Origin of the sequence: Pseudomonas sp. LTR0 (assembly GCF_036630035.1) — a bacterium.
GTDB classification, from domain to species: domain Bacteria; phylum Pseudomonadota; class Gammaproteobacteria; order Pseudomonadales; family Pseudomonadaceae; genus Aquipseudomonas; species Aquipseudomonas putida_Y.
This window is the reverse complement of the sequence record NZ_CP123734.1, coordinates 1,541,111-2,002,483: the sequence shown is the minus strand read 5'-3', so window position 1 is coordinate 2,002,483 and position 461,373 is coordinate 1,541,111. Positions and strand designations below refer to the sequence as shown.

Genomic DNA, 461,373 nt, shown 5'->3' with positions numbered 1-461,373 from the left:
AGCCGGTGACATCTTCCGCATGTGCCAGACCAAGGACGCACCGATCCAGGACTGGGTCAAGCTGGCCGTCAACCGTGCCCGCCTGAGCAACACCCCGGCGGTGTTCTGGCTGGACCCGGCCCGCGCCCACGACGGCGTCATGATCGAGAAGGTGCAGAAGTACCTGAAAGATCACGACACCACCGGCCTGGACATCCGCATCCTGGCACCGGTCGATGCCATCAAGTTCTCCCTGGCCCGCATCCGCGAAGGCAAGGACACCATCTCGGTGACCGGCAACGTGCTGCGCGACTACCTGACCGACCTGTTCCCGATCATGGAACTGGGCACCAGCGCCAAGATGCTGTCGATCGTGCCGCTGATGAGCGGCGGCGGCCTGTTCGAAACCGGCGCCGGCGGTTCGGCTCCGAAGCACGTACAGCAGCTGGTTGAAGAAAACTTCCTGCGTTGGGACTCGCTGGGTGAATTCCTGGCCCTGGCCGCTTCCCTGGAGCACCTGGGCAACACCTACGACAACCCGCGCGCCAAGGTTCTGGCCAACACCCTGGACCAGGCTACCGGCAAGTTCCTCGACACCAACAAGTCGCCGTCGCGCAAAGTCGGTGGCATCGACAACCGCGGCAGCCACTTCTACCTGACCCTGTACTGGGCCGAGGCCTTGGCTGCTCAGTCGGACGACGCTGCCCTGCAGGCACGCTTCGCACCGCTGGCCAAAACCCTGGCAGAGAACGAAGCGACCATCGTCGCCGAGCTCAACGCCGTTCAGGGCAAGCCAGCCGACATCGGCGGCTACTACGCCCCGGATGCCGAGCTGACCGCCAAGGTGATGCGCCCAAGCCAGACCCTGAACAGCGCAATTGCTGCCCTGTAAGGTTCGCTTGAAGTAACAGCACAAACCCCGGCCACGCACCGGGGTTTGTGCTTTCTGGATCGGGGCCGCTGCGCAGCCCTTCGCGGGGTTGCCCGCCCCACAGGAAGGTGCTGCCAGCAAGACCTGCACTGCACCTGTGGGAGCGGGCGAGCCCGCGAAGGACCGCAAGGCGGTCCCGGCAATCTGAAAGGACATGGCAAATGACCTGGCAACCCCACATCACCGTCGCCACCATCGTCGAGCACGAAGGCAAGTTCCTCTTCGTCGAGGAATTCAAAGCCAACCAGCACGTCTTCAACCAGCCTGCCGGCCACCTCGAACCCAACGAGACCCTGCCCCAGGCCGCCCTGCGCGAAACCCTGGAAGAAACCGCCTGGGAAGTCGAGCTGACCGGTGTGGTCGGCATCTACCTGTACACCGCCCCCAGCAACGGCGTGACCTACCAGCGCGTCTGCTTCGCCGCGCGCCCCGTGCGCCATCATGCCGACCTGGCACTGGACAGCGACATCGTCCGCGCCGTGTGGCTGACCCACGACGAACTGCTGGCCGACCCAACCCGCTGGCGCAGCGAGCTGGTGCCACGCTGCCTGGATGACTATCTCAACGGCCCGCTGCACAGCCTCGACCTGCTACGCGACTGACGCGGCGCCACGGGTTTGATAGAATCGGCGTTTTTCCCCCTTGATACACACCGGTACCCATGACCAGCCCAGCACTTAAAGACCCCGCCAAGACCCGCGTCATCGTCGGCATGTCCGGCGGCGTGGACTCTTCCGTCTCAGCCCTTCTGCTCATCGAGCAGGGCTACCAGGTGGAAGGGCTGTTCATGAAGAACTGGGAAGAGGACGACGGCACCGAATACTGCACCGCCCGTGAAGACCTGGCCGACGCCCAGGCCGTGTGCGACCGTATCGGCATCAAGCTGCACACCGCCAACTTTGCTGCCGAATACTGGGACAACGTGTTCGAGCACTTCCTTGAGGAATACAAGGCTGGCCGCACCCCCAACCCCGACATCCTCTGCAACCGCGAAATCAAGTTCAAGGCGTTCCTCGACTACGCCCTGTCGCTGGGTGCCGACCTGATCGCCACCGGCCACTACGTGCGCCGCCGCGATACTGGCGCACTCACCGAACTGCTCAAGGGGCTGGACCCGAACAAGGACCAGAGCTACTTCCTGCACGCCGTCGGCGGCCAGGAAATTGCCCGCACCCTGTTCCCGGTCGGCGAACTGGAAAAGCCCGAAGTGCGTGCCATTGCCGAAAAACACGGCCTGGCCACGGCCAAGAAGAAAGATTCCACCGGCATCTGCTTCATTGGCGAGCGCCGCTTCAGCGACTTCCTCAAGCAGTACCTGCCGGCCCAGCCGGGCGATATTGAAACCACCGAAGGTGAAGTGATCGGCCGCCACCATGGCCTCATGTACCACACCATCGGCCAGCGTCAGGGCCTGGGCATTGGCGGCCTGAAGGATGCCAGTGACGAACCGTGGTACGTGCTGCACAAGGACCTGGCTCGCAACGTGCTGGTGGTCGGCCAGGGCAACGAGCACCCATGGCTGTTCTCCCGTGCCCTGCTGGCCTCGGAGATTTTCTGGGTCAACCCGGTCGACCTCGGCAACCCACGTCAGCTGACTGCCAAGGTGCGCTACCGCCAGAGCGACCAGCGATGCACCCTGGAGCGCACCGCCAGCGGCTACCGCGCCGTGTTCGACGAGCCTCAGCGCGCCGTTACCCCTGGCCAGTCCGTGGTGTTTTACGATGGTGAAGTGTGCCTGGGCGGCGGCGTGATCGAGGCTGCCGAGCCGTGGAGCCCGCGCGCATGAGCAACCTGCAGGAACAGCTGATTGCGTTGGGTGGTGTGTTCCAGGCCGCCGTGCTGGTCGACCGCATCGCCCGCACCGGCCAGGCCAGTGAAGCCAATATCGGCTGCATGCTGGGCAGCCTGCTGGTGCGCGACCCCAAGGACACCCTGGAGGTGTTCGGCGGTGACGACCTGAACCTGCGCGACGGCTACCGAGCGCTGATCGGCGCCCTTGAGCGCGACCCCAACAGCCTGCAACGTGAGCCGCTGCGCTACGCCCTGTCGATGCTGGGCCTGGAGCGCCAGCTGAACAAGCGTGGCGACCTGCTGGACACCATCGGCAACCGCCTGCCGCAAATCCAGTCGCAGGCCGAGCATTTCGGCCTGGTTCACGAAAACGTCATCGCTTCCAGTGGAGCTTTGTACCAGGACACCCTGAGCACCTTGCGCCAGCGCATCCAGGTGCACGGCGACATGCGCTTCCTGCAGCAGCCCAACAACGCCTCGAAGATCCGCGCCCTGCTCCTGGCCGGCATCCGCGCCGCGCGACTGTGGCGGCAGCTGGGCGGGCACCGCTGGCAGCTGGTGTTCAGCCGGCGCAAGTTGCTGAACGAACTGTACGACATGATGCGCAGCCCCAGCTGACGGGCTGCACTGCCCTTTGTGGGAGCGGGCTTGCCCGCGAAGCAGGCGACGCGGTGTATGGCACCGGCTACGCCGGTGTTCGCGGGCATGTCCGCTCCCACAGGGTCTGCCACCCGATCCAAATTTGGGCCGACCTTTGGTCAGCCACCCGACCTGGGCGCATTTTTCATGTATGATATGCGCCCTTCCAAAAGCCTGACTGTCCGAGAACACCCCATGCAGCTTTCTTCGCTCACTGCGGTTTCCCCTGTAGACGGCCGTTATGCCGGCAAAACCCAGGCCTTGCGCCCCATTTTCAGCGAATTCGGCCTGATCCGTTTCCGCGCCCTGGTCGAAGTGCGCTGGCTGCAGCGCCTGGCCGCCCACCCGCAAATCGGCGAAGTGCCGGCGTTCTCCGCCGAAGCCAACGCCCTGCTGGACAGCCTGGCCACCGATTTCAAGCTGGAGCACGCCGAGCGCGTCAAGGAAATCGAGCGCACCACCAACCACGACGTCAAGGCCATTGAATACCTCCTCAAGGAGCAGGCCGCCAAGCTGCCTGAGCTGGCCAAGGTCAGCGAGTTCATCCACTTCGCCTGCACCAGCGAGGACATCAACAACCTGTCCCACGCCCTGATGCTGCGCGCCGGCCGCGACGAAGTGCTGCTGCCGCTGATGCGCCAGGTCGCCGACGCCATCCGCGCCCTGGCCCACGCCCACGCCGAAGTGCCAATGCTGTCGCGCACCCACGGCCAGCCAGCTTCGCCGACCACCCTGGGTAAAGAACTGGCCAACGTCGTGTATCGCCTGGAGCGCCAGATCGCCCAGGTTGCCGCCGTACCGCTGCTGGGCAAGATCAACGGCGCCGTGGGCAACTACAACGCCCACCTGTCGGCCTACTCGCAGATCGACTGGGAAGAAAACGCCCGCGCCTTCATCGAAGACGAACTGGGCCTGCAGTTCAACCCGTACACCACCCAGATCGAGCCGCACGACTACATCGCCGAGCTGTTCGACGCCATCGCCCGCTTCAACACCATCCTGATCGACTTCGACCGTGATGTGTGGGGCTACATTTCGCTGGGTTACTTCAAGCAGAAGACCGTCGCCGGCGAAATCGGCTCGTCGACCATGCCGCACAAGGTCAACCCGATCGACTTCGAAAACTCCGAAGGCAACCTGGGTATCGCCAACGCGCTGTTCCAGCACCTGGCCAGCAAGCTGCCGATCTCGCGCTGGCAGCGTGACCTGACCGACTCCACCGTGCTGCGCAACCTGGGCGTGGGCTTTGCCCACAGCGTGATCGCCTTCGAGGCCAGCCTGAAAGGCATCGGCAAGCTGGAAGTCAACGAAGCTCGCATCGCCGCCGACCTGGACGCCTGCTGGGAAGTGCTGGCCGAGCCGATCCAGACCGTGATGCGCCGCTTCAACATCGAAAACCCCTACGAGAAGCTCAAAGAGCTGACCCGTGGCAAGGGCATTACCCCAGAAGCGCTGCTGACCTTCATCGACGGCCTGGACATGCCAGCCGAAGCCAAGGCCGAGCTCAAGCAGCTGACCCCCGCTACCTACATCGGTAACGCGGCAGCCCAGGCCAAACGCATCTAAGCTGAGCGTCGCGTACAACGCCCGGCCTGGCCGGGCGTTTTTATTCCCGTACGAAAATTACGTTTTTTCAATAGGTTGAACATGAATCCTGATACTCCACTGCAGCTGCTCGGCGGCATCTCGGCCCGCGAATTCATGCGCGACTACTGGCAGAAGAAGCCGCTGCTGGTGCGCCAGGCCTTCCCGGACTTCATCAGCCCGATCGACCCCGATGAACTCGCCGGCCTGGCCCTGGAAGACGAAGTCGAGTCACGTATCGTGCTGGAACACGGCGCGCACCCGTGGGAGCTGCGCCGCGGCCCGTTCAGCGAAGACACCTTCGCCGAACTGCCGGAAAAAGACTGGACACTGCTGGTACAGGCCGTTGACCAGTTCGTTCCGGAAGTGGCCGAACTGCTGGAAAACTTCCGCTTCCTGCCCAGCTGGCGTATCGATGACGTGATGATCAGCTTCGCCACCCCGGGTGGCAGCGTCGGCCCGCACTTCGACAACTACGATGTGTTCCTGCTGCAAGGCCACGGCCAGCGCAACTGGAAGATCGGCCAGATGTGCAGCAGTGACAGCCCGCTGCTGGAGCACGCCGACCTGCGTATCCTGGCCGAGTTCGAGCAGAGTGAAGAGTGGACCCTGGAGCCCGGCGACATGCTCTACCTGCCACCGCGCCTGGCCCACTACGGCGTAGCCGTGGATGACTGCCTGACCTACTCGGTCGGCTTCCGCGCACCGAGCGCTGCCGAAGTGCTGACCCACTTCACCGACTTCCTCGGCCAGTTCCTGCCCGACGAAGAGCGCTACAGCGACGCCGACGCCCAGCCGGTCAGCGACCCGCACCAGATCCAGCACGATGCCCTCGACCGCCTCAAGGCGCTGCTCGACAAGCACATGGGCGACAAGGACCTGCTGCTGACCTGGTTCGGCCAGTTCATGACCGAGCCGCGCTACCCCGAGCAGATCGTTGGCGAAGAGCTGAGCGAGGAAGAACTGATCGACGCTCTTGAGCAGGGCGCCATCCTGATTCGCAACCCCAGCGCACGCCTGGCCTGGTCCGAATTCGAAAATGACCTGCTGCTGTTCGCCAGCGGCCGTAGTTGCCCACTGCCCGGCAAACTGCGAGAGCTGCTGAAACTGGTATGCGCGGCCGACGCCTTGCACATCGACAACCTGGCCGAGTGGCTGCAGGACGAAGATGGCCTTATGCTGGTACAGCAGCTGGTCAAACAAGGGAGCTTGGGATTCGCCAATGAATAAGATCAGCGTTCGCCTCGCCGATTGGCACAAAGACAACGCCGACATCCGCCGTATCCGTGAAGCCGTGTTCGTCGCCGAGCAGCACATTCCGCCAGAGCTGGAGTTCGATTCGGAAGATCAGGACGCCCTGCACTTCCTGGCCCTGGAAGGCGACTATCCAATCGGTACTGCGCGCCTGCTGGCCGACGGTACCATCGGGCGCATCTCGGTGCTCAAGGACTGGCGTGGCCTGAAGGTTGGCGATGCGTTGGTCAATGCGGTCATCGTCGAAGCGCAGAACCGCGACCTGAAACAACAGATGCTCAGCGCCCAGGTACACGCCACGCCGTTCTATGAGCGGCTGGGCTTTCGCGTAGTCAGCGAGGAATTCCTCGAAGCTGGCATCCCGCATGTGGACATGGTGCGCGACTCACGCGCCTGATCCGTAACCTGCACTGGCCGCTTCGCGGACAAGCCCGCTCCTGCATGGGAATACGATTCATGTGGGAGCGGGCTTGCCCGCGAAGAGGCCGGCACAGGTAAAGACACTTCTCCTGACAAAAACCTGTACATCCATCCAGATAAAACTTGCCTCCGCGCCCCCGCTTGCGCATCCTATGGCCCACCACCCCGATAAAGCGTCCCGGCCATGCGCCTGTTCCTCTGTGAAAAACCCTCCCAGGCAAAAGACATCGCCAAAGTGCTCGGCGCCAACCGCAAAGGCGACGGCTGCTGGCAAGGCACCGATATCTGCGTCACCTGGTGCATTGGCCACCTGCTGGAAACCGCCCCGCCCGACAGCTACGACGAACGTTACAAGCGCTGGAACCTGGCTGACCTGCCGATCATTCCAGACAAATGGAAGATGCTGGTAAAGCCCAAGACCGCCAGCCAGTTCAAGGCGGTCAAGCGCCTGCTCGGTGAAGCGCGGGAGCTGGTGATTGCCACCGACGCCGACCGCGAAGGCGAAATGATTGCCCGCGAGCTGGTCGAGCATTGCCGCTACCGAGGTCCGGTGCAGCGCCTGTGGCTGTCGGCGCTGGACGACGCCTCCATCCGCAAAGCCCTGGCACGCCTGCTGCCAGGCCACGAGACGTTCAACCTGTACCACTCGGCGCTGGGCCGCTCCCGCGCCGACTGGCTGATCGGCATGAACATGAGCCGGCTGTTCACCCTGCTGGGCCGCCAATCCGGCTACCAGGGTGTGCTGCCGGTAGGCCGCGTGCAAACGCCCACCTTGCGCCTGGTGGTCGACCGCGACCGCAGCATCGCCGACTTCGTGCCGGTGCCGTTCTGGGCCATCGATGTACAACTGGAACACGCCGGCCAACGCTTCAATGCCCAATGGCGCGCCCCCGAAGACGCCTGCGATGACCAAGGCCGCTGCCTGAAGCAAGGCCTGGCACAGCAGGCCGCCACCGATATAAGCCATGCCGGCACTGCCCGAGCGGTAAAGGTAGCGACCGAGCGTGTGCGCGAAGTTGCACCACTGCCCTTCGACCTTGGCACCCTGCAGGAGCTGTGCTCGAAAAAGTTCGGCCTCGGCGCCCAGGAAACCCTCGACATTGCCCAGGCACTGTACGAAACCCACAAGCTGATCACCTACCCGCGCAGCGATTGCGGCTATTTGCCACAAAGCCAGCACGCCGAGGCACCTGCCATCCTCGCTGCCCTGCAACGGGCCGATGCCAGCCTGGCGCCGCTGCAGCCCTACCTGGAGCCGCAACGCCGCTCGCGGGCGTGGAACGACGCCAAAGTCAGCGCTCACCATGGCATCATCCCCACCGCCGCCGCCAGCGACCCTTCGCGCCTGCCGGCCAAGCACAAGGCCGTGTATACCCTGATCCGCGCCCGCTATCTGGCGCAGTTCCTGCCCAACCATGAGTACGACCGCACCCAGGCCGACTTCGACTGCGCCGGTCATGCGCTGCGTGCTGTGGGCAAACAGATTGTCGAGCCGGGCTGGCGCCGCGCCTTGCCCGAGGCGCTGACCCCGGCCAAAGGCCGCGAGGCACCACCGGCCCAGGTGCTGCCAGCGCTGCGCGAAGGCCAGGACTGCAGCGTACACGGCCTGCAACTGAAAGACCTGTGGACCCAGCCGCCCAAGCCGTTTACCGAGGGCGACCTGATCAAAGCGATGAAAAACGTGGCCAAGCTGGTGGATGACCCTCGGCTGAAGCAGAAGCTCAAGGAAACCACCGGCATCGGCACCGAAGCCACCCGCGCCAGCATTATCCAGGGTCTGCTCGACCGCGGTTACCTGGTAAAGAACGGCAAGGCGCTGTCGGCCACACCTGCGGCCTTCAGCCTGATCGACGCCGTTCCCCGGGCCATTGCCGACCCCGGCACCACGGCAATCTGGGAGCAGGCGCTGGACATGGTGCAAAGCGGCGAGATGCCCCTGGAAGAGTTCGTTGCCCGGCAGTCGGCGTGGATGGGCAAGCTGGTCGAGCGTTGCAGCGGCATGCGCATGACCATCAGCGGGCCAGCGGCCGGGGCGGCCCCGCCCTGGAAAAAGAAACGTCGCGGTGGCGGGAAGAGCAAAGCGACTGGAAGCAAGGCGACCCCAAGCAAGCCACGCCAGGCGCGAAAAAAGCGAGCCCCCCTGTAGGAGCGGGTTCACCCGCGAAGAGGCCAGCCCAGGCAACACATTAACAACAGGCAAACCACAAAACCCGACCAACACATTGGCAGCGTGAAATTTAACTGCTAACTTTTCATGAAAATAAACACAATAATTTTCACGGAAACCCGGCATGTTCAAACAATCCGCCCAGCACGTCGCCAGTTACTACGCCCAGACCTACCCCGCCAACATCCCATTACGCCCTACCCTGCAAGGCCCCCAGGACACCGACGTGCTGATCATCGGCGCCGGTTTCAGCGGCCTGCACACTGCCCTGCGCCTGACCCTGGCCGGCAAACGCGTAACGCTGCTGGAAGCCAGCCGGGTTGCCTGGGCGGCCTCCGGTCGCAACGGTGGCCAGGCGCTGTTGGGCTGGTCGTGCGACATGCCGCCGCTGGAGCAGGCCCTTGGCCTCGAACGTACCCAACGGCTATGGGCCAGCATGTGCTGGGCCGCCGACGAGATGCGCGAACTGCCCCAACGCCACGGCTTCGACATCGACTACCGGCAGGGCAGCCTGTGGACTGCGGTATTGCCGCGCCGGGTGAAAATGCTCGAAGAGGCCCTGCATGATGCCGAGCATAAATGGGGTTACGACGCCCTGCGCCTGATCGGCCGTGACGAGTTGCCGCAATGGATCGACAGCCCGCGCTACCAGGCCGCGCTGTACGACGCCAAAGGTGCCCACCTCAACCCGCTGAAACTGGCGCAGGGCCTGGCCAGTACCATCGAGGCTGCTGGCGGGCGAATCTACGAACAGAGCCAGGTGCTCAGCTACCAGCAGGCTCGCGACGGCTATGTCGCCCGCACCGACCGTGGCGAAGTTCGCTGCCAGGTGTTGGTGCTGGCCTGCAACGCCTACATCGACCGCCTTGACCGGGGCCTGTCGCGCCGCCTGTTGCCCGTCGGTTCCTACCAGGTAGCCACTGCGCCTCTGGATGCCGACTTTGCCCATTCGCTATTACCTCGCAACAGTTGCGTGATCGACAACCAGTTCGTACCCGACTACTTCCGCCTCACTCCGGACCACCGCCTGCTGTTCGGCGGTGGCTGCACCTACCTGGGCGGCATTCCCAAGGACGTCGCCAGTGCCACCCGCCCGTACCTGGAGCGGGTGTTCCCGCAACTGGCCGGGGTGGCAATCGACTATGCCTGGGGCGGCCACATCGATTGCAGCATCAAGCGCACCCCGGACGTCGGTCGCGAGGGCCAGCGCTACTGGCTGCAGGGCTTCTCCGGTCATGGCGTACTGCCGACCCTGGCGGCGGCGCGTGCGGTCAGCGATGCCATTCTCGGCGATGAAGACCTGTTGGCGCTGTACCAAGGCATCGACAACGGCCGCTTCCCCGGCGGCGACCTGCTGGCTGCGCCTTTGGAAGCTGCGGCAAAAGCCTGGTACCGCATGCGCGACCGTGTCTGAAGGGCATCAGGATTGCCTGTGCGGGCCTCTTCGCGGGTGAAAGGGACCTCACAGTGTAGGAGCGGGTTCACCCGCGAAGAGGCCCGCACAGGCAATACAACTTCCTGATACCTGCCAAAATTCCTCCTATTCTCAATAGCTCCCTTCGCTTCCTGCACCCAGGAGACACGACCATGAGCTATGTAACCACGAAGGACGGTGTACAGATCTTCTACAAGGACTGGGGCCCGCGCGATGCGCCGGTGATCCACTTCCACCACGGCTGGCCGCTCAGTGCCGATGACTGGGACGCGCAGATGCTGTTCTTCCTCGCCCAGGGTTACCGCGTGGTCGCCCACGACCGGCGGGGCCATGGCCGCTCCAGCCAGGTATGGGACGGCCACGACATGGACCACTATGCCGACGACGTAGCCGCAGTGGTTGCCCACCTGGGCACCCAGGGCGCCGTGCATGTCGGCCACTCGACCGGCGGCGGCGAAGTGGTGCGCTACATGGCTCGGCACCCTGAAGACAAGGTGGCCAAGGCCGTGCTGATCGCGGCCGTACCCCCTTTGATGGTGCAAACCCCCGGCAACCCCGGTGGCCTGCCCAAGTCGGTATTCGACGGTTTCCAGGCCCAGGTTGCCAGCAACCGGGCGCAATTCTACCGGGACGTGCCAGCAGGGCCGTTCTACGGCTACAACCGCCCTGGGGCCGAAGCCAGCGAAGGCATCATTGGCAACTGGTGGCGCCAAGGCATGATCGGCAGTGCAAAGGCCCATTACGATGGCATCGTGGCGTTTTCCCAGACCGATTTCACCGAGGACCTCAAGGGCATCAAGCAGCCCGTGCTGGTGATGCACGGCGACGACGACCAGATCGTGCCGTATGAGAATTCCGGGGTGCTGTCGGCCAAGCTGCTGCCCAATGGCACGCTGAAAACCTACAAAGGCTACCCGCATGGCATGCCGACCACCCATGCCGATGTGATCAATGCGGATTTGCTGGCGTTTATTCGTAATTGATGTTTTCGCCAGTACCAGCCCTTTCGCGGGTGAACCTGCTCCTACGGGATTATGCGGGTTTACCCGCGAAAGGGCCGGTACTGGCAACACACCTTCCCCAGGATTACCATGCTTCCCTTCTAGTGCGGCACTTTGCCGCCTCCTTGCCTCCCTGCCTGCCAAAACTCCATGCCCTTCGAACTTACCGTAGAACCCCTCACCCTGCTGATCCTGGCCCTGGTCGCCTTCGTCGCCGGTTTCATCGATGCCATCGCCGGTGGCGGCGGTTTGCTCACCACCCCGGCCCTGCTCACTGCCGGCATGCCGCCGCACCTGGTGCTGGGCACCAACAAGCTCAGTTCCACCTTCGGCTCGGCCACCGCAAGTTTCACTTACTACAAACGCAAACTGTTCCATCCGGCGCAGTGGCGCCCGGCATTGTTCGCCACCCTGACCGGGGCGTTGCTCGGCGCCGTCATCGCCCACTACATGCCAGCCGAATGGCTGAACAAGATGCTGCCGGTGATCGTCTTCGCCTGTGGCATCTACCTGTTGTTCGGCGGCACGCCCAAGGCACCGCTGGATGCCGATGCACCGATCAGGAAAAAGTGGCAAGTGCCGCAAGGCTTCACCCTGGGCTTCTACGACGGCGTGGCCGGACCGGGTACCGGGGCGTTCTGGACCGTCAGTACCCTGCTGCTGTACCCCATCGACCTGGTACGCGCCAGCGGCGTGGCGCGCAGCATGAACTTCGTCAGCAACATCGCGGCGCTGACGGTATTCATCATTTCCGGGCAGGTGGACTACATCGTTGGCCTGTGCATGGGCCTGTCGGTGATGGTCGGCGCCTTTTTCGGCGCACGCACGGCAATCAGCGGTGGCAGCAAGTTCATCCGCCCGGTGTTCATCACCGTGGTGCTGGCGTTGACCGTGCGCTTAGCGTGGCAACACTGGTTCGGGCAGGCCTGAGCGGCTTTGGCAATGGAATGACCATTGCCTGCGCCCGGCGCCTAGTCGGAGCACATTGTTCACTGCAGCTAGGACGGGAAAGCAGGGATATCACAGCCCAGCCGCCGCGCAACATACAGATCGATCAAGTACCGGGCAATGGACCGCCCCGCCGGCAGCGGCGGCAGGTCGTGAACGCTGAACCACTTGGCGTCCTCGATCTCGTCCGGCTGCATCACAATCTCGCCACCGGCGTACTCGGCATGGAAACCGAGCATCATCGAATGCGGGAACGGCCAGCACTGGCTGCCGATGTACTGGATGTTCTGCACCTCCACCGCCACTTCTTCACGCACTTCGCGCACCAGACAGTCTTCGGCCGACTCACCCGGCTCGGCAAAACCTGCCAAGGTGCTGTACACCCCGGTGACGAAGCGTGGCGAACGCGCCAGCAGGATTTCATCGCCGCGGGTCACCAGCACGATCATGCTGGGTGAAATACGCGGATAGCTGCGCAGGTCGCAGGGCTGGCAGTACATCGCCCGCTCCCAGCGAATTTGCGTCATCGCCTGGCCGCAACTGCCGCAGAAGCGGTGCTCGCGGGCCCAGGTGCCGATTTGTGCGGCATAGCCCAGCACCTTGTAGGTGTCGGAGTCGCCTTCGAGCATGAACGCACGCAGGCCGCGCCAGCTGTAGCCGGGCACATCGGTGGCGCTGCGCAGTTCCAGCAAAAATACCGGCTGGCCGTCAAAGTGGCCGATGCCGTGTTCGCACAGCACGTCGAGGTCCTGGCGCTTGAGCCAGTCGCGGGGGAACAGCGCGCCGTTGGCGTCCACCAGAAACCCTTCAGGGCTGCGGGCCACGGCCAGCCCCCCGGTCATCTGTGGGTCGAGTACTGCGGTAGTCCAGCGTGCTGACATGTCGGGGGTTCCTTTACTGCGCGTCCCCCGGCCCGATCAGTCGGCGAACGTCGGTTTCTGTTTGCTCATGTGCGCCGCCACAGCCACGCGCAGGTCTTCGGACTGCAGCATTGCGGCGTTCCAGGTGGCAATGTAGTCCAGGCCATCGTCGATGCGATGGTCACGCATGTAGCTGAGCATTTCCTTGGTGCCGGCCACAGCGATCGGCGATTTTGCGGCAATCTCGCGGGCGATGGCAAAGACGCCGTCCATCAGAGCGGCCTGATCATCATAGACTCGGTTGACCAGGCCGATACGCAACGCCTCGTCAGCCTCGACATTGCGCCCGGTAAACGCCAGCTCACGCATGATGCCGTCGCCGATGATGCGTGGCAAACGTTGCAATGTGCCAACATCGGCAGCCATGCCCATGTCGATTTCCTTGATCGAGAATTGCGCATCAACACTGCAGTAGCGCATGTCGCAGGCGGCGATCAGGTCAATGGCCCCGCCAATGCAATAGCCCTGAACCGCCGCCAGCACCGGCTTGCGGCACGTGTCCACGGCGGTGAACGAGGCCTGCAGCCGCTGGATGGTCTTGCGCAGGAAGCGTGCATTGCGGCCCACGTCCTTGCCCATCTGCCCGGCCAGCGAAGCCAGCATCATCAGGTCGATACCGGCGGAGAAATGCTTGCCGGCACCGCTGATCACCACAGCACGCACGGCATCGGTGTCATCGATCCACTGGAAGATGTCGAGGATCTCTTCCCAGAAAGCCGCGTTCATCGCGTTGACCTTCTCCGGGCGGTTGATTTGAACGTGGGCGATGCTATCGGTCAGTTCGACCTTGAATGCACTGTACTCGGTCACGGGCGGCACTCCTGTGGGTAAAAGGTTCATGCCACCGATGGTAACCCAGCCCAATGGCCGTACTTGTGCCAAAAACGGGACTGCACACCTTGCCTAAGACGCGCAGATCCGGCACCGTGCGCCATCGCTGAATTATAAGGATACATATTTATGTCACGCCCCCTGACCGGCGCTCTCGCCCACGGTTTCCTGGGCAAGTCGCCGTTTTGGTACAAGGTGGTCATCTGCCTGTTTCTGGTGCTCAACCCGCTGTTGTTGGTAACCATTGGCCCGGTTGCGACCGGCTGGGCACTGGTGCTTGAGTTCATCTTCACCTTGGCCATGGCCCTGAAATGCTACCCGTTGATGCCCGGTGGCTTGTTGCTGATCGAAGCCATGCTGCTGCAAATGACCACGCCGCAGGCGCTGTACGAGGAACTGCAGCACAACTTCCCGGTACTCCTGCTGCTGATGTTCATGGTCGCCGGCATCCACTTCATGAAAGAACTGCTGCTGTTCCTGTTCTCACGCATTTTGCTTGGGGTGCGCTCAAAGGCCATTCTGTCATTGCTGTTTTGCGTGCTGTCGGCGTTTCTTTCCGCGTTTCTTGATGCGCTGACAGTCACTGCGGTGATCATCAGCGCCGCAGTCGGCTTCTACGCGGTGTACCACCGCGTCGCGTCCGGGGCCAACCCGCGCGAGGAGAGCGCACTGGACAGCGACCACCACGTTGCGCAACTGCACCGTGAAGACCTCGACCAGTTCCGCGCCTTCCTGCGCAGCCTGCTGATGCATGGCGCTGTGGGTACCGCCCTGGGCGGCGTCTGCACGTTGGTGGGCGAGCCGCAGAACCTGCTGATCGGCCACGAGATGAGTTGGCACTTCGTCGACTTCTTCTTCAAGGTGGCGCCCGTATCGCTACCAGTGCTGGGTGCAGGTCTGGTGACTTGCGTGCTGCTGGAAAAAGTGCGCCTGTTCGGCTACGGCACGCTGATGCCCGAACCGGTGCGCCAGGTGCTGACCGCCTATGCGGCCGAAGACGATGCCGCGCGTACCCAGGCCCAGCGCATCGCGCTGTGGGTACAAGGGCTCGCCGCGCTGGTCCTGATCATCTGCCTGGGCCTGCATGTGGCCGAGGTCGGCCTGATCGGCCTGATGGTGATCGTGCTGATCACGGCCTTCACCGGCATCACCGACGAGCACCGCCTGGGCCGTGCCTTCCAGGACGCCATGCCGTTCACGTCGCTGTTGGTGGTGTTCTTCGCCGTGGTCGCGGTGATTCATCAGCAGCAGCTGTTCAGCCCATTGATCAGCTGGGTACTGACGCTGCCGACCGAACAGCAACCGGGCATGCTGTATCTGGCCAACGGCTTGCTGTCGGCGATCAGCGACAATGTGTTCGTTGCCACCATCTACATCACCGAAGTGAAGCAGGCATTTCTCGATGGCAGCATGAGCCGCGAGCATTTCGAAACACTGGCAGTGGCGATCAACACCGGCACCAACCTGCCAAGCGTGGCGACGCCGAACGGCCAGGCGGCGTTCCTGTTCCTGCTGACCTCGGCCATTGCGCCGCTGATTCGGCTGTCGTACGGGCGGATGGTGTGGATGGCGCTGCCCTATACCGTGGTGATGGGCGGGTTGGGGTGGTGGGCGGTGACGTACTGGCTGTGAGGTGCTCTGTTTGGCGCGAGGTGCATCAGTTTGGAGGTGCATGCCTTTAGGAGGATGTTGTTTGGGAGATCGAGCGCCGCCCGCGCGGCGCATCGCGAGCTGCGCTCGCTCCTACGTTTGTTTCGGGCCAGTATTGCCTGCACCAGCGCGCGCGACCGCCTTGTTTGTTCCACACAATATCGAGGCGGGCGCGCGCCTCTGCCCCAGGAATAATTGGCCCGAAACGAACGTAGGAGCGAGCGCAGCTCGCGATGCGCCGCGCGGGCGGCGCTCGATCTCACGGTCGAAATGACTCTTGAGACATGCCCCCGCAGCCACAATGCAATTTAATGACATGCCCCACTCCCACACAACTTTTGCCCCGCGAACGCATCAAACCCCAAGTAAGCCCCATCCACTCCAAGGAGGTCACCCATGGCGCTGCGCACGACACTGCTGCTTTCCTGCATGACCCTGGCCCTGCTCGGCTGCGCCGGCAACGATCACCCGGCACCGCCGCGCACCCAGCAGGTGGACCTGCAGCGCTATCAGGGTACCTGGTACGAACTGGCGCGGCTGCCGATGTTCTTCCAACGCAACTGCGTGAAGTCCGAGGCGCGCTACGGCTTGCGCGAGGACGGCCGTATCGACGTCACCAACCGCTGCCAGGAAAAGGACGGCCAGTGGAATGAAGCCAAGGGTATTGCCGAGCTCCAGCAGCCAGGCAGCACCGACAAGCTGTGGGTGCGCTTCGACAACTGGTTCAGCCGCCTGGCACCGGGCCTGACCAAGGGCGAGTACTGGGTGCTGTACCACGACAAGGACTACCGCGTGGCACTGGTCGGCCACCCCAACCGCGAGTACCTGTGGCTGCTTTCGCGCACGCCAGCAGTCACCGACCAGCAGCGCGAGCAACTGCTGACAATCGCCCGGGAGCAAGGTTATGACACCAGCAAGCTCATCTGGCGACAGGCCAACTAGCAGACCGTCGACGGCGGGCGGCAATCCGGCTAAGGTGTGCGCCCCGTATCACCTTGGCCACTTCTGGCCTGAAACAGGACCCTGAGCATGGACCTGCTGTTCCTCGGCACCTCCGCCGGGGTGCCCACCAAGGCACGCAATGTCAGCGCCACAGCCGTGATCGAAGCCAGTGGCAGCCACTGGTATCTGGTCGATTGTGGCGAAGGCACCCAGCACCGGCTGCTACACACCCCGCTTTCGGTCCGTGACCTGCGCGCGATCTTCATCACCCACGTGCATGGTGACCATTGCTTCGGCCTGCCCGGCCTGTTGGCCAGCGCGGGCATGAGCGGGCGCACCCAGCCGCTGGAAGTGATCCTGCCCGCCGCACTGCACGACTGGGTACGCCAGGGCCTGCTTGCCAGCGACACCTTCCTGCCGTTCGAGCTGCGCCTGTTGCCCGTGGAAACGTTGAGCGCATGGCGCAGCGAGACCCTGCAGGTGACCACCGTGCAACTGTCGCACCGGGTGCCCAGCGTGGGTTTCGTATTCACCGAAACCAACCCGGAGCCCCGCCTGGACATCCAGCGCCTGGAAGCCGAGGGCATACCGCGTGGTCCGCTGTGGGGTGAGCTGGCCAAGGGGTTGACCGTGACGTGCAACGGGCAGCTGCTGAACGGCAATGACTACCTGCGGCCTTCGCGCCCGCCACGGCGGGTGATCGTGTGCGGGGACAACGACAAACCAGAACTGCTGGCAGCCGTTGCCAAGGGTGCGGATGTACTGGTGCACGAAGCCACCTTCACCCAGGCGGTAGCCGAACGCACCGGGGGCACGTTCGGCCACAGCACCGCCGCGGAGGTGGCACGCCTTGCCGAGGCCGCTGGCGTGCGCAACCTGGTACTGACGCATTTCAGCGCCCGCTACCAGAACGATCCACGGCGCAGCCCGCACATCGACAACGTGCGCGACGAGGCCCTCGCCCATTACAGCGGGCAGTTGACCCTGGCGCAGGACCTGCAGCGCTATTACCTTGGCCGTAACGGCTGTCTTGAGGCCAGTGGTTAGGCCGCCAGCCGCCCGCTGGCAATTGCCTCCGACGCCGCCAGCATCGCCCGTAACAGCACCGCACAGCCTGCCGCCAGGTCATCAGGCGTGGCGTTCTCGATTTCGTTATGGCTGATGCCGTTTTCGCACGGCACGAAAATCATCCCCGCCGGCCCCAGCTCGGCCAGGAAGATGGCGTCATGCCCCGCTCCACTGACGATGTCCATGTGCGGCAGGCCCAACGCCTTGGCCGATTCGCGCACGGCGTCGACACAGCCTTTGTCGAAGTAAAGCGCCGGGAAGTCGGCCGTGGGCACCAGCTCATGGCTCAGGCCATGCTTGGTACAGGTCGCCTCGATCACCTCGCGCACATCGGCAATCATCGCATTCAACTGCTCGCCCTCGAGGTGGCGGAAGTCCAGGGTCATGCGCACTTCGCCCGGGATCACGTTACGCGAGCCCGGGTACGCCTGAAGGCAACCCACCGTGCCGCAGGCGTGGGGCTGGTGGGCAAGCGCCGTGCGGTTGACCGCCTCCACCACAGCGGCTGCGCCCACCAGGGCGTCCTTGCGCAGGTGCATGGGCGTAGGGCCGGCATGGGCTTCAACACCGCGCAGGGTCAGGTCGAACCACTTCTGGCCCAGGGCGCCGAGGACCACGCCGATGGTCTTGGCCTGGTCCTCAAGGATAGGCCCCTGCTCGATATGCGCTTCGAAATACGCCCCCACCGGGTGCCCCGACACCGCACGCGAACCGGCGTAGCCAATGGTGTTCAACGCTTCGCCAACGCTGACTCCCTGGGCATCGCGCTTGGCCAGGGTTTCTTCCAGAGTGAACTTGCCGGCGAACACCCCTGAACCCATCATGCACGGCGCAAAACGCGAACCTTCTTCGTTGGTCCACACCACCACTTCGAGCGGCGCTTCGGTTTCCACGCCCAGGTCGTTGAGGGTGCGGATCACCTCCAACCCGGCCATCACCCCGAAGCAGCCATCAAACTTGCCGCCGGTGGGCTGGGTGTCGATATGGCTACCGGTCATCACCGGCGGCAGCTTGGGGTTACGGCCCGGGCGGCGGGCGAATATGTTGCCGACGGCGTCGATGCTGACCGAGCAACCGGCCGCCTCGCACCACTGCACGAACAGATCGCGGGCCTGGCGGTCGAGGTCGGTCAAGGCCAGGCGGCAGACACCGCCCTTGGCGGTGGCGCCGAGCCGGGCCAGGTCCATCAGCGATTGCCACAGGCGGGTACTGTCGACGTGATGGGCGTTGGTCTTCAGGATCTCTTTGACGGGGGTCACGGGTTTCTCCTTCAGGCTTTTTTTGTTGTCTGTTCAGGGCGCTTGGCGGGCACGCCCGCTACCACAGGACTGCGTACCGCCATACCGCCAAGCACGTAGTACAGTGCACCGCCCAGCAACGAGCCGGTGAACCAGCCGTAGTCGTAGAACCAGCTGAAACTGCTGTTGCCAATCGCCATTACCGTCAGCCCTACTGGCAAGGCGAAGGCGGCAAAACCGGCCCAGTTCCACGCGGGATACACGTCGTCGCGGTATAGCCCGGCCAGGTCCAGCTTCTGCCGGCGGATCAGGAAGTAGTCCACCGCCATGATCCCGGCAATGGGCCCCAACAAGCTGGAATAGCCCAGCAGCCAGTTGGAGTACACGCTCTCCAGGCTAAGGTCGGAGACAATCAGGCCTAGCTTCTTCAGCAGCTCATGCCCCATCAGCGCCAGGCCGATAAAGCCGGTCAGCCATATCGCGCGGCTTCGCCCGATCAGGCGTGGGGCAATGTTCTGGAAGTCATTGGTCGGCGACACGATGTTCGCCGCAGTGTTGGTCGACAGCGTGGCGATCACGATCAGCGCCATGGCCAGGGCCACCCAGAAGGGGCTTTGAATCTTGCCGATCAAGCTGACCGGGTCGGACACCGTCTCACCCACCAGTGATGCCGACGCGGCGGTCAGTACCACACCCAGCGCAGCGAACAGGAACATGGTCAGCGGCAGGCCGAAGATCTGCCCGAGAATCTGGTCCTTCTGGCTGCGGGCGTAGCGGCTGAAGTCGGGAATGTTCAGTGACAATGTGGCCCAGAAGCCGACCATGGCCGTGAGCCCTGCGCAGAAGTAACTGACCATGCTCGCCCCTTCCGGGCGCTTGGGCGGCTGGGCCAGCAGTTCGGTCATCGACATGTGTGGCAAGGCCCAGAACAGCAGACCGATGCCCACCGCCACCAGCAGCGGTGCCGACAGCGTTTCCAGCCACTTGATCGACTCGGCGCCGCGCAGTACCACCCACAGGTTCAGGCACCAGAAGATCATGAAGCCAATCACCTCGCCCGTCCCGCCCAGCGCCTTCCAGCCGTCGAACACCGAACCCAGGAACAGGTGAATGGCCAGCCCGCCGAACATGGTCTGAATACCGAACCAACCACAGGCCACCACCGCGCGGATCAGGCACGGTACGTTGGAGCCGAGAATGCCGAACGACGAACGCAGCAGCACCGGAAACGGGATGCCGTACTTGGTACCGGGAAAGGCATTGAGGGTAAGCGGTATCAGCACGATAACGTTGGCCAGCAGAATCGCCAGCAGCGCTTCGCCAACGCTGAGGCCGAAGTAGGCGGTGAGCACGCCGCCGAGGGTGTAGGTGGGTACGCAGATGGACATGCCCACCCACAGGGCGGTGATGTGCCATTTGTTCCAAGTGCGCTGGTGCACCTTGGTCGGTGCTATGTCGGGGTTGTAGCGCGGGCTGTCGAGGACATCGCTGCCCTCGGACAGCTCGAACAGGCCATCTTGCTCGACCACTTCCGATCTGCTCTGTTGCATAGGCCCTTCTCCAGTTTTTTCTTCTATTTTTCGCTCATCAGGCTGATTCGATGACCGGAGTTCGCACGCGGAATGTGCATAGAAATCTCGACCAGATTTTCATCTTGTCAAGCCAGTCAATTACCCTTAAAGCCCCTGCCTCCGCATGCACACTTAATTAATCCCTTTAATATCAATTAGTTAAAAACCACAAAATTAATGGGAAAATTTTCTTGCTGAATCCAGAATCAGCATCTAGCCTCGAATCTTGTCAGGACTGACAGGATTGACCGCCCTGCCCTCCCTGGCATCCATGACAATGCAAAGAACCGGCCAAAACCGGTCAGCCTGCGAGGAAAACGGCATGTCCCTGTTGATCCGTGGCGCCACCGTGGTTACCCACGAAGAGAGTTACCCCGCCGATGTCCTGTGTGCCGATGGCCTGATCCGTGCCATCGGGCAAAACCTCGAACCACCCACCGACTGTGAGATCCTCGACGGCAGCGGCCAGTACCTGATGCCCGGCGGCATCGACCCGCACACCCACATGCAGTTGCCGTTCATGGGCACTGTAGCCAGCGAGGACTTCTTCAGCGGCACCGCTGCGGGCCTGGCAGGCGGCACCACTTCGATCATCGACTTCGTCATACCCAACCCGCAGCAGTCGTTGCTGGAGGCCTTCCACACCTGGCGTGGCTGGGCGCAGAAAAGCGCCAGCGACTATGGCTTCCACGTCGCCATCACCTGGTGGAGCGAGCAGGTGGCCGAAGAGATGGGCGAGCTGGTGGCCAAGCACGGGGTGAACAGCTTCAAGCATTTCATGGCCTACAAGAATGCGATCATGGCCGCCGACGATACCTTGGTGGCCAGCTTCGAGCGTTGCCTGCAACTGGGCGCGGTGCCCACCGTGCATGCCGAGAACGGCGAGCTGGTGTACCACCTGCAGAAAAAACTGCTCGCCCAGGGCATAACCGGGCCGGAAGCCCACCCGCTGTCACGCCCCTCGCAGGTTGAAGGCGAAGCAGCCAGCCGCGCCATCCGCATTGCCGAAACCCTCGGCACGCCGTTGTACCTGGTGCACATTTCCAGCCGCGAGGCACTGGATGAAATCGCTTATGCCCGAGGCAAGGGCCAGCCGGTGTATGGCGAGGTGCTGCCCGGCCACCTGCTGCTGGATGACAGCGTCTACCGTGACCCGGACTGGGCCACCGCAGCCGGTTATGTAATGAGCCCGCCGTTCCGCCCACGCGAGCACCAGGAAGCGCTGTGGCGCGGCTTGCAGTCGGGCAACCTGCACACCACCGCCACCGACCACTGCTGCTTCTGCGCCGAGCAGAAAGCCATGGGCCGCGACGACTTCAGCCGCATCCCCAACGGCACCGCCGGCATCGAAGACCGCATGGCGGTACTGTGGGATGCCGGGGTCAACAGCGGGCGCCTGTCGATGCACGAATTCGTCGCGCTGACCTCTACCAATACGGCGAAAATCTTCAACCTGTTCCCGCGCAAGGGCGCTATCCGCGTGGGTGCCGATGCCGACCTGGTGCTGTGGGACCCGCAGGGCACCCGCACCATCTCCGCCCAAACCCACCACCAGCAGGTGGACTTCAACATTTTCGAAGGCCGCACCGTGCGCGGCATCCCAAGCCACACCATCAGCCAGGGCAAGGTGCTCTGGGCCGATGGCGACTTGCGTGCCGAACCGGGCGCGGGGCGCTATGTGGAACGGCCGGCGTACCCGTCAGTGTATGAGGTGCTGGGGCGCCGGGCCGAGCATCAGCGGCCGATGCCAGTTCAGCGCTGAAGCCATTGGGGCTGCTGTGCAGTCCATCGCGACACAAGGCCGCTCCCACAAGGACCGCGATCGCCTGTGAGAGCGGCCTCGCGTCGAGATGGGCCGCGCAGCGCCCCCAGAATCCACCGCAATACCTGTCGCCTGCACCATAAAAATAGAGAGGCTACAACCGTGATCGACGCCCTGAACCATTTGCCGCGCCCCCGGGCCGGCGCCGACCAGTTGGCCGAGCGCTTCAGCGACCTGGCCCCACCCCTCACCGCGCGTCAGGCCGCCCTGGAAAGTGCACGCTGCCTGTACTGCTACGACGCCCCCTGCGTCAACGCTTGCCCCAGCGAAATTGACATCCCCTCGTTCATACACCGCATCAGTGACGAAAACCTGCAAGGCGCCGCCGAGCGCATTCTTTCGGCCAACATTCTGGGCGGTAGTTGCGCCCGCGTGTGCCCCACCGAAATCCTCTGCCAGCAAGCCTGCGTGCGCAACAACGCCCAGGAATGCGCGCCGGTGCTGATCGGCCAGCTGCAGCGTTACGCCCTGGACAACGCCCAGTTCAGCGCACACCCGTTCAAGCGCTCGGCAGCCACCGGCAAGCGAATCGCCGTGGTGGGCGCCGGCCCGGCAGGGCTGTCCTGCGCCCACCGCCTGGCCATGCACGGGCATGACGTGGTGGTGTTCGAGGCCTGCGACAAAGCCGGCGGCCTCAACGAGTACGGCATCGCCCGCTACAAGCTGGTAGACGACTATGCCCAGCGTGAAGTGGATTTCTTGTTGGGCATTGGCGGTATCGAAGTCCGCCATGGCCAGCGCCTGGGTGGCAACCTCAGCCTGGGCGAACTGCGCGATCAGTACGACGCGGTGTTCCTGGGCCTCGGCCTGAATGCCGTGCGCCAGCTAGGGCTGCCCGACGAGGAAGCCCCCGGTGTGGTCGCCGCCACCGAATACATCCGCGAGCTACGCCAGGCCGATGACCTGAGCCAGCTACCGTTGGCCGACCGCTGCCTGGTGATCGGTGCTGGCAACACGGCCATCGACATGGCCGTGCAGATGAGCCGTCTGGGTGCCCGCGACGTCAACCTGGTTTACCGCCGTGGCCACGACGACATGGGCGCTACCGGCCACGAGCAGGACATTGCCAAAGCCAACCAGGTGCGCCTGCACACTTGGGCCCGCCCTGATGCCGTGCTGCTGGATGACGCCGGTAAGGTCCGCGGCATGCGTTTTGCCCGCACCGAACTGGCGGAAGGCCGCCTGCGCGATACCGGCGAAACCTTTGAGCTGGCTGCGGACGCGATCTTCAAGGCCATTGGCCAGCGCTTCGACGACGCCAGCCTCCATGACCCGGTGGCTGCGCAACTGGCCCGCGAGGGTGAGCGCATCCGCGTTGACGAAAACCTGCAGACCAGCCTGCCGGGCGTGTACGCAGGCGGCGACTGCACCGCGCTGGGCCAGGACCTTACCGTGCAGGCCGTACAACACGGCAAGCTGGCCGCCGAAGCCATCCATGCCCAACTCATGCTCAACGTGGAGGCAGCGTAAATGGCCGACTTGTCTATCGTATTTGCCGGCATCAAGGCACCCAACCCCTTCTGGCTGGCCTCCGCACCGCCAACCGACAAGGCCTACAACGTGGTCCGCGCCTTCGAGGCCGGCTGGGGCGGCGTGGTCTGGAAGACCCTGGGCGAAGACCCTGCAGCGGTCAACGTGTCGTCGCGCTACTCGGCGCACTATGGCCCCAACCGTCAGGTACAGGGGATCAACAATATCGAGTTGATCACCGACCGCTCACTGGACATCAACCTGCGTGAAATCACCCAGGTGAAGAAGGACTGGCCCGACCGCGCATTGATCGTGTCGCTGATGGTGCCGTGCATAGAGGAATCGTGGAAGTTCATCCTGCCGCTGGTGGAAGCCACCGGGGCCGATGGCATCGAGCTGAACTTCGGTTGCCCGCACGGTATGCCGGAACGCGGCATGGGGGCGGCCGTCGGCCAGGTGCCGGAATATGTGGAAATGGTCACCCGCTGGTGCAAGACGTACTGCGCGCTGCCGGTGATCGTGAAGCTTACGCCGAACATCACCGATATCCGCCAGTCGGCCCGCGCCGCGCACCGGGGCGGGGCCGATGCCGTGTCGTTGATCAACACCATCAACTCGATCACCAGCGTCGACCTGGACCGCATGGTGGCCCACCCGATTGTCGGAGACCAGAGCACCCATGGCGGTTACTGCGGTTCGGCAGTGAAGCCGATTGCCTTGAACATGGTGGCGGAAATCGCCCGCGACCCGGAAACGCGTGGCTTGCCGATTTGTGGCATTGGCGGCATCGGCAACTGGCGTGACGCAGCCGAGTTCATGGCCCTGGGCAGTGGTGCCGTGCAGGTGTGCACGGCGGCGATGCTGCATGGCTTCCGTATCGTCGAGGACATGCAGGACGGCCTGGCGCGCTGGATGGATCAGCATGGGCACCGCAACATCGAGGCGTTCCGCGGGCAGGCGGTGGGGCATACCACCGACTGGAAATACCTGGACATCAACTACAAGTCGGTGGCGCACATTGACCAGGAGGCGTGCATCGGCTGCGGGCGCTGCCACATTGCGTGTGAGGACACCTCGCACCAGGCGATTGCCAGCACGCTGAAGGCTGACGGCACGCATGCCTACAGTGTGATCGAGGAGGAATGCGTAGGCTGCAACCTGTGCCAGATCACCTGCCCGGTGGAAGACTGCATCGAAATGGAGGCACAGGATACCGGCAAGCCGTACCTGAACTGGACGCAGGATCCGCGTAACCCCTACCGTGAGGCCAGTTGAAGCAATAGGGGCTGCCATGCAGCCCTTCGCGGGCTTGCCCGCTCCCACAGGACTGCGCCGTTTCTGAGGACAGCGCAGAACCTGTGGGAGCGGGCAAGCCCTTGAAGGCCGCGCAGCGGCCTCCATCGCCGGTTCACGGCTCCAGCCCGATCCCCCGCAAGATCACGCTGGTCACCGTTTGCACGGCACTCTCGAACGCCATGTCCGACAGCATCTCGCCGCCGTTCAGCAACTGCACCTGGTAACCGAAGTCGGCGTAATGCTGGGTCGAGGCCCAGATCATGTACAGCAGCGCCGACGGCTCCACCGGCAAGATGCGCCCCTCTTCCACCCAGCAGCGGATCTTGGCTTCTTTCATCTTCGCCCAGGGCACCAAGCTTTCGTCGAGGTTAACCCCCAGCACCGGCGCCCCATGCAGCATCTCTTCGGCCCAGATTTTCGAGCCCAGCGGCCGCGAGCGCGAATGGCCCATCTTCGCCCGGATGTAGCTGGTCAGCACCACACGCGGGTCGTCGAAGTTCTCGAAGCACAGGGCGTCCTGCTTCCACACATCCAGCAGGTCCTGCAGCACTGCGCGGAACAGCTCATCCTTGGTGCTGAAGTAATAATGCAGGTTGGAGCGTGGCAGCTCAGCCTGCTCGGCGATATCCCCCATGGAGGTGGCGCCATAGCCCTTTTCAGCAAACACCTTCTCCGCCGCTTGCAGGATTTTTTCGATATTGCGTCGGCGGATTTCGATCTTGTGATTGGCCATCAGGCTTGGGCCGTCCACACCGCCAGCTCATAACCGTCCGGGTCAATGAAATGAAAGCGCCGCCCGCCGGGAAAGGCAAAGGTCGCCCGGCTGATTTTCGCCCCGGCGGCTTCGATCCGCTGCTGCGTGGCCGCCAGGTCGTCGGTGTACAAGATAACCAGGGGCCCACCCGGACGCACCGGCTCACCCGTGGTGAAGCCACCCGTCAACCGGCCATCACTGAACTCGGTATAGGTAGGCCCGTAGTCGGTGAACGCCCAACCAAACACGCTGCCATAGAAGGCCTTGCTCCGTGAAATGTCGCTGACATTGAACTCGATGTTGTCGATCTGCCGGTCAGTACCGCGAATGCCCATGTGTGCTCCGTGCCGAAGGGTGTTTGGCCTAGTCTACTCCGGTCAAGGCAGTCGCCCCACTCATTCGCTACCCACAACGCGCCCGGTCGCGCGCCGGGCACTGTGCGCGGTGCAGATTGAGCGCGGTGTTGATGATGCCTATGTGGCTGAAGGCCTGGGGGAAGTTGCCGAGCATGCGGCGGCCGGCCGGGTCGTACTGTTCGGCCAGCAGGCCGAGGTCGTTGCACAGGCTGGTCAGGTGTTGGTACAGCGCTTCGGCTTTGGCCTGGCGCCCCAGCAATACATAAACGTCAGCCAGCCAGAACGAACACACCAGGAAAGTGCCCTCCCCCGGCGTCAAGCCGTCGCTGCAACTGTCACTGTCATAGCGCAGCAACAGGCCGTTCTTCATCAGGCGCTGTTCGATCTGCTCCAGAGTACGCATGAAGCGTGGGTCATCTGCCGGCAGGAAGCCGGTCAGAGCGATCTGCAACAGGCTGGCGTCCATTTCGGTCGAACCATAGGCCTGGACAAAGAACCGGCCGCTGGCGTCCAGGCCGTGCTCGCACACGTCGCGGTGAATCTCGTCAGCCACCTGGCGATAATGCTGCCCGCGCTCGCGGCCTTCTTCCGTGGTGTCGGCCAGCCCTGCGGCGCGGTCGAAGGCGACCCAGGCCATCACCTTGGAGTGCACGAACTGCTGCCGGCCGCCACGCACTTCCCAGATGCCTTCGTCCGGCTCGCGCCAGATACCCTCGACATAAGGCAAGATCAAGCGCGAAATGGCGGCGCTGCGCGGGTGGCGGGGCAACCCGCCCTTGATCGCCTGGGTCATCGCATCGGCCAGTTCGCCATAGATGTCCAGCTGTGTCTGCGCAGAGGCCGCGTTGCCCACCCGCACCGGCTGTGAATGCTCATAACCGGCCAGCCACGGCAAGGTGAACTCCTGCAGGTCCCGCTCGCCAGCCAGGCCATACATGATCTGCATCTGCTCGGGGTTGCCGGCCACCGAGCGCAGCAGCCACTCGCGCCAGGCCTGGGCCTCGTCGAAGTAGCCAAGGTTCATGAAGGCCAGCAGGGTCATGGTCGCGTCGCGCAACCAACAGAAGCGGTAGTCCCAGTTGCGCTCGCCACCCACACGCTCGGGCAGCGAAGTGGTGACGGCAGCGACCATACCGCCGGTGGGGGCGTAGGTCATGGCCTTGAGGGTGAGAAGCGAGCGGCGCACCAGGGCGGAATATGGCCCGACCTGCGGGCAGCGGTCGGCGAAGGCCTGCCATTGCTCGCGGGTGTTGGCCAGGGCTTCGTCGATTTCACAGTCGGGCTGCATCGGCAAGTGCGAGGGCTGGTGACGCAGGCTGAAGACCTGGCGCTGGCCCGTGCTGACGCGAAAGCGGCAGCCGGTATGGTGGTCGCGGGCTTGCGGAGGCACGGTGCTGCACAGGATCAGCCGATCAGGGCCGGCGACGGCGCTGAGGGTCAGTGGGTCGAGTCGTTCCACCCAGGGCACGCTGCGGCCGTAGTCGAAGCGCATGACCAGGTCCATTTCGAAATGGGTTTCGCCAGACAAGCCTTCGACAATGCGCACCACCGAGTTGACCTCGCCCAAGGGCATGAAGTCGAGCACCCGGGCACGACCGCTTGCGGTCACCCAGGTGGTTTCCAAAACCAGGGTGTCGCCCAGGTATTGGCGGCTGCTGTGCACTACCGGGTCGCAAGGGGCCAGGCGCCAGCGGCCGTTTTCTTCGTTGCCCAGCAGGGCCGCGAACACGGCGGGGGCGTCGAAGCGTGGCAGGCACAGCCAGTCCAGCGAGCCATCGCGGCTGACCAGCGCCGCACTGCGGCAGTTGCCCAGCAGGGCATAGTCTTCGATGTGGGCAGGCATTGGGTCTCCTTTGTGTGGTTGCCTGTGCTGGCCCGCGACAGGGCCGGCACAGGCTTGCAAACCTCTCACCCCAAACGGTGCCACTCCCGCTTGTCGCGGGACAGCAATTCATTGCCGGCCTCAGGTCCGTCCTCGCCAGCCGAATACTCATGCACCTCGCCGCCCTGGGCCCAGGCATCGAGAAACGGCTGCACCGCCCGCCAGCCGTTCTCGATGTTGTCTGCCCGCTGGAACAGGGTCTGGTCACCGGTCAGGCAGTCATAGATCAGCGTCTCGTAGCCAGTGGCCGGGGTCATCTTGAAGAAGTCCTTGTAGGCAAAGCCCAACTCGACATTCTCCATCACCAGTTCCGGCCCGGGCCGTTTGGCTTGCAGGTCGAACCACATGCCTTCATTGGGCTGGATCTGGATTTTCAGGTAGTTGGGTTTGGGCCGTTCCAGCTCCGACTCGCGAAACTGCGCATACGGTGCGGGCTTGAAGCAGATGGCAATCTCGGTATCACGCACGCTCATGCGCTTGCCGGTGCGCAGGTAGAACGGCACGCCGGCCCAGCGCCAGTTATCAATCATCACCTTCAGCGCCACGTAAGTCTCGGTCTGGCTGTCCGGCGCGACGTTGGGCTCCTGGCGGTAGCCTGGCAACGACTTGCGCCCCTGCTTGCCGGCGCTGTACTGGCCTCGCACGGAGTTTTTCAGGGCCATTTTTGCCGACCATGGGCGGATAGCGCCGACCACCTTGGCCTTTTCACCGCGCACCGCATCGGCGCCGAACGCGGCCGGCGGCTCCATGGCCACCATCGCCAGCAACTGGAACAGGTGGTTGGGCACCATGTCGCGCAGAGCGCCGGTGCTGTCATAGAACGCACCCCGAGTCTCGACACCGACAGTTTCCGCTGCGGTGATCTGCACGTGATCGATGTAGTGATTGTTCCAGAACGATTCGAACAGGCCGTTGGAAAAGCGGCTGACCAGAATGTTCTGCACCGTTTCCTTGCCCAGGTAATGGTCGATGCGATAGATCTGCCGCTCGCCCATCACCTTCAGCAGGCAGGCGTTGAGTGCCTCGGCGCTAGCCAGGTCGGTGCCGAACGGTTTTTCAACCACCACCCGACGAAAGCCGCCGGCCGACTCGTCCAACAGGCCTGCCTGCCCCAGGCGCTGCGCCACCTCGGGGAAAAAGCGCGGCGACGTGGCCAGGTAGAAAATAGCATTGCCGTGACTGGTCTTGTCGATGCGCCTGGCCAGGGCCTGGTAGGTGGCCGGATCGAGAAAGTCTCCCGTCTGGTAATCCAGGCGCTTGGCCAGACGGGCCCATAGCTTCTCGTCCAGGCACTTGGCGCTGCCCTCGCCGCCTTTGTCACGCTCGACCATGAACGCGTGCAGGCGCGCGGCGAACGTTTCGGCGCTGGCCGGGTTATGGTCGACGCCGACGATGCGCAGGTTACGGTCCAGTAAACCGTCGCGGCTGAGGTTGTACAGCGCTGGCATCAGCAGGCGCTTGACCAGGTCGCCATTGGCGCCGAACAGGAACAGGGTACAAGGGGGGGCGGCCGCAATGGTCTGTTTAGTCATTCGCCTTTCTTCTCGATGTGGCCACCGAAGCCCAGGCGCATGGCCGAGAGGATCTTGTCACCATAGGTGCCCTGTTGCTGGCGCGAACGGAAGCGCGCGAACAGGGCGCTGGACAACACTGGCACCGGCACCGCCTGCTCGACGGCGGCGTCGATGGTCCAACGGCCTTCGCCACTGTCGGACACCGAGCCACTGAATTGCGACAGCTGCGGGTCAGCCACCAGCGCATCGGCGGTGAGGTCGAGCAGCCACGAGGTCACCACGCTGCCGCGTCGCCACACTTCGGCAATTTCGGCCACGTTCAGGTCGAAGCGCTGGTCTTCCGGCAGCTCGTTGCCGCCTTTGCTGCGCAGCAGGTCGAAGCCTTCGGCATAGGCCTGCATCAGGCCGTACTCGATGCCGTTATGCACCATTTTCACGTAGTGCCCGGCGCCGGGTGGGCCGGCGTGGATGTAGCCGTGCTCGGCACGCTGGTGCTCGCCGTTGCGGCCATGGGTACGCGGGATGTCGCCCACGCCCGGCGCCAGCGCCTTGAACAGCGGTTCCAGGCGCTCGAAAACGTCCTTTTCGCCACCGATCATCATGCAGTAGCCGCGGTCAAGGCCCCACACGCCGCCGGAAGTCCCAACGTCCAGATAATGCAGGCCGCGCTTGGCCAGCTCTGCAGCGCGGCGCATGTCGTCCTTGTAGAAGGTGTTGCCGCCGTCGATGATCGCATCGCCCGGCTCCAGCAATTCGGCCAGCTGGGCGATGGTCTGCTCGGTGGGGTCGCCAGCCGGCAGCATCACCCATACCGCGCGCGGCGCTTTCAGCTTTTGCACCAGTGCACCGAGGTCGTGCGCGCCCTGGGCGCCTTCGCCCTCCAGGCCGGTGATGGCTTCACGGTTGCGGTCGTGCACTACGGTGCGGTGGCCGGCGCGCATCAGGCGCCTTGCGATATTGCCGCCCATACGGCCCAGCCCGATGATTCCCAGTTGCATGAGCCAATGCTCCCTTTCGAAATGGATGACGACACGGTCCAGCTTTTCAGATTAGTCCAGCATGCCGCCCGAGGGTTCAGCGACGAACGGCAAGACCACGATAAACAAAAAAGTTCCCAAGCCCGGTGAAAGAATTCAGAATGCGCCCCGCGTGAAGCGTCTACGCTTTGACTTGTCACCAGCCAAAACCGCGAGGTGTGCTCATGGGTACATTGATGCCAGCAACCCCACCCCAGACCCTCTATGTCTCCGTGCGCCGTGATGAGCTGCGTAAACTGAAGGACGAACGTGACCAGCTGCGTCAGCAGGTTGCCCAACTGAACCTGCTGTTGGCGCAACAGCGCACTGACGATAAAGCTGTCAGCCTCTGATCGATTCCCATGCCGCCTGTGGGAGCTGCATAGCTCCCACCCGATCCTGAAGCCAGTCACCGTCTTTGAACCCTATCGGGCAACCGAAGCGGCCTTGTGCCCAAAAAGGGCCAGCACTGAAAGCAGAATCCTCCGCCCATACCCACCTCTTCGCAACCTAAAGCCACGCTTACGCCTGCGCACCCAAAAGGTGCATTGCGCGTAACGAGCCACAATTTGGCGCAGCTCGAAATCCCTCTGCCCCACACTCGCCCACCCCTTTTCGCAACCCGTCACAAACGCCAACGTTTGCGTCTATTGCGCACATAACAATAGTGACCAGTGGGTCACCTTTTTAGCACTTTCTCTCCTACACTCAGTTTTCGGCCCGCCATTTGCTCAATGGAAGAGTGACCCCAAAAAAGTCGAACTTTCAGGAAACCCGGCAGGTCATCAACATAAGTAGGCCAGACGCATCGGGCTATTCCCGATCCTCGGCCCACACACCCCAACCAGTCCAAGCGCCTTCGGCCGGAATGCTGATCGCGTAGTGCCTGCGCGCACGACCCTGGGGCATGGAACGCACTAAGCAGATTCAAACTAGAGAGAACCAGCACGAAACATCGCCATGGGTGCCAGCACCCGACCAAGCATAGGGACGGAGAGAAGTATGATCAGTGCCGCTGTCGAGCCTCACGTAGACGCTTTCAAACCGGATAACCGCGAGCCGCTCACCCCGGACTTCGCAACGACAGGCAAGGCACCCGGCGCCCAGCGCCAGTACAACCCGAACATGCGCAAGATTCTGTTCGTGACTTCGGAAATCGCCGACCTGGTGAAAACCGGCGGCCTGGGTGACGTGTCCGCTGCCCTGCCCCGTGCCCTGGCGCACCTGCACGATGTGCGGGTACTTATCCCCGGCTACCGCCAGGTAATGGAAAGCGACAACCCGATACATATCGTGGGTGAGCTGGGCGGCCATGCGGCCCTGCCGCCATGCAAGATCGGGCGCATGGACATGGCCGACGGCCTGGTCATCTATGTATTGATCTGCCCCGAACTGTACCAGCGCGACGGAACACCCTATGGTGCCAACAATGGCCGCGACTGGCCCGACAACCACATCCGCTTTGCCCGCCTGGGCCTGGCTGCTGCCGAAATCGCTGCTGGCGAAGGCAAGATCCACTGGACGCCGGAAGTGGTGCACGCGCATGACTGGCCCGCCGGCCTGGCCCCGGCCTACATGCACTGGCGCGGCCTGAATACGCCCACGTTGTTCACCATCCACAACCTGGCGTACCAAGGTGTGTACAGCCGCGGCTGCAGCCCGGAGCTGGCGATACCCGAACATGCCATGCAGCAGGAAGGCATGGAGTTCTACGGCAAGCTGTCGTACCTCAAGGCCGGGCTGGCCTACTCCAGCCACATCACCACAGTCAGCGCCACCTATGCCCGGGAAATCACCACCCCGGAATTCGGTTGCGGCCTGGACGGCTTCCTCGCCAGCAAGGCCCAGCAAGGCCTGCTCGGTGGCATCCCCAACGGCATCGACGAAAGCTGGGACTCAGCCACCGACAAGCACCTGCAGCACAACTTCAGCATCAACGACTGGGAGGGCAAAGCGCGTAACACCCAGGAGGTACGTGAGCTGTTCGGCCTGGAAGATTCCGAAGGCCCGTTATTCGCCGTGGTGTCGCGGCTGGTCTATCAAAAGGGCCTGGACCTGACCCTGGGCGTGGCCGACTACATCGTCGAGCAGGGCGGGCAGATTGCGATCATCGGCCGCGGCGAACCGGAAGAGGAACAGGCCATGCGCGAGCTGGCGCTGCGTCACCCGGGCCGCATCGGTGTGCGTATCGGCTTCAATGAAACCGACGCCCGGCGCATGTTCGCCGGCAGCGATTTCCTGCTGATGCCGTCGCGCTACGAGCCGTGCGGCCTCAGCCAGATGTACGCGCAACGCTTCGGCTCGCTGCCGGTGGCACGCAATACCGGCGGCCTGGCCGACACCATCGAGTGCGGCGTGACAGGCTTCCTGTTCAACGAGTCTACCGTTGAGAGCTATCGCCAGGCACTCAGCCGCGCCTTTTATGTATATGGTAAGAAGGACCTGCTGAACGCCATGCGCTGCCTGTCGATGACCCAGCCGTTCAACTGGTGCCAGGCGGTTGAACCCTACGCCCGCCTGTACGAGGACCTGGTCAAGCAGGCACAGCTGAGCCACTACTGAGCGGGGGTCAGAAGATGCACAGACATGGCGCACACTTGCTGGACGCCACGTCGGCGCGCTTCGCCCTCTGGGCGCCGGATGCGCGCAGCGTGAGCGTGGAACTGGAGCGGCAGCCGGCCATCGAACTGCTGCCGGATGATGAGGGCTGGTACAGCGGCGTGGCGCCATGCCAGGCCGGTGACCGTTACCACTACCGTATCGACGGTGAGCTGCAGGTGGCCGACCCGGCCTCGCGCTACCAACCCGACGGCGTACACGGGCCGAGCCAGGTCGTGGATGTGGCCGGTTACGCCTGGCAACACCCGTGGCAAGGCCGACCTTGGCATGAGGCCGTGATCCAGGAGGTGCATGTTGGCCTGCTCGGGGGTTACGCCGGGGTTGCCCGGCAATTGCCGCGCCTGACCGAACTGGGCATCAGCGCGATCGAATTGATGCCGCTGGGGCAGTTCCCTGGCGAACGCAACTGGGGTTACGACGGCGTACTGCCATACGCCCCACAGAACACCTACGGCAGCCCCGAGCAACTGTGCGCACTGGTCGACCAGGCCCACGGCCACGGGCTGATGGTGCTGGTCGATGTGGTGTACAACCACTTCGGGCCCGACGGCAATTACCTGCACCAGTACGCCAGCCCGTTCTTCCGTGAAGACCGGCAGACCCCCTGGGGCGCGGCCATCGACTTTCGCCGCCCGCAGGTGCGCGAGTACTTTATCCAGAATGCCCTGATGTGGCTGTGCGACTACCGCTGCGACGGCCTGCGCCTGGATGCCGTGCATGCCATCGACCAGCCCGATTTTTTGATCGAGCTGGCCCAACGGGTGCGCGCCGCCATAGAACCAGGCCGGCACGTGTGGCTGGTGCTGGAGAACGAGCACAACCAGGCGGGCCTGCTGGAACAGGGTTACGACGCCCAGTGGAACGACGACGGCCACAATGCCCTGCACGTGCTGCTGACCGGTGAAACCGAAGGTTACTATGCCGACTACCAGCATCGCCCCATCGACCAGCTGGCACGGTGCCTTGGCGAAGGTTTCGTGTTCCAGGGCCAGGCCAACCGGCATGGCAAACCACGCGGCGAACCCAGCGGGCATTTGCCGCCCAGCGCCTTCGTGTTGTTCCTGCAGAACCACGACCAGATCGGCAACCGCGCCCTGGGTGAGCGCCTGACCCGCCTGTGCCCCGCGCCAGCCTTGCGGGCAGCCACCGGCCTGTTGCTGCTGGCACCCATGATCCCGCTGCTGTTCATGGGCGACGAAGCCGGCAGTTGCCAGCCGTTCCTGTTTTTTACCGACTTCCATGACGCGCTGGCCGACGCGGTACGCGAAGGCCGTCGTGGCGAATTCGCCCACTTCACCGCGTTCGCCGACCCCAAGCAGCGTGAGCACATTCCCGACCCCAACGCCGAACAGACGTTCGCCTCTTCACGTCCGCAGAACAAGACGGTGATCGCCGGCTGGCATGGCCTTTACCAGCAACTGCTCGACCTGCGCCGCCGCCATGTCATCCCGCACTTGCCCGGCAGCCGTGCCCTCGGCGCCGAGGTGCACGCTGACAAAGCGCTGACCGCGCGCTGGCGGCTGGGCAATGGCAACACGCTGCGCATCGACCTGAACCTGGCCGACACCCCGCAGGCCATCGAACTGCCCGCGCCATCCACACGGCTGTTCGACAGCAGCGACACCCGCCACCCGGATACCCACCTGGCTGCGTACAGCTGCGTGGTCAGCCTGCTTCCCCCTGCCCAGGAGCGCCCATGAGCGAAACCGCCCTGCACCGTCTGGCAACCAGCGTCGGGCTGAGCCGCGACTGGATTGACGCCAATGCCAGGCCCCAGCGTGTCAGCGACGAAGTGCTGCGCAACATCCTCGAAGGCCTTGGCCACCCGGCCGGCGACGACGCGGCCGTTGCCGACAGCCTGCGTGCGGTGGAAACCGCCGAAGACAGCGAACACCTGCCGCCCTTGCTGACCGCCGACCTAGGCCAGCCGCTAGCGCTGTCGCGCTACTTCAGTGCCGCCAGCGTGGCCCACTGCACCCTGGAAGATCACACCTCGGTCACCCTCAGCCTCGATGACCAGGCGCGCCTGCCCGGCGAGCTGCCCATCGGCTATCACCAGGTGGAAATCGACAGCCGCCGCTTCACCGTAGCGGTGGCGCCAACACGCTGCCACAGCCTGGAAGACAAGGTGCAACAGCCGCCACCACGCTGCTGGGGCCTGGCAGTGCAGCTGTACAGCCTGCGCCGCCCCGGCGACGGTGGCTTCGGCGACTGCCTGGCGCTGGAGCAGTTAGCCCGTTCGGCCGCCGAGCGCGGCGCCGATGCCTTGGCTATCAGCCCGATTCACGCCCTGTCGGCCATCGACCAGGAACACTACAGCCCCTACTCACCTTCCAGTCGCCTGCTGCTCAACACCCTGTACACCAGCCCTGCGGCCCTGCTGGGTGAACGGGAGGTGCGCATGGCCATCGAAGCGTGCGGGCTGGAGCAACAACTCGAAGAGCTGGAGCAACGCCCTCTGGTCGACTGGCCACGCGCCGCCAGCGCCAGGCTGCGTTTGCTTGAAGCGCTTTACCAAGGTTTCAGCCAAGGCGACCACCCGCTACGCCCGGATTTTGACAGCTTCCGCGAAGCCGGCGGCCAGACGCTGGAGCACCACTGCCGCTTCGAGGTGCTGCAGGCCCAGGCGGTGGAGCACGGCCTCGGTGCCGACTGGCGCAAGTGGCCCAAAGCCTGGCACGACCCCTACCACCCGGAAGTGGAGGCTTTGGCCAACGCCTACCCGGCCAAGGTCGAGTTCCACGCCTTCTGCCAGTGGCTGACCGAGCGTGGCCTGCAACGTGCCCAGGAAGCGGCCCGCAGCAATGGCATGGCCGTAGGCCTGATCGCCGACCTGGCGGTGGGCGCTGACGGTGCCGGCAGCCAGGCCTGGAGCCGCCAGGACGAACTGCTGGCCGGCCTGAGCGTGGGTGCGCCGCCCGACATCCTCAACCACATCGGCCAGGATTGGGGCATTTGCGCCTTCTCGCCCGAGGGCCTCAAGCGAAATGGCTATCGCGCCTTCATCGAAATGCTGCGGGCCAACCTCGCCCACGCTGGCGGCCTGCGCATCGACCATGTGATGGGCCTGCGCCGGCTATGGCTGATCCCGCAAGGGGCCAAACCCAGCGAAGGCGCCTACCTCGACTACCCGCTAGACGACCTGCTGCGCCTGCTGGCGCTGGAGTCGGTGCGTCACCAGGCGATCATCCTTGGCGAAGACCTGGGCACCGTGCCCGACAGCCTGCGCGAAAAGCTGGCCGAAAAGGCCGTGCTGGGCATGCGCGTGCTGCCGTTCGAGCAAACCCAGCCGGGCCAGTTCAAGCCGATTCTCGACTGGCCGGACAATGCCCTGGCCACAACCGGCACCCACGATCTGGCGCCACTGGCCGGCTGGCTGGCAAACCGCGACATCGACTGGAGACACCGCTTGCAACTGATCGACGCCGCTACCGAGTTGCACTGGCGACACGAGCGTCAGAAAGAACGCGACGGCCTGCGCCGCATCCTGGAAGCCAACTACGGCGAACTGAAGGACAATGACGCGCTGATCGATGCGGCCATCCGCTTCGTTGGCCATACCCGTGCGCCGCTGGTGCTGGTGCCGTTGGAAGACCTGCTGGGCTGCGACGAGCAACCCAATTTGCCGGGCACCACCAACGGCCATCCCAACTGGCGGCGGCGGTTTGCCCGTCCGGTTCGCGAACTGCTCGACGACGAGGACGCCGCACGGCGCCTGGAGCTGCTGGCCCAGGCCCGCGAACAGGCGTGGGAGCGTGACCGATGAAGCCACTGACCGCGACCCTGCGCCTGCAATTTCACAGCGACTTCACCCTCGATCACGCCGTGCCGCTGGTGCCGTATTTCGCCCAATTGGGCATCAGCCACCTGTATGCCTCGCCCATACTCAAGGCCCGCGCAGGCTCGCGCCATGGCTACGACGTGGTCGATCCTACCTGCGTCAACCCGGAACTGGGTGGCGAGGCCGCGCTGGAGCGCCTGGTCGCCGCCCTGCGCCAGCATGGCATGGGGCTGATCCTCGACACGGTGTCCAACCACATGGCCGTGGGCGGTGCCGACAACCCGTGGTGGCAAAGCCTGCTGGCCTGGGGGCGGCGCAGCCCGTATGCAGAGTTCTTCGACATTCAGTGGCACTCCAGCGACCCACTGCTGGCCGGGCAACTGCTGTTGCCGTTCCTCGGCAGCGACTACGGCGTGGCGCTCAAAAATGGCGAGATACCGCTGCAGTTCGACAAACAGCAGGGACTGCTGCAAGTGGCCCATTACGCGCATCGTTTCCCGATCTGCCCGGTCGATTACGGTTGGATTCTCGCGCTCAGCCCGGAGCCTGTGCTGAAGGTTCTGGCCGAACGCTTCACGGCATTGGGCGACTCGGCCACCCCGCTGGCCGATAGCCTGCCGCTACAAGCCGAACTGGCACGTCTGGTGCGCGATGGCGCCGACCTCGAATCGGCCCTTGTGGCCTTCGACAGCCGCAGCGAGGCCGGCTTCAAGCGCCTGCACCTGTTGCTGGAGCGCCAGACCTACCGCCTGGCCAGCTGGCGCACCGCCGCCGACGACATCAACTGGCGGCGCTTCTTCGACATCAACGAGCTGGGCGGCCTGCGGGTGGAGCGCGCCGTGGTGTTCGAAGCCACCCATGCCAAGCTGTTCGAGCTCATCGAACGCGGCCTGGTGGACGGCCTGCGCATCGACCATATCGACGGCCTTGCCGACCCGCGTGGCTACTGCCGCAAACTGCGCCGGCGGGTTGATAGCCTGCTGGCGCGGCGGCCGCTGAATGCAGGGCTGGAGCACTTCCCCCTGTACGTGGAAAAGATCCTGGGTGCCGACGAGCACCTGCACCGCGACTGGCTTACCGACGGCACCACCGGCTACGAGTTCATGAACCAGGTGTCGCTGCTGCAGCATGATCCGGCCGGCGAAGCGCCGCTGAGCGAACTGTGGAGCAACGTCAGCGAGCGCCCGGCGTTCACCGAAGAAGTGCGCCAGGCCCGTCACCTGGTGCTCAACGCCAGCCTGGCCGGTGACTGCGAATCGGTGGCCCAGGCACTGTTGCAGGTGGCGCGCAACGACCTGATGACCCGTGACCTGACCCTGGGCGCGATTCGTCGGGCCTTGCAGGCATTGGTGGCGCATTACCCGGTTTACCGCACCTACTTCAATGCCTGCGGGCGCCCGGCGCAGGACGAAACATTCTTCCAGCAGGCCCTGACCAACGCCCGGCAAGACCTTGCCGAAGCTGACTGGCCGCTACTGGACCAACTTGAACGGTGGCTGGGTGGGCAAGCCTGGCGGCATCTGCCACCGGGGCGCGCCCGCAAGCAACTGCGCCACGCCTGCGTGCGCTTCCAGCAACTGACTGCGCCCAGCGCCGCCAAAGCCGTGGAAGACACCGCCTTCTACCGCAGCGCCCGGCTGCTGTCGCGTAACGACGTGGGTTTCGAGGCCGAGCGCTTCAGCGCACCCCCCATGCATTTCCACAACGAGGCCCAGCGGCGCCTGCGCGATTTCCCCGACAACCTGCTGACCACCGCCACCCACGACCACAAGCGCGGCGAAGACACGCGTGCACGCCTGGCCGTACTCAGCGAGCGCGGCACGTGGCTGGCCAGCCGGGTGGAGCACTGGCGTGAGCTGGCCGCCCCCCTGCGCGCGCAGCTGGACGACGGGCTGGCACCCAGCCCCGGCGACGAGTTGATGCTGCTACAAACCCTGCTCGGCAGTTGGCCCTTGGACCTCGACTTGAACGACGACAATGCCCTGCGTCAATACGCCGAGCGTGTTCGCCAGTGGCAGCAGAAGGCCCTGCGCGAGGCCAAGCTACGCAGTAGCTGGAGCGCGCCGAACGAGGCCTACGAAGGCGCCTGCGCTCATTACCTCGACGGCCTGCTGCTGGACAGCGAGAACCAGCAACTGCGCAAGTCGCTGGCCGACGCGGCGCAGCTGCTGGCCTGCCCCGGCGCTCTCAATGGCTTGGTCCAGGCCCTGTTGCGCATGACCACACCCGGTGTGCCCGACCTGTACCAGGGTAACGAATACTGGGACTTCAGCCTGGTCGACCCGGACAACCGCCGCGCCGTGGACTACGCTTCGAGGCGTCGCACGCTGGACGACGCCACGCCGGTCGCCGAGCTGTTGGCCCACTGGCGCGACGGCCGCGTCAAACAGGCCTTGATCGCGCGGGTGCTGGACTGCCGCCAGGCCCACGCCGAGCTGTTCCGCCGTGGTGCCTACCTGCCACTGACCGTACAGGGCCGGCACGCTGACAGGGTCATAGCCTTTGCTCGCCTGGGGGAAGGCGAGCACGCCATCGTCGTCGCTCCGCGCCTGGCCAGCAGCCTGCTCGGAGGTGCCACTACACCGTTGATCCCGGCAAAGAACTGGGACGACACCCGGCTGGTACTGCCGTTTGCCTTGTCACCTGCCAACTCGACGGGACTTTTCTCCTGTGCGGCGGTCAGCTCTTCAAAGGAGTTGCTGTTGAGCGCCGTGCTGGCGGAGTTTCCGGTCAACGTGTTGATACAACAATCTTGAGCATCAGGAGCGTCATGATGAGTGTCGATGAAAAGCGTATTCGCGAATTTGCCTACCAGATCTGGGAATCCGAAGGTAAGCCTGTAGGAGAGGAAGAACGCCACTGGGAAATGGCCCGCAAGCTGGCCGAGGCCGAAGCGCTGGCGCCCAAGGCAGCCCCGCGCAAGAAAGCAGCGGCCAAGCCGAAGGCGCCTGCAGAACCCAAGGCGGCGGCCCTGCCGGGGCTCAAACCTGCTGCGGCGAAAAAGCCCCGGGCGGCGAAAAAGCCTACTGCCGGTTGAGCCTGTCCCGGCCTCTTTGCGGGCAAGCCCGCTCCTACAGGTTCATCACAGGCGCATGTAGGAGCGGGTTTACCCGCGAAGAGGCCAATGCAGGACAGCACAACTTCCCTTCCGTCACGGCCACTTGAGGATCGTCATGAGCCCCCGCACCCCGAAGAAAACCCGCTCGGTCGCACCATCACGCATCCGCGAAGGCCTACCCTTCCCCCTCGGCGCCACCTGGGATGGCCTAGGGGTCAACTTCGCCCTGTTCTCGGCCAACGCCACCAAGGTCGAGCTGTGCCTGTTCGACTCCACTGGCGAGCAGGAAATCGAGCGCATAGAGCTGCCCGAATACACCGATGAGATCTACCACGGCTACCTCCCCGACGCTCACCCCGGCCTGGTCTATGGCTACCGGGTGTACGGCCCCTACGAGCCGGAAAACGGCCACCGCTTCAACCCCAACAAACTGCTGATCGACCCGTATGCCAAGCAACTGGTCGGCAGCCTGAAATGGTCCGAGGCCCTGTTCGGCTACACCATCGGCCATCCCGACGGTGACCTGTCATTCGACGAGCGCGACAGCGCGCCTTTCGTACCCAAATGCAAGGTCATCGACCCTGCGTTCACCTGGGGCCGCGACCAGCGTGTGCAGATCCCGTGGGAGCGCACGATCATCTATGAAGCGCATGCCCGCGGCATCAGCATGCGCCACCCGGGTGTGCCTGAAGAACTGCGTGGCACCTTCGCCGGCCTGGCCAACGACGAGCTGCTCAAGCACATCAAGGACCTTGGCGTGTCGAGCATCGAGCTGCTGCCGATCCACGCCTTTGTCAACGACCAGCACCTGCTGGACAAGGGCCTGAACAACTACTGGGGCTACAACAGCATCGCCTTTTTCGCCCCGCACCCGCGCTACCTCGCCAGCGGCAAGATCGCCGAGTTCAAGGAGATGGTCGCGCACCTGCACGACGCCGGGCTGGAGGTGATCCTGGACGTGGTCTACAACCACACCGCAGAAGGCAACGAGCGCGGCCCGACCCTGTCGATGCGCGGTATCGACAATGCCTCGTACTACCGCCTGATGCCGGACGACAAGCGCTACTACATCAACGACTCGGGCACCGGCAACACCCTGGACCTGAGCCACCCCTGCGTGCTGCAGTTGGTCACCGATTCGCTTCGCTACTGGGCCGGCGAAATGCACGTGGATGGTTTTCGCTTCGACCTGGCGACCATCCTTGGCCGTTACCACGATGGCTACAGCGAGCGTCATGGCTTCCTCGTCGCCTGCCGTCAGGACCCGATGCTGAGCCAGGTCAAGCTGATTGCCGAACCGTGGGACTGCGGCCCCGGCGGCTACCAGGTGGGCAACTTCGCCCCGGGCTGGGCGGAATGGAACGACCGCTTCCGCGATACCGCACGCGCCTTCTGGAAAGGCGACGAAGGCCAGTTGGCCGATTTCGCCGCGCGCTTGACCGCCTCGGGCGACATGTTCAACAACCGCGGGCGCCGGCCCTATTCCTCGGTCAACTTCATCACCGCCCACGATGGTTTCACCCTGCGCGACCTGGTGTCCTACAACCACAAGCACAACGAAGACAACGACGAAAACAACCAGGACGGCACCGACAACAACCTGTCGTGGAACTGCGGCGTCGAAGGGCCGACCGACGACCCGGCGATCAATGCCCTGCGCATGCGCCAGATGCGCAACTACTTCGCCACCCTGCTGCTGGCCCAGGGCACGCCAATGATCGTTGCCGGCGACGAGTTCAGCCGCACCCAGCACGGCAACAACAACGCCTACTGCCAGGACAGCGAGATCGGTTGGGTGAACTGGGACCTGGACCAGGAAGGCGAAGAGCTGCTGGCCTTCGTCAAGCGTCTGACGCGTCTGCGCCTGGCCTACCCGGTGCTGCGCCGCTCACGCTTTCTGGTGGGGGACTACAATGAGGCAATTGGGGTCAAGGACGTGACCTGGCTGGCACCCGATGGCAGCGAGATGAGCGTTGAACAATGGGAAAACCCGCACGGGCGCTGCCTGGGCATGCTGATAGATGGCCGAGCGCAGGTCAGTGGTATCGCCCGGCCAGGTGCCGAGGCCACCGTGCTGCTGATCGTCAATGCCCACCATGACATCGTGCCATTCAAGCTGCCGGCCGTGCCTGAAGGCGATTACTGGAGCTGCCTGATCGATACCGACCGGCCGGAGTTGCGCAAGGGGCAGCATTTGCAGTTTGACAGTACATTCGAGGTCAAGGGGCGGTCGATGCTACTAATGGTATTGCAGTACGACGAGGAGTGAACAGTGACAGGCAACGCAGGTCATACGTTGTAATTGCCACGGCATACCTGTGGGAGCGTGCATGCCCGCTCCCACAGGTTTTAGCGGCGGCAATGAGGCAGGGTTAACTTCAGGAGGAATTGTGAGCCTCGAAGCCGGCAGTAATGGTTTCGCCAGTGTCAGCCAGGCCCCAGCCGTGAAACGCCTGCGGGTACTGACGGTGAACACCCACAAGGGCTTCACCGCCTTCAACCGGCGCTTTATCTTGCCAGAGCTGCGCGAGGCTGTGCGCAGCACACAGGCCGACATTGTCTTCCTTCAGGAAGTGCTGGGTAGCCACGACCGCCACGCTGCGCGCTACCCCGGCTGGCCACAGACCTCGCAGTACGAATTCCTCGCCGACAGCATGTGGAGCGACTTCGCCTATGGCCGCAACGCGGTCTATCCCGACGGCCACCACGGCAATGCGCTGCTGTCCAAGTACCCGATCATCGAGCACCGCAACCTGGACGTGTCGATCACCGGCCCCGAACGCCGCGGCCTGTTGCACTGTGTGCTGGAGGTGCCTGGGCAAGGCCAGGTGCATGCGGTCTGCGTGCACCTGTCGCTGCTGGAAAACCACCGGCAAAAGCAGCTGCAGTTGCTGCGTAAGTTGCTGGACTCTCTGCCGGCCAACGCGCCGGTGATCATCGCCGGCGACTTCAACGACTGGAAAAGTCACGGCAACCGCACCCTTGGCCTGCAACGCGACTTGCACGAAGCCTTCGAGCGCCACCACGGCCATCTCGCCCGCACCTACCCTGCCCGCCTGCCACTGTTGCGCCTGGACCGCATCTACCTGCGTAACGCCGAAAGCCATGGGCCGAGGATTCTGGGGCACAAACCTTGGTCGCACTTGTCAGACCACCTGCCACTGGCCGTTGAAGTGCGGCTTTAGCAATCATTCTTCATAGCCACGGCACGGCAAATAGCGAACCCCGCTATACCCTGCATCTTAGTTCGAAAAAACAATGAGTTAATCGTTAAGACGCGCCTTGAACACTTCGTTCACGTTTTCTTGACGCAAGCGGTGACCTCTCCTTAGCTGAACAATACCAAGCTGTAAAAATCTTGCGCCGGGCCTCTAGCTCGCGCCTTCGTGCGCGTTTGCGATAACTGGCGCGCTGGTTTGGGTCGCCCACTGTTTTTGCCGTACAGCTCGTGACAACAGGCCAGGTTCTCGGGCTGCACCACAAAAACAAAGGAGATCCGCCATGAAAAGCACCTCGAACCCCTTGCGCTTCGACAGCATTTTCTACGCGGTTTCCACGTCGCTGCTTCTGGCAACCCCGGTGGAAACGATCGCGTACGAACTGCAGGGTGACCCCATCTCCCCCGGCTTTCTGCAGCAACCCGTAACGACGCCACTGTCGCTCGACCCGGTCAGTGCCAATGGGTTGAGCCTCGGCACCCTCAATACGTTTTCGCAGCAGATGAGCGAACGGCACCGGCAGGCGGCACCCGACCTGATTGCCAGTCAGTGGGCGCAATTCTTCCCCACCAGTGCGCGCAGCCGAGCGCTGCCCCCAGCACAGCTGGAGGCGCCCAGCCAGCAACTGATGATCGGCCCGGACCTGTTCGTGCGTGAAACGGCGGCGGGCAATGTGCACCGCGCGGGGATATTCGTGGGGCACAACAACCTGCAAAGCAGCTTCAAGGGCACGCGCTCACTGCTGGGCGACAAGCAGCGCAAAGCGGTGAACTTGAGCGGGGAAAGCCTGGGGGTGTACTGGAGCATGACCCATGAACAGGGCTGGCACCTGAATGCCGTGGCCATGGGTTCGCGGATCGACGTAATGGGCCGTGGCGAAAACGGCCAGCGCCTGGACGACAGTGGCCACGCAATGACCTTCTCGGTAGAGGGCGGGTACCCGATCCGCCTGAGTGGCAACTGGGTGATCGAGCCCCAGGCACAGTTGATCAACCAGCAATTCTTCCCTGGCAACCAGGTACAGGAGGAGACCTTGCGGGCCTTCGACAGCCAGCCGAGCTGGAGCGGCCGGGTTGGCGCCAAGCTGTCCGGACGCTACGAGGTGCGCGGCATGCCGATCGAGCCCTATGTGCGGACCAACGTGTGGTATGACTTCAGCAATGCCGATGAGGTGAAGCTGGACCAGGTCGACAAGATTTCCAGCTCGCGCTACTCGACCACGGTGGAGTTGGGGTTGGGCCTGGTGGCGCGGGTGACACCTTCGGTGGCCATGTTCGTCAGCGCCGATTACAGCAGTGATGTGGATGAGAATGACCTGAACGGGTTGATTGGCAGCCTTGGGGTACGGATGCGGTGGTAGGCAGGGCCGGCCTCTTCGCGGGTAAACCCGCGCCTACACACTGATCGGGGCCACACGCATCGGTGGCTCGGCACAGGCCGTTGTAGGAGCGGGTTCACCCGCGAAAGGGCCGGGCCTGCCGGCCAATTTCCAAAGGCCATTCACGGTTGCCGCCGCTACCGGATTCGCGGGTAAACCCGCTCCTACAGGCGAAAAGGCCAGTGCGGTCAACCGATCAGGCGGGCTTCATGATCAACACCCCCAGCGGCGGCAGGTTCAGGGCCAGCGATAATGGCTGCCCGTGGCTGGCCACTGCTTCACTGGCCACCGCCCCCAGATTACCCACGTTCGACCCGGCATACAGCTCGGCATCACTGTTCAGCAGCTCCTGCCAACGCTCGCCGAACGGCACGCCAATGCGATAGCCCTCACGGGGTACCGGGGTGAAGTTGGCCACCACCAGCACCGGCTCGCCGCTGCTGCTCCAGCGCAGCCAGGCGTACACGCTGTTCTGCGCGTCGTCACCGATCAGCCACTGGAAGCCCTGCGGCTGGCAATCCTGCTCGTGCAACGCCGCCTCTTCGCGGTACAGGCGGTTGAGGTCGCCCACCAACCGCTGCACACCCTGGTGCTCGGGGTACTGCAGCAGGTACCAGTCCAGTTCGCTGTCGTGGTTCCACTCACGCCACTGGCCGAACTCGCAGCCCATGAACAGCAGCTTCTTGCCCGGGTGTGCCCACATGAAGGTGAGGTAGGCGCGCAGGTTGGCGAATTTCTGCCAGCGGTCGCCGGGCATCTTGTCGATCAGCGAATGCTTGCCGTGCACCACCTCATCATGGGAAATGGGCAGGATGAAGTGCTCGGAATAGGCATAGATCAGCCCGAAACTCATCTCGTTGTGGTGGTAGGTGCGGTGCACCGGGTCGTTCTGGATGTAGTGCAGGGTGTCGTGCATCCAGCCCATGTTCCACTTGTAGGCAAAACCCAGGCCGCCCTGTTGGGTAGGCTGGCTGACCCCAGGCCAGGCGGTGGACTCTTCGGCGATGATCAGCGCACCCGGGGCCTCGTGGGCAGCGACGCCGTTAAGGTGGCGGATGAAGTCGATGGCTTCCAGGTTCTCGCGCCCGCCGTGACGGTTGGGTACCCATTCGCCAGCCTTGCGCGAGTAGTCGCGGTACAGCATCGAGGCCACCGCATCGACGCGCAGGCCGTCGATGTGGAAATGCTTCAACCAGTGAAGCGCCGAAGCCATCATGAAGCCGCGCACTTCATTGCGCCCGAGGTTGTAGATCAGCGTGTTCCAGTCCTGGTGGTAGCCCTCCAGGGGGTTGTCGTATTCGTAAAGGGCAGTGCCGTCAAAGCGAGCCAGACCGTGTTCATCGGTGGGGAAATGCGCCGGCACCCAGTCCAGCAGCACACCAATGCCTCCCTGGTGGCAGGCGTCGATGAACGCGGCGAAATCCTCAGCACTGCCGTAGCGCGAGGTGGGCGCGAACATCGACAGTGGTTGATAGCCCCAGGAGCCGCCGAACGGGTGTTCCATGATCGGCAGCAGCTCGATGTGGGTAAAGCCCAGTTCCTGCACATAGGGCACCAGCCGCTCGGCCAGTTCGCGCCAATTGAAGAAACGCCCGATTTCCCCCGCTTCGTCCAGCTCGCAGCGCCATGACCCGGGGTGCAGTTCGTAGATCGACAATGGCGCGTTGTAGGCGTGGCGCTGGGCGCGTTGCGCCATCCAGTCATGGTCCTGCCAGGCGTGGCTGAGTTCACCGGCTACCTTGGACGCCGTGCTCGGCGGCAGCTCGGTGGCACGGGCCAGCGGGTCGGCCTTCAGCGGCAGTATGCCGTCCTTGCCGAGCACTTCGAACTTGTAGGTTTCGCCCACGCCCAGACGCGGAATGAACAGCTCCCATACCCCGGCACTGTGGCGCAGGCGCATGGGGTGGCGGCGGCCATCCCAGTTGTTGAAATCACCCACCACCGACACCCGTCGGGCATTCGGCGCCCAGACCGAGAAACACACGCCGTCGATGCCATCGACCTGAGTCGGCTGGGCACCGAAGCGCCCGGACAAATCGCGGTGATTGCCTTCAGCGAACAGGTGAAGGTCCATGTCACCCAGTTGCGGGCCGAAGCTGTAGGGGTCTTCGGTAACCTGTTCGCCACCGGCCCAGACGATATGAAGCTGGTAGGGCTGTGCCTCATTGAGGTGCGCGCTGAACAACCCGGGCAGGCTGCCCTGCTCCATTTCGGCAAGTACCCGCCCGTCATCCCGGGCCTGGACGCGCACTTTCAGGGCATTGGGCAGAAAGGCGCGGACCACCTGCCCGCCCGCGCCGTCGCCGTGGGGGCCGAGTACCGCAAAAGGATCGGCGTGTTCGGCGCGGGCCAGGGCGTCGAGGTCCCGTTGCCGAAGGCCACCGTTTTCACGCGTTGTAACGTTCATTCTGACTCTCCCCAGGTACTGATCAGTCCATGCAGACCATGCAAAGGCACGGCCAGCCAGCTCGGACGGTTTTCGGCTTCGTATGTAATCTCGTAGGCGGCTTTTTCCAGGCAGAACAGCTCCAGTGCCGCGCGCTCGCCCTCGGCGTGCTGCCAGGCGTGGGGCATGGCGGCGGTGGCCAGGCCATAGGCTTCGACAAAGGCATGCCGGGACTGGTGCAGGTACTGCCGGGCAACCCGCTGCCGGGCTTGCCGCGCCGGCTCGGAAAGGTCCACCGCAGACGCGCTGCGCAAGATCATCGCAGCAGCATAGTCGAAGGATCGCAGCACGCCGCTGACATCCTTGTAGGGGCTGTGTTTTGCCCGGCGCTCTTCAAGTGGCCGGGCAGGCTCGCCTTCAAAATCGATGAGGTAGGCATCACCCTGCACCACCAGCACCTGGCCCAGGTGCAGGTCGCCGTGCACACGCATCAGCAGGCCACCCTGGGCCTGCGCGGTCAGCTTGTCGATATGCTGGGCCAGGCCCTCGCGCTGTTGCTGCAGGTCGTCGACCAAGGCCTGGCTGTCGCTGTCCAGCGTGTCACGGTGCTGGGCCAGCAGGTCGAGGGCGTGGATCAGTTCGGTACTGATCTGTGCACGCCAGCGCTCGCTGTCCCGGGCATCGCTGGGGCGCGGCTGGAAGGCCGGGTCTTCGGTGGGTGAGGCCAGCAGCAGGTGCATCTCGCCCAGGCGCTGGCCAAGCAAGGCCGCAAAGCCGCTGAGTTCGGCCAATGCGTCAGTGTGCGCTTCGCCGTCGTTGCGGGTGGGCTCCATCTGGTCGCGGATGGCCCGTTCAAGGGTGTTCTGGGTCCAGCCCCAGGCATCGCCCTGGTTACTCAGGTAACCCTGGGCAATCATCAGCAGGTGCGGCGCGTGTTGCTCGTCCACCCGGCTGACCCAGGCCAGCAGCGGCGAGATATTGGCAAAGCCGGCGGCGGTCAGGTAGGCGCTCATTTCCAGCTCTGGATGGATACCCGGGTTGACCCGGCGGATCAGTTTGAGCACCACGCGATCGCCGATGACCACCGAACTGTTGGACTGCTCGGCGCTGAGGTAGCGCACTTCGCTCTCCTCGTCGAGCGCCAGGCCGGCCAGCTGCTCTGTGCATTCGAAGCGCAATTCACCCTCAGCGTCGCCACACGGCAAGCGCAGCCCATCCTGGCAGGCTTGCATCACGGCGTGAATGAACGGCTCCAGGACGAAGGCGTCGGTGATCAAGCCAACCTGGTGGGTACGGCGGACCCGCGACAACGCCAGCTGCTGCGGCAGCGCGGTATGGATCTGTTCCTCACCCAGCAGGCCGAACGGTAGCTGGTAGCGGGTGGCCGTGCCGTCGCTGAGTACTTCGATTTCGCTGAGCAGCACCGGCGTGGTGGCGGTGCCGAAACGCACGCCGTAACACAGGCGCACGGCGTCGATCGGCCCTTCCTTGCCGGCGAACCAGCGGCGTTTGGGCAGGTACTGCGGCAGGATGGTGCTTTGCAGTGTATCGCTTGCGGGGGCTTGCAGCAGTTCTTCCATGCGCTTGCGCAGTACCAATGTGGTCAATTCGGGTAACCCCTCGGTGGCCTGAATGTGCCAGCTGGGCATGCGATCGCGGCTGGCCAGCAGGAACCAGTAGAAGGCATAAGGTGGCAATGTCAGCAGAAACGGCAGTTGGCCGATTGGCGGGAACGCGCTGCCGCCAAGCATCTCCACCGGTACTTTGTCGGCGTATTGTGACAATTCGAGTTCGGCAGCCTGGGCGGCACGGGACACGTTGGCCACGCAGAGGATGACCTCGGTATTGCCGTCGGCATCGGTGTACTCGCGGATATAGGCAAGGATGCGCCGGTTGCTGGGCGTGAGGGTGCGCAGGCTGCCGCGGCCAAAGGCCTTCTGCTGCTTGCGTACCGCCAGCATGCGCCGGGTCCAGTTCAGCAGCGAATGCGGGTCGTGGCTTTGCGCCTCCACGTTGACCGTCTGGTAACCGTAGAGCGGGTCCATGATCGGCGGCAGCACCAGGCGCTGGGGGTCGGCGCGGGAAAAACCGCCGTTGCGGTCTGGCGACCACTGCATGGGAGTGCGAACGCCATCGCGGTCACCCAGATAGATATTGTCGCCCATGCCCAGTTCGTCGCCGTAATACAGGGTTGGCGTGCCGGGCATCGACAATAGCAGGCTGGTCAGCAGCTCTATGCGCCGCCGGTCACGCTGCAGCAGGGGCGCCAGGCGCCGGCGAATGCCCAGGTTGATGCGCGCGCGGCGGTCTTCGGCATAGTAGTTCCACAGGTAGTCGCGCTCGCGGTCGGTGACCATTTCCAGCGTCAGTTCATCATGGTTGCGCAAAAAGATCGCCCACTGGCAGTTGGCCGGAATTTCCGGGGTCTGGCGCAGGATGTCGGTGATCGGGAAGCGGTCTTCCATGGCCAGGGCCATGTACATGCGCGGCATCAACGGAAAGTGGAAAGCCATATGGCATTCGTCGCCATCGCCTTCGCCGAAGTACGGGCGCGTGTCTTCCGGCCACTGGTTGGCTTCGGCCAGCAGCATGCGATCGGGGTAGTTGGCGTCGATCTCGGCGCGGATCGCCTTGAGCACCTCGTGGGTTTCGGCGAGGTTCTCGTTGTTGGTGCCGTCGCGCTCGATCAGGTAAGGGATCGCGTCCAGGCGCAGGCCATCTACACCCAGGTCGAGCCAGAAGCGCATGACGCCGATCACCGCCTTGAGTACCTGCGGGTTATCGAAGTTGAGGTCCGGCTGGTGCGAGTAGAACCGGTGCCAGAAGTACTGGCCGGCGACCGGGTCCCAGGTCCAGTTGGACTTTTCGGTATCGAGGAAGATGATGCGCGTACCGTCGTACTTCTGGTCGTCGTCCGACCACACGTAGAACTCGCGCGCCTTGCTGCCGCGCTTGGCGTGGCGGGCACGCTGGAACCACGGGTGCTGGTCGCTGGTGTGGTTGATGACCAGCTCGGTGATCACCCGCAAGCCGCGCTTGTGGGCCTCGGCGATGAAACGGCGGGCGTCGGCCATGCTGCCGTAATCCGGGTGCACGGCCTTGTATTCGGCGATGTCGTAGCCGTCGTCACGGCGTGGCGATGGGTAGAACGGCAGCAGCCACAGGGTGTTGACGCCCAGCTCGGCAATGTAGTCGAGCTTGCTGATCAGGCCGGCGAAGTCGCCGATGCCGTCGTTGTTCGAGTCGAAGAACGACTTGATGTGCAGCTGGTAGATGACGGCGTCCTTGTACCACAGCGGGTCGTCGATGAAGGCTGCCGGGCGGGAACGCTTGGCCATGTGCGACTCCTTTCAATTGCATGTTTGCCCCTTCTTGCACCATCGCTGTGGGAGCGGGCGTGCCCGCGAATCAGCCACCGCGGTGCTTGGCACCGGCTCTGCCGGTGTTCGCGGGCATGCCCGCTCCCACAGGGGGGGAAAAGGCTGCAGGCCGGTTTTACCCGGCTTTCTCGATGCGCCAGATGCCGAACGGCAGGTGCCAGGGCTCTATGCGCATCCATTGGGTCTTGCCGTACCACGACCAGCGGTGGCCGTTCATCAGGTCTTCACCTTGGGTTTCGGCGTTGTCGTCCAGCCCCAGCTCCCACAGTGGCAACTCGAAATGCGCCTCCTGGGCGTTGTGCGGGTCGAGGCTGATGGCCACCAGGATGTAGTTGTCACGCTCAGGCGTACGCTTGGCGAAGTACAGGATGTTGTCGTTCCAGCAATTGAAGAAGGCCACACCTAGGTGGGTTTGCAAGGCACGGTTCTGCCGGCGGATGCGGTTGAGCTGGGCGATCTCGGCAATGATGTTGCCGGGCTGGGTGAAATCACGTGGGCGGATTTCGTACTTCTCCGAATCCAGGTATTCCTCCTTGCCCGGCAACGGCGTGCCCTCGCACAGCTCGAAGCCCGAATACATGCCCCACAAGCCTGAGCCCATGGTCGCCAGCGCCGCACGGATAAGAAACCCTGCGCGGCCTGAGGTGTGCAGGAAAAATGGGTTGATGTCCGGTGTATTGACGAAGAAGTTGGGCCGGTAGCACTGGCTCCACGGCGGCTGGTTGAGCTGCTCGAAATATTCGCGCAGCTCCTGCTTGTGGTTGCGCCAGGTGAAATAGGTATAGCTCTGTGCGTAGCCGACCTTGCCCAGGCGCGCCATCATCGCCGGCTTGGTAAAGGCTTCGGCGAGGAAGATGACGTCGGGGTGCTGGCTGCGCACATTGCCGATCAGCCATTGCCAGAACGGCAACGGCTTGGTGTGCGGGTTGTCGACGCGGAAGGTCTTCACGCCCTCCTCGACCCAGCCGACCACCACATCGCGCAGGGCGAGCCACAGCGAAGGCACGGCCTCTGGCGCATAGAAATCGACGTTGACGATGTCCTGGTACTTTTTCGGCGGGTTTTCGGCGTAGCGGATGGTGCCGTCCGGGCGCCAGCTGAACCAGCCCGGGTGCTCCTTGAGCCAAGGGTGGTCCTGGGAGCACTGGATGGCGAAATCGAGGGCGATTTCCAGGCCGTGTTCCGCCGCTGCGGCCACCAGACGGCGAAAGTCATCGCGGCTGCCCAGTTGCGGGTGAATCGCCTCGTGGCCGCCCTCCGGGCTGCCGATGGCATAAGGGCTGCCCGGGTCGCCCGGCTCGGCCTTGAGGGCGTTGTTGCGGCCCTTGCGATGCTGCATGCCGATGGGGTGGATGGGCGGGAAGTACAGTACGTCGAAGCCCATGTCGCGGATCATCGGCAGCCGTTCGTGCACGTCGTTGAAGGTGCCGTGGCGCTGCGGGTCGTCGGTAATGGAGCGCGGGAACAGCTCGTACCAGCTGGCGAACAGTGCGGCCGGGCGGTCGACATCAAGGGGGAAATCAGGGCTGCGGGTCAGGTAGCTGCGGTGTTCGGCTTCGCCCATCAGGCGGGCGGTGGTCGGGTCGAGAAACAAAGCCACCTGGTCATCGATACTGAGCGTGGGCAGGCGCTGCTGCAAGGCCTCTAGCGCCTCGCGCAGGGCGCCGCTGCACAGTTCGATGCCTGTGCCGAGCATCAAACGGCCTTCTTCCAATTCCAGTTTTACCTCGACGCCGGCGTGGTACTTCTTCTCCAGATCGTGGCAATAGGTGGCAAACGGGTCGATCCAGGCCTCGATACTGAACCGGTGCGGACCCAGTTCGGTGGGGGTGAACTCGGCCTGCCACAGGTCGTTGCCCGCCGACTGCATCGGCACGCAATGCCAGCGCCGGCTGTGCGCCTGGCGCCAGTTGAGCATCACCGCCAGGCGGTCGTGGCCGTCGCTGTAGGCCTTGGTGCTGACTGCCACTGGCTGGCCACTGACGGCCTTGGCGGCGAAGCTGCCGGCGTCGAGCACAGGTTGGGTGTCTTCGATCACGATACGCGGCGCCAGCAGCGCCTGGGACAGGCTGATGGCCTGGTCCGGGTGATCGTTCGCCATGGGCACGCTTTCAAAGGGCTCGTTTCGTGACATCGACCTTGCTCCCTCAGGCTGGTGGCGGTAAGGGTTCAGAGCCGGGCACAGGCGGGGGGTTCAAAATAATTGAGCGAACGGCAGCTGCCAGCGGTCAGAGCCTACAGCACCTCTTCACCCACCCACGCGAGGTCAGGCCATGAACATTCCCATTCCACCGGAGACACCCGATCCCAACATCGACGACCCGAGCTTGCCGCCACCCGTACCGGAAGAAGAGCCGGACGAGCTGCCGATCAAGCCGACCGTGCCGCCGACAGTGGGCGACCCGCCGAGCCAGGAGCCACCGGTGAAGGCTTAAGGGTAGACCACGGCACCGGGTAATTCTGCCAGTAACGTGTTTGGTCGCAGGTTATGGTTGAGGATGATCAAACGCTTGGCAAGGCGAAGGTCTTGCCTTGAACGGACCGGCCTCTTCGCGGGTAAACCCGCTCCTGCAGCGACCGTGCCGGCCTTGAATGCGGCGCTGTCCCTGTAGGAGCGGGTTTACCCGCGAAGAGGCCGGCCGCACTCGCACATCAACCCGCAGATGCAGCCGCAATCTCCGCCACACTGATCTCGCGCATGCGGAACTTCTGCACCTTGCCGGTCACGGTCATCGGGTACTCGTCGACAAAGCGGATATATCGCGGCACCTTGAAGTGGGCGATGCGCGTCTTGCACCAGCCCTGCAGTTCCTCGACCGTGGCGCTGTGCCCAGGGTGCAGCTTGATCCAGGCGACGATCTCTTCGCCATAGCGGCTGCACGGAATGCCGATCACCTGCGCATCGGCCACCGCCGGGTGGGTGTAGAAAAACTCTTCCAGCTCACGCGGATAAATGTTCTCGCCGCCGCGAATGATCATGTCCTTGTTGCGCCCGACGATGCGCACATAGCCCTGCTCGTCCATCACCGCCAGGTCACCCGAATGCATCCAGCCGGCCGGGTCGATGGCATCCGCCGTGGCCTGGGGGTTGTCCCAGTAGCCAAGCATCACGCTGTAGCCGCGGGTGCACAGTTCGCCAATCTCGCCGCGCGCGACGATGCAGCCATCGGCGTCCACCAGTTTGTTTTCCAGCTGCGGCTGGGTGCGGCCGACGGTGGTCACGCGCAGCTCCAGATCATCGTCCGGGCCGGTCTGCAGTGACACCGGGCTGGTTTCGGTCATGCCGTAGGCGATCTGCACTTCTGCCATGTGCATCTGGTCGATGACCCGGCGCATCACCTCGATCGGGCAGGTGGCACCGGCCATGATGCCGCTGCGCAGGGTCGACAGGTCCATGTGGGCGCGCGATGGGTGATCGAGCATGGCGATGAACATGGTCGGCACGCCATAGAGGATGCTGGCGCGCTCTTCGGCCACGGCGCGCAAGGTAAGTTCGGCGTCGAAAGCATCGTTAGGGTAGATCATGGTGCTGCCGTGGGTGATGCAGCCGAGGTTGGCCATGACCATGCCGAAGCAATGGTACAGCGGCACCGGAATCACCATACGGTCGCGGGCTGTCAGGCCAAGGCTTTCACCCACCATGAAACCGTTGTTGAGGATGTTGTAGTGACTGAGCGTGGCACCTTTGGGTGCACCGGTGGTGCCGGAGGTGTACTGGATGTTTACCGGCTGGTCGAATTGCAGGCTTTGCTGACGGGCAGTGCAAGCCTCGACAGACGTCTGCCCTGCCCACTCGGCCAAGGCGTGCCAGGGCAGGAAGCCGGCAGGCGGGTTGGCGGCCAGGCTGATGACACCACGCAACTCGGGCAGGCATTCACTGGCCAGCTCACCAGGCCGGGCGCTGGCCAGTTCAGGCACCAGCTCCTGCAGCATGGCGTGGTAATCAGACGTCTTGAAGGCTTCAGCGCAGACCAGCCAGCGGCAGCCAGACTGGCGCAACACGTACTCCAGCTCACCCACACGGTAGGCCGGGTTGATGTTGACCAGGATGGCGCCGACCTTGGCACTGGCCAGCTGCAAGATGCACCACTGGGCGCAGTTGGGCGACCAGATGCCAACACGGTCGCCGGTGTTCACGCCCAGTGCGATCAGCGCGCGGGCGTGTATTTCGACCTGTTCGGCCAGCTGCCGCCAGCTGTAACGCAGGCCCTGGTGGCGGGACACCAGGGCCTCGCTGTCGGAACAGCGGGCCACGGTGGCATCGAAGGCCTGGCCGATGGTCTGGGTCAGCAAGGGTCGGTCCTGGCGACCGCGGGTATAGCTCGGTTGACTCATGGGTGTCCCTTCTTGTGGTTGTTTTGGGCACGGCTGAAGCAAGCGGGAATACTCTGGCGCAGATTTACGTTTACGTAAAGGTGACGAGCGGATTGACAGTGACCTTACGCAGGTTTACGTTAACGTAAAGGTGATGAACGATACCGGGATCTCCGGCATGACGCAGACCCTTGTAGGAGCGGGCTTACCCGCGAATGCGATCACCCAGGCAATGACGGTGGTCCTGCTGACGCATTCGCGGGCAAGCCCGCTCCTACAGGGGTCAGCGGTTAGGCTTTGAGCTACGGTGTTACCCAATTTCCAAGAACAAGAAGGTGCCCCAGCATGCATTACCCCTCCCTGAACTTCGCCCTGGGCGAAACCATCGACATGCTCCGCGACCAGGTGCGCACCTTCGTCGCCGCCGAACTGGCCCCGCGCGCCGCGCAGATCGACCACGACAACCTGTTTCCCGCCGACATGTGGCGCAAGTTCGGTGACATGGGCCTGCTGGGCATCACCGTACCGGAAGAGTACGGCGGCGCTGGCCTGGGCTACCTGGCCCATGTGGTGTCGATGGAAGAAATCAGCCGTGGCTCCGCCTCGGTGGCGCTGTCCTACGGCGCCCATTCCAACCTGTGCGTCAACCAGATCAACCGCAACGGCACCCACGAGCAGAAGCTCAAGTACCTGCCCAAGCTGATCAGCGGCGAGCACATCGGCGCCTTGGCCATGAGCGAGCCCAATGCCGGCTCCGACGTGGTATCGATGAAGCTGCGTGCAGAAAAACGCGGCGATCACTACGTGCTCAACGGCAGCAAGACCTGGATCACCAACGGTCCCGACGCCAACACCTACGTGATTTACGCCAAGACCGACCTGGACAAGGGTGCGCACGGCATCACCGCGTTCATCGTCGAGCGTGACTGGAAGGGCTTCAGCCGCAGCAACAAGTTCGACAAGCTGGGCATGCGCGGGTCCAACACCTGCGAGCTGTTCTTCGACGGCGTGGAAGTGCCGGCAGAGAACATTCTGGGCCAGCTCAACGGCGGCGTGCGCGTCCTGATGAGCGGCCTGGACTACGAACGGGTGGTGCTGTCCGGCGGCCCGACCGGCATCATGCAAAGCTGCATGGACCTGGTGGTGCCGTATATCCATGACCGCAAGCAATTCGGCCAGAGCATCGGCGAGTTCCAGCTGATCCAGGGCAAGATTGCCGACATGTACACCCAGCTGAACGCCAGCCGCGCCTACCTGTATGCCGTGGCCCAGGCCTGCGACCGTGGCGAGACCACCCGCAAGGACGCTGCCGGCGTGATCCTGTACACCGCCGAGCGTGCCACGCAAATGGCCCTGGAGGCGATCCAGATTCTTGGCGGCAACGGCTATATCAACGAATTCCCGGCTGGCCGCCTGTTGCGCGACGCCAAGCTGTACGAAATCGGTGCCGGCACCAGCGAAATCCGCCGGATGCTGATTGGCCGCGAACTGTTCAACGAAACCCGCTGAACATAAGGGACGGGCGCACATGGCTACCTTGCACACCCAGATCAACCCGCGTTCGGCAGAATTCGCCATCAACAGCGCGGCCATGCTCGAGCAGGTCCAGGCCCTGCGCGGCCTGCTCGCCCAGGTTGCCCAGGGCGGCGGGCCCAAGGCTCAGGAACGTCATACCTCACGTGGCAAGCTGCTGCCGCGCGAGCGTATCGACCGCCTGCTGGACCCGGGCTCGCCGTTCCTCGAGATCGGCCAGTTGGCCGCCCATGAGGTATACGGCGAGGACGTGCCGGCTGCGGGCGTGATTGCCGGCATCGGCCGTATCGAGGGCGTCGAATGCATGATCGTGGCCAACGACGCCACGGTAAAAGGCGGCTCGTACTACCCGCTGACCGTAAAGAAACACCTGCGTGCACAAACCATCGCCCTGCAGAACCGTCTGCCATGCATCTACCTGGTGGACTCCGGCGGCGCCAACCTGCCACGCCAGGACGAAGTGTTCCCCGACCGTGAGCACTTCGGGCGCATCTTCTTCAACCAGGCCAACATGAGCGCACAAGGCATCCCGCAGATCGCCGTGGTGATGGGCTCGTGCACCGCTGGCGGCGCTTACGTGCCGGCCATGGCCGACGAAGCGATCATGGTGCGGCAGCAGGCGACCATCTTCCTCGCGGGACCGCCGCTGGTAAAAGCCGCCACCGGTGAAGTGGTCAGTGCCGAAGACTTGGGGGGCGCCGATGTGCACTGCCGCACCAGTGGCGTCGCCGACCATTATGCCGACAACGACGAACACGCCCTGGCCATCGCGCGACGCAGCGTGGCCAACCTCAACTGGCACAAGCTGGGCAAGCTACAACGCCTGGCACCGGTGGCACCGCTGTATGCGGCCGATGAGCTGTACGGCGTGGTGCCGGCCGATGCCAAACAACCGTTCGACGTGCGCGAGGTGATCGCCCGCCTGGTCGATGGCTCGGTGTTCGATGAATTCAAGGCGCTGTTCGGCACCACCCTGGTGTGCGGCTTCGCCCATCTGCACGGCTACCCGGTGGCCATCCTGGCCAACAACGGCATCCTCTTTGCCGAAGCCGCGCAAAAAGGTGCGCACTTCATCGAACTGGCCTGCCAGCGCGGCATCCCGCTGCTGTTCCTGCAGAACATCACCGGGTTCATGGTGGGCAAGAAGTACGAAGAAGGCGGCATCGCCAAGCACGGCGCCAAGCTGGTCACCGCTGTGGCCTGCGCCCAGGTGCCGAAGTTCACGGTGATCATCGGCGGCAGCTTTGGTGCCGGCAACTACGGCATGTGCGGCCGCGCCTACGACCCGCGCTTCCTGTGGATGTGGCCTAACGCGCGGATTGGCGTAATGGGCGCCGAACAGGCCGCCGGCGTGCTGGCCCAGGTCAAGCGTGAGCAAAGCGAACGCAGCGGCCAGCCATTCAGTGCCGAAGACGAAGCCAGGCTCAAGCAGCCGATCCTCGACCAGTACGAGCGTCAGGGCCACCCCTATTATTCCAGCGCCCGCCTGTGGGACGACGGCGTCATCGACCCGGCACAGACCCGCGACGTCCTCGGCCTGGCGTTGTCTGCCGCGCTGAACGCGCCGATCGAACAGAGCCGCTTCGGCATTTTCCGGATGTGACCCATGAGCGATTTCAGCACCCTTGAAGTGATCCGCGACCCGCGCGGCTTTGCCACCCTGTGGCTAAGCCGCGAGGACAAGAACAACGCCTTCAACGCGCAGATGATCCGCGAGCTGATCGTGGCCATCGACCAGTTGGCCGAAGACACCAGCCTGCGCTTTGTGCTGCTGCGCGGCCGTGGCCGGCACTTCAGCGCCGGTGCCGACCTGGCCTGGATGCAGCAGTCGGCACAACTGGACTTCAACACCAACCTGGATGATGCCCACGAGCTGGGCGAGCTGATGTACGCCCTGCACCGCCTCAAGGCCCCGACCCTGGCCGTGGTGCAAGGCGCCGCCTTCGGTGGCGCGCTGGGCCTGATCAGCTGCTGCGACATGGCTATCGGCGCCGAAGACGCCCAGCTGTGCCTGTCGGAAGTACGCATCGGTCTGGCCCCGGCGGTCATCAGCCCGTTCGTGGTCAAGGCCATTGGCGAACGCGCCGCGCGCCGCTACGCCCTCACCGCCGAGCGCTTCAGCGGCGTACGGGCCCGCGAACTGGGCCTGCTGGCCGAGGTATACCCGGCCAGCGAACTGGACGACCACGTCGAAGCCTGGGTAGGCAACCTGCTGCAGAACAGCCCACAAGCATTGCGCGCCACCAAGGACTTGCTGCGCGAAGTGGACGACGGCGAACTCAGCCCGGCCCTGCGCCGTTACTGCGAAAACACCATCGCCCGCATCCGCGTCAGCGCCGAAGGCCAGGAGGGCCTGCGCGCTTTCCTGGAAAAACGCCGCCCTGCCTGGCAAACCGTTGACAAGAAGGAGCCGCGCCCATGAGCCGCCCCGCTTTGACCACCCTGCTGGTCGCCAACCGCGGCGAAATCGCTTGCCGGGTGATGCGCACCGCCAAGGCCATGGGCCTGACCACTGTCGCCGTGCACAGCGCCACCGACCGTGACGCCCGTCACAGCCGCGAAGCCGACATCCGCGTCGACCTGGGCGGCACCAAGGCTGCCGAAAGCTACCTGCTGGTCGACAAGCTGCTGGCCGCAGCCAAGGCCAGCGGCGCCCAGGCTATCCACCCCGGCTATGGCTTTCTGTCCGAGAACGCAGGTTTCGCCCGCGCCATCGAGCAGGCCGGGCTGATATTCCTCGGCCCACCGGCCAGCGCCATCGACGCCATGGGCAGCAAATCGGCAGCCAAGGCGCTGATGGAGGCCGCCGGCGTGCCGTTGGTACCGGGCTACCATGGCGAGGCCCAAGACCTGGACACCTTCCGCGCCGCGGCCGAACGCATCGGCTACCCGGTGCTGCTCAAGGCCAGCGCTGGCGGCGGTGGCAAGGGCATGAAAGTGGTCGAGGAAGAAAGCCAACTGGCCGACGCCCTGGCGTCGGCCCAGCGTGAGGCACAGTCGTCGTTCGGCGATGCGCGCATGCTGGTGGAAAAGTACGTGCTCAAGCCACGTCATGTCGAAATCCAGGTGTTTGCCGACCAGCACGGCAACTGCCTGTACCTTAACGAACGCGACTGTTCCATTCAGCGCCGCCATCAGAAGGTGGTGGAAGAGGCCCCTGCGCCCGGCCTGTCGCCCGAACTGCGCCAGGCCATGGGCGAAGCGGCGGTGCGTGCCGCCCAGGCTATCGGTTACGTGGGTGCTGGCACCGTGGAGTTTCTGCTTGATGCACGTGGCGAGTTCTTCTTCATGGAGATGAACACCCGCCTGCAGGTGGAACACCCGGTCACCGAGGCCATCACCGGCCTGGACCTTGTTGCCTGGCAAATTCGCGTGGCCTGCGGCGAAGCCCTGCCGATCACACAGGAACAGGTGCCGCTGATCGGCCATGCCATCGAAGTGCGCCTGTATGCCGAAGACCCGGCCAACGATTTTTTACCCGCGACCGGTAAATTGGCGCTGTACCGTGAATCGGCGCCTGGCGAAGGCCGCCGGGTGGACAGCGGGGTCAGCGAAGGCGATGTGGTGTCGCCGTTCTACGACCCGATGCTGGGCAAGCTGATTGCCTGGGGTGAAAACCGCGAACAGGCACGCCTGCGCTTGCTGGCCATGCTCGACGAGTTTGCCATTGGCGGGCTGAAGACCAACATCGCCTTCCTGCGCCGCATTCTCGCGCACCCTGCGTTCGCGGCGGCAGAGCTGGACACCGGCTTCATTCCCCGCCACCAGGATGTGCTGCTACCGGCGCCACGTGCGCTGCCTGCTGGCTTTTGGGAGGCGGCAGCCGAAGCCTGGCTGCAGGGCCAGGCGGGGCATCAGCGCGATGACGATTGCCATTCGCCTTGGAGCGGGCGTAACGGCCTGCGCTTGGGCCTGCCGGCACGCAGTAGCTTGCATCTGGTAAGCGCCGGACAAGATCAGGCAGTGGCCTTGGAACGTAGCGCTGCTTCTACCTGGCAGCTGCAAGGTGAGCAGTTGGTGCATGACCAGAACGGCGTGCGTCGCCAGCATCTGGCAACCCGTCGGGGTGGCACGCTGTACCTGCACTGGGATGGCGAAATGCATGCCATCGAAGCCTTCGACCCGATTGCCGAGGCCGAAGCCAGCCACAGCCATCAGGGTGGGCTGGGTGCGCCCATGAACGGCAGTATCGTGCGGGTGCTGGTCGAACCTGGGCAGGTGGTGGAAGCCGGTACTGCGCTGGTGGTACTGGAGGCCATGAAGATGGAGCACAGCATTCGTGCGCCGCATGCCGGCACGGTGAAGGCGCTGTTCTGCCTGGAGGGGGACATGGTCAGCGAAGGGACTGTGCTGGTCGAGCTGGGTGAGTGAGGCGGGGGCGCTTGGCTTGAGTTCTGGGGTGCCTTCGAGATCGAGCGCCGCCCGCGCGGCGCATCGCGAGCTGCGCTCGCTCCTACGTTTGTTTCGGGCCAGTCATTCCTGTGGGATTTGCGCGCGTACGCCTTGGCGCATGGCTTGATATCGCGTCGTACAAACAAAACGGTCGCGCGCGTCTGCCACAGGCGTTACTGGCCCGAAACAAACGTAGGAGCGAGCGCAGCTCGCGATGCGCCGCGCGGGCGGCGCTCGATTTCTGCCACCCCCTAAAACCCACGGCAAACACACCCGGCCATTGCGCAACGTCATGCCAGGCGGTGTGGCCTTGAGGGTATGGCGGTAGAGGTGCGTCGCCTGGGAGACCGAGCGCCGCCCGCGCGGCGCATCGCGAGCTGCGCTCGCTCCTACGTTTGTTTTGGGCCAGTCATTCCTGTGGGATCTGCGCGCGTACGCCTTGGCGCATGGCTCGATATCGCGTCGTACAAACAAAGCGGTCGCGCGCGCCTGCAACAGGCGTTACTGGCCAAAAACAAACGGAGCGAGCACAGCTCGCGATGCGCCGCGCGGGCGGCGCTCGATCGCGCGGGTGCCCTAAAAACCAAGACTTGCCCCCACCAGCCCCACCAACAACTCAACCCCTTTCAAAAGGCCCCATGTACCCGCACCACCACTCCCAGAAACGCGCAGCCTTCTTCACACAAAACCGTCGGATAGCGCGTATTCAGTGGCCTGAGCATCTTGTCTCCACCCTCTTCGACCAACTGCCGCAATACCGCCGGGCGCCCCGGCTGCCGTGCAATGACCAACCTGCCGGGCTGTGCCTCCAGCCCGGTATCCACCAGCACGCGCATGCCCTCGGGCACGCTCTTACCACTGGCCGCATTCATCGAGTCGTTTTCAACCACCAGCCAGAACGCATTGCCAGCGGGCATATAGTCCGTCTGCTCATGGGACGTGCTCGTTTCAGGCAATGGCCCCTGCAGGTCAGCCCAACTCAGCACCGGGAAGCGGAAGCTGGCATAGAGCAGCGCCTCGGCTGAAACCGGCTGCTCGGCCGTATAGAGCCCTTGCGCCTCACGCACGATGTCGCGCTCGACCACCATGACCTGGGCTTCCAGAAACACCAGCCCAAGCTTCTCCAGCTTTTCATTGATGGTTTCCAGCGTCGGCCGACGCGTGCCACGCAGCCAATGCCCCACGCCCCCCTGCGTCATGCCCAGGCGCTCGGCCAGTTGGAGCTGACTGAGGTTATGTTCGCGCTTGTAGCGCTTGAGAAATGCGTTCCAGTTTTCCATGAGCGGCAACAATACGGACTGTATTAACCGCTGCAATACACAATCTGAATTATTTATTTGGCACTACATAGTACAGCTTGACCTATTCTGTGATTCCAGTGTGCTTGAAGGGAAATCAGCAGGTATTGCCATGAAACCATCGAAAAACGACGAAACAGATCTCGACAGCGAAGCCGCACGCCGCGCGCTCGACTACTACCTCAACCCCAACCCGCCGCGGCCTACCCTGGACAACAGGATCTGGACCCTGCACGAGGGCGTAACCGGCGACCAGGCCCAGGAACACGCCATCGCCCTGCTGCGCTGCGCTGCGGCCACCGCCCAGGAAACCGCTACACACCAGCACGGCAGCCAGCGCGAACTGACCTTCGCGTTGATGCACATGATGGACATGGCTCGCGCACTGCTGGAGCACAAACGCACCGAGTGACCGGGTTTACAGACAAGAGAGAAGGGAGAAAACGTGATAGCCAGGTAACGGCAAAGGCCCCGATTGCCGGGACAAGGAAGCGCGCCGGTAAAACTTTTTTACCGGATTAGCGAAAATTCATTTGACTGGCAAATGATAACGATTATTATTGCACTCAGCTGATCGCGAGATCCGCTGGATAACCTGAAAGCTTAGGTCGCTCTCAGATTATCTCCTCATCAGGCTAATCACGGTTTTTGACCCGGCTTTTTGCCGGGTCTTTTTTTTGGCTCTTCAGGCTAATGAAGATCATGATGGCGCGCATGATAACAAAGGTGTTTCAGGGCGTGAACGCTCGTTACAAAACTTTGCGGAATCAGCACTTGAGAATCAATCTCGTTTAATCTACGCTGATCACGCATCACGGAAGATGCCCCCTCCTCCCCTTTATAGAGCAAGGAGCTGTCCATGACCCGTCTGCTGCTGCCCCTTGAACACCCCACTCCTGCTGCCGAGCATGATGCCGACGACGCCCTGCTGCATGCACTGAAGCGGCTACCACGGCGCGTACAGCAAGTATTCCTGCTCAACCGCCTCGATCAGCTGGACTTCGCCAGCATCGCTGTGCGCCTTGACCTGCCACTGGCGAGTATCGAGCGCAACATGGGCCAGGCGCTGCAGGCTGGCCGCTCGCGCCGGGATGTGCTGACGAGCGTGGCCGGGCAATGGTATGTGCGCTTGCAGAGTCCGCAAGTGACGGCGTGCGAGCGTATCGACTTCCGCCGCTGGCTGGATGCCGATACGGCGAACTTGCAGGCGTTTCACGATACGGAACTGCGGTGGCGCAGCCTGCTGGCGCCGGCACGCCAATTGGGCCATGACGGCTGGTATCGGCAAGGCCGGGCGGCGCTGTCGCTGGGCGGCTGCTCGGTTGCGGTCGGGCTGGGTGTGGCGGCCTTGGTACTGGTTGGGTTCTGGGCTTGATCACCGCTTCAGCATCCCTGTACGTCCCTGCCCCTGAGCATGCACCGTGCGCATGCCCGACTTCAGTTGCTCGATAGCCTGGGTACAGACATGTCGTGCCTGGGCTCGCTCTTCGTTTTGCACCGCCTCCTGCCTACATGACAGGCACATCCGCCTGTTCGGCCAACGCCACCCTGACTGGCTGTTGCAACAACCCTCGGGGCAACCGAAAACCTTTGAACGGTTGTTGAGTAATTGGGTTGAAGGCCTTTTCCGCGTTCAGCCTGTAGCGCATCACACCATCACCTGTTTTGAAGCTCAGGTCCACGCTGGTTGCCGTACGCCCATTGAGCGCACCGCGGCTCAGCAGGCGAAACATCGACCAAGGCCCTCGATACTCCAGGCTGCTGCTATTGCCGTTCTGCCTGAGCAGGGTCAGGTTGCTGCGCACGTGTTGCCCCAAGGTATTGGGCCAGACAATACCGGTGATCTGGCTTGGGCCGTGGGTGTAGGAAATCAGCTGGCCATCCAGATCCAACAGGCTGGTGCGTTGATTTGCACTAAGCCCCAACGGCTCGATACTGAACTGCACGCTGAGGTTACCGCGCTGATCAAAGAACGTTTCGCGGATGCGATCGGCCCGTTCCAGCTGCTCGATCACATCGGTACGGATCAGGGAGCGCCCCTGCAAACCATCCTGCAAGGCTTCCAGATTGTCCTTGAGGAAAAGCTTCAGGTATTGATCCTGGAACTGCTGCAGTCGCCCCTTCGGCCCGAAGAACGCCTCAAAGTCTTCCAGCGAAGCGTCGGGTGCCCTGACTACGAAAGGGTAGCGCTCTGCCAGGCGCTGCTGGAAGAAGCTGTAGACTTCAGCATCCCATCGCCGCTCCAACTCGCGCAACGCTTCAACGTTCAGCACCTGCGCCGTTTGATCTGCCACCTTTCTAACGTGATGATTGATTGGCTCCGGCAAGCCAGTGGCAACGCGTTGCAAGGTGCCGATGGGGTCGTGCCCGGTCATTGAAAAGCGTTGATGCACTGCGTGCAGCGCAGCCTTGCCTCGGTCTGGGCTACCCTGTACCGCCTTGGCATAGTCGTGGACGGCGACTATGGCTGCGTGGGTTTCATCGTAGTAGCTCGGTTTTTCGCCTGCAGCGTGCAACATGGCGCTCAAGCCTGCAAACGCCCGCTGGATGACCAGCGCCTGTTGTTGCTCAGGCTTGCTGTTGACCGAAACTGGCGAAGGGGCCTCATCCGCCACGCCAACATTAACCGGTGATAACAGCGAACTGTTGTCGCGAACCGTCTCCAGCAATCGGTGCAACGGCGCCGCTGGCCCAGCCAACTGTTCAAGGATCGTGACGCCATGATCCAGGTCTCGAAAATCCGCCACGGAGAATGCGTTCAAGGCGCGGCGCCAGCTGTCGATGTAGTCGGCGCTGTACAGGTTGCGCAGGCGCTCGTTCAGCGCAGCCTGGTCGGCATCGGAGTAATCCAGTTGAGCACGTTCCCCCAGTACCCACTGGTCGATCATGGCCATTTCCGTAAAGCGCTGACTACGCGGTTCAAAGTACTCCTTGAAGCCTTTGGCGGTGAGCATTGGCGCCAGCAAAACACCATTGTCGCCCTGGCTCGAGCCGGAAGACAGCTGGTAAACGACATCGAACGCAGGCCCCACCTGATGACGCAGGTCCAGACCGGTATGCAACTGTTCCTGGGCCTGCTGCTTCAGGCCCGCATACACGCGTTGTGGCAACGGCACCTTACGCAATGTCTGCTGCACGTGGCTGACACGCTGGCGATACTGCGGCAGGTCGGTATCCGCGTAGGCCAGCGCATACTTCAGGTGCCGCATGAGGTCTCGTTGCAGCTGCCCCTGGCCGGGGAAGGCCTGTTGCCATTGTTGCGCCATCCAGTCCTCGACCCATTCCGCTCGACGGTTCCGGCGATCCTCAAGCATCCGGTAAACCCGGAGCGCGGTCATTTGCTGCTCGCTGCCGGGGGGCGCCGCATCCATGGCCTCGATCACGCCGCTGGCCAACGCAGGCAAGAAGCGCCTGGACAACAAGCTGAGGTACGCCTCATCCACGGTCGGCCCGATGGTACGGCCCTGGTACAGCCCCAGATCAGCAACACCCGGCCACGCAGCGCGGTAGTCGCCAAACACTGCTACCGCATCGCGGATCTGGTCCAGCGGCTCCAGCAAGTTGCGCCCGGTCGGGTCCAGACGCTGATCCACTTCGTGATGGCTGTACTCCCGGCTCTTGGCCAGCACGCTGGCGGCCTTGACGCCATTGATGTCGAAGTAACGATGCCAGCTGGCGATGGCGACGCAGAAGGCCAGAACGCCTACAGAAGAACCCACCCACAGCAGTTGGCGCTTGCGCCGAGCCACCCTGACGTTATCGCCGGCAAGGCCGGCCTCTTTGTAGATGACCCGTCCAAAGGCCTTTTGAATGAAGTAGGCCAACGCCTTGCCCTGCGTCTTGCCCTCAACCAAGGGGAGGCTGGTCTTGTAAGGCTGCGCCGCCTCACGGACAAAGGCGTTGCGCACGTCACCGTGCTGGACGACTGACGACCAATACACACCGCGCACCAGCGCCGGGGTGGTGAAACGGTCACTTGCCAAGGTCTCGCGCAGAAAGCCCAACAGTACTGGGCGCAACCCGAGCAACTGCCTATGCAGTGAGTAGAGACGTGAACGCAACGCAGGGCTACCCGGCACGTCCAGCTGATCGATCACCTGCTCGAACAGCTGCTCCAGCAACCGATCGTAATGTTCGCCATACTCGCCTAGCCAAGCGTCGAAGGTATCGACCGCATCCAGCTTGAACGTGAATCCAAACAGGCTGTTGCGCTTGGCGGCCGAAAGCTTGCTGTAGAATTGGTCGAAGCCGTCCAGCAGATCGAATTTGCTCAACACGACATAAAGCGGCAAGCGCGAGCCCAACTGGCTGCTCACCTCGTAAAGACGTGTGCGCAGCAGGTGGGCAAGGGCCGTGCGTTGCTCGACGGTACCGTGCAGTAGCGCAGGCAGGTCGACAACCAGCACCAGGCCGTTGAGGGCTCTCTGGCTTCGATTGCGCTGCAGCCAATCCAGCAGATGCTGCCACAAGTTGGCTTGGGTTCCAGGCGGTACCGAGGACTCAGCGTCACTGGAGCCACTGCTCAGCGAATCTACGGGACCGTTCTGGCTGATAAAGGCACCGGGCGGGTCGATGATCACCGCATCATTGCTGATCCACCATCCCACGGGGTAGGCGAGCGCCTGCGCAGGCCGGCCTCGTGCCTGGGCCTTGTCGATGCGGGTCAACGAGAAACTTTGATCGGTGCAGTCAATAAAGCTGCTCTTGCCGGCCTGCCTGGCGCCCAGCACGAGGTACCACGGCAATCGGTACAGCGCGCGACGCCCACCGGCATTGTCCAGATAGCGTGCGAGCGCTTGGCTCAACCCCTTCTCTTGTGCGTGAACGAACGGTAGCGCCGGGTCCGCCTCGGCGTCCATTGCCTGCTGACGCTCTGCTTGCAAGCGGCGAAAGCGCGTTCTCAACACGACCAACCAGCACAACAGCACCATCAACAAGAGCACCAGGCTGGCCACACTACGATGCACCACACTGGCCAACGGCTGCTGATCGCGCCACGTCCATTGCGGGCCGAGCCACCAGATGGCAACCAGCATCAGCACAGCACCAAGCCCAAGTAGCAGCGGCATTGCCAGACCGATACGGGTCATGAGCGGCCAGCCCCAACGTTTGAGGTACTTCCAGAGTTGATTCATCGAGGCTCCTGCTCCTTGTTCCGATCGGCCAGCACGTGGGAGGACGCGTATTGTTGAAGCCGCTGGAATACCTCGGGCTCCCAGTCGCTGGCGGTGGTTTGCTGCATCGTTCGCGCGACCCCGGCGCACAGGTCCTGGGCTAACCAGGACACGCCTCGTGCGGCCAACAGATCAGCTGCGATGACGGTGGTATGACAGCGCTCGCGAGGGGCTCGAAAATCTGCCTGCATCCCCTGCAGCCTTAGCAACACCGGTTCTACGCCGCCGCTTTCCAGCTGGCTGACCAGTTCTTCGCGAAGGCTGGCGAACTCTTGGGAGGCTGCCGCTTGCTCGGACTGCCCGTCTGCCCTTTTGAGCCAGGCCAGGCATTGGTCGTCGACAAACACCTGACCGTCGCTGAAGCACAGCTGCTGCAGCGCTGGCATGCGCAGCACGAAACGAGCGGTCGCCGCACGGATGGCCTCAGCCACTTCGCCCATCGCCAGCCGCGACGCGGCGGTCGCGGCAAGAAAGCTGCCGCGAATCCAGAAGGGAGAAGCCGTCACACTTTTTTCAACTCGCTGGAGCAACGCCGCGTCGATTACGGTGCCGGCGATGGCATCCTCGTAGTCACTGGCAATATCCCGTGGTACTGCCATCAACTCTGTACGGCTGCCCTGCCGGGTTTGCGGTGCGGCCTGAATGTGGGCCCACAGGCCGAAGCGGCGCAGTTGATAGCCGGTAGGGTCGTACGGGTCCTGCTGGTTGATCAGCTCGGCCATGCTCAACATGGCTCGGCGCGTCTCGCGCTCGTTACCGATCGACATGCGGGGTTTTGGCGTGGCGATGACATCAGCCTGCGGCGCAGGTTGCGGGCTCTCCACCGGCGCCTTGGGCGCATCGCGCTCGCCAATACCATTGGCAAGCGCCGTGTGTTTGTGCAACAGGCGCTCCAGCTCACCCAGAACAGCCGGGTCAAGCTGGGCAGCTTGCTGCTGACACATCAAACGGGCCAATGCACGCTTCGCCGCTGCGGCGTGAGTCGCGGTGTACGTGAAACGATCAAGGCGCGGCAGCGCATCGATCAAGCGATTGAACAACAGGCCAACGATCTTGCGCTTGGTCAGGAAGCCTTTCGGGCCAGGCGTTGGATGAGCGGTTTCCCAATAGTTGTCGATCATTCCGCCCAGCAACGCCAAGGTGAACCCCCAGCGCTCCCAACAGCCACTGCGCAGCCACGCAACGCTCAAGTGCGCGACGATCCGCAGATGCTTGCACTGTCGCTCCAGGTACTGAGCAGAGGCCTCCTCGATGTAGTTCCAGTCGATAGACGCTTCCTGCAGCCCACCCAGCTTGACCATCTCCTGGTCAATGGCCTGGTAGGTTTCGTCTTCCACATCGAACAGTCCCGCCGGCACCTGGGTATCGATGGGTGCGAGCAACCGTGTGACTTCTTGCGCCTCGACCTCAGCTACCAGCGACATGTCTTGCGAGCCTCGTCGATAAGCGGGTCCAACCCCTGAGCGTCAAAAACGAGTCCATCAACGGCAGGGTTGTCGCTCTCTACGTGAATGCGATGGGCCCCGATCAATTGCCTGATCTGCTCGATACCCGGCAAGCCTCTGCCGGCGTCGAGCACTTGGCCGTTTTCCATCACTTGCCACGGTGTGGGTACAGTAGCGCCCCGCTCCCCTAGCAACCGTACCTGCACTCGGCTGGCATCGACGGGTTGGGCGGTGACCAGTTGCAACCTCGAGATGTTCTGCACGCAGCTGATGATCAGGTAGGGGTGCGGTGCAACTGAAGCAATCGCAGGGGCAGAGATCATGAGCCCGCCTTCTTCAGAGCGGAGGCGAAACCTCAAGTCCTCGGGCGCCCGCCCCGTCTCATGGATCAATACGCGACGCACCGTGGGTGCCTCCAGCTCCTGCGCTGACCACTGTCGGTGCGGCGTGAATCCCGGCGTACCCGCCGCCTGATCGAAACACGCCAGGCGCTCGATATTGGACACGATCCGTGAGCAGTCCTGCGATGCGCGGGTTAAGGCAGGCATTAACAAAAACAGTAATGAAAGTCCGACGCCACCTGCATAACGAATAATCATCTCACCTTAACTCTCCCGCTCAATAGCACACATACACGAGCATTAACCCGGCCACCCCAACAACAAAAAAAAGGCTAGTACACAAACTCACCATTATTCAACAAATTATTTTGTTACATATTAGAACTCGACGCTCGGCGATTATCAAGCGCATGGTTTTTAAGCAACTCACAACTCAAACTCCAGGCATCATGTTTACCCCATGTTTAACACACAAGCCTTACTTGTAGGAAACGTCCTACATATAAAACCCACACTGGGAAATACATATAACCATGACTAAATCCTCAGGCTCCGTTGCACCCAAAGAACGCATCAACATCAAATATGTGCCCGCCACCGGTGACGAGCAGGCCGAGGTAGAGCTGCCGCACAAGATGATGGTGCTGGGCGACTTCGGCCTCGATGACAGCCGCTCCCTCGAAGACCGTCAGGTCATGCGCATCGATAAACACACCTTCAACAACGTGTTGAATGACGCCGATGTGAGCCTGGCCATGTCGGTGCCCTCCGCGCTTGACGCTACTCCGGATGCAGAGCTGGCAGTCAAACTGCAATTCAAGTCCATCCAGGACTTCGGCCCAGATCGCATCGCACGCCAGGTGCCCGAGCTGAACAAGCTGCTGCAGTTGCGTGAAGCGCTGGTTGCCCTGAAAGGCCCGCTGGGCAACGTGCCCACCTTCCGCAAACAGCTGCAGCAGCTTCTGAACGACGCGCATGCCCGCAAGCAACTCGCGCAAGAACTCGACCTGGTGCTTGAAGCGCCAAAAGCAGACTGAGACAACGGAGCGTCCCCATGCCAAAGCCAAGCACAACTGTCACTGTTGAAACACAGGCCGAAACACTGAGCAATGCCACCTTGCTCGACCAGATCATGGCAGAGACCAAGTTGGTTCCCACACAAGAGGGTTACCAAGTGGCCAGGCAGGGTGTATCCGCCTTCATTGCCGAAATTCTAAAAAACAATGACCCAGATCAATTGATCAACAAACACCGCGTCGACCAGATGATTGCCGAGCTGGATCGGGTCCTCAGCAAGCAGATGGATGCCATTCTGCATGAACCCGCGTTCCAGCAACTTGAATCCTCGTGGCGCAGCCTCAAACTTCTGGTCGACCGCACGGACTTTCGCGAGAATATCAAGCTCGAAGTCTTGCACGTCAGCAAGGAAGACTTGCTCGATGACTTCGAGAACGCCGCCGACATTACCTGCAGTGGTATTTACAAACACGTCTATACCGCCGGTTACGGCCAGTTCGGTGGCGAGCCGGTCGCGGCAATGGTTGGCAACTACAACTTCGGCCCCTCTTCGCCTGATATCAAACTGTTGAGCTACATGGCGTCAGTCGGTGCCATGTCGCATGCGCCCTTCATTGCGGCACCCTCCCCAGAGTTTTTCAACCTGAGCAGCTTCGAAGCGCTACCCAATCTGAAGGAAATCAAAGACATCTTCGCCGGCCCAAGGCATGCCAAGTGGCGCGCGTTCCGCGAGAGCGAAGATGCCCGCCACATCGCGCTGACCGGGCCGCGCTTCATGCTGCGCTCCGCCTACCATCACCAGGACCAGCCGATCAGCAGCTTCAATTACGATGAGAACATCAACGGCCGGCACGACAATTACCTGTGGGGCAGCTCAGCCTTCCTGTTGGCCAGCTGCATCAACGACAGCTTTGCCCGCTACCGCTGGTGTCCCAACATCATCGGCCCACAATCGGGTGGTGCCGTCGAAGACCTGCCGGTGCATCTGTACGAATCGCTGGGGCAGCTGCAGGCCAAGATCCCTACCGAGGTACTGATTTCCGACCGCAAGGAATTCGAGCTGGCCGAAGAGGGCTTTATCGCCCTGACCATGCGCAAGGACAGCGACAACGCCGCGTTCTTCTCAGCCAACTCGGTGCAGAAGCCGAAAAACTTCCCCAAGACACCCGAAGGCCTGCAGGCACAGACCAACTACAAGCTCGGCACCCAACTGCCGTACCTGTTCATCGTCAATCGCCTGGCTCACTACATCAAGGTGTTGCAGCGCGAGCAGATCGGCAGCTGGAAGGAGCGACGCGACCTTGAGTCCGAACTCAACAAATGGATCAAGCAATACGTCGCCGACCAGGAAAACCCTTCGGCCGATGTGCGCAGCCGTCGGCCGCTGCGTGCTGCCAGGGTCGAGGTCTCGGACGTGGCGGGTGATCCGGGCTGGTACCAGGTCTCGCTCGCCGTGCGCCCGCACTTCAAGTACATGGGCGCGAACTTCGAAATTTCCCTGGTAGGCCGGCTCGACACGCAATGAGTGGTTTCTTCGATCGCTTGATGGCGGACCCGTCCGCCATCCGGGAGCCGTCTCGCCAGGAAAACGCTTCGCACAAGTTCGCGGCCATCAAGCGTCACCTCGAAACGTTGCTGAACGCTCGCCAGGGTTGCTCCCAAAGCAGCCCCGACCTGGGCCTGCGCGACTTCAACGGGCATGACGTCAGCAGCGGCGACCTGCTGCAGCAAGTGAGCGCCGATATCCGCCGTACCCTCCAGCGCTTTGAACCGCGCATCCACGTGCGCGCGCTCAAAGCGGTACCGGATTGTCACGCCCCGTTGGAACTGCATTTCAGGCTCGACTGCCAGGTGCAGGTCAACAACCAGGCAGAGCAGTTGCAGCTGGAGCTGCTGGTAAACGGACACAACCGCTACACCCGAGTGAGGTGACCCATGTCACTGAAGGACAGATTCAGCGAAGAACTGCGTTACCTGCACGAGTTGGGAAACGACTTCGCCAAGGACAACCCTCAGCTTGCCCGGCTGCTAGGCAAGGCGGGCAGCGACCCTGATGTCGAGCGGTTGATGGAAGCCTTTGCGTTTCTAACGGCCAAACTTCGGCTGAAGCTGGAAGATGACCTGCCAGAACTCACCCACCCCATGCTGCAGATACTGTGGCCCAACTACCTGCGCCCGTTGCCCAGCGCCACGATTATCCGATTCTCGCCACGCAAACAATCGCTCAGCCAGTCACAGCACATTCCCAAAGGTGCAAGGTTGTTCTCGAAACCCGTCGACGCCGTGCCCTGCGAGTTTCGTACCTGCACGGGAGTGAGCCTTCATCCATTTGAAATCAGCGCCGTCAGCGCAACCCAGACACTCGACAGTTCTGTGGTTCGCATCGGCCTGCAAACCTTGGTCGAACGGCCACTGAATACGTTGGGCTGCACGCGTCTGGACTTCCACCTGAGCGGCGACAACCGCACCGCTCTGACGCTTTATCTATGGATCTCTCAATACCTCAAACACGTCAGCGTGATCATGAACGGCGAGGTGCGCCGGCTACCGGCCAACAGCATCGGGTTCCCAGGTTTCAGCCCTGAGGAGGCCTTGCTGCCCTACCCGCAAAACGTGTTCGATGGCTACCGGATTCTGCAGGAATACTTCGTGTTCCCGAAGCGCTTCCACTTCTTCAGCATTACCGGCCTGGAAAAGCTGTGGCCGGCACAAGCCTGCCAGCAGGTGGGCATCGAGTTGCATTTCACGCGTCAACTGCCAGACCCCCTGCGCGTTGGCTCAGAAGATTTCAGCCTGTTCTGCACCCCGGCGGTCAACCTGTTCAAGCACAGTGCCGAGCCCATCGACCTGGCCAGCGAGGCTGCCCAGGTAGAGCTGAAGCCCAGAAGCGAGGCGCAGTCCGCTTACGAAATCTTCAGTGTCGACAAAGTCATCAGCACCCGAACGACCACTGACGGAAGTACCGGGGAGCACCTGCGGACTTTTCGCCCTTTCGAATCGTTCGCCCACGAAATCGAGCATGCCCAAGGCCGCACGGCGCTCTACTACCGCTACCAACTCGAAGAGTCCCTGCGCGGCGATGGCGTGACCCACCGCATCGCCTTCGTGCGCGCCGATGCCAACAACTATATAGGTGAGCTTGAAACTGCATCCATCGACCTGACCTGCACCAACAGGGACTTGCCGCTGGCGCTGGGCGTGGATGACATCAACGTCCTCACCGAAGTCACGCCGCCCCTGGCGACCTATACCAACATCTGCGCCCCCACCCGCCCCTACCGGCCCGTGCTGGATGGCCAGTTGCAGTGGGCGTTGATCTCCAACATGTCGCTCAACTACCTGTCGCTGCTGTCGGTCGAGCCGCTCAAGGCGGTTATTCGCACCTACGACTTCGCGGCGTTGCACGACATCCAGCAAGCGCGCACTACCCACAAACGCCTCGACGGTATTCGCGAAATCCACACACAGCCCATGGACTGGCTGATCAAGGGGCAACCCATTCGCGGCCTGCACACCCGGCTGAAACTGGACCAGACCGCCTTCCTCTGCGAAGGCGACCTCTACCTGTTCGGCTGCGTGCTCGCGCACTTCTTCGCCCTGTACGCCAGCATCAATTCCTTCCATCAACTGGAAGTGATCAACACCACCAACAACGAGCACTACACATGGCCCATCCAGACCGGCAAGCAACCGCTGATCTAGCCGACAAGCTGCTCGCCAACGCGCACCAGTACAACTTCTTCCAGTTGCTGGAGCGGTTGCATGGCCTGCACGGCGACGACCTGGAACCGCGTTGGGCGGATGAGGCCACCCGGCTGCGCGTACGGCTGGCCTGCGACCCGCGCCTGACCTTTCCCGTCGCTGATGTGTACAAGGCCGAGCGTATGCCCGGGGAGGATGAGCGCTATCGCGTGTGCACCACGTTCATGGGGCTGCACGGTACCGACTCGCCCTTGCCCACCTATTACCTGGAGCAAGTGGCTTATGAACATGCCCAGGGTGTAGGCGTGCGGCCGGCCTTCTTCGACTTCTTCAACCACTACCTGCTCAGCCTGCTGTACCGAATCTGGCGCAAGTACCGCTATTACATCCGTTTTCAACCCGGTGCGCGCGACGGGTTCTCCCAGTACATGTTTGCCCTGCTCGGGCTGAACGACAAACAGCTGCGCGGCGACACGACACTGCCCTGGAGCCGCCTGCTCAGCTTTGCCGGGGTTATCGCCAGCCGCAGCCGCGCACCGGGTACCGTCGCCGGCATCATCGCCCACTGCTTCGATCTGACGCACGTGCAGATCCGCGAATTCGAGACGCGCTCGGTCACCACCAACAGCAAACAGCTTGTAAGCCTCGGGCACAGCAACGGCGAGCTTGGCAGCACGTTCATGGTCGGCACCCGCACCCGCACCCGCAGCAGCAAGTTCACCATCGTCATCAGCGAACTCGACCAGGCGCAGCTGCATGACTTGCTGCCCAGCGGCATCAACTTCGGTCGCTTGCGCGCCTTGATTGATTTTCTGCTGCGCGATGGCCTGGCGTATGACCTGGAGCTGCGCCTGAAACAAAACGCACTGTCGCCGTTCTGCCTGCACCGCAGTCAAGGCGCCTACCTGGGCTGGACCAGCTTTGTCGATGACCGCGATGGCCAGATCAGTCCCGTTGTCCGCTTCCGGGGGCGCTCATGAGCACATTGACCTTGTGCATCATCAATCTCGACCAGGTGCAGCACACCGTCACCCTGCGTCACCGGTTCGATCGCACGGGCGGCACCATCGGCAGCGACGGGGCCGATTGGGTGATCAAAGACCCCATGGCGGCGTTCGAGGCGCTGGCTGATGCGGCGCCATCAACCGCGAACCCGCTGCAACATCTGACGGCGGGAGAGCGCACATGAGCCGCCTGGCCTTCTTGATGGCGCCTTTGCTGATCGTGCTGGTCGGGCTGCCTGGTTGCAAGTCCTTGAGCAGAGCCACCAAGGTGGTGCTGGACCACTCGTTACCGATCGGGCCGCCCAAGGACGCCCCAACCCAAGTCGCGTTCAGCATCAACGTCAGCCCAACGCTCAACGGCAACCCGAACAGTACCGACGTGGCGGCCATCCCCGAGAGCATCCTGGAACCCAGCCCCTACGCAGTCACCTTGAGCGCCGGCGATCCGCACGCACTGACCGACAAAGTCGGGACTCTGTTCGAATACCTGCAAGTGCAATTCCCCGCCATGTCCCCCGTGGAAACCGGCGAAGAGGACCTGAGCGAATGGGCTCGCTCCCCGATGGAAGAAAGCTCGCCCGGCAGCTATGACGACCCCACGGTGGTGCTCACACTGCCGGGCAGCAAGGCCGAAGCCAGCGTGCCTGTCGCCACACCGATTGCCATCAAGATCCTGCAACTGCGCGATGACTCGCTGCTGCGCAACAGCGTGTACCAACTGCTGGACGATGACCCCGCCAAGGCACTGCGCAGTACCTACATCCGCGATGACGATTACCTGCTGAACCCAGGCCAGTTCAAGTTCATACCGTTTGAGCCCATCGAGCCCGAGACCCGCTTCGTCGCGGTGATCGGCGACTACAGAAACCAGGAGAACGCGACCTGGCAGCAAGTGTTGCGGATTCCGCCACGCGGCCACCAGATCATTCTCTCAGTGCTGGTCAATGACGCGCAGATTCTGCTCAAGGAGGAGGAATGACAGCGCCTCTGCACCCTATCCCCCTTACTCACGCTGACACGGAGCGCTCATGAGTTCACGTAACCCCGTTCTGTGGCCCGAAGGCCTGTTCGTCAAACCACAACATTTCCAACAAGCTGCGCGGGCCAGTGAAGCGGCCTTGCATCAGCGCCTTGGCAGCCTCAACGCGGCCTTCTACGGCTTCAGCGAACTGCAGTTGAGCAACGAATACCTGAGCCTGGGCAAGGTCGCCATCACCAAGGCGCGGGGCATCATGCCCGATGGCACAGTGTTCGATATTCCTGCCGATCTGCCGCCGCCTCCACCCCTGGAAATCGAGGACGACGGTTCGAAAGACAGCGAGATATTCCTGTGCTTGCCGCTGCGTACCGAGGGGGGCCGTGAAGTCAGCTGGCCCGACAATGCCGCCAACTTCCGCTACAACGCTCAGGCAGAGGAGATCAAGGATACCCACAGCGCCGACGGTGACCTGGTGCAGGTCGACCTGGCCGTGCCCAACCTGCAGCTCAAGCGTAAAGCCGATGACAGCAGTGCCTACACCCGCCTGGCCCTGGCACGTATTCTGGAACGGCGCCCCGACGGTAGCCTGCAATTGGATGAAGCGTTCTACCCCACCAGCGTTTCGGTGCGGGCAGTGCCGGCCCTTCAGCGTTTCCTTGAAGAAATCACCAACACCCTGCGCGAGCGTGCGCGCAATCTCGCCGCCCGCATTGGCGCTTCGGGCCAGTCGGGTATCGCCGACATTCGCGACTTCAACCTGCTGCAGGCCATGAACCGCTGGTGGCCATGCTTCAACCACCTGGCCAGGCAAGGACAAACACACCCCGAGCAGTTGTACCTGTCCATGAGCCAGGCCTGTGGCGAATTCGTCACCTTCACCGACGAGAACCGGCTGCCGCAGGAATACCCGGCCTACCACCACACCGCACTGCGTACCTCGTTCAAGCCCCTGGAGGACACGCTCCGTCGAGCCCTGAGCACGGTCCTGCAACCCCGCGCCGTGTCACTGCCGCTGGAGACCCTGGACTTTGGTGTGATGACGACCACGCTGGAAGACCGGCGCCTGATAGACGAAGCCGATTTCATCATCGCCGTGCGCGCCAACCTGCCGCCGCAGACGTTGCGCCAGATGTTCATACAGAAAGCCAAGGTCACCTCACTCGAGTCCTTGAATGACCTGGTGCCTTTGCAACTGCCGGGCATCCCGCTGCTGCCCTTGCCTGTCGCACCACGCGACCTGCCCTTCCATGCGGGCTTCAGCTACTTCGAACTGGACCGCCGTGCCCCCGCCTGGGCCTGCATGAAGATGGCCAACGGCTTCGGCTTCCACGTTGCAGGTGAGTTCCCAGGGCTTGAACTGCAGTTCTGGGCGATCAGGGGTGAATGATATGGAAAACAGTAACCCTACCCTCAACGACGCGAAGCACGTTGCGGATACGGATTTGCACTCGATGCTTGAGAAGTCGCTGCCCAACGACGCACCCGCACCTGCAGCTTCCACTGCATCTGCACAGGAGCAGAAGCCGGAACCTGCATATCAGGGCTACCCCGCGGATCCGGAGTTTCAGCTCAGGGGTGGCTGCGCCAATCTCATGCTGGATGCCGCGGCGCCCTTGTTCGGGCTGGTCATGCGCCTGCGCACGCTCGATGAACTGCCCAACATCAAAGATGTGCATCAGCAAGTACGTATTCAGATCGACAGCATCCGGGAAGAAATACGCCAGCACGGCTATGAGCCCGCCCAGCTGTTGGCGTACTCCTACGGCCTGTGCCTGTACATCGATGAAGCGGTGATGGATCGGCCCTGGGGCAAAAGCAGTTGCTGGAGCCACGAGCCGCTGCTCAGCATCTTTCACGACGAGACCTGGGGTGGGGAAAAAATCTTCACCGTGATTACCCGCCTGATGCAGGAGCCCAAGCGTTATCAGGACGTACTGGAGTTCATGTACTTCGCCCTGTGCCTTGGGCTGAAGGGCAAGTATGCGCTCGCGCCGAAAGGCGAAGAAACACTCAACGCACTGATTCACCAACTGCACGGGATCATCCGCGAACTGCGCGGCCCCACCCCCGAAGAAGTCTGCGACCCCTACACCAACGTCGCCCCAAAAAACTTCCGCATGAGCCGGATATGGCCGTGGTGGAGCCCGTTGGTCATCTCCGCCATCGCCATGGCCGTGGCCTACGGGATCTACAGCTATCGCCTGCACCTGATCACAACCGAGGTGCTGGAGTCGCTGAACGGCATTTTGCAGCAATAGCCAACCGTGACACAGCACCACTGAGTTCAACGAATTCGCGAGGTTTTTGCCTCGCTGACAAGCCCATCGTTTCCGATGGCCACGCCACCTGTGGTGCGCGTGCTTTACCCACATGGACGCAGGAGTAACTGCCATGCCAACACCCGCTTACATCAAGATCGTAGGCCAGACCCAAGGCAACATCACCGCTGGCGCCTTCACCGCTGACTCCGTCGGCAACGTGTTCCAACAAGGCCATGAAGATCAGATTCTGGTTCAGGAAATCAAGCATGAGGTGACTACGCCCACTGCCCCCCAGAGCGGTCAACCGAGTGGCCAGCGCGTGCATAAGCCTTTCATATTCACCAGTTCACTGAACAAAGCTACCCCCCTGATGTATCAGGCACTTGCCACCGGCGAAATGCTGCCAACGGTCGAGGTCAGCTGGTATCGCACCTCCTCGGAAGGCAAACAAGAGCATTTTTTCACCACCACGCTCGAAGACGCCACCATCGTCAGCATCAATACCGTGCTTCCCCACGCACTCGACAAAGACAATGAAAACTACACCCAACTGGTTGAAGTATCGCTGGCGTATCGAAAGATCACGTGGGCTCACGATGTAGCCAACACCGAAGGCTCTGACGACTGGCGCGCACCCGCCGCCTGACCTGTGCAAATGCCCCGGGCAGGCGGCCATGCCCGCCCGGGCTTTGTGTTGATTCAGACGGCGGACAAGGATCTTTTATGCCTAGCCAATCTGATTTGCGCTACAGCTTTGAGGCTCTCGTTGGCAAAGCTGAATTCGAAGTGGTGTCGTTCGAACTCCGAGAGGGCATCAGCGCACCCTTTGAACTGGAGCTGAAACTGATCAGCTTCGAAAACGATATCGACTTCGGCCATTTGCTCGACAAACCCGTGCTCTTCACCATCTTGGACGGAGAACGCCCGGTACGGTACGTGCACGGCCTTGTCAGCAGCTTCAGCCAGGGCGAGAGCGGCTTCTACCGCACTTACTATCACGCCTTGGTCGAACCGCAACTGGCCCGCGCAAGGCTGCGCTCGAACTGGCGCATCTTCCAGCACAAGACCGTTCCGCAAATTCTCGAGCTGATGCTCAAGCGCCAGGGCATCGACCAGTACGAACTACGCGCCAGCATGGACCATCAGGTGCGCGAATTCTGCGTTCAGGCCGGTGAGACGGACTTGGCGTTCATCGCCCGCCTTGCCGCTGAAGAAGGCTTCGTCTACCGCTTTGCGCACAGTGAAAAGCTGCACAAGCTGATCATCACCGATCGGCTGCAATCACTCGGGCTGATCAGCCATGGCGCCGTCAAGGCCGACCATGACGACGAGGATTTCGGCGATGACGACGAGCCTGTAGGCCCTGACAGCGTGCTGTACCAAGCCAACAGCGGTGGCGATCAAGCCATACCCTGCCTTCACCGCTTGCGCTACAGCGAGCAGGTGCGCACCGCTCGCCAGGTGCAGCGCGACCACACCTTCACCCACCCGGCCTACCGCCAGGAGCACAGAGCCGCCGGGCCCTTCCTGGAGCATCAGAGCAAAGATTACGAATACTTCGATTACCCAGGCCGCTACAAACGCGATGCCGTGGGCAAGCCGTTCACCGAAAACCGCATCACAGCGCTGCGCCATGATGTGCGTATCGCCGAGGTCCAGGGCGATGACGTGCGCCTGCAACCGGGGCTTAGTTTCACCCTGACCGGTCACCCACGTGACGACCTCAATGCGCATTGGCGGGTGAACACGGTTACCCATAAAGGCCACCAGTTCACCAGCCTGCAGGAAGAAGCCGCCGGCGCCGATGTAAGCACGCGCTACGAGCAGACCGCAGTGCTGGTTCCCGGTCGGACCGAATGGCGCCCCGCGCCATTGAAAAAACCGCGAATCGACGGGCCGCACATGGCCACCGTCGTCGGCCCGCCAGGCGAGGAAATCTACTGCGATGAATGGGGCCGGGTAAAAGTCAGTTTCCCCTGGGACCGCGAAAGCCAGAACAACGAGTTCAGTTCGTGCTGGCTGCGGGTGTCTCAAGGCTGGGCGGGGGGCAGCTGGGGCTCGATGGCCATCCCCCGGATCGGCCAGGACGTGATCATCCATTACGTCAACGGCGACCCCGACCAGCCGATGATCACCGGGCGCACTTACTGCGGTGACCAACTGCCGCCTTACGACCTGCCCGATCACAAGACCCGCATGACCATCAAGAGCCAGACCCACAAGGGGGAAGGTTTCAACGAGCTGCGTTTCGAGGATGAGCTGGGCAAGGAGGAAGTGTTCATCCATGCCCAGAGAGATCAGAACACTTTGGTTAATCACAACCAGTCCCTCTCTGTGGGCGTCGATCGCACCCAACAGGTTGGCCAGGACGAATCGGTCGCCATTGGCCGCAATCGTCTGCGCGTCGTCAAGGCCAACGACACCGTGAAAGTGGGGGGTGGCAAAAACGACCTCATCGCAGGCGACTACGAAGTCGAAGCGGGCAACACGCTACGCCTCAAATGCGGCAAGACCCTTATCGAAATGCACGCCAACGGCACGCTGAACATCACCTGCGAGACCTTCAACTTCACCGCACAGCAGACCGGGCAGATCAACACCCTGGCGGCAAAGCTCGACCTCAACCCAACGGGTGGTTCGTCGGGCGCGGGCGCGAACGGGCGCGACAGCGACTCACTCAAGGCTGACGTGGATGGGCATTTCGACTAGCGCTCGCACAGCCACCCTGCACTGAACTCGAAAAGGACTACCCGAGATGACCCAATACCTGACGCACGATGTAATTCTCGATCTGGGTGATGAAGCCCCCGAGGACTTGACGCTGAACATGCTGCGCTTCCCCAACAGACAAACCACGTTGGTGATCGCTCGCAGCCCTGTTGCAACCACCAAGACCCTGGATGAGGCCTTGGAGGAGCAACTGAACGTATTACGGAAGAAGTCAAAGGCGCTGACCATTACGCCCGCGAAAGTGACCCGCCTTGGAAGCAATGAGCATCCCATCGACAGTCGGGAAATGGCCATCCAGTTCATGGTCGGCGACAAGCCCCACTACCAGCTTCAGGCGGCCTGCCTGATACCGGGGCAGCAACGGATGCTGGTGCTCAACTACAGCAAGCCTGGGCCCTTGAGTGACGACGATATCAGCCACTGGCGTGCGCTTAAAGACGAGCTCCGATTTGCCTGAGCCTCTCCACGCACCAGGACAAGGACTTTCGGATTGCTAGGAGCTTACCGCCAATGGCGCAGATCGTTCATGCCGCCCGAATGGGCGACGCAATTCTTCATCCATCGCTTGCCGCTGAAATGATCAGCGCAGTTGCCGAGGCCGTTATCTATGCAGCGGCCACCGCGGCCGTCGCCGCAGCCATCAGCTTGGCCGTGGTTGGCACCGTAGCCACTGGCGGTGCGGCTGGCGTCGCCATCGCCGCCGTCGCGGGTGTGGCAGTCGGCGCAATGAGCACCCTTTCCGTCGGCGAAGACCAGACTGTCGGCGACGCCATCTCCAGCTTTTGCGACAGCCTTGGCAACAGCGTGGACTCGCCCGATCCCTACGGAAAAATCGAGAGCGGGTCAACCAATGTGCTCATTAACAGTGAGCCCGCTGCGCGCGCGGCCGGCACCACGGGCCCACCTGGAGGCGGCGCAGCCGATACTGAACAAGAGGAACCGTCCATCCTGGAGAACGTTGGTTCCATGGCCATGGCTGCGGTGCCTTATCTCGTCCCGTTCGTGGGGCTGGGGATGGCCATACGTGACATCTTCAACCCGCCCGTCACCACAGCGGCCGACCCAGGCTCGGAACCTGCGAAAGGAGACAAGATCAGCTGTTCGCGCCACCCGCCCCTGCCCGACACCTTCATTGCGCAAGGCTCGGACAAGGTATTCATCAATGGCCAACCCGCAGCGCGTTCAGGTGACAAGACCACCTGCGATGCCACGATTGATGTGAATGAAAACGTATCGCCCAATGTGCGCATTGGTGGCGGTACGGCGACGGTCCGGGACATTCGCAACGGCAAGAGCAAGATTGCGATGTTTACCGGGATTATTGCGGGGATGCTTGTTTCACGGAGAATCAGGCTGCCCCGTAGACGCCCCACAACCGCACCGGTACCAAGACCCAAATCCAAAGGTTGCCCATATAAGGGTAACCCCGTGCTCGTTTCCGCAGGTAGCAAGGTCCTTGTAGGCTCCGAGGAAGTTGACTTCAGTCTTCCCGGCTTGGTGGGTATTGAATGGGCACGAAGCTACGACAGCAATGATAGACGTCCCGACGGCCTATTAGGCATGGGATGGTGCGTACCGTATGAGGTTGAGCTCATGCGTGTGCCACACCCCCATGGGGGAGAACTGTGGATTTACATTGACGAGGAAGGTAACCGACTGGAACTGGGACGCCTCAGTGCCGGTGATGCCTTCGTCAGTGCCGTGGACGGCTTGGCCTTCTTCCAGCTGGAGGACGGCCAGACCGTTGTCGAAGATATCCATGACGGGCTCTATCAGGTCTTCGATACAGATCCACTGAATCCCAAACGCTCACGCCTGATCAGGCTCGGCGACCGCAATCTCAATTGCCTCGACCTGCTGTACGACGAACAAGGGCGCCTGAAAGCCCTCTATGACAAGTACGGCCAAACGGTCGTGCAGCTTCACTATGCCGCCAGGCATCCCCAGCGTGTCAGTGAATTATCACGGGTGTTCCTGAAAAACGGTGGAACACCGACGGTAGAACACAGCGAACTGCTGGTCAGCTATCGCTACACCGACAGCGGGCTACTGCATGAGGTACTGGATGCAACGGGACAACGGGTCCGCCGCTTCACTTATACCCCCGAGGGCTACCTCAACAGTCATCAGCGGGCTAGCGGTGCTGTCCGCGAATACGAATGGGCCCGCTTCGACAGTCCCGTAAAGCGCCCTACTCCCAAGCGCCTGGACGGCACGCCCTACCGCTTGCCTCCACTGTTGGAGCCCCAACCGGATCACGAGTGGCGGGTGATTCGTCACTGGGGCAGCGATGGTGAGGAGTACCGGTTCGAGTACAACCTGGAAGCCGGTGAAACCCTCGTCACGGACAACCTCGGCCGCCGTGATCACTACTACTGGGGGCCATTTTACGAGGTCTATAAACACATCGATCCGCTCGGCAATTGCTGGCAAGAGGAGACCATCGCCGGCCAACTGCTGAAAAGCATCGACCCACAAGGAGGCGAATGGCGCTACAGCTACGACGATATCGGCCGCCTGATCGAAACCCGCGACCCCCTCGGCCGCAGCGAACACATCAAATACCTGCGACATTGGGCACTGCCCGTCCAGGTCACCGATACAGCCGGGCGAACTCGGCAATACGGCTACGACAGCCACGGCAATCTGCTCTGGCAGCAGGACCCGCTGGGGCGCGAGTCACAGTACCAATACGACCCGGAAGGCCGTGTCACCCAGGTCACCGATGCCCTCGAAAAGAGCAAATACCTGAGCTGGAACACGTGCGGTCAGTTGCTCAGCTACCGCGACTGCAGCAATGCCCAGACGCTGTATCACTACGACGCCCATGGCCGCTTGCGCGAAAGCATCAATGCCCGGGGTGAACACACCCACTTCCGCTACGACGCACGAGGTTATCTGGTCGAAAGCGAACGCCCGGACGGCCGCATTGACCGCTATGAGGTCGATGTTGCCGGTCAGCTGACGCGCTATATCGACCCTGCACAGAAAACCCTGCAATTTCGCTACGACCCCAGCGGCCGTTTGGTCGAACGCACGGACGCCATGGGCTACAGCGTGAAGTTCCGCTACGACGCCTATGGTCGGCTACTGCAACTCACCAACGAGAATGACGAGTCATACCGCTTCGGCTGGGACGAACTGGACCGGCTGGTGGCACAAAAAGACCTGGATGGCAGTGGCCGCCTCTATGCCTACAACGTGCTGGATGAGGTCGTTCGTCTTACTCATGTGCCCTCGCCTGACGAGCAGCCGCCCCTGTCCGACAACGCCCCGCCGACACGGACGACTGCCATCCGCCACGACTTCGAGCGTGACGCCATCGGCCGGCTTGTCAGCAAGCGCACTGAAGATGGCACTACCGACTACTGCTACGACGCGGCCGACAATCTGCTGTCCATCACCTTCACAGACAACAAAGGAGAAAAACAGCAACTCGACTACACCTACGACGCCAACGGGCAACTGCTCAGCGAAACCAACAGCGCTGGCTTGCTGCAGTACCGCTACGACGAACTGGGCAACCTGCAGACGCTAGTCCTGCCCGACCAGCGCGAACTCAACCACCTGTACTACGGCAGCGGACACCTGCACCAGATCAACCTGAATGGCCGGGTGATCAGCGATTTCGAGCGTGATGCGGTGCACGACGAGGTCCTGCGCACCCAAGGCAAACTGGTCACCCGCACGCGCTACGACACCAGCGGTCGCCTGGCCGGCAAGGCTATTCACTACCGCGATGCCCCTGCTGAAGTGCTGCCACTGCTGGACAAGGCCTATCGCTACGATGCCAGCGACAACCTGGTTGCCGAGGTACTGACCCAAACCCAGCGCCGCGGGATGACCAACGCGGCCAATGACGAAAACGCGCATCTCGAACAGATCATCGGCCGCTTTCATGACCTACCCCACACGGGCAAGACTTATTCGGGACACAACCGTTACGGCTACGACCTCAACGAGCAACTGCAAACCGTCCAGCAGTCACGCCCCAACTGGCAGGCCACGCAGGTCGAGGATTTCAAGTACGACAAAGCCGGCAATCTGTTCGACGGCCCCAAGCTCAATGGCCTGATCAAGCACAACCGGGTGTTGGTGTATCAGGACAAGCGCTACCGCTACGACCGCTTTGGGCGGCTGTGCGAGAAGCGGATCGGCAGCAATTGGGTGCAGTATTTCGAGTATGACGCCGAACAGCGGCTGGTTTGCGTGGAGCAGTACCGCAGTGGCGTGCGTGAGCGGGTGGTGTTTGCCTATGACCCTTTGGGGAGGCGGATCAGCAAGGAGGTTTATCAGAAGGACTATCCAGAGCCGCGTCGGCGGGTGCTGTTTCACTGGCAAGGGTTGCGCTTGCTTCAAGAAGTGCAGAGTGGGTTGGCTAGCTTGTATGTGTATGCCACTGTGGAGAGCTATGACCCGTTGGCGCGGGTTGACGGTAAACCTGGCAGCGAAGCAATTCACTATTTTCACACTAACTTGGCAGGCCTACCAGAGCAGTTGACTGACTCTGATGGCAATGCAATCTGGCGCAGCGACTACCATGGATGGGGCAAAACCCGCAACGAGTGGCACGGCAGTCGGCAACCTCGAGAGCAAAACTTACGATATCAAGGGCAATACTATGACCGCGAAGTTGAAGCACACTACAATACAACAAGATTCTTTGACTTTGATATCGGACATTTTAATCAGCCAGACCCAATCGGACTGAATGGGGGGCTAAATTTATATAACTTCGCCCCAAATTCAAACACTTGGATTGACCCGCTAGGGTTGACACCTGTTACATTTACAGACAGCAGGGGACTGAGCTTTGAGGTACATGGCTATAACAGCCTTAGTCACTTAAGTGACTCCCAATTAAAGAAAATATTATTCCACAACGGCCCCAGCTCTAAATTTTATGGATTAAGCCCGAAGGACAAGCATGGAAATGTGATAGATTTACATCACTACAAACAACGCACAGAAGGCCCTATTATTGCGATGCCCCAAAAACACCACATCAAAAAATCTAAAGAGCTACACCCACACGGCAATAAAAAAGGGCACGGAATCAGTAATCGAGCAGAATTTAATTTTTGGAAAAGAGAGTTCTGGGCAAATCAAGCCTCTAACGAGTTGCAAAAAAGAATCGATGCGAAATCATCCTCGCCAACCAGGTGCCCATAATGAACAAAAGCCTTCAGAAAAGAATTGAAAAAATAGTGGAGAACGATAATGATCTACGCGGACGACCTGCGACCGACAAAGAAATAAAAGACGCAGAAATAAACTTAAATGTCACATTTGACACCCAGTACATTGATTTTATAAAAATTTTCGGTGGAGCATTTTGCGGCATTGCAATTCATGCCTTCGATAACGGTGACATGATAGGTGACGAAACAGTAACAGAGTTAACTCAGCGCTTTCGCAAATACACCCCCAACCTTTCTAATGAGCTCATGAACTCATATGTAATATCGGACGACGGCGCAGGCAACCCAATATTGATCAGCCGAACCGGCCATATATTGATCTATTTTCACGACAGTGGAGAAGCGGAAGTTCTGCACAACACATTCAACGACTTGTTAAACCAAGCATTATCATAGAAATAACGTTACAAGCATGCGGGTTACCGTATTAGCTCTACCTGAAGGTGAGGATCGACTGCAACGAGTGGGGACGTGTCAAAACTGTTCAGCAGTCACGTCCCAACTGGCAGGCCACGCAAGTCGAGGATTTCAAGTACGACAAGGCCGGCAATCTGTTCGACGGCCCCAAGCTCAATGGCCTGATCAAGCACAACCGGGTGTTGGTGTATCAGGACAAGCGCTACCGCTATGACCGCTTTGGGCGGCTGTGCGAGAAGCGGATCGGCAGCAATTGGGTGCAGTATTTCGAGTATGACGCCGAGCAGCGGCTGGTTTGCGTGGAGCAGTACCGCAGTGGCGAGCGTGAGCGGGTGGTGTTTGCCTATGACCCTTTGGGGAGGCGGATCAGCAAGGAGGTTTACCAGAGGGACTATCCAGAGCCGCGTCGGCGGGTGCTGTTCCATTGGCAAGGACTGCGCTTGTTGCAAGAGGTACAGAGCGGATACTCCAGCTTGTATGTGTATGCAAGCATGGATAGCTACGATCCTCTAGCACGCATCGACGGAAAGTCAGAGAGTGATGAAATTCACTATTTTCATACCACCTTGGTTGGGCAACCGGAGCAGCTGACTGATTCTGATGGCAACACGATCTGGCGTAGTGACCATCACGGTTGGGGAAAGATAATTAATGAGTGGCACAGCCAACAAAATGGACGTGAACAAAACCTGCGAAATCAAGGCCAATACATTGATCGCGAGACTAGACTACACTTCAATATATTCCGATTTTACGACCCCGATATAGGCCGCTTCACAACAACAGACCCTCTCGGGATCGAAGGAGGAGTCAATCTCTACAGCTACGCCCCAAATATAGTAAACTACTCAGATCCGCTTGGGCTCTGCCCCGAAAATGTCAAAGAATATGATATCACCCCATACAGGCCTAGCAATAGCCCCCTCGAAAACCATCATGGCATCCTAGATATCTGGGCGGCACAAAACGTGCCCTCATATGGAGGAAAATATCCCAAAGGGTCTCCTACGATCGTATTGTCTAGTAAAAATCATGCAGCCACCAAGGCGGTGTATCGTGAGTGGCTAAGAGAAAAAACTGGAAAACCTGTGGGAGGCAAAGTAGATTGGTCGCAAATCAGCAATCGAGAGGTCATGCAACTTTCGGAGCGAATGTTTGACGTTGCAGGAGTTCCAGCCACCAGCCGAACCTCCTACTACAGGGCATTGAATAGATATTTACACACAGGCACTTTCTGATCCTAATTTGAGGCAAGCTAAACATGCACACCATAAAACACATACTTGAGAAATTCAGCAATGATCCGAGAATTGAAGTTTTCCCTCCAGACTCACCACTACCCACACTACCCAACTTCCTTAGCTATCCTCCAGACCTCGCTGAATTCTATAAACTTTGCGGCGGCGCCCAGTTGTTTTCCCCAAAAAACGATAGCATCTCTTTCACCATACTACCGCCGCAACAGATCAAGCAATCCAACACAGAAATAGTTGGCACCCCATGCGATGATGATATCTCCTCATCATGGTACCTAATTTGCAAAACCGACAACAACGACTACATCTCCATTGACCTATCAATAGAGCGCTCTGGCCGCTGCTATGACAGCAATTTTGAAATTCATGGCGTCGCTGGAAGTTGTCCCATTATCGCACTGAGCTTCAAAGAGCTATTAGTGAGCATTTACACGTCTGATGGCGATGATATTTTTTGGAGAAACAGAAATTATGGAGATGCTTACGACTAAGAGCAAACATTACAAAGCAAACCAACCACCCCTACATCATGAGCAAAATAAACATTTAAGCCTCGAAGACAGGTCAAAAAATGGCCAGTCATCTGTAGCTTTTCGTGAGTTCACCACAACCAGAAAAACTCGCGAACAAGCCTTTTTAATGAAACAGCAATCAAAGCTTTGAGGGCATTTAAAACACCCTACCATTTTCCACCCACAATCTTTTTAGTGCTTGTCAAATTTTACATACTTCGAGAGTGACGACGATATCAACCACTGACGCGCTATCAAAAGCCAGCTCCGATTTGCCTGAAATTCTCTACTGCCTAGGACAAGGATTTTCGGATTGCCAGGAGCTTATAGCCAATGGCATAGACCTTTCACGCCGCCCGAATGGGCAACCCAATATAGCAATCTGGCCGGGCTACAGGAATAGCCAAGGATTTTAAATGACACTTTCCGAACTCATACAATCAGATACCTACATAAACCTCCTTGACAACCTAGACAAATACATTCCCGAAAAAGTAGATAGACAATCAAAAATTCACGAAACTATTATCACACTCATGGAGAAATGGATTCAATATTCTTCGCTTTCTTGCGACGACTTGCATCACGCCATATTAAATCACCAACAACATTTACTTTTTTATATCATAAAAAAACAAGCAGCCTATACAGAGCCCAACGGCGGCAGGGACAACATAATAAATCTAGCGCCAAAGGTGAACTTTCCTATCAGCCACATTATTGAGTACTGCATATTATCAAGTGAAAAAAGTGAATTATTAGAGTATATAAAAAAATTCGAATACCAGCTCCCCAACAATACACGAGAGAAATTGAAAAAATATTCTCTGAAACCAAGCCCTCGTGAGAAAAATGGTCATTCGGCGATGGAGGAAACGCTGTACGAGGCCACGCGGATCCACGCGCCGAGTTCGACCGAGAACCAAGACAGCAAGCGCGCCACATAAATGCACCAAGCTAAGAAAGGCAATCGGTGGTACTTCGGTATGAAGGCTCACATTGGTGTGGATGCGGAGTCGGTCTTGGTGCACTGCGTGGTAGGCACGGCGGCCAACGTGGCGGATTTCACGCAGGTCGATAATTTGCTCCACGACGACGATGACGTCGCCGCACCGATGCGGATTATAGCGGTGTCGAAAAACGCCCCGAGCAGCTTCCTGAGGAATTGACTTCCGTTTTCCCGGCTTGGTGTACCGGAAATAATCAAGGACAATGGTTAAACAATAAACAGACGCTTTTTAGATTTCCACACTCAAATCCAAGGCAGTCGAAGAAATTAGCAGATATGCCGCGAGTTAGTCTTCCACCCAGGTCACCGATCCCCTCGAAAAGAGCAAGTACCTGAGCTGGAACACGTGCGGTCAGTTGCTCAGCTACCGCGACTGCAGCAATGCCCAGACGTTGTATCACTACGACGCCCATGGCCGCTTGCGCGAAAGCATCAATGCCCGGGGTGAACACACCCACTTCCGCTACGACGCACGTGGTTATCTGGTCGAAAGCGAACGCCCGGACGGTCGCATTGATCGTTATGAAATTGATGTCGCTGGTCAACTGACGCGCTATATCGACCCTGCCCAGAAAACCCTGCAATTTCGCTACGACCCCAGCGGCCGGTTGGTCGAGCGTACGGACGCCATGGGCTACAGCGTGAAATTCCGCTACGACGCCTATGGTCGGCTACTGCAACTTACCAACGAGAATGACGAGTCATACCGCTTCGGCTGGGACGAACTGGACCGGCTGGTGGCACAAAAAGACCTGGATGGCAGTGGCCGCCTCTATGCCTACAACGTGCTGGATGAGGTCGTTCGTCTTACTCATGTGCCCTCGCCTGACGAGCAGCCACCCCTGTCCGACAACGCCCCACCGACACGGACGATTGCCATCCGCCATGACTTCGAGCGGGACGCAATCGGCCGGCTTGTCAGCAAGCGCACCGAAGATGGCACCACCGACTACCGCTACGACGCCGCCGACAATCTGCTGTCCATCACCTTCACTGACAACAAAGGAGAAAAACAGCAACTCGACTACACCTACGACGCCAACGGGCAACTGCTCAGCGAAACCAACAGCGCTGGCTTGCTGCAGTACCGCTACGACGAACTGGGCAACCTGCAGACGCTAGTCCTGCCCGACCAGCGCGAACTCAACCACCTGTACTACGGCAGCGGGCACCTCCATCAGATCAACCTGAACGGCCGGGTCATCAGCGATTTCGAGCGTGATGCGGTGCACGATGAGGTCCTGCGCACCCAAGGCAAACTGGTCACCCGCACACGCTACGACACCAGCGGTCGCCTGGCCGGCAAGGCTATTCACTACCGCGATGCCCCTGCTGAAGTGCTGCCGCTGCTGGACAAGGCCTATCGCTACGATGCCAGCGACAACCTGATTGCCGAGGTACTGACCCAGATCCAGCGCCGCGGGATGACCAACGCTGCCAATGACGAAAACGCGCATCTTGAACAGATCATCGGCCGCTTTCATGACCTACCTCACACGGGCAAGACTTATTCGGGACACAACCGTTACGGCTACGACCTCAAAAGCATCAATGCCCGGGGTAAACACACCCACTTCCGCTACGACGCACGTGGTTATCTGGTCGAAAGCGAACGTCCAGGCGGTCGCATTGACCGCTATGAAATTGATGTCGCTGGTCAACTGACGCGCTACGTCGACCCTGCCCAGAAAACCCTGCAATTTCGCTACGCCCCCAGCGACCGTTTGGTCGAAACCGGGGCAATAGCCGAGATATAAAATTCAGGCATAAAAAAAGAGGCCTTAAAGGCCTCTTCTTTTTGATCCCAGCGACGCACTGAGGATCGAATTTGGAGCGGGAAACGAGACTCGAACTCGCGACCCCGACCTTGGCAAGGTCGTGCTCTACCAACTGAGCTATTCCCGCGTCGTGATGGGTGCCATTCTAGCGATTTCTAAAACAGCGTCAACCCCTTGATTCAAAAAACTTTTATTTTTTTTCCGAACCTTCGCGCAGGTGCGGCCAGGCGGCCAACAGGTAGTGCACCATCGACCACAGCGTCAGCCCCGCTGCCACCAGCAGCAGCCCGTAGCCCAGGATCACCCAGAACGTTACCGCTGGCGGGTTGCCCAGCAGGATCACCAGCGCCAGCATCTGCGCCGCAGTCTTCCACTTACCGAGGTTGGACACCGCCACATGTGCTCGCGCCCCTAGCTCAGCCATCCACTCGCGCAGCGCAGACACCACGATCTCGCGACCGATGATGACCGCCGCCGGCAGGGTCAGCCAGAAGTTGGCGTGGGTCTGCACCAGCAGCACCAGAGCCACTGCCACCATCAGCTTGTCAGCCACCGGGTCGAGGAAGGCGCCGAACGGCGTGCTCTGCTGCAGTCGACGCGCCAGGTAGCCGTCCAGCCAATCGGTGGCGGCGGCAACCGCGAATACGCTGCTGGCAGCCATGTAGCTCCACTCATAGGGCATATAGAAGAGCAGAATGAAGCACGGAATGAGCAGGACGCGTAGAACGGTGAGCAGGTTTGGAATATTCATCGGTACGACTGGCCGCAAGTTGAGCCCGGCATTCTACTCGCTATGCAGGCTGGCATAAATTGATTCGGCAAGCTTTTTACTGATGCCGGGGGCTTTGGCGATTTCATCGATACTGGCGCGGTTGAGCTCCTGCAAGCCGCCGAAATGTTTCAGCAGATCGCGGCGGCGCTTGGGCCCTACCCCAGCCACATCTTCAAGGCTGGAGACTCGACGGGCCTTGCCACGGCGGGCACGGTGGCCGGTGATAGCGAAGCGGTGGGCTTCGTCGCGGATCTGCTGGATCAGGTGCAAGGCCGATGAATCGCCCTTGAGGGTGAATTCGTGATGCACATCGTTCAGGTACAGGGTTTCGAAACCCGCCTTGCGTGTGACGCCCTTGGCCACACCGAGCAGGGTCAGGTCGGTGAAGCCCAGCTCCTGCATCACATCGCGGGCCATGTTCAGCTGACCCTTGCCACCGTCCACCAGCAGCACGTCGGGCAACTTGCCCTCACCGTCCTTGATGCGCCCATAGCGACGGGTCAGGGCCTGATGCATGGCCGCGTAATCGTCACCTGCGGTGACGCCTTCGATGTTGAAGCGGCGGTAGTCGGACTTGATCGGCCCTTCAGGGCCGAACACCACGCAACTGGCCACGGTAGCTTCACCACTGGAGTGGCTGATGTCGTAGCATTCCAGGCGTTGCGGCACTTCATCCAGGCCCAGCACTTCGGCCAGGGCCTCGAAGCGCGCAGCCATGTGCTGGCGGTTGGCCAGGCGGGCATTCAGCGCCTGCTCGGCATTGGTCACTGCCAGTTGTTGCCAGCGGGCGCGGGTACCACGCACCCGGTGGCTGATGGTCAGTTCGCGGCCACGCAGCGTGTGCAGTGCTTCGGTGATGGCATTGAAATCTTCGTGCACAACATTGACGATCAACTCGCCGGGCAGCTCGCGCTCTGCGTTGCCCAAGTAGTACTGGGAAAGGAATGCGGCCATGACCTCGGCCACCTCCTCCTCGATGCCCACCTGCGGGAAGAAGTTCTTGCTGCCCAGTACTCGCCCGCCGCGCACGCTGATCAGGTGCACACAGGCGCCACCCGGGTTGACGAAGGCGGCGATGACGTCGACATCACCGCTGCCGCCCTCGATGTACTGCTGGTCCTGCACGCGGCGCAACAGGGCGATCTGGTCGCGCAGCTCGGCAGCTTTTTCGAAATCGAGGGCCATGGCGGCCTTCTCCATCTCGGCGTTCAACTCATTGCCCAGTTGCTGGCTACGCCCTTCCAGAAACATCACCGAATGGCGCACGTCCTCTGCGTATTCCTCGGCAGTCACCAGGTCGGTGCAGGGCCCTTTGCAACGTTTTATCTGGTATTGCAGGCAGGGTCGGGTGCGGTTGGCGTAGTAGCTATCTTCGCACTGACGCACTGAAAAAGCCTTTTGCAGCAGGCTGAGGCTTTCGCGAATGGCCCCGGCGCTGGGGTACGGGCCAAAATAACGGCCCTTGGCCTTCTTTGCCCCTCGGTGAATGCCCAGGCGCGGAAACTCGCCATCGGACAGAAACACGTAGGGGTAGGACTTATCGTCGCGCAGCAGGATGTTGTACGGCGGCCGCCATTCCTTGATCAGGTTCTGCTCCAGCAGCAACGCCTCGGTTTCGTTGGCGGTGATGGTGGTTTCAACCTGGGCGATGCGCGCAACCAGCGCGGCGGTCTTGGGCGCAAGGCCAGTCTTGCGGAAATAGCTGGCCAGGCGCTTCTTCAGGTTCTTGGCCTTGCCCACGTAAAGCAGCCGGGCTTCGCCGTCGAACATCCGGTAAACGCCCGGGCGACCGCTGCAGGTCGCCAGGAATGCGCTGGCATCAAAGACTTGGGACATGAGGTTTTACAGGCTTGCGTCAACCATACCGTGGCGAACGGCCAGCAAGGTCAATTCGACGTCGCTGGTGACCGAGAGTTTTTCAAAGATCCGATAACGGTAAGTATTGACGGTCTTGGGCGAGAGGCACAACTTGTCGGAGATGATCTGCACCTTCTGGCAGCCGACGATCATCAGGGCAATCTGGATTTCCCGTTCGGACAACGCGTCGAACGGAGAGCCCTGCGGCTGGAACGGTTTCAGCGCCAGCTGCTGGGCGATCTGCGGGCTGATATAGCGCTGGCCGGCAAAGGCCAGACGAATGGCTTGGACCATTTCGTCAAGGCCCGCACCCTTGGTCAGGTAACCGGCAGCGCCGGCCTGCAACAAGCGTGTGGGGAACGGGTCTTCCTCGCACACAGTCACCGCCACTACCTTGATGTCAGGGTGGCTGCGCAGCAGTTTTCGGGTGGCCTCCAAGCCGCCGATGCCGGGCATTTTTACATCCATCAGCACAACGTCCGGCTTCAGCTCCCGGGCCAGTTTCAGTGCCGACTCGCCCGAGTCTCCCTCACCCACCACCTGCAGGCCGTCGATGTCGGCCAACATCCGTGTAATACCGGTTCGTACCAGATCGTGATCATCGACCACTAAGACCCTAATCAAGCACACACCTCGTCAGCAGGGCGATTGGATCCCGCCACCTTAACAAAATTTTTCACGGTGGGCCTAACGCATTGCATCCTTCAGAAACAACTGACGTTCGACGGTGAGAGGCCTCACGATTTGCCGGGGCTTGGCGTCGTTGGCCAACCGCCCCAAAAGGTGCAAGAGCGCCGCCTGATCGTCCAACGGTAATTCCCGAAAAGCCCCCAGCAAACCGGACTCATCCGCGCTCAAACCTTCGAGCGCTGTCGGGGTGCGCAGGCCGCTGAGTACGTACTGCGCATCCACCCCCCTGGCCGCCAATGCCGCCAGGTAATCGACCCGCGGTGTGCGTTCACCGCTTTCGTACTTGCCCTGAGCGTTGGGCTCGACCCCACCGATATCGCCAAATACACGCTGGGTCATACCTAGCCGCTCACGCTCTTCCCGCAGCCGCGGACCGATTCCGTTCATAGAGGCTTCTCCTTTTCCCTAATATCCTCAACACGGTCTACCCGCCTGCAGGCAGCCGTAAACGTTTGGATCCACTATGCCCATGCGCTGCGGTCGCGACAAGCCATCATTTAGCTACTACGTTGATATCCCGCTGCATCCGCACAAAGCAATCGTCTTCACCCATCTCGACGAAGCCGTGACGCTGGTACAGCAGGCGGGCCGGGTTGCTGCGGAACACCATCAGCCGCAACAAGGGAAGGCGCCGCTGACTGGCCCATAGCGCCAGTTCTTCCAGCACCCAGCTACCGACGCCCCGCCCACGGTGTTCAGGCAACAGGTGCAACTCGCGGATGAACAGTGCCTGGCGGTCCTGGCTGAGGCTGCAAAAACCCAACAGGGTGTCGTCTTCGATCACCAGCCACTGCTCGCGCCAGCCCCAGGCTGCGTCGAAGGCTTCTTCGATCCACAGCAGGTCGTATTCGCGGTAGTAGGGCAACATGGCGCGGCGCGTGAGGTCGCGGGCGAAGGTGCAGTGGATGTCTTTGGCGGGAATCAACTGTAAGGGCATCGCATCGCACTCATTGGGCATAACACACCGGCGAACTGCCAGGGCCACACCTGTCCAGTTCGGTTTCCAACCAATCGGCCAGCACCCGGGCATTGTTGTGCTCGCTGTCCTTGCCGGCATAAAGCAACGTCAGCGTGCCCTTCCTGGCCATGTCCAGCAGCGGATACCAGTGCTCGGGGTGGGCTGCCAGCGCTTGCTGGTACCGCTGGGTAAAACCGGCGAAATCCACTTCACCCTGGTGGAACGCCTTACGCAATTCATTCGAAGGTGCCACTTCGCGCAACCACTGCCCATGGAGGTCTTCCTTGCGTTTGTTGCGCGGCCACAGGCGGTCGACCAGTACACGCTGGCCATCTTCATCCTCAACCGCATCATAGACACGCTTGCAGCGAATCATGGGCGTCTCCTGCCATTACCGTCCGTCTTGAGCCTAGATAATTCATTGATCGAGGTCACGGCCGGGTTACGAATTGTTTCTATGCTCAAGGCCTTCGGCACTTTCGCCCAACGCCAACCGGAGCCCCCATGGCAACCCCGTCAGTGGCCAGCAGCCCACTACTGGCCCAACACGACGCCCGCCCGCAGCTCTCCCACAAGCCTGGGCGTGCCACCTTAACGTTGTTCTTCAGCCTGCTGCTGGCTGGTATCGCCTACACCGCCTGGAGCCTCAAGCAGGATGTGACCGCAAGCGGTACGGTCATTACCACGGCCACACCGTTCCTTCTGCTGGGCCTGGCGCTGCTGATTGCCCTGGGCTTCGAGTTCGTCAACGGCTTCCACGACACCGCCAACGCGGTAGCCACAGTGATATACACCCATTCGTTGCCGGCCCCGGTCGCGGTGGTGTGGTCTGGGCTGTGCAACTTCCTGGGCGTGCTTTTCTCCAGTGGCGCGGTGGCGTTCGGCATCATCGCCCTGCTACCGGTAGAGCTGATTCTGCAGGTCGGCTCTTCGGCCGGCTTTGCCATGGTTTTCGCCCTGCTGCTGGCGGCGATCATCTGGAACCTTGGCACCTGGTGGCTGGGCCTGCCGGCATCGTCCTCGCACACCCTGATTGGCTCGATCATCGGCGTGGGCGTAGCCAATGCGCTGATGCATGGGCGTGACGGCACCAGCGGCGTGGATTGGGCCCAAGCCAGCAAGGTGGGTTATGCCCTGCTGTTCTCACCGCTGATCGGTTTTGCTTGCGCAGCCCTGTTGCTGCTGGCCCTGCGCGCGCTGGTCAAACGCAAGGCCCTGTACCAGGCACCGGAAGGCCAGACACCGCCACCGTGGTGGATCCGCAGCCTACTGATTCTGACCTGCACCGGGGTATCGTTTGCCCACGGCTCCAACGACGGCCAGAAAGGCATGGGGCTGATCATGCTGATTCTGGTCGGCACCCTGCCAATGGCTTACGCGCTGAACAAGACCATGCCCAACGAGCAGGCTCTGCAGTTTTCCGCTGTCGCTGAGGTAACCCGCCAGGCACTGGTACGCAGCGCCCCGCAAGCGGCCCCGGCTGACCCGCGCCAGGTACTGACCCTGTTCATTGCCGAACCCAAGGCCAGCCCGCACCTGGTACCAGCGCTGGCGGCGCTGACCGGTATGATCGGCGAAGAAGTCAAAGGCTATGGCTCGCTCAAGCGCATACCGGCTGAAGCCATGGCCAACGTGCGTAACGACATGTACCTGACCAGTGAAGCCATCCGCCTCATGGAGAAAAACCACCTGGTGACTTTCGATGCCGACACCCACAGCCATGTGCAACGCTTCAAGACCCAGTTGGACGACGCCACCCGCTATATTCCGCTATGGGTGAAGGTAGCTGTAGCCATTGCGCTGGGGCTGGGGACCATGGTTGGCTGGCGACGTATTGTGGTCACCGTTGGCGAGAAGATCGGCAAGACCCACCTCAGCTATGCCCAAGGCGCATCGGCCGAAGTGGTGGCGATGTGCACCATTGGCGCAGCAGATATGTTCGGGCTGCCGGTGTCGACCACGCATGTGCTGAGTTCGGGGGTGGCCGGGGCCATGGTGGCCAATGGGTCGGGGATTCAGAAGCGCACGTTGTTCAATCTGCTGATGGCCTGGGTGCTGACCTTGCCAGCGGCAATGCTGTTGGCTGGCAGCCTGTACTGGCTGCTGAACCACATCTTCTGAACCCGTACGCCGTCGGGTGTAGGAGCGGGTTTACCCGCGAATACGGTAGCGGCGGCAACCGTGAACGGCGGGTGGATATTGGCCTGCAGGCCCGGCCCTTTTGCGGGTAAACCCGCTCCTACGGGCGACCGGCAGGCGTTTCGAAGTTTGCGCGAGGCTGTACCTGCACAGGTTGATCAGCCCGGGATTTTCAGGCCACGCTGCACGGCTGGCCGTTCCAGGAAATTCGCCAGCACGCGCTGCACTTCCTTGAATTGGTCGAAGCCCACCAGGTCACGGGCGTTGTAGCGCTCCACCAGGTTACGCACCCAAGGGAAGATGGCGATGTCGGCGATGCTGTATTCCTCAGCCATCCACTGCCGACCTTTCAAATGCCGATCCAGCACGCCCAGCAGCCGCTTGGACTCGTTGACATAGCGGTCGCGCGGGCGCTTGTCTTCATATTCCTTGCCAGCAAAGAAATGGAAGAACCCGACCTGGCCGAACATCGGCCCGATGCCGCCCATCTGGAACATCAGCCACTGCAGGGTCTGGTAGCGGTGAGCGGGGTCCTGGCTGAGCAGCTGGCCGCTCTTCTCCGCCAGATACTGCAAGATCGCCCCCGATTCAAACAGCGCCAGCGGCTGACCGCCCGGCCCGTTCGGGTCGAGGATGGCGGGGATCTTGTTGTTCGCGCTGAGCGAGATGAATTCGGGGCTCAATTGGTCGTCATTGTCGAAGCTAACCTTGTGCGCCTCGTAAGCCAAGCCAATCTCTTCGAGCATGATCGACACCTTCACCCCGTTGGGCGTCGGCAACGAGTACAACTGCAGGCGTTCGGGGTGTTTGGCGGGCCATTTGCGGGTAATGGGGAAAGCACTGAGTTCGGTCATGATCAACCTTGCCAAGGGAATGAACCTGTCACTCTAGAGACATCCCCAGCCGCTGACCATCACCGACCACTCATCAGCATTGGCAGCTCAGGCCTGGCCGTGGGCCTTGAGCTTGAGCTTTTCGGTATCGACGCGGACAAACACGGAGTCGGCGGTCACCGTCAGTACATCCTCTGCCCAGACTTCGCAGATTACCCGGCTCTTGCGCCCCACTTCGCCTTCGACACGCGCCTTGAGCAACAGCTCGACGCCCATCGGCGTAGGTTTCAGGTAGGTCAGGTTGAGCGTGCCGGTAACGCAGTCGATACGCGGCAGGCTGCCCGGTTCTCGGCCTTCGTTACGGTAGTGGTAGGCCATCGCCGTCCAGTTGGAGTGGCAGTCGACCAGCATCGCCAGCAGGCCACCGTAAACCAAGCCAGGCCAGCCAATGAAGGTGCTGTCGGGCGAGTGACGGCACACCAGGTGAACACCGTCGGCGTCCCAGTGGCTTTGCAGGTGCAGGCCGCTGGGGTGGGAACAGCCGCAGCCGTAGCAGGTACCCTCAGGGGCCGCGAGGGCTTGAAGGGAAAGTGTGTGATCAGTCATACGCTTCCTGTGCTTGTTGGAATGGGGGCGCGCAACGCCCCCATTAAAGCAGAAACATCAGGCCGTCTGGGCAACCATCCTGGCACGCCGCTGGGTCAGCGAAACCAGCAGGATGAACGCGGTCACACCTGCGGTCATCAGCGTTTCGTAGCGGTAGGCATCGCTGAACAGCATGTAGCCCAGCACCATGACGATGGTGCCGATCACCAGCCAGGTCAGCCATGGGAACAGCCACATCTTCAGCTCCAGCGGGCGCCCTTCACGCTCGGCACGGGCACGCATGCGCAGCTGCGACACGGCAATGACCAGGTACACCAGCAAGGCGATGGCGCCGGTGGTCGACAGCAGGAAGCCAAACACCTTGCCCGGGAACACGTAGTTGACGAAGCAGCCTGCAAAACCTGCCAGGGTGGAGAGGATCACCGCCACGGTCGGCACGCCGGAACCGGAAATGCGCTTGGTCACGCTAAGCGCCTGCCCACGCGCGCCAAGCGAATAGAGCATGCGCGACGCGGTGTAGAGCCCCGAGTTCATGCAGCTTGTCACCGCCACCAGCACCACCAGGTCAACCAGCAGCTTGGCGCCCGGCACGTTCAGCACTTCCAGTACACGCTGGAACGACCCTACTGCTTTCAGCCCGGGGTCGTTCCAGGCCACCAGCGACACCACCAGGAAGATCGACGCCAGGTAGAAGATGGCGATGCGGTACACCACCAGGTTGGTGGCGCGGCGAATCTTGTCTTTCGGGTTGGCGGTTTCGTCAGCCGCGATGGTGACGATTTCGGCACCGAAGAACGAGAAGATGGTGATCAGCACGCCCCCAAGTACCGTCCCGAAGCCATTGGGCATGAAACCACCGCTGTCCCACAGCCGGCTGACCCCGGACACCTCCGCCAGCGGCCAGAAGCCGAACACCGCCAAGGTGCACACCACGATGAAGCCAATGATCGCGACCACTTTGACCAGCGCGAACCAGTACTCGAAGGCACCGAAGTTCTTCACGCTGACCAGGTTGGTGCAGGACAGCACCAGCATGATCAGGAAAGCGAACAGCCAGGAAGGCACGCCAGGGAAGTAGGCATGCAGGATGTCAGCACCGGCAATGGCTTCCACCGGAATGATCAACACCCAGAACCACCAGTACAACCAGCCGATGGTAAAGCCCGCCCAAGGGCCAATGGCTTCCGAGGCGTAGGTGGAAAATGAGCCGCTGTTGGGGTTTGCGATGGCCATTTCACCCAGCATGCGCATCACCAGCAAGACCAGCAGGCCAGTCATGGCGTAGGAGATGAGGATGGCCGGGCCGGCGGTGGCAATGGCGTTGGAGGACCCGATGAACAACCCGGCGCCGATGATGCCGGCAATGGAGATCATGGAAACCTGACGGGAAGTCAGGCCGTGCTGCAGTGAGCGCTGTTTCTTGTTGTCTTGCGAAGTCATGAAGAACCCTCGAATGGGTCGGCCGCAGCAAAGCGGCTGAAGGTCTGAGCAGAATTCTTATAAATTTCTGATGTGTGTTGTTGTTGTTTTGCAGATGACGGAAGCGGGTATTGACCTCCTCTTCGCATGACCGGTTGTAATCGTTGATCCAGGTCAGTATTAATCTATAGGCCGGGGTCAACAAACGACCTTTTCGAACCACATAATTCCTTTATGGAATGAACTCCTTCCTTTTTTGCTCGGTATTCGCCCGTCATGTCCAAACGCCTGATGCCTTCGACCACCGCCCTTCAGTGCTTCGAAGCGGCCGCCCGCCACCTCAGCTTCACCCGCGCGGCCCAGGAACTGCACCTGACCCAGAGCGCCGTCAGCAAGCAGGTCGCGCAGCTTGAGGACATGCTCTCGCACTCGCTGTTCCAGCGCATTCGCCGGCGCCTGCACCTGACCCCGGCCGGCGCGCTGTACCTCACCGAAGTGAACAAGATCCTCACCCAGATCGACATATCCAGCCGCTACATCCTCAGCTACGGCGACGAAACCGAAGTGCTGCGCATCGCCACCCAGCCGACCTTCGGCGCCCGCTGGCTGGTGCCCAGGCTCAAGGGTTTTGGTGACCGCTACCCACGCATTCACCTGGATGTGCGCAACGAGCTGGAGCCATTCGACCTGGTTCAGGCCAAGGCTGACGTCGCCTTTTTCTTCGGCCAGGGCACCTGGCCCGGGGCAACCTGCATCGAGTTGTTCAGCGAAGAAGTGGTGCCCGTGTGCAGCCCGCAGCTGCTGGCCAGCCACCGTTTCGACAGCGCCCAGGCGCTGACTGAGCACCGGCTGTTGCAATGCGTTTCGCGGCCGGAGGCCTGGCATGAGTGGTTCCTGGGGCTTGGGCTGCATAGCCAGAACAGCTACCACGGGCCGCGCTTCGACACGTTCTACCTGTGCATCCGCGCTGCCATCTCCGGCTGCGGCATAGCCCTGATTCCCCGCTATCTGGTGGCCGAAGAGCTGAGCGAAGGCAAGCTGGTGGTGGCCTGGGACCACCCTGTGGCAAGCAACGGTAGGCACTTCATTGCGCATGCCGAGCATGCGGCCGAAGTGCCCAAGATCAGGGCCTTTGTGCAGTGGATCCGGGAGCGGGTGGCAGAGGGGGATTGATTTGACCTGCCCCGGCCTCTGGTAGAAGCGGGCTTGCCCGCGAAGAGGCCGGCACAGCCAACCAGAAAACCAGCCAGATCACGAATCCATGGAATGACCGCAATCGAATAATTCGTTTGCGGAATAACCTGCCGACACGCTTGGATAATAAGAAACTCGAACAAGGTCCGCGTGCCCCATGAACCAGGAAAGTATCAGCCAATCCATTGCCATCGTTCACCCGATCACACTTTCCCATGGCCGTAATGCCGAAGTCTGGGACACTGACGGCAAACGTTACATCGACTTTGTCGGCGGTATCGGCGTGCTCAACCTGGGCCACTGCAACCCCGCTGTAGTCGAGGCCATCCAGGCTCAGGCCACCCGCCTGACCCACTACGCCTTCAACGCGGCCCCTCACGGCCCGTATCTGACACTGATGGAGCAACTGAGCCAGTTCGTCCCGGTCAACTACCCACTGGCCGGCATGCTCACCAACAGCGGCGCGGAAGCGGCGGAAAACGCCCTGAAAGTGGCCCGTGGCGCCACCGGCAAACGCGCCATCATCGCATTCGACGGCGGCTTCCATGGCCGCACCCTGGCCACCCTGAACCTCAATGGCAAGGTCGCCCCCTACAAGCAGCGGGTCGGTGAACTGCCCGGGCCGGTGTACCACCTGCCCTACCCCAGCGCGGATACCGGGGTTACCTGCGAGCAGGCGCTCAAGGCCATGGACCGCCTGTTCAGCGTCGAGCTGGCGGTGGAGGACGTCGCGGCGTTCATCTTCGAACCAGTACAGGGCGAAGGCGGCTTCCTTGCCCTGGACCCGGCCTTCGCCCAAGCCCTGCGCCGCTTCTGCGACGAGCGCGGCATCCTGATCATCATCGACGAGATCCAGTCGGGCTTCGGCCGTACCGGCCAGCGCTTCGCGTTCTCGCGCCTGGGCATCGAACCCGACCTGCTGTTGCTGGCCAAGAGCATTGCTGGCGGTATGCCGCTGGGTGCAGTGGTCGGGCGCAAGGAATTGATGGCGGCGCTGCCCAAGGGCGGCCTGGGTGGCACCTATTCAGGCAACCCGATTGCCTGCGCGGCGGCCTTGGCCAGCCTGGCGCAGATGACCGACGAAAACGTTGCAACCTGGGGTGAACGGCAGGAGCAGGCCATCGTCAGCCGTCATGAGCGCTGGAAGGCCTCGGGCCTGAGCCCATACATCGGCCGCCTGACCGGCGTGGGCGCCATGCGAGGGATCGAGTTCGTCAATGCCGATGGCAGCCCGGCACCGGTACAACTGGCCCAGGTGATGGAAGCGGCCCGAGCCAAGGGCCTGCTGCTGATGCCCAGCGGCAAGGCGCGGCACATCATTCGCCTGCTGGCACCGCTGACCATCGAGGCCGAGGTGCTCGAGGAAGGGCTGGATATCCTCGAGCAGTGCCTGGCAGAACTGAGCTGAGGCTTACAGGCCCAGCTCTTGCGGGGTGAGCATGTCGGACTCGAAGGCGATCCAGCCGCCTTCCAGTTCGGCATGGCCGTTGACGATCGGGCCGTAATAGGTCAGGCCATTCTCCAGGGTCACGCAAATATGCGTGGCCGGTTTCTCAGGGGCCGCGAGCGTACCGACGAAATGCACCTTCTTCAGGGTTTCGGTCACCGCTTCCAGACCCACGCGCATGCTGGGGTTTTCCGAAGCCTCGGTATCTCCGCCACGGTCTTCAGCGCTGATGGTCACGGTGGCGATGTACGGGTACTTGGTGCTCAAACGGGGTTACCTCGGTGGGTGTATAGGCGTAGGGGCGCGTAGAGTACGGCAGGCAGTCTCTGTTGTCTCTACTGGCCTCTTCGCGGGCACGCCCCGCTCCCACAGGGATCGCATATTGCTTGGGGTATGCGGGGCACCTGCAACAGGTGATCTGAATGCCCCGATCTGTTAGGGTGCCCGCCGATGCACGCCACACCACACGAGGATCCCGAGTGAGCGCCGAAGAACCCCTGATCGCCGACCTGTTCGAAGTCGACAAACGCCTGTCCCTCAAGCCCGTCGTGGACTTCAACAGCTACCTGCGCAACGCCTTCGGCGAGGGCCCATGCCACTGCCACCGCTGTGTAGAAGGCGCCGACCAAAGCACCTACAGCCACGCGCACAACTTCACCTTCGAAGGCCGCCAGTGGCACCGCCGGTTCGCCAGCACCGCCGGCAGCGACGTCGCCCAGGTGTTGAAAAAAGCCTGGCTGTCGTACACCAAGGCTGATCTCAACCTGGTCGGTGCGCTGGACCTGACCACCCTCAAGACCTTTACCGAGGCCGCCCTGCACGCGCGTCTGCTGGCCTTGCTGCCGGCCAGCGGCCTGGCCCGCGAAGTGGATGGCCAGTGGATGCTGCAAGCCCAGACCGACTGACAGCCCGGCGGCAGGGCAGGATTCCACCGGTCTGCTAACTTGGTGGAATCCGCCCACCCACAGGTAGTCCGCCATGGCCCGCACAACGCCCATCGAGCTGTACCGCAATATCGGCATCGTCGCCCACGTGGATGCCGGCAAGACCACGACCACCGAGCGAATCCTGTTCTACACCGGGGTCAACCACAAGATGGGCGAAGTGCACGATGGCGCGGCGACCATGGACTGGATGGCCCAGGAGCAGGAACGCGGCATCACCATCACCTCGGCGGCGACCACGGCGTTCTGGCAAGGCTCGACCAAGCAGTTCGCCCACAAGTACCGTTTCAACATCATCGACACCCCAGGCCACGTCGATTTCACCATCGAGGTGGAGCGCTCATTGCGCGTGCTCGATGGCGCGGTCGTGGTATTCAGCGGCGCGGACGGCGTCGAGCCGCAGTCCGAGACCGTTTGGCGCCAGGCCAACAAGTATCACGTGCCGCGCCTGGCCTACATCAACAAGATGGACCGCCAGGGGGCCGACTTCCTGCGCGTGGTCAAGCAGATCGATCAGCGCCTGGGGCACCACCCGGTCCCCATCCAGCTGGCCATCGGCAGCGAAGAGAACTTCATTGGCCAGATCGACCTGGTGAAGATGAAGGCCATCTACTGGAACGATGCCGACCAGGGCACCAGTTACCGCGAAGAAGATATTCCAGCCGATCTGCAGGAGCTTGCCGACGAATGGCGCGCGCACATGATCGAAGCTGCGGCCGAAGCCAATGACGAGCTGACCATGAAGTTTCTCGATGGCGAGGAGCTGAGCATCGAAGAGATCAAGGCCGGGTTGCGCCAGCGCACCATTGCCAACGAAATCGTGCCCACCATCCTCGGCTCATCGTTCAAGAACAAGGGCGTGCCGCTGATGCTCGACGCGGTGATCGACTACCTGCCCGCCCCGTCGGAAATTCCGGCAATCAAGGGCACCGACCCCGACGACAAAGAAAAGCACCTGGAACGCCACGCCGACGACAATGAACCGTTCTCGGCACTGGCCTTCAAGATCGCCACCGACCCGTTCGTCGGCACCCTCACCTTCGCCCGGGTGTATTCCGGTGTGCTCAGCTCCGGCAACGCGGTGCTCAACTCCGTCAAGGGCAAAAAAGAGCGCATTGGCCGCATGGTGCAAATGCACGCCAACCAACGCGCTGAAATCAAGGACGTGTGCGCCGGCGATATCGCCGCACTGATCGGCATGAAGGACGTGACCACCGGCGATACCCTGTGCGACATGGACAAGCCGATCATTCTCGAACGCATGGACTTCCCCGACCCGGTGATTTCCGTAGCAGTAGAGCCGAAAACCAAGGCCGACCAGGAAAAAATGGGGATCGCGCTGGGCAAGCTGGCCCAGGAAGACCCCTCATTCCGCGTGCGTACCGATGAAGAGACCGGCCAGACCATCATCTCGGGCATGGGCGAGCTGCACCTGGACATCATCGTCGACCGCATGCGCCGCGAGTTCAACGTCGAGGCCAACATCGGCAAGCCACAGGTGGCCTACCGCGAGAAGATCCGCAACACCTGCGAGATCGAGGGCCGCTTCGTTCGCCAATCCGGCGGCCGCGGCCAGTACGGCCATTGCTGGATCCGTTTTGCTCCCGGCGATGAAGGCAAAGAAGGCCTGGAGTTCATCAACGAGATTGTCGGCGGCGTAGTACCGCGCGAGTACATCCCGGCCATCCAGAAGGGTATCGAGGAGCAAATGAAGAACGGCGTGCTTGCCGGCTACCCACTGATCAACCTCAAGGCCGCCGTGTTCGACGGCTCGTACCACGATGTCGACTCCAACGAGATGGCCTACAAGATCGCCGCATCAATGGCCACCAAGCAGTTGTCGCAGAAAGGTGGCGCAGTGTTGCTGGAGCCGGTGATGAAGGTTGAGGTGGTGACGCCGGAGGAGTATCAGGGCGACATCCTCGGCGACTTGAGCCGACGTCGCGGCATGATCCAGGACGGTGATGAAACGCCGGCTGGCAAGGTGATCCGTGCCGAAGTTCCGCTGGGCGAAATGTTCGGCTACGCCACCTCGATGCGCTCGATGACCCAGGGCCGGGCAAGCTTCTCGATGGAGTTCACCCGCTATGCCGAGGCCCCGGCGAGCATTGCCGACGGCATCGTCAAGAAGAGCCGCGGAGAGTAAGCGGTTCTCCGGTACCGGCCTCTTCGCGGGCACGCCCGCTCCCACCGGGGGCGCACAATGTTTGGGCCTGCGGCCTTTCTGTGGGAGCGGGCGTGCCCGCGAAGAGGCCGGTACAGGCCACAATCAAGCTCAGTGCTGCTCGCCAGCCCGCTTCAACAGCTTCTTGCACCGATCCGACAAATGCACCACGCGCAAATGCTTGCCCGCCTTGGCATAGCGCTCACGCAGGGTTTTCAGCGCCGCAACCGCCGAATAATCGACAAAGCTCAAATGCTGGCAATCCAGCGTGACCTGGGCCGGGTCCCCGGCCGTGTCGAACTGGTTGAGGAACGAGGTGGTCGAGGCGAAGAACAGCGTGCCATGTAACTGATAACGCTTGCCGCCCCCCGCGTCCTCATGGGTGTCGGCATACAGCTCGCGTGCATGCTGCCAGGCAAAGTTGAGCGCCGCGATGATGATACCGAACAGCACCGCCATGGCCAGGTCAGTGAACACCGTGACCACGGTCACCGCAATGATCGCCAGCACATCATTCACCGGCACCTTGTGCAACACCCGCAACGACGCCCAGGCAAAGGTCTGCTGGGCCACCACGAACATCACACCAACCAGCGCCGCCAGTGGAATACGCTCGATCAGCGGCGACAGGAACAGCACGAACAGCAGAATCATCACGCCGGCTACTACACCCGACAACCGGCCCCGGCCATTGGAACTGAGGTTGATCACCGTCTGCCCGATCATCGCGCAGCCGCCCATGCCGCCGCACAGGCCCGACACCATGTTCGCAGCGCCCAGTGCCACACACTCGCGATCCGGGAAGCCACGGCTCTCGGTGATTTCATCGGTCAGGTTGAGGGTGAGCAGGGTTTCCAGCAGGCCGACCATGGCCATCAGCACCGCATAAGGGGCGATGATCTTCAGGGTTTCCAGATTCCAGGGCACATCCGGCAGGGCCAGCCCAGGCAGGCCACCAGCGATGTGCGCCATGTCACCCAGGGTGCGGGTCGGCAGCCCGAGCAAGTACACCAACAGGCCGACACCGAGGATCGCCACCAGAGCCGGCGGCACCGCGCGGGTCAGTTTCGGCAGCACATAAACCACCGCCATGGTCAGCGCCACCAGGCCGACCATCAGGTACAGCGGCGTGCCGGTGAGCCAGTGTTCGCCGTCCTTGAAATGCTCCAGCTGGGCCATGGCGATGACGATGGCCAGGCCGTTTACGAAGCCGAGCATAACCGGGTATGGCACCAGGCGCACCAGCTTGCCCAAGCGCAGCACGCCAAACAGGATCATTACCACGCCACCCAGCAGCACCGTGGCCAGCAGGTACTGCGCACCGTGCTGCACCACCAGCGCGACGATCACCACCGCCATCGAGCCAGCAGCGCCGGAGATCATCCCCGGCCGCCCGCCGAACAGCGCCGTCAGGGTACAAATGATGAACGCGCCATACAGGCCCATCAGCGGGTTGAGGTGGGCCACCAGGGCAAAGGCGATGCACTCGGGGACCAAGGCGAACGAGGTGGTGAGGCCGGCGAGCAGGTCGGCGCGTAGTCGGGCGGGCTTCATGGGCTTCCTGTGGTTCAGTCCGGAGGACGATTTAAAAACGAGGGGCGGGATGTTACGGAAATTGTCGGACAGCGGCCACCGCTCAACGCACACGTTCCAGGCTCTGCACGGCCAGGTCCAGCGCACGCTGCATGTCCAGGCGCGCCGAACGGCCAAGATCCGGGTCGTTCAGGCGGCCACCACGCTCTGAGGGCAGGATCGGCGCCGTCAGGTCTTCGGCATCCATCGCTTCGAAATCCTGTTCGACGCCCAGGGTCAAGGCACTGCGCCGCAACAGCATGCGCACCTGTTCCGGGGTAAGTGCCGGGTTGATCGACAGCATCGTCGCCACAGTGGCAGTCACCAAAGGTGTTGCGTACGACGTGCCGCAATGCGCAGCCTCGGCCGACACTGGGCGTATGCAGGCAGCAGCACTGACGTCCACACGCATGTCGATATTGGAGCTGTGACGCTTGCGCACATGATCGTGGGCTTCAACTGCCGTAGCCTTGTCACTGCGCTGATGCCCGCCCACCACCAGCAGTTGTTCGGTGATGAACGACGAAGGCAGGCGATATTCATCGGTCCCCGACCAGGACGCACCATTGCCCGCCGAATTCACCACCACCACGTCAGGGTGCTCCTTGCGCAGCCAGAGGAAGAACTCCTCAAGTAACTCCTCGTAGCCGCTCATCGCCAGCCCGGAGCGCACCAGCGAATCGACCTCATCACCCTTCACATTGCGTGCCCCGACCCGGTGAATGCCCCAGCTCCAGTTCAACACCCGCACGCCATCTTCGACCAGGTTCACCGATGCAGCGATGTTGGCGGTGATACCGGCATCCGAGTTGCGCTCTACCACCACCTCGAAGCCAGGGCTGTGCTTACCCAGCCCCGGCAAAAAGCCCTCACCCTGCGCAGCGAGAATGCCTGCAACATGGCTGCCGTGGCTTGCCGGGCGATCACCGTCGCGAGCGTATAGGCATGTCTGGCCTTTTTCGCAGCCCCCCTGATAATGGCTGAACCCTGGGGCGTCGAAGTCCACTTCGCGCTCGATTACCCCGACCCGCACGGGCTTCACCGGCAAGCCAGATGCGGCAATCCGGCGCCGGTAGAAATACAGCGCGTCCATGAAGCGGTTGGCGGCCCATTCATCCGCCTGGTCGATGGCCCGGTTGCCGCGCCCATTGCCCTCCTCCCCGCGCTCAGGGCCGGACTCTTCGACAATCACGGCATCCACGCTGACTTCACTGCCCATGCGCAGGACCATCGCATCGCGCTGCACCAGATCATCTACCGGCAAGCGCAGCTGGTAGACATTCAGCGGCGGTATGGCACCGACAACCAGGGCGCCGTATTTACCGGCGATGCGCCGGGCCTCGCCGAGGCCGTCGTGTTTTTCTTCGATCAACAGGCTGACCAGGTCGACGTAGGTGGTCAGGCCGTCCATGTTCTTCGCCACTTCATCGGGCCCTGCGGCGATCACATGACTGCGTTGGCGGGTCAGCCATACCGGGTTGCTCGTGCGGCCGCCATCGACCAGCCAGAGCGGGGCGCTGCGCTGGGCTGGCCTCGCCAGCTTCAGCGTTAGCCGGTCACCTTGTCGCTCGATATCGGCTTCTGACAGCCGCGTGCCGCCCAGCCATACCGTTGGCAGATTTGCCCGGAGCCCTTCGGCACGCAGACACCATTTTTGCCGGCTATCGCTGAACAAGTCACCGCAACGCTGCAGCTGCTTGATGCGCAGCGTGTCTGCTGCAGCCTGTGCACCAAGACTGCAAAGCCATAACAGCAAGATCAGGACACCCTTCATGCAATCACCCCACGCGCTCCCTGTGAGTGCGACTTACGGGGCACCTCAAAGGTTCACCTGTGGCTGGCAACTGCCTGGTCGCGGGCGAGCCATTCGGCCATGGAAGTATCCTCCAACGCGTACTCGCCACGATTGGCCTTCCATACCAGCTCCTTGTCGCGCAGGGCATCAAGGGCCTTCTGTACGTTTGCCGTGTTGACGTTGGCTACCGCCTGGGCCTGCTCCAGCTTGCGGCTGACCTCAACCAGGGTTTGCTCGGTAAACGGGGAAAACGGCTGCCGGCCGAGCGTGCGCTCGGCCATGACCTCCAGCACTGCCTGCTGCAACGGCGTAAGTTCGTTCCAAGCGCTTTCGTAGTCACTCCACACCCCGGCTTGATGATTCAGCGCCCCATTGCGCAGCAGTTCACCCAGGTTGCCCGCCTCACCCAGGCCGACGCTAACTTCGGCCAACAGTTTGTTGAGCATTTCCGGGCGCCGGCCGACCAATTCGAACGCGTATGCCAGGTCCTCTACCTTGAACTGGTTACTGTCGGCCAGGCGACGGTTCCACAAGGCGGTGATGAATTCGACATATTCACGCCCCAGCAACGGAAAGGGCGTGATGCTGGCACCAAAGAATGGCTGCTTGCTCTTGAGTACCAGGTTGGCCAGCTTGTCGCGACTAGAGCCCGTGAACACCAGCCGCAAGCCGTCCGGACGGTCGCCACGATTAAGGTGGTCACGCGCGGCTTTCAGCGCGAACATTGCATTGAGGCCATCTTCGCTGTTAAGGGCGTGCTGAGCCTCGTCGATGATAAGCACTACCAGTTGCCCTGACACTTGGTGCAACACGGCAAGCGCCTGGGCCAGGGTAGTACCCGCAGGCAGTTGCGGGCGGGTGAAATCCCAGCTCAGGGTGCGCAGCAGGTTGATCTTGTCGATACCGGCCTTTTTCGCAGTCCTGGCCAGCGCACCTTCGAATCTGGCCAGTGCTGTACCGATGGCGCCACTGATGAGCTGCGCAGGGGCGGCGTCGCGATCCGACCACAGGTCGACGTAAACCGGTAGCCAGCCGCGCTGTATGCATTCTGGTATGAAGTCGTTGTTGAGGAAGGTGCTCTTGCCCGTACGCCGCGGCGCGGCCAAGAACATGCCCGAGCTGTAATCGACCAAAGACTCGCCGGCCAAGTCTTGGGCCAGTGCGTTGGCCAACTGATTACGGCGCAGGAGCGGACGGACGGGAGACATGCAATTAACCTCAATTATCTTGCCTACTATAATTTATAGCCTACAAGATAAATCAGGATAAAACGACCCTCTGCAACAGTGCCGGCGTGATCCAGATCCGGCAAAAAGTCAGCAAGTTTGCCATCATGTTGGTTTCACCTGCGGAGATCATGGACATGCCGCTACGCCCCCTTTTCGCCTCCCTGTTGCTGGCCGCCAGCCTCAGTGCCCATGCTGCCACCGAGGTGGTGCCACTTCAGCATCGTAGCAGCGCCGAATTGCTGCCCGCCCTGCAGGCATTCATCGGCAAGGACGGCACGGTCAGCGCCTTCGAGAACAAACTGATCGTCAACGCCAGCCCCGAGCGCATCGACGACCTGCGCGCCCTGCTGCAACAGCTGGATACCGCGCCCAAACGCCTGCTGATCAGCGTCGACAACAATGACAGCAACTTCCAGGACAACCGCGGCAACGCTCGCGTCATTCACTACGGCACCAGCAACCGCGACGGCGGCATGCAGCAGGTACAAGCCAGCGAAGGGCAACCGGCACTGATCCAGGTGGGCCAGAGCATCCCCATTACCAGCACCAGCACAGACGGCTATGGGCGCATTCAAAGCAACACCGAATATCGCAACGTGACCCAAGGCTTCTACGTGACCCCCAGCCTGAGCGGCGAAACGGTTCGTCTGCAAATAAGCAGCAATAATGACCGCATCAGCCAGGAACGTGCAGATGTAGTGAAAGTACAAAGTACCGACACGACAGTCACTGGCAAGCTCGGCGAGTGGATCACCCTGGCGGGGTTCAATCAGCAGAGCCAAGCCGACCGCAGCGCGTCAAGCCATACGTACAGCACCCAACGGGGTGAAAACATGACATTGCGTGTCAAAGTCGACCTTGTTGACTGATCTCAGGCAATTCAAGGCTTCGACCAAAGGCCTTCAAACTGACTGCCAAGTCGCATTAGACCAAAGATGTAGTAACCACAAAAAAGCACTACAAAACATTTGACAGGGTCTTTTTCCCAAGGGCATGATGGCCTCGCTCCCGCTAATCAGGGGCCCTGGCAAGGGCCTTCGGGGCGCGCTCCTTCCACCCTTGGAGGCGCCTCGTGTCTATACGGCCCACAAGGCGGTTCGACGGGATTGCGACTGCAACGAAGAAGTTGTCCCGAGGGACGGAAGCGCATCACCGCAGTACTGGCAATCGCGTAGCACCGCAGCAAGGCAACCACGAGCCGACCTGCCCGGAGCACACCTTCGCCTGGCCTGCCCAACCTTCCCCTTCGAGCCTTCGCGTTCGCCGCCGCAACCTGCGAACAGGACAGCCGCCAGGCACCTGATCTGCCCAGAGCATCAGCACAATTAACCCAAGATCGATGCGACGAGGTTTATTTCCATGGCACTGACACGCGAACAGCAAATTGCAGCCCTCGAGAAAGACTGGGCCGAGAACCCGCGCTGGAAAGGCGTGACCCGTACCTACACCGCCGCTGATGTCGTTCGCCTGCGTGGCTCCGTGCAACCTGAGCACACCTTTGCCCGTCAGGGTGCAGAAAAACTGTGGAAGCTGGTTACCGAAGGTGCTCACCCGTCCTTCCGCCCCGACAAAGATTTCGTCAACTGCATGGGCGCCCTGACTGGCGGCCAGGCTGTACAACAGGTCAAGGCCGGCATCCAGGCCATCTACCTGTCCGGCTGGCAGGTTGCCGCCGACAACAACTCGGCCGAATCGATGTACCCTGACCAGTCGCTGTACCCGGTCGACTCGGTACCGACCGTGGTCAAGCGCATCAACAACGCGTTCCGCCGCGCTGACCAGATCCAGTGGAAAGCCGGCAAGAACCCGGGCGACGAAGGCTACATCGACTACTTCGCGCCAATCGTGGCTGACGCCGAAGCCGGTTTCGGTGGCGTGCTGAACGCCTACGAGCTGATGAAGAACATGATCGAAGCAGGCGCCGCCGGCGTGCACTTCGAAGACCAGCTGGCCTCGGTAAAAAAATGCGGCCACATGGGTGGCAAGGTACTGGTACCCACCCAGGAAGCCGTACAGAAGCTGGTGGCTGCTCGCCTGGCCGCTGACGTGTCGGGCGTACCGACCATCATCCTGGCCCGTACCGATGCCAACGCCGCCGACCTGCTGACCAGCGACTGCGACCCGTACGACCAGCCGTTCGTGGTTGGCGAGCGCACCCGTGAAGGCTTCTACAAGGTCCGCGCCGGCCTCGATCAGGCCATTGCCCGCGGCCTGGCCTACGCCCCGTACGCCGACCTGATCTGGTGTGAAACCGCCAAGCCGGACCTGGACGAAGCCCGCCGCTTTGCCGAGGCGATCAAGAAGGAGTACCCGGACCAGATCCTGTCCTACAACTGCTCGCCTTCCTTCAACTGGAAGAAAAACCTGGACGACGCCACCATCGCCAAGTTCCAGCGCGAACTGTCGGCCATGGGCTACAAGCATCAGTTCATCACCCTGGCCGGCATCCACAACATGTGGCACGGCATGTTCAACCTGGCGCACGACTACGCCCGCAACGACATGACCGCCTACGTGAAGCTGCAGGAGCAGGAATTCGCTGACGCCAGCAAGGGCTACACCTTCGTGGCGCACCAGCAGGAAGTGGGCACCGGCTACTTTGACGACATGACCACCGTGATCCAGGGTGGCGCTTCGTCGGTGACTGCACTGACCGGTTCGACCGAGGAAGAGCAGTTCCACTGATAGTGGCTTGCGGTTGAACAAAGGCCCGGGGCTGTGAAGCCCTGGGCCTTTGTTTTCGTCTGCACCGGCCCGACCGAAAATGCACAGAACCTGTAGGAGCAACTGCCTTGCACAGGTTTTGAATAGCTTGCGCAGTCGCTTGTAGGAGCGGGTTTACCCGCGAAGAGGCCCACCCAGGCGATGCATCGCTCAAGCCTTGGTGCAAAGGCCGAGGTTCAGCGAGTATCCGCACCGGAATCAATGCCGAATCAAGCCATGTCCGTAGCGCCTCCGGCTCATGCATCGAGGCAAGACAGGTGATTTAAGCGCGATTACGTCAGGGCAGCGCAATGATCGGTTTGAATTTTGGGGTGATGCGCAGATCGAGCGCCGCCCGCGCGGCGCATCGCGAGCTGCGCTCGCTCCTACGTTTGTTTCGGGCCAATTATTCCTGTGCCATTTGCGCGCGAACGCCTTGGCGCATGGCGCATTATCACGTCGTACAAACAAGGCGGTCGCGCGCGCCTGCAACAGGCGTGACTGGCCCGAAACAAACGTAGGAGCGAGCGCAGCTCGCGATGCGCCGCGCGGGCGGCGCTCGATCTCACAGCCTCTGCATTCCTTTCGCCAAGCCCACGGCAGCCCTAACACAACCCAAGGCATCACCGGCAAAACCCCAGATCAGGTCTATGCTTGGGGCAGCCCAGCAGCAAGGACCGCCCATGCCTCGTCCAAGCCACCTGATGATTTTCGCCCTGGCCGCCGCTACCCTCTATATATATGCACTGGCCAGCGACAACACCCTGCTCGCCCTCATGGCCAAACCCATCCCGGTGCTGGCCTTGATTGCCTGGCTGCACAACACCCCGGTCTCGCCTTATCGCAAGTGGATCTCGATCGGCCTGGGCTTCTCGGTACTCGGCGACATCCTGCTGGCCATCCCTGCGGACCTGTTCGTGTTTGGCCTGGTCGCCTTCCTCTGCGCCCACCTGGCCTACCTGCGCGCCTATTGCGGCATTACCCTGCGCCCTGCCTTGCCTGCGCTGGCATTCAGCGCCATCGCTGGCATCACACTGCTAGGCGTGCTGACCAGCCATGGCCTCGGCCCGCTGCTGATCCCGGTCACGCTGTACATCTTGGCCATCAGTGCGATGCTCTGGCGCGCCCTGGCCTGCAGCGGCCCGGCCGCGCTGGGTGCCGGCCTGTTCGTATTCTCCGACAGCCTGATCGGTATCGACCGCTTCGTCAGCCCGTTCGCCGCCGCACCGTACCTGATCATCCTCGCCTACTGGCTCGGCCAATGGGCCATCGCTTCATCAGTCGGTCATCGCTCAACCGATAAAGTATTGACCCAGAGCGGTGCGCGCAGTAGCGAAAGCTGCTAGAACAAGGGTTTTTTGCAATTGCAAGTAGGGGGAATCGCCAGATGAACTTTACAAGGCGCAGAACAGCCAAATTCGAAGGCAGCAGCTCAAATGATATTAATTATCATTACTGGCCGTGCAATTCGTTACCCGCCGCAAGAAACATAATTAACAAAACCGCACGTAATGCCCGAATCTCAAGGCTCTCAGCCAGTTACGAACGGTTTTTGTACTTAATCCTACGAATAAATTTGCGACAGAAATTTTACTTGCACCAGGTTTACCCATAAAATCAGCGCGATTGATTCGGCTGCGACATTTGGTCACTGCATGTGCGACGCCAAGTCGCCGCTCTACACTTATTTCAGACTGCAGAGCTGGGTCTCTGTATAAGGATCTCTAGCATGTCCGATTCGACAGGACTCATCGCCCACAACTGGGGCTTTGCCATCTTCCTCCTGGGTGTCGTCGGCCTGTGCGCCTTCATGCTCGGCCTGTCCAGCCTGCTCGGTAGCAAGGCCTGGGGCCGCGCCAAGAACGAACCCTTCGAATCCGGCATGCTGCCCGTCGGCAGCGCCCGCCTGCGCCTGTCCGCCAAATTCTATCTGGTCGCGATGCTGTTCGTGATCTTCGATATCGAAGCCCTCTTTCTCTTTGCATGGTCTGTGTCCGTCCGCGAAAGCGGCTGGACCGGATTCGTCGAAGCACTCGTTTTCATAGCAATTCTGTTGGCAGGTCTTGTCTACCTATGGCGCGTCGGGGCACTTGATTGGGCTCCCGAAGGTCGCCGCAAGCGGCAAGCGAAGCTGAAACAATGAGGCTTTGGCATGCAATACAATCTCACCAGAATCGATCCGGATGCGCCCAACGAGCAGTACCCGGTCGGTGAACGGGAAACCGTCACCGATCAACTGCTAGAAGACCAGGTCCACAAGAACATCTTCATGGGTAAACTTGAAGATGTGCTGCGTGGTGCGGTCAATTGGGGTCGCAAAAACTCCCTCTGGCCGTACAACTTCGGCCTGTCCTGCTGCTACGTGGAAATGACCACGGCCTTCACGGCACCCCACGACATCGCCCGCTTCGGCGCCGAAGTCATCCGGGCCTCGCCGCGGCAGGCCGACTTCATGGTCATTGCCGGTACCTGCTTCGTGAAGATGGCGCCGATCATCCAGCGCCTGTACGAGCAGATGCTCGAGCCGAAGTGGGTCATTTCCATGGGTTCGTGCGCCAACTCCGGTGGTATGTACGACATCTACTCGGTCGTTCAGGGGGTCGACAAGTTCCTCCCCGTGGACGTCTATGTGCCTGGCTGCCCGCCACGCCCTGAGGCTTTCCTGCAAGGCTTGATGCTGCTGCAGGAGTCGATCGGCCAAGAACGACGCCCGCTTTCCTGGGTTGTTGGTGATCAAGGTATTTACCGTGCCGAGATGCCAGCCCAGAAAGACCTGCGTCGTGAGCAGCGCATTGCAGTAACCAACCTGCGCAGCCCCGACGAAGTCTGATCCAGCGACCTGCCGCCCGCTCCCGAAGGAGCCGGCGGCCTGGCTTCATTCTTAACGTTGACCCAAAGCGACCGAGACCATGACAGCGGACAACGCTATTTTTATTCCGCCCTACAAGGCTGACGACCAGGATGTGGTCGTCGAACTGAACAACCGTTTTGGCGCCGAAGCATTCGTCGCCCAGGAGACCCGCACCGGCATGCCCGTGCTGTGGGTAAAACGCGCCCAGCTCAAAGAGGTGCTCAGTTTCCTGCGCGGCGTCGCCAAGCCTTACAGCATGCTGTACGACCTGCATGGCGTCGACGAGCGCCTGCGCACCCAGCGCCGTGGCCTGCCAGCCGCCGATTTCAGCGTGTTCTACCACCTGTTGTCGATCGAGCGTAACAGCGATGTGATGATCAAGGTGTCGCTCAGCGAAGGCGACCTGAACCTGCCGACCGTGACGGGCATCTGGCCAAACGCCAACTGGTACGAGCGCGAAGTCTGGGACATGTTCGGCATCGACTTTGCCGGCCACCCGCACCTCAGCCGCATCATGATGCCGCCGACCTGGGAAGGTCACCCGCTGCGCAAGGACTACCCTGCCCGTGCGACCGAGTTCGACCCCTACAGCCTGACCCTGGCCAAGCAGCAGCTTGAAGAGGAATCGGCACGTTTCAACCCGGAAGCCTGGGGCATGAAGCGTCAGGGCGCCAACGAGGACTACATGTTCCTCAACCTCGGCCCCAACCACCCTTCGGCGCACGGTGCGTTCCGTATCGTCCTGCAGCTGGACGGTGAAGAGATCGTCGACTGCGTACCGGACATCGGCTACCACCACCGTGGCGCCGAGAAAATGGCCGAGCGCCAGTCCTGGCACAGCTTCATCCCCTATACCGACCGTATCGATTACCTCGGCGGGGTGATGAACAACCTGCCGTACGTGCTTGCGGTCGAGAAGCTGGCCGGCATCCAGGTGCCGCAGAAGGTCGACGTGATTCGCATCATGCTGGCCGAGTTCTTCCGCATCACCAGCCACCTGCTGTTCCTGGGCACCTACATCCAGGACGTCGGCGCCATGACTCCGGTGTTCTTCACCTTCACCGACCGCCAGCGCGCCTACACCGTGATCGAAGCGATCACCGGTTTCCGCCTGCACCCGGCCTGGTACCGCATCGGTGGCGTCGCCCACGACCTGCCACGTGGCTGGGACAAGCTGGTCAAGGACTTTGTCGAGTGGCTGCCCAAGCGCCTCGACGAATACACCAAGGCCGCCCTGCAAAACAGCATCCTCAAGGGCCGTACCATCGGCGTTGCCGCGTACAACACCAAGGAAGCGCTGGAATGGGGCACCACCGGTGCCGGCCTGCGCGCCACCGGTTGCAACTTCGACCTGCGTAAAGCCCGCCCTTACTCCGGCTACGAAAACTTCGAATTCGAAGTACCGCTGGCCCACAACGGCGATGCCTATGATCGCTGCATGGTCCGTGTCGAGGAGATGCGTCAGAGTATCCGCATCATCGATCAGTGCCTGCGCAACATGCCGGAAGGCCCGTACAAGGCGGATCACCCGCTGACCACGCCGCCTCCGAAAGAGCGCACCCTGCAGCATATCGAAACCCTGATCACGCACTTCCTGCAAGTCTCGTGGGGCCCGGTCATGCCGGCCAACGAGTCGTTCCAGATGATCGAGGCGACCAAGGGCATCAACAGTTACTACCTGACGAGCGATGGCGGCACCATGAGCTACCGCACCCGGATCCGTACCCCGAGCTACCCGCACCTGCAGCAGATCCCATCGGTGATCAAAGGCAGCATGGTCGCCGACCTCATTGCGTACCTGGGCAGTATCGACTTCGTTATGGCTGACGTGGACCGCTAAGCATGAACAGCACGCTTATCCAGACAGACCGTTTCGCCCTGAGCGAAACCGAGCGCTCGGCCATCGAGCACGAAATGCATCACTACGAGGACCCGCGCGCGGCGTCCATCGAAGCCCTGAAGATCGTCCAGAAGGAGCGTGGCTGGGTGCCGGACGGCGCCATCCACGCCATCGGCGAAGTGCTGGGCATTCCGGCCAGCGACGTCGAGGGTGTCGCCACCTTCTACAGCCAGATTTTCCGCCAGCCGGTCGGCCGCCACATCATCCGCGTGTGCGACAGCATGGTCTGCTACATCGGCGGCCATGAGTCGGTGGTCAGCCAGATCCAGAGCGAGCTGGGCATCGGCCTCGGCCAGACCACCGCCGACGGTCGCTTCACCCTGCTGCCCGTGTGCTGCCTGGGCAACTGCGACAAGGCACCGGCCCTGATGATCGACGATGACACCTTTGGCGATGTGCAGCCGGCTGGCGTTTCCAAACTGCTGGAGGGTTACGTATGACCATTACTTCCTTCGGCCCGGCCAACCGCATCGCGCGCTCGGCCGAAACCCACCCGCTGACCTGGCGCCTGCGTGACGACGGCGAGCCGGTCTGGCTGGCCGAGTACGAATCGAAGAACGGCTACGCTGCAGCCCGCAAGGCGCTGGCGCAGATGTCCGCCGACGATATCGTGCAAAGCGTCAAGGACTCCGGCCTCAAGGGCCGTGGCGGTGCAGGCTTCCCCACTGGTGTGAAGTGGGGCCTGATGCCCAAAGACGAATCCATGAACATCCGCTACCTGCTGTGCAACGCGGACGAAATGGAGCCGAACACCTGGAAGGACCGCATGCTGATGGAGCAACAGCCCCATCTGCTGGTCGAGGGCATGCTGATCAGCGCCCGCGCACTGAAGGCCTATCGTGGCTACATCTTCCTGCGTGGCGAATACACCACCGCAGCGAAAAACCTAAACCGCGCCATCGATGAAGCCAAGGCCGCCGGCCTGCTGGGCAAGAACATCCTGGGCAGCGGTTTCGATTTCGAGCTGTTCGTGCACACCGGTGCCGGCCGCTACATCTGCGGTGAAGAAACCGCGCTGATCAACTCGCTGGAAGGCCGCCGCGCCAACCCGCGCTCCAAGCCGCCCTTCCCTGCCGCCGTTGGCGTGTGGGGCAAGCCGACCTGCGTGAACAACGTCGAAACCCTGTGCAACGTCCCGGCCATCGTCGCCAACGGCAACGACTGGTACAAGTCGCTGGCCCGCGAAGGCAGCGAAGACCATGGCACCAAGCTGATGGGCTTCTCCGGCAAGGTGAAGAACCCAGGCCTGTGGGAGCTGCCATTCGGCGTTACCGCGCGCGAACTGTTCGAAGACTACGCCGGTGGAATGCGCGATGGCTTCAAGCTCAAGTGCTGGCAGCCAGGCGGCGCCGGTACCGGCTTCCTGCTGCCCGAGCACCTCGACGCGCAAATGTACGCCGGTGGCATCGCCAAGGTCGGCACCCGTATGGGTACTGGCCTGGCCATGGCGGTCGACGACAGCATCAACATGGTGTCGCTGCTGCGCAACATGGAAGAGTTCTTCGCCCGCGAATCGTGCGGCTGGTGTACCCCATGCCGTGACGGCCTGCCGTGGAGCGTGAAGATGCTGCGCGCACTGGAAAAAGGCCAGGGCCGCGCCGAAGACATCGAGACGCTGCTGGGGCTGGTCAACTTCCTCGGCCCAGGCCGTACCTTCTGTGCTCACGCACCGGGTGCCGTCGAGCCGCTGGGCAGTGCCATCAAATACTTCCGCTCGGAGTTCGAGGCCGGTGTGGCGCCAGAAAGCGCTGCAACCCTGCGCCCGGACCTGGCGAAGCCGATCGTGGTCGGCGCATAACAAGATGATTAGGCGGGTGGTCCGTGCCACTCGCCAGCTTACCGGCAGGCCCGAGCAATCGAGGCGTGTCGCAAGCTCACCGATTTCCATTAGCCACGCCCGCTCACGCGGGCCAACGAAGAACTTTGAACAATGGCCACTATCCACGTAGACGGCAAAGCGCTCGAAGTCAACGGTGCAGACAACCTGTTACAGGCATGTCTGTCGCTCGGCCTCGACATCCCTTATTTCTGCTGGCACCCGGCGCTTGGTAGCGTTGGTGCCTGCCGGCAGTGCGCAGTCAAGCAGTACACCGACGAGAACGACACCCGTGGTCGTATCGTCATGTCCTGCATGACCCCTGCTTCCGACGGCACCTGGATCTCCATCGACGATGAAGAGTCGAAGGCGTTCCGCGCCAGCGTCGTCGAATGGCTGATGACCAACCACCCGCACGACTGCCCGGTGTGCGAGGAAGGCGGTCACTGCCACCTGCAGGACATGACGGTAATGACCGGCCACAACGAGCGCCGCTACCGCTTCACCAAGCGTACCCACCAGAACCAGGACCTCGGCCCGTTCATCGCCCATGAGATGAACCGCTGCATCGCCTGCTACCGCTGCGTGCGCTACTACAAGGACTACGCCGGTGGTACCGACCTGGGCGTCTACGGCGCCCACGACAACGTGTACTTCGGCCGCGTCGAAGACGGCGTGCTGGAAAGCGAGTTCTCCGGCAACCTGACCGAGGTCTGCCCGACCGGCGTATTCACCGACAAGACCCACTCCGAGCGCTACAACCGCAAGTGGGACATGCAGTTCGCCCCAAGCATCTGCCATGGCTGCTCCAGTGGCTGCAACATCAGCCCGGGTGAGCGCTACGGCGAACTGCGCCGTATCGAAAACCGCTTCAACGGTTCGGTCAACCAGTACTTCCTGTGCGACCGCGGCCGCTTCGGCTACGGCTACGTCAACCGCAAGGACCGCCCGCGCCAGCCACAACTGGCCGACGGCACCAAGCTGGGCCTGGACGCCGCCCTGGACAAGGCCGCCGACCTGCTGCGCGGCCGTACCATCGTCGGTATCGGCTCGCCACGCGCCAGCCTCGAAAGCAACTACGGCCTGCGTGAGCTGGTCGGCGCCGAGTACTTCTACTCGGGCATGGAAGCTGGCGAACTGGCCCGCGTACGCCTGGCACTGAACGTGCTGAACAACAGTCCGCTGCCAGTACCGACCCTGCGCGACATCGAAGACCACGACGCCGTGTTCGTGCTCGGTGAAGACCTGACCCAGACCGCTGCCCGCGTTGCCCTGGCCGTACGCCAGGCCACCAAAGGCAAGGCCGAGGCCATGGCCGAAGCGATGAAAGTGCAGCCTTGGCTCGACGCTGCTGTGAAGAACATTGGCCAGCACGCGCTGTACCCACTGTTCATCGCGTCCCTGGCTGAAACCAAGCTGGACGACGTCGCCGAAGAATGCGTACACGCTGCGCCGGCCGACCTGGCCCGCATCGGTTTCGCCGTGGCCCACGCCATCGACCCGAGCGCCCCTGCCGTCGCCGGCCTGGACGACGAAGCCAAGGCCCTGGCCCAGCGCATCGCCGACGCCCTGGTCGCCGCCAAGCGCCCACTGGTCGTTGCCGGTACGTCGCTGGCCGACCCAGCTCTGATCGAAGCCGCCGCTAACATCGCCAAGGCCCTGAAGCTGCGCGAGAAAAACGGCTCGCTGAGCCTGGTGGTACCTGAGGCCAACAGCCTTGGCCTGGCCATGCTCGGTGGCGAGTCGGTCGATGCCGCGCTGGACGCGGTCATCAGCGGCAAGGCCGATGCCATCGTGGTGCTGGAAAACGACCTGTACACCCGCGTACCGGCCGCCAAGGTCGATGCAGCCCTGGCTGCGGCCAAGGTGGTGATCGTTGCCGACCACTCCAAAACTGCCACCGTCGACCGCGCCCACCTGGTGCTGCCGGCCGCCTCGTTCGCCGAGGGTGACGGTACCCTGGTCAGCCAGGAAGGCCGTGCCCAGCGCTTCTTCCAGGTGTTCGACCCGCAGTACCTGGACAGCAGCATCCAGATCCACGAAGGCTGGCGCTGGATGCACGCCCTGCGTGCCACCCTGCTGAACAAGCCGGTCGACTGGACCCAGCTGGACCACGTCACCAGCGCCTGCGCCGAAGCCGCTCCGCAACTGGCCGGCATCGTCAACGCCGCGCCAAGCGCTGCGTTCCGCATCAAGGGCATGAAGCTGGCCCGTGAGCCGCTGCGCTACTCCGGCCGCACTGCGATGCGCGCCAACATCAGCGTGCACGAGCCACGCACCCCGCAAGACAAGGACACCGCGTTCGCCTTCTCCATGGAAGGCTACTCGGGTTCGGCCGAACCGCGCCAGCAGGTGCCGTTCGCCTGGTCGCCGGGCTGGAACTCGCCGCAAGCCTGGAACAAGTTCCAGGACGAGGTCGGTGGCCACCTGCGTGCCGGTGACCCGGGCGTGCGCCTGATCGAATCGCAAGGCGACCGCCTGAACTGGTTCAACGCTATTCCGGGTGCCTTCAACCCGGCCCGTGGCACCTGGACTGCCGTGCCGTTCTTCCACCTGTTCGGCAGCGAAGAAAGCTCCTCGCGCGCCGCTCCGGTTCAAGAACGCATCCCGGCTGCCTACGTGGCCCTGGCCAAGTCCGAAGCCGACCGCCTGGGCGTCAACGAGGGTGCCCTGCTGAGCCTGAACGTCGCCGGTGTGGCCCTGCGCCTGCCGCTGCGTATCAATGAAGAGCTGGGCGCAGGCCTGGTCGCGTTGCCGAAAGGCCTGGCTGGCATTCCGCCTGCCATCTTCGGTGCATCCGTCGAAGGTCTGCAGGAGGCAGCACAATGAGCTGGTTCACCCCCGAAGTGATCGATGTGATCCTCACCGTGCTGCGGGCCATCGTGGTCCTGCTGGCGGTGGTGGTCTGCGGCGCGCTGCTCAGCTTCGTCGAGCGGCGCCTGCTGGGCTGGTGGCAGGACCGTTACGGTCCGAACCGCGTTGGCCCGTTCGGCATGTTCCAGATCGCTGCCGACATGCTGAAGATGTTCTTCAAGGAAGACTGGAACCCGCCCTTCGTCGACCGCGTGATCTTCACCCTGGCACCGGTAGTGGCCATGAGCGCCCTGCTGATCGCCTTCGTGGTCATCCCGATCACCCCGACCTGGGGCGTTGCCGACCTGAACATCGGCCTGCTGTTCTTCTTCGCCATGGCCGGCCTGTCGGTCTACGCGGTGCTGTTCGCCGGCTGGTCGTCGAACAACAAGTACGCCTTGCTGGGCAGCTTGCGTGCTTCGGCACAGACCGTGTCGTACGAAGTGTTCCTGGGCCTGGCGCTGATGGGCGTGGTGGTGCAGGTGGGCTCGTTCAACATGCGCGACATCGTTGAGTACCAGGCGCAGAACCTGTGGTTCATCATTCCGCAGTTCTTCGGCTTCTGCACCTTCTTCATCGCTGGCGTCGCCGTGACTCACCGTCACCCGTTCGACCAGCCGGAAGCAGAACAGGAACTGGCCGACGGCTACCACATCGAGTATGCCGGCATGAAGTGGGGCATGTTCTTCGTCGGTGAGTACATCGGCATCATCCTCATCTCGGCGCTGCTGGTAACCCTGTTCTTCGGTGGCTGGCACGGCCCGTTCGGCATCCTGCCGCAACTGTCGTTCCTGTGGTTCGCCCTGAAGACCGCGTTCTTCATCATGCTGTTCATCCTGCTGCGCGCCTCGATCCCGCGCCCACGCTATGACCAGGTGATGGACTTCAGCTGGAAGTTCTGCCTGCCGCTGACCCTGATCAATTTGCTGGTGACCGCTGCGATCGTGCTCTACAACACGCCAGCCGTCGCGGCCCAGTGAGGATTTGACCCATGTTCAAGTATATCGGCGACATCGTTAAGGGCACCGGCACCCAGCTGCGCAGCCTGGCAATGGTGTTCTCCCACGGGTTTCGTAAGCGCGACACCCTGCAGTACCCCGAAGAACCCGTGTACCTGCCGCCGCGTTACCGCGGCCGCATCGTCCTCACCCGCGACCCCGATGGCGAGGAGCGCTGCGTAGCGTGCAACCTCTGCGCGGTGGCCTGCCCGGTCGGCTGCATTTCGCTGCAGAAGGCCGAGACAGAGGACGGCCGCTGGTACCCGGAGTTCTTCCGCATCAACTTCTCGCGTTGCATTTTCTGCGGCCTGTGTGAAGAAGCGTGCCCGACCACCGCGATCCAGCTGACTCCGGATTTCGAAATGGCCGAGTTCAAGCGTCAGGACCTGGTGTACGAGAAAGAAGATCTGCTGATCTCCGGCCCCGGCAAGAACCCTGACTACAACTTCTACCGTGTTGCGGGTATGGCAATCGCTGGCAAGCCGAAGGGCTCTGCACAGAACGAAGCCGAGCCGATCAACGTGAAGAGCTTGCTCCCATAAGGACAGAAAGATGGAATTCGCTTTCTACTTCGCATCCGGGATCGCCGTGGTCTCCACCCTTCGGGTGGTAACTGGCACCAACCCCGTGCACGCCTTGCTTTACCTGATCATTTCGCTGATTTCCGTGGCCATGATCTTCTTCGCCCTGGGTGCGCCGTTTGCCGGCGCCCTGGAAGTGATCGCATACGCCGGCGCCATCATGGTGCTGTTCGTGTTCGTGGTGATGATGCTCAACCTCGGGCCGGCTTCGGTCGCCCAGGAACGGGGCTGGCTCAAGCCCGGTATCTGGGCCGGGCCGGTAATCCTCGGCACCCTGCTGCTGGCGGAGCTGCTGTACGTGCTGTTCGTCACCCCGAGTGGCGCCGGCATCAGCGGTACCACCGTGGGCCCGAAAGCCGTGGGCATCAGCCTGTTCGGCCCTTACCTGCTGGTGGTCGAACTGGCGTCGATGCTGCTGCTGGCTGCAGCCGTCACCGCCTTCCACCTGGGCCGCAACGAGGCGAAGGAGTAAATCATGGGTGCTATCCCTCTCGAGCATGGTCTGGCGGTCGCCGGCATCCTGTTCTGCTTAGGTCTGGTTGGCCTGATGGTCCGCCGCAACATCCTCTTCGTGCTCATGAGCCTGGAAGTCATGATGAACGCCTCTGCCCTGGCGTTCGTCGTCGCCGGTGCCCGTTGGGTCCAGCCCGACGGCCAGGTGATGTTCATTCTGGTGATCAGCCTGGCAGCCGCCGAGGCCAGCATTGGCCTGGCCATCCTGCTGCAGCTGTATCGCCGCTTCCACACTCTCGACATCGATGCTGCCAGTGAGATGCGCGGATGAACCTTCTCTTCCTGACTTTCGTCTTTCCCCTCATCGGCTTCCTGCTGCTGTCGTTCTCGCGCGGACGGTTCTCGGAGAACCTGTCCGCCCTGATCGGCGTCGGCTCGGTAGGCCTGTCGGCCGCCACGGCCGCTTACGTCATCTGGCAGTTCAACGTCGCCCCGCCTGAGGGCGGCGCGTACAGCCAGCTGCTGTGGCAGTGGATGTCGGTGGATGGCTTCGCGCCGAACTTCACCCTGTACCTGGACGGCCTGTCGGTCACCATGCTCGGCGTAGTGACCGGTGTCGGTTTCCTGATCCACCTGTTCGCGTCCTGGTACATGCGTGGCGAAGCCGGCTACTCGCGCTTCTTCTCGTACACCAACCTGTTCATCGCCAGCATGCTGTTCCTGATCCTCGGCGATAACCTGCTGTTCATCTACTTCGGCTGGGAAGGCGTGGGCCTGTGCTCGTACCTGTTGATCGGTTTCTACTACAGCAACCGCAACAACGGTAACGCGGCACTCAAGGCATTCATCGTCACCCGTATCGGCGACGTGTTCATGGCCATCGGCCTGTTCATCCTGTTCGCCCAGCTGGGCACCCTGAACGTGCAGGAACTGCTGGTGCTGGCACCGCAGAAGTTCCAGGCTGGCGACACCTGGATGGTCCTGGCAACACTGATGCTGCTGGGTGGCGCGGTGGGTAAATCGGCCCAGCTGCCACTGCAGACCTGGCTGGCCGACGCGATGGCGGGCCCAACCCCGGTTTCGGCACTGATCCACGCCGCTACCATGGTAACCGCGGGCGTGTACCTGATCGCCCGTACCAACGGCCTGTTCCTGCTGGCGCCAGACATCCTGCACCTGGTAGGTGTGGTCGGTGGCGTGACCCTGGTACTGGCCGGCTTCGCCGCGCTGGTACAGACCGACATCAAGCGTATCCTCGCCTACTCGACCATGAGCCAGATCGGCTACATGTTCCTGGCCCTGGGCGTGGGTGCCTGGGACGCGGCAATCTTCCACCTGATGACCCACGCCTTCTTCAAGGCCCTGCTGTTCCTTGCCTCCGGTGCGGTGATCGTTGCCTGCCACCACGAGCAGAACATCTTCAAGATGGGCGGCCTGTGGAAGAAACTGCCGCTGGCCTACGCCAGCTTCGTGGTCGGTGGCGCGGCACTGGCGGCCCTGCCGATCGTGACCGTGGGCTTCTACTCCAAGGACGAGATCCTCTGGGAAGCCTTCGCCAGCGGCAACACCGGCCTGCTGTATGCCGGCCTGGTTGGCGCGTTCATGACCTCGCTGTACACCTTCCGCCTGATCTTCATCGCCTTCCACGGCGAAGCCAAGACCGAAGCCCACGCGGGCCACGGCATCAGCCACTGGCTGCCGCTGGGCGTGCTGATCGTGCTGTCGACCTTCGTTGGCGCCTGGATCACCCCACCGCTGGCGGGTGTGCTGCCGGAAAGCGCCGGCCATGCCGGTGGCGAAGCCAAGCACGCGCTGGAGATCACCTCGGGTGCCATCGCCATCGCCGGTATCCTGCTGGCCGCCCTGCTGTTCCTGGGCAAGCGCCACTTCGTCAGCGCCGTAGCCAACAGTGGCATCGGTCGCGTCCTGTCGGCCTGGTGGTTCGCTGCCTGGGGCTTCGACTGGATCTACGACAAGCTTTTCGTCAAACCGTACCTGCTGATCAGCCACATCCTGCGCAAGGACCCGGTTGACCGCACCATCGGCCTGATTCCTCGGATGGCGCGTGGCGGCCACGTTGCCATGAGCAAGACCGAGACCGGCCAACTGCGCTGGTACACCGCCTCTATCGCCGTGGGTGCCGTGCTGGTGCTCGGTGCTGTGGTAGTGGCTGCGGTATGACTATGAATCTTGCGACTTTGCCAAAGGAAACCAACCCGTCATGATTTTGCCTTGGCTGATCCTGATCCCCTTCATCGGCGGCTTCCTGTGCTGGCTGGGTGAGCGCTTCGGCGCCACCCTGCCGCGCTGGATCGCGCTGCTGACCATGTCCCTGCTGCTTGGCATCGGCCTGTGGCTGTGGGGTACCGGCGACTACACCCTTGCGCCCGCCCCGGGCGCCGAACCGGCCTGGGCCCTGGAATACAAAGTCCAGTGGATCCAGCGCTTCGGCATCAGCATCCACCTGGCCCTTGACGGCCTGTCGCTGCTGATGATCCTGCTCACCGGCCTGCTCGGTGTGCTGTCGGTACTGTGTTCCTGGAAAGAGATCCAGCGCCACGTCGGCTTCTTCCACCTCAACCTGATGTGGATCCTCGGCGGCGTGGTCGGTGTGTTCCTGGCCCTGGACCTGTTCCTGTTCTTCTTCTTCTGGGAAATGATGCTGGTGCCGATGTACTTCCTCATCGCGCTCTGGGGTCACAGCTCGGCAGACGGCAAGAAGACCCGGATCTACGCGGCTACCAAGTTCTTCATCTTCACCCAGGCCAGCGGCCTGATCATGCTGGTAGCGATCCTGGGCCTGGTGCTGGTCAACTACAACACCACTGGCGTGCTCACCTTCAACTACAGCGACCTGCTCAAGGCCGAGCTGCCACCCGGTATCGAGTACCTGCTGATGCTGGGCTTCTTCATCGCCTTCGCGGTGAAGCTGCCGGTGGTGCCGTTCCACTCCTGGCTGCCTGACGCTCACGCCCAGGCACCGACCGCAGGTTCGGTGGACCTGGCGGGTATCTTGCTGAAGACTGCAGCCTACGGCCTGCTGCGCTTCGCCCTGCCGCTGTTCCCGAACGCCTCGGCCGAGTTCGCGCCGATCGCCATGACCCTGGGCCTGATCGGTATCTTCTACGGTGCCTTCCTGGCCTTCGCACAAACCGACATCAAGCGCCTGATCGCCTTCTCCAGCGTCTCGCACATGGGCTTCGTGCTGATCGGTATCTACTCCGGCAGCCAGCAGGCCCTGCAAGGTGCAGTGATCCAGATGCTGGCCCACGGCCTGTCGGCTGCGGCGCTGTTCATCCTGTCCGGTCAGCTGTACGAGCGCCTGCACACCCGTGACATGCGTCAGATGGGTGGCCTGTGGCACCGCATCGCTTACCTGCCGGCCATCAGCCTGTTCTTCGCAGCGGCATCGCTGGGCCTGCCAGGCACCGGCAACTTCGTCGGCGAGTTCCTGATCCTGATCGGCAGCTTCGTGCACGTACCATGGATCACCGTGATTGCCACCACCGGCCTGGTGTTCGGTTCGGTGTACTCGCTGATCATGATCCACCGCGCCTACTTTGGCCCGGCCAAGGCCGACACCGTGCTGGCCGGCATGGACGGTCGCGAACTGATCATGGTTCTGGGTCTGGCGGTATTGCTGATCCTGCTGGGCGTGTATCCGCAGCCGTTCCTCGACACCTCTGCCGCCACCATGAGTGGTGTGCAGCAGTGGCTCGGATCCGCTTTCACTCAACTCGCTTCGGCCCGGTAAGAGCGCTATGGAATTCACCACTCAACACTTCATCGCATTGGCGCCGATGCTGATCACCACCATCACCACGGTGGTGGTGATGCTGGCGATCGCCTGGAAGCGCAACCACTCGCAGACCTTCCTGCTGTCCACCGTGGGGCTGAACCTGGCCCTGCTGTCGATCTTGCCGGCGCTGAAGGTCGCGCCGCTGGCGGTCACCTCGCTGATCACCATCGACAAGTTCGCCTGCCTGTACATGGCGATCATCCTCATAGCGACACTGGCCTGCGTCACCCTCGCCCACGCCTACCTCGGCGAAGGCTCCAAGGGTTTCCCGGGCAACCGTGAAGAACTGTACCTGTTGCTGCTGATGTCGGCCCTCGGTGGCCTGGTGCTGGTCAGCGCCAACCACCTGGCGGGCCTGTTCATCGGCCTGGAGCTGCTGTCGGTACCGGTTTACGGCTTGGTGGCGTATGCCTTCTTCAACAAGCGATCGCTGGAAGCCGGTATCAAGTACATGGTGCTGTCGGCCGCAGGCTCGGCTTTCCTGCTGTTCGGCATGGCCCTGCTGTACGCCGACGCCGGCAGCCTGAGCTTCGACCAGATCGGCATGGCCCTGGCTACCACCAGCATGCCAAGCCTGGTGGCCCAGCTGGGCCTGGGCATGATGCTGGTCGGCCTGGCCTTCAAGCTGTCGCTGGTACCGTTCCATCTGTGGACCCCGGACGTGTACGAAGGCGCTCCGGCGCCGGTCGCCGCGTTCCTGGCAACCGCCAGCAAGGTCGCAGTATTCGCCGTTGTCGTACGCCTGTTCATGCTCTCCCCTGCTGCCAGCAGCGGCGTGCTCAGCACTGTACTGGCGGTGATTGCCGTAGCCTCGATCCTGATTGGTAACCTGCTGGCGCTGACCCAGAGCAACCTCAAGCGTCTGCTGGGTTACTCGTCCATCGCCCACTTCGGTTATCTGGTCATCGCGTTGGTCGCCAGCAAGGGCCTGGCCCTGGAAGCCATGGGCGTGTACCTGGTCACCTACGTGATCACCAGCCTGGGCGCCTTCGGCGTCATCACCCTGATGTCCTCGCCATACGGCGGCCGCGACGCCGATGCACTGTACGAGTACCGTGGCCTGTTCTGGCGCCGCCCGTACCTGACCGCGGTACTGACCGTGATGATGCTGTCGCTGGCGGGTATCCCGCTGACCGCCGGCTTCATCGGCAAGTTCTACATCATCGCTACCGGCGTCGAATCGCACCTGTGGTGGTTGGTCGGTGCGCTGGTGATCGGTAGCGCCATCGGCGTGTACTACTACCTGCGCGTCATGGTTACCCTGTACCTGGTCGAGCCGAACCTGCGCCGTCACGACGCCCCGCTGAAGTGGGAACAACGCACCGGCGGCGTCATGCTGCTGGCTATCGCCATTCTCGCTTTCGTACTTGGCGTGTACCCGCAACCCCTGCTGGACCTGGTTCAGCAAGCGGGCCTGCAACTGATCGGTTGATCACCCCGGCAGCCCCAATAACAGAAAACACCCCGCCTAGGCGGGGTGTTTTTTTATCTGCACCTTTTGTTACCTGTTCCCAATGGTGCCTCACTCACTCGGGCTGCCTTGGCCTGCACCCGGCAAAGCGGCCTTGCGCAAATCACCATTGGCCGAAGGCAGGTACACTTCCGGGTTGGGCATGCCGCTGGGAGAAAGTTCATGGGTCATTTCGAATTCAGCGCGTACTGACCATCCACACGCCTCGGTGGTGCATTGCAAATAAGCGATTCGCAGGAAAATATGGCGCCCTTCGCTAGTACGTATACGCATCCGGCTGTGGCAATGCGGGCAAACCAGCTTGTAAGTACTCACGGCAAGTACCTGCTAGCATTGCTCAGGCTAGCCTGTGTGTCAGTATTGGCTGCAACTGTGGGTGTATTCTTCAATTTGGTGGTTCTCACTGCAGAAGTGCTCCTTAAAACGCAGGGCTGTATTCATAACGAGTAGTTTAAGCCCATGGAATATCATTAAACCAGTCATGGATATTTGTTATGAGTACTCACGGACTTGCTGCGGTGCTCACGCGCCTTAAGCTTCTCACTGATGCACAAACTGATGCCGAGTTGTCACGTGCACTGTCGGTCAGCCCGCAAACGCTGAGCAGCTGGAAGGTTCGCGAAAGCATTCCTTACTCACTTTGCATAGACATTGCCAAAAAGTATGCATGCTCACTGGACTGGCTATTGCTGGGCCAAGCCGAGCACAACGCCGCCGCCCCAAGTGATGCGGGCTGGGAGTGCGATATGCTCGAACGGCTACGCACGCTCTCGCCCTGCGATCGTCAGGCCATCCTGCTGCTCATCAAGGACAAGCAGCGCATCCAGCAGTTGGAACAGCAACTGAGTGAGCTCGGCGGCGCAGCCAGTGGCTAACCTCGACGGCGCCAGCGCTGGATAAGTTCGCGTGGGTCGAGTGTATCCAGCCAGACCATGACCTTGAGGCTGATGGGGATCACCACCACAGCGGCCACGAATGCCGCCATGCCCCGGCTCAGCAAAGGCACCAATGACGAAACCAGTGGCTCGAACAAATGGCCCACGCCCACGGTCACGAATAGCAGCAGCAGTTTCTTGGCCAGTGTCAGGCGCCTGGCCTCACTCGTGATCAATCGATCGCGTGCCGCGCTCACCAACAATGCTCCCAGTAGCGCGGCGAACAGCACATCGCCATCCACACCCAGGAACGCCACCAATGCTGGGGCCAGGCTGTCGAAAACAGATACCTCAGGCATGGGCCTGCCCTCCGCGCGGAACAGGCAGGCAGGTGGTTGAACCCAGGCTATACATGACCGCCGCTTCGACAAAACGGATGTAGCACACCCGCAAGGCACGCCCATGATCATGCCCGGCTACATCATCGAGGCGCTTGTAACCCCGCTCTCGCAGTACTGACCGCCAGCGGGCGAATTCGCGTGCTGCCTCGATAGCAGCGCAGCGCGCGGCCACTTCCAAAGCAGCTTCACTGACAGACCGCGGCAGTTGCAGGTGCTCCCGCAACCTGCACAAATCCACCCGCGGCCAGAACGGGTCATGGCAATCGGCAAAGCGCGGTAGCCGAGGATCGTTGCTCATGCGCTACCCCCTTACTGCTCGGCCAGCATGCCGTAGCGAATGGCCTTGATCACAGCGGCCACCCGGGTAGGCACTTCAAATTTGCGCAGGATGTTGGACACGTGAAAATTCACCGTCGACTCCTTGCATTCAAGGATCTGGCCGATCTCCCAAGAGCTCTTGCCATAAGCACACCACAACAGCACTTGCTGTTCACGTGGCGTTAGACGAACCGGGGCGTCCGCCAAGGGTTGCTGCAAGTGTCGAGCGTTGTCAGTCATGTTTGAACTCCACGGGTGATTGAGCGGGGCATCACTGCCTACCTGCAGTCACCTTACGAAGCGCAGGCCACCCGCCTCCACCGCCGGGGTTTGTAAAGAACTTTCATACAAGACCGCGTGACGAAGGATGCGCACGATTTGCCGACTTTCTGCGTGCTCCAAGCCGCATTTCGCTCGTCTCAACGCCGTTGTCCATTCGCCTTTCGCCTGGAGTCGTACAATGCGTTCCGATTTACCCCTCTCATCCCGCCTCGCTCTGCTGGCGGCCCTGACTGCCACCCAGCCCGCGCTGGGGGCATCCGCGGTCGAATTGGGCCGGGTGCTGATCACCGATGAGGAGCAGAACGAGCTGACGGCTGCCGGCGAGCGCCTGCGTGAAGTACCGGGAGCCAGCAACCTGGTAGACATGCAGCGCGTGGGGCAAGGTCGCGTGGCCAGCAACCAGGACGTGCTGGCCTACCAACCTGGGGTGTTCGCCCAATCGGCAGGCAACGATGGCATCAAGTTGTCGATACGCGGCTCGGGCATCAACCGTGCACCGGGGGCGCACGGTTCTGGCGTATACACGATGTTCGACGGCCTGCCGCTGACCGGCCCGGGCGGCACGCCTTACGAGTTGTTCGAACCGCTGTGGCTGAGCCGTGCCGAAGTGCTGCGTGGCGCCAATGGCTTTGACCAAGGCTCCCTGGCCTTGGGCGGTGCCATCAACTACGTCACCCACACCGGCTACAACGCGCCTGCACTGCAAGTACGCTACGAGGTCGGTAGCCGCGGCTACCAGCATCGGCACATCAGTTCGGGCCAGGTGCTGGGCGATCTCGACTATTACGTGGCCCTGACCGATTCGGAATACGACGGCTACCAGGCGCACAGCAGTGGCAGCGCCAAGGGCATTGCCGCCAATGTCGGTTACCGCTTCAACCCCAACCTGGAAACCCGCTTCTACCTGCGCTACCGGGAAACTGAAAACGAACTGCCCGGGCGCCTCACCAAAGACCAGATCAAGCACCACCCGCGCGCGGCCAACCCCTCTTATCTGGCCCGCGACGACAGCCGCCCGCAGCCAGGCAGCACCTGGGTGGGCAACAAGACCACCTTCTACCTCGACGACGAGGCGCGCCTGGAAGCCGGCCTGGTCTATCACGACTACCCGATGGACCTGCGCGAAGGCCCCATGCGCCTGAAGGTCGCCTATACCGATGTCAGCGGTACGCTGAACTATTTCCGCCGCGACACACTGTTCGGGCGCGAGAGCAAGACCACCGTCGGTTGGCGTACCACCAAGCACCTGCCCAACAGCGGCGCTTCGCAATTTACTCGCAATGGCGATGTGTTCGGCGAGCGCACCCGCGACTTCACCTACCAGGGCTCGGACACCGTGCTGCATGTTGGCAACGATCTGGAACTGGTCCCCAACCTGTGGCTGAGCACCGGCCTGGCCATGATCTACACACGCCGCGAAAGTGACGTGACCTACCCCGCTGAAGGCGGCAAGGTGAGCATGCATGACTGGGACTATGCACCCCGCCTGGGGCTGCGCTACGACATCCGCCCGGACTTGCAGGTGTACGGCAACCTGAGCCGCTCGGTAGAGCCGCCCCATCCCTGGGCCCTGATCTGGAGTGCGCCCACAGCGAACCAACCGATCGAAATGCAAAACCAGACCGCCACCACACTGGAATTGGGCACACGCGGCGAATCGGCATTGGGGCATTGGGACCTAGCGTGGTACTACTCGCAGGTTCGCCATGAATTGCTGGCGGTGGAAATCGTGCAAGGCGCCCCGGCCAAGGAATTCAACGCCAGCGCTACCGTGCACCAAGGCGTGGAAGCCGGCCTCGACAGCACCCTGTGGGAGCGCGCGGGCACTGGCAAGCTGAGCGTGCGCCAGGCCTACACCTTCAGCGACTTCCACTACCGTGATGACGACAGGTTTGGCGACAACCGTCTGCCCGGTATCCCCATGCACTACTACCAGGCCGAGCTGCGCTATGACTGGCCGAGCGGCTTCTATGCCGGGGTCAACACGCAAATGGCCTCGAAGGTGCAAGTGGACTACGCCAACAGCTACCACGCGGATGAATATGCCTTGCTCGGCGCGCGCGTTGGCTGGGACTCACCGAAACAGGACTGGCAGACCTGGCTGGATCTGCGCAACCTGACCAACCAGCGCTATGCAGCGACCGTGACGCCGGCCTACAACGACGCAGGCAAGGACAATGCCCGTTCGACACCGGGCGAAGGGTTTGGCGTATACGCCGGGGTTGCCTACAGCTTCCGCTGACGGGTAGGAGCGGGTTTACCCGCGAATGCGTCGGCAAATTCAATGACGCATTCGCGGGTAAAACCGCTCCTACGGGGGGGGCGCTGCACAGCATGATTCGGGGTTCAGACCGCCCTGTTCAACTTCACCCATGAAGCAAACTTGTCGACAAACGCCTGCAAGAACGGTCGCGTCTTGTCGTTGAGCTTGCCCGAATCCTCGAACAGGCTCGCCGCGCCGCCAATGTAAGCCTCGGGCATCTGCATGCAGGGCATGTCGAGAAACACCAGCGACTGGCGCACCGCATGGTTGGCGCCAAAGCCCCCAATAGCCCCCGGCGACACACTCACCACCGCCGTCGGCTTGCCGCTCCAGGCACTTTGCCCGTAAGGACGCGAGCCCACATCGATGGCATTTTTCAGGCAGCCCGGCACCGAGCGGTTGTATTCCGGGGTGACGAACAGCACCGCATCACTGCGGCGGATCTCATCGCGAAAACGCTTCCAGGTCTGCGGTGGCGCCTCGGCTTCGATATCTTCGTTGTACAGCGGCAAGTCGCCAATCTCGACAATTCTCAGGGCAAGGCTGGACGGCGCCAGCTCCGAAAGTGCGCGGGCGACCTTGCGGTTGTAGGACTCCTTGCGCAAGCTACCGACGACAACTGCTACCGAATACACCTGGCTCATGGCAATTCCAACCTTTGCGGGGTAAAGAGACGTTGTAGTTATAGATGACCGTTCTCCGGCGCCTAAGTTTTTTTCCGCAGGGCGAAAACTTCCGAGGCTGTTTCACGGTCTATGCCTTCATACATTTCCTACGTAATTCAGAGGTTTCCACCCAAATGGCAGCAGTAATGGTCGGCCAATTCCACGCCCGTGACGCCGAAGGCCGCATCTACCCCGTGCACGAGTTTCAGGAGTCCACCCTGCAACTCGACGGCAGCACGCTGGGCGCCCCCATCACCACCTATCGCCTGGCCATCGGCGACAAGGTCAACCACCTGGGTGATAACCGTTTCGAACTGGCACGCTCCGGCGTCGAGATCACGCGCATTCCGTGATGCAATCCACGGTGTAGCGGCCCCCTTCGTGCTGCAGGCCGTGCACATCGGCGACAAACCCGGGAAAGCCTTGGTTGAATGCTCGGGCGAATGCCAGGTAGTCAAGGATCGAGCGGGTCGCCTCGGTGAACCGCTCACCCGGCATGATCAGCGGGATGCCAGGCGGGTACGGCACCAGCATTACCGCTGCCACACGCCCCAGCAGTGCCTCGATCGGCACCGCCTCTACCTCCCCACGCACCATTTTGTCATAGGCCTGGGCCGGGCTTACCGCCACTTCCGGCAAATGGGTGAACAGCCGCTTCAGCTGTTTGGCCGTGGCATTGGCGCGATAGCAGTCATGTAACTGGTCGCACAGGTCGCGCAGGCCCATGCCCTGGTAGCGTAAGGCGTCGGCAGCCCCCACGCTCGGCAGGCAACTGCTGAGCGGGGTGTTGCCGTCATAGTGGCGCTTGAACTCCAGCAGCTCGGTGAGCAGGGTGCTCCACTTGCCCTTGGTGATGCCCATGGAAAACAGTACCAGGAAACTGTACAGGCCCGTTTTTTCCACCACCAGCCCGCGTTCCCAGAGAAACTTGCTGACTACCGCCGCCGGGATGCCGCGCGCGCCCAGCACACCGTCTGCGCTCAGCCCCGGCATTACCAAGGTCACTTTCAACGGGTCGAGCAGCACATAATCGGCCGCCACTTCAGCAAACCCATGCCATTGCGCGCCCGGCTGCAGCAACCAGTCCTGCGCAGCCAGACGGGGGATGCCCTCGGCGCTAGGCGGCTGCCAGATGCTGAACCACCAGTCCTCTGCGGCAATGTGCTCACGCAGGTTGGCCAGGGCACGACGAAAACTCAACGCTTCGTCGAACATCTCCTGCAGCAGCGAGCGTCCGGCCGGCCCTTCCATCATGGTCGAAGCCACATCCAGCGAGGCGAGAATGCTGTATTGCGGCGAGGTAGAGATGTGCATCATGAACGCTTCGTTGAAACGGTCCCGGTCCAGCTGCCGCCTGGCGCCGTCCTGCACATGAATCATTGAGGCCTGGCTGAACGCCGCCAGCAGCTTGTGGGTGGAATGGGTGCTGAACACCAGCGGGCTGTCTGCCGCGCACGCGGTGCCCATGGCGTAGCGCCCGGTGAAGAAGTCGTGGAATGCGGCATAGGCAAACCAGGCCTCGTCGAAGTGCAGCACCTCGACACTGGTACCCAGGGCCTGCTTGATCAGCCCGGCGTGGTAACACAGCCCGTCGTAGGTGGAGTTGGTCACGACCGCCAGCTTGATGCGCTGCCCACGATCACGGGCAAGGGGGTTGGCCTGGATCTTCGCAGCGATCGCCTCGGGGCTGAACTCGCTGAGCGGGATCGGCCCGATGATGCCCAGTTCGTTGCGCTCCGGGCACAGGTACAGCGGGATGGCCCCCGTCATGATGATCGCGTGCACTACCGACTTGTGACAATTGCGATCCACCAGTACCAGGTCGTCACGGCCGACCATGGCGTGCCAGACAATCTTGTTGGCCGTGGAGGTGCCATTGATGACGAAGAAGGTATGGTCGGCACCGAAGTTGCGCGCCGCCCTGGCCTCGGCTTCGGCCAGTGGGCCTGTGTGGTCGAGCAGCGAACCCAGCTCCGGTACGGAAACGGACAGGTCCGAGCGCAGGGTGTTTTCCCCGAAGAACTGGTGAAAGGCTTGGCCTACCGGGCTTTTATGATAGGCCACACCGCCACCATGGCCCGGGGTGTGCCAGGAATAGTTGGACTGCGCGGTGTGCTGCACCAGTGCCTTGAAGAACGGCGGTAGCAGGCCATCGAGGTAGGTGTGTGCAGCACGCGCCACCTGGCGGGCGAGAAACGGCACGGTGTCTTCGAACAGGTAAAGGATGCCACGCAACTGGTTGAGTTCGCTCATGGCTTCGGCGGGGGCATTTTCCAAGGTCACCTGCTCGCCCAGGGCAAAGATCGGCAGGTTGGGGGCGCGCAGACGGGCCAGGCGGATCAGCTCGGCCATGTTCTGCAACAAATGGGTGTTCTCGCCAACGCCCTCGGCAGCAATCAGCATGCAGGCCAGGCCGTGGTGGGTGGCGGCGACCAGGCGTGCTTCGGCGTGGTCAGCTGCGGCGAGAATGGCAAAGCCATCCTGGCGCAGTTCCTCGGCGATGCCCCGCACGCGCTCGCCGGCAACATTGTCGGCCTTGATGGCGCGGTGGACGATGAGGATCGGGAACTTGAGGTCCTTGTACATCAGGCGGCTACCTCCGAAGGACATGGCGTCCATTTCAGGGTAGTTGACGTGCCTGCCTTGAGTGTTGGGTGTTGCTGAGATCGAGCGCCGCCCGCGCGGCGCATCGCGAGCTGCGCTCGCTCCTACGTTTGTTTCGGGCCAATTATTCCTGGGGGATTTGCGCGCGAACGCCCTGGTGCATGGCTCGATATCGCGTCGTACGAGCAAGGCGGTCGCGCGCGCCTGTCACAGGCGTTACTGGCCAATTATTCCTGTGGGATATTCGCGCGAACGCCCTGGTGCATGGCTCGATATCGCGTCGTACGAGCAAGGCGGTCGCGCGCGCCTGCACAGGCGTTACTGGCCAATTATTCCTATGGGATATTCGCGCGAACGCCCTGGTGCATGGCTCGATATCGCGTCGTACGAGCAAGGCGGTCGCGCGCGCCTGTCACAGGCATTACTGGCCAATTATTCCTATGGGATATTCGCGCGAACGCCCTGGTGCATGGCTCGATATCGCGTCGTACGAGCAAGGCGGTCGCGCGCGCCTGTCACAGGCGTTACTGGCCCGAAACAAACGTAGGAGCGAGCGCAGCTCGCGATGCGCCGCGCGGGCGGCGCTCGATCTCAGCAACACCCCACAACCCACGGCAAGCCCAGCGCCTCAACCCGCAGGTATCTCGGTCAGGGCCTGCCACAGCGAAGGCCCACCTGCCGATTTGGCAACCGCTGCCAGACGCTCGGCATGCGCCTCCAGCTCCTCGGCGCTGGCCATGATCACCCGCCCCGGGGTACGCCCGACAATCCGGCGAATCTCGCTGCCGCCAACCCCCTGCCCGTCATCATCTGCATCTGCACCATGGCCAGCCAGCGACAAACTGGTCTGGCCACCGGTCATGGCCAGGTAAACGTCTGCCAGCAGTTCCGAGTCGAGCAGTGCGCCGTGCAGCTCACGGCCCGAGTTATCGATGTCGTAGCGTTTGCACAGCGCATCCAGGCTGTTGCGCTGCCCTGGGTGGCGCGAACGTGCCAGCAGCAGGGTATCCAGAATAGTGCAGTGCTGCGAAATGTCAGCGCGGTCCTGCTGGCCCAGCAAGGCGAATTCGTTGTTGATGAAGCCAACGTCGAACGCCGCGTTGTGGATGACCAGCGTGGCACCCTGGATGAAGTCGAAGAACTCTTCGGCAACATCGCCAAAGCGTGGCTTGCCAACCAGGAAGGCATCCGTGATGCCGTGAACGTTGATCGCGCCCTCGTCACTCTCGCGGTCGGGCTGCAGGTAGACGTGGAAGTGCCGCCCGGTCAGGCGCCGGCCGATGACCTCGACACAGCCGATCTCGATGATCCGGTGGCCTTCGCCAACCGGCATACCCGTGGTTTCGGTATCGAGAATGACGAACCGTTTATCTTGCTGCTGCTCCACGCGGGCGCTCCAACTTGCATCCGTTACAAAGGCCGCGATTGTACCCCAGCTCAACGCTGGGCGCGCACCTCATCGACCCCACGGTTGGCCAGCTGGTCGGCGCGTTCGTTGCCGGGGTGGCCGATATGGCCGCGCACCCACTTCCAGGTCACCTTGTGGCGGTTGACCTGCTCATCGAGCTGCTGCCACAGGTCGGCATTCTTCACCGGCTCTTTGGCCGCCGTCTTCCAGCCGCGCTTCTTCCAGTTGACCATCCACTCGTTGATGCCCTTCATCACGTACTGCGAGTCGGTGGTCAGTACCACCTCGCATTCACGCTTGAGCGACATCAGGCCCTGGATCGCGGCCATCAGCTCCATGCGGTTGTTGGTGGTCTCACGCTCGCCGCCCCATAGTTCCTTCTCGACGCCCTTGTAGATCATCAGCACGCCCCAGCCACCCGGGCCAGGGTTGCCCTTGCAGGCACCATCAGTAAACATCTCGACGCTATCGCTCATGTACCACTCTTGAATTCAGTGCTTGTCAGTTTCGGGGTTGGCTGCGGTGCGGTTGACTTTCGCCAGTGGCAGCGGCAGCAGCTTGCCCATTGGCTCGCGGCGTTCCGGCCGCAATGGCCGCAGGCCCACCACCATCTTGCGCGCCACCAGCAGGTACACCCCGCCACCGAAGCCCTGCCAGCCGCCGGCCAGTCGTTCCCAGCCTTCAAGGCGTTGCTGCCAGGCCGGTGAGGCAAGCGGCGGACGATAGCACCCGAAGCGGCGTTTCTCCAGCGCGAAGCCCAGCAGGTTGAGCCAGTCGCCCACCCGTGACGGCGAGATGCAGCGCGCCTTGCGCAGAGCATCGTGACTGAAGAAATGGCGCATGCCCCAGCTGCTCCACGGGTTGATCCCCACGATCAGCAGGTGCCCGCCCGGGCGCACGGCACTGGCGGCCTCGCGCAGCAGGCCATGGGGCGACAGACAGAAGTCCAGCCCATGCTGCAGCACCACCACATCGGCAGCGTGCTCGCTCAACGGCCAGGCCTGCTCTTCGCAGACAATCTCCACCCCCGGCAACGGCGCACCAAGGCGCACGTTACGCTGCACCTGGGGGGCTCTGGGCGGTGGCTCGGCGCAAGGCCCGTAATGTACGAGATAACCGCCAAAGAAGCGCCCGAGCTCTTCTTCCAGCAGTTTGTCCTCCTCCATGAGCATCAGTTGGCCGAGTGGGCCATTGAACCACTCACGGGCCAGGCTGATCAGCTCGACCCAGTCCGGGTCGGCCTGAGCAAAGGCTTGGTCGGTCATTGCGCTCTCCCTCGAAGGTTCTCCCACCGCGCCATCGCGGCTAAGATGCCCTCATGTGCCACGCTAGGCGAATCGGATCCGCACCATGATACAGATCGATGCTCTCCCCGCTTTCTCCGACAACTACATCTGGTTGTTACAGGATACTGCCAAACGCCGTTGTGCGGTGGTCGACCCGGGCGATGCCGGCCCGGTGGAACGCTGGCTGGCTGCCAACCCCGAGTGGGTGCTGAGCGACATCCTCGTCACCCACCACCACAATGACCACGTCGGCGGGGTGGAACGGCTCAGGCAATTGACCGGTGCACGGGTCTGTGGCCCGGCCAACGAGCGCATTCCCGGCCGCGACCTGGCACTGGACGAAGGCGACAGGGTCGACGTGCTGGGTGTGACATTCCAGGTACTGGCAGTACCCGGCCACACCCTGGGGCATATCGCCTTCTTCAGCGACCAGCCAGCAACGCCCGTCCTGTTCAGTGGCGACACCCTGTTCGCCGCCGGTTGCGGACGCATGTTCGAGGGTACACCCGAACAGATGCAGCCCGCCCTCGCCCGCCTGGCGGCCCTGCCAGCGCAGACAGAAGTGTACTGCGCCCACGAATACACCCTCAGCAACCTGCGCTTCGCCAAAGCTGTAGAGCCGAGCAATCCGCACGTTCAGCAACGGTTTGAGGACGTTACCCGTTTACGCGCCGAAAATCGCATCAGCCTGCCCTCAACGATTGGCCTGGAGCGCCTGACCAACCCCTTTCTGCGCACCTCTGAAACATTAGTTAAACAAAAAGCAGACGAATGGAAGGGACATTCAAACACCTCGCATGTCGCTGTTTTTGCTGCCTTGAGGTCTTGGAAGGACAGCTTCTGATAACCGCAAGATATATCGCAAGTGAGGGTCAAAGGTTGACCGGGGCCGGAGCGGTTTCTAGAATCGCCGAAATTTTTCGCCCGGATACCTGTGTCAGCCGATGTCTTCCCGTAGCCGCAGAACCTCTCATTCCGTCGCCCTGACGCGCCTGGCCCAAATCAGTGCGCTGGCCTTGGCAGCCACGCTGGTGGGCTGCCAGAGCACCCGTCAGCTCGACGAATCCGATAGCGTTCGCGCGCACAACTACCAGGCGCGGATCAAGCACAAACCTTCCCCGCTGCTGGTCAAGCCGGCCGAGCAGGCACCGCAGGATGTCTGGGAGCGCATGCGCCAGGGCTTCGCCCTGCAGGACAGCATCGATGTCAACCCGCGCATCGAGCAGCAGCGTTTGTGGTTCGCCAGCAACCCGTCCTTCATAGAGAGCGCCGGGGAACGTGGCAGCCTCTACCTGCACTACATCGTCGAACGCCTTGAAGAACGCGACATGCCGCTGGAGCTGGCCCTGCTGCCCGCCATCGAAAGCGCCTACAACCCCATGGCCTACTCACGCGCCAGCGCTGCCGGCATGTGGCAGTTCATGCCGGCTACCGGTCGTCACTTCAACCTGCGCCAGACCAATTTCTATGACGGCCGCCGCGATGTCACCGCGTCGACCAACGCCGCGCTGGATTACCTGACCCGCCTGCACGACATGTTCAACGGCGACTGGCTGTTGGCCCTGGCGGCCTACAATGCCGGCGAAGGCACCGTCAGCCGAGCCATCGAGCGCAACGAAAAGCTCGGCCTGCCGACCGACTACTGGAACCTGCCGCTGCCACAGGAAACCCGCGACTACGTGCCCAAGTTGCTGGCGCTGTCGCAGGTGGTGTCCACGCCAGAAGCCTATGGCATCAATCTCACCCCGATCGCCAACGAACCGTACTTCGAAGCGGTGGCGATCAAAGATCGCCTGGACCTTACCCGGGTCGCGGCCTTCGCCAACATCGACGAGGACGAGCTGATCCAGCTCAACCCGGCATTCAAGAAGCGCATGACTGTCGATGGCCCGAAACAGCTGCTGGTGCCCACCGCCAAGGCGCAGTTGCTCAGTGCCAGCCTGTCCAACCTCAACCCCGAGCAGCTGGTCAGCCTGCAACCACCGAAAGCAGCGTTTGCCAGGGCTGTGGCTGAAGCCAAGGCACCGGTGGCGGCACGCAGCTACCGGGTCAAGCGTGGCGATAACCTGAGCGTCATCGCCAGGGCCAACCGCGTATCGGTCAAGGACATCAAGCGCTGGAACCGCTTGTCCGGCAACAGTCTGCGCGCTGGCCAGGTTCTGGCCCTGCGTGGTGGCAGTGCTCCGAGCGCCGCCGGCAACCGGGTCGCAGCATCCGGAAAGCGCTCCACCAAATACAAGGTGCGCAAGGGCGACTCCCTGTACCTGGTGGCCAAGCGCTTCAATGTGGAAATGAAGCACCTCAAGCGCTGGAACCCACGCAGCGGCCACGCCCTCAAGCCAGGCCAGACACTGACCGTCTACGTCGGGCATTGAGTCGTTACAGGGGCTGCTTTGCAGCCATTCGCGGGCACGCCCGCTCCCACAGGTTTTTCACAGCCCTGAAAGCCAGTGCCGTACCTGTGGGAGCGGGCGTGCCCGCGAATGGGCCTGAAAACCCAGCCACTGGAAAACCCCAGCCCCTCTCTTTTTCCAATCCCACCAAGCTGTTACTGTACTCGATCAAAGCCCAACGCCTCTGGATCGGATGCCGACTTGATACGTCCCCTCCTGCTGTCACTCAGCCTGGCCTTGAGCTTTCCCGCAGCCGCGATGGTGAGCGAAAGCCACGGATACGCGCAGTTCGGCACGCTCAAGTACCCAGCCACCTTCACCCACTTCGACTGGGTCAACCCGCAAGCGCCCAAGGGCGGCACATTGCGGGCCATGGCTTTTGGCACCTTCGACACACTCAACCCCTACACCTTCAAGGGGTCGAGCCCGATTACCACGCCCAACTTCCAGCAGTACGGCATCAGCGAGCTGAACGAGCCACTGATGGTAGGCACCGGCCAATACGACCCGTCTGGTGACGAGCCGACCTCCAGCTACGGCCTGATCGCCCGCTCGGTGGAATACAGTGAGGACCGCAGCTGGGTGGTGTTCAACCTGCGCCCGGAGGCCCGCTGGCATGACGGCCAGCCGATCACCTCGGCTGACGTGGCCTTCTCCTACCGCACGCTGCTCAAGGATGGCCACCCGATCTACCGCACCAACCTGCAGGAAGTGCAGCGGGTAGATATCCTCGGCCCGCTACGCATCCGCTTCGTGTTCAAACGCGCCGGCAACCCGCTGCTGATTCTGCGTCTGGGCGAAATGCCTGTGCTGCCTAAACACTACTGGCAGAAGCGCGACTTCAAGGCCACCACCTTCGAGCCCCCGTTGGGCAGCGGCCCCTACCGCATCACCCAGGTACAACCCGGGCGACGCCTGGTGTTCGAACGGGTGAAGAACTACTGGGGCAAAGACCTGGCGGTCAACCGTGGCAAGTACAATTTCAATCGGGTGGAATACGAGTTCTATCGCGACGCCACGGTGGCCTTCGAAGCATTCAAGGCCGGCGAGTTCGACATCTATATCGAGCACCAGGCAAAAAACTGGGCCAACGGTTACAACTTCCCTGCCGTGCGCCGGGGTGAAGTGATCAAGGCACAAATCCCGCACAGTATCCCCACGCAAACACAGGGCCTGTTCATGAACAGCCGCAGGGCCGCGTTCAGCGACCCGCGGGTACGCCAGGCACTGGGGCTGATGCTGGACTTCGAGTGGACCAACCGCGCGCTGTTCAGCAGCGCCTACCGCCGCTCGACCAGCTACTACCCCAACAGCGAGTTCGCCGCCAGCGGCCTGCCCACCGGCAAGGAGTGGCTGCTGCTGGCGCCGTTCCGTGACCAGTTGCCCGCCAAGCTGTTCAGCGAACCCTACAAGGTCAGCCACACCGATGGCCGGGGTATCAGCCGCCAGACCCTGCGCCAGGCCCTGGGCCTGCTCGCCGAGGCCGGCTGGAAACTGCACGGCCAGCGCCTGGTCAACAGCAAGGGCCAGCAATTACGCATGGAACTGCTGCTGGTAAACCCCAACCTTGAACGCATCCTGCAACCTTATGTCGAAAACCTGTCCAGCATCGGCATCGATGCGCGCTTGCGTACCGTGGACCGCGCCCAGTACAAACAACGCCTGGACCAGTTCGATTTCGACATGATTCTGATGACACTGAACCAGACCCTGAGCCCCGGCCTCGAACAGTGGCTGTACTTCCATTCCAGCCAAGCCACGACAAAGGGCAGCAAGAACTATGCTGGGGTCAAGGACCCGGTAGTCGACCACCTGCTCGACACCCTGCTCGCCGCCCGTACCCGCGATGACCAGGTCGCCGCTGCCCGCGCCCTGGACCGCGTGCTTTCATGGCACTACTACATGATCCCCAACTGGTACCTCGACAACCATCGCCTGGCCTACCGCAACCGGTTCGCCTTCGTCACCACGCCGCCCTACACCCTTGGGCTGAACAGCTGGTGGATCAAGACTTCGGAGAAAGCCCAATGACGCCAACGCACCGTCTGCGCCGGCTGGCAGGCAGCCTGTTGCTCGCCTGCCTGAGCCTTCCCGCGCTGGCCGCACCGCAGCACGCGCTCACCCTTTACGATGAGCCACCCAAGTACCCCGCCGACTTCAAGCACTTCGACTACGTCAACCCGGATGCGCCCAAGGGGGGCACCTTCCGCCAGTCCAGCTTCGGCGGCTTCGACAGCCTCAACCCGTTCATCAACAAAGGCGTGGCGGCCGAGAACATCGGCATTATCTACGACACCCTGATGCGCCAGAGCCAGGATGAACCGTTCACCGAATACGGCTTGGTTGCCGGTAAGATCGAAAAGGCTCCGGACAACAGCTGGGTGCGCTTCTATCTGCGCCCCGAAGCGCGCTTCCATGACGGCCATCCGATGCGCGCCGACGACGTGGTGTTCACGTTCAACGCCCTGATCAAGGACGGCGCCCCGCTGTACCGCCAGTACTACGCCGACGTTGCCGAAGTGGTCGCCGAAGACCCGCTGAAGGTGCTGTTCAAGTTCAAGCACACCAACAACCGCGAACTGCCGCTGATTCTCGGCCAGTTGCCGGTATTGCCCAAGCACTGGTACGAAAACCGCGAATTCAACCGCGGCAACCTGGAGATCCCGCTGGGCAGCGGCCCGTACAAGGTCGCCAAGGTCAAGGCCGGGCGCTCGGTGCGCTACGAGCGGGTCAAGGACTACTGGGCCAAGGACCTGCCGATCAACCGGGGCTTCTACAACTTCGATGTCATGACCTTCGACTCCTACCGCGACACCACCGTCGCCCTTCAAGCACTCAAGGCCGGGGCGTTCGACTATGCCCTGGAAGTCAGCGCAAAGAACTGGGCCACCGCCTACGACGTGCCTGCCGTGCGCGAGGGTCGCCTGATCAAGGAGGAGCTGCCCAACGGCAACCCCACCGGCATGCAGGGTTTCATCTTCAACATCCGCCGCCCAGTGTTCCAGGATGTTCGCGTGCGCCAGGCACTAAGCCTGCTGCTGGACTACGAGTGGACCAACAAACAGCTGTTCAACGGCGCCTATACCCGCACCAGCAGCTACTTCGACAACTCGGAAATGGCCGCCCATGGACTGCCCAGCCCCAACGAGCTCAAAATCCTCGAACCACTGCGCGGCAAAGTGCCCGAGCAAGTGTTTACCGAGGTCTTCCACAACCCGGTCAGTGACGGCAGCGGCATGATCCGCGAGCAACAGCGCCAGGCCTACAAGTTGTTGCAGGACGCGGGCTGGAAAATCGTCGACGACAAGATGGTCGACGCCCAAGGCAAGCCGGTAAGCATCGAATTCCTGCTGGCGCAGACCGAGTTCGAGCGCATCCTGCTGCCCTTCAAACGCAACCTTGCCGACCTCGGTATCGAGCTGAACATCCGCCGGGTCGACGTTTCGCAATACATCACCCGCCTGCGTTCTCGGGACTACGACATGATCGTCGGCGGTTATCCGCAGTCCAATTCGCCGGGCAACGAACAGCGCGAGTTCTGGTCCAGTGCCGCCGCCGACAACCCCGGCAGCCGCAACTTCATCGGCCTGCGCGACCCGGCCATTGACCAGTTGGTGGAACAGTTGATCAACGCCGACTCGCGCCAGAGCCTGATCGACCACTGCCGCGCCCTCGACCGCGTGTTGCTGTGGGGCTACTACGTGATCCCCAACTGGCACATCAAGACCTGGCGTGTGGCCTACTGGAACCACATCGGCCACCCGAACGTGTCGCCCAAGTACGACATCGGCATCGACACCTGGTGGATCAAGCCCGAGGTAACTCCGGCGGTCAGCGAAGACCCTGTGGACGAGGCCAACTGAGATGCTGGCCTACATCCTGCGCCGCCTGCTGCTGATCATTCCGACCCTGTTCGGCATCCTCATCATCAACTTCATCATCGTCCAGGCCGCCCCCGGTGGCCCGGTCGAGCAGATGATCGCCAAGCTCGAAGGCTTCGAAGGCGCCACCAGCCGCATTGCAGGTGGCGGCGCCGAGGTTTCCGTGGCCGGCTCCAACTACCGCGGCGCCCAGGGCCTGGACCCGGCGCTGATCGCTGAAATCGAGCGCATGTACGGCTTCGACAAGTCGCCACCCGAACGCTTGTGGATCATGATCAAGAACTACGCCCGGCTGGACTTCGGCGACAGTTTCTTCCGCGATGCCAAGGTGATCGACCTGATCGCCGAGAAGATGCCGGTTTCGATCTCGCTGGGGCTGTGGAGCACGCTGATCATGTACCTGGTGTCGATCCCGCTGGGGATCGCCAAGGCCGTGCGCCACGGCAGCCACTTCGACGTGTGGACCAGCTCAGCGATCATCGTCGGCTACGCCATCCCGGCGTTCCTGTTCGCCATCCTGCTGATCGTGCTGTTCGCCGGTGGCAGCTACTTCGACTGGTTCCCGCTGCGTGGCCTCACCTCCAACAACTTCGACGAACTGAGCACCACCGGCAAGGTGCTGGACTACTTCTGGCACCTGGTACTGCCGATCACCGCACTGGTCATCGGTAACTTCGCCACCATGACCCTGCTGACCAAGAACAGCTTCCTCGACGAGATCAACAAACAGTACGTGGTCACCGCCAAGGCCAAGGGCCTGAGCCGATCACGGGTGCTGTACGGCCACGTGTTCCGCAACGCCATGCTGCTGGTGATCGCCGGCTTCCCTTCGGCGTTCATCGGCATCTTCTTCACCGGCTCCTTGCTGATCGAGGTGATCTTCAGCCTCGACGGCCTGGGCCTGATGAGTTTTGAAGCGGCCATCAACCGCGACTACCCGGTGGTCTTCGGTACCCTGTTCATCTTCACCCTGTTAGGGCTGGTGGTGAAACTGATCGGCGACCTGACCTACACCCTGGTCGATCCACGCATCGACTTTGCCAGCCGGGAGCACTGACATGGCCTTGTCCCCCCTCAACCGCCGGCGCTTCGAGCGTTTCAAGGCCAACCGCCGTGGCTGGTGGTCACTGTGGCTGTTCCTGATTCTGTTCGGGCTGAGCCTGGGCGCCGAGCTGATCGCCAACGACAAACCGATCGCCGTCCGTTACGACGGCGAATGGTACTTCCCGGCGTTCAAGCGCTACCCGGAAACCACCTTCGGCGGCGAATTCCCGCTGGAAGCCAACTACAAGAGCCCCTACATCCGCGAACTGCTGGCGAAGAAAGACAGCTTCGTGCTGTGGGCGCCCATCCCGTTCAGCTACCAGAGCATCAACTATGACCTGCGTGTCCCCGCCCCTGCCCCACCTTCGGCGGACAACTGGCTGGGCACCGACGACCAGGGCCGCGACGTGCTGGCACGGGTGATCTACGGCTTCCGCATTTCGGTTCTGTTTGCTCTCACCTTGACCGTGGCCAGCTCCATTATCGGCGTCATCGCCGGCGCCTTGCAGGGGTTCTACGGTGGCTGGGTCGACCTGACCGGGCAACGCTTTCTGGAAATCTGGTCCGGCCTGCCTGTGCTGTACCTGCTGATCATCCTGGCCAGCTTCGTGCAGCCCAACTTCTGGTGGCTGCTGGGCATCATGTTGCTGTTCTCGTGGATGAGCCTGGTGGACGTGGTACGCGCCGAGTTCCTGCGCGGACGCAATCTGGAATACGTGCGCGCCGCCCGCGCGCTGGGCATGCGCAACGGGGCGATCATGTACCGGCACATCCTGCCTAATGCCATGATCTCGACCATGACCTTCATGCCGTTCATTCTCACCGGCGCCATCGGCACCCTCACAGCCCTGGACTTCCTCGGCTTCGGCCTGCCTGCCGGTTCGCCTTCCTTGGGCGAGCTGGTGGCGCAGGGCAAGTCCAACCTGCAGGCCCCGTGGCTGGGTATCAGCGCCTTTGCCGTGCTGGCGCTGATGCTGAGCCTGCTGGTGTTCATCGGCGAATCCGCCCGCGATGCCTTCGACCCGAGGAAGTGACATGAGTGAACAGAACCTGATCGAAGTGCGGAACCTGGCCGTGGAATTCGTGACCGGGGACCAGGTCAACCGGGTGGTGGGCGGCGTCAGCTTCGATATCCGCAAAGGCGAGACACTGGCTCTGGTGGGCGAAAGTGGCTCGGGTAAATCGGTCACCGCACACTCGATTTTGCGCCTGCTGCCCTACCCCCTGGCCCGCCACCCCAGCGGCAGCATCCACTACGAAGGCAAGGACTTGCTGCAGCAGAACGAGAAGACCCTGCAACGCATTCGCGGTAACCGCATTGCGATGATCTTCCAGGAGCCGATGACCTCGCTCAACCCGCTGCATTGCATCGAGAAGCAGATCAACGAAATCCTCCTGCTGCACAAGGGCCTGACCGGCAAGGAAGCGACTGCGCGCACGCTGGAGCTGCTGGATATGGTCGGCATTCCCGAGCCGCACAAGCGCCTCAAGGCCCTGCCCCACGAGTTGTCGGGCGGACAGCGCCAGCGGGTAATGATCGCCATGGCGCTGGCCAACGAGCCCGAGCTGCTGATTGCCGACGAGCCGACCACGGCGCTGGATGTGACCGTGCAGTTGAAGATCCTCGAACTGCTCAAGGAACTGCAGGCGCGGCTGGGCATGGCCCTGTTGCTGATCAGCCATGACCTGAACCTGGTGCGACGCATCGCCCATCGTGTGTGTGTGATGCAGCACGGGCAGATCGTGGAGCAGGCCGAATGCGCCACGCTGTTCAGCGCCCCGCAGCACCACTACACGCAGATGCTCATCAATGCCGAGCCCAGCGGGCTGCCGGCGCACAACCCGGTGGGCGCGCCGTTGCTGGAGGTGGATGAGCTCAAGGTCTGGTTCCCGATCAAGAAGGGCTTTCTGCAGCGCACGGTCGATCATGTGAAGGCGGTGGACGGGGTCAACTTCAGCTTGCCCCAGGGCCAGACGCTGGGCATTGTTGGCGAATCCGGGTCGGGCAAGTCCACATTGGGCCTGGCCATCTTGCGGCTGATCTCCAGCCAAGGCGGCATTCGCTTTCATGGGCAGAACCTCGAAGGGCTTAACCAGAAAGCGGTGCGCCCCCTGCGGCGCGAGATGCAGGTAGTGTTCCAGGATCCGTTTGGCAGCCTGAGCCCGCGCATGTGCGTGGCGGACATTGTGGGTGAAGGGTTGCGCATTCACGGCATTGGCACCGCGCAGGAACAGGAAGCGGCGATTATCGCGGCCCTGGAGGAAGTAGGCCTGGACCCACGCACGCGGCATCGCTACCCCCATGAGTTCTCTGGTGGGCAGCGCCAGCGCATTGCCATTGCCCGAGCGCTGGTGTTGAAGCCAGCGCTGATTCTGCTGGATGAACCCACGTCGGCACTTGACCGCACCGTGCAGCGGCAGGTAGTGGAATTGCTGCGTAACCTGCAGCAAAAGTACAACCTGACGTACCTGTTCATCAGCCATGACCTGGCGGTGGTCAAGGCGCTGAGCCACCAGTTGATGGTGATCAAGCATGGGCAGGTGGTGGAGCAAGGGGATGCGCAGGCGATCTTCCATGCGCCGCAGCATCCGTATACCCGGCAGTTGCTGGAGGCGGCGTTTTTGGAGGTTGAGGGTTCGTAGGGAATGGGTGGGTGTTCGCCTTGGTTCTTGCGGTGTTGCGGAGATCGAGCGCCGCCCGCGCGGCGCATCGCGAGCAAGCTCGCTCCTACATTTGTTTCGGGCCAGTATCGCCTGTGCCTGCGCGCGCGACCGCCTTGTTTGTTCCCCACGATGTCGAGTTGAGCGCCAAGGGGACGCGCGCGTCTGCCCCAGGAATAATTGGCCCGAAACAAATGTAGGAGCGAGCTTGCTCGCGATGCGCCGCGCGGGCGGCGCTCGATCTACGCAACACCACAAAAACCAAGGCAGGCGCCTTGCCGCCCTGACGCAATGCAGCAGTGATCAATTTTTCTGACAATAATCGTCTTCCATCATCAGCCGGATCGGGCATAAATTCTCCACCGTCACCTCCCAGTACCCACGGTAGAGCCCATGTCCAGCCCCCAACCCCAGCCCGCTTCCCCCGCCCTGGCCACCCTGATCCAGCGCTCCGGCCTGCCCAGCCCAACGCTGAGCGAAGCCCAGGCACACGCTGTGCTGCAGGCCCACTACGGCCTTGCCGGCAACCTGTCGCTACTGGGCAGCCAGCAAGACCTGAACTTTCGCGTGGTCACGCCGCAAGGTGGCTATGTGCTGAAGGCCTGCCACGGCAGCTATGCCCAGCTGGAGCTTGAAGCCCAGCACGCCGCCCTGGCCTTCCTGCGCGATCAAGGCTTGCCGGTACCCGCCGTGCGCTCAGCCCACAACGGCATGGGGCTGCTGGAACTGGACATCGACGCGCAACCACTGCGCCTGCGCCTGCTCGATTACATCGAAGGCCAACCGCTGACCCGCCTCAAGCACATGGAGCCACGCCTGATGGCCGAGCTGGGCGGGCTCTGTGCAAAGCTGGACAAGGCGCTTGCCCATTTCGACCACCCAGGCCTTGCGCGCACCTTGCAATGGGACCCGCAGCATGCCGGGGCACTGATCGATCACCTGCTGCCGGTGCTGCAGGACAGCGGGCTACGCGCCCGCATCGAACACGCCACGCGACAGGCCAACGAGCGCTTGATGCCGCTGGTCGATCAACTGCCCAGTCAGGCCGTGCACCTGGACATCACCGACGACAACACCGTGTGGGCCCGTGATGCCCAGCGTCAGTGGCAACTGCAAGGCGTGATCGATTTTGGCGACCTGCTGCGCACCTGGCGTATCGCCGACCTGTCGGTGACCTGCGCTGCGCTGTTGCACCACGCCGAGGGCGACCCGCTGCGCATCCTGCCAGCCGTGCAGGCCTACCAGGCGCTCAACCCGCTGACCGAGGCCGAACTGCGCGCCCTGTGGCCGCTGGTACTGAACCGCGCTGCCGTACTGGTGCTGAGCAGCGAACAACAGCTAGCCGTCGACCCGGGCAACCAGTACACCCGCGACAACATTGCCCACGAATGGGAAATTTTCGACACGGCCACCGCCGTGCCTTTCGCCCTGATGGAGGCGGCCATTCTGCAGGCTGCGGGCCTGCAGCCCGCGGCGCCGCACTTGAACGGCTGCGCCCCCCTGCTCCCCGAGCTGGCCGGGCAGGCTGTCACACGGGTGGACCTGGGGGTACTCAGCGAACACTTCGAGGCCGGTAACTGGGAACAACCCGGTTACGATCAGCAACTGCTGACCTCGCAGGCCGCACCGGCCTGCAGCCTGCACGGGCAATATCGCCTGTCGCAAACCCATATCGACCGCCCCGAAGAGCCAGCCACCTGCGCCCTTGGCGTCGAGCTGCATGCGCCCAACGGCAGCCCTGTGCAAGCGCCAGCAGCCGGCACCTGGCAGCGTCATGGCGACGGCCGTGGCTGTCTGCGCACCGTGCACTGGGCTTTGTGGCTGCAAGGCCTGGAAGACGCACCGGCAGACGGCCAGGCCGTGGAAAAAGGCCAGCCGCTGGGCAGCAGCGGCAGTATCCTCAGCGTACAACTGTGCCTGGATAACAGCATCCAGCCCCCCTTCTTCGCCACGCCGTCACAGGCTGCTGCGTGGCTGGCCCTGTGCCCGTCGCCAGCCACATTATTGGGTTTCGATTGCGATGCCGAGCCACTACCCGATCCGCAAGCGCTGCTGGCCCGCCGCGATGCCAGCTTCGCCCGCTCGCAGAAGCACTACTACGCGCAACCGCCGCACATTGAGCGCGGCTGGCGCAACTACCTGATCGACATGCAGGGCCGTTCCTATCTGGACATGCTCAACAACGTCGCGGTGCTGGGCCATGGCCACCCACGCATGGTTGCCGAGTCGGCGCGGCAGTGGTCACTGCTGAACACCAATTCGCGCTTCCATTACGCGGCGATCACCGAGTTCTCCGAACGCCTGCTGGACCTGGCCCCCGAAGGTTTCGACCGGGTGTTCATGGTCAACAGCGGCACCGAGGCCAACGACCTGGCGATTCGCCTGGCCTGGGCCTACAGCGGCGGGCGCGACCTGCTCAGCGTGCTGGAGGCCTACCACGGCTGGTCAGTGGCTACCGATGCCATCTCCACGTCGATCGCCGACAACCCGCAAGCCCTGGAAACCCGCCCGGACTGGGTACACCCGGTCGAAGCACCGAACACCTTCCGCGGTCGTTTCCGCGGGGCCGACAGCGCCGCCGACTACCTGCAAGACGTCGACGCCAAGCTGGCCGACCTCGACGCCCGTGGCCGTCAGCTGGCGGGCATCATCTGCGAACCGGTGTACGGCAATGCCGGCGGTATCTCGCTGCCCGCAGGCTACCTGCGCGCAGCCTATGCCAAGGTCCGCGCCCGCGGCGGGGTGTGCATCGCCGACGAAGTGCAGGTGGGTTATGGCCGCCTGGGCGAGTACTTCTGGGGCTTCGAGGAACAGGGCGTGGTGCCGGATATCATTACCATGGCCAAAGGCATGGGTAACGGCCAGCCACTGGGCGTGGTCATCACCCGTCGCGAAATCGCCGAGGCGCTGGAGGCCGAGGGCTACTTCTTTTCCTCGGCCGGAGGCAGCCCGGTCAGCTGCCGCATCGGCATGGCGGTGCTGGATGTCATGCAGGAAGAAGGCCTGTGGGACAACGCCCGCGACACCGGGCGCTACTTCAAGGCACGCTTGCAGGCGCTGGTCGACAAGCATCCGCTGGCCGGTGCGGCGCATGGTTCGGGCTTCTATCTGGGGCTGGAGCTGGTGCGCGACCGCGACACCCTGGAGCCGGCCACCGAAGAGACCATGCTGCTGTGCGACCGGTTGCGGGATCTGGGTATCTTCATGCAGCCAACTGGCGACTACCTGAACATCCTCAAGATCAAACCGCCGATGTGTACCAGCCGGGCCAGCGTGGATTACTTTGTTGATTGTATTGACCGGGTGCTGGGTGAAGGGCTGTAGGGTTTTGGGTTGGGGTGTTGGGCTTTAGAGGTTCAGCGCCTGTTAGATCGAGCGCCGCCCGCGCGGCGCATCGCGAGCTGCGCTCGCTCCTACGTTTGTTTCGGGCCAATCATTCCTGTGGGATTTGTGCGCGAACGCCTTGGCGCATGGCTCGATATCGCGTCGTACAAACAAGGCGGTCGCGCGCGCCTGCCACAGGCGTTACTGGCCAGAAACAAACGTAGGAGCGAGCGCAGCTCGCGATGCGCCGCGCGGGCGGCGCTCGATCTAACAGGCGCTGAACCTCTACCGCCATACAGGCGGCGCTCGATCTCCCAGGCGACGCACCTCTACCGCCATACAGGCGGCGCTCGATCTCCCAGGCGACGCACCTCTCCCACCATACCCTCAAGGCCACACCGCCCGGCATGACGCTGCGTAATGGCCGGGTGTGTTTGCCGTGGGTTTTAGGGGGTGGCAGAAATCGAGCGCCGCCCGCGCGGCGCATCGCGAGCTGCGCTCGCTCCTACGTTTGTTTCTGGCCAGTAACGCCTGTGGCAGGCGCGCGCGACCGTTTTGTTTGTACGACGCGATAGCAAGCCACGCCCCAAGGCGTTCGCGCGCAGATTCCCCAGGAATGATTGGCCCGAAACAAACGTAGGAGCGAGCGCAGCTCGCGATGCGCCGCGCGGGCGGCGCTCGATCTCCCAGGCGACGCACCTCTACCGCCATACAGGCGGCGCTCGATCTCACAAACACCGAATACTTCAAACCCTACCCTTCGCAATCCCATCCATTACTATTCGCTCACAACGCCCCAACATCAGGTTCACCGAACATGGCCTTCTCCAGCGACTCCCTGGCAATTTTCCTCGCAGTGCTGGACGCCGGCTCGTTCTCCGCCGCCGCCCGCAAGCTGGGCCGCGTACCTTCAGCCGTGAGCATGGCGATCGCCCAGCTTGAGGCCGAGCTGGACCTGCCGCTGTTCGACCGGGCCACGCGCAAGGCCCTGCCCACCAGCGCGGCCCTGGCCCTTGAACCCCAGGCCAGGCAGGTGATCTGCCAGCTCAACCTGCTCGACGCCCAGGCCCTGCAACTGCACCAAGGCCTGGAAAAACGCCTGACCATCGCCATGGCGCCCGAGTTGCAGACCGGCCCCTGGAACCAACCGCTGGAAATCCTCGCCCAGGCATTTCCCAGCCTGGAAGTCGAGGTACGTTCGGCCACCCAGACCGAGGCCATTCGCCTGCTGCATGACGGCAGTGTGCAATTGGCCCTGGTGTTCGAACGGCCCGGCATCGACGAGCGCGAGTCATTCCTCGAAGCCGGCAGCCAACTGCTGGTGGCCGTAGCGTCACCGCGCCATCCGGCCGGGCAGAACAGCGGTACGCCACTGCCGGAGGAGGCCTTTGCCGAACAACGGCAGATCATCGTGGCCTCGGGCAAGGCCACCGGATCGGACCCGCGCATGGTCCTGTCCCGGCGCATCTGGCTGACCGACAGCTACCTGGCCACGCTGGACCTGGTGCAGTCCGGGCTGGGCTGGGCCTACCTGCCGCAGCCATTGGTTGAACCGCTGATTGCCTCGGGCGCACTCGCCGAGGTGCGCTTCGACAATATGGCCAGCCGACTGCGCTTGTGGGTAGACATTATCTGGATCAAGTCGCGCCCGTTGGGCCTGGGCGCGCGGCGCTACCTGGAAGTCATGCGCCAGCTGTTCGAGAAGGAACCCCCCAGGGCCTGATATCCCTTGTGCGAGACCCTGCCCAGCAGGCGCCCGACGAACCCTTTGGGCTGTGGGAGCGGATTATGCTGTCGGCGCTACCAACCTGTACCCAACCCCCGCCTCGGTAATGATGAACCGCGGCGCCGTGGGGTCATCGCCCAGTTTCTGTCGCAGATGCCCGACCACGATCCGCAGGTAGTGGGTATCCTCCGCATGGGTAGGCCCCCAGATATCCTTGAGCAGTTGCTGCTGGGTAATCACCCGCCCGGGGTGCCCGGCCAACAGCGCCAGCAACGCATACTCCTTGCGTGTCAATGCCACCTCCACACCATCGAGCGTCACCCGCCGGAAGGCAAAATCCACAGTCAGCGGCCCAAAGCAGGCCGCCACTTCCGAGCCGCCAGCTTGTGGCACCTGGCGCAGCAAAGCCCGCACGCGCGCGAGAAACTCCTGGATACCGAACGGCTTGGTCACATAGTCATTGGCGCCACCATCCAGCGCATCGACCTTCTGCACTTCACTGGCACGCACCGACAACACCATCACCGGCACTGCACTCCATTCACGCAATTCACGCAGTACCTGCTGGCCGTCCATGTCCGGCAGCCCCAGGTCGAGCACCACCAGATCCGGCTTGCCCAGTGCCGCCTGGGCCAACCCTTCGGCACCGGTGGCTGCCTCCAGCACCTTGTAGCCTTGCGAGGCCAGGCTGATACGCAGGAACTTGCGGATCTGCGGTTCATCGTCGATGACCAACAGGGTAGCGGACTGGCTCATGGGGTTTCGCTATCGGCTTCAGGTTGAGGAGGCAGCGGCAAGCATAAAGTGATGCTGGTGCCTTGGCCATCAATGCCTTCGCCCACCAGAATCTGCCCGCCATGGGCACCGATCATGCCCTGGCAGATAGCCAGGCCCAGCCCGGTACCCTGCCCACCGCGGTCACCACGGGCGGCGGTATAGAACATGTCGAAGATCTTCTCGCGGTCGGCCACGGGAATGCCGGGGCCCTGGTCGCTGACGGTCAGGCGCAACTGGTCGTCATGCACGGCCACCTGCAGCTCAAGCCGACCATTGGCCGGCGAAAAGCGTGCGGCGTTTTCCAGCACGTTGACCAGCGCCTGCTCGATCAACGCCGCATGCACGAACAGCAATGGCAGCTCGGCCGGTACGTCCGTGTGCACACGCAGCGGCGCCAGCACCACCCGCAAGCGGTTGAGCGCACTGCCGACGATGTCCGCCGGGGCCACCCAGTCGCGGGCCAGCTTGAGGCCGCCATGGCCCAGGCGGGTCATGTCCAGCAGGTTCTGGATGTAGCGATCAAGACGCTCGGCCTCGTTGCGGGTGCCTTCCAGCAACTCGCGGCGGTCTTCAGCCGGAATCGCGTCGCCCAACGCCAGCAGGCTGTCGATGCTGCCACGCATGGCGGTCAACGGCGTGCGCAAGTCATGGGATACGGAGGCCAGCAGGGCACTGCGCAGTTGCTCGGTTTCGCCGTGCAGGCGTGCGGCTTCCAACTGTTCAGCCAAGCGTGCGCGGGCCAGGGCCTGGGCCAAGGGCTGGCCAAGAGCAGTGAGCAGGCGCCTGCGAGGGTCGCTGAGCGGCCGCCCGGTGCGCGGGCGCACGCCCAGCAACGCCAGAGGCTGCTCGTCCACCGCCAACGGCCACCACCACCAGCGGCCTTCGGGCAGGGTATCGCTGCCGTGGCCAGCGGCCTGCACGTGCTGCCAGGCCCAATCGGCAGCAGCCCGTTCGGTGTCGCTGAAAGTGTGGGCTTCCCCACTGGCCACTTGCAACTGGCCTTCGGCGTTGCGCTCCAGCAAGCACACCTGGGTGTCCTGCCAGCCGCCCAGGTGCTGGCCGGCAGCCTTGAATATGGCTTGGCGATCGGTGGCTACCGTCAACCGGCGAGACAGGTCGAGCAACTGGCTGGTCTGCGCCTGGGTCTCGCGCAGCGCCTGCAACTGCCGACGCTGACGCGCGGCCAGGTTGCCGGTGAGCGCAGCCATCAACAGAAAGAACACCAGCGTCAGCACATCTTCTTCGCGCTGAATGCTGAACGAGAAGTTGGGCGGTATGAACAGGAAGTCATAGACCAGGAACGACAGCGCAGCGCAGGCCAGCGCAGGTCCCAGGCTACTGCGCACCGCCACCAGCAGCACCGCCGCCAGGAACACCAGCGAGATATTGGGCAATGCGAGCACACTGGACACCGCCCAGGCCAGGCCCGCAGCCATCACGGTGGCCAGCAGCGCCAGCAGGTAATGACGCCACACCCACACCCGCCGCACCGCCGAACGCGGCGCTGGCGGCTGCACATCACGGTCCAGCACGTTGATTTCCAGGCCATGACTCTCGCGCAGCAGCCGCGCCGCCACACCGGTGCCGAACAAACGCCTGCGCAGACGGTCACGGGACTGCCCGACCAGCACCAGGCTGGCCCGCCGCTCGGCAGCATGCTGAATCAGCGTGCGGGCCACTTCACCAGCACGCAGCAGCACCACTTCCCCGCCCAGTCGCTCGGCCAGTTGCTGAGCGGCCTGCAAACGATGCCGTGCGGTTTCGTCACGTAGCCGGCCGTTGTCCACATGCACCAGGCTCCAGGGCAGGTGGCGACGCTGGGCCACGCGGCTGGCATGGCGCACCAGGCGTTCGGCCTGGTCGTCACCGTCTATGCCCACCAGCAACCGGCCGCGCAAGGCCGGCGCTTCCTGGCCGCGCTGACGATAGCCGTGGGCCAGGTCGGCATCGACCTGAGCAGCGGCGGTCTGCATGGCCAGCTCGCGCAGGGCGGTGAGGTTGGTTTGCGAAAAGAACGCATCAATGGCCGCCCGAGCCTGCTCGGGCACGTACACCTTGCCTTCACGCAGGCGTTCGAGCAGCTCTCGCGGTGGCAGGTCGATCAGCACCAGCTCGAAGGCTTCCTGCAGCACCCAGTCCGGCAGGGTCTCGCGCACCTGCACGCCGGTAATGTCGCGGACCTTGTCGTTGAGGCTTTCCAGGTGCTGGACGTTGACCGTCGTGAATACATCAATGCCAGCGGCCAACAGTTCCTGTACGTCCTGCCAACGCTTGGCGTGGCGGCTGCCGGGGGCGTTCGTGTGGGCCAGTTCGTCCACCAGGGCCAAGGCCGGCGCGGCCCGCAGCAGGCCGTCGAGGTCCATCTCCTCGAGGGTGACACCGCGATACTGGCTGCGCAGTAGAGGTTGCTGTTGAAGGCCCGCGAGCAGCACCTCGGTTTCAGCGCGGCCGTGGGTTTCGACAACGCCGGCCAGCACCTTCACGCCCTGGCGTTGCTGGGCGTGGGCGGCCTGAAGCATGGCGAAGGTCTTGCCGACGCCAGGGGCGGCGCCGAGGAACACCTTTAGCCGGCCCCGGCCATTTCGCGGGAGGTTGGCCAACAGCGCATCGGCGCGGGTGGAGTCACTCATGTTTCATCCTTCAGAAGGGACGGCGGTCGACTGATGGCCAGCTTTCCAGGCCTTCGCGGGCAAGCCCGCTCCCGCAGGAAATCGCCCACTTCGAAAGGAGCGCTGTTCCTGTGGGAGCGGGCTTGCCCGCGAAGGGCCGCAAAGCGGTCCCAGTATCAGTGGCTCAGTTGCTCAAGCGCCTGGTTCAACGCCAGCACATTGACCACCGGCGGGCCGATCAATGGGTGGAGGGTGGCCTGTTCCAGCAAGGCTTGCAAGCGCTCGACCGGCAACTGCCGTGCCGCCGCCACCCGCGGGATCTGATAGGCCAATGCCTCCGGTGGCAAGTGCGGGTCCAGGCCGCTGCCCGAGGTAGTCAGCAGCGCCTGCGGCACTGGCCCTTGCTGTGCCTGATACAACGCGGCCGCATCGCTCCTTACCCGCTCAGCCAGCGCCGGGTTGCTCGGCGACAGGTTGCTGGCGCCGCTGGCCACGGTCGCGTAGGCACCTGCCGAGGGCCGCGAGTGGAACCAGCCATCGCCCTGGAAGTCCTGGGCGATCAATGCCGAACCCCGCACCTGCCCTTGCGCATCGCGCACCAGGCTACCGTTGGCCTGGTTCGGGAAAGCGACCTGAGCAATACCGGTCACCGCCAGCGGATACAGGGCGCCAGTCACCAGGGTCATCAACAAAGCCAGGCTCAATGCCGGGCGTAGATAAGCAGTCATGGTGGCCTCCTCAGACCAGGTTCAGGGCATTGAGCAGCAGGTCGATCAGCTTGATCCCGGCAAACGGCACCACAATGCCACCCAACCCGTAGATCAACAGATTGCGCCGCAACAGGTGCGCCGCACTCACCGCCTGCACGCGCACGCCACGTAGCGCCAGCGGGATCAGCACGATGATGATCAGCGCGTTGAACACAATGGCCGACAGGATCGCGCTCTGCGGGCTGGCCAGTTGCATCAGGTTGAGTACGCCCAGTTGCGGGTAGATGGCAGCGAACAGCGCCGGCAGGATGGCGAAGTATTTGGCCACATCGTTGGCAATGGAGAATGTGGTCAGCGCACCACGGGTGACCAGCAGCTCCTTGCCGACCTGTACTACGTCCAGCAGCTTGGTAGGGTCGCTGTCCAGGTCGACCATGTTGGCGGCCTCCCGCGCAGCCTGAGTGCCATCGTTCATGGCCATGCCTACGTCAGCCTGGGCCAGCGCCGGGGCGTCGTTGGCACCGTCGCCACACATGGCAACCAGGCGGCCGTCATTCTGCTCCTGGCGAATACGCGCCAGCTTCTTCTCGGGCGTGGCTTCGGCCAGCACGTCATCTACCCCCGCTTCGGCGGCGATGGCAGCTGCAGTCAGCGGGTTGTCGCCGGTCACCATCACCGTGCGGATGCCCAGCTTGCGCAGCTCGGCGAAGCGCTCGCGGATGCCAGGCTTGACCACATCCTTGAGGTGAATCACGCCCAGCAAGCGCTTGTCGACGCACACCAGCAACGGTGTGCCGCCACTCTGCGCAATGCGTTCGACTTCGCGGGCCAGCGCCGCCGGCATTTCCAGGCGTTGCATACCGACGAATGCCAGCACCGCATCGACGGCGCCCTTGCGGTAGCGGTGCTGCTGGAAGTCGATGCCCGACAGGCGTGTCTCGGCACTGAAGGCCACCGCTTCGAACTGCCCGGCAGGCGGCTCGACAAAGTCGTGCAACTGGCGCAGGTACTCGACAATCGACTTGCCTTCGGCGGTGTCGTCGGCCAGCGAGGCCAGCAAGGCGCCCTCCCCCAGTTCCTTGGCGGTAATGCCCGGTGCCGCATGCAGTGCGCTGCAGCGGCGGTTGCCGAAGGTGATGGTGCCGGTCTTGTCGAGCATCAGTGTATGCACGTCCCCGGCCGCCTCGACGGCGCGGCCCGAGCGGGCAATGACATTCAGCCGTACCAGCCTGTCCATGCCGGCGATACCGATAGCCGACAGCAGCCCGCCGATGGTGGTGGGGATAAGCGTCACCAGCAGCGCGGCCAGGAAGATCAGCGGCAGGCTGCCACCCACGAAGTGGGCGAACGGCTGCAAGGTCACCACCACGATCAAGAAAATCAGGGTCAGGCCGATCAGCAGGATGTCGAGGGCTATTTCGTTCGGGGTCTTTTGCCGCTTGGCGCCTTCGACCAGGGCGATCATGCGGTCCAGGGTCGACTCGCCCGGGTTGCTGGTGATGCGGATAAGCAGCCAGTCGGAGACCAGCCGCGTGTTGCCGGTCACCGCCGAGCGGTCGCCACCTGATTCGCGTATTACCGGCGCGGACTCACCGGTAATGGCGGCCTCGTTGACGGCCGCAATGCCTTCAAGTACCTCGCCGTCGCCGGGGATCATTTCGCCGGCGACCACGCGTACCACATCATCCTTGCGCAATGCGCTGGCAGCCACCGTCTCGTAGCTGCCATCACGCTGGCGACGCTGAGCGGTCAGGCCCTGGCTGCCGGCCTTGAGGCTGTCGGCGCGGGCCTTGCCCCGGCCCTCGGCCAACGCCTCGGCGAAGTTGGCAAACAACACGGTGAACCACAGCCATAGGGCGATCTGCACCGCAACGCCGGTGCTCACACCGCCGCCGGGCGCAAAGCACAGCACGGTGGTCAGTACTGCGGTCAGGGCCACCACCAGCATTACCGGTGAGCGCTTGAGCTGACGCGGGTCGAGCTTGACGAACGCCTGCACCAGCGCCGGGCGCCACAGCGCGGCGAAGCGGGTCTGGTCCTTGGCGCTGTGCCGGCTATTCACTTCAGGAATGGGCATGTTCATGATCGGTCCTCAAAAACCCAGGCTAAGGTGTTCGGCGATTGGCCCAAGGGCCAGGGACGGCAGGAAGGTCAGGCCACCGACCAGCAGGATGGTCACCAGCAGCAAGCCGGTGAACAGCGGGCCGTGGGTGGGGAAGCTGTTCTGCCCCAGCGGCGCGCTTTTTTTCGCCGCCAGGCTGCCGGCCAACGCCAGTATCGGCAGGATGTAGCCGAAGCGGCCGATGAGCATGGCCAGGCCGATCATCAGGTTGTGATACACGGTGTTGGCACCAAAGCCGGCAAAGGCCGAGCCGTTGTTGGCCGAGCCCGAGGTGTAGGCGTACAGCAACTGGCTGAAACCATGCGCCCCCGGGTTGGTGACCGCCCCGGCCGGGCCGGGCAAGCTGGCGGCGATGGCGCCAAGTACCAGCACACCGACCGGCATCACCAGCAGCGTTGCCACCAGCAGTTGCACCTCACGGGCCTGCAGTTTCTTGCCCAGGTATTCCGGCGTGCGACCAATCATCAGCCCGGCCAGGAACACCGCGATCAGCACGAACAGCAACATGCCGTACAGCCCGGCGCCAACGCCGCCGAAGATCACCTCGCCGACCATCATGTTGACCATCGCCACCATGCCGGTCAGCGGGTTGAGGCTGTCGTGCATGGCGTTGACCGAACCGTTGGAGGCAGCGGTGGTGGTGACCGCCCACAGCACCGAACCAGTGGTGCCGAAGCGGCTTTCCTTGCCCTCCAGGGGGGCGGTCTGCTGCACCTGGGCGCTTTCCAGCGCTGGGTTCGGCTGGTGCTCGGACCACAATGCCGTGCTGCCTCCGATCAGGAACAGGGCAAGCATGCAGGCGAGGATGGCGCGGCTCTGGCGCAGGTCCTTCACGTAGTGACCGAAGGTGAACACCAAAGCCACCGGAATGAGGATGATCGACGCCACCTCGAACAGGTTGCTCCAGGCCGTAGGGTTTTCGAACGGGTGCGACGAGTTGACGCCGAAGAAGCCGCCGCCATTGGTACCCAGCTGCTTGATGGCGATCTGGCTGGCGGCCGGCCCTAACGGAATGGTCTGATCGCCACCTTGCAAGGTCAGCGCGTGGGCGTAGTCGGCAAAGGTCTGCGGTACGCCCTGCCAGACCAGCAGCAGCGCCAGCAGCACGCACAGCGGCAACAGGCCATAGAGGGTGGCACGAGTCATGTCGACCCAGAAGTTGCCCAGCGTCGTCGCACTGCGCCGGGCGATACCGCGGCACAGGGCAACCAGCACGGCCAGGCCGGTGGCAGGGCTGACAAAGTTCTGCACGGTCAGGCCAAGCATCTGGCTCAGGTAGCTGACCGACGCCTCACCGCTATAGGCCTGCCAGTTGGTATTGGTAACGAAACTGACGGCGGTGTTGAACGCCAGTGACCATTCCTGGCCAGGCAGGTGCTGTGGGTTGAGTGGCAGGTAGCCCTGCAACAGCAGCACGCTGAACAGCAGCAGGAAGCCGACCAGGTTGAACGCCAGCAGGGCCAGAGCGTATTGCCGCCAGTCCTGCTCCTGGTTGGCGTTCACACCTGCCAGCCGGTAACAGCCCTGCTCGACCGGGCCCAGCACAGGCGTCAGCCAGGTACGCTGGCCCTCCATGACCTTGAAGAAGAACCGCCCAAGCCAGGGTGCCGGTAGCAGCACAATGGCGAAGAATGCCAGGAGCAAGGCGAAATCGTAACTGTGCATGGCCGCTCCCTAGCTGCGATCGGCGCGCAGCAGCGCCACCAGCAGATAAAACGCCAATGCCACTGCCAGCAGCAGTGACAGCCCGTCGAGCATGTTCATATGTGGTTCTCCCCGTGTTACGGCTTGGGCCGCTTTAGGGAAATTGTCCGAGGGAGGGGCGTAAAGGGGCGAGAGCGGGGTGTGGGGGTGGGTATAAAGAATGCGTAAAATCAGCGTTGTGGTCTGCCTGTAACGGCCTCTTCGCGGGCACGCCCGCTCTCCCACAGGCACTGCACAGCCTTCAAGGCCTGTGTGGTACCTGTGGGAGCGGGCAAGCCCGCGAAAGGGCCGTTACAGGCTTATTGTTGTGGCGGCTGCTGAGCCGCGTTACGGCTCCAGTCCAGCAACAGGCTGTAGCCGACCGCCAGCAAGGTCGGCCCGATGAACAGGCCAATGAAGCCAAAGGCAAGCAAGCCACCGAACACGCCCAGCAGCACGATCACCAGCGGCAGGTTGCCGCCACGGCTGATCAGGTAAGGCTTGAGCACGTTGTCCACGCCACTGATTACGAAGGTGCCCCAGACGCCCAGGAACACTGCCATGCCGTATTCGCCCTTCCACACCAGCCAAGCGGTGGCCGGGATCCAGGCCAGCGGCGGCCCCATGGGGATGAGGCTGAGCATGAAGGTCACCAACCCCAGCACGATCGCCCCGGGCACCCCCGCGATCAGGAAGCCGATCAGCGCCAGGATGGCCTGCGCGGCCGCCGTGCCGATCACCCCGTTGACCACCCGCTGCACGGTAGCGGCTACCAGCTCGAGGTAATACTCGGCGCGCTCGCCCATCAGCCGGTGCAGCAAGCGCAGCACGAATGCCGCCAAGCGTGGCCCGTCGCGGTAGAAGAAGAACACGAACACCAGGCTCAGGGTCAGTTCCAGCACGCCGCTGCCAATCTGTGCGCTGCGAGCCAGCAACCAGTTACCCACCTGCCCAAAGTAAGGCTTGATCGAGGCAAGCAAGGCTGCACCTTGCTGGTCAAGCGATTGCCAACCGTTGACCAGGCGCTCGCCAACGAAGGGTATGCCGCCCAGCCAGGCCGGCGCATCGGGCAGGCCGTCGACCTGCACATCACGCACAAACGCCGTAGCATCGCGAATGTGATCGGCCAGGTTGAACCCCAGCCACACCAGCGGCAGTGCCACAATCAGGATCCAGGCCGTGGTCAGCAGGCCCGCTGCCAGCGTCTCACGCCCCCCCAACAGGCGCGTGAGGAAGCGCATCAACGGCCAGCTGGCAAAGGCCAGGATGGCCCCCCACAGCAATGCCGATATGAACGGTGCCATCACCCACAGGCCAGCACCGAGCAACGCCACCAGCAGAATCTGGACCAGCAGGCGATCATTGTTAATCATGATGGTGCTCGTTCAACGGATCAGTTCAAGGTGCAGGCCGTCTGCAGGCGCACTGCCGACTTCAAGGCGGCGGCTACGCACCCCGGCCTTGACCAGCGCCTCGCGCCAGGCCTCAGCCTGGGCGCCACTGAGGCTGACGCGCAAGCTGCTGTCGAGGTTCAGGCTGCGGGCCAGCAGGTTTACCCAGGTGTCTTGCGGCGCGGCAAGGTCAGGGTAGTCAAGCTTGCCGGTGTCGAGCATTTCGCGCAGCACCGTGGCAGCGGTTGGCAGCAGCTCGCCCAGCGGGCTGTCTGCGATAAACTCTTCCACATGCAGGTAGGCACGGCGGTTGCCACGGGTAACGCTGTACAGCGCGACCAGGGTGTCGGCCTCTTCTGCCGAGCGGCGTAGCAGAATGAACGCCTGCTGCTCATCGCCACCGTTGAGGCGGGCATTGGCGAATACATCATTGGCCCACAGGCTGGCCTCACCGCAATCACGCCCCTGGCACCAGAACAACGGGTAGCCACCGTCGCGTACAAGTGCTTCGCGGGCACTGGTAAAGGCCTCACGGGCAGTACGCTCGACGGGCAATTCGTAGGTCACCGAGCTGACCTGACCGCGGCTCTCGACCTTGTCATCGACCCGCAGGCGGCCACTGATCTTGCGCAACGGGCCCATCGGGTAGACCCGCTCCTGCTCGACGGCCGGGCGTTGATCGACCACCTTGGCGTCCTGCGGTACCGGCAGGCTACCGGCCCAAAGCACGGGGCTGGCGAGCACCAGGCAGGCTGCCAGGGCAGTGCGAATGGAAACAGGCGCGCTCATTGGCGAACCAGGCGGCGTTCAGCGCCGAATTGAAGCTCCAGGATGTCTGGCAGTTGCATGGTTGTCTCCCTGTTCAACCCGCCAAGCCTCGACACTTGTCCGGTGCAAGTCAAGCAAAGCCAAAGAAGCGATTGATACAGTCTGCGACAAGGACTGCGCCCTGCGCATCGTTCAGGTGCAGGTGATGGCCGCCGGGCAGCGTCACCTGTTCAAAGGGTAGCTGCTCCAGCAACCCCGTGTGGCGTGCCAGCATGCCGTCGGCAGCCACCACCAACAGCGCCGGGCAACTCACCCGCCGCACATAGGCCATGGCCTGGGCCTCGCTCAGGCGCACCGGCGAGGGCAGGGTCAAGCGGCTGTCGCTGCGCCAGCTGTAGCCACCGGGCACCGGCATCAGGCCACGCTGGGCCAGCAGCTCGGCCGCCTCACGGCTGACCGCGACCATGCCTTTCATCCGGGCTTGCACACCGGCTTCCAATGTCGCGTACACCGACTTGCGTTTGCCATCCAGCCGCAACTGGGCTTGCAGTGCCATCCCTAAGCGCTCGCCGGCGTCCTGCTCGGCGCCGGTCGGCGGGATGACACCGTCGATCAACGCCAGGTGACTGACCCGATCGGGCAATGCCCCGGCCAGTTGCACCGAAATGATCGCGCCCAACGAATGCCCCAGCAGGGCGAAACGCTGCCAGCCCAGTTGCTCGGCCACTCGCAGCACGTCATGGGCATAGTCGGCCAGGGCATAACTGGCGCCGAGCGGGCGGTGCTCCGAATAGCCATGGCCGGCCAGGTCCAGGGCGACGATGCGCAGCCCTTTCAGTTGCGGAGCCAGGCGGGCAAAGCTGTTGGCGTTGTCCAGCCAGCCATGCAGGGCAATCACCGGCAGCCCGTCTTCGGGGCCGAACAGGTGTGCAGCCAGTTCGATATGGCCCAGGCTCAGGCGAATCTCCTCAACGTGCGCGCTCATGCCTGGCTCCAGCGGTCGAACAGGCCCTTGATCAGGCTGGCAGTGTCGGTCGGGCGCTCCAGCGGGAACATGTGCCCACCCGGTACACTGTGGTATTCACCTTTAGGCATGCCACGCACAGCCAAAGTGTGGTGGCGACGGATGACGTTGCTACGGTTGCCGCGCACCATGGCCAGCGGCACCTGCAACTGGCGCGCGGGGGCGGGGCTGGTATGCGGGATGCTGCGGTAGATGCTGATTTCGGTAGCAGGATCGAAGCGCAACTGTAGCCCCTGCTCCACCGCCTGCAGGCCATGTTCCAAATAAGCGTCGAGGCAATCGGGATCGAAATGGCGGAACAGTGATTTGCCCGCGAAATAATCCCGGGCGCTGTCGCGGTCGTTGAAGGTTTCGCGACGCCCCAGGGTGCGCCCGGCCGGTGTGATGCGGTCGATGAAACCAAAGCGCTTGGCTGTGCGCAGCAGCCACTGATCCGCGCGGGTGAGCACTGGAGAGTCGAGCATTACCAGCCCCCGGTAGTACTCGGGGCAGCGTAATGCCGCATGCAGGTGCAACACCCCACCCAGCGAATGGCCAACGCCCCAGACTGGCTGGTCCTGCTGCGCCAGGTGATGCAACAGTTCATCGACCAGGCTTTGCCAGTTTTCGTCCACGGGAAAGCGCGGGTCATGCCCATGCTGGGCCAGGTGCTGCACCTGATAGTCCGGCGCCAGCGCTGCAAACAGCTTGCCGTAGGTGGCCGATGGAAAACCGTTGGCATGGGCGAAGAAGATCTGCTGCGACATGGCGCCTGGTCCAGAGCGGAGTGATGGCCCATTGTCGGCATCAGCGGGCGGTTCGGCAATGTCCATAAAGGTCATCGGCGAGGGGGATCAGGTCATGCCGAGCGGTCGAAACTGCTCAGCGACCGCCGCAGGCAAGCCTGCATGTAGGCCACTTGGCTCTCCAGCGCCTCGCGGGCCAGGCGCTGGCCCTGGTAGTCCAGTTGCAGGCGGCGCAAGGCCAGACAACTGGTTTGCAGCAGGTGCGAGACCCGCAGGCAGGCGTCCTGCAGTGTACGCAGGTCCTGTTCGCATTGTTGCCTCGCCGTGGGCTCCAGCCTGGGGTTGTCGCTCACCTTGCGCATCAGGTGGTAAAACCTGGCATCGGCCGATTCGCGCAGCAGGCTGTATTGGGCGAAATCCAGCGAAGTACCTTGGTCAACCTGTTCCAGGGTGGGTTGCAGGTCCAGACAGCGCAACAGTTCCAGCATTTCACCCCTCATTTGCCATTCCCTGATATTTGCCGTGAGGCAACGCTAGCAAGCGGTGGTGAAACACGACAACTGACAAAAATGCCAGTTGCCTTATCGATCATTACCCACGCCAGCATTTAGACCCGGGCGAGACAGCGGCCTGCACAAGCCATCGCAAGTTCAAGCGGGTGAGTGGATGGCCCGAAGCGTCATCAGCCCGGCCAGCGGCCAGTCACCTTCCAGCTCCGCCAGGCTGGCAGTGCTCATGGCCGCCGGCTGTTGCTTGTGACCGTGCTCCAGCGCACCTACCAGGGTACCCACCAGCGGCTGATGGCTGACCAGTAGTACATGCTCAAGCCCCAGGCGTTCGATTTCACCGATGACCTGCTGCACATCACCCTCTGGCGTCAGCCAGGGCACGGTGCGCACCGGTTCGACGAAGCCCAGGGTGTCATGTACCAGCGTGGCTGTCTGCTGGGCGCGTACGTAAGGGCTGGCGAAAATCGCCTGCAATGGCTGCCCGATCAGGCGAGCAGCACTGTGCAGCACCTGCTCGCGACCATGGGCCGTCAGCCGGCGCTCGGCGTCTGTATTGGCTCGCGGCTCAGCTTCACCGTGGCGCAGTACCCACAGCTTCACAGCTTGGGTTCCTCGTCACGCACCGGGTGGGGTGCCGGCGCCACGGCGTGCGCGGCTTCGCCTTCCGGCGCACGCGGGGCAGGCCAGTCAGCGAACGGCCATGGCTTCTGGTCGCTGTGGAAACTGCCGAAGCGGCCGATCTGTGCCAGGTACTGGCTCAGGCTGTCGCCGAAGTTCATGAGACTGGCGTTGGGCGCCCCATACACCAGTCGGTAGATCAGCTGTACCAGCACCAGACCACCCAGCAGCACCTCGGCCAGTTGCCATACCACCAGGAACACCAGCATCCACAGCACCCGCAGGATGATCGACTCGCGCTGGGCGCGTTCGGGCGTATCGTTCATGTGTTGCTCCTTGCTCGTGTCAGAGCCGCAAGGGCTCAGTTGAAACCGCTGATGGAAATGAAATCGACATCGGTCTTGGGCTCAGCGCGCATCAGGTGCTCGATCACCTGGTTCAACGTGCGGCCTTCGAACAGGATGGCATGCAGGCCAGCGACCAGCGGCATGTACACCTGCACTTGCTGGGCTTTGGTCTTGAGCACCTTGAGCGTGTTGACACCCTCGGCCACTTCGCCCAGGCGGTTGACCGCCTCTTCCAGGCTTTGGCCCTGACCCAGTGCGTAGCCAACCTGATAGTTGCGGCTCTTGGGCGAGGAGCAGGTGACGATCAGGTCACCGACACCGGCCAGGCCGAGGAAGGTCATGGGGTTGGCGCCCTGGCTGACGGCGAAGCGGGTCATCTCGGCCAAGGCCCGGGTAATCAACATGCTCTTGGTGTTCTCGCCCATCCCCAAGGCCACCGCCATGCCGGCGATGATCGCGTAGACGTTCTTCAGTGCCCCGCCCAGTTCGACGCCGAAACGGTCGGCACTGGCGTAGACGCGGAAGGTGCGCCCATGCAGCACGGCCTGTACCTGCTGGCACAGTTTTTCGTGCTCACTGGCCACCACTGTGGCAGTCAGTGCATGTTCGGCGATTTCGCGCGCCAGGTTAGGCCCCGACAAAACGCCTATGCGCGCCTCGGGGGCGATTTCTTCGAGGATCTGGCTCATCAGCTTGAAGCTTTGCGCTTCGATGCCCTTGGTCAGGCTGACCAGGCCTTTGCCGCGCAGCAGTTCAGCATGGGGTGCCAATACGCTGCGCAAGGCACTCGATGGCAGGGCAACAAAGATCAGCTCACTGGCCTGCAGGGTGGCCAGCAGGTCGTTGACCGGCTCAACCCCATCGTGCAAGCGGATGCCCTTGAGGTAGCGCGGATTCTCGCGATTCACACGCATGGCCTCGGCCTGCGCCGGATCGCGCATCCATTGGCGCACCGGCACACCGTTTTCCGCCAGCAGGTTCGCCACGGCGGTGCCGAAGCTGCCGCCGCCCAGAACCGCAACAGGTTGCTGTTCAGTCATATCCAATCCATTAAAGCCAAAAGTTAGTGGCGACCCCGCCATTATACGGCTCGCCTGCCATGCGCCAAGGCTAGCAACGCAGATGACACTGTCATGGCCACATTGCAACAAATGCAGAAGCGAGCTTGCTCGCGATGCGCCGCGCGGGGCGGCGTTCGATTTCCGCCCCCGTGAAAGCGTCAAGACAGGCACGCTGCAAAACCGCTGCAGATCACTGGAAAATACGCCAAGGTCAGTTACCATGCCTGTTTCAATCCTGAAGCAAAGGCAGCCCCGTGTTCCCTGGCACGCCCCCTTACCCGCGCCTGCTGTTATTGACCGCCCTGCTCGGCGGTCAGGCCATGGCCGACGACCTGTTCATCGACAATACCGATCTGCCACAGGTTCTGACCGCCACACGCCTGAAACAATCCCCCGCCGCTGTACCGGGCAGCATGACCGTACTCGACAGCGAACTGATTCGCGCCAGCGGTGCCCGTGACATCCCCGAACTGCTGCGCCTGGTACCGGGCATGATGATCGGCTACGGTGCCGGTAATCAACCCACGGTCAACTACCACGGCAGCAACGTCAACGACGCACGGCGCATGCAGGTACTGATCGATGGCCGCTCGGTGTATCGCGCAGGCCTGGCCACGGTGGACTGGAGCGACATCCCTTTGGCCATGGAGGATATCGAGCGCATCGAGGTATTCCGCGGGCCGAACACAGTCAGCTATGGCGCCAACGCATTGATGGCGGTGGTCAACATCCTCACCCGCCGCCCCGCTGACAGCCATGGTACGCGGCTGAAAGTGACGCGCGGCCAGGACGGCATCAACGACTTCTATGCCAGCCACGGCTTCGGCTGGGACGGCGGCGACATGCGCCTGTCGCTGTCAGGCCAACAGGACGACGGCTTCGATGAGAACCAGTTCGGCCAGGACTACCGCGACAGCCGCCGCCTTACCCGCCTCAACCTCAGCGCCAACCACAACCTGGCAGTCGACCAGACCCTGGAGTGGCAACTGGCGGCCAAGGAAGGCAGCAATCAGCGGCCCTACACCTACCAGCCAGTGTTCCAGAAGTACGAGTCCGGGAACAATGCCGACGTCAACGCCAAGGACTATGCGGGCTCGTTGCGCTGGACCAAAGACTTCAGCGCCGAACACAGCCTTTATATCCAGGGCTCAGCCCAGCATTTCGATCGCCAGCAAGTGTGGCGCGCCTGTGATGCCTTGCAGTCGTTCAGCCCCGAACTGACCCAGCTGTGGCAGTTGAACCCCGACTTTGCCGAAAAAGTGGCGCGCGGGGTTGCCTTGGGCAACCTGCCCACGACCAGCGACCCGGTGCTGAGTGCGCTCTCCGACAAAGTGCAGGCGCAATGGAAGGCCGGTGGCAGCCAGCCGGTCTGCGGCGATGTGGACCAGAGCACCCGTGAAACCCGCTATGACCTGGAAATCCAGGACACCCTGAGCCTGACCGACAGCCTGCGTCTGCTCAGTGGCATGAACTACCGCTATGACCGCGCCGACTCGCAGACCTACTTCAACGGCAGCATCGACGACCAGACCTGGCGTCTGTTCGGCCAGCTGGAATGGCGGGCTGACGAGCACTGGATACTGCAAGGTGGGGCCATGTTCGAAGACTCGCGCCTGTCTGGCAGTTCGCTGACCCCGCGCGTCGCGGTCAACTACCTGATCACCCCGCGCCACGGCCTGCGTGCGGTGTACTCCGAAGCGGTGCGCTCGCCCGACATGTTCGAGAACAACGTCAACTGGAGTTACACGGTCAAGAACCTGACCCCTAATGCATTCGGGCTGCAAAACGGTGAGTACTTCGTCAAGACCCGTGGCCCTGGCGACCTTGAACAGGAGCGCATGCGCTCGCGCGAGCTAGGCTACAACGGCTACTTCAGCGACATCGACCTGAGCCTGGATGTGAAGCTGTTCTACGACGAGATCACCGGCATGATCAGCGAGCCTCTGAGGAACAACCAGTACATCGCCAGCAACGCCAACAAGGCCCGTTTCAGCGGCAGCGAGGCGCAGATGGACTGGCGTCCCACCCTGCGCGACCGCCTGCGCCTGACCTATGCCTACGTCGATGCCTGGGCCAGCAACCCCGACGACCGCCGCCTCAGCGCCCGCAACAGCGGCTCGGCCGGGTGGATGCGCGAATGGGGTGCCGGTTGGTCGAGCGCGCTGTTCTACTACGGCGACGATGCCCTTAACCAGTACCGCTACGAGCGTCTGGACCTGCGCCTGGCAAAACGCTTTCGGGTGTATGGCAGTAACCTGGAACTGGCGGCGCTGTGGCAGCAGCGCCTGGACGATGAACCGACCACTGCCGTGCAGAACCGCTACGACAGCCGTCACCGCCTGAGCGTGAGCGCGGAGCTGGAGTTCTGATGGCCCTGCTGCTGCGCTTGTTGCTGCTGTGCCTGTGGCCGTTGGGGCCTTTGTCCGCCAGCGAAATCCTGCTGGTGGGGGCTGAGGACCAGCCCGGTATCCGCAGCTTCATCGCCGCACTGGAAAGCCGCCGACCGCAAGATCACGTGCAGTTTCAGATCACCGCCAACCTGCCACGCCCAGGCAAGCTCAAAGCCGACCAACGCCTGATCCTGCTCGACAGCGCAGCACTGGAATGGCGCCTGGGGGAAACCGCCGGCCCGCCGGCACTGGTCATGCGGGTCAGCCGGGTACAGGCTGAACAGCGCCTGGGAAAGTCGCGCCCCGCGTTCCTCACACTTTTGTGGAGCGACGCACCGTTGGGACGGCAACTGCGCCTGATACGCTACTTGTTGCCGCAGGCCAGGCGCATTGGCGTGCTGTACGGCGAGCACAGCAGTTTCCTGCTGGACGAACTGCGCCATGCTGCACGGCCGCTAGGCCTGGAGATCGTTGCCCAGGACTGGTCCGATCCGCGTGATAACCGCCCCCTGCAGCATCTGCTGGGCAACAGCGATGTCCTACTGGGCCTGGACGACCCTGACTTGTACAACTCCAAGACTGCAAAGAATCTGCTGTTGAGCAGTTATGGCCGGCAGATGGCGCTGATCGGCCCGAACGCCAGCTTCGTTCGCGCCGGCGCCCTGGCCAGTACCTACAGCGACCAGGACGACTGGTTGTGGGTGCTTGACCAGTTGCTCGATCAGCCGCCGACGCGCTGGCCGCGCAGCCTGTACCCCATGCGCTACGGCGTCAGTGGCAACCAGCAGGTGGCCCGTGCCCTGGGTCTGGAACCGATCGATCAGAACGCCGCCGCCAAGGCCCTGGCCGAGGGAGAACCTACCCCATGAGCAAACGCTTGAGCTGGGACATTCATACCCGCACGCAGATCATCAGCCTCGGCCCCGCCCTGTTACTGACCTTGCTCTTGATCAGCTTCTTTACCTTCGTACGCATCCAGGACCTGCGCCAGGAACTCAACCACACCGGGCAACTGATCGCCAACCAGTTGGCACCGGCGTCGGAGTACGGGGTGATTTCGGGCAACAACGAAGTGCTTGAAGGGCTGATGCGCGCCACCCTCAGCATCCCGCACGTGCGCTTTCTGGAAGTGCAGGACAGCCGCAACCACATCCTGGTGTACGTCGAGCAGTCCGACGAAAGCGCCAACCGCGCGCAACAGGTCGAGGTGTTCCAGGCGCCCATTCGCCTGCAACAAATCCGCCTGGACAACGACTTCCTGCAACAGGGCAAAACCACCCTCCCGGCCATCGGTGACGACTACCTGGGCCGGGTGATTGTCGGCATGTCCGATGACGCCTTCAGTCAGCGCCAGCAGGAAATCGTGATCAAGGCCGGGATCCTGGCGCTGTTCGCCCTGCTGTTCACCTTTTTGCTGGCACGCCGCCTGGCCCTGAGCCTGGCCAAGCCGATCAGCGACATGGGCCACGCGGTCAAGGCTATTCAGCAAGGCGAGTACAACACCCCCCTGCCGGTAGTCGACGACAGCGAGTTGGGCCACTTGGCCCGCCACATCAACAACCTGGCCAGCGCCCTGGAGCAGGCCAGTGATGAACAGAAGCAGGCCATTGCCGAACTGATCCAGGCGCGCGAGGAGGCCGAACAAGCCAACCGCGCCAAATCAGATTTCCTGGCGATGATGAGCCATGAGTTGCGCACGCCGATGAATGGCGTGCTGGGCATGCTGCAACTGCTGGAAACTACACCGCTGAGCAGTGAACAGGCCGATTACACGGCAGTGGCCAGTGAGTCCACCGGGCATTTGCTTAAGGTGATCAACGACATCCTCGATTTTTCGCGCATCGAACGCGCCGCATTGCAACTGGAACACATCGACTTCAACCTCGGCGAGCTGATCACCAGCAGTGTCCAGTCGTTCCAGCACAGCGCCCAGCAACGCGGCCTGGGCCTGCACCTACAACTGCCGGCCGGTATCGAGCAGTTGCAGGTGAACGGCGACCCCACGCGCATCCGCCAGATCCTGCTTAACCTGGTGGGCAACGCCCTGAAGTTCACCGAACGTGGCCAAGTGCAAGTCGAGGCACGCTGGCAGGTGCTCGACCGGCAGCTGATCTGGCTGACCTGCAGCGTGCGCGACACCGGCATCGGCATCGACAGCGATCGCCTGGAAATGATGTTCGTCGCCTTCCAGCAGGCCGACAGCTCGATTTCCCGTCGTTACGGCGGCACCGGGCTGGGGTTGTCGATCGCTCGTACCTTGGCCGAGCGCATGGGCGGCAAGCTACGCGGTGAAAGCCGTGAGGGCCTGGGTTCGACCTTCACCCTGGAGATGCCGCTGGCCCTCGCCATCCCTGCCCCCATTCCGCGGACGCCGCCAACAACTGCACAAACGACGGTACCGGACAATGATAAGGTACTGCTGGTGGAGGACAATCCGGTCAACCGGAGTGTCGTAGAAGCCATGCTGCGCAGTCTGGGGGTGCCAGTGTGCACGGCCGAGGATGGCCTCGAAGCCGTCGAACTGGTCGGCCGCCAGCGCTTTGCTGCCGTACTGATGGATTGCCGCCTGCCGCACCTGGACGGCTATGAAGCCACCCGACGCATCCGCCAGTTGCCCAACGGCAAGGGGCTACCGATCATCGCCCTGACCGCCAACGCCCTGCAGGGCGACCGTGAACGTTGCATGGCCGCCGGTATGGACGATTATCTCAGCAAACCCTTGCGCCGCACCGAATTGCAGCGGGTGCTGCAGCACTGGTTACCCGGTCAGACAACCGCGACTGGCGATAAATGCTAAATTGCGGCAGTCTTAAACACTGGACAGGACCTTCATCGGACCTGAAAATAGACGTTTCAGTGCACACCTGTACTTCTTTCACCAGGTGCGCTGTGACTTTCACCACAACGCAATAGTCTACCTGTAGGCTGCCGCCTCGAAGCGCTTGGTTTTCGAGCCGGCCGGGAAGATTCATCCCCTGCCGCAGGGGGTTATTGAGGAGCTCGCATGACCAAACAACACGCCTTTACTCGGGAAGACCTGCTGCGCTGCAGTCGCGGTGAGCTGTTCGGCCCAGGTAATGCGCAACTGCCCGCGCCGAACATGCTGATGGTCGATCGCATCACCCATATCAGCGAAGAAGGCGGCAAGTACGGCAAAGGTGAGTTGGTCGCCGAGCTGGATATCAACCCGGACCTGTGGTTCTTCGCCTGCCATTTCGAAGGCGATCCGGTAATGCCGGGCTGCCTGGGCCTCGACGCCATGTGGCAGCTGGTTGGCTTCTTCCTCGGCTGGCAGGGCCTGCCGGGCCGTGGCCGCGCCCTGGGTTCGGGCGAGGTGAAATTCTTTGGCCAGGTACTGCCTGAAGCCAAGAAAGTCACGTACAACATTCACATCAAGCGCGTCCTGAAAGGCAAGCTGAACATGGCCATCGCCGATGGCTCGGTCAGCGTCGACGGCCGCGAGATCTACACTGCCGAAGGCCTGCGGGTCGGCGTGTTCACCTCCACTGACAATTTCTAAGGGTTATTCGCATGCGCCGCGTCGTTATCACTGGTCTGGGCATCGTATCGTGCCTGGGCAATGACAAAGCTACCGTCACCGAAAACCTGCGCAACAGCCGTCCGGGTATCCGTTTCAACCCGGAATACAAGGAAATGGGGCTGCGTAGCCAGGTTTCCGGGTCCATCGACCTCAACCTCGAAGAACTGATCGACCGCAAGGTTTACCGCTTCGTCGGCCACGCGGCTGCCTACGCCTACCTGGCCATGCAGGACGCGATCAAGGACTCCGGCCTGACCGAAGAGCAGGTTTCCAACCCGCGTACCGGCCTGGTGGCCGGCTCCGGCGGCGCCTCGACCCTGAACCAGATGGAAGCGCTGGACACCCTGCGTGAGAAGGGCGTCAAGCGCGTCGGCCCATACCGGGTAACCCGTACCATGGGCAGCACCGTGTCGGCATGCCTGGCCACCCCGTTCAAGATCAAGGGCATCAACTACTCGATCTCGTCGGCCTGCGCCACCTCGGCTCACTGCATCGGTACCGCACTGGAGCAGATCCAGTGGGGCAAGCAGGACATCGTCTTCGCCGGCGGTGGTGAAGAAGAGCACTGGAGCCAGTCGTTCCTGTTCGATGCCATGGGCGCCCTGTCGACCAAGCGCAACGAAACCCCGGAACTGGCCTCGCGCGCCTACGACGCTGACCGCGATGGCTTCGTCATCGCTGGCGGTGGCGGCATGGTCGTGGTCGAGGAACTGGAACACGCCCTGGCCCGCGGCGCCAAGATCTACGCCGAAATCGTTGGCTACGGTGCAACTTCCGACGGCTATGACATGGTTGCTCCTAGCGGCGAAGGCGCCATCCGCTGCATGCAGCAGGCGCTGTCCACCGTCGACACCCCGATCGACTACCTGAACACCCACGGTACCTCGACCCCGGTCGGTGACGTGGCCGAGATCAAGGGCGTGCGTGCCGTGTTCGGCGACAAGGCTCCGAAGATCAGCTCTACCAAGAGCCTGTCGGGTCACTCGCTGGGCGCTGCCGGCGTGCACGAGGCGATCTACTGCCTGCTGATGATGGAAAACAACTTCATCGCCGGCTCTGCCAACATCGACGAGCTGGATCCGGAAGTCGCCGACTTGCCAATCCTGCGTAAAACCGAAGAAAACGCCAAGATCGACACGGTCATGAGCAACAGCTTCGGCTTTGGCGGCACCAACGCCACCCTGGTGCTCAAGCGCTGGGAAGGCAAGTAAGACGCTGCTGCTGTAAATGAAAACGCCCCGACTGGTTCGGGGCGTTTTTGTTTGTGTTGCCCGCGAAGAGGCCGTCACAGGCTAATGGCGCGCCTTGGGCAGCACCGCCAGAAAGTTCTCACGGGCCACCTTGTGCGCTACCGCCTCCGGCAAGGCATCCAGAAACGGTTTGAACCCGTGCATCTGCTGCCCCAGGCTGCCAAACCGCCCTACCACATCCGAACCCAGCATGAACCGCTCCGGGAAGCGCTCGACCAATGCCAGCCATTCCTCGCGCGGCTTGCCCTTCTCGTTCAGCAGATAAGGCTGCAGCACACTCCACGACAAATCGACATACAGGTTCGGATAGTCCTCCAGCAATCGCGTCAGCACTGGCAGCAGAAAGTCCATCTGCGTCTGGTGGCGGTGTATCTCCATGCTGCTGCCCGCGTGCGCCCAGATGAATCGTGTATGCGGGTGATTGCGCAGCGGCTCTTCGATCTCCGCCAGGTACAGCGGGTTGCGCTCGCGCTTGGAAGTAAGGTTGGAATGCAGGAGCACGGGCAGGTCGCGCTCGGCCGCCAGGTGGTAGATACGCGTCATGGCTTCATTGTTGGCACGTGGCGTGTCGCCACTGGTCAGCGCTGTCAGGTCATCATGGCGGGTGAACACCTCGCCGATGCCCTGCCACAGCCCTGGGTACATATCGAGCATGCGCTCGATATGACTGACAGCGTTCTTGTCCACCGGGTTGAAACCGCTCAAAAACGGGTGAAAACGTTTGCGCTGCTCGATCGGCAGCTGCTGCAGAGCCGCAGCCACGTAGGTGTCGGTGGCGCTGTACCAGTAGGCATCAGCGTCATCACCGGCGTAGTAGCGCGGGCGTTTGGGTTCGTCTTCGTGCCATTTCTTGGCCACTGGTATTCCGGAAATCATCGACTGCTCGATACCCGCAGCATCCATGGCCTCAAGCAGGGCCGGCATGCCTTCGCTTTCCTGGAAAAAGTCCACGTAATGCAAATGGGCATCGCTGTAGCGGTAGTCGCGTGCCTGGGCCGCCTGGCTTAGACAGGCAGACAACATTACGCAGGCCAGCGCTCTGGCAATCATGGGCAGGTTCCTTCTCCGAGTATGAAAACAATAGACCGGCCGGCCAACGCGACGGTTCAGCCACGGCAGGCAAACCGTTATGCTTGAAGCACTGTCACCTCGCCTGGAGCCGTCCCATGAGCAGCCCCCTGGTCATTCACCCCCGTGCCGAATCGGTCGAGGGCCAACCGATCCTGCGCCCGCTGCCATCGGCCCAGTGCCGCAGCGTTGGCCCGTTCGTGTTTTTCGACCACATGCTCGAAACCGACTACGCCCCGGGGCATGGCATGGACATCCGCCAGCACCCGCATATCGGCCTGTCCACCCTGACCTACCTGTTCGAAGGGGCAATCCAGCACAAGGACAGCCTGGGTTCGGACCAACACGTGCTGCCCGGCGATGTCAGCTGGATGACGGCTGGCAGCGGCGTGGCCCACGTCGAGCGCACGCCAGCGGACGCCCTGGCCCATGGCTCACGTCTGCACGGCCTGCAGGTATGGCTGGCGTCGCCGCGTGAGCATGAACAAGGGCCGGCGAGCTACAGCCATCACCCTGCGGCGAGCCTGCCGGTCAGCGACAGCCTGGGGGTGCGTATCTGCATGATTGCCGGCAGCGGGTTTTGCCTGACGTCCCCGGTACCGGTGCTGTCCCCCACCCTGTATGCCCATGTCCGGATGCAGCCGGCGACTACCCTGCTGGTGCCAGAAGAGCCTGCGCAGCGTGCGCTGTACCTGCTCGACGGTGAGCTGATGATGAATGACGAGGACGTGGCGCCGTGCAGCCTGGTGGTGCTTGCGGAGGGCGAAGCGGTGACGTTGTATGCTGAAGGTGAGTGTCAGCTGGTGCTGATAGGTGGCGCACCGCTGGATGGGCCGCGGCGGATGAACTGGAATTTCGTGGCCAGCGACCCGGAACTGATCGAGCAGGCAAGGGCCAGGTGGGCTGCCGGGGATTGGCCTGCGGTGCCAGGGGAAACTTCGAGGATCGAGTTGCCTCGGTGATTGGGGCCGCTTTGCGGCCCCGTGCACTGTCAGCGCTGGAACACTTCAGTCAGCAGGTTATGCATTGAGCGGAACGCCCGCTCCGAGGTCCGCCGGTCATACTGCATCTTGCCCGGTACATTGGCACTCGGGTCGGTGAACGAGTGCACCGCGCCGCCGTAACTGAGCAACTGCCAGTCCACCTTGGCTGCGTTCATCTCGTCTTCGAATGCGGGCAGTTGCTCTTTAGGCACCAATGGGTCGGAGGCACCGTGCAACACCAGCACCGAGCCCTTGATGTGCTTGGCATCTTCAGGGTTCGGCGTGTCCAAGGTCCCGTGGAACGACACTGCCGCGCGCAGATCGACGCCGCTACGGGCCAGTTCCAGGGCGCAGCAGCCACCGAAGCAGAAGCCGAAGGTGGCCACCTTGCCAGGCTCCAGCAGCGCCTTCGACTGCCCCAGCAATTGCGCCAAGGCTTCCTGCATGCGCTTGCGCAGTTCGCCACGGTCATTCTTCAGCGGCATCATCGCCACGCCTGCCTCATCGGCATTGGACGGGCGCACCGATTGCCCGTAGAGGTCGGCAATCAGCACCACGTAGCCCTTCTCGGCCACTTCCTTGGCGATCCGCTCGGCACCTTCGCCAATGCCCATCCAGTTCGGCGCCATCACCAGGCCCGGACGGCCCAGCACCCCTGGCTCATAGACCAAACGGCTTTCGTAGGCCTTGCCAGACAGGTGATAAACCAGCGATTCGACGATAACTTTGCTCATCTAGCACTCCTTTGGCACTTCTCACAAAAAGGCTGCCATGAAAAAAGCCCGCCGAAGCGGGCTTTCCTATGCATCAACTCAAGCAGACAGCTCGACCAGTAGCTTGTTCAGGCGACGAACGTACGCCGCCGGGTCCTTCAGGCTGTCACCGGCCGCCAGTGCCGCCTGATCGAACAGGATGTGCGAAAGCTCGGCGAAACGGTCTTCGCTCTGCTCGTGGTCCAGCTTCTCGATCAGCGGGTGAGTCGGGTTGAACTCGAAGATCGGCTTGGACTCCGGCACTTTCTGCCCGCTGGCTTCCAGAATCTGGCGCATCTGCAGACCCAGGTCCTGCTCACCGATGGCCAGAATTGCCGGCGAGTCGGTCAGGCGGTGCGATACGCGCACTTCGGCCACGCTGTCACCCAGCGCTCCTTTCAGTCGCTCGACCAAACCTTCCTTGTCCTTGGCGACTTCTTCCTGGGCTTTCTTGTCTTCTTCCGAGTCCAGCTTGCCCAGGTCCAGGTCGCCACGGGCGATATCGACAAAGGCTTTGCCGTCGAACTCATTGAGGTAGCTCATCAGCCACTCGTCAATGCGGTCAGTCAGCAGCAGCACTTCGATGCCTTTCTTGCGGAAGACTTCCAGGTGCGGGCTGTTCTTGACCTGCGCGTACGACTCGCCGGTGAGGTAATAGATCTTGTCCTGACCTTCCTTGGCGCGGGCCAGGTAGTCGGCCAGGGCGACGCTCTGCTCGCCGCTGTCGTCCTGGGTGGACGCAAAGCGCAGCAGGCCGGCGATTTTCTCCTTGTTGGCGAAGTCTTCGGCCGGGCCCTCTTTCAGCACCTGACCGAAGTTTTTCCAGAAGCCCTTGTACTGCTCGGGTTCGTTCTTCGCCAGCTTCTCCAGCATGTCCAGCACGCGCTTGGTCAGCGCGGTCTTCATCGAATCGATGATCGGGTCTTTCTGCAGGATTTCACGCGACACGTTCAGCGACAGGTCGTTGGAATCGACCACACCCTTGATGAAGCGCAGGTACAACGGCAGGAACGACTCGGCCTGGTCCATGATGAACACACGCTGCACGTACAGCTTCAGGCCGCGCGGTGCTTCGCGCTGGTACAGGTCGAACGGCGCACGGGCCGGCACGTACAGCAGCGAGTTGTATTCGAGCTTGCCTTCGACCTTGTTGTGGCTCCAGGCCAGCGGGTTTTCGAAGTCATGGCCAATGTGCTTGTAGAACTCCTGGTACTCCTCGTCCTTCACCTCGGTGCGCGAACGGGTCCACAGGGCGCTGGCGCGGTTGACGGTTTCCCACTCTTCGGCCGGCTGTTCTTCACCTTCGGCGGCGGCGGCCTGCTCTTTCGGCAGTTGAATCGGCAGGGCGATGTGGTCGGAGTACTTCTTGACCACGTTGCGCAGGCGCCAGCCATCGGCGAACTCCTGCTCGTCCTTCTTCAGGTGCAGGACGATACGGGTACCGCGCTGTGGTTTGTCGATGGTGGCGACTTCGAATTCGCCCTCGCCTTTCGACGACCAGTGCACACCTTCGGCCGCTGGCTGACCAGCACGGCGGCTGTACACGTCAACCTTGTCGGCAACGATGAACGCAGAGTAGAAGCCCACGCCGAACTGACCGATCAGGTGCGAGTCTTTCTTCTGGTCACCGGTGAGGTTCTTCATGAAGTCGGCAGTGCCGGACTTGGCGATGGTGCCCAGGTGGGCAATGACGTCTTCGCGGCTCATGCCGATGCCGTTGTCCTCGAGGGTCACGGTGCCGGCGTCCTTGTCGAAGCTCAGGCGAATCTTCAGGTCAGTATCGCCCTCGAACAGCTCTGGCTTGGCCAGGGCTTCGAAACGCAGCTTGTCGGCGGCGTCGGAAGCGTTGGAAATCAGCTCCCGCAGGAAGATTTCCTTGTTCGAGTACAGCGAGTGAATCATGAGGTGCAGCAGTTGCTTCACCTCGGTCTGGAAGCCCAACGTTTCCTTTTGTGTTTCCACAGTCATGGTCTTCGAAACTCCGATCTGATGGCGGTGGCGCCTGGCGGCCGGTTCGGCCAGCGTTAACGGCGGATGTCATGCAGATGGGGGCTGCCCGGATGATTTCAAGGGCTTTTCCGGTTCGATCTTGAAATGCGCACGGGCCGTGGCAATCGGCGACTGTCTGTCGCCCTGCCAGGCGGTGATGGCCACGTTGGTCACCCGCCGGCCCTGGCGCCACAACTGGCACTGGGCGTAGGTATCGCGAAAATGCCCGGCGCGCAGGTAGTCGATGGAAAAGTCGATGATCTTCGGAATGCTTGCGCTCTCGCTGTAGATCAGCAGGTACAACGCTGCCGACAGTTCCATGAAGCCGGCGATCACGCCGCCATGGATGGCCGGTAGCAGCGGGTTGCCGATATTGTCCGGGCTGGCCGGCAAGCGGAACAACACGTCATCGCCCTGACGCTCGCATTCGATGCCGATCAGCCCGGCATAGGGAATCAGCGCCAGCAATGGTCGATAGTCGCCTACCGCATGGGCGGCGTTGAGCTGCTGACGCACCGCGTGCGGAATCATGCGTCGCCCTCCTTCAGGCTGTCGCCGAAACGGATGCCGCCCTTGATGTCCTGGCCCAGGCGCATGAACGTGCCGACCACTTGGCAAATGGGCTGGTCGGGGTCGTCCTGGTAGGCGGTGCCACGGGTGAAGATCACGTCGCGGGTTACACGGTAGCACTGGGCGTGGCCGTAAATGTCCTTGCCGGCCTCAGCCGGGTGCATGTAGTCGATGCGCAGGTCCAACGTCGGGCACACTTCGAAGCGCGACAGCACACACAACGTGGCCATCCCACAGGTGGTGTCCATCAGCGTGGTCAGTGCACCGCCGTGCACGGCACCGGTTTGCGGGTTGCCGACAATGGCCGGCGACCATGGCAGGACCAGGGTCATGCCGTCGCCATCGGCCTGCGCCACGCGCATCTGCAACAACTGACAATGTTTTAACGCCGAGAGAAAGCGCTCGGCCATTGCCATCAAGGTTGAATCGCTCATTGGCTGTTTCCACCGGCCGCAGGGCAGCGGCATGAATTCGTTTAAAAGTCTATATAGAACCGGACGTTATATATCTGTATTCTTTGTTGAACTTATTCCGCGTAGTGGCACTCGAAGGAACAAGTCACTTATTCCACCAAGGAGAAACATCCCCATGCGTAAACCTTTTGCTTTTGCTCTGATGCTGGCCGCTGCCATGGGCCTGGCTGCTTGCGATAAAGCGAGCGAAGACAAAGCCCAAGACGCACAGCAACACGCCGAGCAAGCCCAGGAAAAAATGGGTGAAGCTCAGGATAAGATGAACGAAGCAGCCAAGGAAAACGCTGAAGCTGCCAAAGATCAGGCCGAAGCCGAGCAAAAGGCTGCCGAAGAAGCCGCTCCGGCTACTCCGGCACCAGAAGCAGCTCCGACTACTCCGGCGCCAGATGCTGCTCCAGCTACTCCGGCAGAACCTGCCAAGCAGTAACTCGAGCGAACAGAAAAACCCGACAACTGTCGGGTTTTTTTGTGTTCGCAAGTTGCAGCTTAACCGTTTAAGCCGATAGTTCACTCGCCTTCGGCAACTATCACCCCCCGTCCCGTGCCGCGCAGTAAATTTTGCGGGCTGCTTCTCGTTCAAAGTACAACCCCGCGAAGTGTCTCGGAGGAATTTACTTTGGCCGGAACCCTGCATGAAACGTCCCCTCTTGGCCCGTCGGGCCGTGATCACCTTATTTGGTCTGGCAACACTGCTGGCCGTGAGTGCCTGGCAGATCATGCCGCCCAGCCACAACGGCCTGAATACCGTCACTGTCAGCCGGGGTGATATCGAGAGCAGCGTTACCGCCATCGGCACCTTGCAGCCACGCCGCTATGTAGACGTCGGCGCCCAGGCATCCGGGCAAATCCGTGCCATCAAGGTCGAGGTCGGCGACACGGTGCAAGAAGGCCAGTTGCTGGTCGAGATCGACCCGTCCACGCAACAGGCCAAGCTGGACGCGGGGCGCTACTCGATCGAGAACCTGCAGGCACAGCTGCAAGAGCAACGTGCCCAGCATGAGCTGGCCCGGCAGAAGGCCCGGCGCCAGCAGAGCCTGGCGGCGGGCGGTGCCACGCGCGAAGAGGATGTGCAAACGGCGCGCGCCGAACTCAAGGCCACCAAGGCGCGCATCGACATGATCCAGGCGCAGATTCGCCAGGCCCAGGCCAGCCTGCGCAGCGACCAGGCCGAACTGGGTTACACACGCATCTATGCCCCCATGAGTGGCACCGTGGTCGCACTGGATGCCCGCGAGGGGCAGACGCTAAACGCCCAGCAGCAGACCCCGCTGATCCTGCGCATCGCCAAATTGTCACCGATGACGGTCTGGGCTGAAGTGTCGGAAGCGGACATTGGTCATGTCAAACCCGGCATGCACGCCTATTTCACCACGCTCAGCGGTGGCACCCGGCGCTGGAACAGCACTGTACGGCAGATCCTGCCGGTGCCGCCCAAGCCGCTGGAGCACGCCAACCAGGGCAGCGGCAGCCCGGCCAGCAAAAGCAATGGCCGCGTGGTGTTGTATACGGTCTTGCTGGACGTCGATAACGCCGACGGCGCCCTGATGGCGGAAATGACCACCCAGGTATTCTTCGTCGCTGACCGTGCGCACAATGTGCTGACCGCCCCGATTTCTGCGCTGAACCCAGGCAAGCAACCCGATCGCAGGCTGGCACAGGTACTGACGAAACACGGCGCCATCGAGAATCGCGAAGTACGCACCGGCATCAGTGACCGGCTGCGCGTGCAGATTCTCGAAGGGCTGGAAGAAGGAGACCACCTGCTGATCAGCCCCTTGCTCAGTGCGGGAGGGTAAATGCCAGTCCCACTGATCGAGCTGCGCGATATCCGCAAATGCTATGGCGGCGTCGATACACCGCGAATCGAGGTGTTGCGCGGCATCAACCTGAGCATTCACGCCGGTGAATTCGTCGCCATTGTCGGTACCTCTGGCTCAGGCAAGTCTACGCTGATGAACATCCTCGGCTGCCTGGACCGCCCCTCCAGTGGCGACTACCTGTTCGCGGGTGAACAGGTGGCCAGCCTGGACAGTGACGCACTCGCCTGGCTGCGGCGTGAAGCCTTCGGTTTCGTGTTCCAGGGCTATCACCTGATTGCCTCCGGCACCGCCCAGGAGAATGTCGAAATGCCGGCAATCTATGCCGGTATGCCCGCCGCCGAGCGCCACGCGCGCGCCCATGCCCTGCTCACCCGCCTGGGCCTGGCCGAACGCACCAGTAATCGCCCGCACCAGTTGTCCGGCGGCCAGCAGCAACGCGTATCTATAGCCCGCGCGCTGATGAACGGTGGCCACATCATTCTGGCAGACGAACCCACTGGCGCCCTCGACAGCCGCAGCGGTACCGAAGTCATGGCCCTGCTCGACGAACTGGCCAGCCAGGGCCATGTGGTGATCCTCATCACCCACGACCGGGAAGTCGCCGCACGAGCCAAGCGCATCATCGAAATCCGCGATGGCCAGATCATCAGCGACCAGGCCCAGCCTGAGCCACTGCCCGCTTCGCCGCCCAAGAGCGAGGTGCTGCAGGCCGTCGACCTGCGCCAGCGCCTGAACGACGGCAGCGAGCACAACGGCGCCTGGAAAGGTGAACTGCTGGACGCCGTCAAGGCGGCATGGAGGGTGATGTGGATCAACCGCTTCCGCACCGCACTGACGTTGCTGGGCATCATCATCGGCGTGGCGTCGGTGGTGGTCATGCTGGCCGTGGGTGAAGGCAGCAAGCGCCAGGTCATGGCGCAGATGGGCGCTTTCGGCTCCAACATCATCTACCTCAATGGCAAGCCACCCGCCCCCAGGGCGCCGGAAGGCATCATCACCCTGGACGACACCCGCGCCATCGCCACCCTGCCCCAGGTGCGCATGATCATGCCCGTCAATGGCGGCAAAGCCGGTGTGCGCTATGGCAACCAGGACCTGAAGCTCTATGTCGGAGGCTCCAACACCTACTTCCCGCAGATATTCAACTGGCCAGTGGCCCAGGGCAGTTTCTTCACCGAGGCCGACGAAGCCGCCGGCGCGGCAGTGGCGGTGATTGGCGAAAAGACCCGGGAAAAACTGTTTGCCGACCGCAACCCGGTGGGCCAGTACATACTCATCGAGAACGCACCGTTCCAGGTCATCGGGGTACTGGCCGGCAAGGGCGCCAGTTCTGGCGACCAGGATGCCGACGCCCGAGTGATGGTGCCCTACACCACGGCCAGCGTGCGCCTGTTCGGCAACCAGGCCCCGGAATACGTGGTGATCGCCGCTGCAGATGCGCGCCAGGTGAAGCAGACCGAGCAGGTCATCGACCAGTTGCTGCTGAAACTGCACAACGGCGTACCCGACTTCGAACTGACCAACAATGCGGCCATGATCCAGGCCGAAGCCAGGACGCAGAACGCGCTGTCGCTGATGCTGGGCGCCATTGCCGCCATTTCGCTGCTGGTGGGCGGCATCGGGGTGATGAACATCATGCTGATGACCGTACGCGAGCGCACTCGGGAAATTGGTATCCGCATGGCCACCGGCGCGCGCCAGCGCGACATCTTGCGTCAGTTCCTCACCGAAGCCGTGATGCTGACCATGGTCGGCGGCGTCAGCGGCATCGCCCTGGCATTGCTGATCGGCGGCGCCCTGAGCCTGGCCCAGGTCGCCGTCGCCTTCTCGCTGCCCGCCGCCATCGGTGCCTTCGCCTGCGCCGTGGTCACCGGTATCGCATTCGGCTTCATGCCCGCCCGCAAGGCCGCCCGGCTCGATCCGGTGGCCGCCCTCACCAGCGTATGAGTACCCCAACGTTGATCAAACCCTTGCCCCTGCTCGGCGCCTGCCTGTTGCTGAGCGCCTGCGCCACCCCGGCAACGCCGCCACAACACGGCGTGCATGCCCCGGCCCGCTGGCAGGCGGCCACGCCCGAGGCCCCACCACCCCACTTGACCGGCTGGTGGCAGTCGTTCGGCAGCCCTGCACTGAACCAACTGGTGGAGCAAGCCCGCACCGACAGTTTTGAAGTCGGCGCGGCCATGGCCCGGGTTCGCCAGGCACAGGCCGATGCGGTCATTGCCGGCGCCCCCTTGCTGCCCGAGGTCACCGGGGCCGCCAATGCCAACCGCGAGCGCCTGCAGCACGGCAACGGCTACAGCCAACTGAATTCCAGCCCGACCCAGCGCACCACTCATTACCTGGATGTGGCCCTGAAGGCCAGCTATGAGGTGGACTTCTGGGGCGGCAACGCGGCAGCGCGCGAGAGCGCCCTGCACGGCCTGCAAGCCAGTGAGTTCGAGCGCGCGACTGTTGAACTGACCTTGCTCGGCAAGGTTGCCGACAGTTACATGCAGGCGCTGGCCTTCCAGCAACAAGGACATATCGCTGACCTCAACCTGATCAACGCGGAGCATGTCCTGCAACTGGTACAAACCCGCTTCGATGCAGGCTCGGCGACGGCACTGGAACTGGCCCAGCAACAAAGCCTGGTCGCCACCCAGCAGCGGCAACGTCCTCTCTACCAGCAACAAGCCCGGGAGGCCCTGATTACCCTGGCGACCCTGGTCGGGCAGCCGGTGCAGAACCTGCAACTGGGCAACACGCGCTTTGAACAGCTCAAGTGGCCCTCGATCAATGCGGGCCTGCCCAGCGAACTGATCAGCCGACGGCCGGACATCGCCAATGCCGAGGCCAAGCTGGCGGCGGCTCAGGCCAATGTGCGCGTTGCCCGTGCGGCGATGCTGCCCAAACTCAACCTGACGCTGATCGTCGGCAGCGGCGCCGATCACTTCCCGGACGTCTTGCGCAACCCCTTCACCAGCCTCGCCGCAGGCCTGATCACGCCGGTGTTCGACAACGGCCGCCTGCGCGCTGAGCGCGACAAGGCGGTGGCAACCCAGGACGAACTGCTGCAGAACTACCGCGGCGCCATCCTGGCTGGTTTCAGCGATGTGGAAAAGGCCCTCAATACCCTGGACGGTATCGACCGGCAACTGCATTGGCAGGCCATCGAACTGCAACAGGCGCGCAAAGCCTTCAACATCGCCGAAAGCCGCTACCAGGCAGGTGCCGAGGACCTGCTGACCGTCCTGCAAACACAACGCACCCTGTACCAGGCTCAGGACGAGGATGTGCAACTGCGCCTCAAACGGGTCATGGGCAGCATCGCCCTGTACAAGGCCCTTGGCGGCGGCTGGCAGGTCGATGGCGCTGAAGCAGGTGCCGCACCCGACGCTTAAACATCGGCGGGTGCAGTTCGTCTTTATCCATGGACAGCACCCGACAAGTCGCACTCGCCCCCTCACAGGAAGCCCTATGAACGCACCCTCTTTCAGCCTGATCCTGGCCGATGGCCGCAAAGCCAGTGCCCAGGATGAAACGCCAGAGAGCGGCAGCCTGCGCCTCGACAGCAGCGCCGCCATCCCCTACCGGGAGGTCGACAACCGCATCGTCTTCGAGCAACTTCCGCCAGCATTTCCGGCCAGCGCGATGCTGGCGGTACTGGCGACCCGTTTCTGCCACCGCAAACAATGCGACGAGGTGCATGTGCAGGTCCCTGGCGACCGGGAATTTGCCGTGCGTGCCGTACGTGAAGGCATTTTCGATCATTGGCAGGTCGACGACCAAGGCAGGCTTGCCCTGCGCTGCACCCGCCAGACCTTCTGGCAGCAACCCCTGCCATGGCTGCGTGAGCCGGCCAGCGTGCACACTGCCCCGCGTTATTGCTTCAGCGGCGAGAAACGCCACCCACAACGCCCGCCCAAACCGGCGGGCGAAGTCTATCGACGCCATCTGCCGAAGCTGAACGCCACCTTTTCACTGCGCACCATCGACCCGGTGAAGGACCTTGCAGCCTTCAACCGCTGGATGAACCTGGAGCAAGTCGCGTTCTTCTGGGAGCAGACCGGCACTCCGGAAGAACATGCGCAATACATTCGCGAAATGCTCGACGACCCGCGCGTACACCCGCTGATCGGCTGCTTCGATGACGAACCCTTCGCCTACTTCGAGGTGTACTGGTGCAAGGAAGACCGCATCGCCCCCTACTACGACGTCGCCGATTACGACCGTGGCTGGCATGTGGTGATCGGCGAGCCCAAGCACCAGGGCATCGGCAAACTGCGCGGCTGGTTCCGCTCGCTGATGCATTACATGTTCCTCGATGACCCACGCACCCAGCGGATTCTCGGCGAGCCGCGCATCGACCATACGCGCCAGATCGACTTCCTCAAGTCCCAGGGGTTCGGCCACCTGAAGGACATTCAACTGGCCCACAAGAAAGCCGCTCTGCTGCGTCTGGAGCGTGAAGCCTTCTTTGATGACCACGTCCTTTGATCCGCCTGGAGAAGACTTCCCCATGATTCGCAAACCGCTCAGCGCGCCCCGCGAGCTTGCCCAATTGCTCAAGCCGTTCTGGCCCATCGTGCTGGTGTCCATACTGTTGGGCATCCTCGGCGGCTTCAGCGTCACCACGCTGCTGGCCACCATCAACCGCGCCCTCAACAGCGAAGCAGGGCTGACCCATGCCGTGCTGTGGTTGTTTGCCGGCCTCTGCGTGCTGACCTTGCTCAGCAGCATCTTCTCCGACATGGGCACCAATTTCGTTGGCCAGAAGATCATCGCCAAACTGCGCAAGGAGTTGGGCGAAAAAGTGCTTTCGGCGCCCATCGAGCAGATCGAGCGCTATCGCAGCCACCGCCTGATCCCGGTGCTGACCCACGATATCGATACCATCAGCGATTTCTCGTTCGCCTTCGCCCCCCTGACCATTTCGCTGACGGTGACGCTGGGCTGCATGGGCTACCTGGCAACGTTGTCCGGCCCGCTGTTCCTGCTGATGCTGCTGGCATTGGGCGCCGGCATTACCGCCCAGGTCATCGCCCGCACGCGCGGCATCAAGGGGTTCAACACCGCCCGCGAGGCCGAGGACGATCTGCAGAAGCATTACAACGCAATTGCCCAGGGCGCCAAGGAGCTGCGCATACACCGGCCGCGCCGGTATCGCATGTTCACCCGACACATTCAGGGGATCAGCGAGCGGATCAGCGCCATCCAGATCAAGGCAGTCAACACCTACATCCTGGCCAAGACGTTCGGCTCGACGCTGTTCTTCATCGTCATCGGCCTGGCACTGGCCTTGCAGAGCACCTGGACAAGCGTCGATCAGGCGGCAATGACCGGCTTCGTGCTGGTGCTGCTGTACATGAAAGGCCCACTGGACCATCTGGTCAGCGTACTGCCGCTGGTCAGCAAGGCACAGGTGGCATTCCAGCGCATTGCCGAGCTGTCAGAGCAGTTTTCCTCGCCCGAACCTGACCTGCTGCTCGACGGCAAAGGCGCTCCCCGCCAGGCCATCGACAGCCTGGAGCTGCGCAATGTGCAGTACGCATTTCCGGCAGTCGAGGGCAGCACGCCGTTTCGCCTGGGCCCGGTGAACCTCACGATCAACCAGGGCGACATCGTGTTCATCGTCGGCGAGAACGGTTGTGGCAAGACCACGCTGATCAAGCTGCTGCTTGGCCTGTATGCGCCGCACAGTGGTGACATCCTGCTGGATGGTCAGCCGGTCTCGGTGCTTGACCGGGATGACTACCGACAACTGTTCACCACCATTTTCGCCGACTACTACCTGTTCGACGACGTGGTCCAGGGCGACCAGCAGATTCCCGACGATGCTACCCAATACCTGCAACGCCTGGAGATCGCGCACAAGGTCAGCGTACGCGACGGCGCCTTCACCACCACCGACCTGTCCACCGGGCAACGCAAGCGCCTGGCACTGATCAGCGCCTGGCTGGAGCAGCGCCCGGTGCTGGTGTTCGACGAGTGGGCAGCCGATCAGGACCCAACCTTCCGCCGCATCTTCTACACAGAGCTGCTGCCGGACCTCAAGCGCCTGGGCAAGACCATCATTGTCATCTCCCACGATGACCGCTACTTCGATATTGCCGACCAGCTGGTACACATGGACAGCGGCAAGGTCCGCACCGCAGCCCAGCCGGCCTGACCGGCTGCATCCCTCGCCCCAGCCAGGCCGTCGGCCGCCCTGGCCGGGGCCTGCCCACCCGCCCCGCCCCTGCGCCTGCCGGTAAATTTGCCGTGCGGCGGCTCGTTTACTGGCCATACACCTCTCCAGAGGACAGCGGCCATTCCCCGGCGAGGCCGGCCCCCATGCTGCTGTCCTTCGACTCGACTGCCACAGGGACCGCCATGCACGAATCACTGGATGCCGACTCGCTCGCTGAAGACTTGCTGGACGACGCCTTGCTCGCCCTCCTCCAGGATGAGCCGTCCGAACCCGACCGGATAGCACCACGCGAGCGCGCCGGGCCAGCCCCCCTCTCATTCGCCCAGCAGCGCCTGTGGTACCTGCAGCAGTTCAACCCGCAGAGCGCGGCGTACAACCTGCCACGGGCCCTGTCGCTGAAGGGTGAACTGCATGGCCAGCACTTGGCCATGGCCTTGCAGGCGGTGGTCGACCGCCATGACATCCTGCGCAGCAGGTTCGCCGAGGTCGAGGGCATACCGCAGCAGTTCGTCGAAGCCGACGCACGCCTCGAAATGCCCTGCGACGACCTGACCGCCATGCCCGCCACGCAACGCCCTCATGCATTGCAGCGGCTCATCGAAGCGGATGCGCTGGCACCGTTCGACCTCGGCAAGGCGCCCCTGATCCGGGCCCGACTGGTGAAAGTACAAGGTGACGAGCATGTGTTGCTGCTGAACATGCACCACATCGTTTCAGACGCCTGGTCCAATCCAATCCTGCTGCAGGACCTGCTGGGCGCCTATTCGCAGGCAGCCGCCCAGGGAGCCTGCAAGCTGCAACGGCCCGCCATCCAGTATGCCGATTACGCCATCTGGCAACGCCAGGCTTACCTGCAAAGTGATGCGTGCCAAGCGTCTGCCCGCTACTGGCATACCCGGCTGGGTGACGAACTGCAGCCGTTGATGTTGCCGGGTGACCTCGACCCGCGCTGCGCTGGCGTGCCGCCTGAGGGCACCAGTGCCCGCTACCATGGCCTGCAACTGGACGCCGAGGTGTTCCAGGCCCTGCTGCAGCTCAGCCGGCAGCAGGGCGTGCAACCCTTCGTCATCGCCCTGGCCGCCTGGCAGGTGCTGCTGGGCCGCTACAGCGGCCAGCGGCAATTCACCCTCGGCGTGCCCAGCGCCGGGCGCAACCGCAGCGAAACCCAGCAGCTGGTAGGTTTTTTCGTCAGCACCCAGATCTACCGCGCCGAACTCGACCCGCAGCAATCCGTGCAGACCCTGTTGCAAAACCTGCGCGAGCAGTCTATTGCGGCCCTGAGCCACAGCGACTACCCGATGGAGCTGTACCTGGAGACGCTGCAGCACAACGGGCAGGTGCTACCCACCCAGTTGTTCCAGGCCCTGTTCAACTGGCGCGTGGCCGGGACTGCCAGCGGCCCGATGGCCCTGGGCCCACTGCAGCTGGACTTCCTCGATACCGCCAGCGCCCAGGCCAAATGCCTGGTCGGCATCGACCTTGAATACGCAGCCGATGGCCTTGGCTTCAGCCTGGAATACGACTGCAGCCAGTTCAGCCACGGCACCGTGCAACGCATGGCCCGGCACTGGCAGAACCTGCTGCTGGCCATGGCCCGGGGGCCCGAGCATCGGCTGGGCGAGCTCGACATGCTGGGCGCACAGGAACAGCAGATCACCTTCGCCCAGTGGAACCCGGCCCCCGCCGAGCACCCGGCCGACCAGGCCCTGCACAGCCGGATCGAGGCCCAGGTGCAGCGCACCCCCGATGCCATCGCCGTCACCTGCGAGGGCCAGGCCCTGAGCTATGCCCAGCTCAACCAGCGCGCCAACGCCCTGGCCCGGCGCCTGGTCGACGACGGGGTCGGGCCCGACGTGCTGGTCGGCCTGGCTGCCGAGCGCTCGCTGGACATGGTCGTCGGCATCTTCGCCATCCTCAAGGCTGGCGGTGCCTACGTGCCGCTGGACCCGGCCTACCCGGCCGACCGTTTGGCCTACATGATCGAAGACAGCGGCCTGCAGCGCCTGCTGGCCCAGCCCCAGGTGCTGGCCAGCCTGCCAGTGCCGGCAGGCGTGCGCGTGCTCAGCCTGGAAAGCAACGATGACTGCAGCCAGGCCGACCCGCTGGCCTGCTCACCGGTCACGGTCAGCCCGGACAACCTCGCCTACGTGATCTACACCTCCGGCTCCACCGGCAAGCCCAAGGGCGTGCTGCTGCCGCAGCGCAACGTGCTGCGCCTGTTCACGGCCACCGACGCCGACTTCCGCTTCGGCAGCGACGACGTGTGGAGCCTGTTCCACTCCTATGCCTTCGACTTCTCAGTGTGGGAGATTTTCGGCGCCCTGCTGCATGGCGGGCGCCTGGTGATCGTGCCGCAGCACACCAGCCGCTCGCCCGAGGCCTTCTACCAGTTGCTGGCCGATGAACAGGTCACGGTGCTGAACCAGACCCCGTCGGCGTTCAAGCAACTGATGGCGGTGGCCACCACGGCCGAGCCGCAGCGGCCGCTGGCACTGCGCAGCGTGGTGTTCGGGGGCGAGGCGCTGGACGTCAACAGCCTGGCACCGTGGTTCGAACACTTCGGCGACCGCCAGCCGCAGCTGGTGAACATGTACGGCATCACCGAAACCACCGTGCATGTCAGCTACCGGCCGCTGTCGCTGGCCGACCTGGGCAAGGCGGCCAGCAGCCCGATGGGCGTGCCGATCCCCGACCTGTCCTGGTATGTGCTCGACGGCGACCTGAACCCGGTAGCCAAAGGCTGCATCGGCGAGCTGTACGTGGGCCGCGCCGGCCTGGCACGCGGCTACCTCAAGCGCAGCGATCTGAGCGCCACGCGCTTCGTGCCGGACCCGTTCGGTGCCCCTGGCGGGCGCCTGTACCGCACCGGTGACCTGGCGCGCTACCACGCCGACGGGGTGATCGAATACGCCGGACGCATCGACCACCAGGTGAAGATCCGCGGCTTCCGCATCGAGCTGGGCGAGATCGAAGCCCGTCTGCAGGCGCAGCCGCAGGTGCGCGAGGCCCTGGTGCTGGCCCAGGAAGGCGCGACCGGCCAGCAACTGGTGGCCTACCTGATACCCGCTGCCGAGGTAGCGCTGGAGCAGCAGGCCGGGCTGCGCGCGCAGTTGCGCGAACAGCTGAAGGAGGCGCTGCCGGACTACATGGTCCCGGCGCACCTGTTGCTGCTCGACCGGTGGCCGCTGACAGCCAACGGCAAGCTCGACCGCAAGGCCCTGCCCAAGGCCGATGCCAGCCTGTTGCAGCAAGCCTACAACGCTCCCCAAGGCACGCTTGAACAGGCCTTGGCCACGTTGTGGCAAACCGCGCTCAACGTCGAACGTATCAGCCGCGACGATCACTTCTTCGAACTGGGTGGCCACTCGTTGCTGGCTATCCAGCTTCTGGCCAGCATCAAGCAGGAACTGGGCCTGGCAGTGCGCATTCAGGACCTGCTCGCCTACCCCCGCATCGACCTGCTGGCCGCACATCTGGGCCGTGAGCATGCACGTACGAGCCCGTGCATCGTTCCCCTCAACCGCCAGGCCACACCGCTGCCTGCATTGTTCTGTATCCACCCCAGCGGCGGCATGGTCTTCAGCTATCAGCCGCTGGCCCGCTGCCTGGAGCAGCAGGCCTGCGTCTACGGCGTGCAGCACCGGGGCGGCAGCCCGGCGCCGGCCGAACAGCAGGGCTGGCAAGCAATGATCGCCGACTACACCGCACAGATCCGCCAGGCACAACCGTCCGGGCCGTACCGCCTGATGGGCTGGTCGCTGGGCGGCAGCATTGCCTGGGACATCGCCCGGCAGCTGGAACAGGCCGGCTGCGAGGTCGCATTCCTGGGGCTGGTCGATAGCACCCTGCCCGAGGCGCAGTTGAGCCGCGCCGCGTTCCCCCATCACACCCCTCGCTCAGCCCGCCACAGCGATGCACCGGGCCAGCGCGAACTGCAAGACACCGTCGAGCTGTTCGGGCTGTTGTTCCCGCAGGCCAGGCTGGCCGCCACCGAGCAGCTGCACGCCAACCCTACTCAGGACATCAAGGCGTTCTACCAGTGGGCCACGGCGCACCTGGCTGACGCTGGCACCGATGTCCAGGGCGTGCTGGCCAGTGCCAAGGCCCAGATCATTAATGCCCAGGCGTTCGACATCCACGACCAGCTGGAAGCGAGTTTCGCCGATTTCACCCTCACTCCGCTCAGGGTCAAGCCCAGCTGCTGGTGGTCGCAGGTGCATAAGAGCGCAGCACACATTCACGCCGCCGAGCAGGTCATCCGCCAGTTCTGCGCAGGGGGTGAGCTGGACGTTTCGCTGCACTCACCCTACCCACACGAAACCATGATGCTGGAGCAGCCCCTGATCGACTCGTTCATCGAGGCGTTTGGCCGTAGCTGCCCGGCACCCTGAATACCCCGTCACACCTGCCAAAAAGGAAACGTTCGCCATGAAGTGCGCCCCCTACACCGTCACCGGCCTGGCCCTTGCCCTGGCCATGGCGGCCTGCCCGCTACTCGCCCAGGCTGCCGGCAAGACCCCGGGCGAGGTCTTCCAGGATTGCAAGGCCGGCTGCCCGGAAATGGTCGTGCTGCCTGCGGGCAGTTTCGTCATGGGCACGCCGGATGACGAGCCGGGCAAGCAGCCCGACGAAGGCCCGCAACATACCGTGACCTTCGCCAAACCCTTCGCCATCAGCCGCTTCCAGGTCACCGCCGGCGAGCTGGATGCCTATATCAAGGAAACCGGCGTGGTCATCAAGGACGGTGATAAACGCCCAGGGCGCCTGTGCCAGGCCAGCAAGCCTCGCTACCCGCAAGGGCCGCGCCAGCCGGCAGTGTGCGTCGATTACTACGAAGTGCAGGCCTATGCGCAGTGGCTAAGCAAAAAGACCGGCCACACTTACCGCATGCTCAGCGAGGCCGAACGCGAGTACGCGGCACGGGCCGGCTCCACCGGGCCGTTTCCGTTCCCGTTCGACGAAGAAGGCGATTACCAGATCAGCAAGCATGCCAATACCTACGGCCCCAAGGACGGCTACAGCTATACCTCACCGGTTGGCAGCTACCCGCCCAATGCCTTTGGCGTCTATGACATGCACGGTAACGTGTATGAATGGGTCGCCGACTGCTACCACAAGGACTACGTCGGCGCGCCCAGCGATGGCAGTGCCTGGATGGAGGCCGACGGCGGGCTTTGCCAGGCGGCGCACATGCGCGGTAATGACTGGGGTGAAGCGCCGATCTTCTCGCGTTCGGGCAATCGCAATGATCGCGAACGCACGGTACGTGGCGACTTCCTGGGCTTTCGTGTAGCGCGGGAGCTGTGACCTGGCGCAGGCCATCTGGGCGGGGTACCCGCCAAGATGGCCTGCGTGGCCCCAGGTTCAGAACTGCGGGGTGTATTTGACCGAGAACATGAAGTTGCGAGGGTCGCCGTAATAGTTGTTGGCAGTGACGGCCGCATACGACGGAATGTAGTAGACCTTGTCGAAGATGTTGTTGAAGTTGATCGCCAGGCTGACTTCGTCGCTGACCTTGTAACCAAGGCGCGCATTCCAGATGGTGAAGCCGGGCGAATCGAACTTGCGATCAAAGGCAACGGTACTGCTCTGGCTGTTGAAACCGCCGCCGACACTGAAGCGGCTGAAGTCACCAGGCAGGGTGTAGTCCGTCCACACCTTCACCGAGTGTTTCGGCGTCCAGGTGGAGAAGATCTTGCCCTCGTTCGTGTTGTCCTTGAGGTACTTGGTGGTGTTGTAGACGTAACTGGCCGACGCTTGCAGGCCTGGCAGCACCTCACCGTTGATCTCGGCCTCAAGGCCCTGGCTACGCACTTTGCCGGACGCTGCCGCGCAGTTGGAGCCGCCACACAACGATTCGGTGTTCAGAATCGGCACCGCGCGGTTTTCATGGTCATAGCGGAACAGCGCGACGCTGGTATTGACCTGGCCGTCGTTGAGCTCGCCCTTCAAGCCCAGCTCGTAGTTGCTACCTGTGATCGGCTCGATCGTGGAACCACCCACGCCAATGGCACTCTGCGGGATGAAGACGTCGGCATAGCTGGCGTAGGCCGACCATTGCGGCGTCAATTCGTAAACCAGGCCCGCGTAGGGGGTGACAACACCGTTGTTGGCCTTGGAGGCCGGACTGTCGTATTGATGGACGCCGGCCTGATAGACCTGGGAATCGTAATCATAGGAGTACCAGCTGGTACGCCCGCCCAGGATCAAGGTCAGCGGGTCGGTCAGCTTGACGCGCCAGGTACCGTAGATACCTTTCTGCACGATCTTGTACTGGCTGTCGGTACGCGTGCCACGGGCCGCCAGGCTGTCGTAGTTCTCGAAGGGCAAGTGGTTGTCGAGATCGAAAATGTTCGCCCCGGCGCTGCGCACCACCGCCATGGTGTTGTCGCTGGTAAAGCGAGAATAGTTACCGCCGAAGACCACTTCCTGGTCGAAGCCAAAACCATTGAAGTCGCCATCGACGAACATGTCCAGGCCGCGGCTGTGGGAGTTGAAATCGGTGGCGTAGCGCCAGTCGAACAAACCGGACCCATCGTTGGCCAGGCCGGTCGGCGCTACCACGTAGGCGTAGGTCATTTCGTTGCGCTCGTTGATCGCCACCGCCGCGGTCTTGAACTTCCAGTGGTCGTTGAAGCGGTGCTCGAGGTCGACATACAACGCCAACTGCTCGGTCATGCCGCGGTTCCAGTCGGAGCCGGTAAAGGTCGAGCGCGACAAGCCTACGTCCCGGCCATCACTGAAGCGCGGCAAACCGGCGACCATGGGCGTGAAACGCGTCTTGCGATCGCTGATGCCGACACCGAGGGTGGTGTCTTCAGACAGGTCGAAGTCCAGCGCACCGTAGACCTTCTGTTCCCAGCCGCCCACATAGTCGATGAAAGAGTTGCGCGTATCGTAGTCGACCACGGCACGCCCACGGATGTTACCCGCCTCGTTCAGCGGGCCGCCAACGTCAACCTGAGTGGCATAGTGGTCCCAGGAACCGGCCTGGGCGGTCAGGGTGACCGTCGGCTTGGCCTGGCCGCGCTTGCGCACGAAGTTGATCGCGCCACCGGGGCTGTTGGCCCCCTGCAGCAGCGCAGCGCCGCCACGCAGCAGTTCGACACGGTCATAGAATGCCGTCGGTTCGGTCAGGTAGCTGCCCAGCGCATAGATGCCACGGGTCATGGGCACGCCATCGTACTGCAGCGAATCGATTTCAAAACCGCGGGAGGTGATAAAGCCGCCGGTGCCCGGGCTTTTGGCGAAGGTCATGCCCGGCGCGTTGGCCAACAGCGTCGGCAAGTCGGTGATGTTCTGGTCATCCATGCGCTTGCGGGTCATCACAGACACGCTCTGCGGAATATCCTTGAGCTTGTGTTCGCTCTTGCCGATGGTGACGCCACCGGTGGTATACGAGTTGCTGCCTTCGGTGGTCACGCCCAACGTGTTGCCCGTGATGTTGGTGGCGCCCAGTTCCAGCGCCGAGGACGCAGCGCGCTCACGCCGCACCAGGGTCAGGGTATCGCCCTCCAGGCTGTAGCTGACCGGCAAGCCGCGCAACAGCTTGGCCACTGCCGCGTCGACGGTGTAGCTGCCACGCACTTCGTTGCCACGCAGGTCGGCCATTTCCGAGGCGTTGTAGATGAACTGCACATCGGCCTGCTCACCAAGCGCACGCAAGGCGTTGGGCAGCGACTGGGCAGCGATGTCGAAGTTGACCCCCTGAGCCCAGACCTGGGCGGCCATGGGCAGCATCAATGCAGCGCCCAGCACCCCTTTACCGAGCAACGCCCGGGATGAGCGGGCGCTGATCGAGCGGGACATGCAAAGCGCCTTGGCCAATGGTTTGAACTCGAAAAATCCTGCTGGCATGGTATTTCTCTATTTATATCGGGTAATGAAATCGTCCCGCGCCCGCCAACGGCCTCCAAACGGCCGAGCTGCCCATCCTCCCCCGGGCAGATCCCGCGACAGACGCCTGACACGCAAGTCAAAACGGCTTGCCACGTGTGGCTTTCAGCGCGCTCCTACATAAGACGCATCACCCTGGAAAATCCAGAATGAGAATTTTTTGCATTAGTATCTCGCCGGCATCCTTCCACGCAATCGGCACGGCAGTACGGGGAGGCAATGCAAAAGACCTCAGGGGCGGGTTGCCCGCCCCTGAGCGTGGTGAGGCTTAGCGGCTCTTTTCCAGCAGCCGGGCTTTTTCTTCAGGGCTCATGCTGTCGAGCCGCAGACGAGCCTGGGCCAGCTTGAGCAACTGGCCAGGGTTGGCTTCGCGCTCGCGCAGCGCCTGGGCAAGGGTAGCAACCGTCGGGTGGTCGAAAATGACACCCGGATTGATGTCGCACTGCAGCGACTTGCGGATACCGGCCGCCAGCTTGATGACCAGCAGCGAATGTCCGCCCAGTGCAAAAAAGTCCAGCTCGATGCCCACTTGCTCCAGCCCCAGCAGTTGCGCCATGCGCTGCGCAATCACGGTTTCCAGTGCATCACGCGGGGCCAGCAGACCCGCCGCAGGTTCATTGCCCATCTGCCGCAACGCTGGCCGGTCGAGCTTGCCGTTGCCCAGGCGCGGCAACCGCGGCAATGCCTGCAGGGTACGCGGCAGCATCACCGCCGGCAGTTGCTGGCCAAGGTACTCGCGTACCGCGTCCAGGGCAGCCGCCGTGGCCTCGTCGCGCAAGCTGACATACGCGCTCAGCGCTTCTCCATCGCACAACACCGCCGCCTCGACCACCTGCGGTGCACCCGACAGCTGTGCCTCGATCTCCGCCAGCTCGATGCGGAAGCCGCGTATCTTCACCTGATGGTCGCGCCGCCCTTGCAGCTCGATAGCACCGTCCGGGCGATAGCGCGCCAGGTCGCCGGTGCGGTAAAGCCGTTCGCCTGCCACGAACGGGCTCTCTACGAAAGTCGGCTGGTCACTCTGCACGGCTTGCAGGTAGCCGCGACACACCTGCTGCCCACCGACATACAGTTCGCCCAGCATGCCGGTGACCGCCAACTGCAAGTGTTGATCCAGCACATAGACCTGGTTGTTGGGCAACACCTGCGACAACCCGAGGGTGCCAGTCGGTACCGCCCGTACCGGGTGCACCATGACCCCGACCGTGGTTTCGGTCGGGCCGTAATGGTTGAACAACTTGCAGTCCGGACGTATCTGCAACAGGCGCTGCAGCAACGCCGTGTTCGGGGCTTCCCCCCCCAGAATGACGGTGGCCGGTACTGCCGGTGCCTTCGACTCCAGCAGCGCGCTTAGGTGCGACGGTACGATCTTCAGGCAGTCGATTGCCTGCTGCTCGAGGTACGCAGCAAACAGTTCGGCATCCTTCATCACCTCGTCGGCGGCCACGTGCAGTGTCGCGCCCACATACAAGGCAGCGAACAGCGTGGTATGGCCAAGGTCGGCCGACACGGTCGAGCCGAAGGCGAAATGACGACAGCCCTCCAGCGCCAGCGTGTGGCACACGCCTGCGGTGTAGTTCAGCAGTTGCCGGTGCTCGATCACCACGCCTTTAGGCGTGCCTGTCGAGCCCGAGGTGAACAGGACATAGGCGGCATCGCTGGCGCTGGCGGCGTGCGGTTGCAGCCGTGCAGTGTCAACCGCCAGCGGGTACAGGCTGTCGAGGCTCAGCGCTTCCACGCCCTGCTCACGCAGGCTGGCCACCGCTGCCGGTTCGACCAGCACCTGCGTGGCCCCGGCCTGTGTCATCAGGCGCACCTGCCGGGCAACGGGCCAGTGCGGCTCCAGCGCCAGGTAAGCCGCGCCGACGCGCCAACAGGCCAACATCGCCACGACCCAGTCCAGCGAGCGCGGCAGCGCCAGTGCCAACACCGCCCCGGGTTGCACGCCAGCCTGCTGCAGCGCCAGCGCCAGGCGCTGCACTGTCAGCTCCAGTTGGGCGTAACTCAGCCCCGCGTCATCTGCAATCAGCGCCAGCGCGTCGGGGGTGTCGATTGCCCACTGGCTGATCTGCGCCGCCAATGACGTCGCGCCCAGTGGCTGCGGTGCGGGGTTGATCGACAGCAGGCGCTGGCGCTCGGCTTCACCCAGCAGGTTCAACTGCCGCAGCGGGCGGTCCGGCGCCTGGACGATGCTGCGCAGCAACTCGATGTACTGCTCCAGCAGGCCTTGCATGCCGCGCGCACTGTAGCGCCCGGCCAGGTAATCCAGGCTCACGGTAATCGGTTGGTCAGCACCCGCCGCTGGGCAAATGCGCAGCTGCAGCTCAATGCCCGCCGGCAGGCGTGGCGCCAGTAGCTCGCCCTGCCAGCACAGCCCGCCGGCAACCTGCGGCGCGAGCGCCGGAGTAGTGGAAAACGCCACGGTCGGCACGGCTGTGGGCACCCATTCCGGTACCCAGTACTCCTGCCACGCCACATGCTGCTCCAGCGCGGCGCCGAGTGCTGCAAGGTGCTCGCCGAAACGGGTTTCGTCAGCCCACTGCAGGCACAACGGCAATAGCTTGCTGAACGCCCCCGCACTGTTCGCGAAGTAGTCATAATCCTGTCGCGCATCGTGCTGCCATGCGCCCAACAACCGGTTGCTGTCGCCAAGCCGGCCCAGCAAGCCCCACCAGGCCGCCTGCAGCAGCGTGTCCAGGCTGGCCTTACGGGCGTCGGCCAAGCGTTGCAACTGCCCCTGCAAGGCCAGCGGCAGATTCACCTGATGGTGTGCCTGGTGTGTCGCTGGCTGGTCCTGGCGATAGGCTGGCCAAGGCGCGCTCATGCCCTGCTCCGTTGGCATCAGGTGCCCTTGCCAGTAGCCACGGGCTGCCGCTGCATCCTCATCCTGGGCCACTTCGGCACGCCACTCCAGATACTGCCCGAAAGCTTCAGGCAGGTCTTCATCCGGCCCGGCTGGCGTGTCATACAACGCCGTCAGGTCACGGTACAGCATGGCCATGCCCGCCTCGTCGCAGGCAAAGCCCGCCACCCCCAGCCATAAATGCCACTGCCCGGCTTCGGCGGCCGGTACCAGCAACGCCTGGGCGGCTGGCAGCTGGTCGATTTCGAAGCGCTGCCGCAGCCAAGGCTCGAGCAGTGCCGGCGCATCTGCCTCGGCCTGCACTGCCAGCGTCAGGGCTGGCCGCCGGGCGCCGATGAACTGGCGCATGCCGCGGTATCCCGAGGCAGTGCCCAGGCGCCCGGCCAATATCGGGTGGCGCTCGACCAAGCGCTCAAGCGCCTGGCTCAGGCGCGCCGGGTCCGGCTGGCCCTGAACGCTGATCTTCAGCAGCGTCGCGGCCTGTGACCAGTCCGGGCAAGCGGGCAAGGCATCGAGCCAGTGTTGCTGGTCGACGGTCAGGGCAAAACCGATGTCGTCGGCCTGGTCTACGTAACTGTTCATTCCTCGGCCTCCTCGGTCGCCATCACCTGCGTGGCCGCAGCCGCCTCCAGCGCTGCCCGGTCGAACATGTCGCCCATCGCCACGACGATCTTGCGCGACCCCTCGTACGGGTCACGGGCATGCGCTGCCAGCATGTTGTCGACCAGGATCACGTCGCCTTTCTGCCATTGGAACCGCACGGCGCAGGCTTCATACAGCTCGCCGATCAGTTGCATGTCCTGGTCTGGGATCGACGAACCATCGCCGAAGTACACATGCCGTGGCATGCGCTCCAGGCCGAACATGGCCAGCAGGTCTTCACGCGCATCCGGCTCCAGCCAATAGATGTGGTGCAACTGCACCTGGTTGAAGAACGAGCGTGCGCCGGTGATCGGGTGCGTGATGATCGCCGGGCAACGGGTACGGGTCTGCAACTCGTCGTTGTCCAGCCAGCGCCATTCGATGCCAGCGGCACGGCAACGGGCCTCGACCTCGGCGCGGTCATCGGTGCGGAAGAAATGCTGCCATGGCACGTCGAGCTTGTCGGCGAACGTGCGCACATACAGCAGTCCTTTGTCCTCGAGGGTTTGCCGCAGTGCCTGCGGCAGCTTTTCGTACATCAGGCGGCAGTCGACCACCGGCGTGGCACCGCCGACCGGCGAAGGCTGCTCGCAATAGAACATCTGCTTGCGCGGCCAGCTGTCTTGGTGCGCACTCTCGTTATGGAACAAGATCATTTTGTTTTCCGGGTACGGCGTGGAGCGGTAGGTATTCCTGCCCCCCTCCTTCTTCGGCAGGTCACCGTATTGGCCATAAAGCCCCGGCTGGACTGCTTCGGCGAATGCTTCGAACCCCTGGATACCCTCCAGGGCAAAGCCGCGGAACAGGATGCCTGCATGCTCGCCCAGCTTGCGCTCGACCAGCGGCCGGTTGTTGCGCACCCACTCGATCAGGTCGATCGATGCGTCGCCAGGCTCGACGAGCAACGGGAACGACTGGCCTGGCACCAGCAACGACTCGCGCACCGCAGCCCGTGGCGGTGCAGCTGCAGTGGCGCCGGCAGAGCGCTTGAGGAATTTGCCCAGCTTGTCGGCCTTGCTGGCCGGGGCGCTTACCGGTGTGCTGCCAGCCAGGCCGCCACCCTGTAATGGAACGTTCATCGCTTGCCACCTCATATCCTGAACACTGACGATCTGTTCGAGCATCGCGATCCATGCGCTGACGAGTCGCTGGATATGCTCTTGCCTGAAAAGCGTTGTCGCAAACTGCCAGTTGCCACTGAGCTGCCCGGCCTCCTGTTCGATGAACAGGGCCATGTCGAACTTCGAATACAGCGCCGGGGCGGGCAGCGCCTGCACGGTAATATCGGCCAGGGCTTCGCTGCGTACGGGCAGGTCGTTCATCACGAACAGCACCTGCACCAGCGGGTTCATGCCGCGCACCCGCGGGGCGCCATGGGCCTCGACGATCATGTCGAACGGCAGGTCCTGATGCTCCAGGGCCGCGAGCAAGGTGCGCTGGGTGCCCTGCACGAAGTCACCGAAGGCCAGCCCATCACTCACCCTGGAACGCAGCGGCAACACATTGACGAAGAAGCCGATCAGGCCTTCCAGTTCGCTGTGCTGCCGGCCTGCGGTGTCGGCCCCGACCAGTACGTCATGGGCACCGCTGGTCTGGTGCATCAACCACTGGAACGCCGCCAGCAGCGTGCTGTACAGGGTCACCCCGGCCTTGGCCGCGAACTGGCCAAGCGCATCGGTCAAGGTTGGCGACAGGCTGAAGTCCACCGCACCGCCGGCATGGGAGCCCTGCTCGCTGCGCGGCTGTTCCAGTGGCAGGTCAAGGCGGCCGGCATGGCCCGCCAAGGCCTGTTGCCAGTAGCTTGCCTGGCGCTGCAGCTCACCCGCCTGCTCGAGGGCCTGCTGCCACAAGGCGAAGTCTGAATACTGCAGCGGTAACGGCGCCAGAAGGTGGGTCTGCCCTGGGGCGCTGTGACGGTAGATTTCAACCAGGTCGCGGACCAGCACGCCCATCGACCAACCGTCGGAGATGATGTGGTGCATGGCGAAGAACAGCACATGCTCCTGGTCTGCCAGGCGCGCCAGACGGCAGCGCAACAACGGCGCATGCTCCAGTGCAATCGGTGTGCTGGCGTTGGCCAGGGTGGCTTCGGCGATGCACCGTTGCTGTTCCTGGTGGCTGAACCCGGACCAGTCGTCGAGGGCGATATCCACCTCGATCTGGTCGGCAATCTGCGCCAGCGGATCACCCTCGTCGTCCTGCACGTAGGCCGTACGCAACACTTCATGTCGCTGCGCCAGCGCGTTCAGGCTGTTGCGTAACACCTCGACCTGCAGCGGCCCTTGCAGACGCAGGGCCAATGGCATGCCGTAGGCAGCGCTGCCCCCGGACAGTTGCTCGGCAACCCACAAGCGCCGCTGCATCAACGACAATGGCGCGGTGGCTTTTTTACCATGGGCCAATAGCTCGACACCGTGCGCGGTCGCAGCCTTGCCTGCGCCGCCGAGCGCTGCCAGCAGGCGCTCCAGCACCGGGTGATCGAACAGGTCACGCAAAGTCACTTGCATACCCGGCAGCTTGCGCATCCGCGATACCGCCTGGGTGGCCAGCAACGAGTGACCACCCAGCTCGAAGAAGTGGTCGCCTAGGCCCACCCGCTCAAGGCCGAGCACCTCCTGCCAGATACCCGCAACGTGCTGCTCGAGCGGGGTTTGCGGTGCCCGGTAGGCCTGCTGCAGGGCGCTGTTGTCGGGCTTGGGCAAAGCCTTGCGGTCGAGTTTGCCGTTGGCGGTCACCGGCCAGGCCTGCACCTGCAGGATGTGCGTCGGCACCATGTAGTCCGGCAGGCTGCCCTTGAGCTGCTCGCGAAGGCTGTCGCGCAGTGCGGCGGCGTCCACCGCCATGCCCTGCTCCTCGGCCAGCACGTAGGCCACCAGCTGCTGGCCATGCCCGCTGTCCTGGGCCAGCACCACCGCCTCGCGCACCTGCGGGTGCTCCAGCACCCGTACCTCGATCTCACCCAGTTCGATACGCAGCCCCCGCACCTTCACCTGATGGTCGATACGCCCGCAATACTCGATCACCCCGCTGTCGCGGTAGCGCGCCAGGTCGCCGGTGCGGTACAGCCGCTGGCCGTGGCTGCCGAACGGGTCGGGCACGAAACGCTCGGCCGTCAGCGACGGGCGACGATGGTAACCACGCGCCAGGCCCTGGCCACCGAGCATCAGCTCGCCCATGGCCACCTGCGGCAGGGCTTCGAACGCCGGGCCAAGGATGTGCGTGTACAGGTTGGCGATCGGCCGGCCGATCGGCACGCTGTCACGCCCTTCGTCGACACAGGTCCAGTGGGTGACGTCGATCGCTGCCTCGGTCGGCCCGTACAGGTTGTGCAGGCGGGCACCGGGCAAGTGGCTGAACACCTGCTGCTGGGTGTCCACCGCCAGCGCCTCGCCGCTGCAGATCACCTGCCGCACGCTGTGGCAGCGCTGCAGGCCCGGCTCGCGGACGAACACCTGCAGCATCGACGGCACGAAGTGCAAGGTGGTCACCTGGTGGCGCTCGATGGTATCGATCAGGCGCTCCGGCTCGCGGTGCTCGCCCGGTGCCGCCAGGGCCAGCCGCGCACCGGTCATCAGCGGCCAGAAGAACTCCCACACCGACACGTCAAAACTGAACGGCGTCTTCTGCAACACCGTGTCGGCACTGCCCAACGCATACGCCTGCTGCATCCACGCCAGCCGGTTGTACAACGCCAGGTGGCGGTTGCCGGCACCCTTCGGCCGCCCGGTCGAGCCGGAGGTGTAGATGACGTAGGCCAGGTTCTCCGGGTGCAGCCGGCACGCCGGCACCTGCTGCGAATAACCGCCCAGCTCGCCGGGCTGGTCCAGCAGCAGCACCTGCCCGGCAAACGCCGGCAACTGATCGCGCAAGTGCGCCTGGGTCAGCAGCAGCTCGATGCCGCTGTCTTCGAACATGTAGGCCAGCCGCTCGGCCGGGTAGTCCGGGTCCAGCGGTACATAGGCGGCGCCGGCCTTGAGGATCGCCAACAGGCCAACGACCATTTCCAGCGAGCGCTTGGCGGCGATACCCACCAGCCTTTCCGGGCCGACACCCTGTTCGATCAGCTTGTGCGCCCACTGGCTGGACAGCTCGCTCAACGCCCGGTAGCTCATGCGCTGGTCGCCGAACAGCAGTGCCGTGGCATCCGGCTGGCGACGCGCCTGCGCCTCGAACAGCTGGTGCACGCGCCAGTCGCCGGGGTAGTCGGTGGCGGTGTCGTTAAGGTCATGCAGCACCGCTTGCGCCTGCTGCGGGTTCAGCATCGGCAACTCGCCCAACGCCGTTTCGGCGCTGCTCTCAAGCATCTGCTGCAACACCTGCAACAGGTGCTCGCCAAGTTGCCCGGCCAGCCGGGCACTGAACCGTGCCCGATCGACTTTCAACTGCAGCGACAGGTGCGTACCCAGGTTAACCACCAGCGTCAGCGGGTAGTTGGTCTGTTCGTGGTTCGCCACCTCACCAAACACCAGGCTGCTGGTGGTATCGGCCTGCAGCGCTTCGGACACCGGGTAGTTCTCGAACACCAGGATGCTGTCGAACAGCGCTTCGCCGCCCTGCCCGGCCCAGCGCTGGATATCGAACAATGGCGTGTGATCGTACTCACGCAGGGCGATGTTCAGCGCCTGCACGGTGTCCAGCCAGTCACCCAGCGCTTGCTCCGGGCGTGGGCTGGCAATGACCGGCAAGGTATTGATGAACAGGCCGATCTGTTGCTCGATGCCCTTGAGTTCGGCCGGCCGCCCAGCCGTGGTCGCACCAAAGGCGACGCAGGTCTGGCCGGTATAGCGCTGCAGCACCAGCAGCCAGGCCGCTTGCACCACGGTATTGACGGTGACCCTGCGCTCACGGGCAAAGGCGTCCAGGCGGGCGGTCTGCCGGGCATCCAGTTGCTGTACCCGCTCGACCTGCCCCTGCCCTTCACTACCGGCTGCCCAGTCCGTGGCCCTGGCCAGCAATGTGGGTGCATCCAGGTCTTGCAACTGGCGGGTCCAGAACGCCTGGCCGGCTGCGCCATCCTGGCGCTGCAACCAGGCAATGTAGTCACGGAAGCGCCCCGGCCCTTGCTCCGGCACGCTGCCGTGGTACCGCTGCAGCACCTCGCCCAGCAGCCGGGTATTGCTCCAGCCATCCATCAGGATGTGGTGGCTGGTGTAGATCAGGTGATAACGCTGCGCGTCGAGGCGAATCAGGGTCAGGCGCAACAGCGGCGGCCGGACCAGGTCGAAGCCGGCCGCGCGGTCTGCAGCAGCGAACGCCTCCAGCGCATCGGCAAGGTCGTCACGGCCACGCCAGTCATGCACCGCGAACGGCAATTGCGCCTCGCGCTGAATGATCTGCAACGGGCTGGCCAGCTCACCCCAGATGAAGCTGCCACGCAGCAGGTCATGGCAGTCGACTGCCGCTTGCCACGCAGCACGGAAGCGCTCGGGATCCACGCCAGTCACATCAACCCGCATCTGGTTGATGTAATCCCCGCCCTGCTGCAGCAGCGTATGGAACATCATGCCCTGCTGCATGGGCGAAAGCGGGAAGATGTCCTCGATCATCGCTGGCGGCAGCGCCAGGCTGTCGAGCTGGGCCTGGGTCAGACCAGCCAACGGAAAGTCCGAAGGGGTCATGCCAGCGTGTTCGCGCTGGCAGCAGTGCTCGACCAGGGTACGCAGCTCCTGGCTGTACTCATCGGCCAGGCGCTGTACGGTGGCGACTTCGAACATGTCGCTGCTGAAGGTCCAGCCCAGGCTCAGCTCACCGGCATAGACCTGGCCATTGAGCGTCAGCCAGTTACCCAATGGCGCGTCCAGGCTCTGTTCATCGCCTTTGGGGTCTGCGCAGGGCACCAGAAGCGCCTGCTCATCGGTTGCCAGGTGGCCATCCAGCTGGCCCAGATAGTTGAAGGTGATGCGCGGCACAGGCAAGGCACGCAGGCACTCACGGCTGGCAGCGTCCGCCAGGTAGCGCAGCACACCATAGCCAATGCCCTTTTCGGGCACGGCGCGCAGTTGTTCCTTGACCTGCTTGATCGACCCATCCAGCGTTGCCGCCGGGCTCAGCCGCAGCGGGAACAGGCTGGTGAACCAGCCGACCGTGCGGCCCAGGTCGAGGTTGTCGAACAGCGCTTCGCGCCCGTGCCCTTCCAGTTCGATCAGCGTCGAGGGTTCGCCGCTCCAGCGGCAGATTACCCGCGCAAGCGCAGTCAGCAGCAGGTCGTTGACCTGGGTGCGGTAAGCGGCCGGTGCCTGCTGCAACAGCTGTCGGGTCAGGGCCCCGTCCAGGTGGCTGTAGACCGTGCGGGCGTACCGGTTACTCAGGGCACCAGCGCTGTTGTCCTGCGGCAGGCTGCCGCTGGCATGGCGCAACTGCGCCTGCCAATAGCCCAGTTCGGCCTGCAACGTGTCGCTGGCGGCGTAGGCCTGCAACTGTTCGGCCCAGGCCCTGAAGGCACTGGTCTTGGCGGGCAACTGTGGCGCCTGCCCGGCCGCACATTGTTGGTAGGCCCGGTGCAAGTCCTCCAGCAGAATACGCCAGGACACCCCATCGACGACCAGATGGTGGATCGCCAGCAACAGGCGCTGACTGCCGTCCGCCAAGGTTGCCAGCACCGCGCGCAGCATCGGCCCATCGGCCAGGTTGAGGCTGCGCTGGGCCTCGGTGCCCAATGCCTTTAGCTCACCGGCATTGGCCAGTGTCGCGCACCATAGCAAAGGTGGCTGTACCGGCCCGGCAGGCCGGTAGCTGGCCTGCCATTGCCCATCAACCTCGACAAAGCTCAGGCGCAGGCTGTCGTGGTGCGTGACCAGGGCCTGCAGCGCCTGCTCCAGCGCCTGTGCTTCAAGCGCCTGCAACGGGCGGAACAGCACCGACTGGTTCCACTGCTGGCGTTCGGCAATGGCTGTGTCGAAGAAGGCATGCTGCACCGCCAGCAGCGGTGTGGGCCCGTGCAAGGGGCGCTGGTCGGCCTGTACCGTACACCCCACCTCGGCGACTGCGGCCAGGTCTTGTACCGTCTGGTGCTGGAACAGGTCCTTGGTGGTGAAGCGGATGCCCGCCTGGCGGGCGCGGCTGACCACCTGGATCGAAACGATCGAGTCGCCACCGAGGGTGAAGAAGTTGTCGCTGCGGCCAACCCGCTCCAGCTTCAGCAGGTCCTGCCAGATCGCCGCGATCTGCTGTTCCAGCGGGCCTTGCGGTGCACTGTATGCCTGCTGCAGGGCGCTGTTGTCAGGCTTGGGCAAAGCCTTGCGGTCGAGCTTGCCGTTGGCGGTCACCGGCCAGGCCTTCACCTGCAGGATGTGCGTCGGCACCATGTAGTCCGGCAGGCTGCCCTTGAGCTGTTCGCGAAGGCTGTCACGCAGTGCGGCGGCGTCCACCGCCATGCCCTGCTCTTCGGCCAGCACGTAGGCCACCAGCTGCTGGCCATGCCCGCTGTCCTGGGCCAGCACCACCGCCTCGCGCACCTGCGGGTGCTCCAGCACCCGCGCCTCGATTTCACCCAGTTCGATACGCAGCCCGCGCACCTTCACCTGATGGTCGATACGCCCGCAATACTCGATCACCCCGCTGTCGCGGTAGCGCGCCAGGTCGCCGGTGCGGTACAGCCGCTGGCCGTGGCTGCCGAACGGGTCGGGCACGAAACGCTCGGCCGTCAGCGACGGGCGACGATGGTAACCACGCGCCAGGCCCTGGCCACCCAGCATCAGCTCGCCCATGGCTACCTGCGGCAGGGCTTCGAACGCCGGGCCAAGGATGTGCGTGTACAGGTTGGCGATCGGCCGGCCGATCGGCACGCTGTCACGCCCTTCGTCGACACAGGTCCAGTGGGTGACGTCGATCGCTGCCTCGGTCGGCCCGTACAGGTTGTGCAGGCGGGCACCGGGCAAGTGGCTGAACACCTGCTGCTGGGTGTCCACCGCCAGCGCCTCGCCGCTGCAGATCACCTGCCGCACGCTGTGGCAGCGCTGCAGGCCCGGCTCGCGGACGAACACCTGCAGCATCGACGGCACGAAATGCAAGGTGGTGACCTGGTGGCGCTCGATGGTGTCGATCAGCCGCTCCGGCTCGCGGTGCTCGCCCGGTGCCGCCAGGGCCAGCCGCGCACCGGTCATCAGCGGCCAGAAGAATTCCCACACCGACACGTCAAAACTGAACGGCGTCTTCTGCAACACCGTGTCGGCACTGCCCAACGCATACGCCTGCTGCATCCACGCCAGCCGGTTGTACAACGCCAGGTGGCGGTTGCCGGCGCCTTTCGGCCGCCCGGTCGAGCCGGAGGTGTAGATGACGTAGGCCAGGTTCTCCGGGTGCAGCCGGCACGCCGGCACCTGCCGCGAGTACCCGCCCAGTTCGCCGGGCTGGTCCAGCAAAAGGACCTGCCCGGCAAACGCCGGCAACTGCTCGCGCAAGTGCGCCTGGGTCAGCAGCAGTTCGATGCCGCTGTCTTCGAACATGTAGGCCAGCCGCTCGGCCGGGTAGTCCGGGTCCAGCGGTACATAGGCGGCGCCAGCTTTAAGGATCGCCAATAGGCCAACGACCATTTCCAGCGAACGCTCGGCGGCAATACCCACCAGGCTTTCCGGGCCGACACCCTGTTCGATCAGCTTGTGCGCCCACTGGCTGGACAGCTCACTCAACGCCCGATAGCTCATGCGCTGGTCGCCGAACAGCAGTGCCGTGGCGTCCGGCTGGCGACGCGCCTGCGCCTCGAACAGCTGGTGCACGCGCCAGTCGCCGGGGTAGTCGGTGGCGGTGTCGTTAAGGTCGTGCAGTACCGCTTGCGCCTGCTGCGGGCTCAGCATCGGCAACTCGCCCACCGGCTGTTGCGGCTGGGCTACCACACTGTGCAGCAGGTGCTGCCAATGTTGCCCCATGCGCTCGACACTTGGTGCGTCGAACAGGTCGGTGGCGTAGGTCAGCGATGCCCACAGGCCATCCGCGGTCTCGACCGTGTCCAGGGTCAGGTCGAACTGGGCGTTCACTTCTTCCCACGCCAGCACTTCCACGCTCAGGCCTGGCAGCTGTGTGGCCCCTGGCAGCCGGCGCTCGGCGCTGCGGTGGTTGAACATGACCTGGAACAACGGGCTGCGGTTCAGGCTCCGTTCGACCTGCAGTGCATCCACCAACTGCTCGAAGGGCAAGTCCTGGTGCGCCTGGGCCTCCAGCGCAGTGGCCTTGACCTGCTGCAACAGGCGGGCGAACTGTTGGTGCGTATCAATGTCGGCCTTGTGCACCTGGGTATTGACGAAGAAGCCGATCAGGCCTTCGGTTTCCTTGCGCGTGCGGTTGGCGACCGGCACGCCGACGCGGATGTCCGACTGCCCGCTATAGCGGTGCAACAGGCACTGGAAGGTCGCCAGCAACAGCATGAACAGGGTCACCCCTTCGCGCCGCGCCAGTTGCCGCAGGCCATCGGCCAGTGCCGGGCTCAGTGGCAGGTCGATGCGGGCGCCACGGTAGCTGCTGCGCAACGGCCGCGGGCGGTCGCTGGGCAACGCCAGCACAGGCTGTTCACCGCCCAGCTGGGCAGTCCAGTAGGCCAGCTGGCGCTGCCGTTCGCCGCCATCCATCCATTGGCGCTGCCAGACGGCATAGTCGGCGTACTGGATCGGCAACGCCGGCAGGCTGGCAGGCTGGCCGCTGCTGTACGCGCGATACAGGTGCACCAGTTCCTGCACCATCAACGCCAGCGACCAGCCATCCGAGACAATGTGGTGCTGGGTAATCAGCAACACATGATCGTCCGGCCCCAGGCACAGCAGGCTGGCTCTCAGCAGCGGGCCCTGGGCCAGGTCGAACGGCTGGCGGATTTCTTCGGTGATACAGGTGCGCAGCCGTGCCGCCCGGTCCTCGCCGGGCGCCAGGGCCAGGGTGTGCCTGGCAATGCTCACCGGCGCGGGGGCATGGATCACTGGCGTGGTGCGCTCACCGTCAGTGGCGAAGGTGGTGCGCAGCGACTCGTGGCGCGCCACCAGCGCATCGAAGCTTTGCTGCAGGGCAGCCAGGTCCAGTGCGCCGCGCAGGTTCAGCGCAGTGGGCAGGTGATAGGCGGCACTGTCTGGCTCAAGGTGCCAAAGAAACAGCTGCCGCTCCTGGGCGAAGGACAACGAAAGCGGCTCGGTCGGATCGCGTCGAAAAACAGGTGCCACGCTGTACAGATCGACACCTTGCTGCTTGAGCAGCACTGCCAGCGCCTTGCGTTGCTTTGCCGACAGTGTTGCTACCGATTCGATTAACTTTTGCACGCCCTTCCCCTGTCAAGAGATCAGATTTTCCAGATCTTCGGCTGATAGACGTTTGAGGGCCTCCAAGGATTTAGCCAAGGCATCGTTGACCGCCTGGGTTTGCGGCGGGGCGACTGCGATCTCGGCGCAGTAGGCTTGCAGGTCGTGGGTGGTGAACAGCGCCTTGACCGCGGTTTCCAGCTTCAACTGCTCACGCAGGCGCACGGTGACCTGGGTGGCCAGCAGCGAATGCCCGCCGAGGTCGAAGAAGTTGTCGGCAAGGCCGACCTGATCGACGTGCAGCACCTCCTGCCAGATCTGCGCCACTTGCTGCTGCAGCTCGCTCTGCGGTGCCAGGTAGGCCACCCGGGCGACACTCAGGTCGGGGGCAGGCAGGCGGTTGCGGTCAAGCTTGCCATTGGGGGTATGGGGAAAGGTTGCGACGAACGTCGTCCAGGTCGGCACCATGTACTCCGGCAACGCGCTGCGCAGTTGCCGCTTCAGCGCCTCGCCCAGTGCCTCGCGCGCCTGCGCATCGTCGACCACGGCCACGTCCTGCGGCACCAGGTAAGCCACCAGCTGCTGGCCCCCAGGCCCCGGCCGGGCGACCACCGCCGCTTCGCGAATGGCGGGATGACGCGCCAGTTGTGCCTCGATTTCACCGAGTTCAATACGATAGCCACGAATCTTCACCTGCTGGTCGATTCGCCCGAGGTACTCCACCACACCATCGGCCCGATAGCGTGCCAGGTCGCCGGTACGGTACAGCCGCTCACCGTTCTCGGCGAACGGGTCGGGGACGAAACGCTCGGCGGTCAGCCCAGGCCGCTGGTAATACCCGCGCGCCAGCCCCGCCCCGCCAATCAGCAGCTCGCCGGCAACGCCAACGGGTACCGGCGCCAGGTCCTCACCCAGCAGGTAGAGCCGGGTATTGTCCAACGGCCTGCCGAGCAACGCCTGCGGCCTGGCGGGCTGCAAGCGATGCAGCGCTGACCAGATGGTGGTTTCGGTCGGCCCGTACAGGTTCCACAACGGCCCGCCCAGGGCCAGCAGCCGCTGCGCCAGGTCATCGCTCAGCGCTTCACCGCCACATAACTTCGTGCAGCCCGCCAGCACCTCACCGCGGCCGCTGTCTAGCAGCATGCGCCAGGTCGAAGGGGTGGCCTGCAACACGGTCACCGCCTGCCGCGCGACCAGCTCCAGTACCCGCTGCGGGTCCTGTGCGGTATCCGGACCGGCCAGGACCACGCAGGCACCCTGCACCAGCGGCAGGTACACCTCCAGCCCGAAGATATCGAACGAGAACGTGGTCAACGACAACAGGCGATCGCCGGTAGCCAGCCCCGGCGCCTTGGCCATGCTGGCGATGAAGTTGACCAGGGCGCCGTGGGGCACCATCACCCCTTTTGGCCTGCCGGTGGAGCCCGAGGTGTAGATCATGTAGGCAAGGTGCTCGGTCGACAGTTGCGGCTGCGGGTTGTGCACACCGTAGGCTGCCGCGTTGCAGCCACCGCCCAACGGGTGCTCGGGCGCCAGCAACAGGCACTGAACCGAGACCGGTATCGGCAGGCGTGCCTGTAGCGAAGGTTGGGTCAGCAGCAGCCTGATGCCGCTGTCCTCCATCATGTAGGCCAGCCGCTCGTCCGGGTAATGGGGGTCCAGCGGTACATAGGCACCCCCGGCCTTGAGCACGGCCAGCAACGCGACGATCATCTGTGGCGAGCGTTCGAGGGCCACCCCGACTTTGACGTCCGGCCCTACGCCGCCTTCGATCAGGCGCCAGGCCAGGCGGTTGGCGTGTTCGTTGAGCTGCTGGTAGCTCAGTGTCTGGTCTTCGAACTGCACCGCCGGTGCATGCGGCGTGGCATCGGCACGCTGCTCGATCAAGTGCTGAATGCAGGCGTCGGCAACCAGCACCGCCGTGTCATTCCAGGCTTGCCCGATCACGTCCAGCTCGCTGTCGCTGAGCAATGGCAACGCGGCGATTCGCTGGCCCGCGTCGGCCACGATGCCGTCCAGCAATTGCACCCAGTGCCCGGCCATGCGCGCCACGGTCGTGGCATCGAACAGATCGGTGGCGTAGTTCAAAGAAGCGCCGATCTGCCCTGGCGCTTCGAAGGTTTCCAGGGTGAGGTCAAACGGCGCGGTGCGCGTTTCACCAGGCAAAGCCTCGATACGCAGCGCTGTGTCGCTGGCGGCCTGCTGGCCATTGCCCTGGCGCTGGTGGTTGAACATGACCTGGAACAACGGGCTGTGGCTCAGGCTGCGCCCCGGCTGCAAGGCTTCGACCAGTTGTTCGAACGGCAGCTCTTGATGGGCCTGGGCGTCGCTGGCGGCCTGGCGGGCTTGCTGCAACAGCGCGCGGAAGGTCTGCTGCGGCTCGATTTGCGCGCGCAGTACCTGGGTGTTGACGAAAAACCCGATCAACCCTTCGGTTTCTACCCGGTTGCGGTTGGCGATAGGCACACCGACGCGAATGTCCTGCTGCCCGCTGTAGCGCTGCAGCAAGGCCTGGAACGAGGCCAGCAACAGCACGAACAAGGTCACCCCTTCGTGGCGGGCCAGGTCTTGCAGGCGTTGGCACAGTTCGGCCGGCAAGCTGAAGTCGTGCCGTGCGCCGCGGTAGCTCATCAGCCCCGGGCGGGGCCGATCGGTCGGCAGTTCCAGCACCGGCTGCTGGCCACCCAACTGCGCTTGCCAATAGGCCAGCTGCCGCTCGCGCTCACCGGCCTCCATCCAGCGCCGTTGCCAGATGGCATAGTCGGCGTACTGGATGGGCAGCGGCCGAACAGCCACGGCATGCCCTCGGCAACAGGCGCTGTAACCCTGCAGCAGTTCGTCGACCATGACCTTCAGCGACCAGCCGTCAGCGGCGATGTGGTGCACCACCAGGCTGAGCACATGGTCCTCGGCCGCCAGGCGCAGCAACGCCACGCGCAACACGGGGCCGTGTTGCAGGTCGAACGGCTGCTCACGGTGGGCTTCGACGAAGGCCTGAATCTGCGCCTGCTCATCGCCCACACCGCGCTCACGGCATTCGATCGCTACCGTCAGCTGTGGGGCGATTTGCTGGCGCGGGCCACCGTCGCGGCTGTCATGGGTGAACGTGGTGCGCAAGCTCTCGTGCCGCGCCAGCAGCGCATCGAAACTGCCTTGCAAGGCCAGCAGGTTCAGCGGGCCATGCAGGCGCAGGCTGACCCCGATGTTGTAGGCAGTGCCCTGAGGCTCCATCTGCCACAGGAACCATTGGCGCTCCTGGGCAAACGACAACGGCACCACGGTGGTGTCGTCGCGCACCAGCGGAATGGGCAGGTTGGCCGGGGACACGCCTTCTTCAAGCATTTTCTGCAGGTATTGGCGACGCTTTTCCAGCGGCAGATTGATGAAGCGCTGGGCAATTTTCGTGGCGACTGCGGTGTCCATCACACCTCCTCCATTTCGTCCAGCAGAGCCGACAGCTTGCTGAGTGTTTGTGTGTCCGCCGGCGCAGATGCCTGGGCCAGCTGTTCGGCGAAGCTCGCCAGGGTCGGGTGCTGGAAAATCAGTTGCGGGGTCAGGCTCAGGCCGAGTTCCAGTTGCACCCGCGAAACCACGCTGACGGCCAGCAGCGAGTGGCCGCCCAGTTCGAAGAAGTGGTCGTCCAGGCCCACTTGCTCAAGCTTGAGCACGTCCTGCCAGATGGCTGCCAGCTGCTGTTCAAGCTCGCTACGCGGGGCGCGATAACCTTGCTGCAACAGGCTGGCATCGGCCTTGGGCAGGGCCTTGCGGTCGAGCTTGCCGTTGCCTGTCAGCGGCCACCGGTCGAGCAGCAACAGGTGCGCCGGGACCATGTAGTCCGGCAGCGCCTCCTTCAGCTGTTCGCGCAGCTGCGCGCGCAGCCCGGCCTGCTGCTCCAGCGCTACCTCGGCAGCGGGTATCAGGTAGGCCACCAGCTGCTGGCCGGTCGCGCCTTCCTGGGCCAGCACCAGGGCCTCGCGCACCTGTGGCTGCGCCTGCAGGCGGGCTTCGATCTCACCCAGCTCGATGCGGAAGCCGCGGATCTTCACCTGGTGGTCGATGCGCCCGGCGTATTCGATCACCCCGTCGGCGTGGTAGCGCGCCAGGTCACCGGTGCGGTACAGGCGCCCGCCAGGGGCACCGAACGGGTCCGGCACGAAGCGCGTGGCGCTCAGGTCGCTGCGCTTGAGGTAGCCGCGCGCCAGGCCGGCGCGGCCCACGTACAGCTCGCCGATGCAGCCTTTGGCTACCGGGTTCAGGTCGCCGTCGAGCACATACCAGGACAGGTCGGGGATCGGCACGCCCATCGGGCTGCTGGCCGCCTTGCCCAGGTCGGCCCGCGACAGCGGCCGGTAGCTGACATGCACGGTGGTTTCGGTGATGCCGTACATGTTCACCAGCTGCGGCTGGCGGTCGCCGAAGCGTTCGAACCACGGTGCCAGGCTGTTGACGTCCAGCGCCTCGCCCCCGAACACCACGCTGCGCAGTGCCAGCGGCCGCTGCGGCTCGGCCGTGGTGGCCACCGCCATCAGTTGCTTGAACGCCGACGGGGTCTGGTTCAGCACCGTGACCTGTTCATCGGCCAGCAACTGGTAGAAGGCCTCGGGCGAGCGGCTGGTGTGCTGCGGCACGATCACCAGGCGCCCGCCATGCAGCAGGGCGCCGAAGATTTCCCACACCGAGAAGTCGAAGGCATAGGAGTGGAACAGGCTCCACACGTCGTCGCTGGCGAAGCGGAAGTCGGCGTCGGTGGCCGTGAACAGGCGCAGCACGTTGCGCTGCGGCAGCAGTACGCCCTTGGGGTTGCCGGTGGAACCGGAGGTGTAGATCACGTAGGCGAGGTTGTCCGGGCTGACCGTGACCGGTGAGCAGGCCAGCGGGTCGGCCTGGCTGCAGTCATCGTTGCTTTCCAGGCTGAGCACGCGCACGCCTGCCGGCACTGGCAGGCTGGCCAGCACCTGGGGCTGGGCCAGCAGGCGCTGCAGGCCGCTGTCTTCGATCATGTAGGCCAAACGGTCGGCCGGGTAGGCCGGGTCCAGCGGCACGTAGGCACCGCCGGCCTTGAGGATGGCGAAGATGCCGACGACCATGTCCAGCGAGCGCTCGGCAGCCAGGCCGACCAGCACGTCGGGCCCGACCCCGTCGTCGACCAGGCGCCGGGCCAGGGCGTTGGCGCGCTGGTTGAGCTGGGCATAGCTCAGGGCCTGGCCTTCGCAGGTGACGGCGATGGCATCGGGGGTGCGCTGCACTTGGGCCTCGATGCGGCTGTGCAGGGCCTGATCGGCCGGGTGCTCGGCGGGGGCCGGGTTCCACTGGGCGAAGGTGGCCTGCTGCTGTTGCGCATCGAGCAGCGTCAGGCTGCCCAGCGCCTGGTGCGCCGAGGCCTCGACAATCTGCTCCAGCAACTGTCGCAGGTGCCCAGCCAGTTGCTCGACCTGCACGACAGCGAAGCAGCCACGGTCGTAGCCGAAGGTCACCGACAGCGTCTCGCCCTGGTTGACCGCCAGGGTCAATGGGTAGTTGGCCTGCTCATGGTTGTGCACCGCATCGAAACGCAGTCCCTCGGGTGCCGTTTGCTGGAGGATCTCCGAGACCGGGTAGTTCTCGAACACCATGATGCTGTCGAACAGCCCCTCGCCGCCGTGACCGGCCCAGCGCTGGATCTCGAACAACGGCGTGTGTTCGTGTTCACGCAATTGCAGGTTGAGGCTTTGCAACGCTTGCAGCCATTGCACCACGGGTTGTTCCGGGCGCGGGCTGGCAACCACCGGCAAGGTGTTGATGAACAGCCCGATGTGCGCTTCGACGCCGCGCAGCTCGGCAGGGCGGCCCGCTACGGTGACACCGAATGCGACCGCCGCCTGCCCGGTATAACGCTGCAACAGCAACAACCAGGCCCCTTGCATCAAGGTGTTGAGGGTGACCTTGTGCTGCCGGGCAAAATCGCTGAGCTGGCGGGTTTGCTGGCGATCACGCAGCAAGACAACCTGCCCCTGCCCGGCCACGTCGGCTTCGGCCAATGGCTGGCCGGTCGCCAGGCTGCGGCTGAGCAGTGTGGGCTGTTCCAGGTCCGCCAGGCGGGCTTTCCAGAACTGCTCGCTGGCCTGCGCATCCTGGCGCTGCAACCAGCCGATGTAATCGCGGTAGCGCCCTGCCGGCGCCGCTGGGCGAGGCTCGCCGCGGGCCTGGGCACCGTATTGTTCGAGTACCTCCCCCAGCAGCTGCGAATAGCTCCAACCGTCCATGAGGATGTGATGGTTGGTATCGATCAGGTGGTAGCGATCGTCGTCAATGCGGATGACCTGGATGCGCTGCAGCGGCGCTTTACCCAGGTCGAACCCGCGCAGGCGTTCGGCGTTGGCCAGCTGGTCGAGCGCGATAGTCAGCTCCCGCCGCTCGCGCCAGTCCTGGTACACCAGCGCCACGGCCAAGTGCTTGTGGATCACCTGCAACGGTTGCTGCTGGCCCTGCCACAGCACACTGGCGCGCAGCACCTCGTGGCGGTCGTAGACTGCCTGCCAGGCGGCCCGCAGGCGTTCGGCATCCAGCCCCTGCACATCGGCACGCATCTGGTTGATGTAGTCACCGCTGCCTTGCTCGTACAGCGAGTGGAACAGCATGCCTTGCTGCATCGGCGACAGCGCGTAGATATCTTCGACTTGCGCCGCCGGTACCGGCAACGCATCGAGCTGGGTCTGGCTGAGGCCCGCCAGCGGGAAGTCCGAAGGTGTCATGCCCTGTTCACCGGCCTCGTTGGCCTGCAGGCAATGCTCGACCAGGCTGCGCAGCTCGCGCCCGTAATCGTCCGCCAGGTGTTGCACGGTCTGTTCATCGAACAGGTCGAGGCTGAACGTCCAGCCCATGCGCAGCTCGCCGCCATAGACCTGGCCATTGAGGCTGAGCCAGTTTTCCAGCGGCGCGTCAGCGCTCTGTTCGGCGCCGACGCCCAGCCGGGAAGGTTGCAGCAAGGCATCGCCGGCGCCATCGAAGCTGGCGTCGAACTGCCCCAGGTAGTTGAAGGTGATACGTGGTGTTGCCAGGCCTTGCAGGGCCTGACGCTGCTCGTCACTGCCAAGGTAACGCAGCACACCGTAACCCAGGCCTTTGTTGGGGATGGCGCGCAACTGCTCCTTGACCTGCTTGATCGACGCGCCCAGCTCGCCCTCGACGCGCAGGCACACCGGATACAGGCTGGTGAACCAGCCGACGGTTCGGCTGAGGTCAAGGTCGGCGGACAGTTCTTCGCGGCCATGCCCTTCCAGCTGAATCAGCGGCGCGGCCTGGCCGCTCCAGCGTCCCACCACTCGCGCCAGCGCAGTCAGCAGCAAGTCGTTGACCTGAGTACGATAGGTGGCGGGAGCCTCTTGCAGAAGCTGCCGGGTCACTTCGCGATCAAGTTGCGTGCTGACCGTACGCGCACGTCGGCGTTGTTGCCCGGCGCCCGGGTGGTCGCAGGGCAGCTCGGCGTGGTCGTGTTGCAACTGCGCCTGCCAGTACGCCAGCTCGCTGCCAAGCCCTTCGCTGCCGGCATAGGCTTGCAACTGCCCGGCCCAGTCCCTGAGCGAACTGGTCTTGGCCGGCAGCACCACCGCTTGGCCGGCCACGCATTGACGATAAGCACGCTGCAGGTCTTCCAGCAGGATTCGCCAGGACACCCCGTCGACCAACAGGTGATGGATCACCAGCAACAAGCGCTGGCACTCGCCCGGCTGCGTTACCAGCACCGCACGCACCAGGTCGCCATTGCCCAGGCACAGGCTGGCCTGGGCCTGGTCGCACAGTGCCTCCAGCGCCTGCGCATCGGCACAGTCACGCTGCCACAACAGCGCGTGGCGCACGTGCGCTTCGCCGAAGCTGGCGCGCCAGCCCTGTTCGCTTTCGTCGAACTTCAGGCGCAAGCCGTCGTGGTGCACCACCAACTGGTGCAGGGCGTGTTCCAGCCGGTCGACATCCAGCGGCTGCAAGGTGTCCAGCAGCACCGACTGGTTCCAGTGATGGCGTTCGGGAATAGCCAGCGCGAAGAATTCGGCCTGGGCCGGCAGCAGGTGCAGCTCACCGCTGACCGGGCCCTGGTCGATCTGCTGCTGAGCGGCACCCAGCCGAGCGACACGCGCCAGGCCCTGCACCGTCTGCTGCTCGAAAACATCCTTGGGGCTGAAGGCGATGCCGGCCTGGCGGGCGCGCCCGACCACCTGGATGGAAACGATCGAATCGCCACCCAGTTCGAAGAAGTTGTCTTCCAGCCCCACCTGCTCAAGCTTGAGCACGTCCTGCCAGATCGCGGCCAGCTGCTGCTCCAGTTCACTGCGCGGGGCAACATAGGCCTGGCGTGCCTGACTCATGTCCGGCAGCGGCAGCGCCTTGCGGTCTACCTTGCCGTTCGGCGTCAACGGCAGGCGCGCCATCAGCACCCAGTGCACGGGTACCATGTAGTCGGGCAGACGGGCTTTCAGGCTGGCTTTGAGCTGTTGCTTGAGCGCGTCGGCAGCCACCGCGTCTTCAGCCACGCAATAGGCCACCAACTGCGGCCCGTTGGCGCCAGGCTGAGCCATCACCACCGCCTCGCGTACCTGATCGCTGTCGAGCAACGCGGCTTCGATTTCGCCCAGCTCGATACGGAAACCGCGGATCTTGACCTGGTGATCGACCCGGCCGACGTACTCCAGCACGCCGTCGGCACGGCGCCGGGCCAGGTCGCCAGTGCGGTACAGGCGCTCGCCGGGCGCCCCGCAAGGGTGCGGAATAAAGGCCTGGGCGGTACGCAGTGGGTCGCCGACATAGCCACGGCCCACGCCGGTTCCTGCCACGCACAGCTCTCCGGTGACGCCCAGCGGCGCCAGCTCCAATGCGGCGTCCAGCACATACAGGCGGTTGTTGTCGGTGGGGCTGCCAATGGGCAGGTACACGCCTTGCGTGCTCGCCAGGTCGACGCGGAAGAACGCCACGTCATCGGAACATTCAGCCGGACCATAGGCATTGACCAGCCCGACATCGGGATAGCGCTGCAACCATTGACGTGCGGTTTCCGGCGCCAGCGCTTCGCCGGTGGGCAGCATCCAGCGCAGCGATGGCACCGCAATGGCCGGGGTCTGGAACATACCCTGGATCAACGACGGCACGCTCTCGAGCACACTGATGCGCTGCTCGCGCACCTGCTGCAGCAGTGCTTCGGGATCATGCGCCAGTTCGTTCGGCACAATCTGCACACAGCCGCCAAACAGTGGCGCTGCAAGGAACTGCCACACGGAGATGTCGAAGCTCTGCGACGCAGTCTGGGCGATCACGTCGTCCGGCCCCAGGCCCAGGTAAGGCACCTTGCTCAGCTGGTTGTTGAGCATGCCCGCCTGCTCGACCATCACCCCTTTGGGCTGCCCGGTCGAACCCGAGGTGTAGATCACGTACGCCAGGTGCTGCGGGCCACTGTAGCGCTGCGGGTCGTGCTCGGCGCTGTCCGGCCGGTCGAGGGTTTCCAGCACCAGCAGCTGCGGCCGCCGTGCCTCGTCCAGTGCGTCCAGCAAGGCCTCGGCCTGCGCCTGGCACGCCTCGGTGCAGAGCAACACCGGGGTGCGGCTCAAGGCGACGATATGGCTCAGGCGTTGTTGTGGCAGGCCAGGGTCCAGTGGCAGGTAGCCGGCGGCGGCCTTGAAGGTGCCCACCATCATGCCCAGCAGCTCAAGGCTGCGCTGCGCCAGCAAGGCCACTGGCTGGTCAGGCCCGACCCCCAGGGCAATCAGCCCATGGGCCACACGGTTGGCACGGCGGTTGAGCTCGCTGTAGCTGTACTGCCGGTCGCCGCAGCGCGCCACGACCGCGTGCGGGGTACGGGCCACCTGCGCTTCGAACAGCCCGGCATAACTGTGCTGCAGCGGGTAATCGGCAGCCGTCTGGTTGACGTGCTGCAACAGCCCTTCGCGGGTGGCAGGGGCTACCAGGCAGAACGCGCCCAGGCAGCTGTCCAGCGGCAAGCTCAGGCACTGCTGCAGCACATGCTGGAAGTTGTCGGCCAGCGCAGCCAGCGCCGGGCGCTGCAGATGCTCCAGCGCATGGCTGTAGTGCAACTGCAAGGTCTGCCCTTGGCTGATCGACAGGGTCAGCGGGTAATGTGTCTGTTCGCGGCTGTAGACCTCGCCGAAGCTCAAGCCTGCCGGGACACCCTGCTGCAGCGCTTCGGAAACGGGGTAGTTCTCGAAGACCAGGATGTTGTCGAACAAGGCCTCGCCGCCCTGCCCGCTCCAGCGCTGGATGTCGAACAGCGGGGTGTGTTCGAACTCGCGCATGGCAACGTTCTGCGCCTGCAGTTGCTGCAGGAATTGCGCGAACGGCAGTTGCGGGGCCGGGCTGGCAGTGACCGGCAAGGTGTTGATGAACAGGCCCACCTGCTGCTCGATGCCCTTGAGCGCCGCCGGGCGCCCGGCAACCGTGGCCCCGAACGTGACGCTGTCCTGCCCGGTATAGCGTTGCAGCAGCAACAGCCAGGCACCCTGCAGCAAGGTGTTGAGGGTGACCTTGTGTTGGCGCGCCAGTGCCACCAGCTGCCCGGTGGTGGCGGCATCGATCACCTGCACATGCTCGGCGTAGCCCTGCCCGGCTTCGGCCTGGGCTTCGTAGGCAATGGCCTGCGCCAGCCGGGTGGGCCCTTGCAGGTCGCGCAGGCAGTCTTTCCAGAACGCTTCACCGGCAGCGGCGTCCTGCCGGCCCAGCCAGCCGATGTAATCGCTGTAACGGCTGGTGACCGGTGGCAATGCCGAGAGCTGACCGTCGCCCAGCAGGGCGTACTGGTGCAGCACTTCGCCCAACAGCTGGGAGTTGCTCCAGCCATCCATGAGGATGTGATGGCTGGTATAGAGCAAGTGCTGTCGGGCCGGACCAGTGCGCACCAGCGCCAGGCGCAGCAATGGCGCCTGGCTGAGGTCGAAGCCCTGCTGACGCTGGTCGACTGCCAGTTGCTCGAGGGCAGCCTCAAGGCCTTCGCGCCCCTGCCAGTCGTGCACCACGAACGGCAGTTCAACGTGTTTGCGTACCACCTGCAGAGCCTGCTCGTGCTCCCAGTGGAACTGCGTGCGCAGGATATCGTGGCGCTGCAGCACGGCCTCCCAGGCACGGCGGAAACGCTCGACATCCAGGCCATCGACATCGACGCGCATCTGGTTCACGTAATCCCCCGCCTGCTGCTCGTACAAGGCGTGGAACAGCATGCCCTGCTGCATCGGCGCCAGCGGATAGAGGTCGGCGATCTCGGCCGCCGGCACTGGCAGTTGGTCCAGCTGGGTCTGCGACAGGCGCGCCAGCGGGAAGTCGGACGGCGTTACACCGCACACCCCCGGTGTGCAGCAGTGCTCGATCAACGCCTGCAACTCGCGGGTGTAATCGGCGGCCAGACGCTCAAGGGTGGCGCTATCGAACAACTCGCGACTGAACGTCCAGCCCAGGCTCAGCTCACCGCCGTACACCTGGCCATTGAGGCTCAACAGGTTGCCCAGCGGCGCCTGCGCGTCGTGATCGGCGCCCTTGTCTTCCTTGGCCGGCACGAACAGCGCTTCGGCCTGATCGAAGCTGCCATCGAACTGGCCCAGGTAGTTGAAGGTGATTTCCGGCAGCGGTGCATGGCCCAACTGCTGGCGCGCCTCGGCGCTGCCCCATTGGCCCAGCACCCCGAAACCGATGCCATTGTCGGGAATGCTGTGCAGGTGCTGCTTGACCTGCTTCAAGGTGTGGGAACGCTCGCTGGGCACCGCCAGCTTCAGCGGGAACACCGTGGTGAACCAGCCGAGCGTGCGGCTGAGGTCCAGGTCGTCGAACAGTGCTTCACGGCCATGACCTTCAAGCAGCACCGACACTTCGTCGCGCCCGGTCCAGCCTGCAATCACCCGCACCAGGGCTGCAAGCAGCAGGTCGTTGACACGTGTGCGGTAGGCTGCCGGCGCCTCGCGCAGCAGCCGCTCGGTCCATGCGCGGTCCAGGCGGCTGTAAACCGTGTGGGCGTGGCACTGCTGATTGGCTGCGGCCAGGTCGCTGACCTGCCGACGTGGCAGTGCGGCGCGCCCCTGCAACTGCTCGCACCAGTAGCCAAGCTGGCCCTGCATGTACGCTGCATGCCCCTGCAAGCGCTTGGCCCATGCCTGCATGGAATGGCTCTTGGCGGGCAGGTTCGGCTGGTTACCCGCAAGCACGGCAGCGTAGGCCTGTTGCAGGTCCTCCAGCAGGATGCGCCATGACACCCCATCCACCACGAGGTGATGAACGACCAACAGCAACCGCTGGCTGCCGTCCGCCAGCGTTGCGAGCAGCGCGCGCAGCAATGGCCCGTTTTCCAGGTCAAGGCTGCGCTGTGCTTGCTCGAGCAACGTATGCAGCCCCCCTTCATCATCCACCGCGGCCTGCCACAGCAGTGCCGCCTGGGCGCACTGTGCGGGGCTGCGGTAGTGCGCCTTCCAGCCGTCATCGGCGGCTGCAAAACTCAGGCGTAAGACGTCATGGTGATCGACCATAGTTTGCAGCGCCTGTTCCAGGCTTGCGGCACTCAAGGGCTGCCGTGGCTCAAGCAGTACCGACTGGTTCCAGTGGTGACGTGCCGGAATCGCCTGGGCAAAGAACAGCTGGTGTACAGGTAGCAGCTCCTGCTCGCCGCTGAGCGGCCCCTGGTCGGCCTGCGCTTCGCATGCACCGACTTGGGCAACGCTGGCCAGTGCGGCCACGGTCTGATGCTCGAACAGATCACGGGCACTGAACAGCAGGCCGTCCTGACGCGCCCGACTGACCAGCTGGATCGAGATGATCGAGTCGCCCCCAAGCTCGAAGAAGTTGTCACTCACGCCCACCTGCGGGAGCTTCAGCACGCGCTGCCACAACGCGGCAAGACGCTGCTCCAGGGCATTGCGTGGCGCCACGTAGGCCTGCTGCAGGGCGCTGAAGTCTGGTGCCGGCAGTGCTTTGCGGTCGAGCTTGCCATTGGGCAGCAACGGCAGTTGCTCAAGCACCAGCCAGTGGGTCGGCAGCATGTAGTCCGGCAGGCTCTGGCGCAGCGCCGCCTTCAGCTGCTCGCGCTGCTCGGCCGGCCCGTGTGCGGCAATGCTATCGGCCAGCACCAGGTAAGCCGCCAGCTGCTTGCCGCTTGGGCCGTCCACGGCCACCACCACGGCCTCGCGCACCTCAGCGCAGGCCAGCAGGCACGCCTCGATTTCGCCCAGCTCGACACGGAAGCCGCGGATTTTTACCTGGTTATCGATTCGTCCCAGGTAATCGAACTGCCCGTCGGCGCGCAGGCGAACCTGGTCACCGGTGCGGTACAGGCGCGCACCCTCGGTGCCAAACGGGTCGGGCACGAAGCGCTCGGCCGTCAGCCCCGGGCGCCCCAGGTAGCCGCGGGCCAGGCCGGCACCGCCCAGGTACAGCTGCCCGGCCACGCCTGCTGGCAGCAGGCCCAGGGCGGCGTCCAGCACACACGCACTGCGCTCGCCGACAGGCTGGCCGATCGGTGCATAGGCGCTGTCGCAATGATCCCCGGCGCGGGTACGCCAGACCATCGGCGTGACCACGGTCTCGGTGGGGCCATACCCATTGATCATCACCTGGGGTTGCAGGCTTTGCTGCACCCGCTCGTAAGTCGCCCGCGGCATGGCATCGCCGCCAAAGCTGTAAAGACGAACCGGCGGAGGGTTACCGGCATGCGCCGCATGCTCGGCCAGCTGTTGCAGGTAGGCCGGCGGGAATCCGGCCATGGTCACCCCATGCCGGCGTATCTCCTCGTAGGTGCGCTCGGGGCTCCACAGCTCATCGTCGCGCAGCAGCAGGCTGCCACCCATGACCAGCGAGGTCAGCCAGCGTTCATGGGCACCGTCGAAGGCAAACGACAGGAAATGCAGCTCACGGTCCGCCGGGGTCATTTCGTACCATTGGCCAGTGGCCAGGCAGTGCATGGCCAGCGGCCCGTGTGCAACCGCAACGCCTTTGGGCTGGCCGGTAGAACCCGAGGTGTAGATCACGTAGGCCAGGTTTTGTGGGCTCAATGCCACGGTGGGCGCCTGTTCGGCGCCCGGCTGCTCACCCAGTTGGTCGAGCAGCAGCGTACGAATGCCGGCCTGCACGTCCAGGCCCGGCAGCACCCGGCTGTGACTGAGCAACAGGTCGATGCCGCTGTCCTGCATCATGTAGGCCAGGCGCTCTGTCGGGTACTGAGGATCAAGCGGCAGGAACGCGCCACCGGCCTTGAGAATGCCCAGCAAGCCGACAACCATGTCGAGCGAACGCTCCAGGGCGATGCCCACCAGCACGTCGGGGCCGACACCCAGCGCCCGCAGGCGATGTGCCAACTGGTTGGCCCGGGCCTCGAGCTGGCCGTAGCTCAGTTGCTGGTCGCCGACCAGCAACGCTACCGCTTGCGGTTGGCGCCGGGCCTGTTCGGCAATCAGCTGGTGAACCGCCGCCGGCGCAACCGCGAGCCCCGCCTGTTGCCAGCCCTGCAACAGGGCCGCCTGCTCCTGCGGCGCCAGCAACGGCAGCTCGCCGACAGCCTGGCCTGGGTCGGCGGCCAGGCCGCGCAGCAAATTGCACCAGTGCTCAGCCATGCGTTGCAGGGTAGCGGCTTCGAACAGCTCGGCAGCGTAGAGGAACGACACGTTGATCGCCGCGTCGGTCTCCAACGTTTCCAGGGTCAGGTCGAATTGCGCGGTGCCACCCTGCAGGGTCATTTCCTCGGCATGCAAACCTGCCAGGCTGGTGCTGCCCACCTGCTGGCCGGCAATGCTGAGGTGGTTGTACATCACCTGGAACAGCGGGTTACGGTCCAGCGAGCGTTGCGGGTTCAAGGCTTCTACCAGGCGGTCGAACGGCAGGTCCTGATGCGCCTGCCCGGCCAGTGCCGTAGCCTTGACCTGGCTGAGCAGCGCTGCGCCGCTCATCGCCGGGTCGACTTCGACGCGCATGACCAGGGTATTGACGAAAAAGCCCAGGACGTTTTCCAGCTCTTGCCGGCTGCGGTTGCTCACCGGTATGCCGATGCGCACATCGGGTTGTTCGCAGTAGCGTTGCAACAACAGGGCAAAAGCGCCGAGGAACAGCTGGAACAGGGTCAGCTCATGCTCACGCGCCAACTGCCGCAAGCGCTGCGCCAGTTCGCTGTCCAGGGCGAATGCGACGCGCCCCAGACGGTGGTCTTTCAGCGCGCTGCGCGGGTGGTCGATTGGCAGTTCCAGGATGGGCTGCTCGCTTCCCAGCTGCCCGCGCCAGTAGTCCAGCTGGCGCTGGAGTTCGCCCTGGTCGAGCCAGTTCTTGTGCCAGGCGGCGTAATCGGCGTACTGGATCGGCAGCTTGGCCAATGCCGGCGCCTCGCCCCGGTGCAGGGCCTGGTACAGGGCAACGAACTCACGCACCATCACGCTCATCGAGCCACCATCGGAAATGATGTGGTGCAAGGTGACCACCAGGAACTGGTCCTGCTCGCCCAACTGCAGCACCTTGGCGCGCCACAACGGGCCGGTGCCCAGGTCGAACAGCCGCTGGGTCTCGGCCAGTACCTGAGCCTGTATGTGTGCCAGCTCGGCCGTTGCCGGCAGTCGGTCCCAGGCCAGCGGTAATTCACCCGCAGGCTGAATGCGCTGCAGCAGCACGCCATCGCGCTCGACGAACGTCGTGCGGAAGGCTTCATGGCGTTCGCAGAGGATCGCGAAGGCCTGGGTCAATGCGGCACGATCCAGTTCGCCGCGCAGGCGCACGACCATAGGTGTGTGGTAGGCGGTGCTGCGCGGCTGCATCTGCCAGAACAGCCATTGCCGCTGCTGGGCGTGCGACGCGACCAGGGGCTGGTCACGCGGCACCGCGGCGATCGGATCGACGTGCTGCGCGCCAGCGCCCATTACCTGTTCGGCAAAGCCCTGTAGCGAGTTGCTTTCGAAAAGGCTGCGCAACGGTACGTCACGCCCCAGGATGCGCCGGACCCGGGCGATGATCTGCGTCGCCAGCAGGGAATGCCCACCCAGGGCAAAGAAGTTGTCGTCAAGCCCTACCTGGGCGACGTTCAGCACGTCCTGCCAGATCAGCGCCAGCTGCTGCTGCAAGGTGGTCTGCGGGGCACGGTAGGCCTGTGCCGGGCCTTCGTCAGGCACCGGCAAGGCACGTAAATCGAGCTTGCCGTTGAGTGTCAGTGGCATGCCGGGCAATGCCATGAAGCGGCTCGGCAGCATATAGTCCGGCAACTGCCTGGCCAGCGCCGCTTGTACTTCGGCAAGCACCTGCGGGGCATCAGACTGGCTGTCGGGGACCACGTAGGCCACGATGCGGGCCGCGCTGCCACTGCCGCGGATAACGGCCACGGCGTCGTGCACACCGGGCTGGCGCTTGAGGGTGTCGGTGATTTCACCCAGTTCGATCCGGTAACCGCGAATCTTTACCTGATGGTCGACCCGCCCCAGGTAATCGACCTGGCCGTTCGCCAGCTGCCGCGCCAGATCGCCGGTACGGTACACGCGGGTACCGGCGGCACCGAACGGGTTGGGCACAAAGCGTTCGGCCGTCATCGCCGCGCGGCGGTGATAGCCTCGCGCTACCCCTGCGCCGGCAAGATACAACTCGCCCTGGCAGCCGGTGCTCAGCGGTTGCAGCGAAGCGTCCAGCACATAAGCCTGCATGTTGGCCAACGGCCGCCCAAGCGGCGCACGCCCCGTCGCCGGTGGCGCCTCGACCGCATCAGCGAGCGCGCCCACGGTGGTTTCGGTTGGGCCGTAATGGTTGAACAGCGTGCAGTGCGGGGCCAGCTGCGCCAGTTGTGCCATCAGCCCGGCGGGGCAAGCCTCGCCGCCCAGCACCAGCGCACGCTGTGGCAGTGCCCGGGCCGGGTGCGGGCCATCGAGCAATGCCTGCAGGTGGGAAGGGACAATTTTCAGCACGTCCACGGCGTGTGCGTGCATGTAGGCGGCGAAACGCTCGGCGTCCAGGCTGATGTCCAGGGCAATCACATGCAGGCAGCTGCCGCTGCACAGTGCGCCGAACAGGGTGGTGTGGCCAAGGTCGGCCGCCAGCGTGGAAACCACCGCCATGCTCGCGACCCGGCCCAGCGCCAGGCGCTGCAAGGCCGCCTGCACGTAGTTGGCCAGGGCGCCATGGCTGATGGTGACACCCTTCGAACGCCCGGTAGAGCCCGAGGTATAGATGACATAGGCCAGGTTATCGGCATTCAGCTGTGCAGGCGGAGCCGTCGTACTGAAGCGCGCCAGTTCCTCTGCTGCCTGGTCGAGTACCAGGTAGCGCACTTGTGTGTCCTGCGGTAGACGGGCCAGCAGCGCCTGCTGGGTCAGCAGCAGTTGAACACCGCTGTCGTCGAGCATGTAGGCAAGCCGCTCTTGCGGGTATTCGGGGTCGAACGGCACATAGGCACCGCCGGCCTTGAGGATGGCCAGCAGGCCAACGATCATCTCCACCGACCGTTCGACTGCAATACCCACCAGTACCTCAGGCCCGACGCCCCACTCGATCAGTTGGTGTGCCAGCCGGTTGGCATCGGCATCGAGTTCGGCATAGCTCAGTTGCCGGTCGCCGAACACCAGTGCCGGGGCCTGCGGCTGCTGCGCCACCTGCGCGGCGAACAGCGCAAGTATGCTGTCGACGGCGAACTCGCTGGAGGCCGGTTGGCTGGCCTGCAGCAGCCGCTGCCGCTCGCCGGCACCCAGCAGCTGCAAGTCGCCGATGGCTGCCAGCGGGTCGGCGGCCATGGCCTGCAACAGGTTCAGCCAATGGCTCGCCATACGCTCGATGGTGGCCGGGGCGAACAATTCGCGGGCATAGGTGAAGGCTGCCTGCACCTGGCCGTCGCGCTCCACGGTATCGAGGGTGAGCTCGAACTGGACACTGCGCTCGTGGCGCTCCAGCACGTGCAGCTCAAGGCCTGATTCGCTGCGCAAGGCGCCGATGTCGGCGACGTTCGCCTGATGGTTGTGCAACACCTGGAACAACGGCGTATGGCTGAGGCTGCGCTCGACTTGCAGGCCTTCGACCAAACGCTCGAACGGCAAATCCTGGTGGCTCTGGGCCGCGCGGGTGGTTTCGCGGATATCGGCCAGCAATTGGGCGACGGACATCTGCGGGTCGAGCTCGGTGCGCAACACCTGGGTGTTGACGAATACGCCAATCAGCCCCTCGACTTCTTGGCGATTGCGGTTGGCGACCGGCACTCCGACACGGATGTCCTGCAGGCCACTGTAATGTTGCAAAAGCAGCTTGAAACCGGCCAACAGCACACTGAACAAGGTGACCCCTTGCTGACGCGCCAGGCCCACCAGGCGCTCGCTCAGGCCCTGTGGCACCGCGATGGGCAGGCGCTGGCCCTGGCGGCTGGCATGCAGCGGGCGCGGGTAGTCGGCAGGCAACTGCAATACCGGGTGCTGGTCGCCCAGCTTGGCCTGCCAGTAAGCCAGCTGTCGCGCCTGCTCCCCGGCCTCCAGCCAACGCCGCTGCCACAGCGCATAGTCACTGTACTGGATCGGCAACTCAGGCAGCACCGGCACCTGCCCGCGAACCAAGGCGTCGTAGCCGTGGACGAATTCCTGGATGAGCACGTTCATCGACCAGCCATCGGCGACGATATGGTGCAGGGTCAACAGCAGCACGTGCTCCTGTGCCGCCAGCTTCAACAAGCGTACGCGAAACAGCGGGCCCTGCTGGAGGTCGAAGGGCAAACCGGCTTCGTCCCGGACGGCTTGCGCTACAGCGGCGTCGCGGGCCCCGCCGGCCAGCGCCTGAAGGTCGTGTTCTTCAATGACGATGGCCGCTGGCTGCACCACTTGCACCACTTCGTCACCCTGGGTCTGGAACACAGTACGCAGGGCCTGGTGTCGCTGCAGTACCTGCTCGAACGCGCGCTGTACCGCCGAGGTGTCCAGCGCCCCTTTCAGCACCACCGCACTGGGCAGGTTGTAGGCGGCACCGTGTGGGTCCAGTTGCCACAGAAACCACATGCGCTGCTGGGCATAGGACAGTGCATGGCGATCGTCGACGGCAACGTCCGCAGGGATCGGGAATTGTGAAAAGTCGATACCCTCGCTGGCCAGGGTTTCGAGAAACAGCCGCCGCTTTTCCACCGGCAGCTCAATGAAACGGCGGGCGAGCTTCAGGGACTTCTCAACATTCATCGGGATTCATCCGTGCACATGGGTTTCGAGTAACAACTCGGCTATCCCTACGAAACGGATGGAACACCGGGAAAATTAACCCGTCACGGCCACTGGCAAAGGCAGGCTCAGCCGGGGGCCTGGGGTTTGCCATGACAGACGGTTTTCCGGTTTGCCTGCCCTCGCGCGTCATAAGGGTACCGGCGGGATTTTCCTCATACCGCGAGGGATCGACGCGCAAGCCACCCAAACCACAAGGCACCGGCCCCTATGTCCAAAAAGTCACGCTCGAAACTCTGGTTCCTGGTTCACAGCTGGCTGGCCCTGCCCATCTGGTTCTTCGTGCTGATCGTCTGCTTCACCGGCACCCTGGCAGTGGTCAGCCAGGAGCTGGTGTGGCTGGCCAAACCGGAGATACGCGCGGCGAAGCCGAGCGATGATGCGCCACTGCTGACCTACGACCAGGTGCTCAAGGCCCTGCGTGAAGCGCGCCCCGAGCTGGATGTGCAATACATCATGCGCCCGGACGAGTCGCACTTTGCGCTGCAGGTGCAGGTGGTGCAGCCGGACAACACCACCCAGAACCTCTACGTGAACCCCTATACAGGCAAGATCCAGGGCATCAGCCCCTCCTTCGACTTTCGCCAGTTCACCCGCGCCTTGCATGGCTGGTGGCTGGTACCTTTCGGCAACGGCTACCCGTGGGGGTGGTACCTGGTCTCGCTGCTGGGCTTGCCGATGCTTGCCTCGCTGGTCACCGGCCTGGTCGTCTACAAGCGCTTCTGGAAAGGCTTTCTGAAACCTACCCTGCGCTTTCGCCAAGGTGCCCGCATCTTCTGGGGTGACTTCCATCGCCTGAGCGGTATCTGGTCGATCTGGTTCATTGCCGTGATCGCGATCACCGGCACCTGGTTCCTGATCCAGGCGTTGCTGGCCGACAACCACATCTCGATCTCAAGCCGCGACGTACCCGCGGTGGTGGCCCGCGATGACGTACCGCTGCTGCAGGCTGGCGAAGCGCCCCGGCTGGTCAGCCTGGAGCATGCCATCGAAACGGTAAAGGCGCAGATCCCCGGCTTCGAGGCATCCTTCGTGCGCCTGCCAGGCAATGCCTATGACACCTTCAACATCCGTGGCCGCGGCTGGTACCCGCTGATGTTCCAGAGCGCCAGCATCAACCCGTACACAGGCGTGGTCGCCACCTCGCACACCCTGGATGATCGCACCTCACTGGAGTTCGTCACCGAATCCATGCGCCCGTTGCACACTGGCGACTTCGGCGGGCTGTGGGTCAAGATGATCTGGTTCGTTTTTGGCCTGGTGCTGACCTTGATGGTGCTCAGCGGCCTGTTGATCTGGAGCAAGCGCACCGCACAGGCCACTGCAGCCGCACTGAAACGCAAACCCCGCAGCGCACCGACGGCTACCGCCGCGCAAGACGCCCACCTGCCGGAGACCGCCCGATGAGCCGAGCCACCACCGCCGACGCACCTTCGGCCTCACGCCGCCTGTGGCTGAAATGGCGCTTTCACCTGAACATCCTGCTGATACTCGTCCCTTTGGGGTTCATGCCCAGGTATTTTGCCGACCAGGCATTGTTCAAAGGAGAAGCCGGGCTGGGTGAGCGTGAGGCGGGTGTGGTCGCAGTAGGCCCATGGAGCCTGCGTCTGGCCGAATTCCGTGCTGCGGCGCCCCGCCAGGAAGGCCCAGCCGGGTATTTCAAGAGTTTCAGTGCGGCGCTGTGCAACCACTGTATCGGCGAAGTGAAGGCCACTTACCTGCGGGTGGGCAAGCCACGCAGCCTGCGCGCGGCCGGGAGCATTTTCTTCGGTTCACCGTACAGCATGGGCGCTTCCGTCCCGGTTCCAGCCAAGACCCGGCCCAACGCTGAACTGTGGATCACCATGGAGGGCTGGGATGGCAGCGTGCACCAGGCTTCGATTCCCCTGAGCCAGGCCTCGCCAGCGACAGTCGCCTGGCTGCAGACGCAGGCTGGCAGCCGCTAGACAACCGGGTGGCGCCCCCTGATCGGCTCAAGCGTTGCCAGCGGCGCTTTCCTTTCCCGCGTCCGTGGGGGCACTTTCAGTGGGCGTGAAGACCATCACATCCAGTACATCGGAATGGAACTCACGGCGGTACAGGATCAATACCACGCCCACACTCACCACCATGAACAGCCAGGGGCTGATGAACCAGGTCAGCATGGCCATGCCGAAATAGTACGAGCGCAGGCCGAAGTTGAACTGGTTGGCAGCCAGTGAAAGCACGCGCGCCGCGCGGGAGGCGAACGCCTTTCGCTCCAGCTCGTTGACCAGCCGCTCGCCGATCATCGGCGCCGACCCCACCAGCACAGCGGCAAAATTGTATTGGCGCATGCACCAGCTGAACGTGAAGAAGGCATAGACAAATACCATGGCCAGGCACAGCAGCTTGATCTCCGACATGCCCTGAGATGTCTGCTGAACCAGCGGCAGGTCGGCCAGCAACGACAGAGCCCGGTCGGAGGCACCGAGCACGGTGAGGATGCCAGCCAGAATGATCAGGGTGCTGGAGGCAAAGAACGAGGCGTTGCGCTCCAGATTACCGATCACGCTGGCATCGGCGATGCGGTTGTCGCGCAGCAGCATGCGGCGCATCCAGTCTTCGCGGTACAGGTGCAGCACACTGGCCAGGCAAGCGGTGTCGCGCCCCTTCCAGATCGCATAGCGGGTATAGCCACCCCAGCACAGGGCGAACCAGGCGATGGCCAGCAGGTTGTTGAGGTTGCTTTGGATGAAGTTCATGCAGGGTTACCGAAAGGGCCATGTGCCTAAAGGATAGGGACCGGATTTCGACGCTGGCAAGCGGCAAAAGGCACACCTGCACACTGGAAAATGCCTGGCCTGCTGCGAAGAGACTGTAACAGGCAACCAACGAAAAGCCCCGCATCCTTACGGATACGGGGCTCTCTTGTTTTCACCCTTGGCGCGCACCCTTCGGCTTGTGGCCGGTGCCGCCCTCAGGCTTCGACTTGTGCGGTCAGGCCAACGCCTCGCGCGGCTTGCCGAGCATGCGGTCGCAGGCCACGGCACCCGCCAGGGTCACCACCGAAGGCACCAGCCAGGCCATGCCGGCATCACTCAATGGCAGGTGCGCCATGAAGTCCGGCAACACGTGGGCAAGGCTGCTGCCCTTGATCGCATCGACCATGCCGAACAGCAGCGATACCAGCATCACGGGCGCCAGGATGCGCGTTGGCGAGTTCCACAGGTCTTTCACGAAACTCAGGCCGACCACCACGATGCACGGTGGATAGATGGCGGTGAGCACCGGGATCGAGAACATGATCAGCTTGGTCAGGCCAAGGTTGGAAATCAGCAGCGAGAAGCCGGCGAGGATCACCACCAGTGCGCGGTACGACAGCGGCAGAATCTGGCTGAAGTACTCGGCGCAGGCACAGGTCAGGCCAACCGCGGTCACCAGGCAGGCCAGCGCGATCAGCACGGCCAGGAAGCCGCTGCCCAGCGAGCCGAAGGTGTGCTGTACGTAGGCATGCAGCACCGCGGCACCGTTGGTGGCGTCAGCCGCGATATCGTGGCTGGTGGCACCCAGGCGGAACAGGCTGATGTATACCAGCGCCAGGCCGACACCGGCGATCAGGCCAGCGATGATGGCGTAACGGGTGATCAGCTTCGGCGACTCCACCCCGCGCGAGCGGATGGCGTTGACGATGACGATACCGAACACCAGGGCACCCAGGGTATCCATGGTCAGGTAGCCGTCGGAGAAGCCCTTGGAGAATGCTGCAGCGGCATAGGCCGGCTGTGCGTCACCAATGGTTCCGGCTGGCAGGGCGAAGGCAGCGATGCCCAGCACCGCCAGGGCGATGATCTTCAACGGTGCCAGGAAGCGGCCTACGGTATCGAGCAGCTTGCCCGGGTACATGGACACCGCCAGTACCACGGCGAAGTACACTAGGCTGTAGATGAACAGCGCCAGCGGGCTCTCACCGGTCAGCGGCGCAACACCCACTTCGAACGACACGGTCGCGGTACGCGGGGTGGCGAACAGCGGGCCTACCGACAGGTAGCACACGGCCGCCAGCAAGCCGCCGAAGAACTTGCCAATCGGGCTGCTCAGGGCGTCCATGCCGCCACCGACCTTGGCCAGCGCGACCACGGTGATGACCGGCAGGCCGACGGCAGTCACCAGGAAGCCCAGTGCAGCCATCCATACATGCGGGCCAGACTGCAAACCGACAATAGGCGGGAAGATGATGTTGCCTGCACCCACAAAAAGCGCAAACGTCATAAAGCCAAGCGCCAGGATATCCTGGCCTTTGAGAACTTTCATTTAAGGTAGTACCACACTGCTGAAATCGGGATTCGAGAGGGGATTTCCCTTTGGATGAGGGGAAATGCTGCCCGGCTTGATAGGCCAGACCCGTTTAGCGTGTCGTTCCCTTTTGGGGTACGGGCACAGAGTGAACGCGTAATGTAACTGTTTTGTCAGTCAAACGCACTGGCACAGTGCTGCTTGTCCGATGTGCGTACATGTTTGTCGTCTGTGCGACCGAGGACAGGAGGAATTATCCTCGGATTGAAACATTCGTCTGCGTGAAAATTCCTATTAAACCTATCGAAGAATCCCTATCGCCAGCACCGGCCCCTTCGCGGGTGAACCCGCTCCCACAGGTACTGCATAGCCCCCCAGGGATTGTCATCTCTCTGAGGGGGCGTGCTTACCCACGAAGAGGGCGGCATAGGCATACAGAAACCCCACATACGACAAAGGCCACCCGAAGGTGGCCTTTGTGCGCGTGGGGGGTGTAGCAGTATTACTTCTTGGCTTCCCAGCCAGTCAGCTCGGCCAGGGCCTTGCCGATGTCAGCCAGGGAACGCACGGTTTTCACACCCGCGTCCTGCAGAGCGGCGAACTTCTCGTCCGCAGTGCCCTTGCCGCCGGAGATGATGGCGCCAGCGTGGCCCATGCGCTTGCCCGCAGGTGCAGTAACACCGGCGATGTAGGAAACGACAGGCTTGGTGACGTTGGCCTTGATGTAGGCCGCAGCTTCTTCTTCAGCCGAACCGCCGATCTCACCGATCATGACGATCGCTTCAGTCTTCGGGTCTTCCTGGAACAGCTTCAGGATGTCGATGAAGTTGGAGCCCGGGATCGGGTCACCGCCGATGCCGACACAGGTCGACTGGCCGAAGCCGGCGTCGGTGGTCTGCTTCACAGCTTCGTAGGTCAGGGTGCCGGAACGCGAAACGATACCGACCTTGCCTGGCAAGTGGATGTGACCTGGCATGATGCCGATCTTGCACTCGCCCGGGGTGATGACACCTGGGCAGTTAGGGCCGATCAGGGTAACGCCCAGCTCGTCGCACTTGACCTTGGCATCCAGCATGTCCAGGGTAGGAATGCCTTCGGTGATGCAGACGATCAGCTTGATGCCGCCAAAGGCAGCTTCCAGGATCGAGTCCTTGCAGAACGGAGCCGGTACGTAGATGACCGAAGCGTCAGCGCCGGTAGCTTCCACGGCTTCCTTGACGGTGTTGAACACCGGCAGGCCCAGGTGGGTGGTGCCACCCTTGCCTGGGGTTACGCCGCCGACCATCTTGGTGCCGTAGGCAATGGCCTGTTCGGAGTGGAAAGTACCCTGCGAGCCAGTGAAGCCTTGGCAGATGACTTTGGTGTCTTTATTGATCAGGACGCTCATTACTTGCCCTCCGCAGCTTTGACAACTTGTTGAGCAGCGTCGGTCAGGCTGGTTGCCGCAATGATGTTCAAACCGCTTTCTGCCAGTACTTTAGCGCCCAGTTCGGCGTTGTTGCCTTCGAGGCGAACGACAACCGGAACTTTGACGCCGACTTCTTTCACTGCACCAATGATGCCTTCGGCAATCATGTCGCAGCGAACGATGCCGCCGAAGATGTTGACCAGAACGGCCGCGACATTGCTGTCGGACAGAATGATCTTGAACGCTTCGGTTACGCGCTCTTTGGTAGCACCACCGCCAACGTCAAGGAAGTTGGCCGGCTTGCCGCCGTGCAGGTTGACGATGTCCATGGTACCCATGGCCAGGCCGGCACCGTTCACCATGCAGCCGATGTTGCCTTCAAGGGCAACGTAGTTCAGTTCGAACTTGGCAGCGTGGGCTTCACGGGCATCGTCCTGCGACGGGTCGTGGAAGGTTTTCAGCTTCGGCTGACGGTACATGGCGTTGGCGTCGATGTTGATCTTGGCATCGAGGCAGTGCAGGTCGCCATCGGCCTTGATCACCAGCGGGTTCACTTCCAGCAGCGCCAGGTCGTGATCCTTGAACAGCTTGGCCAGGCCAACGAAGATCTTGGCAAACTGTTGAACTTGCTTGCCTTCCAGGCCCAGCTGGAATGCCAGCTCGCGACCCTGGAACGGCTGAGCGCCGACCAGTGGGTCGATGGTGGCCTTGAGGATTTTCTCAGGCGTTTCGTGAGCGACTTTCTCGATGTCCACGCCACCTTCGGTGGAAGCCATGAACACGATACGGCGGCTCGAACGATCGACTACAGCGCCCAGGTACAGCTCTTTGGCGATGTCAGTGCAGGATTCGACCAGAATCTTGGAGACGGGTTGACCGTTGGCATCGGTCTGGTAGGTAACCAGATTCTTGCCCAACCACTGTGCAGCAAACGCCTTGGCGTCTTCCTTGCTGCGAACCAGCTTTACGCCGCCCGCTTTACCGCGACCACCCGCGTGAACCTGGGCTTTTACAACCCACTCGTTCCCGCCGATCTTGTCGCAGGCTTCTGCAGCTTGCTCAGGGGTATCGACTGCGAAACCCTTGGAAACTGGCAGGCCGTATTCAGCGAACAGCTGCTTACCCTGATACTCGTGAAGATTCATGCTTTTTACCGTCTTCGTTAGGTACTGCGCTTCGGCGCTGCGCCATCAGTGGCGCCGCACCACCTGTGACCGTTGACCCCGGGTTATCCCATGTGATCCGGTCCGGCGGACTTTCCGCGGTGAGTCATGCACGCAAGACTCACGACGGGCAGCCCGCCGTGGTTTCTTATAATTAACGCTTCTTACGGTTGGCCACGTGAATGGCGCCGCCATTCACCGCCAGCGCTGCTTCATGCAACGCTTCGGACAGGGTTGGATGGCTGAAGACCATCATGCCCAGATCCTCGGCACTGGTGCCGAATTCCATTGCGATTGCGCCCTGCTGCACCAGTTCGGCAGCCGATGGGCCAATCACGTGAACACCCAGAACGCGGTCGGTCTTGGCATCGGCGATGACCTTGACGAAACCACCGGTGTCGTTGGCAGCCATCGCACGGCCGCTGGCCGCGAACGGGAAGGTGCCCACGTTAACCTCAACGCCCTCGGCCTTCAAGGCCTGTTCGGTCTTGCCGACCCACGCGATTTCCGGGTGGGTGTAGATGACCGAAGGGATCAGGTCGTAGTTCATCTGGGCCTTGTGGCCCTTGATGCGCTCGACGACCATGATGCCCTCTTCCGAAGCCTTGTGGGCCAGCATCATGCCGCGTACCACGTCACCGATGGCGTACACGCCCGGAACGCTGGTGGCGCAGTAATCGTCGACGAAGATGTAACCACGCTCGTCGATGGTCACGCCGCTGTCGGAAGCCAGCAGATCGGTGGTCACCGGGCGACGGCCGACTGCGACAATCAGCTTGTCGAAGGTGATCTTCTGCTCGCCTTCGGCGTTGGTGTAGGTCACTTCGACTTCATTGCCGTTGACTTTCGAGCCGGTGACGCGAGCGCCCAGCTTGATGTCCAGGCCTTGCTTGGTCAGGGTCTTCTGGGCTTCTTTCGACACGGCGGTGTCGGCAGCCATCAGGAAGGTGTCCAGGGCTTCCAGCACGGTGACTTCAGCACCCAGGCGAGCCCATACCGAGCCCAGCTCCAGGCCGATCACGCCTGCACCGATAACGCCGAGGCGCTTCGGTACGGCCTGGAATTCCAGGGCGCCGGTGGAGTCGACGATGACGTTCTGATCGACCGGAGCCGGTGGAATGTCGATCGGGCGCGAGCCGGAAGCCAGGATCACGTTCTCGGCTTCGATGATTTCGGTGGTGCCGTCAGCCTTGGTGACTTCGACCTTCTTGCCGGCCAGCAGCTTGCCGTGGCCCTGGATCGAAGTGACGCCGTTGGCCTTGAACAGGGTGGCAACGCCACCGGTCAGGTTCTTGACGATGCCAGCCTTGCGGCCAACCATCGCGGCGACGTCCATCTTCACTTCGCCAGTGGAGATACCGTGGACGTTGAAGCTTTCTTTGGCTTCCTTGTACTTCCAGGAGCTGTCCAGCAGCGCCTTGGAAGGGATGCAACCTACGTTCAGGCAGGTGCCGCCCAGGGCCAGTTTGCCCTCGGCGTCGGTGTATTTCTCGATACAGGCAGTCTTCAGACCAAGTTGGGCAGCCTTGATGGCAGCCACATAGCCGCCAGGACCTGCACCAATCACCACTACGTCGAATTTCTGGGTCATAAAAGATTCCTTTTTAGCTTCAAGCGGCAAGCTGCAAGCCGCAAGACCAGCAGGCTTCAGCTTGAAGCTTGCGGCTTGCAGCTTACAGCTGCGCGATTAGATGTCCAGCAGCAGGCGGGACGGATCTTCCAGCAGGTTCTTGATAGTGACCAGGAAGGTTACCGCTTCCTTGCCGTCGATCAGGCGGTGATCGTACGACAGCGCCAGGTACATCATCGGGCGAATCACGACCTGGCCATTGATGGCCATCGGGCGCTGGATGATGTTGTGCATGCCGAGAATGGCGGCCTGCGGCGGGTTGACGATCGGGGTCGACATCATCGAACCGAAGGTGCCACCGTTGGTGATGGTGAAAGTGCCACCGGTCATCTCTTCGATGGCCAGTTTGCCGTCACGGGCCTTCTTGCCGAAGGTAGCGATACCGTTCTCGATTTCAGCCAGGCTCATCGACTCGGCGTTACGCAGCACCGGTACCACCAGGCCACGGTCGCTGGACACGGCAACACCGACGTCGGCGAAGCCGTGGTAGACGATGTCGTTGCCGTCGATCGAGGCGTTCACGGCCGGGAAGCGCTTCAGCGCTTCGGTAGCAGCCTTGACGAAGAACGACATGAAGCCCAGGCGCACGCCATTGTGGGTCTTCTCGAACAGGTCCTTGTACTTCGAACGCAGGGCCATGACTTCGGTCATGTCCACTTCGTTGAAGGTGGTCAGCATCGCCATGTTGGACTGGGCTTCGACCAGACGCTCGGCGATCTTGGCACGCAGGCGGGTCATCGGCACGCGCTTCTCGGTACGGTCGCCAGCAGCGACGACAACCGGGGCAGCGGCAGCAGCGGCAGGCTTGGCAGCCGGTGCAGCGGCAGGTGCCGACTTCTTGTTGGCAACAGCAGCAACCACGTCTTCCTTGGTGACGCGACCGCCTTTGCCGGTACCTGCCACGGTAGCCAGGTCGATGCCGTTTTCTTCAGCCAGCTTGCGCGCGGCCGGGGCAGCAATCGGGTCATCTTCACCGGCGTCAGCGGCAGCAGCGGCCGGAGCAGCAGCAGGAGCGGCTGCCGCGGCTGGTGCTGCGGCAGCACCGCCTTCAACGATCGAACCCAGCAGTTCGTCGGACAGGACGGTGTCGCCCTCGCCCTTGACGATATCGCCCAGCACGCCATCGGCAGTAGCCAGTACTTCCAGGACAACCTTGTCAGTCTCGATGTCGACGATCAGCTCGTCACGCTTGACGGCTTCGCCCGGCTTCTTGTGCCAGGTGGCAACGGTGCCGTCGGCAACCGATTCCGGGAAGGTTGGGGCTTTGATCTCGATAGCCATTATCTGTGTTTCCTTAAATTCGGTTTCAGGTGCGCGAAGGCGTTAGACAGTGAAGGCGTCTTGCAGCAGTTTTTCCTGCTGTTCGACGTGCTTCGAAGCGTAACCACAGGCTGGCGCGGCGGAAGCGTCGCGACCGGCGTATTCCAGGGTCAATGCCTTGTTGTGGCGGCCCAGGATACGGCGCATGTGGTGCTGGCTGCTGTACCAGGCGCCCTGGTTCATCGGCTCTTCCTGACACCAGACCGCATGCTTGAGGTTGGTGTAAGGGGCGAGGATTTCGACCAGATCGTCCTCAGGGAACGGATACAGCTGCTCGATACGCAGGATGGCGATGTCTTCGCGGCCTTCGGCACGGCGCTTTTCCAGCAGGTCGTAGTAGACCTTGCCGCTGCACAGCACCAGACGCTCGACCTTGGCCGGATCGATTGCGTCGATTTCCGGGATCACGGTCTGGAACGAGCCTTCTGCCAGGTCTTCCAGGGTCGAGATGGCCAGCTTGTGGCGCAGCAGCGACTTCGGCGTCAGGACGACCAGCGGCTTGCGCAGCGGGCGGATGACCTGGCGACGCAGCAGGTGGTAAATCTGTGCCGGCGTCGTCGGTACGCAGACCTGGATGTTGTGCTCGGCGCACAGCTGCAGGTAACGCTCCAGACGCGCGGACGAGTGCTCCGGCCCCTGCCCTTCATAGCCGTGTGGCAGCAGCATGGTCAGACCGCACAGGCGACCCCACTTGTGCTCACCACTGGTGATGAACTGGTCGATCACCACTTGCGCACCGTTGGCGAAGTCGCCGAACTGGGCTTCCCAGATCACCAGCGCGTTCGGCATGGTGGTGGAGTAGCCGTATTCGAAGGCCAGTACCGCCTCCTCGGACAGGAACGAATCGTACAGATCGAAACGTGGCTGACCAGGGAACAGGTTCTGCAACGGGATGTAGGTGCTGGCGTCCTTCTGGTTGTGCAGCACCGCGTGACGGTGCGAGAAGGTGCCACGGCCGATGTCCTGGCCGGTCATACGGATCGGGTGACCTTCGAACTGCAGGGTGGCGTAAGCCATGGTCTCTGCATAACCCCAGTTGATCGGCAAGCCACCGGCCTGCATCTTCTGACGGTCTTCGTAGATCTTCGACACCTGACGCTGCACCACGAAACCTTCCGGCAGCTCGAGCAGCTTGGCCGATAGGTCCTGCAGGGTCTTGAGGTCGAAACGGGTGTCGTGACGCGCGGTCCAGGCATGGCCCAGGTACGGACGCCAGTCGACGAACAGCTCGCGGTTCGGCTCCTTGACCAGGCTCTTCACCACGTGCAGGCCATTGTCCAGCGCGTTGCGGTACTCATCGATCTTGGCCTGAGCGCGCTCGGCGTCGATGCGACCGGCCTGGATCAGCTGCTCGGCATACAGCTCACGGGTAGTGCGCTGCTTGCTGATTTGCTGGTACATCAGCGGCTGGGTGCCGTTAGGCTCGTCAGCCTCGTTGTGGCCACGGCGACGGTAGCAGACCAGGTCGATGACCACGTCACGCTTGAACTGCATGCGGTAGTCGATGGCAAGCTGGGTGACGAACAGCACGGCTTCCGGGTCATCGCCGTTCACGTGCAGGATCGGTGCCTGGATCATCTTGGCAACGTCGGTCGCGTACTCGGTGGAGCGCGCATCCAGCGGGTTGCTGATGGTGAAACCAACCTGGTTGTTGATCACGATGTGCACGGTACCGCCAGTCTTGAAACCGCGGGTCTGCGACATCTGGAAGGTTTCCATGACCACGCCCTGGCCGGCGAATGCAGCGTCGCCGTGGATCGAGATCGGCAGCACCTTGTCGCCAACGGTGTCGTTGCGGCGGTCCTGACGGGCGCGCACCGAACCTTCGACCACCGGCGATACGATTTCCAGGTGGGACGGGTTGAACGCCATGGCCAGGTGCACTTCGCCACCCGGGGTCATCACGTTCGAGGAGAAGCCCTGGTGATACTTCACGTCACCGGAGCCCAGCTCGTTCATCTTCTTGCCTTCGAACTCGTCGAACAGCTCGCGCGGGTTCTTGCCGAAGGTGTTCACCAGCACGTTCAGGCGGCCACGGTGGGCCATGCCGATCACGACCTCCTTGGCGCCGTAAGAGCCGGAACGCTGGATCATTTCATCCAGCATCGGAATCAGGCTCTCGCCGCCTTCAAGGCCGAAACGCTTGGTGCCCGGGTATTTGGTGCCCAGGTACTTTTCCAGGCCCTCACCGGCGGTCACGCGCTCGAGCAAGTGGGCCTGCACGTCAGCGGAAAACTCCGGACGGCCGCGCACGCTTTCCAGGCGCTGCTGGAACCAGCTGCGCTGCTCGGAATCGACGATGTGGGTGAATTCGGCGCCAATGGTGCGACAATATGTCTTCTGGAGTGCATCGAAGATGTCGCGTAGGCTCGCCTCCTCTTTGCCGATGAACAGGTCGCCGGCACGGAAGGTCGTATCAAGATCGGCATTGGTCAAGCCGTAGTGATTGATCGACAGGTCTACGGGCGCAGGGCGCTGCCACAACCCCAACGGGTCGAGCTTGGCAGCCTGATGGCCGCGCATACGATAGGCCTGGATCAGTCGCAGAACTTCAACCTGCTTCTTCTCGTGTTCACTGCTCACGCTCCCGGCGGAAACCGGTTGGGCGCGGCGCTGGTTCTTTGCCAGCAGTACGAAATGGTCGCGGATTGTCGAGTGCGATACATCAGTAGCGGTGCTGCCGTCGGCTGGCAACTTCTGGAAGTAAGTGCGCCACTCTTCTGGCACAGCGTTAGGGTCGTGCAGGTAGAGCTCGTAGAGCTCTTCCACATATGCAGCGTTACCACCTGAAAGGTGGGCGCTATCCCACATGCGCTGCATCACGCTTTCTTGCATGCTTGGTCACCCTCGATTAGGGGACTGATCGGCGAGAGCCACAGCAAACCTGGAAAAGTCCGAAAACAGCGACTGAACCACGCCACCTGGATCCTGCTGATTTTCCGGGTACCAGCCCGGAAAGCCCCTGCTGGTCTCATATCTTCATAGGTAATGAACGCGGGCTTTGTGGGCCCTTGTTCGGGTTTTACCTCAGTGCGGGCTCACCACCCGCACCTCGGCTTACTGCAGGTACAACGCTTTGTATCAGGTGCCGCTTTGCAGCAGCATGTTACGTACGTGACCGATTGCCTTGGTCGGGTTCAGACCTTTCGGGCAAACGTTTACGCAGTTCATGATCCCGCGGCAGCGGAATACGCTGAACGGGTCATCCAGGGACGCCAGGCGCTCCTGAGTCTTGGTATCGCGGCTGTCGGCAAGGAAGCGGTAAGCTTGCAGCAGTGCTGCCGGGCCCAGGAACTTGTCCGGGTTCCACCAGAACGACGGGCAGGAAGTCGAGCAGCAAGCGCACAGGATGCACTCGTACAGGCCGTCCAGCTTGTCACGGTCTTCCGGCGACTGCAGGCGCTCGATGGCCGGTGCCGGGGTGTCGTTCTGCAGGAACGGCTTCACCTTCTCGTACTGCTTGTAGAAGATGCTCATATCGACCACCAGGTCACGAATGACCGGCAGGCCTGGCAGCGGACGCAGAACCAGCTTGCCGCCCTTCACAACCGCCGACAGCGGGGTGATGCAGGCCAGGCCGTTCTTGCCGTTCATGTTCATGCCATCGGAACCGCAAACGCCTTCACGGCAGGAGCGACGGTACGAGAAACCCTCGTCCTTTTCCTTGATCAGTGCCAATACATCCAGCACCATCAGGTCCTTGCCGCCGGTATCGACGTCGAACGACTCCATTTTTGGCGCCGAGTCGGTGTCCGGGTTGTAACGATAAACTTCGACTTTCAACATAGCAGCCACCCTTAGTAAGTCCGGACTTTTGGTTCGAAGGCTGGAACAGTCTTCGGCGCAAAGTTGACGCCGCGCTTGGCAACGCGCTTCTCACCCGGGTAGTACAGGGTGTGGCACAGCCAGTTTTCGTCGTCACGGTCTTCGAAGTCTTCACGGGCGTGAGCGCCGCGGGACTCTTTACGGGCTTCCGCCGCGATGGCGGTAGCTTCGGCAACTTCCAGCAGGTTCTGCAGCTCCAGCGCTTCGATACGCGCGGTGTTGAAGGCCTGGGACTTGTCGTTGATCTTGACGTTGGCGATACGGTCACGCAGACCGGCCAATTGCTCGATACCCTTCTGCATGTATTCGCCAGTACGGAATACACCGAAGTAGTTCTGCATGCAGCTCTGCAGCTCGCGCTTCAGGCTGGCAACGTCTTCACCGCTGGTACGCTCGTTGAGCTTGTTCAGGCGGTTCAGGGCAACATCGACGTCGGTGTCGCTGGCGTCGCGGTATTCCACGCCTTCGCTCAGCGCCTTCTCCAGGTGCAGGCCGGCAGCACGGCCGAACACCACCAGGTCGAGCAGCGAGTTGCCGCCCAGGCGGTTGGCACCGTGAACCGATACGCACGCCACTTCACCTACGGCGAACAGACCCGGGATGATGTGATCCTGGCCGTCGGCGTCCATGGTAATGGCCTGGCCATGAATGTTGGTGGCAACGCCGCCCATCATGTAGTGGCAGGTTGGCACTACCGGCACCGGTGCGACCACAGGGTCGACGTGGGCGAAGGTCTTGGACAGTTCGCAGATACCTGGCAGGCGGCTGTGCAGCACTTCCTCGCCCAGGTGGTCCAGCTTCAGCAGTACGTGGTCCTTGTTCGGGCCCACGCCGTTGCCGGCGATGATTTCCTTGACCATGGAACGGGCAACCACGTCGCGGCCGGCCAGGTCTTTGGCGTTCGGCGCGTAACGCTCCATGAAGCGCTCGCCGTGGGCGTTGATCAGGTAGCCACCCTCACCGCGGCAACCCTCAGTGACCAGTACACCGGCGCCGGCGATACCGGTCGGGTGGAACTGCCACATCTCGATATCCTGCACCGGCACGCCTGCACGCAGGGCCATGCCGATACCGTCACCGGTGTTGATCAGGGCGTTGGTGGTGGAAGCGTAGATACGGCCCGCACCGCCAGTGGCCAGCACAGTGGCCTTGGACTTGATGTACAGGGTTTCGCCGGTTTCGATGCAGATGGCGATCACACCAACGAATGCGCCGTCCTGGTTTTTCACCAGGTCAACGGCGTAGTACTCGTTGAGGAACGTGGTGCCAGCTTTCAGGTTGCCCTGGTACAGGGTGTGCAGCAGCGCGTGACCGGTACGGTCCGAAGCGGCACAGGTACGGGCGGCCTGGCCACCTTTACCGAAGTCCTTGGACTGACCGCCGAACGGGCGCTGGTAGATGCGGCCGGTTTCGGTGCGCGAGAACGGCAGACCCATGTGGTCCAGCTCGAAGACCGCAGCCGGGCCTTCCTGACACATGTATTCGATAGCGTCCTGGTCGCCGATGTAGTCGGAACCCTTGACGGTATCGTACATGTGCCAGCGCCAGTCGTCGTTCGGGTCGGCCGAAGCGATGGCGCAGGTGATGCCGCCCTGGGCGGATACGGTGTGCGAACGGGTCGGGAAGACCTTGGTGACTACGGCAGTCTTGTGGCCGCCTTGAGCCAGTTGCAGCGCTGCGCGCATGCCGGCGCCGCCGCCACCGATGATGATGGCGTCGAAGGAAATGGTTGGAATGCTAGCCATGGATCAGATACCCCAGAGAATCTGCACACCCCAGACGAAGTAAGCGAACATCGCAACGCCGCATACCGCCTGGAACAGGAAACGAATCGCAGTTGCCGACTTGCCGAACGACATAGGCGTCAGGTAGTCGGTTGCAATGGTCCACATGCCGACCCAGGCGTGAGCGCCCAGGGCAACGAGGGCCAGCAGACTGAAGATCCGCATCGCGTTGTTGGAGAACAGACCATGCCACTGGGTGTAGTCGATGCCTGGGTGGGCGACCACGTAGCCGATCAGGAAGAGGAAGTAAGCCGCGAGAACGACCGCAGAAACGCGCTGCGCCATCCAGTCATAGAGGCCCGAACGCGACAGGTTCGTGACATTGGTTACCATACCCAAACTCCCACCAGAACGATCAGCACCACGGAGATGACGATCACGATTTTCGAGCCCAGCTTGCCGCCTTCCAGCGTCTCACCGATACCCATGTCCATGATCAGGTGTCGAACACCTGCCACGAGGTGATAAAGCAGGGCGGACAACAGACCCCAGGTCACGAACTTGGCCAGCGGGCTGGTCAGACACGCCTTCACCTCACCGAAGCCTTCCTCGGAACCCAGCGACTTGCCCAGTGCATAAAGCATGATGGCAAGGCCGATGAACAGGATGACGCCGGAGATACGGTGCAGGATGGACGTGTACGCAGTGACGGGGAGCTTGATGGTCCTTAGGTCTAGGTTTACAGGTCGTTGGCTTTTCACGGCTTTTTTCACACTGAAGAGCCCCTAGCGAATCAGGGCAAAGTTGTTGGTAAGTGTACTGGTCAGGTACCCACCACCCAGGGAACGGCGACCCCCAGCAGTTCGGGCTTGCAAGCCCCTGGCGGTCGGGTGCCGAGTATAGACAGTTAGGCTGCTTATGACAACGTGACGGGGTAGCCCAAATAGCGCATTGCCTTTAATGAACAAAAGGCGTAAATGGGCGAGAATTTCGGGAAAAATCAGGCTTGAATGCTTGATTCAACAAGCCTTTAGGCAAATTGACATCTGAATTTATCCCTCTATAGTGGTGCGGGCCCTGCGTGGGGGGTCTGTCTGATGATTTCAAGCATTAATAGGAGGCCACATGGCTGACAAAAAAGCGCAGTTGGTCATCGAGGGCGCTGCCCCCGTCGAGCTGCCCATTTTAACCGGCACCGTTGGTCCTGATGTAATCGACGTCCGCGGGTTAGGGGCCACTGGTCACTTCACCTTCGACCCAGGTTTCATGGCGACTGCCTCGTGCGAGTCGAAGATCACCTATATTGACGGCGACAAAGGTATCCTGCTGCACCGCGGCTACCCGATCGAGCAACTCGCCGAACAGTCCGACTACCTCGAAACCTGCTACCTGCTGCTCAATGGCGAACTGCCGAATGCCGAGCAGAAGGCCCAGTTCGTCAGCACCGTCAAGAACCACACCATGGTTCACGAGCAGTTGAAGACCTTCTTCAACGGCTTCCGCCGCGACGCTCACCCGATGGCGGTGATGTGCGGCGTAGTCGGCGCCCTGTCGGCGTTCTATCACGACTCCCTGGACATCAATAACCCGCAACACCGCGAAATCTCCGCGGTGCGCCTGGTCGCCAAGATGCCGACCCTGGCTGCGATGGTTTACAAGTACTCCATGGGCCAGCCGATGATGTACCCGCGTAACGACCTGTCGTACGCGGAAAACTTCCTGCACATGATGTTCAACACCCCGTGCGAGATCAAACCGATCAGCCCGGTGCTGGCCAAGGCAATGGACCGGATCTTCATCCTCCACGCCGACCACGAGCAGAACGCCTCCACTTCCACCGTTCGTCTGGCCGGCTCGTCGGGTGCCAACCCGTTCGCCTGTATCGCCGCCGGTATCGCCGCACTGTGGGGCCCGGCCCACGGCGGTGCGAACGAAGCCGTACTGACCATGCTCGATGAAATCGGTGATGTTTCGAACATCGACAAATTCATCGCCAAGGCCAAGGACAAGAACGACCCGTTCAAGCTGATGGGCTTCGGTCACCGCGTGTACAAGAACCGCGACCCGCGCGCCACCGTGATGAAGCAGACCTGCGACGAAGTCCTGCGCGAACTGGGCATCAAGAACGACCCGCAGCTGGAACTGGCCATGCGCCTGGAAGAGATCGCCCTCACCGATCCGTATTTCATCGAGCGCTCGCTGTACCCGAACGTCGACTTCTACTCGGGGATCATCCTCAAGGCAATCGGCATTCCAACCAGCATGTTCACCGTGATCTTCGCCCTGGCACGTACCGTGGGCTGGATCTCGCACTGGAAAGAAATGCTCTCCAGCCCGTACAAGATCGGCCGTCCGCGCCAGCTGTACACCGGCGAGCAAAAGCGCGACCTCGTTGCCCTGAAGGACCGCAAGTAAGCTTTGATAGCCGAACGCAAAAAGGCTGCCCTCGGGCAGCCTTTTTTATTGTAAACCTGCTGGTCGCAGTTCGGCCTTTGCGGAGCGGCCCTGCGTCGCGAAAGGGCTGCAAAGCAGCCCAAGCAATATTGCGCTAATCCTAAGACTCCGGGGCCGCTGCGCGCGCCCATTCGCGACGCATGGCCGCTACCACAGAGAACCGCGCGCCGCGTTAAACCTCAGTTTTTCTCAGCCCGCTCACGCAGCTCTTTCAGGGTATTGAACGGCGCATCCACCACGAACTTGTTGGCCACCATTGCCGGCACGCTGCCGCCCGGCTCGGTGTGCACCTGGTAGGTCACCTCCGTGCTGTCGCCCTTGGGCACCAGCTTCCAGAAGCCCTCAACCTTGGCCACCCGCACAAAGCCCTTCTCTTCCGGCAAATAGGTCGGCTCTTCCTTCAGGTTTCGCACCAGGCTGCCGTCCGCCTCCTTGACCGTGGTCACATGCAAAACCGAATCACGCGGCGTCACCGGCCAGGGTGTATTGAACTGGGTGTAGGTCCACGTCTGGTCACCTTCTTGCTTGAGCAATTTCTGCAACTTGCACTCATGAATCCATGCGCAGGCACCCACCACATCTTCCTGCAACGCCTGCACCTTGGCCAACGGCGCCTTGATCACGGTAACACCCTGATAGGCCTTGTACTTGGAACCGGCCACTTCGCTGAGGGATACCTTGATCCCGTCCTCGTTCTTGGCCACTTGCCAGTTTTCAGCCCAGACCACAGGCGACAGCAGAACACCCACGCCACACAACAGTGCAATACGCTTGAACGATCTCATCATGTTTATCCTTGTTGTCGAAGATCCAGCCTGTCACGCCGCCGTCATCTGCTCCCACCAGCCAAGAATCCTGATTGCCTCGTCACGATCACTGCCGCACACCTCGGCATCCGCCTTGAAACCACCACACACCGCCGGCCGCTCAGGCTTGCCGAACAGGTCGCACAGGTTGGCGGCCGTCAGGTGCAGGCAGCGCTCACCAGCCGGCTTGCCATTGGGCATTCGCGGCATCGCAGAAGTGATGGACGGGGCGATGCAGCAGGCACCACAGCCTTCACGGCATTTCATGGCTATTCACCAAAATCAGGACTCCCTTGGAACAAAACGGGACGAACGTCCCTGGATAGTAACCGCTCAAACAGCCGTTTGAAATTACTGGCACGATGAAATCTGCCGTGACCCTGCAGTCAGTTCCTACCTATTGGCGATACTCGAAGTCGATGGCAGCCCCCTCCACGTCATGACGGCTGTCATTGCGCAGTTGCAGCTGCATCTCGTTGTTGATCAGCCGACCATTGAGCTGGAACGGGCTGTCATTGGTCTCTGGCTTTTCTGTGAACATGGGTGGCAACAAAGGCTTGCGCCGTTGGATTGGCGAAGGTGTGCCCACATTCGGCTCAAGGTTGTTGACCATATCAACTGGCAGGCTCAGGTCCAGCTTAGTCTTGGGTAATGGCTTGGCGACCGCTTTGCTGAGCGGCTTGTGCGCGGGCTTGGCTGTCGCCTTTCTTGGCACCTGCTTACCCGGAGCAGCCTGAGCCTGGGGTACCGGCTGCGCAGCCAAGGTGGGGACGACCGGGCAGCACAACGACAGAAGGCACACGATCAGAACAAAGCGGCGCAAAGCATTCATGGCAAATGGACAGACTGGCAGGAAAAATGCGTATGCTCCCTGTTCCACAGGCAGCTTGCAAGCCTTACAAAAGCGTGACCGCCGTCTCTCTGCACAACTGTTGGGCCAGCAAACCCAGCGTAATCACAGCCCGCTCGGCCTCTTTATTCCATGGAATGCCACAATTGAGCCGGACACAGTGGTTGAACTGCTCTGTGTTACTGAATATTAGCCCCGGTGCAATGCTGATGCCCTGCTCCAGCGCACGCACATGCAGCTCCTGGGTATTGACCCGACCCGGCAGGCTTACCCAAAGGATGAAGCCACCTGTCGGCCGGGTCATCTGGGTGCCCTCGGGGAAATGCTGCTGTACCGCCAACTGATAGGCACTGAGGTTCTTGCGATACTCCTGACGTATGTAGCGCAGATGCCGGTCGTAGCCGCCATTTTCCAGGTAGGCTGCCACCCCCATCTGCGTCACGCTGCAGGCCGAGTGGGTGGTAAAAGTCTGCAGGCGCTGAATCTCATCCTGGTAACGCCCGGCGATCATCCAGCCCACACGCACGCCGGGGGACAAAGTCTTGGAGAAGCTTGAACAGTAGATGACCCGATCCAGCCGGTCGAACGCCTTCAGCGCCTTGGTCTTGCCCTGCTCGAACATCAGCTCACCGTAGATGTCATCCTCGATGATCTGGATATCGAAGTCCGAGGCCAGGCGCAGCAATTGCTTTTGCCGTTCCTCCGGAACAGTGCCACCAAGTGGATTGCTCAAGCGCGCAGTCAGCACCAACGCCTTGATCGACCACTGGTTAGCCGCCAGTTGCAAGGCTTCGAGGCTGATACCGGTGGACGGGTCACTGGGGATTTCGATCACTTTCAAGCCCAGCAGGTCCGCCAGCTGCAGCAAGCCGTAATAGGTCGGCGACTCGGCGGCGATCAAGTCACCTGGGCGGGTCAGCACCCGCAGCGACATCTGCAGGGCGTCGACACACCCATGGGTCACGATCACTTCGCGCGGGTCGACCAGCACGCCGGCATCGCGCATGCGTATGGCGATCTGCCTGCGCAGCGGCTCGAAACCGGGGCTGAACATGTAGCTGAAGGCGCGCGGACTATGGAAGCGCGTTACCTTGGCGATTTGCTGATGCAAGGCGCGCACTGGCAGGTAGTCGACATGCGGCACTGCAGCACCAAACGGGAACACACCATCGCGACGCGCCTCAGTCAGCACCTGCTGGATGATGCTGGCACGCGTGACCAGGCCGGGGCGCTCCACCCGGGCGATGTCCGGGGTTTGCGCAGTCAAGGCAGGGGTCTGGTGAACGTAATAGCCAGACTGCGGCCGCGCCCGGATAAGCCCTTGGTCCTCAAGATTGGCATAGGCCTGCAGCACCGTGGCATGGCTGACATTGAGCTGGGCGCTCATCTTGCGCACGGAGGGTACCCGCTCGCCTGGCTGGTAGACACCGCGACGGATATCATCGGCCAGTTGCTGGGCGATACGCTGGTACAGCAGCAGGTTGGTCATGTCGACATGCTCGTTGTTCTTGTACAGGTCACAGACGGTAGAGGATACCGTAACAGTTGCAAAGTGTACTGGGACAGATTGCAACATAGTCGACAATACAACAGCGTGACAGCTATCGAAACGATTAAACCGACATAAAGCGGGCCGCAAAGCGGCCCTTTCCACAAGACTCAGCGCGCTGGCGCGAGCCGCCCCTTGTCATCGGAGAATACGATCTCCACCCGACGGTTCTGCGCCCTGCCCCGCTCCGAAGCATTGGCCTCGATCGGGTACTGGTCGCCATAGCCTTCAACCTGCAGGCGTTTTTCGTCGATGCCCAGGTCCACCAGCATGTCGGCCACGGACTGCGCCCGGTCGCGCGACAGCTTAAGGTTGTCCTCGCCCGCGCCCGTGCTGTCGGTATAGCCCTCGATACGCACTACCCGGCGCGGGTTGAGCTGCAGGAACTGCACCAGCTTGAGCACAGTCCGGCTGGCCGAGTTCTTCAGGTCGGCACTGCCGGTATCGAACAGCACATCGCCCAAGGTCATCACCAGGCCACGGTCGGCCTGCTCCGAAGCCAACGCGGCAATCTGCGATTCGACCCACTGTCCCTGCTGCTGCACGCTGGCCAGCTTGGCCTCACGCAAAGCCAGCTGCAGGCGCTGGCGCTCCAGGTCGAGCTTGGCCTGGCGTTCCTGGTTCAGCGCCAGCTTGGCATGTTCGCGGGCAATCTCGCTGTAGCGCTGACTGAGGTAAGCATAATGCCGCACATCAGAACCGGTGCCGATGTAGCTGGACAAGCGCTCGGCGCGAGCCAGCGATTCGCCTGCGCGAATCACGTCGCGCGGCGCGCTGCGCAGCACGTCGGAATCATCTTTGACCCCCTGGAAGGCGACAGTGGCCTCATCCAGCGCGGCACTGCTGCGCTGGCTGGCGCAACCTTGCAAACCTGCCGTCAGCGCCAACAGTACCAGTGCAGCCAAAGGCGTACGACGGATCATGGCTGCACCTCCAGTTGCTTGCGCAAGCGCTTGACCCGCGACTGCAGCACCTGCAGCTGCTCTTCGCTCTTCTGGTTCAGCACCTGGGCCTCGGCCAGGCGCGCATCCAGCTCGGCTTGCTCGGCGCGCATGCGCGCATCGCGGTAGTCCTGGGTGAGCATGTTGGCCTTGGCGCGGGCCAGCTTGTCTTCAGCCAGTTTCAGCGCTTCGACCTGCCCGGTGGCGCCGACGGCCTTGGCCTGGTCCAGTGCTTGTTCGGAAATGCGCATCTGCTCGTCAGGGGCCGGATCATTGGCGCAGCCAGCCAGGCCGAGCACGGCCAGGGCAAGGATTAGTGGTTGGGTTCTCACGCAATCTTCCTAGTGTTTGGGGGCGTCCGCCGGCACCTGCAACTGCGCTTTCCAGCGCTCGAGATTACGTTGCAGCACAGCTTCGGATGCACCAGAGATCGGCAATTCTGTCAGTTTTTTTGCCAATTGCCCACGCAACCAGCTGTCATTGCACGCCGAGTTATGCGACAGCGCCAGGTACAGGCCCGGCCTGTCCACCGGCAAGCCGCGGGCTATCAGGTCATTGCTCATGCCCAGGCTCTGGGCCATGGCCATACCGGAGTAACGTCCAGCCAGCACATAGTCCACCTGGCCGAGTACCAGTTTCTGGAACGCCTGGGTCAGGTTCTGCGCCGGCACCAGCTTGAGCTGGGCCTTGGCAAACGCAGTAAAGGCCGGGGTCAGGCGCGCACGGTCGGACAAGCTGCCCTGGTATCTGGTCAGATCGGCCGGGCCATCAAAGATCACCGCTGCATCATGGCGGGTCCACACCAGGTACTCATTGAGCTGCAACGGCGGATGGATGTAGTCCAGCGCGGTCAGTTGCTCCACCTGCATAGGGGTGTCGAGCAGCAGGTCCATGCGCCCACTGCGCACCTCTTCCAGCGCCTGGTCACGGCGACCGGCACTCAGCACCTCGACCTTCACACCCAGCTCGCCGGCCACCTGGCGCAACAGGTCGACGTTGGCGCCGATCAGGTGCCTTGGGTCTTTCGGGTCTTGCCAGGAATAGGGCGGCGCATCAGGGCTGCCGGTCGCCACCAGGCGCTCGCATTTGCCTGCCGCCATCGCCAGTGGCGGCAGCAACAGCGCCACGCATGCCAGCACCCTGCCCGTTCCGCGCAACGTCATGCCTCACTCCTCAACCCATAAAAAAACCCGACCCTCAAAGCGAGGGCCGGGTTCTTTATAAGTGAAGCAGCCGGATCAGACCAGCTTTTCCAGCTCTGGAACCGCTTCGAACAGGTCAGCGACCAGGCCGTAGTCGGCCACCTGGAAGATCGGCGCTTCTTCGTCCTTGTTGATCGCAACGATCACTTTGGAGTCTTTCATGCCGGCCAGGTGCTGGATCGCGCCGGAGATACCGACGGCGATGTACAGCTGTGGCGCAACGATCTTGCCGGTCTGGCCGACCTGCATGTCGTTCGGCACGAAGCCTGCGTCGACTGCGGCGCGCGAGGCACCGACAGCCGCGCCGAGCTTGTCGGCCAGGCTGTACAGGTGCTTGAAGTTGTCACCGTTGCCCATGCCACGGCCGCCGGAAACGACGATTTTGGCAGCGGTGAGCTCTGGGCGGTCGGACTTGGCCAGTTCTTCGCCAACGAAAGCCGAAATGCCGGCGTTGTGTGCAGCGCCAACAGCTTCGACGGCAGCAGAACCACCTTCGGCGGCCACGGCGTCGAAGCCGGTGGTACGCACGGTGATCACCTTGATGGCCGCGCTCGATTGCACGGTGGCGATGGCGTTACCCGCGTAGATCGGGCGCTTGAAGGTGTCGGCGGACTCGACCGAGATGATCTCGGAGATCTGGTCCACGTCCAGCAGCGCGGCCACACGCGGCAGGATGTTCTTGCCGTTGGTGGTAGCCGGGGCCAGCACGTGGCTGTAACCCTTGGCCAGCTCGACGATCAGCGGCGCGACGTTTTCCGGCAGCACGTGGGCGTAGGCCGCGTTGTCGGCAACCAGCACCTTGGCCACGCCAGCGATCTTGGCAGCAGATTCGGCAACGCCACCGACGTTCTGGCCTGCGACCAGCACGTGCACATCACCACCGATCTTGGCGGCTGCGGCGACAGTGTTCAGGGTGGCCGGGGCTACGGCACCGTTCTCGTATTCAGCGACAACCAGGATAGTCATTTAGATTACCTTCGCTTCGTTCTTCAGCTTCTCGACCAGTTCGGCCACCGATTTGACCTTGATGCCAGCGCTGCGGGCAGCCGGGGCTTCAACCTTCACGGTCTTGTTGGTGGAGGCGAGGGAAACGCCCAGCGCGTCTGGAGTAACAGTCTCCAGCGGCTTCTTCTTGGCCTTCATGATGTTCGGCAGCGACGCGTAGCGTGGCTCGTTCAGGCGCAGGTCGGTGGTGACGATGGCTGGCAGGTTCAGTGCAACGGTCTGCAGGCCGCCATCGATTTCACGGGTGACATTCAGCTTGTCGCCAGCGACTTCGACCTTGGACGCGAAGGTACCCTGGGCGAAGCCTGTCAACGCAGCCAGCATCTGGCCGGTCTGGTTGTTGTCACTGTCGATGGCCTGCTTGCCGAGGATGACCAGCTGCGGCTGCTCCTTGTCGACAACGGCCTTCAGCGCCTTGGCCACAGCCAGGGAGTTCAGTTCGTCAGCGGCTTCTACCAGGATGGCACGGTCGGCACCCAGAGCCAGGGCAGTACGCAGCTGCTCCTGGGCAGTGGTCGGGCCGACGGAAACGACGACGATCTCGGTCGCAACGCCTTTTTCTTTCAGGCGTACGGCTTCTTCCACGGCGATTTCGCAGAAGGGGTTCATGGACATCTTGACGTTAGCAAGGTCGACGCCGGAGTTGTCCGCTTTGACGCGAACCTTGACGTTGTAGTCGACCACTCGTTTGACAGCTACAAGAACCTTCATGGATTCCTCGTTACTCTCCGGTGAATAGATAGTCGCCTGGGGCAGAGCCCTGCGATGCGCGTGGGTACAAGGGCACCTCTAAAAACGTATCGGGAGGCAGCAATTTCACAGTGACCGAACAGTCTTGTTCGGACTCTTGCGACAAATCCTCGCGGGTCATTTTCTGTCGTGGCGTGTAAACTCCACTACAAACCGGCCTAAGCCCGCAAAACCCTGCTCCACACCTGGTCTTTAGAGGTGTACCTGCGCCCGGCTGCAAGCCTACGGCGAACGTAAAACCGCTCGTATCTTGACCGTAACACCCATTCCGGTCAATACGGCAAATCGGTCACCCTCCAGCCGCGTTCCTGTGATTTTACTGGCCTGCGGCAAATTCAAACAAACGTTTGTATTGGACCCGCCAAGTGGTGTAGATATAATGCGCGGCCAAGACAAAACGGTGTAGTCCGTCATTTGCCCAGCTACAGTTCCGCCGTTGCGTAGAACCGCTGCGAATGCCCCGCACCCATAAGACAAAGCAACAGCACGAGCCTTGATGAGTAGGAGAGAACCAGTGGAACGCGAATACATGGAATTCGACGTGGTCATCGTCGGCGCCGGCCCGGCGGGCCTGTCCGCCGCCTGCCGCCTGAAGCAGAAGGCCGCCGAAGCCGGTAGCGAAATCAGCGTCTGCGTGGTGGAGAAAGGCTCTGAAGTCGGCGCCCACATCCTCTCTGGCGCGGTGTTCGAGCCTCGCGCCCTGAACGAGCTGTTCCCCGACTGGAAAGAACTCGGCGCACCGCTCAATACCGAAGTGAAGCGCGACGACATCTACGTGCTCAAGGATGCCGGCAGCGCGACCAAGGTGCCTGACCTGTTCGTACCCAAGACCATGCACAACCATGGCAACTACATCATCTCGCTGGGCAACCTGTGCCGCTGGCTGGCCCAGCAGGCCGAGAACCTCGGTGTGGAGATCTACCCGGGCTTCGCCGCCCAGGAAGCGCTGTTCGACGACAACGGCGTGGTCCGCGGCATCGTTACCGGCGACCTTGGTGTCGACCGGGAGGGCAACCCCAAGGACGGCCTGTACACCCCAGGTATGGAACTGCGCGCCAAGTACACCCTGTTCGCCGAAGGCTGCCGTGGCCATATCGGCAAACAGCTGATCAAGCGCTTCAACCTCGACAGCGAGTCCGACGTCCAGCACTACGGCATCGGCCTGAAGGAAATCTGGGAAATCGACCCGGCCAAGCACGAACAGGGCCTGGTGGTGCACACCGCCGGCTGGCCGCTGGACGTGGTGGCCAAGGAAAACACCGGTGGCTCGTTCCTTTATCACCTGGAAAACAACCAGGTGGTGGTCGGCCTGATCGTTGACCTGTCCTACGCCAACCCATACCTGTCGCCGTTCGACGAGTTCCAGCGCCTCAAGCACCACCCGGTGATCAGCCAGTACCTCGAAGGCGGCAAGCGCATCAGCTACGGCGCCCGCGCCTTGGCCAAGGGCGGCATCAACTCGCTGCCGAAAATGGTCTTCAATGGTGGCGCGCTGATCGGTTGCGACCTGGGCACCATGAACGTGGCCAAGATCAAGGGCAGCCATACCGCGATGAAGTCCGGCATGCTCGCCGCCGAAGCAGTGGCCGACGCATTGATCGCCGGTGGCGAAGGCGGCGATCAATTGAACAGCTATGTCAGCGCCTTCAAGGCCAGCTGGCTGCACGAAGAACTGTTCGCCAGCCGCAACTTCGGCCCGGCCATGCACAAGTTCGGCCCGCTGTTGGGCGCGGCGTTCAACTATGTCGACCAGAACTGGTTCGGTGGCAAACTGCCGTTCACCCTGCACGACACCAAGCCGGACTATGCCTGCCTCAAGCTGGCCGCCGACTCGAAAAAGATCGACTACCCGAAACCGGACGGCAAGCTCAGCTTCGACAAGCTCAGCTCGGTATTCCTCTCCAGCACCAACCACGAAGAGGAACAACCCTGCCACCTGAAGCTGACCGATCCGAGCGTACCGATCGCCAGCAACCTGCCGCTGTACGACGAGCCTGCCCAGCGTTACTGCCCGGCAGGCGTGTACGAAGTGGTCACCCAGGAAGACGGCAACAAGCGTTTCCAGATCAACGCGCAAAACTGCGTGCACTGCAAGACCTGCGACATCAAGGACCCGGCCCAGAACATCACCTGGGTCACCCCTGAAGGCGCTGGCGGGCCGAACTACCCGAACATGTAAGGCCCCTGCCCTTGCGGCAACAAAAAGCCCCCGGTCCTCATGGGCCGGGGGCTTTTTGTTGTGAGTATGCGTCTGGACCTACGAGGTGTTCGCCGTGAGAGGTTCAGCGCCTATCAGATCGAGCGCCGCCCGCGCGGCGCATCGCGAGCAAGCTCGCTCCTACATCTGTTTCGAGCCAGTCCATCCTGTGCCAGGCGCGCGCGACCGCCTTGTTTGTACGACGCGATATCGAGCCATGCGCCAGGGCGTTCGCGCGCAAATCCCACAGGCATAATTGGCCCGGAACAAATGTAGGAGCGCATCGCGAGCAAGCTCCCTCCTACATCTGTTTCGAGCCAGTCCATCCTGTGCCAGGCGCGCGCGACCGCCTTGTTTGTACGACGCAATATCGAGCCATGCGCCAGGGCGTTCGCGCGCAAATCCCACAGGCATAATTGGCCCGGAACAAATGTAGGAGCGAGCTTGCTCGCGATGCGCCGCGCGGGCGGCGCTCGGTGCAAGCCTTGCTACACAACCCAAGACATGCACCTGCTCATTTGTCGCCACACATGACCGGCATCGGCTCCGCAGCAAACACCAATGGCTCACGACGCCCGAAATACAAGGCCGTCAGCAGCCCCACCGCGCCCATGATCAGACAAAACCCGACACACACCCATGGGCTCCACGGCATCAGCGCAATCAGTGCCAGCGGCGTGGTACTGGCCCACACTGCGTAGGCCACGTTGTAGGTGAAGGAAATGCCCGATACACGGATTTGCGCCGGGAACAGCCCTACCATTACCGAGGGCACCACCCCCACCACGCCACAACTCAACCCCGCCAGCGCATAGGCCAGCCAGGTCATGCCCCACTGCCCCACCAGGCTGGCGTACAACGTGCCGATACCCAGCGGCAGCAACAGGCTATACAGCATCAGCGCGCGCCAGGCACCCACACGGTCGACCAGCAGCCCGGCCAGCACGCAGCCAATGTTGAGGAAGACGATGCCCACACTGCTGAGGGCGAAGGTGTGCCCGGCACTCATGCCGAAGCGCTGCTGCATCACTGTCGGGGTGATCACCACCAGCACCACCACCGCCGAGGTCAGCACACAGGTCAGCAACGCGGCAGGGATCAACGCCCGGCGGTGCTCGCCCAGCACTCGCCGCAGCGGAAATGCCACAGGTTGCTCCTGGCGCGCGCGCAGGGCGAGAAACACCGGTGTTTCACTGAGCCAACGGCGTAGCCACACACCAATTACACCGAACACCCCACCCAACAGGAACGGGTAGCGCCAGGCGTAATCGAGGATTTCCTGCGGGGTGAACAGTTGCGCCAGCAAGGTTGCGGTCAGCGCCCCCAGCAGGTAGCCGAAGGTCAGCCCGGCCTGCAGAAAGCCCAAGGCATAGCCGCGCCGCCCGCTGGGCGCGTGCTCGGCAACGAACGTCCAGGCGCTTGGCACTTCACCGCCTACGGCAGCACCCTGGAGGATGCGCAAGGCCAACAGTATCAGCGGGGCGGCATAGCCGATGTCGGCATAGGTCGGCATCACCCCGATCAACAGGCACGGCAATGCCATCATCAGGATGCTCAGGCTGAAGACCCGCTTGCGCCCCAGATGGTCGGCAAAGTGCGCCATCAGGATGCCGCCCAGCGGCCGCGCCAGATAGCCGGTGACGAAAATGCCGAAGCTTTGCAGCAGGCGTAGCCATTCGGGCATCTCGGGAGGGAAGAACAGTTGGCTGAGGGTCAGCGCGAAGAACACGAAAATGATGAAGTCGTAGATTTCCAGCGCGCCACCCAGCGCCGCCAGGCCCAGGGTCCGATGGTCGCCGCGGCTGAACCGGGGCGGGCGAGCGGTATCGATGGCAGTCATGGCAGGGTCCGCAGATCGGCAAAGGGCAAGAGCATAACAAATAGCTGCCCCATTGCCCCGCCTGCGGCACCGCTAGCGGTTGAACACCGTATGCGCGAAGTTGGCTCGCGGTCGTGGCCGCGCTGTACTGGCCGCCAGGGTGCTCGGCAGCGGTAGCTTGCCGACCAGCATCGGTGCGTCGATGATTGCCATGAACGTCTCCAGCGCCTCGTTATCGGGCACCTGTGGCAGGCTCAGGCTGACCGCCTGGCGCTCGGTCTGCGGCACTGCTGGCACTTTCAACTGGCTGGAATGGTAAAGCAGGGCGTGCTGGATCTGTGTGCTGACGCGGCAGAAGCGTTCCAGGTCTACTCCGCAATGGCTGGCCAGCTCGATATTGCCCAGCAACAGGTGGAAGGGCTGCAAGGCGCATTGCACCAGGCGCTGCAGCTCCTCGAAGCTATCCACTGGGGCTATCCGGTAATAGCCCAAACCATTGAGCAACCGTTCCAGCTGCAGGCGCTGGCACGGGTGTGCATCGGCGATGAGAATGCGCAGAGTCTTGTTTGCCATGGTCGGACCTGGGCCATTAGGTAATGGGCACGCTCCATGACCATACTGCGCCAGTAACGGCTACTGCCAAGGCCATGTACGGCAACGGTCTTATCTGATAGAAGTCGGGAAAGCCGCATAAATCAAGTGATTGACTGACGGAATTTGCATTTGCCTTTAACCTGGCAATCAGGATTCCCATTGCCGCATGCGCACCCGGCAGTGCTTCATGGCATTGACGATGTGCTTTTCCACCAGGCTACGCGAAATGCCCAGCCGCTCGGCGATCTGCAGATGGGACAGGCCTTCGATCTTGCGCAGCAGGAAGCATTCGCGGCAGGGGCCGCTCAGTTCGTCCAGTGCCCGCTGCATGAGGGCCAGGCGCTGGTTGAGCTGCAGTTCCTGCGCCAGCGCCGGCACATGACAGCCCTCATCACTGTCAAGTATCTCCAGCGGTTCGGCCTGACGCACCAGATGGCGACGATGGCGGTCGACCACCAGGTTCAGGGCGATACGGTAAAGGAAAGCGCGCGGATGCTCGATCTGCCCGTTGTCCGTTCGCTCCAGTACCCGCAGGTAGGCATCGTGGGCAACATCCTCTGCCGCCTGACGGTTACCCAGGCGCGCGGACAGGAAACTCACCAATTCACGATAGTAACGTTCCACAAACACACCTGGAATCGTCCTGCACACCCACGACGGGGCAGATGCAGAACTGAGTGATATCAGCGTGCGATCTTACAAAATATAATGATTCTCAGCAACGCACACCTGCGCTGGGCCCACTGTCAGCCCGATGCCCGCACGACCTTGAGATTGCGGGCATACCAGGGGCGCTGCGGCACCCGTGGTCGCAGCCGGGCAAAGAGGTCTTCATTGCCATAAATGATGCGTAACGCCAGCTTCATGGTTTCCGGGTCCATCTCGAGGCTTCGACCAGGTCTCAGGCCCGGCACCGTGGAACAGCCATGGGTATCGGGACCTAGCCACGGGTCAGCCACCTCTACCCAACGCCCGGGTGCGAACCAGGGCACACCATTCACCTGCAAGCGGCGGATCTCGCCCGGGTGAACCCGCTCGTGGGCGCGGAACCAGTCGTCGACTCGGTCGTCGATCCACCCATGAAAATGCCAGAACACCGGGTTTACATGTGACGAGAACGGGTCGCCAAGAAAATCGTTACGTGCTTCAAACCAGCGCTCAGCAAAATCCCCCGGGGTACGTGCTGCGGGCACCGGCATACCGTTGGACGGGTCGCGCGGCACCGCCGCCCACCGCATGTGCAACCAGTCATGCAGGCCCAGTTCCAGCTCTGAGCCGAACTGCCCCAAGGTCAGCTTGCTCAGATATTCCGGATCACTGTACCGCGACTCCCAGACCTGAAAGTTGCCATGGAAGGTATCCGGGCTTTTGATGTCGCGTACCCACTGGGTGTACTCCTGGTCGTCATGGGCCAGCCAGGTCGGTGGCAAGGCATTGCCGTCGCAGTTGTCGAAGTAACGGGCGAAACCGACGCGGTCACGCTCGAGCTCCGGCTGAGGCAGCGGGAACCGCGTCCACGAGGGCAGGTCCTGCAGGGCCCTGGCACTGCCGAGCATGTGCCGGTGCATGAACAGGAAGTCTTCTCCGGAACCGTTGCGATCCTTGTGCCTGCCACGCGCATCACGCTCCTGGCCCCGCGGCCCGGGTTGCCAGCCCAGACCACGCAGGGCGGATTGCTTGTCCTCTTCCAGCTTGTGCCACTTGTCCCGCGATGCGTGCCATAACTGGTGAAACAGCCGGTGCTCCGGCGAAATGAGCCAAGCCAGCAACTGTGGCGACAGCGGCGTACGTTCGCGAGCCTCCGGGAAAGGCCGCTTCAAGGCCAGGAAGCCATTGTCCAGAACAGGCAGAGACAGGGCGCGGTCCAGGGCCGAGATACGACCATTGAGCGTTGCCGGCCCGGCATTGCCATAGGCGCCCCAGACCTCATCGAGCACCACATGGCATTCATAGCGCGCACGCCCTGCACCGGGCTCGGTTGAAAACAGCCGCCAGCGCAACGTCCCGGGCTTGTCCGTCAGCAAGTCACCCATGACCCGATAACGTGGTTCCTGCTCACTGCGCAAGCGATCGGCGGTGTCCAGGTAACCTCGCAGCCCCCGGCCATTGCTGGCGACATCCAGAAACAGTTCCAGCTCCCCGTCGGGCATACCCAGCAGTTGGGCATCCTTGCCATGTGCAGTCCAGCGCCAGATGCCCCGCAGGATGTCGCCCAGCTGCTGCAGGCGGGTATCGGCCAACTCGACAACAGCCTCGCCAGGCGTTTCCGGAAACGCATCGGCATCCCGCTGGCGCTGCACATACAGCGCACCGGGCACCGCCACGCCCGTCAATGCCACAGCGGCGATGAACCCGCGTCGAGAAATCGTCATTGCAACTACCTGTGCGTTCATAGCGGCCATGGAGCACGGCCCGTCCAAGGCTAGAACGTTGTACCTGCGCAGAAATTTAACGCCTCGGCCGGGCCGGCTAAATTTCCTCTGTGTCGACTCGTTCACCCCAGGTAGCGGCGGCCTCTGTGCCCTCCCTCGACGGCGAACCTACTGAGACCAAGATGACGACACCACGCTGGAAAAAAGCCCTGTACATCAGCCTGGCTGCGGCAGCCGCCGCGGGTGCCGGTCTGGCTGCCTGGTACCATTTCGCGGCCCCTGGCGGCTACCCCCGGGAGGTCGTTCGTCAAGCCAACGACTTACAGGAGCGCATCATCTCGTTCGACAGCCATGTCACCTTGCCGTTGGACTTCGGCAACGAAGGCAGCGAAGCCGACAAGGACGGGCCGGGCCGCTTCGACCTGGCCAAGGCTGCCCAAGGGCGGTTGTCTGGCGCGGCGCTGACCATCTTTGCCTGGCCCGAATCCTGGACGGGCGCAAACAGCCCGCATCGCCCCACGCCAGGTTTCGTCGAGGCCGCCCGCCACACCCAGGAGGTGCGCTACAACGCCATCACCGCGATGGTGCGCGACTTCCCCGAACGTGTCGCCATCGCCTACACCCCGCAGGACATGCGGCGCTTGCACGGCGAAGGCAAGTTCGCGGTGTTCCTGAGCATGCTCAATGCGTATGCGCTGGGGGACGATATCGACCAGCTCGACCGCTGGGCGGCACGCGGGGTGCGTATGTTCGGCTTCAGCTACGTCGGCAACAATAGCTGGGCCGACTCATCTCGCCCCTTGCCGTTCTTCAATGACACTGTCGATGCGCTGGAGGGTCTGTCCCCCATCGGCAAGCGCGCCGTACAGCGGCTCAATGACCTGGGCGTGATCATCGATGTCTCGCAGATGTCCAGCAAGGCGCTGAACCAGGTCATTCAGCTCAGCCGTACTCCGGTGGTGGCGTCGCACTCGGCACCACGGGCCATGGTCGATATCAACCGCAACCTGTCCGACAAGGAAATGCAGTTGATCAAGGAAGGCGGCGGGGTCGTGCAACTGGTCGCGTTCTCCAGCTACCTCAAGCCGCTCAGCGCACAGACCCAGGAAAAGCTCAATACCTTGCGCGCCCGCTACGCCCTGCCGCCACTGGCTGACCTGAACTATGCGCTGATGCCTGGCGACCCGGTCATCGCCGGCTGGCCCGAGCAGAAGGTCGGACAATATGCCAACGAGCTCTATGCCATCCTCGAACAAGAGCCGCCCGCGACCCTGAAGGACTATGGCGATGCCATCGACTACACCGTGCGCAAGATCGGCATCGATCACGTAGGCATCAGTTCGGACTTCAACGAAGGCGGCGGCATCGATGGCTGGCACGACGCCAGCGAGGCACGCAACGTAACGGCCGAACTCATTACCCGCGGCTACTCCGAAGCCGATATCGCCAAGCTTTGGGGCGGCAATTTCCTGCGCGTCTGGGAACAAGTGCAGCACGCCGCCCGCGGTACCGACACTTCACTGCGCTAAGCCATTGGGCACCTTTATGAACGACCGCCGCAACTTTCTCAAACGGGCTGGCCTCCTCGCTGCCGGCCTGCCGCTCGCCGGCCATCTGCTACCCGGTGCCGAGGCCGCCACGCCGATACCGAGCGCCGGCAACCGAAGATGGGCCGATTTTCGCCGCCTGTTCGAGCTCGACCCGAACTATGCGCACTTCGCCAACTTCCTGATCACCTCTCATCCAAGACCGGTACGCGAAGCCATCGAGGCCCTGCGTGCACGTTTCGACCGTCACCCGGCGCTGATGGTCGACTGGGATGCCCAGTCGGAGTGGAAGCACGAGGCTGAGGTACGCCAATGGGCCGCACGCTACCTGGAGGTGGCGCCACGCCAGATTGCCCTGACGGGCAGCACTACCGAGGGCCTGGGTTTGATTTATGGCGGCATCAAGCTGGCACCCGGCCAGGAAATCCTGACCACGGTGCACGAGCATTCCGCCGCACGGCAAACCATGAACTACCGCAGCGCCCGCGATGGCAACCCGGTACGCAGGCTGCGCCTGTTCGAGCAACCCTGGCAGGTGAGCACCGACCAGGTGCTGGGGACCTTGCGTGCCGCCATTTCCCCGCAAACACGCGTGCTGGGCATGACCTGGGTACATTCGGGCAGCGGGGTGAAACTGCCGGTTGGCGAAATCGGTGCACTCGTACGCGAGATCAATCAGAACAGGGACGAACGCGACCATATCCTGTATGTGATCGACGGAGTTCACGGGCTTGGCGTCGAGGACATGCGCTTCGCCGACCTGAACTGCGACTACTTCATCTCCGGGACCCACAAGTGGATGTTCGGTCCCCGGGGGACAGGCATCATCTGCGCCGCATCCTCGGCACTGGGGCAACTGCAACCGAGCATCGCCACCTTCTCGGAAAACGAAGACTTCGCCACCATCATGAGCCCGGGCGGCTACCACGCCTTCGAGCACCGCTGGGCCCTGGGCAAGGCGTTCGAACTGCACCTGCAAACCGGCAAGGCTGCCGTGCAGGCACGCATCCACGCTCTCAACGACTACCTGAAGCAACAGCTGGAAAGCCTGCCTGCCATCGAACTGGTGACGCCGCGCAGCAGCACCCATTCGGCGGGCTTCACCTTCTTTCGCGGCAAAGGCCAGGATGCCGACGAGCTGGCCAGGTACCTGACTAGCCAACGCATCATCGTCGACGCCGTGTCGCGCGATGCCGGGCCAGTGGTGCGCACTGCGCCGGGTTTGCTGAATACCGAAGCGGAAATCGACCGCTTGGTCGAAGTACTGCGCCAACGCCTGCGCGCCTGACAACCCGGGCGCGGCCACACGCGCCCATGCCAACCCTGCACAACGACAACCGACGAGGCTTACCGTGGACCTTCAGCGCATACTCGAAAAACTGTTCGTCAATGCCCATGCCGTCGGCATCGAAGGCGTGTTCCAGTTCGACTTCGGCCAGGGACTCAGCTACTGGTCCGAGGTATGCGACAACACGTGCACCGGGCGTGGCCGGCATGACACGCCGGACGTCACCCTCGAGGTGGCCGAAGAAGACTTCCTCGGCATCATGGCGGGCACTGTCGACGTCGAGGAACTGTTCGCCAGTGCACGCCTGAAAATTACCGGCAACATGGGCCTGGCAACCTTGCTGCCGCAGGTTATCAGCAGCGCGCGGCAAGGCGCGACCACCAGCAAGGCAGCAATGAACCAGCGCTACCCCACGCCAGGACGTTACAGTGAGGAAGTCTCGGCAGCCCAACCCGTGCTGTATGAGGTACAACGCCTGTCGCGGGCCGAAATGCCGCCGTCGCGGTTTCACCATGAACACCTTTCAACGGGCGTGCCAGTGGTGCTGAGCGATGCCCTTGGCGACTGGCCGCTGTTCACCATGGGCCGTGACGCTTCGCTGGCCCACTTTGCCGAGCTGCAGGGCATCACCCGGCATGGTGACTACGTGAAGAAGACCTTCTCCACTGATCGCGACTTTCGCGCCACCTCCATGGCTGATTTCATCGCGTCGCTGGACCAGCCGGTCAAGCCTGGCGAGCCGCCCGCCTACATGGGCAACAATATCGTGCCGGAAAAGCTGCAGGCTCTGATCCGCTACCCGGACTACTTCGATCGCCAGCGCTTCATTCCACCGCGCATCTGGATCGGCCCCAAAGGCACCCTTACACCCCTGCACCGGGATGACACCGACAACCTGTTCGCCCAGGTCTGGGGGCAGAAATCGTTCATTCTGGCAGCTCCGCACCATCGCGCCGCACTGGGCACCTGGTCAACCAGCCCGAAGGGCGGCCTGGACGGCTGCGATTTCAACCCCGATGCCCCCGACTACGAACGTTTCCCCGAAGCCCTTAAGGTGCCCTTCCTGCGCGTGCTGTTGCAGGCCGGCGACTTGCTGTTCCTGCCCGAGGGCTGGTTCCACCAGGTAGAGTCAGTGTCCACGTCGCTGTCCGTGAACTTCTGGGTAGACTCAGGACGCGGCTGGTAACCGGCGTGACGGCAACCTGGTCTTGATGGGCCATTGGCGCAGGCGATGGGCCGCGAGGCGGCCCCGACAAAGGTTCAGACTGCCGCGATCAACGCCTCTGCAAAGCGCTGCGCCACGTCATCGATCTGCTCAGCGCTGATGATCAACGGCGGCAGGAAGCGCACCACCGCGCCATGCCGCCCGCCCAACTCCAGAATCAACCCGCGCTTGAGGCACTCGCGCTGCACCGTGGCCGCCAGCTCATGGTTGGCCTGCGGGTACCCCAACGCATCCCGTTCGCCCTGCGGCGCGACCAGTTCGACCCCAAGCATCAAGCCACGCCCGCGTACATCACCCAACTGCGGATAGTCACGTTGCAATTGCTGCAGGTGCTGGCGCAGGCGCAGGCCCATGGCTTCTGCATGCTCGGCCAGGCGATGCTCGACCAGATAGTTGATCACCGCAGAGCCGGCCGCCATGGCCATCTGGTTGCCACGGAAAGTACCGGCATGCGCACCTGGCTTCCAGGTGTCCAGCCAGTCGCGATAGACCACTACCGCCAGCGGCAGGCTGCCACCGATGGCTTTGGACAAGGTGACCACATCGGGCACGATACCGGCGTGCTCGAAGGCGAACATGCGCCCGGTACGGGCAAAGCCGCTCTGGATCTCGTCAACGATCAACGCCACGCCCGCCTGCTCGGTAATGCGCCGCACGCCCTTGAGCCATTCGATGTCGGCCGGAATGACCCCGCCCTCACCCTGCACCACTTCGAGGATCACGGCAGCGGGCAGCGGCACACCGCTTTCCGGGTCGAGCAGCAGGTTTTCCAGGTAATGCAGGTTGGCCTTGACCCCGGCTTCACCGCCCAGGCCGAACGGGCAGCGGTAATCGTAGGGGTACGGCATGAACTGCACACCGCTGCTCAGCAACGCCCCCAGTGGCTGCTTGGGGCCAAGGCTGCCCATCAGACTCAGCGCGCCCTGGCTCATGCCATGGTAGGCGCCATGAAAGGCCAGCACGGTGCTACGCCCGGTTGCGCCACGCACCAGTTTGAGCGCCGCTTCAACGGCGTCGGTACCGGTCGGGCCGCAGAACTGCACCTTGGCCTCGCGACGCAGCGCCTCGGGCAGGATGCCGAACAGGTCCTGGACGAAACGGTCCTTGACCGGTGTGGTCAGATCGAGTGTATGCAGCGGCAGTTCGTCAGCCAGCACGCGCTGGATTGCCTCGATCACTACCGGGTGATTATGCCCCAGCGCCAAGGTGCCAGCGCCAGCCAGGCAGTCGATGAACTGGCGGCCTTCGACATCTTCGACATGAATGCCCCGGGCGCGCTTTAGCGCCAGCGGGATGCGCCGCGGGTAGCTGCGGGCGTTGGACTCTTGCTGTTGCTGGCGTTGTAGCAAAGGCGAATCGGTGAATTCGTACAAAGGTTGCGGCACGCTGGCCGGAACAACCCGGGCAAGGCTGGAAGCGGTGGACATGGGTGAATCCTCGCAAGCAAGCGGATGGGCGGTTATCGCTTTGGAAACGCTTGAGTGCGGGGAGGATTTAGCGGTTGTTACTGGATTTTATTTCTGTCTGTGCCCAGGACGCGCCGGTACCTGCAAGAAGACCCGCAAGCCGTCACTACGGCTGTCAAAGCGCAGGCTGCCGGCACACCGCTGCACGATCGCCTGCACAATCGCCAGCCCCAATCCGCAACCACCACTCTGCCCATTGCGCCAGAAGCGCTCGGTCAGGTGCTCCAGGTCCGCTTCGGCAATCCCTGGCCCGTGGTCGCGCACCATGAAGCCCACCTGGCCGTCCGCCATCTGCACGTCCAGCTCTACGGCTTCATCGCCGCCATGACGCAAGGCGTTGTCCAGCAGGTTGCGCAGCGCTGCCACTGCCAACGGAGCGGGCATGCCCAGGTAGATCTGCGTGGCTTCTTCAGGCAAACGCAGCACGATACGGCGGTTGTCACCCCCTCCGGCGTCCTGCACCGCCTGATGGGCCACCTGCTCGGCACTGCACTGCACGCCGTCCTCGAATGACAGGCTGCCTTCCACCCGCGCCAGCATCAGCAACTGCTCCAGCGTGCGGTGCATGCGGTCGGTGCCCTGCTCGGCATGCTCCAGCGCCTGCTCGCGCACCGCACCGTCGGTCATGCGTGCCACCTGCAGGTGGGTCTTGATCGCGGTCAGCGGGCTGCGCAGTTCATGCGCGGCATCATCGGTCAGGCGCCGCTCACGCTCGAGGGTCTGAGCAATGCGCCGGAACAGCTGGTTCTGGGTTTCCAGCAACGGCTGCAACTCGCTGGGCATGCCCGCCACCTGCAGCGGTTCGACACTGTCTGCACGCCGGCGGCGCAAGGCATCACGCATGCGGTTGAGCGGCTCCAGGCCCTTGCCAAGGCCGATCCACAACAGCCCCAGGCTGCCGAGCAGGGCCATCAGTACCGGCGCCGATGCCGCCAGCAGAATCGACTGGTTCAGCGCCTCGCGCTCCATGTGCCGGTCGGCCGTGGTGATGCGCACATCGCCGTGGTTGTAGGTGAAGGTGCGCCAAAGCGCATCGTCGATGGTCTGGTCACGGAACCCACTGCGCTCGTCGTCCATGGCGCCATCGTGCTTGTGGTTGCTGGCAAGGATCTCGCCACGCAGCGAGGTGACCTGGCAGGCCATGCCATCCGGTACGCTGAACTGGTCGGCGGAAATATGCGCCTCCCCGCCCTTGGCGGTCAGCGGCTGCGGCAACTGGTCGATCAGCCCGGCGACCATACGCGCCGACGCCACCAGGCGCTGGTCGAGGGAAAACATCATCTGCTGGCGCAGGTCTCGCAGCATCCACGCGGCGGCCAGTGCCCAGATGATCACGAAGGCACTGCCGAGGATCAGGCTCAGGCGTACCCGCAGGCTCATGATGCAGCCTCTTGCGGTGCCTGCGCCGGACCCAGCCGGTAGCCCAGGCCACGCACGGTCTCGACAATGCCGTTACCCAGCTTGCGGCGCAGGTGGTGGATGTGCACGTTCAGGGCGTTGCTCTCGACTTCGTCGCTGAAGCCGTACACGCAGTCTTTCAGTTGCTCGCTGGACAGCACTCGCCCGGGGTTCTGCAGCAGCGCCTGAAGCAGGGCCTGCTCGCGGCGGGACAGGTCGACATGCTGGCCGGCCAGGGTCGCCTCGCAGCTGCTCGGGTCATAGCGCAGCGGGCCGTGCTCGATTACGTTCACCGCCCGCCCGGCCACCCGCCGCAGCAAGGTATGCAGGCGTGCGGCCAGCTCGCGCAGATCGAAGGGCTTGAGCAGGTAATCGTCGGCACCGGCCTGCAAGCCATCGACACGATCGGTGACGGCATCGCGGGCGGTGAGCACCAGTACCGGCAGGGTCTCGCCTTTTTCGCGGAGGCGGCGCAGCAGCTTGAGGCCGTCTTCGTCGGGCAGGCCGAGGTCGAGGATCATCACGTCGAACTGCGCGGCCTGCAGCATTGCCCGCGCATCGGCGGCGTTGCCCACACGGTCCACGGTCAGGCCCTGGGCGGTGAGACCGGCGCAGATGCCGGCGGCGATCAGGTCGTCGTCCTCGCAGAGCAGAACGTGCATGGTGGGGCTCCCGGTGTGGTGTGGCTGGTATTGCACCTTGGGCGGATTAAGGGGGGATTATGGACCTTTTGGGGAGGGTTGGGGGAGATCGAGCGCCGTGCGGGTCGCCACCCTTTCCCTCGCAGCCTCAACCCCAATTCCCGAGCTTCTCGAACACAACAGAAACGAAGTCGCCCTTTCCTACAACTGACCCAGAAACCTCTGATCCGAATCCATGATGGGATTTCCCCCTGCACGCGCTGTCAGGGAGACACCTCATGTACCTGGATTACCTCGTGCCCTCCTGGCACGAGATCGAGTCACGTGTCATCGCCATGGTGGGCTACCCAAGCGGTGGCCAGTTCCGCACCGGCCTCAATGAAGAAGTCGCCTCACTGGGCCTCAACCTGCGCCGGATCGAAGCTGTCCGCACAGCCTTCTACCACGCCGAATGGCAGGCGGCGAACATGCTACGCCAGCGCTTCGCCGACCTCGACATCAACAGCATCATCGACGAACTGCTGAGGGTCGTGCAGCAGATGGCGATGATCGTCATCGGCAGCACCGTTACCGGCGGCCTGCTTGGCGCGGGGGTTGGCGCATTCACTGGCGGCGCCGGAACCATTCCGTTCGCTGGCGCAGGCGCGGCCATGGGCCTCAAGGTCAGCGGCTGGATCCTCGGTGCGCTGGGGCTGGCCTCCATTGCCGAGTTCTTCGTCGAGGGCTTGCCGCATATCGGCGAGTACTACGTCGATGGCATCCGCTTCGCCTGGGAAGGTACCTGCGGCAATGAAGGCACCGGCCCGTTCTGCCGGGACGACCCCTATGCGATATCCCGGGCCACGCATCAGATTGCCCAAGGCCATGTGGAAGTCGTGGTGCTGTTGTTGGGGGCAATCGTGTCGTACCTCACCCGCGGGCGCGGCGGGTAGGAGAGCTGACAAGATCAGTCGAAGAACAAGCCAAAGATGGCCGTGCATCAGGCTTTTTAAATGTCAGACTGCACAAATGCTAACAAGATAAGGAGCGCGACAATGGACGAATTTTTCTCCCTCTTCATAGAAGAAATGGGCGAGCCGATTTTCAGGCAGGAGGTGCCACCTTCTAGCATCGAGCGCTACAGCGGTAAATTGCCGAAGAAACTGTTGGAATACTGGACCGAGCACGGATGGTGCGGATATGGTGATGGAATATTCTGGACGGTCAATCCGCAAGACTACGAGGGCGTAGCCGCCTCATTCATAGAAGGCACTGCGCTCGAAGGGCGAGATACCTACCATGTCATCGCTCGGGGCGCCTTTGGTGATCTCTATCTGTACGGAGAAAATTCCGGGTTTTCATTAGACATCGTAGCCCACACTTCACAATACTGCAGCAGAGTGAATGAACTTGATGCAGGCAACATGGACAAGGAGGTGCAAGGCTTCTTTCTATTGGTCGAGCGGGAGTCCAACGACTTTGGCGATTTATTCGAGCCTGCATATAACAAGTTAGGCAAACTCGATCATGATGAGATGTATGGTTTCGTTCCAGCCTTGGCATTCGGTGGCCCCTGCGATCTTGCCCACCTAGAAAAAGTCAAAGCTGTCGAGCACTTAGTACTACTTGCACAGATCTCCACCCTCGAACCCTATAGCTTTTCTGACTTCTAAACACAGTATTGGCTGTGAAAAGCGGCGGATGAGATGCACGGCTTCGTCCGGCGTTGATACTGGATGCGTCTGCCAGCCTGGCCATTCCTGCATGCTCCAGCGCTTGCTCGCGCACCGCACCGTCGGTCAGCCGCCGCTCACGCTCAAGGGTCTGGGCAATGCGCCGGAACAGCTGGTTCTGGGTTTCCAGCAACGTCTGCAACTCGCTGGGCATGCCCGCCACCTGCAGCGGTTCGAGACTGTCCGCACGCCTGCTGCGCAACGCATCACGCACGCAGTTGAGCGGCTCCAGGCCCTTGCCAAGGCCGATCCACAACAGCCCCAGGCTGCCGAGCAGGGCCATTAGTACCGGCGCCGATGCCGCCAGCAGAATCGACTGGTTCAGCGCCTCGCGCTCCATGTGCCGATCGGCCGTGGTGATGCGCACATCGCCGTGGTTGTAGGTGAAGGTGCGCCAAAGCGCATCGTCGATGGTCTGGTCACGGAACCCGCTGCGCTCGTCGTCCATGGCACCATCGTGCTTGTGGTTGCTGGCGAGGATCTCGCCACGCAGCGAGCTGACCTGACAGGCCATGCCATCTGCGGCGCAGGTGGTGGATGTGCACGTTCAGGGCGTTGCTCTCGACTTCGTCGCTGAAACCGTACACGCAGTCTTTCAGTTGCTCGCTGGACAGCACTCGCCCGGGTTCTGCAGCAGCGCCTGGAGCAGGGCCTGCTCACGGCGGGACCCAATTCCCGAGCTTCTCGAACACAACAGAAACGAAGTTGCCCTTTCCTACAACTGACCCAGAAACCTCTGATCCGAATCCATGATGGGATTTCCCCCTGCACACGTTGTCAGGGAGACACCTCATGTACCTGGATTACCTCGTGCCCTCATGGCACGAGATCGAGTCACGTGTCATCGCCATGGTGGGCTACCCAAGCGGTGGCCAGTTCCGCACCGGCCTCAATGAAGAGGTCGCCTCGCTGGGCCTCAACCTGCGCCGGATCGAAGCTGTCCGCACAGCCTTTTACCACGCTGAATGGCAGGCGGCGCACATGCTACGCCAGCGCTTCGCCGACCTCGACATCAACAGCATCATCGACGAACTGCTGAGGGTCGTGCAGCAGACGGCGATGATCGTCGTCGGCAGCACCATTACCGGTGGCCTGCTTGGCGCGGGGGCTGGCCTCCATTGCCGAGTTCTTCGTCGAAGGCTTGCCGCATATCGACGAGTACTACGTCGATGGCATCCGCTTCGCCTGGGAAGGCACCTGCGGCAATGAAGGTACCGGCCCGTTCTGGGTCAACTCCAGCATTGGTGCTCAATGGCGAAATAGACTAGCCAGCATAAAAGAGGCCGCGGAAAAATCGCCGAAATTCGGCACCCACTCGACTTACATGAATGTAAGACTTCATAAGTGCTAACGACAAGAGGCATCGCAAATGGATGAGGTATTCTCCATATTCCTTGACAATATAGGCGCGCCTTTTTCCCGTCGAGAGGTGCCCCCATCCAGCATTGATCGCTATAACGGAAAACTTCCAGAGTTGTTACTTGCATACTGGAAAGAGCATGGATGGTGTGGTTTTGGCGAAGGTATATTCTGGCTGGTTAATCCACAGGACTATGAGGGCGTTGTCTCATCCTGGACCGAGGACACCCTCCTTGAAAACCGGGACACTTACCACTTGATTGCCAAAAGCGCTTTCGGCGACCTGTATCTTTGGGGAGAGAACAGTGGCTTTTCAGTAAAAATCACAAGTCTTCTGTCCCGTTACACAGGTGAAAACTGCACACTCACTGAAACGGAAGCAACCAGAGAGGTCCAAAGCTTCTTTCTATCAAGAAAAAAAGAACACAACGACTTTGAAAGCCTTTTTGAGCCCGCGAAGAAAAAGCTGGGCATCTTGAAAGAAGATGAGATATATGCATTTGTTCCTGCATTGATGCTGGGAGGGCGCCCCGACCTCAAAAACCTAGAAAAACTTAAAGCAATAGAGCATTTGATTTTGCTGTCTCAAATCACCAAACTCGAACCCTACAGCTTCTCTGACTTCTGAGCACACAAAAGGACCTAAACGAATGGATGTCATCTTCAGCATTTTCCTGGAAACCTTCGGCGAACCCATCGGCCAGCAACCCGTACCACCTGCCGCTGTCGATCATTACCAAGGCAAACTCCCCAATCGCCTCCTTGAATACTGGCAAGACCACGGCTGGTGCGGCTACGGCGGCGGCTTGTTCTGGCTTGTAAATCCTCAGGAATACCAGGGTGTAGTGGCCTCTTGGTTGGCAGGTACGCACTTCGAAGCATGCGACACTTATCACCTCATCGCCCGCAGCGCTTTTGGCGACCTGTACCTATGGGGTGAGAAAACCGGTTCGGTGCTGACCATCGCGACCTACCATTCCCGTTACCTCGATGGCGCTCACAGCTCAGGCGACGAAGAACGGGACAACAAGATGCACGGTTTGCTCATGTGGCTGATGACCGAGTGCGTCTACTTCGACGACCTGTTCGAACCTGCCAGGGAACGGCTCGGCACCCTGGGCTCAGACGAAATGTATGGCTTTGTCCCCGCCTTGATGCTGGGAGGCCCAGACAGCCTTGAGCGTCTTGAAAAGCTGAAGGCAGTGGAGCATCTGGTGCTGCTTTCCCAACTGAGCGAACTCGAACCCTATGAACTCACTGGCGAAGAAGATGAATAGCCTTTGACGAACGCATTCAAGGGCGCACCGCATCCGGCCTATCGACATCCTGCAACACACCGGCATCCTGCACCTCTAGCCTGACGCAAACCGCCGGGTTGGCCTTGACCACCGAACGCGCCCCTTCATCACCCTTCAGCCGGGCAAGCGCCGGCCAGAAATCACGCCCGAACAACACCGGATGGCCCTGTCGTCCGGCATGACAAGGCAGGACTATCATTGACCCACTGGCCTCGCGTGCAAGCAAATCCAGGGTCGCGGACGCCACCCAGGGCATATCACCCAACAGAATCGCTACTGCCTGCGCCTCGCTGTCAGCCAGCGAAGCGGCCCCGGCCGCCAGGCTATGGCCCATGCCCAATGTGAAATCCGGACTGGAGACCACCCTGCACCGCGCTGGCAACCCCAGGTCCACACCTCGCTCCCCTTCACGCAACACCACCCGCACATCATCGAACACTGCGCAGGCGCTCTCTACGCTGTGCACCAGCAAGCTTCGACCGTCAGCCAGCAGCGAACGGCGCTTGTCAGAGCCGAAACGCACACTGCTGCCTGCCGCCAATACCAACGCAACCACGCTCACAGCGCCGCCCGCTCGATGCCGTTGCGCGCACGAAGGATATCGGCCAGTACCGCCAGGGCGATCTCGGCCGGGGTCTTGCTGCCCAGGTTCAGGCCAATCGGCGCATGGATGCGCGCCAGCTCGTCGCAACCCAGGCCACCAATTCGCTGCAAGCGTTCGCGACGCTTGTCGGAGGTGGTCTTGGAGCCCATCACGCCGATGTAGAACGCTTCGGTACGCACGGCTTCAAGCATGGCCAGGTCATCGATTTTTGGATCATGGGTCAATGCCACCACTGCCGTATCGGCATGGCATCCGCCGTTGGCGATGAATTCCGACGGTAGCTCGCGGCGTACCTCTATGCCATTCAGCACGACGCCGTCGAGCACTTCATCACGCGGCTCGCAAAGGATGACCTCAAAACCCAGCCCTCTGCCGAATTCGGCACAAAAATGCGCCACGCTGGAGTAGCCGGCCAGCAGCAGCCGCTGGGCGGCGCCGACACGCAAGCGCACCCGGGAATTTTCCCGTTCGACCCGTGGCCCCTGACTATGGTCATCGAGCAGCTGGCGGGTACCCGTTGGCAGGCTCACCTCACGCAGTACCCGGCGCTGGCCCAGCAGCGCACGTTCCAGCTCACGCAGATGCGCCTGCACCTCGCATTCAACCGGCAGGTTCTCCACCAGTACTTCCAGCACACCGCCACACGGCAGGCGAACGCGCGAACGCGGGTCGCTGCCGTCGCCATAACGCACGATGGCAACCGGCTCCGGAAACTCACCCAGGGCCACACGCTCGAGAAAGTCGTCTTCGACGCAGCCACCGGACAGCGAGCCCAGCCACTGGCCGCTGGCGTTCACCGCCAGCAGCGAACCCGGTGCACGCGGCGCCGAGCCGTAGGTGGCGAGCACCGTGCACAACCATACGCGCTGGCCGTTGCAGGACCACTGCAAAGCCTGACGGACCACCTGTAGATCGAGATGCTGCACGCTTTACTCCGCCTTCAGCTCGGCGAGCTGCTGTACGTTCAGGTCACCGGGCAATCCACCCCAGGCCTGGCGCAGGTAGTTGACCATATCCGTCACCTGTTGGTCATCCAGCTTGTCGGCAAAGCCCGGCATCGGCTGCATGCGCTCGAAGCCGGTGAACTGCTGTTCACGGATGCCCTCGAGGATCACCTTGACCAGATTGCGCGAATCGGCCTGGCGCAGCACGGTGTTGCCGCGCATGGCCACGGCGATGTGCGGCTTGCCCTCGCCGTCGACCCCATGGCAGCCGGCGCAGACGTTCAGGTACTGCTGGTGGCCCCGCTTGGCACTGTCGCTCATCTGCTCCAGGGCAACAGTCTCGATAGCCTTGGCCGGCGGCGGCTGGTCGCCCAGCAGGTAGGTGGCCATGGCCGCAAGGTCTGCATCTTCCAGGTGCTGGGTGCTGTGGTGCACCACCGGGTACATCTCGTTGAACATGCTGCCCTGGGCGCTGATGCCGTGCTTGAGGAAGGTGGTCAGGTCCGGCTGGGTCCAGCCGCGCTCGGCCAGGTCCTGGGCCAACAGGCTTGGCGCCAGGTAGCCACCCAACAGGCCGCCGCTCAGGCGCTGGTCCTGCTGCAGCGCACCGATCGGGTTGCGCGGGGTATGGCATTCGCCACAATGGCCCATGACCTCGACCATGTACTGGCCGCGCTGCCAGGCCGGGCTTTTGCCCTCGGTCGGCTGCAGTTGCACGCTCTTGCCATACAGCATGTTCCAGCCGCTGAGGCCCATGCGCACGTTGAACGGGAAGCGCAGCGCGGTCTGCGGTGCCGGGCGGTTGATCGGCGGTATGGTCATCAGGTAGGCGAGGATCGCGTCCGAATCTTCACGCTTGATCAGGTGGTACGAGGTGTAAGGCATCGCAGGATAGAGGTTGGCGCCGTCCTTGCGCTTGCCCTCGGTGACTGCTGCGAAGAACTCGTCGGCGCTGTAGTTGCCGATGCCGTACTGTTTGTCCGGGGTGATATTGCTGCCATAAATGGTGCCGAACGGCGAATGTATCGGCAGGCCGCCCGCATACGGCGCGCCGCCTTCGGCAGTATGGCAGGCCATGCAGTCGGCCGCGCGGGCCAGGTATTCACCGCGCTTGACCTGCGCATCATCGGCCGCCAGGGCAAACGAACTGGCAGCCAGCCCGAGGACCAACGCCGAGGCGCTACGTACGAAGCCCATGTTCAACCCTCCTTGACCAGGCCGAGATCGTTGAGCACCTTGCGGGTGGCATCGTAGTAACGCACGTAGCCTGTGCAGCGGCAGATGTGGTGACCGAGGCTGGCCTCGATGCGGTCTTGCACCTCGCTCTTCTTCAGCGGCTGGCGCTGGGCCGTTTCCACCAGCACGGTAGCCGCGTTGACGAAGCCTGGGGCGCAGTAGCTGCACTGGAAGGCGAACAGGTCGACGAACTTCTGCTGGATCGGGTTGAGCGTCAGGTTGCCGGCCTCGTCTTTCTTGGCATGGCCTTCGATGGTGCGAACCTTCTTGCCTTCGAAGTAATGGGCGCCGGTGATGCAGGTGCGCACTTCCTCGCTGGTGCCGTCGGGGTTGTCGACGATCACCACGCAGGCGTGGCAGATGCCCTGGCCGCAGCCCAGGCGCGAACCGGTGAGGTTCTGGTGTTCGTGCAGGTAGTCGATCATCGCCAGGTCCGCAGGGACCTCGACCGGCCCGACCGGTTGGCCATTGAGCGTCAGTTGCAGTGGACGGTTAGCCATTGAGGGCCTCCTTGATACGGGCTGGGGTGATGGGGAGATCGCGCACGCGCTTGCCGATGGCATGCGCGACGGCATTGCCGATGGCACCGACGACCGGGATCATCACCACTTCGGCGATGCCCTTGGACGGGTCGGTCGGTGACAGCGGCGGGAGGATTTCGCTGGTCTGCTGCCACACCGCCACATCGCGCGCATGCGGCAGGCGGTAGCGGTTGAAGTTCCAGTCGCCCTCCCCGGGCCCACCCTCGTACAACGGCATTTCTTCGGTCAGTGCATGGCCAATGCCCATGGCGATCCCGCCTTCAAGCTGGCCCTTGACCAGTTCCGGCACCAGCACACGGCCACACTCGACCCAACTGTGGTGGTTGAGCACCTGCGTCTCCAAGGTGCCTTTGTTGACCTTGACCTCGACGATGGTCGCCACCGGACTGTAGTAGGTGACCATGGCATTGTTCAGCTGGGTGTCGGGGTAGGCCGCATTCTGCCGGTCGAGCAGGTGGTAGCCATGGCTGTTCATCTGCGCCTTCTTGGCATTCACCGCCCCATCGCCGTATTTCACCGCCACCGCGTCGAGCGGTAAACGCTCGCGCACGCCGTCGATGACGAAGTCGGCCTCGGCCCAGCTCCAGCGGTTGAAACCGTGCACACTGGCGCCGGTGACCAAGCCCATGTCGTGGGCCTTCTGTGCGAGCTGGGCGAACGGAATCGGCTGCAGACCGTTACCGGTCAGCTCTCCGTTGACCCACACCGCATTTTCGCGGCGCACCACCAGTGGGTTGGCCTGGCCGCCATATGGGCCCTGGCTCCAGATCGCCATGGCCGCCGGCCACAGGCCATGGTTGAACAGCACACGCGCCGCTTCGCGGGTGGCATGGCTGAAGTAGAAGGCCGAGTTGGTCGCCGACGATGGCGACGCCAGCTTGCCGACCCAGCGCGGGTTGCGCAGCGCGGCGTCCTGCTCAGGCTGGCTGATCAGGTACGGGTTGCCGCTGGTGCTCAGTTGCAGCTCAGGCCATTCGGTGACTGCCGTCTTTACCTCGTCGGCCGAGCGGCCAAGGAAATCGCTGACCACCAAAGCCTGGGAGGTGGACATGCCGGTACCCAGCTCGGTGCCGATGTGGCGCAGGCTGATACGCCCGTCGCGGCTGAATTCGATGCTGGCCATCGGTGCTTCGGAGCCCGTGCCGAAGTCCTTCTGGCAAATGGCAAAGCCCACCCCGTACCAGTGGTCCTGATCCTGCGCGTCCATCTGCCGCTTGCGTGCGTCGCGGTCGCGCCACCATTCATGCACAGCGGCCTTGTCGAGGATCTCGTAAAGCCGCAGCGCGCCCGCCGGCACCGCGCCCTGGGTGTTCTTCATGCCCGATTTCAGCGCGTTGGCGCGGCGCAGGGCGATGGCATCGACCCCCAGGCGGCCGGCGATCTCATCCACCATCATCTCGGTGGCTGCCATGCTCTGCAGGGTGCCATAACCGCGCATGGAGCCGGCCTCGACACCGCGGGAATAGTAGGCAGTAACCGACAGGTCGTTCTGCGGCATGTAGTAGATCGACTGCGCTGCAGTGGCGCCTACGGCTGCCACCGACGGGCTGTAGTTGATGCGCCCGCCGCCGTCGCAGCTCATGTCGGCGCGGAAGATCTTGAAGCTGTTGTCCTTCTTGTCCACCGCCAGCTGGTAGCGGATATCGAAGGCATGGCGCTTGATGCCGCTCTGGAACTGCTCGTAGCGGTCGTTGGCCAGGCGGATCGGCACGCCGGCGCCGTACAGCGCGGCCACCGCGGCATAGAAGACGAAGATATTGTTGTCTTTTGAGCCATAGCCCACGGTGTAGCCCGGGTGCATGTTCAGCGTGTTCAGGGCGAAGCGCGACGGCTTGATCATGTGCACGCATTCCTGCGCCACTTCGAACGGGCACTGGGTGGCGACCACGAAGTGCAGCGTGCCCGTGGCCGGGTCGTACCAGCCGTTGCCGTTGTCCGGCTCCAGCGCGGCAGGTTCGATGGACGGCGTCTTGTAGCGCTCGTCGAACACCAGCCAGTCCTCGGGCGGGTTGTCCAGCTGCTCGGCCATGCGCTTGGCGTAGAACAACCCCTGCTCGGTCAGGTCGCCGTGCTGGTTGGGCTGCTTCGACCACACCGGCTTGCGGTTGAGGATGGTGGGGAACAGCATGGAGTTCTTCAGGCTGGAGAACTCATCGTCGTCGAACGGCGTGGCGCCGCCCACCCGCACGAAGCGGAAGCTGCCATAAGGGTCGCGCTGGTACAGCGGCGCCTGGGCACCGTAACGGATCGCCTGCTGATTGAACTGCAGCTTGCGCTTGGCCTGGCGGAAGCGCTCGAAGTCGTGCCAGATCAGGATCGCCACCGGGTGGCCGATGAACATCGGCACCTTGCCGGGCGGCAGCAGCGGGTCGGGCGAATGGGCCTCGGGCCAGGCAATGCCGTCCTGTTCGAGGTCGGCGGCAGTGACGATGCGGTCCGGCTGCAGGTCGGTGCCGAGCAGGCTGAGGTCATGCCCGGCATAGATACGATCAACCGTGGTGGCCTTGAGCAGCAGCGCATGGCCCTGCTGCGCGGGCCAGCCGGGCATGTCCTTGGCGCGGATGTCGCGGGCGAACACCTTGTCGCCGCAGACCTTGGACAAGGCATCGTTACGGAAACGCGCCTTGCCATCATGGTTCATCCACTTCTGCGGCGAAGTGGTGACGCGCTCCTCCATCAGCGCGGCGAATGCCTGGCTGCCTAATGGCGCCATGGTCACACCGACACCAGCGATCAGGCCGCCTTGCAAAAAAGCGCGCCGGGAAATATCACGGTTGGACATGTTGGATCCTCTGGGCAGCAGGGGGTCTGCCCTGTTTTTGATTCTAGTACTGGCGGGAAAGCTGACTCGTGCGTCAACTTTACAGCAATTGGGTGGGCATAGGCAAAGTCAAGCCGACAATATGTCGCGGTGTGTCTGGGGTGACGGGCGGGATTGGGGGGGCTGGTAGGTGTTCGCCTGGGGGGGCAGCGCCTGGGGGGCAGCGCCTGGGGTTTTCAGCGCCTGGGGTTTTCAGCGCCTGGGGGATCGAGCGCCGCCCGCGCGGCGCATCGCGAGCTGCGCTCGCTCCTACGTTTGTTTCAGGCCAGTCATGCCTGTGACAGGCGCGCGCGACCGCCTTGTTGGTACGACGTAATATCTCGGCATACGCCAAGGCGTTCGCGCGCGAATCCCACAGAAATAATTGGCCCGAAACAAACGTAGGAGCGAGCGCAGCTCGCGATGCGCCGCGCGGGCGGCGCTCGATCCCCCAGGCGCTGAAAATGCCGCGACGAACCCCTGTAAGCCCTTATGCTCTCCCAGCCCAAAAACCAGCGTTAACCTTCATTTAATCAACCCCAGCCAGCATGGCCCCATTCCCCGATTTGCCAAGGCGAAGACATGCGCGTTCTCCTGCTCTTCCTCACACTACTACTGGCCGGCCCGTTGCAAGCCAACCCGTTCGACGTGAAACCAGACTTCCTGCCGGTTGACCAAGCCTTCGTGCTCACCCACGACCGCCAGGCCGACGGCCAGATGCGCCTGTACTTCCAGATCAAGCAGGGGTACTACCTGTACCAGAAGCGCCTGAAGTTCGACGGCCTGCCTGCAGAGCAACACCCGCAGCTGCCGCCAGCGCTCAACCACCATGACGAGTTCTTCGGTGACAGCGCGGTGTACCGCGACCAGCTCGAACTGCTGCTGCCGGCCACTGCCCAGGGCCAATTGCGCCTGGGCTGGCAGGGCTGCGCCGACGCCGGCCTGTGCTACCCCCCGCAAACCACGCTGATCGACCTGGGCGGCAGTGTGGCGCCAGCCGCCGAGCAAGCCAGCGACCAGGCCTTGGCCAGTAACCTTCAGCAAGGCCACCTGGCCTGGAGCCTGCTGGCGTTCTTCGGCCTTGGACTCCTGCTGGCCTTCACCCCCTGCTCGCTGCCGATGCTGCCGATCCTTGCCGGGCTGGTGCTGGGCAATGGCGCCAGTGCCCGGCGCGGCTGGCTGCTGGCGGGGGTGTATGTGCTGAGCATGGCGCTGGTGTACGCCGCCCTGGGTGTGGTTGCCGCGCTGCTGGGCGCCAGCCTTCAGGCCTGGCTGCAGCAACCCTGGCTGCTGGGCAGCCTGGCGGGCCTGTTCGTGTTGCTGGCGCTGCCGATGTTCGGTGCCTTTGAACTGCAATTACCCGCAGTCGTGCGCGACCGCCTGGACCGCGCCGGGCAAGGTACCCGTGGCGGCAACCTGTATGGCGCGGCGTTGCTGGGCGCGTTGTCTGGCCTGCTGCTCGGTCCGTGCATGACCGCACCACTGGCCGGCGCACTGCTGTACATCGCCCAGAGCGGCGACGTGCTGCAAGGGGCCTTGGTGCTGTTCAGCCTCGGCCTGGGCATGGGCGTGCCGATGCTGTTGCTGGTAACCCTGGGCAACCGTTATCTGCCGCGCCCAGGTGCATGGATGAACCGGGTCAAGGGTGTGTTCGGCTTCGTGTTCCTGGCCATGGCGCTGTACACCGTGCGCAGCCTGCTGCCCGCTACCTTGCTGCTGGCACTGAGCGGCGCCTGGCTGATCGCCCTGGCCTGGGCCGCCTGGCCGGGCCTGCAGCGCCTGCCGGCGTTGCGCGCCGTACCGCTGTTGGGCGCCCTGTGGGGCGGCCTGTTGCTGGTCGGTGCGGCAGCCGGCGGCGACGACCTCTGGCAGCCGCTACGCCCGTTCACGGGGGGGGACAGCACAGCGGCCGCTGGCCTGCATGCCGAAGACAGTTTCGTCACCGTCAGCCGCCCCGAAGACCTGCAACGTGAGCTGGATGCGGCCAAAGCCCGCGGCCAGTGGGTGATGCTCGACTACTATGCCGATTGGTGCGTGTCGTGCAAGGTCATGGAAAAACAGGTGTTCGCCCGCAGCGACGTGCAGGCCGGCCTGGCCAACGTGCACCTGCTGCGCCTGGACGTGACCGCCGACAGCCCGGCCAGCAAGGCCCTGCTGCAGCGCTACCAGGTACCCGGCCCGCCTAGCATCATCTGGATCGGCCCGGAAGGCGAAGAACGACGCGCGCGGCGCATCACCGGTGAAGTTGATGCAGCAGCGTTCCAGCAACACTGGGCCCAGACCAGGAGCCAAGGCTGATGCTGACCATAACACTCGGGCCACTGACCATGGCCCTCAACCACCTGCTGATGCTCACCGCCCTGGTGATTGCCAGCATTGTCGGCTGGTGGGTTGCCCGACGTGGCGGCGAGAGCCCGGAATCGGCGCTGTTCAACCTGTTCCTGATCGGCCTGCTGTGTGCCCGCGCCGGCTTCGTGCTGGCCTATTGGCCGATGTACCAGGACGACCCGCTGCAAATGATCGACATCCGTGACGGCGGCTTCCTGTTCTGGTCGGGCCTTGTCGGCATCGTGCTCGGAGCCCTGTGGCAGGGCTGGCGCCACCCCGGCCTGCGCCGCCCGCTAGGCTGGGCGCTGTTCAGCGGGGCACTGTTCTGGGGCCTGGCCAGCCTCGGCGGCCACCTCTACAGCAAAGGCACCGAGCTGCCCGACCTGAGCCTGCGCAACGCCGACGGCCAGGCCGTGGCATTGCACAGCTACCGCGGCAAGCCGCTGGTCATCAACATCTGGGCCACCTGGTGCCCACCGTGTCGGCGTGAGATGCCCGTGCTGCAACAGGCACAAAGCGCTTACCCGCACGTGACCTTCCTGTTCGTCAATCAGGGAGAGACCCCGGAAAACGTCAGCACCTTCCTCGCCACCACCGGCCTGAGCCTGACACACGTGCTGTTCGACGGCACCGGCCTGCTGGCCCAGCGCGTCGGCTCCATGGCCTTGCCCACCACCCTGTTCTACGACGCCAACGGGCGTCTGGTCGGCAGCCACCTGGGCGAACTGTCCCGGGCCAGCCTGCGCCACGCCCTGGAACCTTTCGACCGGGCCATTGCGCCCGCCCCTGCCGCACAAGGAAACTGACATGCGATTGACTGCACTGCTGCCCCTGTCCCTGGCCCTGCTGGCCTCCCCTGCCCTGCAGGCCGAAGAACTGCCCAAGGCGGTTCAGCAACTGCAAGCCAAGGGCGCCGTGATCAAGGGCAGCTTCGATGCGCCCAACGGCCTGCGCGGTTATGCCGCCGAGTACCAGAACAACGCCCTGGCCCTCTACCTGACCGCCGACGGCAAGCACGTGCTGGTCGGCAGCCTGTTCGACGAACAGGGCAAGGACCTGAGCGCCGAGCCGCTGCAAAAGCTGGTATACGCGCCGATGAGCAAGGAAATCTGGGCGAAAATGGAAAAGACCGCGTGGATCGCCGACGGCAAGGCCGATGCGCCGCGCAAGGTGTACCTGTTCAGCGACCCGAACTGCCCGTACTGCAACATGTTCTGGGAACAGGCGCGGCCCTGGGTGGAGTCGGGCAAAGTGCAGTTGCGCCATATCATGGTCGGCATCATCCGCGAAGACAGCCCGGGCAAGTCGGCGGCGCTGCTGGCGGCGAAAGACCCGGCCAAGGCACTGCAACAGCACGAGAAGGCCGGCAAGGCCAGCACCCTGAAGGCGCTGGAACAGGTGCCAGAGGCTGTGCAACAGAAGCTGGCGGCGAACATGGCGTTGATGGAAGAGATGGGGTTGCAGGCGACCCCAGCCATTTTCTATCAGGATGAGCAAGGCAACCTGCAAAGCCAGCAAGGGGCACCACGGCCGGAGATGCTTGGGAAGATTCTGGGCAAGCGCTGACTGTAAGATCGTCGGGGAGAGTGTCTGAACGTGTACGGACCTATTCGCGGTTGAATCCTCAACCACAGACTCATCGATACAGGCATCCCGACCAAACCCGCGGTTGCTCCTACAACTGCGGGCCATTCATCGCTTTGCGTATTCCTTGACTAATGCGTTGGAGCTCATCCTCGGAGTCTGATCCCGACGACGAGTCGAACGAAGATAACCTGCTTCGTTGAGCCGCGCGAAATTTTCTGGCGGCATCAATATCTCGTATAAGTTGCTCCCTCGCACCATCATGCTTTGACTGGGGAGGAAGTTTTATATCTGGCCTTTTTACCAAAAGTTCATAGGATTGGCCAACACCCGGCCCGACGGTACCCTTTTGCGAGGCAGCGAGCAATTTTTCAGGATCACTCAGCGAAACCTCCATCTTAGAAAAGGCCGCCCTGGTCATACTGTAAACATGTTTATTGACCCTTGAAAGTGCCGCCGCACTACGCAGGTCTAGATAACTGATGACTTTAGAGAATATATCAGGCTCATTTATGGAATTGATTGTAATGACCGACTTGGGAATTATGATACTGACCGGCTTCGGTATCAAAACAGGGCTTATCCTGCGCATCATCCGGCCGCTGGGGTCCACATTATTGACAGGATCGCAACTGCAATAACAGTACGCATTTACCCCTCCCTTTCCAAACGGGCTCAGCCTATCAGGCGAGGTGAACCGCATCAAAGTGGGATTGAATGATCGATAGCCATTGCCTAGTGCATAGCAACCCGAAACCAGAGTGAAAGCTTCGCCATTGAAGCCTAGTAACGTAAGCGTTGACGGTAATTTCGGATCGTGGCCGTATACAGAGTATGCGTGCTGTTCCCCTTTATCAGTTTCCTGCACTGACAGCACCGAGGCCTTGCCGTCTGTCGAGAACAGATGGTATGCCTCACCACCATCGACTCGTTGCTCGGCCAAGGGCATATCAGGCGTCCGAAAAACGGAGCGAAGCTGGTTCCCCTGCATCATCGAAACAAGGGACCTCCCCTGATAGAAGAAAGACGAGTTTGATGAACTTTCCATGCTGGTAGCTCCATATCTCCGGAGTAAATAGGATACGCGGTTACCCATATTGAATCCCTCGCAAAGATAGAGGGAACTGGTAAAAATGGTAGGTAAACCGTGAATGACTTTCAATTTTCCTGAGATCGGGCAGCAGTTCGTCACCTGGCGCTCGAAAAAGGCCGCCTGATGAGCCTGCCGATTACGCTCTAGAACCCAGTCGTAGTGGCCTGACAACCAAAATCCACATGCTCTGCGACGCCAACGTGACACCGCTGCGCTTCCTCCTCTCTGGCGGAAAAACCAGTGACTGCCGGCATGGTCTCACTGGCTTGTTCTATGCGGTGATCGCGACGTCTCTTCTCACATAGTCTTAGTACCGTGACCATTGAAAGGGGCGCCAAGCGCCCCTGCCCATCACAGCCCCTCCAGCTCCGCCATCAGGTCACTGAGCCGGTCGACCTTGTCATCATCCAGCGCACTGCCCTGCAGCCCCTGTACATACTCGGCCAACGCCTCCACCGTGCTGCACTCGAACATCGCCCGCAGCGGCACGTTCAGCTGTAGCTGCTTCTGCACCCGCGAAGCGATCTGCGTGGCCAGTAATGAATGGCCGCCCAGCTCGAAGAAGTTGTCGTACACCCCCACCCGCTCGGCTTTGAGCACATCGGCCCAGATGCCCGCCAACACATCCTCCAGGTCGTTACGTGGCGCCTGATAGGCCTGGCTATGCTGCACGCCGATGTCGATGGCTGGCAGGGCCTTGCGGTCGAGCTTGCCGTTGGCGTTGTGCGGCATGCTGTCGAACCAGCCCCAATGCAACGGCACCATGTACTCCGGCAACTCGGCACGCAGTCGTTGCTTGACCTGCTCCAGCAACGCAGCATCGGCACTGACGCCCTGGTGCGCCACCAGGTAGCCGACCAGATGCTTGCCGTTCACGCCCTCCTGCACCGCCACAGCGGCATCGCGAATTTCCGCCTGCTCATGCAGCCGGGCCTCGATTTCGCCCAGTTCGATGCGATAGCCGCGAATCTTCACCTGGTGGTCGATGCGCCCGACATATTCCAGCACGCCGTCCGGGCGTTGCCGCGCCAGGTCACCGGTACGGTACAGGCGCTCTCCCGGTGCCCCGTAAGGGTGAGGAATGAACGCCAGTGCCGTGCGCACCGGGTCACCGACGTAGCCACGGCCTACACCCGTACCCGCCACGCACAGTTCGCCCACCGCCCCCAGCGGCACCAGCTTCTGTTCCTCGCCGAACAGGTACAGGCGGTTGTTGTCCGTTGGCGTACCGATGGGCAGGTAGCTGCCTTGGGTCGAGGCGGAATCGACGCGGAAGAACGCCACGTCATCCGAGCACTCCGCCGGGCCATAGGCATTGACCAGGCCGATCTGCGGGTAGCGCTGCAGCCACTGCGCCGCCAGCTCCGGTGACATGGCCTCGCCGGTCGGCAGCATCCAGCGTAGGCCGTCGAGGGCCTGGTGGTCGCTGGCCAGCATGCCCTGGATCAGGGACGGCACGCTCTCCAGCACGGTGATGCCGGTGGCCTGCACGTGCGCCAGCAGGCCTTGCGGGTCGTGGGCGATGGCATTTGGCACGATCTCTACCTTGGCGCCGAACAGCGGCGCAGCCAGGAACTGCCAGACCGAGATGTCGAAGCTTTGCGAGGCGGTCTGGGCGATCACGTCCTGCTCGCTCAGCGCCAGGTAAGGCACCTTGCTCAGCTGATTGTTGAGCATGCCGCGCTGCTCGACCATCACCCCTTTCGGCAGACCGGTCGAGCCTGAGGTGTAGATCACGTAGGCGAGGTTGTCCGGGCCACTGTGGATACCCGGGTTGTGGCTTGCGATCGGGTTGGCCTGGACGTCTTCCCAGACCAGCAGTTGCGGCCGCAGCGCAGCCTCCAGCTCACCGAGCAACTGCCGTCCCTGCTCGGCGCAGGCCGCGCTGCACACCAACACTGGCGTGCGGCTGAGCTGGATGATGCTTTGCAGGCGCGCCGCCGGCAGGCCCGGGTCCAGCGGCAGGTAGCCGGCGCCGGCCTTGAAGCTGCCGACAATCATGCCCAGCAGCGGCAACCCACGTTCGGCAAGCAGTGCCACTGGCTGGTCCACGCAGACTCCGGCAGCCACCAACGCATGGCCCAGGCGGTTGGCCGCCAGGTTCAGCCTGGCGTAGTCATAGGATGCCTCCAGGCAGCGGGCCACGGTACGCTGTGGATGCGCCACGACCTGCGCTTCGAACTGCGCGATGTAGCTCTGTTCAAGTGGATAAACCCGCTCGGTCCGGTTGCAGTCCTCCAGCAGGAAGCCTTGCTCCTGGGCGCTCGACAGCGGTAGCTCGCTCACCTCCCCTTCAAAGCCTTGTACCAGCGCCAGCAGCAGGCGCTTGAATTCGGCCAGCAGGCGCTCGACGGTCGGGTAGTCGAAGTAGCGCTGGTCAAACGACAGGTGCAGGCCCAGGTCATCACCCGGGTAACACACCGCCGTCAGCGGGAAGTTGGTGTGGGTACGGCCCGAGTCGGAGCTGGCGTTCAGGTGCTGGGCGTGATCGAGCACGGCGGTTTCAACCGGCGCATTCTCGAACACGAACAGGCTGTCGAACAGCGGCTGGCCCTTGGGCAACTCGCTGCACGCCTGGATCGCCACCAGCGGCAGGTATTCGTACTCGCGCAGCTCCATGTTGCTTTGCAGCAGGCCCTGCAGCCACTGGCGTACGCTGCAACGCTCACCCGCCGCGGGCAACTGCACGCGCAGGGCCACGCTGTTGATGAACAGGCCGACGGTGCGCTGCATCTGCGGCATGCTCACCGGGCGCCCGGCCACGGTTACGCCAAAGGCCACGTCGCGGTCGCCGCTGTAGCGCGACAGCACCAGGGCCCAGGCCGCCTGGGCGAAAGTGTTGACGGTGAGCTGATGGGCCTGGGCCAGCTCGCGCAGACGCACGCCATCATTCACCTCAAGGCGGGTATAACAATCGCCGACGACCATGCCGCTACCGGCGTGGTCATGGCGCAGCGGGCGGTCGCTCGGGATGGCTGTGGCACGTTCGAAGCCGGCCAGGTTGGCCTGCCACCAGGCGCGTGCGTCGTCCAGGCCCTGGCGCTGCAGCCAACCGATGTAATCGCGGTAACGCGGCGGCACCGGCAGTTGGGCCTGACGGCCTTCGCCAAGGGCCTGGTAGACTTCGAAGAAATCGTTCATCAACAGCGAGCGGCACCAGGCATCGATAAGGATGTGGTGGTTGCTCATCATGAACCAGTAGCGTTCATCGGCCACGCGCACCAGGCGCAGGTGGAACGGTGCCTCGCTGAGCAAGGCAAAGCCGGCCTCGCGCTCCTGCTTGTGCAGGGCCTGCAGGCGCTGCTCCTGGGCATCGTCGGCAAGGCCGCGCCAGTCCTGGTAGTCCACCGCCAGGTTGCCCGGCTTGTGGATGATCTGCAGCATCGCCTCGCCGCTGTTCCAGCTGAACGAGGCGCGCAACGCTTCGTGGCGCGCCACCACGGCCTGCCAGGCCTGGGCGAAACGCTCGGGGTCGAGCGCGCTGTTGATGCGGTAGCGGTCCTGCATGTAGTACAGGCCAGTGCCCGGCTCCAGCAGGGTGTGCAACAGCATGCCTTCCTGCATCGGCGTCAGCGGGTAAACGTCCTCGATCTGCGCGGCCGGGACCGGCAATGCGTCGATCTGCTCCTGAGTCAGGTGCGCCAGCGGGAAGTCCGATGGGGTGAAGCTGCCATTGCCATCGGCCAGACAATGCGCGACCAGCGCCAGCAGCTCCTGACGATAGCCCTCAGCCAGACCCGCGATAGTCTTCTGGTCGTAGCGCTCGGCGCTGAAGGTCCAGCGCAGTTGCAGAGCACCGCCATACACCTGGCCATCGACGCTCAACCAGTTGGGCAACGGCGCATCGAGATCATGCGCCAACCCGGCCGGGGCTTCCAGGGGCTGGAACAAGGCCGCACTGTCGAACTGCTGGTCGAACTGGCCCAGGTAGTTGAAGGTGATGCGCGCCTGCGGCAAGGCCGCCATCTGCTCGCGCCCGGCGGCATCCGCCAGGTAGCGCAGTACGCCGTAGCCCAGGCCCTTGTGCGGTACATGGCGCAGTTGTTCCTTGATGCGCTTGATCGAACCGGCCCGCGCCGCGTCGTCTTCACCTGGCAGCGGACGCAGGCTCAGTGGGTAGGCATTGGTGAACCAGCCGACGCTGCGGGTCAGGTCCATGTCTTCGAACAACCCGTCACGGCCATGGCCTTCGAGCTGCACCAGCACTTCTTCATCGCCGCTCCAGCGGCACAAGGCCCGCGCCAGTGCGGTCAACAGCAGGTCGTTGACCTGGGTGTGGTAAGCCGCCGGGGCCAGTTGCAACAGCTGTCGGGTCTGCTCCACGTCCAGGCCGATGGCCAGGGTTTGAGCGTCGCGATGCAAATTGCCGCCCTGCGGATGGTCGCACGGCAATTCGCGACGCACACCGCCCAGCTGGCCTTGCCACCAGGCCAGTTCGTCACGCAGCGAATCGCTGCCGGCGTAGCTGACCAGGCGCGCCGCCCAGTCGCCGACGGCGTGGGTCTTGGCCGGCAGAGTCTGGCCACGGTACAGCGCCTGCAGGTCTTCCAGCAGCACCCGCCAGGACACACCATCAACCACCAAGTGATGGATCGCCAGCAACAACCGCTGGGTGCCCTGCCCGTCACGCACCAGCAAGGCGCGCAGCAGCGGCCCCTGTTGCAGGTCCAGGCTGCGCTGCACGTCGGTGTAGAGTGCCTGACAATCATTGAAATCGGCGACAGTGGCGCTCCACAGCAGTTGCTCGGCGCCAGGCTGCGCGTACTGCGCCTGCCAGCGGCCCTGGGCGTCGCTGAAGCGCAGGCGCAGGCTGTCATGGTGCTGCACCAGCGCAGCCAACGCCTGTTCAAGGGTGGCCTCATCCAAGGGTTGGCGCGGCTTCAGCAGCACAGCCTGGTTCCAGTGTTGCGGCTTTGGCACGTCACTGTCGAAGAACCAGTGCTGGATCGGCGTCAGCCCGGCCTGGCCCTGGCGCAGGCCCTGCTCGACCGTGCTCACGGCTTCGCTGAGCTGAACCACAGCCGCCAGGGTCTGGATGGTCTGATGCTGGAACAGATCGCGCGGGGTGAATTGCAAGCCGGCCTGCCGGGCGCGGCTGACCACCTGGATCGACAGGATCGAGTCGCCGCCCAGTTCGAAGAAGTTGTCCTGCACCCCAACCTGGGCAATGTTCAGCACGTCGCGCCAGATCTGCGCCAATTGTGCTTCCACCGCGCTGCCAGGGGCCTGGTACTGCTGCCGCGCCTGCTCAAGATCCGGCAACGGTAGCGCACGGCGGTCGAGTTTGCCGTTGCCCATAAGCGGCAGGCTGTCGAGCAGCACCAGGTGCGTAGGCACCATGTAATCGGGCAGGTGCTGGCGGGCATCGGCTTTCACCGCTTCGCGCAGCAGGTTTTGCGCCTCGCTACCGGCGGTGGCCTGCCTGCACACCAAGTAGCCCACCAACTGCTTGCCGCCCGGCAAATCCAGCGCCTGCACGACGGCCTCGTCGACATCGTCGTGGGCCTGAAGGCGGCTCTCGATTTCACCCAGCTCGATGCGGAAGCCGCGGATCTTTACCTGCTGATCAGCACGGCCGAGATACTCCACCAGGCCATCAGTACCCAGACGTACCAGGTCGCCGGTACGGTACAGGCGCCCGCCTTCGGCACTGAACGGGTCGGCGACAAAGCGCTCGGCAGTGAGGCCTGGACGGTCATGGTAACCCTGGGCCAGGCCGGCACCACCGACATACAGTTCGCCAATGCCGCCTTGCGGCAACAAGGCCAGATCCTCGTCGAGGATGTAGGCCGTACGGCTACCGACGACGCGGCCGATCGGCACGCTGCCAAGGTCTGCTGGCAAGGCCTCTGGCGCCAGGCACGCCAGCGGCATGACCACGGTTTCGGTCGGGCCGTAGGCATTGAAGAACAGCTGTGGCACGAAGGCCTGGCGGATGCGTTGCAGGTGCTCGCCGGTCAGCGCTTCGCCGCCGGTGATCACCAAGCGCACCGGCAACTGTTCGCCCTGCCCACCCAGGTACTGGGCCAGTTGGCTGCCGTAGCTAGGGGTGAAACCGAGGATGCTCACCTTCTGCTCACGCACCAGTTGGCAGATTTCCTCGGCACCCCACTGCCCTTGGGCGCGCAGCACCACACGGGCGCCACACAGCAGCGGCGCCCACAGGCGCTCGCTGGCAGCGTCGAAATTGATCGAATAGAAATGTAGTTCGCAGTCATCGCTGCGCATGCCGAATGCGGCGATCACCGCCTGGCAGTGCATGGCGAACTCGCCATGGCTGACCACCACGCCCTTGGGTTTGCCGGTGGAGCCTGAGGTGTAGATCAGGTAAGCCTGGTGCTGCGGCAGGCTGAGGTTGTCCAGCGGCGCATCGCTGTAGGCCGCCAGGCTGGCGGCATCGTCTTCCAGGCTCCAGCTGGCCACGCCTTCAGGCAGCTCGCCCACGGCTTGCAGCAACGCGCGCTGACTCAGCAGCAAGCCGATGCGGCTGTCTTCGATCATGTAGCGCAGGCGGTCGAGCGGGTACTCGGGGTCGAGCGGTACATAAGCGCCGCCGGCCTTGAGGATGGCCAGCAGGCCAACCACCATTTCCAGCGATCGCTCCAGGGCCAGGCCCACGCGCACCTGCGGGCCGACACCACGCTCGCGCAGGGCGCGGGCCAGGCGGTTGGCCTGTTGGTCGAGTTCGGCATAGGTCATGTGCTGGCCGGCAAAGGTCAACGCACCAGCCTGTGGCGTACGCGCGGCCTGGGCGGCGAACAGGCCGTGCAAGGTCTGGTCGAGGTCGAAATCGTGCTCGCCCTGCAACTGGCCCACCAGCACCTGCTGCTCGGCGCTGCTCAGCATCGGCAGCTCGCACAGGCGCTGTTGCGGGTTGTCCAGCAGGCCGACCAGCAGTTGCTGCCAATGCTCGGCCATGCGCGCGATGCGCGGCTCGTCGAACAGGTCGCGGCTGTAGGTCAGGCAGCAACCCAGACGACCGTCGAGGTCGGTCACCTCCAGGTACAGGTCGAACTTGGTGGCGCTGGCGTCATTGACCAGGTAATCCACCTGCATGCCGGCCAAGCTGCGGCTTTGCTGGAAAGCCCAGCGCTGCACGTTGCACATCACCTGGAACAGTGGGTTGTAGGCGCTGCTGCGCGGCGGCTGCAAGGCCTCCACCAACTGGTCGAACGGCAGGTCCTGGTGCGACTGGCCTTCGATGGCGGCCTGACGCATCTGCTCCAACAACTGCGCGGCGGTCATCTGCCCGTCCAGCTCGCAGCGCAGCACCTGGGTATTGAGGAAGGCGCCGATCAGCCCTTCGCTTTCCGGACGGATGCGGTTAGCCACCGGCGCGCCGATGCGCAGGTCGCGCTGGCCGCTGTAGCGGTGCAGCAAGGCGGCCAGGGTAGCGGTCATGGTCATGAACAGAGTGAGGCCGCGCTGGCTGTTGAAGGCATGCACGCGGGCGACCAGGGCCGGGTCGAGGTCGAAGCGGTACAGCTCGCCACGGTGGCTTTGCACAGCCGGCCGCGGGCGGTCGGCGGGCAAGGCCAATACCGGGTGTTCATCGCCCAGGCGAGCCTTCCAGTAGGCCAACTGGCGCGCGCCCTCGCCGCTTTCCAGCCATTGCCGTTGCCACACGCTGTAGTCCAGGTACTGCACCGGCAGCGGCGCCAGTGGCGATTCGCGGTCATCGACAAAGGCTTCGTACAGCTCACCCAGCTCGCGGGCGAAGATGTCCATGGCCCAGCCTTCGGTGACGATGTGGTGCAGCGTCAGCACGAAGAAGTGCTCGCGCTCGTCGGCCTTGGCCAGACAGGCGCGCAGCAGCGGACCACGCTCCAGGTCGAATGGCTGGTGCGCCTGGTCGTCGGCCAGTTGTTGCAAACGTTGCTGGCGGGCATCGACTGACAACGCACTGAAGTCTTGCCAGTCGAGATGCAGGCCACTGTCTTCAGCCACACACTGGTACGGCACCCCGTCGATGCTGGGGAACGTGGTGCGCAAGGTTTCGTGGCGCACGATCAGCGCCTGCAGCGCACGCTCGAAAGCGTCTATATGCAGGGTGCCGCGCAGGCGTGCCATGCCGCCGACGTTGTACGCCGGGCTATCCGGCTCCATCTGCCAGAGGAACCACATTCGCTGCTGCGAGTACGACAGCGGCACCGCCTGACGGCGGTCGACACGGGCGATTGCACCTTGCAGATTGCGCTCGCCGGCCGCGCGCAAGTGGGCGATCTCGGCACAGAAGGCGCCCAATTCGCTGGCTTCGAACAGGGCCTTGAGCGGCAGCTCGACATCGCAGGCCTGGCGGGTGCGCGAAACGATCTGAGTCGCCAGCAACGAGTGACCACCGAGGGCGAAGAAGTCGTCCTGCAGGCCAATGCGCGGCAAATTCAACACGTCGCGCCAGATGGCCGCGACCTGTTGTTGCAGCTCGGTTCGTGGCTCGACATGCTCACGCTGCTGCCACACTGGAGCAGGCAGTGCCTTGCGGTCGACCTTGCCGCTGGGGCCCAGGGGCATCTGTGCCAAAGGGATGAGTTGCGCCGGCACCATGTAGGCTGGCAATTGCTCAGCCAGCACGGCCAGCACCTCGGCAGGCTGGGCGCTGCCACTGTAATAGCCGACCAGTTGCGCGCCAACGGCGTCCTTGTGTATCAGCACCAGCGCCTGTTCCACACCCGCCTGTGCCAGCAGGCAGGCCTGAACTTCCTCTGGCTCGACGCGAAAACCACGCACCTTTACCTGCTGGTCGAGGCGGCCAAGGTATTCCAGGGCCTCCAGCTGAACCTGCCAGCGGGCGCGATCGCCACTGCGGTACAGACGCTGACCATTGCCGTCGGCCTGGGGTACGAAGCGCTCGGCAGTGAGGCCGGGGCGGCCCAGGTAACCCCGGGCCAGGCCCGCGCCACCGAGGTACAGTTCGCCCGGCACACCGGGGGCGCTCAGTTCCAGCTCATCGTCCAGCACGCGGCACAGCACATTGCCCAGCGGGCGGCCGATGGGCGAGCGCTCACCGTCCGCCACCTGGCAGTGCCAGTGGGTGACGTTGATGGCGGTTTCGGTCGGGCCGTACCGGTTGTGCAACTGCACCTGCGGCAGCACCTGCAGCACGCGGTCACGCAGCGTGGCGGACAACGCTTCGCCACCCGAGAACACCCGGCGCAAGCTACTGCAGGCACCTGCCTGCGGCTCCTGGACGAACACCTGCAACAGCGGCGGTACAAAGTGCAGCGTGGTCACCCCATGGGCCTGCACCAGGGCAGCGATACGCTGTGGGTCGCGGTGTTCACCAGGGCCAGCGAGCACCAGCTTGCAGCCGGTGACCAACGGCCAGAAGCATTCCCACACCGAGACGTCGAAACTGATCGGCGCCTTCTGCATCAGCACGTCGCTGTCATTCAGCACATAGGTCGCCTGCATCCACTGCAGGCGCTCGGCCAGCGCCGCATGGGTATTGCCTACGCCCTTGGGCTGCCCGGTGGAGCCGGAGGTATAGATAACGTAGGCCAGGTTGTCGCCGTGCAGGTGCAGGCCGGGGGCATGGCTGGGCCAGCTGTCCAGGTGCAACTGGTCGAGGGCAATGGCGCTGACACCGTCGACCTGCGGCAGCTTGCCCAGCAGGCTGCTGTGGCTCAGTAGCAAACGGGCGTCGCAGTCGGCCAGCATGTAGGCCAGGCGTTCGGCAGGGTAATCGACATCCAGCGGCACGTAGGCACCGCCAGCCTTGAGAATGGCTAGCAGGCCAACCAGCAATTGCGGCGAGCGCTCGATGGCAATGGCCACACAGGTATCGGGGCCGACGCCTTTGTCACGCAGGTAGTGGGCCAGCCGGTTGGCTTGCTGGTGCAGCCCGGCGTAATCCAGGCTGCCGCCGTCCCAGATCAGGGCGGTGCGTTGCGGCGTCAGGCGTGCCTGCTCATTGAGTTGTTCGACCAACAGGTGCTGCGCTGCGGCGGCCTCTGCCTGGCCCCAACCCAGCAGCTGCGCACGGCCGTGCTCATCCAGCAATTGCACCTCTCCCAGCGCCTGCTGCGGCGCGGCACACGCCTGTTCCAGCAGGACCAGCAGGTGATGGGCCAGACGTTCGACGGTGCTGGCTTCGAACAGCTCCGCGGCGTAGTCGAGGGCCAGGCTCAGGCGGCCCAGATGGTCTTCCTCACTGTGCAACTGCAAGTCGAACTTGGCTTCACGGCTGTGCCACGGCAGCTCTTCGGCCAACAGCCCCGGCAGACGCCGCAGGGCTGACAGGTCGCGTTGCTGGTGGTTGAACATGACCTGGAACAGACCTTGCTCACGGGCCTCTGGCAAGGCTTCGACCAACTGCTCGAATGGCAGGTCCTGGTTGGCCTGGGCTGCGAGGGTGGCTTGACGGACCTGGGCCAGCAACTGTGCGAACGACAGACGGCCATCGAATTGCGCGCGCAGCACCTGGGTATTGATGAAAAAACCGACCAAGCCCTGAGTTTCCATACGCGGGCGGTTGGCATTGGGCACACCGACGCGGATATCGGACTGGCCGCTGTAGCGGTGCAGCAGCGCCTGCCAACCTGCCAGCAGGACCATGAACAGGCTGGCCTGCTGCTCGCGGGCAAGGCCCTTGAGCGCTTCAGTAAGCTTGGCCGGCACCTTGAAGCTGAAACGGGCGGCGCGATGGTCGCGCTGGCTGGCCCGTGGATGATCGGTGCACAGGTCGAGCACCGGCAGTTCATCGCCCAGGCGCGCCTGCCAATACTGCAGCTGCCGCTCGGCTTCGCCTTCGGCCAGCCATTGCCGCTGCCAGCTGCCGTAGTCGGCGTAACCCAGGGGCAGCGGCGCCAGGTTGGCCTCCAGGCCCTGGCAGTGGGCGGCATACAGTTTGGCGAACTCATCGAGGAGGATGTTCAGCGACCAGCCGTCAGCGACGATGTGGTGCAAAGTCACCCACAGTTGATGGTCTTCATCGTCCAGCCGCGCCAGGGTCACCCGCAGCAACGGGCCCTGGGAGAGGTCGAACGGCTGGCGGGCCTCGGTTTCACGCTGCGCGGCAACCTGCTCGGGCGAGTGCCCTTCAAGGTCCAGGCGGTGCAGGCTGAACGGTTGTTGCGGCAGGATACGCTGCAGCGCCTGGCCATTCTCTTCGCTGAACACGGTACGCAGCGATTCATGGCGCGCCACCAGTGCCTGGAAGGCCACTTTTAGAGCGTCGACATCCAGCTCGCCGCGCAGGTGCAAGCCGGCGGGAATGTTGTAGGCCGCTGATTGCGGTTCCAGCAGCCACAGCAGCCACAAGCGGTTCTGCGCCAGCGACTGGGGCAACGCCTGGGCGCGCTCCAGCGTGGTGATGGCCACGGTGCCTGCGGCGCCATCGGCGATGATCTGTGCCACGGCCTTGCTGTAGTCGGCCAGTACCGGCGCCTCGAACAGCATGCGCAGGCTCAGGTCGATACCCAACTCATCGGCCAGGCGCGCAGTGGCCTGGGTGGCGGCGATGGAGTTACCGCCCAGCAACAGGAAGTGGTCGTCCGCGACCACCGCCTCTACCTTGAGGATCTCGCGCCACACACCCGCGATGCGTGCTTGCAGCTCATCGCCAGCGGTTGCACCGGCACCGGCTTCGCTTGCCTCAGGGAAACGGGCATAGCAGTCGAGGCTGCCATCGTCCATGCGCAGGCGGCAGGCAGCGCGTTGCAACTTGCCGCTGGAGGTCTTCGGCAGCGCGCCGGGGTTCAGCAACAGGACCACGGCGGGGGCCTGCCGGCAGGCATCGGCGATGACCTGCCGGAGGGTCTTGATCAGGTCCTGGGGCTTGAGTGCCTTTTGCACGTTGCGGCTGACCTCCACAGCGACACCGATGCCCTCCTCGCCTTGATGCTCGACGGCGAACACCGCCACCCGGCCTTTACGCAGCACCTGCACTTCACGTTCGAGGGTTTTCTCCAGGTCTTGCGGGTAAAGGTTCTGCCCACGCACGATCAGCATGTCTTTCAGGCGCCCGGTGACGAATACCTCGCCTTCACGCATGAAGCCCAGGTCGCCGGTACGCAGCCAGGTCTGGCCATCCATTTCGACGAAGGTGCGAGCGCTGGCTTCTGGGTTGCGCCAGTAGCCCAGGGCGATGCTCGGGCCGCCTGCCCAAATTTCCCCCACCTGGTTGTCGCCCAGCACTTGCAGTTGTTGCGGCTCGACGATGCGTATCGCGTGCCCCGGCTGCGGGAAGCCGCAACTCATCAGCACGCTGCCAGTGCCGGGTTCGGCGCGGTTGGCGGCGAAGGCTTTGGCATCCAGCTCAAGCGCGGGGATACCCTGTCCACGGCGGCTGCCGCTGACGAACAAGGTGGCTTCGGCCAGGCCATAACTGGCGAAGAAGCTGTGCGGGTCGAAACCGCAGGCCTGGAACTTGTCGGCAAAGGTGGCCAGGCTGTCCTGGCGGATTGGCTCGGAGCCCGAATAGGCTACGCGCCAGCGGCTCAGGTCGAGCCCGGCCAGCGAAGCCTCGCTCACCCGCTCGCTGCACAGGCGGTAGGCAAAGTCGGGCCCGCCGCTGATGGTGCCACCGTAGTCGCTGATGGCCTGCAACCAACGCAGCGGCCGGGCCAGGAAGAACCCTGGCGACATCAGCACGCAGGGCACACCGCTGAAGATCGGCTGCAACAGGCCGCCGATCAGCCCCATGTCGTGGTATAGCGGCAACCAGCTGACGATCACGTCGTCGGGATTGAGGTCGATGCCGAAGCCTTGGCGGATCAGTTGCTCGTTGGCCACCAGGTTGCCATGGCTGACCTGCACGCCCTTGGGCAGCGCGGTGGAACCGGAGGTGTACTGCAGGAAGGCGATGTCCTCGCCCTTGAGTGCGGGCTCACGCCAGGTCGCGGCCAGCGCCGGGTCCAGGCCGTCCACGGCCAGCAACTCGGGCGTGTCGTCTGCCGCAAGCACCTCCAGGCCTTGCAGGTGGTCGTGCAGCGCCGCCACGGTCAGCAGCAGGCGCGGCCCGGCGTCGGCGATGATCGACAGCAAACGCTCCTGATGATGCTGGCGCGCGGACTCCGGCGGGTAAGCCGGCACCGCGATCACGCCTGCGTACAGGCAACCGAAGAACGCCGCCACGTAATCCGGCCCGCTGGGGAACAGCAACACGGCACGGTCACCGAAGCTGGCGCGCGCCTGCAAGGCAGCGGCGATGGTGCGCGCACGCTGGTCGAGGTCCCGGTAGCTGAGCACGGCCTGCTCGCCGGGGGCGTCGGAGAGAAAGCGCAGAGCAATCCTGTCCGGGGTCTGCGCGGCGCGTTGCGCCAGGGCCTGGACCAGCGAGAGCGGGAGTTCGAAGGCGTCCGTCATGGGGTGTTCCTGCCAGTGTCTGTTAGGGCGTGCCGACTGCGCCGCGAACAGCGGCGGGCAGCGAGCGGCGACCGGGGATGTACACAGGGGAACGGATGGACGGGGGCAGAAATTAGCGGGGGCGAGGGTGTGGGGCTGCGTGAAGGCTGGAGGCATACCTGGGGGCATGCCCCCTTGGGACAGCAACACGCAATAATAATTTAGTTTCGCATTTGACAATCATTATCATTCTACATAATTTGTCGCACGTCGTAGGAAGCTTCCCAGCTTTGGGTGCCTCCTTTCCTCTCTGTGACAAGGTGATTTCCATGGCGGAACAACTATCCACAAGTAAGTGCGATTCACCATTACTGCAGGCCTTCGTCGACAACCGCAACATCCTGGTCAAGATCGCTGCCCGCATCACTGGCTGCCGCTCCCGCGCCGAGGATGTGGTGCAGGACGCCTTCTTCCGGCTCGGTGCTGCCCCGCAGATCACCTCGTCATTCAAGGCGCAGCTGAGCTACCTGTTCCAGATCGTGCGCAACCTTGCGATCGACCACTACCGCAAGCAGACAATGGAGCTGAAGTACTCCGGCAGTGAGGAGGAAGGCCTGAATGTGGTTATCCAGAATGCCTCGCCCGAAGCCACCCATATCAACCTTGCCGCACTGGACGACATTGCCCAGGCGCTGAACGAGCTGCCGCAACGTACCCGCTATGCGTTCGAGATGTACCGCCTGCATGGCGTACCGCAGAAGGACATTGCGAAGGAACTGGGGGTGTCACCGACCTTGGTCAACTTCATGATTCGCGATGCATTGGTGCATTGCCGCAAGACCGCCAACCGGCAAGCCTGAGTTACTCTTCGACAACATCTACGATGCCATCGGGCGGGAATCAAGGCCTGCGCGTGCTGACTGTGATGCGGTAGGGGTCGAAGATCCGCGCCAGCTCACCACTGTCACGCAGGCCACGCAGCAGGGCAGCGAACGACTGCTCGTCAATAGGCGCCTCTGGGCGCAGCAAGGCGTAGTGGTGATAGACCTGGTCAATGCGCTGCGAAGGCACCAGCTGAGCCCTGCTCGCCGGGTTGCGTGCCAGGAAATCGCTGAGGTAGGAGCGCGTGACCAGGGCGATATCGGCGCGGCCGGCCTGCACCATCAGCAGGTTGCTGTCGTGGGAATAGGTCAGGGTCGCGTTGTATGTCTTGCGCAGGTAATTCGGGTCAGCGTTGAAGCCGGCGAACGCGTAGTGGTAGCCGTTGAACAATGCCAGGCGTTTACCGCGCAGGTCATCGAAGTAATGTGGATCATTGCCATTTGCCTGACGGGCAACGAACACTTCGGCATCTTCCAGGCCCATGTCCACGGCCTGATGAGCAATTTGCTCCCAGCCCCATTGTGGGTTCTCGAAAATTGCCATGTCGGTGCGGCCCTGCTGGAAGTCACCGAAGCGCCGCTGGATAGACGTAGGCACAAGAACGAAGTGATAGTGCTGCTGCGCCCGGTTGAGTGCATTGACCAACTGCGGCAGCAAACCGGTATCGGCGCCTTGCTCGGGGCGCACCGTGTAAGGCGGGAAATGGGCCGCGCCAATCTTCACTTCGACCGCTTCGCCAGCCCATACCGGTGCCGCCAACCAGAACACGGCCAGCAGCATCAGGGTGGACAAGGCCTTGAGGCCGGGCACTGGAGTCAAGACGGACACTCATCACGGTTTATGCCTGTATGCGCCTAAGCTAGGCGTTTTCCAGGGGCGGCACAACTACTGGCGTCTGCTCTTTGTGCCAAAGCAGGCGGCAAAATGCCATAGGATGCCGTATGCCCAGACATTGGCTACGCTCTAGCAGGATCTGCAAGGGAGCCTGGTATGGGCCATTGGTTGGTGATCGACCTGGAAGCCACCACCGACGATGGTGGGTGGCCGGTCACAGAGATGGAAGTCATTGAAATTGGCGCAAGCCTGGTTACCCGCGAAGGCCGCGAGGTCGACCATTTCCAGCGTTTTGTAAAGCCACGGCGGCGGCCGCAGCTTACCCCGTTCTGCCGTGAGCTGACCCACATCAGCCAGGCCGACGTGGACAACGCCGCGCCGTTTCGCGAGGTGTGGGCAAGCTTCGAGCGCTGGCTGGGGCACCACCGCGGGCAGCTTCAGGCCTGGGTCAGCTGGGGCGACTACGACCGCCAGCAATTGCACCAGGAGTGGCAGCAGCACAGCCTCGACAGCCTGCTGCGCACATTGCCGCACATCAACCTCAAGCAACGCTTTGCCAAGGCCCGCCATCTGCAGCGCCCCACCGGCCTGAACGGCGCCCTGCAACTGGCCGGCATGCACTTTTGCGGGCAACAGCACAGGGCCCTGGAAGATGCGCGCAACACGGCGCGGCTATTACCGTTGACCCTGCCCGCCAACAGCCCCTGAAAGCAGATGACGAGGCCTGTGGGCTTGGGCATACTGGCCAGCCCTTTTTCATCACCTCTTTTCAGGAGTCGCCCATGTTCCAGGTCAACGAGTACTTCAACGGCACCGTCAAGTCGATCGCATTCTCGGGCGAAGAAGGCCCGGCCACTGTCGGCGTCATGGCTCCGGGCGAATACGAATTCGGCACTGCCAAGCGCGAGATCATGCATGTGGTATCGGGCGCGCTGACCGTGAAACTGCCAGGTAGCGACAACTGGGAAACCTTCAAGGCAGGCGACAAGTTCAATGTTGCCGCCGACAGCAAGTTCCAGCTGAAAGTGGCGGTGGATACGGCCTACCTGTGCGAGTACCGCGACTAAGCGTCGGCCTGTGCCGGCCTCTTCGCGAGTGAACCCGCTCCCTCAGGCGTATCACCGTCCTCGGACCCTGTGACCATCCTGTGGGAGCGGGTTTACCCGCGAAGAATCCAGCACTAATCCTTCAGGAAATCAGCAACACGTTCAGCCGCCGCCTGCAAATGCTGCTCATGGCTGAACCCCGAAGCCTTCAACGGCTTCAGGTCATGGTCCCCCGCCACTAGCCAGCTCACCTCGATCGCCGGCGACAACGCATACCCCGCCACCGCCTCGCGGTTACCCAGCGCATCCCGCTCGCCCTGCACGATCAACGTCGGTGTCTTCAACTCGGCCAAGTGCTCTACCCGTGGCTTCTCGGGTTTACCCACCGCATAGAATGGATAACCCAGGCACACCAGCGCATCCGCGCCCAGTTCGTCGGCCAGCAGGCTCGCCATGCGCCCCCCCATGGACTTGCCACCCACGGCCAGCTTGCCCGCGACCAAAGGTCGCACTTGCCGGTACACCTCGCGCCAGCATTCAAGCAACACCTTCTGCGGGTTAGGCGGCCGCTTGCCACCGGTAACCCTGCGCTCGGCCATGTACGGGAACTCGAAGCGCACTACCGCTACCCCAAGAGCCGCAAGCCTTTGCGCCATTTCGTCCATGAACCCGCTGTCCATCGGCGCGCCCGCGCCATGGGCCAGGATCAGGCACCCCTTGTAGCCCTCTTTACCTTCAACCGGCGGAGGATCGCAGCGCAAGCCTGGGACATTTGCGACCTTCGCCCATTGATCCCCGTCAATACCGGCACTTTGCCCATTAATCATGCTTGCCTCGCTGTAAAGCCTGCCAAATAACCGTGGATGGGAACCCATACATGAACACAACCAGCAGTACCGCCTATAACTACAAGGTGGTCCGCCAATTCGCCATCATGACGGTGGTGTGGGGAATCGTCGGGATGGGGCTCGGCGTCTTCATCGCCGCCCAGCTCGCCTGGCCGTCCCTCAACTTCGACCTCCCCTGGACCAGCTTCGGCCGCCTGCGCCCCCTGCATACCAATGCGGTGATCTTCGCGTTCGGCGGCTGCGCACTGTTCGCCACCTCCTATTATTCGGTGCAACGCACCTGCCAGACCACCCTGTTCGCACCGGGCCTGGCCGCGTTCACGTTCTGGGGCTGGCAACTGGTTATCCTGCTGGCGGCCATCAGCCTGCCGCTGGGCTACACCAGCTCCAAGGAATACGCCGAACTGGAATGGCCGATCGACATTCTGATAACCATCGTCTGGGTGGGCTACGCCATCGTGTTCTTTGGCACGCTGATGAAGCGCAACACCAAACACATCTACGTCGGCAACTGGTTCTTCGGCGCCTTCATCCTGACCGTGGCGCTGCTGCACATCGTCAACAACCTGGAGCTGCCGGTCAGCCTGACCAAATCCTACTCGGTCTACGCTGGCGCCACCGATGCCATGGTGCAGTGGTGGTACGGCCATAACGCGGTGGGCTTCTTCCTGACCGCAGGCTTCCTGGGGATGATGTACTACTACGTGCCCAAGCAGGCCGAACGGCCAGTGTATTCGTATCGCTTGTCGATCGTGCACTTCTGGGCGCTGATCACCCTGTACATCTGGGCCGGCCCTCACCACCTGCATTACACCGCCCTGCCCGACTGGGCGCAGTCGCTGGGCATGGTGATGTCGCTGATCCTGCTGGCACCCAGCTGGGGCGGCATGATCAACGGCATGATGACCCTGTCGGGCGCCTGGCACAAACTGCGCAGCGATCCGATCCTGCGCTTCCTGGTGGTGTCGCTGGCGTTCTACGGCATGTCCACCTTCGAAGGGCCAATGATGGCCATCAAGACGGTCAACGCCCTGTCCCACTACACCGACTGGACCATCGGCCACGTCCACGCCGGCGCTCTCGGCTGGGTAGCGATGATCTCGATCGGCGCGCTATACCACACCATCCCCAAAGTGTTCGGCAAAGAACGCATGTACAGCCTCGGCCTGATCAATGCGCACTTCTGGCTGGCCACCATCGGTACCGTACTGTACATCGCCTCGATGTGGGTCAACGGCATCGCCCAGGGCCTGATGTGGCGCGCGGTCAACAGCGACGGCACGCTGACCTACTCGTTCGTGGAAACTTTGGTGGCCAGCCACCCAGGCTTTGTCGTGCGCTTCGTCGGCGGCGCGATCTTCCTCAGCGGCATGTTCCTGATGGCCTGGAACACCTGGCGCACCGTGCGTTCGCCAGCGCTTGACGTCGCCCCTGCGAACGCCCAGTTGGCTTGAGGAGAAACGCCTGATGAAACATGAAGTCATCGAGAAAAACGTCGGCCTGATGGCCCTGCTGATGGTATTTGCCGTCAGCATCGGCGGCCTGACCCAGATCGTCCCGCTGTTCTTCCAGGACGTCACCAACAAACCGGTGGAGGGCATGAAGCCCTATACCGCGCTGCAACTGGAAGGCCGCGATGTCTACATCCGCGAAGGCTGCGTGGGCTGCCACTCGCAGATGATCCGCCCGTTCCGCGCCGAAACCGAGCGTTACGGCCACTACTCGGTGGCCGGTGAAAGCGTGTGGGACCACCCGTTCCTGTGGGGTTCCAAGCGCACCGGGCCGGACCTGGCCCGGGTCGGTGGCCGCTACTCGGACGACTGGCACCGTGCGCACCTGTACAACCCGCGCAACGTGGTGCCGGAGTCGAAGATGCCATCCTACCCGTGGCTGGTTGCCCAGCAGGTCGACAACAGCCACACCGACGTCAAGATGCGCACCCTGCGCACCCTGGGCGTGCCGTACACCGACGACGACATTGCCAGCGCCCGCGAAGCGGTCAAGGGCAAGACCGAGATGGATGCGCTGGTCGCCTACCTGCAGGTGCTCGGCACCGCGATCAAGAACAAGAGGTGAGTGCGATGGAAATGGACATCGGCATGATCCGCGGGTTGGGCACCCTGGTGGTGATGATTGCCTTCATCGGCCTCACCCTGTGGGTCTTCAACCGCCGCCGCGACCGTGATTTCGCCGAAGCGCGCCTGCTGCCCTTCGTCGACGACCGCCTGCCCCCTGCCGGGCAGGAGCCTGCTGCAAAAAGGAGTAACGGGCAATGACCACGTTCTGGAGTACGTACATCAGCGTACTGACCATCGGTAGCCTGATTGGCCTGACCTGGCTGCTGCTCGCCACGCGCAAGGGCCAGAGCAACAACACCACTGACGAGACCATGGGCCATAGCTTCGACGGCATCGAGGAGTACGACAACCCGCTGCCCAAGTGGTGGTTCTGGCTGTTCGTTGGCACCTTGGTGTTCTCGGTCGGCTATTTGATCCTCTACCCGGGCCTGGGCAACTGGAAAGGCATCCTGCCGGGCTATGAAAATGGCTGGACCGGCGCCAACGAATGGCAGAAGGAAATGGACAAGGCCGATGCCAGGTTCGGTCCGATCTTCGCCAAATACGCCGCCATGCCCGTGGAAGAAGTGGCAAAGGATCCGCAGGCGCTGAAAATGGGCAGTCGCCTGTTTGCCTCAAACTGCTCGGTGTGCCACGGTTCCGATGCCAAGGGCGCCTTTGGTTTCCCCAACCTCACCGACAGTGACTGGCGCTGGGGTGGCGATCCGGAAACCATCAAGACCACCATCATGGGCGGGCGCCATGGCGTGATGCCGGCCTGGGCCGAAGTGATCGGTGACCAGGGCGTGGCCGATGTGGCTGCATTCGTGGTCAGCAAACTCGATGGCCGCACATTGCCTGAGGGCGCGAAGGCCGACGTCGAGAACGGGCAGAAGATCTTTGCTGCCAACTGCGTGGCCTGCCACGGCCCGGAAGGCAAAGGTACACCCGCCATGGGCGCACCGAACCTGACCCACCCGCAGGCGTTCATCTACGGTTCGAGCTTTGCCCAGCTGCAGCAGACCATTCGTTATGGTCGTCAGGGGCAAATGCCGGCGCAGGCCGAGATCCAGGGCAATGACAAGGTGCACTTGCTGGCGGCTTATGTGTATAGCCTGTCGCGGGAGGGTTCGGCCGAGACTGTGACTGCACAGTGAGTTCGCCGAAAGGGATTTGGCGCCTGTTAGAGAAAGGGATTTGGCGCCTGTGAGATCGAGCGCCGCCCGCGCGGCGCATCGCGAGCTGCGCTCGCTCCTACGTTTGTTTCGGGCCAGTCCCTCCTGTGCCAGGCGCGCGCGACCGCCTGGCCCGTACCACGCGAAATCGCGACATGCGCCAAGGCGTTCGCGCGCAAATCCCACAGGAATGATTGGCCCGAAACAAACGTAGGAGCGAGCGCAGCTCGCGATGCGCCGCGCGGACGGCGCTCGATCTCTGCCCCACCACAACACTCAACCCTTTCCCCCCCCGCCCCACCACAACACTCAACCCTTACACCCCGCCCCACCACAACACTCAACCCTTTCCCCCCGCCCCACCACAACACTCAACCCTTACATCCCCCCTCAGCCCCCTTCCCTTGCACCCCCACCGAACACAACTAAGCTTGTTGCCTCAATGGGCATCGCTGCGAAAGGAGCGATGCAGACGCGGTGCATGGCCTGTCGCCGCCCCAAAAAAAGCTTGACCGATCGATCAGAAAAAGGTGAAAAACGGTACACATTACAAATATTTATTTGTGTACAATCGCCAAGACCCGATCCCTGCGGGACATCAGTGAACGGGCCTGGACACGGGTCGGCGTACCAAAGTTGCGTTGCGGTAACCTTGCTGGTTATCAATACTGGCGCCGATTTTTCGACCAACAAGAACATCAAAACCGTGGAACCTTAGAATGAGCACAGCAATCAGTCCGACTGCTTATAACTATAAGGTCGTCCGCCAGTTCGCCATCATGACGGTGGTCTGGGGGATCCTTGGCATGGGCCTCGGCGTCTTCATCGCCTCGCAGCTGGTGTGGCCGCAGCTGAACCTGGACCTTCCCTGGACCAGCTTCGGCCGCCTGCGCCCGCTGCACACCAACCTGGTGATCTTCGCCTTCGGGGGCTGTGCGCTGTTCGGCACCAGCTACTACGTGGTGCAGCGCACCTGCCAGACCCGGCTGATCTCCGACAGCATGGCCGCCTTCACCTTCTGGGGTTGGCAAGCCGTCATCGTCGGCGCGCTGATCACCCTGCCGATGGGCTACACCACCACCAAGGAATACGCCGAGCTCGAGTGGCCGCTGGCGATCCTGCTGGCTATCGTCTGGGTTACCTACGGCCTGGTGTTCTTCGGCACCATCGTCAAGCGCAAGACCAAGCACATCTATGTCGGCAACTGGTTCTACGGCGCCTTCATCGTGGTGACCGCGATGCTGCACATCGTCAACCACATCTCGCTGCCGGTGAGCCTGTTCAAGTCGTACTCGGCCTACTCCGGCGCCACCGACGCGATGATCCAGTGGTGGTATGGCCACAACGCCGTGGGCTTCTTCCTCACCACCGGTTTCCTGGGGATGATGTACTACTTCGTGCCCAAGCAGGCCGAGCGGCCAATCTACTCGTATCGCTTGTCGATCGTGCACTTCTGGGCGCTGATCACCCTGTACATCTGGGCTGGCCCGCACCACCTGCACTACACCGCCCTGCCTGACTGGGCGCAGTCGCTGGGCATGGTGATGTCTATCATCCTGCTGGCGCCAAGCTGGGGCGGCATGATCAACGGCATGATGACCCTGTCGGGCGCCTGGCACAAACTGCGCACCGACCCGATCCTGCGCTTCCTGGTGGTGTCGCTGGCGTTCTACGGTATGTCCACCTTCGAAGGCCCGATGATGGCCATCAAGACCGTGAACTCACTGTCGCACTACACCGACTGGACCATTGGCCACGTCCACGCCGGCGCCCTCGGCTGGGTGGCAATGATCTCGATCGGCGCCGTGTACCACATGATCCCGAAACTCTACGGCCGCGAGCAGATGCACAGCATTGGCCTGATCAACGCGCACTTCTGGCTGGCCACCATCGGCACCGTGCTGTACATCGCCTCGATGTGGGTCAACGGCATTACCCAAGGCCTGATGTGGCGCGCCATCAACGATGACGGCACCCTCACCTACTCCTTCGTCGAAGCCCTGCAGGCCAGCCACCCTGGCTACATCGTCCGCGCCCTGGGCGGTGCGTTCTTCGCCAGCGGCATGCTGCTGATGGCCTACAACGTATTCCGTACCGTACGTGCCGCCAACCCGGCACAGGCTGAAGAGGCCGCCAAGATCGTCGTTGTGGGAGCGCACTGATGAAGCATGAAGCCGTCGAGAAGAACATAGGCCTGCTGGCCTTCTTCATGGTCATCGCCGTGAGCGTCGGTGGCCTGACCCAGATCGTCCCGCTGTTTTTCCAGGACGTCACCAACAAGCCGGTCGAGGGCATGAAGCCGCGCACCGCGCTGGAGCTGGAAGGCCGCGATATTTACATCCGCGAAGGCTGCGTGGGCTGCCACTCGCAGATGATCCGCCCGTTCCGTGCCGAAACCGAGCGTTACGGCCACTACTCGGTAGCCGGTGAGAGCGTGTGGGACCATCCGTTCCTGTGGGGTTCCAAGCGCACCGGGCCGGACCTGGCCCGCGTCGGTGGCCGCTACTCCGATGACTGGCACCGTGCGCACCTGTACAACCCGCGCAACGTGGTACCGGAATCGAAGATGCCGTCCTACCCGTGGCTGGTCGAGAACAAGCTCGACGGCAAAGACACCGCGAAGAAGATGGAAGTGCTGCGCACACTCGGCACCCCGTACACCGACGCCGACATTGCCGGCGCTCGTGACGCGGTCAAGGGCAAGACCGAAATGGACGCCATCGTCGCGTACCTGCAGGGTCTTGGCACCATCATCAAAAGCAAACGGTGACACTGATGGATATCGGGATGATTCGCGGCCTGGGCACCGTCGTGGTGATGGTGGCCTTCGTGGGCCTGGCGCTGTGGGTGTTCAACCCACGGCGTAAAAAGGACTTCGACGAAGCGACCCAACTGCCCTTCGCGGATGACCCCGAGGCCACCCGGCACGTCGAGCAAGCAAAAGCTTCTGGGAGCAAACAACAATGACAACCTTCTGGAGTCTGTACGTTACCGTCCTGACCCTGGGCACCATCTTCTCGTTGACCTGGCTGCTGCTGTCGACCCGCAAGGGCCAGCGCGAAGAGGTTACCGACGAAACCGTCGGGCATGCCTTCGATGGCATCGAGGAGTACGACAACCCGCTGCCGAAATGGTGGTTCTGGCTGTTCGTCGGCACCATCATCTTCGCCCTCGGCTACCTGGTGCTGTACCCGGGCCTGGGCAACTGGAAAGGCATCCTGCCGGGCTATTCGTACCTGGATAACGACAAGCAGACCGAGTTTTCCAACGGCCAGCCGGGCTGGACCGGCGTGCACGAGTGGGAAAAGGAAATGGCCAAGGCCGACGCCCGCTTCGGGCCGATCTTCGCCAAGTTCGCGGCCATGCCCATCGTGGATGTGGCCAAGGACCCGCAGGCATTGAAAATGGGCGCGCGGCTGTTCGCCTCCAACTGCTCGGTGTGCCACGGTTCCGACGCCAAGGGCGCCTTCGGCTTCCCCAACCTCACCGACAATGACTGGCGCTGGGGCGGCGAGCCGGAAACCATCAAGACCACCATCATGGGCGGGCGCCATGGCGTGATGCCGGCCTGGGCCGAAGTAATCGGTGACCAGGGCGTGGCCGATGTGGCTGCATTCGTGGTCAGCAAACTCGATGGCCGCACATTGCCTGAGGGCGCGAAAGCCGATGTCGAGAACGGGCAGAAGATCTTTGCTGCCAACTGCGTGGCCTGCCACGGGCCGGAAGGCAAAGGTACACCCGCCATGGGCGCACCGAACCTGACCCACCCGCAGGCGTTCATCTACGGTTCGAGCTTTGCCCAGCTGCAGCAGACCATTCGTTATGGCCGCCAGGGGCAGATGCCGGCCCAGGAACAGCTGCAGGGCAACGACAAGGTGCACTTGCTGGCGGCTTATGTTTACAGCCTGTCGCACCAGGCTGAACCGGCCAAGGCTGAGTAAGGCAGGCCTGGCCTCTTCGCGGGTAAACCCGCTCCTACACAGGATCCTTGTAGGAGCGGGTTTACCCGCGAAGAGGCCGGTACTGGCACAGCATTTCTCGCAGGCAAGTGACCTGGATCAATTGACACCCGCCATAACACGTTTCATACCACGAACCCAACGCGACTAAAGGTCGCAGTGCGATCCCATACCGCCCTCAGCGGCGTATCATGGACCGCAGAGCGCTAGCAGATTGCGCGAGACTGCGGCCCGCACGCACAGGCCGCGGCGTTTCTCCACTGCCGTGGGACTTGATGATGAGCAAGCAAATTCCGGTACATGATGTCACCCCGCCTGCCAGCAAAGGGAAGGATTCCGTCGACCTCTACGCTTCCCGGGAAAAGATCTACACCCGCGCCTTCACCGGCCTGTTCCGTCGCCTGCGCATGGTCGGGGGTGCCGCACTGTTCCTGCTGTACTTCGGCACCGTGTGGCTGAACTGGGGTGGTCACCAAGCTGTGTGGTGGAACCTGCCCGAACGCAAGTTCTACATCTTCGGCGCTACCATCTGGCCGCAAGACTTCATCCTGCTCTCGGGCATTCTCATCGTCGCCGCCTTCGGCCTGTTCTTCATCACGGTGTTCGCCGGCCGGGTGTGGTGCGGCTATACCTGTCCGCAAAGCGTGTGGACCTGGATTTTCATGTGGTGCGAAAAGGTCACCGAGGGTGATCGCAACCAGCGCATGAAGCTCGACAAAGCCCCCATGAGCGGCAACAAGTTCCTGCGCAAATTCGCCAAGCACAGCCTGTGGCTGCTGATCGGCTTTGTCACCGGCATGACCTTCGTCGGCTACTTCTCGCCGATCCGTGAACTGGTGATTGAATTCTTCACCGGCCAGGCCGATGGCTGGGCGTACTTCTGGGTCGGCTTTTTCACCCTCGCCACTTACGGCAACGCCGGCTGGCTGCGCGAACAGGTGTGCGTGTACATGTGCCCCTATGCACGCTTCCAGAGCGTGATGTTCGACAAAGACACGCTGATCGTGTCCTACGACCCACGCCGTGGCGAAACCCGCGGGCCACGAAAAAAGGACGCTGACTACAAGGCCCAAGGCCTGGGCGACTGCATCGACTGCACCATGTGCGTGCAGGTCTGCCCTACCGGCATCGATATCCGTGACGGCCTGCAGATCGAGTGCATTGGCTGCGCCGCCTGTATCGATGCCTGCGACAGCATCATGGACAAGATGAACTACCCCAAAGGCCTGATCAGCTACACCACCGAACACAACCTGTCCGGACAGAAGACCCACATGCTGCGCCCGCGCCTGATCGGCTATGCCGTGGTACTGCTGGTGATGATGATCGGGCTGGCGACGGCCTTCGCCACCCGTTCGCTGGTCGGCTTCGACGTCAGCAAAGACCGTGTGCTGTACCGCGAAAACGCCCAGGGCCGGATCGAGAACGTGTACAGCCTGAAGGTGATGAACAAGGACCAGCGCGATCACGTCTACGTGCTGGACGCGGCCGGCCTGCCGGACCTCAAGCTCGAAGGCCAACGCGAAATCCGCGTGGCAGCCGGTGATATCGTCAGCCTTCCCGTGCAGCTGTCGGTTGCCCCCGAGAAACTGCCATCGACCACCAACGAAATCACCTTCATCCTCAAGAGCGCCGACGACAGTGACGCCCAGGTTGAAGCCAAGAGCCGTTTCATCGGCCCACAGATCCGCTAAGAGAGATAACGCACAATGCCTGCCGCCACCGCCGCCAGCCCCTGGTACAAGCACCTCTGGCCCTGGATCATCATCGGCATCCTCACCACCTCGGTGTGCCTGAGCCTGACCATGGTCAGCATCGCTGTGCATAACCCGGACAACCTGGTGAACGACAACTACTACGAGGCCGGCAAAGGCATCAACCGCTCACTGGACCGTGAATTGCTGGCGCAGAAGCTAGGCTTGAAGGCCAGTGTGCACCTCGATGAGCTGACTGGCGAAGTGGACCTGCGTCTGACCGGTAACAGCGACCCGCAAAGCCTGGATCTGAACCTGATTTCGCCAACCCAGCCAGAGAAAGACCGCAAGGTGCTGCTAAGCCGGGTAGAAGCAGGGCGCTATGTGGGGCAGCTGGAAGACAAGGTCGACGGGCGCCGCTTTGTCGAACTGCTGGGTAGCGAAGGGGGCCAGGTGTGGCGCTTGTTCGAAGAGGAAAAAGTGGCGCATGGTGTGACCTTGCAGCTGGGTGATGAAGCACTGCAAGGCGCCGAACACCAATAGTCGTACCACTTCTCCCTGTGTAGGAGCGGGCTTGCCCGCGAATGCGATAGCTCAGGCAACGTTGTTTTCAGGCCTGACGCATTCGCGGGCAAGCCCGCTCCTACAGGTTTCGATTCAGGCCGGCCGATCTGTAAGGCAATGACGCAATGACCCAACCCACCCCCTGCTACCACTGCGCCCTGCCCGTCCCCGCCGGCAGCCGCTTCACCGCCGTGGTCCTCGGCCAGCCCCGGCAGTTCTGCTGCCCAGGTTGCCAGGCGGTGGCCGAGTCGATCGTCGCTGGAGGCCTGGAGCACTACTACCAGCACCGCAGTGACGCTAGCGCCAACCCCGAAGCCCTGCCCAGGCAGTTGCAGGACGAGCTGGCCCTTTACGACCGCAGTGACGTGCAACAAACCTTCGTCCGCCACCAGGGCGAGCTGGCCGAAACCACCCTGCTGGTCGAAGGCATCAGTTGCGCTGCCTGCGGGTGGCTGATCGAAAAGCACTTGCGCAACCTGCCCGGTGTCGCCGAAGCGCGCCTGAACCTGTCCAATCACCGCCTGTTGCTGAACTGGGATGACCAGCAGCTACCGCTGTCGCGCCTGCTCGCCGAGCTGCGACAGATCGGCTACGCCGCCCACCCCTATCAGCCCGACAAGGCCACCGAGCAGCTGGCCCGGGAAAACCGTAGCGCCTTGCGCCGCCTGGGCGTGGCCGGGCTGCTGTGGTTCCAGGCAATGATGGCAACCATGGCAACCTGGCCGGAGTTCAACATCGACCTGTCGCCCGAACTGCACACCATTCTGCGCTGGGTTGCGCTGTTCCTCACCATCCCCATCGTGTTCTACAGCTGCGCGCCATTCTTCAAAGGCGCGGCACGCGACCTGCGCACCCGCCACCTGACCATGGACGTTTCAGTGTCGCTGGCCATTGGCCTTGCCTTCGGTGCTGGCATCTGGACGGCCATCACCGGCAGCGGCGAGCTGTATTTCGACACCGTGGGCATGTTCGCCCTGTTTCTCCTCACCGGCCGCTACCTGGAACGCCGAGCCCGAGAACGCACGGCTGCGGCCACTGCGCAGCTGGTCAACCTGCTGCCGGCCTCGTGCCTGCGCCTGGACGCCTTCGGCCGCAGCGAGCGCATCCTCCTTGGCGAACTGCACTGCGGTGACACCGTGCAAGTGCTGCCAGGCGCAGTAATCCCGGCCGACGGGCGTATCGTAGAAGGCCGCTCCAGCGTCGACGAATCACTGCTGACCGGCGAATACCTGCCACAGCCCCGCCAAGTAGGCGAACGGGTCACCGGCGGCACGTTGAACGTCGAAAGCACCCTTAACGTGGAAGTCGAAGCCCTCGGTCACGATTCACGGTTATCGGCCATCGTCCGCCTGCTGGAGCGCGCCCAGACCGAAAAACCGCGCCTGGCGGAAATTGCCGACCGCGCCTCGCAGTGGTTCCTGCTGTTTTCGCTGCTGGCCGCCGTTGCCATCGGCCTGTGGTGGTGGCACCTGGACCCGACGCGGGCGTTCTGGATCGTGCTGGCGATGCTGGTGGCAACCTGCCCCTGTGCGCTGTCGCTGGCCACGCCAACTGCGCTTACGGCCGCCACCGGCACCTTGCACAAGCTCGGCCTGCTGGTGACCCGCGGCCATGTGCTGGAAGGCCTGAACCAGATCGACACGGTAATCTTCGACAAGACCGGCACACTGACCGAGGGCCGCCTGGCCTTGCGCAGCATTCGCCCGCTCGGCAGCCAGGCAGCCGACCGCTGCCTGGCCCTTGCCGCCGCGCTGGAAAACCGCTCCGAGCACCCCATCGCCCGCGCCTTCGGTCGTACCGCCACGCCTGCCGATGATGTGCAGACCATACCTGGCCTCGGCCTGGAAGGGCTGGTGGACGGGCAGCGCCTGCGCATTGGCCAGGCCACCTTCGTCTGCGCCTTGAGCGGCGCGCAAATCCCCGCCGTGCCAGAGCCGCGCGGCCAATGGCTGCTGCTGGGCGACCGCCAGGGGCCATTGGCCTGGTTTGGCCTGGACGACCGTCTGCGCGACGATGCCCCGGCCCTGCTCGCTGCCTGCAAGGCACGTGGCTGGCGCACGCTGCTGCTATCGGGCGACAGCTCGCCAATGGTTGCCGAAGTGGCCGCACAACTGGGCATCGACCAGGCCATTGGCGGCCTGCGGCCAGACGACAAGCTTGACCGGCTGAAAGCCCTGCAGGCACAGGGGCGCAAAGTGCTGATGCTCGGCGACGGTGTCAACGATGTGCCGGTGCTGGCCGCCGCCGACATCAGCATCGCGATGGGTAGCGCCACCGACCTTGCCAAGACCAGCGCCGATGCCGTACTGCTGTCCAACCGCCTGCAGGCGCTGGTGCAGGCCTTCGACCTGGCCCGTCGAACGCGGCGCAACATCCTCGAGAACCTGCTGTGGGCGACCCTGTATAATGGCCTGATGTTGCCGTTTGCCGCGCTCGGCTGGATCACGCCGGTGTGGGCCGCCATCGGCATGTCGGTCAGCTCGCTGATCGTGGTGCTCAATGCCCTGCGCCTGACCCGTATGCCCGTGGCCTCTGGCCCGCTGCCCCACGAAGCCCCTTTACCCGGGAGGAAGTCGCCATGCCCGCCCTCTATGTCATGATTCCGGCAGCCCTGCTGCTGGTCGGCGTGGCCGTGTACATCTTCTTCTGGGCGGTAGACAGCGGCCAGTACGACGACCTTGAAGGCCCCGCCCACAGCATCCTGTTCGACGATCAGGACCCGCGCCACCAGGCGGCCGTGAAGCCTGACGACGCCCCGGCCGACACCGACAAGGAACCACCTCCCCGTGCCTGACCTGCTTCCGCTGCTGGGCTCGGCACTGGTCCTTGGCCTGCTGGGTGGCGGTCACTGCCTGGGCATGTGCGGTGGCCTGATGGGCGCACTGACCTTGGCCATCCCCCCCGAACAACGCGGCAAGCGTCTGCGCCTGTTGCTGGCGTATAACCTGGGGCGCATTTTCAGCTATGCCTGCGCCGGCCTGTTGCTGGGCCTGGCAGGCTGGGCCGTGGCCAGCAGCCCGGCAGCGCTGGCGCTGCGGGTGGCTGCGGCGCTGCTGCTGATTGCCATGGGCCTGTACCTGGCCGGCTGGTGGAGCGGGCTGACCCGTATCGAGGCACTTGGCCGCGGGTTGTGGCGGCATATTCAGCCGCTGGCGTCGCGCTTGCTGCCAGTGTCCAGCCTGCCCCGGGCGTTGCTGCTGGGCGCCTTGTGGGGCTGGCTGCCGTGCGGTTTGGTTTACAGCACCCTGCTGTGGGCGGCCAGCCAGGGCAACGCCGGGTACAGCGCGGTGTTGATGCTCGCGTTCGGGGTGGGCACCTGGCCGGTGTTGCTGGCAACCGGGCTGGCTGCCGAACGGGTAAACGCCCTGTTGCGGCGACGCAGCGTGCGCGTGGCGGGCGGTGTGCTGGTGATGCTATTCGGTGTCTGGACCCTGCCGGGCCCACACCAGCACTGGCTGATGGGGCATTGACGGGGGCTGCAAGGCAGCCCCAATGCCCTTGATACAAATCAACACAGTTTCCTACAGACGGCCATAGACTCCGGTGCACTGCTGCTCTTTCCGGGGACTACCCTCATGCTCGACGAACTACGTTGGGATACCGACCTGATCCGCCGCTACGATCTCGCCGGGCCACGCTACACCTCTTACCCAACCGCCGTGCAACTGCACAGCGAGGTGGGTTCGTTCGACCTGCTCAACGCCCTGCGCGAGAGCCGACGGGCCGTGCGCCCGCTGTCGCTGTACGTGCATGTGCCGTTCTGCGCCAACATCTGCTACTACTGCGCCTGCAACAAGGTCATCACCAAGGACCGCGCGCGCGCCGCGCCCTACCTGCAGCGCCTGGAGCAGGAAATCCAGTTGATCGCCTGCCACCTGGACCCTAAACAACGTGTTGAACAGCTGCATTTTGGCGGAGGCACACCAACCTTCCTCAGCCATGTGGAACTGCGCCAACTGATGGCCACCCTGCGCCAGCACTTCCACCTGCTGGACGACGATTCCGGCGACTACGGCATCGAGATCGACCCTCGCGAAGCCGACTGGTCGACCATGGGCCTGCTTCGCGAACTGGGCTTCAACCGCGTCAGCCTGGGTGTGCAGGACCTTGACCCGGCCGTACAACGGGCGATCAACCGCCTGCAGAGCCTGGAGCAGACCCGCACCCTGATCGAGGCTGCCCGCACGCTACAGTTTCGCTCGGTCAACCTCGACCTGATCTACGGCCTGCCCAAGCAAACCCCGGAAGGCTTCGCCCGCACCGTCGAAGAGGTGATCCGCCTGCAGCCCGACCGCCTGTCGGTGTTCAACTATGCCCACCTTCCAGAGCGTTTCATGCCGCAACGGCGCATCGACAGCAACGACCTGCCCAGCGCCGCCGCCAAGTTGGAGATGCTGCACGCCACCATCGACCAACTGACCGCCGCCGGTTACCGCTACATCGGCATGGACCACTTCGCCCTGCCCGACGACGAACTGGCCATTGCCCAGGAAGAAGGCACCTTGCAGCGCAACTTCCAGGGCTACACCACCCACGGGCACTGCGACCTGATTGGCCTGGGCGTGTCGGCGATCAGCCAGATCGGCGACCTGTACTGCCAGAACAGCAGTGACCTCAGCACCTACCAGGACAGCCTGTCCAACGCCCAGCTGGCCACCCAGCGCGGCTTGCTGTGCAACCACGACGACCGTATACGCCGGGCGGTGATCCAGCAGCTGATCTGCCATTTCGAGCTGGATTTCGAGCCCATCGAACAGGCCTTCACCCTTGACTTTCGCGGTTACTTCAACGACCTCTGGCCCGAGCTGCTGACCTTGCAGCGCGACGGCCTGATCAGCCTGGACGACAAGGGTATTCGCATCCTGCCGGCCGGCCGGCTGCTGGCGCGCTCGGTATGCATGGTGTTCGACGCGTATCTGGCAATGCACAACCGCCAGCGTTTCTCGCGGGTGATCTGAAAAACAAGGCGTTCACCGCATGGACAAGCTTCCTTGTCAGGCACACTATGAGCACACAAGGACTCCCGGCAGGCCACCTGCCGGGGTTTCGCCAGCGCGCACCATCACCGCGCACACTGGCCTACACCCTGTGTCGTGAGTTACCCTTACGACTTATGTGTGCTTTCCCACAAGGATCGATTCAAATGTCCGAGCCAGTCAAACTGCGCCCACACAACCAGGCCCATTGCAAGGATTGCAGCCTGGCCCCCCTGTGCCTGCCTCTTTCGCTGAACCTGGAAGACATGGACGCACTGGATGAAATCGTCAAACGCGGGCGACCGCTCAAGAAAGGCGAGTTTCTGTTCCGCCAGGGTGACAGTTTTGGCTCGGTCTACGCAGTACGTTCCGGGGCCCTGAAAACCTTCAGCCTCAGCGACAGCGGCGAAGAGCAGATCACGGGCTTCCACCTGCCCAGCGAACTGGTCGGCCTGTCGGGCATGGATACCGAGGCCTACCCGGTATCGGCCCAGGCCCAGGAAACCACTTCGGTGTGTGAAATCCCCTTCGAGCGGCTTGACGAGCTTTCGGTGCAACTGCCGCAGCTGCGTCGCCAGCTGATGCGGGTAATGAGCCGCGAAATCCGCGACGACCAGCAAATGATGTTGCTGCTGTCGAAAAAGACCGCCGACGAGCGCATTGCCACCTTCCTGGTCAACCTGTCGGCGCGCTTCCGCGCCCGCGGCTATTCGGCCAATCAGTTCCGCCTGAGCATGTCGCGCAACGAAATCGGCAACTACCTTGGCCTGGCCGTAGAAACCGTGTCGCGGGTGTTCACCCGCTTCCAGCAGAACGGCCTGCTGCGCGCCGAGGGCAAGGAAGTGCACATTCTCGACCCGATCCAGCTGTGCGCGCTGGCCGGTGGTGCAATCGAGGCCTGAGGCCACGTTTAGCGGGTATACTTGGGCATTCGTTTTCCCAGGATACCCGCAACAATGCACAGCGACGCCTTCGACCTCAAAGCCCTGATCCGCCCGGTAGTGGACTTCCCCAAACCGGGTGTGATCTTCCGCGACATTACCCCGTTATTCCAGTCGCCACGCGGGCTGCGCTATGTGGCCGACCAGTTCATCGAGCGCTATGTCGAGGCTGAATTCAGCCACATCGGCGCCATGGACGCGCGGGGCTTCCTGATCGGCTCGATCATCGCCCACCAGCTGAACAAGCCGCTGATCCTGTTCCGCAAGCAGGGCAAGCTGCCGGCCGACGTGCTGAGCGAGGGTTACCAGACCGAGTACGGCGAGGCCTTCCTGGAAGTGCATGCCGACAGCCTGTGCGAAGGCGATTCGGTGTTGATCTTCGATGATTTGATAGCAACTGGCGGGACCCTGCTGGCGGCGGCCAACCTGGTGCGTCGTACCGGGGCGCAGGTGTTCGAGGCGGCGGCGATCATCGACCTGCCGGAACTGGACGGGTCGCGTCGGTTGCAAGCGGCCGGGGTGCCTACCTTCTGCCTGACCGAGTTTTCCCTCAGCGAGTACTGAGTGGGCTTTTGGGGCTGCTTTGCAGCCCCAATGAATCAGAGCGAAATGGGCCGGCGCCCTGCAAAGGCATGGGCCAAGGTACCGCCGTCCACCATCTCCAGCTCACCGCCCAGGGGCACACCATGGGCAATCCGCGACGCTACCAGCCCTTTCTCGCTCAGCAACTGGGCAATGTAATGCGCCGTCGCTTCGCCTTCCACCGTCGGGTTGGTCGCCAGGATCACCTCGGTAAAGGTGCCCTGCTCTTCGATCCGCGCCATCAGCTGCGGAATACCGATCGCCTCAGGCCCCAGGCCATCCAGCGGCGACAGGTGCCCCTTGAGCACGAAGTAACGGCCACGGTAGCCCGTCTGCTCCACCGCATACACATCGGTCGGCCCCTCGACCACGCACAGCTGGGTGTCGTCACGGCGCGGGTCGGCGCACTGCGGGCACAGCTCCTGCTCGGTCAGGGTGCGACACTGACGGCAGTGGCCCACCCCATCCATGGCCTGGGTCAAGGCCTGAGCCAGGCGCAGCCCACCGCTGCGGTCGCGCTCGAGCAGTTGCAGGGCCATGCGCTGGGCGGTTTTCTGACCGACACCTGGCAAGATGCGCAGGCCGTCGATCAGTTGGCGGATGAGGGGGCTGAAGCTCATGGGAAAGGCCTGACAATTCAATAAGAGGCGGTTTATACCCAGCGAGGGCGGTGGCGTCAAATCAGGTCACCCCAAGTCTACGCGGCCTGCAGTTATATGAGCGCAATTGCCTTGCACAAAACTGGAAAGCCACAGTGATCGTGCAAAATTTCAAAGTTCGAGCACAACAGTTGCACCCGACATAAAAAAGCAGACCGCGCCTGGGTTGAAATCTACGTAAAAAAAACGCCGCTGATATCAGCGGCGGTTTTGCGTATCGCAATGCCCTTAGAACGGCATCTTGAAGCCTGGCGGCAGCTGCATGCCGGCGGTCATGCCGCCCATCTTTTCCTGGCTGCTTTGCTCAACCTTGCGCACTGCGTCGTTCAGCGCAGCGGCAATGAGGTCTTCCAGTACTTCCTTGTCATCTTCATCAGTCGACATCAGGCTCTGGTCGATGCTGACGCGCTTGACGTCGTGACGACCGGTCATCACCACACTCACCAGCCCGCCACCGGACTGACCGGTGACTTCGGCGTTGGCCAGTTCTTCCTGCATCTTCTGCATTTTTTCCTGCATCTGCTGGGCCTGCTTCATCAGGCCGGCCATGCCACCTTTCATCATGGGGTATACCTCGATTGGGTCATGTGATGCGGCCCGGCACCGGGCCGGCCGCATGGTTATCCGTTACTGGCCCTGGCTGACCAGGGCTTCTACAGGCTCAATAGTATCCTGCCGCACCTTGGCGCCGAACAACTTGATCATCTGCTGGATCAACGGATCCTGCTCGATCGAAGCAACTGCATCCTGCTGGCGCTCGGCACGCTTGCGCGCTGCGGCCTGAGCCGGGGTTTCCTGCTCGGGCAGGATCAGCTCGATGCGCAGGTTCAGCGTGCGCCCCAGGTGCTGGTTGAGCGCTTCGTTCAGGCGCCGCTGCTGGGTCGCGTTGAACAGTGCCCCCTGGCCCGGGTCCAGATGCAGCAGCCAGTCGTCGCCATCGGCGGCAATCAGTGTACAGTTTGCCGCGATGTTGCCTGTCATCCCTGACACAGGCAACTGTGGGAATAATTCCAGCCATTGCAAGGCCAGGCCGGTGGCCGGTTTGGCTGCCGGCAACGGTTCGGCAGCCGGTTTGGACACGTCTTCCTGAACATGTTCGGCCAACTCGTCCAGGTAGCTGAAACCTGCCGGATCGCTTTCGCCGCCGTAATAGTCTTCGTCCAACGGTGGCTCATCGTCCCGGTCCATCCCCACGGCAGCGTAGGCAGACGGGTCGAAAGGCGGCTCGTCGTGTGCCGGGGCGGCCTGTGGGGGCGCCACCGGGGCAACAGGCTCGGGCGCAGGTGCCGGTTCAGGCGCGGGTTCGGCCGCTAACGGCGCGGGTGCAACGGCAGGCTCTTCCCACGGCAGGTCGACCACTTCGGCAACAGGCTCAGGTACGGAGATGGCCTCGGCTTCGGCCTTCAGCTCAACATCTGCCTCGGCCTCCGGTTCATGATCAGCCGTCGCGGGTGCAGGCACCTCCAGCTGCGGGGCTTGCGCTACAGGCTCCGCCGGCACAGCCGCAACAGGCGATGAAAGCGCGACCGGCGCCGCGGCTGCCACCTGCCCTGCAGGATCAGCTGTGGCCTGGCTGATCCCCGTTGGCTTTAGCACCGGCTTCGGTGCGTCGTCCGTGTCTGCCGGGCGGAACGCCAGCATACGCAGCAGCACCATCTCGAAGCCACCGCGCGGGTCCGGTGCAAGGGGCAGGTCACGACGGCCAATCAGGCCCATCTGATAATAGAACTGCACATCCTCGGCCGGCAGCGCCGATGCCAGCGCCAATACCCGCTCGCGATCACCCTGGCCGTTGTCTACCGCTTCGGGCAGCGCTTGGGCAATGGCTACACGGTGCAGCACATTGAGCATTTCGGCCAGAACACCCGACCAGTCCGGCCCTTGCTCGGCCAGGTTACGCACGGCCTCCAGCAAAGCCCTGGCATCGCCTTCGAGCAGTGCCTGCAAGACGCCATACACCTGGCCATGGTCGAGGCTACCCAACATGGCACGCACATCGGCGGCCAGTACCTTGCCTTCACCAAAGGCGATGGCCTGGTCGGTCAGGCTCATGGCATCACGCATGGAGCCATCGGCCGCACGGCCCAGCAGCCACAGGGCATCTTCCTCGAACGGCACGTTCTCGGCGGCCAGTACGTGACTGAGGTGCTCCACCACCCGCTCCGGGCTCATGTTCTTCAACGAGAACTGCAGGCAGCGCGACAGGATGGTGGCCGGCAGCTTCTGCGGGTCGGTGGTGGCGAGGATGAACTTGACGTAGGGCGGCGGCTCTTCCAGCGTCTTGAGCAAGGCGTTGAACGAGTGGGTCGAGAGCATGTGCACTTCGTCGATCAGGTAGACCTTGAAGCGCCCACGGCTGGGGGCGTACTGCACGTTATCGAGCAGTTCGCGAGTGTCCTCTACCTTGGTACGGCTGGCGGCGTCGATCTCGATCAGGTCGACGAAACGGCCTTCGTCGATCTCACGGCACACCGAACAGGTGCCACAGGGCGTGGAGGTGATGCCGGTTTCACAGTTCAGGCACTTTGCGATAATACGGGCGATGGTCGTCTTGCCCACGCCGCGGGTACCGGTGAACAGGTAGGCATGGTGCAGGCGCTGGTTGTCCAAGGCATTGATCAAGGCCTTGAGCACATGGGTCTGGCCGACCATTTCGCGGAACGAGCGCGGACGCCATTTTCGTGCAAGAACCTGATAACTCATCGAAAAACCATCGTAGCCTGATCGAGCGGAAGATCGCTAATGCTAGCGGAGCGGGGGCAAAATTGCACCCTGCGCAACTCGTCTAAGCTTGGAATGGCGCATTGTCCAGGGAGGATTGCCTTTGCGAAGACTGCTGGCCCTTTTACTGCTGTGGTCTACAAACAGCCTGGCTGACCAGCCGGTGCTGCGCTTTTCCGTCGTCGAGAGCTGGAGCATGCCGCTGGTACGCATCGAAGGCGATCAGCCAGTGGAGGGATTGCTTTACGACCTGATGCAAGCCGTTGCCAGGCAAGTGGGCGCTAGCCCCAAGTACCACGTCATGGCACGCCTGCGCCTGGAGGAGGCCATGAGCAGCGGCGATATTGATGTGCGCTGCCACGTCAGTACCCAATGGCTCAACGACCGCCCAAGGGATTTTGTGTGGAGTATCCCGCTGTTTCATCAGCGCGACGTACTGGTTGGCCGCGCTGGCGACAGCACCCCGTTACCCCCGGAGCAACTGCCACCTCAGGCGATCGGCACGGTGCTTGGCTACACCTATCCAACCCTGCAACCGCTGCTGGACCAAGGCCAGCTGCGCCGTGAGGACAGCCGCAGCCAGTTGCTGGTGCTGCAAAAGCTGCAGGCAGGCCGGTATCGCCATGCGGTAAGCAACCAGTTGTCGTTGCAGTGGTTCAACCAAGGGTTGCCAGCGGAGCAGCAATTGCAGGCGCTGGCAGTGCTGGACGAACAGGATTTGGGGTGCATGGTGCGCAACGATCCGGCGATACCGACTCAAGGGCTATTGCGGGCGCTGGCAAGAATGAAGCAGTCGGGGGAGATCGAGCGGATTTTGCAGCGGCATGGAGGGACGGGCGAGCCGGAGAGTATGTCTGTGGCCCAGCCCGAAATACCCAGCAAAATGCCGGCACACAGCCAGCGCAACTAACGGCCCTGCTCATTTCGCGAACGCTTGCGCAAACACTGTGGGAGCAACTGTCTTGCTCAATTTCTAAAAGCTGGCGCGATCCCTGTGGGAGCGGGCTTGCCCGCGAACACCGGCATAGCCGGTGCCATCCACCGCGTTATATTCTTCGCGGGCATGCCCGCTCCCACAGCGTTGAGCGGCACACTCACAATCTCTATCACAAACTCAATGTCACCGGCCTTTACGTTCAAACGCCAAGCTGACAGCATCCGCCTGCCCCCAGGCAATCTGCATGGCCCGCAACCCATGCTCCAATAACTGCCTGGCTTCTTCGTCCTGAATGCGCTCAAGCGCCCGCCGGCTATCACTGTAGGCGAACATCAGGTAGTGGGAAACATTCATCAACGCGAACCCCATCGGGACGATGCCTTTGCTGATCGCGCGGGAAAGGGATTTGCCTTGGGGAAGATCGAAGACGTGGGGGGCATCGGGGACCCGTTTTTCATGAGTTCACGATACCGGGCTGAGAGCACCCTTTCGCTTCCACACTTAGGGTGACAGTTGTACGCGGGGTGGAAGACCAGGGGTATGGCAAACCTGGCAGGCCCGAAGGCCTCCCACGCACAACCGTCATATCGACAGCCACCAAACCACCCAGGCTTCCACACCCGATCGCTGAACTGACAGCGACCGCGAAAGCCTAGTGGGCGAGGTTGACCGGAACAATCAGACGGGAGTCGACGGAACACGTAGGATAATTCGCTATGCCTGCCTGACGCGTAGGAGCTTTCCTAGACTGCTATCAGACCTATTTTAAAAGCAGACACTCTGATCATGTGCTTACTGTAATCGGGATCCCTGTCTTCACAGCAAAGCCCGTAAATACGCACTCAAGAACAACCCCACACCAAACACAAAATGCGTGACCAGGCTCTTCAGGCAGTTCCGCGCAGGTGTCGGCGTTCTGGACGCAAAGAACCCTGCCCCCATGGCCGGCTGCATGAAGCACAGCGGCGCCACGACTGTACCCATACCCACAACTACCGCAGGTAAAACAGTAGGCGATCGCAACCAGCCCTCCCCCACGATCACAAGCAGCAGCATCGCGAAAAGCACGCCGGTGGCGTAGTGAATCACCCATCCCCACGCCAACTCATTTCGCACCGGTTCCGCTTTGGCAATCGCTTGGTGCGAAGCACGCCCACCTAGCAGGTGCCCCGCCCAACGCCCGACCATGGCAAAGTTCAGCGTTGCCACACCCAACCGCCTCAGCAGCAGCCCCCACAGGTCCATCACTACTGTGGCGCCGATGCCAATCGGCAACGCAGCTAAAAACATAGCAGTAAACGTCATTGAACAAGCCCTCGAAAGTTGACAGTCCTTACCCATGCCGCGCAGCATAGAAGTTGAAGTCAACTTCAAGTCAAGGACCTGAAATGGACATTGCCGACGTCGCCAAACGCACAGGCGTACCTGCATCGACACTCCGCTACTACGAGAAGAAAGGCTTGCTCAAGTCCCTGGCCGAGCGCGGCCAGCGACGACAGTTTGCAGCCGATGTGGCGGACAGGCTGGCGCTGATCGCCCTGGGGCAGGCTGCGGGGTTTTCGTTGGATGAAGTCGGGGCGATGTTGGTGGACCTGCAGGTCGACCGGCAGATGCTGAATGCCAAGGCAGACGAACTTGACGCGCGGATCAGGCGCTTGCAGGCCATGAGCAAGGGGTTGCGCCATGCAGCTCAATGCCCTGAGAAAGATCATCTGGCATGCCCGAAATTTCAGCGGCTGATGAAGCTGTCGGCGGCGGGAGCACTGGGCGAAAAGCAGGAAAGAACGAAAGCGTTCGTTACAGATTGAGGTTTTCCGACCCCGGAAATGGAGGCGGCCCCACCAGCCACACCCCGGCACTCGATGTTCCCGCTATGGCTGCTCCCTTCCGGGCCTGACCAGGTTAACGGGTAATCAATGCGGGGGGACCGATGGGGCCACCACTACATGCCTCGCTGAGCAGCGAGTGGCGCCATTGTACCGGTCTTGCGAGCAGATACAACCTCCGGGGCGAGAAAAAGTCATCATTTCTCAATGACTTGTCAGAGTCGAGACGGCCTGGACGGGCCTCTCGCGGGTAAACCCTCCCCACAGGCACCGCTTGAATGTCGCAAGCAGTCCACCCTGTGGGAGCGGGCTTGCCCGCGAAGCAGGCGCCGCGATGGATGGCACCAGCTACGCCGGTGTTCGCGGGCACGCCCGCTCCCACAGGGTCGCGGATGCCTAGACCGCTATGCCCTGCTCAGCCAGGAAGGTAACGAAGGCATCTTCATCCAGCACCTTCACACCCAGCTCAGCAGCCTTGGCCAGCTTGGAGCCTGCCCCAGGCCCTGCCACCACGCAGTGGGTCTTGCCCGAAACGGAACCGGCTACCTTGGCCCCCAGGCTTTCCAATTTGTCCTTGGCAATGTCCCGGCTCATACGCTCTAGCGTCCCGGTCAAGACCCAAGTCTGCCCGGCCAGCGGCAAGCCTTCGGCTACCTTCTTCTCACAGCCCCAGTGCATGCCGAACGCCAGCAGCTGTGCCTCGATGTCCCGGGCCAGCTTCTGGTTCGCTTCATCCTTGAAGAACTCGCGCACCGCGTCAGCCTGCTTAGCCGCCAGGGCCTGGCGCAGGTCGATGCCGTCGGCGGCAATGATCTTGTCCAGGCTGTCGAGCCTGGCCACCAGCTTCTCGGCGCCGGTAGGGCCGACAGAGGCGATGTCGAGCTTGGCGATCATCCCGGCCAGGGTAGTGCTGGCAGCGAACTCGGCAGCCAGCTCGCCTTCGTCCTGCAACTGCATACCGCTGTCGAGCAGTTGCTGGATAACCTTCTGGTTGTGCTCGTCTTCAAAGAAGTTGTGGATCTCGTAGGCAACCTCCAGGCCGATGTCCGGCAGGTAGGTGAGCACCTGCGGCAGCGCCTGCTGCACGCGGGCCAGGCTACCCAGCGAGCGGGCCAGCACCTTGGCGGTCTCTTCGCCTACATCAGGAATGCCCAGGGCGTAGATGAAACGCGCCAGGCTCGGGCGTTTGCTTGCTTCAATGGCATCGAGCAACTTCCTGCTGGACACCTCGGCGAAGCCTTCAAGGCCGACGATCTGCTCGAACTGCAGCTTGTACAGGTCAGCCGGCGAGCCGATCAGGCCCTCATCCACCAACTGCTCGACGCTCTTCTCGCCCAGGCCGTCGATGTCCATAGCGCGGCGCGATACATAGTGAATGATCGCTTGCTTGAGCTGGGCGCCGCAGGCCAGGCGGCCGACACAGCGGTACACCGCGCCTTCGCTGGTGGTTTCCTTGCCTTTGCTGCGCTTTACCAGCCGGGTACGCTCGACCTGCGAGCCACAGACCGGGCATGCGCTTGGCACCTCTACCGGGCGGGCGTCTACCGGACGACGCTCAAGCACCACCTGCATCACCTGCGGGATCACATCACCGGCACGACGAATGATCACCGTATCGCCAATGCGCAGGCCCAGGCGGGCGATTTCGTCCATGTTGTGCAAGGTGGCGTTGGACACGGTCACACCGGCCACCTTGACCGGCTTCAGGCGCGCCACAGGCGTGACTGCACCCGTACGACCAACCTGGAACTCAACATCCAGCACCTCGGTCAGCTCTTCCATGGCCGGGAACTTGTGGGCAATCGCCCAGCGTGGCTCACGGGCGCGGAAGCCCAGCTCGCGTTGAGCGGCCAGGCTGTTGACCTTGAACACTACCCCGTCGATCTCATAAGGCAGGCTGTTACGCCGCTCGCCAATGTCACGGTAGTAGGCCAGGCACTCTTCGATGCCCGCAGCATGCTTGAGCTCGCGGCTGATCGGCAGGCCCCAGACCTTGAGTTGCTCGAGGATACCGATGTGGCTGTCGCCTATGCTCTCGGACACCTGGCCGACGCCATAACAGCAGAATTCCAGCGGGCGGCTGGCGGTAATTTTCGAATCCAGCTGGCGCAAGCTGCCAGCGGCAGCGTTGCGCGGGTTGGCGAAGGTCTTGCCACCGGCCTCGGCCTGGGCGGCATTGAGCCGGTCGAAGCCGGCCTTGCTCATGTACACCTCGCCGCGCACCTCCAGCACTGCCGGCCAGCCCTTACCCTGCAACTTGAGCGGGATGTTGCGCACAGTGCGTACGTTGGCACTGATGTCTTCGCCAGTGGTGCCGTCGCCACGGGTGGCACCCTGCACCAGCTGGCCGTCACGGTACAGCAGGCTCACGGCCAGGCCATCGAGTTTGGGTTCGCAGCTGTAGTCGACCGCGCCGGGCTGGTCGAGACCTTCTACCACACGGCGGCCGAACTCACGCAGGTCGGCTTCTTCGAAGGCATTGCCCAGGCTGAGCATGGGCACTTCGTGGCGCACTTGGCTGAACGCCGCCAAGGCAGCGCCGCCAACGCGCTGGGTGGGCGAGTCAGGGGTTACCAGGTGCGGGTGTTCGGCTTCCAGCGCCTTGAGCTCGTTGAACAGGCGGTCGTATTCAGCATCGGGCACGCTGGGCTCGTCGAGCACGTAGTAGCGATAGTTGTGCTGGTCGAGCTCGGCACGCAGTTCGAGGATACGGGATTCGGCGGTCATGGATTGTCTTCTCTTGCAAAGCAAAAGAGCAGCTTGGGGGTAGTGCGCGGGGTTCGAGGTGTCTATTGCCTGTGCCGGCCTCTTCGCGGGCAAACCCGCTCCTACAAGGGCATCAAATGCCTCTAGGGCGGTGATGCACCTGCAGGAGCGGGTTTACCCGCGAAGAAGCTGGCACAGGCAACGATGATGCCCGAACCGGCCAGCACGCCCTCAGGCTGCTCTTTCGTCTGGATCTGTCAGCGTTTCTGGGTCAGCGCGCGGCGCTCGAACTCGACGATACGCTGGCGATAGTGCTCGATGGTCTGGGCAGTCAGTACGCTGCGCTGGTCATCCTTGAGCTCACCGTTCAGTTCGTGGGCCAGCTTGCGTGCTGCGGCAACCATCACATCGAAGGCCTGCTTCGGATGACGCGGGCCCGGCAAACCGAGGAAGAAGCTCACAGCGCGGGTGCTGAAGTGGTCGATGTCGTCCAGGTCGAACACGCCAGGCTTGACTGCGTTGGCCATGGAGAACAGCACCTCGCCGTGACCGGCCATGCTCTCGTGACGGTGGAAGATGTCCATTTCGCCGAAGCGCAAGCCGCTTTCCAGGATGTTCTGCAGCAACGCCGGGCCCTTGAAGCCACCCTCGTCGCGGGAGATCACGCTGATGACCAGCACCTCTTCAGCGGGTGGCAACTCCTTGACGCTGCTGCTGGCAGGCGCTGCGCCGCTGCTACGGTTGTTGTCGGCGGCAAAGTCGTCATCGCTGTCAGCAAACAGGTCGGGCTCGCGTTGCTCGGCGCTCAGGTTCAGGTCACCCTGCTGCATATCGGCAGCCGCACTGGCACGCTTGCCGCGCTTACTGGCCTTGACCGGCTTGGGCTCACGCTCGCGATCACGCGAAGACGCGCTGAGCGAAGGCAGGTCGCTTTCGTCCAGCTCAGGCTCCTTGTGGGTATCGAGCACCCTCGGCGGGCCGAGCACCTCGGCACTGCCACCCTCTTCGTCCGGCAGGTTGGAATAACTACGATCCAGACGGAATTTCAACTTGCCTTTCCCGCCGCGCATGCGGCGCCAGCCGTCGAAAAGAATCCCGGCAATAACAATGATGCCGATAACGATCAGCCACTCGCGCAGACCGATTTCCATGTAATCCCGTGCCTCTATAAAAATATGCTTGAAAACAAAGGGTTCAAAGCCCTTTAACACGTGGCGCCAACTCTATGTTCTGACAGGCGTTTTACCCACGCAAAAAACGAGTGACATTAAGCTAGCACGACCAAAGACAACTTTACACCGTCTGTCGCACATGGCGGGGGCATTTCGCTACAGAATGTGCCCCTATCGTCGTACATCAAGCGTCGACCATGGCCATGGCCGCCTCCACATCAACCGCAACAAGGCGTGAACAACCCGGTTCATGCATGGTCACCCCCATCAATTGATCCGCCATCTCCATCGCAATCTTGTTATGGGTGATGTAGATGAACTGCACGCTTTCACTCATTTCCTTGACCAGACGCGCGTAGCGCCCGACGTTGGCATCGTCCAGCGGCGCATCGACCTCGTCGAGCATGCAGAACGGTGCGGGGTTCAACTTGAAGATGGCAAACACCAGCGCCAAAGCGGTCAGTGCCTTCTCGCCGCCGGACAGCAAATGGATGGTACTGTTCTTCTTGCCCGGGGGGCGCGCCATGATCGTCACCCCTGTATCGAGTAGATCTTCGCCCGTCAGTTCCAGATAAGCGCTGCCACCACCGAAAACTTTTGGGAAAAGTGCCTGTAATCCGGCATTTATCTGATCAAAGGTATCCTTGAAGCGGTTGCGGGTCTCCTTGTCGATTTTGCGGATGACGTTTTCGAGGGTTTCCAGCGCTTCGACCAGGTCGGCGTCCTGGGCGTCCAGGTAACGTTTGCGCTCGGACTGCTGCTCGTATTCTTCGATGGCCGCCAGGTTGATCGCCCCCAGGCGCTGGATGCGCGCCTCAAGCTGCTCCAGCTCCTGTTCGGTACCCTGCTCGCTGGCCTCGGCTTCCAGGGTGGCGAGCACGCCTTGCAGGTCATAACCGTCGGCCAGCAACTGCTCTTGCAGGGTCTTGCGCCGCACATCCAGGCCCTGGCACTCCAGGCGCAGTTGCTCCAGTTGACCGCGCAGCAACTGGGCCTGCTGCTCGGCCTGGGTGCGGCGCTTTTCGGCATCGCGCAGTTCGCGGTCGGCTTCGTCCATGTGCAGGCGAGCCAGGCGCATTTCCTCGTCCACACTCATGCGCCGCTCCAGCAGTTCCTCCAGCTTCAGGCGCAGTTCTTCCTGCGGGGCTTCCCCCTCCTCCAGGTTCAGGCTCAGTTGCTCCTGGCGCTCGGTCAGGCGCGCAGCTTGCAGCTCCAGGCGCTCCAGCGCCTGGCGGGTAGAATCGTACTGGGCACGCAGCGACCCCAGGCGCACCGCCAGCTGGTGAGCGTGGTCCTTGTGCTGCCTAGCCTCCTGACGCACCCGATCGAGGCTTTCGCGCAGGGTATCGCGGCGGGCCATCAACTGTTCGCGCTGCTCGGTGTCCTGGGCCATGAGCTCCAGAGCCTCTTGTAGCAGCAGGCGTGCTTCGCCCAGTTGCTCGTGTTCCAGGGCGCGCTGTTCTTCCAGCTCGCCCAGCTCTTCGTGCAGGCGGCGGCGGCGCAGCTCGACCTGCTCGGCGCGCGCGCGGCTGGCCGAAAGACTGGCCTTCAGCTCGCCGTGCAGGCGGTTTTCATCCTGTGTGCGGCGGCGCAACTGTTCGCGCTGCTCCTCCAGGTCCAGTTGCTGCTCGCGCAGGGCCTGCAACTGTTGATCGAGCTGTTCCAGCGCCGCTTCCTGTTCCAGTTGCTCCTGGCCCAGGCGTTCGATTTCCTGGCCACGCGCCAGCACGCCGCCTTCGGCCTCGCCACCCCGGCGCACCCGCAGGAAGTGCCGGCCGACCCAATAGCCATCGCGGCTGACCAGGCTCTGCCCTTCGCCGAGCGACCCGCGCTGCTCCAGTGCCTGGGCCAGGTCTTCCACAGGCCTGACCTGGCCCAGCCAGGGCGCCAGGTCGATACGGCCCTCGACCTTCTCCAGCAAGCTGCCGGGCAACGTCGCCCCCGCGCTGACGGCCAGCAGCAAGCGCAGTTCACCCTGCTCCAGGCCGGCAAAATCGAGGTCGTTGAAATCGTCCACCAGCACGGCCTGCAGATCGGCACCAAGCACGGTCTCTACCGCCAGCTCCCAACCCGGCTCCACCCGCAAGCCTTCGGCCAGCCGCGGCTGTTGCTCCAGCCCTTGGCCGTGCAGCCATTGCGCAGCACCTGCGCCCGGCTCCAGGGCGGCCTGCTGCAAGGCTTCAAGCGAGGCCAGGCGCCCGCCCAGGCGCTGCAGGTCGCCCTGTGCCTGCTGTTGCGCCTGGGTGGCCTGCTGCAGTTGCTCGCGTGCGTTTTCCAGGCGCTCGATCACCTGCTCTTCGCAGAGCTGCAGTTCTTCCAGCAGCATTTCGCTGCTGGCCAACTGCTCGACCTGTTCGAGCATGGCGGCATCCTGCGGGTCGCTGCCCAGTTGCTCGCGCTCCTCGACCAACTTGCGCTGGCGCTCGGTCTGGCGCTCAAGGCTGGCTTCCAGCTGCTGCAATCGCGCCTGCTGCACTTCGGCCTGACGGCGCGGTTCGGCGGAACTGCTGTTGAAGCTGTCCCACTGCTCCTGCCAGCCGTGCATGCCCAGTTCGGCCTCTTCAAGCGCGGCAGCGGCTTCCTCGGCAGCCGCCAGGGTCATTTCCTGCTCGGGTTCGAGCATGGCCAGCTCTTCGCCCAGGGTCGCCAGCAAGGTGCGGTCGTGTCCCAGGTGCGATTCGGTTTCCAGGCGTGTGCGCTCGGCTTCCTTGAAGTCGTCCTGCAACTGCCGCAGGCGCTGCTGGCCGTGCTGAATGCTCTGCTCGACCCGGGCGATGTCACCGGCCACCGAGTAGAAACGGCCCTGCACCTGATTGAAACGTTCGGACAGTTCGTGATGACCGTCGCGCAGGCGTTCGATGCTGGCATCGGCATTGCGCTGCTCGGCCACCAGCGCCTCGTGAGAAACGCCCTGATCGCCGATCACCGACTCGCGCTGGCGGACTTGTTCGTCCAGGCCTCGCCAGCGCAAGGCAGACAGGCGCGCTTTCATCTGGCGCTCCTGAGCCTTGTACTCACGGTACTTCTCGGCGGCCTGGGCCTGGCGATGCAGACGCTCCAGCTGGCGTTCGAGCTCTTCGCGCAGGTCGGTCAGGCGCGCCAGGTTTTCCTGAGTGCGACGGATGCGGTTCTCGGTTTCGCGGCGGCGCTCCTTGTATTTGGAAATGCCAGCCGCTTCCTCGATGAAGTTGCGCAGCTCCTCGGGCTTGGCCTCGATCAGCTTGGAGATCATGCCCTGCTCGATGATCGAGTAACTGCGCGGCCCCAGCCCCGTCCCGAGGAAGATATCGGTGATGTCACGCCGGCGGCATTTGGTGCCGTTGAGGTAATAGCTATTCTGCCCGTCGCGGGTAACCTTGCGGCGGATCGATATCTCGGCGTAGGCGGCATACTCGCCGACCAGAGTGGTTTCGCTGTTGTCGAACACCAGCTCGATACTGGCCTGGCTGACCGGCTTGCGCCCACTGGAGCCGTTGAAGATGACGTCGGTCATCGACTCGCCGCGCAGGTTCTTCGCCGAACTCTCGCCCATCACCCAACGCACCGCGTCGATGATATTGGACTTGCCGCAGCCGTTTGGGCCGACCACGGCCGCCATGTTGCTGGGGAAGTTGACCGTGGTCGGGTCGACGAACGACTTGAACCCGGCCAGGCGAATGCACTTCAGGCGCATCGGTCAGCCTCTGGCCAGTGCCGCCAGCACCAGTTCGCAGCTGCGCTGGCCATAGGCGGTGAGCACCTCACGAATGCGCGGCAGGTCGCGGGACACCACGGCTTCGAGCAGGCGGGCGAACAGGTCGAGATAGTCGCTCATGTTGGCCTGGCGCTGGTCCAGCGACAGGTAATAGGCACGGCTCATGGCCGGCTGCAGGTTTTCCACGGTTTCCTGCAGGAACGGGTTGTCGGCGAACGGGTAGGCCGCACGCATGACTGCAAAACTGTCGGCGACGAAGGTCTTGATGTCGAGCTGGTCATGGGCACGCTGCAGCCGCTGCTGGATCTCCAGAAACGGGCGCAGGTCGGCTTCGGTGCGCCATTTTTGCGCAACCGCATTGCCCAGCAGGATGTAGAACTCGCCCATCAGCGAGCACAGGCTGCGAACGCTGCGCTCGTCCAGCACGGTCACATGGGCACCCCGGCGCGGCAGGATCGCCACCAGATGGCGGCGTTCGAGGATCAGCAGTGCCTCACGCACCGAGCCGCGGCTGACGTTGAGCGCCTGGGTAACCTTCTGCTCCTGGATACGTTCGCCTGGCGCCAGCTCGCCGCGAATGATGCGTTCGGCCAGGTAATCGGCAATCTGCTCGGAGAGGCTGTCCGGGGCCTTGAACGTCATGGTTTTCCTTCAAAATCATTGAACTGGGCACAAGGGGCGAATTGTAGCGTACTTGGGCGGTAGTCGCGCAGAGGGGCCAGGTGGTTTATTTGACCTGTCAGACAGCCACGCGCCCGGCGCGATCTATGCTTGGAATAGAGGCAGTGTGTTCGGCTGGGCATGGACATGTGCAATTTCTTGACCTTTGAGTCAGAAAAATATTGACCTGCTAGACAGGTCTTGCTTAGAGTCCGCCCAACAACAATAAAACCATTGCGAGGCCATCCCCGTGATCCAGTTTCTCGTCAACCAGGAGCTGCGTAGTGAGCACGCCCTGGACCCAAACATGACGGTGCTGCAGTACCTGCGCGAGCACCTGGGCAAAACCGGCACCAAGGAGGGCTGCGCCAGTGGAGACTGCGGTGCGTGCACCGTGGTGGTCGGCGAACTGAGCCAGGACGACCAAGGCAACGACAGCCTGCGCTACCGCAGCCTCAATTCGTGCCTGACCTTTGTGTCGTCGCTGCACGGCAAGCAACTGATCAGCGTCGAGGGTCTCAAACAACAGGGCCAACTGCACAGCGTTCAACAAGCGATGGCAGACTGCCACGGATCGCAATGCGGCTTCTGCACGCCCGGCTTCGTCATGTCACTGTTTGCCCTGCAAAAGAACAGCAGCGGCCCCGACCTGCACCAGGCCCAGGAAGCCCTGGCTGGCAACCTGTGCCGCTGCACCGGTTACCGGCCGATCCTCGACGCCGCCGAGCAGAGCTGCCGCCAGCCCTGCCGCGACCAGTTCGATAGCCAGCAGGCGCAAACCATCAGCCGCCTCAAGGCCATTGCCCCGACCCAGACCGGCGAGCTGAACAGCGGCGACAAGCGCTGCCTGGTGCCGCTGACCGTCTCCGACCTGGCCGACCTGTACAGCTCGCACCCTGAAGCGCGCCTGCTCGCGGGGGGGACCGACCTGGCGCTGGAAGTCACCCAGTTCCACAAGACCTTGCCCGTGATGATCTACGTCGGTCATGTGGCGGAGCTCAAGCGCATCGAGAAAACCGCCAGCCACCTGGAAATCGGCGCCGCCACGCCGCTGACTGACTGCTACACCGCGCTGAACGAAGAGTACCCTGACTTCGGGGCACTGCTTCACCGCTTCGCCTCGCTGCAGATCCGCAACCAGGGCACCCTCGGCGGCAACATCGGCAACGCCTCGCCGATCGGCGACTCGCCACCCTTGCTGATCGCGCTGGATGCACAGGTCGTCCTGCGCCAGGGCGAGCGCCAGCGGGTGATGCCACTGGAAGACTACTTCATCGATTACCGCATCACTGCCCGACAGGACAGCGAGTTCATCGAGAAGATCATTGTGCCGCGCGCCACCAGCGACTGGGCGTTCCGCGCCTATAAAGTGTCCAAACGCCTGGACGATGATATCTCCGCCGTGTGCGGGGCGTTCAACCTCAGCATCGAAGACGGCGTAGTCAGCGGTGTACGCATCGCCTTCGGCGGCATGGCGGCGATCCCCAAACGCGCCCGCGCCTGTGAGGCGGCGCTACGTGGCAAGCCATGGGACCAGGCTGCCATCGAGCGCGCCTGCCAGGCCCTGGCCGAAGACTTCACCCCGCTCAGCGACTTCCGCGCCAGCAAGGAATACCGCCTGCTGACCGCGCAGAACCTGCTGCGCAAGTATTTCATCGAACAGCAAACACCGCACATCGAAACCCGGGTGACCGCTTATGTCTAACCATCACGTAGCCAAAAGCCAGGCCGAGATGGCCGAACTGTTCAGCCAGGACCTGACCACCGGGGTGGGCCGTAGCGTCAAGCACGACAGCGCCGACAAGCATGTATCCGGCGAGGCTGTGTACATCGACGACCGCCTGGAATTCCCCAACCAGTTGCACGTCTATGCCCGCACCGCCGACCGCGCCCATGCGCGTATCCTGCGCATCGATACCACGCCGTGCTACGCCTTCGAGGGCGTGCGCATTGCCATCACCCACGAAGACATCCCCGGCCTGAAGGACATCGGCCCGGTGGTGGCCGGCGACCCGCTTCTGGCCATCGACAAGGTCGAGTTCTTCGGCCAGCCGGTGCTCGCTGTCGCTGCCCGCGATCTTGAAACCGCACGTAAAGCGGCCATGGCCGCCATCGTCGAGTACGAAGACCTGGAACCGGTGCTGGACGTGGTCGAGGCGCTGCACAAGAAGCACTTCGTGCTCGATAGCCACACCCACCAGCGCGGCGATTCGGCTGCCGCCCTGGCCAGCGCCCCGCACCGCATTCAGGGCACCCTGCACATCGGCGGCCAGGAGCACTTCTACCTGGAAACGCAGATTTCCTCGGTAATGCCTACCGAAGACGGCGGCATGATCGTCTACTGCTCCACGCAGAACCCCACCGAAGTGCAGAAACTGGTCGCCGAAGTGCTCGACGTGCCGATGAACAAGGTGGTGCTGGACATGCGCCGCATGGGTGGCGGTTTTGGCGGCAAGGAAACCCAGGCCGCCAGCCCGGCATGCCTGTGCGCGGTAGTTGCGCGCCTGACCGGCCAACCAACCAAGATGCGCCTGCCGCGGGTCGAAGACATGACCATGACCGGCAAGCGCCACCCGTTTTACGTCGAGTATGACGTGGGCTTCGACGACAACGGCCGGCTGCACGGCATCAATTTCGACCTGGCCGGCAACTGCGGCTATTCGCCCGACCTGTCCGGTTCGATCGTCGACCGCGCCATGTTCCACTCCGACAACGCTTACTACCTGGGCGATGCCACCGTCCACGGCCACCGCTGCAAGACCAACACCGCCTCCAACACCGCCTACCGCGGCTTTGGCGGCCCACAGGGCATGGTCGCCATCGAGCAGGTGATGGACCATATCGCCCGCCATCTGGGCCGTGACCCGCTGGCCGTGCGCAAGGCCAACTATTACGGCAAGACCGAACGCAACGTCACCCACTACTACCAGACCGTCGAGCACAACATGCTCGAAGAGATGACCGCCGAGCTGGAAGCCAGCAGCGACTATGCCGAACGCCGCGAGTCGATCCGCCGCTTCAACGCCAACAGCCCGATCCTGAAGAAAGGCCTGGCACTGACACCGGTCAAGTTCGGCATTTCGTTCACCGCCACCTTCCTCAACCAGGCCGGTGCACTGATCCATATTTACACCGACGGCAGCATTCACCTGAACCACGGCGGCACCGAGATGGGCCAGGGCCTGAACACCAAAGTAGCCCAGGTGGTAGCGCAGATCTTCCAGGTGGACTTCAGCCGCATCCAGATCACCGCCACCAACACCGACAAGGTACCCAACACCTCGCCTACGGCTGCGTCCAGCGGCGCCGACCTTAACGGCAAGGCGGCGCAGAACGCGGCTGAAATCCTCAAGCGCCGCCTGACCGAGTTTGCCGCACGGCACTATCAGGTGACCGAGGAAGACGTCGAGTTCCGTAACGGCCATGTGCGCGTGCGCGACCAGATCGTCAGCTTCGAGCAACTGGTGCAGCAGGCTTACTTCGCTCAGGTGTCGCTGTCCAGCACCGGGTTCTACCGCACGCCGAAAATCTTCTACGACCGCAGCCAGGCACGCGGCCGGCCGTTCTACTACTTCGCCTTTGGCGCTGCCTGCGTGGAAGTGATCGTCGATACGCTGACCGGCGAATACAAGATGTTGCGCGCCGACATCCTGCACGACGTGGGCGATTCGCTGAACCCTGCGATCGACATCGGCCAGGTAGAGGGCGGTTTCATCCAGGGCATGGGCTGGCTGACTACCGAAGAGCTGGTGTGGAACGCCAAAGGCAAGCTGATGACCAACGGCCCGGCCAGCTACAAGATCCCGGCCGTGGCCGACATGCCACTGGACTTGCGGGTGAAACTGGTGGAGAACCGCAAAAACCCGGAAGACACCGTGTTCCACTCCAAGGCCGTGGGCGAGCCACCGTTCATGCTCGGCATCGCTGCCTGGTGTGCAATCAAGGATGCCGTGGCCAGCCTCGCCGACTACCGCGTGCAGCCGCAGGTGGATGCGCCAGCTACACCTGAGCGGGTGCTGTGGGGCTGCGAGCAGATGCGCAAGGCAGTGGCTGAAACACAGTCGCGCGAACTGGAACTGGAAACCATCACCCCCTGACAACGCAAGGCCCTGGCAGGTGCGGGTAAAACCGCTCCTACCAGGGTCGGCAGCATGGCTTAGAGAGGTTGCATCATGCACCAATGGATCAACGCCCTCGCCGACCACCAGTCACGTGGCGAAGCCTGCGTGCTGGTGACCATCATCGAGGAACGCGGCTCGACACCGCGCAATGCCGGCTCAAAGATGGTGGTCAGCGCCAGCGGCCTATTCGACACCATCGGCGGTGGGCACCTCGAATACAAAGCCTTGCACATCGCCCGACAAATGCTCGAAGAGCAGCGCACCACCCCGCACCTGGAGCGCTTCAGCCTCGGCGCCAGCCTGGGCCAGTGTTGCGGCGGCGCCACCGTGCTGCTGTTCGAGCCGATGGCCGCTGTGCAGGCGCAGATCGCCGTGTTCGGCGCGGGCCATGTCGGCAGGGCTCTGGTACCCTTGCTCGCCGCGCTCCCCTGCCGGGTGCGCTGGATTGACTCGCGTGAACAGGAATTCCCCGAACTCATCCCCAAGGGGGTGACCAAGGTCGTCAGTGAGGAACCGGTCGACGAAGTCGCGGACCTGCCGCCCGGCAGCTACTGCATCGTCATGACCCACAACCACCAGCTCGACCTGGAACTGACCGCCGCCATTCTCAAGCGCAACGATTTCACCTGGTTCGGCCTGATCGGCTCGAAGACCAAACGGGTCAAGTTCGAGCACCGCCTGCGCGAGCGAGGTTTCGACGAGGCCGTCATGGCCCGCATGCGCTGCCCCATGGGCCTGACCGAGGTCAAGGGCAAGCTGCCCATCGAGATCGCCGTGTCTATCGCCGGTGAAATCATTGCCACTTACAACGCCTGTTTCGGCCAGCACGACGCTGCCGCCAATGCCGGCCCCATTGCCCAATTGCTGCCGCCCTCCCGCCGCAGCCAAGCCATTTGACGAGTGTGTTATGACCGTTACCCGCAAAGCCTACCGTGCCGCCATCCTGCACAGCATTGCCGACCCGGCCGAGGTGGGCCTGGAGGCTTCCCATGAATACTACGAAGACGGCCTGCTGGTGGTCGACGATGGCCGCATCAGCGCCGTTGGGCACGCCAGTGAACTGCTGCCGACGCTGGATGCCGGCATCCCGGTCGAGCACTACCAGGACGCGCTGATCACCCCGGGCTTCATCGATACCCACATCCACTTCCCGCAGACCGGCATGATCGGCTCGTACGGCGAGCAGTTGCTGGACTGGCTGAACACCTACACCTTCCCTTGCGAAAAGCAGTTCGCCGACAAAGACCACGCCGACCAGGTGGCGAAGATCTTCCTCAAAGAACTGCTGCGTAACGGCACCACCACTGCGCTGGTATTCGGCAGCGTGCACCCGGAGTCGGTGAATGCCCTGTTCGAAGAGGCTGAACGCCTGGACCTGCGCCTGATCGCCGGCAAGGTAATGATGGATCGCAACGCGCCGGACTACCTGACCGACACCGCCGAGTCCGGCTATGCCGAAAGCAAGGCACTGATCGAGCGCTGGCACGGCAAAGGCCGCCTGCACTATGCAGTGACTCCGCGCTTCGCCCCAACCAGCACGCCGGAGCAATTGACCCTGGCCGGCCAATTGCTCAAGGAGCACCCGGGCGTGTACATGCACACGCACCTGTCGGAAAACCTCAAGGAAATCGACTGGGTCAAGTCGCTGTTCCCCGAGCAGAAGGGTTATCTGGACGTCTACGATCACTTCGAGCTGCTGGGCGAGCGCTCGGTGTTTGCCCACGGCGTGCACCTGTGCGACGAAGAGTGCCAGCGCCTGGCCGAAACCGGCTCGGCCGTGGCCTTCTGCCCCACCTCCAACCTGTTCCTCGGCAGCGGCCTGTTCAACCTGCCCCAGGCCGAGCGGTTCAAGGTCAACGTGGGCCTGGGTACCGACGTTGGCGCCGGCACCAGCTTCTCTCTGCTTAACACCCTGAACGAGGCATACAAGGTGATGCAGCTGCAAGGCGCGCGCCTGCACCCGTACAAATCGCTATACCTGGCCACCCTCGGCGGCGCTCGCGCGCTACGCCTGGAGGACCGTATCGGCAGCCTGCGCCCGGGCAACGATGCCGACTTCGTGGTGCTGGACTACAAGGCCACGCCACTGCTGGACTACCGCATCCAGCAGTCCAACAGCATCGAAGAAACCTTGTTCGTGCTCACCACCCTGGGCGATGACCGTACCGTGCGTGAAACCTACGCCGCCGGCCGCTGCGTTCACCAGCGCTAAGGTTCTTTCGCCAGGCCCCGATACAGCGCGCCGCCGATTGCAGCACCGATCAGCGGCGCCACCCAGAACAGCCACAGCTGCTGCAGGGCCCAGCCACCGACGAACAAGGCCGGCCCCGTGCTACGCGCGGGGTTGACCGAAGTATTGGTGATCGGGATCGAGATCAGGTGGATCAGGGTAAGGGCCAGACCGATGGCGATGGGTGCAAAACCTGCCGGTGCGCGAGAGTCGGTCGCACCCATGATCACCACCAGGAACATGGCGGTCATCACCACTTCACTGACAAAGCCCGCACCCAGCGTATAGCCACCGGGCGAGTGGTCGGCGTAGCCGTTTGAAGCCAACCCAGAAGACAACTCGAACCCGGCCTTGCCGCTGGCGATGAGGTAGATCACCCCGGCCGCCAGGATGGCACCGATCACCTGGGCGATCACATAAGGCAGCAGCTCTTTGGCAGGGAAGCGCCCGCCTACCACCAGCCCGAACGACACGGCAGGGTTTAGATGGCAGCCCGAGATATGGCCGATGGCGAAGGCCATGGTCAGTACGGTGAGGCCGAAGGCGAAGGCGACACCGAGCACACCGATGCCGAGAGGGGAACTGGCTGCGAGTACCGCACTGCCACAGCCACCAAGGACCAGCCAGAAGGTGCCGATCAGTTCGGCCCCCATGCGTTTACCCAGGGACATGCTCATGAATCCGTTCCTCAAGAAGTTGAACGCAACGAATGCGCAAGCCCAACTGCTTGATGAAGGTTTGCTCACAAGAATTTAGCAGACCTTTGGGTTATGGCCAGTAGTGGCTGGGGGCTGCCGTGCAGCCCCTCGATCACACCAGCAAACGATCAACCCTTGACGGAAACCTTGGGCTTTTTCAACAGATGCGAGAACACCGCATGCAAATCGTCCGAGGCGCTCTCCTCGTCCAGGTTCAGCTTGCTGTCGATGTGGTCCATGTGATGCATCATCAGGCTCACGGCCTGCTCGGCATCGCGCGCCTCGATGGCATCGATAAGCTGCATGTGCTCATCGTAAGAGCAGTGCGAGCGGTTGCCGCTTTCGTACTGGGCAATGATCAGCGAAGTCTGCGAGACCAGGCTGCGCTGGAAACTCACCAGCGGTGCATTGCCCGCCGCTTCGGCCAGCTTGAGGTGGAACTCACCGGAAAGGCGGATGCCGGCACCCCGGTCACCGCGCGAGAAGCTGTCGCGCTCCTCACGCACCATCTGCCGCAGCTCGTTGAGCTGGTCGAGGGTAGCATGCTGCACCGCCAGCTCGGTGATGGCGCGTTCGACCATGCGCCGCGAGAAGAACACCTGGCGCGCCTCTTCCACGGTCGGGCTGGCCACCACCGCGCCGCGGTTCGGCCGCAGCAGCACCACGCTTTCGTGGGCCAGGCGCGACAAGGCGCGGCGGATGATGGTGCGGCTGACGCCAAAGATCTCGCCCAGCGCTTCCTCGCTCAACTTGGTGCCCGGAGCCAGACGCTGCTCGAGGATGGCCTCGAAAATATGCGCGTAGACGATGTCGTCCTGGGTACCGCTGCGGCCGGCCTTGCCGACTCGTGCAGGTTTTTTCAGAGGTTGCAGCTGTTCGTTCATGGGCTCTCGAGGCACGAAGAGAAAGTATGGCGCCATTGTACACAGGCTGAGGCGATTCCGCAGGGGGCGTTTTACCTATATAGCCGTTGTACGACGCATTGCGCATACAAAACATAAAACATTATTTGCATTCTTTGTACACAAAAGGATAATCCATCGAGCAACTTCTTGACCCTTGAGTCAACAAAACGGTCAGACGTCTGCCTTCCCTCGCGGAGCCGCCAAGTGCATTGCGCAGGAAACTGGCTCCATAACAACAAGAAAGACTTGAGGAGTACCCGCTGTGGAAAGCCGCAAATCCGAAGCCCCTACGCTGGATCTCGCCCCACCGCTCGAAACGAGCTGGCTGGAGCGGATTTTCAAACTCAAGCAACACGGCAGCACCGTCAGAACCGAAATGATCGCCGGGGTGACCACCTTCATCACCATGGCCTACATCATCTTCGTCAACCCCAACATCATGGCCGACGCCGGCATCGACCATGGTGCCGCTTTTGTCGCCACCTGCATCGCCGCTGCGCTGGGCTGCCTGCTGATGGGCCTGTACGCCAACTGGCCGGTAGGCCTGGCGCCAGGCATGGGGCTCAATGCCTTCTTTACCTACACCGTTGTCGGCACCATGGGCTACAACTGGGAAACGGCGCTGGGGGCGGTATTCGTCTCGGGCGTGCTGTTCATGTTCCTGACCTTGTCGAAAGTGCGCGAATGGCTGCTCAACAGCATCCCGGTCAGCCTGCGCCATGCCATGGGGGCCGGCGTCGGATTGTTTCTCGGGCTGATCGGCCTGAAGACCGCAGGCATCATCGTCGACAGCCCTGCCACCCTGATCAAGCTGGGCTCGCTGCATGAACCGGGGCCGCTGTTGGCAGCCGTGTGCTTCCTGCTGATCGCCATCCTCAGCTACAAGCGGGTCTTCGGCGCGATCCTGATCAGCATCATCGGTGTCACCGTCGCCGGCTGGGGCCTGGGCCTGGTCAAGTTTGGCGGGGTGATGTCGATGCCGCCGAGCCTGGCGCCCACCTGGATGGCCATGGACGTGGCTGGCGTGTTCAACGTCAGCATGATCAGCGTGGTGCTGGCGTTCCTCTTCGTGCACATGTTCGACACTGCCGGCACGCTGATGGGCGTCGCGCAACGAGCCAACCTGGTGGCGCCGGACGGGCGTATCGAGAACCTGTCGAAGGCGTTGAAGGCTGACAGTGCCTCGAGTGTGTTCGGCGCGGTGGTAGGTGTACCGCCGGTGACCAGCTATGTGGAGAGTGCTGCGGGGGTTGCCGCAGGTGGCCGAACCGGCCTGACGGCTGTGGTGGTAGGCCTGCTGTTCATCGCCGCGATGTTCTTCGCGCCGCTGGCCGGGATGATTCCTGCCTACGCGACAGCCGGTGCACTGATCTACGTTGCAATGCTGATGATGGGTAGCATGGCGCATATCCATTGGGATGAGGCCACCGACAGCATTCCGGCGATCGTCACGGTGATCATGATGCCGCTTACGTTCTCGGTCGCCGATGGTATTGCCCTGGGCTTCATCAGCTATGTGGCATTGAAGGCGGGCACCGGCAAGTACAAGGAAATCTCGGCCAGCCTGTGGGTGCTGTGCGCGATCTTCATTGCCAAGTTCGTGTTCCTCTGAGCACCGGTAGCCTGGCTCGATATCGCGTCGTACAAACAAGGCGGTCGCGCGCGCCTGCCACAGGCGTTACTGGCCCGAAACAAACGTAGGAGCGAGCAAAGCTCGCGATGCGCCGCGCGGGCGGCGCTCGATTTCTGCCACCCCCTGAAACCCACGGCAAACACACCCGGCCATTGCGCAACGTCATGCCGGGCGGTGTGGCCTTGAAGGTATGGCGGTAGAGGTACGTCGCCTGGGAGATCGAGCGCCGTTTGTATGGCGGTAGAGGTGCGTCGCCTGGGAGATCGAGCGCCGCCTGTATGGCGGTAGAGGTGCGTCGCCTGTGAGACCGAGCGCCGCCCGCGCGGCGCATCGCGAGCTGCGCTCGCTCCTACGTTTGTTTCGGGCCAATCATTCCTGTGGGATTTGCGCGCGAACGCCTTGGCGCATGGCTCGATATCGCGCCGTACAAACAAGGCGGTCGCGCGCGCCTGCCACAGGCGTTACTGGCCAGAAACAAACGTAGGAGCGAGCGCAGCTCGCGATGCGCCGCGCGGGCGGCGCTCGATTTCTGCCACCCCCTGAAACCCACGGCAAACACACCCGGCCATTACGCAACGTCATGCCGGGCGGTGTGGCCTTGAACGTATGGCGGTAGAGGTACGTCGCCTGGGAGATCGAGCGCCGCCACATCACACACCACTTTCCTGCAGACGAAAAAAAGCCCGCCAGTGTGAGAGCGGGCCAAAGGACCTACGAAGATTCTTCTAGCGACCAACTAGCTTCCACGATAGGTCGAATAGCTGTACGGCGAAATCAGCAGCGGCACATGGTAGTGCTCCTGCGACTCGTCGATGCCAAAACGCAGCACAACAACATCCAGAAACGCCTGGGCCGGCAGTTGCACGCCACGGGCGCGGTAGTAATCACCAGCGCTGAACTGCAGCTGGTAAACACCCGTACGGTAATCTTCCCCCTGCAACAGCGGCGCGTCGACGCGGCCATCGCTGTTGGTCAGGGCGGTGTTCACCAGCTCCAGCTGCTGGCCTTCGACGCGATACAGCTCGACCTTGATCGAGCTACCCGGGCAGCCATGCGCGGCATCCAGTACGTGTGTGGTCAAACGTCCCATTGCGTGTCGCCTCTTGTTCAATCTGTGGGCAAAAAATACTCAGCCATCGCACCAGCATAGCGCCTGCGGCAGGCGGGAATGACGTTATTAAGACATTCCGCCTCAAGATTGTACACAATTTTTTATCCCCCTCCATCACAGCCTCCATTTGCTGCCCATAAACGACCCATCGGTCGCAAATACACGCACCATAACGATGCCAACTTCATTAGCTGACCAAACAGGCAGGTTTCTTGCACTGTATTTCCAGGTCGCTGTCAGGCGACAAAAGGGAAGAAATGCGGAAAAACAGGCTTACAAAAGATTTCAGAAGTTGTATACAATCAGCCCATCCGGTGGTGCGACATACCGACGCGGCCCGCCCACCCCCCGCACTAACGCACAAGAAGGAAGACTGCAGTGAGCGCTGATTACCCTCGCGACCTGATCGGTTACGGCAACAACCCTCCTCACCCGCAATGGCCGGGTAACGCCCGCATTGCGCTGTCTTTCGTCCTCAATTACGAAGAAGGTGGCGAGCGCAACATCCTGCACGGTGACAAGGAATCCGAAGCCTTCCTGTCCGAGATGGTCGCTGCCCAGCCACTGCAGGGCCAGCGCAACATGAGCATGGAGTCGCTGTATGAATACGGCAGCCGTGCCGGTGTGTGGCGCCTGCTGAAGCTGTTCAAGGACAGCGGCGTGCCACTCACCATCTTCGCCGTGGCCATGGCCGCCCAGCGCCACCCCGACGTGATCCGCGCCATGGTCGAAGCCGGCCACGAGATCTGCAGCCACGGCTACCGCTGGATCGACTACCAGAACATGGATGAGGCCCAGGAGCGCGAGCACATGCTCGAAGCCATCCGTATCCTCACCGAACTCACTGGCGAGCGCCCGCTGGGCTGGTACACCGGCCGTACCGGCCCGAACACCCGCCGCCTGGTGATGGAGGAAGGTGGTTTCCTCTATGACAGCGACACCTACGACGACGACCTGCCCTACTGGGAGCCAAACAACCCCACTGGCAAGCCGCACCTGGTGATCCCCTACACCCTGGACACCAACGACATGCGCTTCACCCAGGTACAGGGCTTCAACTGCGGCGAGCAGTTCTTCCAGTACCTGAAAGACGCCTTTGATGTGCTGTACGCCGAAGGCGCCGAAGCACCGAAAATGCTTTCCATCGGCCTGCACTGCCGCCTGGTCGGCCGCCCGGCACGCCTGGCAGCACTCAAGCGCTTCGTCGATTACGCAAAAAGTCATGACCAGGTCTGGTTCGCCCGTCGCGTGGATATCGCCCGCCACTGGCACACCACCCACCCGTACAAGAAAGAGAACGCCTGATGACCGCCTTCAATACCCTCAAACCATCCGCCCTGGACCGTGACGCCTTCGTCAAGGCCTTCGCCGATATCTACGAGCACTCGCCGTGGGTTGCCGAAAAAGCCTATGACCTGGGCCAACTGGGCGAGCTGGACGAGATCGAGGCACTGCACCAGCGCATGAGCGACATCCTGCTCAGCGCCAACCACGCCGACCAGCTGGCGCTGATCAACGCTCACCCGGACCTGGCCGGCAAGGCAGCCATCCAGGGCGAGCTGACAGAATCGAGCACCAACGAACAGGCCGGCGCCGGCATTCACCAGTGCACCGCCGAGGAGTTCGCCCGCTTCACCGAGCTGAACGATGCCTACAAAGCCAAGTTCCAGTTCCCGTTCATCATGGCGGTGAAGGGCAGCAACCGGCACCAGATTCTCGCCGCCTTTGAAAAGCGCATCCACAACGATGCCAATGCCGAATTCAAGGAAGCCCTGACGCAGATCAACCAGATCGCCCTGTTCCGCCTGCTGCAGCTGTAAGCAACAGCCGAACCTTATTCAGAAAACGAACAATAGAAGAGATAACCGCATGCGCACCCTGATGATCGAGCCCTTGACCAAAGAAGCCTTCGCCCAGTTCGGAGACGTGATCGAAACCGACGGCAGCGACCACTTCATGATCAACAACGGCTCGACCATGCGCTTTCACAAGCTCGCCACGGTCGAAACCGCCGAGCCTGAAGACAAGGCGATCATCAGCATCTTCCGCGCCGACGCGCAGGACATGCCGCTGACCGTGCGCATGCTGGAACGCCATCCGCTGGGCAGCCAGGCTTTCATCCCGCTGCTCGGCAACCCCTTTCTGATCGTGGTCGCGCCGGTTGGCGATGCACCTGTATCAGGCTTGGTCCGAGCCTTCCGCAGTAATGGCAGGCAGGGCGTTAATTACCATCGCGGCGTCTGGCACCACCCGGTGCTGACGATCGAAAAGCGGGATGATTTCCTGGTGGTTGATCGCAGTGGTTCTGGCAACAACTGCGATGAGCATTACTTCACCGAGGAACAGATGCTGATCCTCAATCCCCACCAATAAGAAAAGGTCAGTCATCTTCTCGGTGACTGGCAGAGGTACATACTGTGGAAGCACACCTTCACGAATGGCTGAACCTGAGCATTCGCTGGGTTCACATGATCACCGGCGTCGCCTGGATCGGTGCATCGTTCTACTTCGTCTGGCTGGAGAACCACCTGAACCGAAGCAACCCGCGCGATGGGTTGTCGGGTGATCTCTGGGCGATTCACGGCGGTGGTATCTACCACCTGGAGAAATACAAGCTCGCCCCACCGAAAATGCCCGAGAACCTGCATTGGTTCAAATGGGAAGCCTACTTCACCTGGATGTCCGGTATCGCCCTGCTGTGCGTGGTGTTCTACTGGAACCCGGCCCTGTACCTGCTGGCGCCTGGCAGCACCCTGAGCGGTGCCGAAGGCGTGGCCATCGGTATCGGTTCGCTGATCGCTGGCTGGTTCATCTACGACTTCCTGTGCGACTCGCCCCTGGGCAAGAAGCCAGCGCTGCTCGGTGGTGTGCTGTTCGTGCTGATCATCGCGGCCTGCTGGGGCTTCAGCCTGGTGTTCAGCGGCCGTGGTGCATACCTGCACACCGGCGCGATCATCGGCACCATCATGGTCGGTAACGTGTTCCGCATCATCATGCCGGCCCAACGCCAGCTGGTGGCGGCGATCGAGAACAACCAGACGCCCGACCCGGTACTGCCGGCCAAGGGCCTGCTGCGCTCGCGTCACAACAACTACTTCACCCTGCCGGTGCTGTTCATCATGATCAGCAACCATTTCCCGAGCACCTACGGTAGCCAGTACAACTGGCTGATCCTGGCCGGTATCGCAGTAGCCGCGGTTCTGATCCGCCACTACTTCAACACCCGCCACGACAGCAACAAGTACGCCTGGACCCTGCCCGTCGGCGCTCTGGCGATGATCTGCCTGGCTTACGTTACCGGCCCGAAACCGATGGCCGTAAGCCCTGAGCAAGCAGCAGCGAAGATCGAGTACCAGCCGCTGCCGGCAACTGCGGTAGGCGGCAAGACCGCTGCCGAGCAGCGCGCCGAGGACGCTGCAAAGGCTGCCGAAGCACCCACCGCACCAGCACAAGCTCCCGCCCAGGCCGCTGCCCAGGCCGGTGGCGACTTCGACAAGATCCACAATGTCATCCAGGAACGCTGCACAGTGTGCCACTCGTCCAAGCCGACCAGCCCACTGTTCAGCGCCGCTCCTGCCGGCGTGATGTTCGACACTCCGCAGCAGATCCAGGCCCAGGCCGCGCGCATTCAGGCGCAAGCGGTTGCCAGCCAGATCATGCCGCTGGGCAACATCACCCAGATGACCACCGAAGAGCGCAAGCTCGTCGGTGAATGGATCGCCAAAGGCGCCCAGGTCAACTGACAGCACCTCGCCAGGCAACCCGCCCTCAGGGAATCACCATTCCCTGTAGGAGCGGGCTTGCCCGCGAAGAGGCCGGTAGCCCCGGCCTCAGGCTTCATGTGTAACGCAACAAGCAAGCATCGAGCGCGCAGGCATGAGGCCTGCCGCTTGGATCCGAGAATAAAAACAAAACTCGAGGTGCTGCATGTCCGAGTCACGCAAGGCGTATATCCCCATTGCGCCGCCGCGAGAACCCTTGCCCCTGTTCCAACTGTTCCTGGTTGGCCTGCAACACGTTCTGCTGATGTACGGTGGCGCGATCGCCGTGCCGTTGATCATCGGCCAGGCCGCCGGGTTGTCCCGTGAAGAAGTCGCTTTCCTGATCAACGCCGACCTGCTTGTCGCTGGCGTCGCTACCATCATCCAGTCGTTCGGTATCGGCCCGGTGGGCATCCGCATGCCGGTGATGATGGGTGCCAGTTTCGCCGCCGTCGGCAGCATGGTGGCCATGGCCGGCATGCCCGGCGTGGGCCTGCAGGGGATCTTCGGTGCGACCATCGCTGCCGGGTTCTTCGGCATGCTGATCGCGCCGTTCATGTCTAAGGTTGTCCGCTTCTTCCCACCGTTGGTCACTGGTACGGTGATCACCTCGATTGGCCTGTCGCTGTTCCCGGTGGCAGTCAACTGGGCCGGTGGCGGCCAGGACGCTCAAACGTTCGGCTCGCCGATCTACCTGCTGGTGGCCGGCCTGGTACTGGCCGTGATCCTGCTGATCAACCGCTTCATGCGCGGTTTCTGGGTCAATGTGTCGGTACTGGTGGGCATGGGCCTTGGCTACATCCTGGCCGGCTCCATCGGCATGGTCGACCTGTCGGGCCTGAATGAAGCACCGTGGTTGCAGGTGGTCACCCCGCTGCACTTCGGCATGCCGACCTTCAGCCTGGCGCCGATCCTGTCCATGTGCCTGGTAGTGGTGATCATCTTCGTCGAGTCCACCGGCATGTTCCTGGCCTTGGGCAAGGTGACTGATCGTGAAGTAACCCCTGGCATGCTGCGTCGCGGCCTGCTGTGCGATGCCGGTGCGTCGTTCATTGCAGGCTTCTTCAACACCTTCACCCACTCCTCGTTCGCCCAGAACATCGGCCTGGTGCAAATGACCGGGGTGCGCTGCCGCTATGTCACCATCGTGGCCGGTGCACTGCTGATCCTGCTCAGCCTGCTGCCCAAAGCGGCCTTCCTGATTGCCTCGATCCCGCCTGCGGTACTGGGCGGCGCGTCCATCGCCATGTTCGGCATGGTCACTGCCACCGGGATCAAGATTCTTCAGGAGGCGGACATCGGCGACCGCCGCAACCAGCTGCTGGTTGCCGTGAGCGTCGGCTTCGGGTTGATCCCCGTGGTGCGTCCGGAGTTCTTTGCCCAGATGCCACAGTGGATGGAACCCATCACCCACAGCGGTATCGCCATGGCCACGGTCAGTGCCCTGGTGTTGAACGTACTGTTCAACATCCTTGGCGGTGCCGACCGCGCAATGCACAACGACGTCTGTCACCAGCATTGAGCCAAGGGGGGCGGTGCATTGCCGCCCCTTATTCACCTCTGCAGTAACCGCTACGCCGTCGACCCGCCGGAATGGGTCGCCCGGGGCGCCTGCGCGCCAAAAAAACGCCAACAAAAACAATAAGTCCGGGAATCACAACATGAAGCGCATCACCACGTCCCTGTTATTGGGCAGCAGCCTGCTGGCCACCCTACCCTCGCACGCAGGCGAATGGCTGCAGTGGCACGGCGAAAGCCTGACCTACCTGTACGGCAAGGACTTCAAGGTCAACCCTGATATCCAGCAGACCATCACCTTCGAGCACGCCAACAAATGGAAGTACGGCGACACCTTCATGTTCGTCGACAAAATCTTCTACAACGGCAAGGCCGACCCCGGCAAAGGTGTGACCACCTACTACGGCGAGTTCAGCCCACGCCTGTCATTGGGCAAGATCTTCGACCGCAAGCTTGCCTTCGGTCCGATCAAGGATGTGCTGCTGGCCATGACCTACGAGCGCGGTGAAGGCGACAACGAGGCCTACCTGATCGGCCCCGGCTTCGACTTGAACATCCCCGGCTTCAACTATTTCACCCTCAATTTCTACGTGCGTAACACCGAAGGCAGCCGCCCCGGTGACAACGTCTGGCAAATTACCCCCGGCTGGTCGTACACCATCCCCGTGGGGCGGTCAGACATTCTGATCGACGGTTACATGGACTGGGTTACCGACAACGACCAGACCCGCCGTGGCACCTATCACGCCAACCTGCACTTCAACCCGCAGGTCAAATACGACCTGGGCAAGGCGCTGAACCTGGGCGCCAAGCAGCTCTACGTCGGCTTTGAATACAGCTACTGGAAAGACAAGTACGGCATTGACAGCCGCGGCAACCTGGAAAGTAACCAGAGCGTCGCCAGCGCGCTGGTCAAGGTCCACTTCTGATAAGCTGACCAAACGCACAGGTTTGATCCACTCTGCTCCAGGACGGAGCACTTGAGGCGCGGCGCGCAAGCCAGTAATCTGCGCGCCCCCTCGATCAGGGCAGAACGGATTCTGCCTGCGTTTACTGACCGCTCAGTCAATGAATTCGGGCGGTTGGCCAACGTGTTGCCAGCCTGAAAGACCCTTTTCATCCGTTCAGAACGAAGTCGAGCAGGAAGGTTTTGCCAACCCGGAAAAGTTGGCCCAACCCTTGCCAAACAGCTGTGGCCTATCGAAAAAAGCTGACTCAAAAGACAAAAAAAGCGCCGACACCGAGCGCTGACAACAGATCAATCAAGGGAGCGACACTCGCAATGCGTACTATCAAGAGCCTGATCCTCGCCGGCGGCCTGCTGGCCTGCGGCACCACCTTCGGCGGCGACCTGCTGCAATGGCAGAACAACAGCCTGACCTACCTGTGGGGCAAGAACTTCAAGGTCAACCCCGAGACCCAGCAAACATTCACCTTCGAGCACGCCGACGCGTGGAAGTACGGCGATAACTTCTTCTTCGTCGACAAGATCTTCTACCAAGGCAAGAAGGACGCCAGCAACGGCCCCAACACCTACTATGGCGAGTTCAGCCCACGCCTGTCGTTCGGCAAGATCTTCGACCAGAAGCTGGAGTTGGGCCCGGTCAAGGACGTGCTGCTGGCGATGACCTACGAGTTTGGCGAGGGTGACACCGAGTCTTACCTGATCGGCCCGGGCTTCGACCTGGCCATCCCGGGCTTCGACTACTTCCAGCTGAACTTCTACAACCGCACCACCGACGGCAGCCGCGCCGGCGACAACGTGTGGCAGATCACCCCGGTGTGGTCGTACACCATTCCGGTCGGCGATTCCGACGTGCTGATCGACGGCTTCATGGACTGGGTGGTGGACAACGACGAGAACCGCCGCGGCACCTACCAGGCCAACCTGCACTTCAACCCGCAGATCAAGTATGACCTGGGCAAGGCGCTGCACCTGGGCGAAAAGCAGCTGTATGTGGGTGTGGAGTACGACTACTGGAAGAACAAGTACGGCATCAAGGACAGCGATGCTTTCACTACCGACCAGAACACCATGAGCTTCCTGGTCAAGGTTCACTTCTGAACTGAGTTACCGGGGCCGCTTTGCGGCCCATTCGCGGGTAAACCCGCTCCTACAGGGGACGCGCCGGGTGCAAGGCAAACGCGGTACCTGGTAGGAGCGGGTTCACCCGCGAACCGGGGCAAAGCCCCGGCCAGGCGCCTCAATTGGCTGGCCGAACTGCCCGCCACAATTTCCCCGCAACGCTTACCACCGCCAGCACCACAGCACCTGCGATGACTCCGACCCCGCCGTTGAGCAACGCACCGGTCAATGCCCCGCCACGCCCTTCGCTGAACGCCTCGATGGCATGATGCAGCGGCTCGATGCCATGCACCAGGATCCCACCGCCTACCAGGAACATCGCCGCAGTACCAATCACCGACAGGCTTTTCATCATGTACGGCGCCGCCCGCAGGATGCCGTTACCCACTGCCTGAGTCAGCTTGGAGGTTTTGCGGGCCATCCACAGCCCAAGGTCGTCAAGCTTGACGATCCCGCCTACCAACCCATACACACCAATGGTCATCACCACCGCAATGCCCGACAGCACGATGATCTGCTGGGTCAGCGGCGAGTCAGCCACGATCCCCAAGGTAATGGCGATGATTTCCGCCGACAGAATGAAGTCGGTACGCACTGCCCCCTTGATCTTGGCTTTTTCAAAAGCCACCAGATCAACGTTGGCATTGGCAACGGCCTCCTTGCGCGCCGCGTGCTGTGCCTCATCCTCTTCCTTGCTGTGCAAGAACTTGTGCGCCAGCTTCTCGAAACCCTCGAAGCACAGGAACGCACCGCCCAGCATCAGCAGTGGCGTTACTGCCCACGGGATGAAGGCGCTGATCAGCAGGGCCGCCGGCACCAGAATGGCCTTGTTCAGCAGCGAGCCTTTGGCCACCGCCCACACCACCGGCAACTCGCGATCGGCGCGCACGCCAGTGACCTGCTGAGCATTCAGTGCCAGGTCGTCACCCAGCACACCCGCAGTCTTTTTCGCCGCGACTTTGGTCATTAGCGAGACGTCATCCAGCAGCGTGGCGATGTCGTCGATCAGTACCAGTAGACTGCTTCCTGCCATGTTTGCCTGTTTCCAGTGAAATGAATGTGCCGGAGTCTAGCCGAAAGTCGCTGCCTTGAGCGCCCGTCGAACCCGGTGCTACCATGCCCGATCCCCTTAGAGGTGGCCAGACACGAGGAAGATCCCTGACCATGAGCACCATTCGCGAGCGCAACAAGGAATTGATCCTGCGCGCGGCCAGCGAGGAATTCGCCGACAAGGGCTTCGCCGCCACCAAGACCAGCGATATCGCGGCCAAGGCCGGCCTGCCCAAGCCGAACGTGTATTACTACTTCAAGTCCAAGGACAACCTTTACCGCGAGGTCCTGGAAAGCATCATCGCACCGATCATGCAGGCATCCACGCCGTTCAATGCAGACGGTGACCCGAAGGAAGTGCTGAGTTCGTACATTCGTTCGAAGATTCGCATTTCGCGTGACCTGCCCCATGCGTCCAAGGTGTTCGCCAGCGAGATCATGCATGGCGCGCCGCACCTGTCAGCGAACCAGGTAGAGCAGTTGAACGAGCAGGCCCGACATAACATCGAGTGCATCCAGCGCTGGATCGACCGCGGGCAGATCGCCCATGTGGACGCGCACCACCTGATGTTCAGCATCTGGGCGGCGACCCAGACCTATGCGGACTTCGACTGGCAGATTTCTGCGGTGACCGGCAAGGCCAAGCTGGCCGACAGTGATTATGACGCGGCAGCCGAAACCATCATTCGTATGGTCTTGAAAGGTTGTGAGCCTGAGGCAGCCTGAACCATCCCGAAGGGCCATTCGCGGGCAAGCCCGCTCCCACAGGATCACCACATGCCTGAAGGTAGTGGGGTCACTGTGGGAGCGGGCTCGTCCGCGAATGGGCCAGAACAGGCAATAGAGATTTAGGCCGCTACCCCGGCATCTGCCCGCAACCCCACCTCCTCGATCGCACTGATCGCACACTGCTCGTCGATATCCGAGGTATCGCCGCTGATCCCCACGGCACCCAGCACCTTGCCGTCCTGATCACGAATCAGCACCCCACCTGGCGCCGGCACCACCGGCCGCTCACCCATGCCGTTCAGCGCGGCAAAAAAAGCCGGCCGCTGCTGCGCATCCAGCGCCAGCAAGCGCGACCCCTTGCCCAGGGCAATCGCGCCCCAGGCTTTGCCAGTGGCCACCTCAGGACGAATCAGGCTGGCGCCATCCTCACGCTGCAGCGCCAGCAGGTGCCCGCCGGCATCCAGCACCGCCACGGTCAGTGGCGCGGCATTGATCTTGCGGCCCGCCACCAGCGCGGCATTCACCAGGCTGACAGCGACTTTCAGGTTCAGAACGTTCATGGAAAGGTCCTCTTCTTGTTGTGAGAAGCCCTGAGGGCAGTTGAAAACCGATCGAACAAATAGAACACAACGAGAGATATTTTTGTATACAATATTTTGAAACGATCGTATGCGATGGCGCAAACCCTCGTTTTCGCGGGCGCTCTGACGAAAGCCAGCTTAGTCGATGAAAACCCATTGACCTGAGCCGCCAGGCGTGAATACACTCTGTCGCAAAGCAAGTTGTATACAATTACAAAATCGATGAGGCACAAACCATGAGCAAAATGAGAGCAATCGATGCAGCCGTTCTGGTCATGCGCCGTGAAGGTGTAGATACCGCGTTCGGCATCCCGGGGGCTGCCATCAACCCGTTGTATTCGGCCCTGAAGAAAGTCGGTGGCATCGATCACGTCCTCGCTCGTCACGTCGAAGGTGCCTCGCACATGGCCGAGGGCTACACCCGCGCCAACCCGGGCAACATCGGTGTGTGCATCGGCACGTCCGGCCCTGCCGGCACCGACATGGTCACCGGCCTGTACAGTGCCTCGGCCGACTCCATCCCGATTCTGTGCATCACTGGCCAGGCGCCACGTGCCCGCCTGCACAAGGAAGACTTCCAGGCTGTCGACATCACCAACATCGTCAAGCCGGTGACCAAGTGGGCGACCACCGTTCTGGAGCCAGGCCAGGTGCCTTACGCCTTCCAGAAGGCCTTCTACGAAATGCGTACCGGCCGCCCAGGCCCGGTGCTGATCGACCTGCCGTTCGACGTGCAGATGGCCGAAATCGAATTCGACATCGACGCCTACGAACCGCTGCCCGTGCACAAGCCGTCCGCCACTCGCGTACAGGCCGAAAAAGCCCTGGCCCTGCTCAATGACGCCGAGCGCCCACTGCTGGTAGCCGGTGGCGGCATCATCAACGCCGACGCCAGCGACAAGCTGGTCGAATTCGCCGAACTGACCGGCGTACCGGTAATCCCGACCCTGATGGGCTGGGGCACCATCCCGGACGACCACGCACAGATGGTTGGTATGGTCGGCCTGCAGACCTCGCACCGCTATGGCAACGCAACCCTGCTGAAGTCCGATCTGGTATTCGGTATCGGTAACCGCTGGGCCAACCGCCACACCGGTTCCGTCGATGTCTACACCGAAGGCCGCAAGTTCGTACACGTCGACATCGAACCGACCCAGATCGGCCGCGTGTTTACCCCGGACCTGGGCATTGTTTCCGATGCTGGCAAGGCACTGGACGTGTTCCTGGAAGTGGCCCGCGAGTGGAAAGCCGCCGGTAAGCTCAAGTGCCGCAAGGCCTGGCTGGAAGAGTGCCAGGAGCGCAAGTCGAGCCTGCAGCGCAAGACCCACTTCGACAATGTGCCGGTCAAGCCGCAGCGCGTCTACGAAGAAATGAACCAGGTATTTGGCAAGGACACCTGCTACGTCAGCACCATCGGTCTGTCGCAGATTGCCGGCGCACAGTTCCTGCATGTGTACAAGCCTCGCCACTGGATCAACTGCGGCCAGGCCGGCCCGCTGGGCTGGACCATCCCTGCCGCGCTGGGCGTGGTCAAAGCCGATCCCAAGCGCAAGGTTGTCGCGCTGTCGGGTGACTACGACTTCCAGTTCATGATCGAAGAACTGGCGGTAGGTGCGCAGTTCAACCTGCCGTACGTCCACGTACTGGTGAACAACGCCTACCTGGGCCTGATCCGCCAGGCGCAGCGTGGCTTCGACATGGATTACTGTGTACAACTGGCGTTCGAGAACATCAACTCGACCGACGCTGCCACCTACGGTGTCGATCACGTCGCTGTGGTCGAAGGCCTGGGTTGCAAGGCCATCCGTGTGTTCGAGCCAGCAGAAATCGCCCCTGCCCTGATCAAGGCACAGAAGATGGCCGAAGAGTTCCGCGTGCCGGTGGTGGTTGAAGTGATTCTCGAGCGTGTGACCAACATTTCCATGGGCACCGAGATCAACGCGGTCAACGAGTTCGAAGACCTGGCCCTGGTCGGCAACGACGCGCCAACCGCCATCTCGCTGCTGGACTGATCGCCTGACGCCCCCAGGCACGCCCTGGGGGCCTTCATCGCAAGGAGACAACTCATGCCTCGCTTCGCTGCCAACCTGTCCATGCTGTTCACCGAACAGGACTTCCTGGCCCGCTTCAAGGCTGCCGCCGACGCTGGTTTCAGCGGCGTCGAATACCTCTTCCCCTATGACTTCAGCGCGGCTGAAATCAAGCAGCAGCTGGAGGCCAACGGCCTGACCCAGGTGCTGTTCAACCTGCCGGCCGGCGACTGGGCCAAAGGTGAGCGCGGCATCACCTGCCACCCCGACCGCATCGAAGAATTCCGCGCCGGTGTCGACAAGGCCATCGAATACGCCAAGGTCCTGGGCAACACCCAGGTCAACGCCCTGGCCGGTATTCGCCCACAAGGCCCGGACTGCGCCACCGTGCGCAAGACCTTTGTCGAGAACCTGCGCTACGCCGCTGACAAACTCAAGGCCGCCGGCATTCGTCTGGTCATGGAAATGATCAACACCCGCGATATCCCCGGTTTCTACCTGAACACCACCCAACAGGCGCTGGAAATCCAGGCCGAGGTGGGCAGCGACAACCTGTTCCTGCAGTACGACATCTACCACATGCAGATCATGGAAGGTGACCTGGCTCGCACCATGGAAGCCAACCTGAAAGTGATCAACCACATCCAGCTGGCGGACAACCCAGGCCGCAACGAACCAGGTACCGGCGAGATCAACTACCGCTTCCTGTTCGAGCACCTGGACCGGATTGGCTACCAGGGCTGGGTGGGCGCGGAGTACAAGCCCAAGACCACTACCGAAGCGGGCCTGGGCTGGCTGAAAACCCATAACGCAATCTGAGGCTGATCGAGGTCCTGTGACACATGCCTGACCCTGTAGGAGCGGGTTTACCCGCGAATGCGACGTTGGCTTCACTGCCGCTTTCGCGGGTAAACCCGCTCCCACAGAATTCTGTGTCCAACAACGGGCCTGTGCAGCCTGCTCCATCGAGATTCAACAAATACAACGAGGTAATCTCTCATGGCTAAAATCGGTTTCATCGGCACCGGCATCATGGGCAAGCCCATGGCCCAGAACCTGCAGAAGGCAGGTCACAGCCTGTTCATTTCCACCCACCACGATGCCGCGCCAGCCGACCTGATCGCTGCCGGTGCAGTGGCCCTGGCCAACCCGAAAGAAGTTGCCCAGGAAGCCGAATTCATCATCGTCATGGTCCCCGACACCCCGCAGGTCGAAAGCGTCCTGTTCGGTGAAAACGGCGTGGCCGAAGGCGTTGGCCCGAACAAGGTGGTGATCGACATGAGCTCGATCTCGCCAACCGCCACCAAAGCCTTCGCCGAGAAGATCAAGGCTACCGGTGCCGCCTACCTGGACGCTCCTGTATCCGGTGGTGAAGTCGGTGCCAAGGCTGCGACCCTGAGCATCATGGTCGGTGGCTGCCCGAACGCCTTCGAGCGCACCCTGCCGCTGTTCGAAGCCATGGGCAAGAACATCACCCGCGTCGGTGGCAACGGTGACGGCCAGACCGCCAAGGTCGCCAACCAGATCATTGTCGCCCTGAACATCCAGGCCGTCAGCGAAGCATTGCTGTTCGCCGCCAAGAACGGTGCAGACCCGGCCAAGGTGCGTGAAGCACTGATGGGCGGCTTCGCCTCGTCGAAAATCCTCGAAGTGCACGCCGAGCGCATGATCAAGGGCACCTTCGACCCAGGCTTCCGCATCAACCTGCACCAGAAGGACCTGAACCTGGCCCTGCAAGGCGCCAAGGAACTGGGCATCAACCTGCCCAATACCTCCAATGCCCAGCAAGTGTTCAACACCTGCCAGGCCCTGGGCGGCGGCAACTGGGACCACTCGGCGCTGATCAAAGGCCTGGAGCACATGGCCAACTTCTCGATCCGCGGCGACAAATAAGTCGTTTTTAGCCTTCACTGGCCTCTTCGCGGGTAAACCCGCTCCTACAAAGACCGCACAATCGCTCAAAGCTGTGCATGGAGCGGGCTTGCCCGCGAAGAAGCCAACGCCGTTGAACCTGCGACCACAGGCCCAATGGTGGCATCGAGCAACACCCGCCCCTGGTTCGGCCTGCACGGAGGCAGTTCCAGGGGCGTTTTTGATTCTGTAGAACAACAATAATTGGGAGCCTGCCATGTCGGTCGATCCGCAAAAACTTCTCCGCGAGCTGTTCGACACAGCCATCGCCGCCGCCCACCCCCGTCAAGTCCTCGAACCCTACCTGCCCGCCGATCGCAGCGGTCGGGTTATCGTCATCGGCGCCGGCAAGGCCGCAGCCGCCATGGCCGAAGTGGTCGAGAAAAGCTGGCAGGGCGAAGTCTCCGGCCTGGTCGTGACCCGTTACGGCCACGGCGCCAACTGCCAGAAGATCGAGGTGGTCGAAGCTGCCCACCCGGTCCCGGATGCTGCCGGCCTGGCTGTGGCCAAGCGCGTGCTGGAACTGGTCAGCAACCTCAACGAAGACGACCGCGTCATCTTCCTGCTGTCTGGCGGTGGCTCGGCGCTGCTGGCCCTGCCTGCCGAAGGCCTGACCTTGGCCGACAAGCAGCAGATCAACAAGGCGCTGCTGAAATCCGGTGCCACCATCGGCGAGATGAATTGCGTGCGCAAGCACCTCTCGGCGATCAAGGGCGGGCGCCTGGCCAAGGCCTGCTGGCCGGCCACGGTCTACACCTATGCCATTTCCGATGTACCGGGCGACCTCGCTACGGTAATCGCCTCCGGCCCCACCGTGGCCGACCCGAGCACCTCGGCCGACGCCCTGGCCATCCTCAAACGCTACAACATCGAAGCGCCCAAAGCGGTCATCGACTGGCTGAACAACCCGGCCTCGGAAACCGTCAAGGCCGACGACCCGGCCTTGGCCCGCAGCCACTTCCAGTTGATCGCCAAACCCCAGCAGTCGCTCGAAGCCGCCGCCGTCAAAGCCCGTCAGGCCGGTTTCAGCCCGCTGATCCTCGGCGACCTCGAAGGCGAATCGCGCGAAGTGGCCAAGGTGCATGCCGGTATCGCCCGACAAATCGTTCAGCACGGCCAGCCGCTCAAGGCGCCCTGCGTGATCCTGTCGGGTGGCGAAACCACCGTGACCGTACGCGGCAATGGCCGTGGCGGGCGCAACGCCGAGTTCCTGCTCAGCCTCACCGAAAGCCTGAAAGGCCTGCCGGGCGTATACGCCTTGGCCGGTGACACCGACGGCATCGATGGCTCGGAAGATAACGCCGGTGCCTTCATGACCCCTGCCAGCTACGACCGCGCCGAAGCGTTGGGCCTGTCGGCCAGCGACGAATTGGACAACAACAACGGCTACGGCTACTTCGCCGCGCTGGATGCGCTGATCGTCACCGAACCGACTCGCACCAACGTCAACGACTTCCGCGCCATCCTGATCCTCGAGACTGCCCAATCATGACGCCAGATAAAAAAGTAAAGATCCTCGCCACCCTTGGCCCTGCGATCAACGGCATCGACGATATCCGCCAGCTGGTCAAAGCCGGGGTGAACATCTTCCGCCTCAACTTCAGCCATGGCGAGCATGCCGACCACGCCCTGCGCTACCAGTGGATCCGCGAAGTCGAGCAGCAACTGAACTACCCGCTGGGTATCCTCATGGACCTGCAAGGGCCGAAGCTGCGCGTTGGCCGCTTTGCCGAAGGCAAAGTGCAGCTGCAACGCGGCCAGGCCCTGCGCCTGGACCTGGACAAGACCCCGGGCGACAGCCGCCGGGTCAACCTGCCGCACCCCGAAATCATCGCCGCCCTTGAGCCCGGCATGGACCTGCTGCTGGACGACGGCAAGCTGCGCCTGCGCGTTACCGCCAAGCACAGCGACGCCATCGACACCGAGGTGCTGAACGGTGGCGAGCTTTCCGACCGCAAGGGCGTCAACGTACCGCAAGCGGTGCTCGACCTCTCCCCGCTCACCGAAAAAGACCGCCGCGACCTGGCCTTTGGCCTGGAGCTGGGTGTGGACTGGGTAGCCCTGTCGTTCGTCCAGCGCCCTGAAGACATCGTTGAAGCGCGCCAGCTAATTGGCGACCGCGCCTACCTGATGGCCAAGATCGAGAAGCCATCGGCAGTCGAACAGCTGCAAGCCATCGCCGAACTGGCAGACGCGATCATGGTGGCCCGTGGTGACCTGGGCGTGGAAGTGCCGGCCGAAAGCGTGCCGCAGATCCAGAAGCGCATCATCGGCACCTGCCGCCAGCTGGGCAAGCCGGTTGTGGTGGCCACGCAGATGCTCGAGTCGATGCGTTTCTCGCCAGCGCCAACCCGTGCCGAAGTCACCGACGTGGCAAACGCTGTGGCCGAAGGTGCCGATGCAGTAATGCTGTCGGCCGAAACCGCCTCGGGTGACTACCCGCTCGAAGCCGTGCAGATGATGAGCAAGATCATCCGCCAGGTTGAGAACGGCCCGGACTACCAGGCCCAGCTCGACGTCGGCCGGCCAAAGGCCGAAGCGACCGTGTCGGATGCCATCAGCTGCGCCATCCGCCGTATCAGCGGCATCCTGCCGGTGGCAGTGCTGGTCAACTACAGCGAGTCGGGTGCATCGACCCTGCGCGCGGCACGTGAGCGGCCACGGGCACCGATCCTCAACCTGACGCCGAACCTGAACACCGCGCGCCGCCTCAGCGTGGCCTGGGGCGTGCATTCGGTGGTCAACGACCGCCTGCGTCAAGTCGACGAGGTGGTTTCCACCGCCCTGGAGATTGCCCAGGCGCAAGGCATGGCCAGCCGTGGCGACACGCTGCTGATCACGGCCGGTGTACCTTTCGGCAAGCCGGGATCGACTAATACGCTGCGGATCGAGACTTTGATCTGAGATTGCCGGGGGCGCGTTGCGTCCCTTTCGCGACACAAGGCCGTTTCCACAGGGCGGCGCTGGCACAAGGGAATGCGATCCCTGTGGAAGCGGCCTTGTATCGCGATTGGAGGGCAAAGCGCTCTCCGAATACCGAACTACCCGACCGCGGAAAATCGAGGCTCAAAGAGGCCCACCGCTCCCCCATCAACCTCACTGACTGCCCCATGTACACCAAAAATTTCGTCAACCCGTGCCCCGACTGGGCCACGGCGCTACTCAACGGCTTCAGCCAGGTGCTGCTGCTGCGCAACCCCCTGTGCGGCCTTTGCTGCCTGCTGGCCATCCTGCTGACGGCGCCCAACCTGGTCGGCGGCGCGCTGCTTGGTGCCTTGGCCGGCCTGCTCACCGCCCAGGCACGCGGCTATGACCGTGCCGACCGCCAAGCGGGGCTGTATTGCTACAACGGCGTGCTGATCGGCATCCTGATCAGCGCGGTGCTGCCTTGGTCGGCGATCCTGCCGCCACTGATCATCGCCGCCGGCGGCCTGTCCAGCATCATCACCCACCAGTGGCGCAAGCGCGGTGGCAAGTTGCTGATTGCCTACACCTCCCCTTTCGTATTGCTGGGCTGGGCCACATTGCTGGTCGCCAGCCCCTCGCCCAGCGGCTTCGTCGAAGCCGACCCGCTGTATGCGTTGGCCCGCGGCGTGGGCCAGATCTTCCTGCTCGACCAGCCCTTGGCCGGGTTGCTGATCATCGTCGGCATGTTCATCGCCAACCCCTATGCGGCGTTGTGGGCGGTGATCGGTTCGGCCATTGGTGGCGGCGTGGCCCTGCTCGCCGATCAGGCACAGGCCGCATGGTTAGGCCTTTGCGGTTTCAACGCCGCGCTGGCAGCCTTGGCGTTTAGCCGCCAGGGCGAAAAGCCATGGGTAACGTTGCTGGCAGTAGCCCTGGCCCTGCTGCTGCAACCGCTGTTCAAGCTGTTGCCGCTGCCTGCCCTGACCGCCCCCTTCGTTGCCGCCTGTTGGCTGATGCACTTGGGCAGCTACCTGGCACAACCCAGGCAGCGCAACGCCAGCCGCTTGCACAGCTGAATCGCAACCCCTAGGCTCAGCCCATCGCTTTTGTGGAACGAGCCAATGAACAACCCAGCGAGTCTGCGCGAGCGGCTCTTCGTCATCGTCTTCCAGACCGACACCGTAGCCGGTCGCCGCGTCGACAAGATCCTGCTACTGATCATCCTGGCCAGCCTGGTCACGGTGATCCTCGACAGCATCGACGAAGTACACCAAGGCTACGCCGGCCTGCTGGCTGGCATCGAGTGGGGCTTTACCGCGATATTCCTGGCCGAATACATCACCCGCCTGTACTGCTCGCCCAAGCCGTTGCGCTATGCCTTCAGTTTCTATGGCCTGGTCGATTTACTGGCGGTCGTGCCGGGGATCCTCGCGCTGTACTACAGCGACGCCCAGTACCTGTTGATCATTCGTGTGATACGGATGCTGCGGATCTTCCGTGTACTCAAGCTCAGCCCGTACCTCAAGCAGGCTCATTACCTGATGGAGGCGCTGCACGGCAGCAAACAGAAGATCATCGTGTTCCTGGTGACGGTATCGACGCTGGTGACCGTGTTCGGCACACTGATGTACGTGATCGAAGGGCCTGAGAATGGTTTTACCAGCATCCCCAAAGGCATCTACTGGGCCATCGTTACCCTGACCACCGTGGGCTTTGGCGACATCGTGCCGAAGACTCCGCTGGGGCAGGTGCTTTCGTCGCTGGTGATGATCACCGGTTATTCGATCATTGCCGTGCCGACCGGTATCTTCACGGCAGAGCTGGCCAATGCCATGCGCGGGGAGCAGTTGCAGCATGATTGCCCGACCTGCCACAAGAAGACCCACGAACATGGGGCGGCGTTCTGTTGTCGCTGTGGGAATGGGTTGTTTCCCAAGCAATGACGGTGCCTGTACAGGCCCTTTCGCGGGCGCGCCCGCTCCCACAGGATTACCACAGGCCCGAGCATTACACCGTGCCTGTGGGAGCGGGCATGCCCGCGAAGAGGCCGGTACGGGCAGAAGCATAACCAAAGCATTTTTTGTTCTTTAACCCGTATAAAGCCACCCGCTATAGTCGCTGGCAATCTGCCCCAACACCCTTCAAGAACAAGGAAGCATCGTGAAAAAGCTCTTCACCGCCTCGCTGCTCGCCGCAGGCCTGGTCTTGGGTAACCTCGCCCAGGCCGCCCCCACCCTGCTCAACGTTTCCTACGACGTGATGCGCGACTTCTACAAGGACTACAACCCGGCCTTCCAGAAGCACTGGGAAGCCGAACACAACGAGAAGGTCAACGTGCAGATGTCCTTCGGCGGCTCGAGCAAGCAGGCGCGTGCGGTGATCGATGGTCTGCCGGCCGATGTCATCACCATGAACATGGCCACCGACATCAACGCCCTGGCAGACAAGGGCAAGCTGGTGCCCGACAACTGGGTAACCCGCCTGCCGAACAACAGCGCGCCATTCACCTCGGCCACTGTGTTCATCGTGCGCAAGGGCAACCCGAAAGCCCTGAAAGACTGGCCCGACCTGCTCAAGGACGGTGTGCAGGTGATCGTACCCAACCCGAAAACCTCGGGTAATGGCCGCTATACCTACCTGTCGGCCTGGGGCTACGTACTCAAGCAAGGCGGCGATGAAAGCAAAGCCCGCGACTTCGTCGGCAAGCTGTTCAAGCAGGCACCCGTGCTGGACACCGGTGGCCGTGCCGCCACCACCACGTTCATGACCAACCAGATCGGTGACGTGCTGGTCACCTTCGAGAACGAAGCCGAGATGATCGCCCGCGAGTTTGGCCGCGACCAGTTCGAAGTGGTCTACCCAAGCGTATCGGCCGAAGCCGAGCCTCCGGTGACGGTGGTCGACAAGGTGGTGGCCAGGAAGGGGACCCAGGCCGTGGCCGAGGAATACCTGAAGTACCTGTGGTCACCAGCAGCCCAGGAGATCGCCGCCAACAACTACCTGCGCCCGCGTGATGCAACGGTACTGGCCAAGTACACCGACCGCTTCCCGAAAGTGGACTTCCTGTCGGTGGAGAAAACCTTCGGTGACTGGCGTACCGTGCAGAAGACCCACTTCAATGATGGTGGGGTGTTTGACCAGATCTATACCGGTCAGTAACGCACAAGCAACATCAAACCCGGCGGAACACCAAGGCCTTCAGCCCCCCCGCCGGGTCAACGTCCGGAAACTCCGGCGGGTTTTCCAGACGCTCGACATAAGCCAGCGAAGGCGCCTGCGCTGCCATGCCTTCGATCAGAAACTCAGGCCCGATCCCCGGGTCGTTGACGCACGCCAGCACCGTCCCTCCCGCATTCAACAACTCCGGCAAACGCCGCAGGATCTTTGCGTAATCCTGGGTCAGCACAAAGCTGCCACGCTGGAAGGTAGGCGGGTCGATGATGATCAGGTCATAAGGCCCGTACTTGCGCACCTTGCCCCACGACTTGAACAGTTCATGCCCCAGGTACGCCACCCGTGATGCATCGTGGCCATTGAGGCGGTGATTGTCCCGGCCTCGCGACAGGGCCGATTTGGCCATGTCCAGGTTCACCACCTGCTCAGCGCCACCGGCAATCGCTGCCACGGAAAAGCCGCAGGTATAAGCGAACAGGTTCAGCACGCGCTTGCCCGCCGCCTGCTCGCGCACCCAACGGCGGCCATAGCGCATGTCGAGGAACAGGCCATTGTTTTGCCGCACGCCCAAGTCCAGCAGGTAGGTCAGGCCGTCCTCGATCACTTCGCGTTGCTGGCACGGCTCGCCCAGCAGCCACTGGCCCGGGCTGTCGGGCAGGTAGCGGTGCTGGATGATGACAGCCTGACCGGTCCACTGCGGGCGCTCGGCCAAGCTGCGCAGCATGGTTTCCAGTTCGGCCAGCTGGCCCTCGGCCGGCTCACGGAACAAGGCGACCGACAGCACGCCCTGCAGCCAGTCGACGGTGACCTGCTCCAGGCCCGGCCAGCAGCGGCCGCGACCGTGAAACAGGCGGCGGGTTTCCTGTGGGGCAGGGTCGAGGGCGGCAAGCAGGTGTTGCTCAAGGGTGTCGATGGGCGAGGTCATGGCGGATCGCAGGCTGGCAAAAAGCGGCATTCTACCTTGCGGGCCTCTTCGCGGGTAAACCCGCGCCTACAGGATGCCGCGCCGAGCGGAACCACCACCCCTGTTGCATGCCCGCCGCCGCCAGCAGGATCAACCCCACCCCCAGCCACTGCAGCGGCGCCAGGCGGTGCCCGAACGCCACCCAGTCCACCAGAATTGCCGCAATCGGGTAAATGAACGACAGCGCACCGGTCAACGCCGTGGGCAAACGCTGGATGGCGCTGTACAACAGCACATACATCAGGCCGGTGTGCACCATCCCCAGTGTCAACAAGCTGGCCAACGCCGGCATTTCAACCGGCAACTCGCCAAGCGTGACCCACGGCGCCAGCAGCAATACACCCGTGGTTACCTGAATCAGCGCTATCAGGTGCGGGGGCGTGCCACTCAGGCGCTTGATGATCAACGCCGCGATTGCATACAGGAATGCCGCCCCCAGCGCCAGGGCAACCCCCAGCAGATAGTCCTCGCCATTACTTTGCCCAGCGCCATGGGCACTGACGATGGCCAGCATGCCTAGGAACGCCACACTCAGCCAGGTCACCTTGGCCAAGGTGATCTTTTCGCCCAGAAACAGCGCCGCCAGCCCCACCAGAATGAATGGCTGCACGTTGTAAACCGCCGTGCCGATGGCAATCGACGCCCGCGCGTACGAGGCAAACAAAAGCAGCCAGTTGCCGACAATGGCCACCCCACTGGCAATCGCCAGCAAAAATGCCGTGCGGCTGATTACACCTGGGCGCAGAAAGCCAAACGCGGCGCAAATCGCCAGCAAGGTCACGGCACCGAACACGCAGCGCCAGAACACCACATCCAGCACCGGCTGGCCGGACACCAGCACGAACCAGCCAATGGTCCCGGAAATCAGCATGGCGGCGACCATCTCCAGCGAGCCACGGCGCAATGAACTGTCCATCTCAAACCTCCCTTTGATAATGGCAACAGTATGCAAAGGCTGCAGGCTGGCCATCCAGCGGATAACCAAGGCATATTCGTGGGTCTGCCTTTACTATCAAGGCAAATAACACGAATTACCTGATGAGGTGAGCATGACCGATGCCATTGACCAATTATTGATCAACGCACTGATGGAGGACTCGCGCCGCTCGCTCAAGGCGCTGGCGCAGGTCAGCGGGCTGTCCGCACCCAGCGTCAGCGAGCGCCTGCGCCGGCTCGAAGAGCGCGGCGTGCTGCGCGGCTACACCGTGGAGGTCGACCCGCGCGCCTTTGGCTACCAGTTGCAGGCGATCGTGCGCATCCGTCCGCTACCGGGGAAGCTGCAAGAAGTGGAGCGCCAGATCATTGCCATCCCTGAGTTCACCGAATGCGACAAGGTCATTGGCGAAGACTGCTTCGTCGCCCGACTGCATGTGCGCTCGATGGAGCAGCTGGACACGCTGCTCGACCTCATGAATGTGCTGGCTGAGACCAATACCGCGATCATCAAGAAGACCCCGGTCAAGCGGCGGTTGCCGCCAATGGATTGATTGGCCCCTGTACTGGCCTCCTCGCAGGCGTGCCCGCGAAGAGGCCAGTACAGGAAAAGCTGACTATTTTTTGTACACAAAAACGTAACCATAGGTGCCATTTTTGTGTGCACTTTCTTCAGTGGCGCCCCAATTCGTTACACACTTTCCACCCGTTATTTTGACCAAATGATCAACTAATCAATCTTTCAAAAAATATAACTTGTTCATTTGGTCAACTTATATTCTCTGTATTTCATTAACTTACCTTTGAACAAGATAAGTTCGAAATGATCACCTATTGAAACCTGCTCTTCCCTTGGCATGGAACTCGCTTTTGTGTGTTCGTGTTTTGTATACAACTTAAACAAAACATAGATACACAAGAATCCGCGACGCCGACCCAATATCGGCCGCCGCGCCCACAACCCTGTGATGCCAACGCTGCACCGACGAGATGGCGAGCCCGTGCGCATGCCCGCTCATCGCAGTCCATGTGCATCAGGAGCCCGCCGGAATGAGTAGCAGCCTCGACCTTGCCCCTGAACAATCCGTCGCCAGCACACACCCCGCGTCCACGCTTGCCGGCCACCAGCCGGACCTTGTTCTCAGCCCGCGCCTGCATAACCGCGACCTGGCGCCAACGCGTATGGAAGGCCGTCGCTGGGGCGGCTACAGCATCTTCGCGCTGTGGACAAACGATGTGCACAATATCGCCAACTATTCGTTCGCCATGGGCTTGTTCGCCCTCGGCCTGGGTGGCTGGCAAATTCTGTTGTCGCTGGCCATCGGCGCGGCACTGGTGTACTTCTTCATGAACCTGTCGGGTTACATGGGTCAAAAAACCGGGGTGCCGTTTCCAGTCATCAGCCGCATTGCCTTCGGCATCCACGGCGCGCAGATACCGGCGCTGATCCGTGCCGTCATCGCCATCGCCTGGTTCGGCATCCAGACCTACCTGGCATCGGTGGTGCTGCGGGTGCTGCTCACCGCCGTGTGGCCGCAACTGGCAGCCTACGACCACGACAGCATCCTCGGCCTGTCGAGCCTGGGCTGGGTGTGTTTCGTGTCGATCTGGCTGGTACAACTGGTGATCCTGGCCTACGGCATGGAGATGGTGCGCCGTTACGAGGCCTTTGCCGGGCCGGTGATCCTGCTGACCGTCGCCGCCCTGGCGGTGTTCATGTACTTCAAGGCCGACGCGCGCATTGCCTGGTCGGTGGCTACCCCGCTAACCGGCTACGAGATGTGGCGCAACATCTTCGCCGGCGGCGCACTGTGGCTGGCGATCTACGGCACCCTGGTGCTGAACTTCTGTGACTTCGCCCGCTCCTCGCCTTGCCGCAAGACCATCCGCGTCGGCAACTTCTGGGGCCTGCCGGTGAACATCCTGGTGTTCGCCGTGATCACCGTGGTGCTGTGCGGCGCGCAGTTCCAGATCAACGGCCACATCATCGACAGCCCGACGCAGATCGTCGCCGCCATACCCAGCACGCCATTCCTGGTGCTCGGCTGCCTGGCCTTCCTGATCGTCACCGTGGCGGTGAACATCATGGCCAACTTCGTCGCCCCGGCCTTCGTACTCAGCAACCTGGCGCCGCGCCACCTGAACTTCCGCCGTGCCGGGCTGATCAGTGCCACCCTGGCGGTGCTGATCCTGCCGTGGAACCTGTACAACAGCCCGCTGGTGATCGTGTACTTCCTGTCGGGCCTGGGCGCCCTGCTCGGCCCGCTGTACGGCGTGATCATGTCCGACTACTGGTTGCTGCGCAAAGGCTGCATCAACGTGCCAGAGCTGTATACAGAGCACCCGGCCGGTGCCTATCACTACAGCAAGGGCATCAACCTGCGCGCCGTGGCCGCCTTCGTGCCCGCCGCACTGCTGGCCATCGTGCTGGCCCTGGTGCCCAACTTCCAGGGTATCGCGCCGTTCTCCTGGCTGATCGGTGCCGGCATCGCCGCCGCCCTGTACCTGCTGATCGCGCCACGTAACCGCCACTACCACGACGTCAGCGGCGAGTGCATCGCCGTCGACCACAGCGGCCATTAATCAAGGAGGACTGCCCATGCGTATTCTGATCGCCAACGTCAACACCACCGAAGCCATTACCCACGCCATTGCCGAACAGGCCCGTGTGGTGGCCGCACCCGGTACCGAGATCGTCGGCCTCACGCCCTGGTTCGGCGCCGAATCGGTGGAGGGCAACTTCGAGAGCTACCTGGCGGCCATCGCGGTGATGGACCGGGTCCTGGCCTTTGAAGGGCCCTACGATGCCGTGATCCAGGCCGGTTATGGCGAACATGGCCGCGAAGGCCTGCAGGAACTGCTCAACGTGCCTGTGGTGGACATTACCGACGCCGCCGCCAGCACGGCAATGTACCTGGGCCACGCCTATTCCGTAGTAACCACGCTGGACCGCACCGTGCCACTGATCGAGGACCGCCTGAAGCTCTCGGGCCTGTATGACCGCTGTGCCTCGGTGCGAGCCAGCGGGCTGGCGGTGCTGGAACTGGAAGCCGACCCGCTGCGGGCCGTGGAGGCGATTGTCGGGCAGGCCGAACGCGCCGTGCGTGACGACAAGGCCGAGGTGATCTGCCTGGGTTGTGGCGGCATGGCCGGGCTGGACGAGCAGATTCGCCAACGCACCGGCGTGCCGGTGGTGGATGGTGTGAGCGCAGCGGTGACCATTGCCGAATCGCTGGTGCGTATGGGCTTGAGCACGTCCAAAGTGCGCACCTATGCGACGCCACGAGCGAAGAAAGTGGTGGGCTGGCCGATGCGCTTCGGCCGCTAGACATCCTTCGCCTGTACCGGCCTCTTCGCGGCTTTAGCCGCGAAGAGGCCGGCCCGCTTAACGCATCATCCTGGCCAAACGCTGCGCACTGCCACAGGCCAAGGTAAACCCCAACGCCCCATGCCCCAGGTTCAGCCACAGGTTGCGGTACACCGTCCCACTCATGATCGGCACCCCGGTCGGTGTCGCCGGCCGCATCCCCGCCCACTCCACCGCCTGGCCATAATCCGCCGCCCTTGGCAACGTCTCCAGCGCCAGCCGCCGCATGCTCTGCAAACGGCGCATGTCCACCGACTCATCGAACCCGACAATGTCCACCATCGCCGCTACCCGCAGCTGCTGCCCCAGGCGTGCATAGACGATCTTGCGCTCATAGTCGGTAAGGCTCACCTCAGGGGGCAGGTGCCCGGCGCTGATCGGCGCGGTCAGGCTGTAGCCCTTCAGCGGGTAAACCGGTATCTGCACTCCCGGTAATGCCAAGCCTGGGCCGCGATGCCCGGCACACAGCACCAACTGCTCCACGTCCAGTTGCTGATCGCCCAGTTGCAGTGCCACGACCTGGCCCTGGCGCTGAACCAATTGCGTCACTGGCCGGCCAAGCAGGAAACGGCACTGCCCCGACGCGCGCAACAGCGCCTCCAGCCGCAAGCAAAACAAGTGGCAATCGCCAACCTCTTCGCCTGCCGTGAACACACCGCCCACAAACGGTACGCCATCCAGGGCAGGCTCCAGCCCGCGCAGCTCGGCAGCCGCCAGCACCTGCTGACTGGTCGGGTCCGTCAACTGTTCCCGGCCTTGAGCAAAGGCCCGTTCACTGCGAAATGCCACCAGCTTGCCATTGCGCCGCCAGGCAAAATCCCCCAGGTTGTGCTCCTCGCGCCATTGCGCCAGAACGGCCTGACTGTAAAGCGCCAGCTCAAGTAATTGCCCGGCATTACGGCGATTGACGCTACGCCGGCAAGCCAGGGTGAATGCCAGCAGCCAGCGCCACTGGGCCGGGTCCATGCGCAAGCGCAACCGCAATGGCGACTCGCCCTGCAACAGCCAGCCCAGCGCCTGCCACGGCACTCCGGCATCAGCCAGCGGCGCCACGTAGCGATAAGACAATTGTCCGCCATTGGCAAAGCTGGTGGCCGACGCCAGGTTGTCGCGGGCCTCGATCAGGTCAACCGACCACCCTTCCCGAACCAGCGCGTAAGCCGTCGCCAGGCCCACCACTCCACCACCGATCACCGTTACCCGCTGTTTCATCGCTCATCCCTGTTCCAGCTTCCTTGCCAAACAGTACCAGCGGATCAGGTCGGGCAGCTATGCGCACCGTCATTCAGGCCCTGGCGCACATTACGGCTCAGCAGGCTGGCTTTGCCATTTTGCCAGGTCAGGGTCAGTACATAGAGCGTGTCGAAGTCTTCGCCGCTCCAGTCCTCGGTGACCACCCGCTCCTCCCCCAGGGCCTTGCCGGCCACGGTGTTGATCAGTTCCGGCAGGTAGCCGTGGGACCAGGCAGTGTAGATGGTCGCATTGCGGTACTTGTCGCTCAGCAACTCATCGGCCAGTTCAGCAGTGTCGTTGGCGCCGTAGTCGATATTCACCGGCAAGCCGAGGCGGATGGCACTGGGGGTGATGGTCATCAATGGGCGGATGTAGCTGTAGCTTTCGTCCCGGCTGCCTTCCTCGACATGCCGTGTGGGGTTGGCGGCAAACACGTAGTCGGCCTTGCCGAAGCGCTCGGGCAGTACACTGGCCAGGTCCAGCGCACGGTTGAGGCCCTGGCAGTTCAACTGCCCGAGCCCCTCGCCCGGCTTCTCGCCATGACGCAGAAACACCAGGGTCTGGGTGCCATCCACCGGTCGTGCCCGGCTTTCGACAGCCTCCAGCGCCAACGGTACGGCGATGGCTGTGAGCAACAGACTCAGCAGCAAGTGACGGCGACGGCGGAAGAATGTTGGCAACTTCATCAAGGCAGGCTCGTGTGGCAGAGAAAATCGGGTTTACCCGCCACATCACCCGGCCAATTGCAGGGCGCCCGTGTAGTGAATGCCATCCCTGGCAACGCGTCAGGGTCAGAGTGCCCCGAACCCGTTTGGTTCCTCCCTGGAGGTGGATGCCGTTCCCTAGGCAAGGCCTAGATTAGGGGCTGGGTGTTGCGCAATTGTGTAAGGTGCAAGAACCTCGGGTTGCAACGTGCCCACTCAATCATCCCGCGTGAGCACTTCCAGCAGTTCGATCTCGAAGGTCAGGTCCGAATTTGGCGGGATCGCCCCTACGCTGCGTTCGCCATAGCCCAGGTGCGCCGGTACCAGCAGCTTGCGCTTGCCGCCAACGCGCATGCCCATCAGGCCTTGGTCCCAGCCTTTGATTACCCTGCCAGTGCCGATCACGCACTGGAACGGCTTACCGCGCGACCATGACGAGTCGAACTCGCTGCCATCGGCCAGCCAGCCGGTGTACTGAGTGGTGATCAGGGCGCCTTTGACGGCGGCTTTGCCGTCACCCTCGACCAGGTCGATGATCTGCAGTTCTTGGCTCACGGGTACACTCCAACGCTGAAAAACAAAACCGCCCTTTTCTCAGGAATGCACCGGTTTGGCAAGTTCACGCAGAATTGTATGGAGGCATTCGCCAACGGAATACCCCCGTACAGACATGACGTTGAATCAGCTGTTCTGCTCGAACACCTCTTGGCCGGACAGCTCCTTGGTCTGGTTGGCGAAGCAGTACCACGCGGGTTTCTCTTCGACGAAAATCTGCAGGTCGAAATCCCAGGCGTGGTCGCCATCGAGCAGGCCGACCGGCACGGCATGGAAGTCGTTGGCCTTGAGCCGGTAGTACAGGTGCGTACCACAGCGGCCACAGAAAGCACGCTGGGCCCAGTCGGATGAGTCGTAGACGCTGGGCGCACGCCCTTCGATCAGCGGAGGCTTGCTGCAGTGCACCACCAGCAGCGGGCCGCCGGTCCACTTGCGGCACATGCTGCAATGACAAGCGCTGATATGGGTGTTGTCGACGGTGACCGTCAGCCGCGTGTCGCCGCACAGGCAGGTGCCGTGTTTTTCCAGGGCCATGGGTGGCTCCTTGAACGGAAAGATGGGCCAGCAATTATAGAACCCCCGCAGCGCATCGCACGCCATGCTAGATGTACACAGTGCCCCGCAGGTACAACGCCGCCCGCCCACTGATGATTACGCGGCCATTGCCCGGCACTTCACACTGCAATTGCCCTTTGCGTGCCCCGCCCTGCTCGCAGCTCAGCACCTTCTTGCCTAGCTTCTGGGCCCATACCGGCGCCAGCGAAGTGTGCGCCGAGCCGGTTACCGGGTCCTCATTCACACCAACCCGCGGGCCGAACCAGCGGGTGACGAAGTCAAAGCCACGCCCTGCCGCGGTCACGGCAATGCCACGGACGTCGAAGGCCGACAGTGCAACAAAGTCTGGTTTCAACGTATCGAGCAGCAAGGCGTCGTCGATCACCACCACATAATCGTCGCTACGGTACACCACCTGTGCCTGGCTCAAGCCCAGCGCCTGCAGCAGGCCCGCCGGCATGTCCACCGCTACGGGTTGCTTGGCCGGGAAGTCCATGGCCAGCAGGCCATCAGTGCCACGGCTGACGCGCAACTCGCCACTGCGGGTGTTGAAGCGCAGCACTTGCGCCTGCTCCCCTAGTTGCTCGAACAACACATAGGCCGAAGCCAAAGTAGCGTGGCCGCACAGGTCGACTTCCACGGCGGGGGTGAACCAACGCAAGTCGAACGTTTCGCCGTTGCGCACGAAGTAGGCTGTTTCTGACAGGTTGTTTTCTTCGGCAATGCGCTGCAGCACATCGTCCGGCAGCCAGCTTTCCAGCGGGATCACTGCGGCAGGGTTGCCACCGAACGGTTCAGTGGAAAAGGCATCGACCTGGAATATTTCGAGTTGCATGCACACACTCCTTGTTGCCCGGGCGCTGCCGGGCAGATATCTGGAAAAGGTTACGGGCGTACCGGGGTCAAAACTGGCTCACCGGCAAAGAACGCCTGCAGGTTGCGCAGCACCAAGGCCACCGTGTCGCGCGCGGCTTCTGGAGATTGGCCAGCCACGTGGGGTGTGAGCACGGTGTTGGGCAAGGCCTTGAGTGCATCGGGCACTGCCGGCTCGTCATCGAATACATCCAGCGCGGCGCCAGCCAGCTGGCCACGCTGCAATGCGTCAATCAGGGCTTGCGTGTCGACCACACTGGCACGGGCGATGTTCACCAGATAGCCCTCAGCCCCCAGAGCCTGAAGGACTTGGGCATCGACCAGATGCCGGGTGTTGGCACCTCCGGGGGTGGCCACCACCAGGATGTCGACGGTTTCAGCCAACTGTCGGGGGCTGTCGTACCAGGTATAAGGCACACCCTGGCGTGGTGTGCGGCTATGGTAGCTGACGCGCATGTCGAAGCCCAAGTGAGCCCGCTTGGCGATTGCCAGGCCCACTGCGCCAAGGCCGAGAATGCCCAGGCGTTTGCCACTCACCGAGGGGCTGATCACCCGGTTCCATTCACCGCGCCGCGTGCTGGCATCGGCACGGGGGATGTCGCGCAGCAGCGCCAGCAGCAGGGCCAGGGTGTGGTCGGCGACGGCTGCGGCATTGGCCCCGGCGCCATTGGTGACGGTTATGCCGCGGGCGTCGGCGGCGGCCAGGTCGACCTGCTCGTAGCCGGCGCCGATCACGCAGATGATCTGTAATCTGGGTAATGCGTCAATTTCGGCGGCGGATAGCCCCAGCGGACCACGGGTGAGCACCGCATCGATTTCTTCGGCGTGGCGATGAATGGCATCGGCGCGCAGTTGCGGCGAAGGGGCACGGATCAGGTGGTAACCGGCCTGCTCCAGCATGGGCAGGTAATCGTCGACGGTTTCCACCAGTACCAGGACTGTCTTGCGCATGCCACCTCCGGGTAAATTCGAGGCGTCATTATGCGGAGTCACCGACCGGTACAGTCAATGGAAATAACAAGGCAAAACTGTACTGTGCTGTTGCTGCGTTGCTGCGTTGCTGTTGCTGTTGCTGTTGCTGTTGCTGTTGCTGTTGCTGTTGCTGTTGCTGTTGCTGTTGCTGTTGATCTTGATCTTGATCTTGATCTTCGCGACTTCAGGAGGCCGAACGCAGGCCTTGCGGAGGCAGGTGACGGGCATGGATGCCCGTCAAGCGCTGAGGCCCCAGGATGGGGCCTTCGGCGCGGTCCTGCCGGGAGCAAGGCCGGAGTGAGGGGACCCCGGAGCGCAGCGCAGTGGCCGGATGATGGGAGCGCAGCGTTTTTTGGTTACTTTTTGTCGCGTTTGACAAAAAGTGACTCGCCGTAAGGGCGAAAAGGTGAGTCAGCGTCGCCATCGCGAATGGACTGTTCGCTGAGTCGAAACAGACGAGTTCGCTTCTTGCTTCTTGCTTCTTGCTTCTTGCTTCTTGCTTCTTGCTTCTTGCTTCTTGCTTCTTGGATGTGGGCATCCACATCGAGTAGGTATTCATTCACGCAGGTGGCGCATAGTCACCTTTCCGCCCTTACGGCGGGTCACTTTTTGTCAAACGCGACAAAAAGTAACCAAAAAACGCTGGCTCCTATCATCCGGCCCCTGCGCTACGCTCCGGGGTTCCCTCGCTCCGGGCTTGCTCCCGGGAGGACCGCGCTGCAGGCCCCATCCTGGGGCCCAGCGCTTGACGGGCATCCATGCCCGTCACCTCCCTTCGCAAGCCCTGCGCTCGGCCTCCTGAAGTCGCAATCTGCGTCGCCTGAACTATCGCGCGCTTACAAGCAAAATCAAAAGCAGAAGCATAAGCAGAAGTAAATACAGAAACAGCGTTACTGTGCGAACGCGCGCCCTAACCCACCTGGTACACCGCTGCTGTCAGTCTCCTGCCAAGGCCCATTCGGGCTCAACGACCAGCTCCAGCCGTTATCGAATCGATAGTAGGTACGCTGCCGGTAGAAGGTATTGGGCTGCTTCTCCAACACATATACACCCAGCCTGGGATCCCAGTGGCTTGCCCCACCAGGCGGTGGCGCAAAGCTGGCCGAGGTACGTGGCATGGGCTTGGGTATCGCTGCCGGCTTGCTCGGCTGAGTGGAAGGCTGCCCGCCCGGCAAGGGCTTGACCACCGGCCCCGACGGCGGCACACGCTCGATAGGTGGCGCGGGCTGCTCGTACGGCTCGTGCACCGTACACGCAGACAAACCCAAGGCCAGGGTAATCAGGGTCAGGCGGACGGTGCTATGCATGGCATTGCTCTCTTACTGGTCTGGAGTGTCGATGGTCAGGCGCTGGGTAGCCCGGGTGGCGCTAGGCAACGGAGCACCCCGGCCAATCCATTCACCCTGGGTAGGCTGACCCGCGCGTGAAACACGTGCAACCAGTTGGACTTCGGCAAATTGCGACAGTTTCATCTGCGGCATCATCGCATCAGCATCAGACAACTCTACCTCGATCGGCAACTGCGCCACGGTCACCCGCTTGGCCGCCAGTGGCATCGGCGGGCCATTGCTGGCGCGAGCGAAGATAAACACCGTGTCGTCCGGCTTGACCTTGTCCTTCAAAGCATCCGCCAGCTCCACACGCACTTTCAGGCGAGCCGCCACAGGTGCAGGTTCGGTAGCCTGCGCTGGCGCGCCACCCAGGCGCTCGGCGGCGCGGTCGATACCGCCCTGCAGGGCAGCACGCGATGTATCACCTTCTGGCAACTGCGCCAGCAAGCGCTTCCAGTAGTCGATGGCTTCCTGATAACGCTCGCCTTCAAACGCAGCAATACCGCGCAGGCCCAGGCTGGTCACCTCGTTGGGGTCCGCCTTCAGCGCTTCGTCAGTCAGCGCCTGCAATTGCGGGCTCCACTGCTTGTTGGCGGCAAAGTACAGGGCCTGGGCCCACTGCCCCAGCAGCTCGGGCTGGCGCCCAGCCAGGGCCACGGCCCGTTCGAACGTACGCGCGGCATCGGCCGGACGCTGCTCGGCCATGTAGGCCCGGCCGAGGAAATACATGGCCTCGGCCGAATCCGGCTGGGCCTGCACCACGCGCTCAAGGCGCGTGGTCATTTCTTCCATCGACTTGGGTGCCTCGGCAAATTCCTGGGTCAGCGCCACCTTGTCGGCCGCGCCAAAATGCAGGTACAGCCCCAGCGCCATCAGCGGTACCAGCATTGCCGCCAGCAGCGGCAGGGCCTTGCCCAAATGCCCCTGGCGCGGGGCCTCGGCGCCTTCGGTATCGGCCAGCAACTCGCGGGCAGCCTCGTCCCGGCCCTTGGCCATCTGCGCCTCATCGAGCACACCGGCGGCTTGCTGGGTCGCCAGTTCAGCGATGCGTTCCTGGTAAAGGGCCACGTTCAGGGCCGTGCGGTCTTCTTCCTGCTGGCGACGGCGGCCACGCAGGATCGGGAGCAGCAAAAAGCTGAGGGCAGCGAGCAGCAGCAGGCCCGCGCTAAGCCAGAATTCAATCATGGGTCTGTTCTTTTTCCAGCAGTTTGGCGAGACGCTCGCGTTCTTCGGCAGACAACTCATCGGCGCCTTGCGCGGCCGTGCCACGGCGCCGGCGAACGATCACCGCCAGCACCACGAAGCCACCGACCAGCAAGATCCCCGGGCCAAACCACAGCAGCCAGGTACGCGCGCTGAGCGCCGGCTTGTAACGCACGAAGTCGCCGTAGCGGTCGACCATGAAGTCGATGATCTGCTGGTTGCTCTGGCCTTCGCCGAGCATGCGGAAGATCTCCCGGCGCAGGTCGGCAGCAATCGGCGCGTTGGAGTCGGCAATATCCTGGTTCTGGCACTTGGGGCAGCGCAGTTCCTTGGTCAACTGTTGGTAACGCTCGCGCTCGGCCTCGTCGCGAAACTGGTAGGTGTCGATAGCCGCCTTGGCCACACCGGCCAGGCTCATGCCCAGCACTGCAGCTGCCAGCCAGCGCTTCATGGCTTGGCCTCGTCGATCAGGCCCTGGTACAACGGCGCCAGCTGTTCACGCCAGACCGTGGCATCAACGATGCCCACGTGCTTGTAGCGGATGATGCCCTTGGCGTCTATAAGGAAGGTTTCCGGCGCCCCATACACCCCAAGGTCCAGGCCCAGGCTGCCCTGTTCGTCACGAATATCCAGCTGGTAGGGGTTGTGGAACTCGGCCAACCACTTCTGCGCGGCGGCGTTGTCATCCTTGTAGTTGACGCCATGGATCACCACACCCTGCTGTGCCAGCTGGTTCAGGTACGGGTGCTCGACCTTGCACGACGGACACCAGGTGGCCCACACGTTGACCAGTGCCGGGCGGCCCTGCAAATCAGCCTGAGTCAGGGTACGGTCCCCCTGTGTCGAAGCCAGGGAAAACGCCGGGAACGGTTTACCGATCATTGCCGAAGGCAGCTCGTCGGGCTTGAGGAAAAGCCCCTTGTAGAGGAACACCACCACCAGCAGGAACACTGCAAGGGGCACTACCATGATCCAACGCTTCATGCAGCTGCTCCAGACACGCCCAGGACATCACGCACCCGGGTCTTGACCTTGACGCGGTAGCGCCGGTCGAGGGCCGCCAGCAACCCGCCCAGGCCGGTCAACAGACCGCCCAGCCAGATCCAGCGGACGTAAGGCTTAATATGTACGCGCACAGCCCAGGCGCCATTCTCCAGTGGCTCACCAAGCGCAACGTACAGGTCTCGGGTAAAGCCGGCGTCGATGCCCGCTTCGGTCATCATCGACTGTTGCACGGTGTACAGGCGCTTCTCCGGGTGCAGTGTGGTCACTTCACGACCCTCGCGGCTGACCACGACGGTGCCCTTGTCAGAGATGAAATTCGGCCCCTCGAAGTGCTTGGCGCCCTGGAACAGGAAGTGGTAGCCACCCAGTTCCACGCTTTCGCCCGGCGCCATGCGCAGGTCGCGTTCGGCGCTGTTGTTGCTGGACAGCACCACGCCCAGCGCGCACACCGCCAGGCCCAGGTGCGCCAGTTGCATGCCCCAGTAGCTGCGCCCCAGGCCCGGCAGGCCTTTGACCAGGCCCTTGTGGCGGGTCTTGTCGAAAATGTCACGCAGCCCCCCAAGTACTACCCAGGCAGCCAGGGCGAAGGCCGTCAGTGTCGGCCAATCGAAGTCGTCGACAATAAAGCCGGCAACCGGGGCAAGGATGGCACTGCCGATCAACACCGGGGTCATCATGCTGGCCAGCCATTTGCCCGGGGTGTCCTTCCAGCGCACCACCACGCCCACGCTCATCACCACCATCAGCAGCGCCATCAGTGGCAGGAACAAGGCGTCGAAGTAGGGCGGGCCGACCGACAGCTTGGCACCGGTCAGGGCATCGAGCACCAGCGGGTACAGGGTACCGAGCAGAATCATCGAAGCCGCCACCACCAGCACCAGGTTATTGGCCAGGAGCAGCGTTTCACGGGACCACAGGGCGAAACCGACCTGGCTCTTGACCACCGGTGCGCGCAGGGCGAACAGCGTGAGCGACCCGCCGACCACGAACAGCAGGAAAAACAGGATGAAAATGCCGCGTGACGGGTCGGCGGCAAACGCATGCACCGAGGTCAGCACGCCGGAACGCACCAGGAAGGTACCCAGCAGGCTCAGCGAGAATGCGGCAATTGCCAGCAGCACGGTCCAGCTCTTGAACACCCCGCGTTTCTCGGTCACCGCCAACGAATGGATCAATGCGGTGCCCACCAGCCAAGGCATGAACGAGGCGTTTTCCACCGGGTCCCAGAACCACCAGCCACCCCAGCCCAGTTCGTAGTAGGCCCACCACGAACCCAAGGTGATACCGACACCAAGGAACGCCCATGCAACGATGGTCCACGGCCGCGACCAGCGCGCCCAGGCCGCGTCCAGCCGGCCGCCAAGCAAGGCGGCGATGGCGAAGGCGAAGGCCACCGAGAAGCCCACGTAGCCCATGTACAGCATCGGCGGATGCACGATCAGGCCAAAGTCCTGCAACAGCGGGTTGAGGTCGCGACCATCGGTCGGCACCTGCGGCAGCAGGCGCTGGAACGGGTTGGAAGTAATGATCAGGAAGCTCAGGAAGCCCACGCTGATCATGCCCATTACCGCCAGTACGCGGGCCAGCATCACCTGCGGCAACTGCCGCGAGAACACCGACACGGCAAAGGTCCAGCCGCCGAGGATCAGCGCCCAAAGCAGCAACGAACCCTCATGGGCGCCCCACACCGCACTGAACTTGTAGTACCAGGGCAAGGCGCTGTTGGAGTTGCTGGCCACATAGGCGACCGAGAAATTGTCTGTCATGAAGGCATGGGTCAGGCAGGCAAAGGCAAACACCAGGAAGGCAAACTGCCCCCAGGCTGCCGGCCGCGCCAGGCTCATCCACAGGCTGTCGCCACGCCACGCGCCCAGCAGCGGCACACTGGCCTGCACGACGGCAAAGCAGATGGCCAGAATCATCGCCAACTGGCCAAGTTCGGGGATTATCAGCGCTGCGTTCATGGCTTGGCCTCTGCGCCGGCAGCGGCCTGGCCGCTTTCCTTCAACGCCTTGGTGACCTCGGGCGGCATGTATTTCTCATCATGCTTGGCCAGCACTTCATCGGCTACCACCACCCCTTCGGCATTGAGCTTGCCAAGGGCGACGATGCCCTGCCCTTCACGGAACAGATCGGGGAGGATGCCGCGGTAGGTGATGGGTACCGACTTGTTGAAGTCGGTAACCACGAAACGCACGTCCAGCGAGTCGGCCGAGCGCTGTACCGAGCCTTTCTCGACCATGCCGCCAGCGCGAATGCGCGTGTCCAACGGCGCTTCGCCGTTGGCGATCTGGGTTGGTGTATAGAACAGGTTGATGTTCTGCTGCAATGCGCTCAAGGCAAAGCCGACGGCAACCCCGACGCCGACCAACAGGCCGACGATGAGCAACAGGCGTTTCTTGCGCTGCGGATTCACTGGTTGTTCTCCCGGCGCAAACGGCGCGCCTCTTCTTGCAGATAGCGACGACGAGCCAGCAATGGCGAGGCGACATTCAGTGCCAGCACCACCAGGCAGATGCCATAGGCCGACCACACGTACAGCCCATGGTGGCCCATGGCGAGAAAGTCACCGAAAGTGGCAAAGCTCATTGTGCGGGCCTCCGCCCCAGGCTGTTCAATACTTCGTCCCTGACCCAACTGGCACGTGCTTCGCGCTTGAGCACTTCAAGGCGCATACGCAGCAACAGCACCGCACCGAAAAAGCAGTAGAAACCCAGCGCCGTGCACAACAGCGGCAGCCACATTTCGGCCGGCATCGCCGGCTTTTCGGTAAGTGTGAAGGTGGCGCCCTGGTGCAGGGTGTTCCACCACTCCACCGAATACTTGATGATCGGGATATTCACCACGCCGACAATCGCAAGCACCGCACAGGCCTTGGCCGCACTGTCACGATTACTGATTGCCTGGCCCAGCGCAATAATGCCGAAGTACAGGAACAGCAGGATGAGCATGGACGTAAGGCGGGCATCCCATACCCACCAGCTGCCCCAGGTCGGCTTGCCCCAGATGGCGCCGGTAACCAGCGCCACGGCGGTCATCCAGGCGCCAATGGGCGCGGCACATTGCAGGGCGACGTCGGCCAGTTTCATCTTCCACACCAGCCCCACCACCCCGGCCACCGCCAGCAGCACATAGCAGGACTGCGCCAGCATCGCCGCTGGCACATGGATATAGATGATGCGGAAGCTGTTGCCTTGCTGGTAGTCCTGGGGGGCAAAGGCCAGGCCCCAGGTGATACCGACCAGCAGCAGGAGCACGGCAGCACCGGCCAGCCACGGCAGCATGCGGCCACTGATGGCATAGAACCATTTCGGGGAGCCCAGCTTGTGGAACCACGTCCAGCTTATTTTCATCAGGGTACATCCAGGGTATTTGCCGGGCTTGAGAGCCCGGGACTCGTTATTCGCCGACGCTGATCTTCAGGCCGGCCGCTATCGCAAAGGGTGCCAGGGTAACGGCCAGGGCCGTCAAGCTGGCGAGCCAGAGCAGATGGCCGGTTGCCGGCATATTTTGCAACGCCGCCTGCAACGCACCACTGCCCAGGATCAATACAGGGATATACAACGGCAGAATCAGCAACGCCAGTAACAAACCTCCGCGTTTAAGGCCGACTGTCAGCGCCGCGCCCACCGCACCCAGCAAGCTCAATACCGGCGTACCCAGCAGCAACGAACCGAGCAGCACCGGCAGGCAATGGCTTGGCAGCCCCAGCATCAGTGCCAGCAGTGGCGCCAACAATACCAGCGCCAGCCCGGAAAAGATCCAGTGCGCCAGCACCTTGGCCAGCACCAGCAGCGCCAGTGGGTGCGGCGACAGCACCCATTGCTCCAGCGAGCCGTCTTCGAAATCGCTGCGGAACAGGCCGTCCAGCGACAACAACACTGCCAGCAACGCTGCCACCCAGACCAGGCCGGGCGACAAGGTTTGCAACAATTGGCTTTCCGGGCCGACCGCCAGCGGGAACATGGCCACGACGATGGCGAAGAACACCAACGGGTTGGCCAGTTCGGCCGGGCGACGGCACAGCAGGCGCGCTTCGCGGCGCAGCAACAAAATGAATACGCTCATGCAGCCCATTGCCCCAGGTTCAGTTCACGGTAACCGGAGGGCTTGCGTTCCAGTGTGTGGTGAGTCGTCAGCACCACCGTGCCGCCCTGCTCGCAGTGGGCTGCCAGGTGCGCTTCGAGCTGCGCCACGCCCTGCTTGTCGAGCGCGGTGAACGGCTCGTCGAGAATCCAGAGGGGCGGGCAAGCCAGGTGCAGCCGGGCCAAGGCCACGCGGCGCTGCTGACCGGCTGACAGGGTATGGCAGGGGACGTCTTCGAAACCGCGCAGGCCGACTGCCTCCAGCGCCGCCCAGATCGCCTCGCGGCTAGCCGGCTGGTGCAGGGCGCACAGCCAAGTGAGGTTTTCCTCGGCGGTGAGCAAGTCCTTGATGCCGGCGGCGTGGCCAATCCACAACAGGGCACTGGCCAATGCATGTCGCTGCTCGGCCAGTGGCTTGCCACCCAGCAGAATCTGCCCGGCCGTCGGCTGCATCAGCCCGGCCAGCAGGCGCAACAGGCTGGTCTTGCCACTGCCGTTTGGGCCACTGATCTGCAGCATGTCGCCGGCGCCCAGCTCGAAATCGAGCTGCTCGAACAGCAGGCGCCAGTCGCGCTCGCAGGCCAGGCCCGCGGCTTGGAGGTGAAGGGTCACGGTTTCGCCTTATCTTCAGTAGGGCTTTGGAGCAGCGTCGCCTGTTTCGCGGGTAAACCCGCTCCTACAGGTTCGGCGCAGTATTCGGATACTGCACAAAACCCTGTAGGAGCGGGTTCACCCGCGAAGCAGCAAACACCGCTCCAGAACCCTTGTGTCTCAAGTCGCCCCGCGCGCTGCCGTTATACTGGCAACCACGGGCGCTCGGCATTATTACACGCGCCGCCGCGCTGCCAAGAGGCCGGGCTCGACAGGTTGTATACAATCATGACTGAAATCAATAGTCTCGGCGCACAAAACGCGATCAGCAGCCAAACCATGAAGGCAGGCATGACCGGCGAACTGCTGCGCCTGACCCAGGCGCAGCCCGGTCTGCTGGCCCCCGGCGAAACCGCGCAAGCCGAGGTTGTATCGTTGCGCCAGACGGGCCAGGACTTTCAGCTGGTGCTACGGCTGATGCAGGCCAACGGTGTACAGACCCAGCTACAGGCCAATGCCAGCCAGCCGCTGCCCCAAGGCAGCCAGATCACCGTCAGCCAGACCGAAAGCAATCGCCTTGCGATCATGTTGCAACAGGCAAGCGCCAGCCAGGTGTCCACCCTCACCCAGCTGGACACCAGCAAGGTGCCGGTCGGCACCTTGCTGCAAGGCAAGGTCCTGACCAACCAGCCGCTGGCCCAGGCACCCGGCCAACCGGCCGTGTACCGGGCGCTGGTCAGCTTGCTCAACAGCGCCCAGGCCGGTGCCACACTGAGCATCGACAGCCCGCGCCCGCTGGCCATTGGCAGCCTGCTCAGCGCCCTGGTGCAGGGCGATCAGTCATTGCGCTTCGTGCCGCTCAGCGGCAGGCAGGACCAACTCAGCATTGCCCAACAGCTGCTGACCCAACAAAACCGCCAAGCTTCGCTGCCAGGCCTGCTCAACGCCCTGCAACAACTCACCCGCGACCCAGGCGTCGATGGCGACCTGCGCGCCAGTGCCGAACGCCTGCTGGCCGGCTTGCCGGACGCCCGACAACTGGGCGACGCCAAGGCAGTGGCCCAGGCCCTGAACAACAGCGGCGGCTTTCTCGAGGCGAAGCTGCTGAGTGGATCCACCGCCAGCGTCGCCACCGACCTCAAGGCGCATTTGTTGCGGCTGATGGACCAGGCTCCCGCCCTTGCGGCGGGCGCCACCAATCTCAACCCCGCCAGCCTGGCCGTGACCATGCCGGCACTGGCGCGCAGCGCACTGGGCATGCTCGAGCGGGTCAGCCCCAAGCCGCAGCCGGGAGCTTTCCCGTTACCGTCGCGACTGCTAAAGGCCCTGGAGGACGAGGGCGACCTGCAACAGTTGCTGCGCCTGGCTGCTGCTGCCGTTTCACGCTTGCAGAGCCACGCCATGAGCAGCCTGCAACAAACCGGCACGCTGGAAAACGGCAACCTGCAGACCACCTGGCAAACCGAAGTGCCGATCCGTCACGGCCAGGACTTCATCCCACTGCAAGTCAAACTGCAACGCGAAGAATCCCCGGAACAACAAGCCGACCGCCAATACAAAGCCCAAGACCCTCGGCAAGCCCTGTGGCGCATCGAGCTGGCCTTCGACCTGTCCCCGCTCGGCCCCATGCAAGTACAGGCGCAACTGAGCGAGGGCCGCCTGAGCGGGCAGTTATGGGCGGAGCGCGAGCAGACCGCGCGGTTGATCGAAACCCAGCTTGGCGAGCTGCGCGAGCGCCTGCTGGCCCGGGGCCTGGAAGTCGGCGACCTGGAGTGCTACCCGGGCATTCCGCCGCAGGGGCCACGCACACGTATGGAACAACGCTGGGTGGATGAAACCGCATGAGCGACACGACGCCACGCCAAGCCATAGCGCTGAACTACGACGGCCATCAGGCACCGACCCTCACCGCCAAGGGCGACGAGGAACTGGCCGAGGCCATTCTTGCACTCGCCCGCGAACACGAAGTGCCGATCTACGAAAACGCCGAGCTGGTACGCCTGCTGGCACGGCTGGAGCTGGGCGATCAAATACCCGAGGCGCTGTACCTGACCATTGCCGAGATCATCGCCTTCGCCTGGCAACTGCGCGGCAAGGTACCCGCCGGTTTCGACGATGCGCCTCCGGAAGAGCACGATATCACCCCGCCATTGCCCCTGCTGCCCGGCACTGGCCGGTAACTATCTACCACCCCCTCTCCCACCATGCGCCCAACCTTGTCGGCCTCCCACGTACAAGGTGACCGTCATGATCGACAGCAGAATCAACGCCCAAGGTGTGCAATTCGTAGTAGACCATCTGGCCAACATCCCACGCCCGGACCGCGAAGCGAATCGCTTGATCCGACAGTGGCTTGCCGGGCAAGGTGTGGATATCGACCCCGATCGCGTCGAGGTGGTCACCCTGCACTACCGGCCGGATGACCAAGGGTATGTGGCAGCGGTCCAGCAGACCCAGAGCATGACCCAGGCGCTGCTGGGCAACTGGCAAGGGGAGTCCGATAACAACCTCATCGGGGCGTTGTTCGCCAACCCTTGGGCAGGCACCTTCCCCCAAGGGCCATTGAGGCTGGTCGATCGCCTGCCAGCGCTGGGCTTTGGCCATCAGGGCGCAGCCTTCGAAGTGTACAACGGCCTGTTCCAGCGATCGTCCCCTGCCCGTTACGATGCCTCGACCCACATTCAGGTTCCGGCTGAAGCCTTCCAGCGGTTCATCGAAGCGCTGGACTTTCACCAGCCGTTCAAAGCCATGCTCGACGCTTACTGGCAGGAGCACCAGGACAGTCACCGCCTGGCCAGCAAGCTCAATTTCATCGCCGCCTGCAACGCCCAGGTCAGCCAGGGGCGCCTGAGCGATGCCGCCAGGGAGCTGGCATGGCAAGCCGCCGGCATGATGCCGCAGCGCTTCAAGATACGGGTCAGCACGCTGAGCATCTATGGCTATGCGGCCACCGACCTGCTGTACATCAATGCCCCCCACAGCGATCTGACCCTGCTGTACATGCCAGGCAACAGCTCGCCCTTGCTCGAATTCGCCAGCGAGAACCTGCTCAAGGACTGGGTAGGCGAGCAGTGCAAGGACCCCGCCCGACGCGAAGCACTCAAACAACACTTCAGGCTCGCCGACCGCCCTCAGGGCCTTGATTTCAGCGGCCTGGACACCGCGCTAGAGGGCCTTGGCGACTACCCGGACCGGCACCGCCTGCCGCCGGAACACGGTTATTTCAACGATGATGGCGTCTGGCCTCCCAGAACCTACGTGAATTACAAACCTGGCAAATACAACCCCAAACTGACCGGGGATATGTTCGCAGCCTTGACCGAGCGCCAGCGCCAGCGCAGCTACGACGATGCCGATTTTGTCATCACCACCGATAGCCAGGTTACCAAAGCCAGATGGCGAGGCTACCTCACCAACACGCTCAACCTGCTGGCGCCACTGTGCCTGGTGGTGCCGGGGCTGGCGCCACTGCTGGCGCTCGGAGGTATTGCCCAGTTGGGCCTGGGCCTGGATCAGGTGATCAATGGCCACAGCCTGAAAGCCAAACAGGATAGGGTTGGCGACATCGCCTGGGGGCTGTTCAACGCCGTACCGCTGGCAACGGAGGGCAGCGCAGGCATCAAGGCCCTGTTCGAGTTCAAAAGCGATGGTTTTGTCATGCCGCGCGAGGTCAACGGGCAACTCGGCTATCCGTTGAGCCCGACCAGTCCACCACGGCTTCCCGAGCCAGAAGGCGCAGAGTACTTCCACAACCACCAGCCGATTACACCACTTGACGAAGGTGACCCGGCTGTTGCCGGCGCGGTGATACGCTTGCCGCACTACGATGGCGAACTGGACGACCTGGAATGCAGCATCGAAACCTACAATGCACGCGTGGTCTATGACCTGGAGCACGACGCATTCATCATCAAGGAATCCGTCAACGAGGTCGAGCCGCAAGCCTACATCGCGGTACCTGGCAGCCGTGACCTTGTGGCGCTCGACAGGCAGCGCCCTGTCACCGACGCCATGCGCACCCGCACCTTGCGCGCGTTGGGTGTGGACCTGCCACTGCCAGTAACCATCCCAACACCGGCCCCGGACAGCGCCCCCATCCCCAAACTTATCTCCAGCCTCTGGGTCGGCGACAAAGTCATTAGCGAGCCATTGCTGGCCAACATTGCCTCCAACGCCGCGCGCCTGAGCGACAGTGAATACAGCATGCGCCTGTTTTTGTCGAAGGCTTCGCCTACCGCCTACGAACAAAACGCAAGCCTGTTGGCAGCCCGGGCGCCAGGGCTGCGGGTATTGCCGCTTGAAGAGCAAGGTTTCTTCCGGGCCTTCCGCCAAAGCCGCTATTACGCACAGTACGATGCAGCACTGGATGGCAACGGTGGCATCGCCACCAATTACGCGTCGGCGACGGATGTGCTGCGCTACCGAATGCTGCACCATGAGGGTGGGCTATACATGGACGTAGACGATTTCCTGCTGCCGGACGGCAAGGGCGAAACGATCGATCAGGTCGAACTGCGCACCCCACCCGATGGGCTGCTGCTGCCACCGCCAATGTCCAACGAGAAAATGAGCATGAATTGCCTGTACAACACCAGCCTCATTGGTAGCCACCCCGACAACCCGCTGCTGGATGCGATCTCCGATGAAATGCTCGCACGTTACCAGACCCATGCAGACTTCTACGATAGCCGGCCGAGCCTGGAACAGGACCCGAGCGGTTTCTACCGCTATGCCAATACGCTCAGCTACCTCACCGGGCCGGCGCTGCTCACCGAAGTGGTCGATCGCCATCTACCCGGGTTGCGGACCCTGCGCCAGATCATAAACCTGCACACCATGCCACGCGTCAACAGCTATCCATTCATCAACCCTTCGCAAGCCAATACAGCCCTGAAGCAACTGCTGCCCCTGAACCGATTCGCCGGCGTCGGCGGCAACCATTCCTGGGTTCGCAACTGAACAGCGGGTACTGAACGGGCACGGCGGCACCTTCAGATCGAGCGGCGCGTGGGCGACGCTCGGTTTCCCAGGCGACGAACCTGCTGCCGAGGCTACCTGCCAGCCCCAGTCAAGGAGCCCGGTAAACCTTGCTCATCAACTCCGCCTCGGCCTGGGTCAGGCCGCAGCTCTGGGTCAACTCATCGATACTCGCCCCCATCCCCACCAGCTTGGCCGCCTGGCTAAAGGTAACGTTGCTCGGGTCGCGCTGTTCCAGGCGCTCCAGCCGGTCTGGCAGGGTGGCCACCGCCTCACGCAGCTCATGGATGGCCTCACCCATACGTACGGTAACGTTCTGGTAGTCATCCAGACGCTTGGCCAAGTCCTTGATACGCTGGTCACGCAGCGCATCGCCCTCCGCCTGCTGCGCAGCCAGCTCGCGCTGGCGCTTGCTGTAGTTGAGGAAAAACCACAGGCTCAGCGCCCATGCCAGTGCCAGGAAGATGACAGCAACCTGCAGGATCAACTCAGATGTTCTCCAGCTCGGACCACTCTTCCTCGGTCATCATCTTGTCCAGTTCGACCAGGATCAGCAGCTCGCCATTCTTGTTGCACACGCCCTGAATGAACTTGGCCGACTCTTCGTTACCCACGTTCGGCGCGGTCTCGATTTCGGACTGGCGCAGGTAAACCACTTCGGCCACGCTGTCGACCAGAATGCCGACCACTTGCTTGTCGGCTTCGATGATGACGATACGGGTGTTGTCGGTCACTTCGGTCGGCATCAGGCCAAAACGCTGACGCGTGTCGATCACCGTCACCACGTTACCGCGCAAGTTGATGATGCCCAGCACGTAGCTCGGCGCACCCGGCACCGGGGCGATCTCGGTGTAGCGCAGTACTTCCTGCACCTGCATCACATTGATGCCGTAGGACTCGTTGTCCAGACGGAAGGTAACCCACTGCAGGATCGGATCTTCGGAACCTTGTGCAGACGACTTTTTCATTCCCCTACCCTCAAAATCCGCCGTTGGCGGTATGTTCTGTGTCATTTCTGTTTCGCGTGCATCTGCTTGACCGCGCCGCTGGCGATCAGCTCGGCCAGTGCGGCGACGTCGAGCAGTGCACACATGTGTTCGATTACCGTGCCGGCCAGCCACGGGCGCTGGCCACGCTGGCTGCGCCACTTGATCTCCGACGGGTCCAGGCGCAGCGAGCGGCTGACCTGATGCACCGCCAGCCCCCATTCGTAGCCCTGCACCGAAATCACGTATTGCAGGCCCTGGCGAAAATCATCGCGGTAGCGGTCAGGCATTACCCAACGCGCAGTGTCCAGCACCTTCAGGTTGCCAGCCTGGCAGGTCAGGATGCCGAGGAACCAGTCGGGCTGCCCGAACAGTGGCGTCAGCTCCTGGCCAGCCAGGGTGTAGATCGAGCCCAGGCACACCAACGGCACCGCCAGGGTCAAGCCGGCAACGTCGAACAGCAGGCATTCGAATGGCTCGGCCGCCCATGCCGGACGACCGTCGACAGTGGCCGGCGGTACGGGCAGGTTGGGCGCCGGCAGATGCACATCGACCAGCGGCACAGCCGGTTCCACGGTTTGCTCTTCGACCAGTACCGGAATGCTGGCTTCGGCCACGATCTCCTGCTCGACCACCGTCACCACCGGGGCTTCCACCGGCATCAGGCTCGGCAGTACCGCCAGCCGGGGCTCGGCGAACGGCCGCGGGGCCAGGCTGGCGGCAGCCACGGCGGGCTCAGGCCGGGCCGATTGCCGGGCATCGCGTGCCTGCTCCTCACGCACCGCCTCGGCGAATTCATCCGTCACTGCTGGCGGCTCGCTCAGGTCTTCGGCCTCGGTGGCCTCCTGCAGCAAGCCGTCCAGGTACGATTGCAGGGCCATCTGGGGCCGGGTGCTGGTTTGCCGAGTTTGAGTCATCAGGCCACCTGCACTGCGTTCTTGTAGGTGAGCAGGTGCTTGAGCAGCGCCCTGTAGGCGATCAACCCGCGGCTCTTGCTGTCGAACTGCGAGGGCGTGACGCCCTTGCGACTGGCATCGCGCAAGCGCGTATCCACCGGGATGTAGCCCTGCCATACATGCTGCCCATAGGCATCACGCAGCAGCTTGAGGGTGCCCAGCGACGCCTGGGTACGACGGTCGAACAGGGTCGGCACGATCTGGTACGGCAGCGCCTGCTTGCGCGAGCGGTTGACCATCGCCAAGGTGCCAACCATGCGCTCCAGGCCCTTCACCGCAAGGAATTCGGTTTGCACCGGGATCACCAGCTGCTGGCTGGCGGCCAGGGCATTGACCATCAGCACCCCCAGCAAGGGTGGGCTGTCGATCAGGGCATAGTCGAAATCCTGCCACAGCTGCGCCAGACTCTTGGCGATTACCAGACCCAGGCCATTCTGTCCTGGTGACTGGCGCTCCAGCACCGCCAGCGCGGTACTCGACGGCAACAGCGAAATGCGCTCATCGCTGGTGGGCAGCAGCAATTGCCCGGGCAAACCTTCGGGCACCGCACCCTTGTGCAGGAACAGGTCGTAGCAGCTGTGCTCCAAGGCATCCGGGTTGTGCCCGAAGTAGCTGGTCATCGAGCCGTGCGGGTCGAGGTCGACGACGACCACGCGCTTGCCGGCCTCGGCCAGCAGGCCGGCCAGGGCAATGGTAGTGGTGGTCTTGCCGACGCCACCTTTTTGATTGGCTACTGCCCAGACTCTCATCAAGCAAACTCTATCTATTGATTTGGCAGGGACACTGTAGATACAACTGTCATGCGCAAAACTTCAAAGCTTGCACGCCCCTCAGTGTGAGCGTGCAGGACCGCGAACACCGGCGCAGCCGGTGCCATTCACCGAGTCGCTGGCTTCGCGGGCACGCCCGCTCCCACAGGGTACGGCGGCACATTCAAAATCGTGTTCATATCAGCGACGGGGAATTGACGAATCACTGCCCCACCACCGTTGCTGGCGTTGCTGGTGCACTTTGTGTGCCAGCCCGGCGTAACGCGGCATCCGGTGTGGCATTGGCACTGCCCGAGCCTGTCAGGCTGCGGCGCACTTCCAGGTTACGGGAAATCACCAGCACAACCCGACGGTTGCGTGCGCGCCCTTCGGCGGTATCGTTGCTGGCCACCGGCTGGTACTCGCCGTAACCCACCGAGGCCATGCGTGCCGGGTTGACACCCTCCATGGCCAGCAGGCGCACGATGCTGGCCGCGCGCGCCGAGGACAACTCCCAGTTGGTGGGGTACTGCGCGGTGCGGATCGGCAGGTTGTCGGTGAAGCCTTCGACGTGCACCGGGTTGGCGAACGGCTTGAGGATGTTGGCCACCTTCTCGATGATCGCAAATGCCTTGTCACTGGGCATCGCATCACCACTGCCAAACAGCAGCGACGAATTGAGCTCGATCTCGATCCACAGTTCGTTGCCGCGCACAGTCATCTGGTCGCTTTTGATCAGGTCGCCAAAGGCATCGCGCACGTCATTGCTGATGGTTTTCAACGGGTCGGCATTGGTCGCCGCCAGGCCCGCTTCGGTCTGCTCGCTGTCTTTGACCAGCGGTTCGGCCGGGCGCACGCTCAGCGGCTGCTCATCGCCAATCGGGATCGGCTTCATGCTGCGCTCGGGGTCGTTGAATACCCCGAGCAAGGCCTGGGAAATAACTTTGTACTTGCCCTCGTTGATCGAGGAAATCGAATACATCACGACGAAAAAGGCGAACAGCAACGTGATGAAGTCGGCGTACGACACCAGCCAGCGCTCGTGGTTTTCGTGTTCCTCGGTATGACGACGGCGACGCATGGGTTACTCCATGAAGCCTTGCAGCTTCAGCTCGATCGAGCGCGGGTTTTCACCTTCGGCAATCGACAGCAGGCCTTCGAGCAGCATTTCGCGGTAGCGCGACTGGCGCATGACGATGGCCTTGAGCTTGCTGGCAACCGGCAATAGCACAAGGTTGGCACTGGCCACACCGTAAATGGTGGCGACAAAGGCCACGGCAATGCCATTGCCCAGTTGCGACGGGTCGGCCAGATTGCCCATCACGTGGATAAGGCCCATGACCGCACCGATGATGCCGATGGTCGGCGCATAGCCGCCCATGCTTTCGAATACCTTGGCTGCCTGGATGTCACGGCCTTCCTGGGTAAGGAAGTCGACCTCGAGGATGCTGCGGATGGCTTCCGGCTCTGCGCCGTCCACCAGCAGTTGCAGGCCCTTGCGCGCATACGGGTCGGGCTCGCTGTCAGCTACCCCTTCCAGGCCCAGCAAGCCTTCTTTGCGAGCGGTCAGGCTCCAGTTCACCACGCGGTCGATACCGCCCGCCAGGTCGACCCGCGGTGGAAACAGGATCCAACGTAAAATCTGCAAGGCGCGCTTGAACGACGACAGCGGCGACTGCAACAACGCCGCCGCCAGGGTACCACCCAGCACGATCAGAGCCGCCGGGCCATTGACCAGAGCACCGACATGACCGCCTTCAAGAAAGTTGCCACCGACGATGGCAACGAAAGCCAGGATCAAACCGATCAGGCTGAGGACGTCCATCAGACGCACGCCTCCACCAGGTGCTTGCCAATTTCGTCCAGGCTGTACACGGCATCAGCCAGGTTGGCCTTGACGATGGCCATGGGCATGCCATAAATCACGCAGCTGGCTTCATCCTGGGCCCACACCGTGCTGCCACCCTGCTTGAGCAGGCGCGCGCCTTCACGGCCATCGGCGCCCATGCCGGTAAGCACTACCGACAATACCTTGTCACCATAAGACTTGGCCGCCGAACCGAAGGTGATGTCCACGCAGGGTTTGTAGTTCAGGCGCTCGTCGCCGGGCAGGATCTTCACCGTACCACGGCCATCGATCATCATCTGCTTGCCGCCGGGGGCCAGCAGGGCCAGGCCCGGGCGCAGCATGTCGCCGTCCTCGGCCTCCTTGACGCTGATGCGGCACAGCTTGTCCAGGCGTTCGGCAAACGCTTTTGTGAAGGCCGCCGGCATGTGCTGGATCAACACGATCGGCGCCGGGAAATTGGCCGGCAGTTGGGTCAGTACCCGCTGCAGTGCCACCGGCCCCCCCGTGGAGGTACCGATGGCCACCAGTTTGTAGGGTTTGCGCTTGGTTGCCGGCGACTGCGAGGCTGCCGCTGTCGGGGCCGCTGCACGGGCAGGCGCAGCCGGGCGTGCCTGCGCCTGGCTGGTGAAGGTGCTGGCGGGCGCTGGCGCGGCGACCGGCGCCGTTCTGGCATAGCTGCCGATCCGGCGGTTGCTGCGCGAAATGGTGTGTACCTTCTCGCACAGCAGCTGCTTGACCTTGTCAGGGTTGCGCGAGATGTCCTCGAAGTTTTTCGGCAGGTAGTCCACGGCGCCGGCATCCAGCGCGTCGAGGGTGACACGGGCGCCTTCATGGGTAAGCGACGAGAACATCAACACGGGCGTCGGGCAGCGCTGCATGATGTGCCGCACTGCGGTGATGCCATCCATCATGGGCATTTCGTAGTCCATGGTGATCACATCGGGCTTGAGCGCCAGCGCCTGGTCGATTGCTTCCTTGCCGTTGGTCGCGGTCCCCACGACCTGGATCGTTGGATCCGCTGAGAGGATTTCCGAGACACGGCGGCGGAAGAAACCAGAATCATCCACCACCAGGACCTTGACTGCCATAAACACTCCATTAGGCGGCGCAACCCGCCAGGGCGCGCCACCGAAATCAAATACGCCGCGCGGCGTAACGCTTGAGCATGCTCGGGACGTCGAGAATCAACGCGATGCGACCGTCGCCAGTGATGGTGGCCCCGGACATGCCCGGGGTGCCCTGCAGCATCTTGCCCAGCGGCTTGATGACTACTTCTTCCTGGCCAACCAGTTGGTCGACGACAAAGCCGATGCGCTGGGTGCCGACCGACAGAATCACCACGTGGCCCTCGTGCTGCTCTTCGTGCACCTGGCCCTGGACCAGCCAGCGCTTGAGGTAGAACAGTGGCAGCGCCTTGTCGCGCACGATCACCACTTCCTGCCCGTCGACCACGTTGGTGCGCGACAGGTCGAGGTGGAAGATCTCGTTGACGTTGACCAGCGGGAAGGCAAACGCCTGGTTGCCCAGCATCACCATCAGGGTGGGCATGATTGCCAGGGTCAGCGGCACCTTGATGACGATCTTGGAGCCCTGGCCCTTGGCCGAGAAAATGTTGATCGAGCCGTTGAGCTGGGAGATCTTGGTTTTCACCACGTCCATGCCCACGCCACGCCCGGACACATCGGAAATCTCGGTCTTGGTCGAGAAGCCCGGGGCGAAGATCAGGTTGTAGCAGTCCGACTCGCTCAGGCGCTCGGCAGCGTCCTTGTCCATCAGGCCCTTTTCCACCGCCTTGGCGCGCAGGATGTTGGGGTCCATGCCCTTGCCGTCGTCCGAGATCGACAGCAGGATGTGGTCACCTTCCTGTTCGGCCGACAGTACTACGCGGCCGGTACGCGCCTTGCCAGAAGCTTCACGCTCGTCGGGCATCTCGATACCGTGGTCGACAGCATTGCGCACCAAGTGCACCAACGGGTCGGCCAAGGCTTCTACGAGGTTCTTGTCAAGGTCGGTCTCTTCGCCGACCAGCTCCAGGTTGATCTCTTTCTTCAGCTGGCGCGCCAGGTCACGGACCAGGCGCGGGAAGCGGCCAAAGACTTTCTTGATCGGCTGCATGCGGGTTTTCATCACCGCGGTCTGCAGGTCAGCGGTGACCACGTCGAGGTTGGACACGGCCTTGGACATGGCCTCATCGCCGCTGTTCAGGCCCAGGCGCACCAAGCGGTTACGCACCAGCACCAGTTCGCCGACCATGTTCATGATCTCGTCCAGGCGCGCGGTATCGACGCGCACCGTGGTTTCTGCTTCGCTGGCAGCATGCTTTTCGGCGGCCGGGGCCGGCGCGCGAGGCGCCGCGGCAGGTTTGCTGGCCGGCGAAGGCGCTGGTGCGGCGGCTGGCTTGGCCACCGGCTGGCTTTCGGCCTTGGCGGCAGCCGGCGCTTGCGCCTGGACAGCAGCCGGGGCTTCTACAGCGGCAACATCGCCACCGAACTTGCCCTTGCCGTGCAACTGGTCCAGCAGGGCTTCGAATTCGTGCTCGCTGATTTCATCGCTGTTTGCGCTGCTGTCTGGCACGGCAGGCGCTGGCGCCTGGGTGGCTGGCAAGGCATCGACCTGGAAGGTGCCCTTGCCATGCAGTTGGTCGAGCAGCGATTCGAATTCGGCGTCGGTGATTTCATCACTGGTCGCTTCGCTGCTGACGGCAACCGGCGGCGCCGCAACCTCGACACTGAACTGGCCCTTGCCGTGCAACTGGTCGAGCAGCGACTCGAACTCGGCGTCGGTGATTTCATCACCAGCACCGCTGACGGTCTCGCCCTGCATCTGCTCGTCGGCCGCTGCTTGCGCCTTGACCGCATCGAGCGAATCGAGCAACTGCTCGAACTCGCTGTCAGTGATGTCCTGGTGCTGCTCGTCGGCATCGGCCGATGCCGCAACCGCCACGTCGGCAACCGGTGCCGGCGCTGCAACAGCTTCGGCTCCGCCAGGTTCGGCCAGGCGCGCCAACGCCGCCAGCAGCTCGGGGGTGGCCGGCGTCACTTCGGAACGCTCGCGCACCTGGCCAAACATGCTGTTCACTGTATCCAGTGCCTCGAGCACCACATCCATCAGTTCCGCATCGACCCGGCGCTCACCTTTGCGCAGGACGTCGAACACGTTCTCGGCGATATGGCAGCACTCCACCAGCTCGTTCAGCTGAAGGAAGCCGGCGCCCCCTTTTACAGTGTGGAAACCGCGAAAGATCGCATTGAGCAGGTCGGCATCGTCAGGTCGGCTTTCCAGCTCGACCAGTTGCTCGGACAATTGCTCAAGAATTTCGCCGGCTTCTACCAGGAAATCCTGGAGGATTTCTTCATCGGCGCCGAAGCTCATCAAACGTGCTCCTTAAAAACCAAGGCTGGACAGCAGATCATCGACATCGTCCTGACCGGACACGACGTCTTCACGCTTATCGGCATGAATCTGCGGACCTTCACCCCGAGTCGGATGTTTTTCTCGATCTTTTTCTGCACGCAATTGATCGTGATCATGGTTTATACCGGCAAAGCGGTCGACCTGGCTGGCCATCAGCACCAGCTTGAGCAGATTGCTCTCCACCTCGGTCACCAGTGTGGTGACGCGTTTGATCACCTGGCCGGTCAGGTCCTGATAGTCCTGGGCCAGCAAAATGTCATTGAGGTGCCCGGCAACCTTTCGGTTACCCTCGGCGCTGTGCGTCAGGAAACTGTCGACTCGCTTGACCAGATCACGAAATTCCGGCGCAGCCACTTCGCGGCGCATGAAACGCTGCCAGTCGGTACTCAGGGCCTTGGCCTCGCTGGCCAGTTCATTGAGCACCGGCGTGCTTTCCTCGACCAGATCCATGGTGCGGTTGGCCGCGCCCTCGGTGAGCTTGACCACATAGGACAGGCGCTCGGTGGCGTCGGTAATCTGCGACACCTCTTCTGCCTGCGGCATGGTGGGGTCGATCTGGAAACTGACGATGGCACTGTGCAGCTCGCGAGTCAGCTTGCCGACTTCCTGATACAGGCCGCGGTCGCGGGTCTGGTTCAGCTCGTGAATCAGCTGCACCGCCTCGCCGAAACGGCCCCGTTCCAGGCTTTCGACCAACTCCTGGGCATGCTTCTTCAGGGTCGATTCGAACTCGCCCAAAGACGTTTGTGATGAATCCATGACGCGCCCCCCGTAACGTGACTCAGCCGTTGACGCGTTCGAAGATCTTCTCGATCTTCTCTTTGAGCACCTGAGCGGTGAACGGCTTGACCACATAACCATTGACGCCGGCCTGGGCCGCTTCAATGATCTGGTCGCGCTTGGCTTCAGCAGTCACCATCAGTACCGGCATGCTTTTCAGCTTGTCACTGGCACGCACTTTACGCAGCAGGTCGATGCCGGACATGCCCGGCATGTTCCAGTCGGTTACCAGGAAGTCGTAGTGACCGTTCTCCAGCATTGGCAACGCCGTGGTGCCGTCATCGGCTTCCTCGGTGTTGGTGAAACCCAGGTCACGCAACAGGTTCTTGATGATCCGCCGCATCGTCGAAAAGTCGTCAACGATGAGGATTTTCATGTTCTTGTCCAATTAGACCTCCAAGCAGTCTCAAACGCGCTCGGCCTACCGAGCACGCACTCATTCAATTCGGTACAACGTGGAAAACGACTGCAACGACAGCGGGCTCAACGCGCCCGCCATTCCCCCAGGCGGCTACGCAGGCGCGCGGCACACTGGCTGTGCAACTGGCTGACCCGCGACTCGCTGACACCAAGCACCTCACCGATTTCCTTGAGATTCAGCTCTTCGTCGTAGTACAGCGCCAGCACCAGGCGCTCACGCTCCGGCAGGTTGGCGATAGCCTCGGTCAGGGCAGCCTGGAAGCGGTCCTCTTCCAGCCCCCGCGCAGGTTCGACCTGGCCACTGGCGCCATCCTCATGCAGCCCTTCGTGCTCACCGTCCTGCAACAGGTCGTCGAAGCTGAACAGGCGGCTGCCCAGGGTATCGTTCAAGATCCCGTAGTAATCATCGAGACTCAATTGGAGTTCGGCAGCAACTTCATGATCTTTAGCGTCACGGCCTGTTCTGGCTTCAACCGCACGCATCGCGTCACTGACCATACGGGTGTTTCGGTGTACCGAACGCGGCGCCCAGTCACCTTTGCGCACTTCGTCCAGCATGGCCCCGCGGATGCGGATGCCAGCATAGGTTTCAAAGCTGGCGCCCTTGCTGGCGTCGTATTTGTTAGCCACTTCCAGCAGCCCGATCATGCCGGCCTGGATCAGGTCTTCGACCTGCACATTGGCCGGCAAGCGCGCCAGCAGGTGGTAGGCGATGCGCTTGACCAGCGGGGCGTAGCGTTCGATCAGCTCGTACTGGGCGTCCTTCGACGCCCGGCTGTACATCTTGAAACCGCTGGCGTTCATAGCACGGGTCCCGCGCTGGTGGGTTGCACCAAGCGCTCGACAAAGAACTCCAGATGGCCGCGCGGGTTGGCCGGTAGCGGCCAGCTATCGACCTTCTGGGCAATCGCCTTGAAAGCCAGCGCACACTTGGAGCGAGGGAAGGCTTCGTAGACGGCACGCTGCTTCTGTACCGCCTTGCGCACGCACTCGTCGTATGGCACGGCACCCACGTACTGCAGGGCAACGTCAAGGAAGCGGTCGGTGACCTTGGTCAGCTTGGCAAACAGGTTGCGCCCTTCCTGCGGGCTCTGCGCCATGTTGGCCAACACACGGAAACGGTTCATGCCGTAGTCACGATTGAGCAGCTTGATCAACGCGTAGGCATCGGTAATCGAGGTAGGTTCATCACACACCACCAACAGCACTTCCTGGGCGGCGCGAACGAAGCTGACCACCGAGTCACCGATACCCGCAGCGGTATCGATCACCAACACATCGAGGTTGTCGCCGATCTCGCTGAACGCCTGGATCAGCCCGGCGTGCTGGGCTGGGGCCAGGTGCACCATGCTCTGGGTGCCCGAGGCTGCCGGCACGATGCGCACACCGCCAGGGCCCTGCAGCATCACGTCACGCAGTTCGCAACGCCCTTCAATGACATCGGCGAGAGTACGTTTGGGGGCAAGGCCCAGCAACACGTCGACATTAGCCAGGCCCAGGTCGGCGTCCAGCAGCATGACCCTGCGGCCAAGCTCGGCCAGCGCCAGGGACAAGTTCACTGAAACGTTAGTCTTGCCGACGCCACCTTTGCCGCCGGTCACGGCGATCACCTGTACGGGATGCATGCTACCCATGTCTGTTCTTTACCTTGTCTCGCTGGGACTCAGGCCACACGTAGGGCAATTCTGCGTGCCCCTTGGCATAGCTACTTTGCACACGCTTCATGGTCAACCCGCTCGCCGTGGGTTGTGATAGAGATCAGCGAACATGTCGGCCATGGCCTCTTCGCTGGGCTCGTCCTGCTGCTGCACATTCACCGCGCGCGAAACCAACTGGTGGCCCCGCGGCAAGTGCAAGTCGTCAGGAATGCGTGGCCCATCGGTAAGATAGGCCACTGGCAGTTCATGACTGATGGCAAGACTCAACACATCGCCAAGGCTTGCGGTTTCATCGAGCTTGGTCAGGATGCAGCCGGCCAGGCCACAGCGTTTGTAGCTGTGGTAGGCGGCGGTCAGCACCTGCTTCTGGCTGGTGGTGGCCAGCACCAGATAGTTCTTCGCGGCAATGCCACGCCCGGCCAAGGTTTCCAGTTGCATGCGCAGCGCAGGGTCGCTGGCCTGCAGGCCGGCAGTATCGATCAGCACCACGCGCTTGCGCAGCAGAGGCTCCAGCGCTGCTGCCAGCGACTGGCCCGGGTCGACGTACGTCACCGGCACGTTGAGGATGCGGCCCAGGGTCTTGAGCTGCTCCTGGGCGCCGATACGGAAGCTGTCCATGCTCACCAGCGCCAGATTCTGCGCGCCGTACTTGAGCACGTAGCGCGCGGCCAGCTTGGCCAGGGTGGTGGTCTTGCCCATACCCGCCGGGCCGACCACGGCGATCACGCCGCCCTCTTCGATCGGCTCGATTTCAGGTATTTCGATCATCCGCGCCAAGTGAGCCAGCAGCATGCGCCAGGCCTGGCGCGGCTCTTCGATCTCGGCGGTCAGGTCCAGCAGCTCGCGGGCGATCGGCCCCGACAGGCCGATGCGTTGCAGGCGGCGCCAAATGTTGGCCTGCTGCGGCTTGCTGCCCTGCAGCTGATTCCAGGCCAGCGAACCGAGTTGCACTTCCAGCAACTCGCGCAGGCCCGACAGCTCGGAACGCATGGCATCGAACAGGCGCGGATCAACCGGTGCAGCAGCCGGTGCGGCAGCAGCCTCGGGAGCCTCGACCTGCGGCTCGATCAACGGTTCGGCAGCGGTCAAAGATTGCCCGGCGAACAATTGACGGTTGTTGTCGCTGCTGTCCTGACGGTGGTCCAGCTCGGCCTGGGCACTGGCAATGCGCGTATGGGTCTTGCGCAGTTCTTCTTCCAGCTCGGCGTTGGGCACACGCGGGGCCAGGGCGGACAGCTTGTAGTCCAGCGCGGCCGTCAGTTCGACACCACCGGCAATGCGACGGTTGCCAATGATCGCGGCATCGGCGCCCAGCTCGTCACGGACCAGCTTCATGGCCTGACGCATATCGGCGGCGAAAAATCGCTTAACTTGCATTATCCCCTACCTCAGCCGTTAGGGCCCACGGTGGCAACGATGGTGACTTGCTTGTTGTCAGGTATTTCCTGATACGCCAGAACATGCAAATTCGGTACAGCCAGGCGACCGAAACGCGACAACATGGCGCGTATCGGGCCGGCGACCAAAAGGATGGCCGGCTGACCCTGCATTTCCTGGCGCTGGGCCGCCTCGATCAGCGAACGTTGCAGCTTCTCGGCCATGCTAGGTTCCAGAAGAACACCATCTTCCTGACCCTGCCCGGCCCTTTGCAGACTATTCAGCAAAATCTGTTCCAACCTTGGCTCCAGGGTAATCACTGGCAGCTCCGACTCAACGCCGACAATGCTTTGCACGATGGCACGACACAATCCGACGCGCACTGCCGCCACCAGTGCGGCGGTATCTTGACTCTTGCCGGCGTTGTTCGCGATGGCCTCGGCAATACTGCGAATATCGCGCACTGGCACCTGTTCAGACAACAGTGCTTGCAGCACCTTGAGCAGCCCCGACAAGGAAATGACACCCGGCACCAGCTCTTCTGCAAGTTTAGGCGATGCCTTGGCAAGTACTTGCAGCAGTTGCTGAACCTCTTCGTGACCGATCAGCTCGTGGCAATGTTTCTGCAGGATCTGGTTGAGGTGGGTGGCCACCACGGTGCTGGCATCGACCACGGTGTAGCCCAGCGACTGCGCCTGGGAACGCTGGCCAACATCGATCCACACCGCCTCCAGGCCAAACGCCGGATCGCGCGCGGCAATACCGTTCAGGGTGCCGAACACCTGCCCCGGGTTGATTGCCAGTTCGCGGTCCGGATAGATCTCCGCCTCGGCCAGAATCACCCCCATCAGGGTCAGGCGATAGGCGCTGGGTTGCAGGTCGAGGTTGTCACGAATGTGCACGGTGGGCATCAGGAAGCCCAGGTCCTGCGACAGCTTCTTGCGCACGCCCTTGATCCGCGCCAGCAGCTGGCCGCCTTGGTTGCGATCGACCAGCGGGATCAGCCGATAGCCAACCTCCAGGCCGATCATGTCGATGGGGGTGACGTCATCCCAACCCAGTTCCTTGGTTTCCAGCGCGCGTTGTGGCGAGGGCAGCAGGTCCTGCTGGCGCTGCGCCTCTTCCAGGGCTTTGACCTTGGCCTGCTGCTGTTTCTTCCACACCAGGTAGGCGCCCCCACCGGCCAGCAGGCCGAGGCTGAGGAACGCCACGTGCGGCATGCCCGGCACCAGCCCCATGACAATCATCAACCCGCCAGACACTGCCAGGGCCTTGGGCGAATCGAACATCTGCCGATTGATCAGCTTGCCCATGTCCTCGGAGCCCGACGCGCGGGTGACCATGATCGCGGCGGCGGTGGACAGCAGCAGTGATGGCAATTGCGCCACCAAACCGTCACCGATGGTCAGCAAGGCGTACACCTTGCCGGCCTCCGTGAAACTCATGCCGTGCTGCATCATGCCGATCAATATGCCGCCGATCAGGTTGATGAACAGGATCAGCAAGCCGGCGATGGCATCACCGCGCACGAACTTGCTGGCACCGTCCATCGAACCGTAGAACTCGGCCTCCTGCGCCACCTCGGCACGGCGGTGCTTGGCCTGGGCCTGATCGATCAGGCCGGCATTGAGGTCGGCGTCGATGGCCATCTGCTTGCCGGGCATGGCGTCAAGGGTGAAACGCGCACTCACTTCCGAGATACGCCCGGCCCCCTTGGTCACCACCACGAAGTTGATGATCATGAGGATGGCGAACACGACGGCACCGACCACGTAGTTGCCGCCGATCACCACCTCACCGAAGGCCTGGATCACTTTACCGGCAGCGCCGTGGCCCTCCTGGCCATGCAGCATGACCACACGGGTGGACGCCACGTTCAGGGCCAGGCGCAACAAAGTGGCCACCAGCAGGATGGTGGGGAACGCGGCAAAGTCGAGCGGGCGCAGGGCGTATACACACACCAGCAGCACCACGATCGACAGGGCGATGTTGAAGGTGAAGAACACGTCGAGCAGGAACGGCGGTATCGGCAACATCATCATTGCCAACATCACCAGCAGCAACAGCGGCACACCCAGGTTGCCCCGGCCGAGCCCGGCCAGGTTGTTACGGGCGTTGCTGATTAACTGAGTGCGATCCACCGCGAGTCCTCTTGATGCAAAACTTTGACGCCCAGGGGGCGCCTGGGCGTGGCTCTGCAAGAAGCCTTCCAACTTTTTGGTTTGGGCGTTCGCCGTGGTTTTTTGGTGTCGGTGAGATAGAGCGCCGCCCGCGCGGCGCATCGCGAACTGCGCTCGCTCCTACGTTTGTTTCGGGCCAATTATTTCTGTGGGATTCGCGCGCGAACGCCTTGGCGTATGCCGAGATATTACGTCGTACCAACAAGGCGGTCGCGCGCGCCTGTCACAGGCATGACTGGCCTGAAACAAACGTAGGAGCGAGCGCAGCTCGCGATGCGCCGCGCGGGCGGCGCTCTATCTCACCGGCACCAAAAAACCTACGCCGAACACATCAACTGTCACGCCGCAAATCCGGCGGGATCGGCAGGTCGTCCTTCAGCGGCTCTGGCCGCTTGCCCTTGCCAGCCCGGTACTGCCGAATCTGGAACACATACGCCAACACCTGGGCCACCGCCAGGTACAAGCCAGCAGGGATTTCCTGCTCAATTTCGGTGGAGTAATAAATCGCCCGCGCCAGCGCTGGCGATTCGAGGATCTGGATCTTGTGCTCCACGCCAATCTCGCGGATCTTCAAGGCAATGAAGTCAGTCCCCTTGGCCAGCAACAGTGGGGCCACCCCACCCTTCTCCGGGTCGTACTGCAAAGCCACCGCATAATGCGTCGGGTTGGTGATGATCACGTCGGCATCCGGCACCGCCGCCATCATGCGCCGCTGCGAAACCTCGCGCTGCAGTTGGCGGATACGCTGCTTGACCTCGGGTTTACCTTCGGTGTCCTTGTACTCGTCACGCACCTCCTGCTTGGTCATCTTCAGCTTGTTGTGCGCCTGCCACAACTGGAACGGCACGTCGGCCGCCGCAATCAACAGCAGCCCGGCCGACATCCACAACGCACTCCAGCCCACCACCTGCAGGCTATGGATGATCGCCTGCTCCAACGGCTCATTGGCGATGGCGAGAAGCGCCTGACGATCATTGACCAGCACCACTACCGCCACGACCAGAATCACGAGAAATTTCGCGAATGCTTTCAAGAGTTCGGTCAGGGCATTCATCGAGAACATGCGCTTGATCCCCGACAAGGGATTCATGCGGCTGAATTTGGGCTGCAGCAGGCTGCCGGAAAACAGGAAACCGCCCAGGACTATCGGCGCGACGAAGGAAATCACGAACAACAGGATCAATATCGGCTGCACCGCCCAGATGGCCATCTTGCCCGAGGCCAGCAGGAAAGCCCCCATGGCGCGCTCATCGACGATGAAGTCGCGGGTCAGGCTGAAGTTCATGCGCATGATCGCCAGCAGCGTCTCGGCCAGGTGGCCGCCAAACGCCAACAGGCCACCGGCACCGGCCAAGGTCACCGCCACCGTGTTCAGCTCCTTGGAACGCGCGATCTCGCCTTTCTCGCGAGCATCGCGCTTGCGCTTGTCGGTGGGCTCCTCTGTCTTGTCCTGACCGCTTTCGCTTTCCGCCATGTTCAGCGCGCCCTCGCCAGTTCACGCAGCCATTGCAGCGCTTCGCTGGCCAATGCCTGGTAATGGGAAAGTATATCGGCAAGCCCGACCCAAAAAATGAACATGCCCATGACCAGGGTCAGCGGAAAACCAATGGAGAAAATGTTCAGCTGCGGCGCGGCACGCGTCATTACGCCAAAGGCGATATTCACCACCAGCAGTGCGGCAATTGCCGGCAGGATCAGCAGGAGACCGGCACCGAACACCCAGCCGAGGCGCCCCGCCAGCTCCCAGAACTGATTGACCACCAACGCATTGCCCACCGGCAAGGTGGTGAAGCTTTCGGTCAGCACCTCGAACGCTACCAGATGGCCGTTCATCAGCAGGAACAGCACGCTTACCAACATGGTCATGAACTGACTGATAACCGCGACGTTGACGCCGTTGGCCGGGTCGACCATCGATGCGAACGCCATGCCCATCTGCACCGCGACGACCTGGCCAGCGATCACGAAAGCCTGGAACAACAACTGCAATGACAATCCGAACAAGGCCCCGACGATGACCTGCTCGGCACACAGCAGCAGGCCGCGCAGGCTCAATGGGTCGAACTCGGGCAAGGGTGGCAGAGCCGGGACGATCACCACGGTGATAGCCACCGCCACATACAATCGCACCCGCGCCGGCAGCATGCGGGTGCCAAAGATCGGCATAGTCATCAGCACCGCCGTCACCCGGAACAACGGCAAGATGAAGGTGGCGACCCAGGTGCCGATCTGCGTATCGGTCAGCTCCAGCATCGGCGCGTCAACCGATCAACTGCGGGATGCTGGTGTAGAGACTGACGAAGTACTCCATGAACTTCTGCACCAGCCACGGCCCGGCGACGATCAGTGTGACCAGCATCACCAGCAGGCGCGGCAAAAAGCTCAGCGTCTGTTCGTTGATCTGCGTGGCGGCCTGGAACATCGCCACCACCAAACCCACCAGCAGGCTCGGCACTACCAGTATGGCGACCATCAGGGTGGTCAGCCATAACGCATCACGAAACAGGTCGACAGCGACTTCAGGTGTCATCGGCGGCTCTCCTTGACGGCGTCAGACGCCGCCGAAACTGCTGGCCAGGGTGCCCATGATCAGCGCCCAACCATCCACCAGCACGAACAGCATGATCTTGAACGGCAGCGAGATGATCAGCGGCGACAGCATCATCATACCCATGGCCATCAGCACACTGGCCACGACCATGTCGATGATCAGGAACGGGATAAAGATCATGAAACCGATCTGGAACGCGGTCTTCAGCTCGGAGGTGACGAACGCCGGCACCAGGATGGTCAGCGGCACCTGGTCGGGGCCAGCGATGTCGGTACGCTTGGACAAGCGCATGAACAGGTCAAGGTCGCTTTGCCGGGTTTGCGCCAGCATGAAGTCCTTGAGCGGCCCCTGGGCCTTGTCGATAGCCTGCTGGGCAGTCATCTGCTCCTTCAGGTACGGCTGCAACGCGTCCTGGTTCACCCGATCGAACACCGGGGCCATGATGAACATGGTCAGGAACAGCGCCATGCCGGTCAACAGCTGGTTGGACGGTGTCTGCTGCAGGCCCAGGGCCTGGCGCAGGATCGAGAACACGATGATGATGCGGGTAAAGCTGGTCATCAGGATGACGAACGCCGGGATGAAGCTCAGCGCGGTCATGATCAGCAGGATTTGCAGGCTGACCGAATATTCCTGCTGCCCGTCCGGGGTGTTGGACAGGGTAATGGCCGGAATCGACAGCGGGTCGGCCGCCAGGGCCAGCGGCGCTGCCAGCAGCAGCGCCAGAGTCAACAACGTACGCAGCGCGCCGCTCATCACTTGTTGTCCTTAGGGTCCTTGCCCATCAGCTCCATCAGCCGCTGGGCAAACTCCGGCGTCGCCTGACGGACGCTTGCCGGCACTTCCACGGGTTCGGCCAGTACGTGCAGCGCCTCGATACTGCCGGGGGTATGGCCGATCAGGATCTGCTCCTTGCCCACCTGCACCAGCAGCAGGCGGTCACGCGGGCCGATGGCACGGCTGCCGACGATCTCGATCACCTGCCCACCCTTCACTGCGGTGCTCTGCAGGCGCCGCAGCAGCCAGGCCAGGAAGAAGATCAGGCCCACCACCAGCAGCAGGCCCAGGACCATCTGCGCCAGCTGCCCGCCGAGACTGCCAGGTTGAGCCGCCGGGGTGGCCGCTGGCGTGGCCGCGGCCATGCAGACGTGGCTGGCGAACAGCGCCGCAACTGCGGCGATGGCGCGCATCGTGCCCTTCACTCAGCGCAGCTTCTTGATACGTTCGCTGGGGCTGATCACGTCGGTCAGGCGGATGCCAAACTTTTCGTTGACCACAACCACTTCGCCATGGGCGATCAGCGTGCCGTTGACCAGCACGTCGAGCGGCTCGCCGGCCAGGCGGTCGAGCTCGATCACCGAGCCTTGGTTGAGCTGCAGCAGGTTGCGGATGTTGATCTCGGTGCTGCCCACCTCCATGGAAATGTTCACCGGGATGTCCAGGATCACGTCCAGGTTCGGGCCTTCGAGGCTGACATTTTCGTTCGGCTTGGGCGAGCTGGCGAATTCTTCCATCGGCAGGCGGCCAGGGCCGCTGCTGCCGGTGTCCCCGCCCAGCAGTGCATCGATGTCGGCCTGCCCGGCTGAACCGGTTTCTTCCAACGCTGCGGCCCACTCATCGGCCAGTGCCTGGTCCTCTGGGGAGGTGATCTCGTTTTCGTTAGCCATGATTTCCTCGACAGGCATTCAATTCGTTGTAAGCGACCGGCACACCGTCAGCGGCGTTCGATCGGGTCGATGATCTGCAGGGCAAGGTTGCCCTTGTGCGAGCCCAGCCGCGCCTTGAACGCGGGCACCCCGTTAGCGCGCAGCACCAGGTGCTCGGGCAGCTCGACCGGGATCACGTCACCCGGCTGCATGTGCAAGATGTCGCGCAGCTTCAGCTGGCGCCGGGCGACCGTTGCGCTCATTGGCACGGCCACGTCAAGCACGTCCTCGCGCAGGGCCTTGACCCAGCGCTCGTCCTGGTCGTCCAGGTCCGACTGGAAACCGGCATCGAGCATTTCCCGCACCGGCTCGATCATCGAGTACGGCATGGTCACGTGCAGATCGCCGCCACCGCCGTCCAGTTCGATGTGGAAGGTGGACACCACCACCGCCTCGCTGGGGCCGACAATGTTGGCCATGGCCGGGTTGACCTCGGAGTTCATGTACTCGAAGGTGACCGGCATGATCGCCTGCCAGGCTTCCTTGAGGTCGACGAAACACTGGTCCAGCACCATGCGCACCACGCGCAGTTCGGTCGGGGTGAACTCACGCCCCTCGATCTTGGCGTGGCGGCCATCGCCCCCAAAGAAGTTGTCCACCAGCTTGAACACCAGCTTGGCGTCAAGGATGAACAGCGAGGTGCCGCGTAGCGGCTTGATCTTGACCAGGTTGAGGCTGGTTGGCACGTACAGCGAATGCACGTATTCGCCAAACTTCATTACCTGCACGCCACCCACGGCCACGTCTGCGGAGCGGCGTAGCAGGTTGAACATGCTGATACGGGTGTAGCGGGCGAAGCGCTCGTTGATCATTTCCAGGGTCGGCATGCGACCCCGTACGATCCGATCCTGGCTGGTCAGGTCGTAGCTTTTGATGCTGCCAGGCTCGGATGCACTCTCGGTCTGCACCAGACCGTCGTCGACGCCGTGCAACAGGGCATCAATTTCATCCTGGGACAGCAGGTCCTGTACGGCCATTGCGGACTCCTACTGCAATACGAAATTGGTGAACAGCAACTGGTCAACGACCGGCTTGCCGACTTCCTTCTGCGCCACTTCCTGGACCACCGCGGTGGCCTTCTGGCGCAACATCTCCTGCCCTACCGGGCTGCTGGCAAGGGTGTCGAACCCTTGCCCGGAGAACATCATCACCAGGTTGTTGCGGATCACCGGCATGTGCACCTTGAGCGCATCCAGGTCGGCCTGGTTACGCGCCTGCAGGGTGATGCTCAACTGCATGTAGCGCTGACGGCCGTTCTGGTTGAAGTTGACCACGAAGGCCGGGGTCAGCGCTTCGTAGATCGCCGCTGGCTTGACGTTGCTGGCCGCTGCCTCGGTAGCAGGAGCCGGCTCGCTCTTGTGCATGATGAACCAGGTAGCGCCCACCGAAAGGCCGATCGCCAGCAACAGGCCTACGACGGCCAGCAGGATCAGTTTGAGTTTGCCTTTAGTGGCGGGGTCTTTGACTGCTTCGCTCTTCGCCATGCCAATAATCCGTCGTCCATCGGGGGTTCAAGGGAGGATGGCTTGGCTTGAGCAAGTGTTATGCCAGAATTTGGCTTGAGGGATTTTACGCTTGCGAGATCGAGCGCCGCCCGCGCGGGGCATCGCGAGCTGCGCTCGCTCCTACGTTTGTTTCGGGCCAGTCCTGCCTGTGACAGGCGCGCGCGACCGCCTTGTTGATACGACGTGATATCTCGGCCTACGCCAAGGCGTTCGCGCGCAAATCCCATAGGAATAATTGGCCCGAAACAAACGTAGGAGCGAGCGCAGCTCGCGATGCGCCGCGCGGGCGGCGCTCGATCTCACTGCCCCCCCAAAAACAACGCCATGCACCAGACATCAGGCGTAATAATCGACCGCACTGTCGCCGACAACCACCTGCTGCTCCAAAGGCCGGGTGCTATCGACCGCCTCGGTTCCGCCCTGCTCGGCACGGCGCGCCGCCACTCCGGACAGGCTGCTGCCCTGCGCCTGCCCCTGCTGCTGCTGTTGCTGCCCGCGCGACTGGTCAGCCACGTTGACATCCGGCTGCGCCAGTCCCTGCTGGGCAAACAGTTCTCGCAGGCGGTGCAACTGGCTGTCGAGGGCATCACGTACGCCGGCGTGGCCGCTGATGAAGGTGACCTGGGTAGCCTGGTCCGCCGCAACATTGACGCGAATGTCGAGGCGACCGAGCTCTGCCGGCTCCAGCTGGATATCAGCCGACTTGAGGTTCTGGCTGGACAAGTACATGACCCGGTTGACCAGGCCCTCGGCCCAAGCATTCTGGTTCATTGGCAATGGCTGGTGTAGCGGACTCGCATTGGCCGGGACGGCGTTGGCGGTCTTGGCGGTGGCCGCCTGGGTCAGGCTGGCCAGGCGGTTGGCAAAATCATCGATCCGGGTGTCGCTGCTGGCGCTCTTGGTGTCCTTCAGGCCGTCTTCAAGCAAGGCGCCAAAGGCCTTGTCACCGGATTCGGCGCTTTCGCCCTCGGTATTCTCGACCAGATTCGCCAAGGTATTGACGGCTGCCCGCCCATCCTCGCCCTGAGCCTGGGCAGCATCAAGGGCATGAGCCGAGGTGCCACCCTTGGCCTGGGCACTGTGCTCCAGCGCCAGGCGCAAGGTCGGCAGGTTGGCCAGGGGGTCGGCATCCGGGTCGAAGGCCTCCTCGGCAGATGCCTCTTCAGGCAGTGCGGCGGCAACCTGGGTTTGCGCCGTGGCCGCCTGCAGCACTGGCGCCACCGCCTCGGCCTGCGCCTGGATCAGTTGCGCGCCGGGCTGGGCATCAGTGACCTGACCGGCCACCAGGCTGGCATCATGCACACTCGTATCGGCCTGGGCCGAATCATCCTCTGGCAACTTTTTGCCGTCCTCGGCAACTGCAGCGTTGCCAGCCGGGTCTTTCTTGCCGCCCGTTGCCGCATCAGGCTTGTCCTTGGGCTTGGCCTGAACGCCCTTGTCATCCTGCCCGGCAACCTTGTCGCGACCCTGCCTGGCCATCATCTGGCCAAAAGCATCGCCCTTGTCGCCCAGCGCCTGAAGCGGTTTGTCCGCCTGCACGGTGGCCGAACGCGAGGTTTTGGCAATGGCATTGGCTTGCAACAAAGGGTTGGGTGCGACAGGCATCGAGCGGTCTCCGCGCCAGAAACAGAAATCATCCTGGCAGAGACAGGCAAGACTCGCGCCAACTCGCCTATCAGCCTGCGGAAATACGCTGCTGCTCACCACGGTAAAAGTGCTGCACCACGACGAATTCCATGTCGATGCGGCTGATCAAGTCTTCAATACCGTACAAAGGGGGCCGCCGCGCGCGCTCTTCGAGTTGCTGACACAGGCTGGCCAAGGCCACAGCGCCCATGTTGCTGCTGCTACCCTTGAAACTGTGAGCCGCTGCACCAAGCTCCTCGGCGCTTTTGGCCGCGTGCAACTGCCCAAGACGCCGTTCTGAGTCATCGAGAAAAGTCTGCACCAACTGCAGGTAGCCATCTTCCATGACCTCACGCAGGTCACTGAGTACCTTGTGGTCAATATGCATGTCAGTCACTTGTTCACTCCTTGATCAAGCCAGATTATGCCCGAGCCAACCAGTGGCTCACCATACGAACTCCACATGCGCGCAACGCCCGCCCTCACTCCAGCGCACCTCACTGGCCAGCTGCCGAACCAGATTCAGACCGCGACCGCTCAGCCCCTGACCCAGCGAAGGCCGCGCAAGTACCCGCTGCACGTCGAAGCCGGCACCGCTGTCGCGCACCTCAATTATCAGGCGCCCACCGCCGTCATGCGGTTCAACCTTGAAATCAATGCTTACAAAGCCTTCGGTCAGCGAGCCCAGGCGCCGGGCGCGCTCCTGATAGTAGTCGGTAAAGCCTTGCACATCGCGCTTGAGCTGTGAGTCCAGGCCCAGCACACCATGCTCCAGCGCATTGGAATACAACTCGCTAAGCACACTGTGCAGGTTGCCGATACGCGCGCGCAGGCTGTGAATTTCCTGCAACAACTGCACCAGGTACGGCACAGGGTTGAAGCGCTTCAGGCTTTCGCCGCGCACCTCGAAGCCCAGCGACCAGTCCAGCGGGCTGGAGCGGCCACTGTCAGAGTAGATCATCGGTGCCGGCACCCGCTCATCGGCAGTGAACATGCGAATATCGCACAAGCTGATGTCATCTCGTGGCTGCCCACCAAAACGTTCCAGGGCCAACATCAGTTCATCGAACAACTGCACAGGGTCGCGGTTTTCGGCCAGCACGGCACGCAGGCGATGCACGCCAAACAGGCGTTCGTGTTCGTCGGCGGTATCGAGCACACCGTCTGACAGCAGCAACAGGCGCTCGCCCGGTGCCAGCGGCAACACCTCAGTGCTGTCATCGAAACGCTCAGCGGCCAGGATGCCCAGCGGCAGGTGCCGCGAACTCAGTGCCGACAGCACCTGGCCATCCACCGACAGGCGATAGCCATCGGGCATGCCGCCATTCCAGACCTCCACCAAGCCGCGCTGCATGCTGAGGTTGAGCAGCAGCGCACAGCAGAACATGTCTACCGGCAGGATGCGCTTGAGCTTGGCATTCATCTCGCGCAGGATCTGCGTCATGCTGCAGCCCTTGGCGGTCATGCCGTAGAACACCTCAGCCATCGGCATGGCGCCGACCGCTGCCGGCAGGCCGTGACCGGTGAAATCGCCGAGCAGCACACGCATGTCGCCGGCCGGGGTAAATGCCGCCAGCATCAGGTCGCCATTGAACAGCGCGTAAGGCGATTGCAGGTAGCGAATGTTGGGCGCAGAAAGGCATCCAGAGTGGGCCACTTTGTCGAACACCGCCTTGGCCACCCGCTGCTCGTTAAGCAGATGATGGTGATGCCGTGTGATCTGATCGCGCTGCGCCAACACGGTAGCCTGCAACCGGCGCAGACGGTCCATGGCGCGAATCTTGGCAGCGAGGATAACCGCGCTGTAGGGCTTGGCCATGAAATCATCGCCACCCGCCTCAAGGCAACGCACCAGGCCTTCTTCTTCATTCAGCGACGTCAGGAAAATGATCGGCACCAGCGCTTCGCCAGCCAATGCCTTGATCTGCCGCGCCGCCTCGAAGCCATCCATGACCGGCATCAGGGCGTCCAGCAGCACCAGCTGAGGGCGCCGCTCGATGAACAGCGCTACCGCTTGCTCGCCGTTCTCTGCGGTGAATACCTGATGACCCTGGCGGCGCACGATCTGCGCAAGCAGAAGGCGATCGACAGCACTGTCTTCGGCGACCAGCACGGTCAGCGCCTGTTCGGCCGGCATGTCGGCGCTCAACTACTGATATCGAAGAGTTTTTCGAAATTGGAGATGGCGAGAATCTTGCGCACGTCGGAGCTGGCATGCACTACCCGCACATCCGACTCGTCACCGCCCGCGTGGTCGCGCAGCAACAGCAGCATGCCAAGCGCAGAGCTGTCGAGGTAGGTGGTGTCCTTCAGGTCGACGACGACCGAATCCGGCCGCTTGGGCTGGCGCTCGTAGGCGTCGCGGAACTCTTGGTGCTTGCCGAAATCGAAGCGCCCTTTGATCTTGATGGTCAGCTTTTTCCCGTCCTGCGAAAAATCAGTCTCGACTGCCATGCTAGCGATTCCTTCGATGATGGCGGATGCAACTGTTTAAGGTTTAGCAGGCGATGGTAGGGGTGGCAAGTGTTCAGCATGGGGCCTGCGGTGCTCATGAGATCGAGCGCCGCCCGCGCGGCGCATCGCGAGCTGCGCTCGCTCCTACATTTGTTTCGGGCCAGTTATTCCTATGGGATTTGCGCGCGAACGCCTTGGCGCATGGCGCATTATCACGTCGTACAAACAAGGCGGTCGCGCGCGCCTGCAACAGGCGTGACTGGCCCGAAACAAACGTAGGAGCGAGCGCAGCTCGCGATGCGCCGCACGGGCGGCGCTCGATCTCACAGACACTGCAAGACCTGCGACAAACACTTACAAATGGCTCTTGCCGCGGCAAACGCTACGTCAAACACCTACAAATGGCTCTTGCCGCGGCAAACGCTACGTCAAACACCTACAAATGGCCCTGCCGCGGCAAACGCTGCGACAGCTCATCCAGCAAGTGCTGCTCACGCTTGTCTTCAGCACGCCGGGCCTCGTCCTGGTAGCGCTGCACCAGCTTGCGCAAACCCTCCACCCGGGCATAGGCCTGCTGCCAGGTACCACGTGCATTATTGAGGTTGTTCTGGTGCCAGACCAGGCTCTGACGCTGCTGGGTCATGGCCGTTTCCAGCTGCCCGAGAAAACGCTGGTAATTGACCAGCCAGCTACCATTGACCCCTTGCCCGCCGCGGTTGATCCACTGCAGCTGGTAATCCTCGCGAAAGCGCTCCAGCTCGGCCAGCTTGGCCTGGGCCGTGGCCACCTGCTGCTGAAAATGGCCAAGACGCTGAGCTGCCTTGCGCTCGGCCTCTTCTGCCATGTCCACCACCGGCGCCAGGCGCGCGGCACGTCCGGGCTGCGCCATGGCTTATCAACCTGCCGGGGGCGTGAAAATCGCCCCCAGCTGCTCGCGGCTCTGCGCCATGCCCACGTCCTCGCGCAGGCCCTGACGCAGGAACTCAACCAGCTTCGATTGCAACGCAATGGCCAGGTCGGTCTCCGGATCACCGCCGGCCACATAGGCACCCACGCTGATCAGGTCGCGGCTTTGTGACAGACGCGACCACAGTTGCTTGAACTTCTGCGCCTGGCGCAAGTGGTCGGCATCGACCACTTGGGGCATGACCCGGCTGATCGAGGCTTCGATGTCGATGGCCGGGTAATGGCCCTCCTCAGCCAACCGACGCGACAGCACAAAGTGGCCGTCGAGCACGCCCCGCGCCGAGTCGGCGATCGGGTCTTGCTGGTCGTCGCCTTCGGACAACACGGTATAGAACGCAGTGATCGAACCACCGCCGGGTTCGCCATTGCCTGCCCGCTCCACCAGTTTGGGCAGTTTGGCAAACACCGATGGCGGGTAGCCCCGGGTGGCTGGCGGCTCGCCGATGGCCAGGGCAATCTCCCGCTGAGCCTGGGCGAAGCGGGTCAAGGAGTCCATCAGCAAGAGCACATTCTTGCCTTTGTCGCGGAAGTACTCGGCAATGCGAGTGCAATACATGGCGGCACGCAGGCGCATCAGCGGCGCGTCGTCTGCCGGCGACGCCACCACCACCGAGCGCTTGAGGCCCTCTTCACCGAGGATGTGCTCAATGAACTCCTTCACCTCGCGCCCCCGCTCACCGATCAGACCGACCACGATGATTTCGGCTTCGGTGAAGCGGGTCATCATGCCCAGCAGCACCGATTTACCCACCCCGGTACCGGCAAACAGGCCTAGCCGCTGGCCACGGCCGACGGTAAGCAGGCCGTTGATACTGCGAATGCCCACATCCAACGGCTTGCTGATAGGGTCGCGGTTGAGCGGGTTGATCACCGGACCATCCATCGGCACCCAGTCCTCGGCCTTCATCCCGCCCTTGCCATCCAGCGCACGGCCGGCGCCGTCGAGCACCCGGCCCAGCATGCTCATGCCCATCGGCAAGCGGCCGCTGTCATCCAGCGGAACTACGCGTGCCCCCGGAGCAATACCGACGATGCTGCCCACCGGCATCAGAAACACCTTGGGCCCGGCAAAGCCCATGACTTCGGCCTCAACCTGCACCGGGTGATAACTGTCATCGTTGATCACCAGGCAGCGGCTGCCCACTGCAGCGCGCAGGCCTTCGGCTTCCAGGGTGAGGCCGACCATACGCAGCAAGCGGCCTTCGACGATGGGCTGGGACGGCAGCGCGATGGCCTCGGCGTAGGTGCCCAGGCGCTTGCCGAAGCTGGTGCGTTCAAGGTGCATCGGGGTTGTCCACGGCACGCTCGACCGGCGCGCCCAGGTCTATCGCCATGTCTGGCGCCGCCGGGTGCAGGGAATGGTCGTGCAACTGGTCGAACAACTGCGCCACCGCTTTTTCAATACGCGTTTCCATGGTGGCATCGATACGGCTGTGGGCCGTCTCGATGCGGCAACCACCCGGCAGCAATGCGCTGTCTTCCAGCAGCCGCCAGTTCTCCTCATGGCGTTCGCGCAGGGCCTTGGCCAGCTCGAAATCCTGCGGGTTGAGGTGGATGCGGATATTGTCCGCGCCCATGGGCAGCAGCTTGAGCGCTTCGCGCAGCACCTGAGTGATCTGACTGGAATCGTTGCGCAGCTCGCGGCCAATCACCTGGCGAGCCATGTGCGCCACCAGGTGCACCAGGCTTTTCTCGATCTGCGTGTCCTGCTCGGCGATCGGCTCCATCAGGTTGGCCATCAGCAGTTCGAGGCTGTCCAGCTTGGCCTTCAGGGCCTCTTCGGCCTCCTGGCGAACCTTGAGCTGGGTGCTGTGGAAGCCCTCGCGCTCACCGGTGGCGAAGCCCTCGTTGTAGGCCTCCTGCCGGATGGCCTCGAGCTCTTCCAGAGTCAGTGGCTGGACTTCTTCCAGCGGCACTTCCTCGACTTCTTCCGCGATGACCTCGGGCTCCGCCTCTGGCTCGGGCTCTGGCTCGGGTTCCGGGTCGAAGCTTGGCAGCGTCCAGACGTCCACGCCCTCGAGGTCGCGGGCGCGGATCAGGTCGCTGGGGTGGTGTTCTTTGGTGGACATGTTTTCAGGTACTCAATCCATGTTCAGCCAACGCACACTCGCTCAATAAGATTGAACTGACGTGCACGCTGTGGGAACGGGCTTGCCCGCGAACACGGGCAAAGCCCGTGCCATCCACCGCAGCGCCTGCTTCGCGGGCCAGCCCGCTCCCACAGGGTCAACGGCGGGCTTGCCGCCGTTATAAGATCAGATCATTTCCTCGGCGCCCTTGCCGCCGAGGACGATCTCGCCGGCCTCGGCCATACGCCGGGCAATGGTGAGGATTTCTTTCTGCGCGGTTTCCACGTCGCTGACCCGTACCGGCCCTTTGGCCTCCAGGTCGTCGCGCAGCAGCTCCGAAGCACGTTTGGACATGTTCTTGAAGATCTTGTCCTTGACCCGCTCGTCGGCGCCCTTGAGCGACACCACCAACACGTCGGAGGACACTTCGCGCAACAGCGCCTGGATGCCCCGGTCGTCGACATCGGCCAGGTTGTTGAAGACGAACATCAAGTCTTCGATCTGCTCCGACAGGTCGCTGTCGATTTCGCGGATCGCGTCCATCAGTGCACCTTCCACCGAGCTGTCGAGGAAGTTCATGATGTCGGCAGCACGCTTGATACCACCCAAGGTGGTGCGCGCGGCATTGGAGTTGCCCGAGAACTGCTTCTCGAGGATCTGGTTCAGCTCCTTCAGCGCCGCCGGCTGCACGGTGTTCAGCGATGACACGCGCAAGACGATGTCAAGGCGCACCTTGTGGTCGAAATTGCTCAGCACTTCACCGGCCTGGTCGGGGTCGAGGTAGGCGACGACGATGGCCTGGATCTGCGGGTGCTCGTAGCGGATCACGTCGGCAACGGCGCGCGGCTCCATCCACTTGAGGCTGTCCAGGCCGCTGGTGTTGCCACCGAGCAGGATGCGGTCGACCAGGCCGTTGGCCTTGTCCTCGCCCAGGGCCTGGTTGAGCATCTTGCGGATATAGGCATCGGAGCCCACGCCCAGGCTGGTCTGGTCGCCGACGATTTCGACGAACTCGCTCATCACCTGTTCGACCTGGTCACGGTGCACATTGCCCATCTGCGCCATGGCCACACCCACCCGTTGCACTTCTTTGGGCCCCATGTGCCGCAGCACCTGGGCGGCGTCGGTCTCGCCCAGCGAAAGCAGGAGGATCGCCGCCTTGTCGACGCGGCTCAGCTTGGCGGTAACGGCTCGGTTATCACTCATCGGCGTTGATCCACTCTTTCACGACCTGGGCAACGCGGCCCGGGTCTTCGGCCACCAGGCCTTTGATTGCGTTGAGCTGTGCCTCGTAACCCTCGCTCGGGCTAGGCAGCAGAATGCTTGTCGGGCCACCCAGACTGACGCGGTCGTTGGCCAGTTCGCCATCCAGACCCATCATGCCGCCCAGCTCCATGTCGCTGTCCGGGGCAGCCTGCTTGCCGCCCCCGGTAATGTTGTTCAGCACCGGTCGCAGCACACCGAACACCAGCACCAGGATGAACACCACGCCCAGCACCTGCTTGACGATATCCCAGAACCACGGCTGCTGGTAGAAGGCGATGTCGGCGATTTCCTCGCCACGGTCGGCGGCGAACGGCACGTTGATCACCGTCACGCTGTCGCCACGGCTGGCATCGAAGCCGACGGCGTCCTGCACCAGGCGGGTAAAGCGCGCCAAGTCCTCCGCGCCCCATGGCGCTCGAGTGGCATCGCCAGTGGCCGGGTCGATCTTGACCTGGTCGTCCACCACCACCGCTACCGACAGGCGGGTCATGCGCCCCTGCTGCTGGCGAGTGTGGCTGATGGAACGGTCCAGCTCGAAGTTCTTGGTGCTTTGCTGACGTTTATCTGACGGGTATGGCGCGAGCATCGGCTGGCCGGTGGCCGGGTCCATGATCTGCTGGCCATTGGCATCCACCAGCGGCTGGCCAGGCTGAATGGCAGCAGCCGGGGTAGCCGCGCCACCGGTGGTCTGCGGTGCCGAAGCGGCGCCTGGCGGCTGGTTGCTCAGTGCGCCAGGCACGCCTTGCGGACCTTGGCTGCTGGCACGTTGCTCGTCAACCGACTGCTCGCTGCGCAACGCCGGCTGGTCGGGATTGAACTGTTCGGAGGTGGACTCGACCGCGCTGAAGTCAAGGTCGGCGGACACTTCAGCCTTGTAGCGATCGTTGCCCAGCACCGGCTGCAGGATATTGTGCACGCGCTGGGTGAGCATGCTTTCCACCCGGCGGCTGTAGTCGAACTGCTTCCCGGCCTGGGTCAGCGCGGAATCCTGAATCTGATCGGACAGCAGGTTGCCCTTCTGGTCGACGACGGTGACCTGGGATTTGTCCAGTTCCGGCACGCTGGTGGCGACCAGGTTGACAATCGCCATCACCTGCCCGGCTTCCAGCGCGCGGCCTGGGTACAGCTCGACCAGTACCGAGGCGCTGGGCTTGCGTTCATCACGCACGAACACCGAGCTTTTCGGAATGGCCAGGTGCACGCGTGCGCCCTTGACGTTGTTGAGGCTGGATACGGTACGGGCCAGTTCACCTTCCAGGCTGCGGCGGTAACGGGTGGCTTCCATGAACTGGCTGGTGCCCAGGCCCTGCTCCTTGTCGAGCAGCTCGAAGCCGACATTGCCGTCGCTCGGCGCCACGCCGGCGGCTGCCAGTTTCAGGCGCGCACGGGAGAGGTCGTCGGCCTTGACCAGCAGGGCCCCCGAGTTGGGCTCCACGTTATAGGGGATGTCAGCAGCGGCCAGGGTGTCCATGACCTGCTTGGTGTCCATGCCCGACAGGCTGCCGTACAACGGACGGTAATCGGGTTGTTGCGACCACAACACCACGGCAAAGCCGATGGCCACGCTGGCCGCCAGGCCGACCAAGAGGCCGATCTGGCGCAGCATGGGCATCTGCGAGATATTTTCCAGAAACGCCATGCCAAACAGCGGCGGCTTGGCCGCTGGCGAGCCAGCCTTGGCGGGGGCGTTTTCGACGACTGCTTCAGCCATGGGTTACATCCGTCCTCAAACCGGCATCTGCATGATGTCCTGATACGCCTGGACCAGCTTGTTGCGTACCTGGGTCAAGGCTTGCATCGACACGCTGGCCTTTTGCGAAGCGATCATCACGTCAGTCAGGTCGACGCCGCTCTTGCCGATTTCGAACGCGTTGGCCAGCTGGGTCGAAGCCTGCTGCGTCTCATGCACCTTGCCGATGGCCTGGCCGAGCATGTCGGCGAAGGTACTTTGCCCTGGCGCCAGCTCGGGGGCGGCGGTTGCCTTGGGCAGCGACATGGCATCGGCCTGCATGGCCCGCATGTCCAACATCAGACGATTGAATTCAACACCTTGGCTCATGACCCTTCTCTCTCCTGCGGCCGCATTTTTTTGACAGTCATGCGGCGAATGACCTACGTAAAGCAACAAAGGTGCCAGCCTTGCCAATCAGATCCCATGTGAAACGTGCGCCGTGGGAGCGGGCACGCCCGCGAACACCGGCGCAGCCGGTGCCAGCCACCGCGCCGGATTCTTCGCGGGCCTGCCGCTCCAATAGAGGCCCAGTGGTGCTCAACCATTCAGTTGGGTGCCAGTCAGCCGAACAGACTGGCCTCGACGTCAAACCCGGCATCGCGCATCTGCGCCAGCTTGTAGCGCAACGTCCGCGGGCTGATGCCCAAGCGTTCGGCCGCCTCTTTGCGGCGGCCGCGCTCAGCACGCAGGGTGTCGATGATCATCTGGTACTCGTGCCGACGCATGTCATCGCCCAACCCGCCGGCTTCGGCCGCCACGTCAGGTGATGGCTCGATGCTATCTGACAATGGAATGGCGCCCGCCAGACAAAAATCCGCCGCCTCGATCACTCCACCCTGCTGCAGGATCAGCGCCCGCTGCAGAGCGTTGTCCAGCTCGCGAACGTTGCCCGGCCAGGCATAGGCCTGCAGGCAGGCCCGCGCCTGCGGCGACAGACGCACCGGGGCATGCTTCATCTTGACCACATGCCGCGCCAGCAGGCGCTCAGCCAGCTGCAGGATATCGCCCGGCCGCTCTCGCAGCGGGCGCCAGGCCAGCGGAAACACTGACAGGCGGTAGTACAGGTCTTCGCGGAAGCGCCCCGCCGCCACTTCGCCGGCCAGGTCGCGGTTGGTGGTGGCCAGCACCCGAATGTCCAGGCTGATCGGCTTGCGCCCGCCTACCCGCTCCACCTCGCGCTCCTGCAGCACACGCAGCAGCTTGGCCTGCAAGGCCATGGGCATTTCCGAGATTTCGTCGAGCAGCAGAGTACCGCCTTCGGCCTGCTCGAACTTGCCAGCCTGAGCAGCGATAGCGCCGGTGAAGGCGCCCTTCTCGTGGCCGAACAGGGTGGCCTCAAGCATGTTGTCGGGGATCGCCGCGCAGTTGATGGCCACGAAGGGTTGCGTGGCACGCTGCGACTGCTGGTGAATGTAGCGCGCCAGCACTTCCTTGCCAGTACCGGACTCGCCGGAAATCAGCACGGTCGAGTCACTGCGCGCCACACGGGCCGCCAGTTCCAGCAACTGGCGACTGGCCGGCTCGCAGGCCACCGGCCCCTCGTCGCCGGTGACCCGCCCGGCGGCATGCCGCTCCACGAGGCTGAGCAGCGCCTTGGGCTCGAACGGCTTGACCAGGTAGTCAGCGGCGCCTTGACGCATGGCCTCGACCGCACGTTCGACAGCGGCATGCGCCGTCATCAACAGCACCGGCAACTGTGGCTGCTGGCGGCGCAGCTGGCTGAGCAACTGGTGCCCGTCCATGCCGGGCATGTTGACGTCACTGACCACCAGGCTGAAAGCGTCGTCCACCACGGCCTCCAGCGCTTCTTCGGCACTGCCCACCGCCTGATAGGCGAAACCGCCGATTTCCAGGGTATCGCCCAGCGCCTGGCGCAATACGCGGTCATCCTCGACCAGCAGCACCTTGATTGCCATTACACCCCCTCCGCCAATTGCCCGTCGATCAATGGCAACTCTACCCGCACGCAGGTACCACGGCCGACTTTCGAGCGCAGGCTGATCGTACCCTGATGCGCACGCACCACCGCCTTGACCACGGCCAGGCCCAGGCCGGTACCGGTGGCTTTGGTGGTGAGGAACGGCTCGCCCAAACGGCCGAGCAAGCCTGCATCGATGCCGCTGCCGGCATCGCTGATGCACAGGTGCAAGCTACGTTCGCGGCGGTACAGGTGCACCTTCAGCCGTGCCGGGCCATCGCTGGCCTGCAGGGCATTTTCAATCAGGTTGAGCAAAGCGCCGACCAAGGTGTCGCGGTTGCACAGCAATTCACCCAGATGGCTGTCGCACTGCCAGCGCACGGCGTGCCCCTGCACATGCGCCTGGGCCGCCTGCTGCAGGGCCTGGAACAGCGCTTTAGGGGTCACCCGATCCCCCAGTGGCAACTCGCCACGGGCAAACACCAGCATGTCGCGCACCTGGTGCTCCAGTTCGTGCAGGCGTTCCTTCAAGGTCGCGGCGAAACGCAGGCGGGTTTCCGCGCTCAGCGCTTGCTCGCTATCGGCCAGGTGGCTGGCATACAGCATGGCTGCCGACAGCGGTGTGCGGATCTGGTGGGCCAGCGAGGCAACCATGCGCCCCAAGGACGACAGGCGCTCGTGGCGAGCCAGTTGATCCTGGAGGCGACGGGTTTCAGTCAGGTCGTTGAGCAGCACCAACTGGCCAGGCTCGGCATCCAGCGAGCGGGTGGCGATGGACAGACGGCGACCGTCGCGCAGCGAGACTTCGTGGCCGTCGTCCTTGCGCGGAGCAAAACTACGGGCGATCACCTGGCGCCACAATTGGCCGATCAGAGGTTCGCCGAGCAACTCGCAGGCGGCCGGGTTGGCTTCGCGCACCAGGCCTTGGCCGTCGATCACGATCACCCCACCGGGCAGCAAGTCCAGCAGATTTTGCAGGCGGTTGGCCAGGCGTTCCTTTTCGCTCAGTTCTTCGATGCGCTGGGCGCTGACCACCGCCAGCTCGCCCTTCAGTTCACTGACCCGGGCTTCGAGCAGGCTGTAGGACTGGCTCAGCTGGCTGGACACCTGATTGAACAGGGCAAAGGCTTGCGCGATACCCTGGCCGCTGTCCTGCGCGACCGGGGTTTGCCCCTGCTGATCGGGGGCTCGGGATACGTGGGCGGCCTGGGGCATCTTGCTCTCTCGCGTGGCTGACCGTCATAAAAACGGTGTGGTGCCAGCGGTGTAGCAATAGCCGTGCCGGAGATAGGGATTTGGGTTTGACGTGGGATTGCTTCAAGGCTGAGAAGTGTTCGCCTTGAGATTGGTTGTGCCTGGGAGATCGAGCGCCGCCCGCGCGGCGCATCGCGAGCTGCGCTCGCTCCTACGTTTGTTTCGGGCCAATCATTCCTGTTCCATTTGCGCGCGAACGCCTTGGCGCATGGCGCAATATCACGTTGTACAATCAAGCATCGCGAGCTGCGCTCGCTCCTACGCTTGTTTCGGGCCAATCATTCCTGTGCCATTTGCGCGCGAACGCCTTGGCGCATGGCGCAATATCACCTTGTACAAACAAGCATCGCGAGCTGCGCTCGCTCCTACGCTTGTTTCGGGCCAATCATTCCTGTGCCATTTGCGCGCGAACGCCTTGGCGCATGGCGCAATATCACGTTGTACAAACAAGCATCGCGAGCTGCGCTCGCTCCTACGCTTGTTTCGGGCCAATCATTCCTGTGCCATTTGCGCGCGAACGCCTTGGCGCATGGCGCAATATCACGTTGTACAAACAAGGCGGTCGCGCGTGCCTGTCACAGGCGTTACTGGCCTGAAACAAACGTAGGAGCGAGCAAAGCTCGCGATGCGCCGCGCGGGCGGCGCTCGATCTGCGCCCAAACGCAAAACCCGAGACAAACACCCCGCCCAAACATCAATCTTCCGCCTGTTCCTCACCGCCCTGGCGGCTCATGCCGTACTTGCGCATTTTCTCGACCAGGGTGGTACGGCGAATACGCAAACGTTCAGCCGCGCGCGCAACGATACCGTTGGCATCGTCCAGGGCCTGCTGGATCAGCCCCTGCTCCAGGCTACCCAGGTAATCCTTGAGGTCCAGGCCTTCGGGCGGCAGCATGGCGTGGTTGCTGAAGTTTGGTGTGTGGCCATTGATCGCCACGCGCTCTTCAAGGTCGCTGCGCAGGCTGTCGACCATCTGCTCGTCTTCGTCATCGACGTAGCGGAATTTCTTTGGCAATTCCGACACGCCAATGACCCCGTACGGGTGCATGATCGCCATGCGCTCGACCAGGTTGGCCAGCTCGCGCACGTTGCCCGGCCAGCCATGACGACACAGCGACATGATCGAGGCGGAATTGAAGCGAATGGAACCACGCTTCTCGTGCTCCATGCGCGAAATCAGCTCGTTCATCAACAACGGGATGTCTTCCACGCGCTCACGCAGCGGTGCCATTTCGATGGGGAACACATTCAGGCGGTAGTACAGGTCTTCACGGAACGTGCCGTCCTCGATCATGGTTTCGAGGTTCTTGTGCGTCGCAGCGATGATGCGCACGTCGATGCTCTGGGTCTTGTTGCTACCCTCACGCTCGAAGGTACGTTCCTGCAGCACACGCAGCAGCTTGACCTGCATTGGCAACGGCATGTCACCGATTTCGTCGAGGAACAGGGTACCGCCGTTGGCCAGCTCGAAACGCCCGGCACGGCTGGTGATGGCCCCGGTAAAGGCCCCCTTCTCGTGGCCGAAGAGTTCGCTTTCCAGCAGCTCGGCCGGGATCGCACCACAATTGACTGGCACGAACGGCGCTTCGCGACGTTTGGAATGGTAGTGAAGGTTGCGGGCCACCACTTCCTTGCCGGTACCCGACTCGCCCAGGATCAGCACGCTGGCGTCGGTATCCGCCACTTGCTGCATCATCTGCCGTACGTGCTGGATGGCACGACTGGTGCCGACCAGGCTGCGGAACAGATTGGGCTCGCGCTGACGACCGCGCTCGCGTGCCTGGTCATACATTTCGCGGTAGACCTGGGCACGGTGCAGCGAATCCAGCAACTGGCTATAGCTTGGCGGCATTTCCAGGTTGGAAAGCACCCGACGGCGAAGGTCTTCCGGGAACTCCGCAGAAGAAATTTCACCTAAAAGCAGAACCGGAAGGAACTCATCCCAGGTAGCCACTGTCTTAAGCAAGCCAAGCAGATTGCCCGGAGCATTCACGGTGCCGATGAGCACGCACAGCACTTCGCGGCTTGAGGACAATGGCTCGACAACCTGCTGCCAGTCATGGCTGGCACATGCGAGGTTTTCTTCGCCGAGGAAGTTCAGCACCACCGCAAGGTCGCGGCGGCGCGCGCTGTCGTCATCGATCAGCAGAATCTTGGTTTCACGCCACATGCAATAGCAACTTCCCTAGTCATATCGGCGCCCTGCGGGGGCGTGCTCGACATCATTCCGACTGAATGGTCAGTGTTCGGACGTCTGAAATTCGAAAACAGCCACTAGTAAAGTCAAAAAACACCGATCAGTCAAATTAATGGCGCACGGCTTTTTGCAACAACGGTGGTCAGGTGAACAAATGGTATACCTTTGCCGCGTTCTTCGCCTGACGGATTTTCGTCATTTCATCGACCAAGGATTGACGTTCACCACTTGCAACCTCGATTAGTTGGCGGTACACGACCAGCAATTGCTCGAGACTGGCACTGACATCCGCCTCATTGCCTTTGGCTTCGGACACCATGTCACCGATGCGCAAGCGACATTCCAGGTCCAACTCCCCCACCGCTTCCCAGTCGCGGTCAGCCAGCGCTGCCAGCAGCATGTCCCGGGTCTGTTCGATTCGGGCGATTACTTCGCTCATGTCATGCTCCTTTATCAGGAAGCCGACGACTGATCGCCGATTGCATCCCAACCTTCCTTCACAGTGATCAGAAGGCGCGCGACCTCGTCGATGATGGTCGGGTCGCCTTTGACGTTGGCCTCGATCAAGCGACGGCTCATATACATATACAAGCTGTCCAGCTCGGCCAGGCTTTCAGCATGGTTTTCCAGGTCCAGGCCTTCACGCAGGCCGCCGATGATGTCGATGGCCTTACCGATGAGGATGCCCCTCTGCGCGATGTCGTTGCGAGCAATGGCACCCTTGGCCTGCGCCATGCGATCAAGGCCGCCCTGCATGAGCATCTGCACCAGGCGGTGCGGGCTGGCTTCGGAGGTCTGCGCTGCGCCGTTGACTTTCTGGTACTGCCGAAGGGCCAACATCGGGTTCATGGATCTGCCTCGTTGCTGCGGTAAAAATTTGCTTGTACCTGCTGTATCGCCTGTACGTCAAAAAACTTTAGGGGAAAAACAAAAAGCCCGGGGCATCTCGCGGACGCCGCCGGGCTTTTGGCATGTTCAGCCGATCAGGATTTCTTGGCCTGGGCGTTGATCGCTTCGAAGATCGAGGTAATCTGGTCGGCCTGGGCTTTCATCTTGCCCAGGGCGGCGTCAAGGGCCACGTACTTCTTGGTCAGCGATTCGGTCAGGGACTCGGTGCGGCGATCAAGCGCGGCCTGCTGGTTGGCCAGTTCCGAGACCGCCTTGTCGAGGTTGGACTTGCGCGTGGCAAGGCTGCCATCGGTCTTGTTGTAAGGATCGATGGCATTGTTCATGCGCTCGAAGATGCCGTCGGTGCCGGTGAACAGCTCCTGCACCTCCGGGCCAAGCTTCTTGTCATTCATCGCTGAGCTGAACTTGCTGCTGTTGAATTCGAGCGTGCCATCTTTCTGGGTGTTGATACCCAACTGGCTCAGCGTGGTCAGCTGGTCGCCGGCCCCCACCTCACTCAGCACCTTGCGAATATCACCCAGCAGAGAGCGGGTGGTCGGGTCGTTGGTGAGCGGGCCGAGCACCAGCTTGTCATCGCTGTCACGACTGGTCGACGTCAGCGACGTGATCGCCTTCTGCAGCGTATTGTAGGCATCGACGAAGCTCTGGACCGACTTCTTCAGGCCATCGTTGTCCGCCGCAACGGTGACCGCCGTCGGCGTACCAGGAGCGCCGCTGGCCCTCGGGCTGACCCCGGTCAACTCCAGGGTCATGCCACTGATGGCGCTATCGAGCGTATTGGAGGCACTCTTGACCTTCAAGCCGTCGATGGTCAATTCGGCGTCCTGAGCCTTGGCAGTGATGAAGCCTGCACCGGTACCGGACATCTGCGTGGTGCCATCGATTGCCAGCTCGGCAATACCGCTCAGGGAGAGGTCAGTCCCCGCCCCTGTGGTCGTAGAGCCGAGCACCAGGCGCGAGCCGCCTTCCTCGTTGATGATGTTGGCGGAAATGCCGTTGGCACTCATTTCCTTGTTGATCTGGTCGCGCACACTTTGCAGCGTCGCGCCGCTGGGCACATCCAGGTTGTAGGTCTTGCCATTCTGGCTGATGGTAAGCTGGCCAGCAGTGATCGGGCTGGTAGCACCACCACTGAACTGCTGACTGGCCACTTTCGAGCCGGTGGCCAGCTTGTCCACCACGATGTCATAGCTACCCGCTACCGCTGAGTTGCTCGACTTGATCTTGACCACCGACTCGTTGGCCGAGGTCGCTGCATAGGCGTTGAAAGACGGCGCATCCTTGTCGTTGAGCGCCTTCATGGCATCCTGGAATGCCGTGAGGGCACTGCGCAGCGAGCCAATACCCGAAATCATCGCAGTGTTATTGCTGGTTTGCCGAGTGATCTGCGCCTGCTTGGCGGATGTATCGGCTTTAACCAACGCGGTCACGATCTCGGTAATGTTGAGACCAGAACCCAGGCCTGTACTGGAAGTAATCGGGCTTGCCATGCTGTAGTCCCTCTCATCAACGCGTCAGCCCGCTCCTGCGGGACCGACATGCATCACTTCATTTGGTGTTCGCCGCCGATCATACCTTGGCGTCGAACAGAACACTTTTGACATCGCTCAGGCTGTGAGCGATCCGCAGGGCCTCTTCCGAGGGCAACTGGCGAATCAGTTCACCACTGTCGGTAGCGATGACCTTGACCACGATCTTGCCGGATTCTTCATCCGTGGAAAATTCCAGATTGCGCTGCGATGCCTTCAGGAACTTTTCGATCTCCGAAACGGCATGTTTGACCTTGTCGGCATCGTGCTCCGCCTTTGGGTCTTTCTTGTCGTCTTCGGGCTTTACGTTTTCCGTCGACCGGGCTACCGGTTTTTCGGCAACCTGCTCGGCCGGACGTGCGGCCGGATAAGACAGGTTCAGCTTGACGTTCATGTCCATGCCCACCACCTCGCAATGAAAAGGCGGGGAAGTGCCTTACCAGCACTTCCCCGCCAGCAACCAGGCAGATTAGCCCAGCAGCTTCAGTACTGCCGATGGCAGCTGGTTGGCCTGAGCCAGAACCGAGGTGGAAGCTTGCTGCAGAGTCTGCTGCTTGGTCAGCTGGGCAGTTTCAGCAGCGAAGTCGGTATCCTGTACACGACCACGAGCAGCTTCGGCGTTTTCGTTGATGTTTTGCAGGTTGTTGATGGTGCTGGTCAGACGGTTCTGCGCGGCACCCAAGTCAGCACGGTTGCTGTTGATGGTTTGCAGAGCGGCGTCGATGGCCGAAACAGCAGCGCTGAAGTTGGCTTCGGCGGTGGTGGTGTCGGAACCCTGGATGTTGATCGAGGAAGTAACGCCCAGGTCCGAAGCGGTGAACTTGGCGCTCAGGTCGATGGTGATCTGGTTGGCGGAACCGGTGTTGGAGCCAACCTGGAAGGTCATGACCGAAGCCGAACCGTCCAGCAGGTTCTTGCCGTTCAGCTGGGTGCTGTTGGCAATACGGGTCAGTTCCGAAGCCATCGACTGGAATTCTTTGTCCAGAGCGACGCGGTCGTTGGTGCTGTTCGAGTCGTTTCGGGACTGAACGGCCAGTTCACGCATACGCTGCAGGATGTTGGTCTGCTCTTGCATCGCGCCTTCAGCGGTCTGGGCGATGGAGATACCGTCGTTGGCGTTTTTGATAGCCATGGTCTGACCACGGATCTGCGAGGTCATGCGGGTAGCGATCTGCAGGCCGGCGGCGTCGTCTTTGGCGCTGTTGATTTTCAGGCCGGAGGACAGACGGGTCATCGAGGTGCTCAGCGCATCGGAAGCACGGTTCAGGTTCTTCTGAACGCCCAGAGAGGTGGTGTTGGTGTTAACAGTCAAAGCCATGACGAATTCCTCGTTGGATTGGGTACTACGGCTTCCGGCCTTGGCAATTCGCCGGGTGTGGCACAGAGAACCTTCGTACTATTTATCGTCGTCAGGGCAGTTTGCTTTAGGGTGATTTCTCACTTTTTTTGCTGGCATCCGGCCACCTCAATGAAATCAAGGGTTTGACGCCAGAAAAGCATCACCAAAAATGAAAGAAGCGCAGCCCGGGGACGGGCTGCGCTTCTTTGCTCAGCCGGCGCTCAGTCAGCCGTTGCGCTCGATGATCGCCGAGCCCCAGGACAGGCCGACGCCGAAGCCACTGAGTGCAACGCGTTGGTGCTGCGAGTTGAGCACATGCTTTTCCAGCAGCAACGGAATGCTCGACGACACGGTATTACCGGTCTCGACCATGTCCTTGACGAATTTCTGCTTGTGCGCGCCCTCGTCAAAACGCGCGGACACGGCATCGACGATCGCCGCGCTGCCCTGATGCAGGCAGTACAGGTCGATATCCTCGGCACGCAGCTGGCTGGCCTCAAGCAATTGTTGCAGGTGCGCAGGCACCTTGACCAAGGCGAAGTTGTAGACCTGACGGCCATTCATGAAGAACTTGCCGTCGGTCGTGCGCAGGTGCTCGGCACCTGCACCGTCGCTGCCGAACAGCGATTTGCCGAGCTGCCAGACCGCATCCTCGCCCATCCAGGTCGCGGTGGCGGCGTCGCCGAACAGCATGGTGGTGTTGCGATCTTCGGGGTCGACGATCTTCGAATACGGGTCGGCGGTGATCAGCAGGCCGTTTTTCAACCCGGTCGCCTCCATGAAGCCTTTCATGGCATAAAGACCGTAAACGTAGCCGGAGCAGCCCAGCGAGATATCAAACGCTGCAAGCTGGGTGCTCAGGCCGAGCTTTTGCTGAACGATGGCAGCAGTGTGCGGCAAGCCTTCGCCGTCACCGTTCTGGGTGACGACTATCACGGCATCAATGGATGCAGGATCGAGCTCAGGATTAGCAGCAAACAAGTTTTTCGCTGCTTCCACGCAAAGATCAGAGGTTTCCTGAGTGGTTCCCTTGCGCGGCAAGAAAGTCGAACCGATCTTGCCAAAGATAAAATCCTGATCTTTGCCAAATTTTGCGCCCTGTGCGTAATTGTCGACACCTTCGACAGGTACGAAACTGGCGATGCTTTTGATGCCAATCATTGTGGCTTCCCGATAGATATGGCGAAAATTCGCGGGCTTGTGCGCCAGGGTCAGGATCTCGCGTGACGAGACGACGTGATTGCCCGCAGACTCGATAGCTTAGAGATGCACGTTTCGACTGCCAAGTCACGGTTATGTATACGATCAGGCAATTGCTCGACAAGATCAATGCCTTCGCGCGCAGCCGCGACCCGCGAGCACGGCCGGGTACCCACATTGCGCGGGCTCCCGGCCTTACCTCAGCACCTCAGGCGAGCCAGGCCTGGCGCCAGGCTTCCAGGCGCTCCCCCTCGAGCAGCCAGTTCGAGCGAACGGCATTCTGCAGCGCATCACCCAGCGCAGCCGAGGCGTCACGATCTTCCAGGTGCAGACGAATGGCGCGCAGCCAGTCAGCCGGCTGGTTATCCACTTTCGACAACGGCAAGCTACCTGCACCAGCGAAACCGGCCACACGACTGCAGATGACGGGATGAGCGCAAGCGGCGTGCTGCAGCACCCGCAGATCGGCCGAGCACGCATTACCCAGGGTATTGGCCATGGGCACCAGCGCCAAATCCAGATTCAGCGCGGCGAGCGTAATGCCCAAGCGCTCGAACGGGACCGGTGGATGCTGCTCGCTGACATACGGCCTCAAAGCCTGCGGGCAATCACCCAGGACCACCCAGTCGACCTCCTGGGCCATGGCTGGTACGACCTCGGCCAACAGGCCCGCATCCTTGTTGCCAATCCAGCCCAGACGCGGCCTGGTCGCCGCACCACGCAAGCCTTGCAGCTGCCCCCAGGTGGCAGGTAATGCACTCTCGAGCAGGCGAACGTCGTCATGTTGCCCTAGCAGCATCTCTGCCAACGTCGGGCTGGCCACGACCACCCTGTCTGCCTGCATCAGGCCGTAATTCAGGCGCTGCAGCAACTCTTCGCCCCCCATGCCCGCAGCAAGCCCCATTTCTGCGACATAGCCGTCCAGGTCATACACCTTGAAGGCCTCGGAGAACGCGCGCAGACGACGCAAAGTCAGCAGGCCAGCGTCTGCCAGCGGGCGCTGCAGGACGATGGTCGAGGGCGCGTAACGCTGAATGTCGACCAGGGTGAGCACCCCAGTGGTCACCGAGCCATCGATTGCGCCGGTATTTCGCAACGCCATGAGCGGCTGTATCACACGTGCCTGGCCGGCCGCTTGCTGGTCCGCCGCAAAAGCCAGCACCGTCGGGACGATACCATGCAGCGGCCGCCAGCACAGGCCATTATCCTGTCGCGCATAACTATGGCCGGCCAGGAGCGACAGGTTGGCATTGTAGGAGGGATCACTGGCCAGTTGCGGCAACCAGCGAGCGTAGAGTGCCTCCTCCTGTTCGGCGCTTACCACAGCGGCGGCTGCCGCTTCCAGCTGCAGCCTGGCGCGTGGCGTCCAGACATTGAGGTAGCCGGCCTGCTGCAAACGCAGGCACAGATCGACTGCAACCCACGGTTCCAGCAACGGATCGACAGTGAAGCCACCCAGGTCGAGGAAGGTTGCGCGCCGAACCATCAGGCAATGATCACCCACTGCTACGCCGTTGCGCTCGATCATCAGCGCCGCCAGCTCACCCTCCTCGCCAATCGCCCGCCCGGTGTAGGCCGGGCCCACGCTTCCGCCCTGACCGAGCACCAGGCCAGCCTGCCGGACCACACCGTCGACGCTCGACATCAAGCCGCCCACGGCTCCAACCTCAGGACGCTGCGCATGGTTGAGCAAGGCCTGCAACCAGTCACCGTCACTGACCATGGCGACTGCATCCAGCCAGACCAGGAATTCGCCCTGTGCTTCTTGCGCTGCGGCGTTGCACATGGCGGCGCGTGTCTGTCCGGCCATGAAACGCAGCACATGGATCCGTCCCTGGCCTACCTGGCACAGCATTTCCAGCCACTGCAGCATCAGCTGGTCGTCATTGCCCGGCTCGACCAGCAGCACTTCATGCTCGATAGCCGTGGTATAGGCTAGCAACTGCTCCACGCAGCGCTGCAACCGCGACAGGTCGCCATCGATATAGATCAGGATGCTCACCGAAGTCGGCTGCTGGTGCCCATAGTCGATTTCATAGCGATTCGGCGCCTGCGTGGTCGGCCGGACCTGTGCGTGCGGATAGCCACGCTCCAGCAGGTGTGCCTGGATGACCGAGCGTTCGTCATCGCAGGTCAGTGGCTGTTCCAGGTTGGCGATCAACAGCGGCTCGCTGACATGGCCTACTACCCCAAGGCCATGATCGGCAATCAGGCGCAACTGGTATGCCAGCTCGAATGCGCGCCCTGATGCCGGGTCGAACCCGCCCTGATGCAGCAGCGCACGCGTGTCATACAACCAGTGCCGCGACAAGGCGGCTGGATGGGCGAGCAACATATCCAGGTTGAGGTCCGGGCGCAGGCGCCCTTCGACAGTGTCACCGGCGCCACGAACGGCCTCATCGGCAAATACCGCCAGGCAGGTTTCCGGGGCCTGCGCCAGATCGAGCGCCACCACCAGCAGGCCGCTGGCGGTAAACTGCACGCCTGCATCGACTACCATGCACCACTCGCACGGGCTGTTTTCGAGCGCGCTATGGATGGAGGGTAGCGGCGCCCGGGTGTCAGCCGAGAGCCACTGTACGTTCGGCCGGCGGGGTTCCTGCGCGCCCAGAACACACACCTGGATGCGTTGGTACAGCACATCGTCGAGGCTGCCCAGGGTACGCGCCAAGGCGGCGGGGTCACCATGATCCAGCACCAGCACGGCAACCGAAGGCGCACCGGGTGCAGCCAGACGCTCCTGCATCAATTGCAACTGTTGCGGCAACGGGTACCGCTGGCGCAGCCATCTCAGCATGCCGGCACGGTTGCCGGCGGACTCGCGACGGGCCGCCAACTGCGTCTTGGCAATGAACACCTCAAGGTGCTGCCAGAACGGTGCAGTCTTTTCCACGTAGCGCTGCAGGGCACCCTCGAGGCCGGCACTGGCGCGCGCCAACGCGTGCGGCTGGTCGAGCATCGCAAAGCCGTGGCTGCCGATGAAGCTGGCTTCAAGAAACGACTGATCAATCCCGTACCCCGGAATGAAAATCACCGGGCAGCCGCACAGAACGGCGATCACGCAGGTCATCGACCACTCATGGGTGTAGAGCACTTCGGCCTTGCGCAGCAACACCGCCAGTTCAGGTAACGACAGGGCGTTGGCCATGCTAAGCAGGCGGATATCGCCAGGCAACTGTGAGTAGTCGATCTGCTCCAGAGGGTGGCGGTTCTGGTAAAGGTACTTGCCCTCACGCGCGCTACCCGGTGCCGGCGCGCTGAACAGCTCGACATCGATGGTCGGCAGGCACAACAGGTCGCCGTCCGGGTAGCCATGCCGCGCGGCGATCAGGGCGCCGGAATAGAACAACAGGTCACTGCCCGCTGCCTGCATGCTTTGGCCGGTCAGGAAACCCTCGAAGTTCAGCAGGAAACGCGCCACAACATCGCAGCCAAGCGGATTGCCAACCACCACTTCCGGATAGACAGCGATGGGTACCTTACCTTCATCCTGGTGCCGCTTCTGGGTCCGAGGGTCCAGTAGCGGCGTCTTGAGGTTCGGGTTGACCACCTGGCCACCGCAGATGTATGCCTCGCGCCCGTTCAGATTGAGCACATGGCAGAGGTAATGCAGGGACGCGACGCCCGACGAGGTTTCCCGGTAGTCCGGCGCCAGTATGTAATACGGATGCTCCGGCTTGGCATACATAAGGCGCAAGCGCATCAGCGCCTGGTCGAGCGATTGGGCGTCAACCCGGGCAGAATTGGGCATCGCTTGGAAACTCCAGAATCAGGAAATACAACGGCAAGCCGGCCTCAAACAGCGCGGGACTCGGCAAAGAATTGGGCGACTGCGGCACATACTTGGGCGACTTGGCGAGCGCTCATGTCGGAATACAGCGGCAAGCGCACCAGACGCTGGGCTACATCACAGGTCACCGGCAGTTCTCCGACGCTGCGCGAATAACGAAGGCCGGCAGGCGAATCGTGCAGCGGTACATAATGAAACACCGCGTGAATATCCCGCTCGCGCAGGAACCGGATCAGCTCACTACGTTCGTGGTTGTTGCGCATCAGCAGGTAGAAGATGTGCGCGTTGGCTGGCCGCCCCCCTGGCGTGCGCGGCAGTTGGAAGTACCCATCGGCTTCCAGTGCCTGCAGCTGGTTGTAATAAGCCTCGTACAGGCCACGCCGATGAGCGTTGATGCTTTCGCCCTGCTCCAGCTGGGCATACAGGAAAGCGGCCGTCAGCTCGCTGGGCAGGAACGAAGACCCGACATCGACCCAGGTGTACTTGCTGACTTCACCGCGGGCAAACGCCTTACGGTTGGTACCCTTCTGCCAGATGATCTCGGCGCGCTCGATCAGTTTCGGGTCATTGATCAGCAATGCCCCTCCCTCACCACTGATAACGTTCTTGGTCTCATGGAAACTCAGGCAGCCGAGGTGGCCGATGGTACCCAGGGCCCTGGTCTTCTCACGGGCAAGAATTGCCTGGGCGGCGTCCTCGATGAGCATCAGGCCGTAACGGTTGCAGATACGCAACAGCGCATCCATGTCACAGGGCTGCCCCGCATAATGCACGGCCACGACCGCCTTGGTCTTCTCGGTGATTGCGGCTTCGACCAGACGCTCATCAAGGTTGAGGCTGTCCGGACGAATATCCACGAACACCGGCACTGCACCACGCAGCACGAAGGCGTTGGCGGTGGAGACGAACGTGAATGACGGCATGATGACCTCATCCCCCGGCCCGACATCGGCAAGGATCGCCGCCATCTCCAGCGCTGCAGTGCATGAATGGGCTAGCAGCGCTTTTGGGCAGCCCAGGTTGTCCTCCAGCCATTGCTGGCACATCTGGGTGAACTGCCCGTCGCCAGCGATGCCGCCGTTCATCACCGCTTGGGCGATGTAGAACAACTCCTTGCCAACGACAAAAGGTTTGTTGAAGGGTATTACCTGTTTGCTCACGTTCGTATTCTCCAGCCCGTGCCTCAGGTGAAATCGCTCAGTGGCAGGTAGCCACCGATCAGCGCATCGATAAACTCGACCTGTACTGCCTGCTCCATGCCATTACGGGTAAAGAAATCTCGGGCACGCTGGTAGTAATACTGCTCAAGCGCCTGGTCGGCATCGGTATGTCCCGCGTCGAAACCATGCTGGGAAAGCGCCGAGCATTTGACTGCTGCGTATTTGCGACAACACACCTCGACCGACTGATCGAGCATTGCCCGTCGCTGTGGCCGGGTGTGTGCGAAATACGCGCTTGCCTGTGGCGAAAGAAGCTGCCCCTGCACCAGCGCTGCCAAGTTGTCCGCCAACCACGGCGCGAAATGGTAGCCGTCGCGCCGCGTGCCGGTTGCGATGAACGTATTGTCGTTGAGCTGACCAATGACCGGATAACCATCGAGGCTCACCGGTCGATAGCCAAAGTTGTACCGCACGAAGCCACTGGCGCGGTGCATCTGATTGACCTGATTGATCGCACCATTGATCAGTGCTGCCACCGACTCTGCGCGCGGTACCTGCTCGTCAACCGTAGTAATCAGGTTTGTCGCACCGACCACGAAAAGATCGTCCCGGTAAGGCGCATGGTAGATGCCACAGGCGCCACCACGGTTGGGTGTGCGAAGCACGTATCGGCCCTGGATACTCTGGTTTTTCAATACCACGGTAGCGCCGACGCCATTGATCACCCGAATGCAGTCGTCCTCTGCCCACAGCCGGGTTGCCATGCTGCCATTGGCCAGCACCACGCGCTCTGCGGCCAGCACACGGCCATCGGCCAGGCGCGCGCCACAGGTGCGGCCGCCGACCTTGTCCAACGACTCCACTACCCCCTCGACAAAACGCACGCCGCGCCTGGCCAACGTCTGCTGCAGGGCATGCACTACCCCGTCCGGGTTGACCACACCCTCTCGAGGTAGGAACAAGGCGTTGCGGCTGCGATAGCCCGAAGCCGGCGAGTATGCAGGCTCTAGCGTCGGCTCGATCCGCTCGTGGGGTTCCGCGAATTCTTCGAGATAGCCGGCAATGGCATCGAAGGCCTGGTCTTCGAACGCGTTGGAAGCGTTGTTGTTGACCAGCACGGTGCCTAGCCGATAGTGCTCGGCGGGGATTTCGAATTCTTCGACGAACGCCGCCCACAGCCGTGCGGAAGCCTGGCTGAGTTCGAACTTGAGGCGATCGCGCGGCTGGTCCAGTGCACCCGGCTCAAGTTCGGCGAACGAGTTGAGCATGGCGGCGGCGGCCATCGACGCGCTGTAGGGTCGCGATATCGGGCCCACCACAGTAATGCGCTCGGCCGGTACCGAACGGGAAAGACCTGCAGCGATCGCCAGGCCAACCATACCGTTACCAATGATTAGAAACATGGCTCGCCCCCCTTACAGCAACTTGACGATGCACAGGGACGGGTATGTCTGCGAGCGCTTGATCTCATGACGTACCTTGCCCAGCACTTCGGCCACATAGGCGTAGCCCTCGCCCGGCAGGAAGTCACGCTGCAACTGGAAGAACGCCAGCTGCGAACCCGGTACGCAGCGCGGCAGAATCTGCTCCAGGGCAAAGCGGGTCGGCCCTTCCAGGTTCATGTCGAAGAAGGCCAGCGCCACAAGCAGATTGCGGTTTTCCTCGATGAAACGCGGCAAGGTATCCTTGATGTCGCCCTCGACCACCTGGTGGCCGCTGGAAACCTGCGGCAGCGCATTGATGCTTTCATGCACAGCGAGCAAATGGCGCAGGTAATCGGCATAGCCGCTGCCAGTATCGTAACAACCGTCCTGGAAATGCTCGTTGTCGACCTTGCTGTCGCTGGCGTGGGACTTGTAGCCGGCGAAGGTATCGAACGCCGCTACCCGACGCTGCTTGTTGAAAGGCTCGAAGATGGCACGCAGGTTTTCGCATAGCACCGCGTTCTGACCACGCCAGGTACCGAAATCCAGCACCGAACCAGGCAGCGGGACAATCTCGCGATACAGGTCGGAAATCGCCAACATCCGCGCAAGGGAAGCCGAACGGATGAACAGGCCGAGATTGCGCTCTTTCTCGGCATCATCGAGCGGCGCGTTGGCGAAGGACTGCCAAAGGCGCTCACGCGCTTCAAGCTGGCTGTCGCTGGATTGGGTGACGGAAGTAGAGCCTTTCTTGAGCATGGATGTCTCCAGGAAACAGGGAAGTCGAATGGCAGGTCACGGGGCCTTGCGCACGAGCAGGGTGAATTCGTACAAGCCATAGTCATGCAAGAGTGCCACCTGCCTGGAGTAGGTTCTTTTGCACAGGTCAAAGTAAAAGCACGGATCGCCGTAATACAGGTAGTCACGCATGAAGGGCGCATCGGAGTAACTGGTCAGGCAGTTGAACGCGAAGCCTTTGATAGAGCAGGCATCCATACTGCGAAGCACCTCGGCAATATAGTTTTCCCAGGCTTCACGCGGAGTCTGCTGTGAAACGTTAAAAATGCCGCTGGCCACCGCGTAGTCCGCCGTTCGGCTGGACCGCTCAGCGACCTCGAAGCTCGTGGACGGGTCCGCCCCGTGCCTGGCGCGGGCCGACGCGATCATTTCGGCTGACAGGTCATAGCCGTGGTAGTCCACCGCCGCGCCGCGTTCGCGCAACCACTCCAGCAATGCGCCGTAGCCGCAACCAACATCGACCAGGCTAAAACCTTGCTGCCACTCCTGCTGCGGGACCAGCTTGAGCAGCTGTTCAAAGCGCAGATGTTGGGAAGCGCTACCGTTCCAGTCAACCCCTTCCGGGGTGGCCCCATGTTCGCGAATACGCGAGGAGTAGTACTGTTCCACTTCGCGCAGAATGGTAGTGCTCATGGTCGCCGCTCCAGGAAGGCAGGCGCGTCAGCGCCAGTATTGAACAACAGGTCGATGACACTCAGCGCGTGCTGGAAACCGCCGTATAACTGCGGGTACTCGGGGTAGCCGGCATAGTCCATGTACGACAGACCGAGTCCGGCAGCAGCAAATGCGGCCTCGTCCAGATAACAGCTTGCTGCCGGCCCCGACAGGTAGTGCGTGCCACCAACGGCCTGGCATAACTGGATCAGCCGTTCGTTCTTGCCGGTTGCCTGCCCCAGCTCTTCGGCGCGAAACAGCGGTGTGTAGATGTTCAGCAGCGGACACAGACCGGCGATGAACAGATGGTTGATACGGGAAAGATGAGTGAGCGCTGCGGCCTGCTCGAAGAGTGCCCTGATCGGCCCCTCCATCTGTTCGAAGCAAGCCGCGCGGCGGTAGCTCATCTCAATGGTTTTCCAGTGCGCCTGCGCCCAACCCGGCTCGCTGACCTGCACTTCGTTGATCAACTGCTCGTAGCGTCCCTTGTTCCTCACCGGTATGCTCAGCCAGTGCTCACCCTGTGCAGTCTTTATCTTGTTGCGATTACGCCAGTCTCGGCGCGTGTACTGGACATCGTCGAACAGAATGAACGCGTCGACGCTGCCGATCAGGTCGAAATACCCTTTCCATGGAATGTAATTGGACTGCAACACAGCCACTTTCTTTTGCATCCACGACCTCGTTCACACCGCGTGAAGCCAGGCGTCAGCCTGTCAATTAATTGCCGCCAGGCGAAAAAAACCGGGCATCTGCCCGGCTTTTGCAATTCCCGCGCCAGCTACTTGAACGGGACGAGCCAAGCGGCTTCGGCGTACCCCCCCTGGCCGTCAGTAGCAACTTCGCGGGTGAAGGCGCCAGGCCATTTCCCCAGCAATTGCTGAACAGCCTCAGGAGCCAGAGCAGCAGGGCCCTCGATCGCCAACTGCGCCTGCGGTGCAAGCACCACGAGGCTACCAGCAGCTGCCACAGTGAGGCACAAGTCGACATCAGCCGCCAGCACCGCCTGCATCCCACCACACTGTTCGAACACGCTTGCGCGCACCATCAGGCAATCCCCTGATACCGCTCGGCAGCCACGCACGACGCCAGACCAGCAACCATGGCTGCCCGGTACCCCCGCCCAGGGCGTGTGCACCCGCGGCCCGGCAAGCAAATCGTATCCGGCATGGACGAGACCGCCATCACTGTCGACCAGGCGCGCGCCGACAACCCCGACCTCGGGCCGTTGCGCCTGGTTGAGCAGCGCCTCAATCCAGGCCGGGGTGACCACCTGGCAGCGTTCACTCAGCAACACCAGGTATTCACCACGCGCCTGCATGGCTGCCTGGTTGAACGGATTCTCCGCTGCCTCGGCAGTCACCAGACGTACGCGGCCAGCGAACGGCTGAAGCGCTTCGGACAACAAATCGTGTTGATCCTGAGCGCAGGCAAGCACGACTTCGTAGCGGGGATAGCGAGTGCGCTGGAACAGACTGGTCAGGCTGCGTTCAAGCGCGGATCGATTGCCCTCATAGACCATCAATACGCTGACCAATGGCGTCGAGCCGTGTCGAAAATCGATGACCAACCCGGCAGCACCCTGTTCGCTCGCCTGCCCCCGATAGCCCAGCCGCTTCAGGTGGCGGTCGAGAATTTCCAGCGCCTCGGCAGGCATCGATTCCGATGCCTGACTGCCGATTACCAGATACTCATCCATGTGAGCCATACCGCCGACACCGCGCTCCTCCACCAGACGCAGCAGCAAGTCGTACTCGAGCGCATGGCCGAGGCGGCTGTCGAAGCCCCCCAGATCAAGCACGACCTGTCGGCGCAGCAGCCAGTGACGAGACATCAGGCCCGGCTGGCTGCGCAGCACATCCAGATCGCTGCCGGGACGCATGATGCCCAGCAGACGGCCGTCGGCATCACGCTGCACCTCATCGGCACAGATCACATCGCAGGCCGGCGACTCGCTCAGCTCCAGCTGCAAGCGTAACAAGCCACCGTTGGCGAGCACATCGCCCGCCTGCAACAGCATCAGCCATTCGCTCTGCACCTGGCGCACAGCCTGATTCAGGTGCGACACCCAGTTACTTGGCTCGACCTGAATGAAATGCAAGGTATCCCGCGCGGTGGTGATGGCTGGCGGTTTACCGGCCTTGAGCACCACCAGTTTGAAATTGCGCAGACCTGTGGCCAGCAGACTGTCGAAAGTCGCCTGCAAGGCAAGGTCATCATCCTCGAGGTCCACCACCATGAAGGCAATCTGTGGGCCTGGCCGCCTGGCCAGTTGCGCAAGCACGCGCTGACGCACCGCCGCCGTCGGTGTCGCCGCCGCCAGCGCCTGTAAAAGCTGGCCCGAGCCGGTGGTCGCGAGCCACCCAGGCACATCCTGGCCGGGAACGCCGTCGAGGTGCTCCAGCCAGGCACTCAACTCACGCACCTTTTCCGCATGCTCCTCGCCCTTGAGAGTCGCGAGCAGGCGTTGGCAGACGTCCCGGGTAAACAAGCCCAGCGCCAGCGCCTGCCAGTAGCGTTGCTGCAAAGTCTCGGTGGTGTCGTTGGGGTGCACTTCGAGCAGTTCCCGCTGACGAACCCAGGTGCCCTCCAGCGCATGACGGTGCTCACGCCCTGTCGGCCAGGCATGACAGAGGAATTCAAGCTCGGTCAGGCGCTGGAACAGGGTGTTCTGATAGTACGGCATCTCCACATACTGCCGGGGTTCGAACTGCCGGTCCGGGTCGGCAATCACGCTGGTCCAGCGAGAGGTGAACAGCAGCGGCGGCTCGCCTGCATCATAGCTGCCACGCACCAGGCGATTGAGCACAACGAAGGCGGATTCGTCGGCGAACACACCCGCGCGTTGCGCATCCCATGCGCGCAACAGGCGTACGGTACGCGCCAACTGTTCTTCCCGGGCAACTGCCGACACACTGCGCGGCGCCAGCTCACAGATCACGTCGGTCTGGTCCAGCTGGATGAATTGCCCTTCAGCCAGCAACGCCAACGACAGCGCCACACGCCAGCCGGCGAAATCCAGATCCTCGGGCAGACTGGCAAGTGCCGCACGCATCCCTTCGACCCTGACCACGGCGCGCCAGGCCGGCTGGTTGGACAGGGCATGCACGCGCATGCGCGCCAGCACGCTCTCGCCCTCCAGCAGTGGGAACGGATGGCCTATCTTGTAATAGGCTACCTGGCTGTTGCCCGGGGCATACCCCAAAGCGTAGCCTTGGGCTGCCAGCGCCGCAGGGTTGGCGCTCAGGCTGGCGGCAGCGCTGTCCAGCGCCGGAGCCTGCACGAAGTCTGCATCCAGGGTCAGACTGACCAGCGGCGTCGCCACCTGCTGCAGCGCCTGCTCCAGGCGCGCACTGCACAACGCCGAAGGGCTGTGCCCTTCAAGCGCATCCAATGCCAGGCAGGCAATGCCAGCCTGACGATAATAATGCAGTGCCCGTTCACGATGAGCGGCTTGGTCGTGGCCAAGCAACAGTACCGTGACGTCACTGCGCGATCCGTTTGCGATTTCGACCATAAAGCACCTTTGAAGGGAAAGTTGGGCGCCCGCTCGCAACGAACGCAAAAAATGAATCAGTCCGCCAACCAGGCGTTGGCCCACTGCTGCAGATGCTGTGGCATCAGCACGTAGTCACGCAGTACCACTTCGCGCAGGGCATCACCCTGGCGGTAGCTGGCCTGGGGGTCGGCCAGGTGCATGCGAATCGCATCCAGCCACTGTTCGGACGTGTTGTTGCGCACCCGTGTGCACGGCAGGTAGCCGTCATAGGCCTTGGTATCGGTGCAGATCACCGGGAAGCCGCACGCGCCATATTCAAGCAGGCGCAAGTTGCTCTTGCAGTCGTTGAACAGGTTCTGTTCGAGCGGTGCCAGTGCCAGGTCGAGGTTGAGGTTGGCCAACTTCTGCGGGTACAACGCCAAGGGCACGCCTTTGTGAAATTCCTTCACGTAAGGCCGCAACGCATCCGGGCACATGCCGAAGAACACCCAGTCGACCTCGTCGGCCAGGGCCTTGATGACGTCCAGCAACAGCTCCAGATCGCCACGGTGGCTGGTGCCCCCGGCCCAGCCCACGCGCGGCCGCGCGCTAGTCTGACGCTCGCTGGCCAGCCCAGCCCACAGGGGGGCGGCTAGCATGTTGGGGACTACCCGGATATCGTGGTGCATGCCCGACAAGGCATCGGCTAGCGGCTGGGTCGACACAACCACCCGGTCGCACAGGGCAATACCTTGGGTGACCAGCTCACGCATGTTGGCCGGCATGTTCCGCGCATGGGCGTTCTTTTTCGGCACGTCGATGATGTAGTCGTCGATCTCGTAGATGCGCCGGGCGTTCGACAGGCGCTTGAAGCGCGTGATTTCATCGATCGAGTTGCTCGTGTAGCGGCACTGCAAGATCATCACGTCGGGCTTCTCACGCTCGATCTCGATCATCTCGGGTGTACTGAAATCAAGCCGCCCCTGTATCCAGCCCGCGCGCTCCAGCTCGGTGAACGGCTGCGCCACCCGGTAGTGACCAACCGCCGAGGTGTTGATCGGCAGCGCCAACACCGACGGCAGCACACGGCTGATGAACGGGTCCCAGCCACGACGCTGTCCGGCATCAAGGTTGAAGCTCGCCATCTTCAGGCTCAGGTTGCGGTTGTAGGCAGGGTCACGGGCAACCTTGTCCAACCAGCGTTCATGGAAGATGTCCTTGTCCAGCACCTTGCGCTTGCTGTCGGTCCGCGCGTCGCGAGTGGAGGCGAAGCGAACGAGCACTGCATGGGGTGTCCACACCGCCAGATAGCCTTGTTCGCGGATGCGCAGGCAGAGGTCCGCGTCCTGTAGGCCGCCCTTGAGTCCCTGCTCGTCGAAACCGCCCAGCGTGGCGAACAGCTCGCGGCGCACCAGCAGGCAGTCCAGGCTCAGCGCACTCCAGTTCTGCACGGCATTGAGCCGGAGCATGTAGCCGCCACTGTCAGCCGGCATGCCGACGAACGGGCTGCTGACGCCGCCATGCAGCCCCAGAACCAGCCCGGCGCCAAACACCTCGCCAGTGCGGGTACACAACTTGGGCGCAACCACGCCGACCTCCGGGCGCTGGGCCTGGGCCATCAACTCCGCCAACCATGGCCGGTCGAAGGCGGTGCAGGCGCTGTCGAGCATCAGCAAGTAATCGCCACGGGCGGCCTCGCTGGCCTGATTCAACTGCGCCACCTGGCTGCCGCTGGCGACCTCGATCACACGTAGCTGATCGCTGCCAAGCCGCTGCATGGCCAGGAGCCATTGACGCAGGTCGGTCGGTGTATCCGGCGAGGCAATCAGCAGCACCTCGAAATGGCCATACTGGGTGTGTTCGAACAGGGACTCGACACAACGCATTACCGTGCTCAGGTCGTCACCGAGCGTCACCAGGATCGAGACCAAGGCTTGCTCCGGGTGCTGGTACGCCACCTGGCACAACGATATGCCTTCGGCACCGACAACCACGGCATCGACGCCCAGGCGTCGCAAATGGGCCTGAACCACGCGTGGCGCCTGCCGCACGCAGCGCGGGTCGTGCAGCCACTGGCCAAAGTCCCACTGGCAATGCACCAGGAGTTCGTCTATGTGCTCGATGACCTGCAGGCCCTGGCTTTCCGCCAGGCGCCAGAGCAGGTCGTGGGGTGCAAGGGTATCGAAGTCCGGGTCGAAGCCGCCGACCTCGCGCAGAGCGGCACAGTTGAATGCCAGTACGCGCCCTACATACGGCAGGCTGCGCATCAGGTCGAGGTTGAAATCTGGCTTGAAGATTGGTGTTGTCGGGCGCAGCCCGTCATGGCTACCTTCGTCGACGTAGATACAGGCCCGCTCGCGAAGTGCCATGCGCTCGCCCATGATCGCCAGAGCATGGGGCACGAGGCGGTCGCCAGCGCGCAACAGCAGGATCCAGTCGGCATCACCTGCACGTGCCAGGCGCGCCTGCACCTGGGCCAGGCCATTGCCCTGCACGAGCATGCGCTCAAACCCGACCGGGTGACCTGCCAATTCCAGCGTCGCAGGCGCCAGCAGCCAGGTGCCGGCCGCCGCATAGGACTGCGCCGCAAGGCTGTCGAGGGTCGCACGAAGGGCCAGTTCATCACCCGCCTCGGCCCAGATCACAGGGACGATACGCGGCTGCCGGGCCCACTGTTCGAAGCGCTTGGGCAACGCCTTGAGTTGTGCAGCCGACAGGTCACGACACTCCAGCCACTGGGCATACAACTCGTCAAACGACAGGCAGTCGGTACCAACCTGTTGCGCCTGGCGGGCCTGCTGAGCCCCGTACAGGCGGTTGAGTTCGTACTCGTCCCACTGCGCGCCCTGCTCGCCGTGGTAACGCTCCAGCGACAGATAGCGTACCCAGCCACTGGCCGGTGCAGCCTCGCTTGCCCGCGCGGCCAGCATTGCCTTTATCCAGTCGGTCTCGATGGGGAAGGCCAAGGTCATGCCTGCCTGGTGACTCAGGCGCGCAGGGTGCAGGCGCTCCATGCTGAGGAAGCGTGACAGGTGCCCCAGATTGCCTTGGCGCATGAGGCAAATGTACAGCGCCATGTCCAGGCGCGCGACAAACCCACTGCCCTCCTGCACCAACGCCGGCAGGTACTCGGCCACCAGGTCACGGCGCATCAGTGCATGGCTAAGGCCGCCGAACAGGTTGGGGGCGTTTGTCTCCAACGCTTCGAGCAAGTCGCTGCCCTTGACTACCGCATCCTCCGGGCACATCACAGCATTGAGCATGCGCGGCGGTAGCAAAGCATCGTCGGCCGCGCACAGCATGCGCTGGCAGATGGTCATGCTGACATCGGCATGCTGCTCCATGACCGCGGCCTGCAGGCCGACACATTCGGGGAACAGTCGGTCGTCGTCACAGAGAAACTTGATCAGCGGCCCTTCAGCATGCTCAAGGCACGCCAGCAGGTTACGGGCGAAGCCAAGGGTTTGTGGGTTGCGCACGTAGCGCACCGGCTTGCCGGTCTCGCTCACCACCTCGTCGACGATACGCTGGATCTCCGGGCCACGGCTGTCATCGCAGACCAGCACTTGCAGTGCCGAGTAATCCTGGTTGAGCGCGCTAAGCAAGGTGGCGCGGAAGAACTCGGGGTTGAAGGCGGGTATGGCGATGCTGACGAGGGTCTGTTGATTCACGGCGAAGACCTTGAAGAAGTAGCGTGACCAGCGCCGAATGGGCTGGCACACGCCGGGTGACGCAAGAGGGGATGGAATCAGATGTAGTTGACCAACGACAAGCTGGCGACCTTGGCATAGGCCTGCAGCGACGCTTGCAGCATGTTGGTCTGCATCTGCAGGCGCAGCATCACTTCGGCCGGGTCGCTTTCGCGAATCGAACTCTGGGTCTTGGTGTTCTCCGTGCTCAGCGCCTCGTTGGTTTCGGCCTGCACATCCAGCGCCTGGCCTCGGCCACCGATCGCACTGACCGACGACGACACCTGGTTGGTGGCACTGGCGATGTTGCCAATCGCCGAATCCAGTGACGCGAGGAAGTTCTGCCGGGCCACCGGGTCGTTGTCCACTGGACTGGTCAGGGCGGTACGCAGCTTGCCGATGGTGTCGAGGATGTTCTGGGTCTGATGGGTATCGACCTTGACCGCGAACGAGTCCCCCGCGTTCGGTGCGCCAGACAGCTCGAAGCTGACCCCTGCCGCAGTGGCGGTAGTGCCGCCCGGCCCGCCCAGCGTACCCGAGGCCACCGGGCGGCTGTCAGCCGTGACCGGCGTGGCGTACAGCTCGAAGGTGCTGCTGCCGGTGAACTTGAGCACCGCGCCACCGCCCGGGAAAGCGGCCTTGTAGGCAGCCTGATCGGAGATGGTCGCGCTTGTCACCTGCTCGGCGGAGGTATTGCCAGGGCTGCGGGTGCCGGAAACCTCATCGGCCTTGGAACTCAGGCTGAAAGTATGCCCTGCAATAGCGGCATCTTCATTACCCTTGTCGCCGTCCTTGAAGGTGATGTCCAGGCGCAGATCGACACCGCGGAAGCTGATGCTGGTGTTATCGCCATTGGGGTCGAACTTGCCGTCCTGACCGGCCTCGAGCGTAACGTCATTGCCGTCGACGTCGGTGATCTTGTATTCGGTGCTGCTGAGGAATTCGATGGTGTACGGCTCGCCACTGCGGAAGCGATCGTTGTACAGGCTGTTGCCGGAAACCTGGCCGTTGGACAGGCTGACGCGGCCATCGTCGGTGGCCGGTGCGGTCAGGCTGGTCTGGCTGCGGCTGGTGTTCAGCGCCTGCTCGAAGGCATCGTAGCCGGTCTCGTTGGCGGCCAGGCTAAGCATGTCACCGACCTGCAGGTTGAGCTTGCCCTGGTCGCCTTGGTAGCTATAGGTACCATCGGCATTGCGCGCGTAAGGCGGGGTATCGCCCTTGGAACCAGAGAAAATGTACTTGCCGTTCTCGTCCTTGCTGTTCATCAACGAGAACAACTGGTCTTCCAGCGACGCCAGTTCATCGGCATTGGCCTTGCGATCGGCGTCGGTGAACGTACCGTTACCCGAGCTCACCGCAAGCTCGTTGACGCGCTGCAGAATGGTGCCAATGGAGTTCAGGGTGCTCTCGGCAGTGCCCAGGGCGTTGCGCACATTGACGATGTTGCCGCTGTATTGCTTGAGCATGTTCTGCTGCTGCTCAAGCTGCAGCAAACGCGCCGCGCCCACCGGATCGTCCTTGCCAGAGCGCACGCGGATACCATCGCTGGCTTCCTGCTGAGTCTTCACCGCCTTGGCAAAGTTGCTCTGATAGTTGGCACTGTTGGTGTTGTAGAACTGCGAAGTAGAAATGCGTACGCTCACGATCTACGGCTCCTTAAAGACTGTTGATCAGGGTGGCGAAGGTTTCCTGGGCCGCCTTGATGATCTGCGACGACGCGGTGTAGTACTGCTGAAACTTGATCAGATTGCCGGTCTCTTCATCGATCGACACGCCCGACAGGCCATTGCGGCTGTCCAGCGCGGAGGTGTGCAGCGCGTTGGTCGCATCACTGTCCATTTGTGCCTGTCCGGCCTTGCCGCCAACGTTAGAGACCAGCTTGGCGTAGGCATCGGTTAAGCTGATGCCCTTGCCGTCGGCACCCACCTCGACCGTGGACTTGGTCTGCAGGTCGATCACCGACTGGGCGTTGCGGTTGTCCGCCGAGCCTGCGCCGGCCAGCGCGACGGTATAGCTGTCGCCATTTTTCGGCGCACCAGAAACGCTCATCTCGAAGGTGAAGTTGCCACCCAGCGGATTGCCGCTGCCATCAACCATCGGCACCGACAGTTGCAGCTTGTTTTCCTGGCCCGGCACGATGGTGCCGCTGCCGATCTCGGTGCCCTTGGCGTCGTACATCTTGTAGGCCTGGGGCGAGCTGGTGTCGTCGCCAAACACCAGTTTGACCGGGGTCGAATACTTCAGGCCCGTCTGCAGTTGCGAACGCTGGGCGGCGTCATAGATGTCCATTTCCGAGGTCAGCGTCGGCTGGGTGATGACGCCGGTACCTTTGTTGCCCGATCCATTGGTAGCGGTCAGCGGCGAAGCCAAGGCCAGGCGCTTTGGGTCGGTCAGGACAGTATCGATTCCTGCGGCCGCATTGCGGGTCGGGGTGATCTTGAAGCTGTCACCAGCACTGAGGCCACCGCCATTGAGCGACAGGGTGAAACCGTCGATTACCGGAGGCGGCGTGTCGGCGAGGTCGAAGCTGCCCATGTCGGTGCCTTCAGGCAACTTGCGCACGCTGTAGCCAGTGGCGCTGGTGAAGGTCACCTGGTAGTCGCTGGTGCTCAGCTTGCCGGTGTCCTTGATGGTCACGTCGAGGTTGCCGGAGCCGGCGCTGTTGCCGGTCTTGGCGACACTGCGCTGGCTGATGGCCGCGGCGCTGTTGATGTCACCGAACAGGGTGGCACCGAACTCACCGTTCTTGTCGATGCCTTGGGCCAGCTGGCTGTTGATCGCATCCGCCACCACCAGGGCCACGCGGCCCAGCTCGTTGAGCGCGGGGTCGAGGGTTTCCTTGCGGTAACGGATCAAGCCGCCCAGCTCGCCACCGCTGGCGCTGCTGGTGATGTCCATCTTGGTCGAGCCGCGATTGAGGATAAGACTCATGCGGGTCGGGTCGGTCGCGCTCGGCTCCACACCCAAGGTCTGGGTCGTCTTGCCCAGTACCAGGGCCTGGCCGTTCTTCAGGTAGATGTCGTAGTTGCCTTCACGCTCGACCACATCGGTGCCAATCAACTTGCTCAGCTCACGCACTGCACCATCGCGCTGGTCGAGCAGGTCGTTGGGCTGGCCGGAGATGGAGCTGACGCGGGAAATCTGGTCGTTGAGCTCAGCGATGGTCTTGGTCAGGTTATTCACCTGATCAGCCATCGACGCCATGTTGGCGTTGATGTCGCTGTTCTGCTGGTTGAGCTGCGCCGACAGGGTGTTGAAGCGCTTGGCCAGGGACTGCGCGCTGGTCAGCAGCAGTTGGCGCGAGGCGTCCTCGGTCGGCTTGGCGGCAGCATCCTGCATGGCGCTGAAGAAGCTTTTCAGGGCAGCAGTGATACCGGTGTCGCTGCTCGACAGGGCGGTGTCCAGCGGCGTGATCTGGTTCAGGTACGAGCTGGCATCGCTGCTCAGCGAGGTGGTGCTGCGCAGCTGGTTCTCGAGGAACGCGTTGTAAACCCGGCGCACATCCGCCAGGGTGGTACCACTGCCAATGAACACCTGGCCGACCTGCTGGCCGCCCTTGGTCTTCTGCACGTTCTGCTGGCGCGAGTAGCTTTCGACATCGGCGTTGGCGATGTTGTTACCGAGGGTGTACATCCCCGATTGCGCGGCGCCAAGCCCCGACATACCAATGTTGATCAGACTCGCCATGGTTCCATGCCCTTAAAGTTTCGTTGCGGTATCGAGCATTGCGTAGTGCTCGTACGACTTCATCTGTCTTGCGATCTGCGAGATCTTGCTGGCGTAATTCGGGTCGGTGGCGTACCCGGCCTTTTGCAACTCTTGCACGAACTGTTCCGGTTTATCGGCGGCCTTCACCGCATCTTGATAGCGCGAATTGTTCTGTAGCAGGCTGACCAGATCGTGGAAGCTGTCCTGGTAGGAATCGTAGGAGCGGAACGCCGCCGTTTCCTTGACGAACTGGCCATCGCGGAACTCGCTGGTGATCGCCCGCGCCTCGCCGCCTTCCCAATTACCGGTCGCCTTGATGCCGAACAGGTTGTGGCTGCTGCTGCCATCGGTGTTGCGCATGACCGACTTGCCCCAACCGGTTTCCAAGGCGGCCTGCGCCACCAGGTAGCGTGGGTCGATACCAATGCGTTTGGCCGCCTGCTCGGCCATCGGCAGCATGGTGGCGACGAACTCGTCGCTGTCGGCAAAAGCTTTTTTCGGCGCCAGCGGTGGCTGGGCCACGGCGCGCCCGACAATGCGCAGACCGGTGTCCGGCACAGCGAAGGCCTTGGCCACTTGCTGGCCGTCACGGGCAGGCACAGTGGCGGTATTTGCAGTGGCCGCCGACGGCACGATACCGGCCAGCAGGCGATCGGTGAGCTTGCTCGGCAGCGCCAGACGACGCGAGTTAAGTGCAGCGACGTCGTTGCGGGTGGCGGTCGACTGGGTGGCATGCACGGGCTCGGCCACCTTGTTGCCCCACAGCGCCGGGGCGTTGCCCTCGATACGTGGAAACGGGCTGGTGCTGGCCTGGCCGGCCTTTTTCTTCGACAGCTGGCGCACCAGCACATCCTGCAGGCCAATACCACCGCCCTCGCGGGACATGCTCACGGCCAACTGCTGGTCGTACATGTCGCGGTACTGCTTCACCGTTTCAGTGTTCATCGGGTTGTCGTCGGCCAGCACATCACTGGCCTTGCGCGAAGCCTTGAGCATTTCGCTGATGAACAGCGATTCGAACTCCTGGGCTACCTTGCGCACGTTGGCGTCACTGTCGCGATCGCCATGCTTGAGCGAACTCAAGCGGTTGAGGTCGGTGTAGGCACCGCTGTCGGCACCACCGGAAACCAGGCTTTTGCTGTTCATCCGCACCGTCCTCAGATCACGATCAGGTCGGCCTGCAAGGCGCCGGCCTGTTTCAGGGCTTCGAGGATCGCCATCAGGTCGCCGGGCGCTGCGCCCACCTGGTTCACCGCGCGGACGATCTCATCCAGCGTGGTGCCCGGGCCGAACTTGAACATCGGTTTGGCTTCCTGCTCGGCATTGACCCGCGAACGTGGCACCACGGCGGTCTGGCCGTTGGAGAGCGGCCCGGGCTGGCTGACGATCGGGTCTTCGGTAATGGTCACGGTCAGGCTGCCGTGGGTTACCGCCGCCGGCGACACCTTGACGTTCTGGCCGATGACGATAGTGCCGGTACGCGAGTTGATGATGACCTTGGCCACCGCCTGGCCCGGGTCGATTTCGAGGTTTTCGAGGACCGACAGATAATCCACGCGCTGGCTTGGGTCCATCGGCGCGCTGACCCGCACCGAACCCCCGTCCAAAGCCTGGGCCACGCCAGGGCCGAGCAGGTCGTTGACCTTGTCCACGATACGCTTGGCGGTCGTGAAGTCGGGGCGATTGAGGTTCAGGGTCAGGGTATTGCCCTGGTTGAAGCCGCTCGGCACCGCACGCTCGACGCTGGCACCACCCGGAATACGGCCGGCGGACGGCACGTTGACAGTGATCTTCGAGCCATCACGACCCTCGGCGTCAAAGCCGCCCACGACCAGGTTGCCCTGGGCAATGGCGTAGACATTGCCGTCGATACCCTTGAGCGGGGTCATCAACAGGCTGCCGCCGCGCAGGCTCTTCGAGTTACCGATCGAAGACACGGTAATGTCCACCACCTGGCCCGGCTTGGCGAACGGCGGCAGGTCGGCATGCACCGACACTGCGGCAACGTTCTTCAACTGCACGTTGCCGGAACCGGCCGGCACCTTGATGCCGAACTGCGACAGCATGTTGTTGAAGGTTTGCAGGGTGAACGGTGTCTGGGTGGTCTGGTCACCCGTGCCATTGAGGCCCACCACCAGGCCGTAACCAATCAACTGGTTGGAGCGTACGCCAGAGATGCTGGCAATGTCCTTCAGGCGCTCGGCCTGGGCAGCGAAGGCGCAGGACAAAAGCAGGGTTGCGGCAATCAGCTGCCTTACGTTGAACATGGTCATCCGTACTCAGAAAGGCCAAAGCGGGCTGATGAAGAAGCGGTCCAGCCACCCGGGCTGGCTGGCATCGGCGAACGAGCCCGTACCGGAATAGGTGATGCGCGCGTCGGCCACGCGAGTGGACGGCACGGTGTTGTCAGTGGCGATATCGTCAGCGCGGACCATGCCGGCAATGCGCACCAGCTCTTCACCGGTGTTCAAGGTCAGCCACTTCTCGCCGCGCACGGCGATGATGCCGTTGGGGAGCACTTCGGCTACGGTCACGGTAATCGAGCCGGTCAGGGTGTTGCCCTGGGTGGCCTTGCTGTCACCCTTGGTGGCGCGCTCGCCGCTGTAGCCGGCCTCCAGCGACAGGTCACCACTGCCAAACGGGTTGTTGGTGTTCGGCGTGGTGCCGAACAATGACGTCAGCCCGATGTTGGCATTGCTGTTCTTCTGGATCTGCGAACCTGCGTTCTTGCTGGCCGAAGTTCTCTCGTTGAGGGTGACGGTAATGATGTCACCCACCCGGAACGCCTTGCGGTCGCTGTACAGGTTCTGTTCGAAACCGGCCTGGTAGATCGAACCGTTGTTGGCCGCTGCCGGCAATGGGGTGCGCGGCAACACCGGCGCATAGTACGGGTCGTTGGGCCTGGGCGTCGGCGCGACGCAACCTGCCAGCAACACCGCCCCCCCCAGGGCGAAAACGGACAACAGACGATTCATGACACTTACCTCACGGGCGCAGCTGAGTGACAGGGTTTAGAGCTGTTGAGTAACGAACGACAGCATCTGGTCGGCCGTGGAAATGACTTTGGAGTTCATCTCGTAGGCACGCTGGGTGGTGATCATGTTCACCAGCTCTTCCACGGTGCTGACGTTGGAGTTCTCCAGCGTCTGCTGCAGGGTGGTGCCAAAACCGTTCAGGCCCGGGGTACCGACCTGGGGTGCGCCACTGGCAGCGGTTTCCAGGAACAGGTTGTTACCCATCGCCTGCAAGCCAGCCGGGTTGATGAAATCGGCGGTCTGAATATTGCCGATAACCTGCGCAGCCGGGTTGCCGGCGGTGGTGATCGACACGGTGCCGTCCTGGCCGACAGTGAAGGTCTGGGCGTCGTTCGGCACCACGATGGCAGGCTCCAGCGCCAGGCCATCGGCGTTGACGATCTGGCCGTCGGAGTTCAGGTGGAAGGTACCGTCGCGGGTGTAGGAAACGGTGCCGTCAGGTTGCAGGATCTGGAAGAAACCACGGCCATTGACGGCCATGTCCAACGGGTTTTCCGTGGTCTGCAAGCTGCCGGTCTGGAAGTTTTTCTGCGTGCCGACAATGCGCACGCCGGTACCGACCTGCAGGCCCGACGGCAACTCGCTGTCCTGGGTCGACTGCGCGCCTGGCTGACGCTTGATCTGGTACAGCAGGTCCTGAAATTCGGCACGATCACGCTTGAAGCCGGTGGTTGAGACGTTGGCCAAGTTGTTGGAGATGACCGTCAGGTTGGTGTCCTGTGCGGACAGGCCGGTTTTAGCGACCCAGAGAGCCGGAAGCATTTAGTGTTCTCCTCGTGCGCCTGATTTACGGCACCCGTTCAAATGTGGTTAGCCGATTTGCAAAACACGCGCCATGGCTTCGTCGCCTTCCTTGGCCGCGTTCATCATCTTGACGTGCAGTTCGAACTGGCGGGACAGCGCCAGCACAGAGGTCATTTCTTCGACAGCGTTGACGTTGCTGCCCTGCAGGAAACCTGACACCACCCGCACGTTGACGTCAGCATCCGCGGGTTGGCCGGACGCGGTGTGAATCAGCCCGTCCTGGCCTTTGGTCAGGCCTTTGGTGTCGGGGTTGACCAGCTTGATGCGATCAACCTCCGCCATCACGCGCGGGTCCTCGCCCATGGAGCGGATGCTGATGGTGCCATCGGAGCCGACTTCGACCTTCTGCTCGGGCGGGATGGCAATGGGGCCGCCATTGCCAAGCACAGGCATACCGTTGCCGGCACGCAACACCCCGAGAGCATCGATGTTCAGGCTACCGGTACGCACATACGCTTCGCTGCCATCTGGCGCCTGCACGGCGATAAAACCGTTACCGCTTACGGTCACATCCAGGTCACGGCCGGTTTCCACCATCGGGCCTTCACTGAAGTCGGTGCCCGGGCGCTCGGTCATGGCAAAGGCACGCGCCGGAAAGCTGTCACCGAACACAGGCATCGAGCGCGCCTGCTCCAGGTCTCGCTGGAAACCGTTGGTGGAAATGTTCGCCAGGTTGTTAGCGTGCGCCTTCTGCGCCAGCGCATTCTGGCTGGCACCGGTCATGGCCACGTAAAGCATCTTGTCCACAGTCATCCTCCGCTGCACTGGCGATCGCTTGCCGCTCGCCGTTGCTGTACTGGCTCTAAAGCAAGTTCCGAACCAACTTTCCGAAATCGAGAAAAAGCCCGTGAATACGGGCTTTCGCAGGTGCCGCCGGTGTGTTGAACGCCGGTTATCCGGCGCCTGGTTGCCGATGACGGCAAACCTGCACCGGCCTCCTCAAGGCTCACGACAACCACCATTGCTGTAGGGACCGGCGAATTTCTTCCAGCCATCGCCTGGCGACCATTGCGAGCAGACCAGTCGCCCATCCACCTGGCTTTCCCAACGCCACCAGGGCGCGGTACCGGCATGGGCCTGGTACAGGCAAAAAGTAGCGATCAATGTGACAAAAAGCCGTTTCATGCCCCCTCCGGCAAAGACGACGAACCCCTTCGCGACAAAGGGGTTCATCCACACACTCAACCAGAAACCATCAGGCCATCTGAATGATGGTCTGCATGATGGTGCTTTCGGTGGAGATCGTCTTGGCGTTCGCCTGGTAGTTGCTCTGCGCCTTGATCAGCTCGACCAACTCCTGCGTCAGGTTCACGTTCGAGCCTTCCAGCGCGTTGGACTCGACGCTGCCCAGGGTACCGGTCTTCGGCGCATCGATGCCCGGAATACCGGAGGTGTAGGTTTCCGTCCAGCGGGTACCACCGATCTGCTGCAGGCCCTGCTCGTTGGCGAAGCTGGCCAGGGCTACCTGACCAATGGCGCGGGATTGCTGGTTGCTGAAGCTGGCGAACAGCACGCCCGTCGAGTCGATGCTAAGGCTCGACAGAATACCGGTCGCGTAACCGTCCTGCGACTGCGACATGCGCGCGGTCTCGGTGTTGTAGGAGGAGGTGCTGTTCATCGCCAGGCGCATGCCATCGGCGTTGCCAACTGCGCCATTCGACGCCCAGTTACCTGCAGAGTCTTCCACCGCCGGCACCCAGCCAGTCATGGTGAAGGTATTGTTGTTCACCGTGAACGAAGCGCCCGCCGGGTGCCCGGTGTTATCGGCAGTCATGCTGCTGACCGAACCATCGCTGTTGAAACTGATGGTGCCGGTCAGCGGCACAGTGGAGGCCGGGTCGAACGGGTTGCGTCCGTCTACCAAGGTGTACATGGTCCACTCATTGGTGCCAGTCTTGCGATAGAACTGCTCCATGGTGTGCTCGTTACCCTGACTGTCGTAGACCTTGGTCGGGAACGACTTGGTGTACGTCGTCTGATCGGAAGGATCGAACGGCAGGTTCGGCACCATCGCACCACTACCATCGTCGACTTCCAGCGGGATGTCGGCGGCCGAAGAATTCAGGTTGATGCCCTGATCGATCAGCGATGTTGCCTTTGGCTGCAGCGCAGACGTATCGATCTGCAGATCGGTCAGCACGCCCTTCTGGATCTTGCCAGTCGAGTCGGCGGCATAGCCCTGCAGGCGCAGGCCGTCCGAGGTAATCACGAAGTTGTCCTTGCTGGCCTGGAAAGCACCCGCACGGGTGTAAACACGCGAGCCGTTATCGGACAGCACGAAGAAGCCCTGCCCCTGAATCCCCATATCCAGCACGTTGCCGGTGGTGTTGACGTCACCCTGGGTGAACTGCTGGGAAACGGCTGCCAGGCGCACCCCGTTACCCACCTGGTTCTTGCCAACACCCAGGCGGTTGGAGCCTGCGTAGACATCGGCGAACTCGGCACGCGACGACTTGAAGCCGGTGGTGTTGACGTTGGCGATGTTGTTGCCGGTGACATCCAGCTGCTTGTTTGCTGCGTACAGACCGCTAAGGCCGATATTGAAAGACATGAATTCGCTCCTTTTGCCGCACTAGCGGGCCTTAGATACCGATGGTTTGCACGTCGGAGAGGGACACTTTGCCAACACCGGCAAGGTTGAGCACCATTTCGCCGGCGGCGCTGAAGCTGACGCTTGTCACCTTGGCCGGCAGCAATGTGCTCATCTGCACCGACTTGCCGTCCACCGTGGTGCTGGCGGTGAAGGTGTAGGTGCCAGGGTCGACTTTCTCGCCACTGTTGTTGGTACCGTCCCAGATGAAATCGGCGTAACCGGCTTTCTGCTCGCCCAACTCGATGGTCTTGACGGTGTTGCCGTCCTTGTCCTTGATGGTGATCTTCGCTTCGCCGATGGCTTGCGGCACAACGAACTGCGCATTGAAGCTTTCGGCGGTGTCGACCACGGCCTTGTCGTTCTGCACCACCACCGAACGCCCAACCAGTGACGACGCCTGCAAGGCCTGGGACGAGGCCATGGAGCCGGTAATGGCACTGACCGACTCGTTCAGCGAGGTAATACCTTCGAGGCTGCTGAACTGTGCCAACTGGGCAACGAACTCACCGTTGTCCTGCGGGTCCAGCGGGTTCTGGTGCTGCATCTGGGTGACCAGCAGCTGCAGAAAGGCATCTTTGCCGAGCGAATCGTTGCCGGTCTTGGATGCGGTGTCCGTGGTCTTCTTGGTGCTAGTGCCCACACCCGACGCCGACAGCACGTCATTGAGGTTCACACCGTTAGTATCGATTGCCATGCTCTGAATTCCTTATCACTGCCCCAGGGTCAGCACTTTCTGCATCATGCTCTTGGCCGTGTTCATCAGCTCGGCATTGGTCTGAAACGCGCGGCTGGCGGAGATCATGTCAGCCATCTCCTCGACCACGTTGACATTCGGGTAGTAGACGTAGCCGTCCTTGTTCGCCGCCGGGTGATTCGGCTCGTAGCGTGCTTCCAGAGTGCTTTGGTCTTCGACGATGCCTTTTACCTGCACACCCTGCCCTGCCTCGCCCTGGTCTTCGAACAGCGACTGGCTACTGCCGGCCTGCGCATTCTGGAAGGTGGTGGCGAACACCGGGTGACGGGCGCGATACGTCTGGTCGATGCTCGAAGACACGGTCTCGGCGTTGGCGATGTTGGACGCCACGGTGTTCAGGCGCGTGTTCTGTGCACTCATGCCGCTACCGGCAATGTTGAAGACACTGGAAAGGGACATGGTCATTCTCCCCGCAGGGCGGAAACCAGCCCTTTGAATTTACTGTTGAGCAAGGTAAAGCTGGCCTGGAAGCCAATCGCGTTTTCCGTGTAGTTCGATTGCTCGATCTGCGCATCCACGGTGTTCTGATCGATCGACGGCTGCAGCGGCGTGCGGTATTTGAGGGTTTCATCAGCCATGGCCAGGCCCTCAGCCTCGATGTGCCGGCTGTTGGTACGGTCAAGGCTGAAGCGGCCGCCGCTCTGCTGCTTGTCGCTTTCGGCTGCGAGCACCGAGGCGAAGTCCATGTCACGCGCCTTGTAGTTGGGCGTGTCGGCGTTGGCGATGTTGTTGGCCAGCACTTCAGCGCGTTGGGCGCGGAAGCCCAGAGCCTTTTCGTGAATACCAAGCGCCTTGTCGAAGCTGATGCTCATGTCAGGGAAACCTTCAGAGGTTGACCGGAATTTCGTTGAGCAAGGTATAGCAAGGGCTGTGCCAACCAACGAAAAGCCCGGAAATACGGGCCTGCGGGGCGAGGTGGTGTCAGAGTGATGCCAGAAAAGCGGCAAAGGACTTCCGCCTTGGGCCGCAAAAGCGGCAATTGCCGGGCGGCAAAAGCGGCAAAACAAAAAATTGACGTCATTGTTCGGCGACAGAAGGGTTTCGCCTGGGAGATCGAGCGCCGCCCGCGCGGCGCATCGCGAGCTGCGCTCGCTCCCACGTTTGTTTCGGGCCAATTATTCCTGTGGGATTTGCGCGCGAACGCCTGGGTGCATGGCTCGATATCGCGCAGTACAAACAAGGCGGTCGCGCGCGTCTGCAACAGGGATACCGGCCCGAAACAAACGTGGGAGCGAGCGCAGCTCGCGATGCGCCGCGCGGGCGGCGCTCGATCTCACAAACGCCCCCCCCCCCTTCAAGGCATACCTTACTTGGCCTGGTAGATGATCCCCGGACTGCACTGCACCATCTGGTAATGGTCAGGCAGCCCGTTCAGGGCTTCGGAAGCCCCGAGGAACAGATACCCACCCGGCTTCAAGGTACTGTGAATACGCAAGAGAATGTCCTTCTTCACCTGCGCCGAGAAATAGATCAGCACATTGCGGCAGAACACGATGTCGAACTTGCCCAGACTGGCATAACTGTCGAGCAGGTTGAACGAGCGGAATTCGACACGGCTGCGAATCGCTGGCTTGACCGCCCAGCGCCCCGGCCCCTTGGGGTCGAAGTAGCGCTGCAGGCGCTCCTGGGACAAGCCGCGGGCAATCGCCAGGCTGTCGTATTCGCCGGTCTTGCAGTTGGTCAGCATGGTGCCGGAGAGATCGGTGGCGACGATCTGCGCCCCCATCTTCAACTGGCCAAGGTTGCTGCGCTCGAACTCGTCGATTGCCATCGAGATGGAATACGGCTCCTGCCCCGACGAACAGGCCGCCGACCACATACGCAGGCGCTGGCCGGGGTTGTTGCGGATGAATTCGGGGATCACCTTGTTCTTCAGCACTTCGAACGGATAGGTGTCGCGAAACCAAAGGGTCTCGTTGGTGGTCATGGCATCGACCACCTGCTCGCGCAAGCCGCCGCGCGGCTGGGCCTGAATGCGCTGCACCAGCTCACCCAGGCTCTTGATGCCCTGTTGTTCCATCAGCTTGTTGAGACGGCTGGAAACCAGATACTGCTTATTCTCGCCCAGCAGGATGCCACAGGCTTTCTCCAGGAAGACCCGGAACTGTTCGAAATCCAAATTACCCGTAGACACTACTGCCGCCTCTTTTCAATCACTGGTGCCAGGGGGCATGCCCCCGGCTGCTTCAATGCGCTGCCTTGATCCGGTCGACCACCCGTTGGGCCAGGTCGTCCGGCTTGAACTTGGCCAGGAAGTCATCGGCACCGACCTTCTTGACCATTGCCTGGTTGAACACCCCGGAAAGCGAAGTATGCAGGCAGATGTGCAACTTTTGCATGCGCGGATCGCTGCGAATCTCCGCGGTTAGCGTATAGCCATCCATTTCCGGCATTTCAATGTCCGAGATCATCATCAGGAACTCTTCTTCCGGCTTTTTGCCCTCATCCACCAGCTGACGCAGGTAGTTCAGAGCCTGACGGCCATCATTGAGCGCCACCACCTCGACCCCTACGGTCTGCAGGCAACGGCTGACTTGCTTGCGCGCCACCGACGAGTCGTCGACGGTCAGCACCCGCATCAACACCGCCTTGTCCTGCACCTCGGCATCGATCACACCGGCCGATACCGACTCGGACGACGGCGACACTTCGGCCAGCACCTTCTCCACGTCGATGATCTCGACCATGCGTTTGTCCACCCGGGTGACCGCGGTCAGGTAGTGATCACGGCCAGTACCCTTGGGTGGCGGATGGATCTCTTCCCAGTTCATGTTGACGATGCGCTCCACCGAATGCACCAGGAAACCTTGGGTCTTGGTGTTGTACTCGGTGATGATCACGAAGCTGTTGCGCGTGTCTTCCTGAAGCGGCCGCAACCCGGTGGCCATCGACAAGTCGAGGATCGGGATGGTCGCCCCGCGAATATTGGCAACGCCACGCACCACAGGGTGCGCCTTGGGCAGCAAGGTCAGCGCAGGGCATTGCAGTACTTCCCTGACCTTGAACACATTGATGCCGTAAAGCTGCTCGCCATTGAGGCGGAACAGCAGCAATTCCAGGCGATTCTGCCCCACCAGCTGCGTGCGCTGGTTGACCGAATCCATAACACCCGCCATGCCAGACTCCTTAACGTTTCAGCCTTTCGTTGCCACTCAGGTAGCGAGTCGGCACGGGCTTTGCTTTTTTGAGTGTCATGCACACGAAAACGACATTTTCCCGACGATTGACACGCCTGCTGACTGGCCCGCTGGCCACGCTGTGCCTGCTGATGCCCGGCGTTCGCACGGTAGCGGACGCGTTCACCTTGCCTGAACAGCTTATCGGTGTCACCCAAGGGTTTCTTGAATTCACCGTTGAAGATTACCTGTCCACCACCCAGACTGCCGGGCGCTATGAAATCCAGGTCAACCCGCTGGACCCACGCCTGCGCATGCCGTTGTGCAGCCAGCAGCTGGACGCCTCACTGGAAAGCCCGGCCAAGCCACTGGGCCGGGTGACGGTAAGGATACGCTGCAACGGCGCAGCACCGTGGACGGTATTTGTGCCGGCCACCGTACGACTTTTCCGCGACGTGGTGGTGGTAACCCGACCGCTCAAGCGCGACAACACGGTCGGCGAAGGTGACGTGGCCCTGCGCGAACGCGACGTCGGCACCCTGGGCCAGGGCTTTCTGACCGAGCTGGACCAGGCGGTGGGCATGAAGATGCTGCGCCCCACGGTGATCGACCAGGTGCTCACACCGCAACACCTGGAACAGGCCGAGGTGGTGCGCAAGGGTGATCATGTGGTGATCATTGCCCGTAGTGGTGGCCTGAGCGTGCGCATGCCGGGCGAAGCCCTGAGCAAGGGCGGCCTGAGCGAGCAGATCCGGGTACGCAACCTCAACTCCAAACGCGTGGTCAAGGCCAGGGTGACCGGCCCCGGCCAGGTCGAGGTCAGTATGTAGGCCAGCCACCAGATTACGCTGGCAGTGAGGAACCGCTTTTCCTAAACTGTGTCAGAACACGGGTTCGCGGGCTTGCCGACAGGCGGCAACGCATTTGTGCCTAAAGTTTATATCGGGTTGGCCGAAAACAAGGCAAGCGTCCAAATACCCAGAGGTTTCTGATCATGGTCATCGACTTCAGTCGCATGAATAACTCTCCGTCCGTCACGGGCGGCGTGCGCAGCAACACCGCGTCCGGCAGCGCCGAAAAACCGGCAGCTCGCCAGGAAGCGGCAAGCGCCACCAGCGCCAGCGGAGAAGCGGTACACCTCAGCCAGGAGGCCCAGCAGTTGCAGAAGGTCAGCGACAAGCTGCGCGACGAGCCGGTGGTCAACAGCGCCCGCGTGGCCCAGTTGAAACAGGCGATCGCCGACGGCAGCTACCAGGTCGATGCCGGCCGGGTCGCCAGCAAACTGCTTGATTTCGAAGCCCAGCGCTGACCGTACGGCGCGCTGACTTCACGGACGCCAGAAAAGCCAAGAGTTAGCCATGCACGACACCACCTTGCTGCAACTGATCGAAGATGACATTGCCCCGATGCAGGAACTGCTTGACCTTCTGAAAAAGGAGTCTGTAGCCCTGCATGGCCGCGATATGGCACCGCTGGAAGATATTCTGGCTCGCAAGCAGTCTTTGATCGTGTTGCTGGAGCAGCAAGGCCTGCGGCGCAACAACCTGCTTACCAGCCTTGGCCTGAGCGCAGATCGCGCCGGAGTGGAGGCTGTGGCGGCACAATCGCCCAACGGTGAATTGATCCTGCAACAACTCAACGTGATCAGCCAATTGATGCAAGCCTGCCAACAGCTTAACGAGACCAATGGCCGGATCATCCAGGTGCAGCAACACGTCACCAACAACCAGATCCGCATCCTTCAGGGCGGCGATTCGCCTTCGCTCTATGACAGCCGTGGCAGCACCTCGCCCCTGGCCAAGCCACGCGCGCTCAGCCAAGTGTGATTTTTCTATCAAGGCACAGAACATAGTGGCAAAATGCCGTTACTTGCGTGTGTCGCTTTTGCCTGGAGAACGATAAGCTGTGTTCAATGAATCCGATGCTCCGCAACCACCCAAGGTGTTGAGCACCCCCTTGGAGATTGCGGCCAACTTGCGGCAGCTGCAGGAAAGCCACGACCCCCTGATCATTACCTTCCATGAGCGCAGCCAGCGCTTCCAGAGCTATGTGGTGCGCGTGGACCGCGAAAGCAATACCCTGGCACTGGACGAGATGATCCCCCGTGACGGCGAGAAATTCATCGAGAACGGCGAGCACTTCCGCGTCGAAGGCTTCCACGATGGTGTGCGCATCGCCTGGGAGTGCGATCACGAGTTGAAAATCAGCGAGGTCGACGGCCACCGCTGCTACAGCGGCGCCCTGCCGCAAGAGATGACCTACCACCAGCGCCGCAATGCCTTCCGCGCCGCACTGAAGCTATCGCAGCTGGTCGACATCATCCTCGACGGCGCCCACCTCAAAGGCAACGGTGCCCTGCGAGGCAAGCTGCTGGATATCTCGGCCACCGGCTGCAAACTGCGCTTCGAAGGCAATGTCGAAGACCGCTTGCAACTGGGCCAGGTGTATGAGCGTTTCAAGGCGGGCAACCCGCTGGGCCTGGTGGATACCATGGTCGAGCTGCGTCATCTGCACTATGAAGAGCGCATCAACACCACTTTTGCCGGCGTGCGCTTCCACAACCTGAGCGGGCAGGCTCAACGCAAGATCGAGAGTTTTGTGTACCAGCTGCAGCGTGAGGCGCGGCGGTTCGACAAGGACGATTATTGATCGTCAGTCGGTAAAACAGAAAACGCCACCTGCTGAGGTGGCGTTTTCATTTGTGTTTCCGCTGGGCTGGCCTCTTCGCGGGTAAACCCGCTCCTACACCGACTTGCTGGCTTCTTCCGGTTCAGGCGCCTGTTGCTGCGCGCCCTTCTCTTCATCCTCGGTGTCTTCAGCCGCCACAGGCGCCTGCATCACGTCCTGCACGGTCTGCTCATCCACCCGCGGGTCCAGCGCCGCCGACAACGGCGAACCGGCCGCCGGCATCGCCACGTGGCCCAGCGGTGCATCCTGTACCTGATGCAGGCCGGTAACCGCTTTCGGCCGAATGCGCCAGACCAGCACCAGGGCAAAGAATACGAAGAAGGCATACAGCATCTGCGCGCCCAATACCTTCATCAAAACCCCTGCCGCCAGCGGGCCGACACATGCACCCACACCGTAGGTCACCAACAGCATCGCCGTCAGCGATACCCGGCGCTCGCTTTCCACGTGGTCATTGGAAAAGGCAACCGCCAGCGGGTACAGGCAGAACTGCAGCAACGAGATCAGGAAGCCGATACCGAACAGCAACTCCAGCGGCACACTGGGCAGTATCGCCAATGGCGCAGCAGCCAGTGCCAGCCCCACCGCCACGCTACGAATCAGCACAGCCCGGTCATAACGGTCAGACAACCAGCCCAGCGGCCACTGCACCAGCAGGCCGGCAAAAATGCAGCTACCCATGAACAGACCGATCTGCTCGGTACTCATCCCCTGGCTTGAAGCATATAAAGGCGCCAGACCGTAGAACGAGCCGACAATCAGCCCCGAGCCCAAAACCGTACTGAGCGACTGCGGCACGCGTTTGATGAAGAATTTCGGCTCCATCGGTGCCGGGCGCAAAGGCGCCGGGTGAATACGCCGGGTCATCGCCACGGGCACCAGGCACAGGGCAAAGCACATCGCCACCAGCATCAGCAGCTCAGGGCCGAGCTGCGGGTGCACCACCAGAATCAACTGGCCAAGCACCAGCCCCAGATACGAGGCAATCATGTAACCGCTGAACACCGCGCCCCGGTGTTTCACATCGGCCTGCTCGTTGAGCCAGCTCTCGATGACCATGTATTGGCACATCATCCCCAGGCCGACGATCATGCGCAGCCCTACCCAGGCCGGCAGCCAGCTGGTCAGGCCATGACCGAGCACCGCGGCGCCGACGATACCGGCACAGGTGGCATAGGCGCGTATGTGCCCTACCCGCCCGATCAGCCGGTGGCCAACCTTGCCACCAACCGCCAGGCCAAAGTAGTTGGCCGCCATCAACGCACCCACCCACAGGCTGTCGACATGGTCGGCCGCCAGGCGCAGGGCCAGGTAGGTGCTGAGCAGGCCCGAGCCGATCAACATCATCAGCGCGGCGAAATACAACGACTGAAACGGCTTCCATACATTTCGCATACGTCCCGTGGAGCTCCCTGGTCAGGTGGCAGTTTTGGGTGCTAGCAGCATAAAGGCAAAAACCGCCTGGCGCAGGCCCCCCCGACAGCTATTTGGCACTGCGGGGGCGTGCCCGGTGCAGGTTATGTCGCGCTCAGGCCTGTGCCGCCAGGACCCGGCGCTCCCACGGCGTGATCTCGTCGAAAAAATCGCTCAGCTCAAGGGTCTTGCTGGCGATGTAGCCTTCGATGAACTCGCTGCCGAACAGTTCCCGCGCCAGCGTGCTGCGCTTGAGCCTTTCAAGGGCCGCGTGCAGCGTGCACGGCAGGCTCAGGTGCTCGGGCACCTCGAATTCGCCCTGGATGGCCGGCGATGGCTGCAAGCGCTGCTCGATGCCGTGCAGGCCGGCGGCCAGGCTGGCGGCAATGGCCAGGTAAGGGTTGGCATCGGCGCCTGGCAGGCGGTTTTCCACCCGTCGCGCGACCGGCGCACTGGCCGGAATGCGCAGGCCAGCGGCGCGATTGTCCTCGGACCAGCACGCATTGTTCGGCGAGGCGTAGGGATGGCACAGGCGCTGGTAGGAGTTGACGTTGGGCGCGAACAGGGCAGTGAAGTCGGCCATGCACGCCTGCAACCCGCCGATGAAGTGGTGGAAGGTGTCTGTCGGCAGGCCCTGCTCATCACTGAACACGTTGCGCCCGCTGCCGGCCTCGACCAGGCTCTGGTGAATGTGCATGGAGCTGCCGGGCGTACGCGCCAGCGGCTTGGCCATGCAGACCACCGTCAGCCCGTGCTTGAGCGCCACTTCCTTGAGCAGGTGCT

360 protein-coding genes, 1 tRNA gene, 1 other RNA gene and 6 pseudogenes (2 of these 368 only partly in view) are annotated in these 461,373 nt (G+C 62.6%); 167 read left to right on the top strand and 201 right to left on the bottom strand.

Going from position 1 to position 461,373, the window contains the following annotated elements; genetic code table 11:
* The 11 genes from QCL51_RS09060 to QCL51_RS09010 all read left to right on the top strand — a co-directional run.
* Window positions 1-871, top strand: the final stretch of a protein-coding gene (locus QCL51_RS09060) for an NADP-dependent isocitrate dehydrogenase (RefSeq protein WP_028697665.1). Its footprint begins 1,355 nt before the window's first position; the window shows 871 of its 2,226 coding nt (coding positions 1,356-2,226); the start codon falls outside the window, past its left edge; it ends in the stop codon at window positions 869-871.
* A gap of 200 nt (window positions 872-1,071) precedes the next feature.
* Window positions 1,072-1,512, top strand: a complete 441-nt coding sequence (locus QCL51_RS09055) for an NUDIX hydrolase (protein WP_103444676.1) — start codon at window positions 1,072-1,074, stop codon at window positions 1,510-1,512.
* Window positions 1,513-1,571: 59 nt separating this feature from the next.
* Window positions 1,572-2,696, top strand: a complete 1,125-nt coding sequence (gene mnmA / locus QCL51_RS09050) for a tRNA 2-thiouridine(34) synthase MnmA (protein WP_021782148.1) — start codon at window positions 1,572-1,574, stop codon at window positions 2,694-2,696.
* Complete coding sequence (gene hflD, locus QCL51_RS09045; RefSeq protein ID WP_021782147.1) at window positions 2,693-3,319, top strand: high frequency lysogenization protein HflD; 627 nt, start codon at window positions 2,693-2,695, stop codon at window positions 3,317-3,319. Before mnmA ends, hflD begins: the two co-directional genes overlap by 4 nt.
* Before the next feature lie 216 nt (window positions 3,320-3,535).
* On the top strand, window positions 3,536-4,906 hold the full coding sequence (gene purB, locus QCL51_RS09040; RefSeq protein WP_010954819.1) for an adenylosuccinate lyase: 1,371 nt from the start codon (window positions 3,536-3,538) through the stop codon (window positions 4,904-4,906).
* Window positions 4,907-4,987: 81 nt separating this feature from the next.
* A complete protein-coding gene (locus tag QCL51_RS09035; RefSeq protein ID WP_021782145.1) occupies window positions 4,988-6,154 on the top strand; it encodes a cupin domain-containing protein in 1,167 nt (388 codons plus the stop codon).
* On the top strand, window positions 6,147-6,575 hold the full coding sequence (locus QCL51_RS09030; protein ID WP_003251237.1) for a GNAT family N-acetyltransferase: 429 nt from the start codon (window positions 6,147-6,149) through the stop codon (window positions 6,573-6,575). Before QCL51_RS09035 ends, QCL51_RS09030 begins: the two co-directional genes overlap by 8 nt.
* 207 nt (window positions 6,576-6,782) lie before the next feature.
* Window positions 6,783-8,744, top strand: a complete 1,962-nt coding sequence (locus tag QCL51_RS09025; protein WP_021782144.1) for a DNA topoisomerase III — start codon at window positions 6,783-6,785, stop codon at window positions 8,742-8,744.
* A gap of 145 nt (window positions 8,745-8,889) precedes the next feature.
* The gene (locus tag QCL51_RS09020; protein WP_021782143.1) at window positions 8,890-10,179 is read left to right on the top strand and encodes an FAD-binding oxidoreductase; all 1,290 of its coding nucleotides are present in this window, start codon (window positions 8,890-8,892) and stop codon (window positions 10,177-10,179) included.
* A gap of 173 nt (window positions 10,180-10,352) precedes the next feature.
* Window positions 10,353-11,183 carry an alpha/beta hydrolase gene (locus tag QCL51_RS09015; RefSeq protein WP_021782142.1) on the top strand — a complete coding sequence of 277 codons (831 nt, stop codon included), beginning with the start codon at window positions 10,353-10,355 and terminating at the stop codon, window positions 11,181-11,183.
* Window positions 11,184-11,351: 168 nt separating this feature from the next.
* Window positions 11,352-12,131, top strand: a complete 780-nt coding sequence (locus QCL51_RS09010) for a TSUP family transporter (RefSeq protein ID WP_021782141.1) — start codon at window positions 11,352-11,354, stop codon at window positions 12,129-12,131.
* Between the two features lie 68 nt (window positions 12,132-12,199).
* Here the strand turns inward: QCL51_RS09010 and nudC are convergent, their stop codons facing one another.
* Together nudC and QCL51_RS09000 are read right to left on the bottom strand one after the other, a co-directional pair.
* Window positions 12,200-13,030 carry an NAD(+) diphosphatase gene (gene nudC, locus QCL51_RS09005; protein ID WP_103444678.1) on the bottom strand — a complete coding sequence of 277 codons (831 nt, stop codon included), beginning with the start codon at window positions 13,028-13,030 and terminating at the stop codon, window positions 12,200-12,202.
* A gap of 36 nt (window positions 13,031-13,066) precedes the next feature.
* Window positions 13,067-13,879 (bottom strand): crotonase/enoyl-CoA hydratase family protein, encoded by an 813-nt coding sequence (locus tag QCL51_RS09000; protein WP_021782139.1) that lies wholly within the window; start codon window positions 13,877-13,879, stop codon window positions 13,067-13,069.
* A 150-nt stretch (window positions 13,880-14,029) separates the two neighbouring features.
* Here QCL51_RS09000 and nhaB point away from each other — a divergent pair, with 150 nt between their 5' ends.
* From nhaB to QCL51_RS08985, 3 genes are all read left to right on the top strand, one after another.
* Window positions 14,030-15,532 carry a sodium/proton antiporter NhaB gene (gene nhaB / locus QCL51_RS08995; RefSeq protein WP_021782138.1) on the top strand — a complete coding sequence of 501 codons (1,503 nt, stop codon included), beginning with the start codon at window positions 14,030-14,032 and terminating at the stop codon, window positions 15,530-15,532.
* Between the two features lie 414 nt (window positions 15,533-15,946).
* Entirely contained in the window at window positions 15,947-16,492 is a 546-nt protein-coding gene (locus tag QCL51_RS08990; RefSeq protein WP_021782137.1) for a lipocalin family protein, read from the top strand.
* A gap of 87 nt (window positions 16,493-16,579) precedes the next feature.
* On the top strand, window positions 16,580-17,539 hold the full coding sequence (locus QCL51_RS08985) for a ribonuclease Z (RefSeq protein WP_021782136.1): 960 nt from the start codon (window positions 16,580-16,582) through the stop codon (window positions 17,537-17,539).
* Here the strand turns inward: QCL51_RS08985 and QCL51_RS08980 are convergent.
* Window positions 17,536-18,819 carry a Zn-dependent hydrolase gene (locus tag QCL51_RS08980; RefSeq protein ID WP_103444679.1) on the bottom strand — a complete coding sequence of 428 codons (1,284 nt, stop codon included), beginning with the start codon at window positions 18,817-18,819 and terminating at the stop codon, window positions 17,536-17,538. The genes QCL51_RS08985 and QCL51_RS08980 overlap by 4 nt on opposite strands.
* Before the next feature lie 11 nt (window positions 18,820-18,830).
* Window positions 18,831-20,348, bottom strand: coding sequence for an NCS1 family nucleobase:cation symporter-1 (locus tag QCL51_RS08975; protein ID WP_021782134.1), 1,518 nt, complete (start codon window positions 20,346-20,348; stop codon window positions 18,831-18,833).
* A 343-nt stretch (window positions 20,349-20,691) separates the two neighbouring features.
* On the opposite strand from QCL51_RS08975, the gene hydA reads away from it, so the two are divergent.
* The 3 genes from hydA to preA all read left to right on the top strand — a co-directional run bounded on the left by hydA (window position 20,692) and on the right by preA (window position 24,936).
* Window positions 20,692-22,131, top strand: a complete 1,440-nt coding sequence (hydA, locus tag QCL51_RS08970) for a dihydropyrimidinase (RefSeq protein ID WP_101196165.1) — start codon at window positions 20,692-20,694, stop codon at window positions 22,129-22,131.
* A 162-nt stretch (window positions 22,132-22,293) separates the two neighbouring features.
* Window positions 22,294-23,661: an NAD(P)-dependent oxidoreductase gene (locus QCL51_RS08965; protein ID WP_103444681.1), complete on the top strand. Its 1,368-nt coding sequence runs from the start codon at window positions 22,294-22,296 to the stop codon at window positions 23,659-23,661.
* Window positions 23,662-24,936 (top strand): NAD-dependent dihydropyrimidine dehydrogenase subunit PreA, encoded by a 1,275-nt coding sequence (gene preA / locus QCL51_RS08960; RefSeq protein ID WP_021782131.1) that lies wholly within the window; start codon window positions 23,662-23,664, stop codon window positions 24,934-24,936.
* 133 nt (window positions 24,937-25,069) lie between these two features.
* On the opposite strand, the gene QCL51_RS08955 is transcribed toward preA, so the two are convergent.
* The 5 genes from QCL51_RS08955 to gnd all read right to left on the bottom strand — a co-directional run bounded on the left by QCL51_RS08955 (window position 25,070) and on the right by gnd (window position 30,461).
* Window positions 25,070-25,690 (bottom strand): TetR/AcrR family transcriptional regulator, encoded by a 621-nt coding sequence (locus QCL51_RS08955; RefSeq protein WP_028697673.1) that lies wholly within the window; start codon window positions 25,688-25,690, stop codon window positions 25,070-25,072.
* Window positions 25,690-26,046, bottom strand: a complete 357-nt coding sequence (locus QCL51_RS08950) for a VOC family protein (protein ID WP_021782130.1) — start codon at window positions 26,044-26,046, stop codon at window positions 25,690-25,692. The genes QCL51_RS08955 and QCL51_RS08950 overlap by 1 nt, the downstream gene beginning before the upstream one ends.
* A 67-nt stretch (window positions 26,047-26,113) precedes the next feature.
* Entirely contained in the window at window positions 26,114-27,910 is a 1,797-nt protein-coding gene (locus QCL51_RS08945) for a glycoside hydrolase family 15 protein (protein ID WP_053870469.1), read from the bottom strand.
* Window positions 27,911-27,975: 65 nt separating this feature from the next.
* Window positions 27,976-29,481, bottom strand: a complete 1,506-nt coding sequence (gene zwf, locus QCL51_RS08940; RefSeq protein WP_021782128.1) for a glucose-6-phosphate dehydrogenase — start codon at window positions 29,479-29,481, stop codon at window positions 27,976-27,978.
* Window positions 29,478-30,461, bottom strand: coding sequence for a phosphogluconate dehydrogenase (NAD(+)-dependent, decarboxylating) (gnd, locus tag QCL51_RS08935; RefSeq protein ID WP_021782127.1), 984 nt, complete (start codon window positions 30,459-30,461; stop codon window positions 29,478-29,480). The genes zwf and gnd overlap by 4 nt, the downstream gene beginning before the upstream one ends.
* Window positions 30,462-30,664: 203 nt before the next feature.
* Here gnd and QCL51_RS08930 point away from each other — a divergent pair, with 203 nt between their 5' ends.
* The 9 genes from QCL51_RS08930 (at window position 30,665) to QCL51_RS08890 (ending at window position 44,515) form a co-directional block, all read left to right on the top strand.
* Window positions 30,665-30,832, top strand: coding sequence for a DUF6026 family protein (locus QCL51_RS08930; protein WP_014755950.1), 168 nt, complete (start codon window positions 30,665-30,667; stop codon window positions 30,830-30,832).
* A 649-nt stretch (window positions 30,833-31,481) separates the two neighbouring features.
* On the top strand, window positions 31,482-33,041 hold the full coding sequence (gene glgA / locus QCL51_RS08925; protein ID WP_338444753.1) for a glycogen synthase GlgA: 1,560 nt from the start codon (window positions 31,482-31,484) through the stop codon (window positions 33,039-33,041).
* Between the two features lie 14 nt (window positions 33,042-33,055).
* Window positions 33,056-34,798 (top strand): malto-oligosyltrehalose trehalohydrolase, encoded by a 1,743-nt coding sequence (gene treZ / locus QCL51_RS08920; protein WP_338444752.1) that lies wholly within the window; start codon window positions 33,056-33,058, stop codon window positions 34,796-34,798.
* Complete coding sequence (gene malQ, locus QCL51_RS08915; protein ID WP_021782123.1) at window positions 34,795-36,864, top strand: 4-alpha-glucanotransferase; 2,070 nt, start codon at window positions 34,795-34,797, stop codon at window positions 36,862-36,864. The genes treZ and malQ overlap by 4 nt, the downstream gene beginning before the upstream one ends.
* Entirely contained in the window at window positions 36,861-39,635 is a 2,775-nt protein-coding gene (locus QCL51_RS08910; RefSeq protein WP_338444751.1) for a malto-oligosyltrehalose synthase, read from the top strand. Before malQ ends, QCL51_RS08910 begins: the two co-directional genes overlap by 4 nt.
* Before the next feature lie 14 nt (window positions 39,636-39,649).
* Window positions 39,650-39,916, top strand: coding sequence for a DUF2934 domain-containing protein (locus QCL51_RS08905; protein ID WP_021782121.1), 267 nt, complete (start codon window positions 39,650-39,652; stop codon window positions 39,914-39,916).
* Window positions 39,917-40,052: 136 nt separating this feature from the next.
* Entirely contained in the window at window positions 40,053-42,206 is a 2,154-nt protein-coding gene (glgX, locus tag QCL51_RS08900; protein ID WP_021782120.1) for a glycogen debranching protein GlgX, read from the top strand.
* A gap of 121 nt (window positions 42,207-42,327) precedes the next feature.
* Complete coding sequence (locus QCL51_RS08895) at window positions 42,328-43,122, top strand: endonuclease/exonuclease/phosphatase family protein (RefSeq protein ID WP_021782119.1); 795 nt, start codon at window positions 42,328-42,330, stop codon at window positions 43,120-43,122.
* 316 nt (window positions 43,123-43,438) lie between these two features.
* Window positions 43,439-44,515 (top strand): autotransporter outer membrane beta-barrel domain-containing protein, encoded by a 1,077-nt coding sequence (locus QCL51_RS08890; RefSeq protein ID WP_021782118.1) that lies wholly within the window; start codon window positions 43,439-43,441, stop codon window positions 44,513-44,515.
* A gap of 214 nt (window positions 44,516-44,729) precedes the next feature.
* Here the strand turns inward: QCL51_RS08890 and glgB are convergent, their stop codons facing one another.
* From glgB to QCL51_RS08875, 3 genes are all read right to left on the bottom strand, one after another.
* Window positions 44,730-46,940, bottom strand: a complete 2,211-nt coding sequence (glgB, locus tag QCL51_RS08885; protein WP_103469828.1) for a 1,4-alpha-glucan branching protein GlgB — start codon at window positions 46,938-46,940, stop codon at window positions 44,730-44,732.
* On the bottom strand, window positions 46,937-50,257 hold the full coding sequence (gene treS / locus QCL51_RS08880; protein ID WP_103444683.1) for a maltose alpha-D-glucosyltransferase: 3,321 nt from the start codon (window positions 50,255-50,257) through the stop codon (window positions 46,937-46,939). The genes glgB and treS overlap by 4 nt, the downstream gene beginning before the upstream one ends.
* Before the next feature lie 157 nt (window positions 50,258-50,414).
* Complete coding sequence (locus QCL51_RS08875) at window positions 50,415-52,433, bottom strand: alpha-1,4-glucan--maltose-1-phosphate maltosyltransferase (protein WP_101196173.1); 2,019 nt, start codon at window positions 52,431-52,433, stop codon at window positions 50,415-50,417.
* 139 nt (window positions 52,434-52,572) lie between these two features.
* On the opposite strand from QCL51_RS08875, the gene QCL51_RS08870 reads away from it, so the two are divergent.
* Window positions 52,573-52,734, top strand: a complete 162-nt coding sequence (locus tag QCL51_RS08870; protein ID WP_015271006.1) for a hypothetical protein — start codon at window positions 52,573-52,575, stop codon at window positions 52,732-52,734.
* Between the two features lie 217 nt (window positions 52,735-52,951).
* Here the strand turns inward: QCL51_RS08870 and QCL51_RS08865 are convergent, their stop codons facing one another.
* Window positions 52,952-54,634, bottom strand: coding sequence for an AMP-binding protein (locus tag QCL51_RS08865; RefSeq protein WP_103444685.1), 1,683 nt, complete (start codon window positions 54,632-54,634; stop codon window positions 52,952-52,954).
* Between the two features lie 324 nt (window positions 54,635-54,958).
* Between QCL51_RS08865 and QCL51_RS08860 the strand changes: the two genes are divergently transcribed.
* The 4 genes from QCL51_RS08860 to QCL51_RS08845 are packed head-to-tail and all read left to right on the top strand — an operon-like array spanning window position 54,959 to window position 60,517.
* Window positions 54,959-56,122: an isovaleryl-CoA dehydrogenase gene (locus tag QCL51_RS08860; protein ID WP_003251317.1), complete on the top strand. Its 1,164-nt coding sequence runs from the start codon at window positions 54,959-54,961 to the stop codon at window positions 56,120-56,122.
* 19 nt (window positions 56,123-56,141) lie between these two features.
* Window positions 56,142-57,749 carry a carboxyl transferase domain-containing protein gene (locus QCL51_RS08855; protein WP_021782113.1) on the top strand — a complete coding sequence of 536 codons (1,608 nt, stop codon included), beginning with the start codon at window positions 56,142-56,144 and terminating at the stop codon, window positions 57,747-57,749.
* Window positions 57,750-57,752: 3 nt separating this feature from the next.
* The gene (locus QCL51_RS08850; protein ID WP_021782112.1) at window positions 57,753-58,568 is read left to right on the top strand and encodes a gamma-carboxygeranoyl-CoA hydratase; all 816 of its coding nucleotides are present in this window, start codon (window positions 57,753-57,755) and stop codon (window positions 58,566-58,568) included.
* Window positions 58,565-60,517, top strand: coding sequence for an acetyl/propionyl/methylcrotonyl-CoA carboxylase subunit alpha (locus QCL51_RS08845; RefSeq protein ID WP_021782111.1), 1,953 nt, complete (start codon window positions 58,565-58,567; stop codon window positions 60,515-60,517). Before QCL51_RS08850 ends, QCL51_RS08845 begins: the two co-directional genes overlap by 4 nt.
* Window positions 60,518-61,164: 647 nt before the next feature.
* On the opposite strand, the gene QCL51_RS08840 is transcribed toward QCL51_RS08845, so the two are convergent.
* On the bottom strand, window positions 61,165-61,818 hold the full coding sequence (locus tag QCL51_RS08840; protein WP_003251326.1) for a S24 family peptidase: 654 nt from the start codon (window positions 61,816-61,818) through the stop codon (window positions 61,165-61,167).
* A gap of 130 nt (window positions 61,819-61,948) precedes the next feature.
* Here QCL51_RS08840 and QCL51_RS08835 point away from each other — a divergent pair, with 130 nt between their 5' ends.
* Both QCL51_RS08835 and QCL51_RS08830 read left to right on the top strand, forming a co-directional pair.
* A complete protein-coding gene (locus QCL51_RS08835) occupies window positions 61,949-62,248 on the top strand; it encodes a hypothetical protein (RefSeq protein WP_003251328.1) in 300 nt (99 codons plus the stop codon).
* Between the two features lie 447 nt (window positions 62,249-62,695).
* A complete protein-coding gene (locus QCL51_RS08830; RefSeq protein ID WP_021783198.1) occupies window positions 62,696-63,211 on the top strand; it encodes a DUF4880 domain-containing protein in 516 nt (171 codons plus the stop codon).
* 133 nt (window positions 63,212-63,344) lie between these two features.
* Here the strand turns inward: QCL51_RS08830 and tssM are convergent, their stop codons facing one another.
* The 3 genes from tssM to vasI are packed head-to-tail and all read right to left on the bottom strand — an operon-like array spanning window position 63,345 to window position 69,054.
* Window positions 63,345-66,971 (bottom strand): type VI secretion system membrane subunit TssM, encoded by a 3,627-nt coding sequence (gene tssM, locus QCL51_RS08825; protein WP_021783199.1) that lies wholly within the window; start codon window positions 66,969-66,971, stop codon window positions 63,345-63,347.
* Window positions 66,968-68,434 (bottom strand): type VI secretion system protein TssA, encoded by a 1,467-nt coding sequence (gene tssA / locus QCL51_RS08820; RefSeq protein ID WP_028698374.1) that lies wholly within the window; start codon window positions 68,432-68,434, stop codon window positions 66,968-66,970. The genes tssM and tssA overlap by 4 nt, the downstream gene beginning before the upstream one ends.
* On the bottom strand, window positions 68,422-69,054 hold the full coding sequence (gene vasI, locus QCL51_RS08815; RefSeq protein WP_172402870.1) for a type VI secretion system-associated protein VasI: 633 nt from the start codon (window positions 69,052-69,054) through the stop codon (window positions 68,422-68,424). The genes tssA and vasI overlap by 13 nt, the downstream gene beginning before the upstream one ends.
* Before the next feature lie 275 nt (window positions 69,055-69,329).
* On the opposite strand from vasI, the gene tssB reads away from it, so the two are divergent.
* The 18 genes and pseudogenes from tssB (at window position 69,330) to QCL51_RS08725 (ending at window position 90,641) form a co-directional block, all read left to right on the top strand.
* Window positions 69,330-69,833: a type VI secretion system contractile sheath small subunit gene (gene tssB / locus QCL51_RS08810; protein ID WP_028698376.1), complete on the top strand. Its 504-nt coding sequence runs from the start codon at window positions 69,330-69,332 to the stop codon at window positions 69,831-69,833.
* A 17-nt stretch (window positions 69,834-69,850) separates the two neighbouring features.
* Window positions 69,851-71,338 (top strand): type VI secretion system contractile sheath large subunit, encoded by a 1,488-nt coding sequence (gene tssC, locus QCL51_RS08805; protein ID WP_101196180.1) that lies wholly within the window; start codon window positions 69,851-69,853, stop codon window positions 71,336-71,338.
* Window positions 71,335-71,745 (top strand): type VI secretion system baseplate subunit TssE, encoded by a 411-nt coding sequence (gene tssE, locus QCL51_RS08800; protein WP_028698378.1) that lies wholly within the window; start codon window positions 71,335-71,337, stop codon window positions 71,743-71,745. Before tssC ends, tssE begins: the two co-directional genes overlap by 4 nt.
* Before the next feature lie 3 nt (window positions 71,746-71,748).
* Window positions 71,749-73,515, top strand: coding sequence for a type VI secretion system baseplate subunit TssF (tssF, locus tag QCL51_RS08795; RefSeq protein ID WP_103444687.1), 1,767 nt, complete (start codon window positions 71,749-71,751; stop codon window positions 73,513-73,515).
* Window positions 73,479-74,495: a type VI secretion system baseplate subunit TssG gene (gene tssG / locus QCL51_RS08790; protein WP_028698380.1), complete on the top strand. Its 1,017-nt coding sequence runs from the start codon at window positions 73,479-73,481 to the stop codon at window positions 74,493-74,495. Before tssF ends, tssG begins: the two co-directional genes overlap by 37 nt.
* On the top strand, window positions 74,492-74,704 hold the full coding sequence (locus QCL51_RS08785) for a hypothetical protein (RefSeq protein WP_101196182.1): 213 nt from the start codon (window positions 74,492-74,494) through the stop codon (window positions 74,702-74,704). The genes tssG and QCL51_RS08785 overlap by 4 nt, the downstream gene beginning before the upstream one ends.
* Window positions 74,701-75,498, top strand: coding sequence for a type VI secretion system lipoprotein TssJ (gene tssJ, locus QCL51_RS08780; protein WP_101196183.1), 798 nt, complete (start codon window positions 74,701-74,703; stop codon window positions 75,496-75,498). The genes QCL51_RS08785 and tssJ overlap by 4 nt, the downstream gene beginning before the upstream one ends.
* A gap of 49 nt (window positions 75,499-75,547) precedes the next feature.
* Complete coding sequence (gene tssK / locus QCL51_RS08775; RefSeq protein ID WP_103444690.1) at window positions 75,548-76,885, top strand: type VI secretion system baseplate subunit TssK; 1,338 nt, start codon at window positions 75,548-75,550, stop codon at window positions 76,883-76,885.
* 1 nt (window position 76,886) lies between these two features.
* On the top strand, window positions 76,887-77,756 hold the full coding sequence (icmH, locus tag QCL51_RS08770) for a type IVB secretion system protein IcmH/DotU (RefSeq protein WP_325950606.1): 870 nt from the start codon (window positions 76,887-76,889) through the stop codon (window positions 77,754-77,756).
* A gap of 133 nt (window positions 77,757-77,889) precedes the next feature.
* On the top strand, window positions 77,890-78,405 hold the full coding sequence (locus QCL51_RS08765) for an Hcp family type VI secretion system effector (protein ID WP_338444750.1): 516 nt from the start codon (window positions 77,890-77,892) through the stop codon (window positions 78,403-78,405).
* A 77-nt stretch (window positions 78,406-78,482) separates the two neighbouring features.
* The gene (gene tssI, locus QCL51_RS08760; protein WP_338444749.1) at window positions 78,483-80,468 is read left to right on the top strand and encodes a type VI secretion system tip protein TssI/VgrG; all 1,986 of its coding nucleotides are present in this window, start codon (window positions 78,483-78,485) and stop codon (window positions 80,466-80,468) included.
* A 46-nt stretch (window positions 80,469-80,514) separates the two neighbouring features.
* Entirely contained in the window at window positions 80,515-80,946 is a 432-nt protein-coding gene (locus tag QCL51_RS08755; protein WP_101196324.1) for a DcrB-related protein, read from the top strand.
* 53 nt (window positions 80,947-80,999) lie between these two features.
* Window positions 81,000-85,661, top strand: coding sequence for an RHS repeat-associated core domain-containing protein (locus tag QCL51_RS08750; RefSeq protein ID WP_338444748.1), 4,662 nt, complete (start codon window positions 81,000-81,002; stop codon window positions 85,659-85,661).
* The gene (locus QCL51_RS08745) at window positions 85,661-86,086 is read left to right on the top strand and encodes an SMI1/KNR4 family protein (RefSeq protein ID WP_103444691.1); all 426 of its coding nucleotides are present in this window, start codon (window positions 85,661-85,663) and stop codon (window positions 86,084-86,086) included. Before QCL51_RS08750 ends, QCL51_RS08745 begins: the two co-directional genes overlap by 1 nt.
* A 47-nt stretch (window positions 86,087-86,133) precedes the next feature.
* Complete coding sequence (locus QCL51_RS08740) at window positions 86,134-87,345, top strand: RHS repeat-associated core domain-containing protein (protein ID WP_258035631.1); 1,212 nt, start codon at window positions 86,134-86,136, stop codon at window positions 87,343-87,345.
* A gap of 23 nt (window positions 87,346-87,368) precedes the next feature.
* Window positions 87,369-87,854, top strand: a complete 486-nt coding sequence (locus QCL51_RS08735; protein ID WP_103444692.1) for an SMI1/KNR4 family protein — start codon at window positions 87,369-87,371, stop codon at window positions 87,852-87,854.
* Between the two features lie 890 nt (window positions 87,855-88,744).
* Window positions 88,745-89,025, top strand: a pseudogene (locus QCL51_RS08730) (transposase); the annotation flags it as partial.
* Window positions 89,026-89,216: 191 nt separating this feature from the next.
* Window positions 89,217-90,641 (top strand): hypothetical protein, encoded by a 1,425-nt coding sequence (locus tag QCL51_RS08725; RefSeq protein WP_338444884.1) that lies wholly within the window; start codon window positions 89,217-89,219, stop codon window positions 90,639-90,641.
* 72 nt (window positions 90,642-90,713) lie between these two features.
* On the opposite strand, the gene QCL51_RS08720 is transcribed toward QCL51_RS08725, so the two are convergent.
* The 7 genes from QCL51_RS08720 to QCL51_RS08690 all read right to left on the bottom strand — a co-directional run bounded on the left by QCL51_RS08720 (window position 90,714) and on the right by QCL51_RS08690 (window position 95,315).
* A tRNA-Gly gene (locus QCL51_RS08720) sits at window positions 90,714-90,789 on the bottom strand.
* A 63-nt stretch (window positions 90,790-90,852) separates the two neighbouring features.
* Window positions 90,853-91,413 (bottom strand): CDP-diacylglycerol--glycerol-3-phosphate 3-phosphatidyltransferase, encoded by a 561-nt coding sequence (gene pgsA, locus QCL51_RS08715; protein WP_021783204.1) that lies wholly within the window; start codon window positions 91,411-91,413, stop codon window positions 90,853-90,855.
* 33 nt (window positions 91,414-91,446) lie between these two features.
* On the bottom strand, window positions 91,447-93,270 hold the full coding sequence (gene uvrC, locus QCL51_RS08710) for an excinuclease ABC subunit UvrC (RefSeq protein ID WP_064493178.1): 1,824 nt from the start codon (window positions 93,268-93,270) through the stop codon (window positions 91,447-91,449).
* 6 nt (window positions 93,271-93,276) lie between these two features.
* Window positions 93,277-93,915: a UvrY/SirA/GacA family response regulator transcription factor gene (uvrY, locus tag QCL51_RS08705; RefSeq protein ID WP_003251380.1), complete on the bottom strand. Its 639-nt coding sequence runs from the start codon at window positions 93,913-93,915 to the stop codon at window positions 93,277-93,279.
* Window positions 93,916-93,978: 63 nt separating this feature from the next.
* The gene (locus tag QCL51_RS08700) at window positions 93,979-94,368 is read right to left on the bottom strand and encodes a helix-turn-helix domain-containing protein (protein WP_103462287.1); all 390 of its coding nucleotides are present in this window, start codon (window positions 94,366-94,368) and stop codon (window positions 93,979-93,981) included.
* A gap of 106 nt (window positions 94,369-94,474) precedes the next feature.
* Entirely contained in the window at window positions 94,475-94,918 is a 444-nt protein-coding gene (locus QCL51_RS08695) for a GNAT family N-acetyltransferase (protein ID WP_021783207.1), read from the bottom strand.
* A gap of 10 nt (window positions 94,919-94,928) precedes the next feature.
* Window positions 94,929-95,315 (bottom strand): DUF488 family protein, encoded by a 387-nt coding sequence (locus tag QCL51_RS08690; RefSeq protein WP_021783208.1) that lies wholly within the window; start codon window positions 95,313-95,315, stop codon window positions 94,929-94,931.
* 128 nt (window positions 95,316-95,443) lie between these two features.
* On the opposite strand from QCL51_RS08690, the gene QCL51_RS08685 reads away from it, so the two are divergent.
* Window positions 95,444-97,060, top strand: a complete 1,617-nt coding sequence (locus QCL51_RS08685) for an inorganic phosphate transporter (RefSeq protein ID WP_021783209.1) — start codon at window positions 95,444-95,446, stop codon at window positions 97,058-97,060.
* 176 nt (window positions 97,061-97,236) lie between these two features.
* Here QCL51_RS08685 and QCL51_RS08680 read toward each other — a convergent pair whose 3' ends face one another.
* The 3 genes from QCL51_RS08680 to QCL51_RS08670 form a co-directional block, all read right to left on the bottom strand.
* On the bottom strand, window positions 97,237-97,932 hold the full coding sequence (locus QCL51_RS08680; protein ID WP_021783210.1) for a glutathione S-transferase N-terminal domain-containing protein: 696 nt from the start codon (window positions 97,930-97,932) through the stop codon (window positions 97,237-97,239).
* 87 nt (window positions 97,933-98,019) lie between these two features.
* Window positions 98,020-98,517, bottom strand: coding sequence for a PaaI family thioesterase (locus QCL51_RS08675; RefSeq protein WP_003251394.1), 498 nt, complete (start codon window positions 98,515-98,517; stop codon window positions 98,020-98,022).
* Window positions 98,518-98,574: 57 nt separating this feature from the next.
* Complete coding sequence (locus tag QCL51_RS08670) at window positions 98,575-99,957, bottom strand: amino acid permease (RefSeq protein ID WP_021783211.1); 1,383 nt, start codon at window positions 99,955-99,957, stop codon at window positions 98,575-98,577.
* A 255-nt stretch (window positions 99,958-100,212) separates the two neighbouring features.
* Here QCL51_RS08670 and gcvA point away from each other — a divergent pair, with 255 nt between their 5' ends.
* Both gcvA and QCL51_RS08660 read left to right on the top strand, forming a co-directional pair.
* Window positions 100,213-101,109: a transcriptional regulator GcvA gene (gene gcvA / locus QCL51_RS08665; RefSeq protein ID WP_003251398.1), complete on the top strand. Its 897-nt coding sequence runs from the start codon at window positions 100,213-100,215 to the stop codon at window positions 101,107-101,109.
* A 178-nt stretch (window positions 101,110-101,287) separates the two neighbouring features.
* The gene (locus QCL51_RS08660; RefSeq protein WP_021783212.1) at window positions 101,288-102,538 is read left to right on the top strand and encodes an aspartate aminotransferase family protein; all 1,251 of its coding nucleotides are present in this window, start codon (window positions 101,288-101,290) and stop codon (window positions 102,536-102,538) included.
* A gap of 3 nt (window positions 102,539-102,541) precedes the next feature.
* Here the strand turns inward: QCL51_RS08660 and QCL51_RS08655 are convergent, their stop codons facing one another.
* Complete coding sequence (locus tag QCL51_RS08655; RefSeq protein ID WP_021783213.1) at window positions 102,542-102,844, bottom strand: hypothetical protein; 303 nt, start codon at window positions 102,842-102,844, stop codon at window positions 102,542-102,544.
* A gap of 212 nt (window positions 102,845-103,056) precedes the next feature.
* Between QCL51_RS08655 and QCL51_RS08650 the strand changes: the two genes are divergently transcribed.
* Together QCL51_RS08650 and fusA are read left to right on the top strand one after the other, a co-directional pair.
* The gene (locus tag QCL51_RS08650) at window positions 103,057-103,482 is read left to right on the top strand and encodes a hypothetical protein (RefSeq protein ID WP_103444694.1); all 426 of its coding nucleotides are present in this window, start codon (window positions 103,057-103,059) and stop codon (window positions 103,480-103,482) included.
* Window positions 103,483-103,555: 73 nt separating this feature from the next.
* Window positions 103,556-105,667: an elongation factor G gene (fusA, locus tag QCL51_RS08645; RefSeq protein WP_338444747.1), complete on the top strand. Its 2,112-nt coding sequence runs from the start codon at window positions 103,556-103,558 to the stop codon at window positions 105,665-105,667.
* A gap of 129 nt (window positions 105,668-105,796) precedes the next feature.
* Here fusA and QCL51_RS08640 read toward each other — a convergent pair whose 3' ends face one another.
* The 3 genes from QCL51_RS08640 to QCL51_RS08630 all read right to left on the bottom strand — a co-directional run bounded on the left by QCL51_RS08640 (window position 105,797) and on the right by QCL51_RS08630 (window position 110,260).
* The gene (locus QCL51_RS08640) at window positions 105,797-107,239 is read right to left on the bottom strand and encodes a SulP family inorganic anion transporter (RefSeq protein WP_021783216.1); all 1,443 of its coding nucleotides are present in this window, start codon (window positions 107,237-107,239) and stop codon (window positions 105,797-105,799) included.
* 82 nt (window positions 107,240-107,321) lie between these two features.
* Window positions 107,322-109,031, bottom strand: coding sequence for a S8/S53 family peptidase (locus QCL51_RS08635; protein WP_021783217.1), 1,710 nt, complete (start codon window positions 109,029-109,031; stop codon window positions 107,322-107,324).
* A gap of 53 nt (window positions 109,032-109,084) precedes the next feature.
* Window positions 109,085-110,260 (bottom strand): hypothetical protein, encoded by a 1,176-nt coding sequence (locus QCL51_RS08630; protein ID WP_021783218.1) that lies wholly within the window; start codon window positions 110,258-110,260, stop codon window positions 109,085-109,087.
* Between the two features lie 125 nt (window positions 110,261-110,385).
* Between QCL51_RS08630 and QCL51_RS08625 the strand changes: the two genes are divergently transcribed.
* The 16 genes from QCL51_RS08625 (at window position 110,386) to nuoN (ending at window position 129,667) form a co-directional block, all read left to right on the top strand.
* Entirely contained in the window at window positions 110,386-111,150 is a 765-nt protein-coding gene (locus tag QCL51_RS08625; protein WP_172402879.1) for a secretin N-terminal domain-containing protein, read from the top strand.
* Window positions 111,151-111,640: 490 nt separating this feature from the next.
* Entirely contained in the window at window positions 111,641-112,966 is a 1,326-nt protein-coding gene (aceA, locus tag QCL51_RS08620; RefSeq protein WP_014861668.1) for an isocitrate lyase, read from the top strand.
* Between the two features lie 701 nt (window positions 112,967-113,667).
* On the top strand, window positions 113,668-114,330 hold the full coding sequence (locus tag QCL51_RS08615; protein ID WP_021783219.1) for a lysoplasmalogenase: 663 nt from the start codon (window positions 113,668-113,670) through the stop codon (window positions 114,328-114,330).
* Between the two features lie 383 nt (window positions 114,331-114,713).
* Entirely contained in the window at window positions 114,714-115,127 is a 414-nt protein-coding gene (locus tag QCL51_RS08610) for an NADH-quinone oxidoreductase subunit A (RefSeq protein WP_021783220.1), read from the top strand.
* A gap of 9 nt (window positions 115,128-115,136) precedes the next feature.
* Entirely contained in the window at window positions 115,137-115,814 is a 678-nt protein-coding gene (locus tag QCL51_RS08605) for an NADH-quinone oxidoreductase subunit B (RefSeq protein ID WP_003251429.1), read from the top strand.
* Window positions 115,815-115,893: 79 nt separating this feature from the next.
* Window positions 115,894-117,675, top strand: a complete 1,782-nt coding sequence (gene nuoC / locus QCL51_RS08600) for an NADH-quinone oxidoreductase subunit C/D (RefSeq protein ID WP_021783221.1) — start codon at window positions 115,894-115,896, stop codon at window positions 117,673-117,675.
* A 2-nt stretch (window positions 117,676-117,677) separates the two neighbouring features.
* Complete coding sequence (nuoE, locus tag QCL51_RS08595) at window positions 117,678-118,175, top strand: NADH-quinone oxidoreductase subunit NuoE (RefSeq protein WP_003251433.1); 498 nt, start codon at window positions 117,678-117,680, stop codon at window positions 118,173-118,175.
* Window positions 118,172-119,533 carry an NADH-quinone oxidoreductase subunit NuoF gene (gene nuoF / locus QCL51_RS08590; RefSeq protein ID WP_021783222.1) on the top strand — a complete coding sequence of 454 codons (1,362 nt, stop codon included), beginning with the start codon at window positions 118,172-118,174 and terminating at the stop codon, window positions 119,531-119,533. The genes nuoE and nuoF overlap by 4 nt, the downstream gene beginning before the upstream one ends.
* A gap of 132 nt (window positions 119,534-119,665) precedes the next feature.
* Window positions 119,666-122,380 carry an NADH-quinone oxidoreductase subunit NuoG gene (gene nuoG / locus QCL51_RS08585; protein ID WP_338444746.1) on the top strand — a complete coding sequence of 905 codons (2,715 nt, stop codon included), beginning with the start codon at window positions 119,666-119,668 and terminating at the stop codon, window positions 122,378-122,380.
* Window positions 122,377-123,384 carry an NADH-quinone oxidoreductase subunit NuoH gene (nuoH, locus tag QCL51_RS08580; RefSeq protein WP_003251440.1) on the top strand — a complete coding sequence of 336 codons (1,008 nt, stop codon included), beginning with the start codon at window positions 122,377-122,379 and terminating at the stop codon, window positions 123,382-123,384. The genes nuoG and nuoH overlap by 4 nt, the downstream gene beginning before the upstream one ends.
* An 11-nt stretch (window positions 123,385-123,395) precedes the next feature.
* Window positions 123,396-123,944 carry an NADH-quinone oxidoreductase subunit NuoI gene (nuoI, locus tag QCL51_RS08575; RefSeq protein WP_003251442.1) on the top strand — a complete coding sequence of 183 codons (549 nt, stop codon included), beginning with the start codon at window positions 123,396-123,398 and terminating at the stop codon, window positions 123,942-123,944.
* Between the two features lie 10 nt (window positions 123,945-123,954).
* Entirely contained in the window at window positions 123,955-124,455 is a 501-nt protein-coding gene (gene nuoJ / locus QCL51_RS08570; RefSeq protein ID WP_021783223.1) for an NADH-quinone oxidoreductase subunit J, read from the top strand.
* Between the two features lie 3 nt (window positions 124,456-124,458).
* Entirely contained in the window at window positions 124,459-124,767 is a 309-nt protein-coding gene (gene nuoK, locus QCL51_RS08565; protein ID WP_003251446.1) for an NADH-quinone oxidoreductase subunit NuoK, read from the top strand.
* Window positions 124,764-126,617, top strand: a complete 1,854-nt coding sequence (gene nuoL / locus QCL51_RS08560; RefSeq protein ID WP_176682212.1) for an NADH-quinone oxidoreductase subunit L — start codon at window positions 124,764-124,766, stop codon at window positions 126,615-126,617. Before nuoK ends, nuoL begins: the two co-directional genes overlap by 4 nt.
* A gap of 40 nt (window positions 126,618-126,657) precedes the next feature.
* Window positions 126,658-128,190 (top strand): NADH-quinone oxidoreductase subunit M, encoded by a 1,533-nt coding sequence (gene nuoM, locus QCL51_RS08555; RefSeq protein ID WP_021783224.1) that lies wholly within the window; start codon window positions 126,658-126,660, stop codon window positions 128,188-128,190.
* Window positions 128,191-128,197: 7 nt separating this feature from the next.
* The gene (gene nuoN, locus QCL51_RS08550; protein WP_279934798.1) at window positions 128,198-129,667 is read left to right on the top strand and encodes an NADH-quinone oxidoreductase subunit NuoN; all 1,470 of its coding nucleotides are present in this window, start codon (window positions 128,198-128,200) and stop codon (window positions 129,665-129,667) included.
* 90 nt (window positions 129,668-129,757) lie between these two features.
* On the opposite strand, the gene QCL51_RS08545 is transcribed toward nuoN, so the two are convergent.
* Window positions 129,758-130,021 (bottom strand): ogr/Delta-like zinc finger family protein, encoded by a 264-nt coding sequence (locus QCL51_RS08545; RefSeq protein WP_010954906.1) that lies wholly within the window; start codon window positions 130,019-130,021, stop codon window positions 129,758-129,760.
* A gap of 179 nt (window positions 130,022-130,200) precedes the next feature.
* On the opposite strand from QCL51_RS08545, the gene QCL51_RS08540 reads away from it, so the two are divergent.
* Window positions 130,201-130,581 (top strand): helix-turn-helix domain-containing protein, encoded by a 381-nt coding sequence (locus QCL51_RS08540; RefSeq protein ID WP_021783227.1) that lies wholly within the window; start codon window positions 130,201-130,203, stop codon window positions 130,579-130,581.
* Here the strand turns inward: QCL51_RS08540 and QCL51_RS08535 are convergent.
* The 3 genes from QCL51_RS08535 to QCL51_RS08525 are packed head-to-tail and all read right to left on the bottom strand — an operon-like array spanning window position 130,578 to window position 131,540.
* Entirely contained in the window at window positions 130,578-130,940 is a 363-nt protein-coding gene (locus tag QCL51_RS08535; protein WP_021783228.1) for a hypothetical protein, read from the bottom strand. The two genes, QCL51_RS08540 and QCL51_RS08535, sit on opposite strands and share 4 nt — an antisense overlap.
* Window positions 130,933-131,280 (bottom strand): head completion/stabilization protein, encoded by a 348-nt coding sequence (locus QCL51_RS08530; RefSeq protein WP_021783229.1) that lies wholly within the window; start codon window positions 131,278-131,280, stop codon window positions 130,933-130,935. Before QCL51_RS08530 ends, QCL51_RS08535 begins: the two co-directional genes overlap by 8 nt.
* 11 nt (window positions 131,281-131,291) lie before the next feature.
* Complete coding sequence (locus tag QCL51_RS08525; protein WP_103469853.1) at window positions 131,292-131,540, bottom strand: helix-turn-helix domain-containing protein; 249 nt, start codon at window positions 131,538-131,540, stop codon at window positions 131,292-131,294.
* A gap of 220 nt (window positions 131,541-131,760) precedes the next feature.
* On the opposite strand from QCL51_RS08525, the gene QCL51_RS08520 reads away from it, so the two are divergent.
* The gene (locus tag QCL51_RS08520; RefSeq protein ID WP_279934793.1) at window positions 131,761-133,824 is read left to right on the top strand and encodes a TonB-dependent receptor; all 2,064 of its coding nucleotides are present in this window, start codon (window positions 131,761-131,763) and stop codon (window positions 133,822-133,824) included.
* Between the two features lie 104 nt (window positions 133,825-133,928).
* Here QCL51_RS08520 and chrR read toward each other — a convergent pair whose 3' ends face one another.
* Complete coding sequence (chrR, locus tag QCL51_RS08515) at window positions 133,929-134,489, bottom strand: class I chromate reductase ChrR (protein WP_274119092.1); 561 nt, start codon at window positions 134,487-134,489, stop codon at window positions 133,929-133,931.
* A gap of 155 nt (window positions 134,490-134,644) precedes the next feature.
* Here chrR and QCL51_RS08510 point away from each other — a divergent pair, with 155 nt between their 5' ends.
* Window positions 134,645-134,863, top strand: coding sequence for a hypothetical protein (locus QCL51_RS08510; protein WP_003251457.1), 219 nt, complete (start codon window positions 134,645-134,647; stop codon window positions 134,861-134,863).
* Here the strand turns inward: QCL51_RS08510 and QCL51_RS08505 are convergent.
* The 4 genes from QCL51_RS08505 to QCL51_RS08490 form a co-directional block, all read right to left on the bottom strand.
* A complete protein-coding gene (locus tag QCL51_RS08505; protein ID WP_031322297.1) occupies window positions 134,847-137,096 on the bottom strand; it encodes an Orn/Lys/Arg decarboxylase N-terminal domain-containing protein in 2,250 nt (749 codons plus the stop codon). The two genes, QCL51_RS08510 and QCL51_RS08505, sit on opposite strands and share 17 nt — an antisense overlap.
* A 646-nt stretch (window positions 137,097-137,742) precedes the next feature.
* Window positions 137,743-138,501, bottom strand: coding sequence for a DNA polymerase III subunit epsilon (dnaQ, locus tag QCL51_RS08500; RefSeq protein WP_274102970.1), 759 nt, complete (start codon window positions 138,499-138,501; stop codon window positions 137,743-137,745).
* 50 nt (window positions 138,502-138,551) lie between these two features.
* A complete protein-coding gene (rnhA, locus tag QCL51_RS08495) occupies window positions 138,552-138,998 on the bottom strand; it encodes a ribonuclease HI (protein ID WP_003251460.1) in 447 nt (148 codons plus the stop codon).
* 15 nt (window positions 138,999-139,013) lie between these two features.
* Entirely contained in the window at window positions 139,014-139,787 is a 774-nt protein-coding gene (locus QCL51_RS08490) for a methyltransferase domain-containing protein (RefSeq protein WP_021783275.1), read from the bottom strand.
* An 85-nt stretch (window positions 139,788-139,872) separates the two neighbouring features.
* Here QCL51_RS08490 and gloB point away from each other — a divergent pair, with 85 nt between their 5' ends.
* From gloB to QCL51_RS08455, 7 genes are all read left to right on the top strand, one after another.
* A complete protein-coding gene (gene gloB / locus QCL51_RS08485; RefSeq protein ID WP_084852343.1) occupies window positions 139,873-140,652 on the top strand; it encodes a hydroxyacylglutathione hydrolase in 780 nt (259 codons plus the stop codon).
* 100 nt (window positions 140,653-140,752) lie between these two features.
* Window positions 140,753-142,183 (top strand): lytic transglycosylase domain-containing protein, encoded by a 1,431-nt coding sequence (locus tag QCL51_RS08480; protein ID WP_021783277.1) that lies wholly within the window; start codon window positions 140,753-140,755, stop codon window positions 142,181-142,183.
* A 219-nt stretch (window positions 142,184-142,402) separates the two neighbouring features.
* The gene (locus QCL51_RS08475; protein WP_198554906.1) at window positions 142,403-144,232 is read left to right on the top strand and encodes an extracellular solute-binding protein; all 1,830 of its coding nucleotides are present in this window, start codon (window positions 142,403-142,405) and stop codon (window positions 144,230-144,232) included.
* Window positions 144,229-146,064, top strand: coding sequence for an extracellular solute-binding protein (locus QCL51_RS08470; protein WP_021783279.1), 1,836 nt, complete (start codon window positions 144,229-144,231; stop codon window positions 146,062-146,064). Before QCL51_RS08475 ends, QCL51_RS08470 begins: the two co-directional genes overlap by 4 nt.
* A 1-nt stretch (window position 146,065) precedes the next feature.
* Entirely contained in the window at window positions 146,066-147,139 is a 1,074-nt protein-coding gene (locus QCL51_RS08465; RefSeq protein ID WP_021783280.1) for a microcin C ABC transporter permease YejB, read from the top strand.
* A 1-nt stretch (window position 147,140) separates the two neighbouring features.
* Window positions 147,141-148,160 (top strand): ABC transporter permease, encoded by a 1,020-nt coding sequence (locus tag QCL51_RS08460; protein ID WP_021783281.1) that lies wholly within the window; start codon window positions 147,141-147,143, stop codon window positions 148,158-148,160.
* Window position 148,161: 1 nt separating this feature from the next.
* Window positions 148,162-149,769, top strand: a complete 1,608-nt coding sequence (locus QCL51_RS08455) for an ABC transporter ATP-binding protein (protein WP_021783282.1) — start codon at window positions 148,162-148,164, stop codon at window positions 149,767-149,769.
* Between the two features lie 85 nt (window positions 149,770-149,854).
* Here the strand turns inward: QCL51_RS08455 and QCL51_RS08450 are convergent, their stop codons facing one another.
* Window positions 149,855-150,139, bottom strand: coding sequence for a hypothetical protein (locus QCL51_RS08450; protein ID WP_238090219.1), 285 nt, complete (start codon window positions 150,137-150,139; stop codon window positions 149,855-149,857).
* 41 nt (window positions 150,140-150,180) lie between these two features.
* Here QCL51_RS08450 and QCL51_RS08445 point away from each other — a divergent pair, with 41 nt between their 5' ends.
* Both QCL51_RS08445 and QCL51_RS08440 read left to right on the top strand, forming a co-directional pair.
* Window positions 150,181-153,111 carry an aminotransferase gene (locus QCL51_RS08445; RefSeq protein WP_338444745.1) on the top strand — a complete coding sequence of 977 codons (2,931 nt, stop codon included), beginning with the start codon at window positions 150,181-150,183 and terminating at the stop codon, window positions 153,109-153,111.
* Between the two features lie 817 nt (window positions 153,112-153,928).
* Entirely contained in the window at window positions 153,929-154,834 is a 906-nt protein-coding gene (locus QCL51_RS08440; protein WP_021785494.1) for a LysR family transcriptional regulator, read from the top strand.
* A gap of 63 nt (window positions 154,835-154,897) precedes the next feature.
* On the opposite strand, the gene QCL51_RS08435 is transcribed toward QCL51_RS08440, so the two are convergent.
* The 14 genes from QCL51_RS08435 to QCL51_RS08370 form a co-directional block, all read right to left on the bottom strand.
* A complete protein-coding gene (locus QCL51_RS08435) occupies window positions 154,898-155,593 on the bottom strand; it encodes a response regulator (RefSeq protein WP_021785493.1) in 696 nt (231 codons plus the stop codon).
* Entirely contained in the window at window positions 155,590-158,244 is a 2,655-nt protein-coding gene (locus QCL51_RS08430; RefSeq protein WP_021785492.1) for a sensor histidine kinase KdpD, read from the bottom strand. The genes QCL51_RS08435 and QCL51_RS08430 overlap by 4 nt, the downstream gene beginning before the upstream one ends.
* 155 nt (window positions 158,245-158,399) lie before the next feature.
* Window positions 158,400-158,951 (bottom strand): potassium-transporting ATPase subunit KdpC, encoded by a 552-nt coding sequence (gene kdpC, locus QCL51_RS08425; protein WP_021785491.1) that lies wholly within the window; start codon window positions 158,949-158,951, stop codon window positions 158,400-158,402.
* A 10-nt stretch (window positions 158,952-158,961) separates the two neighbouring features.
* Window positions 158,962-161,016: a potassium-transporting ATPase subunit KdpB gene (gene kdpB / locus QCL51_RS08420; protein WP_021785490.1), complete on the bottom strand. Its 2,055-nt coding sequence runs from the start codon at window positions 161,014-161,016 to the stop codon at window positions 158,962-158,964.
* Window positions 161,017-161,025: 9 nt separating this feature from the next.
* Window positions 161,026-162,720, bottom strand: coding sequence for a potassium-transporting ATPase subunit KdpA (gene kdpA, locus QCL51_RS08415; protein WP_021785489.1), 1,695 nt, complete (start codon window positions 162,718-162,720; stop codon window positions 161,026-161,028).
* A 9-nt stretch (window positions 162,721-162,729) separates the two neighbouring features.
* Complete coding sequence (gene kdpF / locus QCL51_RS08410; protein WP_003251485.1) at window positions 162,730-162,819, bottom strand: K(+)-transporting ATPase subunit F; 90 nt, start codon at window positions 162,817-162,819, stop codon at window positions 162,730-162,732.
* 239 nt (window positions 162,820-163,058) lie between these two features.
* Window positions 163,059-164,111, bottom strand: a complete 1,053-nt coding sequence (locus QCL51_RS08405) for an AI-2E family transporter (protein ID WP_021785488.1) — start codon at window positions 164,109-164,111, stop codon at window positions 163,059-163,061.
* A gap of 12 nt (window positions 164,112-164,123) precedes the next feature.
* On the bottom strand, window positions 164,124-164,918 hold the full coding sequence (locus tag QCL51_RS08400; RefSeq protein ID WP_021785487.1) for a DUF4892 domain-containing protein: 795 nt from the start codon (window positions 164,916-164,918) through the stop codon (window positions 164,124-164,126).
* A 109-nt stretch (window positions 164,919-165,027) separates the two neighbouring features.
* On the bottom strand, window positions 165,028-165,882 hold the full coding sequence (locus QCL51_RS08395) for an alpha/beta hydrolase (RefSeq protein WP_101196441.1): 855 nt from the start codon (window positions 165,880-165,882) through the stop codon (window positions 165,028-165,030).
* Window positions 165,879-166,667, bottom strand: coding sequence for an alpha/beta hydrolase (locus QCL51_RS08390; protein WP_101196440.1), 789 nt, complete (start codon window positions 166,665-166,667; stop codon window positions 165,879-165,881). The genes QCL51_RS08395 and QCL51_RS08390 overlap by 4 nt, the downstream gene beginning before the upstream one ends.
* A gap of 92 nt (window positions 166,668-166,759) precedes the next feature.
* Window positions 166,760-167,134 (bottom strand): hypothetical protein, encoded by a 375-nt coding sequence (locus tag QCL51_RS08385; protein ID WP_101196439.1) that lies wholly within the window; start codon window positions 167,132-167,134, stop codon window positions 166,760-166,762.
* Between the two features lie 162 nt (window positions 167,135-167,296).
* Window positions 167,297-167,755: a phosphohistidine phosphatase SixA gene (sixA, locus tag QCL51_RS08380; RefSeq protein WP_021785483.1), complete on the bottom strand. Its 459-nt coding sequence runs from the start codon at window positions 167,753-167,755 to the stop codon at window positions 167,297-167,299.
* Window positions 167,752-168,099: a DUF4389 domain-containing protein gene (locus QCL51_RS08375; RefSeq protein WP_021785482.1), complete on the bottom strand. Its 348-nt coding sequence runs from the start codon at window positions 168,097-168,099 to the stop codon at window positions 167,752-167,754. The genes sixA and QCL51_RS08375 overlap by 4 nt, the downstream gene beginning before the upstream one ends.
* Window positions 168,100-168,134: 35 nt before the next feature.
* The gene (locus QCL51_RS08370; RefSeq protein WP_021785481.1) at window positions 168,135-169,160 is read right to left on the bottom strand and encodes an NAD(P)H-dependent glycerol-3-phosphate dehydrogenase; all 1,026 of its coding nucleotides are present in this window, start codon (window positions 169,158-169,160) and stop codon (window positions 168,135-168,137) included.
* A 275-nt stretch (window positions 169,161-169,435) separates the two neighbouring features.
* On the opposite strand from QCL51_RS08370, the gene QCL51_RS08365 reads away from it, so the two are divergent.
* The 5 genes from QCL51_RS08365 (at window position 169,436) to fabB (ending at window position 176,323) form a co-directional block, all read left to right on the top strand.
* Window positions 169,436-171,550 (top strand): TonB-dependent receptor, encoded by a 2,115-nt coding sequence (locus QCL51_RS08365; protein ID WP_031322847.1) that lies wholly within the window; start codon window positions 169,436-169,438, stop codon window positions 171,548-171,550.
* Window positions 171,550-172,440: an ABC transporter substrate-binding protein gene (locus QCL51_RS08360; RefSeq protein WP_021785480.1), complete on the top strand. Its 891-nt coding sequence runs from the start codon at window positions 171,550-171,552 to the stop codon at window positions 172,438-172,440. Before QCL51_RS08365 ends, QCL51_RS08360 begins: the two co-directional genes overlap by 1 nt.
* Complete coding sequence (locus QCL51_RS08355; RefSeq protein WP_021785479.1) at window positions 172,437-174,368, top strand: ATP-binding protein; 1,932 nt, start codon at window positions 172,437-172,439, stop codon at window positions 174,366-174,368. The genes QCL51_RS08360 and QCL51_RS08355 overlap by 4 nt, the downstream gene beginning before the upstream one ends.
* A gap of 207 nt (window positions 174,369-174,575) precedes the next feature.
* Window positions 174,576-175,091, top strand: a complete 516-nt coding sequence (fabA, locus tag QCL51_RS08350; protein WP_003251509.1) for a 3-hydroxyacyl-[acyl-carrier-protein] dehydratase FabA — start codon at window positions 174,576-174,578, stop codon at window positions 175,089-175,091.
* Between the two features lie 11 nt (window positions 175,092-175,102).
* On the top strand, window positions 175,103-176,323 hold the full coding sequence (gene fabB, locus QCL51_RS08345) for a beta-ketoacyl-ACP synthase I (protein WP_021785478.1): 1,221 nt from the start codon (window positions 175,103-175,105) through the stop codon (window positions 176,321-176,323).
* Between the two features lie 81 nt (window positions 176,324-176,404).
* On the opposite strand, the gene QCL51_RS08340 is transcribed toward fabB, so the two are convergent.
* Window positions 176,405-177,412: an amidohydrolase family protein gene (locus QCL51_RS08340; RefSeq protein ID WP_338444744.1), complete on the bottom strand. Its 1,008-nt coding sequence runs from the start codon at window positions 177,410-177,412 to the stop codon at window positions 176,405-176,407.
* Between the two features lie 116 nt (window positions 177,413-177,528).
* Between QCL51_RS08340 and QCL51_RS08335 the strand changes: the two genes are divergently transcribed.
* On the top strand, window positions 177,529-178,392 hold the full coding sequence (locus tag QCL51_RS08335; RefSeq protein ID WP_021785476.1) for a pirin family protein: 864 nt from the start codon (window positions 177,529-177,531) through the stop codon (window positions 178,390-178,392).
* Between the two features lie 29 nt (window positions 178,393-178,421).
* Here the strand turns inward: QCL51_RS08335 and QCL51_RS08330 are convergent, their stop codons facing one another.
* The 4 genes from QCL51_RS08330 to QCL51_RS08315 form a co-directional block, all read right to left on the bottom strand.
* A complete protein-coding gene (locus QCL51_RS08330; protein WP_021785475.1) occupies window positions 178,422-179,147 on the bottom strand; it encodes a dienelactone hydrolase family protein in 726 nt (241 codons plus the stop codon).
* 78 nt (window positions 179,148-179,225) lie between these two features.
* Window positions 179,226-181,133 (bottom strand): molecular chaperone HtpG, encoded by a 1,908-nt coding sequence (htpG, locus tag QCL51_RS08325; protein ID WP_021785474.1) that lies wholly within the window; start codon window positions 181,131-181,133, stop codon window positions 179,226-179,228.
* Window positions 181,134-181,202: 69 nt separating this feature from the next.
* On the bottom strand, window positions 181,203-181,685 hold the full coding sequence (locus QCL51_RS08320) for a PaaI family thioesterase (protein ID WP_003251519.1): 483 nt from the start codon (window positions 181,683-181,685) through the stop codon (window positions 181,203-181,205).
* Window positions 181,682-182,158 (bottom strand): PaaI family thioesterase, encoded by a 477-nt coding sequence (locus QCL51_RS08315; protein ID WP_338444743.1) that lies wholly within the window; start codon window positions 182,156-182,158, stop codon window positions 181,682-181,684. The genes QCL51_RS08320 and QCL51_RS08315 overlap by 4 nt, the downstream gene beginning before the upstream one ends.
* Window positions 182,159-182,312: 154 nt before the next feature.
* On the opposite strand from QCL51_RS08315, the gene QCL51_RS08310 reads away from it, so the two are divergent.
* The 8 genes from QCL51_RS08310 to QCL51_RS08275 all read left to right on the top strand — a co-directional run bounded on the left by QCL51_RS08310 (window position 182,313) and on the right by QCL51_RS08275 (window position 195,496).
* A complete protein-coding gene (locus tag QCL51_RS08310; protein ID WP_338444742.1) occupies window positions 182,313-182,624 on the top strand; it encodes a hypothetical protein in 312 nt (103 codons plus the stop codon).
* A 205-nt stretch (window positions 182,625-182,829) separates the two neighbouring features.
* Window positions 182,830-183,993 carry an efflux RND transporter periplasmic adaptor subunit gene (locus QCL51_RS08305; protein WP_338444741.1) on the top strand — a complete coding sequence of 388 codons (1,164 nt, stop codon included), beginning with the start codon at window positions 182,830-182,832 and terminating at the stop codon, window positions 183,991-183,993.
* Window positions 183,994-185,964, top strand: coding sequence for a MacB family efflux pump subunit (locus QCL51_RS08300; protein ID WP_021785470.1), 1,971 nt, complete (start codon window positions 183,994-183,996; stop codon window positions 185,962-185,964). It abuts the gene before it with no gap.
* Window positions 185,961-187,400 carry an efflux transporter outer membrane subunit gene (locus QCL51_RS08295; protein WP_338444740.1) on the top strand — a complete coding sequence of 480 codons (1,440 nt, stop codon included), beginning with the start codon at window positions 185,961-185,963 and terminating at the stop codon, window positions 187,398-187,400. The genes QCL51_RS08300 and QCL51_RS08295 overlap by 4 nt, the downstream gene beginning before the upstream one ends.
* Before the next feature lie 76 nt (window positions 187,401-187,476).
* Window positions 187,477-188,496: a GNAT family N-acetyltransferase gene (locus QCL51_RS08290; protein WP_021785468.1), complete on the top strand. Its 1,020-nt coding sequence runs from the start codon at window positions 187,477-187,479 to the stop codon at window positions 188,494-188,496.
* A gap of 22 nt (window positions 188,497-188,518) precedes the next feature.
* Window positions 188,519-190,168: a cyclic peptide export ABC transporter gene (locus QCL51_RS08285; RefSeq protein WP_028698285.1), complete on the top strand. Its 1,650-nt coding sequence runs from the start codon at window positions 188,519-188,521 to the stop codon at window positions 190,166-190,168.
* Window positions 190,169-190,332: 164 nt separating this feature from the next.
* Window positions 190,333-194,580 carry an amino acid adenylation domain-containing protein gene (locus tag QCL51_RS08280; RefSeq protein WP_338444739.1) on the top strand — a complete coding sequence of 1,416 codons (4,248 nt, stop codon included), beginning with the start codon at window positions 190,333-190,335 and terminating at the stop codon, window positions 194,578-194,580.
* A gap of 85 nt (window positions 194,581-194,665) precedes the next feature.
* Entirely contained in the window at window positions 194,666-195,496 is an 831-nt protein-coding gene (locus QCL51_RS08275; protein WP_050439965.1) for a formylglycine-generating enzyme family protein, read from the top strand.
* Between the two features lie 57 nt (window positions 195,497-195,553).
* On the opposite strand, the gene QCL51_RS08270 is transcribed toward QCL51_RS08275, so the two are convergent.
* From QCL51_RS08270 to QCL51_RS08250, 5 genes are all read right to left on the bottom strand, one after another.
* Window positions 195,554-198,046 carry a TonB-dependent siderophore receptor gene (locus QCL51_RS08270; RefSeq protein ID WP_338444738.1) on the bottom strand — a complete coding sequence of 831 codons (2,493 nt, stop codon included), beginning with the start codon at window positions 198,044-198,046 and terminating at the stop codon, window positions 195,554-195,556.
* A 307-nt stretch (window positions 198,047-198,353) separates the two neighbouring features.
* Complete coding sequence (locus QCL51_RS08265; protein ID WP_338444737.1) at window positions 198,354-201,530, bottom strand: amino acid adenylation domain-containing protein; 3,177 nt, start codon at window positions 201,528-201,530, stop codon at window positions 198,354-198,356.
* A complete protein-coding gene (locus QCL51_RS08260) occupies window positions 201,527-211,825 on the bottom strand; it encodes an amino acid adenylation domain-containing protein (protein ID WP_338444736.1) in 10,299 nt (3,432 codons plus the stop codon). Before QCL51_RS08260 ends, QCL51_RS08265 begins: the two co-directional genes overlap by 4 nt.
* A gap of 12 nt (window positions 211,826-211,837) precedes the next feature.
* The gene (locus tag QCL51_RS08255; RefSeq protein WP_338444735.1) at window positions 211,838-215,227 is read right to left on the bottom strand and encodes an amino acid adenylation domain-containing protein; all 3,390 of its coding nucleotides are present in this window, start codon (window positions 215,225-215,227) and stop codon (window positions 211,838-211,840) included.
* Window positions 215,227-230,919: a non-ribosomal peptide synthase/polyketide synthase gene (locus tag QCL51_RS08250; protein WP_338444734.1), complete on the bottom strand. Its 15,693-nt coding sequence runs from the start codon at window positions 230,917-230,919 to the stop codon at window positions 215,227-215,229. Before QCL51_RS08250 ends, QCL51_RS08255 begins: the two co-directional genes overlap by 1 nt.
* A gap of 249 nt (window positions 230,920-231,168) precedes the next feature.
* Between QCL51_RS08250 and QCL51_RS08245 the strand changes: the two genes are divergently transcribed.
* Window positions 231,169-232,365, top strand: coding sequence for a PepSY domain-containing protein (locus QCL51_RS08245; RefSeq protein WP_021784854.1), 1,197 nt, complete (start codon window positions 231,169-231,171; stop codon window positions 232,363-232,365).
* Entirely contained in the window at window positions 232,362-232,904 is a 543-nt protein-coding gene (locus tag QCL51_RS08240; protein WP_103462273.1) for a thiamine pyrophosphate-binding protein, read from the top strand. Before QCL51_RS08245 ends, QCL51_RS08240 begins: the two co-directional genes overlap by 4 nt.
* A gap of 27 nt (window positions 232,905-232,931) precedes the next feature.
* On the opposite strand, the gene QCL51_RS08235 is transcribed toward QCL51_RS08240, so the two are convergent.
* The 11 genes from QCL51_RS08235 to sdhC all read right to left on the bottom strand — a co-directional run bounded on the left by QCL51_RS08235 (window position 232,932) and on the right by sdhC (window position 247,055).
* On the bottom strand, window positions 232,932-233,681 hold the full coding sequence (locus tag QCL51_RS08235) for a DUF599 family protein (protein WP_021784852.1): 750 nt from the start codon (window positions 233,679-233,681) through the stop codon (window positions 232,932-232,934).
* Window positions 233,682-233,916: 235 nt separating this feature from the next.
* Window positions 233,917-235,230 (bottom strand): branched-chain amino acid transport system II carrier protein, encoded by a 1,314-nt coding sequence (brnQ, locus tag QCL51_RS08230; RefSeq protein ID WP_021784851.1) that lies wholly within the window; start codon window positions 235,228-235,230, stop codon window positions 233,917-233,919.
* Window positions 235,231-235,714: 484 nt separating this feature from the next.
* Window positions 235,715-236,599 (bottom strand): succinate--CoA ligase subunit alpha, encoded by an 885-nt coding sequence (gene sucD, locus QCL51_RS08225; RefSeq protein WP_016393102.1) that lies wholly within the window; start codon window positions 236,597-236,599, stop codon window positions 235,715-235,717.
* On the bottom strand, window positions 236,599-237,765 hold the full coding sequence (sucC, locus tag QCL51_RS08220; RefSeq protein WP_003254205.1) for an ADP-forming succinate--CoA ligase subunit beta: 1,167 nt from the start codon (window positions 237,763-237,765) through the stop codon (window positions 236,599-236,601). The genes sucD and sucC overlap by 1 nt, the downstream gene beginning before the upstream one ends.
* 172 nt (window positions 237,766-237,937) lie before the next feature.
* The gene (lpdA, locus tag QCL51_RS08215) at window positions 237,938-239,374 is read right to left on the bottom strand and encodes a dihydrolipoyl dehydrogenase (RefSeq protein WP_021784850.1); all 1,437 of its coding nucleotides are present in this window, start codon (window positions 239,372-239,374) and stop codon (window positions 237,938-237,940) included.
* A gap of 96 nt (window positions 239,375-239,470) precedes the next feature.
* Window positions 239,471-240,694, bottom strand: coding sequence for a 2-oxoglutarate dehydrogenase complex dihydrolipoyllysine-residue succinyltransferase (gene odhB, locus QCL51_RS08210; protein WP_021784849.1), 1,224 nt, complete (start codon window positions 240,692-240,694; stop codon window positions 239,471-239,473).
* A 42-nt stretch (window positions 240,695-240,736) separates the two neighbouring features.
* Window positions 240,737-243,568, bottom strand: a complete 2,832-nt coding sequence (locus QCL51_RS08205; RefSeq protein ID WP_021784848.1) for a 2-oxoglutarate dehydrogenase E1 component — start codon at window positions 243,566-243,568, stop codon at window positions 240,737-240,739.
* 246 nt (window positions 243,569-243,814) lie between these two features.
* A complete protein-coding gene (locus tag QCL51_RS08200) occupies window positions 243,815-244,519 on the bottom strand; it encodes a succinate dehydrogenase iron-sulfur subunit (protein WP_003254212.1) in 705 nt (234 codons plus the stop codon).
* Between the two features lie 11 nt (window positions 244,520-244,530).
* A complete protein-coding gene (sdhA, locus tag QCL51_RS08195) occupies window positions 244,531-246,303 on the bottom strand; it encodes a succinate dehydrogenase flavoprotein subunit (RefSeq protein ID WP_003254213.1) in 1,773 nt (590 codons plus the stop codon).
* A gap of 3 nt (window positions 246,304-246,306) precedes the next feature.
* Complete coding sequence (sdhD, locus tag QCL51_RS08190; RefSeq protein ID WP_003254214.1) at window positions 246,307-246,675, bottom strand: succinate dehydrogenase, hydrophobic membrane anchor protein; 369 nt, start codon at window positions 246,673-246,675, stop codon at window positions 246,307-246,309.
* Entirely contained in the window at window positions 246,669-247,055 is a 387-nt protein-coding gene (gene sdhC / locus QCL51_RS08185) for a succinate dehydrogenase, cytochrome b556 subunit (RefSeq protein ID WP_008091902.1), read from the bottom strand. The genes sdhD and sdhC overlap by 7 nt, the downstream gene beginning before the upstream one ends.
* Window positions 247,056-247,407: 352 nt before the next feature.
* On the opposite strand from sdhC, the gene gltA reads away from it, so the two are divergent.
* Window positions 247,408-248,697, top strand: coding sequence for a citrate synthase (gene gltA, locus QCL51_RS08180; RefSeq protein WP_021784847.1), 1,290 nt, complete (start codon window positions 247,408-247,410; stop codon window positions 248,695-248,697).
* A gap of 218 nt (window positions 248,698-248,915) precedes the next feature.
* Here the strand turns inward: gltA and QCL51_RS08175 are convergent, their stop codons facing one another.
* The 9 genes from QCL51_RS08175 to QCL51_RS08135 all read right to left on the bottom strand — a co-directional run bounded on the left by QCL51_RS08175 (window position 248,916) and on the right by QCL51_RS08135 (window position 255,800).
* A complete protein-coding gene (locus tag QCL51_RS08175; protein ID WP_323601377.1) occupies window positions 248,916-249,521 on the bottom strand; it encodes an START domain-containing protein in 606 nt (201 codons plus the stop codon).
* Between the two features lie 33 nt (window positions 249,522-249,554).
* Window positions 249,555-249,809 carry a YkgJ family cysteine cluster protein gene (locus tag QCL51_RS08170; protein WP_003254220.1) on the bottom strand — a complete coding sequence of 85 codons (255 nt, stop codon included), beginning with the start codon at window positions 249,807-249,809 and terminating at the stop codon, window positions 249,555-249,557.
* Window positions 249,810-249,939: 130 nt separating this feature from the next.
* A complete protein-coding gene (locus QCL51_RS08165) occupies window positions 249,940-250,374 on the bottom strand; it encodes a hypothetical protein (protein ID WP_021784844.1) in 435 nt (144 codons plus the stop codon).
* Between the two features lie 64 nt (window positions 250,375-250,438).
* Window positions 250,439-251,881: a PLP-dependent aminotransferase family protein gene (locus QCL51_RS08160; protein WP_003254223.1), complete on the bottom strand. Its 1,443-nt coding sequence runs from the start codon at window positions 251,879-251,881 to the stop codon at window positions 250,439-250,441.
* Window positions 251,882-252,051: 170 nt separating this feature from the next.
* Window positions 252,052-252,864 (bottom strand): OmpA family protein, encoded by an 813-nt coding sequence (locus QCL51_RS08155; RefSeq protein ID WP_021784843.1) that lies wholly within the window; start codon window positions 252,862-252,864, stop codon window positions 252,052-252,054.
* Window positions 252,861-253,214 carry a DUF4398 domain-containing protein gene (locus QCL51_RS08150; protein WP_021784842.1) on the bottom strand — a complete coding sequence of 118 codons (354 nt, stop codon included), beginning with the start codon at window positions 253,212-253,214 and terminating at the stop codon, window positions 252,861-252,863. The genes QCL51_RS08155 and QCL51_RS08150 overlap by 4 nt, the downstream gene beginning before the upstream one ends.
* Window positions 253,215-253,223: 9 nt before the next feature.
* Window positions 253,224-254,045: a transporter substrate-binding domain-containing protein gene (locus QCL51_RS08145; protein ID WP_021784841.1), complete on the bottom strand. Its 822-nt coding sequence runs from the start codon at window positions 254,043-254,045 to the stop codon at window positions 253,224-253,226.
* A gap of 75 nt (window positions 254,046-254,120) precedes the next feature.
* Window positions 254,121-255,050 (bottom strand): FAD-binding protein, encoded by a 930-nt coding sequence (locus tag QCL51_RS08140; RefSeq protein WP_021784840.1) that lies wholly within the window; start codon window positions 255,048-255,050, stop codon window positions 254,121-254,123.
* The gene (locus tag QCL51_RS08135; RefSeq protein ID WP_003254232.1) at window positions 255,051-255,800 is read right to left on the bottom strand and encodes an electron transfer flavoprotein subunit beta/FixA family protein; all 750 of its coding nucleotides are present in this window, start codon (window positions 255,798-255,800) and stop codon (window positions 255,051-255,053) included. It abuts the gene before it with no gap.
* A gap of 535 nt (window positions 255,801-256,335) precedes the next feature.
* Between QCL51_RS08135 and QCL51_RS08130 the strand changes: the two genes are divergently transcribed.
* Window positions 256,336-258,018 (top strand): electron transfer flavoprotein-ubiquinone oxidoreductase, encoded by a 1,683-nt coding sequence (locus QCL51_RS08130; protein ID WP_080671153.1) that lies wholly within the window; start codon window positions 256,336-256,338, stop codon window positions 258,016-258,018.
* Between the two features lie 532 nt (window positions 258,019-258,550).
* Here QCL51_RS08130 and QCL51_RS08125 read toward each other — a convergent pair.
* The 4 genes from QCL51_RS08125 to QCL51_RS08110 all read right to left on the bottom strand — a co-directional run bounded on the left by QCL51_RS08125 (window position 258,551) and on the right by QCL51_RS08110 (window position 262,821).
* Window positions 258,551-259,876, bottom strand: a complete 1,326-nt coding sequence (locus QCL51_RS08125; protein ID WP_021784838.1) for an MFS transporter — start codon at window positions 259,874-259,876, stop codon at window positions 258,551-258,553.
* A 72-nt stretch (window positions 259,877-259,948) separates the two neighbouring features.
* On the bottom strand, window positions 259,949-260,428 hold the full coding sequence (locus QCL51_RS08120; protein WP_021784837.1) for a hypothetical protein: 480 nt from the start codon (window positions 260,426-260,428) through the stop codon (window positions 259,949-259,951).
* Window positions 260,429-260,596: 168 nt separating this feature from the next.
* Window positions 260,597-261,073, bottom strand: coding sequence for a sigma-70 family RNA polymerase sigma factor (locus QCL51_RS08115; RefSeq protein WP_028698354.1), 477 nt, complete (start codon window positions 261,071-261,073; stop codon window positions 260,597-260,599).
* Between the two features lie 122 nt (window positions 261,074-261,195).
* Window positions 261,196-262,821 (bottom strand): twin-arginine translocation signal domain-containing protein, encoded by a 1,626-nt coding sequence (locus QCL51_RS08110; protein WP_021784835.1) that lies wholly within the window; start codon window positions 262,819-262,821, stop codon window positions 261,196-261,198.
* A 182-nt stretch (window positions 262,822-263,003) separates the two neighbouring features.
* On the opposite strand from QCL51_RS08110, the gene QCL51_RS08105 reads away from it, so the two are divergent.
* The 3 genes from QCL51_RS08105 (at window position 263,004) to QCL51_RS08095 (ending at window position 266,842) form a co-directional block, all read left to right on the top strand.
* Window positions 263,004-264,350 carry a dipeptidase gene (locus QCL51_RS08105; protein ID WP_021784834.1) on the top strand — a complete coding sequence of 449 codons (1,347 nt, stop codon included), beginning with the start codon at window positions 263,004-263,006 and terminating at the stop codon, window positions 264,348-264,350.
* Window positions 264,351-264,366: 16 nt separating this feature from the next.
* The gene (locus tag QCL51_RS08100) at window positions 264,367-265,656 is read left to right on the top strand and encodes an aminotransferase class V-fold PLP-dependent enzyme (RefSeq protein WP_103444705.1); all 1,290 of its coding nucleotides are present in this window, start codon (window positions 264,367-264,369) and stop codon (window positions 265,654-265,656) included.
* 64 nt (window positions 265,657-265,720) lie between these two features.
* On the top strand, window positions 265,721-266,842 hold the full coding sequence (locus tag QCL51_RS08095) for a cupin-like domain-containing protein (RefSeq protein ID WP_103444706.1): 1,122 nt from the start codon (window positions 265,721-265,723) through the stop codon (window positions 266,840-266,842).
* Window positions 266,843-266,916: 74 nt separating this feature from the next.
* Here QCL51_RS08095 and QCL51_RS08090 read toward each other — a convergent pair whose 3' ends face one another.
* The 3 genes from QCL51_RS08090 to QCL51_RS08080 form a co-directional block, all read right to left on the bottom strand.
* Window positions 266,917-268,308: an aspartate aminotransferase family protein gene (locus QCL51_RS08090; protein WP_053870493.1), complete on the bottom strand. Its 1,392-nt coding sequence runs from the start codon at window positions 268,306-268,308 to the stop codon at window positions 266,917-266,919.
* A gap of 87 nt (window positions 268,309-268,395) precedes the next feature.
* Window positions 268,396-269,727: an ATP-binding protein gene (locus QCL51_RS08085; RefSeq protein ID WP_028698360.1), complete on the bottom strand. Its 1,332-nt coding sequence runs from the start codon at window positions 269,725-269,727 to the stop codon at window positions 268,396-268,398.
* Entirely contained in the window at window positions 269,724-270,407 is a 684-nt protein-coding gene (locus QCL51_RS08080) for a response regulator transcription factor (protein WP_020193358.1), read from the bottom strand. Before QCL51_RS08080 ends, QCL51_RS08085 begins: the two co-directional genes overlap by 4 nt.
* Before the next feature lie 257 nt (window positions 270,408-270,664).
* On the opposite strand from QCL51_RS08080, the pseudogene QCL51_RS08075 reads away from it, so the two are divergent.
* Both QCL51_RS08075 and QCL51_RS08070 read left to right on the top strand, forming a co-directional pair.
* A pseudogene (locus QCL51_RS08075) lies at window positions 270,665-271,312 on the top strand (DUF6861 domain-containing protein); the annotation flags it as partial.
* 108 nt (window positions 271,313-271,420) lie between these two features.
* Window positions 271,421-272,038 carry a GAD-like domain-containing protein gene (locus tag QCL51_RS08070; RefSeq protein ID WP_103444708.1) on the top strand — a complete coding sequence of 206 codons (618 nt, stop codon included), beginning with the start codon at window positions 271,421-271,423 and terminating at the stop codon, window positions 272,036-272,038.
* A gap of 127 nt (window positions 272,039-272,165) precedes the next feature.
* On the opposite strand, the pseudogene QCL51_RS08065 reads toward QCL51_RS08070, so the two are convergent.
* Together QCL51_RS08065 and QCL51_RS08060 are read right to left on the bottom strand one after the other, a co-directional pair.
* Window positions 272,166-272,618: pseudogene (locus QCL51_RS08065) on the bottom strand (two-component sensor histidine kinase); the annotation flags it as partial.
* Window positions 272,617-272,765: pseudogene (locus QCL51_RS08060) on the bottom strand (helix-turn-helix domain-containing protein); the annotation flags it as partial. The pseudogenes QCL51_RS08060 and QCL51_RS08065, both read right to left, overlap by 2 nt.
* Before the next feature lie 125 nt (window positions 272,766-272,890).
* Between QCL51_RS08060 and QCL51_RS08055 the strand changes: the two are divergent.
* The 4 genes and pseudogenes from QCL51_RS08055 to QCL51_RS08040 form a co-directional block, all read left to right on the top strand.
* Window positions 272,891-273,323 (top strand): annotated as a pseudogene (locus tag QCL51_RS08055) (DUF6861 domain-containing protein); the annotation flags it as partial.
* A gap of 15 nt (window positions 273,324-273,338) precedes the next feature.
* Window positions 273,339-273,449, top strand: coding sequence for a hypothetical protein (locus tag QCL51_RS08050; RefSeq protein WP_230065350.1), 111 nt, complete (start codon window positions 273,339-273,341; stop codon window positions 273,447-273,449).
* A gap of 18 nt (window positions 273,450-273,467) precedes the next feature.
* Window positions 273,468-274,085, top strand: a complete 618-nt coding sequence (locus QCL51_RS08045; protein ID WP_028698362.1) for a GAD-like domain-containing protein — start codon at window positions 273,468-273,470, stop codon at window positions 274,083-274,085.
* 22 nt (window positions 274,086-274,107) lie between these two features.
* Window positions 274,108-274,734 (top strand): GAD-like domain-containing protein, encoded by a 627-nt coding sequence (locus QCL51_RS08040; protein ID WP_135192983.1) that lies wholly within the window; start codon window positions 274,108-274,110, stop codon window positions 274,732-274,734.
* 16 nt (window positions 274,735-274,750) lie between these two features.
* Here the strand turns inward: QCL51_RS08040 and QCL51_RS08035 are convergent, their stop codons facing one another.
* Genes QCL51_RS08035 through QCL51_RS08015 form a run of 5 tightly spaced genes read right to left on the bottom strand, consistent with a single transcriptional unit; the run spans window position 274,751 to window position 280,863 of the window.
* A complete protein-coding gene (locus QCL51_RS08035; RefSeq protein WP_338444733.1) occupies window positions 274,751-275,317 on the bottom strand; it encodes a nucleotidyltransferase family protein in 567 nt (188 codons plus the stop codon).
* A complete protein-coding gene (locus QCL51_RS08030; protein WP_338444732.1) occupies window positions 275,314-276,285 on the bottom strand; it encodes an XdhC family protein in 972 nt (323 codons plus the stop codon). The genes QCL51_RS08035 and QCL51_RS08030 overlap by 4 nt, the downstream gene beginning before the upstream one ends.
* A 3-nt stretch (window positions 276,286-276,288) precedes the next feature.
* Window positions 276,289-277,500, bottom strand: coding sequence for a cytochrome c (locus QCL51_RS08025; protein ID WP_028698365.1), 1,212 nt, complete (start codon window positions 277,498-277,500; stop codon window positions 276,289-276,291).
* A gap of 2 nt (window positions 277,501-277,502) precedes the next feature.
* Window positions 277,503-278,039: a (2Fe-2S)-binding protein gene (locus QCL51_RS08020; RefSeq protein WP_084850713.1), complete on the bottom strand. Its 537-nt coding sequence runs from the start codon at window positions 278,037-278,039 to the stop codon at window positions 277,503-277,505.
* A complete protein-coding gene (locus tag QCL51_RS08015) occupies window positions 278,032-280,863 on the bottom strand; it encodes a xanthine dehydrogenase family protein molybdopterin-binding subunit (protein WP_338444731.1) in 2,832 nt (943 codons plus the stop codon). The genes QCL51_RS08020 and QCL51_RS08015 overlap by 8 nt, the downstream gene beginning before the upstream one ends.
* Window positions 280,864-281,463: 600 nt before the next feature.
* Between QCL51_RS08015 and dsbD the strand changes: the two genes are divergently transcribed.
* Genes dsbD through dsbG form a run of 3 tightly spaced genes read left to right on the top strand, consistent with a single transcriptional unit; the run spans window position 281,464 to window position 284,775 of the window.
* Window positions 281,464-283,179: a protein-disulfide reductase DsbD gene (gene dsbD, locus QCL51_RS08010; protein ID WP_103462263.1), complete on the top strand. Its 1,716-nt coding sequence runs from the start codon at window positions 281,464-281,466 to the stop codon at window positions 283,177-283,179.
* Entirely contained in the window at window positions 283,179-284,015 is an 837-nt protein-coding gene (locus QCL51_RS08005) for a TlpA disulfide reductase family protein (protein WP_021784463.1), read from the top strand. The genes dsbD and QCL51_RS08005 overlap by 1 nt, the downstream gene beginning before the upstream one ends.
* A 1-nt stretch (window position 284,016) precedes the next feature.
* Complete coding sequence (dsbG, locus tag QCL51_RS08000; protein ID WP_021784462.1) at window positions 284,017-284,775, top strand: thiol:disulfide interchange protein DsbG; 759 nt, start codon at window positions 284,017-284,019, stop codon at window positions 284,773-284,775.
* A gap of 109 nt (window positions 284,776-284,884) precedes the next feature.
* Here the strand turns inward: dsbG and QCL51_RS07995 are convergent, their stop codons facing one another.
* Window positions 284,885-285,841: an RHS repeat-associated core domain-containing protein gene (locus tag QCL51_RS07995; protein ID WP_050439962.1), complete on the bottom strand. Its 957-nt coding sequence runs from the start codon at window positions 285,839-285,841 to the stop codon at window positions 284,885-284,887.
* Window positions 285,842-286,026: 185 nt separating this feature from the next.
* Here QCL51_RS07995 and QCL51_RS07990 point away from each other — a divergent pair.
* Window positions 286,027-286,134: pseudogene (locus QCL51_RS07990) on the top strand (IS5/IS1182 family transposase); the annotation flags it as partial.
* Window positions 286,135-286,237: 103 nt separating this feature from the next.
* Here QCL51_RS07990 and QCL51_RS07985 read toward each other — a convergent pair.
* Window positions 286,238-299,191: a non-ribosomal peptide synthetase gene (locus tag QCL51_RS07985; RefSeq protein WP_338444730.1), complete on the bottom strand. Its 12,954-nt coding sequence runs from the start codon at window positions 299,189-299,191 to the stop codon at window positions 286,238-286,240.
* A 308-nt stretch (window positions 299,192-299,499) separates the two neighbouring features.
* Between QCL51_RS07985 and QCL51_RS07980 the strand changes: the two genes are divergently transcribed.
* A complete protein-coding gene (locus tag QCL51_RS07980; RefSeq protein ID WP_021784459.1) occupies window positions 299,500-300,030 on the top strand; it encodes an RNA polymerase factor sigma-70 in 531 nt (176 codons plus the stop codon).
* 40 nt (window positions 300,031-300,070) lie between these two features.
* On the opposite strand, the gene QCL51_RS07975 is transcribed toward QCL51_RS07980, so the two are convergent.
* On the bottom strand, window positions 300,071-300,871 hold the full coding sequence (locus QCL51_RS07975) for a transporter substrate-binding domain-containing protein (protein WP_028698348.1): 801 nt from the start codon (window positions 300,869-300,871) through the stop codon (window positions 300,071-300,073).
* A 171-nt stretch (window positions 300,872-301,042) separates the two neighbouring features.
* On the opposite strand from QCL51_RS07975, the gene QCL51_RS07970 reads away from it, so the two are divergent.
* Both QCL51_RS07970 and QCL51_RS07965 read left to right on the top strand, forming a co-directional pair.
* Entirely contained in the window at window positions 301,043-301,594 is a 552-nt protein-coding gene (locus tag QCL51_RS07970; RefSeq protein WP_021784457.1) for an exonuclease domain-containing protein, read from the top strand.
* A 74-nt stretch (window positions 301,595-301,668) separates the two neighbouring features.
* Entirely contained in the window at window positions 301,669-301,953 is a 285-nt protein-coding gene (locus tag QCL51_RS07965; protein ID WP_021784456.1) for a pyrimidine/purine nucleoside phosphorylase, read from the top strand.
* Window positions 301,954-302,066: 113 nt separating this feature from the next.
* Here QCL51_RS07965 and QCL51_RS07960 read toward each other — a convergent pair whose 3' ends face one another.
* Entirely contained in the window at window positions 302,067-302,759 is a 693-nt protein-coding gene (locus QCL51_RS07960; protein WP_021784455.1) for an alpha/beta family hydrolase, read from the bottom strand.
* 50 nt (window positions 302,760-302,809) lie between these two features.
* Here QCL51_RS07960 and ccoN (QCL51_RS07955) point away from each other — a divergent pair, with 50 nt between their 5' ends.
* From ccoN (QCL51_RS07955) to QCL51_RS07880, 16 genes are all read left to right on the top strand, one after another.
* The gene (gene ccoN / locus QCL51_RS07955) at window positions 302,810-304,234 is read left to right on the top strand and encodes a cytochrome-c oxidase, cbb3-type subunit I (RefSeq protein WP_003254280.1); all 1,425 of its coding nucleotides are present in this window, start codon (window positions 302,810-302,812) and stop codon (window positions 304,232-304,234) included.
* Window positions 304,235-304,247: 13 nt separating this feature from the next.
* Window positions 304,248-304,856, top strand: coding sequence for a cytochrome-c oxidase, cbb3-type subunit II (gene ccoO, locus QCL51_RS07950; RefSeq protein ID WP_028698349.1), 609 nt, complete (start codon window positions 304,248-304,250; stop codon window positions 304,854-304,856).
* Window positions 304,857-304,861: 5 nt separating this feature from the next.
* Window positions 304,862-305,056 (top strand): cbb3-type cytochrome c oxidase subunit 3, encoded by a 195-nt coding sequence (locus tag QCL51_RS07945; RefSeq protein ID WP_021784453.1) that lies wholly within the window; start codon window positions 304,862-304,864, stop codon window positions 305,054-305,056.
* Window positions 305,053-305,994: a cytochrome-c oxidase, cbb3-type subunit III gene (gene ccoP, locus QCL51_RS07940; protein WP_021784452.1), complete on the top strand. Its 942-nt coding sequence runs from the start codon at window positions 305,053-305,055 to the stop codon at window positions 305,992-305,994. The genes QCL51_RS07945 and ccoP (QCL51_RS07940) overlap by 4 nt, the downstream gene beginning before the upstream one ends.
* A gap of 737 nt (window positions 305,995-306,731) precedes the next feature.
* On the top strand, window positions 306,732-308,174 hold the full coding sequence (ccoN, locus tag QCL51_RS07935) for a cytochrome-c oxidase, cbb3-type subunit I (protein ID WP_003254284.1): 1,443 nt from the start codon (window positions 306,732-306,734) through the stop codon (window positions 308,172-308,174).
* Window positions 308,174-308,782: a cytochrome-c oxidase, cbb3-type subunit II gene (ccoO, locus tag QCL51_RS07930; protein ID WP_003254286.1), complete on the top strand. Its 609-nt coding sequence runs from the start codon at window positions 308,174-308,176 to the stop codon at window positions 308,780-308,782. Before ccoN (QCL51_RS07935) ends, ccoO (QCL51_RS07930) begins: the two co-directional genes overlap by 1 nt.
* Before the next feature lie 5 nt (window positions 308,783-308,787).
* The gene (locus tag QCL51_RS07925; protein WP_003254287.1) at window positions 308,788-308,979 is read left to right on the top strand and encodes a CcoQ/FixQ family Cbb3-type cytochrome c oxidase assembly chaperone; all 192 of its coding nucleotides are present in this window, start codon (window positions 308,788-308,790) and stop codon (window positions 308,977-308,979) included.
* Window positions 308,976-309,953, top strand: coding sequence for a cytochrome-c oxidase, cbb3-type subunit III (gene ccoP, locus QCL51_RS07920; RefSeq protein WP_021783044.1), 978 nt, complete (start codon window positions 308,976-308,978; stop codon window positions 309,951-309,953). Before QCL51_RS07925 ends, ccoP (QCL51_RS07920) begins: the two co-directional genes overlap by 4 nt.
* Before the next feature lie 296 nt (window positions 309,954-310,249).
* Complete coding sequence (gene ccoG, locus QCL51_RS07915) at window positions 310,250-311,665, top strand: cytochrome c oxidase accessory protein CcoG (protein ID WP_028696987.1); 1,416 nt, start codon at window positions 310,250-310,252, stop codon at window positions 311,663-311,665.
* Between the two features lie 15 nt (window positions 311,666-311,680).
* The gene (locus QCL51_RS07910) at window positions 311,681-312,208 is read left to right on the top strand and encodes a FixH family protein (protein WP_021783042.1); all 528 of its coding nucleotides are present in this window, start codon (window positions 311,681-311,683) and stop codon (window positions 312,206-312,208) included.
* A 146-nt stretch (window positions 312,209-312,354) separates the two neighbouring features.
* A complete protein-coding gene (locus QCL51_RS07905) occupies window positions 312,355-314,829 on the top strand; it encodes a heavy metal translocating P-type ATPase (RefSeq protein ID WP_028696986.1) in 2,475 nt (824 codons plus the stop codon).
* Window positions 314,808-315,023 carry a cbb3-type cytochrome oxidase assembly protein CcoS gene (ccoS, locus tag QCL51_RS07900; protein ID WP_021783040.1) on the top strand — a complete coding sequence of 72 codons (216 nt, stop codon included), beginning with the start codon at window positions 314,808-314,810 and terminating at the stop codon, window positions 315,021-315,023. The genes QCL51_RS07905 and ccoS overlap by 22 nt, the downstream gene beginning before the upstream one ends.
* On the top strand, window positions 315,016-315,699 hold the full coding sequence (locus QCL51_RS07895) for a sulfite exporter TauE/SafE family protein (protein ID WP_021783039.1): 684 nt from the start codon (window positions 315,016-315,018) through the stop codon (window positions 315,697-315,699). The genes ccoS and QCL51_RS07895 overlap by 8 nt, the downstream gene beginning before the upstream one ends.
* Before the next feature lie 105 nt (window positions 315,700-315,804).
* Window positions 315,805-317,187 (top strand): oxygen-independent coproporphyrinogen III oxidase, encoded by a 1,383-nt coding sequence (gene hemN, locus QCL51_RS07890; RefSeq protein WP_028696985.1) that lies wholly within the window; start codon window positions 315,805-315,807, stop codon window positions 317,185-317,187.
* A 185-nt stretch (window positions 317,188-317,372) separates the two neighbouring features.
* Window positions 317,373-318,107, top strand: a complete 735-nt coding sequence (gene fnrA / locus QCL51_RS07885) for a Crp/Fnr family transcriptional regulator FnrA (RefSeq protein ID WP_003254301.1) — start codon at window positions 317,373-317,375, stop codon at window positions 318,105-318,107.
* A 54-nt stretch (window positions 318,108-318,161) separates the two neighbouring features.
* Window positions 318,162-318,710 carry an adenine phosphoribosyltransferase gene (locus tag QCL51_RS07880; protein ID WP_009683910.1) on the top strand — a complete coding sequence of 183 codons (549 nt, stop codon included), beginning with the start codon at window positions 318,162-318,164 and terminating at the stop codon, window positions 318,708-318,710.
* Between the two features lie 35 nt (window positions 318,711-318,745).
* Here QCL51_RS07880 and recR read toward each other — a convergent pair whose 3' ends face one another.
* The 3 genes from recR to dnaX form a co-directional block, all read right to left on the bottom strand.
* A complete protein-coding gene (gene recR / locus QCL51_RS07875; protein WP_021783037.1) occupies window positions 318,746-319,348 on the bottom strand; it encodes a recombination mediator RecR in 603 nt (200 codons plus the stop codon).
* 267 nt (window positions 319,349-319,615) lie between these two features.
* Window positions 319,616-319,951, bottom strand: coding sequence for a YbaB/EbfC family nucleoid-associated protein (locus tag QCL51_RS07870; protein ID WP_003254305.1), 336 nt, complete (start codon window positions 319,949-319,951; stop codon window positions 319,616-319,618).
* A gap of 63 nt (window positions 319,952-320,014) precedes the next feature.
* Window positions 320,015-322,090: a DNA polymerase III subunit gamma/tau gene (gene dnaX / locus QCL51_RS07865; protein WP_021783035.1), complete on the bottom strand. Its 2,076-nt coding sequence runs from the start codon at window positions 322,088-322,090 to the stop codon at window positions 320,015-320,017.
* A gap of 121 nt (window positions 322,091-322,211) precedes the next feature.
* On the opposite strand from dnaX, the gene QCL51_RS07860 reads away from it, so the two are divergent.
* On the top strand, window positions 322,212-323,018 hold the full coding sequence (locus QCL51_RS07860; protein ID WP_103462254.1) for an ABC transporter substrate-binding protein: 807 nt from the start codon (window positions 322,212-322,214) through the stop codon (window positions 323,016-323,018).
* A gap of 210 nt (window positions 323,019-323,228) precedes the next feature.
* Here QCL51_RS07860 and QCL51_RS07855 read toward each other — a convergent pair whose 3' ends face one another.
* Window positions 323,229-323,399 carry a hypothetical protein gene (locus QCL51_RS07855; RefSeq protein ID WP_223271203.1) on the bottom strand — a complete coding sequence of 57 codons (171 nt, stop codon included), beginning with the start codon at window positions 323,397-323,399 and terminating at the stop codon, window positions 323,229-323,231.
* A gap of 462 nt (window positions 323,400-323,861) precedes the next feature.
* Complete coding sequence (locus QCL51_RS07850) at window positions 323,862-324,350, bottom strand: DUF2938 domain-containing protein (protein ID WP_021783032.1); 489 nt, start codon at window positions 324,348-324,350, stop codon at window positions 323,862-323,864.
* An 83-nt stretch (window positions 324,351-324,433) separates the two neighbouring features.
* On the opposite strand from QCL51_RS07850, the gene QCL51_RS07845 reads away from it, so the two are divergent.
* On the top strand, window positions 324,434-324,853 hold the full coding sequence (locus tag QCL51_RS07845) for a helix-turn-helix domain-containing protein (RefSeq protein WP_103444718.1): 420 nt from the start codon (window positions 324,434-324,436) through the stop codon (window positions 324,851-324,853).
* 28 nt (window positions 324,854-324,881) lie between these two features.
* On the opposite strand, the gene ffs is transcribed toward QCL51_RS07845, so the two are convergent.
* From ffs to QCL51_RS07820, 5 genes are all read right to left on the bottom strand, one after another.
* Window positions 324,882-324,978: signal recognition particle sRNA small type (gene ffs, locus QCL51_RS07840), an RNA gene on the bottom strand.
* 289 nt (window positions 324,979-325,267) lie between these two features.
* Entirely contained in the window at window positions 325,268-327,598 is a 2,331-nt protein-coding gene (gene ligA / locus QCL51_RS07835; RefSeq protein WP_101196431.1) for an NAD-dependent DNA ligase LigA, read from the bottom strand.
* A 236-nt stretch (window positions 327,599-327,834) separates the two neighbouring features.
* On the bottom strand, window positions 327,835-328,728 hold the full coding sequence (gene zipA / locus QCL51_RS07830) for a cell division protein ZipA (RefSeq protein WP_021783026.1): 894 nt from the start codon (window positions 328,726-328,728) through the stop codon (window positions 327,835-327,837).
* 205 nt (window positions 328,729-328,933) lie between these two features.
* Window positions 328,934-332,422, bottom strand: a complete 3,489-nt coding sequence (gene smc / locus QCL51_RS07825) for a chromosome segregation protein SMC (RefSeq protein WP_021783025.1) — start codon at window positions 332,420-332,422, stop codon at window positions 328,934-328,936.
* A gap of 3 nt (window positions 332,423-332,425) precedes the next feature.
* The gene (locus QCL51_RS07820) at window positions 332,426-333,085 is read right to left on the bottom strand and encodes a GntR family transcriptional regulator (RefSeq protein ID WP_021783024.1); all 660 of its coding nucleotides are present in this window, start codon (window positions 333,083-333,085) and stop codon (window positions 332,426-332,428) included.
* 268 nt (window positions 333,086-333,353) lie between these two features.
* Between QCL51_RS07820 and xdhA the strand changes: the two genes are divergently transcribed.
* The 4 genes from xdhA (at window position 333,354) to guaD (ending at window position 339,436) form a co-directional block, all read left to right on the top strand.
* The gene (xdhA, locus tag QCL51_RS07815; protein WP_021783023.1) at window positions 333,354-334,808 is read left to right on the top strand and encodes a xanthine dehydrogenase small subunit; all 1,455 of its coding nucleotides are present in this window, start codon (window positions 333,354-333,356) and stop codon (window positions 334,806-334,808) included.
* The gene (gene xdhB / locus QCL51_RS07810; protein ID WP_084851151.1) at window positions 334,801-337,200 is read left to right on the top strand and encodes a xanthine dehydrogenase molybdopterin binding subunit; all 2,400 of its coding nucleotides are present in this window, start codon (window positions 334,801-334,803) and stop codon (window positions 337,198-337,200) included. Before xdhA ends, xdhB begins: the two co-directional genes overlap by 8 nt.
* Window positions 337,201-337,275: 75 nt before the next feature.
* Window positions 337,276-338,121, top strand: a complete 846-nt coding sequence (gene xdhC, locus QCL51_RS07805) for a xanthine dehydrogenase accessory protein XdhC (RefSeq protein WP_021783021.1) — start codon at window positions 337,276-337,278, stop codon at window positions 338,119-338,121.
* 10 nt (window positions 338,122-338,131) lie between these two features.
* A complete protein-coding gene (gene guaD, locus QCL51_RS07800; protein ID WP_021783020.1) occupies window positions 338,132-339,436 on the top strand; it encodes a guanine deaminase in 1,305 nt (434 codons plus the stop codon).
* On the opposite strand, the gene aqpZ is transcribed toward guaD, so the two are convergent.
* Together aqpZ and QCL51_RS07790 are read right to left on the bottom strand one after the other, a co-directional pair.
* On the bottom strand, window positions 339,433-340,131 hold the full coding sequence (aqpZ, locus tag QCL51_RS07795) for an aquaporin Z (RefSeq protein WP_021783019.1): 699 nt from the start codon (window positions 340,129-340,131) through the stop codon (window positions 339,433-339,435). The genes guaD and aqpZ overlap by 4 nt on opposite strands.
* A 149-nt stretch (window positions 340,132-340,280) precedes the next feature.
* The gene (locus QCL51_RS07790; protein ID WP_021783018.1) at window positions 340,281-341,036 is read right to left on the bottom strand and encodes a GntR family transcriptional regulator; all 756 of its coding nucleotides are present in this window, start codon (window positions 341,034-341,036) and stop codon (window positions 340,281-340,283) included.
* 313 nt (window positions 341,037-341,349) lie between these two features.
* On the opposite strand from QCL51_RS07790, the gene QCL51_RS07785 reads away from it, so the two are divergent.
* Window positions 341,350-342,669 carry an NCS2 family permease gene (locus QCL51_RS07785; RefSeq protein ID WP_218115724.1) on the top strand — a complete coding sequence of 440 codons (1,320 nt, stop codon included), beginning with the start codon at window positions 341,350-341,352 and terminating at the stop codon, window positions 342,667-342,669.
* Window positions 342,670-343,426: 757 nt separating this feature from the next.
* Here QCL51_RS07785 and uraH read toward each other — a convergent pair.
* Window positions 343,427-343,780 carry a hydroxyisourate hydrolase gene (gene uraH, locus QCL51_RS07780; RefSeq protein ID WP_021783016.1) on the bottom strand — a complete coding sequence of 118 codons (354 nt, stop codon included), beginning with the start codon at window positions 343,778-343,780 and terminating at the stop codon, window positions 343,427-343,429.
* 399 nt (window positions 343,781-344,179) lie between these two features.
* Between uraH and puuE the strand changes: the two genes are divergently transcribed.
* From puuE to QCL51_RS07745, 7 genes are all read left to right on the top strand, one after another.
* Window positions 344,180-345,106, top strand: a complete 927-nt coding sequence (gene puuE / locus QCL51_RS07775) for an allantoinase PuuE (protein ID WP_021783015.1) — start codon at window positions 344,180-344,182, stop codon at window positions 345,104-345,106.
* A complete protein-coding gene (gene uraD, locus QCL51_RS07770; protein WP_103462239.1) occupies window positions 345,106-345,621 on the top strand; it encodes a 2-oxo-4-hydroxy-4-carboxy-5-ureidoimidazoline decarboxylase in 516 nt (171 codons plus the stop codon). Before puuE ends, uraD begins: the two co-directional genes overlap by 1 nt.
* A 49-nt stretch (window positions 345,622-345,670) precedes the next feature.
* Complete coding sequence (locus QCL51_RS07765; protein ID WP_003254333.1) at window positions 345,671-346,174, top strand: ureidoglycolate lyase; 504 nt, start codon at window positions 345,671-345,673, stop codon at window positions 346,172-346,174.
* A 44-nt stretch (window positions 346,175-346,218) separates the two neighbouring features.
* The gene (locus QCL51_RS07760; protein ID WP_103462238.1) at window positions 346,219-347,544 is read left to right on the top strand and encodes a urate hydroxylase PuuD; all 1,326 of its coding nucleotides are present in this window, start codon (window positions 346,219-346,221) and stop codon (window positions 347,542-347,544) included.
* Window positions 347,545-347,728: 184 nt separating this feature from the next.
* On the top strand, window positions 347,729-349,084 hold the full coding sequence (locus tag QCL51_RS07755) for a nucleobase:cation symporter-2 family protein (protein WP_021783012.1): 1,356 nt from the start codon (window positions 347,729-347,731) through the stop codon (window positions 349,082-349,084).
* A gap of 139 nt (window positions 349,085-349,223) precedes the next feature.
* Window positions 349,224-350,009, top strand: a complete 786-nt coding sequence (locus tag QCL51_RS07750) for an outer membrane protein OmpK (RefSeq protein WP_021783011.1) — start codon at window positions 349,224-349,226, stop codon at window positions 350,007-350,009.
* A 353-nt stretch (window positions 350,010-350,362) separates the two neighbouring features.
* Window positions 350,363-351,145, top strand: a complete 783-nt coding sequence (locus QCL51_RS07745; protein WP_274102555.1) for an outer membrane protein OmpK — start codon at window positions 350,363-350,365, stop codon at window positions 351,143-351,145.
* Window positions 351,146-351,284: 139 nt separating this feature from the next.
* On the opposite strand, the gene QCL51_RS07740 is transcribed toward QCL51_RS07745, so the two are convergent.
* On the bottom strand, window positions 351,285-352,199 hold the full coding sequence (locus QCL51_RS07740; RefSeq protein WP_274102556.1) for a DUF808 domain-containing protein: 915 nt from the start codon (window positions 352,197-352,199) through the stop codon (window positions 351,285-351,287).
* A gap of 131 nt (window positions 352,200-352,330) precedes the next feature.
* Here QCL51_RS07740 and QCL51_RS07735 point away from each other — a divergent pair, with 131 nt between their 5' ends.
* Entirely contained in the window at window positions 352,331-352,942 is a 612-nt protein-coding gene (locus QCL51_RS07735; protein WP_021783008.1) for a TetR/AcrR family transcriptional regulator, read from the top strand.
* A gap of 122 nt (window positions 352,943-353,064) precedes the next feature.
* Here the strand turns inward: QCL51_RS07735 and QCL51_RS07730 are convergent, their stop codons facing one another.
* Window positions 353,065-353,505, bottom strand: coding sequence for a heme-binding protein (locus QCL51_RS07730; RefSeq protein ID WP_010955037.1), 441 nt, complete (start codon window positions 353,503-353,505; stop codon window positions 353,065-353,067).
* Between the two features lie 257 nt (window positions 353,506-353,762).
* On the opposite strand from QCL51_RS07730, the gene gcl reads away from it, so the two are divergent.
* The 8 genes from gcl to QCL51_RS07690 all read left to right on the top strand — a co-directional run bounded on the left by gcl (window position 353,763) and on the right by QCL51_RS07690 (window position 363,533).
* Window positions 353,763-355,538: a glyoxylate carboligase gene (gene gcl / locus QCL51_RS07725; protein WP_010955038.1), complete on the top strand. Its 1,776-nt coding sequence runs from the start codon at window positions 353,763-353,765 to the stop codon at window positions 355,536-355,538.
* A 54-nt stretch (window positions 355,539-355,592) separates the two neighbouring features.
* Window positions 355,593-356,375, top strand: coding sequence for a hydroxypyruvate isomerase (hyi, locus tag QCL51_RS07720; protein ID WP_021783006.1), 783 nt, complete (start codon window positions 355,593-355,595; stop codon window positions 356,373-356,375).
* Between the two features lie 180 nt (window positions 356,376-356,555).
* Window positions 356,556-357,449 (top strand): 2-hydroxy-3-oxopropionate reductase, encoded by an 894-nt coding sequence (locus QCL51_RS07715; protein WP_021783005.1) that lies wholly within the window; start codon window positions 356,556-356,558, stop codon window positions 357,447-357,449.
* A 235-nt stretch (window positions 357,450-357,684) separates the two neighbouring features.
* Complete coding sequence (locus QCL51_RS07710; protein WP_021783004.1) at window positions 357,685-358,959, top strand: glycerate kinase; 1,275 nt, start codon at window positions 357,685-357,687, stop codon at window positions 358,957-358,959.
* Entirely contained in the window at window positions 358,956-360,371 is a 1,416-nt protein-coding gene (gene pyk, locus QCL51_RS07705; RefSeq protein WP_021783003.1) for a pyruvate kinase, read from the top strand. Before QCL51_RS07710 ends, pyk begins: the two co-directional genes overlap by 4 nt.
* A gap of 206 nt (window positions 360,372-360,577) precedes the next feature.
* Window positions 360,578-361,450, top strand: coding sequence for an urea transporter (locus QCL51_RS07700; protein ID WP_021783002.1), 873 nt, complete (start codon window positions 360,578-360,580; stop codon window positions 361,448-361,450).
* A gap of 45 nt (window positions 361,451-361,495) precedes the next feature.
* Window positions 361,496-362,317: an ion transporter gene (locus QCL51_RS07695; protein ID WP_338444729.1), complete on the top strand. Its 822-nt coding sequence runs from the start codon at window positions 361,496-361,498 to the stop codon at window positions 362,315-362,317.
* A 217-nt stretch (window positions 362,318-362,534) separates the two neighbouring features.
* Entirely contained in the window at window positions 362,535-363,533 is a 999-nt protein-coding gene (locus QCL51_RS07690) for a sulfate ABC transporter substrate-binding protein (protein ID WP_338444728.1), read from the top strand.
* 13 nt (window positions 363,534-363,546) lie between these two features.
* Here QCL51_RS07690 and QCL51_RS07685 read toward each other — a convergent pair whose 3' ends face one another.
* Together QCL51_RS07685 and QCL51_RS07680 are read right to left on the bottom strand one after the other, a co-directional pair.
* On the bottom strand, window positions 363,547-364,503 hold the full coding sequence (locus QCL51_RS07685; protein WP_021782999.1) for a class I SAM-dependent methyltransferase: 957 nt from the start codon (window positions 364,501-364,503) through the stop codon (window positions 363,547-363,549).
* A gap of 1 nt (window position 364,504) precedes the next feature.
* Window positions 364,505-365,428: a DMT family transporter gene (locus QCL51_RS07680; RefSeq protein WP_103444724.1), complete on the bottom strand. Its 924-nt coding sequence runs from the start codon at window positions 365,426-365,428 to the stop codon at window positions 364,505-364,507.
* 133 nt (window positions 365,429-365,561) lie between these two features.
* On the opposite strand from QCL51_RS07680, the gene QCL51_RS07675 reads away from it, so the two are divergent.
* From QCL51_RS07675 to QCL51_RS07665, 3 genes are all read left to right on the top strand, one after another.
* Window positions 365,562-365,999 (top strand): Lrp/AsnC family transcriptional regulator, encoded by a 438-nt coding sequence (locus tag QCL51_RS07675; RefSeq protein ID WP_003254357.1) that lies wholly within the window; start codon window positions 365,562-365,564, stop codon window positions 365,997-365,999.
* 496 nt (window positions 366,000-366,495) lie between these two features.
* Window positions 366,496-368,028: an NCS1 family nucleobase:cation symporter-1 gene (locus QCL51_RS07670; RefSeq protein ID WP_098091157.1), complete on the top strand. Its 1,533-nt coding sequence runs from the start codon at window positions 366,496-366,498 to the stop codon at window positions 368,026-368,028.
* Window positions 368,029-368,044: 16 nt separating this feature from the next.
* Complete coding sequence (locus QCL51_RS07665; protein WP_338444727.1) at window positions 368,045-368,773, top strand: aspartate/glutamate racemase family protein; 729 nt, start codon at window positions 368,045-368,047, stop codon at window positions 368,771-368,773.
* A 57-nt stretch (window positions 368,774-368,830) separates the two neighbouring features.
* Here the strand turns inward: QCL51_RS07665 and QCL51_RS07660 are convergent, their stop codons facing one another.
* The 16 genes from QCL51_RS07660 to ccmA form a co-directional block, all read right to left on the bottom strand.
* Window positions 368,831-370,024 (bottom strand): D-amino acid dehydrogenase, encoded by a 1,194-nt coding sequence (locus QCL51_RS07660; protein WP_338444726.1) that lies wholly within the window; start codon window positions 370,022-370,024, stop codon window positions 368,831-368,833.
* A 44-nt stretch (window positions 370,025-370,068) separates the two neighbouring features.
* Window positions 370,069-370,731 (bottom strand): histidine phosphatase family protein, encoded by a 663-nt coding sequence (locus QCL51_RS07655; RefSeq protein WP_338444725.1) that lies wholly within the window; start codon window positions 370,729-370,731, stop codon window positions 370,069-370,071.
* A 234-nt stretch (window positions 370,732-370,965) separates the two neighbouring features.
* Window positions 370,966-371,304, bottom strand: a complete 339-nt coding sequence (locus tag QCL51_RS07650) for an FKBP-type peptidyl-prolyl cis-trans isomerase (RefSeq protein WP_003254365.1) — start codon at window positions 371,302-371,304, stop codon at window positions 370,966-370,968.
* Between the two features lie 126 nt (window positions 371,305-371,430).
* A complete protein-coding gene (locus QCL51_RS07645) occupies window positions 371,431-371,838 on the bottom strand; it encodes a GFA family protein (RefSeq protein ID WP_338444724.1) in 408 nt (135 codons plus the stop codon).
* A 67-nt stretch (window positions 371,839-371,905) separates the two neighbouring features.
* Window positions 371,906-372,694: a PhzF family phenazine biosynthesis protein gene (locus QCL51_RS07640; RefSeq protein ID WP_021782991.1), complete on the bottom strand. Its 789-nt coding sequence runs from the start codon at window positions 372,692-372,694 to the stop codon at window positions 371,906-371,908.
* Window positions 372,695-372,744: 50 nt separating this feature from the next.
* On the bottom strand, window positions 372,745-373,683 hold the full coding sequence (locus QCL51_RS07635) for a 2-hydroxyacid dehydrogenase (protein ID WP_103462227.1): 939 nt from the start codon (window positions 373,681-373,683) through the stop codon (window positions 372,745-372,747).
* 911 nt (window positions 373,684-374,594) lie between these two features.
* Window positions 374,595-375,011, bottom strand: a complete 417-nt coding sequence (locus QCL51_RS07630) for a hypothetical protein (protein ID WP_021785213.1) — start codon at window positions 375,009-375,011, stop codon at window positions 374,595-374,597.
* A gap of 12 nt (window positions 375,012-375,023) precedes the next feature.
* Window positions 375,024-376,220, bottom strand: coding sequence for a c-type cytochrome biogenesis protein CcmI (gene ccmI, locus QCL51_RS07625; protein ID WP_021785212.1), 1,197 nt, complete (start codon window positions 376,218-376,220; stop codon window positions 375,024-375,026).
* Window positions 376,213-376,689: a cytochrome c-type biogenesis protein gene (locus tag QCL51_RS07620; RefSeq protein ID WP_021785211.1), complete on the bottom strand. Its 477-nt coding sequence runs from the start codon at window positions 376,687-376,689 to the stop codon at window positions 376,213-376,215. The genes ccmI and QCL51_RS07620 overlap by 8 nt, the downstream gene beginning before the upstream one ends.
* Window positions 376,686-377,222: a DsbE family thiol:disulfide interchange protein gene (locus QCL51_RS07615; protein ID WP_103469881.1), complete on the bottom strand. Its 537-nt coding sequence runs from the start codon at window positions 377,220-377,222 to the stop codon at window positions 376,686-376,688. The genes QCL51_RS07620 and QCL51_RS07615 overlap by 4 nt, the downstream gene beginning before the upstream one ends.
* The gene (locus QCL51_RS07610; RefSeq protein WP_189638497.1) at window positions 377,219-379,192 is read right to left on the bottom strand and encodes a heme lyase CcmF/NrfE family subunit; all 1,974 of its coding nucleotides are present in this window, start codon (window positions 379,190-379,192) and stop codon (window positions 377,219-377,221) included. Before QCL51_RS07610 ends, QCL51_RS07615 begins: the two co-directional genes overlap by 4 nt.
* Window positions 379,193-379,203: 11 nt before the next feature.
* Window positions 379,204-379,659: a cytochrome c maturation protein CcmE gene (ccmE, locus tag QCL51_RS07605; protein ID WP_021785209.1), complete on the bottom strand. Its 456-nt coding sequence runs from the start codon at window positions 379,657-379,659 to the stop codon at window positions 379,204-379,206.
* The gene (gene ccmD, locus QCL51_RS07600) at window positions 379,656-379,832 is read right to left on the bottom strand and encodes a heme exporter protein CcmD (RefSeq protein ID WP_021785208.1); all 177 of its coding nucleotides are present in this window, start codon (window positions 379,830-379,832) and stop codon (window positions 379,656-379,658) included. Before ccmD ends, ccmE begins: the two co-directional genes overlap by 4 nt.
* Complete coding sequence (locus QCL51_RS07595; protein ID WP_021785207.1) at window positions 379,829-380,596, bottom strand: heme ABC transporter permease; 768 nt, start codon at window positions 380,594-380,596, stop codon at window positions 379,829-379,831. Before QCL51_RS07595 ends, ccmD begins: the two co-directional genes overlap by 4 nt.
* 46 nt (window positions 380,597-380,642) lie before the next feature.
* Window positions 380,643-381,320 (bottom strand): heme exporter protein CcmB, encoded by a 678-nt coding sequence (ccmB, locus tag QCL51_RS07590; protein WP_021785206.1) that lies wholly within the window; start codon window positions 381,318-381,320, stop codon window positions 380,643-380,645.
* Window positions 381,308-381,940, bottom strand: coding sequence for a cytochrome c biogenesis heme-transporting ATPase CcmA (ccmA, locus tag QCL51_RS07585; RefSeq protein WP_003254385.1), 633 nt, complete (start codon window positions 381,938-381,940; stop codon window positions 381,308-381,310). Before ccmA ends, ccmB begins: the two co-directional genes overlap by 13 nt.
* 267 nt (window positions 381,941-382,207) lie before the next feature.
* On the opposite strand from ccmA, the gene QCL51_RS07580 reads away from it, so the two are divergent.
* From QCL51_RS07580 to QCL51_RS07570, 3 genes are all read left to right on the top strand, one after another.
* On the top strand, window positions 382,208-383,764 hold the full coding sequence (locus QCL51_RS07580; protein WP_338444723.1) for a flagellar hook-length control protein FliK: 1,557 nt from the start codon (window positions 382,208-382,210) through the stop codon (window positions 383,762-383,764).
* Complete coding sequence (locus tag QCL51_RS07575; protein ID WP_101196516.1) at window positions 383,761-384,099, top strand: EscU/YscU/HrcU family type III secretion system export apparatus switch protein; 339 nt, start codon at window positions 383,761-383,763, stop codon at window positions 384,097-384,099. The genes QCL51_RS07580 and QCL51_RS07575 overlap by 4 nt, the downstream gene beginning before the upstream one ends.
* Before the next feature lie 67 nt (window positions 384,100-384,166).
* Window positions 384,167-386,878, top strand: a complete 2,712-nt coding sequence (locus QCL51_RS07570) for a DUF6543 domain-containing protein (protein ID WP_338444722.1) — start codon at window positions 384,167-384,169, stop codon at window positions 386,876-386,878.
* Between the two features lie 109 nt (window positions 386,879-386,987).
* Here QCL51_RS07570 and QCL51_RS07565 read toward each other — a convergent pair whose 3' ends face one another.
* From QCL51_RS07565 to QCL51_RS07255, 63 genes are all read right to left on the bottom strand, one after another.
* A complete protein-coding gene (locus QCL51_RS07565) occupies window positions 386,988-387,383 on the bottom strand; it encodes a DUF2802 domain-containing protein (protein ID WP_021785202.1) in 396 nt (131 codons plus the stop codon).
* Between the two features lies 1 nt (window position 387,384).
* Window positions 387,385-387,864, bottom strand: a complete 480-nt coding sequence (locus tag QCL51_RS07560) for a chemotaxis protein CheW (protein WP_003254393.1) — start codon at window positions 387,862-387,864, stop codon at window positions 387,385-387,387.
* A 41-nt stretch (window positions 387,865-387,905) separates the two neighbouring features.
* On the bottom strand, window positions 387,906-388,799 hold the full coding sequence (locus tag QCL51_RS07555) for a CheW domain-containing protein (RefSeq protein ID WP_021785201.1): 894 nt from the start codon (window positions 388,797-388,799) through the stop codon (window positions 387,906-387,908).
* Window positions 388,799-389,587, bottom strand: coding sequence for a ParA family protein (locus tag QCL51_RS07550; RefSeq protein WP_021785200.1), 789 nt, complete (start codon window positions 389,585-389,587; stop codon window positions 388,799-388,801). The genes QCL51_RS07555 and QCL51_RS07550 overlap by 1 nt, the downstream gene beginning before the upstream one ends.
* 223 nt (window positions 389,588-389,810) lie before the next feature.
* Window positions 389,811-390,668 (bottom strand): flagellar motor protein MotD, encoded by an 858-nt coding sequence (gene motD / locus QCL51_RS07545; protein ID WP_021785199.1) that lies wholly within the window; start codon window positions 390,666-390,668, stop codon window positions 389,811-389,813.
* 3 nt (window positions 390,669-390,671) lie between these two features.
* On the bottom strand, window positions 390,672-391,412 hold the full coding sequence (locus QCL51_RS07540; protein ID WP_003254399.1) for a flagellar motor protein: 741 nt from the start codon (window positions 391,410-391,412) through the stop codon (window positions 390,672-390,674).
* On the bottom strand, window positions 391,412-392,524 hold the full coding sequence (locus QCL51_RS07535; protein ID WP_028698236.1) for a chemotaxis response regulator protein-glutamate methylesterase: 1,113 nt from the start codon (window positions 392,522-392,524) through the stop codon (window positions 391,412-391,414). The genes QCL51_RS07540 and QCL51_RS07535 overlap by 1 nt, the downstream gene beginning before the upstream one ends.
* A 46-nt stretch (window positions 392,525-392,570) precedes the next feature.
* A complete protein-coding gene (locus QCL51_RS07530; RefSeq protein WP_028698237.1) occupies window positions 392,571-394,808 on the bottom strand; it encodes a chemotaxis protein CheA in 2,238 nt (745 codons plus the stop codon).
* A gap of 12 nt (window positions 394,809-394,820) precedes the next feature.
* A complete protein-coding gene (locus tag QCL51_RS07525; RefSeq protein WP_021785196.1) occupies window positions 394,821-395,609 on the bottom strand; it encodes a protein phosphatase CheZ in 789 nt (262 codons plus the stop codon).
* A gap of 22 nt (window positions 395,610-395,631) precedes the next feature.
* On the bottom strand, window positions 395,632-396,006 hold the full coding sequence (locus tag QCL51_RS07520) for a chemotaxis response regulator CheY (RefSeq protein ID WP_023663319.1): 375 nt from the start codon (window positions 396,004-396,006) through the stop codon (window positions 395,632-395,634).
* 107 nt (window positions 396,007-396,113) lie between these two features.
* Window positions 396,114-396,854 carry an RNA polymerase sigma factor FliA gene (fliA, locus tag QCL51_RS07515; RefSeq protein WP_021785194.1) on the bottom strand — a complete coding sequence of 247 codons (741 nt, stop codon included), beginning with the start codon at window positions 396,852-396,854 and terminating at the stop codon, window positions 396,114-396,116.
* The gene (fleN, locus tag QCL51_RS07510; protein WP_021785193.1) at window positions 396,851-397,684 is read right to left on the bottom strand and encodes a flagellar synthesis regulator FleN; all 834 of its coding nucleotides are present in this window, start codon (window positions 397,682-397,684) and stop codon (window positions 396,851-396,853) included. The genes fliA and fleN overlap by 4 nt, the downstream gene beginning before the upstream one ends.
* Before the next feature lie 93 nt (window positions 397,685-397,777).
* Entirely contained in the window at window positions 397,778-399,085 is a 1,308-nt protein-coding gene (gene flhF / locus QCL51_RS07505) for a flagellar biosynthesis protein FlhF (protein ID WP_338444721.1), read from the bottom strand.
* 11 nt (window positions 399,086-399,096) lie between these two features.
* The gene (flhA, locus tag QCL51_RS07500) at window positions 399,097-401,226 is read right to left on the bottom strand and encodes a flagellar biosynthesis protein FlhA (protein ID WP_021785191.1); all 2,130 of its coding nucleotides are present in this window, start codon (window positions 401,224-401,226) and stop codon (window positions 399,097-399,099) included.
* Window positions 401,227-401,596: 370 nt separating this feature from the next.
* Entirely contained in the window at window positions 401,597-402,739 is a 1,143-nt protein-coding gene (gene flhB, locus QCL51_RS07495; RefSeq protein ID WP_021785190.1) for a flagellar biosynthesis protein FlhB, read from the bottom strand.
* Between the two features lie 2 nt (window positions 402,740-402,741).
* Complete coding sequence (fliR, locus tag QCL51_RS07490) at window positions 402,742-403,518, bottom strand: flagellar biosynthetic protein FliR (RefSeq protein WP_021785189.1); 777 nt, start codon at window positions 403,516-403,518, stop codon at window positions 402,742-402,744.
* A 7-nt stretch (window positions 403,519-403,525) separates the two neighbouring features.
* Window positions 403,526-403,795 carry a flagellar biosynthesis protein FliQ gene (gene fliQ, locus QCL51_RS07485; RefSeq protein WP_021785188.1) on the bottom strand — a complete coding sequence of 90 codons (270 nt, stop codon included), beginning with the start codon at window positions 403,793-403,795 and terminating at the stop codon, window positions 403,526-403,528.
* A gap of 21 nt (window positions 403,796-403,816) precedes the next feature.
* The gene (gene fliP / locus QCL51_RS07480) at window positions 403,817-404,572 is read right to left on the bottom strand and encodes a flagellar type III secretion system pore protein FliP (RefSeq protein ID WP_003254415.1); all 756 of its coding nucleotides are present in this window, start codon (window positions 404,570-404,572) and stop codon (window positions 403,817-403,819) included.
* A complete protein-coding gene (fliO, locus tag QCL51_RS07475) occupies window positions 404,572-405,006 on the bottom strand; it encodes a flagellar biosynthetic protein FliO (RefSeq protein WP_031322757.1) in 435 nt (144 codons plus the stop codon). Before fliO ends, fliP begins: the two co-directional genes overlap by 1 nt.
* A gap of 12 nt (window positions 405,007-405,018) precedes the next feature.
* Entirely contained in the window at window positions 405,019-405,483 is a 465-nt protein-coding gene (gene fliN / locus QCL51_RS07470; RefSeq protein WP_003254417.1) for a flagellar motor switch protein FliN, read from the bottom strand.
* Between the two features lie 47 nt (window positions 405,484-405,530).
* Window positions 405,531-406,499 (bottom strand): flagellar motor switch protein FliM, encoded by a 969-nt coding sequence (gene fliM / locus QCL51_RS07465; RefSeq protein WP_021785186.1) that lies wholly within the window; start codon window positions 406,497-406,499, stop codon window positions 405,531-405,533.
* Window positions 406,500-406,508: 9 nt separating this feature from the next.
* Window positions 406,509-407,006 carry a flagellar basal body-associated protein FliL gene (gene fliL, locus QCL51_RS07460; RefSeq protein WP_021785185.1) on the bottom strand — a complete coding sequence of 166 codons (498 nt, stop codon included), beginning with the start codon at window positions 407,004-407,006 and terminating at the stop codon, window positions 406,509-406,511.
* Window positions 407,007-407,363: 357 nt separating this feature from the next.
* Window positions 407,364-408,632 carry a flagellar hook-length control protein FliK gene (locus tag QCL51_RS07455; RefSeq protein WP_274103134.1) on the bottom strand — a complete coding sequence of 423 codons (1,269 nt, stop codon included), beginning with the start codon at window positions 408,630-408,632 and terminating at the stop codon, window positions 407,364-407,366.
* 70 nt (window positions 408,633-408,702) lie between these two features.
* Entirely contained in the window at window positions 408,703-409,050 is a 348-nt protein-coding gene (locus tag QCL51_RS07450) for an Hpt domain-containing protein (protein ID WP_004577674.1), read from the bottom strand.
* Between the two features lie 48 nt (window positions 409,051-409,098).
* Window positions 409,099-410,790 (bottom strand): fused response regulator/phosphatase, encoded by a 1,692-nt coding sequence (locus QCL51_RS07445; RefSeq protein ID WP_338444720.1) that lies wholly within the window; start codon window positions 410,788-410,790, stop codon window positions 409,099-409,101.
* A gap of 8 nt (window positions 410,791-410,798) precedes the next feature.
* On the bottom strand, window positions 410,799-411,107 hold the full coding sequence (locus tag QCL51_RS07440; RefSeq protein ID WP_021785182.1) for an STAS domain-containing protein: 309 nt from the start codon (window positions 411,105-411,107) through the stop codon (window positions 410,799-410,801).
* Window positions 411,108-411,543: 436 nt separating this feature from the next.
* A complete protein-coding gene (gene fliJ, locus QCL51_RS07435; RefSeq protein WP_338444719.1) occupies window positions 411,544-411,996 on the bottom strand; it encodes a flagellar export protein FliJ in 453 nt (150 codons plus the stop codon).
* Between the two features lie 6 nt (window positions 411,997-412,002).
* Window positions 412,003-413,358 (bottom strand): flagellar protein export ATPase FliI, encoded by a 1,356-nt coding sequence (gene fliI, locus QCL51_RS07430; RefSeq protein ID WP_021785180.1) that lies wholly within the window; start codon window positions 413,356-413,358, stop codon window positions 412,003-412,005.
* A complete protein-coding gene (fliH, locus tag QCL51_RS07425; protein ID WP_021785179.1) occupies window positions 413,348-414,142 on the bottom strand; it encodes a flagellar assembly protein FliH in 795 nt (264 codons plus the stop codon). The genes fliI and fliH overlap by 11 nt, the downstream gene beginning before the upstream one ends.
* Before the next feature lie 186 nt (window positions 414,143-414,328).
* Window positions 414,329-415,348, bottom strand: coding sequence for a flagellar motor switch protein FliG (gene fliG / locus QCL51_RS07420; protein ID WP_013973604.1), 1,020 nt, complete (start codon window positions 415,346-415,348; stop codon window positions 414,329-414,331).
* On the bottom strand, window positions 415,341-417,119 hold the full coding sequence (fliF, locus tag QCL51_RS07415) for a flagellar basal-body MS-ring/collar protein FliF (protein WP_053870527.1): 1,779 nt from the start codon (window positions 417,117-417,119) through the stop codon (window positions 415,341-415,343). Before fliF ends, fliG begins: the two co-directional genes overlap by 8 nt.
* 15 nt (window positions 417,120-417,134) lie before the next feature.
* Window positions 417,135-417,467, bottom strand: a complete 333-nt coding sequence (gene fliE, locus QCL51_RS07410; protein WP_021785177.1) for a flagellar hook-basal body complex protein FliE — start codon at window positions 417,465-417,467, stop codon at window positions 417,135-417,137.
* 233 nt (window positions 417,468-417,700) lie between these two features.
* The gene (locus tag QCL51_RS07405; protein WP_053870526.1) at window positions 417,701-419,056 is read right to left on the bottom strand and encodes a sigma-54 dependent transcriptional regulator; all 1,356 of its coding nucleotides are present in this window, start codon (window positions 419,054-419,056) and stop codon (window positions 417,701-417,703) included.
* Entirely contained in the window at window positions 419,056-420,273 is a 1,218-nt protein-coding gene (locus QCL51_RS07400; protein ID WP_103444739.1) for an ATP-binding protein, read from the bottom strand. Before QCL51_RS07400 ends, QCL51_RS07405 begins: the two co-directional genes overlap by 1 nt.
* Window positions 420,274-421,006: 733 nt before the next feature.
* Window positions 421,007-422,482 carry a transcriptional regulator FleQ gene (fleQ, locus tag QCL51_RS07395; protein WP_338444718.1) on the bottom strand — a complete coding sequence of 492 codons (1,476 nt, stop codon included), beginning with the start codon at window positions 422,480-422,482 and terminating at the stop codon, window positions 421,007-421,009.
* A gap of 169 nt (window positions 422,483-422,651) precedes the next feature.
* On the bottom strand, window positions 422,652-422,948 hold the full coding sequence (locus QCL51_RS07390; protein WP_101196519.1) for a flagellar protein FliT: 297 nt from the start codon (window positions 422,946-422,948) through the stop codon (window positions 422,652-422,654).
* Window positions 422,949-422,962: 14 nt separating this feature from the next.
* The gene (gene fliS / locus QCL51_RS07385; RefSeq protein WP_021785172.1) at window positions 422,963-423,358 is read right to left on the bottom strand and encodes a flagellar export chaperone FliS; all 396 of its coding nucleotides are present in this window, start codon (window positions 423,356-423,358) and stop codon (window positions 422,963-422,965) included.
* Window positions 423,359-423,492: 134 nt separating this feature from the next.
* Window positions 423,493-424,908 carry a flagellar filament capping protein FliD gene (fliD, locus tag QCL51_RS07380; RefSeq protein ID WP_021785171.1) on the bottom strand — a complete coding sequence of 472 codons (1,416 nt, stop codon included), beginning with the start codon at window positions 424,906-424,908 and terminating at the stop codon, window positions 423,493-423,495.
* A gap of 79 nt (window positions 424,909-424,987) precedes the next feature.
* Complete coding sequence (locus QCL51_RS07375; protein WP_338444717.1) at window positions 424,988-425,347, bottom strand: flagellar protein FlaG; 360 nt, start codon at window positions 425,345-425,347, stop codon at window positions 424,988-424,990.
* A gap of 69 nt (window positions 425,348-425,416) precedes the next feature.
* A complete protein-coding gene (locus QCL51_RS07370; protein WP_015271225.1) occupies window positions 425,417-426,265 on the bottom strand; it encodes a flagellin domain-containing protein in 849 nt (282 codons plus the stop codon).
* Window positions 426,266-426,511: 246 nt separating this feature from the next.
* Window positions 426,512-427,447, bottom strand: coding sequence for a ketoacyl-ACP synthase III (locus tag QCL51_RS07365; RefSeq protein ID WP_274103127.1), 936 nt, complete (start codon window positions 427,445-427,447; stop codon window positions 426,512-426,514).
* Window positions 427,448-427,694: 247 nt separating this feature from the next.
* The gene (locus QCL51_RS07360; RefSeq protein ID WP_338444716.1) at window positions 427,695-431,237 is read right to left on the bottom strand and encodes a glycosyltransferase; all 3,543 of its coding nucleotides are present in this window, start codon (window positions 431,235-431,237) and stop codon (window positions 427,695-427,697) included.
* A 44-nt stretch (window positions 431,238-431,281) separates the two neighbouring features.
* On the bottom strand, window positions 431,282-432,436 hold the full coding sequence (rffA, locus tag QCL51_RS07355) for a dTDP-4-amino-4,6-dideoxygalactose transaminase (RefSeq protein WP_021785167.1): 1,155 nt from the start codon (window positions 432,434-432,436) through the stop codon (window positions 431,282-431,284).
* Window positions 432,437-432,459: 23 nt separating this feature from the next.
* Window positions 432,460-433,839 carry an FAD-dependent oxidoreductase gene (locus QCL51_RS07350; RefSeq protein WP_021785166.1) on the bottom strand — a complete coding sequence of 460 codons (1,380 nt, stop codon included), beginning with the start codon at window positions 433,837-433,839 and terminating at the stop codon, window positions 432,460-432,462.
* A 12-nt stretch (window positions 433,840-433,851) separates the two neighbouring features.
* Window positions 433,852-434,619 (bottom strand): hypothetical protein, encoded by a 768-nt coding sequence (locus QCL51_RS07345; RefSeq protein WP_021785165.1) that lies wholly within the window; start codon window positions 434,617-434,619, stop codon window positions 433,852-433,854.
* 36 nt (window positions 434,620-434,655) lie between these two features.
* Window positions 434,656-435,291, bottom strand: a complete 636-nt coding sequence (locus QCL51_RS07340) for a class I SAM-dependent methyltransferase (protein WP_021785164.1) — start codon at window positions 435,289-435,291, stop codon at window positions 434,656-434,658.
* On the bottom strand, window positions 435,288-435,986 hold the full coding sequence (locus QCL51_RS07335; protein ID WP_021785163.1) for a WbqC family protein: 699 nt from the start codon (window positions 435,984-435,986) through the stop codon (window positions 435,288-435,290). Before QCL51_RS07335 ends, QCL51_RS07340 begins: the two co-directional genes overlap by 4 nt.
* 107 nt (window positions 435,987-436,093) lie before the next feature.
* Window positions 436,094-438,829, bottom strand: coding sequence for a glycosyltransferase (locus tag QCL51_RS07330; RefSeq protein WP_338444715.1), 2,736 nt, complete (start codon window positions 438,827-438,829; stop codon window positions 436,094-436,096).
* Between the two features lie 56 nt (window positions 438,830-438,885).
* A complete protein-coding gene (locus tag QCL51_RS07325) occupies window positions 438,886-442,461 on the bottom strand; it encodes a glycosyltransferase (RefSeq protein WP_135192496.1) in 3,576 nt (1,191 codons plus the stop codon).
* A gap of 77 nt (window positions 442,462-442,538) precedes the next feature.
* Window positions 442,539-444,122 carry a flagellar hook-associated protein 3 gene (locus tag QCL51_RS07320; protein ID WP_135192497.1) on the bottom strand — a complete coding sequence of 528 codons (1,584 nt, stop codon included), beginning with the start codon at window positions 444,120-444,122 and terminating at the stop codon, window positions 442,539-442,541.
* Window positions 444,123-444,135: 13 nt separating this feature from the next.
* Complete coding sequence (gene flgK / locus QCL51_RS07315; protein ID WP_338444714.1) at window positions 444,136-446,166, bottom strand: flagellar hook-associated protein FlgK; 2,031 nt, start codon at window positions 446,164-446,166, stop codon at window positions 444,136-444,138.
* Window positions 446,167-446,178: 12 nt separating this feature from the next.
* Window positions 446,179-447,333 carry a flagellar assembly peptidoglycan hydrolase FlgJ gene (gene flgJ, locus QCL51_RS07310; protein WP_021785158.1) on the bottom strand — a complete coding sequence of 385 codons (1,155 nt, stop codon included), beginning with the start codon at window positions 447,331-447,333 and terminating at the stop codon, window positions 446,179-446,181.
* Window positions 447,334-447,344: 11 nt separating this feature from the next.
* Complete coding sequence (locus QCL51_RS07305) at window positions 447,345-448,460, bottom strand: flagellar basal body P-ring protein FlgI (protein ID WP_181005145.1); 1,116 nt, start codon at window positions 448,458-448,460, stop codon at window positions 447,345-447,347.
* Between the two features lie 6 nt (window positions 448,461-448,466).
* Entirely contained in the window at window positions 448,467-449,162 is a 696-nt protein-coding gene (gene flgH / locus QCL51_RS07300) for a flagellar basal body L-ring protein FlgH (protein WP_021785156.1), read from the bottom strand.
* 36 nt (window positions 449,163-449,198) lie between these two features.
* Window positions 449,199-449,984 carry a flagellar basal-body rod protein FlgG gene (gene flgG / locus QCL51_RS07295; RefSeq protein ID WP_012051601.1) on the bottom strand — a complete coding sequence of 262 codons (786 nt, stop codon included), beginning with the start codon at window positions 449,982-449,984 and terminating at the stop codon, window positions 449,199-449,201.
* Window positions 449,985-450,032: 48 nt separating this feature from the next.
* Window positions 450,033-450,773: a flagellar basal body rod protein FlgF gene (locus QCL51_RS07290; protein WP_021785154.1), complete on the bottom strand. Its 741-nt coding sequence runs from the start codon at window positions 450,771-450,773 to the stop codon at window positions 450,033-450,035.
* A gap of 192 nt (window positions 450,774-450,965) precedes the next feature.
* Window positions 450,966-451,151 carry a hypothetical protein gene (locus QCL51_RS07285; protein ID WP_080671168.1) on the bottom strand — a complete coding sequence of 62 codons (186 nt, stop codon included), beginning with the start codon at window positions 451,149-451,151 and terminating at the stop codon, window positions 450,966-450,968.
* 70 nt (window positions 451,152-451,221) lie between these two features.
* Entirely contained in the window at window positions 451,222-452,577 is a 1,356-nt protein-coding gene (gene flgE, locus QCL51_RS07280) for a flagellar hook protein FlgE (RefSeq protein ID WP_021785153.1), read from the bottom strand.
* Between the two features lie 31 nt (window positions 452,578-452,608).
* Window positions 452,609-453,313 (bottom strand): flagellar hook assembly protein FlgD, encoded by a 705-nt coding sequence (gene flgD, locus QCL51_RS07275; RefSeq protein ID WP_021785152.1) that lies wholly within the window; start codon window positions 453,311-453,313, stop codon window positions 452,609-452,611.
* Window positions 453,314-453,328: 15 nt separating this feature from the next.
* A complete protein-coding gene (gene flgC, locus QCL51_RS07270) occupies window positions 453,329-453,772 on the bottom strand; it encodes a flagellar basal body rod protein FlgC (protein ID WP_012051596.1) in 444 nt (147 codons plus the stop codon).
* Window positions 453,773-453,774: 2 nt separating this feature from the next.
* Window positions 453,775-454,185, bottom strand: coding sequence for a flagellar basal body rod protein FlgB (flgB, locus tag QCL51_RS07265; RefSeq protein WP_021785151.1), 411 nt, complete (start codon window positions 454,183-454,185; stop codon window positions 453,775-453,777).
* 494 nt (window positions 454,186-454,679) lie between these two features.
* A complete protein-coding gene (gene cheR / locus QCL51_RS07260) occupies window positions 454,680-455,507 on the bottom strand; it encodes a protein-glutamate O-methyltransferase CheR (protein WP_004575768.1) in 828 nt (275 codons plus the stop codon).
* Window positions 455,508-455,559: 52 nt separating this feature from the next.
* A complete protein-coding gene (locus QCL51_RS07255) occupies window positions 455,560-456,489 on the bottom strand; it encodes a chemotaxis protein CheV (protein WP_021785150.1) in 930 nt (309 codons plus the stop codon).
* Between the two features lie 77 nt (window positions 456,490-456,566).
* Here QCL51_RS07255 and flgA point away from each other — a divergent pair, with 77 nt between their 5' ends.
* From flgA to QCL51_RS07235, 4 genes are all read left to right on the top strand, one after another.
* Window positions 456,567-457,319, top strand: coding sequence for a flagellar basal body P-ring formation chaperone FlgA (gene flgA / locus QCL51_RS07250; protein ID WP_028696945.1), 753 nt, complete (start codon window positions 456,567-456,569; stop codon window positions 457,317-457,319).
* 164 nt (window positions 457,320-457,483) lie between these two features.
* Complete coding sequence (flgM, locus tag QCL51_RS07245) at window positions 457,484-457,798, top strand: flagellar biosynthesis anti-sigma factor FlgM (protein ID WP_021785148.1); 315 nt, start codon at window positions 457,484-457,486, stop codon at window positions 457,796-457,798.
* A 49-nt stretch (window positions 457,799-457,847) separates the two neighbouring features.
* Complete coding sequence (locus tag QCL51_RS07240; protein WP_021785147.1) at window positions 457,848-458,315, top strand: flagellar protein FlgN; 468 nt, start codon at window positions 457,848-457,850, stop codon at window positions 458,313-458,315.
* 79 nt (window positions 458,316-458,394) lie between these two features.
* A complete protein-coding gene (locus QCL51_RS07235) occupies window positions 458,395-459,138 on the top strand; it encodes a flagellar brake protein (RefSeq protein WP_021785146.1) in 744 nt (247 codons plus the stop codon).
* A gap of 93 nt (window positions 459,139-459,231) precedes the next feature.
* Here the strand turns inward: QCL51_RS07235 and QCL51_RS07230 are convergent, their stop codons facing one another.
* Window positions 459,232-460,572, bottom strand: a complete 1,341-nt coding sequence (locus QCL51_RS07230) for an MFS transporter (RefSeq protein ID WP_028696946.1) — start codon at window positions 460,570-460,572, stop codon at window positions 459,232-459,234.
* 133 nt (window positions 460,573-460,705) lie between these two features.
* A protein-coding gene (locus QCL51_RS07225; protein ID WP_162149605.1) for a glutamine synthetase family protein crosses the window boundary here: on the bottom strand, window positions 460,706-461,373 show its 3' portion. It continues 574 nt past the right edge of the window; only the last 668 of its 1,242 coding nucleotides appear in the window; its start codon lies off the right edge, out of view — the gene reads right to left on this strand; the stop codon is at window positions 460,706-460,708.

Excerpts from the sequence above, each read along its gene's own strand:
- QCL51_RS09055 (WP_103444676.1), top strand. The coding sequence starts at position 1,072 with ATGACCTGGCAACCCCACATCACCGTCGCCACCATCGTCGAGCACGAA.
- mnmA (WP_021782148.1), top strand. The coding sequence starts at position 1,572 with ATGACCAGCCCAGCACTTAAAGACCCCGCCAAGACCCGCGTCATCGTC.
- hflD (WP_021782147.1), top strand. The coding sequence starts at position 2,693 with ATGAGCAACCTGCAGGAACAGCTGATTGCGTTGGGTGGTGTGTTCCAG.
- purB (WP_010954819.1), top strand. The coding sequence starts at position 3,536 with ATGCAGCTTTCTTCGCTCACTGCGGTTTCCCCTGTAGACGGCCGTTAT.
- QCL51_RS09035 (WP_021782145.1), top strand. The coding sequence starts at position 4,988 with ATGAATCCTGATACTCCACTGCAGCTGCTCGGCGGCATCTCGGCCCGC.
- QCL51_RS09030 (WP_003251237.1), top strand. The coding sequence starts at position 6,147 with ATGAATAAGATCAGCGTTCGCCTCGCCGATTGGCACAAAGACAACGCC.
- QCL51_RS09025 (WP_021782144.1), top strand. The coding sequence starts at position 6,783 with ATGCGCCTGTTCCTCTGTGAAAAACCCTCCCAGGCAAAAGACATCGCC.
- QCL51_RS09020 (WP_021782143.1), top strand. The coding sequence starts at position 8,890 with ATGTTCAAACAATCCGCCCAGCACGTCGCCAGTTACTACGCCCAGACC.
- QCL51_RS09015 (WP_021782142.1), top strand. The coding sequence starts at position 10,353 with ATGAGCTATGTAACCACGAAGGACGGTGTACAGATCTTCTACAAGGAC.
- QCL51_RS09010 (WP_021782141.1), top strand. The coding sequence starts at position 11,352 with ATGCCCTTCGAACTTACCGTAGAACCCCTCACCCTGCTGATCCTGGCC.
- nudC (WP_103444678.1), bottom strand. The coding sequence starts at position 13,030 with ATGTCAGCACGCTGGACTACCGCAGTACTCGACCCACAGATGACCGGG.
- nhaB (WP_021782138.1), top strand. The coding sequence starts at position 14,030 with ATGTCACGCCCCCTGACCGGCGCTCTCGCCCACGGTTTCCTGGGCAAG.
- QCL51_RS08990 (WP_021782137.1), top strand. The coding sequence starts at position 15,947 with ATGGCGCTGCGCACGACACTGCTGCTTTCCTGCATGACCCTGGCCCTG.
- QCL51_RS08985 (WP_021782136.1), top strand. The coding sequence starts at position 16,580 with ATGGACCTGCTGTTCCTCGGCACCTCCGCCGGGGTGCCCACCAAGGCA.
- QCL51_RS08975 (WP_021782134.1), bottom strand. The coding sequence starts at position 20,348 with ATGCAACAGAGCAGATCGGAAGTGGTCGAGCAAGATGGCCTGTTCGAG.
- hydA (WP_101196165.1), top strand. The coding sequence starts at position 20,692 with ATGTCCCTGTTGATCCGTGGCGCCACCGTGGTTACCCACGAAGAGAGT.
- preA (WP_021782131.1), top strand. The coding sequence starts at position 23,662 with ATGGCCGACTTGTCTATCGTATTTGCCGGCATCAAGGCACCCAACCCC.
- QCL51_RS08955 (WP_028697673.1), bottom strand. The coding sequence starts at position 25,690 with ATGGCCAATCACAAGATCGAAATCCGCCGACGCAATATCGAAAAAATC.
- QCL51_RS08950 (WP_021782130.1), bottom strand. The coding sequence starts at position 26,046 with ATGGGCATTCGCGGTACTGACCGGCAGATCGACAACATCGAGTTCAAT.
- QCL51_RS08945 (WP_053870469.1), bottom strand. The coding sequence starts at position 27,910 with ATGCCTGCCCACATCGAAGACTATGCCCTGCTGGGCAACTGCCGCAGT.
- zwf (WP_021782128.1), bottom strand. The coding sequence starts at position 29,481 with ATGACTAAACAGACCATTGCGGCCGCCCCCCCTTGTACCCTGTTCCTG.
- gnd (WP_021782127.1), bottom strand. The coding sequence starts at position 30,461 with ATGCAACTGGGAATCATCGGGCTGGGCCGTATGGGCGGCAATATCGCA.
- QCL51_RS08930 (WP_014755950.1), top strand. The coding sequence starts at position 30,665 with ATGGGTACATTGATGCCAGCAACCCCACCCCAGACCCTCTATGTCTCC.
- glgA (WP_338444753.1), top strand. The coding sequence starts at position 31,482 with ATGATCAGTGCCGCTGTCGAGCCTCACGTAGACGCTTTCAAACCGGAT.
- treZ (WP_338444752.1), top strand. The coding sequence starts at position 33,056 with ATGCACAGACATGGCGCACACTTGCTGGACGCCACGTCGGCGCGCTTC.
- malQ (WP_021782123.1), top strand. The coding sequence starts at position 34,795 with ATGAGCGAAACCGCCCTGCACCGTCTGGCAACCAGCGTCGGGCTGAGC.
- QCL51_RS08910 (WP_338444751.1), top strand. The coding sequence starts at position 36,861 with ATGAAGCCACTGACCGCGACCCTGCGCCTGCAATTTCACAGCGACTTC.
- QCL51_RS08905 (WP_021782121.1), top strand. The coding sequence starts at position 39,650 with ATGATGAGTGTCGATGAAAAGCGTATTCGCGAATTTGCCTACCAGATC.
- glgX (WP_021782120.1), top strand. The coding sequence starts at position 40,053 with ATGAGCCCCCGCACCCCGAAGAAAACCCGCTCGGTCGCACCATCACGC.
- QCL51_RS08890 (WP_021782118.1), top strand. The coding sequence starts at position 43,439 with ATGAAAAGCACCTCGAACCCCTTGCGCTTCGACAGCATTTTCTACGCG.
- glgB (WP_103469828.1), bottom strand. The coding sequence starts at position 46,940 with ATGAACGTTACAACGCGTGAAAACGGTGGCCTTCGGCAACGGGACCTC.
- treS (WP_103444683.1), bottom strand. The coding sequence starts at position 50,257 with ATGGCCAAGCGTTCCCGCCCGGCAGCCTTCATCGACGACCCGCTGTGG.
- QCL51_RS08875 (WP_101196173.1), bottom strand. The coding sequence starts at position 52,433 with ATGTCACGAAACGAGCCCTTTGAAAGCGTGCCCATGGCGAACGATCAC.
- QCL51_RS08870 (WP_015271006.1), top strand. The coding sequence starts at position 52,573 with ATGAACATTCCCATTCCACCGGAGACACCCGATCCCAACATCGACGAC.
- QCL51_RS08865 (WP_103444685.1), bottom strand. The coding sequence starts at position 54,634 with ATGAGTCAACCGAGCTATACCCGCGGTCGCCAGGACCGACCCTTGCTG.
- QCL51_RS08860 (WP_003251317.1), top strand. The coding sequence starts at position 54,959 with ATGCATTACCCCTCCCTGAACTTCGCCCTGGGCGAAACCATCGACATG.
- QCL51_RS08855 (WP_021782113.1), top strand. The coding sequence starts at position 56,142 with ATGGCTACCTTGCACACCCAGATCAACCCGCGTTCGGCAGAATTCGCC.
- QCL51_RS08850 (WP_021782112.1), top strand. The coding sequence starts at position 57,753 with ATGAGCGATTTCAGCACCCTTGAAGTGATCCGCGACCCGCGCGGCTTT.
- QCL51_RS08845 (WP_021782111.1), top strand. The coding sequence starts at position 58,565 with ATGAGCCGCCCCGCTTTGACCACCCTGCTGGTCGCCAACCGCGGCGAA.
- QCL51_RS08840 (WP_003251326.1), bottom strand. The coding sequence starts at position 61,818 with ATGGAAAACTGGAACGCATTTCTCAAGCGCTACAAGCGCGAACATAAC.
- QCL51_RS08835 (WP_003251328.1), top strand. The coding sequence starts at position 61,949 with ATGAAACCATCGAAAAACGACGAAACAGATCTCGACAGCGAAGCCGCA.
- QCL51_RS08830 (WP_021783198.1), top strand. The coding sequence starts at position 62,696 with ATGACCCGTCTGCTGCTGCCCCTTGAACACCCCACTCCTGCTGCCGAG.
- tssM (WP_021783199.1), bottom strand. The coding sequence starts at position 66,971 with ATGAATCAACTCTGGAAGTACCTCAAACGTTGGGGCTGGCCGCTCATG.
- tssA (WP_028698374.1), bottom strand. The coding sequence starts at position 68,434 with ATGTCGCTGGTAGCTGAGGTCGAGGCGCAAGAAGTCACACGGTTGCTC.
- vasI (WP_172402870.1), bottom strand. The coding sequence starts at position 69,054 with ATGATTATTCGTTATGCAGGTGGCGTCGGACTTTCATTACTGTTTTTG.
- tssB (WP_028698376.1), top strand. The coding sequence starts at position 69,330 with ATGACTAAATCCTCAGGCTCCGTTGCACCCAAAGAACGCATCAACATC.
- tssC (WP_101196180.1), top strand. The coding sequence starts at position 69,851 with ATGCCAAAGCCAAGCACAACTGTCACTGTTGAAACACAGGCCGAAACA.
- tssE (WP_028698378.1), top strand. The coding sequence starts at position 71,335 with ATGAGTGGTTTCTTCGATCGCTTGATGGCGGACCCGTCCGCCATCCGG.
- tssF (WP_103444687.1), top strand. The coding sequence starts at position 71,749 with ATGTCACTGAAGGACAGATTCAGCGAAGAACTGCGTTACCTGCACGAG.
- tssG (WP_028698380.1), top strand. The coding sequence starts at position 73,479 with ATGGCCCATCCAGACCGGCAAGCAACCGCTGATCTAGCCGACAAGCTG.
- QCL51_RS08785 (WP_101196182.1), top strand. The coding sequence starts at position 74,492 with ATGAGCACATTGACCTTGTGCATCATCAATCTCGACCAGGTGCAGCAC.
- tssJ (WP_101196183.1), top strand. The coding sequence starts at position 74,701 with ATGAGCCGCCTGGCCTTCTTGATGGCGCCTTTGCTGATCGTGCTGGTC.
- tssK (WP_103444690.1), top strand. The coding sequence starts at position 75,548 with ATGAGTTCACGTAACCCCGTTCTGTGGCCCGAAGGCCTGTTCGTCAAA.
- icmH (WP_325950606.1), top strand. The coding sequence starts at position 76,887 with ATGGAAAACAGTAACCCTACCCTCAACGACGCGAAGCACGTTGCGGAT.
- QCL51_RS08765 (WP_338444750.1), top strand. The coding sequence starts at position 77,890 with ATGCCAACACCCGCTTACATCAAGATCGTAGGCCAGACCCAAGGCAAC.
- tssI (WP_338444749.1), top strand. The coding sequence starts at position 78,483 with ATGCCTAGCCAATCTGATTTGCGCTACAGCTTTGAGGCTCTCGTTGGC.
- QCL51_RS08755 (WP_101196324.1), top strand. The coding sequence starts at position 80,515 with ATGACCCAATACCTGACGCACGATGTAATTCTCGATCTGGGTGATGAA.
- QCL51_RS08750 (WP_338444748.1), top strand. The coding sequence starts at position 81,000 with ATGGCGCAGATCGTTCATGCCGCCCGAATGGGCGACGCAATTCTTCAT.
- QCL51_RS08745 (WP_103444691.1), top strand. The coding sequence starts at position 85,661 with ATGAACAAAAGCCTTCAGAAAAGAATTGAAAAAATAGTGGAGAACGAT.
- QCL51_RS08735 (WP_103444692.1), top strand. The coding sequence starts at position 87,369 with ATGCACACCATAAAACACATACTTGAGAAATTCAGCAATGATCCGAGA.
- pgsA (WP_021783204.1), bottom strand. The coding sequence starts at position 91,413 with ATGAATATTCCAAACCTGCTCACCGTTCTACGCGTCCTGCTCATTCCG.
- uvrC (WP_064493178.1), bottom strand. The coding sequence starts at position 93,270 with ATGTCCCAAGTCTTTGATGCCAGCGCATTCCTGGCGACCTGCAGCGGT.
- QCL51_RS08700 (WP_103462287.1), bottom strand. The coding sequence starts at position 94,368 with ATGAACGGAATCGGTCCGCGGCTGCGGGAAGAGCGTGAGCGGCTAGGT.
- QCL51_RS08695 (WP_021783207.1), bottom strand. The coding sequence starts at position 94,918 with ATGCCCTTACAGTTGATTCCCGCCAAAGACATCCACTGCACCTTCGCC.
- QCL51_RS08690 (WP_021783208.1), bottom strand. The coding sequence starts at position 95,315 with ATGATTCGCTGCAAGCGTGTCTATGATGCGGTTGAGGATGAAGATGGC.
- QCL51_RS08685 (WP_021783209.1), top strand. The coding sequence starts at position 95,444 with ATGGCAACCCCGTCAGTGGCCAGCAGCCCACTACTGGCCCAACACGAC.
- QCL51_RS08680 (WP_021783210.1), bottom strand. The coding sequence starts at position 97,932 with ATGACCGAACTCAGTGCTTTCCCCATTACCCGCAAATGGCCCGCCAAA.
- QCL51_RS08675 (WP_003251394.1), bottom strand. The coding sequence starts at position 98,517 with ATGACTGATCACACACTTTCCCTTCAAGCCCTCGCGGCCCCTGAGGGT.
- QCL51_RS08670 (WP_021783211.1), bottom strand. The coding sequence starts at position 99,957 with ATGACTTCGCAAGACAACAAGAAACAGCGCTCACTGCAGCACGGCCTG.
- gcvA (WP_003251398.1), top strand. The coding sequence starts at position 100,213 with ATGTCCAAACGCCTGATGCCTTCGACCACCGCCCTTCAGTGCTTCGAA.
- QCL51_RS08660 (WP_021783212.1), top strand. The coding sequence starts at position 101,288 with ATGAACCAGGAAAGTATCAGCCAATCCATTGCCATCGTTCACCCGATC.
- fusA (WP_338444747.1), top strand. The coding sequence starts at position 103,556 with ATGGCCCGCACAACGCCCATCGAGCTGTACCGCAATATCGGCATCGTC.
- QCL51_RS08640 (WP_021783216.1), bottom strand. The coding sequence starts at position 107,239 with ATGAAGCCCGCCCGACTACGCGCCGACCTGCTCGCCGGCCTCACCACC.
- QCL51_RS08635 (WP_021783217.1), bottom strand. The coding sequence starts at position 109,031 with ATGAAGGGTGTCCTGATCTTGCTGTTATGGCTTTGCAGTCTTGGTGCA.
- QCL51_RS08630 (WP_021783218.1), bottom strand. The coding sequence starts at position 110,260 with ATGTCTCCCGTCCGTCCGCTCCTGCGCCGTAATCAGTTGGCCAACGCA.
- QCL51_RS08625 (WP_172402879.1), top strand. The coding sequence starts at position 110,386 with ATGTTGGTTTCACCTGCGGAGATCATGGACATGCCGCTACGCCCCCTT.
- aceA (WP_014861668.1), top strand. The coding sequence starts at position 111,641 with ATGGCACTGACACGCGAACAGCAAATTGCAGCCCTCGAGAAAGACTGG.
- QCL51_RS08615 (WP_021783219.1), top strand. The coding sequence starts at position 113,668 with ATGCCTCGTCCAAGCCACCTGATGATTTTCGCCCTGGCCGCCGCTACC.
- QCL51_RS08610 (WP_021783220.1), top strand. The coding sequence starts at position 114,714 with ATGTCCGATTCGACAGGACTCATCGCCCACAACTGGGGCTTTGCCATC.
- QCL51_RS08605 (WP_003251429.1), top strand. The coding sequence starts at position 115,137 with ATGCAATACAATCTCACCAGAATCGATCCGGATGCGCCCAACGAGCAG.
- nuoC (WP_021783221.1), top strand. The coding sequence starts at position 115,894 with ATGACAGCGGACAACGCTATTTTTATTCCGCCCTACAAGGCTGACGAC.
- nuoE (WP_003251433.1), top strand. The coding sequence starts at position 117,678 with ATGAACAGCACGCTTATCCAGACAGACCGTTTCGCCCTGAGCGAAACC.
- nuoF (WP_021783222.1), top strand. The coding sequence starts at position 118,172 with ATGACCATTACTTCCTTCGGCCCGGCCAACCGCATCGCGCGCTCGGCC.
- nuoG (WP_338444746.1), top strand. The coding sequence starts at position 119,666 with ATGGCCACTATCCACGTAGACGGCAAAGCGCTCGAAGTCAACGGTGCA.
- nuoH (WP_003251440.1), top strand. The coding sequence starts at position 122,377 with ATGAGCTGGTTCACCCCCGAAGTGATCGATGTGATCCTCACCGTGCTG.
- nuoI (WP_003251442.1), top strand. The coding sequence starts at position 123,396 with ATGTTCAAGTATATCGGCGACATCGTTAAGGGCACCGGCACCCAGCTG.
- nuoJ (WP_021783223.1), top strand. The coding sequence starts at position 123,955 with ATGGAATTCGCTTTCTACTTCGCATCCGGGATCGCCGTGGTCTCCACC.
- nuoK (WP_003251446.1), top strand. The coding sequence starts at position 124,459 with ATGGGTGCTATCCCTCTCGAGCATGGTCTGGCGGTCGCCGGCATCCTG.
- nuoL (WP_176682212.1), top strand. The coding sequence starts at position 124,764 with ATGAACCTTCTCTTCCTGACTTTCGTCTTTCCCCTCATCGGCTTCCTG.
- nuoM (WP_021783224.1), top strand. The coding sequence starts at position 126,658 with ATGATTTTGCCTTGGCTGATCCTGATCCCCTTCATCGGCGGCTTCCTG.
- nuoN (WP_279934798.1), top strand. The coding sequence starts at position 128,198 with ATGGAATTCACCACTCAACACTTCATCGCATTGGCGCCGATGCTGATC.
- QCL51_RS08540 (WP_021783227.1), top strand. The coding sequence starts at position 130,201 with ATGAGTACTCACGGACTTGCTGCGGTGCTCACGCGCCTTAAGCTTCTC.
- QCL51_RS08535 (WP_021783228.1), bottom strand. The coding sequence starts at position 130,940 with ATGCCTGAGGTATCTGTTTTCGACAGCCTGGCCCCAGCATTGGTGGCG.
- QCL51_RS08530 (WP_021783229.1), bottom strand. The coding sequence starts at position 131,280 with ATGAGCAACGATCCTCGGCTACCGCGCTTTGCCGATTGCCATGACCCG.
- QCL51_RS08525 (WP_103469853.1), bottom strand. The coding sequence starts at position 131,540 with ATGACTGACAACGCTCGACACTTGCAGCAACCCTTGGCGGACGCCCCG.
- QCL51_RS08520 (WP_279934793.1), top strand. The coding sequence starts at position 131,761 with ATGCGTTCCGATTTACCCCTCTCATCCCGCCTCGCTCTGCTGGCGGCC.
- chrR (WP_274119092.1), bottom strand. The coding sequence starts at position 134,489 with ATGAGCCAGGTGTATTCGGTAGCAGTTGTCGTCGGTAGCTTGCGCAAG.
- QCL51_RS08510 (WP_003251457.1), top strand. The coding sequence starts at position 134,645 with ATGGCAGCAGTAATGGTCGGCCAATTCCACGCCCGTGACGCCGAAGGC.
- QCL51_RS08505 (WP_031322297.1), bottom strand. The coding sequence starts at position 137,096 with ATGTACAAGGACCTCAAGTTCCCGATCCTCATCGTCCACCGCGCCATC.
- rnhA (WP_003251460.1), bottom strand. The coding sequence starts at position 138,998 with ATGAGCGATAGCGTCGAGATGTTTACTGATGGTGCCTGCAAGGGCAAC.
- QCL51_RS08490 (WP_021783275.1), bottom strand. The coding sequence starts at position 139,787 with ATGACCGACCAAGCCTTTGCTCAGGCCGACCCGGACTGGGTCGAGCTG.
- gloB (WP_084852343.1), top strand. The coding sequence starts at position 139,873 with ATGATACAGATCGATGCTCTCCCCGCTTTCTCCGACAACTACATCTGG.
- QCL51_RS08480 (WP_021783277.1), top strand. The coding sequence starts at position 140,753 with ATGTCTTCCCGTAGCCGCAGAACCTCTCATTCCGTCGCCCTGACGCGC.
- QCL51_RS08470 (WP_021783279.1), top strand. The coding sequence starts at position 144,229 with ATGACGCCAACGCACCGTCTGCGCCGGCTGGCAGGCAGCCTGTTGCTC.
- QCL51_RS08465 (WP_021783280.1), top strand. The coding sequence starts at position 146,066 with ATGCTGGCCTACATCCTGCGCCGCCTGCTGCTGATCATTCCGACCCTG.
- QCL51_RS08460 (WP_021783281.1), top strand. The coding sequence starts at position 147,141 with ATGGCCTTGTCCCCCCTCAACCGCCGGCGCTTCGAGCGTTTCAAGGCC.
- QCL51_RS08455 (WP_021783282.1), top strand. The coding sequence starts at position 148,162 with ATGAGTGAACAGAACCTGATCGAAGTGCGGAACCTGGCCGTGGAATTC.
- QCL51_RS08450 (WP_238090219.1), bottom strand. The coding sequence starts at position 150,139 with ATGCCCGATCCGGCTGATGATGGAAGACGATTATTGTCAGAAAAATTG.
- QCL51_RS08445 (WP_338444745.1), top strand. The coding sequence starts at position 150,181 with ATGTCCAGCCCCCAACCCCAGCCCGCTTCCCCCGCCCTGGCCACCCTG.
- QCL51_RS08440 (WP_021785494.1), top strand. The coding sequence starts at position 153,929 with ATGGCCTTCTCCAGCGACTCCCTGGCAATTTTCCTCGCAGTGCTGGAC.
- QCL51_RS08435 (WP_021785493.1), bottom strand. The coding sequence starts at position 155,593 with ATGAGCCAGTCCGCTACCCTGTTGGTCATCGACGATGAACCGCAGATC.
- QCL51_RS08430 (WP_021785492.1), bottom strand. The coding sequence starts at position 158,244 with ATGAGTGACTCCACCCGCGCCGATGCGCTGTTGGCCAACCTCCCGCGA.
- kdpC (WP_021785491.1), bottom strand. The coding sequence starts at position 158,951 with ATGACTGCTTATCTACGCCCGGCATTGAGCCTGGCTTTGTTGATGACC.
- kdpB (WP_021785490.1), bottom strand. The coding sequence starts at position 161,016 with ATGAACATGCCCATTCCTGAAGTGAATAGCCGGCACAGCGCCAAGGAC.
- kdpA (WP_021785489.1), bottom strand. The coding sequence starts at position 162,720 with ATGCACAGTTACGATTTCGCCTTGCTCCTGGCATTCTTCGCCATTGTG.
- kdpF (WP_003251485.1), bottom strand. The coding sequence starts at position 162,819 with ATGAACATGCTCGACGGGCTGTCACTGCTGCTGGCAGTGGCATTGGCG.
- QCL51_RS08405 (WP_021785488.1), bottom strand. The coding sequence starts at position 164,111 with ATGATTAACAATGATCGCCTGCTGGTCCAGATTCTGCTGGTGGCGTTG.
- QCL51_RS08400 (WP_021785487.1), bottom strand. The coding sequence starts at position 164,918 with ATGAGCGCGCCTGTTTCCATTCGCACTGCCCTGGCAGCCTGCCTGGTG.
- QCL51_RS08395 (WP_101196441.1), bottom strand. The coding sequence starts at position 165,882 with ATGAGCGCGCACGTTGAGGAGATTCGCCTGAGCCTGGGCCATATCGAA.
- QCL51_RS08390 (WP_101196440.1), bottom strand. The coding sequence starts at position 166,667 with ATGTCGCAGCAGATCTTCTTCGCCCATGCCAACGGTTTTCCATCGGCC.
- QCL51_RS08385 (WP_101196439.1), bottom strand. The coding sequence starts at position 167,134 with ATGCTGGAACTGTTGCGCTGTCTGGACCTGCAACCCACCCTGGAACAG.
- QCL51_RS08375 (WP_021785482.1), bottom strand. The coding sequence starts at position 168,099 with ATGAACGATACGCCCGAACGCGCCCAGCGCGAGTCGATCATCCTGCGG.
- QCL51_RS08370 (WP_021785481.1), bottom strand. The coding sequence starts at position 169,160 with ATGACTGAACAGCAACCTGTTGCGGTTCTGGGCGGCGGCAGCTTCGGC.
- QCL51_RS08360 (WP_021785480.1), top strand. The coding sequence starts at position 171,550 with ATGGCCCTGCTGCTGCGCTTGTTGCTGCTGTGCCTGTGGCCGTTGGGG.
- QCL51_RS08355 (WP_021785479.1), top strand. The coding sequence starts at position 172,437 with ATGAGCAAACGCTTGAGCTGGGACATTCATACCCGCACGCAGATCATC.
- fabA (WP_003251509.1), top strand. The coding sequence starts at position 174,576 with ATGACCAAACAACACGCCTTTACTCGGGAAGACCTGCTGCGCTGCAGT.
- fabB (WP_021785478.1), top strand. The coding sequence starts at position 175,103 with ATGCGCCGCGTCGTTATCACTGGTCTGGGCATCGTATCGTGCCTGGGC.
- QCL51_RS08340 (WP_338444744.1), bottom strand. The coding sequence starts at position 177,412 with ATGATTGCCAGAGCGCTGGCCTGCGTAATGTTGTCTGCCTGTCTAAGC.
- QCL51_RS08335 (WP_021785476.1), top strand. The coding sequence starts at position 177,529 with ATGAGCAGCCCCCTGGTCATTCACCCCCGTGCCGAATCGGTCGAGGGC.
- QCL51_RS08330 (WP_021785475.1), bottom strand. The coding sequence starts at position 179,147 with ATGAGCAAAGTTATCGTCGAATCGCTGGTTTATCACCTGTCTGGCAAG.
- htpG (WP_021785474.1), bottom strand. The coding sequence starts at position 181,133 with ATGACTGTGGAAACACAAAAGGAAACGTTGGGCTTCCAGACCGAGGTG.
- QCL51_RS08320 (WP_003251519.1), bottom strand. The coding sequence starts at position 181,685 with ATGATTCCGCACGCGGTGCGTCAGCAGCTCAACGCCGCCCATGCGGTA.
- QCL51_RS08315 (WP_338444743.1), bottom strand. The coding sequence starts at position 182,158 with ATGAGCGATTCAACCTTGATGGCAATGGCCGAGCGCTTTCTCTCGGCG.
- QCL51_RS08310 (WP_338444742.1), top strand. The coding sequence starts at position 182,313 with ATGCGTAAACCTTTTGCTTTTGCTCTGATGCTGGCCGCTGCCATGGGC.
- QCL51_RS08305 (WP_338444741.1), top strand. The coding sequence starts at position 182,830 with ATGAAACGTCCCCTCTTGGCCCGTCGGGCCGTGATCACCTTATTTGGT.
- QCL51_RS08300 (WP_021785470.1), top strand. The coding sequence starts at position 183,994 with ATGCCAGTCCCACTGATCGAGCTGCGCGATATCCGCAAATGCTATGGC.
- QCL51_RS08295 (WP_338444740.1), top strand. The coding sequence starts at position 185,961 with ATGAGTACCCCAACGTTGATCAAACCCTTGCCCCTGCTCGGCGCCTGC.
- QCL51_RS08290 (WP_021785468.1), top strand. The coding sequence starts at position 187,477 with ATGAACGCACCCTCTTTCAGCCTGATCCTGGCCGATGGCCGCAAAGCC.
- QCL51_RS08285 (WP_028698285.1), top strand. The coding sequence starts at position 188,519 with ATGATTCGCAAACCGCTCAGCGCGCCCCGCGAGCTTGCCCAATTGCTC.
- QCL51_RS08280 (WP_338444739.1), top strand. The coding sequence starts at position 190,333 with ATGCTGCTGTCCTTCGACTCGACTGCCACAGGGACCGCCATGCACGAA.
- QCL51_RS08275 (WP_050439965.1), top strand. The coding sequence starts at position 194,666 with ATGGCGGCCTGCCCGCTACTCGCCCAGGCTGCCGGCAAGACCCCGGGC.
- QCL51_RS08270 (WP_338444738.1), bottom strand. The coding sequence starts at position 198,046 with ATGCCAGCAGGATTTTTCGAGTTCAAACCATTGGCCAAGGCGCTTTGC.
- QCL51_RS08265 (WP_338444737.1), bottom strand. The coding sequence starts at position 201,530 with ATGAACAGTTACGTAGACCAGGCCGACGACATCGGTTTTGCCCTGACC.
- QCL51_RS08255 (WP_338444735.1), bottom strand. The coding sequence starts at position 215,227 with ATGGACACCGCAGTCGCCACGAAAATTGCCCAGCGCTTCATCAATCTG.
- QCL51_RS08250 (WP_338444734.1), bottom strand. The coding sequence starts at position 230,919 with ATGAATGTTGAGAAGTCCCTGAAGCTCGCCCGCCGTTTCATTGAGCTG.
- QCL51_RS08245 (WP_021784854.1), top strand. The coding sequence starts at position 231,169 with ATGTCCAAAAAGTCACGCTCGAAACTCTGGTTCCTGGTTCACAGCTGG.
- QCL51_RS08240 (WP_103462273.1), top strand. The coding sequence starts at position 232,362 with ATGAGCCGAGCCACCACCGCCGACGCACCTTCGGCCTCACGCCGCCTG.
- QCL51_RS08235 (WP_021784852.1), bottom strand. The coding sequence starts at position 233,681 with ATGAACTTCATCCAAAGCAACCTCAACAACCTGCTGGCCATCGCCTGG.
- brnQ (WP_021784851.1), bottom strand. The coding sequence starts at position 235,230 with ATGAAAGTTCTCAAAGGCCAGGATATCCTGGCGCTTGGCTTTATGACG.
- sucD (WP_016393102.1), bottom strand. The coding sequence starts at position 236,599 with ATGAGCGTCCTGATCAATAAAGACACCAAAGTCATCTGCCAAGGCTTC.
- sucC (WP_003254205.1), bottom strand. The coding sequence starts at position 237,765 with ATGAATCTTCACGAGTATCAGGGTAAGCAGCTGTTCGCTGAATACGGC.
- lpdA (WP_021784850.1), bottom strand. The coding sequence starts at position 239,374 with ATGACCCAGAAATTCGACGTAGTGGTGATTGGTGCAGGTCCTGGCGGC.
- odhB (WP_021784849.1), bottom strand. The coding sequence starts at position 240,694 with ATGGCTATCGAGATCAAAGCCCCAACCTTCCCGGAATCGGTTGCCGAC.
- QCL51_RS08205 (WP_021784848.1), bottom strand. The coding sequence starts at position 243,568 with ATGCAAGAAAGCGTGATGCAGCGCATGTGGGATAGCGCCCACCTTTCA.
- QCL51_RS08200 (WP_003254212.1), bottom strand. The coding sequence starts at position 244,519 with ATGTTGAAAGTCGAAGTTTATCGTTACAACCCGGACACCGACTCGGCG.
- sdhA (WP_003254213.1), bottom strand. The coding sequence starts at position 246,303 with ATGGCTAGCATTCCAACCATTTCCTTCGACGCCATCATCATCGGTGGC.
- sdhD (WP_003254214.1), bottom strand. The coding sequence starts at position 246,675 with ATGGTAACCAATGTCACGAACCTGTCGCGTTCGGGCCTCTATGACTGG.
- gltA (WP_021784847.1), top strand. The coding sequence starts at position 247,408 with ATGGCTGACAAAAAAGCGCAGTTGGTCATCGAGGGCGCTGCCCCCGTC.
- QCL51_RS08175 (WP_323601377.1), bottom strand. The coding sequence starts at position 249,521 with ATGAGATCGTTCAAGCGTATTGCACTGTTGTGTGGCGTGGGTGTTCTG.
- QCL51_RS08170 (WP_003254220.1), bottom strand. The coding sequence starts at position 249,809 with ATGAAATGCCGTGAAGGCTGTGGTGCCTGCTGCATCGCCCCGTCCATC.
- QCL51_RS08165 (WP_021784844.1), bottom strand. The coding sequence starts at position 250,374 with ATGAATGCTTTGCGCCGCTTTGTTCTGATCGTGTGCCTTCTGTCGTTG.
- QCL51_RS08160 (WP_003254223.1), bottom strand. The coding sequence starts at position 251,881 with ATGACCAACCTGCTGCTGTACCAGCGTATCGCCCAGCAACTGGCCGAT.
- QCL51_RS08155 (WP_021784843.1), bottom strand. The coding sequence starts at position 252,864 with ATGATCCGTCGTACGCCTTTGGCTGCACTGGTACTGTTGGCGCTGACG.
- QCL51_RS08145 (WP_021784841.1), bottom strand. The coding sequence starts at position 254,045 with ATGACGTTGCGCGGAACGGGCAGGGTGCTGGCATGCGTGGCGCTGTTG.
- QCL51_RS08140 (WP_021784840.1), bottom strand. The coding sequence starts at position 255,050 with ATGACTATCCTGGTTGTCGCTGAATACGAGAACGGTGCCGTAGCCCCG.
- QCL51_RS08135 (WP_003254232.1), bottom strand. The coding sequence starts at position 255,800 with ATGAAGGTTCTTGTAGCTGTCAAACGAGTGGTCGACTACAACGTCAAG.
- QCL51_RS08130 (WP_080671153.1), top strand. The coding sequence starts at position 256,336 with ATGAGTAGGAGAGAACCAGTGGAACGCGAATACATGGAATTCGACGTG.
- QCL51_RS08125 (WP_021784838.1), bottom strand. The coding sequence starts at position 259,876 with ATGACTGCCATCGATACCGCTCGCCCGCCCCGGTTCAGCCGCGGCGAC.
- QCL51_RS08120 (WP_021784837.1), bottom strand. The coding sequence starts at position 260,428 with ATGGCAAACAAGACTCTGCGCATTCTCATCGCCGATGCACACCCGTGC.
- QCL51_RS08110 (WP_021784835.1), bottom strand. The coding sequence starts at position 262,821 with ATGACGATTTCTCGACGCGGGTTCATCGCCGCTGTGGCATTGACGGGC.
- QCL51_RS08105 (WP_021784834.1), top strand. The coding sequence starts at position 263,004 with ATGACGACACCACGCTGGAAAAAAGCCCTGTACATCAGCCTGGCTGCG.
- QCL51_RS08100 (WP_103444705.1), top strand. The coding sequence starts at position 264,367 with ATGAACGACCGCCGCAACTTTCTCAAACGGGCTGGCCTCCTCGCTGCC.
- QCL51_RS08090 (WP_053870493.1), bottom strand. The coding sequence starts at position 268,308 with ATGTCCACCGCTTCCAGCCTTGCCCGGGTTGTTCCGGCCAGCGTGCCG.
- QCL51_RS08085 (WP_028698360.1), bottom strand. The coding sequence starts at position 269,727 with ATGAGCCTGCGGGTACGCCTGAGCCTGATCCTCGGCAGTGCCTTCGTG.
- QCL51_RS08080 (WP_020193358.1), bottom strand. The coding sequence starts at position 270,407 with ATGCACGTTCTGCTCTGCGAGGACGACGACCTGATCGCCGCCGGCATC.
- QCL51_RS08070 (WP_103444708.1), top strand. The coding sequence starts at position 271,421 with ATGGACGAATTTTTCTCCCTCTTCATAGAAGAAATGGGCGAGCCGATT.
- QCL51_RS08045 (WP_028698362.1), top strand. The coding sequence starts at position 273,468 with ATGGATGAGGTATTCTCCATATTCCTTGACAATATAGGCGCGCCTTTT.
- QCL51_RS08040 (WP_135192983.1), top strand. The coding sequence starts at position 274,108 with ATGGATGTCATCTTCAGCATTTTCCTGGAAACCTTCGGCGAACCCATC.
- QCL51_RS08025 (WP_028698365.1), bottom strand. The coding sequence starts at position 277,500 with ATGGGCTTCGTACGTAGCGCCTCGGCGTTGGTCCTCGGGCTGGCTGCC.
- QCL51_RS08020 (WP_084850713.1), bottom strand. The coding sequence starts at position 278,039 with ATGGCTAACCGTCCACTGCAACTGACGCTCAATGGCCAACCGGTCGGG.
- QCL51_RS08015 (WP_338444731.1), bottom strand. The coding sequence starts at position 280,863 with ATGTCCAACCGTGATATTTCCCGGCGCGCTTTTTTGCAAGGCGGCCTG.
- dsbD (WP_103462263.1), top strand. The coding sequence starts at position 281,464 with ATGCGCGTTCTCCTGCTCTTCCTCACACTACTACTGGCCGGCCCGTTG.
- QCL51_RS08005 (WP_021784463.1), top strand. The coding sequence starts at position 283,179 with ATGCTGACCATAACACTCGGGCCACTGACCATGGCCCTCAACCACCTG.
- dsbG (WP_021784462.1), top strand. The coding sequence starts at position 284,017 with ATGCGATTGACTGCACTGCTGCCCCTGTCCCTGGCCCTGCTGGCCTCC.
- QCL51_RS07995 (WP_050439962.1), bottom strand. The coding sequence starts at position 285,841 with ATGGAAAGTTCATCAAACTCGTCTTTCTTCTATCAGGGGAGGTCCCTT.
- QCL51_RS07985 (WP_338444730.1), bottom strand. The coding sequence starts at position 299,191 with ATGACGGACGCCTTCGAACTCCCGCTCTCGCTGGTCCAGGCCCTGGCG.
- QCL51_RS07980 (WP_021784459.1), top strand. The coding sequence starts at position 299,500 with ATGGCGGAACAACTATCCACAAGTAAGTGCGATTCACCATTACTGCAG.
- QCL51_RS07970 (WP_021784457.1), top strand. The coding sequence starts at position 301,043 with ATGGGCCATTGGTTGGTGATCGACCTGGAAGCCACCACCGACGATGGT.
- QCL51_RS07965 (WP_021784456.1), top strand. The coding sequence starts at position 301,669 with ATGTTCCAGGTCAACGAGTACTTCAACGGCACCGTCAAGTCGATCGCA.
- QCL51_RS07960 (WP_021784455.1), bottom strand. The coding sequence starts at position 302,759 with ATGATTAATGGGCAAAGTGCCGGTATTGACGGGGATCAATGGGCGAAG.
- ccoN (WP_003254280.1), top strand. The coding sequence starts at position 302,810 with ATGAACACAACCAGCAGTACCGCCTATAACTACAAGGTGGTCCGCCAA.
- ccoO (WP_028698349.1), top strand. The coding sequence starts at position 304,248 with ATGAAACATGAAGTCATCGAGAAAAACGTCGGCCTGATGGCCCTGCTG.
- QCL51_RS07945 (WP_021784453.1), top strand. The coding sequence starts at position 304,862 with ATGGAAATGGACATCGGCATGATCCGCGGGTTGGGCACCCTGGTGGTG.
- ccoP (WP_021784452.1), top strand. The coding sequence starts at position 305,053 with ATGACCACGTTCTGGAGTACGTACATCAGCGTACTGACCATCGGTAGC.
- ccoN (WP_003254284.1), top strand. The coding sequence starts at position 306,732 with ATGAGCACAGCAATCAGTCCGACTGCTTATAACTATAAGGTCGTCCGC.
- ccoO (WP_003254286.1), top strand. The coding sequence starts at position 308,174 with ATGAAGCATGAAGCCGTCGAGAAGAACATAGGCCTGCTGGCCTTCTTC.
- QCL51_RS07925 (WP_003254287.1), top strand. The coding sequence starts at position 308,788 with ATGGATATCGGGATGATTCGCGGCCTGGGCACCGTCGTGGTGATGGTG.
- ccoP (WP_021783044.1), top strand. The coding sequence starts at position 308,976 with ATGACAACCTTCTGGAGTCTGTACGTTACCGTCCTGACCCTGGGCACC.
- ccoG (WP_028696987.1), top strand. The coding sequence starts at position 310,250 with ATGAGCAAGCAAATTCCGGTACATGATGTCACCCCGCCTGCCAGCAAA.
- QCL51_RS07910 (WP_021783042.1), top strand. The coding sequence starts at position 311,681 with ATGCCTGCCGCCACCGCCGCCAGCCCCTGGTACAAGCACCTCTGGCCC.
- QCL51_RS07905 (WP_028696986.1), top strand. The coding sequence starts at position 312,355 with ATGACCCAACCCACCCCCTGCTACCACTGCGCCCTGCCCGTCCCCGCC.
- ccoS (WP_021783040.1), top strand. The coding sequence starts at position 314,808 with ATGCCCGCCCTCTATGTCATGATTCCGGCAGCCCTGCTGCTGGTCGGC.
- hemN (WP_028696985.1), top strand. The coding sequence starts at position 315,805 with ATGCTCGACGAACTACGTTGGGATACCGACCTGATCCGCCGCTACGAT.
- fnrA (WP_003254301.1), top strand. The coding sequence starts at position 317,373 with ATGTCCGAGCCAGTCAAACTGCGCCCACACAACCAGGCCCATTGCAAG.
- QCL51_RS07880 (WP_009683910.1), top strand. The coding sequence starts at position 318,162 with ATGCACAGCGACGCCTTCGACCTCAAAGCCCTGATCCGCCCGGTAGTG.
- recR (WP_021783037.1), bottom strand. The coding sequence starts at position 319,348 with ATGAGCTTCAGCCCCCTCATCCGCCAACTGATCGACGGCCTGCGCATC.
- QCL51_RS07870 (WP_003254305.1), bottom strand. The coding sequence starts at position 319,951 with ATGATGAAAGGTGGCATGGCCGGCCTGATGAAGCAGGCCCAGCAGATG.
- dnaX (WP_021783035.1), bottom strand. The coding sequence starts at position 322,090 with ATGAGTTATCAGGTTCTTGCACGAAAATGGCGTCCGCGCTCGTTCCGC.
- QCL51_RS07855 (WP_223271203.1), bottom strand. The coding sequence starts at position 323,399 with ATGAATGTTTCCCACTACCTGATGTTCGCCTACAGTGATAGCCGGCGG.
- QCL51_RS07850 (WP_021783032.1), bottom strand. The coding sequence starts at position 324,350 with ATGACGTTTACTGCTATGTTTTTAGCTGCGTTGCCGATTGGCATCGGC.
- QCL51_RS07845 (WP_103444718.1), top strand. The coding sequence starts at position 324,434 with ATGGACATTGCCGACGTCGCCAAACGCACAGGCGTACCTGCATCGACA.
- ligA (WP_101196431.1), bottom strand. The coding sequence starts at position 327,598 with ATGACCGCCGAATCCCGTATCCTCGAACTGCGTGCCGAGCTCGACCAG.
- zipA (WP_021783026.1), bottom strand. The coding sequence starts at position 328,728 with ATGGAAATCGGTCTGCGCGAGTGGCTGATCGTTATCGGCATCATTGTT.
- smc (WP_021783025.1), bottom strand. The coding sequence starts at position 332,422 with ATGCGCCTGAAGTGCATTCGCCTGGCCGGGTTCAAGTCGTTCGTCGAC.
- QCL51_RS07820 (WP_021783024.1), bottom strand. The coding sequence starts at position 333,085 with ATGACGTTCAAGGCCCCGGACAGCCTCTCCGAGCAGATTGCCGATTAC.
- xdhB (WP_084851151.1), top strand. The coding sequence starts at position 334,801 with ATGTCTAACCATCACGTAGCCAAAAGCCAGGCCGAGATGGCCGAACTG.
- xdhC (WP_021783021.1), top strand. The coding sequence starts at position 337,276 with ATGCACCAATGGATCAACGCCCTCGCCGACCACCAGTCACGTGGCGAA.
- guaD (WP_021783020.1), top strand. The coding sequence starts at position 338,132 with ATGACCGTTACCCGCAAAGCCTACCGTGCCGCCATCCTGCACAGCATT.
- aqpZ (WP_021783019.1), bottom strand. The coding sequence starts at position 340,131 with ATGAGCATGTCCCTGGGTAAACGCATGGGGGCCGAACTGATCGGCACC.
- QCL51_RS07790 (WP_021783018.1), bottom strand. The coding sequence starts at position 341,036 with ATGAACGAACAGCTGCAACCTCTGAAAAAACCTGCACGAGTCGGCAAG.
- uraH (WP_021783016.1), bottom strand. The coding sequence starts at position 343,780 with ATGGGACGTTTGACCACACACGTACTGGATGCCGCGCATGGCTGCCCG.
- uraD (WP_103462239.1), top strand. The coding sequence starts at position 345,106 with ATGACCGCCTTCAATACCCTCAAACCATCCGCCCTGGACCGTGACGCC.
- QCL51_RS07765 (WP_003254333.1), top strand. The coding sequence starts at position 345,671 with ATGCGCACCCTGATGATCGAGCCCTTGACCAAAGAAGCCTTCGCCCAG.
- QCL51_RS07755 (WP_021783012.1), top strand. The coding sequence starts at position 347,729 with ATGTCCGAGTCACGCAAGGCGTATATCCCCATTGCGCCGCCGCGAGAA.
- QCL51_RS07750 (WP_021783011.1), top strand. The coding sequence starts at position 349,224 with ATGAAGCGCATCACCACGTCCCTGTTATTGGGCAGCAGCCTGCTGGCC.
- QCL51_RS07745 (WP_274102555.1), top strand. The coding sequence starts at position 350,363 with ATGCGTACTATCAAGAGCCTGATCCTCGCCGGCGGCCTGCTGGCCTGC.
- QCL51_RS07740 (WP_274102556.1), bottom strand. The coding sequence starts at position 352,199 with ATGGCAGGAAGCAGTCTACTGGTACTGATCGACGACATCGCCACGCTG.
- QCL51_RS07735 (WP_021783008.1), top strand. The coding sequence starts at position 352,331 with ATGAGCACCATTCGCGAGCGCAACAAGGAATTGATCCTGCGCGCGGCC.
- QCL51_RS07730 (WP_010955037.1), bottom strand. The coding sequence starts at position 353,505 with ATGAACGTTCTGAACCTGAAAGTCGCTGTCAGCCTGGTGAATGCCGCG.
- gcl (WP_010955038.1), top strand. The coding sequence starts at position 353,763 with ATGAGCAAAATGAGAGCAATCGATGCAGCCGTTCTGGTCATGCGCCGT.
- hyi (WP_021783006.1), top strand. The coding sequence starts at position 355,593 with ATGCCTCGCTTCGCTGCCAACCTGTCCATGCTGTTCACCGAACAGGAC.
- QCL51_RS07715 (WP_021783005.1), top strand. The coding sequence starts at position 356,556 with ATGGCTAAAATCGGTTTCATCGGCACCGGCATCATGGGCAAGCCCATG.
- QCL51_RS07710 (WP_021783004.1), top strand. The coding sequence starts at position 357,685 with ATGTCGGTCGATCCGCAAAAACTTCTCCGCGAGCTGTTCGACACAGCC.
- pyk (WP_021783003.1), top strand. The coding sequence starts at position 358,956 with ATGACGCCAGATAAAAAAGTAAAGATCCTCGCCACCCTTGGCCCTGCG.
- QCL51_RS07700 (WP_021783002.1), top strand. The coding sequence starts at position 360,578 with ATGTACACCAAAAATTTCGTCAACCCGTGCCCCGACTGGGCCACGGCG.
- QCL51_RS07695 (WP_338444729.1), top strand. The coding sequence starts at position 361,496 with ATGAACAACCCAGCGAGTCTGCGCGAGCGGCTCTTCGTCATCGTCTTC.
- QCL51_RS07685 (WP_021782999.1), bottom strand. The coding sequence starts at position 364,503 with ATGCCGCTTTTTGCCAGCCTGCGATCCGCCATGACCTCGCCCATCGAC.
- QCL51_RS07680 (WP_103444724.1), bottom strand. The coding sequence starts at position 365,428 with ATGGACAGTTCATTGCGCCGTGGCTCGCTGGAGATGGTCGCCGCCATG.
- QCL51_RS07675 (WP_003254357.1), top strand. The coding sequence starts at position 365,562 with ATGACCGATGCCATTGACCAATTATTGATCAACGCACTGATGGAGGAC.
- QCL51_RS07670 (WP_098091157.1), top strand. The coding sequence starts at position 366,496 with ATGAGTAGCAGCCTCGACCTTGCCCCTGAACAATCCGTCGCCAGCACA.
- QCL51_RS07665 (WP_338444727.1), top strand. The coding sequence starts at position 368,045 with ATGCGTATTCTGATCGCCAACGTCAACACCACCGAAGCCATTACCCAC.
- QCL51_RS07660 (WP_338444726.1), bottom strand. The coding sequence starts at position 370,024 with ATGAAACAGCGGGTAACGGTGATCGGTGGTGGAGTGGTGGGCCTGGCG.
- QCL51_RS07655 (WP_338444725.1), bottom strand. The coding sequence starts at position 370,731 with ATGAAGTTGCCAACATTCTTCCGCCGTCGCCGTCACTTGCTGCTGAGT.
- QCL51_RS07645 (WP_338444724.1), bottom strand. The coding sequence starts at position 371,838 with ATGGCCCTGGAAAAACACGGCACCTGCCTGTGCGGCGACACGCGGCTG.
- QCL51_RS07640 (WP_021782991.1), bottom strand. The coding sequence starts at position 372,694 with ATGCAACTCGAAATATTCCAGGTCGATGCCTTTTCCACTGAACCGTTC.
- QCL51_RS07635 (WP_103462227.1), bottom strand. The coding sequence starts at position 373,683 with ATGCGCAAGACAGTCCTGGTACTGGTGGAAACCGTCGACGATTACCTG.
- QCL51_RS07630 (WP_021785213.1), bottom strand. The coding sequence starts at position 375,011 with ATGCATAGCACCGTCCGCCTGACCCTGATTACCCTGGCCTTGGGTTTG.
- ccmI (WP_021785212.1), bottom strand. The coding sequence starts at position 376,220 with ATGATTGAATTCTGGCTTAGCGCGGGCCTGCTGCTGCTCGCTGCCCTC.
- QCL51_RS07620 (WP_021785211.1), bottom strand. The coding sequence starts at position 376,689 with ATGAAGCGCTGGCTGGCAGCTGCAGTGCTGGGCATGAGCCTGGCCGGT.
- QCL51_RS07615 (WP_103469881.1), bottom strand. The coding sequence starts at position 377,222 with ATGAAGCGTTGGATCATGGTAGTGCCCCTTGCAGTGTTCCTGCTGGTG.
- ccmD (WP_021785208.1), bottom strand. The coding sequence starts at position 379,832 with ATGAGCTTTGCCACTTTCGGTGACTTTCTCGCCATGGGCCACCATGGG.
- QCL51_RS07595 (WP_021785207.1), bottom strand. The coding sequence starts at position 380,596 with ATGAAAATAAGCTGGACGTGGTTCCACAAGCTGGGCTCCCCGAAATGG.
- ccmB (WP_021785206.1), bottom strand. The coding sequence starts at position 381,320 with ATGGGCTGCATGAGCGTATTCATTTTGTTGCTGCGCCGCGAAGCGCGC.
- QCL51_RS07580 (WP_338444723.1), top strand. The coding sequence starts at position 382,208 with ATGACTGAAATCAATAGTCTCGGCGCACAAAACGCGATCAGCAGCCAA.
- QCL51_RS07575 (WP_101196516.1), top strand. The coding sequence starts at position 383,761 with ATGAGCGACACGACGCCACGCCAAGCCATAGCGCTGAACTACGACGGC.
- QCL51_RS07570 (WP_338444722.1), top strand. The coding sequence starts at position 384,167 with ATGATCGACAGCAGAATCAACGCCCAAGGTGTGCAATTCGTAGTAGAC.
- QCL51_RS07560 (WP_003254393.1), bottom strand. The coding sequence starts at position 387,864 with ATGAAAAAGTCGTCTGCACAAGGTTCCGAAGATCCGATCCTGCAGTGG.
- QCL51_RS07555 (WP_021785201.1), bottom strand. The coding sequence starts at position 388,799 with ATGACTCAAACTCGGCAAACCAGCACCCGGCCCCAGATGGCCCTGCAA.
- QCL51_RS07550 (WP_021785200.1), bottom strand. The coding sequence starts at position 389,587 with ATGAGAGTCTGGGCAGTAGCCAATCAAAAAGGTGGCGTCGGCAAGACC.
- motD (WP_021785199.1), bottom strand. The coding sequence starts at position 390,668 with ATGCGTCGCCGTCGTCATACCGAGGAACACGAAAACCACGAGCGCTGG.
- QCL51_RS07540 (WP_003254399.1), bottom strand. The coding sequence starts at position 391,412 with ATGGACGTCCTCAGCCTGATCGGTTTGATCCTGGCTTTCGTTGCCATC.
- QCL51_RS07535 (WP_028698236.1), bottom strand. The coding sequence starts at position 392,524 with ATGGCAGTCAAGGTCCTGGTGGTGGATGATTCTGGTTTCTTCCGCCGC.
- QCL51_RS07530 (WP_028698237.1), bottom strand. The coding sequence starts at position 394,808 with ATGAGCTTCGGCGCCGATGAAGAAATCCTCCAGGATTTCCTGGTAGAA.
- QCL51_RS07525 (WP_021785196.1), bottom strand. The coding sequence starts at position 395,609 with ATGGATTCATCACAAACGTCTTTGGGCGAGTTCGAATCGACCCTGAAG.
- QCL51_RS07520 (WP_023663319.1), bottom strand. The coding sequence starts at position 396,006 with ATGAAAATCCTCATCGTTGACGACTTTTCGACGATGCGGCGGATCATC.
- fliA (WP_021785194.1), bottom strand. The coding sequence starts at position 396,854 with ATGAACGCCAGCGGTTTCAAGATGTACAGCCGGGCGTCGAAGGACGCC.
- fleN (WP_021785193.1), bottom strand. The coding sequence starts at position 397,684 with ATGGGTAGCATGCATCCCGTACAGGTGATCGCCGTGACCGGCGGCAAA.
- flhF (WP_338444721.1), bottom strand. The coding sequence starts at position 399,085 with ATGCAAGTTAAGCGATTTTTCGCCGCCGATATGCGTCAGGCCATGAAG.
- flhB (WP_021785190.1), bottom strand. The coding sequence starts at position 402,739 with ATGGCGGAAAGCGAAAGCGGTCAGGACAAGACAGAGGAGCCCACCGAC.
- fliR (WP_021785189.1), bottom strand. The coding sequence starts at position 403,518 with ATGCTGGAGCTGACCGATACGCAGATCGGCACCTGGGTCGCCACCTTC.
- fliQ (WP_021785188.1), bottom strand. The coding sequence starts at position 403,795 with ATGACACCTGAAGTCGCTGTCGACCTGTTTCGTGATGCGTTATGGCTG.
- fliP (WP_003254415.1), bottom strand. The coding sequence starts at position 404,572 with ATGAGCGGCGCGCTGCGTACGTTGTTGACTCTGGCGCTGCTGCTGGCA.
- fliO (WP_031322757.1), bottom strand. The coding sequence starts at position 405,006 with ATGCGCGCCATCGCCGCAGTTGCGGCGCTGTTCGCCAGCCACGTCTGC.
- fliN (WP_003254417.1), bottom strand. The coding sequence starts at position 405,483 with ATGGCTAACGAAAACGAGATCACCTCCCCAGAGGACCAGGCACTGGCC.
- fliM (WP_021785186.1), bottom strand. The coding sequence starts at position 406,499 with ATGGCCGTACAGGACCTGCTGTCCCAGGATGAAATTGATGCCCTGTTG.
- fliL (WP_021785185.1), bottom strand. The coding sequence starts at position 407,006 with ATGGCGAAGAGCGAAGCAGTCAAAGACCCCGCCACTAAAGGCAAACTC.
- QCL51_RS07455 (WP_274103134.1), bottom strand. The coding sequence starts at position 408,632 with ATGCCTGTCGCACCCAACCCTTTGTTGCAAGCCAATGCCATTGCCAAA.
- QCL51_RS07445 (WP_338444720.1), bottom strand. The coding sequence starts at position 410,790 with ATGCCGGCCGAACAGGCGCTGACCGTGCTGGTCGCCGAAGACAGTGCT.
- QCL51_RS07440 (WP_021785182.1), bottom strand. The coding sequence starts at position 411,107 with ATGGCAGTCGAGACTGATTTTTCGCAGGACGGGAAAAAGCTGACCATC.
- fliJ (WP_338444719.1), bottom strand. The coding sequence starts at position 411,996 with ATGGCGCAGCCCGGACGTGCCGCGCGCCTGGCGCCGGTGGTGGACATG.
- fliI (WP_021785180.1), bottom strand. The coding sequence starts at position 413,358 with ATGCACCTTGAACGCACCAGCTTCGGCAAGCGCCTGGGCACCTACGCC.
- fliH (WP_021785179.1), bottom strand. The coding sequence starts at position 414,142 with ATGTCCACCAAAGAACACCACCCCAGCGACCTGATCCGCGCCCGCGAC.
- fliG (WP_013973604.1), bottom strand. The coding sequence starts at position 415,348 with ATGAGTGATAACCGAGCCGTTACCGCCAAGCTGAGCCGCGTCGACAAG.
- fliF (WP_053870527.1), bottom strand. The coding sequence starts at position 417,119 with ATGGCTGAAGCAGTCGTCGAAAACGCCCCCGCCAAGGCTGGCTCGCCA.
- fliE (WP_021785177.1), bottom strand. The coding sequence starts at position 417,467 with ATGAGCCAAGGTGTTGAATTCAATCGTCTGATGTTGGACATGCGGGCC.
- QCL51_RS07405 (WP_053870526.1), bottom strand. The coding sequence starts at position 419,056 with ATGGCAATCAAGGTGCTGCTGGTCGAGGATGACCGCGTATTGCGCCAG.
- QCL51_RS07400 (WP_103444739.1), bottom strand. The coding sequence starts at position 420,273 with ATGCCCCAGGCCGCCCACGTATCCCGAGCCCCCGATCAGCAGGGGCAA.
- fleQ (WP_338444718.1), bottom strand. The coding sequence starts at position 422,482 with ATGTGGCGTGAAACCAAGATTCTGCTGATCGATGACGACAGCGCGCGC.
- QCL51_RS07390 (WP_101196519.1), bottom strand. The coding sequence starts at position 422,948 with ATGAGCGAAGTAATCGCCCGAATCGAACAGACCCGGGACATGCTGCTG.
- fliS (WP_021785172.1), bottom strand. The coding sequence starts at position 423,358 with ATGAACCCGATGTTGGCCCTTCGGCAGTACCAGAAAGTCAACGGCGCA.
- fliD (WP_021785171.1), bottom strand. The coding sequence starts at position 424,908 with ATGGCAAGCCCGATTACTTCCAGTACAGGCCTGGGTTCTGGTCTCAAC.
- QCL51_RS07375 (WP_338444717.1), bottom strand. The coding sequence starts at position 425,347 with ATGGACATGAACGTCAAGCTGAACCTGTCTTATCCGGCCGCACGTCCG.
- QCL51_RS07370 (WP_015271225.1), bottom strand. The coding sequence starts at position 426,265 with ATGGCTTTGACTGTTAACACCAACACCACCTCTCTGGGCGTTCAGAAG.
- QCL51_RS07365 (WP_274103127.1), bottom strand. The coding sequence starts at position 427,447 with ATGATTGGCATCAAAAGCATCGCCAGTTTCGTACCTGTCGAAGGTGTC.
- QCL51_RS07360 (WP_338444716.1), bottom strand. The coding sequence starts at position 431,237 with ATGCCCAATTCTGCCCGGGTTGACGCCCAATCGCTCGACCAGGCGCTG.
- QCL51_RS07350 (WP_021785166.1), bottom strand. The coding sequence starts at position 433,839 with ATGTTTCTAATCATTGGTAACGGTATGGTTGGCCTGGCGATCGCTGCA.
- QCL51_RS07345 (WP_021785165.1), bottom strand. The coding sequence starts at position 434,619 with ATGCTCAAGAAAGGCTCTACTTCCGTCACCCAATCCAGCGACAGCCAG.
- QCL51_RS07340 (WP_021785164.1), bottom strand. The coding sequence starts at position 435,291 with ATGAGCACTACCATTCTGCGCGAAGTGGAACAGTACTACTCCTCGCGT.
- QCL51_RS07335 (WP_021785163.1), bottom strand. The coding sequence starts at position 435,986 with ATGCAAAAGAAAGTGGCTGTGTTGCAGTCCAATTACATTCCATGGAAA.
- QCL51_RS07330 (WP_338444715.1), bottom strand. The coding sequence starts at position 438,829 with ATGGTCGAAATCGCAAACGGATCGCGCAGTGACGTCACGGTACTGTTG.
- flgK (WP_338444714.1), bottom strand. The coding sequence starts at position 446,166 with ATGGCGAGTCTGATCAACATTGGTATGTCGGGGCTTGGCGCCGCGCAA.
- flgJ (WP_021785158.1), bottom strand. The coding sequence starts at position 447,333 with ATGAACAGCAAAAGCCTGGTTTCCGGTGGTGCCGACAGCGGTGCCTAC.
- QCL51_RS07305 (WP_181005145.1), bottom strand. The coding sequence starts at position 448,460 with ATGACCATGTTCAACGTAAGGCAGCTGATTGCCGCAACCCTGCTTTTG.
- flgH (WP_021785156.1), bottom strand. The coding sequence starts at position 449,162 with ATGAATCGTCTGTTGTCCGTTTTCGCCCTGGGGGGGGCGGTGTTGCTG.
- flgG (WP_012051601.1), bottom strand. The coding sequence starts at position 449,984 with ATGCTTCCGGCTCTCTGGGTCGCTAAAACCGGCCTGTCCGCACAGGAC.
- QCL51_RS07285 (WP_080671168.1), bottom strand. The coding sequence starts at position 451,151 with ATGAAACGGCTTTTTGTCACATTGATCGCTACTTTTTGCCTGTACCAG.
- flgE (WP_021785153.1), bottom strand. The coding sequence starts at position 452,577 with ATGTCTTTCAATATCGGCCTTAGCGGTCTGTACGCAGCAAACAAGCAG.
- flgD (WP_021785152.1), bottom strand. The coding sequence starts at position 453,313 with ATGGCAATCGATACTAACGGTGTGAACCTCAATGACGTGCTGTCGGCG.
- flgC (WP_012051596.1), bottom strand. The coding sequence starts at position 453,772 with ATGTCCCTTTCCAGTGTCTTCAACATTGCCGGTAGCGGCATGAGTGCA.
- flgB (WP_021785151.1), bottom strand. The coding sequence starts at position 454,185 with ATGAGCATCAGCTTCGACAAGGCGCTTGGTATTCACGAAAAGGCTCTG.
- QCL51_RS07255 (WP_021785150.1), bottom strand. The coding sequence starts at position 456,489 with ATGGCGGGTGTTATGGATTCGGTCAACCAGCGCACGCAGCTGGTGGGG.
- flgA (WP_028696945.1), top strand. The coding sequence starts at position 456,567 with ATGCACACGAAAACGACATTTTCCCGACGATTGACACGCCTGCTGACT.
- flgM (WP_021785148.1), top strand. The coding sequence starts at position 457,484 with ATGGTCATCGACTTCAGTCGCATGAATAACTCTCCGTCCGTCACGGGC.
- QCL51_RS07240 (WP_021785147.1), top strand. The coding sequence starts at position 457,848 with ATGCACGACACCACCTTGCTGCAACTGATCGAAGATGACATTGCCCCG.
- QCL51_RS07230 (WP_028696946.1), bottom strand. The coding sequence starts at position 460,572 with ATGCGAAATGTATGGAAGCCGTTTCAGTCGTTGTATTTCGCCGCGCTG.